The organism is Psychrobacter sp. CLB018, assembly GCF_041222815.1.
Lineage (GTDB): Bacteria > Pseudomonadota > Gammaproteobacteria > Pseudomonadales > Moraxellaceae > Psychrobacter > Psychrobacter faecalis.
This window is the reverse complement of sequence record NZ_CP166085.1, coordinates 1,499,457-1,960,829: the sequence shown is the minus strand read 5'-3', so window position 1 is coordinate 1,960,829 and position 461,373 is coordinate 1,499,457. Positions and strand designations below refer to the sequence as shown.

The 461,373-nt window shown below is 43.6% G+C and carries 362 protein-coding genes, 1 tRNA gene, 14 pseudogenes, 1 riboswitch and 2 other annotated features (1 of these 380 cut by a window edge); of the genes and pseudogenes, 180 read left to right on the top strand and 197 right to left on the bottom strand.

Going from position 1 to position 461,373, the window contains the following annotated elements:
- Positions 1-15: 15 nt before the first annotated feature.
- The 4 genes and pseudogenes from AB8P72_RS08260 to AB8P72_RS08245 form a co-directional block, all read right to left on the bottom strand.
- Positions 16-480 (bottom strand): hypothetical protein, encoded by a 465-nt coding sequence (locus AB8P72_RS08260; RefSeq protein WP_198329158.1) that lies wholly within the window; start codon positions 478-480, stop codon positions 16-18.
- Positions 481-1,262: 782 nt separating this feature from the next.
- Positions 1,263-2,544: pseudogene (locus AB8P72_RS08255) on the bottom strand (IS256 family transposase).
- A 57-nt stretch (positions 2,545-2,601) separates the two neighbouring features.
- Positions 2,602-3,984 (bottom strand): hypothetical protein, encoded by a 1,383-nt coding sequence (locus AB8P72_RS08250; RefSeq protein WP_369957594.1) that lies wholly within the window; start codon positions 3,982-3,984, stop codon positions 2,602-2,604.
- A 183-nt stretch (positions 3,985-4,167) separates the two neighbouring features.
- Positions 4,168-6,213: a hypothetical protein gene (locus tag AB8P72_RS08245; protein ID WP_369957593.1), complete on the bottom strand. Its 2,046-nt coding sequence runs from the start codon at positions 6,211-6,213 to the stop codon at positions 4,168-4,170.
- Between the two features lie 250 nt (positions 6,214-6,463).
- On the opposite strand from AB8P72_RS08245, the gene AB8P72_RS08240 reads away from it, so the two are divergent.
- The 4 genes from AB8P72_RS08240 (at position 6,464) to AB8P72_RS08225 (ending at position 12,334) form a co-directional block, all read left to right on the top strand.
- Positions 6,464-6,904, top strand: coding sequence for a transposase family protein (locus AB8P72_RS08240; protein WP_369957592.1), 441 nt, complete (start codon positions 6,464-6,466; stop codon positions 6,902-6,904).
- Positions 6,901-7,296, top strand: coding sequence for a transposase family protein (locus tag AB8P72_RS08235; protein WP_193029873.1), 396 nt, complete (start codon positions 6,901-6,903; stop codon positions 7,294-7,296). The genes AB8P72_RS08240 and AB8P72_RS08235 overlap by 4 nt, the downstream gene beginning before the upstream one ends.
- Before the next feature lie 421 nt (positions 7,297-7,717).
- Complete coding sequence (gene aceE, locus AB8P72_RS08230; protein WP_191692513.1) at positions 7,718-10,531, top strand: pyruvate dehydrogenase (acetyl-transferring), homodimeric type; 2,814 nt, start codon at positions 7,718-7,720, stop codon at positions 10,529-10,531.
- A gap of 39 nt (positions 10,532-10,570) precedes the next feature.
- Positions 10,571-12,334 (top strand): 2-oxo acid dehydrogenase subunit E2, encoded by a 1,764-nt coding sequence (locus AB8P72_RS08225; protein WP_198329154.1) that lies wholly within the window; start codon positions 10,571-10,573, stop codon positions 12,332-12,334.
- Positions 12,335-12,503: 169 nt separating this feature from the next.
- Here the strand turns inward: AB8P72_RS08225 and AB8P72_RS08220 are convergent, their stop codons facing one another.
- The gene (locus AB8P72_RS08220) at positions 12,504-13,130 is read right to left on the bottom strand and encodes an OmpW family protein (RefSeq protein ID WP_198329138.1); all 627 of its coding nucleotides are present in this window, start codon (positions 13,128-13,130) and stop codon (positions 12,504-12,506) included.
- Between the two features lie 673 nt (positions 13,131-13,803).
- Here AB8P72_RS08220 and AB8P72_RS08215 point away from each other — a divergent pair.
- Positions 13,804-14,784 (top strand): ion transporter, encoded by a 981-nt coding sequence (locus AB8P72_RS08215; protein ID WP_198329139.1) that lies wholly within the window; start codon positions 13,804-13,806, stop codon positions 14,782-14,784.
- A 136-nt stretch (positions 14,785-14,920) separates the two neighbouring features.
- On the opposite strand, the gene AB8P72_RS08210 is transcribed toward AB8P72_RS08215, so the two are convergent.
- From AB8P72_RS08210 to AB8P72_RS08200, 3 genes are all read right to left on the bottom strand, one after another.
- Positions 14,921-15,586, bottom strand: a complete 666-nt coding sequence (locus AB8P72_RS08210; protein ID WP_068404859.1) for a TerD family protein — start codon at positions 15,584-15,586, stop codon at positions 14,921-14,923.
- Positions 15,587-15,740: 154 nt separating this feature from the next.
- Positions 15,741-16,907, bottom strand: coding sequence for a YafY family protein (locus tag AB8P72_RS08205; RefSeq protein WP_198329140.1), 1,167 nt, complete (start codon positions 16,905-16,907; stop codon positions 15,741-15,743).
- Between the two features lie 118 nt (positions 16,908-17,025).
- Positions 17,026-19,857 (bottom strand): AAA family ATPase, encoded by a 2,832-nt coding sequence (locus AB8P72_RS08200; protein ID WP_369957590.1) that lies wholly within the window; start codon positions 19,855-19,857, stop codon positions 17,026-17,028.
- 372 nt (positions 19,858-20,229) lie between these two features.
- Here AB8P72_RS08200 and rsmG point away from each other — a divergent pair, with 372 nt between their 5' ends.
- The 10 genes and pseudogenes from rsmG to AB8P72_RS08150 all read left to right on the top strand — a co-directional run bounded on the left by rsmG (position 20,230) and on the right by AB8P72_RS08150 (position 30,108).
- Complete coding sequence (gene rsmG, locus AB8P72_RS08195) at positions 20,230-20,946, top strand: 16S rRNA (guanine(527)-N(7))-methyltransferase RsmG (protein ID WP_198329142.1); 717 nt, start codon at positions 20,230-20,232, stop codon at positions 20,944-20,946.
- A gap of 179 nt (positions 20,947-21,125) precedes the next feature.
- Positions 21,126-21,911, top strand: coding sequence for a ParA family protein (locus AB8P72_RS08190; protein WP_198329143.1), 786 nt, complete (start codon positions 21,126-21,128; stop codon positions 21,909-21,911).
- Between the two features lie 103 nt (positions 21,912-22,014).
- Positions 22,015-23,136, top strand: a complete 1,122-nt coding sequence (locus AB8P72_RS08185; RefSeq protein WP_369957589.1) for a ParB/RepB/Spo0J family partition protein — start codon at positions 22,015-22,017, stop codon at positions 23,134-23,136.
- Positions 23,137-23,205: 69 nt separating this feature from the next.
- Positions 23,206-23,938: pseudogene (locus AB8P72_RS08180) on the top strand (MotA/TolQ/ExbB proton channel family protein).
- Positions 23,939-23,996: 58 nt separating this feature from the next.
- Complete coding sequence (locus AB8P72_RS08175; RefSeq protein ID WP_068404870.1) at positions 23,997-24,440, top strand: biopolymer transporter ExbD; 444 nt, start codon at positions 23,997-23,999, stop codon at positions 24,438-24,440.
- A gap of 143 nt (positions 24,441-24,583) precedes the next feature.
- On the top strand, positions 24,584-26,371 hold the full coding sequence (msbA, locus tag AB8P72_RS08170; protein ID WP_102076727.1) for a lipid A export permease/ATP-binding protein MsbA: 1,788 nt from the start codon (positions 24,584-24,586) through the stop codon (positions 26,369-26,371).
- Between the two features lie 89 nt (positions 26,372-26,460).
- On the top strand, positions 26,461-27,579 hold the full coding sequence (lpxK, locus tag AB8P72_RS08165) for a tetraacyldisaccharide 4'-kinase (RefSeq protein WP_369957588.1): 1,119 nt from the start codon (positions 26,461-26,463) through the stop codon (positions 27,577-27,579).
- A gap of 37 nt (positions 27,580-27,616) precedes the next feature.
- Positions 27,617-28,459, top strand: a complete 843-nt coding sequence (gene kdsB / locus AB8P72_RS08160; protein ID WP_369957587.1) for a 3-deoxy-manno-octulosonate cytidylyltransferase — start codon at positions 27,617-27,619, stop codon at positions 28,457-28,459.
- Positions 28,460-28,599: 140 nt separating this feature from the next.
- Complete coding sequence (locus AB8P72_RS08155; RefSeq protein ID WP_369957586.1) at positions 28,600-29,718, top strand: DNA polymerase III subunit delta'; 1,119 nt, start codon at positions 28,600-28,602, stop codon at positions 29,716-29,718.
- Between the two features lie 42 nt (positions 29,719-29,760).
- Entirely contained in the window at positions 29,761-30,108 is a 348-nt protein-coding gene (locus AB8P72_RS08150) for a PilZ domain-containing protein (protein ID WP_306495135.1), read from the top strand.
- A gap of 272 nt (positions 30,109-30,380) precedes the next feature.
- Here the strand turns inward: AB8P72_RS08150 and ppk2 are convergent, their stop codons facing one another.
- A complete protein-coding gene (gene ppk2 / locus AB8P72_RS08145; RefSeq protein WP_306495134.1) occupies positions 30,381-31,394 on the bottom strand; it encodes a polyphosphate kinase 2 in 1,014 nt (337 codons plus the stop codon).
- 227 nt (positions 31,395-31,621) lie between these two features.
- Complete coding sequence (locus AB8P72_RS08140; protein WP_313205817.1) at positions 31,622-33,331, bottom strand: acetyl-CoA C-acetyltransferase; 1,710 nt, start codon at positions 33,329-33,331, stop codon at positions 31,622-31,624.
- A 473-nt stretch (positions 33,332-33,804) separates the two neighbouring features.
- Between AB8P72_RS08140 and AB8P72_RS08135 the strand changes: the two genes are divergently transcribed.
- The 4 genes from AB8P72_RS08135 to AB8P72_RS08120 all read left to right on the top strand — a co-directional run bounded on the left by AB8P72_RS08135 (position 33,805) and on the right by AB8P72_RS08120 (position 38,606).
- Complete coding sequence (locus AB8P72_RS08135) at positions 33,805-35,205, top strand: 3-oxoacyl-ACP reductase (protein ID WP_144297599.1); 1,401 nt, start codon at positions 33,805-33,807, stop codon at positions 35,203-35,205.
- 322 nt (positions 35,206-35,527) lie between these two features.
- Positions 35,528-36,442, top strand: coding sequence for a MaoC/PaaZ C-terminal domain-containing protein (locus AB8P72_RS08130; RefSeq protein WP_068408242.1), 915 nt, complete (start codon positions 35,528-35,530; stop codon positions 36,440-36,442).
- A gap of 48 nt (positions 36,443-36,490) precedes the next feature.
- The gene (locus tag AB8P72_RS08125) at positions 36,491-37,018 is read left to right on the top strand and encodes a beta-lactamase hydrolase domain-containing protein (RefSeq protein ID WP_068408240.1); all 528 of its coding nucleotides are present in this window, start codon (positions 36,491-36,493) and stop codon (positions 37,016-37,018) included.
- Positions 37,019-37,187: 169 nt separating this feature from the next.
- Positions 37,188-38,606, top strand: a complete 1,419-nt coding sequence (locus AB8P72_RS08120) for a serine hydrolase (RefSeq protein WP_306495133.1) — start codon at positions 37,188-37,190, stop codon at positions 38,604-38,606.
- Between the two features lie 123 nt (positions 38,607-38,729).
- Here AB8P72_RS08120 and AB8P72_RS08115 read toward each other — a convergent pair whose 3' ends face one another.
- From AB8P72_RS08115 to AB8P72_RS08105, 3 genes are all read right to left on the bottom strand, one after another.
- Positions 38,730-39,983: a cation:proton antiporter gene (locus AB8P72_RS08115; RefSeq protein WP_369957585.1), complete on the bottom strand. Its 1,254-nt coding sequence runs from the start codon at positions 39,981-39,983 to the stop codon at positions 38,730-38,732.
- A 212-nt stretch (positions 39,984-40,195) separates the two neighbouring features.
- Complete coding sequence (gene ilvD / locus AB8P72_RS08110) at positions 40,196-42,106, bottom strand: dihydroxy-acid dehydratase (RefSeq protein WP_068408234.1); 1,911 nt, start codon at positions 42,104-42,106, stop codon at positions 40,196-40,198.
- Between the two features lie 179 nt (positions 42,107-42,285).
- Positions 42,286-43,062, bottom strand: a complete 777-nt coding sequence (locus AB8P72_RS08105) for a hypothetical protein (RefSeq protein ID WP_068408232.1) — start codon at positions 43,060-43,062, stop codon at positions 42,286-42,288.
- 247 nt (positions 43,063-43,309) lie between these two features.
- Between AB8P72_RS08105 and AB8P72_RS08100 the strand changes: the two genes are divergently transcribed.
- From AB8P72_RS08100 to AB8P72_RS08080, 5 genes are all read left to right on the top strand, one after another.
- Positions 43,310-43,747 carry an HIT family protein gene (locus tag AB8P72_RS08100; protein ID WP_068408230.1) on the top strand — a complete coding sequence of 146 codons (438 nt, stop codon included), beginning with the start codon at positions 43,310-43,312 and terminating at the stop codon, positions 43,745-43,747.
- Positions 43,748-44,044: 297 nt separating this feature from the next.
- The gene (locus tag AB8P72_RS08095; RefSeq protein WP_102076737.1) at positions 44,045-46,090 is read left to right on the top strand and encodes a BCCT family transporter; all 2,046 of its coding nucleotides are present in this window, start codon (positions 44,045-44,047) and stop codon (positions 46,088-46,090) included.
- A 229-nt stretch (positions 46,091-46,319) separates the two neighbouring features.
- Positions 46,320-48,359 (top strand): BCCT family transporter, encoded by a 2,040-nt coding sequence (locus tag AB8P72_RS08090; protein ID WP_369957584.1) that lies wholly within the window; start codon positions 46,320-46,322, stop codon positions 48,357-48,359.
- A 110-nt stretch (positions 48,360-48,469) separates the two neighbouring features.
- Entirely contained in the window at positions 48,470-49,507 is a 1,038-nt protein-coding gene (dusB, locus tag AB8P72_RS08085) for a tRNA dihydrouridine synthase DusB (RefSeq protein ID WP_198329063.1), read from the top strand.
- Between the two features lie 164 nt (positions 49,508-49,671).
- Positions 49,672-50,559, top strand: coding sequence for an SDR family NAD(P)-dependent oxidoreductase (locus tag AB8P72_RS08080; protein WP_144297610.1), 888 nt, complete (start codon positions 49,672-49,674; stop codon positions 50,557-50,559).
- Positions 50,560-50,623: 64 nt separating this feature from the next.
- On the opposite strand, the gene AB8P72_RS08075 is transcribed toward AB8P72_RS08080, so the two are convergent.
- The 7 genes from AB8P72_RS08075 to AB8P72_RS08045 form a co-directional block, all read right to left on the bottom strand.
- On the bottom strand, positions 50,624-52,297 hold the full coding sequence (locus AB8P72_RS08075; RefSeq protein WP_369957583.1) for an IS66 family transposase: 1,674 nt from the start codon (positions 52,295-52,297) through the stop codon (positions 50,624-50,626).
- A gap of 42 nt (positions 52,298-52,339) precedes the next feature.
- Complete coding sequence (gene tnpB, locus AB8P72_RS08070; RefSeq protein ID WP_369957582.1) at positions 52,340-52,645, bottom strand: IS66 family insertion sequence element accessory protein TnpB; 306 nt, start codon at positions 52,643-52,645, stop codon at positions 52,340-52,342.
- A 35-nt stretch (positions 52,646-52,680) separates the two neighbouring features.
- Positions 52,681-53,076, bottom strand: coding sequence for a transposase (locus AB8P72_RS08065; protein ID WP_369957581.1), 396 nt, complete (start codon positions 53,074-53,076; stop codon positions 52,681-52,683).
- Between the two features lie 327 nt (positions 53,077-53,403).
- Positions 53,404-53,778, bottom strand: coding sequence for a hypothetical protein (locus AB8P72_RS08060; protein ID WP_192529527.1), 375 nt, complete (start codon positions 53,776-53,778; stop codon positions 53,404-53,406).
- A 138-nt stretch (positions 53,779-53,916) separates the two neighbouring features.
- Positions 53,917-54,381, bottom strand: a complete 465-nt coding sequence (locus AB8P72_RS08055) for a hypothetical protein (RefSeq protein WP_305935603.1) — start codon at positions 54,379-54,381, stop codon at positions 53,917-53,919.
- Between the two features lie 177 nt (positions 54,382-54,558).
- Complete coding sequence (locus tag AB8P72_RS08050; RefSeq protein ID WP_025651820.1) at positions 54,559-55,089, bottom strand: inorganic diphosphatase; 531 nt, start codon at positions 55,087-55,089, stop codon at positions 54,559-54,561.
- Positions 55,090-55,284: 195 nt separating this feature from the next.
- Positions 55,285-56,157, bottom strand: coding sequence for an octanoyltransferase (locus AB8P72_RS08045; RefSeq protein ID WP_305935602.1), 873 nt, complete (start codon positions 56,155-56,157; stop codon positions 55,285-55,287).
- A gap of 392 nt (positions 56,158-56,549) precedes the next feature.
- On the opposite strand from AB8P72_RS08045, the gene AB8P72_RS08040 reads away from it, so the two are divergent.
- The 6 genes from AB8P72_RS08040 to pncB all read left to right on the top strand — a co-directional run bounded on the left by AB8P72_RS08040 (position 56,550) and on the right by pncB (position 66,280).
- Entirely contained in the window at positions 56,550-58,052 is a 1,503-nt protein-coding gene (locus AB8P72_RS08040) for a coniferyl aldehyde dehydrogenase (RefSeq protein WP_201591276.1), read from the top strand.
- Between the two features lie 316 nt (positions 58,053-58,368).
- Entirely contained in the window at positions 58,369-60,327 is a 1,959-nt protein-coding gene (locus AB8P72_RS08035; protein ID WP_369957580.1) for a glycine betaine ABC transporter substrate-binding protein, read from the top strand.
- Between the two features lie 34 nt (positions 60,328-60,361).
- The gene (locus tag AB8P72_RS08030; RefSeq protein ID WP_102076400.1) at positions 60,362-61,273 is read left to right on the top strand and encodes an ATP-binding cassette domain-containing protein; all 912 of its coding nucleotides are present in this window, start codon (positions 60,362-60,364) and stop codon (positions 61,271-61,273) included.
- 400 nt (positions 61,274-61,673) lie between these two features.
- The gene (msrAB, locus tag AB8P72_RS08025; RefSeq protein ID WP_369957579.1) at positions 61,674-63,512 is read left to right on the top strand and encodes a bifunctional peptide-methionine (S)-S-oxide reductase MsrA/peptide-methionine (R)-S-oxide reductase MsrB; all 1,839 of its coding nucleotides are present in this window, start codon (positions 61,674-61,676) and stop codon (positions 63,510-63,512) included.
- Positions 63,513-63,690: 178 nt separating this feature from the next.
- Positions 63,691-64,785 (top strand): RNA-guided endonuclease InsQ/TnpB family protein, encoded by a 1,095-nt coding sequence (locus AB8P72_RS08020; RefSeq protein WP_369957578.1) that lies wholly within the window; start codon positions 63,691-63,693, stop codon positions 64,783-64,785.
- 253 nt (positions 64,786-65,038) lie between these two features.
- Complete coding sequence (pncB, locus tag AB8P72_RS08015; protein ID WP_068408208.1) at positions 65,039-66,280, top strand: nicotinate phosphoribosyltransferase; 1,242 nt, start codon at positions 65,039-65,041, stop codon at positions 66,278-66,280.
- A 17-nt stretch (positions 66,281-66,297) separates the two neighbouring features.
- Here the strand turns inward: pncB and xseB are convergent, their stop codons facing one another.
- The 3 genes from xseB to AB8P72_RS08000 all read right to left on the bottom strand — a co-directional run bounded on the left by xseB (position 66,298) and on the right by AB8P72_RS08000 (position 68,843).
- Positions 66,298-66,543, bottom strand: coding sequence for an exodeoxyribonuclease VII small subunit (gene xseB, locus AB8P72_RS08010; protein WP_068408206.1), 246 nt, complete (start codon positions 66,541-66,543; stop codon positions 66,298-66,300).
- 196 nt (positions 66,544-66,739) lie between these two features.
- Complete coding sequence (gene xseA, locus AB8P72_RS08005; protein WP_068408204.1) at positions 66,740-68,266, bottom strand: exodeoxyribonuclease VII large subunit; 1,527 nt, start codon at positions 68,264-68,266, stop codon at positions 66,740-66,742.
- Between the two features lie 208 nt (positions 68,267-68,474).
- Positions 68,475-68,843, bottom strand: a complete 369-nt coding sequence (locus tag AB8P72_RS08000) for a hypothetical protein (protein WP_068408202.1) — start codon at positions 68,841-68,843, stop codon at positions 68,475-68,477.
- 184 nt (positions 68,844-69,027) lie between these two features.
- Between AB8P72_RS08000 and AB8P72_RS07995 the strand changes: the two genes are divergently transcribed.
- From AB8P72_RS07995 to purF, 11 genes are all read left to right on the top strand, one after another.
- Positions 69,028-69,693, top strand: a complete 666-nt coding sequence (locus tag AB8P72_RS07995) for an alpha/beta hydrolase (RefSeq protein ID WP_068408200.1) — start codon at positions 69,028-69,030, stop codon at positions 69,691-69,693.
- Positions 69,694-69,773: 80 nt separating this feature from the next.
- Positions 69,774-70,880 (top strand): cell division protein ZapE, encoded by a 1,107-nt coding sequence (gene zapE / locus AB8P72_RS07990; protein WP_068408266.1) that lies wholly within the window; start codon positions 69,774-69,776, stop codon positions 70,878-70,880.
- Between the two features lie 45 nt (positions 70,881-70,925).
- Positions 70,926-71,600: a nitroreductase gene (locus AB8P72_RS07985; protein WP_068408199.1), complete on the top strand. Its 675-nt coding sequence runs from the start codon at positions 70,926-70,928 to the stop codon at positions 71,598-71,600.
- Positions 71,601-71,813: 213 nt separating this feature from the next.
- Positions 71,814-73,103: an NAD(P)H-dependent glycerol-3-phosphate dehydrogenase gene (locus AB8P72_RS07980; RefSeq protein WP_369957577.1), complete on the top strand. Its 1,290-nt coding sequence runs from the start codon at positions 71,814-71,816 to the stop codon at positions 73,101-73,103.
- Positions 73,104-73,195: 92 nt separating this feature from the next.
- Positions 73,196-73,654, top strand: coding sequence for a histidine phosphatase family protein (locus AB8P72_RS07975; RefSeq protein ID WP_369957576.1), 459 nt, complete (start codon positions 73,196-73,198; stop codon positions 73,652-73,654).
- A 120-nt stretch (positions 73,655-73,774) separates the two neighbouring features.
- Positions 73,775-75,067 carry a type II secretion system protein GspL gene (gene gspL / locus AB8P72_RS07970; RefSeq protein WP_369957575.1) on the top strand — a complete coding sequence of 431 codons (1,293 nt, stop codon included), beginning with the start codon at positions 73,775-73,777 and terminating at the stop codon, positions 75,065-75,067.
- A gap of 2 nt (positions 75,068-75,069) precedes the next feature.
- Complete coding sequence (gene gspM, locus AB8P72_RS07965) at positions 75,070-75,633, top strand: type II secretion system protein GspM (RefSeq protein WP_286795681.1); 564 nt, start codon at positions 75,070-75,072, stop codon at positions 75,631-75,633.
- Between the two features lie 127 nt (positions 75,634-75,760).
- On the top strand, positions 75,761-76,186 hold the full coding sequence (locus tag AB8P72_RS07960; RefSeq protein WP_068408194.1) for a hypothetical protein: 426 nt from the start codon (positions 75,761-75,763) through the stop codon (positions 76,184-76,186).
- 239 nt (positions 76,187-76,425) lie between these two features.
- Entirely contained in the window at positions 76,426-77,460 is a 1,035-nt protein-coding gene (locus AB8P72_RS07955; RefSeq protein WP_369957574.1) for a quinone-dependent dihydroorotate dehydrogenase, read from the top strand.
- Between the two features lie 70 nt (positions 77,461-77,530).
- Positions 77,531-78,028, top strand: a complete 498-nt coding sequence (locus tag AB8P72_RS07950; RefSeq protein WP_068408192.1) for a CvpA family protein — start codon at positions 77,531-77,533, stop codon at positions 78,026-78,028.
- Positions 78,029-78,274: 246 nt separating this feature from the next.
- Positions 78,275-79,810 carry an amidophosphoribosyltransferase gene (gene purF / locus AB8P72_RS07945; RefSeq protein ID WP_068408191.1) on the top strand — a complete coding sequence of 512 codons (1,536 nt, stop codon included), beginning with the start codon at positions 78,275-78,277 and terminating at the stop codon, positions 79,808-79,810.
- Positions 79,811-80,046: 236 nt separating this feature from the next.
- Here the strand turns inward: purF and AB8P72_RS07940 are convergent, their stop codons facing one another.
- From AB8P72_RS07940 to yajC, 6 genes are all read right to left on the bottom strand, one after another.
- Positions 80,047-80,418 carry an AzlD domain-containing protein gene (locus AB8P72_RS07940; protein ID WP_068408190.1) on the bottom strand — a complete coding sequence of 124 codons (372 nt, stop codon included), beginning with the start codon at positions 80,416-80,418 and terminating at the stop codon, positions 80,047-80,049.
- Positions 80,408-81,139 (bottom strand): AzlC family ABC transporter permease, encoded by a 732-nt coding sequence (locus AB8P72_RS07935; RefSeq protein WP_369957573.1) that lies wholly within the window; start codon positions 81,137-81,139, stop codon positions 80,408-80,410. Before AB8P72_RS07935 ends, AB8P72_RS07940 begins: the two co-directional genes overlap by 11 nt.
- Positions 81,140-81,229: 90 nt before the next feature.
- A complete protein-coding gene (locus tag AB8P72_RS07930; RefSeq protein ID WP_369957572.1) occupies positions 81,230-82,624 on the bottom strand; it encodes an MATE family efflux transporter in 1,395 nt (464 codons plus the stop codon).
- A gap of 179 nt (positions 82,625-82,803) precedes the next feature.
- A complete protein-coding gene (secF, locus tag AB8P72_RS07925) occupies positions 82,804-84,066 on the bottom strand; it encodes a protein translocase subunit SecF (RefSeq protein ID WP_369957571.1) in 1,263 nt (420 codons plus the stop codon).
- 9 nt (positions 84,067-84,075) lie between these two features.
- A complete protein-coding gene (secD, locus tag AB8P72_RS07920) occupies positions 84,076-85,953 on the bottom strand; it encodes a protein translocase subunit SecD (protein ID WP_068408185.1) in 1,878 nt (625 codons plus the stop codon).
- A gap of 308 nt (positions 85,954-86,261) precedes the next feature.
- Positions 86,262-86,591, bottom strand: a complete 330-nt coding sequence (gene yajC / locus AB8P72_RS07915; protein ID WP_068408182.1) for a preprotein translocase subunit YajC — start codon at positions 86,589-86,591, stop codon at positions 86,262-86,264.
- 512 nt (positions 86,592-87,103) lie between these two features.
- On the opposite strand from yajC, the gene AB8P72_RS07910 reads away from it, so the two are divergent.
- The 3 genes from AB8P72_RS07910 to AB8P72_RS07900 all read left to right on the top strand — a co-directional run bounded on the left by AB8P72_RS07910 (position 87,104) and on the right by AB8P72_RS07900 (position 92,400).
- Positions 87,104-88,414, top strand: a complete 1,311-nt coding sequence (locus tag AB8P72_RS07910) for a hemolysin family protein (protein ID WP_369958285.1) — start codon at positions 87,104-87,106, stop codon at positions 88,412-88,414.
- 275 nt (positions 88,415-88,689) lie between these two features.
- Positions 88,690-89,184 carry a hypothetical protein gene (locus AB8P72_RS07905; RefSeq protein ID WP_369957570.1) on the top strand — a complete coding sequence of 165 codons (495 nt, stop codon included), beginning with the start codon at positions 88,690-88,692 and terminating at the stop codon, positions 89,182-89,184.
- 171 nt (positions 89,185-89,355) lie between these two features.
- Complete coding sequence (locus AB8P72_RS07900) at positions 89,356-92,400, top strand: LysM peptidoglycan-binding domain-containing protein (protein ID WP_369957569.1); 3,045 nt, start codon at positions 89,356-89,358, stop codon at positions 92,398-92,400.
- Positions 92,401-92,536: 136 nt separating this feature from the next.
- Here the strand turns inward: AB8P72_RS07900 and AB8P72_RS07895 are convergent, their stop codons facing one another.
- A complete protein-coding gene (locus tag AB8P72_RS07895) occupies positions 92,537-93,760 on the bottom strand; it encodes a transglycosylase SLT domain-containing protein (RefSeq protein WP_198328786.1) in 1,224 nt (407 codons plus the stop codon).
- A gap of 1,080 nt (positions 93,761-94,840) precedes the next feature.
- Positions 94,841-95,722, bottom strand: a complete 882-nt coding sequence (locus AB8P72_RS07890; protein ID WP_198328787.1) for a Nif3-like dinuclear metal center hexameric protein — start codon at positions 95,720-95,722, stop codon at positions 94,841-94,843.
- A 416-nt stretch (positions 95,723-96,138) separates the two neighbouring features.
- Between AB8P72_RS07890 and AB8P72_RS07885 the strand changes: the two genes are divergently transcribed.
- Complete coding sequence (locus AB8P72_RS07885) at positions 96,139-97,473, top strand: S1C family serine protease (protein ID WP_198328788.1); 1,335 nt, start codon at positions 96,139-96,141, stop codon at positions 97,471-97,473.
- Positions 97,474-97,591: 118 nt separating this feature from the next.
- Here AB8P72_RS07885 and yfaE read toward each other — a convergent pair whose 3' ends face one another.
- The 15 genes from yfaE to AB8P72_RS07810 form a co-directional block, all read right to left on the bottom strand.
- Entirely contained in the window at positions 97,592-97,858 is a 267-nt protein-coding gene (yfaE, locus tag AB8P72_RS07880) for a class I ribonucleotide reductase maintenance protein YfaE (protein ID WP_068408173.1), read from the bottom strand.
- 146 nt (positions 97,859-98,004) lie between these two features.
- Positions 98,005-99,138, bottom strand: coding sequence for a class Ia ribonucleoside-diphosphate reductase subunit beta (gene nrdB / locus AB8P72_RS07875; RefSeq protein ID WP_144296877.1), 1,134 nt, complete (start codon positions 99,136-99,138; stop codon positions 98,005-98,007).
- A 77-nt stretch (positions 99,139-99,215) separates the two neighbouring features.
- On the bottom strand, positions 99,216-99,587 hold the full coding sequence (locus tag AB8P72_RS07870; RefSeq protein WP_227678252.1) for a hypothetical protein: 372 nt from the start codon (positions 99,585-99,587) through the stop codon (positions 99,216-99,218).
- A 22-nt stretch (positions 99,588-99,609) separates the two neighbouring features.
- Positions 99,610-99,897: a type II toxin-antitoxin system RelE/ParE family toxin gene (locus AB8P72_RS07865; protein ID WP_198328789.1), complete on the bottom strand. Its 288-nt coding sequence runs from the start codon at positions 99,895-99,897 to the stop codon at positions 99,610-99,612.
- Positions 99,887-100,138 carry a type II toxin-antitoxin system Phd/YefM family antitoxin gene (locus AB8P72_RS07860; RefSeq protein WP_198328790.1) on the bottom strand — a complete coding sequence of 84 codons (252 nt, stop codon included), beginning with the start codon at positions 100,136-100,138 and terminating at the stop codon, positions 99,887-99,889. Before AB8P72_RS07860 ends, AB8P72_RS07865 begins: the two co-directional genes overlap by 11 nt.
- Before the next feature lie 78 nt (positions 100,139-100,216).
- On the bottom strand, positions 100,217-100,342 hold the full coding sequence (locus AB8P72_RS07855; protein WP_265091040.1) for a hypothetical protein: 126 nt from the start codon (positions 100,340-100,342) through the stop codon (positions 100,217-100,219).
- A 268-nt stretch (positions 100,343-100,610) separates the two neighbouring features.
- Entirely contained in the window at positions 100,611-101,585 is a 975-nt protein-coding gene (locus AB8P72_RS07850; RefSeq protein ID WP_198328791.1) for a tetratricopeptide repeat protein, read from the bottom strand.
- Positions 101,586-101,770: 185 nt separating this feature from the next.
- A complete protein-coding gene (gene nrdA / locus AB8P72_RS07845; RefSeq protein WP_198328792.1) occupies positions 101,771-104,047 on the bottom strand; it encodes a class 1a ribonucleoside-diphosphate reductase subunit alpha in 2,277 nt (758 codons plus the stop codon).
- 549 nt (positions 104,048-104,596) lie between these two features.
- Positions 104,597-104,908 carry a YbeD family protein gene (locus AB8P72_RS07840; protein WP_286797783.1) on the bottom strand — a complete coding sequence of 104 codons (312 nt, stop codon included), beginning with the start codon at positions 104,906-104,908 and terminating at the stop codon, positions 104,597-104,599.
- Positions 104,909-105,129: 221 nt separating this feature from the next.
- Positions 105,130-105,828 (bottom strand): class I SAM-dependent methyltransferase, encoded by a 699-nt coding sequence (locus AB8P72_RS07835; RefSeq protein WP_198328794.1) that lies wholly within the window; start codon positions 105,826-105,828, stop codon positions 105,130-105,132.
- A gap of 86 nt (positions 105,829-105,914) precedes the next feature.
- Positions 105,915-106,562 (bottom strand): thiaminase II, encoded by a 648-nt coding sequence (tenA, locus tag AB8P72_RS07830; protein WP_198328795.1) that lies wholly within the window; start codon positions 106,560-106,562, stop codon positions 105,915-105,917.
- Positions 106,563-106,684: 122 nt separating this feature from the next.
- Positions 106,685-106,802, bottom strand: a riboswitch (TPP riboswitch).
- 125 nt (positions 106,803-106,927) lie between these two features.
- Positions 106,928-107,425, bottom strand: coding sequence for a hypothetical protein (locus AB8P72_RS07825; RefSeq protein ID WP_369957568.1), 498 nt, complete (start codon positions 107,423-107,425; stop codon positions 106,928-106,930).
- 164 nt (positions 107,426-107,589) lie between these two features.
- Positions 107,590-109,509: an RNA polymerase sigma factor RpoD gene (gene rpoD / locus AB8P72_RS07820; RefSeq protein ID WP_144296886.1), complete on the bottom strand. Its 1,920-nt coding sequence runs from the start codon at positions 109,507-109,509 to the stop codon at positions 107,590-107,592.
- A gap of 619 nt (positions 109,510-110,128) precedes the next feature.
- Positions 110,129-112,318, bottom strand: coding sequence for a DNA primase (locus AB8P72_RS07815; RefSeq protein WP_198328797.1), 2,190 nt, complete (start codon positions 112,316-112,318; stop codon positions 110,129-110,131).
- Positions 112,319-112,493: 175 nt separating this feature from the next.
- Entirely contained in the window at positions 112,494-113,657 is a 1,164-nt protein-coding gene (locus AB8P72_RS07810; protein WP_198328798.1) for an outer membrane protein assembly factor BamD, read from the bottom strand.
- A 745-nt stretch (positions 113,658-114,402) separates the two neighbouring features.
- Here AB8P72_RS07810 and AB8P72_RS07805 point away from each other — a divergent pair.
- The 6 genes from AB8P72_RS07805 (at position 114,403) to AB8P72_RS07780 (ending at position 122,170) form a co-directional block, all read left to right on the top strand.
- Entirely contained in the window at positions 114,403-115,611 is a 1,209-nt protein-coding gene (locus AB8P72_RS07805; RefSeq protein ID WP_227678251.1) for an RluA family pseudouridine synthase, read from the top strand.
- Between the two features lie 91 nt (positions 115,612-115,702).
- On the top strand, positions 115,703-116,575 hold the full coding sequence (locus AB8P72_RS07800; protein WP_369957567.1) for a polyphenol oxidase family protein: 873 nt from the start codon (positions 115,703-115,705) through the stop codon (positions 116,573-116,575).
- A 57-nt stretch (positions 116,576-116,632) separates the two neighbouring features.
- Positions 116,633-117,262: a flavodoxin family protein gene (locus AB8P72_RS07795; RefSeq protein ID WP_198328800.1), complete on the top strand. Its 630-nt coding sequence runs from the start codon at positions 116,633-116,635 to the stop codon at positions 117,260-117,262.
- Positions 117,263-118,195: 933 nt separating this feature from the next.
- The gene (locus AB8P72_RS07790) at positions 118,196-119,650 is read left to right on the top strand and encodes a cytochrome c (RefSeq protein WP_305935576.1); all 1,455 of its coding nucleotides are present in this window, start codon (positions 118,196-118,198) and stop codon (positions 119,648-119,650) included.
- 209 nt (positions 119,651-119,859) lie between these two features.
- Complete coding sequence (locus AB8P72_RS07785; protein ID WP_102076755.1) at positions 119,860-121,461, top strand: flavin monoamine oxidase family protein; 1,602 nt, start codon at positions 119,860-119,862, stop codon at positions 121,459-121,461.
- Between the two features lie 76 nt (positions 121,462-121,537).
- Positions 121,538-122,170, top strand: coding sequence for a cytochrome c (locus AB8P72_RS07780; protein ID WP_102076762.1), 633 nt, complete (start codon positions 121,538-121,540; stop codon positions 122,168-122,170).
- A gap of 188 nt (positions 122,171-122,358) precedes the next feature.
- Here AB8P72_RS07780 and AB8P72_RS07775 read toward each other — a convergent pair whose 3' ends face one another.
- From AB8P72_RS07775 to tolQ, 4 genes are all read right to left on the bottom strand, one after another.
- Positions 122,359-123,651 (bottom strand): translocation protein TolB, encoded by a 1,293-nt coding sequence (locus AB8P72_RS07775; protein ID WP_369957566.1) that lies wholly within the window; start codon positions 123,649-123,651, stop codon positions 122,359-122,361.
- Positions 123,652-123,784: 133 nt separating this feature from the next.
- A complete protein-coding gene (locus AB8P72_RS07770) occupies positions 123,785-124,801 on the bottom strand; it encodes a cell envelope integrity protein TolA (protein WP_198328846.1) in 1,017 nt (338 codons plus the stop codon).
- 94 nt (positions 124,802-124,895) lie between these two features.
- A complete protein-coding gene (gene tolR, locus AB8P72_RS07765; RefSeq protein ID WP_198328847.1) occupies positions 124,896-125,354 on the bottom strand; it encodes a protein TolR in 459 nt (152 codons plus the stop codon).
- Entirely contained in the window at positions 125,351-126,100 is a 750-nt protein-coding gene (gene tolQ, locus AB8P72_RS07760; RefSeq protein ID WP_198328848.1) for a protein TolQ, read from the bottom strand. Before tolQ ends, tolR begins: the two co-directional genes overlap by 4 nt.
- A gap of 519 nt (positions 126,101-126,619) precedes the next feature.
- Between tolQ and AB8P72_RS07755 the strand changes: the two genes are divergently transcribed.
- The 7 genes from AB8P72_RS07755 (at position 126,620) to guaD (ending at position 140,225) form a co-directional block, all read left to right on the top strand.
- Positions 126,620-127,915 (top strand): NCS2 family permease, encoded by a 1,296-nt coding sequence (locus AB8P72_RS07755; protein WP_191690933.1) that lies wholly within the window; start codon positions 126,620-126,622, stop codon positions 127,913-127,915.
- A gap of 885 nt (positions 127,916-128,800) precedes the next feature.
- A complete protein-coding gene (gene putA / locus AB8P72_RS07750; RefSeq protein WP_369957565.1) occupies positions 128,801-132,049 on the top strand; it encodes a bifunctional proline dehydrogenase/L-glutamate gamma-semialdehyde dehydrogenase PutA in 3,249 nt (1,082 codons plus the stop codon).
- Between the two features lie 11 nt (positions 132,050-132,060).
- A complete protein-coding gene (locus tag AB8P72_RS07745; RefSeq protein ID WP_144296897.1) occupies positions 132,061-132,753 on the top strand; it encodes a 1-pyrroline-5-carboxylate dehydrogenase in 693 nt (230 codons plus the stop codon).
- A gap of 704 nt (positions 132,754-133,457) precedes the next feature.
- Positions 133,458-135,113, top strand: a complete 1,656-nt coding sequence (locus tag AB8P72_RS07740; protein ID WP_305935574.1) for a xanthine dehydrogenase small subunit — start codon at positions 133,458-133,460, stop codon at positions 135,111-135,113.
- A gap of 40 nt (positions 135,114-135,153) precedes the next feature.
- Entirely contained in the window at positions 135,154-137,724 is a 2,571-nt protein-coding gene (xdhB, locus tag AB8P72_RS07735) for a xanthine dehydrogenase molybdopterin binding subunit (protein ID WP_369957564.1), read from the top strand.
- Positions 137,717-138,709 carry a xanthine dehydrogenase accessory protein XdhC gene (gene xdhC / locus AB8P72_RS07730; RefSeq protein ID WP_369957563.1) on the top strand — a complete coding sequence of 331 codons (993 nt, stop codon included), beginning with the start codon at positions 137,717-137,719 and terminating at the stop codon, positions 138,707-138,709. Before xdhB ends, xdhC begins: the two co-directional genes overlap by 8 nt.
- A 70-nt stretch (positions 138,710-138,779) precedes the next feature.
- Positions 138,780-140,225, top strand: a complete 1,446-nt coding sequence (guaD, locus tag AB8P72_RS07725; protein WP_305935571.1) for a guanine deaminase — start codon at positions 138,780-138,782, stop codon at positions 140,223-140,225.
- A gap of 99 nt (positions 140,226-140,324) precedes the next feature.
- Here the strand turns inward: guaD and AB8P72_RS07720 are convergent, their stop codons facing one another.
- Entirely contained in the window at positions 140,325-141,497 is a 1,173-nt protein-coding gene (locus AB8P72_RS07720) for a cupin domain-containing protein (RefSeq protein WP_305935570.1), read from the bottom strand.
- Positions 141,498-141,649: 152 nt separating this feature from the next.
- Here AB8P72_RS07720 and AB8P72_RS07715 point away from each other — a divergent pair, with 152 nt between their 5' ends.
- Positions 141,650-141,841: an NF038104 family lipoprotein gene (locus tag AB8P72_RS07715; protein ID WP_305935569.1), complete on the top strand. Its 192-nt coding sequence runs from the start codon at positions 141,650-141,652 to the stop codon at positions 141,839-141,841.
- A 145-nt stretch (positions 141,842-141,986) separates the two neighbouring features.
- Here the strand turns inward: AB8P72_RS07715 and purB are convergent, their stop codons facing one another.
- Together purB and mnmA are read right to left on the bottom strand one after the other, a co-directional pair.
- On the bottom strand, positions 141,987-143,378 hold the full coding sequence (purB, locus tag AB8P72_RS07710) for an adenylosuccinate lyase (protein ID WP_305935568.1): 1,392 nt from the start codon (positions 143,376-143,378) through the stop codon (positions 141,987-141,989).
- 89 nt (positions 143,379-143,467) lie between these two features.
- Complete coding sequence (gene mnmA, locus AB8P72_RS07705; protein ID WP_369958284.1) at positions 143,468-144,580, bottom strand: tRNA 2-thiouridine(34) synthase MnmA; 1,113 nt, start codon at positions 144,578-144,580, stop codon at positions 143,468-143,470.
- A gap of 403 nt (positions 144,581-144,983) precedes the next feature.
- Between mnmA and ispF the strand changes: the two are divergent.
- The 6 genes and pseudogenes from ispF to AB8P72_RS07675 form a co-directional block, all read left to right on the top strand.
- A pseudogene (gene ispF, locus AB8P72_RS07700) lies at positions 144,984-145,460 on the top strand (2-C-methyl-D-erythritol 2,4-cyclodiphosphate synthase); the annotation flags it as partial.
- Between the two features lie 217 nt (positions 145,461-145,677).
- The gene (grxD, locus tag AB8P72_RS07695; RefSeq protein ID WP_068408679.1) at positions 145,678-146,028 is read left to right on the top strand and encodes a Grx4 family monothiol glutaredoxin; all 351 of its coding nucleotides are present in this window, start codon (positions 145,678-145,680) and stop codon (positions 146,026-146,028) included.
- Between the two features lie 201 nt (positions 146,029-146,229).
- Positions 146,230-146,778, top strand: a complete 549-nt coding sequence (locus tag AB8P72_RS07690; RefSeq protein WP_102077193.1) for a hypothetical protein — start codon at positions 146,230-146,232, stop codon at positions 146,776-146,778.
- Between the two features lie 259 nt (positions 146,779-147,037).
- Positions 147,038-148,933, top strand: a complete 1,896-nt coding sequence (gene mnmG / locus AB8P72_RS07685; protein ID WP_193029967.1) for a tRNA uridine-5-carboxymethylaminomethyl(34) synthesis enzyme MnmG — start codon at positions 147,038-147,040, stop codon at positions 148,931-148,933.
- Between the two features lie 203 nt (positions 148,934-149,136).
- The gene (locus AB8P72_RS07680) at positions 149,137-149,340 is read left to right on the top strand and encodes a ChaB family protein (protein ID WP_193029968.1); all 204 of its coding nucleotides are present in this window, start codon (positions 149,137-149,139) and stop codon (positions 149,338-149,340) included.
- Positions 149,341-149,563: 223 nt separating this feature from the next.
- Positions 149,564-150,523, top strand: coding sequence for an AEC family transporter (locus tag AB8P72_RS07675; protein WP_068408685.1), 960 nt, complete (start codon positions 149,564-149,566; stop codon positions 150,521-150,523).
- Between the two features lie 119 nt (positions 150,524-150,642).
- Here the strand turns inward: AB8P72_RS07675 and AB8P72_RS07670 are convergent, their stop codons facing one another.
- The 3 genes from AB8P72_RS07670 to AB8P72_RS07660 all read right to left on the bottom strand — a co-directional run bounded on the left by AB8P72_RS07670 (position 150,643) and on the right by AB8P72_RS07660 (position 153,103).
- Positions 150,643-150,795 (bottom strand): hypothetical protein, encoded by a 153-nt coding sequence (locus AB8P72_RS07670; RefSeq protein ID WP_156508559.1) that lies wholly within the window; start codon positions 150,793-150,795, stop codon positions 150,643-150,645.
- 48 nt (positions 150,796-150,843) lie between these two features.
- A complete protein-coding gene (locus AB8P72_RS07665; protein ID WP_068408687.1) occupies positions 150,844-151,845 on the bottom strand; it encodes an LLM class flavin-dependent oxidoreductase in 1,002 nt (333 codons plus the stop codon).
- 328 nt (positions 151,846-152,173) lie between these two features.
- Positions 152,174-153,103 (bottom strand): LysR substrate-binding domain-containing protein, encoded by a 930-nt coding sequence (locus AB8P72_RS07660; RefSeq protein ID WP_198328858.1) that lies wholly within the window; start codon positions 153,101-153,103, stop codon positions 152,174-152,176.
- Positions 153,104-153,577: 474 nt separating this feature from the next.
- Between AB8P72_RS07660 and AB8P72_RS07655 the strand changes: the two genes are divergently transcribed.
- From AB8P72_RS07655 to AB8P72_RS07635, 5 genes are all read left to right on the top strand, one after another.
- The gene (locus AB8P72_RS07655; protein WP_102077180.1) at positions 153,578-155,494 is read left to right on the top strand and encodes an MFS transporter; all 1,917 of its coding nucleotides are present in this window, start codon (positions 153,578-153,580) and stop codon (positions 155,492-155,494) included.
- 65 nt (positions 155,495-155,559) lie between these two features.
- On the top strand, positions 155,560-156,468 hold the full coding sequence (gene prmC, locus AB8P72_RS07650; RefSeq protein WP_068408692.1) for a peptide chain release factor N(5)-glutamine methyltransferase: 909 nt from the start codon (positions 155,560-155,562) through the stop codon (positions 156,466-156,468).
- A gap of 102 nt (positions 156,469-156,570) precedes the next feature.
- Positions 156,571-157,365 (top strand): HesA/MoeB/ThiF family protein, encoded by a 795-nt coding sequence (locus tag AB8P72_RS07645; RefSeq protein ID WP_068408693.1) that lies wholly within the window; start codon positions 156,571-156,573, stop codon positions 157,363-157,365.
- A gap of 69 nt (positions 157,366-157,434) precedes the next feature.
- Entirely contained in the window at positions 157,435-158,790 is a 1,356-nt protein-coding gene (locus tag AB8P72_RS07640) for an AarF/ABC1/UbiB kinase family protein (RefSeq protein WP_068408695.1), read from the top strand.
- Positions 158,791-158,909: 119 nt separating this feature from the next.
- Positions 158,910-160,238: a YbfB/YjiJ family MFS transporter gene (locus tag AB8P72_RS07635; RefSeq protein ID WP_369957561.1), complete on the top strand. Its 1,329-nt coding sequence runs from the start codon at positions 158,910-158,912 to the stop codon at positions 160,236-160,238.
- On the opposite strand, the gene AB8P72_RS07630 is transcribed toward AB8P72_RS07635, so the two are convergent.
- Positions 160,235-160,723, bottom strand: a complete 489-nt coding sequence (locus tag AB8P72_RS07630; protein WP_068408697.1) for an Lrp/AsnC family transcriptional regulator — start codon at positions 160,721-160,723, stop codon at positions 160,235-160,237. The two genes, AB8P72_RS07635 and AB8P72_RS07630, sit on opposite strands and share 4 nt — an antisense overlap.
- A gap of 227 nt (positions 160,724-160,950) precedes the next feature.
- On the opposite strand from AB8P72_RS07630, the gene leuA reads away from it, so the two are divergent.
- The 4 genes and pseudogenes from leuA to AB8P72_RS07610 form a co-directional block, all read left to right on the top strand.
- Positions 160,951-162,735, top strand: coding sequence for a 2-isopropylmalate synthase (leuA, locus tag AB8P72_RS07625; protein WP_198328861.1), 1,785 nt, complete (start codon positions 160,951-160,953; stop codon positions 162,733-162,735).
- Positions 162,736-163,022: 287 nt separating this feature from the next.
- Positions 163,023-163,634, top strand: a complete 612-nt coding sequence (locus AB8P72_RS07620) for a hypothetical protein (RefSeq protein ID WP_198328862.1) — start codon at positions 163,023-163,025, stop codon at positions 163,632-163,634.
- A gap of 121 nt (positions 163,635-163,755) precedes the next feature.
- Positions 163,756-164,274, top strand: a complete 519-nt coding sequence (locus tag AB8P72_RS07615) for a helix-turn-helix domain-containing protein (RefSeq protein ID WP_198328863.1) — start codon at positions 163,756-163,758, stop codon at positions 164,272-164,274.
- Positions 164,259-165,101, top strand: a pseudogene (locus tag AB8P72_RS07610) (IS3 family transposase); the annotation flags it as partial. The gene AB8P72_RS07615 and the pseudogene AB8P72_RS07610, both read left to right, overlap by 16 nt.
- A gap of 85 nt (positions 165,102-165,186) precedes the next feature.
- Here the strand turns inward: AB8P72_RS07610 and accC are convergent.
- From accC to AB8P72_RS07585, 5 genes are all read right to left on the bottom strand, one after another.
- Entirely contained in the window at positions 165,187-166,554 is a 1,368-nt protein-coding gene (gene accC / locus AB8P72_RS07605) for an acetyl-CoA carboxylase biotin carboxylase subunit (RefSeq protein ID WP_305935566.1), read from the bottom strand.
- A gap of 158 nt (positions 166,555-166,712) precedes the next feature.
- Positions 166,713-167,141: an acetyl-CoA carboxylase biotin carboxyl carrier protein gene (gene accB / locus AB8P72_RS07600; RefSeq protein WP_144296917.1), complete on the bottom strand. Its 429-nt coding sequence runs from the start codon at positions 167,139-167,141 to the stop codon at positions 166,713-166,715.
- 254 nt (positions 167,142-167,395) lie between these two features.
- On the bottom strand, positions 167,396-168,763 hold the full coding sequence (locus AB8P72_RS07595) for an MATE family efflux transporter (RefSeq protein WP_305935565.1): 1,368 nt from the start codon (positions 168,761-168,763) through the stop codon (positions 167,396-167,398).
- A gap of 348 nt (positions 168,764-169,111) precedes the next feature.
- Positions 169,112-170,152, bottom strand: coding sequence for a hypothetical protein (locus AB8P72_RS07590; protein ID WP_289050270.1), 1,041 nt, complete (start codon positions 170,150-170,152; stop codon positions 169,112-169,114).
- 149 nt (positions 170,153-170,301) lie between these two features.
- Positions 170,302-170,793 carry an EVE domain-containing protein gene (locus tag AB8P72_RS07585; RefSeq protein ID WP_289050268.1) on the bottom strand — a complete coding sequence of 164 codons (492 nt, stop codon included), beginning with the start codon at positions 170,791-170,793 and terminating at the stop codon, positions 170,302-170,304.
- A gap of 283 nt (positions 170,794-171,076) precedes the next feature.
- Here AB8P72_RS07585 and hemW point away from each other — a divergent pair, with 283 nt between their 5' ends.
- On the top strand, positions 171,077-172,399 hold the full coding sequence (gene hemW, locus AB8P72_RS07580) for a radical SAM family heme chaperone HemW (protein WP_289050266.1): 1,323 nt from the start codon (positions 171,077-171,079) through the stop codon (positions 172,397-172,399).
- A gap of 70 nt (positions 172,400-172,469) precedes the next feature.
- On the opposite strand, the gene AB8P72_RS07575 is transcribed toward hemW, so the two are convergent.
- Positions 172,470-172,610, bottom strand: a complete 141-nt coding sequence (locus AB8P72_RS07575) for an entericidin A/B family lipoprotein (protein ID WP_289050264.1) — start codon at positions 172,608-172,610, stop codon at positions 172,470-172,472.
- Positions 172,611-172,864: 254 nt separating this feature from the next.
- Here AB8P72_RS07575 and AB8P72_RS07570 point away from each other — a divergent pair, with 254 nt between their 5' ends.
- Positions 172,865-173,437 (top strand): tRNA (cytidine(34)-2'-O)-methyltransferase, encoded by a 573-nt coding sequence (locus AB8P72_RS07570; protein ID WP_306495103.1) that lies wholly within the window; start codon positions 172,865-172,867, stop codon positions 173,435-173,437.
- 111 nt (positions 173,438-173,548) lie between these two features.
- Here AB8P72_RS07570 and AB8P72_RS07565 read toward each other — a convergent pair whose 3' ends face one another.
- From AB8P72_RS07565 to tusD, 4 genes are all read right to left on the bottom strand, one after another.
- Positions 173,549-173,905, bottom strand: coding sequence for a TusE/DsrC/DsvC family sulfur relay protein (locus AB8P72_RS07565; RefSeq protein WP_369811270.1), 357 nt, complete (start codon positions 173,903-173,905; stop codon positions 173,549-173,551).
- Complete coding sequence (locus tag AB8P72_RS07560; protein WP_068408717.1) at positions 173,902-174,255, bottom strand: hypothetical protein; 354 nt, start codon at positions 174,253-174,255, stop codon at positions 173,902-173,904. Before AB8P72_RS07560 ends, AB8P72_RS07565 begins: the two co-directional genes overlap by 4 nt.
- An 86-nt stretch (positions 174,256-174,341) precedes the next feature.
- Entirely contained in the window at positions 174,342-174,665 is a 324-nt protein-coding gene (locus tag AB8P72_RS07555; protein WP_068408719.1) for a hypothetical protein, read from the bottom strand.
- A gap of 96 nt (positions 174,666-174,761) precedes the next feature.
- Positions 174,762-175,220, bottom strand: a complete 459-nt coding sequence (tusD, locus tag AB8P72_RS07550; RefSeq protein WP_369957560.1) for a sulfurtransferase complex subunit TusD — start codon at positions 175,218-175,220, stop codon at positions 174,762-174,764.
- 326 nt (positions 175,221-175,546) lie between these two features.
- Between tusD and glnE the strand changes: the two genes are divergently transcribed.
- Entirely contained in the window at positions 175,547-178,396 is a 2,850-nt protein-coding gene (glnE, locus tag AB8P72_RS07545; RefSeq protein WP_082894412.1) for a bifunctional [glutamate--ammonia ligase]-adenylyl-L-tyrosine phosphorylase/[glutamate--ammonia-ligase] adenylyltransferase, read from the top strand.
- Between the two features lie 305 nt (positions 178,397-178,701).
- On the top strand, positions 178,702-179,631 hold the full coding sequence (locus AB8P72_RS07540) for a branched-chain amino acid transaminase (protein ID WP_068408726.1): 930 nt from the start codon (positions 178,702-178,704) through the stop codon (positions 179,629-179,631).
- Between the two features lie 129 nt (positions 179,632-179,760).
- Here the strand turns inward: AB8P72_RS07540 and AB8P72_RS07535 are convergent, their stop codons facing one another.
- The 4 genes from AB8P72_RS07535 to AB8P72_RS07520 all read right to left on the bottom strand — a co-directional run bounded on the left by AB8P72_RS07535 (position 179,761) and on the right by AB8P72_RS07520 (position 183,866).
- The gene (locus tag AB8P72_RS07535; protein WP_068408727.1) at positions 179,761-180,642 is read right to left on the bottom strand and encodes a ChbG/HpnK family deacetylase; all 882 of its coding nucleotides are present in this window, start codon (positions 180,640-180,642) and stop codon (positions 179,761-179,763) included.
- Entirely contained in the window at positions 180,639-181,088 is a 450-nt protein-coding gene (locus tag AB8P72_RS07530; RefSeq protein WP_068408729.1) for a GtrA family protein, read from the bottom strand. Before AB8P72_RS07530 ends, AB8P72_RS07535 begins: the two co-directional genes overlap by 4 nt.
- The gene (locus AB8P72_RS07525; protein ID WP_305935563.1) at positions 181,081-182,184 is read right to left on the bottom strand and encodes a glycosyltransferase family 2 protein; all 1,104 of its coding nucleotides are present in this window, start codon (positions 182,182-182,184) and stop codon (positions 181,081-181,083) included. Before AB8P72_RS07525 ends, AB8P72_RS07530 begins: the two co-directional genes overlap by 8 nt.
- A gap of 74 nt (positions 182,185-182,258) precedes the next feature.
- Entirely contained in the window at positions 182,259-183,866 is a 1,608-nt protein-coding gene (locus tag AB8P72_RS07520) for a glycosyltransferase family 39 protein (RefSeq protein WP_369957559.1), read from the bottom strand.
- 189 nt (positions 183,867-184,055) lie between these two features.
- Here AB8P72_RS07520 and AB8P72_RS07515 point away from each other — a divergent pair, with 189 nt between their 5' ends.
- Both AB8P72_RS07515 and AB8P72_RS07510 read left to right on the top strand, forming a co-directional pair.
- Complete coding sequence (locus AB8P72_RS07515) at positions 184,056-184,919, top strand: glycosyltransferase (protein WP_068408735.1); 864 nt, start codon at positions 184,056-184,058, stop codon at positions 184,917-184,919.
- Positions 184,920-184,982: 63 nt separating this feature from the next.
- Positions 184,983-186,089: a glycosyltransferase gene (locus tag AB8P72_RS07510; RefSeq protein ID WP_227515021.1), complete on the top strand. Its 1,107-nt coding sequence runs from the start codon at positions 184,983-184,985 to the stop codon at positions 186,087-186,089.
- Positions 186,090-186,190: 101 nt separating this feature from the next.
- Here AB8P72_RS07510 and AB8P72_RS07505 read toward each other — a convergent pair whose 3' ends face one another.
- The 6 genes from AB8P72_RS07505 to aspS all read right to left on the bottom strand — a co-directional run bounded on the left by AB8P72_RS07505 (position 186,191) and on the right by aspS (position 192,534).
- Complete coding sequence (locus AB8P72_RS07505) at positions 186,191-186,886, bottom strand: putative nucleotide-diphospho-sugar transferase (protein ID WP_369957558.1); 696 nt, start codon at positions 186,884-186,886, stop codon at positions 186,191-186,193.
- Positions 186,887-186,988: 102 nt separating this feature from the next.
- The gene (locus AB8P72_RS07500) at positions 186,989-187,756 is read right to left on the bottom strand and encodes a hypothetical protein (protein ID WP_068408739.1); all 768 of its coding nucleotides are present in this window, start codon (positions 187,754-187,756) and stop codon (positions 186,989-186,991) included.
- Between the two features lie 94 nt (positions 187,757-187,850).
- Positions 187,851-188,699 (bottom strand): hypothetical protein, encoded by an 849-nt coding sequence (locus AB8P72_RS07495; RefSeq protein WP_369957557.1) that lies wholly within the window; start codon positions 188,697-188,699, stop codon positions 187,851-187,853.
- A gap of 29 nt (positions 188,700-188,728) precedes the next feature.
- The gene (locus AB8P72_RS07490; RefSeq protein ID WP_191692477.1) at positions 188,729-189,529 is read right to left on the bottom strand and encodes a glycosyltransferase; all 801 of its coding nucleotides are present in this window, start codon (positions 189,527-189,529) and stop codon (positions 188,729-188,731) included.
- A 151-nt stretch (positions 189,530-189,680) separates the two neighbouring features.
- Positions 189,681-190,640 (bottom strand): lysophospholipid acyltransferase family protein, encoded by a 960-nt coding sequence (locus AB8P72_RS07485; protein WP_198328983.1) that lies wholly within the window; start codon positions 190,638-190,640, stop codon positions 189,681-189,683.
- A gap of 67 nt (positions 190,641-190,707) precedes the next feature.
- Positions 190,708-192,534 (bottom strand): aspartate--tRNA ligase, encoded by a 1,827-nt coding sequence (gene aspS / locus AB8P72_RS07480; protein ID WP_068408773.1) that lies wholly within the window; start codon positions 192,532-192,534, stop codon positions 190,708-190,710.
- Between the two features lie 423 nt (positions 192,535-192,957).
- Between aspS and sohB the strand changes: the two genes are divergently transcribed.
- The 6 genes from sohB (at position 192,958) to AB8P72_RS07450 (ending at position 199,879) form a co-directional block, all read left to right on the top strand.
- Complete coding sequence (sohB, locus tag AB8P72_RS07475) at positions 192,958-193,944, top strand: protease SohB (RefSeq protein ID WP_191692479.1); 987 nt, start codon at positions 192,958-192,960, stop codon at positions 193,942-193,944.
- A 293-nt stretch (positions 193,945-194,237) separates the two neighbouring features.
- Complete coding sequence (locus AB8P72_RS07470) at positions 194,238-195,488, top strand: acyl-CoA dehydrogenase family protein (RefSeq protein WP_068408775.1); 1,251 nt, start codon at positions 194,238-194,240, stop codon at positions 195,486-195,488.
- A gap of 140 nt (positions 195,489-195,628) precedes the next feature.
- Positions 195,629-196,912, top strand: a complete 1,284-nt coding sequence (locus tag AB8P72_RS07465) for a phosphotransferase family protein (RefSeq protein WP_369957556.1) — start codon at positions 195,629-195,631, stop codon at positions 196,910-196,912.
- A gap of 90 nt (positions 196,913-197,002) precedes the next feature.
- A complete protein-coding gene (locus AB8P72_RS07460; protein WP_068408751.1) occupies positions 197,003-197,761 on the top strand; it encodes a histidine phosphatase family protein in 759 nt (252 codons plus the stop codon).
- 408 nt (positions 197,762-198,169) lie between these two features.
- Positions 198,170-198,871, top strand: coding sequence for an SDR family oxidoreductase (locus AB8P72_RS07455; protein WP_238060903.1), 702 nt, complete (start codon positions 198,170-198,172; stop codon positions 198,869-198,871).
- A gap of 126 nt (positions 198,872-198,997) precedes the next feature.
- Positions 198,998-199,879 (top strand): IS982 family transposase, encoded by an 882-nt coding sequence (locus AB8P72_RS07450; protein WP_369957555.1) that lies wholly within the window; start codon positions 198,998-199,000, stop codon positions 199,877-199,879.
- A gap of 156 nt (positions 199,880-200,035) precedes the next feature.
- Here AB8P72_RS07450 and AB8P72_RS07445 read toward each other — a convergent pair.
- Together AB8P72_RS07445 and AB8P72_RS07440 are read right to left on the bottom strand one after the other, a co-directional pair.
- Positions 200,036-201,737 (bottom strand): annotated as a pseudogene (locus tag AB8P72_RS07445) (AMP-binding protein).
- Positions 201,738-202,181: 444 nt separating this feature from the next.
- Positions 202,182-202,757, bottom strand: coding sequence for a thioesterase (locus AB8P72_RS07440; protein WP_369957554.1), 576 nt, complete (start codon positions 202,755-202,757; stop codon positions 202,182-202,184).
- Between the two features lie 271 nt (positions 202,758-203,028).
- Between AB8P72_RS07440 and xthA the strand changes: the two genes are divergently transcribed.
- The 4 genes from xthA to AB8P72_RS07420 all read left to right on the top strand — a co-directional run bounded on the left by xthA (position 203,029) and on the right by AB8P72_RS07420 (position 207,317).
- Complete coding sequence (xthA, locus tag AB8P72_RS07435; protein WP_102076264.1) at positions 203,029-203,853, top strand: exodeoxyribonuclease III; 825 nt, start codon at positions 203,029-203,031, stop codon at positions 203,851-203,853.
- A gap of 137 nt (positions 203,854-203,990) precedes the next feature.
- Complete coding sequence (gene argJ, locus AB8P72_RS07430) at positions 203,991-205,214, top strand: bifunctional glutamate N-acetyltransferase/amino-acid acetyltransferase ArgJ (RefSeq protein WP_369957553.1); 1,224 nt, start codon at positions 203,991-203,993, stop codon at positions 205,212-205,214.
- A gap of 392 nt (positions 205,215-205,606) precedes the next feature.
- Positions 205,607-206,005, top strand: a complete 399-nt coding sequence (locus AB8P72_RS07425) for a DUF4377 domain-containing protein (RefSeq protein ID WP_068408379.1) — start codon at positions 205,607-205,609, stop codon at positions 206,003-206,005.
- Between the two features lie 196 nt (positions 206,006-206,201).
- On the top strand, positions 206,202-207,317 hold the full coding sequence (locus AB8P72_RS07420) for an RNA-guided endonuclease InsQ/TnpB family protein (RefSeq protein WP_369957552.1): 1,116 nt from the start codon (positions 206,202-206,204) through the stop codon (positions 207,315-207,317).
- On the opposite strand, the gene AB8P72_RS07415 is transcribed toward AB8P72_RS07420, so the two are convergent.
- Entirely contained in the window at positions 207,314-208,747 is a 1,434-nt protein-coding gene (locus AB8P72_RS07415; protein ID WP_369957551.1) for an L-serine ammonia-lyase, read from the bottom strand. The two genes, AB8P72_RS07420 and AB8P72_RS07415, sit on opposite strands and share 4 nt — an antisense overlap.
- A 551-nt stretch (positions 208,748-209,298) precedes the next feature.
- On the opposite strand from AB8P72_RS07415, the gene AB8P72_RS07410 reads away from it, so the two are divergent.
- The gene (locus tag AB8P72_RS07410) at positions 209,299-210,717 is read left to right on the top strand and encodes a solute carrier family 23 protein (protein ID WP_102076764.1); all 1,419 of its coding nucleotides are present in this window, start codon (positions 209,299-209,301) and stop codon (positions 210,715-210,717) included.
- 88 nt (positions 210,718-210,805) lie between these two features.
- On the opposite strand, the gene AB8P72_RS07405 is transcribed toward AB8P72_RS07410, so the two are convergent.
- Positions 210,806-211,738, bottom strand: coding sequence for a DMT family transporter (locus AB8P72_RS07405; RefSeq protein ID WP_102076765.1), 933 nt, complete (start codon positions 211,736-211,738; stop codon positions 210,806-210,808).
- Positions 211,739-212,308: 570 nt separating this feature from the next.
- Here AB8P72_RS07405 and AB8P72_RS07400 point away from each other — a divergent pair.
- Positions 212,309-213,268, top strand: a complete 960-nt coding sequence (locus AB8P72_RS07400; protein WP_369811335.1) for a WG repeat-containing protein — start codon at positions 212,309-212,311, stop codon at positions 213,266-213,268.
- Between the two features lie 129 nt (positions 213,269-213,397).
- Here the strand turns inward: AB8P72_RS07400 and AB8P72_RS07395 are convergent, their stop codons facing one another.
- Together AB8P72_RS07395 and AB8P72_RS07390 are read right to left on the bottom strand one after the other, a co-directional pair.
- Positions 213,398-214,291, bottom strand: a complete 894-nt coding sequence (locus AB8P72_RS07395) for an alpha/beta fold hydrolase (protein ID WP_225211688.1) — start codon at positions 214,289-214,291, stop codon at positions 213,398-213,400.
- A 274-nt stretch (positions 214,292-214,565) separates the two neighbouring features.
- Positions 214,566-214,730, bottom strand: coding sequence for a rubredoxin (locus AB8P72_RS07390; RefSeq protein ID WP_068406924.1), 165 nt, complete (start codon positions 214,728-214,730; stop codon positions 214,566-214,568).
- A gap of 403 nt (positions 214,731-215,133) precedes the next feature.
- Here AB8P72_RS07390 and AB8P72_RS07385 point away from each other — a divergent pair, with 403 nt between their 5' ends.
- Positions 215,134-215,709 carry an adenine phosphoribosyltransferase gene (locus AB8P72_RS07385; RefSeq protein ID WP_068406921.1) on the top strand — a complete coding sequence of 192 codons (576 nt, stop codon included), beginning with the start codon at positions 215,134-215,136 and terminating at the stop codon, positions 215,707-215,709.
- A 94-nt stretch (positions 215,710-215,803) separates the two neighbouring features.
- On the opposite strand, the gene AB8P72_RS07380 is transcribed toward AB8P72_RS07385, so the two are convergent.
- Positions 215,804-216,313, bottom strand: coding sequence for a hypothetical protein (locus AB8P72_RS07380; protein WP_102076767.1), 510 nt, complete (start codon positions 216,311-216,313; stop codon positions 215,804-215,806).
- A gap of 151 nt (positions 216,314-216,464) precedes the next feature.
- On the bottom strand, positions 216,465-217,406 hold the full coding sequence (locus AB8P72_RS07375) for a transaldolase (RefSeq protein ID WP_068406916.1): 942 nt from the start codon (positions 217,404-217,406) through the stop codon (positions 216,465-216,467).
- Positions 217,407-217,837: 431 nt separating this feature from the next.
- On the opposite strand from AB8P72_RS07375, the gene pheA reads away from it, so the two are divergent.
- The 6 genes from pheA (at position 217,838) to AB8P72_RS07345 (ending at position 224,989) form a co-directional block, all read left to right on the top strand.
- Positions 217,838-219,019: a prephenate dehydratase gene (gene pheA / locus AB8P72_RS07370; protein WP_068406913.1), complete on the top strand. Its 1,182-nt coding sequence runs from the start codon at positions 217,838-217,840 to the stop codon at positions 219,017-219,019.
- Positions 219,020-219,094: 75 nt separating this feature from the next.
- Positions 219,095-220,237 (top strand): histidinol-phosphate transaminase, encoded by a 1,143-nt coding sequence (gene hisC, locus AB8P72_RS07365; protein ID WP_068406909.1) that lies wholly within the window; start codon positions 219,095-219,097, stop codon positions 220,235-220,237.
- Positions 220,238-220,431: 194 nt separating this feature from the next.
- Complete coding sequence (locus tag AB8P72_RS07360; RefSeq protein ID WP_068406907.1) at positions 220,432-222,750, top strand: bifunctional prephenate dehydrogenase/3-phosphoshikimate 1-carboxyvinyltransferase; 2,319 nt, start codon at positions 220,432-220,434, stop codon at positions 222,748-222,750.
- 283 nt (positions 222,751-223,033) lie between these two features.
- Positions 223,034-223,987: an EamA family transporter RarD gene (gene rarD, locus AB8P72_RS07355; RefSeq protein WP_068406937.1), complete on the top strand. Its 954-nt coding sequence runs from the start codon at positions 223,034-223,036 to the stop codon at positions 223,985-223,987.
- A gap of 41 nt (positions 223,988-224,028) precedes the next feature.
- Entirely contained in the window at positions 224,029-224,433 is a 405-nt protein-coding gene (folB, locus tag AB8P72_RS07350; protein ID WP_102076768.1) for a dihydroneopterin aldolase, read from the top strand.
- A 4-nt stretch (positions 224,434-224,437) separates the two neighbouring features.
- The gene (locus AB8P72_RS07345; RefSeq protein ID WP_068406901.1) at positions 224,438-224,989 is read left to right on the top strand and encodes a 2-amino-4-hydroxy-6-hydroxymethyldihydropteridine diphosphokinase; all 552 of its coding nucleotides are present in this window, start codon (positions 224,438-224,440) and stop codon (positions 224,987-224,989) included.
- A 142-nt stretch (positions 224,990-225,131) separates the two neighbouring features.
- On the opposite strand, the gene AB8P72_RS07340 is transcribed toward AB8P72_RS07345, so the two are convergent.
- Positions 225,132-225,866 carry a glucose 1-dehydrogenase gene (locus AB8P72_RS07340; protein ID WP_102076770.1) on the bottom strand — a complete coding sequence of 245 codons (735 nt, stop codon included), beginning with the start codon at positions 225,864-225,866 and terminating at the stop codon, positions 225,132-225,134.
- 149 nt (positions 225,867-226,015) lie between these two features.
- Between AB8P72_RS07340 and AB8P72_RS07335 the strand changes: the two genes are divergently transcribed.
- The gene (locus AB8P72_RS07335; protein WP_068406896.1) at positions 226,016-226,558 is read left to right on the top strand and encodes a DUF924 family protein; all 543 of its coding nucleotides are present in this window, start codon (positions 226,016-226,018) and stop codon (positions 226,556-226,558) included.
- 248 nt (positions 226,559-226,806) lie between these two features.
- On the opposite strand, the gene cysE is transcribed toward AB8P72_RS07335, so the two are convergent.
- The 5 genes from cysE to ggt form a co-directional block, all read right to left on the bottom strand.
- A complete protein-coding gene (gene cysE / locus AB8P72_RS07330) occupies positions 226,807-227,679 on the bottom strand; it encodes a serine O-acetyltransferase (RefSeq protein WP_238060413.1) in 873 nt (290 codons plus the stop codon).
- A 244-nt stretch (positions 227,680-227,923) separates the two neighbouring features.
- Positions 227,924-228,796: an RNA methyltransferase gene (locus AB8P72_RS07325; protein ID WP_068406936.1), complete on the bottom strand. Its 873-nt coding sequence runs from the start codon at positions 228,794-228,796 to the stop codon at positions 227,924-227,926.
- Positions 228,797-228,822: 26 nt separating this feature from the next.
- Positions 228,823-229,200, bottom strand: coding sequence for an Hpt domain-containing protein (locus tag AB8P72_RS07320; protein WP_225211687.1), 378 nt, complete (start codon positions 229,198-229,200; stop codon positions 228,823-228,825).
- A gap of 56 nt (positions 229,201-229,256) precedes the next feature.
- Positions 229,257-232,970: a DNA polymerase III subunit alpha gene (dnaE, locus tag AB8P72_RS07315; protein ID WP_191691928.1), complete on the bottom strand. Its 3,714-nt coding sequence runs from the start codon at positions 232,968-232,970 to the stop codon at positions 229,257-229,259.
- 360 nt (positions 232,971-233,330) lie between these two features.
- On the bottom strand, positions 233,331-235,307 hold the full coding sequence (ggt, locus tag AB8P72_RS07310; protein ID WP_369957550.1) for a gamma-glutamyltransferase: 1,977 nt from the start codon (positions 235,305-235,307) through the stop codon (positions 233,331-233,333).
- 482 nt (positions 235,308-235,789) lie between these two features.
- Between ggt and AB8P72_RS07305 the strand changes: the two genes are divergently transcribed.
- Complete coding sequence (locus AB8P72_RS07305) at positions 235,790-237,874, top strand: hypothetical protein (protein ID WP_369957549.1); 2,085 nt, start codon at positions 235,790-235,792, stop codon at positions 237,872-237,874.
- Between the two features lie 120 nt (positions 237,875-237,994).
- Positions 237,995-239,803, top strand: coding sequence for a hypothetical protein (locus tag AB8P72_RS07300; RefSeq protein ID WP_305935900.1), 1,809 nt, complete (start codon positions 237,995-237,997; stop codon positions 239,801-239,803).
- A 187-nt stretch (positions 239,804-239,990) separates the two neighbouring features.
- Here AB8P72_RS07300 and AB8P72_RS07295 read toward each other — a convergent pair whose 3' ends face one another.
- Positions 239,991-240,542: a Spy/CpxP family protein refolding chaperone gene (locus AB8P72_RS07295; RefSeq protein WP_193030297.1), complete on the bottom strand. Its 552-nt coding sequence runs from the start codon at positions 240,540-240,542 to the stop codon at positions 239,991-239,993.
- 309 nt (positions 240,543-240,851) lie between these two features.
- Between AB8P72_RS07295 and AB8P72_RS07290 the strand changes: the two genes are divergently transcribed.
- Positions 240,852-241,553, top strand: coding sequence for a response regulator transcription factor (locus AB8P72_RS07290; protein ID WP_102076776.1), 702 nt, complete (start codon positions 240,852-240,854; stop codon positions 241,551-241,553).
- A gap of 14 nt (positions 241,554-241,567) precedes the next feature.
- The gene (locus AB8P72_RS07285; RefSeq protein ID WP_227678296.1) at positions 241,568-243,112 is read left to right on the top strand and encodes a cell wall metabolism sensor histidine kinase WalK; all 1,545 of its coding nucleotides are present in this window, start codon (positions 241,568-241,570) and stop codon (positions 243,110-243,112) included.
- A 49-nt stretch (positions 243,113-243,161) separates the two neighbouring features.
- Here the strand turns inward: AB8P72_RS07285 and AB8P72_RS07280 are convergent, their stop codons facing one another.
- The gene (locus AB8P72_RS07280) at positions 243,162-244,025 is read right to left on the bottom strand and encodes a universal stress protein (RefSeq protein ID WP_068404922.1); all 864 of its coding nucleotides are present in this window, start codon (positions 244,023-244,025) and stop codon (positions 243,162-243,164) included.
- A gap of 878 nt (positions 244,026-244,903) precedes the next feature.
- On the opposite strand from AB8P72_RS07280, the gene AB8P72_RS07275 reads away from it, so the two are divergent.
- Entirely contained in the window at positions 244,904-246,451 is a 1,548-nt protein-coding gene (locus AB8P72_RS07275; RefSeq protein WP_068404920.1) for an acetyl-CoA hydrolase/transferase family protein, read from the top strand.
- A gap of 185 nt (positions 246,452-246,636) precedes the next feature.
- Here AB8P72_RS07275 and AB8P72_RS07270 read toward each other — a convergent pair whose 3' ends face one another.
- The 5 genes from AB8P72_RS07270 to AB8P72_RS07250 all read right to left on the bottom strand — a co-directional run bounded on the left by AB8P72_RS07270 (position 246,637) and on the right by AB8P72_RS07250 (position 251,929).
- A complete protein-coding gene (locus AB8P72_RS07270; RefSeq protein ID WP_193030301.1) occupies positions 246,637-247,431 on the bottom strand; it encodes an SCO family protein in 795 nt (264 codons plus the stop codon).
- 100 nt (positions 247,432-247,531) lie between these two features.
- Positions 247,532-248,419, bottom strand: a complete 888-nt coding sequence (locus AB8P72_RS07265) for a formylglycine-generating enzyme family protein (protein WP_265090574.1) — start codon at positions 248,417-248,419, stop codon at positions 247,532-247,534.
- A gap of 141 nt (positions 248,420-248,560) precedes the next feature.
- On the bottom strand, positions 248,561-250,087 hold the full coding sequence (gene nirK / locus AB8P72_RS07260) for a copper-containing nitrite reductase (protein ID WP_226928778.1): 1,527 nt from the start codon (positions 250,085-250,087) through the stop codon (positions 248,561-248,563).
- A 445-nt stretch (positions 250,088-250,532) separates the two neighbouring features.
- A complete protein-coding gene (locus AB8P72_RS07255) occupies positions 250,533-251,180 on the bottom strand; it encodes a DedA family protein (RefSeq protein WP_191691916.1) in 648 nt (215 codons plus the stop codon).
- 47 nt (positions 251,181-251,227) lie between these two features.
- A complete protein-coding gene (locus tag AB8P72_RS07250; protein WP_198328340.1) occupies positions 251,228-251,929 on the bottom strand; it encodes a hypothetical protein in 702 nt (233 codons plus the stop codon).
- Between the two features lie 311 nt (positions 251,930-252,240).
- Here AB8P72_RS07250 and AB8P72_RS07245 point away from each other — a divergent pair, with 311 nt between their 5' ends.
- A complete protein-coding gene (locus AB8P72_RS07245) occupies positions 252,241-253,176 on the top strand; it encodes a bestrophin family protein (RefSeq protein ID WP_198328338.1) in 936 nt (311 codons plus the stop codon).
- A gap of 109 nt (positions 253,177-253,285) precedes the next feature.
- Here AB8P72_RS07245 and AB8P72_RS07240 read toward each other — a convergent pair whose 3' ends face one another.
- Both AB8P72_RS07240 and AB8P72_RS07235 read right to left on the bottom strand, forming a co-directional pair.
- Positions 253,286-254,800, bottom strand: coding sequence for a di-heme oxidoredictase family protein (locus AB8P72_RS07240; RefSeq protein WP_369957548.1), 1,515 nt, complete (start codon positions 254,798-254,800; stop codon positions 253,286-253,288).
- A gap of 169 nt (positions 254,801-254,969) precedes the next feature.
- Positions 254,970-256,718 carry a chromosome condensation regulator RCC1 gene (locus AB8P72_RS07235; RefSeq protein WP_198328332.1) on the bottom strand — a complete coding sequence of 583 codons (1,749 nt, stop codon included), beginning with the start codon at positions 256,716-256,718 and terminating at the stop codon, positions 254,970-254,972.
- A gap of 382 nt (positions 256,719-257,100) precedes the next feature.
- Between AB8P72_RS07235 and AB8P72_RS07230 the strand changes: the two genes are divergently transcribed.
- On the top strand, positions 257,101-257,853 hold the full coding sequence (locus tag AB8P72_RS07230) for a hypothetical protein (RefSeq protein ID WP_305935898.1): 753 nt from the start codon (positions 257,101-257,103) through the stop codon (positions 257,851-257,853).
- A 19-nt stretch (positions 257,854-257,872) separates the two neighbouring features.
- Here AB8P72_RS07230 and AB8P72_RS07225 read toward each other — a convergent pair whose 3' ends face one another.
- The 11 genes from AB8P72_RS07225 to otsB form a co-directional block, all read right to left on the bottom strand.
- Positions 257,873-258,880, bottom strand: a complete 1,008-nt coding sequence (locus tag AB8P72_RS07225; protein WP_198328328.1) for a glycosyltransferase family 2 protein — start codon at positions 258,878-258,880, stop codon at positions 257,873-257,875.
- 71 nt (positions 258,881-258,951) lie between these two features.
- Complete coding sequence (locus AB8P72_RS07220; protein WP_198328325.1) at positions 258,952-260,172, bottom strand: hypothetical protein; 1,221 nt, start codon at positions 260,170-260,172, stop codon at positions 258,952-258,954.
- Positions 260,172-261,515, bottom strand: coding sequence for a glycosyltransferase (locus AB8P72_RS07215; RefSeq protein ID WP_198328323.1), 1,344 nt, complete (start codon positions 261,513-261,515; stop codon positions 260,172-260,174). The genes AB8P72_RS07220 and AB8P72_RS07215 overlap by 1 nt, the downstream gene beginning before the upstream one ends.
- A 79-nt stretch (positions 261,516-261,594) precedes the next feature.
- On the bottom strand, positions 261,595-263,130 hold the full coding sequence (locus AB8P72_RS07210; RefSeq protein WP_193030317.1) for a glycosyltransferase family 2 protein: 1,536 nt from the start codon (positions 263,128-263,130) through the stop codon (positions 261,595-261,597).
- Positions 263,131-263,691: 561 nt separating this feature from the next.
- A complete protein-coding gene (locus AB8P72_RS07205) occupies positions 263,692-263,895 on the bottom strand; it encodes a CsbD family protein (protein ID WP_068404893.1) in 204 nt (67 codons plus the stop codon).
- 267 nt (positions 263,896-264,162) lie between these two features.
- Complete coding sequence (locus AB8P72_RS07200; RefSeq protein ID WP_198328320.1) at positions 264,163-264,846, bottom strand: glycosyltransferase family 2 protein; 684 nt, start codon at positions 264,844-264,846, stop codon at positions 264,163-264,165.
- Positions 264,847-264,870: 24 nt separating this feature from the next.
- Positions 264,871-265,545: a class I SAM-dependent methyltransferase gene (locus AB8P72_RS07195; protein ID WP_198328366.1), complete on the bottom strand. Its 675-nt coding sequence runs from the start codon at positions 265,543-265,545 to the stop codon at positions 264,871-264,873.
- A gap of 94 nt (positions 265,546-265,639) precedes the next feature.
- Positions 265,640-266,461: a PIG-L deacetylase family protein gene (locus AB8P72_RS07190; protein WP_198328364.1), complete on the bottom strand. Its 822-nt coding sequence runs from the start codon at positions 266,459-266,461 to the stop codon at positions 265,640-265,642.
- Between the two features lie 89 nt (positions 266,462-266,550).
- On the bottom strand, positions 266,551-267,717 hold the full coding sequence (locus AB8P72_RS07185; protein ID WP_198328313.1) for an acyl-CoA dehydrogenase: 1,167 nt from the start codon (positions 267,715-267,717) through the stop codon (positions 266,551-266,553).
- 15 nt (positions 267,718-267,732) lie between these two features.
- Positions 267,733-269,418, bottom strand: a complete 1,686-nt coding sequence (locus AB8P72_RS07180) for a trehalose-6-phosphate synthase (RefSeq protein ID WP_198328311.1) — start codon at positions 269,416-269,418, stop codon at positions 267,733-267,735.
- Positions 269,415-270,425, bottom strand: coding sequence for a trehalose-phosphatase (gene otsB / locus AB8P72_RS07175; protein ID WP_198328305.1), 1,011 nt, complete (start codon positions 270,423-270,425; stop codon positions 269,415-269,417). Before otsB ends, AB8P72_RS07180 begins: the two co-directional genes overlap by 4 nt.
- Positions 270,426-270,685: 260 nt before the next feature.
- Between otsB and AB8P72_RS07170 the strand changes: the two genes are divergently transcribed.
- Positions 270,686-271,813: a M14-type cytosolic carboxypeptidase gene (locus AB8P72_RS07170; RefSeq protein ID WP_198328296.1), complete on the top strand. Its 1,128-nt coding sequence runs from the start codon at positions 270,686-270,688 to the stop codon at positions 271,811-271,813.
- Positions 271,814-272,021: 208 nt separating this feature from the next.
- On the opposite strand, the gene AB8P72_RS07165 is transcribed toward AB8P72_RS07170, so the two are convergent.
- Complete coding sequence (locus tag AB8P72_RS07165) at positions 272,022-272,927, bottom strand: LysR family transcriptional regulator (protein WP_198328294.1); 906 nt, start codon at positions 272,925-272,927, stop codon at positions 272,022-272,024.
- Between the two features lie 208 nt (positions 272,928-273,135).
- Between AB8P72_RS07165 and AB8P72_RS07160 the strand changes: the two genes are divergently transcribed.
- The 8 genes from AB8P72_RS07160 (at position 273,136) to AB8P72_RS07125 (ending at position 281,121) form a co-directional block, all read left to right on the top strand.
- On the top strand, positions 273,136-273,525 hold the full coding sequence (locus AB8P72_RS07160; protein WP_198328293.1) for a RidA family protein: 390 nt from the start codon (positions 273,136-273,138) through the stop codon (positions 273,523-273,525).
- A 100-nt stretch (positions 273,526-273,625) separates the two neighbouring features.
- Positions 273,626-275,089, top strand: a complete 1,464-nt coding sequence (locus AB8P72_RS07155; protein WP_306495082.1) for an aldehyde dehydrogenase family protein — start codon at positions 273,626-273,628, stop codon at positions 275,087-275,089.
- A gap of 195 nt (positions 275,090-275,284) precedes the next feature.
- Complete coding sequence (locus tag AB8P72_RS07150; protein WP_198328289.1) at positions 275,285-276,274, top strand: membrane dipeptidase; 990 nt, start codon at positions 275,285-275,287, stop codon at positions 276,272-276,274.
- A gap of 138 nt (positions 276,275-276,412) precedes the next feature.
- Entirely contained in the window at positions 276,413-277,099 is a 687-nt protein-coding gene (locus tag AB8P72_RS07145) for a BCCT family transporter (RefSeq protein WP_265090567.1), read from the top strand.
- Between the two features lie 14 nt (positions 277,100-277,113).
- A complete protein-coding gene (locus tag AB8P72_RS07140) occupies positions 277,114-277,305 on the top strand; it encodes a hypothetical protein (protein WP_227678310.1) in 192 nt (63 codons plus the stop codon).
- 115 nt (positions 277,306-277,420) lie between these two features.
- Entirely contained in the window at positions 277,421-279,163 is a 1,743-nt protein-coding gene (locus tag AB8P72_RS07135) for a hypothetical protein (protein WP_369957547.1), read from the top strand.
- Between the two features lie 43 nt (positions 279,164-279,206).
- Entirely contained in the window at positions 279,207-279,908 is a 702-nt protein-coding gene (locus AB8P72_RS07130) for a DUF3726 domain-containing protein (protein ID WP_265090568.1), read from the top strand.
- A gap of 595 nt (positions 279,909-280,503) precedes the next feature.
- Entirely contained in the window at positions 280,504-281,121 is a 618-nt protein-coding gene (locus tag AB8P72_RS07125) for a DUF411 domain-containing protein (RefSeq protein WP_068408350.1), read from the top strand.
- 320 nt (positions 281,122-281,441) lie between these two features.
- On the opposite strand, the gene phoU is transcribed toward AB8P72_RS07125, so the two are convergent.
- The 5 genes from phoU to pstS all read right to left on the bottom strand — a co-directional run bounded on the left by phoU (position 281,442) and on the right by pstS (position 286,669).
- Entirely contained in the window at positions 281,442-282,173 is a 732-nt protein-coding gene (gene phoU / locus AB8P72_RS07120) for a phosphate signaling complex protein PhoU (protein ID WP_198329171.1), read from the bottom strand.
- Between the two features lie 102 nt (positions 282,174-282,275).
- The gene (gene pstB, locus AB8P72_RS07115; protein WP_198329172.1) at positions 282,276-283,055 is read right to left on the bottom strand and encodes a phosphate ABC transporter ATP-binding protein PstB; all 780 of its coding nucleotides are present in this window, start codon (positions 283,053-283,055) and stop codon (positions 282,276-282,278) included.
- Positions 283,056-283,268: 213 nt separating this feature from the next.
- Positions 283,269-284,183: a phosphate ABC transporter permease PstA gene (gene pstA, locus AB8P72_RS07110; RefSeq protein ID WP_068408344.1), complete on the bottom strand. Its 915-nt coding sequence runs from the start codon at positions 284,181-284,183 to the stop codon at positions 283,269-283,271.
- Between the two features lie 93 nt (positions 284,184-284,276).
- Positions 284,277-285,227, bottom strand: coding sequence for a phosphate ABC transporter permease subunit PstC (pstC, locus tag AB8P72_RS07105; RefSeq protein WP_068408342.1), 951 nt, complete (start codon positions 285,225-285,227; stop codon positions 284,277-284,279).
- A gap of 281 nt (positions 285,228-285,508) precedes the next feature.
- Complete coding sequence (gene pstS, locus AB8P72_RS07100) at positions 285,509-286,669, bottom strand: phosphate ABC transporter substrate-binding protein PstS (RefSeq protein ID WP_198329169.1); 1,161 nt, start codon at positions 286,667-286,669, stop codon at positions 285,509-285,511.
- 515 nt (positions 286,670-287,184) lie between these two features.
- Here pstS and phoB point away from each other — a divergent pair.
- Together phoB and phoR are read left to right on the top strand one after the other, a co-directional pair.
- Complete coding sequence (gene phoB, locus AB8P72_RS07095; RefSeq protein WP_102076460.1) at positions 287,185-287,883, top strand: phosphate regulon transcriptional regulator PhoB; 699 nt, start codon at positions 287,185-287,187, stop codon at positions 287,881-287,883.
- A gap of 209 nt (positions 287,884-288,092) precedes the next feature.
- Positions 288,093-289,163 carry a phosphate regulon sensor histidine kinase PhoR gene (gene phoR, locus AB8P72_RS07090; protein ID WP_102076459.1) on the top strand — a complete coding sequence of 357 codons (1,071 nt, stop codon included), beginning with the start codon at positions 288,093-288,095 and terminating at the stop codon, positions 289,161-289,163.
- A gap of 113 nt (positions 289,164-289,276) precedes the next feature.
- Here phoR and AB8P72_RS07085 read toward each other — a convergent pair.
- The 6 genes and pseudogenes from AB8P72_RS07085 to AB8P72_RS07060 form a co-directional block, all read right to left on the bottom strand.
- Positions 289,277-289,477 (bottom strand): annotated as a pseudogene (locus tag AB8P72_RS07085) (transposase); the annotation flags it as partial.
- Positions 289,467-289,778 (bottom strand): helix-turn-helix domain-containing protein, encoded by a 312-nt coding sequence (locus tag AB8P72_RS07080; protein ID WP_198329170.1) that lies wholly within the window; start codon positions 289,776-289,778, stop codon positions 289,467-289,469. The pseudogene AB8P72_RS07085 and the gene AB8P72_RS07080, both read right to left, overlap by 11 nt.
- Before the next feature lie 102 nt (positions 289,779-289,880).
- Positions 289,881-290,120 (bottom strand): annotated as a pseudogene (locus tag AB8P72_RS07075) (transposase); the annotation flags it as partial.
- 76 nt (positions 290,121-290,196) lie between these two features.
- Positions 290,197-290,946, bottom strand: a complete 750-nt coding sequence (locus AB8P72_RS07070; RefSeq protein ID WP_102076457.1) for a siderophore-interacting protein — start codon at positions 290,944-290,946, stop codon at positions 290,197-290,199.
- 105 nt (positions 290,947-291,051) lie between these two features.
- Complete coding sequence (locus AB8P72_RS07065; RefSeq protein ID WP_198329173.1) at positions 291,052-293,001, bottom strand: TonB-dependent siderophore receptor; 1,950 nt, start codon at positions 292,999-293,001, stop codon at positions 291,052-291,054.
- A 41-nt stretch (positions 293,002-293,042) separates the two neighbouring features.
- Positions 293,043-293,794 (bottom strand): IS5 family transposase gene (locus tag AB8P72_RS07060; protein WP_306495080.1). Its coding sequence is split into 2 segments (ribosomal slippage): positions 293,043-293,587 and positions 293,587-293,794, totalling 753 coding nucleotides; the frame shifts between segments, so codons are not numbered across the junction.
- A 230-nt stretch (positions 293,795-294,024) separates the two neighbouring features.
- On the opposite strand from AB8P72_RS07060, the gene AB8P72_RS07055 reads away from it, so the two are divergent.
- From AB8P72_RS07055 to AB8P72_RS07035, 5 genes are all read left to right on the top strand, one after another.
- The gene (locus tag AB8P72_RS07055; RefSeq protein ID WP_225211716.1) at positions 294,025-294,363 is read left to right on the top strand and encodes a hypothetical protein; all 339 of its coding nucleotides are present in this window, start codon (positions 294,025-294,027) and stop codon (positions 294,361-294,363) included.
- 253 nt (positions 294,364-294,616) lie between these two features.
- A complete protein-coding gene (locus AB8P72_RS07050; RefSeq protein ID WP_180952491.1) occupies positions 294,617-294,784 on the top strand; it encodes a hypothetical protein in 168 nt (55 codons plus the stop codon).
- A gap of 225 nt (positions 294,785-295,009) precedes the next feature.
- On the top strand, positions 295,010-295,402 hold the full coding sequence (locus tag AB8P72_RS07045; protein WP_102076308.1) for a hypothetical protein: 393 nt from the start codon (positions 295,010-295,012) through the stop codon (positions 295,400-295,402).
- Positions 295,403-295,676: 274 nt separating this feature from the next.
- A complete protein-coding gene (locus AB8P72_RS07040) occupies positions 295,677-296,558 on the top strand; it encodes an IS982 family transposase (protein ID WP_369957546.1) in 882 nt (293 codons plus the stop codon).
- Between the two features lie 115 nt (positions 296,559-296,673).
- Complete coding sequence (locus AB8P72_RS07035; protein ID WP_369957545.1) at positions 296,674-297,225, top strand: hypothetical protein; 552 nt, start codon at positions 296,674-296,676, stop codon at positions 297,223-297,225.
- A 174-nt stretch (positions 297,226-297,399) separates the two neighbouring features.
- Here AB8P72_RS07035 and AB8P72_RS07030 read toward each other — a convergent pair whose 3' ends face one another.
- Both AB8P72_RS07030 and AB8P72_RS07025 read right to left on the bottom strand, forming a co-directional pair.
- A complete protein-coding gene (locus tag AB8P72_RS07030) occupies positions 297,400-297,822 on the bottom strand; it encodes a transposase (protein WP_198328884.1) in 423 nt (140 codons plus the stop codon).
- Positions 297,797-298,147, bottom strand: a complete 351-nt coding sequence (locus tag AB8P72_RS07025; protein ID WP_198328881.1) for an IS630 transposase-related protein — start codon at positions 298,145-298,147, stop codon at positions 297,797-297,799. The genes AB8P72_RS07030 and AB8P72_RS07025 overlap by 26 nt, the downstream gene beginning before the upstream one ends.
- Positions 298,148-298,270: 123 nt before the next feature.
- On the opposite strand from AB8P72_RS07025, the pseudogene AB8P72_RS07020 reads away from it, so the two are divergent.
- Positions 298,271-299,496, top strand: a pseudogene (locus AB8P72_RS07020) (IS3 family transposase).
- Between the two features lie 83 nt (positions 299,497-299,579).
- Here the strand turns inward: AB8P72_RS07020 and AB8P72_RS07015 are convergent.
- The 4 genes from AB8P72_RS07015 to AB8P72_RS07000 all read right to left on the bottom strand — a co-directional run bounded on the left by AB8P72_RS07015 (position 299,580) and on the right by AB8P72_RS07000 (position 301,352).
- Positions 299,580-299,655, bottom strand: a tRNA-Arg gene (locus AB8P72_RS07015).
- 72 nt (positions 299,656-299,727) lie between these two features.
- Entirely contained in the window at positions 299,728-300,558 is an 831-nt protein-coding gene (locus tag AB8P72_RS07010; RefSeq protein WP_191691993.1) for a hypothetical protein, read from the bottom strand.
- 65 nt (positions 300,559-300,623) lie between these two features.
- Positions 300,624-301,196: a hypothetical protein gene (locus AB8P72_RS07005; protein WP_144297910.1), complete on the bottom strand. Its 573-nt coding sequence runs from the start codon at positions 301,194-301,196 to the stop codon at positions 300,624-300,626.
- Between the two features lie 30 nt (positions 301,197-301,226).
- Positions 301,227-301,352 carry a hypothetical protein gene (locus AB8P72_RS07000; RefSeq protein ID WP_305935916.1) on the bottom strand — a complete coding sequence of 42 codons (126 nt, stop codon included), beginning with the start codon at positions 301,350-301,352 and terminating at the stop codon, positions 301,227-301,229.
- 312 nt (positions 301,353-301,664) lie between these two features.
- Between AB8P72_RS07000 and AB8P72_RS06995 the strand changes: the two genes are divergently transcribed.
- The 3 genes from AB8P72_RS06995 to recD all read left to right on the top strand — a co-directional run bounded on the left by AB8P72_RS06995 (position 301,665) and on the right by recD (position 313,117).
- Positions 301,665-306,173 carry an exodeoxyribonuclease V subunit gamma gene (locus AB8P72_RS06995; RefSeq protein WP_369957544.1) on the top strand — a complete coding sequence of 1,503 codons (4,509 nt, stop codon included), beginning with the start codon at positions 301,665-301,667 and terminating at the stop codon, positions 306,171-306,173.
- 189 nt (positions 306,174-306,362) lie between these two features.
- Entirely contained in the window at positions 306,363-310,808 is a 4,446-nt protein-coding gene (locus tag AB8P72_RS06990) for a UvrD-helicase domain-containing protein (protein WP_369958283.1), read from the top strand.
- A gap of 101 nt (positions 310,809-310,909) precedes the next feature.
- Positions 310,910-313,117, top strand: coding sequence for an exodeoxyribonuclease V subunit alpha (gene recD / locus AB8P72_RS06985; protein ID WP_306495890.1), 2,208 nt, complete (start codon positions 310,910-310,912; stop codon positions 313,115-313,117).
- 99 nt (positions 313,118-313,216) lie between these two features.
- On the opposite strand, the gene AB8P72_RS06980 is transcribed toward recD, so the two are convergent.
- Together AB8P72_RS06980 and AB8P72_RS06975 are read right to left on the bottom strand one after the other, a co-directional pair.
- Positions 313,217-313,780, bottom strand: a complete 564-nt coding sequence (locus AB8P72_RS06980) for a hypoxanthine-guanine phosphoribosyltransferase (RefSeq protein WP_068404752.1) — start codon at positions 313,778-313,780, stop codon at positions 313,217-313,219.
- Positions 313,781-313,882: 102 nt separating this feature from the next.
- Complete coding sequence (locus tag AB8P72_RS06975; RefSeq protein WP_306495888.1) at positions 313,883-314,551, bottom strand: hypothetical protein; 669 nt, start codon at positions 314,549-314,551, stop codon at positions 313,883-313,885.
- 346 nt (positions 314,552-314,897) lie between these two features.
- On the opposite strand from AB8P72_RS06975, the gene AB8P72_RS06970 reads away from it, so the two are divergent.
- Complete coding sequence (locus tag AB8P72_RS06970; RefSeq protein ID WP_068404748.1) at positions 314,898-316,577, top strand: carbon starvation protein A; 1,680 nt, start codon at positions 314,898-314,900, stop codon at positions 316,575-316,577.
- 142 nt (positions 316,578-316,719) lie between these two features.
- Here the strand turns inward: AB8P72_RS06970 and AB8P72_RS06965 are convergent, their stop codons facing one another.
- A complete protein-coding gene (locus AB8P72_RS06965) occupies positions 316,720-318,027 on the bottom strand; it encodes an RNA-guided endonuclease InsQ/TnpB family protein (RefSeq protein ID WP_369957543.1) in 1,308 nt (435 codons plus the stop codon).
- 83 nt (positions 318,028-318,110) lie between these two features.
- On the opposite strand from AB8P72_RS06965, the gene tnpA reads away from it, so the two are divergent.
- From tnpA to AB8P72_RS06950, 3 genes are all read left to right on the top strand, one after another.
- Complete coding sequence (gene tnpA, locus AB8P72_RS06960; protein ID WP_102076311.1) at positions 318,111-318,509, top strand: IS200/IS605 family transposase; 399 nt, start codon at positions 318,111-318,113, stop codon at positions 318,507-318,509.
- Positions 318,510-318,601: 92 nt separating this feature from the next.
- Complete coding sequence (locus tag AB8P72_RS06955) at positions 318,602-318,916, top strand: cory-CC-star protein (protein ID WP_068404746.1); 315 nt, start codon at positions 318,602-318,604, stop codon at positions 318,914-318,916.
- A 68-nt stretch (positions 318,917-318,984) separates the two neighbouring features.
- Entirely contained in the window at positions 318,985-320,028 is a 1,044-nt protein-coding gene (locus tag AB8P72_RS06950) for an ArsA family ATPase (RefSeq protein ID WP_102076559.1), read from the top strand.
- A 53-nt stretch (positions 320,029-320,081) separates the two neighbouring features.
- On the opposite strand, the gene AB8P72_RS06945 is transcribed toward AB8P72_RS06950, so the two are convergent.
- Together AB8P72_RS06945 and AB8P72_RS06940 are read right to left on the bottom strand one after the other, a co-directional pair.
- Complete coding sequence (locus AB8P72_RS06945; RefSeq protein WP_306495886.1) at positions 320,082-321,767, bottom strand: DUF3482 domain-containing protein; 1,686 nt, start codon at positions 321,765-321,767, stop codon at positions 320,082-320,084.
- 59 nt (positions 321,768-321,826) lie between these two features.
- Positions 321,827-323,224, bottom strand: coding sequence for a DUF2868 domain-containing protein (locus tag AB8P72_RS06940; protein ID WP_102076561.1), 1,398 nt, complete (start codon positions 323,222-323,224; stop codon positions 321,827-321,829).
- Positions 323,225-323,460: 236 nt separating this feature from the next.
- Here AB8P72_RS06940 and AB8P72_RS06935 point away from each other — a divergent pair, with 236 nt between their 5' ends.
- Entirely contained in the window at positions 323,461-324,216 is a 756-nt protein-coding gene (locus AB8P72_RS06935; RefSeq protein ID WP_369957541.1) for an SDR family oxidoreductase, read from the top strand.
- A 74-nt stretch (positions 324,217-324,290) separates the two neighbouring features.
- On the opposite strand, the gene AB8P72_RS06930 is transcribed toward AB8P72_RS06935, so the two are convergent.
- The 4 genes from AB8P72_RS06930 to prpF all read right to left on the bottom strand — a co-directional run bounded on the left by AB8P72_RS06930 (position 324,291) and on the right by prpF (position 329,868).
- Entirely contained in the window at positions 324,291-325,808 is a 1,518-nt protein-coding gene (locus tag AB8P72_RS06930; protein WP_306495885.1) for a bifunctional 2-methylcitrate dehydratase/aconitate hydratase, read from the bottom strand.
- A gap of 138 nt (positions 325,809-325,946) precedes the next feature.
- Positions 325,947-326,537 (bottom strand): GNAT family N-acetyltransferase, encoded by a 591-nt coding sequence (locus tag AB8P72_RS06925; protein WP_306495883.1) that lies wholly within the window; start codon positions 326,535-326,537, stop codon positions 325,947-325,949.
- 76 nt (positions 326,538-326,613) lie between these two features.
- Entirely contained in the window at positions 326,614-328,461 is a 1,848-nt protein-coding gene (locus AB8P72_RS06920) for an ABC transporter ATP-binding protein (RefSeq protein ID WP_306495881.1), read from the bottom strand.
- 153 nt (positions 328,462-328,614) lie between these two features.
- Positions 328,615-329,868, bottom strand: a complete 1,254-nt coding sequence (gene prpF, locus AB8P72_RS06915) for a 2-methylaconitate cis-trans isomerase PrpF (protein WP_200662232.1) — start codon at positions 329,866-329,868, stop codon at positions 328,615-328,617.
- A 100-nt stretch (positions 329,869-329,968) separates the two neighbouring features.
- On the opposite strand from prpF, the gene AB8P72_RS06910 reads away from it, so the two are divergent.
- Both AB8P72_RS06910 and AB8P72_RS06905 read left to right on the top strand, forming a co-directional pair.
- Positions 329,969-330,190, top strand: a complete 222-nt coding sequence (locus tag AB8P72_RS06910) for a hypothetical protein (protein WP_068404729.1) — start codon at positions 329,969-329,971, stop codon at positions 330,188-330,190.
- 17 nt (positions 330,191-330,207) lie between these two features.
- Complete coding sequence (locus AB8P72_RS06905; protein ID WP_102076566.1) at positions 330,208-330,498, top strand: type II toxin-antitoxin system RelE/ParE family toxin; 291 nt, start codon at positions 330,208-330,210, stop codon at positions 330,496-330,498.
- Between the two features lie 110 nt (positions 330,499-330,608).
- On the opposite strand, the gene acnD is transcribed toward AB8P72_RS06905, so the two are convergent.
- The 5 genes from acnD to AB8P72_RS06880 all read right to left on the bottom strand — a co-directional run bounded on the left by acnD (position 330,609) and on the right by AB8P72_RS06880 (position 338,696).
- On the bottom strand, positions 330,609-333,242 hold the full coding sequence (gene acnD, locus AB8P72_RS06900) for a Fe/S-dependent 2-methylisocitrate dehydratase AcnD (protein ID WP_369958282.1): 2,634 nt from the start codon (positions 333,240-333,242) through the stop codon (positions 330,609-330,611).
- A gap of 255 nt (positions 333,243-333,497) precedes the next feature.
- Positions 333,498-334,625 carry a 2-methylcitrate synthase gene (prpC, locus tag AB8P72_RS06895; RefSeq protein WP_286796953.1) on the bottom strand — a complete coding sequence of 376 codons (1,128 nt, stop codon included), beginning with the start codon at positions 334,623-334,625 and terminating at the stop codon, positions 333,498-333,500.
- A gap of 109 nt (positions 334,626-334,734) precedes the next feature.
- A complete protein-coding gene (gene prpB, locus AB8P72_RS06890) occupies positions 334,735-335,625 on the bottom strand; it encodes a methylisocitrate lyase (RefSeq protein WP_369957540.1) in 891 nt (296 codons plus the stop codon).
- Positions 335,626-336,032: 407 nt separating this feature from the next.
- The gene (locus tag AB8P72_RS06885; protein WP_193031177.1) at positions 336,033-337,325 is read right to left on the bottom strand and encodes an NRAMP family divalent metal transporter; all 1,293 of its coding nucleotides are present in this window, start codon (positions 337,323-337,325) and stop codon (positions 336,033-336,035) included.
- 315 nt (positions 337,326-337,640) lie between these two features.
- A complete protein-coding gene (locus tag AB8P72_RS06880; RefSeq protein WP_201541504.1) occupies positions 337,641-338,696 on the bottom strand; it encodes a LysR family transcriptional regulator in 1,056 nt (351 codons plus the stop codon).
- Positions 338,697-338,953: 257 nt separating this feature from the next.
- Between AB8P72_RS06880 and AB8P72_RS06875 the strand changes: the two genes are divergently transcribed.
- From AB8P72_RS06875 to AB8P72_RS06865, 3 genes are all read left to right on the top strand, one after another.
- Positions 338,954-340,006 (top strand): hypothetical protein, encoded by a 1,053-nt coding sequence (locus AB8P72_RS06875; RefSeq protein WP_369957539.1) that lies wholly within the window; start codon positions 338,954-338,956, stop codon positions 340,004-340,006.
- 167 nt (positions 340,007-340,173) lie between these two features.
- Positions 340,174-340,593, top strand: coding sequence for a hypothetical protein (locus AB8P72_RS06870; RefSeq protein ID WP_193031183.1), 420 nt, complete (start codon positions 340,174-340,176; stop codon positions 340,591-340,593).
- A 39-nt stretch (positions 340,594-340,632) separates the two neighbouring features.
- Positions 340,633-340,944, top strand: a complete 312-nt coding sequence (locus AB8P72_RS06865) for a hypothetical protein (protein ID WP_193031185.1) — start codon at positions 340,633-340,635, stop codon at positions 340,942-340,944.
- 100 nt (positions 340,945-341,044) lie between these two features.
- Here AB8P72_RS06865 and AB8P72_RS06860 read toward each other — a convergent pair whose 3' ends face one another.
- The gene (locus AB8P72_RS06860) at positions 341,045-341,929 is read right to left on the bottom strand and encodes a LysR family transcriptional regulator (protein ID WP_193031186.1); all 885 of its coding nucleotides are present in this window, start codon (positions 341,927-341,929) and stop codon (positions 341,045-341,047) included.
- 164 nt (positions 341,930-342,093) lie between these two features.
- Here AB8P72_RS06860 and AB8P72_RS06855 point away from each other — a divergent pair, with 164 nt between their 5' ends.
- Both AB8P72_RS06855 and AB8P72_RS06850 read left to right on the top strand, forming a co-directional pair.
- Positions 342,094-343,233, top strand: a complete 1,140-nt coding sequence (locus tag AB8P72_RS06855) for an alkene reductase (protein WP_306495872.1) — start codon at positions 342,094-342,096, stop codon at positions 343,231-343,233.
- A gap of 146 nt (positions 343,234-343,379) precedes the next feature.
- A pseudogene (locus AB8P72_RS06850) lies at positions 343,380-343,596 on the top strand (hypothetical protein).
- A gap of 666 nt (positions 343,597-344,262) precedes the next feature.
- Here AB8P72_RS06850 and AB8P72_RS06845 read toward each other — a convergent pair.
- On the bottom strand, positions 344,263-344,772 hold the full coding sequence (locus AB8P72_RS06845; RefSeq protein WP_068403484.1) for a hypothetical protein: 510 nt from the start codon (positions 344,770-344,772) through the stop codon (positions 344,263-344,265).
- A 102-nt stretch (positions 344,773-344,874) separates the two neighbouring features.
- On the opposite strand from AB8P72_RS06845, the gene AB8P72_RS06840 reads away from it, so the two are divergent.
- Entirely contained in the window at positions 344,875-345,615 is a 741-nt protein-coding gene (locus AB8P72_RS06840) for a serpin family protein (RefSeq protein WP_287045507.1), read from the top strand.
- Here AB8P72_RS06840 and AB8P72_RS06835 read toward each other — a convergent pair.
- The 3 genes and pseudogenes from AB8P72_RS06835 to AB8P72_RS06825 form a co-directional block, all read right to left on the bottom strand.
- Positions 345,616-345,870 (bottom strand): annotated as a pseudogene (locus AB8P72_RS06835) (IS3 family transposase); the annotation flags it as partial.
- A 41-nt stretch (positions 345,871-345,911) separates the two neighbouring features.
- Positions 345,912-347,131, bottom strand: a protein-coding gene (locus AB8P72_RS06830; RefSeq protein ID WP_313205693.1) for an IS3 family transposase whose coding sequence is annotated in 2 segments (ribosomal slippage) — positions 345,912-346,846 and positions 346,846-347,131 — 1,221 coding nt in all. Because the reading frame shifts where the segments join, the coding sequence is not laid out codon by codon here.
- Positions 346,740-346,856: a sequence feature (AL1L pseudoknot), on the bottom strand. (Overlaps the previous gene by 117 nt.)
- 220 nt (positions 347,132-347,351) lie before the next feature.
- A complete protein-coding gene (locus AB8P72_RS06825) occupies positions 347,352-348,257 on the bottom strand; it encodes a LysR family transcriptional regulator (protein ID WP_068408371.1) in 906 nt (301 codons plus the stop codon).
- A gap of 293 nt (positions 348,258-348,550) precedes the next feature.
- On the opposite strand from AB8P72_RS06825, the gene AB8P72_RS06820 reads away from it, so the two are divergent.
- The 4 genes from AB8P72_RS06820 to ppc all read left to right on the top strand — a co-directional run bounded on the left by AB8P72_RS06820 (position 348,551) and on the right by ppc (position 356,341).
- Positions 348,551-350,254, top strand: coding sequence for an L-lactate permease (locus AB8P72_RS06820; RefSeq protein WP_102076855.1), 1,704 nt, complete (start codon positions 348,551-348,553; stop codon positions 350,252-350,254).
- Positions 350,255-350,319: 65 nt separating this feature from the next.
- A complete protein-coding gene (gene dld, locus AB8P72_RS06815; protein WP_068408377.1) occupies positions 350,320-352,026 on the top strand; it encodes a D-lactate dehydrogenase in 1,707 nt (568 codons plus the stop codon).
- 127 nt (positions 352,027-352,153) lie between these two features.
- Positions 352,154-353,296 carry an FMN-dependent L-lactate dehydrogenase LldD gene (gene lldD, locus AB8P72_RS06810; RefSeq protein ID WP_068408375.1) on the top strand — a complete coding sequence of 381 codons (1,143 nt, stop codon included), beginning with the start codon at positions 352,154-352,156 and terminating at the stop codon, positions 353,294-353,296.
- Positions 353,297-353,566: 270 nt separating this feature from the next.
- Entirely contained in the window at positions 353,567-356,341 is a 2,775-nt protein-coding gene (ppc, locus tag AB8P72_RS06805) for a phosphoenolpyruvate carboxylase (protein ID WP_198327778.1), read from the top strand.
- A gap of 321 nt (positions 356,342-356,662) precedes the next feature.
- Here the strand turns inward: ppc and AB8P72_RS06800 are convergent, their stop codons facing one another.
- The 7 genes from AB8P72_RS06800 to AB8P72_RS06770 form a co-directional block, all read right to left on the bottom strand.
- Positions 356,663-357,712, bottom strand: a complete 1,050-nt coding sequence (locus AB8P72_RS06800) for a dipeptidase (protein WP_180952532.1) — start codon at positions 357,710-357,712, stop codon at positions 356,663-356,665.
- On the bottom strand, positions 357,712-358,866 hold the full coding sequence (gene pqqE / locus AB8P72_RS06795) for a pyrroloquinoline quinone biosynthesis protein PqqE (RefSeq protein ID WP_068407050.1): 1,155 nt from the start codon (positions 358,864-358,866) through the stop codon (positions 357,712-357,714). The genes AB8P72_RS06800 and pqqE overlap by 1 nt, the downstream gene beginning before the upstream one ends.
- Positions 358,863-359,147 (bottom strand): pyrroloquinoline quinone biosynthesis peptide chaperone PqqD, encoded by a 285-nt coding sequence (gene pqqD / locus AB8P72_RS06790; RefSeq protein ID WP_068407047.1) that lies wholly within the window; start codon positions 359,145-359,147, stop codon positions 358,863-358,865. Before pqqD ends, pqqE begins: the two co-directional genes overlap by 4 nt.
- Complete coding sequence (pqqC, locus tag AB8P72_RS06785) at positions 359,144-359,902, bottom strand: pyrroloquinoline-quinone synthase PqqC (protein WP_102076859.1); 759 nt, start codon at positions 359,900-359,902, stop codon at positions 359,144-359,146. The genes pqqD and pqqC overlap by 4 nt, the downstream gene beginning before the upstream one ends.
- 21 nt (positions 359,903-359,923) lie before the next feature.
- Positions 359,924-360,835, bottom strand: coding sequence for a pyrroloquinoline quinone biosynthesis protein PqqB (gene pqqB, locus AB8P72_RS06780; protein WP_068407044.1), 912 nt, complete (start codon positions 360,833-360,835; stop codon positions 359,924-359,926).
- A 71-nt stretch (positions 360,836-360,906) separates the two neighbouring features.
- Entirely contained in the window at positions 360,907-360,981 is a 75-nt protein-coding gene (gene pqqA / locus AB8P72_RS06775) for a pyrroloquinoline quinone precursor peptide PqqA (protein WP_082894360.1), read from the bottom strand.
- A 257-nt stretch (positions 360,982-361,238) separates the two neighbouring features.
- Positions 361,239-363,869, bottom strand: coding sequence for a membrane-bound PQQ-dependent dehydrogenase, glucose/quinate/shikimate family (locus AB8P72_RS06770; protein WP_087815443.1), 2,631 nt, complete (start codon positions 363,867-363,869; stop codon positions 361,239-361,241).
- Between the two features lie 851 nt (positions 363,870-364,720).
- Between AB8P72_RS06770 and AB8P72_RS06765 the strand changes: the two are divergent.
- Positions 364,721-365,711, top strand: a pseudogene (locus AB8P72_RS06765) (IS3 family transposase); the annotation flags it as partial.
- 312 nt (positions 365,712-366,023) lie between these two features.
- Here the strand turns inward: AB8P72_RS06765 and AB8P72_RS06760 are convergent.
- Positions 366,024-366,509 carry a hypothetical protein gene (locus AB8P72_RS06760; protein WP_193030112.1) on the bottom strand — a complete coding sequence of 162 codons (486 nt, stop codon included), beginning with the start codon at positions 366,507-366,509 and terminating at the stop codon, positions 366,024-366,026.
- A gap of 252 nt (positions 366,510-366,761) precedes the next feature.
- On the opposite strand from AB8P72_RS06760, the gene AB8P72_RS06755 reads away from it, so the two are divergent.
- A complete protein-coding gene (locus AB8P72_RS06755; protein ID WP_193030110.1) occupies positions 366,762-367,436 on the top strand; it encodes a hypothetical protein in 675 nt (224 codons plus the stop codon).
- Positions 367,437-367,552: 116 nt separating this feature from the next.
- Here AB8P72_RS06755 and AB8P72_RS06750 read toward each other — a convergent pair whose 3' ends face one another.
- The 10 genes from AB8P72_RS06750 to yghU form a co-directional block, all read right to left on the bottom strand.
- On the bottom strand, positions 367,553-368,296 hold the full coding sequence (locus tag AB8P72_RS06750; protein WP_369957538.1) for a zinc-dependent peptidase: 744 nt from the start codon (positions 368,294-368,296) through the stop codon (positions 367,553-367,555).
- A gap of 97 nt (positions 368,297-368,393) precedes the next feature.
- Positions 368,394-369,386, bottom strand: a complete 993-nt coding sequence (gene rhuM / locus AB8P72_RS06745) for a RhuM family protein (RefSeq protein ID WP_226928771.1) — start codon at positions 369,384-369,386, stop codon at positions 368,394-368,396.
- Positions 369,387-369,492: 106 nt separating this feature from the next.
- Complete coding sequence (locus AB8P72_RS06740; protein ID WP_193030108.1) at positions 369,493-370,500, bottom strand: AraC family transcriptional regulator; 1,008 nt, start codon at positions 370,498-370,500, stop codon at positions 369,493-369,495.
- A 222-nt stretch (positions 370,501-370,722) separates the two neighbouring features.
- Entirely contained in the window at positions 370,723-372,804 is a 2,082-nt protein-coding gene (locus tag AB8P72_RS06735; RefSeq protein WP_369957536.1) for a hydantoinase/oxoprolinase family protein, read from the bottom strand.
- A gap of 40 nt (positions 372,805-372,844) precedes the next feature.
- Complete coding sequence (locus AB8P72_RS06730; protein WP_102076428.1) at positions 372,845-374,608, bottom strand: hydantoinase B/oxoprolinase family protein; 1,764 nt, start codon at positions 374,606-374,608, stop codon at positions 372,845-372,847.
- A 362-nt stretch (positions 374,609-374,970) separates the two neighbouring features.
- On the bottom strand, positions 374,971-375,918 hold the full coding sequence (locus tag AB8P72_RS06725) for an EamA family transporter (RefSeq protein ID WP_193030105.1): 948 nt from the start codon (positions 375,916-375,918) through the stop codon (positions 374,971-374,973).
- Between the two features lie 142 nt (positions 375,919-376,060).
- Entirely contained in the window at positions 376,061-377,305 is a 1,245-nt protein-coding gene (locus tag AB8P72_RS06720; protein WP_198327786.1) for a DUF819 domain-containing protein, read from the bottom strand.
- Between the two features lie 224 nt (positions 377,306-377,529).
- Positions 377,530-379,200 (bottom strand): DEAD/DEAH box helicase, encoded by a 1,671-nt coding sequence (locus tag AB8P72_RS06715; protein ID WP_068405469.1) that lies wholly within the window; start codon positions 379,198-379,200, stop codon positions 377,530-377,532.
- A 618-nt stretch (positions 379,201-379,818) separates the two neighbouring features.
- Positions 379,819-380,895, bottom strand: coding sequence for a DUF1176 domain-containing protein (locus AB8P72_RS06710; RefSeq protein ID WP_225211548.1), 1,077 nt, complete (start codon positions 380,893-380,895; stop codon positions 379,819-379,821).
- Between the two features lie 447 nt (positions 380,896-381,342).
- Positions 381,343-382,224: a glutathione-dependent disulfide-bond oxidoreductase gene (yghU, locus tag AB8P72_RS06705; RefSeq protein ID WP_369957535.1), complete on the bottom strand. Its 882-nt coding sequence runs from the start codon at positions 382,222-382,224 to the stop codon at positions 381,343-381,345.
- A 331-nt stretch (positions 382,225-382,555) separates the two neighbouring features.
- Between yghU and AB8P72_RS06700 the strand changes: the two genes are divergently transcribed.
- The gene (locus AB8P72_RS06700) at positions 382,556-383,932 is read left to right on the top strand and encodes a DHA2 family efflux MFS transporter permease subunit (RefSeq protein WP_286796929.1); all 1,377 of its coding nucleotides are present in this window, start codon (positions 382,556-382,558) and stop codon (positions 383,930-383,932) included.
- A gap of 144 nt (positions 383,933-384,076) precedes the next feature.
- Here AB8P72_RS06700 and bfr (AB8P72_RS06695) read toward each other — a convergent pair whose 3' ends face one another.
- From bfr (AB8P72_RS06695) to AB8P72_RS06685, 3 genes are all read right to left on the bottom strand, one after another.
- A complete protein-coding gene (bfr, locus tag AB8P72_RS06695) occupies positions 384,077-384,559 on the bottom strand; it encodes a bacterioferritin (protein ID WP_102076432.1) in 483 nt (160 codons plus the stop codon).
- A gap of 70 nt (positions 384,560-384,629) precedes the next feature.
- Positions 384,630-385,118 (bottom strand): bacterioferritin, encoded by a 489-nt coding sequence (bfr, locus tag AB8P72_RS06690; RefSeq protein ID WP_068405485.1) that lies wholly within the window; start codon positions 385,116-385,118, stop codon positions 384,630-384,632.
- A 470-nt stretch (positions 385,119-385,588) separates the two neighbouring features.
- Positions 385,589-385,780, bottom strand: a complete 192-nt coding sequence (locus AB8P72_RS06685) for a (2Fe-2S)-binding protein (RefSeq protein WP_068405488.1) — start codon at positions 385,778-385,780, stop codon at positions 385,589-385,591.
- A 286-nt stretch (positions 385,781-386,066) separates the two neighbouring features.
- Between AB8P72_RS06685 and AB8P72_RS06680 the strand changes: the two genes are divergently transcribed.
- On the top strand, positions 386,067-386,390 hold the full coding sequence (locus tag AB8P72_RS06680) for a helix-turn-helix transcriptional regulator (RefSeq protein ID WP_068405491.1): 324 nt from the start codon (positions 386,067-386,069) through the stop codon (positions 386,388-386,390).
- Between the two features lie 150 nt (positions 386,391-386,540).
- Here AB8P72_RS06680 and AB8P72_RS06675 read toward each other — a convergent pair whose 3' ends face one another.
- The 5 genes from AB8P72_RS06675 to AB8P72_RS06655 all read right to left on the bottom strand — a co-directional run bounded on the left by AB8P72_RS06675 (position 386,541) and on the right by AB8P72_RS06655 (position 391,947).
- A complete protein-coding gene (locus AB8P72_RS06675; protein ID WP_082894303.1) occupies positions 386,541-387,263 on the bottom strand; it encodes a sulfate/molybdate ABC transporter ATP-binding protein in 723 nt (240 codons plus the stop codon).
- Between the two features lie 69 nt (positions 387,264-387,332).
- Positions 387,333-388,343 carry a sulfate ABC transporter permease subunit CysW gene (cysW, locus tag AB8P72_RS06670; RefSeq protein WP_198327789.1) on the bottom strand — a complete coding sequence of 337 codons (1,011 nt, stop codon included), beginning with the start codon at positions 388,341-388,343 and terminating at the stop codon, positions 387,333-387,335.
- Positions 388,343-389,224 (bottom strand): sulfate ABC transporter permease subunit CysT, encoded by an 882-nt coding sequence (gene cysT, locus AB8P72_RS06665; protein ID WP_369957534.1) that lies wholly within the window; start codon positions 389,222-389,224, stop codon positions 388,343-388,345. The genes cysW and cysT overlap by 1 nt, the downstream gene beginning before the upstream one ends.
- A 221-nt stretch (positions 389,225-389,445) precedes the next feature.
- Entirely contained in the window at positions 389,446-390,549 is a 1,104-nt protein-coding gene (locus AB8P72_RS06660; protein WP_198327790.1) for a sulfate ABC transporter substrate-binding protein, read from the bottom strand.
- Positions 390,550-390,771: 222 nt separating this feature from the next.
- Positions 390,772-391,947, bottom strand: coding sequence for a sulfate ABC transporter substrate-binding protein (locus AB8P72_RS06655; RefSeq protein WP_265090557.1), 1,176 nt, complete (start codon positions 391,945-391,947; stop codon positions 390,772-390,774).
- A 365-nt stretch (positions 391,948-392,312) separates the two neighbouring features.
- On the opposite strand from AB8P72_RS06655, the gene AB8P72_RS06650 reads away from it, so the two are divergent.
- On the top strand, positions 392,313-392,846 hold the full coding sequence (locus AB8P72_RS06650) for a hypothetical protein (protein WP_198327791.1): 534 nt from the start codon (positions 392,313-392,315) through the stop codon (positions 392,844-392,846).
- Between the two features lie 252 nt (positions 392,847-393,098).
- On the opposite strand, the gene sat is transcribed toward AB8P72_RS06650, so the two are convergent.
- Complete coding sequence (sat, locus tag AB8P72_RS06645) at positions 393,099-394,352, bottom strand: sulfate adenylyltransferase (RefSeq protein WP_198327792.1); 1,254 nt, start codon at positions 394,350-394,352, stop codon at positions 393,099-393,101.
- Positions 394,353-394,618: 266 nt separating this feature from the next.
- Here sat and AB8P72_RS06640 point away from each other — a divergent pair, with 266 nt between their 5' ends.
- From AB8P72_RS06640 to AB8P72_RS06630, 3 genes are all read left to right on the top strand, one after another.
- The gene (locus AB8P72_RS06640; protein ID WP_193030465.1) at positions 394,619-396,304 is read left to right on the top strand and encodes a nitrite/sulfite reductase; all 1,686 of its coding nucleotides are present in this window, start codon (positions 394,619-394,621) and stop codon (positions 396,302-396,304) included.
- Positions 396,297-396,893: a DUF934 domain-containing protein gene (locus tag AB8P72_RS06635; RefSeq protein ID WP_198327793.1), complete on the top strand. Its 597-nt coding sequence runs from the start codon at positions 396,297-396,299 to the stop codon at positions 396,891-396,893. Before AB8P72_RS06640 ends, AB8P72_RS06635 begins: the two co-directional genes overlap by 8 nt.
- 67 nt (positions 396,894-396,960) lie before the next feature.
- The gene (locus AB8P72_RS06630; protein WP_198327794.1) at positions 396,961-397,599 is read left to right on the top strand and encodes a phosphoadenosine phosphosulfate reductase family protein; all 639 of its coding nucleotides are present in this window, start codon (positions 396,961-396,963) and stop codon (positions 397,597-397,599) included.
- A 96-nt stretch (positions 397,600-397,695) separates the two neighbouring features.
- Here the strand turns inward: AB8P72_RS06630 and AB8P72_RS06625 are convergent, their stop codons facing one another.
- Positions 397,696-398,439, bottom strand: a complete 744-nt coding sequence (locus tag AB8P72_RS06625) for an SDR family NAD(P)-dependent oxidoreductase (protein WP_198327795.1) — start codon at positions 398,437-398,439, stop codon at positions 397,696-397,698.
- Between the two features lie 356 nt (positions 398,440-398,795).
- Here AB8P72_RS06625 and AB8P72_RS06620 point away from each other — a divergent pair, with 356 nt between their 5' ends.
- Together AB8P72_RS06620 and cysG are read left to right on the top strand one after the other, a co-directional pair.
- Positions 398,796-399,746 carry an acyltransferase gene (locus AB8P72_RS06620; RefSeq protein ID WP_198327796.1) on the top strand — a complete coding sequence of 317 codons (951 nt, stop codon included), beginning with the start codon at positions 398,796-398,798 and terminating at the stop codon, positions 399,744-399,746.
- Between the two features lie 258 nt (positions 399,747-400,004).
- On the top strand, positions 400,005-401,615 hold the full coding sequence (cysG, locus tag AB8P72_RS06615; RefSeq protein WP_198327797.1) for a siroheme synthase CysG: 1,611 nt from the start codon (positions 400,005-400,007) through the stop codon (positions 401,613-401,615).
- Positions 401,616-401,946: 331 nt separating this feature from the next.
- Here the strand turns inward: cysG and AB8P72_RS06610 are convergent, their stop codons facing one another.
- Positions 401,947-402,312 (bottom strand): MerR family transcriptional regulator, encoded by a 366-nt coding sequence (locus tag AB8P72_RS06610; RefSeq protein WP_369958251.1) that lies wholly within the window; start codon positions 402,310-402,312, stop codon positions 401,947-401,949.
- Positions 402,313-402,398: 86 nt separating this feature from the next.
- Here AB8P72_RS06610 and AB8P72_RS06605 point away from each other — a divergent pair, with 86 nt between their 5' ends.
- The 5 genes and pseudogenes from AB8P72_RS06605 to AB8P72_RS06585 all read left to right on the top strand — a co-directional run.
- Entirely contained in the window at positions 402,399-403,277 is an 879-nt protein-coding gene (locus AB8P72_RS06605; RefSeq protein ID WP_201570463.1) for an alpha/beta fold hydrolase, read from the top strand.
- On the top strand, positions 403,252-403,647 hold the full coding sequence (locus AB8P72_RS06600) for a hypothetical protein (protein ID WP_101204402.1): 396 nt from the start codon (positions 403,252-403,254) through the stop codon (positions 403,645-403,647). The genes AB8P72_RS06605 and AB8P72_RS06600 overlap by 26 nt, the downstream gene beginning before the upstream one ends.
- Before the next feature lie 74 nt (positions 403,648-403,721).
- Positions 403,722-404,246 (top strand): PaaI family thioesterase, encoded by a 525-nt coding sequence (locus tag AB8P72_RS06595; RefSeq protein ID WP_031944047.1) that lies wholly within the window; start codon positions 403,722-403,724, stop codon positions 404,244-404,246.
- Positions 404,247-404,929: 683 nt separating this feature from the next.
- Complete coding sequence (mscL, locus tag AB8P72_RS06590; RefSeq protein ID WP_201625140.1) at positions 404,930-405,376, top strand: large conductance mechanosensitive channel protein MscL; 447 nt, start codon at positions 404,930-404,932, stop codon at positions 405,374-405,376.
- A 358-nt stretch (positions 405,377-405,734) separates the two neighbouring features.
- Positions 405,735-406,441, top strand: a pseudogene (locus AB8P72_RS06585) (IS3 family transposase); the annotation flags it as partial.
- Positions 406,010-406,126: a sequence feature (AL1L pseudoknot), on the top strand. Its footprint overlaps the pseudogene before it by 117 nt.
- Before the next feature lie 180 nt (positions 406,442-406,621).
- On the opposite strand, the gene AB8P72_RS06580 reads toward AB8P72_RS06585, so the two are convergent.
- The 3 genes from AB8P72_RS06580 to AB8P72_RS06570 all read right to left on the bottom strand — a co-directional run bounded on the left by AB8P72_RS06580 (position 406,622) and on the right by AB8P72_RS06570 (position 408,452).
- Positions 406,622-406,936, bottom strand: coding sequence for an antibiotic biosynthesis monooxygenase (locus tag AB8P72_RS06580; protein WP_281490300.1), 315 nt, complete (start codon positions 406,934-406,936; stop codon positions 406,622-406,624).
- A 106-nt stretch (positions 406,937-407,042) separates the two neighbouring features.
- Positions 407,043-408,155 carry an S-(hydroxymethyl)glutathione dehydrogenase/class III alcohol dehydrogenase gene (locus tag AB8P72_RS06575; protein WP_369958250.1) on the bottom strand — a complete coding sequence of 371 codons (1,113 nt, stop codon included), beginning with the start codon at positions 408,153-408,155 and terminating at the stop codon, positions 407,043-407,045.
- 21 nt (positions 408,156-408,176) lie between these two features.
- Positions 408,177-408,452 carry a metal/formaldehyde-sensitive transcriptional repressor gene (locus AB8P72_RS06570; protein WP_001133624.1) on the bottom strand — a complete coding sequence of 92 codons (276 nt, stop codon included), beginning with the start codon at positions 408,450-408,452 and terminating at the stop codon, positions 408,177-408,179.
- Positions 408,453-408,919: 467 nt separating this feature from the next.
- Between AB8P72_RS06570 and AB8P72_RS06565 the strand changes: the two genes are divergently transcribed.
- Positions 408,920-409,915 (top strand): zinc-dependent alcohol dehydrogenase family protein, encoded by a 996-nt coding sequence (locus AB8P72_RS06565; protein ID WP_369958249.1) that lies wholly within the window; start codon positions 408,920-408,922, stop codon positions 409,913-409,915.
- On the top strand, positions 409,905-410,921 hold the full coding sequence (locus AB8P72_RS06560) for a zinc-dependent alcohol dehydrogenase family protein (RefSeq protein WP_369958248.1): 1,017 nt from the start codon (positions 409,905-409,907) through the stop codon (positions 410,919-410,921). Before AB8P72_RS06565 ends, AB8P72_RS06560 begins: the two co-directional genes overlap by 11 nt.
- A 14-nt stretch (positions 410,922-410,935) precedes the next feature.
- Here the strand turns inward: AB8P72_RS06560 and AB8P72_RS06555 are convergent, their stop codons facing one another.
- Positions 410,936-411,835: a LysR family transcriptional regulator gene (locus AB8P72_RS06555; protein WP_369958281.1), complete on the bottom strand. Its 900-nt coding sequence runs from the start codon at positions 411,833-411,835 to the stop codon at positions 410,936-410,938.
- Between the two features lie 135 nt (positions 411,836-411,970).
- Between AB8P72_RS06555 and AB8P72_RS06550 the strand changes: the two genes are divergently transcribed.
- Positions 411,971-412,711: an SDR family oxidoreductase gene (locus tag AB8P72_RS06550; protein ID WP_034617111.1), complete on the top strand. Its 741-nt coding sequence runs from the start codon at positions 411,971-411,973 to the stop codon at positions 412,709-412,711.
- 73 nt (positions 412,712-412,784) lie between these two features.
- Positions 412,785-413,783, top strand: coding sequence for a zinc-binding alcohol dehydrogenase family protein (locus tag AB8P72_RS06545; RefSeq protein ID WP_369958247.1), 999 nt, complete (start codon positions 412,785-412,787; stop codon positions 413,781-413,783).
- Between the two features lie 96 nt (positions 413,784-413,879).
- Here the strand turns inward: AB8P72_RS06545 and AB8P72_RS06540 are convergent.
- Positions 413,880-414,038 (bottom strand): annotated as a pseudogene (locus tag AB8P72_RS06540) (hydrolase or metal-binding protein); the annotation flags it as partial.
- An 852-nt stretch (positions 414,039-414,890) separates the two neighbouring features.
- On the opposite strand from AB8P72_RS06540, the gene AB8P72_RS06535 reads away from it, so the two are divergent.
- From AB8P72_RS06535 to AB8P72_RS06515, 5 genes and pseudogenes are all read left to right on the top strand, one after another.
- Positions 414,891-416,054 carry a zinc-dependent alcohol dehydrogenase gene (locus AB8P72_RS06535; RefSeq protein WP_305935734.1) on the top strand — a complete coding sequence of 388 codons (1,164 nt, stop codon included), beginning with the start codon at positions 414,891-414,893 and terminating at the stop codon, positions 416,052-416,054.
- A 1,000-nt stretch (positions 416,055-417,054) separates the two neighbouring features.
- Positions 417,055-417,812 (top strand): annotated as a pseudogene (locus tag AB8P72_RS06530) (IS5 family transposase).
- 201 nt (positions 417,813-418,013) lie between these two features.
- The gene (locus AB8P72_RS06525) at positions 418,014-418,817 is read left to right on the top strand and encodes a mannosyl-3-phosphoglycerate phosphatase (RefSeq protein ID WP_198327798.1); all 804 of its coding nucleotides are present in this window, start codon (positions 418,014-418,016) and stop codon (positions 418,815-418,817) included.
- A 440-nt stretch (positions 418,818-419,257) separates the two neighbouring features.
- Positions 419,258-420,469 (top strand): glycosyl transferase, encoded by a 1,212-nt coding sequence (locus AB8P72_RS06520; protein ID WP_198327799.1) that lies wholly within the window; start codon positions 419,258-419,260, stop codon positions 420,467-420,469.
- Between the two features lie 369 nt (positions 420,470-420,838).
- On the top strand, positions 420,839-421,042 hold the full coding sequence (locus AB8P72_RS06515) for a CsbD family protein (RefSeq protein WP_198327862.1): 204 nt from the start codon (positions 420,839-420,841) through the stop codon (positions 421,040-421,042).
- 144 nt (positions 421,043-421,186) lie between these two features.
- Here AB8P72_RS06515 and AB8P72_RS06510 read toward each other — a convergent pair whose 3' ends face one another.
- Positions 421,187-422,191 carry a phosphatase PAP2 family protein gene (locus AB8P72_RS06510; RefSeq protein WP_198327800.1) on the bottom strand — a complete coding sequence of 335 codons (1,005 nt, stop codon included), beginning with the start codon at positions 422,189-422,191 and terminating at the stop codon, positions 421,187-421,189.
- A gap of 15 nt (positions 422,192-422,206) precedes the next feature.
- Complete coding sequence (locus tag AB8P72_RS06505) at positions 422,207-424,192, bottom strand: protein-L-isoaspartate(D-aspartate) O-methyltransferase (RefSeq protein WP_198327801.1); 1,986 nt, start codon at positions 424,190-424,192, stop codon at positions 422,207-422,209.
- An 810-nt stretch (positions 424,193-425,002) separates the two neighbouring features.
- Here AB8P72_RS06505 and AB8P72_RS06500 point away from each other — a divergent pair.
- The 3 genes from AB8P72_RS06500 to AB8P72_RS06490 all read left to right on the top strand — a co-directional run bounded on the left by AB8P72_RS06500 (position 425,003) and on the right by AB8P72_RS06490 (position 431,708).
- Positions 425,003-426,520: an exonuclease SbcCD subunit D C-terminal domain-containing protein gene (locus AB8P72_RS06500; protein WP_369958246.1), complete on the top strand. Its 1,518-nt coding sequence runs from the start codon at positions 425,003-425,005 to the stop codon at positions 426,518-426,520.
- Between the two features lie 79 nt (positions 426,521-426,599).
- The gene (locus AB8P72_RS06495) at positions 426,600-430,610 is read left to right on the top strand and encodes an SbcC/MukB-like Walker B domain-containing protein (RefSeq protein WP_369958245.1); all 4,011 of its coding nucleotides are present in this window, start codon (positions 426,600-426,602) and stop codon (positions 430,608-430,610) included.
- 30 nt (positions 430,611-430,640) lie between these two features.
- A complete protein-coding gene (locus AB8P72_RS06490; RefSeq protein WP_313206077.1) occupies positions 430,641-431,708 on the top strand; it encodes a WG repeat-containing protein in 1,068 nt (355 codons plus the stop codon).
- A gap of 126 nt (positions 431,709-431,834) precedes the next feature.
- Here AB8P72_RS06490 and AB8P72_RS06485 read toward each other — a convergent pair whose 3' ends face one another.
- Positions 431,835-436,643 carry an NAD-glutamate dehydrogenase gene (locus AB8P72_RS06485; protein WP_306495836.1) on the bottom strand — a complete coding sequence of 1,603 codons (4,809 nt, stop codon included), beginning with the start codon at positions 436,641-436,643 and terminating at the stop codon, positions 431,835-431,837.
- Positions 436,644-437,020: 377 nt separating this feature from the next.
- Here AB8P72_RS06485 and purD point away from each other — a divergent pair, with 377 nt between their 5' ends.
- On the top strand, positions 437,021-438,355 hold the full coding sequence (gene purD, locus AB8P72_RS06480; RefSeq protein ID WP_198327863.1) for a phosphoribosylamine--glycine ligase: 1,335 nt from the start codon (positions 437,021-437,023) through the stop codon (positions 438,353-438,355).
- 394 nt (positions 438,356-438,749) lie between these two features.
- Positions 438,750-440,159 carry an AarF/ABC1/UbiB kinase family protein gene (locus AB8P72_RS06475; RefSeq protein ID WP_198327806.1) on the top strand — a complete coding sequence of 470 codons (1,410 nt, stop codon included), beginning with the start codon at positions 438,750-438,752 and terminating at the stop codon, positions 440,157-440,159.
- A gap of 184 nt (positions 440,160-440,343) precedes the next feature.
- Here the strand turns inward: AB8P72_RS06475 and AB8P72_RS06470 are convergent, their stop codons facing one another.
- On the bottom strand, positions 440,344-441,006 hold the full coding sequence (locus AB8P72_RS06470; protein WP_369958244.1) for an SAM-dependent methyltransferase: 663 nt from the start codon (positions 441,004-441,006) through the stop codon (positions 440,344-440,346).
- Positions 441,007-441,240: 234 nt separating this feature from the next.
- Here AB8P72_RS06470 and AB8P72_RS06465 point away from each other — a divergent pair, with 234 nt between their 5' ends.
- Together AB8P72_RS06465 and AB8P72_RS06460 are read left to right on the top strand one after the other, a co-directional pair.
- The gene (locus AB8P72_RS06465; RefSeq protein WP_305935276.1) at positions 441,241-441,453 is read left to right on the top strand and encodes a DNA gyrase inhibitor YacG; all 213 of its coding nucleotides are present in this window, start codon (positions 441,241-441,243) and stop codon (positions 441,451-441,453) included.
- 64 nt (positions 441,454-441,517) lie between these two features.
- The gene (locus tag AB8P72_RS06460) at positions 441,518-442,699 is read left to right on the top strand and encodes an aspartate aminotransferase family protein (protein WP_369958243.1); all 1,182 of its coding nucleotides are present in this window, start codon (positions 441,518-441,520) and stop codon (positions 442,697-442,699) included.
- Between the two features lie 83 nt (positions 442,700-442,782).
- On the opposite strand, the gene AB8P72_RS06455 is transcribed toward AB8P72_RS06460, so the two are convergent.
- From AB8P72_RS06455 to AB8P72_RS06425, 7 genes are all read right to left on the bottom strand, one after another.
- Entirely contained in the window at positions 442,783-443,745 is a 963-nt protein-coding gene (locus tag AB8P72_RS06455) for an IS30 family transposase (protein ID WP_369957771.1), read from the bottom strand.
- 145 nt (positions 443,746-443,890) lie between these two features.
- On the bottom strand, positions 443,891-444,790 hold the full coding sequence (locus AB8P72_RS06450; protein ID WP_305935279.1) for a LysR family transcriptional regulator: 900 nt from the start codon (positions 444,788-444,790) through the stop codon (positions 443,891-443,893).
- 252 nt (positions 444,791-445,042) lie between these two features.
- Positions 445,043-447,154 (bottom strand): DNA polymerase III subunit gamma/tau, encoded by a 2,112-nt coding sequence (dnaX, locus tag AB8P72_RS06445; RefSeq protein ID WP_369958242.1) that lies wholly within the window; start codon positions 447,152-447,154, stop codon positions 445,043-445,045.
- A gap of 116 nt (positions 447,155-447,270) precedes the next feature.
- The gene (locus tag AB8P72_RS06440) at positions 447,271-448,656 is read right to left on the bottom strand and encodes a hypothetical protein (RefSeq protein ID WP_305935281.1); all 1,386 of its coding nucleotides are present in this window, start codon (positions 448,654-448,656) and stop codon (positions 447,271-447,273) included.
- Positions 448,657-448,770: 114 nt separating this feature from the next.
- On the bottom strand, positions 448,771-450,309 hold the full coding sequence (gene lysS / locus AB8P72_RS06435) for a lysine--tRNA ligase (RefSeq protein WP_193032012.1): 1,539 nt from the start codon (positions 450,307-450,309) through the stop codon (positions 448,771-448,773).
- 150 nt (positions 450,310-450,459) lie between these two features.
- On the bottom strand, positions 450,460-451,551 hold the full coding sequence (prfA, locus tag AB8P72_RS06430) for a peptide chain release factor 1 (protein ID WP_068405319.1): 1,092 nt from the start codon (positions 451,549-451,551) through the stop codon (positions 450,460-450,462).
- Between the two features lie 242 nt (positions 451,552-451,793).
- On the bottom strand, positions 451,794-452,939 hold the full coding sequence (locus tag AB8P72_RS06425; RefSeq protein ID WP_201542760.1) for a beta-ketoacyl-ACP synthase III: 1,146 nt from the start codon (positions 452,937-452,939) through the stop codon (positions 451,794-451,796).
- A 290-nt stretch (positions 452,940-453,229) separates the two neighbouring features.
- Here AB8P72_RS06425 and pnuC point away from each other — a divergent pair, with 290 nt between their 5' ends.
- From pnuC to AB8P72_RS06405, 4 genes are all read left to right on the top strand, one after another.
- On the top strand, positions 453,230-453,991 hold the full coding sequence (pnuC, locus tag AB8P72_RS06420) for a nicotinamide riboside transporter PnuC (RefSeq protein WP_305935282.1): 762 nt from the start codon (positions 453,230-453,232) through the stop codon (positions 453,989-453,991).
- Entirely contained in the window at positions 453,942-454,538 is a 597-nt protein-coding gene (locus AB8P72_RS06415) for an AAA family ATPase (RefSeq protein ID WP_369958241.1), read from the top strand. Before pnuC ends, AB8P72_RS06415 begins: the two co-directional genes overlap by 50 nt.
- A gap of 44 nt (positions 454,539-454,582) precedes the next feature.
- Positions 454,583-455,503 (top strand): DMT family transporter, encoded by a 921-nt coding sequence (locus tag AB8P72_RS06410; protein ID WP_306495827.1) that lies wholly within the window; start codon positions 454,583-454,585, stop codon positions 455,501-455,503.
- 136 nt (positions 455,504-455,639) lie between these two features.
- On the top strand, positions 455,640-456,011 hold the full coding sequence (locus tag AB8P72_RS06405) for an MliC family protein (protein ID WP_068405303.1): 372 nt from the start codon (positions 455,640-455,642) through the stop codon (positions 456,009-456,011).
- 172 nt (positions 456,012-456,183) lie between these two features.
- Here the strand turns inward: AB8P72_RS06405 and AB8P72_RS06400 are convergent, their stop codons facing one another.
- From AB8P72_RS06400 to AB8P72_RS06385, 4 genes are all read right to left on the bottom strand, one after another.
- Positions 456,184-457,332 (bottom strand): catalase family protein, encoded by a 1,149-nt coding sequence (locus AB8P72_RS06400; RefSeq protein ID WP_191689900.1) that lies wholly within the window; start codon positions 457,330-457,332, stop codon positions 456,184-456,186.
- A gap of 59 nt (positions 457,333-457,391) precedes the next feature.
- Positions 457,392-458,966 carry a Dyp-type peroxidase gene (locus AB8P72_RS06395; protein WP_369958240.1) on the bottom strand — a complete coding sequence of 525 codons (1,575 nt, stop codon included), beginning with the start codon at positions 458,964-458,966 and terminating at the stop codon, positions 457,392-457,394.
- Between the two features lie 129 nt (positions 458,967-459,095).
- The gene (locus tag AB8P72_RS06390) at positions 459,096-459,743 is read right to left on the bottom strand and encodes a hypothetical protein (RefSeq protein ID WP_225211551.1); all 648 of its coding nucleotides are present in this window, start codon (positions 459,741-459,743) and stop codon (positions 459,096-459,098) included.
- A 412-nt stretch (positions 459,744-460,155) separates the two neighbouring features.
- Positions 460,156-460,569: an organic hydroperoxide resistance protein gene (locus AB8P72_RS06385; RefSeq protein WP_191689904.1), complete on the bottom strand. Its 414-nt coding sequence runs from the start codon at positions 460,567-460,569 to the stop codon at positions 460,156-460,158.
- A 181-nt stretch (positions 460,570-460,750) separates the two neighbouring features.
- On the opposite strand from AB8P72_RS06385, the gene AB8P72_RS06380 reads away from it, so the two are divergent.
- Positions 460,751-461,373 carry the 5' portion of an AraC family transcriptional regulator gene (locus tag AB8P72_RS06380; protein ID WP_144296208.1) on the top strand. 235 nt of this gene lie beyond the right edge of the window, so the window shows 623 of its 858 coding nt (coding positions 1-623); its start codon is at positions 460,751-460,753; the stop codon falls past the right edge of the window.

Genomic DNA, 461,373 nt, shown 5'->3' with positions numbered 1-461,373 from the left:
TAATTAATTACCTTACTAGTCAACGATGGTATTAAGCGCCACAGCTGCAGACTTATTCGCTGGTAATAACTTAATATTCCAACGCAACATACGGTATTCGGAAAAAGGGATTTTGACCATTTTGCCATCGACTTTACGCATCAGTGGCATTTCAGCGTAGTTTTTGCCATCGATACTTGCCTGTGCGCTAGCAGGCGATACCTCGCCAGTAAAAGTCATATTGGCTGGAATAGGTAAAGTAACTGCCAAGTCGTTGATGTTTTCATTAATGGTATTGGTATAGGTGGCTTTGTACTGAATTACCGTACCAGTAGGGGCTGTCCGAACTGGTAAATAACTGATTTTGCCTTCAGCGTTTTTAACAACTTTGTTTGCGGTTAACTCCATTTTTAAAGCGTCATCAGCATGGGCTGCGCTCAATAAAAATACAGAAGCTAAGCTTGCTAATAAAGTATTACGTAAAACATTTAAACCTTTCATATTCAATCCTTTATTGGTTCATCACTATCTAGATATCTACCGTTTACTACCTGCATCGCTTTTAAATAGCATTTATGTACGAATAAGCGGCGAAATCGAATATACATTTATTGTATATAATTACAAATAACTTACAGACAGTCACTATAAAAGCGACAAAAGGAAGATTGAGGAGGCTGAACGGTAAAAGCCCTATCAATAGAGACAGGGCTTTTATTAAAAATAGAAGAGTGTTGATTTTTATTAAAAAAGCAAGGGAAAATAACTACTAAGGATTCATAGTTTTCCCATATTTAGTATTGAAGTATAAAGTTGCTTTTGATGTCGCTTTAGTTAGACTAAAAGGTCTAGATAGAATAAAGTCTATCGGTAGCGTAGAGGTTGGAGGATAAATTTCGGAAGAGCTTCCAATAGGTAAGGGCATGGTAAAAATAGACCTCATGGATTCAGTCTGTAATTTATCGGTAATTTGAATCTGCTGAAGCTCAACATTACCTCGATTATAAGCATCAATCTTATAAGCTATACATTTACCAGGCTCTATATCAACGGTAGGAGAGTTAATACTAAAACCAATAGTAGGAATCTCTCTGTCTAAGATGCTGACATAATTAAGATTGTTGTTACAGTCATGAATGTACTGTGATTTAATGAGTACTAAGGCAGCATAATCAGCCTGAACCTCGCCAAAATCTAGGTTACGTAAACTGTCAGTTTTGTAGTTAAAAGTATCAGGTTCTAAAGTTATTTCGAGCCCATCCCAGATTCTGTGTAACTGCCATTTAGATTAAATGCTTACTAATGCGATCATCAAACATAATCATAAAGCGATTAAGGGCAGACGTCCAGTTACGGATCGGCATCGACCACTTTTTGGATGCCTGCTGGGTTGCTAAGTACACCACTTTGAATGCTGCCTGATCAGACGGGAAGACCTTACGCTTATTCACCGCTGTCCGAATCACACTGTTTAGCGACTCTATCGCATTGGTGGTATAGATCACTCTTCTGATGTCTTTAGGATAACCAAAGAACACCGTTAAGCCCTCCCAGTTATTGCGCCAAGACTTGATGACATGCGGGTACTCTTTGCCCCATACTTCATCAAAGTGCTCAAGGTTGGCCTCTGCCATCTCAAGCGTATCAGCACCGTAGATGGCCTTTAAATCAGCTGCTACGGCCTTCTTGTCCGTCCAAGGTACGAACTTCATCGAATAGCGCACCATATGCACGATACACAGCTGAACCTGAGCGTTAGGGTAGACCGTATTAATGGCATCAGGGAAGCCTTTTAGGCCGTCTACACAGGCAATAAGAATATCTTGAACCCCGCGGTTTTGTAGCTCAGTGAGAACACCAAGCCAGAATTTAGCGCCTTCATTCTCTGATAGCCACATGCCAAGCAGCTCTTTTCTACCATCAAGTCCCACGCCTAGCGCCAGATAGATTGCCTTGTTGATAATCTGCTTGTCCTGACGTACTTTGACGACAATACAGTCTAAATAGACAATAGGATAAACACTGCTTAACGGCCGGTTCTGCCATGCGGTGATGTCGTCTATGATGTTGTTAGTGACTCTTGAGACAAGAGAGCTTGAGATATCGACGTCGTAAAGCTCTTTGATACTCTCTACAATCTCAGTGGTGGTTTGACCTTTGGCGTATGAGCGAGGATCAGCAAGTGTCTGGGAGACACTTGCCCGAAGCGCAAGACGTAAGGCTATGCCTGTAGTGAAATATGATTTTATCATCAAGGCCACTAATACGGGTTTGATGCTTGCGCACTAGTGTAGGTTCAAAGCTGCCACCGCGGTCTCTTGGAGTGGAGATCTCAAGGTCGCCTGTGTCGCTACGGACGGTCTTTTTAGTATGACCGTTGCGCTTATTAGGCTTGTCTGCTTTTTCATGCTTGGGGTATCCAAGATGGTCTTCCATCTCAGCTTCTAAGGCAGTGTCGATAAAAGATTGCATGAGCTGCTTTTGAAAGTCTTTGATGTCATCAAAGCTGTTCATGCTACCAGCCATTTGCTCGGCCAGTTTTTTAAGGTCAGATTGAGTAGTCATTGCTTATTCTCCTGTTAGTGGATTATAAGCAGTTACACAAAGTTTGGGAAAGGCTCGTTATTCTCGAATGTTTGGCGTAGTATCGACAATATATTCCCACTTAATCGGTTCTACTTCGACTAAGCAAACCTTTGATCTACCATCTAATACGTTTGCTGGAACGGTAAATCTATATTGACCTGATGTCTGTACCAACTGCGGAGTGGCAATATTAGTACCACCATTGTCACCCATACAGTCAGTTAGTCGTATATTCAGATTAGGATGGCTTATTCCCAACTCTCCACTATCTAATTTGCCATTAAAGTATCTTTGGTCAGCAGTAAATTTAGAAGAGACATCTTGTTTAGTTTTTTCATCGGCTGCAATGTTCCCATTGTCATTAAAGACTGTGCCCGAAAAGACATAATTTGGTCTCGCTGTGCTTGAGACGCCAAAGCTTATCCATTCATTAAATGTCTCACCAATGACGGCAGCGTTAACAGCAATGTTGCCATTCATAATGCCTTCATAGGTAAGAGTCACTGATTTCGCGTTATTAGCATCAATAACGTATGTGCTAGCAGTGTTTTCGATACCATAGCTGACATAGCTGCTACCACTTCTTATAGTACTGCCTTCGCTCAGCGCAGTATAAGTGTTGGGTTGAGCATTAGATTTTAAGATATTAGCAAAAGTTGCATTCGTTGGTAATACGCCAGAGAGCGTTCGAAGTATTACCTGTCCGCTAGTGTTTTTAGTAGGCGTATAGGAATTAGCATTACCCGTGCCATAAAGTCGAGTAATATTATAATAATAAAGAGGATTGGAAGTAGAGTCGTCAATACGTAACTGTGGTTCTGACTTGGAGACATTTTCTTGTAAAGTGGTGTTAGAGAGCTTATTGCCCATAAAATAATCACCCATCGCATCATAAAAATAGGGTACGTTTGCATTTTTTCTGATGATCGCCGTGGCAACTGAACCAAAGCGACGCGGTTCAAAATCTGTATAGCTTAAGGTTTGGCGTGCTATCTCTGAATTGCCACTGGTCGCATAAGTAGCTTGAGCCATCTTGATGGTATGAATGGAGTTATTGTCATTCGGTGTGATAGTAAACGTATATGAAAACTTATCTTCGTCATCATTTAACGTTCCTTGTTTCACATTATTTTGTATTTGAATACCATTAGTACCTACCTCAAAACTTTCCCCGTTATAACCCACAGAGGCAGAGTTACGCTTGATGGTAAACGTGCCAGTAGCCTTGTCTACAGTAGTATAAGTTCCTGAAGCGAGGCTGCCATTGAGGGCATCTCTATCAAGAACAAAAGTACCAAAACCAGTGGGGGTAGAAAAGGCTGTAATCGGCGTCACAATCGTTGTTAGTAACATAATTTGTTTGAGACGGGCAAAATGTATTAACTTATCATTATGCACCAGTAATAATCGACCACTCATAGCTTATCTCACCGTTAAAATAAAGTTATTGATAATTTATATTTTTGGGGGATTAGAGTGCATGATTTAGGCATAAATTATCTCAATGTAATATAACATTAAGCATACAATTGTTATTATAAAAGAGATGAAGTGCAGATTTTTCAGGTTAAACGGCTTAACTTAGTAAGTGTGTTATGAGATTCAATTCGCTGATTGGTACTTGGTGTTGAAGTAAAACTCTCTAGTGCTTTTTTTGCTTAAATTTAATTCGTTGGTTTTTACGATACCGTTATCACCAATAGCGACACTGTCAGTGGCATAGTCAGTCGCATTAAACGTAGGTCCAACTCTTATAGCAGTGGCCATTGCATTGTTAACCCCTTTCTTCTGTAGCACGTCACGTAGTACAAAATTAGTAATAGGTAGATTGGCACGATTGGTCGCTACTATCTTGTATGCGATGCATTCATCTGGCGTAATATCACTGATAGATGAGGTACTAAAACCATCTCTAGGTGAGTAGGTTGGATCTGATGAAGTACCAATATCAGTGTATTTTAAGTTGGGGGAGCAATCATTAATGTGCTGATATTTGGTTAATACAAGGGCAGAGTTGGCTGCTATAACTCGACCAAAATTATTGTCAGGGTAGATATCCTTATCTGCTGTAATGGTCAGTGGCTTATTACTTTTTGTGGTACGAACAGGAAAGTTGTTATCATTGCGACGCTCAACCAAACATACTTTAGTATTACCAGCGGCTTGAACTGTCGTAACTTTTAATGAATAAGTTCCATCAGCATTAACAGCTTGAGTCTTATAAGTGGTTCCTGAGCAGTCAGTCAGGTCGATAAAGCTACCAAAAATTCCTGCTTCAGCATTAGGAGGTGTTGAGTTGAATTCGCCATCAAAGTATTTAGGATTGTTGGCATAAATGCCGCTAGTGATATTGGCATTGAGTGCGTTTGCTTGGCTATCAGGGATACCGCCATTATCATTAAAGACTGTACCAGAGAACGTCAAAGTCGCGGGCGTATTAGTAATGGTACAAGTGATTTCATCGCCATAACCTACATTATTAATACTGAAAGAGCGCGTCTTCGTGGTCAGATTATAAATCATAGCCTCGCTTGGGATGGTTACAGAGGTTCCAGTAGTCGCATTATTACAAGTATAGGTCGCATTGTAGTTTGCGATATCACCCAGCGTACTACCATTCATAACGCGTTCTGTGATGGTATAGCTGGAGCCATCGACTAAGCTGACGACATCACTACTACCGTTAGCTATGGTAGAGCCTTTGTCTGATGTGGTAAATATTTTTACGGTAGATGCACTGTTACCAATGCTAATCTCAAACTGATCACGTTTATTCTCAGTGTCGTTGACACGAGAGCCAACCAGTGTTTTGTTCACGATAATTTTTGGCGGTGCTAGACAGAAATAAAAGTCGGAGTAGCCGACGATATGGTCAGCAAAAGGGCTATCATCAAGATTTCTATGTTTCAAGCGTACAGGGCTTTTTGCGGGAGTGTATTTCCATGACGCATCAATGACACACTCTCCTAAGCCACATGTTTGTGCACGTTTACCACTGATAATATTATTACTATTATTAATATTTTGTAGGGTTCTATTGAAGCTTAGATTATCGAATATACCACCGTCTAGTGCCTCAACTTCTTGCTGATAACGAACTATTAAAGGACCTTGAGAGTCGACATCTTGTATCTTGTAGCCTATCTTACTGACATTTCGATTTACGCTGACGTTTAAAACGTGATTTTGAGTAGCTCGTCTACCATGTCTAGTATTAATCGCATCATCTGTGTTCTCATTACCATTATTATAAGTGCCGTTAGCAGGACCGGAACCACTACCAGCGCCAAAGAAGGGATTGCGGTTAGCGTTAACTTCATCGACTAAGTTATCAAAGGTTATAGTTAAGATTTTGTTTCCTGCAAAAACAAAGTCTTTAGTTTCGGTACCGGCCGACCAAATTAGATCCTGTGTAACTTTGGGCTCATAAGGTCGCGGGTTAACGGCGACTACGAACATTTTGTGATTAGCCGGATCTTGAGGATTATTTGGATTAGCAGGGCAAGTATAAGGAGAGGACGTAAAGCTAGGAGCTAGATCACTAAAAGCAGCTTGAGCCACCGTACTGTTCATGCTTAATGCAGCAAACATAGAAAAAGTAAATAAGCCTGAAACTCGTTGGCGTTTTAAGTATTTATCGAGTCTCATAAGTACATACCTCTTGTTGTTTAATGCCCCATTAGCACCCTAAACGGCGAATATGCTTTTCTTATAAAATGGCATGGTATATAAAGATTGAATTTAAACATATACACAGTTATTTTCAAGCAAATAAGTTTAAAACAAGACGAACGGTCAAATAAAGCGATGGTTAACATTTTTGCTTAAAGAATAGACCTCTTGCAAAAGTAGCAGAGAATTTTACAATAACTGAAACACTCATAACTTTTTAGGAACCATGCCAAACATAGATAAGCTACTCAAACAAAGTGACGCTGGTTTTAAACGCTATACAGGCATTCTTAAAGCCACCTTTTATGACATGCTTGAGGCCATGCAAGAGCATGAAGCATCTAAAACCAAATCAGGCAGACCCAGCGTGCTCAGTCTTAAGGAGCAGATACTACTAGCCCTGACTTATTGGCGTGAATACCGCACGCTTTATCATATCAGTATGGACTTTGGTATTCATGAATCTTCTGCTAGCCGTATCATCCGTAAAGTAGAAGACACACTGATTGACTCTGGCAAGTTTGAATTGCCCAAAAAGCTGCCTAGTCGTGTCGATGAGGACATCAATTGGTCAGTCGTCATTGTCGATGCAACCGAAACCCCAATTGAGCGTCCAAAAAAAACCAAAGAGACTACTACAGCGGTAAGAAAAAACAACACACCTTGAAAGCGCAGGTTATCGTTCATTGGCAAACAGGGTTGATACTTGATGTGCAAACCTGTAAAGGGTCAATCCACGATTTTAAGCTCTATAAAGATACTTGTCCTGATTGGCTTCCTGACAATGCTAAATTACTAGCAGATAGTGGCTATCAAGGGTTAGCAAAGCTACATAAGCAAACCTTCACCCCTTTTAAAAAGCCACGTGGTGGTCAGTTACTGGAGATATGCAAACAGGCCAATCACTATCTGGCAAAGTTCCGTATTGTGGTTGAGCACAAAATAGGCTTAATCAAGTTGTTCAAAATCGTGGCTCATAAATATCGTAACCGTCGTCAGCGCTATGATCTTAGAATGAAGCTGTTTGCTGGTATCATTAATTTCGAGCTAAACCTATGACTTTTGCAAGAGGTCTAATAAATATGACTTCTAACATTTTTAACAACAAATATTCATTTAAAAACTAATCACTATTTATTTCAAAAATACTTGTCATATTGGCATTTCTCCATAGCTATAAACAAATCCACAATAAGTACCTATAATAGAGTGTCATTATCATTTGATAGTGAGAATCGCATAGTGGCTATCGTTTAATTTTACAACGGTTTTTATTCGCGCCTAATGCTACTCTACAGTGATACGATTTGTTTAGAGTTCTCTGTTATAACCCTGAACGTAAATGTGATGCTTAGATGCGGCAAGGAAGTTATAGGGAAGGCATCAAGTCAATCGATTGCTCATTAAGATACGTACCACCCTCTGATTTAATAACACCCTGTTATCGTGCAGGGCTGACTGATAAAAAGGATTAATAAAGATGAACTATTATAAGGATGCTGATAGCACCGAAACCCAAGAATGGCTGGAAGCCTTTGAGTCGGTTATCAAACATGCCGATAAGGATCGAGCGCAATTTTTATTAAAAGCGTTATATAACATGGCGGTACAAGAAGGGCTGCCATTCAACCGTCTCGATACCGCTTATATCAATACTATAGCGGTCGAAGATGAGCCAATGTACCCAGGCGACTTGACGATTGAACGTAAAATTCGTGCGCTGATTCGCTACAACGCCTTAGCTATGGTCATGCGCGCCAATAAAAACGATGATGATTTAGGCGGTCACTTAGCAACTTTTGCTTCAAGCGCGACCCTTTATGAGACAGGGTTTAACCATTTCTTTCGGGCGGCAAGCGATCACTTCGGCGGTGACATGATTTATTATCAAGGTCACTCAGCGCCCGGTATTTATGCGCGCTCTTATTTAGAAGGTCGTTTAGATGAAGAGCAGTTGGATAATTTTCGCCGTGAAGTCGGCGGCAAGGGTCTGTCAAGCTATCCGCACCCATATTTGATGCCAGATTATTGGCAGTTCCCAACCGTATCGATGGGTTTGGGCCCAATTATGTCCATTTATCATGCGCACGTGCATCGTTATATGGAAAACCGTGGCTTGCTAGAAAAAGAAGATCGCAAGATTTGGACCTTCTTAGGTGATGGTGAAACCGACGAGCCAGAAAGCTTGGGTGCGATTTCTCTTGCTGGTCGTGAGAAATTGGACAATTTAATTTGGGTCGTCAACTGTAACTTACAGCGTCTCGATGGTCCTGTGCGTGGTAACGGCAAGATTATTCAGGAGCTTGAGTCGGTATTCCGCGGTGCAGGCTGGCGCGTGATTAAAGTGATTTGGGGCGGTCAGTGGGACACCTTGTTAGATAAAGATACCACCGGCGTGCTTAAATATCGCATGGAAGAAGCGGTCGACGGCGAATATCAGTTGTATGAAGCGCGTACGCCTGAATTTACCCGTAAAGAGTTCTTTGGTAAATATCCTGAGCTAGAAGAGATGGCGAACGAGCTGTCTGACCATGATATTTCACGCTTAAACCGTGGCGGTCATGATCCGATGAAGGTCTATGCGGCCTTTAGTGAAGCGATGAAAACCAAAGGCCAACCGACCGTGGTCTTAGTAAAAACGGTTAAAGGCTATGGCTTGTCTAATCAAGCACAAGCGGTCAATAAGACGCATCAAATCAAAAAACTCGATCATGAAGCTTTGATGTATTTCCGTGACCGTTTTGACTTACCATTTACTGATGAAGAGTTAGAGACGCTACCGTTTTATCGTCCAAAAGAAGACTCGCTGGAGATGAAATACCTAAAAGGTCGCCGCGAAGCCTTAGGTGGTCATCTACCCAATCGCCGTAGTGGTCATATTCCATTAAATATTCCAGAGTTGTCTATTTTTGATCGCGTGCTAAAAGGCAGTAATGGTAAAGAGCAATCGACTACCATGGTGTTTGTGCGCTTGCTAGCAGCGATGCTAAAAAATAAAGATATTCAAGATCGCGTCGTACCTATTGTTCCTGATGAAGCGCGCACCTTTGGTCTAGAAGGTATGTTCCGCCAATTGGGCATTTATTCAGCTTCTGGACAGAAATATACGCCAGAGGATAGTGAAGCTTTGATGGGTTATAAAGAAGCCATCGATGGTCACATGTTAGAAGAAGGCATTAACGAAGCGGGCGCAATGAGTACATGGATTGCTCTGGCAACCAGTTATTCTGTCAACGCCTTGCCGATGATTCCACTGTATATTTATTACTCTATGTTTGGCTTCCAGCGTGTTGGTGACTTGGCATGGGCAGCAGGTGACTGTCAGGCACAAGGTTTCTTACTTGGCGCAACGGCTGGTCGTACCACGCTAAACGGCGAAGGCTTGCAACATCAAGATGGTCATTCGCAGATTTTATTTAACGTCGTACCGAACTGCGTGACTTATGACCCTTGTTTCGGTTATGAGCTGGCAGTGATTATGCATGATGGTCTACGCCGTATGTATGGTGAGGGCGAGCGCGTTTATTATTACTTAACTTTGATGAATGAAAACTACGAACAACCTGCCATGCCAGAAGGCGTGGAAGAAGGCATCAAGCGTGGTATGTATTTGCTAGAAGACAATGGTTCAAGCCAAGTTCAGCTATTAGGTTCAGGCGTTATTTTACGTGAAGTGCAAAAAGCGGCGAAAATATTACAAGACGAGTTTAATATCTCATCTAACGTCTGGAGCGTGACCAGCTTTAATGAGCTGACCCGCGATGGTATGGCTTGTGATGACTATAACCGCCTGCATCCAATGGATGAAGAAGTGGTACCATGGGTTACCGAACAGCTTGCCCCGCACGAAGGTATCGTCGTCGCAGCGACCGATTATATGCGCAATTATCCAGAACAAATCCGCGCGTGGTTGCCTGACAATCGCCCTTATACGACTTTAGGTACTGATGGCTATGGTCGCTCAGACACTCGTGAGCAATTACGTAGCTTCTTCCATGTCGATGCCGCGCACATTGTGGTTGCGACACTTAAGCGCTTAGCTGATGAAGGTGAGGTTGAAATGCGTCTGGTTAAAGATGCGATTTCAAGCTTTGGTATCGAAGCGGATCAACCGCCTGCATGGCAACAACAGCCTCATTATGATCATTTCCCAGATGCCCCAGGCCCTGACAATGTACATCCGAACCCTGTGCCAGAGTTTGTCAGTGAAGATGATGACGAAATAAGCAGCGAAGGCCGCGCAGAAGATCCAGCCGATGCCGCCTTACTCAATGATGACGACGTCAAAGAATAGCCCAAAGACAAGGCAACAATAATATAAGGAGAATTACGGATGGACATTAAAGCCCCCGATTTGGGTGTTGATAGCGCCGAAGTCAGTGAGATTATGGTCGAAGTTGGCGACGTTATTGCAAAAGACGACAATATTATCTTATTAGAATCCGATAAAGCCTCAGTAGAAGTACCAAGCTCGGCTGCCGGTAAAGTCACTAAAATTAGCGTGGCAGTTGGCGATCAAGTCAGCGAAGGCATGGTACTCATTGAGCTTGAAAGCGATACTGATGCTGACAGTGAAATCGAAAGCGACAGTGACAGCCAAAGCACTAACGCTGATACACAAAACAAAACAGACGCTGCTGCCGACAAACAAAGTGAAGCGCAGGATAATCATCAAGCAGATACTAATCCAGCTGAGGAAAATACTTCTCAACCAGCAAACCAAGCAGGCAAGACAACCACACACGCCTTGCCTGATCTAGGTGTTGATGAAGCGCAAGTGTCTGAGATTATGGTCAGTGTCGGTGATATGGTCACGGCGGATCAATCAATTCTACTTATTGAATCTGATAAAGCGTCGGTCGAAGTGCCAGCACCAGAAGCAGGCAAGGTTGAAAAAATATTGGTGCAAGCGGGCGATATGGTCGCCAATGGTCAAGACTTTATCGTGATTATTGGTGAAGGTTCAGAGAGCGCCAGTAATAAAGCTAGTGAATCTAAGGCTGATACTTCTGAGGCACAAGCGTCCAAGCCAGCTGAAGCAGAAGATAAGAGCGCTGATTTAGACCAAAAAGCCAACAAGCAAACGACTGGTGAGCCTAAACAAGCCGCTAAATCTACGGCTAATACTAGCACTGCAAATGATAAGCTAACCGAAGCACAAGTCAACGAAAAAATGGTCGATATTTATGCTGGTCCTGCCGTGCGTAAACTTGCGCGTCAGCTAGGCGTTGATATTACTCAAGTGACGGGTTCGGCCCTTAACGATCGTATCTTAAAAGAAGATTTGTTTGCCCATGTAAAAGACAGCTTGAGCAAGCAAAAAACTGCGCCTGTGAGTGGTAATATGGCAAGCTCAAGCCTGCCAAGCTTACCTGACATGAGTAATACTGAGATATGGGGCGAGAGCGAAGTACAAGATTTAAGCCGCCTACAAAAAGTCTCGATACCGCAGCTCAATTACAATACTTTGCTGCCGCAAGTAACGCAGTTTGATTTGTCAGACATCACGGACACTGAAAAATTACGTGGTGAGCTTAAAGGTGCTATGAAAGCGGAAGGTATCGGCTTCACGATTTTAGCTTTTGTCGTTAAAGCAACTGCTTATGCATTAACCCAGCATCCACGCTTTAACAGTCATTTGAGTGACGATAATACCCAAATTATCTTACGTAAAAGCGTCAATATGGGCATTGCGGTCGCGACGGATGACGGCTTGATTGTACCTGTTATCAAAAATGTGCAAGATAAAGGCTTAAAGCAAATCGCCATTGAGGTAGGCGAGCTTGCGGTCAAAGCGCGTGATAAGAAGCTCACGGCTAAAGAATTACAAGGCGCAAGCTTTACCATCTCTAGTCAAGGTAACTTAGGTGGTACCGCATTTACGCCACTGGTAAATTGGCCGCAAGTAGGAATATTAGGGGTATCAGAAGCCAGTATGCAGCCGCGTTGGAATGCTAGTAAGCAATCTTTCGAGCCGCGTCTGATGTTGCCGCTGTCATTGTCTTATGATCATCGGGTGATTAATGGCGCTGATGCTGCAGTATTTACCCGTTATATCGCAAGTTTGCTGGCAGATCCACGCCGCATTTTGCTCTAGGCTTGCTTATTCATTATAATTAGATATATTGTTAAAAGGACTGTCTGCGGATGGTCTTTTTTATATCTCTTATTTAATAAGTAATAAAAGGCATTCACAAACACGAAGAAGCCAGCTATTAAGCTGGCTTCTTTTACTTATGCCGTTTAGGCTGTAGCAATTTGCTATATTAGAACTGTTTTACGAAAGCAACGCCATATACCCAAGGACTGATATCGATTTCACCAGCATCTACACCATTCAACTTAGCATCAGTTTTGATGTCCATATAACGCGCATCAATACGGAAAGACTCAGTCGGCGCAAATGGGATATCTAGACCGATATGACCAGCAACACCAACGCTATCGTCAAGATCTAAATCAGCGCCATTAGAAACCTTTTCTTTAAAGAAGGTCGTGTAGTTTACACCAACACCAACAAAAGGCTTTACATTCATAGGCATGTTATAGCCGTCGAAATGGTATTGCAGTGAAAGAGTAGGTGGTAAATGTTGAGTTTTACCTGACAAAACACGATTGCCAGCTGCATCATTTAGATCAAAATCATGATGAAATGGAATGGCTGCTAATAGTTCAACACCAACGTTGTTAGCGATGAAGTATTCACCACTGATGGTTGGGCGTACATCGCCATCAACATCAACAGATAGACCGTTATTTAAAGTACCGTTATCACTTTTAGGGTCAACATAATGTGCGCCAGCAGCGATAGACCAAGTACCAGCAGGTACCGCAAAAGCAGTGGTCATAGTAAGGGCAGTTGCAGCAGCTAAAACTAGGGATTGTAGTTTCATCGTTAAGTTCCTCAACATAATAGATGTTATTGGTCAGTTTCTAATGAGGGATGGCATCAGTGACCATTAGATAACGTTAGAGTCAGGATATAACTCGTAACATTATTTCTCTATTATAGTACAAAAACCTCACGAGGAGTAAGGTTTTAAACAGGAAGTTGGCTTAATTGTATTTTATGTTACAGTCGTGACGGATTTTATGGGTTAAATTACCCTTTTCATTTTTAAATGCTTGTCTTATGCTACATCTGCGTTTTTAAACATTAATATTAAACAATGACATGGATAGAAGGACAGATTGGATATTATGCTCGGTTATTGTAGTAACTCTCCGCTGCGCTGCGAAAATGCTCGCTCAATTAAGCTTTTAAACCAAATAGATGCCTGTTGTCCTAAATGTGGCTTGTTTTTATTACCAGCCCAAAACTTAAGCAATCAATTACGAGCGGATGAGCGTTTTTTACGTTTGATATTTTTTGTCACGGCGCTGCTATTAGTAATCGCGACCTACATTTATTACATAATTTTTGTATAATCATAACGTCTGAAGCAAAAATTGCGATAAATTGTTTAAAAAACCCTCATTGATTCTGCAAGCGCAACTGCCTTTTTTTTGATATCTCCCACCTGATTTTTATAACATAAAACCGGTATTACACCACATAGGGACGGCATGCTATTCCAATCTATTCGGCGCTTGCGTCTTTTCGTCTATAACATTTTGCAAAACGATGAGCATGACACGCTCTTTAGTCGTTATGTCGATTACTTTCTCATTTTTTTGATTATGGCGAACGTCACGGCGGTTATCGCTGAGTCGGTTGACAACTGGTATTACCCGTATCAAGCGTATTTTACGTGGTTTGAAAACTTCTCTATCGTGATCTTTTCTATCGAGTATTTACTGAGGTTATGGAGTGTCGCTGAAGCCAAACCCGACAATACCACGTGGCGTCAGCGCTGGGAATGGCTAAAAAGTCCGTCGGCGTTGATTGATATCATTGCCATTGCCCCCGCGTTTTTGAATTTCTTTGTCAGTATCGATTTGCGTTTCTTACGTATTTTGCGTCTGTTTCGAATTCTGAAACTTACCCGCTATTTTGCCTCCCTGCGTATTTTATTGGTGGTTATCAGTAAGGAAAAAGGCTCGTTTCAAGCGGTCATTTTTATCTTAATTATTATGATTGTGACAGCGTCGAGTGGTATTTATTTGGTCGAAAACCACGCCCAGCCCGAGGAGTTTGAGTCGATACCCAAAGCTATGTGGTGGGCGGTGGTCACCCTGACGACGGTTGGTTACGGCGATGTCACACCTATCACCAATGCTGGTAAGATATTAGGTGCACTTATCACCATATTGGGCGTTGGTCTTGCGGCTCTGCCAGCGGGTATCTTGGCGACGGGTTTGGCAAATGAGCTGAGTCAGCGCCGAGAAGAGCTCGAGCAAGATTTTCGTGAGCAACTAGTAGATAGTAATTTTGATTTGGTGCAAAATCAGATGATGATTGAAAAGATTCGCCGCGAGCTTGGATTGGATAAGGAGCAAGCGCAAGAAATCGTACTGCAAGTACTGCGCGAAAAAGAGCTTGAGCGCCGAGAAAAGGAAGTGCGGCAAAAGAATTTTTGTCCGCATTGCGGTGAGCCGTTAGAATAAGAGGAGTATGTAAAAATTCTTATTTAAAACTCCTTATTTAAAAAGAACAAGGGTAAAACGTTAATTAGCGTTTTACCTTTTTTTTAATCGATAGGTTTTTTAACTGATGTATAATCAATCTAATATTGGTTATGTATCAGTTATACATAGCTGGCGTAATCGGTAGAGCGCGTGCCAATTCATGCGCCACTTCTTGCGCGGCGGTTGCTAAATCTTTTGCAGGTAGCGGTAGATTTTGCAAGGTCAAATGCCAATCGTCCACTTCTCGCTGCAAGTGTGCCGCCCAAAGTGTTACACAGTCGCGTGGTAGCTGCTTTAAATTAACCTCAAAAACGCGGTTGCCTTCATCATCGCTTAAATGAATCTCACCTTTTTTGACTCTGCTAAACGGTAGGTCGTGGTAAGAGTTAGCGATTAAGGCAATGTGAGTGATATGCGCGGGTATTTTATCCAAATAAATTCTGATTTGCTCTTGGTCAAGGGGCGCAAGATACATCGCTTGTTCACCGCGGTCCTTACCGTTGAGACTATCGCCTTGATGTTTGACGGATTCTGCTTTATCCCGTAGCTGCTTAAACCAAACGATATCGCTGATGGTGCAGTTGTCGTTATATAGTACGCAGGCCAAATCAATATCAATCGCGCCTTCATTTTTCTTAAAGCGTTTTTTTAGGTTTTTAAATAAGCCTTTTTGCTCAATCTTGGTAAATTCATAATTGAGCGCAAAAAACAATGTCCCCGTGTCTAAACCCAGCCCTCTTAAACTGTCTGAAAGTAACGGTGATGGGGTAGTGGCTGACATAATATTCCTTTTGGACTTTTAATTTCGTATTAGGTTTTTAATTTCGTATTAGGTTTTTAATTAAGATAAACGTTGGCGTATTGGGTACAGCGGTTAAATTTTTATCATCGTTAATAGTTATCATAAGTAATCATTCGCTGTCTTTTTATTGTCGCTATGCATCATTGATGGGTTTGTCTAAAACCGCTTGATATAGGAGCGCAGGTTTGGCGTCTAATAGACCGCTACCAAAGCCGCGTAACCACCAAACCAGCTGCGAGGTTAAGTTGACGGTTGCGCGTATGGTTAGGGTTCCATCACTATTGATGATTACAGTTTGATCGTCACTCAGCTTGCTTTCCGTTAAGCTTTTGCCCGCTTGTTTGGTAAATTGTAGCTCAACTGCGGTATGTTTGCCACGATCGGGTAGCTGGCTAAATAGAGGATGGCTAAAGCCCATGCCACCTGCATCTAAATAGTTATCGAGGTGGAAATTATCAGGGGTTTGAGCCGCGCTTTCTAGTATCTCAACGCTGGCAAAGCGGTGAAGGGCAAAGGTACGAATAATTACGTCTGGGTCATCGGTACGCGTCGCCAATAAGTAAATAATCACCCCACGCTGGATGATGGCAATGGGATTTAGAATGTATTCGCTGGCTTGTGATTTATCGCTACGAGTATAACTGGCTTTTATTTGTAGTTGATAAAACAACGCATGATAAATATTGTCTTTACTTTCCAAATCAATATGTGGCGCAATTAAGGGTTGCGAGGCAGGCTCGATACGTACCCTATCAATCCATGAATGGGTGACTTTGCTGTTTTTAAGCTGCCGGCGTGCCAAATCAAACCAAGGAAAAAGCTCATCTAAAATAACCGGCGGCAGCAGCTGGCTTAGATTGGCTTCGACCATATTAAAGGCAACCGCTTGCGATAAATTCATATGCGGCAGACTTTGCAGCGGCGCATCGTCTTTCCAACGCCAACCTTGCGGATTGGCATTGTTTTTTTCGATAGGAAAGCGTTTGGCAAGGGCATTTAAATCGCGTTGCACGGTGCGCAAACTGATATCAAAACCTGCCAATTTAAGCTGCTCGTAGACATGGGTGGTGCCTACCCAGCGATTGCGCTGCAACTGCGACAATACTTGCCATTGCCGCGCCGTCGTTGCGGCACCATGGCGATTATCTGCTGCTTCCTCAGACGCTTTATTATCTGTCACAACTTCTTCATTTTGCGCAGCTAATTCTTTCGTTACTTCTTTAGTCACTAGAGCAGTTGCTTGCTTAGTATTAGCTGCTTGCGATTGAAGACCATCGGCGTCAGTAGAATGTACAGTCATTAAAGATAACCTTTATTCAGTCACGAGTTTAATTTTTATAAGGGTATTATTTATGAATACAGCTTATTAAAACAGCAAAGCGCAAAAAACTCATCATCGCAGAAAAGCATATCAGCGTCTAGAGTTGCTCTGCTGTATTTGCGCAGCAGTCATCTTGTTCTTTTTTGGCTTTTTTTTGCTTATCCTGTTTTTTTTGACGTTTGGCCTTACGCTTCTTTTTATCCTTTTTCTTCGATTTTTTATCATCGACTTCGTCATCAGCGTTTTGATTTTCATCCCAAAGCATCAACCGACTTAATACTTTACCAAATAGAGTGTCTTTACGGTAGCGACCTTTTTTATCCATGGTGTCGACAGGCAGACCCGTCATTAAGGTCAAGGCTTCACTAAGCGTCTGCACGCCATAAATATGAAATTGCTCTGCTTGAACAGCGGCGATAATATCGTCACGTAGCATTAATTGTTTGACGTTGGCCATCGGAATGACCACGCCTTGTTGTCCCGTCAGCTCTTGCTCGCGGCAAGCGTCAAAGAAACCCGCGATTTTAGAATTGATACCGCCGACGGCTTGGACTTCGCCTAACTGATTCATCGAGCCGGTAATTGCAAAAGATTGATTGATCGGGACGTTTGCTAAAGCGGAAAGCAGCGCGCAGCCTTCACTGACCGTGGCACTATCACCATCGATATGAGCGTAACTTTGCTCAAAAGCGAGCGAGGCGCTAAAGTTGAGCGCATGATGCTGACTAAATAAGGCGCGCAAATAGCTGGTCATAATCAGCATGCCTTTAGCGTGTAAGCTGCCGCCCAAATCGACATCCCGCTCGATATCGAGGATTTCGCCAGCGCCAATATTTGGCTGAATAACCGCGGTCAGACGCGCAGGCATACCAAACTCGCTATCCGCGTAGCTGACGACGGTGAGCGCATTGACTTGTCCGACCGCATCACCTTGGGTCTGAATCAGCTGCTGGCCATTTTTTAGCTCATCCCAATAAAGGTCGCGCAAGTATCCTGAGCGCTCGTCCATATCGTCAATAGCGTGGGTCACGTGTATGGCGCTAACGATGTTTTTACCGCTCAAACGTGCATGGCGGTTGGATTCATGCAACAGCTTAATCAATAAATCACTATGCAAACTCAAGCGGTCTTGGTCTTCGGCTTGTAAGCTTAAATGCTCAAGTAAGGCAGCTTGGGCGCTACTATCAAACGGATAAAGGTTGGCATGGTCAATGATGTCAGCCATTTTTGCCACCAATGCTAATTCATGTTCAGGGCTACGTGTCACATCGTCGTGAAAGTCGGCACGTACTTTAAATACCGCATCAAACTCTGCCTCAAGCTCGAGTAATTCGTAATATAAATCCGCTTCGCCAAGCAAAATTACCTTAATATCAAGGTCAATCGGTGCGGGTGCAAGCGACAAACTGCCTGTCAAGGTTAGCATCTGCTCAAGGCTAGATAGTCTGATTTTGCGAGATTGCAGGGCGCGTTTAAGGCCTTGCCAGGCGTAAGGATGCTCAAGCAGATGACTGGCTTCTAACAACAGATAACCGCCATTGGCACGGTGCAGGGCGCCTGCTCGAATCATACTGACATCGGTGGTCACTGTGCCCAATTGGGTGATTTGCTCGACATGACCCAATAGGTTTAAATGCGTCGGCAAATCTTCAAAGATGACCGGGGCGCCACTATCTGGCGCGTGACTGACAATGACGTTGACGGCATAGCGGCTCGGCGTTGTGGCAAGAACGGCCGTCACAAACTCCTCATCATCACCGTTAACGATGCGCTCGACATGAGTGACCATATCGGCAAATACGGTTTTTAGATACTCGACAACCAAGGGATGAGCAGCAAATTGCTCATAAATAGGCGCAAATAAAGGTTGTAGCGCACGACGTGCAATATTGCGATGCAGTGCTTCAATGGCATCATTGGCTTCGTCTTCTAATTGCTCTAGCGCAATGGTTAGCTGGCTTAAGCGCTTTTGCATATGGTTTTTTTGGGCAAAATTATTCAGCTCAGCTTCATATTCGCTTTTGCCGTATGCGTTGCCATACTCGCTGTTAGCATTATCATCATCAAGATTATTTTTAGTAGGGGGCGCAGTTTTTTCTTCTGTTGTTTGATTTTTTTGGCTACTAGAAATTTTTGAATGGTCAGTGCTCTGATGATTTTCTTCGGTAGATAACTTGCTAGGATGGACAAATACCGCTTTATTATCAAATGCGCGAAACGTCAGTGCCAAATCGTACTGTTTACCTTCGGTATTAAGGTCATCGTAAGCCTGACTTTCTTTTTGATGGGTGTCATTTTTAATCGCTTCGATTTTGCTTTGATACTGGTCGCTACGAAAGCGTTGGCTAAGTCGTTTTTTGGCTTGCTGCCATAGTTGATTAACCTGTTGCTGCAATATCTGCCCTTGTCCGGCAGGTAGACGTAGCGCTTGCGGTGTACGCGGGTCGGTAAAATTGTGCACATAAACCCAATCATCTGGCGTCGGTGCGTCAGCGGCAATTCGTTGTAATAAACGATTTATAACCGTGCGTTTACCTAAACCATTTTCGCCCGCGGCAAACACATGATAGCCGCTGGCATGAATATCCAGCGCCGTCTGCAAGGCTTTCAGGGCGCGCTGTTGCCCAAAGCCGACATCTAAATCAGGGGCAGTGCGGGTATCGCTCGGTAGCTCATCAGGATTGGTATAACGCTTCAGCTGCTCGGCACTAATAAGACAGCGCTCATTAACCTCGATAAATACCGGATGAGGCGTATTAGGCATATCTAAAGTGCGCTCTTGTTCATCAGTTTCGTCCGCCTTTATTGCTGTCGGCTTTGTATTGGCTGGCTTAGATGCTTTTGTTACTGCTGAATTTTTAACAGGTGTTGCCATAGATTTGCTGTCTTTTGAATCTTGATTTATAGGAGTGTTTTGCGGTTCGGTCATAGTTATATAGTAAGTCGTTTTAAAAGGGTGGAATGGTTATTGATTTTTTACTGTTTGCGCTTTAAGTTTAGGAATGTATTTTTAATCATGCTTACATTTATAATAGTAAATAAGAACATCTTACAAGATATCGGCGCGTTTTAGACAAGACATTCAGCGCAGTTTTGTATCATAGTAAAGTGAAAGTTTTAGCTTATTAGGCTGTAATAATAGAGATTTTATTACGTTGACTTGCTGGTTATTGAAGAAGATAAGCCCTCGACATAGGCGTAGATAGTATAAGATGGCGTACATTGGCGCAATCTGCAACTATTCAATGGGCAGAGCGCATGATAAAATAGACGGTTCACATGTCAAAACTGGATAACCCGTATGTCAGATTCTACTAAAACCTCTTCATCGTCTGCTAGCACGGGTAACAGTCATATTGATCCGACAGGCTTTGTAAAGCTCGGTGCGCAATTACCTAAGCTGGCCACTATGCTCGCGCAATCAATAGACGAGTTGGGTCTGACGTTAAGCGCACAGCAGCAGCGCACGTTATTATTGTATTTAGACCAGCTTTTATTATGGAATAAAGCGTATAATCTGACCGCGATTACCGATCCAGTCGAGGCGCTTATCAAACATATCATCGATTGTTTGGCTATTATAACGCATTTACCGTCAGGGTCGCTGCTTGATATTGGTACGGGGGCGGGCTTGCCAGCGGTGATTATCGCTATCTGTCAGCCTGAGCGCCAATGCACCGCCCTTGATAGCAATCAGAAAAAAATTCGTTTTATTAAGCAAATCAGTAGCGAGCTTGGTTTGAGTAACATGCAGCCAATCGCCTCGCGTATTGAGGCGCATGAAGCCTGCTACGAGGTGGTAACCTCAAGAGCTTTTGCTAGCTTGATTGATTTTATCGAAGTGGCGCAGCCGCGCTTGGCAGAAAATGGCTATTTATGCGCGATGAAAGGCAAAGCCCCAAGCGATGAAGAGCTACAGGCGCTAAGTGACGCTTGGCAGATAAGAACGATTGCATTAAAAGTACCGCGTTTACAAGATAGTCGTCATTTAATTGAATTATCTTATAAAAATGTCTAAGCTATGAGCACGTCATGCTATGTGAGGCAACAATTGTTCTTTAGTCATAAGTGGTGTGGACGCTGGTGTATAAATAGACTTATAGGTAAGTGTCAGGTATTTGAGTAATATAATAAGCTTGAGCGCAAAAATACTGTAGTAAAAATCAGTAACAGATTCTAATTTAATTGAGTGAGTGTATGGAAATCATAGCGATTGCGAATCAAAAAGGCGGCGTGGGAAAAACCACGACGGCAGTAAATTTGACCGCCAGCTTAGCGGCCAAGCGCAAGCATGTACTACTGATTGACTTAGACCCACAGGGTAATGCAACCAGTGGCACGGGCGTCGATAAGAACGCCTTGGACTTGACCATCGCTGATGTACTGCTTGATGGCGTTGCGCTATCTGAGGCGATTGTGAGTAGTCCAGCTGGGTTTGATGTCATCGGCGCCAATCGTGATTTGGCGGGGATGGACATTACTTTAATGAGCAAAACCAATAGTCATGAGCTCTTTAAGACGGCAATGGCACAGTTGGCCAAGGATCAAATCGCGACCAATAAATCTGCTTACGATTATGTGATTATCGACTGTGCGCCAAGCTTAAATTTATTAACGATTAATGCATTGATTGCCACCGATAGCGTTATTATTCCCATGCAGTGTGAATATTATGCCCTAGAAGGTTTGGCGGATTTGTCGCAGACGATTGAGCGTCTTACCGAGCTCAATCCTAAGCTCTATATTCGCGGTGTGGTCAGAACCTTGTTCGATGCGCGCAATACCTTGGCGCGTGATGTCTCGGCTGAGTTAGAGGCGCACTTTGGTGATATTATGTATAAAACTCATATTCCAAGAAATATTCGTTTGGCTGAAGCACCCGCACATGGCTTGCCGGTTATTGCTTACGAAAGATGGTCAAAAGGTGCGCGCGCCTATCAAAAACTGGCGGCTGAAGTGATAAAGCAGAGCACATCATTATAAGTTTATGTTGCAAGTTAATAAAAGAACAGCAAATTATATTTATCAGTAAGCCGGTATTTAGCAATATTTGGCTTTTTATTTTAGCGTTAGAGGATAGGTAATCATGGCAAAGAAAAGAGGGTTGGCTGCCAATCGAGGCTTAGATGCCTTATTAGGGTCAATCAAAAAAGAAAAGCAAATTGCCGCCTCTGCCTTACAAGATGACACGGTAGTGCGTGAGCATACTGAGTCAACCAAAATACCACAACCTATTAAGCAAGAAGATAGCACAGCTGCGGCTGTTAACAAGCCTTCTGCCTTGCCAGTGTCTGAACAAACCACTGACAATAATAATCGTAAAGCGCGGACGATAAAAAAAGCCCCTGCTAATAAAGCGCGCGCGAACGTCACAGAAAATAGCGCTTCTGAAGACCAAATCAGCTTGGTACAAATCGATGTCACGCGTCTGCAAGCAGGTAAGTATCAGCCGCGCCGTGATATGAGCGAAACGGCGCTGGCAGAATTGGCTTCTTCTATTGAGCAGCATGGCGTTATGCAGCCGATTGTTATTCGTCCATTACTGGCGAATGAAGATAAAAGCGAAGCATTGGTGACGCATGAGATTATCGCTGGCGAGCGCCGCTGGCGTGCGGCAAAAATGGCGGGTAAATCGGTTATACCAGCGATTGAACGTGCACTATCTGATGAATTGGCCATTGCGCTGGCCTTGATTGAAAATATTCAGCGCGAAGATTTATCGGTGATTGAGCAGGCGGCTGCCCTGCAGCGCTTTCATACAGAATTTGGTATGAGTCACGCCATGATTGCCGAAGTCGTTGGTAAAGCGCGTACCACGGTATCAAACCTTTTGCGCTTGAATCAGCTGCACGATACAGTTAAAGACCATTTAGCAACTAGCGCTTTAGATATGGGCCATGCGCGTACCCTGTTGGCGCTATCATCAGAACAGCAGCCTATCATTGCGCAAAAAATCATTGATGCAGGCATGACGGTACGCGAAGCTGAAAAGCTAGTGAAATCTATCCTACAGCCAGCACCAAAAGCTAATCGCACCGAGCAAGTACAGTCTCGCGATGTTGAGCGCTTAACCCAGCGTTTAACTGACATGTTAGGCGCAGAAGTAAAGCTCAAACATAAAAAAGATGGGCAGGGTAGCGTTGAGATATTTTTTCACAATCATGATCAGCTAGCGGCTTTGATCAAGCATATAGAAGCGCAGGCTTAATATTTTTATTAAAAATACAAACGTAAAACCGTCTTTTAATAATTAACAAAAACATAGAAGAGAGTGCGTATGTGGGAGCTGGTAAAAGCAGGTGGTTGGCTGATGACCCCTATCGTGGTGTGCTCAATATTGGCGTTAGTAATTATTATCGAGCGCAGTCATACGTTGCAGTTTAATAAAATTGTACCCAATAGATTGCGCGAACAGCTGATAACCCGCCTCCGTGAGAACGGTGATATTGGCCGTACGCAGCTGATGAATGTCAAAGAGAAAACCCCTTTAGGCGATATTCTAGCGACCGGTCTGCTGTATCGTCAATATGGTCTAGACTCGATGACAATGCATATGCAAAACCGCGCCAGTGTACAAGTGCATCAGTTAGAAAAAAAACATTAATATGCTCGGTACTATTGGGGCGATTGCGCCATTGCTTGGTTTGCTAGGTACGGTGTTGGGTATTATCTCGTCGTTTTTGGCGATTACGGATGGCGCGATGCAAGACCCAACGATGCTAGCTGCTGGCGTGTCACAAGCATTGATTACTACGGCGGCTGGTATGATTGTGGCTATTCCGGCTCTGGTTGCTTACCGCTATTTTCAGCGCCGTATTATCGATATCAATGCGCAGTTTGAAACGCAAGCGGGACTGATGATTCAAGAATTGTATGATTATCAATTGCTAGACAATACGCATGCCTCTACCATGTCTCTACCTGCTAATGGGTCGGAAACAACTAAAACTAAGGGTTATGAACTTTCACTTGACACCTCGGATTTAGAGACAGCCGCTACAGCAACTTAATTGTGTGATGTCACTTATTTGTTGAATCTGTACATTGCAGCCCATTAAAGAGAGCGATATGCGTTTTAGAAAACCGACCGTTGAGCCACTTGAAATCAATCTGACGCCGATGATTGATTGTTTATTATTTTTAATCGTATTTTTACTGCTTGCCACCTCGTTCAATCACTTTAGCCGCTTAAATATTATTCTTCCGGAAGCGGAAGGGGTAGCATTAACAGAAGAGCAAAACAGTATTGAAGTCGCTGTGCAAGAAGATGGCAGTTATTTGGTTAATGGCATCACCCTTGCGAGTAGCGATGAGGCCGAGCTGACTAACATGCTTCAGCAAGAAGCGGGAAGCAATCGTGATATGCTATTTGTCATTGCTGCTGATGCAAATGCTACCCATCAATCGGTGGTACGGGTCATGGATATCGCTGGTAAACTGGGTTTTTTAAATCTCAATATCAGTACGGTTGTGCCACTTGGGCAGCCTTTACCAGAATCTGCGCCGCAGTAAATTTTAGGGCGTTTGATATATTGCTACAGTAAAAACATCAAACGCCACTATCATAACCCTTGGTGTTTTTACTGCTGTATTTTATGTTCACTTGCTACTGCTGCATTTGTGTCATTTCTTTTTATACCTAAATTGAGGCTTTTATGAGCCAAGCTTATCAACCTGACTCTAAAAAAAATTCTGCTAAAAAGTTGTCAGCAGCGCCATCAAATACGCCTAGGCATAGGACTTTATTGCGGCTATTAAGCTACCTTAAACCTTATTGGTGGGCGCTAATCTTGGTCATAATAGGCTTTGCGATTAATGCGGCAACAGAGATTTGGATTGCCAAGTTATTGCAATATATCACTGATGCCATCAATCAAAACGATCAAAGCAAACAGGACTTATTTCCATTTATTATCGTGGCGCTGTTTTTTGTCCGCGGCGTGGGCAGTTTTTTGGGTAATTACTATACGGCTTTGGTATCGCGCAATCTTGTTTATGAGTTACGCGTTCAAGTGTTCAATAAGCTTTTGCGTTTGCCAAGCTCGTTCTATCTGGCAAATCCAGCAGGGACTATTTCATCCAAGCTCATTTTTGATGTTGAGCAGGTAACTGCAGCCAGTACTGATTCAATGAAAACCTTGTTGCGCGATGGTTTGACCGTGGTGGCTTTGATAGGTTTTTTGCTTTATAGCAACTGGCGTTTAACCTTAATTTTATTTGTGGTGCTACCGCCGATTTTATGGTTGATACGGGTGGCCTCAAAGCGTTATCTAAAGCTGTCTAAAGGCATTCAAGAAACCATGGGTAGTGTCAGCCACATCACCAATGAGGTCATCGGCGGCTATCAGGTAGTGAAAAATTATGGCGGACAAGCGTATGAAGCCAAGCGTTTTGATATAACCTCAAAGAAAAACTTGCGCCAAGGCATGAAGGTCGTGGTGACCAATAGCATCAATACCCCAGCGGTGCAGTTATTGATGGCGATGGCGATGGCGGTCGTTGTATGGCTCGCGCTGCGTCCTGCGGTAATAGATAATATCTCGGCAGGTGAGTTTATCTCCTATATTGCTGCCGCAGGATTATTAAGTAAGCCGGTGCGCTCACTCACTGATATCAATCAAAAATTGCAAAAAGGGCTTGCCGCGGGCGAGTCAATCTTTACTTTGTTGGATGAGCCAGAAGAACAAGACACAGGCATACTTAGCCCGACTTTAGCAGGTGACATTCAGTTCGATAATGTCAGTTTGGTTTATCCTGATTCAACGGTGGCGCTGCGTGATTTTACTTTGGATGTGCGTGCAGGCGAGACGATAGCACTGGTCGGCCGTAGCGGCGCTGGTAAGTCTTCACTCGTTAACTTACTCACGCGTACTTTAAATACGTCCTCGGGGCAAATCACCCTTGACGGTATGCCAATTGGCGACATCAAGCTTGAAAGCTTGCGCGCGCAAATTGCGATGGTCAATCAGCAAGTGGTACTGTTTAATACCACGGTGTTTAATAATATTGCCTATGGCAGCTTGGCAAATAAAACTCAAGCTGAGGTCGAGCGCGCTGCAAAAGACGCTTTTGCCCATGATTTTATTATGAAAATGCCAAATGGCTATCAAAGTGAGATTGGCGCTGAAGGCTTGCAGCTCTCAGGCGGTCAACGTCAGCGTATCTCGATTGCGCGTGCGTTATTAAAAGACGCACCGATTTTGATTTTAGATGAAGCGACTAGTGCCTTAGATAACGAGTCAGAATACTATATTCAAAAAGCACTCGATAACGTCATGAAAGATAGGACGACACTGGTGATTGCCCACCGTTTAACCACCATTGAGTCCGCTGACCGTATTGCAGTGTTAGATAGTGGTCAAATTGTCGAATTAGGCACCCATGAAGAACTGATGCAATTGCATGGCCATTATGCGCAAATGTACGCGCGTGATTTTGAATAAAGCTACTGTTTGATTAAAGCCACTGCAAGCCGTGATGGTACTTTGTAGTATAAAGATGGCTGCATAACTAGGATAAATAACACATCATCATGAGTATTGAAACCACAATGACGCGTGCCTGGCAACGTCAGGCTGCTTGGCCCTGGCTGCTACTGCCTGTCAGCTGGTTATATGGATTCATTACGATGGTGCGCCGTCAGGCTTATAAGATAGGTTTGTTTGCCAGTTATCGTGCGCCTATTCCGCTGATGGTGATTGGTAATATCACGGTAGGTGGTAGCGGCAAGACGCCGCTAATTATTGCCTTGGTCAACTATCTACAAAAGCAAGGCATAAAGGTAGGCGTTATCAGCCGCGGTTATGGCGGTGATAGCAATCAGATGCCCGCTTTGGTGCATGCCGATAGCTTACCAAGCATCGTAGGGGATGAGCCCTGTTTAATCGTCAATATGACAGATGCACCGATGGCCGTTTGCCCCAATCGTAAGCAGGCTATTACCACTTTGTTAAACGCTCATCCCGACTTACAACTGATTATTGCTGATGATGGCTTGCAGCATTATGCGCTGCAACGTGATATCGAATGGATTGTGGTTGATGCGTCGCGCGGCTTTGGTAATCAGCAATTGCTACCAACCGGTTTTTTACGTGAGCCTATGTCGCGCTTAAAAGGCGCAAATGTGGTTTATCATGAAAAAGCGGATAGGACGACCGAAGATAATAAGCAAGCTCAAGCTAAGCGTTTAACGATGCATCTACAAGCGGATAAATTGCAGCCTTTATGGCCTTCTGCTGTTGAGATAGATGGTTTAAGTGTCGCAGAAAAAATGCCTATGCCACTTATGCCACCTATACCAAATGGTCGGGTACATGCGGTAAGCGGTATCGGTTATCCGCAACGTTTTTTTGATACTTTATTGTCGCTTGGCTTTGATGTCATTGGGCACGCTTATCCCGATCATTATGATTTTAGCTTGACTGAGCTTTTACAATATAGCGAGCTGCCGATCATTGTCACCAGTAAAGACGCGGTCAAAATCAGAGCGCTGCTAATAGATATGACTAGCCGCCAACCACTTAGCGAAGAGTATCAAGAGCTTATTAATCGCTTATGGGTATTGCCAGTGACTGCGATGTTATCAGACAGTTGCTATGACAGCTTACAGCAGCAATTAAAAGCTTTAAATATTGATATCAATAATGGCTAGAAGTCTAAAAGCTTAGACAATTTTTTAGGAATAAACCATGTCGTCAGACTTAATATCAGCCGCAACAATGCCAATTGAAGCCGCGCCAGCCAAAACTCATATTGTTATTCCTGCGCGCTTTAAAAGTACGCGCTTACCCGGTAAGCCATTATTAAAGATTCATGGCAAACCAATGATACTGTGGGTGGCTGAAAAAGCACAGTTGGCTGATTTTGCTGACGATATGTGTATTGCGACTGATGATGAGGCGATTGCCAACGTTTGCACAGAGGCAGGTTTTGATGTGGTGATGACCAGTAGTGAGCATGCGTCAGGGACTGACCGTTTGGCTGAAGTTGCCGCTATCAAAGGCTGGGCTGAGCATGATATCGTGGTCAATATGCAGGGTGACGAACCTCTGGTACCGCCGTTATTATTACAGCAAGTCAAAGCCCTGCTAGTGCAAGATAGCGACAGCGTGATGGCGACTTTATGCGAGCCTATCGAAGACTACGAAACTTTTATGCGCCCATCGGTCGTAAAAGTTGTCAGTCAGACGTCCAGCAATTTACAGCGTGCATTATATTTTAGCCGTGCACCGATTCCGTGCGACCGTGATGTGGTTTTGGCAAACGATAAAAATATACAGCAGCAACCACCAAAAAACGCTTATCGTCATTTGGGTTTATACGCTTACAGAGTTAGCTTGTTACAGCAGTTTGTGCATTGGCCGCAAACGCCGCTCGAGATATTAGAAAGCCTAGAGCAATTACGCGTCTTAGAAAATGGTGGTCATATTGCTATTGCCACTGCAAGCTGTCATCTACCAGCTGGCGTCGATACCCAAGAAGATTTAGATCGGCTAAATGCCATGAGCTTAATTGATTTTCAAAACTGCTAATTTACATAATTAATAATAGCCTAAGTAAATGTTTATAAAGTATTTTATTAAATAGAGTAGGATTGTTTGTTACTCAAAGGTTGTAAGCGTATTGAACGTATTTAAGGTATTGAGCGATGATCGTGAATGAGGTAAATGAAATGACAAGCGCATTGCCTTTGACGGATAATATATATTTTGCCCCGCTATTACCATGGCAAAACGAGCTATGGTCACAGCTGACCAAGCGGGTGTTGATGCCGCAGCAATCTTTGCCGCACGCGCTTTTAGCCGCTGGTATGCAGGGCATGGGCAAGCGCGCTTTTGTTTGGCGTTTGGTGGCGTGGTTATTATGCCGAGAGCGCGAGCACAATCCGCTTGGCGCTTGCGGTATTTGCGAGAGCTGTCAATGGCTCAGATCGGGGACGCATCCAAGCTTACAAGTTCTGCCACTTATTAGTATGCCAGTCAGTGCCGAACATGCTGATGCTAAACAAGCAGCAACTAACAGCGCAAAAGACAAAAAATCTGCCAAAGCTGCTAATAACGCTGCATTAAAAATAAAGGTCGATGATATCCGTGCTCTGCAGCCATTTATTTATCAAGGCGGGCAGGGCATGCGGATATGTGTGCTCGATTACGCAGAGCAAATGACGGTTGCAGCTGCAAATGCGTTGCTCAAAACCTTGGAAGAGCCGCAAGCCCAAGTACATTTATTCCTCATCAGTGATACTCCAGCGCAGTTACTGCCAACCATAAAAAGCCGTGTTCAGCAGTTGGCACTACAGACCATTGAGCCTGCCGTTTTAGTTGACTATGTGACTCATGCTTTAGGTAGTACGGTCAATCGTGAGGCGGTCGGCACGGCGGCCATTGAGCAGCTGATACAGTTGGCAAATGGCGCGCCTTTAGCCGCGGTCGCCCTTGCGCAAGCACCATGGTATAGCAAGCGCACACTATGGCTGACAACGTGGCAAGCGCTGCGTAGCGGCAAGCGTAGTAGCATAGCGGCAAGCGACTATTGGCAGACCCAGCTTAGTATAAGCGAGTTTATTCAATTGTCGGAGCTGATGCTGGTCGATATGCGCCGTGTATGTTTGGGTCTCGATGCGCTGCAAAAGGACATTAATTTACCAGTGTCCTTACACAGTCATCAACCTACTGAGCGCGCGTTAGAGGTCTTTATAAATGGTCTGCAAGAAATAAAAGCCGCTCTACAACAAAATGTGCAAGAAAAATTCGCTTATGATAAGCTGATGCAAGAATTGGCTTATTTATAAATCAGATTAAAAAATAAACCTCACTTATAAAGGAAGCGGACTATGGCAATGCCAGGACGTGGCGGGATTTTAACCTGCCATATTGAAGATATGGAAACGTTATACGCAAGCTATTTATCCTTTGTGACCAATGGCGCGTTATTTGTGCCGTCCGATAAAACCCAAAAACTGGGCGATGAAGTGTTTATTGCCGTGACTTTGCCTAATTCTAGTGAACGCTTGCCTATGAACGGTAAGGTGGTTTGGATTAATTCTAAAAGCCAAAGCGGTCGTCCAGCAGGTTTTGCGGTGCAGATAGGTACAGATATCGCTGGGCTAAGAATTAAAAACGAGGTCGAGCGCTTATTGGCCGGTAAGCTTGATAGCTTGCAGTCGACTTATACGATGTAGTATTTTGCAGAGCTTGAAATGTATTTGCTATTAGCATAATACATTTAGCGAAAAAATGAAAAAAGCAGCCTTCTATATTGATGAGGCTGCTTTTTTATGCGCCGTATTTTATTGAATGCTATAGTGAGTGAAAAGTAATATCGATACATCACGCACTGCTGATATCAATTTTTCTTGCTTGCTGTGCCTGCGCAGACAGAGGCTACAAAAAATTAATATCAGCAATACCGTCGCGTTTTTAGAATATTTTGATTATACAGGCATACATTTGGCTAATAGCGCGGTGGCACGTACATATCATCGGGAATTGGCTCGCGGTAATATTCATCATCGCGCTTGCGTTCGGGCAATTCAATCTCATCGCGCGGTACTTCTTTATAGGGGATTTGCTCAAGTAAATGAGCGATACAGTTTAGCCGTGCGCGTTTTTTATTATTGCCTTCGACCACCCACCACGGCGCTTCAGGGATATGGGTGCGCTCAAACATGGTCTCTTTGGCCTTAGTATAATCCTCCCAGCGCCGACGTGATTGTAAGTCCATCGCTGACAGTTTCCACTGCTTAAGTGGGTCATGAATCCGGCTCATAAAGCGGGAATGCTGCTCATCATCGGTAATCGAAAACCAGTATTTGACCAAGCGAATACCTGATCGTACCAGCATACGCTCAAATTCAGGTACTGATTGGAAAAACTCTTCGTACTGGGCATCGGTACAAAACCCCATGACGCGTTCAACGCCCACCCGGTTGTACCAGCTGCGATCAAACAAGACAATCTCGCCAGCGGCGGGCAAGTGCGCTACATAACGCTGGAAATACCACTGCGACTGTTCGCGTTCGGTTGGTGCGGGTAGCGCAGCAACGCGGCAAACACGCGGGTTTAAGCGCTGGGTAATACGCTTGATAGCACCACCTTTACCCGCAGAATCACGCCCTTCAAATATCACCACAATGCGCTCGCCGTATTCGACCACCCAATCTTGTAGTTTGATAAGCTCTCGTTGTAGTCGCAGTAATTCTTCAAAATAAGTACGCCGATCGAGCTTTTCTTGTTCACTCATCGCGCGGCCATCAAAACGAAAGTCGCGCACGTAATCGTCTATCTCATTTTCCAGCTCTTCGTCATAGCTGTCGATCAAATCTTGATGCATTTTGCGTCGTAGCTCATCGCCAAACACTTCTTTATCCATACGAGTGATAAAGCTGTCTTGTTCGAGTGCTGACCGCGCTTGCCGCTTTGAGGTATTTAAGGTTTGTCGGTCGATCGATGAGAAATCTCTGCTCATAATAAGCTCCTAAGCAATATTTTTATGGTTATTATTCATTATGATAGTTCTATATGTGGTTTATTACTCTAGCATATTTACAATAACGCTATGAGTACACCGTGTTTACTTGTTGCAGTCTTTTTAATGTTTTTTTCAACCAAAACAAAAAACTCCCTCTAATCATCAGATTAAAGGGAGTATTAACATTGAATGCTATTTATTGGCTAATTAACTTAACTAATAAATTATTTCTCTAGAATACAGGTTACGCCTTGACCGCCAGCGGCGCAAATTGAGATAAGCGCGCGACCTGCCCCTTTTTGGTCTAACAATTTTGCAGCAGTGGCTAGGATACGACCACCGGTTGCGGCAAATGGATGACCTGCGGCAAGTGATGAGCCATTGACGTTTAGCTTACTACGATCGATAGAGCCTAGTGGCGCATCAAGACCCAAACGCTCTTGGCAGAACTTCTCATCTTCCCAAGCTGCTAGCGTTGATAACACTTGTGAGGCAAACGCTTCATGGATTTCATAGAAATCAAAATCTTGCAGCGTTAAACCAGCGCGCTCAAGCATACGCGGTACCGCATAAGCTGGCGCCATGAGTAAACCTTCTTTATCGCCAGATTTACCGATAAAATCAACAGCAGCTGTTTCTTGATGAACGATGTATGCTAGTGGTTTAAGACCACGCTCTTTTGCCCATTCGTCATTGGCCAATAGCACACAAGAGGCGCCATCGGTTAGCGGCGTCGAGTTAGCGGCTGTCATGGTTGGGTTGGCGTTCTTTTTACCAAACACGGGTTTGAGTTTAGCAAGCTTGTCTAACGTCGTATCTGGGCGCAAGTTGTTATCGCGCGTCAAACCTTTGTATGGCGTGATTAGGTCGTCAAAAAAACCTTCGTCATACGCGCGTGCTAGATTTTTATGGCTGTTAAAGGCAAGCTCATCCTGATCTTCACGACTGATGTTCCACTCAAGGGTGGTAATAGCTTGATGGTCACCCATTGATAAACCCGTACGCGGCTCGCCATTTTGTGGTGAGTCGATCAAATCTTTAGGATTTAAACCCATTAGCGCTTTTAGACGTTGTTTGTTGTCTTTAGCCGCGCCCAATTTGATTAGCACTTTACGTAAGCCATCACCAACAGCGATAGGGGCGTCAGAGGTGGTATCCACACCGCCAGTAATCGCCGAATCAATAATACCAAGGGCGATTTTATTGGCAGAAGCAAAGGTTGCTTGTAAGCCAGTACCGCAAGCTTGTGAGATATCATACGTTGGCGTATGTGGGTTTAAGGCGGTGCTTAGTGTCGCTTCACGCGTCAAGTTGATATCACGGCTCAATTTCATCACCGCACCAGCAACGACTTCACCGACTTTTTCATCTTGTAAGTTAAAACGCTCGACCAAGCCATCTAACGCGGCGGTTAGCATGTCAGTATTGCTGTCATCAGAGTAAGCACCGTTTGAGCGCGCAAACGGAATACGGTTGCCGCCTAGGATAGCGACGCGATGTTGACCCGAGCTCAGGCCAGCTTTGCTCGATTCTTTAGCGGTTGTAGCGGTTGTTTTTTTACTAGCTGTGTCAGTCTTTTTATTGGCATCTTTAGCCGCACTATCATCTTTAGTAGCGTTAGTAGTTTTGCTGTCTTTTGAGCTTTTTTCAGCGGTGCTCTCCTTTTTAGACTCGTCTTTCTTAGAATTATCTTTATTAGAGCTGTCTGTTTTCGTATCCGCTGTTTTGGCGTCCGACTTTTTATCGTCCGCTTTTTTTGGCTCAGCCGCTTTTGAATTTGCCATTGTGTCGAATACATTTGGCTGCTTGGCGTCTTCAGTTGCTGCTTTTTTGGTTGCTGCGTCAGTCGCTGTTTCGGTATTTTGGCTATCACCGGCTTTTACGACGGTCGTTTCAACAACAGGGCTATCAGGGTGATTGTTTTTAGTACTCATAATATTATCCTTAAAAAATATGGGTAGAAGATAAAAGGGAAAAACAAAATAAAAATAAAAGAGAAAAACATAGTACACGGCAGAGAAGGTTAGCATAAGGCGCTTTTTACGCGCTTACTGTATCTCTTTAGCAAACGATGTGACGCTAATTTTAAGCTCATGCCTTCAATGCTAACTATCAAACGCTACTGATTATACTGGTTAGTATTGATTAATAACATTGCATAACGGCGCTTTTGATAATATATTGTTATCTATAAATGCATTTGCCATAACTTATACGTTATATTTTAACATAAGTGGGGTGTTTTTAAGGCGAGAAAAAGTTGCTATCTTGTATACTGGCTTGTCTACAGATTATGATAGACAGGCGCAGCTTTTGGACTTGTTTTGCATGGAAGTGTATAGTTAGAGCAATTTTGAACCTGTTTACTCATATTAATAATTTTTTTCATCAATTATAGGATTATATTATGTCAGACCGTTATGGTGATTTTGTGCAGTCTTCTATTGGCCGAAAAGTGGCAAAAAATCTAGGCTTGCCGATGCCAGTAGAGCTAGACCGTTTTGATAGTGGTCAGCCGTCAGTACGCGGTAGTGTATTGGTTGGCCGTGCTGATGGCGACAATACTGCCATCAGCGAATCAGTTGCTCGTATTTTGTCAGATTTGCACGCTGATGTATTTGTAAACAGCCGTGATGCGGTAAAAGACGCGCTGGCTGATGCAGGCGTGAAAGCCAAAGCCAATACCGGCGGCGATGACAAATTTAAAGTTTTATTGTTTGATGCCAGCAATATCAGTAATGCTGATGAGCTCAAACAAGTGTATGAGTTCTTTCATGCAGTAGCGCGCCGCGTCGAAAAATCAGGTCGTGTTATCGTTATCGGTCGTCCACCAGAAGATCTAAAAGATATTGAGGCAGCATTGGCACAGCGCTCGCTTGAAGGTTTTGTGAAATCTGTCGGTAAAGAGTTTAAGCGCGGTATCACGGCCCAGCTTATCTACGTGGCAGAAGGCGCTGAAAAGAACCTAGACTCAACGTTACGCTTCTTTGCCTCAGCGCGCTCAGCTTATGTGTCAGGACAAGTGGTACGTGTTACTAATGGTGCCAACGTTGATGTCGATTGGACGCAGCCTTTAGGCGGTAAAACCATGCTGGTCACTGGCGCAAGTCGCGGTATCGGTGAAGCCATCGCTCGTGTGTTGGCACGCGAAGGCGCCCATGTTATCTGTCTTGATGTACCGCAGCAGCAAGCGGACTTACAAAAAGTCGCCAGCGAAATCAGTGGTTCAGTATTAACCGTCGATATCACTAGTGAAGATGCGGGCAAAGAAATCGCAGAAGCGGCGCAAAAGCGTGGCGGTTTAGATGCCGTTATTCATAATGCTGGCGTGACCCGTGACAAGACACTGGCAAAAATGGATGAGAAAAAGTGGGACATGGTTATCAACATTAACTTGGGCAGTATTGCCAAGCTAAACCGCTACTTGCTAGATAATGATGTACTAAAAGACCATGCACGTATCGTCTGCGTTTCATCTATCTCAGGTATCGCTGGTAATCTAGGTCAAAGTAACTATGCTACTTCTAAAGCGGGCGTCATCGGTTTGGTAAACGCGACTGCTAAGCAATTAGACGACGGTTCTAAAGGCATGACTATCAACGCTGTAGCGCCAGGGTTTATCGAAACGCAAATGACAGAAGCCATTCCGTTTGCCATTCGTGAAGCCGGTCGCCGTATGAACTCAATGAGCCAAGGCGGTTTACCAATCGATGTGGCTGAAACCATTGCATGGCTTGCGTCGCCAGCTTCTGGTGGTCTAAATGGCAATATCGTACGTGTTTGTGGCCAAAGCTTGTTGGGTGCATAGCTTGTTGGATGCATACTCAGTAAAATAGAGGCAGAATACTGCTCGATGAATGACTAAATCATAGTGAGCAAGCCTGTATTAAGTAAGTAGGGTGTATGAGGTTTTTAAATGGACCTCACATATGCTTACGAAAAATTGCTGATAAATTGTAATAAAGCTGCCCGAGGGTGGCTTTTTTATGATAAAAACAGGTATGAATAAAAGCATGTGCCAGTAAATGAACCAGTAAACAAATAAGCCGACAAACGAATGCTTCACTGTTTACAAGTAGCCAGATAATTTGCTCCAGCCTCAGTTAGCTCAACCCCATTTAGGATTTATTATGTCAGACAAACATTATGATGCGTTGCCAAAAGCGCATACCACCTACGCCAATATCGTCAAGAGTCTATTGCCTATTGGTAATAACGAAAAGGTCAGCCGCGATCAGTTGCCACAAGCGACGTATTATGTAGATAATTTGCACATCGACCAAAATAATCTTGACGATTATCGTAAGATTTGTGGTTTCGCCGACAATGGCAAAATACCGATTACCTATTTTTCTGTTTTATCACAGACGTTACAAATGAATATGATGGTCAAAGAGCCATTTCCCTTTGCTATGCTAGGTTTGGTGCATGTGGATAATAGCGTGACGCAGTATCGTCCTATCGGTGAGCGTGAAACGGTAGCGATGGCGGTGAAATTTGATAATCTACGCGACCATGCGCAAGGCCAGCAGTTTGATTTTGTCACCACCGTTAAGTCAGATGACGAGGTAATTTGGGAAGGCACTTCTACTTATTTGTCACGTGGAAAAAAATCAGGTAGCAAAGATAAAAAAAGCACGCCGCGTCCAGTGACCGTTAAGCCTTTGGTGAATGAAGAAGGCGTGCACAGTATCTTTGAAGTACCAGAAGATATCGGCCGTCGTTATGCGTTTGTTTCAGGGGATTTTAACCTCATCCATCTCCATCCATTATCGGCACGCGCATTTGGTTTTCCAAAAGCCATCGCCCACGGCATGTGGTCAAAAGCTAAATGTCTAGCGCTGGTGGATGAGCTACCAGATGCTTGCACGGTCAATGTATCATTTAAGCTGCCTATCTTTTTGCCAGCTGAAGTAGAGCTGATCGCTGAGCCGATAGCGCAGTTAAAGAGCCCAACCGATACTTGCGAGTTTGGCTTATTTAGTGCTAAAAACGACAAGCCGCATCTTGCTGGTGTGATCAAACTGCAAAGCGAAAATCAATAGATTGCGCCATATTTTTAACCTTTATATTTTATTAACCAATTATTCATTATGACTTTACATGACAATGCAACAAGCGTAGCTGCGCCCGATAACTCAGCTACCATAGATGAATCTACTGCTAAAGATAACGGTATCGATTTGGAAAATATGTTTGAGCCGTATTTTCGCCCTGATGACAACACCATCGTGTGCGGCGCCCTCGACGACGAAAAGGTCGCTACTTTAGCGGCGGCTGGCGTTGAGTTGGTGCTTAACTTGCAGCCAGATGATGAGCTAAATTTTGATGAGCGCGCGGCGGTAGAGCGCGCTGGTATGCATTATGAGCAGCTGCCTATCAGCGGGGCCAAGGATTTAAAACAGTTAAATATATTGGCGTTTGATAACATCTTGCGTCAGTACCATGGCAAAAAAACCGTCTTGCACTGTGGTTCTGGTAATCGCGCTGGTGCAGCGGTAGCATTGCGTGCGGGCTGGTTACGCGGACGCAAAATGGATACGGCAATGGAGCGCGGGCGCAGTCATGGTTTGACGAAGCTAGAAGAAGAGGTTCATAATCGTTTATTGGTTCCACGCTAGACTCATGGCATACTAAGCATGTAGGGCAAACTGTACGCGTTACATATGAGCGACATGCAACAAAAAAGGCGACCAATAGGTTGCCTTTTTTATGAGCAAATTTCGTGATTAATTAGCTAATGAATTTTTTGACTATAAAAAATGTTTTTATAAATAAAGCGAGTGAATAATGAAAAATAATAATGAGAAAGCTGATAATCAAAACGTCTATACGTCTATTAATCCTGTTATTCAGCAAAAATTACAACAATTGCTAACATATTTGCAGCTTGATGACGCACCAGCTGGCGGTGCCTTGGTGGTTTATCAAGCGGGGCAATGTATTGCTCAGGCTAGTGTGGGAATGGCGCGCGCGGATTTGTCATGGAGCCCCGATACCCTATCGCTGAATTTTTCAACAGGGAAAGGGGTGTTGGCGACATTGGTGCATGTGTTGGTCTCCGAGCATATGCTTGATTATGACCGAGCGATTGCGGATTATTGGCCTGCTTTTGCCGCGCAAGGAAAAGAACAGATTACTTTACGTAGCGTCATGTCGCATCAAGGCAACTTGTTTTCGATTCAAAGTATCGATGTCGATAATGACATGGTGCTCGATTGGCAGCTCATGCTAGAAAAGGTTGCTGCTATGCCAGTAACAGCGCCTGAAGACAGCGCCTTATATGAGAGCGCTTATAGCGCCTTGGTTTACGGTTGGGTACTGGGCGGCGTGATAGAAGCCGTTACCCATATGTCATTAGCCACAGCGCTGCGTCACTATTTGACTGAGCCGCTAGGAATTGCAGACAGCTGTTATTTTGGGGTGCCAGACGATAAAGTAGATGAAGTGGCTCATTTGGTTAAATATTTCCAAACAGACGAACACACAGCCCAGCAAATAAGCAATCAGGAGCTGTCGCAAGCGCGACCTCGCCGCAGCAAACCCGTGTTAAGAGCGGATTCTGAAAATACTTTGCGTATTTATTCAAGCCTACCAAGCTATACTTGTTGGCAAAAAAGAGCACTAACCAATCAAGCAGGCGCAAATGAAAGCGCAATGGCAGATGGGCTGCCTAATTTGGATACAGCAAAAATTAACCGTTTATACTTTAATAACAGCCAGCTTAATCTAAAAAACTATAAATCGGCTCTTGTGTTGGCTAATAAACAACCTATCGATTATTACGATAAACGGACGCTACAAGCCATCATTCCCGCTGCCAACGGCGTGGCATCAGCGCAAGCATTAGCAACTATTTATGCCATGCTAGCCAATGGCGGTACATGGCAGGGGCAGACATTAATTGACGACGCAACATTTAAGCAGCTTTCAACCCCGCAAACCACTGGCATGGACGCGGTAATGCCGGCGAAAATGAACTGGCGCTTGGGCTATCATCGCAGGTTTAGCATTTGTCAAAGTGAAGCTTCTAATATGAGCGCGCAAGGTTTTGGGCACATGGGTTATAACGGTTCGGTTGCGTGGTGTGATCCTGCGCGGCAATTGTCGTTTACCTTTATCCATAATTTTGATGTAACAATGCTCAATGATGTCCGCCAGTTTGCGCTGACGGAAGCGGTATTAGATTTGATTGACGCTGGAATCTAGTAGACGTGACTCTTGAACTTACCTCAATATTCTTGTTGCCAGTATGAAAAACAGAAATACAGGTGCTTAAAGGATAAGTAGCAACACTATAACTAACAAAAGTATTGAGGTAGTCGTCCGAAATTATCCATGGCGCGGCTTATTAGGCGTGAGTTTAAGCAACCTTGGGGAAATCAAACCATGGATAAAGATAGACGCCAAAATGACAATTGAGCAGACTATCCAAAGTTTAACAGCGTCTACTTCACCAAAGAAGCCTTGATTGAGGGCGTAAGACAGATAATATAAGGTGCCAATACCGCGTATACCGAGCGCAGAAATGGCATACTTTTCAGTATAGGGCAGCTTTAATCCTGATAGAGCAATCAATCCGCCAATCGGTCGAATCAATAATAAAAAGGTAAAGCTGACGATATAGACGCGCCATGTCAGCTCAACGCCCGCTTGCAGTCCTTGACCTAAAAACATGCCAAAAACCACAAGAACTAAGGACATCAGTAAGCCTTCTGACTGCTCAGCAAAATCGTGCAGCTTTTGGTGATAACTGTGTTCACGCTCCGAGCGTCGAAAGGCAAAGGCGGCGACAAATACTGCAATGAAGCCATAGCTGTGTACATATTCTGCCAAACCATAGGCCAGCAAGGTGAGAGCTATCACCACATAACCTTGAGAGATGGAGGTATTGTGGCTGTATTTTGAAAAGACCAATTTTGCTAGTAATTTACCAACCACAATCCCGACCACCAAACCTGCGCCAATTTTCCACAGCACATCAGTCGTAAACCATTGCCACAGCATCTCACCTGTGAACTGCTGCCCGCCGCTATAAGCTTCTGCGACCTTAATCGCTAAATAGACAAATGGGAACGCCAAGCCGTCATTTAACCCTGCTTCTGAGGTCAAGGTAAAACGCGGTGTATCCTCGCCGCCAGTATTGGGCGGTCCGACTTGGATACTAGAGGCTAGCACAGGATCGGTCGGAGCCAGTACCGCACCGAGCAAGATGGCCGCGCCTAATGTCAAACCAAAAGCATAATAGCCTAAGAGCGCCATGGCAAAAATACCAATCGGCATGGTGATAAGTAGTAAGCGCACAGTCGGGCGCCATAAGTGCCACGACAGCTCAGTATCTATCTTGATACCTGCACCAACCAGCGAAACCAATACCACGATTTCGGTCAGTTTTTCGATAATTAAACCGTTATCCATCGGATTTAAAAAAGATAAACTGGTCCACCAATAGCCCATGAATAGACCAAAGCTTACTTGCAGCATGGGCAGCGAGATGGGCGTACGTTTAAAAAGAATAGGAAACAGTGCCCCGAATAAAAAGGCAATACCGCAGACCAATAAGAATAAATTATAGTTTTCAATCATAAGTTTGGTGCACGCTATTTTTTGGTTTTAAAAAGATAAAGTTACAAGAGGTTTAATCGCTATTAATAATGAGCGCAAATGCTTTTTATTACCGCAAAAAAACGTTAACAGAACGGCGGTAGCGTTGTTTTTTGGTGAAAAAAAGCCTGCATGGCGCAGGCTTTGGGTAATTCTATAAGGTTAGTGATAAATCATTGCGTTTACAGATTTATTTAACGCTCAACTTGGCTCACATCACGGACGGCACCCGTATCGGCACTGGTAGTCATAGCTGCATAAGCACGCAGCGCAGGCGAGACGTGACGCTCACGGCTCACAGGCTTCCATGCGTTACGTCCACGCGCTTCCATCTCTTCACGGCGCGCAGCAAGCTCGGCATCGCTGACTTGCATATTGATGGTACGGTTCGGGATATCAATATGAATGGTATCGCCTTCTTGTACTAAACCAATCGCGCCACCTTCAGCTGCTTCTGGGCTGGCGTGACCAATGGATAAGCCTGAGGTGCCGCCAGAGAAACGACCATCTGTGAGCAGCGCACACTCTTTGCCCAAACCTTTAGACTTAAGATAAGTTGTTGGATAAAGCATTTCTTGCATACCAGGCCCACCTTTTGGGCCTTCATAGCGAATGATGACCACATCGCCGGCGACAATTTGGTCATCAAGCACGGCGGCTACGGCAGCGTCTTGTGATTCAAAGATACGTGCGCGTCCGGTAAAGACTAAGATGCTTTCATCGACGCCTGCGGTTTTAACCACGCAGCCGCGCTCAGCAATATTGCCGTATAGTACTGCTAAGCCGCCATCGGTTGAATAGGCATGCTGAGCACTACGAATACAGCCCGACTCACGATTGACGTCAAGGTTTGGCCACTCTTTTGATTGCGAGAAGGCCTGCGTGGTACGGACGCCACCAGGAGCGGCAATATAGCGCGCACGTGCCTCAGTATTATCAGGATTCATGATATCCCATTTATCGATAGCATCTCTCATGCTTGCGCTATGAATGGTTGGGATATCGGTGGTCAGTAAACTGGCACGGTCAAGCTCGGCAAGTAACGCCATCACACCACCAGCACGGTGGACATCTTCCATATGATATTTTTGTGAAGCAGGAGCGACTTTCGACAGGCAAGGGACACTACGGCTTAGGCGGTCAATATCATGCATTTTAAAATCAACTTCCGCTTCATTGGCGGCAGCCAATAGATGCAAGATAGTATTGGTCGAGCCACCCATCGCAATATCTAAGCTCATCGCATTTTCAAAAGCGGCTTTGGTAGCGATAGAGCGCGGTAATACCGAATCATCGTCTTGCTCATAACGGCGCTTGGCCAATGATACAATCGTGCGACCCGCTTCTAAAAACAACTCGCGGCGTAACGAATGCGTGGCTAATAGAGAGCCATTACCCGGCAATGATAAGCCTAATGCTTCGGTCAAGCAGTTCATTGAGTTGGCGGTAAACATCCCAGAGCATGAGCCACAAGTTGGGCAAGCCGAGCTTTCAATGGCCAAAACATCTTCATCGCTGATATTATCGTCAGCGGCATCCATCATGGCATCGACCAAATCAAGCTTACGAATCGCATTGCCTTTACTATCGGTCGTGTGCACATCGCTGCCACCATCATTATTATGGCTATGAGCGACAGTGCTAGCGATGACCTTGCCCGCTTCCATCGGGCCGCCAGAGACGAAAACAACAGGGATATTGAGGCGCATGGCTGCCATCAGCATACCAGGGGTGATTTTATCGCAGTTAGAAATACAGACTAGGGCGTCGGCGCAGTGGGCGTTGACCATATACTCAACCGAGTCTGCAATCAAATCACGGCTTGGTAATGAATACAACATGCCACTATGGCCCATGGCAATACCGTCATCGACCGCAATGGTATTAAACTCTTTTGCCACGCCGCCCGCTTTTTCAATCTCACGCGCCACCAGTTGCCCCAAGTCTTTTAGATGCACGTGACCGGGGACAAACTGGGTAAAGGAGTTGGCAATGGCGATAATCGGTTTGCCAAAGTCGCCATCCGTCATACCCGTTGCACGCCATAGGGCACGCGCACCGGCCATATTACGACCGCCAGTAGAAGTTTTTGAGCGATAATCCATGTGATATTCCTTACAAATAAGCGAGATTTATAAACGTCTGCAGCATCCGCTGTCATACGGATAGTGTGCTTTTTATGCCATGTGAGTACTAGTGAATAATACTAAGGCGTTACCATACCATTAGATATGGATAACTGAAAATCATTAACCAATAATCATAAAGACTTGAGGGTCAATATTTAAACGAGGCGCTCTAAAATAGCGGTCTCAAACCAAGGCAAATCGGCTTTATCGGTTTCAAGTTTGGCGATGACGACTAAGGCGTGAGGCGCTGGCAAGAATTGATAGTCAGGACTGGCAGCAATAGTCAGTAGCTGTTTATCGTTTTCGGCGTGCTCATCAATACTGATAAGTGTTTGCTTAGTATTCTTATAAAGCACATCGATACGACCAAAAAACTGCCACTCTTTAAAAGCAGCAGTAAGCGCATCGGCTTCATCTTTGGTATAAATTTGCTGGGTGTCTTTACCAGTATTGGTCCAATGCAGGCGTACGGCCAATTGCAGCGCTTCGCTAAACACCACCAATGAGCCAATCACTTTGACATGCCAAGGGCTGGTGATTAGCGCCTTATCAATACCGATAAGTTTCGCCGCCTCGTCAGCTGTCATGGGGGTATTAAACTGGGCAAGTAGGGCAGGTGTTAATGGATAAGTCTGTTTAATGCTGTCATCTAAACTGTCGTAATGATACAAAAAGGGCAGTGGCATATCCTGCGTCATGATTTTTTTGCTGATTTTACAATTATGGATACGCCAACTGATTGCCTTATCAGTTAATGCCTCAGCTAAGATAATGGCGTTTGGCTCAATGCTTGACATGGTTGACGGTGCGCTATCTTCAAGCGTTTCATTAACCGCAGTATGATTTCTCATAGTGTCATGAGCGTGGTCGCTATGAGCGTCAGTAGTGTTTGATGATTGGGATAATTGGGTTGGCAAGGCAGTCAAATCCATAAACCTGAGGTGATTAAAATAGAGGATTAATATAACATTTAAAGCGCACGGCTCGCCAATAAATTAATCGTATCACTTATAGAATTGTTGATAGCAAAACCCAGTAAAATTGAAAGTGGCTAGTGAATGTATCAGCCACTTGTACTCAATCCAAATTTCGTCCACTATATTTGCTGAGCTATTTACTCTTTAGTACTGACAACCAATTGATGACAACTAATTACTAATAAAAGGTTAAGGAATAAAAATGAGTCAAGATACCCAAACCAAATACGATGATAATAATATCTTTGCCAAAATGCTTAACGGTGATATCCCTTATCATAAAGTTTATGAGAATGACAAAACCCTCGCCTTTATGGATATCATGCCGCAAGCAAAAGGTCATGTACTGGTCATTCCTAAGCAAAAAGCCGTTGATTTAGTCGATCTTGAACCAGAATATGCCGCAGCAGTACTGATGACGTCCAAAAAAGTCATGCAAGCGCAGCGTCAAGTATTCGAGCGTGAGGGTATTATTCAAATGCAGTTAAATGGCGCACAAGCCGGACAAACTGTTTTTCATTACCATGTGCATCTAATTCCATCGAGCATTCATGAGCTAGGTCGTCATGCGGTCACGCAAGCAGATCAAAGTGAGCTTGCTGAGATGGCGAAACAGTTAGCAGGCGCTATTAATCCTTAATGTCTTAAATTGACCATTCATAATGCAATCATCAAAAAAAAGGCAGCTAACAAGTTGCCTTTTTTATTGCTGAGTAATAGTCATGTAACAAACGTTAAAATAGTGTTACGAGTCAGGCACTTGCCTAGGGTTTTTGCAGAGAGTGTGATAAAAATTATATTTGTTTTATAAACGGTTTAATAAGAGCCGAACGAGATACTGCCTCTATTCATACAAATTTATAAAGTAGGCGATCTTACTTCTCTTGTTGTATTTAGCTTTCATATTTATTGTTATTTTTTGAGGACATTATTTTTTATGAGTAAATTACCTCGCTCTACTATTTTGTTGCCAGTATTCGTGCCAGCCGCAACCATTATGTTGTTATTAGTGATTGGCACAGCCCTCAACCCTGAAGCTGCGGGTGAGTTGTTCAGCAAAGTTCTGGCTTTTACCACCGATACTTTCGGATGGTTTTATATGTTGGCAGTTGCCATATTTTTGATGTTTATTATTGCCTTAGCCTTCTCGCCGTATGGCAGTATTAAGTTGGGCCCTGACCACGCGGATGCTGAATATAACTTCCTTGAATGGTTTGCCATGCTATTCTCAGCGGGGTATGGCATTGCCTTACTGTTTTATGGCGTTGCAGAGCCAGTATTACATTTCGCCAGTCCACCCCTGTCCACACCGCAAACTATTGCAGCTGCAAAAGAGGCGATGCAAATTGCTTATTTTCACTGGGGTTTTCATATTTGGGCGATTTATGGTGTGGTTGGCTTGTCACTAGCGTATTTCTCGTTTCGGCATGGTCTGCCATTGTCCGTGCGCTCAACGCTCTATCCACTAATCGGTGACAAAATCCATGGTCCTATCGGGCATACCGTTGATGTGTTTGCGATCGTCGGTACTATGTTTGGTATCGCCACCAGTTTGGGATTATCGGTCGCGCAAATTAATGCGGGTCTAAATTATTTGTTACCAAATACGGTGCCAGTTAGTACCACGGTGCAAGTTATTATCATTGCGTTGGTGACGGCGGCGGCACTCGTTTCTGTATTAGCCGGTATGGACAAAGGGGTAAAGCGCCTATCTATCTTAAATATGGTGCTTGCCACTGCTTTGATGTTATTTGTGTTTATTGTTGGACCTTCAGTATTTATTCTAAATGCCTTTATGGAAAACACAGGCAGCTATTTGGGCAATATCGTCGAGCGTACCTTTAGTTTACAAGCATACCAATCGAGTGATTGGATCGGTAGCTGGACACTATTTATTTTTGCATGGACCATTGCTTGGGCGCCTTTTGTTGGGCTATTTATCGCCAAAATTAGTCGTGGTCGTACCATTCGTGAGTTTGTCCTTGGCGTGATGCTAGTGCCAACGCTGTTTACTTTCTTTTGGTTCTCTGTATTTGGTGACACCGCTCTGCATATGATTATGGTCGATGGTTATGAGGCGCTGATTAGTGAAGTGCAAAACAACCAAGCTATTGCATTATTTAAGCTGTTAGAGCAATTACCATTTACCCAGATTGTCTCGTCATTGACCGTGGTGTTAATCATCACCTTTTTTGTGACCTCATCGGATTCGGGCTCATTAGTGATTGACTCGCTCGCGGCGGGTGGACGTAGCGATACGCCATGGTGGCAGCGTACGTTTTGGGTCGTCACTGAGGGTGCAGTCGCTGCAGTGTTACTTATTGCAGGTGGTTTGAGTGCATTACAAACTGCCGCTATCGTCAGTGCTTTACCGTTTGCGGTGATTATTTTGATCTCGACCTTTGGCATGTGGCGCGCGCTGCGTATCGAAGGTCATCGTAATGAGAGTTTGGCCAACGACAATCATTTACCGCCGCATTTATTGAAATTGGATGCTTGGCGCGACCGCATTGATTATATGACCAATCAGCCAACGCGCGATAAAGTTCTGGGTTATATCAAAGGTACAGTGTTATCGTCGATGCATGAGGTGGCAGAGAAATTTGCCGAAACAGGTTGGTTACCTGAGGTTAATTATGATGAGGTTAATGATCGCGCGGTACTGGAATTAAGACGCGGGGATAATGTGGAGTTCTGGTACGAAGTGCGGTTGTCAGAGCATGAGGTGCCTGATTATTACACCGAAGATATGGCCAATGAATTACCACAAGAGCATCACCATCGCGCCGAAGTCTATTTGCGCCGTGGTGGTCAGACTTATGATCTATATGGCTATCAGTCTGAATCGGTGATTAATGACATTATCGATCAATTTGAAAAGTATCTACACTTTGTCAATGTTTCGCCAAATATCTTGCCATGGCGTATGCAGCAACATGATGATGACATCACGCTGGAGCAAGGCAGTGTGTTCGATAAATAAATGTGTATTCGTGTGATAAAAAAGGCAGCTAAGCAGCTGTCTTTTTTCGTTAAATAGCGATGTTTTTCAATATTAATAAACAAAGCAATATTTTTTACCATCATTAGGTAATGTAACTATTGGCTCAGTGATTTAAAATTTATTTGAATAACTGGGCGTTATATAACAATATTAGACGCATACCTAAATTAGACGCATACCCAAATTTAAGATTTTTTGAGAATTTTTTATGAGTAAACCTCGCTCTACTATTTTGATGCCAGTATTTATACCGACGGCCATTGTCATGTTATTGCTGGTAGTGGGGACATCGGTCAACCCACAGCTGGCGAGTGGTTTGTTTGTCCAAGTACTAGAGTTTACCACCGAGACATTCGGCTGGTTTTATATGCTAGCAACCGCGCTGTTTTTGATGTTTGTGGTGGTGCTCGCATTTTCGCCTTATGGCAGTATCAAACTAGGGCCTGACCATGGTGAGGCACAGTACAATTTTATTGAATGGTTTGCGATGTTGTTTTCGGCAGGGTACGGGATTGCTTTGCTATTTTATGGGGTAGCGGAGCCAGTGACGCATTTTGCCTCGCCGCCGCTATCAGAGCCACAAACTATAGCTGCGGCAAAAGAAGCCATGCAGATTGCTTACTTCCATTGGGGTTTTCATATTTGGGCAATTAATGGCGTGGTCGCTTTAACCTTGGCGTATTTTGCTTTTCGTCACGGTTTGCCGCTATCGATGCGCTCGACGCTGTATCCCATCATCGGTGAAAAAATTCATGGACCTATTGGTCATGCGGTTGATGTGTTCGCCATTTTGGGTACTTTATTTGGTTTGGCCACCAGTCTTGGCATTTCAGTGTCGCAAATAAATACGGGACTCCATTACCTATTACCAAGCATTCCAGTCAATACAACCGTGCAAGTAATCGCCATTGTCTTGATTACGGGGTTGGCCTTGATATCAGTGCTTGCAGGTATGGATAAAGGAGTCAAACGCTTATCTATCTTAAACATGATACTGGCAACGGCGCTGATGCTGTTTGTATTTGCGGTAGGGCCGACGATATTTATTCTCAACGCCTTTATGGAAAACACGGGTAGTTATCTAGGTAATATTGTCGAGCGTACCTTTAGTCTGCAGGCGTATCAGCAAGGCGATTGGATTACCAGTTGGACGCTATTTATTTTTGCGTGGACGATTTCTTGGTCGCCTTTCGTCGGTATTTTTATTGCCAAAATTAGTCGTGGTCGTACCATTCGCGAGTTTATCGTTGGCGTGATGCTAGTACCTACCATCTTTACTTTCTTTTGGTTTGCGGTGTTTGGTGATACAGCACTAAATATGATTATGATTCAAGGCTATGAATCGCTGATTACTGAAGTGCAAAATAACCAAGCGATTGCATTATTTAAACTGCTTGAGAATCTACCGTTTACCCAAGTGGTATCTGTACTGGCTGTGGTACTTATCATTACCTTTTTTATCACCTCATCCGATTCAGGTTCATTGGTGATTGACTCGCTCGCAGCGGGCGGCCGTAGTGATACGCCGGCATGGCAGCGTACGTTTTGGGTATTGATACTTGGCGTTGTTGCCTCGGCGTTGCTCTTAGCAGGTGGCCTGCAAGCGCTGCAAACAGCGGCAATTGTTAGCGCCTTGCCCTTTACGATTATTATTTTGATTGCGATGTTTGGCATGTGGCGAGCGCTGCGTATCGAAGGTCATCGCAATCAAAGCCTGGCCAGTGACAATCATCTGCCGCCGCATCTGTTGAAACTAGATGCATGGCGTGACCGCATTGACTATATAACCCAGCAGCCAACGCGCGATAAAGTTTTGGGTTATCTTAAAGGAACGGTTTTATCGTCGATGCATGAGGTTGCTGAAAAGTTTGCAGAAACGGGTTGGTTGCCTGAGGTGAATTTTGATGAAGTCAATGACCGCGTGGTATTTGAGCTCAGGGGCGGCGATAACGTCGAGTTTTGGTATGAAGTGCGTTTGTCAGAGCATGAAGTACCAGATTATTATACGGAAGAGATGGCGAGTAAACTGCCGCAAGAGCATCATTATCGGGCGGAAGTTTATCTACGCCGCGGCGGGCAAACCTATGACTTATATGGCTATCAATCAGATTCAGTGATTAACGATATTATTGATCAGTTTGAAAAATATTTGCACTTTATTAATATATCTCCTGACATTTTGCCGTGGCGTATGCAAGTACATGATAATGATATTACCTTAGAGCAGGGCAGTGTTTTTGATAAATAGGCATTTTTTCCTTGACGTGCGCTAAGCAAATGATTGCCTCTATCACTTGCAATAAAGTTAAGAACCCTTAGAATAACGGCTTGTTTTCACTACGAATCAAGCCGTTTTTTATGCTTATAAATAATCCCGTGTCTAATCAAGCATCAGCAGAAGCTAATAATGACCATCCTTTATTGCAGCCCTTGGTTATTGGCGGCTTGACGATTGAAAATCGTCTGATGGTCGCCCCGATGGCTGGCGTGACGGATAATCCGTTTCGTAGACTTTGTAAATCCTTTGGCGCAGGGCATGCCGTTAGTGAGATGATCATCGCTGATACTGCACTTTATGCGCGCAAAAAATCGCTCTACCGCGCCAATTTTGATAACGAAATAGCGCCTATTTCTGCGCAGATAGCGGGCGCAGAACCGGATAAATTGGCAGAAGCGGCACGTTATCAGATTGATAATGGCGCGCAGATTATTGATATCAATATGGGCTGCCCGGCCAAAAAAGTGTGCCGTAAATTGGCAGGATCTGCGCTCTTGCAAGACGAAGATTTGGTCGCGCGCTTACTGGATGCGGCGGTAGGAGCCGTTGATGCTCCTGTGACCTTAAAAACGCGTTTGGGGTTTGAAAATGGCCGCGAAAATATTTTGCGCGTGGCCAAGCGAGCAGAGCAGGCGGGTATTGCTGCGATTGCCATTCATGGTCGAACGCGTGAGGATATGTATACTGGGGAAGCGCGTTATGAGCTGATTCGCGAAGTCAAAGAAAGCATTAATATTCCTGTGATTGCCAATGGCGATATCGATAGCGCGCAAAAAGCGCAGCGTGTCTATGAGCTGACCGGTTGTGATGCGGTGATGATAGGGCGTGCTGCGCAAGGGCAGCCGTGGATATTTCGCGATATCGAGCATTTTTTGCGCTCAGGAGAAGTGCTTGCTGCACCTAGTGTGAGCGAGATAAAAGAGATTGTCCTAGCGCATTTGCAAGAGCTATATGAGTTTTACGGCGAATATTCAGGCTGCCGAATTGCTCGCAAGCACATTGCGTGGTATACCACCGGCATCCCTAATTCCAACGCTTTTCGCCAAGCCATGTATGGTGAAGAGAGTACCGCTGGGCAGTTTCGCGTGGTCGAAGACTTTTTACATGCTAATCAATAGGTAGTGAAAGTCAACTGCCGAGCATAAATTGTTCAACAATTCAGTAAATAAAAGTATCCGACGAGTTAAAGTGTTTTTATTGCTGATTTATTCCCTTTATTCTATATTTCTTTGCTATGATTTAGACAAATATTAACGAAAGTCTAATTTTAAAAGGATTTTTTATGGCTAACCCTTCAAAAAAAGCAATCAGAAAAGCGGTTAAAGACAAAAACGTGATTATCACAGGAGCATCCAGCGGTATCGGCGAGCGTACAGCCTATCTGCTCAGTGAATGCGGCGCGCATGTTATCTTGTTGGCGCGTACCGAAGACAAATTAAAGGCTGTTAAAGACAGTATCGAGGAGTTTGGTGGTAAGGCTACTTACTATCCTTGTGACTTGACCAATATGGATGCTATCGAATCAGTTAGCGCACAAATTTTGGCAGATTTCGGTCATGTAGACGTCTTGGTCAATAACGCGGGTCGCTCAATTCGTCGCTCGGTGCACGAGTCTATAGATCGTTTCCATGATTTTGAGCGTACCATGGATATCAATTACTTTGGCGCCGTTAAAATAGTGCTTGGATTTTTGCCGACGATGATTGAACGTCAGACTGGTCAAATTGTTAATATATCATCGATTGGTGTGCTGGCGAATAGCCCGCGTTTTGCCGCTTATGTCGCTTCAAAATCGGCATTGGATGCCTTTAGTCGCTGCTTGGCTGCTGAAGTAAAAGGCGATAATGTCACCATTACCAATATCTTTATGCCATTGGTGCGTACGCCGATGATTGAGCCCACTAAGTTATACCGCTACATGCCTGCGCTTATGCCGGATGAGGCGGCGATGATGGTTGCCAAAGCGATTGTCCATAAACCAAACAGTATTGCCAGTAACATGGGTAAATTTGCCTCAGCGACTTACTCATTAGCACCAGCAATTAACGTTGGTATTCAATCGATGGGTTATCGTATTTTCCCAAGTACTCGTGCTGGATTGACTAGCAATAAAAAACCAAACCTTGCTCAGCGTGCCTTTGCTAGAATTTTACCGGGTGAGCATCACTAAGATAACATGTCTGATGAATTTAAAAAAAGAGATGCTACGGTATCTCTTTTTTAATGTCTTGAAGTTATTCGTAATTTATATGAATTGGTAGGCGGCGAGGTTTATTTACCATAACGCCCGCAGCACGCTGCCCACTTCGTAGCGAACCTGCAAACAACCAGTTTTTACGCCCAAGCGCCCACGGGCGCATCTGATTTTCCGCCCAATTATTATCAATCGGCAACCTCCCATCATCCAAATAACAAGTCAGCGCCTGCCAACGTTTTAGGCAATAATCAATCGCCTTAGTAATACTGGCATTCTTAGTGGTTAACTGTCTTTTTTCTTGTAACCATTGGTGCAGCTTATCCGCAATCGGTTTGGCTCTATCCTGCCTGATTTTCCGGACTATCTGGGGATCTCTTGGCATTGGGGATGTGTTTTTTTCAAATCGCTCATCAATCTCACGTTCAATTGCATACAACTGCCCGAATAACGCTAATGCGTCAATGCTAATAACACTTTGTCCAGTAACGTGCAATTCATGAAACTTACGCCGTGCATGGGCCATACAACCGATTTCGCTCACGCCTTGATGAAATAAAAACTTATATCCACTGTAATCATCGCAAATCAGCTTACCGTGCCATTTGTCTAAAAAGGCTTTAGGGTGCTCATTACGACGGCTCTGGGCAAAGTCATACACCACCGCTTTTAATGCACCGTGCTGTGGAGTGAGATACGCCCAAACATAGCCTTTCTTTAATGATTTACTGCCGGCTTTCACAGGGTTTTTCATGATAGACACCGGTGTTTCATCGGCATGTAAGATAGGCTCAGACAGTAACAGCGAATGCAAGCGATTCACTAAAGGTGCCATGGCAACACCACAGCGTCCCACCCAGTCTGCCATGGTGGTATCGGGAATATTTACCCCACTTCGCTTATAGATAATATTCTGCCGATATAGAGGCTGATGGTCTGCATACTTACTAATGAGAATGTGAGCAAGCAGCTCAGGGGTGGCGATGCTCTTGTTAATGATTTGCTTGGGTGCAGCCGCTTGATGAATGATGTCACACTCACGGCATACCCATTTTGGATAGAGGTGTCGCTCAATATAAAACTGCTTGGGGATGAGTCCAAGTTTGTCCTGTTTATCCTCCCCAATTCGCTTCATTTGACAGCCGCAGTCACAAACGGTGGTTAATGGCTCATGAACCTGGGTTTTCACCTCAAGGTTGACAGGAATAACCGTGTATTTAGCACGCTTTGCTTTTTTAGGCTGATCAGTGGCTGAGGGTAGCGATCCGTCAGTGATCTGTGTGCTTGGTTCAAGGTCGCTCTCACCGATGAGCATTTCTGTCTGGATAGGATCGATAGCAGGTAGCTTGGCAAGCTGATCTTGGGTTAAGTCGTGGCGGTAGTCATCTCGGATTTGTTCTAGTGCAGATAAATCTTCTTGCGCAGCTTCCTGATTTAAGTGGGTTTGTTTGGCACTTAAGCCTTCGCTCTTTTGTCCATACAGTTGATGGATGAGCCGCTTTTGTTTTTCGATGAGTTCCAGTACTTTTAGATACAGCTTGTGGTTTTCCTCAAAGGTTTTATTGACGAGCTGCTGTAGTTGATCGTGACGCGTGTTTGTTTGAACAATCTGTTGTTGCAGGTGCTCATTACGCTGTTCAAGCATACTGATTTTCACCAGGAGCTCGGCGTAAATGGGGTCTTTCGATAAGTCGGATAGAGTGGCAACAGTCATGGTGCTATGTTGCCAGAGTTTTATTTGCCTGTCTTCGGGTATTTATAGGATGGGGGTCAATGTATCTTTGCCCATGTTACGCCAAGGCAATCCACTGATTAAGGCATTAAATTGCTCACGGTTGATGCTGATGCCGGTTTGAGTGGGGGTGAGTGGTTTGGTTAAGCCATGAAACTTGCTGTCGTCTAGCTGACGGCTGCAAAGCCAAACCCCAAGTCCGTCATGAATGAATACTTTCAGCCGTGTGCCTGTTTTGTTGTAAAACAGGTAGGCACAGTGAGGGCGGATGCCTTGGTGCTGGGTGATGATGTGAGCCAGTAGTTTGCCGCTGCCACATCGCATGTCCATGGGCGCGGTGGATAACCAGATGTGATTGATGGGTATCATTGTAGGCCTCGTAGTAGGTCAATCAAACTTTGGGTGTCTATTTGGGCAATAGTGAGGCTTATGGACCCAGGTCCTGGGGCTCTGATTTGCAGCTTGATGTTTTGTATGACGGAGGGTGAGGACAGATGAGTTGCTTGAGGTTCAAGGCGGATTGGGATAAAGCAGGGGTTTGGATCAGCAGGACTGTTTATGGCGGCAGGTAATATGCCAGTTTCAGTCTTTTTGCGGTGATGCTGACGTTTCCAGTTATGGAGAAGGTTCTGGTTGATGCCCTGGTCTCGAGCGATACTGGCAATTGATCGCCCTGAACTTTCAGCTTCTTGTACTAAAAGTTCTTTAAACTCAGCGCTGTAAGTTCTACGTTTGGGTTTGTTAGGTGGTTGTGTTGTCATGTTAGTGTCCACGATTATTAATCGTGGACACTATCTCGCATTTTTTAAGTGAGGAAAAGATGGGATGGTCGGATGCTTACGTTGCATATTACTCATGTTAATCTTCTCTGAAAGAGGAGTCATTAATCGTGCTAGTAGAAGCGATAATACTAGAAGGATTCATTTTAAGAAATATATAGAGAACCAATCAGGTGCTTTCAATGGTTCGGTACCCTAGTGAGGACTTGAATCCTAAGCTGTAGCTTAATAGCATCAACGTTTAAACACACTGGAATAGTCACAGTGTACTTCATGGTGTACAAAACATTAAACTATTAGGGTGAGCTATTACCAATAGTCCTGCTCAGCTTTAGTCAGCCAGTCAGCAAAGTCTTCACATATCATATGAAATGGCAAATCACCCAAATCTACTACAACGACTCTTGGATTGCCTGAGGTATCATCACCATCAAAATTTGCTAACCAGTCGCCATTTTGAGCAAATGGCACTAAGTTAAGTCCTTCTATTTTATCATTTCTAAGCCTATAAGATAATTTACTTCCTTCGTTAACAGCGTCCTCAAACCACCAACGAAAGTGATAATCTTTATTATGGTTAACGAGTTTTGGGTTCTCGCTAATTTCTAAATATTTAACTGGATAGATGAATTTAGTAGGCAATAGATCTTTTGGATAAGGATTAAAATTGTCTTGAACTATCATTTTGTTACCTTTGGATCATAAATACTGTCATTAGGGAATTCCATTGACTATACCCTAGCGGAACCAGCAATTTCACCCTTAAAACCTATTAACAGACCACTTAAAACAGACTGCTATATTGGAACTATTTAAAACAGACTAGCCAAAAATTCGCCACATTATCCAAAATAACCCTGCCATCACCGCAGCAATGACCAATAGCCGCTTTGCCCAATAAGGAATAAGCGGTTTTTTATAGCCCAAGTCATTAAGCTGACTGTCAACGCCCTCTTGTAGACTTTGGAAGCCTTGCTCTGTGGGCGTAGTTTTAACGCGAGTCTTTGTCAAGCGCTCCGACTCTTCTTCCACTTGTTCTCTATCAAAGCTAAAAGCTTGGCTTGGGATACCTTGTTTATTGGCGATAGTCGTGAGAGTTTGCTGCTGCTTGTTCTTTAGCGCAAGCTCGTAAGCATCTATGCGAGATTTGGCGGCATCCATACTGATATTTTCATCAGCGGCCAAGGTTTTAATTGCCTGCACCAAATTGCCTTTTTCGACCATCATCATCACAGCTTTAGGCAGTTTTTTATTGGCGGGCGTTGAGGCTGAATCAGAGTCGAACATGACAGTCCTTATTTGGGTGAGATACTAGGTAGGTGAGGGTATTATAACCATTTTATCGGCGCAAAATTCAAGCAAAAAAATACCGCAGCCATTATCATGTCTGCGGTATTTTCATAGCGCTTAGCGAATTTTAATAAAAAATTGCCATAAACGCTTGTTTAAATTATCTAGGATAATTTATAGGTCTTTCCAGCGTTGGATAGACTCTTTGATGACTTCTTTAGCTTCTGCGACGTCACCCCAAGATTCGACCACCGTTGTACCGGCTTTTTTAAGGTCTTTATAGTGGCTAAAATGGAACTGTAATTGGTTGATCAGCTGCTTTGGTAAGTCTTCTAGACTATTGTAAGCATTGCCTGTATCGCGGTCATCAGCTGGTACGACGACGATTTTGTCATCAACTTCGCCATCATCAACGAATTTCATCACGCCGATTACTTTCGCTTTTAAGAAAATACCAGTAGGCAACGGCTGTTCTGTGATGATAAGCGCATCTAACTCATCGCCATCTTCATCAAGGGTTTGCGGGATAAAACCGTAGTTACAAGGTTTGGCGAAAATCTGTGGGTCAACACGGTCAAGCTCAAATACCGCCAATTCGCGGTTCCACTCAATTTTATGGCTGCTACCAGTTGGGATTTCTACGACCACATTAATGATGCCACCATCGACGTCGCCTGCGTCCAAAATTTTATTAAAATCTGCCATAAATTGCTCCAAGGTGCTTTTGTTATGAATGCTTCAATGATAAAGGGTTAGATGTTGGCGCGCTAAGGTTTTTGCTGCGCCCAATTTGTGCGCCTGCGATTATAACAAGTTTGACTCAAATTTTCTCACAATGCTTAAGTCTAAGCGTGCACGATATTATGCAAAAAAGGATTATGCAAAAACAGTAATTAAAAACTATTTAGGAGCGAGGGCACGTAATTGGATATGTCCAGCATGACGTTTGGCAATATTATCGATAAGTTTTTGGGTCACTTGCTCATAGCTTAAACAGTTGGTCATTGCTGGCATAGATTTTTCCGCTACCTGCGCTGCCAGTTGTTCATCCACCGTTTGCTCATCCTGCGTTTGCTCAACCATCGCAACGAAGTCAGCCAGTCGTAACATTTGCATGCCTGCATAGCCGCAAGGATTAATCGCATTAAAGGCCGATAAATCACAATCTAAATTAATCGCAACGCCATGATAGCTAAAACCATGCTTGATTTTAAAGCCAAGTGAGGCGATTTTACCCAGCATAATAGCGTCATCGGTCGGAAGCTCAGTGAGTGGTTGAGCCTTGTCATTGCTGGCAGTATTTAGATGGCTATATAAATAAACACCGGGCGCATCACGGCGGGCATGAGCGCTGATAAGACTGCTATTAAACGCGTGGCTTTTTAGGCAGTCATTGACCACATCTTCAATCGCTTGCTCGGCGTGCGATACCATGTTGCGCACACTCCAGCCCAGACTGTCCAGATCAAACAACCAATAGATAACCAACTGTCCATGCCCGTGCCATGTCACCTGACCGCCGCGGTCGGTCTTGATAATCGGCGTATTGGTACGTTGCAAGATATGCTCTTCTTTACCGGCTTGTCCAAGCGTATAGACATCATTGTGATCGACAATCCAAAGCTCGTCAGGCGTGCGTAGACCTTGCTCTTTTTTGAGCGCGATACGTGCTAACGTACGCGATAGCATAGCATCAAGGGTAGGGACGTAATCAGCAGCTGAGAGTGATTTGCTGACCAGCATATCATTGAGTGGTTGCGCGGTATTTTGCATGAGAGTGATTGTCTTATGGTTTTGTTATTAAAAAAGGGGCTTGTTATTGATATTTAGTGTAGCAGTTTTAGCTTTTGTGCCCAAATCTAAATTTCGCTATTTAATCTATGAATTAATTGTCCGAGCTGCGTTAAAACTACTGTTAAATTGCGGCAATATAACCCTTGCCTGACACGTATTTCATACAAACCCAGTAGTCAATCAAAGGTGCTGTTCATTGATTGGACAATGCGCTACATTAAACGGCATTGAATAAAATACTGTTTAGCAGCATTGAATGGAATCTCAGGCGCTTTTCGTACTTTAGAGACTGCTTATTTTAACGACCATAGATTCAGAGTCCTAAATCGATAATAGCGTACTGACTCTAACGCTCATAACAAGGAAGACAAATGACTGATAGTAATCAAAATACACCCTCTCAAAATGAGCCTACGCCAACCAATCAAACTCAAAAACCAAATCATGCTCATAATGCAGATGAGTCTCTTAGTATCATTAAAACGGTCGCTGATATGCAAGCGCAATTTGCGCGCTTACAAAAGCTGAGCCGCACGCAGCCTATCAATGATTGGACCACGCGTGAAAATCAACTCGATAATTTAGAGGTGATGCTAAGCGACAACCAAGCGCTACTTGCCAAAGCGATTAGTGCCGATTTTGGCTATCGCAGTGAGTCCGAAACACAGTTTGCTGAGCTATTTCCAAGCTTTACCGGTATTAGCCATGCAAAAAAGAATGGTAAAAAATGGATGAAGCCGCAGCGGGTATCGATTTCAGCGCTTTATATGCCAGCTCATAATGAGATTCAGCCGCAGCCGCTTGGCGTGGTCGGTATTATGGTGCCTTGGAATTACCCGCTATTTTTAGCAGTCGGACCGATGATTGATGCGCTGGTAGCGGGCAATCGCATTATGATTAAGATGAGCGAGGCGGCACCGCAATTTGCTCAAACCTTTGCTGAGACTATTTCGCGTTATTTTTCACCGGATATGGTTTCTGTGGTGATTGGCGAAGTTGAGATTGCCGAAGCCTTTAGTAAACTGCCTTTTGACCATTTATTGTATACCGGCTCGACTGCGGTCGGCAAAAAAGTCATGGCGGCGGCGGCACCGAACTTAACGCCAGTCACCCTTGAGCTGGGTGGTAAGTCGCCGGTTATCGTTTTAGAAGGTGCTAATTTAGAAAACGCTGTTAATCGCGTGATGATGGGTAAAACGCTTAATGCGGGTCAAACCTGTATTGCGCCTGATTATGTATTGGTTCAACGTCAATATCATGAGGAATTTACCCGTCTGGCAAAAGAGTGGATGGAAAAGCATTATCCCAATATTGCAGACAATCCTGATTACTCGCACATCATCAACGGCGAGCAGTTTAAACGCGTCAAAGGCTATCTCGATGATCTAGAAGATGACCATATCCATCAGTTGACGGATGCAGATGCTGATCACGACAGCCGCCTGATGCCGCCAGTGATTGTCAAAGAGCCTGCGCCTGATAGTGAGCTGATGCAAAACGAGATTTTTGCGCCGATTTTGCCCTTGATGCACTATGACACTCTCGATGATGCTATTGATTTTATCAATGAGCGTCCACGCCCGTTGGCACTTTATGTCTTTGGTGACAACAGCAGCGAGATAGATCAGGTGCGTAACAATACGGTGTCAGGCGGTCTGTGTATCAATGAAGTCATTATGCATGTGGCGCAGCATGACTTGCCGTTCGGCGGGGTTGGGCACTCAGGTACGGGCGCTTACCACGGTAAAGCTGGTTTTGAGCGTCTTAGTCATATGAAGCCGGTATTCATACAATCGAAGCTCAATGGTCTTAATATTTTATTGCCGCCGTATGGTGGTGTATTTAAAAAAGCCATGGCACTGTTTTTAAAATAACAATACGCTCTAAATAAGTAGCGTTATAAAAAATAGCATCTACTCAGGTAGGTGCTATTTTTTATCTAAAAGTTAATCCATTACCTTCAGAACATTCAAAATAAGTAGTTAAAAACCGCTTCTTAGAATGAATGAGCATTTGTCATCTTATCTATAAATCGCTACATTTTGTAGACCACCTAAACAAAATGGTGCTATTTTTTAGACGCACTCTAAGTAAATAAATTAATAATAAACAACAGACTTTAGGTGTAAAAATAAGCTTTACTAAACTTAGAGATAATTTCAAGAATAATAACGATAAATAGGATCTGCCGTGCGCCAATGGATTGCTTTTAGCTTATTGTTAATAAGCTCACTCATATTGTCTTTACCCGTATCTGCTGCTGTATCAAGTTGTGATGCGCCGATTAAATTTGGCGCGCTCACGTGGGAGAGTGGGCAATTTACCACTGGGGTGTTGAAATATATTACTGAAAATGGCTATGGCTGCCAAGTGACTGAGGTGCCGGGCGCAGGTCCGGCGCTTGAAAATGCCCTGCTGCAAGATGATATCCAAGTCATCGGCGAGCAGTGGATAGGGCGCTCGCCGATTTTAGAGCAAGCGATCGAAGATAAAAAGGTGGCGATCATTGGCGACACGCTTGAAGGCGGTGCGACCCAAGGATGGTATGTGCCTAAATATGTCCTAGAGGAAAATCCGGGTCTGCGTCGTTATCAAGATTTGCCCAAATACGCTGAGCTATTTAAAGACCCTGAAGACCCGCGCAAGTCGCGCTTTATGAACTGCCCGTCAGGATGGGCGTGTGAGATTTTTAATACCCGTTTATTAAAAAATACCGGTTTAGATAAGACTTTTAATAGTGTTCATCCCGGTACGGGCGCCGCACTCGATGCCGAAATATCCTCTGCTTTTGAGCAGCATAAACCCTTATTGTTTTATTACTGGCAACCGACTGGGCTCATGGCAAAATACGACTTTGCGCCTTTGGAGTTTCCTGCGCACGATGACGCCTGTTGGCAAGATTTATTAATAGCTGATGGTACTTCTGATTGCATCTCAGGCTTTCCTGTTTCTCCTTTGAGTATCGCGGTATCGACGCCTTTTATACAATCTAATCCTGAGCTGACCGATTTTTTTAAACAAGTTAACTTTACCCCGGATCAGCTCAACGGCGCTATTTTAGAGATGAGTGAAAACAAGCGCAGCGGTGATGAGCAAGCGCTGGTATTTTTACGTCAAAATCCTGATATTTGGCAGACGTGGATGTCAGCAGAAGCGGCGCAGAAGATGGTGGCAACGCTTGGGATGAGCCTGAACGGTAGTGCTTTGTCAAATAACGCTGCCTCAAATAGATCAACAAACAATAATACCGCTAACTTATTCAGCGTGTCTTCAAGCTTTCCTGCATGGTCGCTTGAAACGTCGCTCAATAACGTCTTAGCGACTGTGGTTAGAAACTATGGTGACGTTTTTCGCAGTGTTAGTAGCGCCGCTTTAACCTATTTATTGTTGCCCATTGAACGCTTTTTAACCTTTATGCCGCCGTGGCTAATCATTGCGCTGGTGACCGTATTGGCATGGTTTGGTGTTCGTAAAATATGGTTCGCGCTGGCATGTGGCGTCGGATTATTTCTAATTGGTGCGTTTGGACTATGGAGTGCGTTGATTGATACCTTTGCGCTGCTTATTGTATCAGTACTGGTCACGGTGGTGGTTGGTATTCCAATCGGTATCGCCATGTCTGGTAGTAAAATCCTGCGTAAAACTATCACACCGATACTCGATGTGATGCAGACCATGCCAAGCTTTGTCTATTTAATACCCGTGCTTATGTTATTCGGCATTGGTAAAGTACCTGCGCTATTTGCCACCATTATCTATGCTTTGCCGCCGCTGATTCGTCTGACCACACTTGGAATTACCCAAGTTAATCATGAAATGGTCGAAGCGGGACGCTCGTTTGGTAGTACGCATTTGCAACTGCTGATTTGGATTAAATTGCCGCAAGCGCTGCCGAGCATCATGGCAGGTATTAACCAAGCGGTAATGATGTCGCTCTCCATGGTGGTGCTGGCTTCTATGATTGGCGCACCGGGTCTTGGTGAAGATGTGCTGCAATCGATTCAAACGCTCAATATCGGTCAAGGCTTACAAGCGGGTACTGCTATTGTCATCGTCGCCATCATTATTGACCGTATCACGCAGGCCTTTGGGCAAGGAAAACGCGCGCGGCAAAAAACCATTGATGCGGGCAGACGCCCGATTGGTTAATGATGAATCATAAAAATAAAAAATGAGAGCCACAATGAACCATATTCAATTAGAAAATATCAGCAAGATTTATAGTGCCAATAGCTCGCAAGCGCAGTCGGCCTTGGCATTATTGGCAGAAGGTATGGACAGCATTGCCGTCAAAAAGCAGACTGGCTATTCGGTCGGTCTTTATGATATAAATTTGAGCGTTAAAGCGGGCGAGCTGCATTGTATAATGGGCTTATCAGGCTCTGGTAAATCAACCTTGATACGCCATATCAATCGTTTAATTGATCCAACCAGCGGCAAAATTTGGGTCGATACCGCTATTAACGCGAAAGAATCTACAGCGGGAACCGTCTCTAATTCAGCGGTCGCAAGCGAAGAGCAATTAACGGATAGAAACGAAAAGTCTTCTGCTATTAATATCCTAGCGCTCAATGATAAAGAGTTACAGCATTATCGCCAGCAAACGGTCAGTATGGTGTTTCAGCATTTTGGTTTGGTGCCTCATATGACGGTGCTACAAAACGTCGCTTACGGTTTACGTGTGCGTAAAATGAGTACCAAGGAGCGCCATGAAGTGGCAAGTTATTGGCTCAATGAGGTCGGGCTACCCAATCTAGAACGCAGCTATCCTGATGAGTTGTCTGGCGGTATGCAGCAGCGGGTGGGACTGGCACGGGCGTTGGCAACCGACAATCCAATCTTACTGATGGATGAGGCATTTTCCGCACTTGATCCCCTTATTCGCGCGCAACTACAAGACCAGTTGCTTGATTTACAAGAACGGCTTAATAAAACTATCGTCTTTATTACCCATGATATCGATGAGGCAGTGAAAGTTGGTCAACGTATCAGTATTTTAAATGGTGGGCGGCTGGTACAAACTGGTAGCGCAACTGAGTTACGCAACAATCCCGCTGATGATTATGTGGCGCAATTTATGGGTGCTAAAAGTTAACTACCTTATATTCTTAACCTAACTGATATTGACTATTAAATGTCTTATTAAGTGATTGATTAGTTTCGTAATATTGATTTTTTATTATTTTATCCTCATATGAATATAATCGCCCATTAATAATTGCTCACATCATTTCTTTGTGCTCACTTGTGTATATCATTACTCTTACGGCGTTGTTAAAGAAGTGTAGCAACCGCTTATTTACTATTAAAGTAGACTCCACTAGCTATGTATACTATTAAGATAGTCTAATGTCTTTGTCATTCTTTTTATTTTCATATATCTCGCAATCTATTTGCTTTCACTAACATTCATTCTGCTTTATTGATTTTGAATACGCTTGACAATTATTAATCATTAAGCGGGTGCACGTAATATTTTGTGAAAAGGATACTTCATGCTACCTGATAAACAAGATAATAAGTCTTATCATACAAATCGCTCTGATAAGGGCAGCAACCCTCATGATTTAGCGACACAGTCCCCACGAACAGCTGCGCGTTGGTTAAAAAGCGTCAGTGCTTTTGGGGTAACGACGGTGTTAAGTGCAGGGATTTTGGTTGCTTGCGGGCAAATGAGTAGCGCAGAAAATAATGCTAAGAGCAATGCTAATGCCAGTAGCCAAAACAGCGGTGTAAAAAATTCACGGGATATGCTGCCATCTGACATGCTCGGGCAAATGCAAGCGTTGCCGCAATTGACCAAGGGTTTGGGCAACACAGGTGCGGCGGTTATTGACCCCAATAAACCTACCTTGATTAAGTTTTGGGCAAGCTGGTGCCCGTTATGTCTAGGCACGCTTGCAGAAACCGAAGAGTGGCGTACCGATCCTAAGTTTGCCGGTTTAAACCTTGTTACCGTTGCCAGTCCCGGTCATCTCAATGAAAAAGCAGAGAGCGATTTTAGGACTTGGTATGCAGGCGTGCAAGCTGATTATCCTAAACTACCCGTATTGTCCGACGCTTCGGGTGAGCTGATTAATAAGCTCGGCGTGCAAGTGTATCCAAGCTGGGCGATACTCGATAAAAAAGGCAACTTGGTGCATTTGGTCAAAGGTAATATATCAGCAGAGCAAGCCTATGCCCTTGCTGAAAATGCTGATAATGACTTTGCCGAGCTAAAAGCGGGTAATGCCAAACCGGCAAACGCCCAAGCATTGAATAACAACAGTAAAATTGAAACCATCAAGCAAAAAGATGGCGTTTATTATAACGATAAAGGTAAGGCGATTAATACGCGCTCAATCTATTTAGCAGGTGGCTGCTTCTGGGGCGTTGAAGCTTATATGGAGCGTGTCGAAGGTGTGGTCGATGCAGTCTCAGGCTATGCCAATGGCGACACGGCCAATCCAAGCTATGAGCAAGTGATTCGCGGCTCAGGTCATGCCGAGACGGTTAAGGTTACTTACGATGCCGATAAAACCGATCTTGATACGATTCTAAAATACTACTTGCGCGTGATAGATCCAACCAGCCTCAATAAGCAAGGCAATGATCGCGGCGTCCAGTATCGTTCGGGCGTTTATTACACTGATAAAGCAGACAAAGCGGTGATTGATGCGGCGCTCAAACGTATCCAAAGCCAGTATAAACAAAAAGTCGTGGTAGAAAATAAGCCTTTAGATAACTTTTATCTGGCTGAGATGTATCATCAAGATTATTTGGCAAAAAATCCAAATGGCTATTGTCATGTCGATTTAAGCCTTGCCGATGATAAACCAGAAGGCACTGCGCGAACCAAGCTTGCACCGGTCAGCACGGTTGCTGAAACTTTAGATCCCAAACGCTATGCAAACTTTGATAAAGGTGCGCTAAAAAACACTCTAACCAAAGCCCAGTACAATATCACTCAAGAGGCGGCGACAGAACGTGCGTTTAGTCATGAGTATGATAATTTATTTGCGCCAGGGATTTACGTCGATGTGGTGAGCGGTGAGCCGTTATTTTTATCCACCGATAAATACCAATCTGGCTGCGGTTGGCCAAGTTTCACCAAGCCGATCGATAAGCAAGTGATTACTCAGCATGAGGATACTGCCTTTAACATGGTGCGTACTGAGATTCGCTCACGGGTAGCAGACTCGCATTTGGGGCATGTATTCCCTGATGGCCCAAAAGACCGCGGCGGACTGCGCTATTGTATCAATGGCGGTGCACTACAATTTATCCCAGTCAGCGTGATGCCGCAGTCAGGCTATGCGCCGTTGGTAAAATTGGTAAAGCCTGCAAAACCTTAATGATTGATATTGATGATTAAACTCATAAAGAGACGTTAAGCTGATGCTTGGCGTCTTTTTTATCAAAAAGCGCCTTAAAACCATGTCCCTTCTAGGGCGTGGATATCAGGCGTCAGTTATTGTCGCTCAGCCTTAAAACAGACTTGTCAACCAAACTCATTGAGACCATAATCACTCTATGAAAACGCTCAAGTTACGCATCAAAGACAAACACGCCAATCAGCTAAATACCTTAGCGGGCGCAGTTAATTTTGTGTGGAACTATGTGAATGACTTGAGTTTTAAGCATCTTCAACGCACCAATCATTTCTTTTCCGCTTATGATATTGCCGCTTATGTAAAAGGTAGTGGCGAGCTGCTAAACCTGCACAGCCAAACCTTACAAGCCATCACCGAAACCCATGCTAAATCTCGCAAGCAATTCAAAAAAGCCAAACTAAACTGGCGAACCAACAACCCAAACGCCAAAAGGAAATCACTTGGTTGGATTCCCTTTAAAAAAACAGCAATCAAATATTTAGGTGTCAAAAAAGCAGGTAAAAAAGCTCTTAAATCCACCATTCAATTTAGCCTATCAAAAGGCAAGAAGCTGACCATCGACGTGTGGGATAGCTATAATCTAGCACTCTACACCATCAACACCTGTGAGCTTGTACAAGACAGTCGCGGCCACTGGTATGCGTGCATCACCGTTAAAGAGTACCCAAAAATTGAGTGCGGTACAGGAGAAACTGGTATTGATTTAGGCTGCAGGGACTCAGCAACGACAAGTAATGGTGAGGTACTAAAAACCAAAGTCACCCAGCAATACGCTAAAAAACTAGGCATTGCTCAGCGGGCTAAAAACAAACAAAGCGTTAAAGCGATTCACGCCAAGATTAAAAATACCCGCCAAGACTTAATTCATAAATTTACCACCAACCTTGCCAAGACTAATAAAATAATCATCATTGGCAAACTTCAATCAACATCATTTACCTCAACCAAGCTAGCCAAGTCCGTCTATGACGCAGGTTGGTTTGAGATTAAGCGGCAACTGACCTACAAATGCGAGAACGCAGGTTGTCACTATGTTGAGGTGAATGAAAGTTACACCACCCAAACTTGTTCGTGTTGTGGCTCACGCCAAAACAGTCCGAAAGGTAGGACGGGTCTTGGAATAAGAGAATGGCTTTGCGAGTGCGGTGTCACTCATGACCGTGATATTAATGCGGCAAAGAATATTCTTGCGCTCGGGCTTGAGCGTCTAGTAGTAGGAATCCCCTCACTTTAGGGAGGAGAGGAAGTCAAGGCTGTTATTCCAAACCTATAAGTCAGAGTAAAAGGATAAATACGATTATTATCGTTGTAGTTTTGCTTTTATAAGCGTTGAGTTATGAAAAATGAGACAAACTTCGTTATACTCAAAATCTGAACCTTTTCTATTATTGGCATTTTGATAACTTTGGCATCTTGATAACTATTGCTACCTATTTCGTCGCTCGTTTTGTTTAGCGACTTTTCATTTTTGTATTTAAGGCTGTAACATGACCGTTACTCAAACTTCTAAACCTTTTGAACCTATTATTACCTCGTTATTGGATAACGACTTATATAAATTTACTATGTTGCAAGCCATGCTACATCAGTTTCCGCAGACCCATGGCGTTTATCGTTTTCGCTGCCGTAATAACGAAGATACGCTGTATCCATTGGCGGATATCAAAGACGATTTAGAGCAACAGCTAGACAGCTTGTGTGAATTGCGATTCTTAGAAGATGAGCTGGAGTATTTACGCGGATTGCGCTTTATGCGTTCAGACTTCGTTGATTATCTAGAATTGTTTAAGTTAAAGCGCCGTTTTATCACCGTTAGCACCGACGAAAAAGGCCGCTTGTTTATTGACATCGAAGGGCCGATGATTCAGGCAATGTTTTTTGAAGTATTTGTCCTAGCCATTGTGAATGAGCTATATTTTAGTGCTTTATCAAATGCCAGCGTTATTGAAGAAGGGCAACGTAGGCTAGATGAGAAAGTTGAGTTATTGCATCAGTATGCGGTAAAACAGGAAAAATATGATAATAATACACCGCCATTTATCGTCGCTGATTTTGGTACACGTAGACGCTTTAGCAAGGTTTGGCAAGCGCATGTGGTTGAGACTTTACATAACGCTGAACCGAAAATCGTCAGCGGTACGTCAAACGTTTATTTAGCAAAAAAACTCGGCATGACGCCAATTGGTACCATGGCACATGAGTTTATGCAGGCATTTCAGGCATTGGATGTGCGTTTGCGTGATTCACAAAAAGCGGCACTTGAAGCGTGGGTACATGAATATCGTGGTGATTTGGGTATTGCGCTGACCGACGTCGTTGGGATGGATGCATTTTTACGCGACTTTGATTTGTATTTTGCCAAGCTGTTCGATGGTCTGCGTCATGATAGCGGCGACCCGTATGTTTGGGGCGATAAGGCCATTGCGCATTATAAAAAATTAAAAATAGACCCAAGAACCAAGATTTTGACCTTTAGTGATGGATTGGATTTAAATAAGGCGTGGAATTTACATCAATATTTTAAAGGTCAAATAAGAACCAGCTTTGGCATTGGCACCAATTTGACCAACGATATGGGCATCACCCCGATAAATATCGTCCTAAAATTGGTTGAGTGCAATGGGCAGCCAGTTGCCAAATTGTCGGACAGCCCAGGCAAGACTATGATCAATAATGATACCTATCTTGCCTATTTGCGCCAAGTTTTTGAAGTCGATGAGCCAGAATAGAGCTGACTTAATTTAGTTTAAATGTCACTGTTCTCTGTGCTATCTTCTTCGGCGAAAGCGGCATCTAACGCTTGCTGCACGGCATTGATACGGGTTTCGCAAACGCGATAAGCGGCAATCGATTCCTCAACCGTTGTCATCAGATTATCGATATCTGGCTCATCTTGTTGCTGTAGCTCAGCGGCATTGGTTTTTAGAATAACATAAGCTGCCTTAAAGGTCTTTGGGGCGGCTTTTTTACGTTTGCGAGTAGGGGTTGTCATAAGGTTTCCTAATATTCACATTAGTTTAAGAAAAAAACATAGAAAGAAAAGTAGATAAAAAGTTGTTAAATATTTTAGTTTCAGGAGTCTGCTGCTGTTATAAATTTTCCTTGCTTGCTGTGTGACTTCGTCACTGTTCGAGGCTACGCAAAATTTATCCCAACAGCTGTGTATTTTTATGGCAAACAGACTATAACTAATTGGTCTTCACATCAATAATCTGTGCTTTTGCCTTACCATCTTTTAAGATGATATGTACCGTTTTCTCAGCATAAAGTTGCGTACTGCTGGTCAGTATCTGCTTGTCTTTTGCATCAGTGAGCATGGTGTAGCCTTGTTTAAGCACGCGAGAAGGACGATGCAAGAGCACAATATCGCGCAGATATTCGCTATCACGTCGTGCTTGTAGCAACTGCTGCTGCGCACTATGTATAATCGTCTTTTTTTGGTTTTGGCTATAACTTGATGCAATGGTTAATTGCTGATAAGCAGAATTTTGAGTTTGGACTCGCAGCTCACTGGTTCGTCTGGCTGCTTGTTTGACTTGGCGCTGGGCACTTTGCTGAATACTCTGCCAAGCATAATCACTGTCTTTTTGCAGGGCGGTCAGTTGACCAATCGTTTGCGACTGAATGTGACTCAACTGGCGTGTCGTTTGTTGCTCAGCGATATTCAGTTGACGCTGCGCTGCTTGTTTGATTTGCGCTTGGTATTGCAGCGTTTGCGTGACGAGCTGGGCTAAATGCGCCATGATAGCGGCAATCACTTTTGATGGCGTATCAAAGCTGGTATGCGCCACTTCATCTAAAATCACTTTATCACGCTCATGACCGATACCAACCCAGACAGGGATAGGCTGCTCGGCAACGAGGGCAGCAAGCTCATAATCATTGAGATACGCCAAATCACCAACCGCGCCGCCACCACGGATAATGACTAACAAATCTGGCAGGCGTTGATAGGTGTCGTAAAACTGCTGCTGGGCGCTGACGATAGCTTGTCGGATTTCACTTGGTGCGTGATTGCCCTGAAAGGTGGCGTGATGGTAATGGAAATGACAGGCACCTGTACGAGCTAAGCGGTCCGCATCGGCTTGAAAGTCGCCCAATCCCGCTGCTTTTTCAGGGGCAATGACTAAGACATGTTCGATATCAAATGGGACGGGTAGCTGCTGATTGAGGTTTAATAAGCCTTCGCCAGTCAAGCGGTCGACCATCTCCGCGTATTGCCGCGCCAAGTCGCCTAACGTATAGCTTGGGTCGATATCTTCAATAGTCAGTGAGAAACCGTATTGTGCATGAAAGCCTGCCGATACTTTGAGTAATACGGTCAAATCACGGTCAAGCGGCATACCGGTTGCGCGCTCAAACTTTGCTAAGACGCGCGCCGCTTTAAAGCGCCAAAGATTACCACGGCAGCTGGCAATAACTTTGCCGTCGTCATCTTTTTCTGCCAGCTCAAAGTAATAATGCCCACCTTTGCTTGATAGGTTGCGAATTTCAGCTTTAACCCATACGCGGTGATTAAAGGTCTGTTTGATGACCATATCGACCGCCGACAAGTAATCACTTAGGCGTAAAACCGTATCTTCTAAACTGACTTCCAGACTGTTTTCTTGCTCAGCCAGTTCAGCTTCCAAGGTCGCTAAATCTTTGGCAGGCACCAAAACTTTGTCTTTTTTAGAGCTGGCTTGTTTCATATTTGCTAGATTGGGTTTGCGCATAAGAGGAGACCAAAGGTAATCGAGGCTGAAAGGTTAACGACGTTAGATTAACTCATCAAAGTAAAGGTTGCAGGTATAAAAGACCAGACAGGATAGTTTACCCCAAAAGTGCCGCTACAAAAAGTAAAGCCAATAAGCCGCGATAAATATAGATGAATATAATAGCTATCTCACAAACTTATTGGCTAAAGGCTAAATAATGACGGCTTTATTGGCAACGAAAATTAATCATGTACTCATAATCATCTTTACGTGATAAATCTGGCGTGCCCGTCCCAAAGATTGAACCGATGACCGCGCCCGCTTGTCCGACCATACGGCCCGTTTGCTCATTTAAAATACCGTTATATTTGACTTTATCATCAACGATAATCACTTGTTTTCTTCCGCAAGTTTTTTGCGCACTGTCTATCGCATTTTGCTGGGCTTTTACTTTGCTCTCAGCGATGCCTGTGGTTTCATAAATCGAGTTAGCGCGCTGAATTACCGGTGAAGAAGGCGTGCTTTGACAGGCACTCAAAGCCAGAGCCGCAGCCAGTGTTGCTGTTAAAGTAGCGGTTTTATTAAAAATATTCATAATAGTTTCCTTTTTCCTATAAGTTCAATATATTACTCGACAACTTGTATGAATCTAACGTATTGCGACAAGGAGTGTCTAGGCGGTTATTGTGTGCAACGTTGCAGGTACACAGCAAATTACTTGAAATATAAACCATATCTAGGATAATTGAGGTATTCACCTTTAACCAATAAGTAAATTTATGCAACTGATTCCTGCTCCTGCTGGCGTGCTCGAAGTCGACGCGCTATGGCAACAAGACAATCCTAAAGATGCGAATACCGATACAGTGGCGCTGCTTTGTCATCCCAATCCGTTATTTGAAGGCACGATGAACAATAAAGTGGTCACGACCATGTATCGTTTTGGGCGTGATAGCGGCATGCATGTGGTACGTTTTAACTTTCGCGGCGTTGGCCAGTCAACCGGCGAGCACGACTACGCAGATGGTGAAGTAGTCGATGCGATGACCGTGCTACAATGGATTGCAGAGCAGACCAACGCTCGTAAGCTATGGCTAGGTGGCTTCTCCTTTGGTGGTTATGTGATAGCACGTGTCGCTGAGCAAGTCATGGTAGCGCCGCATATTTGGGGACTGGGTGATTTTGAAATAGCAAACGTCGCGCTTATCGCGCCCTCAGTCGAAAAAAATGACAGCAGTGATATCACTTTACCCATTGATAAAACCTTTGAGATATATGGTAATGCTGATGAAGTGATTGACCCAAATAATATGCAAGCATTCGCTGAGCGTTTAGGACTGGCCGTTAGTATCGTTGATGGTGCTGGGCATTTTTTCCATGGACGTTTATCTGAGCTAAAAGGTTTGTTGGAAGAGCATAGTTTTGGCTCTAAAGAGTCGCAGTAAAACCAGCTGGTGTCTTAACCAATTTATCTAAGCATACTTTTAGCTTTTTATATTTATTTTGTCTAATAATGAGTCGTATTATGAGTTTATCTCCCTTGCAACGTTATGAGCAGGCCATTAGCACTGATGAGTTTACTCGAGATGAGCAGCAATATCAGGCAATGAGCTATTTAGATGGGTTGTATCATCAGCTTAATGATAGCGTGGCGCAAAAAAAAGGCTTTTTTAGCTTTTTAAAGTCAAAACCTGCGGCTCCCAAAGGTTTGTATATGTGGGGCGGGGTGGGGCGCGGTAAAACGTGGATGATGGATATGTTTTACGACTCTTTGACCATTGAGCGTAAGATGCGCCAGCATTTTCACCACTTCATGCAGCGCGTCCATCAAGAGCTAAATAATCTACAAGGTCAAAGCGATCCGCTAGAAAAAGTCGCGGATATCATTTATGCAGAAGCACTGATTATCTGTTTTGATGAGTTTTTTGTCTCCAACGTCTCAGATGCGATGATTTTAGGTGATTTGTTTACCATGCTATTTAATCGCGGCGTGACTTTGGTCGCCACATCAAACATTGAACCAGCAGGGCTTTATAAAGATGGTCTACACCGTGATCGCTTTATGCCAGCTATCGCCGAAGTTGAGCGTCACACCACAGTGATGAATATTGATTCTGGTATTGATTATCGCCTACGTGTCTTACAGCAAGCGGAGTTATATGAGTCGCCGTTGACCAAAGCCAATCACCACTGGCTTGCCAACCGTTTCGCTAGCTTGTCTAACAATCAAAAAATCAGCAACGCGCCTATTACCATCAATGGTCGCGAAATCAAAATCAATGCCCGTACCGAAGATATTTTATTTTGTGACTTCCGTCATTTATGTATGGAGCCACGCTCAGCGTCCGACTTTATCGAGATTGCCAAAGAATTTAGCACGGTGTTAATCAATTCTGTGCCCGCTTTAGATGATGATTTGCGTGATCCGACCCGCCGTTTTATTTATCTGGTTGATGAGTTTTATGATCGCCGCGTCAAACTATTGGTAAGAGCAGAGCAGCCAATTCTCGAGCTTTATCAAGGACAAAAATTGGCCTTTGAGATTGAGCGTACACGTTCACGCCTGCTTGAAATGCAGTCAGAGGACTATTTGCGCATGGATCATCGCATCGAAGGCTCAGAAGCGGCGTAAGGCATATCGCTAATGCAGTTGCATAATAATAAATAAGGATAAAATATGAATAGTTCTGAAAATAATATGGATAACGGTAACGAACTGAACAGTAATAGCGAAGAAAATCAAGCCGAAAGCCCGAGAGAGGTAAACGCGCAAGTAACCAATGAACAGCTGATTAACTGGATTAAATCAAGACGTAGCATCGGCAATCTGAGCATTCCGGCACCGACAGAGTCTCAGATTAAAGCAGCTATTGACTGTGCGGTTACCGCTCCTGATCATAAAAAACTGCGGCCATGGCGCTTTATCGTCACTCAAGGTAATGCGCGTCATGACTTGGGCCGGGCCTTTTTAGCGGCTGCTGAAGCACAAGCGGCGCAAGCGGGCGAAGAGATGTCTGAGAAATCACGCAAGAAAACCTACAATATGCCACTGCGTGCGCCGGTTATTATTACAGTCGTCACCCACATGCAAGTTCATAAAAAAGTGCCACCTTTTGAGCAAATGCTCAGTGCCGGCGCGGCAGTGCAAAACTTAATTTTGGCACTACAAGCTCAAGGTTTTAGCACAGTTTGGCGTACGGGTTTATTGGCCAATGAGCCTGCCGTCAAAGCCTATTTTGGCGTTGGGGCAGATGATTATGTCACGGCTTTTGTTTATACTGGCAGCAGTCCGTGCGATATGCCCACGCGCAAGCCGATTGATATTGAGGCATTACTGCGTTTTGAGTCATAGCGTCCAGACAGGTCTATGATTACGGCGATGTTTCAAAATAGTAAGCGTTGCTATAACGTGATACAGCAAAGCAAAACAATGACCAAACTGGTCACGTTATTTCAATAAAATAACGGTTCTATATCAATAATTGTTGAAACATACCCTCAATCTCACTGTATACTCAGCACAAATTCTATTCATAATTCAGTCAGTCAATACGGATAAAATAATATGACCAGCGCTAATGATAAAAAGACAGATGCAAATATAAAGGACAGTCAAACGGACAATCAAGGTGCTGAAAAACAAAACAGTTTGCTATCCGGTATCATTGAGCGTGCCACCAAATCTGGGCTAGGGCGTAAGAAGTTAAATCCTAGCGCGGTTGAGTCTGCGGTGGCAAAAAACATGGCAGAAATCCATAACAATCCAACCAAGCTGCGTTTGGCATTTTTAGGTGGCGGTAGCTTTGGTACGGCAATGGCAAACTTGGCTGCCCGCAATGGCTGTGATACCACGCTGTGGGTACGCAATAAACGTACTGTTAAGGCTATGGCAAAGACGCAGACCAATAAAAAATATCTGCCCGGTTATAAGCTTGATGATCGGCTCAAATACAGCCACGATTTGCAAGCGGCGGTCAAAGATACCGATATTATTTTTATCGCTGTCCCAGGCCTCGCGTTTCGCGAAACCCTTAAAAGCATCGCACCCTTTATTAGCGGGCAATCTATTGTCTCTTTGACCAAGGGTATGGAAAAAGATACCTTTGCTTTGATGAGTGATATTATTAAAGATGAGCTGCCGGAAGTGAACTTTGGCGTGATGTCAGGGCCAAATCTCGCCATTGAAATCATGAAAAATATGCCGTCTGCTACGGTCATTGCCAGTGACTCTGAGCCACTACGCCATGCGGTACAAGCAGCATTACATAGTGCTTTCTTTAGAGTGTTTGCCAGTGACGATGTTCGCGGTGTTGAGCTTGGTGGCGCGCTAAAAAATATTTATGCCATTGCCATGGGAATGGCGGCAGCTTATGAAGTCGGTGAAAATACCAAAGCCATGATATTAACGCGCGGTTTAGCGGAAATGAGCCGTTTTGGTGTCCATGCCGGTGCCAATCCGCTGACCTTTTTAGGTCTGTCGGGTGTCGGTGATTTATATGCCACTTGTAGCTCAGAGCTGAGCCGCAATTACCGTATTGGTAATATGCTCGGTCGCGGTATGACCATTGATGCGGCGGTCAAAAAATTGGGTCAAACCGCTGAAGGCGTCAACACCATTCAGCAGGTACATGAAAAAGCCACCAAAGAAGGCATTTATATGCCGATTACTCATGCCTTGCATGCGGTCATTTATGAAGATAAAGCGGCACTTGGCGTTGCTTTACATCTCATGGAAGCAGGATTCCGTAGCGATGTTGAGTTTGTCATGGAGCATGACCATAGCAATGCTGCGCTAACGGCGCAAATGCAAACGGCAAGCAAGGCTAAAGATAAAAAAGATGATGATAATAAGTAAAGTACTTAGCAAAACGTCGCTTCAGCATAATAATTAAATAGCATTAGTATTGAAATAGTCAGGTAAACGTAACAAACAAGGTGGTTAAGATTATGAAAATTATCTTAGTACGTCATGGTCAAGCAGAAGATGAAACGCGCCCAGACAGTGCGCGGCAATTGACGGATTTTGGCCAACAGCAAGCGGCGGAAACGGCAGAATATATTACCACTCATTATCAACCTGATTGTTTTGTTGTGAGCCCTTATAAGCGGGCGCAGCAGACGCTAGCAGCATTACAGTTACGCGCTCCTAACGTGCCCTCACAAATACAAGAGAATATCACGCCGTCCGACGATGCCCATCAGGCGCTCATCGACATTGGTAATGTTGAAACGGAGTGTCTGGTGGTTGTCTGTCATATGTCTATTGTTGCTCATATCGCTGGCCTGCTGACGGGTGATTACCCTGAATCGTTTGCTTTAGCAGAAGCGCGCGTGTTTGAGATGGATTTTGTGCTGGCGGGTATGGCAACCGAGATAGACCGCTTTGTTCCAGAACAACCTTATTAGTATCAATCATACACATGCTCATAAGACATTTAAATGCTTGCTAGACCATAGCTTTAATAAATGACAGCTTTAATCAGCAATGACTCTAAACAACAGCTTTGATAATTAAGGACACATTTGGTGTTACATGTTTGGTTAAGAGCGCAGCACAGTCCTCTAGCGGTCTGGCACGAAGACATAAAACAATGGCAATTGGTCGACGGCTGGCAACAGCTACATGATATCTATGGTAGCTATAAAACCAATAGTCAAAAATCGGTTTGCCTGTATTTCCCATCAAGCCATGTCTTACAAGTAGAGTCTGAGCTAAATACGGCTCAGCTCAAACAATTAGGTATGAGCGGTAAACAGTATTTATTTGAAGAAACTTCTCTGACGCCGGTTGAACAATTAGCCATTCGCCAAGTGACTGAAAATACCAGTCATCATCTCTATGCTTTGGCTCAAAGCGATATCGAAGCATGGCAGCAAAGCGCCAAGCTTGCTGGCATGAACATCGTAGCATTATTGCCTGATTTTTTATTACTGCCAACGCCAGAAGAGGGTGCAGGTCAGCAGATTGTATTGTACCAAGATCAGCAAACCATGCTGCTACGCCAATCCTTACATCAAGGCATGGCGGTCAGTTATCTGCCTTTAATTTTTGAGCGTTTTCCGCATTTAAGCGAAGTGCTGCTATTACCAGCTATCGATGACGCCTTTGTAGATTCGAGCCACACGGCTGATAGGGTTAATGAGCCTGCGTTCGATGATATGGATTTAACCAAGCACGAAACTACTGCCAATGCCTTTACTCAAACGGCGGCAATGATTGCCGAGCATCAATTATTATTAACCACGCTAGCCGCTGCGCCTAAACCGCTTGAAATTCCTGAGCGTCATGCGCTGAACTTTTTTATTAAATCGACCGATTCGCAATTATCACCGTATCTGCGGGTGGCAATGATGGTGGCGCTCTCAGCACTGATATTACAGATGGCGACCGATGGGGTGCAATGGTATCAATATCAGGCGGCGACAGTGGCGACCAAAACTGAGATTGCCACCCAGTACCAGTCTTGGTTTCCTAGTGAGCCGCTTAGTGCGCGCACGAAATTACAAGTGCAGTTGCAACCAAAACTGCGTAGTGACAGCCAAGCGCCTAACGCTCACATAGCGGTATTATCACGTATATCACCGCTGATTAAACGGTCGTCATTACGCGCGCAGGCGTTAGTCATGCAGCCAACTGCACTTAGCTTTACACTGATTGCACCAGACCGCGGCAGTCTTGATCAATTTACCAATACGCTAGTTGCTCAAGGATTAAATGCTAAGTTGGAACAAGTCAATGGCAATGAGCAAGGGCAGTTTAGTGGTCAAGTAACCGTTGATGTGGTAGAAAACAATAGTAGCGTTAGCAATAAAGGGTAACCATGAAAAGATTACAACGCCTCGCCAAACGCAGCACTATGGTGGCTGACCCTAAAAGCAGTGCATTATCAACGCGGATGAGTAGCTTTCAAAATGTCTTACTGACACGTTGGCAAGCATTGTCTGCGCGTGACCAATTAGCCTTACTGCTATTGTCGGCATTTTTGCTGTTATTTGTCGGTGGTTATGGCGGCTATAGCGTCCATCAATCAGCAAAAGCGAGCAAAAATGAGTATCAAAAGCAGGTTGCTGACTATTTTTGGTTGCGTGCCCAAGCTGGTAATATTGATAGCAATGCGTTAAATGCTACCAATTCAGCAGATGGCGCTGAAGCGATGCCGCCGGCTAGCCGTATCAGTGCGCTGTTAAATAACTCAGGGATTGCTGATGCGCAGGTCATTGCAGCAGGCGATGCGGTGCAGCTGAGCTTTACCCATCCAAGCCAAGCGGTGGTGAGTGGCGCACTCGGTAAGCTTGAACAGCAAGGTTGGCAATTTACCCAACTGTCGATGCAACAAGACTTGGTTACCAAGGCCATTCAAGTACAGGCGACCGTGACTTCTTAATATTTTTAGTCAATTATGTAAGAAAAATATTTAACCACGTTAACGCTTTAACAATTACCACATTGAAAACCTGATAATTTGCCACAATAAAAATAACTACAGACCACAGAATATAACGAGTGACAGCATGATAAATAATTCTAATAATACGATGAGTGATGATAAACGCCGCTCTTTGACGACATATAACCATATCACCTATTTGCTTTATGTGCTCAGCTACTTTACCGCTGGGCTATTGTGGATTGTGCCTATCTTTATGAACTATGCCAAACGCCGTGATGCGGATGGTACTTGGCTTGCCACCCATTTTGATTGGCAAATCAAGACATTTTGGTACAGTATTGTCCTGTTCGCCATTGGGGTGCTTATTGTCGCCTTTGCCTTAGGCGGTTTTGGTGTCAGTATGTTCGCTGAAACCAACAACATTGCCATCGGCTCAGTATTATTGGCTATTTTAGGTTTTGTTATTATGGGCTTTACTTTTATTTGGCATCTGTACCGTATTGTACGCGGTTGGATTGCGCTTGCTGATGGCCGCCCAGTGCCTTAATCTGAGAATATGAATATCAATAAGTGGTAGATGTGGATAAAAATGCTGTCTGATAGGGGTTTCTTTACTAGGTTAAGTCAGTCAATTATCAGTATTAACGCTTATTTATTCGCAGGATAGGGCGTAATTTTCCTGATGAAACTTTGGTCTTATTTCAGTTAAGCTGATATAATCGCAGCGCTTGACCGCATTCGTTTTTCTTATTCATTCTTTCTTTTCAAGCAGGGTCTGTCATTACTATGTCTTACGCCTTACTTCGCCCTTTTTTGTTTAATATAGACCCCGAGCACGCGCATGAGATGACCTTGTCTTTATTGGATAAAGCTCATAAAGCGCGTGTGTTGGGCTTAGTATATGGTCAGTCAATGCAGCCAACCGACTGTATGGGCTTACAGTTTGCCAATCCTGTTGGGCTTGCCGCCGGTTTGGACAAAAACGGCGATTATATCGATGCATTAGCAGAGTTGGGTTTTGGTTTTATCGAAGTGGGTACGGTCACTCCAAAACCGCAAGTTGGCAATGATCGACCGAGACTATTTAGAATCAAACAAGCCGATGCCATTATTAACCGCATGGGTTTTAATAACGAAGGCGTTGATTACCTGATTGAAAACGTCAAACGCTGTAAATACCAAGGCAATATCGGTATCAATATTGGTAAAAATGCTGCGACTCCGGTTGAAAATGCGGCTGATGATTATGTCTATTGCTTAGAGCGTGTCTATCCGCATGCGTCTTATATTACGGTCAATATCTCCTCGCCGAATACCAAAAATTTGCGCGACCTACAAAGCGGTGAAGCGTTAACCCAATTATTAGCTACCATTAAAAATCGCCACAATCAGCTGGCAACCGAATATGGTTTTTATGTACCATTGGTATTAAAAGTCGCTCCCGATTTAGAGCCATTACAAGTGGATTACATCTCTAAGCAGTTGCTGGACTTTGAGATTGATGGTTTGATTGCCACCAATACCACGTTGAGCCGCGTGGGTGTCGAAGATTTGCCCGATAGTGAGCAAGCAGGCGGCTTATCCGGTCGTCCGGTCAGCCACATTAGTACGCAAATTCTACAACAATTCTCTGACCAGTTGGGTGGTAAGGTCACGTTGATTGGCGTTGGTGGTATCGATAGCGGTGACAAAGCCGTCAAAAAAATTGAAGCAGGTGCAGATTTGGTGCAGCTATATTCAGGACTTATCTATAAAGGGCCGGGACTGGTACAGTCTTGCATTCAATCTATCGGTGGCTATTACGATGCGATGGAAGGTTAAGATTGTTAAAACTGCAAGCTTTTCACCTTCACTGAAGTACACCAAATAAGATGCAAATGAGGCGATAAACATGAGTGGTTTAGATATTGTAATTGCTGTGGTTGTCCTGATTGGCTTATGGCGTGGTTTTCAGGTAGGTCTGATTAAGACAGCTGTCGGTTTAGTCGGTTGGTTTATCGCACTTATTGCTGCCACGCGTCTGGCAGGTTCGGTCGCGCCGCAATTATCAAGTATGGTAGAGAATCCTGTTTTACAAATGGCGCTGGCGTTTTTAGTGATTGTGATTGCTATTTTAGCCATTATGCATCTGGTTGCGTTTGTGTTTTCTGGCGTACTTAAAACCTTACGTCTTGGCGTCCTTGATAAAATGGCGGGCGGGGTACTTGGCGCGGCAAAAAACGTGCTTATGGTTTTGGTGGTGCTTAGCGTCAGCGCGCCATTGTTGGTACAAATGCCGCAGTGGGAAACCTCAGTGCTCGCGCCTGAATTACTGCCTTATGCGCCCATGGGTAAAGAGCTGGTCTCAGATATGTTTGGGATGGCATGGGATCAGGTCAATCAGTCTTAAATTTTATAGATCCAAAGGCATGCTAAGCACTTAAAAAAAACTATTCAAGCGTCTTTAATATTCGTAAAATACACCTCTATTTATCATCATTAACTCGTCTTATGGATAATTAGCCTTATCTATTGTCCGTAAGTCGTTATTCTTAGCAAGATCATCAGCGTTGCGGCAAAAGATAGGCAAACATTTAAGACAACCTTATCAGCCGTTATTGTGTTATCAATGTGTGGTACAAAATAGGATACAACTATGTGTGGAGTCGTTGGGGTCGCAGCTCATGAGCCGGTCAACCAAATTCTTTATGATGCCTTAACCATGTTGCAGCATCGCGGGCAAGATGCGGCAGGTATTGTGACTTTACAGGATGGGCGTCTTTATTTACGTAAAGAAAATGGCATGGTACGTGACGTGTTTATGAACCGTCATATGCTAAAACTGGTGGGTAAGTTTGGTATCGGTCACGTTCGTTACCCGACCGCTGGTACCTCAAGTAGCGCCGAAGCACAGCCTTTTTACGTCAACTCGCCTTATGGTATTACCCTTGCGCACAATGGTAACCTAACCAATGCTGAAGGTTTGGCAAAATCTTTGTATCAAGAAGATCGCCGTCATTTAAACACCGACTCAGATTCTGAGGTGTTGCTAAACGTGCTTGCGCATGAAATGCAAAATATCAATAAAACCCACCCGACGCCTACGGATATCTTTGCAGCAGTGACAGCGGTTTATAGCCGTATTGAAGGCGCTTATGGCGTGGTTGCCATGATTACGGGTCATGGGTTGCTAGCATTCCGTGATCCAAACGGTATCCGTCCGCTGATTTTTGGTAAGCGTATGGCAGCTAACGGTGGCACAGAATATATGGTCGCGTCAGAGTCAGTTGCGTTGACAGGTTCAGGCTTTAGCATTGTCCGTGATGTCAAACCAGGCGAAGCGATCTTTATTGATTTGGACCATAAACTGCATACGCATCAGTGCGTTGAGCAAAAAGAATACACGCCTTGTATCTTTGAATATGTGTATTTTGCCCGTCCAGATTCTATTATGGATAATATCTCGGTTTATAAATCACGCCTACGTATGGGTGAAAAACTGGCTGATAAAATCCTTGCTGAATGGGGTGAGGACCATGATATCGATGTGGTTATTCCTATCCCTGATACCTCGCGTACTTCAGCGATGGAGCTGGCGCTAAAAATGAATGTCAAATACCGTGAAGGGTTTATGAAAAATCGCTATATCGGTCGTACCTTTATTATGCCAGGGCAGCAGCAACGTAAAAAATCCGTGCGTCAAAAGTTAAGCGCGGTACCGCTTGAATTTAAAGGCAAAAACGTCCTCTTGGTTGATGACTCAATCGTTCGCGGCACGACTTGTCATGAAATTATCCAAATGGCACGTGATGCTGGTGCCCGTAAGGTATTTTTTGCCAGTGCTGCACCGCCGGTTAAATATCCAAACGTTTACGGTATCGATATGCCAGTGCGTAGCGAGCTGATTGCTTCAGGTCATAGCGTTGAAGAAGTACGTGAGATTATCGGTGCCGACCGCCTAATTTTCCAAGATTTGGACGATTTGATTGAAGCAGTAAAAGATACCAAGCATAGCAAGGTTGAAGGCTTTGATTGCGCGGTATTTAATGGCTGCTACATCACTGGGCAAATCAATGAAGCGTATCTCGATCATCTACAAGAGCAACGTAACGACACCGCCAAAACAGGCAAAAAAGGCGTGCAAATCGTTGCTGATACCCCAGTCGATATGATGGGCGTAGAAGAGTTATAATAGAATAAGTAACTCAAAAATGGTAGTAAGTAAAAAGGCTGGATTCGTAAAGATTCCAGCCTTTTTTATTAGCACAAATAAACGTAGTCAGTATGAAATAAAATGATGAATAAACAGCCATAGGTGGCTGGTATAAATTTTCCTTGCTTACTGTTATCACAGAGGTTACGAAAAATTCATCCCAGCCGCGCTGTATCTTTTTTAGGGTCAATATACGCTATACACTAAATTTTTAATCAGCCTAAAAAACGCGTAAATAACCACAAAAAGCCATTAATCGCCGCGATACCGACGATCATGCTGACCAGCAATTGACGACTAAGATGATAGATAAGTAGCACCAATAATAACGCGCCAATTTGTGCCATAAATAAATGTACTTCGGCACTATTTAAGCCAGCTTGGAAGCCAGCATCGCCTGACAAACCTTGATAAGAAAGGCTGGTTAAAATAAGTAATACCATCACTGACAGCGGCAAGCTTTCATTTAAGCGATGTAGCCACGGCGTATCTAGCAGCTTCTTAGGTATTAAAGCGGGCAGGGCACGGGTAATAAAGGTCACGGCTGCCATCGCCAGTGTGGCAAGAATCAAATAACTACTGCTCATTGCTGCCTCCTTGCACACTGCGCTGTAACCAAAAACCACGCGCTAAAATCAGCAGCATACAAATCGTAATCGCTACTAATAACAACCAATTACTGGTAAAGAACGAGGCAATCACTAAAGCAATGACGGCAATACCAATGGGGAAATAGCGTTTGATACTTTGGAATTGCTCATAAGCCAAAATGGCAAACAGACACACCAAGGCAAAATCTAAATGCGGTACCAAGTCACTGAGCGCGCTGCCAATCATCACGCCAATAGCGCTAGCAAGTACCCACCAGCTTTGATTAAACAGACTGATAGGCAAAATCAAGCGCGCTCTTGACTCAGGAGGTAAACTGGTCATCACTGAAAACGTCTCATCAGTAAGGGCAAATAAACAATATATTTTAGCGATTTTATTACTAGGCATCGCATGCAGCAGTGGCGCCGCATAAAACACATGGCGCAAATTAATCGCCGCGATATTACTGGCGATGCTGCTAATAGCCTCGCCAGCGCTCAGCATCTTCAAACAAGCATATTGCGCAGCGCCTGCATATAAGACCACACTTAGCATGATAGTAGCCCACACTGGCACACCAGCCACTTGTGCGAGCACACCAAAGGCAATCCCTGCTGGCAGATAACCCATGGCGACTGGCAAGCTTTTTTTAAAGCCTTCTGCCCATTCGTAATGATAAGCTTGATTTTGATTAATCTCATTTGATTGAGTAGTCACGTAATATCCTAATTTTTCTTACTTTTATGTATCGTTTATTATCTCTTTTGTGTTTATTAAACGCCTCATGTTAGCTAATTACTTTAATGGTCAAGCTTCAGGCTGCAATTTTTCATAGCTGCCTGTTTGATGGGCACGGTATAAAAACCCACCAAGAATCATCAATCTTAATAATAATAAGCACCAAACGCTAAGCCAAATACCGGTCATATCCCATTGCTGGTAGAGTAGCCAACTTAAAGGGAAAAAGATAAGCGCCAATATCAGCGCGGCATTACGAATGACGCTACCAGCCGTTAAACCAAAGAATATTCCATCGAGCCAATAAGCGCCAACGCCAACCAGTGGCAGTAGTACCGCATAAAGGTGATAGTCATAAGCCAGCGCAAAGACGGGTTCGATATTGGTCATAAAATCCAAATAAGTTGGCATCGCAAGCCACCAAATCGTGCTTAGCATCATGGCAAGGCCGTAACTGACCACGCCTGTGCGTTTGACGATAATACGAAAGTGCGGCCAATCGCGTCGTCCAGCTGCTTGTCCGCTCAAGGTTTCTGCCGATACCGCCACGCCGTCAAGAGCGAAGGCTGAGATGCTTAATACCTGCAATAAAATAGCATTGGCGGCCAAAATAACATCGCCGCTTTGGGCAGACAGTCGGGTAATCCAAGCAAAGCTTAGGGTTAAAATAAGCGTACGGATAAAAATATCTTTATTTAATGAGAATAGCCTAAGCATCTTATCTTTGGTAAAGTGGTCTTTATTGGCATTAAATAACGCGCGCCAAGAGATTTGTAGATGTCGACAGCTGAGCCACAATGCTAAGACTACCCCAAGCCAAAAGGCAATGGTCGTGCCTAATGCTACCCCAACCAAGCCCATCTGCAGCACATAAACAAAAAACAAGGTCAGAATAATATTAAGCAGGGCGATAAAGCCTTGCTGATAAAGCATATAGCGGGTTTTGCCTTGACCGGCAAACCAGCCGATAAAGGCAAAATTCATCAGCTCTGCGATAACGCCCCAAAAACGGACGTCCAAATAAGTTTTGGCTGCACGACCGCTATCAGGATTGGCAGAAAGCGCTTGCAAGCCAAAATCAATGAGCCAAGGTTTTGCAATAAGTAGCACTGCGCCAATCATAAACGCAAGTAACAAAGCCCGCTGCAAAATTGATAGCAGCGGCGATTGCGTTTGTTTATGCGCATCATTATGAGCCAGCTGACCGAGTGCTTGTGCGGACAGTCCAGATGACGCGTATTGCAAAAAGTTAAAGCTGACTAATATCAAAGACAGCAGCTGAATAGCCAAACCCATGCCAGCAAGCTTGGCCGTGTCATTCATATTACCGACAATAGCTGTATCAATGACACTTTGTAGTGGCATCGCAAGGTTAGCCAATAATACAGGTAAGGCAATCGCGATGATACGCGCATAGCGAGTATCAATAGGCGGCATAGCACTTGGCGGCAGGGTAGATGACATAGCTTAGTCGCTTATATAACCATATAATAAGACAGAAAAGTTTAGTGATGACTTATCGAATAGTATTAAAAGATGGATAAAAATAGTATAAAGACAAAAGCACCTAGAGTTTAGGTGCTTTTATCGTGATAACGTTTGCTAAACAACTAAAAGTCTAGTGATTGGCTTTTATACAAGCGTTAGTCTTGCTCATACATTTTTGGATCATTAAAAGTAACGATTTCTTCTTCAAACTCAGGCTTTACTTTAACGATAAAGTCATCACGTGATAAGCCCATTCTTAAAGGAATAGAGCTTGCGATATAAGTTGAAGAATAAGTACCCGCAAGTAGACCAATAAACAGGGCAGCCGAGAACCAGAATAAGCCATCACCGCCTAAGAATAGCATCGCGATGACAACTAACAGTACCGTTGAGATAGTCATAATCGTACGGCGTAGTGTCTCTGTCAATGATAAATCAATCGTTTGACGCGGCGTGATACCACGCACGCGGCGAAAGTTCTCACGGATACGGTCATAAACGACGATCGTATCGTTTATTGAATAACCAATCAATGCCAAAATAGCAGCTAGGACGGTTAAATCAAACGGAAAACCAAATAATGCAAAAATTCCGATGGTTACGATAGCATCGTGGAATAGCGACAATACGGCACCAAGCGCCAGCTTAAACTGAAAGCGTAGGGCAACATAGCCCAGCATACAAGCCAATGCTAGGGCCAATGACATGACTGAGCTTAGATAGATGTCGTTACCGACTTGGCTACCGATGATATTAACGTTACTGATTTCAACATTATTATTAGGTAGAGTCAATGCTTCGCTCAGGCTGGCGTTCAGTCCATCGACGTTGTCAGACTGTGGTGGTAGACGTACTAAAAGCTCTTGGCGCGTACCTAGATACTGAACGACCGCATCGTCAAAGCCATTATCAGCTAGGGCGTTTACCACGTCGACTTGCTCAACAGGCTGCTCATAACGCACATCTGCTGACACCCCGCCGGTGAAATCAAGACCTAGGTTCAAGCCATTGACCGCAATCGCGATAATACTACCAATGACCAAAAGCAGCGATAGAAGTGCCATCGGCTTTTCTAACTTCATAAATGGGATGATACGTTGATCGCCAATGGCTTTGATACCACCTTCTGCGTAAGCAGCGGCATCTTCGGCAGAACCACCTAACATCAAATTAGGATCAACCGCTGCTGTGTTACCAGATGCTTGGGTCGCCAAGGCTTGATTTTCTTCCCCACCGCGGCGGGTTTTTGAACCGGTCGATTTAGAGGTTCTAGGATTATTAGCTTGCGTATTACTGCCTTTGCCATCACGGCGCGGTTTTTTACGGCGGCGCGTACCAGTAGTATTTGCTTCACCGTTTGAGCCATTTCGATCTGGGTTATTTTCTTGTTCTAGCGGATTGTTATTATCGATAGCCATAGTTTTCTCCTAACCGATGCTCAGACGTTTGATAGATTTGCGCTTGCCGTAAGCAATTTGTATCAGCGCACGCGTTACCAAAATGGCGGTAAATAGCGAGCTGACAATACCAATCGCGAGGGTAATCGCAAAGCCTTTAATCGGACCCGTACCTATCGCAAATAAAATAAAGGCGACCAGTAAGGTTGTGATATTGGCATCGAAAATACTACTAAAAGCACGGTCAAAACCTGCGACGATGGCGGATTTTGGCCGGACACCATTTGCCAGCTCCTCACGTATCCGCTCAAAGATCAGCACGTTGGCATCGACCGCCATACCAATGGTCAAGACAATACCAGCAATACCCGGTAAGGTGAGTGATGAGCCTAAGATTGACATGATGGCAATGATAATAATGACGTTAATTGCTAGGGCCACGTTGGCGATGACGCCAAATAAGCGATAGAAAACAATCATAAAGGCGAAAACTAATAAATAACCAACTTGGGTAGAGAATAAGCCTTTTTCAATGTTTTCTTGACCGAGTGATGGACCAATCGTCCGCTCTTCCACGAAATACATCGGAGCTGCTAATGCACCTGAACGTAGTAAAAGAGCAAGCTCAGCCGCTTCCGCACTACTATCAAGTCCAGTAATACGGAATGACGAGCCTAGTACCGCTTGGATATTGGCACGGTTAATCACTTTGGTTTCTGCATACGGTGTACGTACTTCAACCGTCTCACCAGTCGCTGGGTCTTCTTTATAAGCGATACGTTGTTTGTTTTCAATAAACAGAACCGCCATTTGTTTACCGACAGCAGTACGGGTAGCATTTTGCATCAGCTTACCACCAGCGCTATCTAGGGTAATACTGACTTCAGGCGAGCCATTTTCATCGATGCCTGTCTGAGCATTGGTGACTTTATCACCGGTGACAATCGCTTGGCGCTCGAGTAATACTGGCGGACCATCGAGTGTTTCAAAGGGAAACGCTTCAGTGCCAGCAGGCGGAATACCGCCCATATAGTTTTCAGCACCTTCAGCAACCATACGGAACTCAAGGTTGGCCGTACGACCAAGAACACGTTTTGCCTCAGCGGTATCTTGTACGCCTGGGAGTTCAACGACGATACGGCTAGCACCTTGCGATTGTACCAAAGCTTCAGTCACGCCAAGCTCAGCAATACGATTACGTAGAGTGGTCAAGTTTTGGTTGACCGCGTAGCTATTGATTTCATCTAAAGTGGCATCGTTATACGCTAAAATCAGCGCAGGACCTTGCTCATCAATCGAAGACTGTAGCGTGAAAGTATTTCCCATCGAGCCTTGTAAGATGTTTTGCGCACGGTTACGGGTATCGGTATCAGCGAAATGCAGCACCACGCCACGTTTTTCGGTTTTGATACCTTTTACCGCAATACGCTCAGCACGTAAGTCACGGCGCATATCACGACTGGCACTGGTCAAACGCTGCTCGAGCGCTTTATCCATATCCACTTCTAGTACAAAACGTACTCCGCCGCGCAAATCAAGCCCGAGCTTCATCGGTTTTGCACCGATATCACGCAACCACTCTGGGGTCGTTTGTGCCAAGTTTAGTGCGACCACATAGTCCTCGCCCAAATTCTGACGCAGCACTTCCTGAGCTTTTAGCTGATCGACTGGATTATCGAGACGCACCAGCGCGCTGTTGCCCTCAAAGGTACCATCATGATTATTGATGCCAGCCTCTTCAAGTAAGCTTTTAGACTGGGTCAAAATACCTTCAGATAGCTGTGTACCTGCTGCGGCACTGGTAATCTGTACGGCAGGTTCATCAGGATAGAGGTTAGGGGCCGCATATAGACCGGCAATGATAAGCACGACGGCGATGAGTAAGTATTTCCAAGCGGGATATTGCATAATCACTTCTTTAAGTTGATAAACTACTGGCGACGCAGGCCACAAGTTAGCAGATGGGAAGTTAGCGATAACAATGGCAGGTGATTAAATGGAGAGCTACTGTTGTATAGTAGTAGTCGTACTAAATTCTGCACCACTGCGATCATCCGCGATGATAGTAAAGCAAAAAACGGTTAAGCGTAAACAGTTAAGCTAAAAATGACCGTAAATAATGTACGGTCATTTTACAGTCATTACAACCAATAATTAATAACTGGCAGCAATTAAGCTCAATAAAAGTTTGTCAATTATTAAATTCTAAATGACAATTAAACGCTTTCAATCGTGCCAGCTGGCAATACTGAAATCACGGACGCACGTTGCACTTTAACATCGGTATGGTTGTTTAAGCTCACTACCGCATAATCGCCTTCCAATGCCTTGATACGGCCCATAAGACCACCAGCAAAAATGATTTCGCTGCCAACGGTCAAAGCGTTGACCATCGCGCGGTGCTCTTTGGTACGCTTAGACTGTGGGCGAATCACCAAAAAGTAAAAAATGGCAAAAAAGGCAACCGGCAACAAGATTTGACCAAACATTGACGCAGCGCCGGCAGTTTCTGGTGCCGCATGGGCCGCTTGAATGAATAAGCTCATAATTTCTCTCAGTAAGTCATAGATAAGAATAAATTTACACGCATAGTAACAAAAAATCTCAGGCTTGGTAACTGTTAATCATAGGCTGGGGGCGTTTTTGTTAAAACTCACGGACTAACCATGACCGTTATAATGGTGGGCGTTTTCTTATTATAAAGGATATAAGGATAAGTTACTGAGCAGACAAAAAAGCCAAATGTTAAGTTAACATAAAGCTATGATAAATTTATATTAACTTTATCAGTTTAAAATTCCGTGGGCATAAATTTCTAGGCAATTGATAAGTATAGTGATTTATTGCGAAATGCTATTATTAACATTGATATTAAACAAGCTCTTATCATAAACCAAATGGCTGTATAATAGAGTGGTTTGAGCGCGTTTTTAGTGATTGGGTAGAAATGCATTCGCATTTATCGGCTATTATTTTCTATCTGCTGGCGCTTGCGCATGATATATTGTGATTTCCTTTTTCTTCTTTGTTTAGGTTACCTAACTTGTTTACCTTTTTTATGTCTGTACCTCGCTTATACCGTCCGCGCGCTTGCCGCAAAGACGCTTCTGCTGAACCTCCCCCGACGATGGGTGGCAATGGTCGCTCTTATGTGACCAGATTTAATAGTAAATCGTTTTTCGCGTTTATTTTATTGCTAACTTCTGTGCTACCACAAACGGTTTGGGCGGCGGGCGAGGTAGCAAATCCTACTGCTAGTAGCGTGCTACTGCTTATTTTATTTGTGCTCATTGCCATTGGCATCTCGTTTATCTGTTCGCTCGCCGAGGCGGCACTCCTCAGCATGACGCCGTCATATATTGCTGACTTGCAAGAAACGAACCCAAAAAAATCCAACATGCTCAAACGCCTAAAGGTCGATAATATCGATCAGTCGTTGGCAGCCATCTTAACGTTAAACACCGTGGCCCATACTTTAGGTTCTATTGGCGCGGGTGCGCAGGCGACGATTGTTTTTGGTAGCGCTTGGTTTGGACTTTTTTCGGCGTTCATGACCTTGGCTATTTTGTTTTTATCCGAAATCATGCCAAAAACCCTAGGCACTATCTATTGGCGTCAATTGGGCGGCATGGTTGCTTATTTTGTCCGCGGTATTATTTTGCTGCTCTATCCTTTGATTTGGTTCTCAGAAAAATTAACCAAACTACTGGTACGCGGTAAAGAGCCGCAAGCGTTTAGCCGCCGTGAATTTGCGGCACTCGCGAGCATCGGCGAAGAATCAGGACAGATTGATCCGTTAGAGTCACGTATTATTCGTAATCTATTGGCATTTGGGGCGATTAAAGTTGAAGATATCATGACCCCGCGTTCGGTGATGCTTGCATTTGAAGAGCATAAAACCGTCGCTGATTTATTGGTTGATCGGCCAAAACTGACCTTTTCGCGTTTGCCAATTTATGATGGCGATTTGGACAACATCACCGGTTTTGTCTTAAAAACCGACATGCTCTTAGCAAAATTTAACCATGCCGCTCATAAACCATTGACCCAGTTTAAGCGCGACATTACCTTTGTATTTTCAAAGATGAAGTTGTTTGATTTATTAGAGCTGATGCTAAAAAACCGAATTCATATCGCTATTACCGTTGGTGAGTACGGCGAAGTTAAAGGCTTGGTAACTTTAGAAGATGTGTTTGAAACTTTATTAGGGCTTGAAATTGTCGATGAGATAGATCGCGTCGAAGACATGCAAGCTTTGGCTCGGCAGATGATGGACAGACGCGTTGAGCGTTTAGGCATGAAGCTCAGCGATGATGAAAGTTATGAAGACGGTCATAATGAACATAAGCATGAGAAAAATGGTCATTAAAGATTGGATTAAGCAGATAAATGCACAGGACTGTTTTGCGTGAGATTCGCAATAATCACACAGGGTGTCACATAGCTGTGAGAATTGGGTGATAGGCTAAAACTAACATAACAATGTGTCGTTAATTAACCTAAGCTTTACACACAAATACCCTTTAAACACAAAAGAATTATAAGGGCCTGATAGATTTAGATCTTAAGTCAATATATGACCATAATCTATAGCCATAATATTACTTGGCTTTAACGACACATGAAGTATTACTAAGGAATATCATGAAACGACTATGGGGAAAAGGGCTGCTGGCTCTATTGATAAAAAGTGCTGGCGTGACAGCAGTAGTGGCCGCTGCTAGCGCTATAAGTATCAACGCGCAAGCGGCGACCATGAGCAATGCACTGGTACAAAACTATGCCGCTGCTATGAAGTCAGCTGCCAATAGCCAAAACTCCAACCAAGTGGCGCGCTTGGTGTCAGATGATGCGCTGATTTCGATGTCCAGAAAAGGCAAAACCACCAGCCTTGATAAAGACGCTTATCTGCAACTACTGCAAAGAAGCTGGCGTGATACGTCAAATTATCACTACGATATTACGGTGGATAACATTGTGATTACGGGCGATCAAGCAAAAGCCAATGTCACCACCAATGAAAGCTGGGTAAAAGACGGTCAAAAAGTTTCATTTGTTACTTCATCGCGAGTCACACTGACGTTATCTACGGGTAATGCGGTGCTTTTACGCGCGGTCTCACAAGTGACCATCAACTAAAAATTAGTCATATATCAAGTTCTGTATTATGAAGTAAGCCATCAAAAGATAAGGCAAATGACTTTTTGCGCATTATCTTTACGATTAGGCTGGTTTTTGTTTGATATTGCGTACTATACTGTCGATTAACTTTATTTTATCACTTATTGTTGTTAGGAAACTTCCACTATCATGTCTACTGTGTCATCAAAATCTCGCTCCTTTATCGCTTTACCATTGACGCTGGCGGTGTCGACTTTACTTATCAGTGCTTGTAGTAATACCTCAGCGGTAAAAAAGACGGGTACGACTGGCAGCTCAGCTGTGGTTAACAAACGTCCCGCTACCCAAGTGACTAAACCAAGCACGGGCGCTGATTATTCGACAGCTTTTTTGGATGCTGAAAGCTTAGATGAGCTGGCAGATTTATTAGAAGCGACTGATATGACGATGGTTGAAGGTAATAAACTTGCTATTCAACAATATGGTGATTTGTGGAATCGCTTGCGCGCAGGCTACCGTATGAATGGTGGACGCCCTGTTTATAATCAGCGTATTGAAGCGCAAAAAGGTTGGTTTACCAGTCGCCAAGACTATCTAAACCGCTTGACCGCTCGTGCCAGTCGCTATCTTTACCATACCGTTCGAGAAGCTGAGCGCCGTAATATTCCAACCGAACTTGCGTTATTGCCAGTGATTGAGAGCTCCTACGATCCAAGTGGTACCAGTAGTGCCGCCGCCGCCGGTTTATGGCAGTTTATTCCAAGTACCGGACGCATTTATGGTCTAAATCAAAGTAGCACCTATGATGGTCGCCGTGACGTGATTGAATCAACGCGTGCCGCTTACGACTTTTTGACCGCATTGCACAATCAATTTGGTAGTTGGGAGCTGGCATTAGCTGCTTATAACGCCGGTCCTGGTCGGGTGCAAAAAGCCATTGATGCCAATGCGGCGCGCGGTTTGCCAACCGATTACTGGTCGCTCAGACTACCGACTGAAACCATGAACTATGTACCGCGCTTTTTAGCGGTTGCCGAAATCGTTGCCAAGCCTGAGCAATATGGCGTCTATCTGCCTGCTATCGCTAACCGTCAGCATTTCCGTAGTGTACCGGTCAATTATGGTGTGAGCCTAGCGGAAGTGTCGCAAGTGACAGGGGTTAGTTACGATGAGTTAGAAAGGCTGAATACGGCGCTGACATCAGCGCGCGTCGACGCATCAGGGCCGCAGCGTATTATCATTCCGAACGATGTCAGCTTGACGACAGATGCTAAGCTGAGCTCGTTAAGAGGTAATGGTAGCAGTAACGTGATAGCTTCTAGTAATACGAGCACGAGTACAACGCCTAGTTATTCAGGCTCAACCACACCAAGCTACAATAATAAACCATACACCAGTAGTGGCTCGTTACCGACTACCGGCAGCGCCCTTGCAGAGTATGCCGCGAGCGCAAGCGTACCACAGCAGACCACCAGTTATATTCCGCCGACGGCTTCACCGACCAGCAGCTCCGTTTACAGTAACAACAATACCGTCCGTACTGAGCCACCGCTGACGTCTGCTGAAACCAAAAAGATTAACGCTGAGTTAAAGAGCAGCAACAGCTTACCGACCACATCGGCGCAAATCACGCAAAACAATACTATCATTCAAGAGCCGCCATTAAGTAAAGCGGAGCGTGATTACATTGCCAATCAGATTCGTATCAGTACGCCTGAAACCAATGTCGTTAACGCCGATGGTAATATCAACCTATCAGCCGTTCAGACGCAGCAATCTATTTTAGAGGCAACTGGGCAAGAGAAGAAACTGAGCTTCCCGAAAAAATCGGCTAGCAAACCAAAACCACAAGGCACGCGTACTACCTATACGGTTAAGCGTGGTGATACCTTGGCGAATATCGCCAGCCGTGCTGGTGTTAGCTGGCGTGATATCGCTGAATGGAATCAGATAGATGCGAGTGCCAATCTGTTGGCTGGCAGTACTTTATACCTATACAACGCTAAATCTATCGAGCCATTGAGTAGTGCGAGCAATACCACTAGCCAGCCTGAAAGCTATATCGTTCAAGGTGGCGACACGCTAATCGGTACCGCCAATCGCTTTGGTTTGTCAGTGACTCAGCTCGCCACCTATAATAACTTGAGCAGTAGAGCAGACTTGCTACGCGGACAAAAACTGTGGTTGGTGCCTGGTAAAGTCACCGCGCCTGCTGCCACGCCTGCTGCGCCATCAACCAAACCTAGTAAATCTAGTACGGCTACCAAAAACTATAAAGTTAAGCCGGGCGATGGCTTGATTGCGCTATCTCGTCAATTTAATGTACCGACCACCACCTTGGCAAACTTAAATAATATGGGTACGACGGACTCACTATACGTCGGTCAAATCTTAAAAGTGCCTGCCAATGTAGACTTTACTGCCGCAAATACTAGCTCAAGTAGCGCTAGCAATCCTGTGAAAACCAGTGCTCCTACAAGTATAGTGGCAACGACCAACTATAAGGTCAAATCGGGCGATACTTTAATCGGTATTGCAAATAGTGTTGGTATCAGTCCTGAAGAGCTAGCAGCCGTTAACCCTAACTTTGATGCTAGGGCACGCTTACAACGTGGTCAGACAATCAAAGTGCCGGTTTCAAAAGATTTGGTCGATCGTCAACTTAATGACAAAGCGGTCAGCTATAAAGTGAAATCAGGCGATACGTTAACGGGCGTGGCGCAGCGCTATAATATCGGTTTAAGTGATTTGGCCGCCGCCAATAATTTGAAAACCAATTCTAATCTGATATTGGGTCGTACGATTACCATTCCTGCAAATGGTACGGTCAGTGTTACTAGTACGTCTAACAGTACTGCTACTAGTAACAATAGTAAGAGCAGCACCGCAAGTACAGAAACAGCCAGTAGTACCAGCACTGGTAAAAAACTTGGTAATACCGAAAGCTATAAAGTAAAAGCGGGCGATGGTCTGATTGCGCTAGCACGTCAGTTTGGGATATCGGTAGAGGATTTGGCGGCGACCAATAATTTGGCGACCAACGCCCAGTTACAACGTGGGCAGACCATCAAAGTACCAAAAGCAACCGTCAGCTATACCGTAGGCTCGGGTGACAGTTTGATTGGCCTAGCACGTAAGTATGGCGTATCTACCAAAGAGCTCGCTGATATGAACAATATCGCTGTCGATACCATGCTGCAACGCGGTCAACGTTTAACCGTACCGAATCGCTAATGTAGAATGTAGTCGCATTTGACAAATTTTAAGCATTAAAAAAAGCTGCTCTAATTAAGAGCAGCTTTTTTGTTGGCATTATTTTGTTCAAGATTTAAGACTTTATTCAAGGTTTAGAGCCTTTAGCAAAATCATATTAAACCGTTTGGGTTTTAATGGTTTCAAGATAACTTCTAATATTACTCACATAATGCATGGCCTGACCATAACGGCTGTTTGACGCTCTGTTTTCTGACAAATAAGCATATATGTTTGCCCAGCTTTTATCATCGATGCCATTGGCGCTCAATTTACGCTGGATACCTTTTACAGCATTTGGACCCATATTATAAGCGGCAAGGGCAAACCAGATGCGATCAGTCTTTGGTACATCAGCGAAATCGGCTTTCATTTGCTCCAAATAACGAGCACCGCCACCAATACTTTGATACGGGTCAACGCGATCAGAGACGCCCATCGCCTTAGCGGTATTATTGGTCAGCATCATGATACCGCGCACGCCAGTCGGAGAGACGGCATTGGCATTTAAATGCGACTCTTGATAGCCCATGGCGACCAGTAGCTCCCAATCATGATTATAATTGCGCGCTTGCTCTTGAAACGATGACTGATAATCAGGCAACTTTTCTGTCAAGGTCTTTTTAAAATGGTCTTGGCTATAAGCGTCTTTTAATAAGTTCTGATTATAAAACGCCGCCAATTTTTGCGTGTGTTCAAGCTTAATACTATCACATAAAAAGTAACTGGCTTTTTGCGATAATGGATCGTTGGCAGAATTAAATGTCCAACTGACCTTAGGATGCAGCCCATTTTTAGTCAAGCTGGCATCATAGCCGCAGCTGACATTGACAGAAGCTAAATCTAACTGGCTTTTTAGCTGGGTGCTGGCGGTGGTCAAAGCTATATCGGCATCGCCTGATTTTAAAGCTCTGAGCGCTGCTTCTTCGCTAGCATAGGCTTTGAGATTGATGTTGACGCCAAGCCCATCTGCATAGCTACGCACTAAATCATAGCCAAAACCGTGCTGAAAGCCGTCGGTTGCAAAGTAGGTGCTGTCACCCGGTACAGCAGCAACCGTTAGAGTGTTTTCTAACATAACGTGCGCATAGGCAGGCACAGGCGCGTTCATCGTGGTCAAGCTCTCAGCCGGTAAAGAGAGCAGAGCGATGCTTGATACTTGTGCCAATTTCTTGGTTTTGGAAAATTTGGTTTTGGCGCAACCAGTCACTTTGATAGGTGCAACTGCTGGAACGAAGTTACTTTTGGTGTGCAGTAAGCGCTTAGATGGACGCAGTAAATAAGAAATACGGCGTTTGGCCCCTTGCGCAGATACTTTCACACGGTAAGTAATACGCTGCATGGATGTCTCCTGATTTTAGCCATCCTTCATACCATAAAAATGCTTAATCAATTTATGCGGCTTATATAGTTATAAAAAGCGTATGGCTATATAAGTGGCATAAACTGGCGTTACATTTTAGATCACATCAGCCTGATAAATAGCATAAGGTCGCTGTCATCTTGTTTACATATGGCGCTGCTAACATCAAATATATAACCGTTAGCACAACCATCTTTTTATCATTTAACGCATAGGTAGCTACTTTTTAGAAGATAAAACACGCACTTCAAACATCATTCTAAAAAAAGACGCACCACAGCGCGAAGGGTATAAATCGGATGATTCCTTCATCGCTATAAAATGAGTTAGTGATTAAAAGACTGGCTATAAAACCATATGAAACATAGGTAAGGTCATGAATAAATTATTGAGACAAATATACAGCATAAGCGCCGTACAACTGCACTTAATCGTTGCTGCGTTTATATTAATCACGAGCTACTCTTTAAATCGATTGTAGTAGAGGAGCGGGCTAATAATATGGTTTGCTCAGCGATAAAGATGAGTAATACCCCTTGTCTGCTAGCGAGTAAAAAAAACACCATCAGAGAAATTTTGCTCTAATCTTATCGCGACGCTAAAATAAAAATACTGTTTAAAACCACTGTCTCATCAGCTAAATAAGGCAAAGAGAGTATTTAAATGATCACCGTTAAAAACCTTATTAATTTATTAAAAAATAGAGCTTTAATCGATGAAAAAAATTTTAGCGCCATAACCGGAAGCTATAAAAATGGGAAGTCTCATGACAAGACATTCTTTCTTCAGGAACTAATATGCGGATATTCATTATATTATTCAAGTAGATTTAATAAATTAGCGATAAAACTTAACAATAGCACTATAAACGGTAAAAAACGCCTTTGTTTTGGCTGACCCAGTGACAAAAAGTGCTATAAGAAAAGATTGCGCCTAAGCAGCATTTTCTGTATTTGACGCAAAATATTAATATTAACGCTTAATAAACTTAGTGCTTCAACTGAGAAAAAACAATTGTAGGTAGATAAAACTGTTTGATTATCAAGCGGAGCTTAATGGTTAGGCTGGGTTATCAATGTCAATAAAAGTCACGAGCAAGCCAAATTGCTCAGCCAGTAGTTCGCCCAACGCTTGAATACCGCCGCGCTCGGTCGCATGGTGACCGCAGGCAAAGTAATCAATGCCAAGCTCACGGGCGCTATGGGTAGTGCGCTCTGATATTTCACCAGAAATATAAGCATCACAGCCCATCAATGCTGCTTGCTCAATCATATCTTGCGCGCCGCCCGTGCAGATACCCACGCGTTCAATCAATCTGCTGTCCGCTTGCGTAGGCTCAGCGTTGGTTGCGGCGTTATAGGTGGCGGGAATGTGTAATGGCACCCGACCTAAAGCAGCGGTAATCTGGGTAATAAGGTTTTGAGCGCTTTGCGGCTGGCAGCTGGCAATATTGCCAACCGGATGCGACTCATGCGGATAAAGCGCACCGATGATATTCATATCGAGTAACTCAGCAAGTTTGGCATTATTGCCAATAATAGGATGGGCATCGAGTGGCAGGTGGTAGCCAATCAAAGAAATGCCATGCTGCATCAGTTTGCGAATACGTTGACCTTTCATGCCTGTGATGGTCTCAGGCTCGCCTTTCCAAAAATAGCCATGATGCACCACGATAGCATCGGCGTTATCAGCAATCGCGGCGTCAATCAACGCCTCACAGGCGGTGACACCGGTGACAATACGACCGATAGGTCGCCCGCCATCTACTTGCAAGCCATTTGGTGCATAGTCTTTAAAGGCTGCTGCTGATAAGTAGTCGTCACAAAAATCCGTCAAAGCTTGTGTGCTAATCGTCTTATTTGGCGTTTGGCTTGAAAACTGACTTGAGAACTGATTTGAAAGCTGGTTTAAGGTTTCGGTCGAGCTATTGTGTTCGGTCATGGTCTTTCCTTATAATTGTTGCCGTTACGGACGGTTCTTGATTGTTTGTTATTTACAAATTTCAAGCGTTCAATGCAGTAAGTATTGCCGCTAAATAAGCAAAATATCTGTTTATAATTAACTTTGCTCTAAGTCGTTAGGGTGTTTAATAGCGCCATTTTAGCATGGTGCTGTAAAAGAGTAGATAACGCGGATAACTGAAACGGTACACGATACGTTACTATTTATCGATGTTGCCAGTTATAATTTGCATACCTGAATCTATAGAATCCGTAGCGCTTATATTATTCAATCTTGTCTTAGGTATTACTAGGCATCATTGCCCAACGAGAAGCGTTTGCGTATAGTTATCATTCATTCACTGTTTTTACCAAACTGTTTTCACAAAACTATTTTTAAAATAGAGAGGTTTTTATATGTCGTCATCTCGGAATACCAATAACAATAACAAGGCCGGCGCGTTAACGTGGTTGCCTTGGGTTTTGTTGCTGATAGTGGTTGCAGCGTTTATTTGGTTGTTTACGAGTATGAAGACGGCATCAGAGCAAGCGTGGGAGCCGCCTAGAACCATGCCTGCCGAGCAGCAAGCATCAGCGCCAGTGTCCGATACACCTGCGCCGATTGCTTCTTATCATAATGGCGTTGCTCGCGCGTCACAATCTGTCGTCAATATCTATACCACGCAGACGATGGCCGAGCATCCTTATATGAACGATCCGGTATTGCGCCGATTTTTTGAGTTTCATGGTGGGCCGTCCCAAGAGCAGGGCAATACCAACTTGGGTTCTGGGGTCATTGTTTCAGAAGATGGTTATATTGTGACCAACGCTCATGTCCTTGAAAAAGCTGATGAAATTACGGTTGCCTTTAATGATGGGCGCAAGAGTCGTGCGAAATTGATTGGTACCGATCCAGACAGTGATTTGGCGGTGATTAAAGTTGATATGACTGATTTGACGCCCCTTGGTTTCCGTAAAGACCCTATTCGTGTTGGCGATGTGGCATTGGCGATTGGTAATCCATTCGGGGTTGGTCAGACGGTGACGCAAGGTATTATCTCGGCGACAGGGCGAACAGGACTTGGCGTTAATAAGTTTGAAGACTTTATCCAGACCGATGCGGCGATCAATCCGGGTAACTCAGGTGGCGCGCTGGTTGATGCTTACGGCGAGCTCATTGGTATTAATACCGCTATTTACTCGCGCTCTGGCGGTTCGATGGGTATTGGATTTGCCATTCCTACTGCCATCGTTGAGCAAGTGATGAATGCGATTATTAAAGATGGAAAGGTTAGCCGTGGTTGGCTCGGTATCGAAATCCAATCGCAGCTGCGCGACCCAACCCAGCTTGAAACTTCAACAGGTGTCGAAGTATTTAATGTCGTGCCTAAAAGTCCAGCGGCTAAGAGTGGCTTACGCATTGGCGATATTATTTTGTCAATTGACGGTATTGAGATGACCGATGCCAATACCTTAATCCAGTATGTCGCTCGTAAAGCGCCAAATACCACGCTTAACGCTCAAGTCCTGCGCCAAGGCAAAAACAAGCAAGTAAAAATCCTGCTAGAAGAGCGTCCAGCGCAAGAACCTATGGCGCGCCCTGTCGTTATTCACGATGAAACGCTAGGTGGTATGGGCGATCCTAGTCTACAAAATGATGGAGAAGAAGTGCCCATGATGTCAGAAGCGGAGCGTGACCGTATGCGCGAAGAGCTATTGCAGTTATTTGAAAGAGATGGCGCACCTTTATAAAAGTATGGTTTACACATATTACTGTGGAATTTAAAAAATAAAAAAAGCGCGCTATTTTGAAGATAGCGCGCTTTTTTATTAGCATGTTTTTTTAATCATAACTCTATGAATTTGGCAGCTACTTTTCTATTAGCTCGTGATTGATATAAATGACGCCTTGCACGCGGCAGCAACAGGGCAAGATTTCGTCTTCTTCAATCATAGCAAGTGGCTCAAACGGATAATCAATAACGTGTGAGCTGGCGATGCGCTTGATGCGGCAACTGCCACAATAGCCTTCCTTACACTGATAATTGATATCATGTCCGGTGCGTAGCAATCCATCGAGCAGACTTTCGTCATCATGCAAGTAGAATTGCTTCTTACTCGTCATTACCCAAGTCATAATTCAACCTTATCTTAATTTTCCCATCGCATGTAAAGTTGTCTTTAATGGTACTTTTTAATCATAAAATCTTACTAAAACGATAGCGGCCTAACCTTAAAATAGTAAGATTAAGCCATGACAATAATGTGTGTAAAGTTAAACGTTTAAAGTTCAAAATCGTCAAAGTCGCTATTGGATAAATCTGAATCAATTTGACCGACCAGGTACGAGCTGATTTCCGTTTCTTGCGGCGCAACTTGCACGTTATCAGACGACAACCAAGTATTAATCCATGGAATAGGGTTTGATTTTGAGTTCGGGAACGCGACTGGCAAGCCAACCGCTTCCATTCGTAAATTGGTGATATATTCGATATATTGACAAAGGATATCTTTATTTAAGCCGATCATTGAGCCGTCTTTAAACAGATAACCCGCCCATTCTTTTTCTTGCTGCGCCGCTTTGGTAAAGATTTCGATGCTTTCTGCATAGCATTCATTGGCAATCTCAACCATTTCTGGATCGTCACGACCATTACGCATCAAGTTTAGGATATGCTGCGTACCGGTTAAATGCAGCGCCTCATCACGGGCGATTAATTTAATAATCTTAGCGTTACCTTCCATCAGCTTACGCTCAGCAAAGGCAAACGAGCAGGCAAATGACACATAAAAACGAATGGCTTCTAGGACGTTAACCGCCATCAAGCATAAATACAGCTGCTTTTTCAGCGATTTTAAGCTAACGGTCACTTCTTTGCCATTGACGGTATGCGTGCCTGCGCCATACATATTGTAAAGCTGTGAGTCGTAGTACAAATCATCGTAGTACTTGGCGATATCAGAGGCGCGTTCTAAAATGTGCTCATTTTGCATAATGTCATCGAAGACCACGCCGGGATCATTGACGATATTACGAATGATATGGGTGTAGCTGCGCGAGTGAATGGTCTCAGAAAACGTCCAAGTCTCAATCCACGTCTCAAGCTCAGGAATTGACACCAGCGGCAATAGCACCACGTTTGGACTACGACCTTGGATAGAGTCGAGTAGGGTCTGATATTTTAGATTACTGATAAAGATGTGCTGCTCATGCGACGACAGGTTGCCATAATCGATACGGTCTTTTGAAACGTCGACTTCTTCTGGACGCCAAAAGAATGACAGCTGCTTTTCAATCAACTGCTCAAAGATAGGGTGTTTTTGTTGGTCATAACGCGCCACGTTGACCGGCTGACCAAAAAACATCGGCTCTGTTAGCGCATTGTTTGGCGTTTGGGAAAAAATCGAGTAAGTCATAGTTCCACCTTTATAAGTGCTACAGTTGTGAATCAAAAGTTTTAAAATACCGTCTAAAGAATACGGGCAAAACGGTGTTATAGGTTCTCTAAAGATATTTGCGTCTGTTCTTGACCATCATTCATATAGGCTTTAAATATCTCGCTAAGCTCACTATCGTCTAAGCCTTCTAGCTCATCGATAGCACTTTTACGCAGCGTACTTAACTCCACGTCTACGGCTTTCTGAACTTCTTTTTTTGTCTGCTTTTTAACGGGTTTTTTTGCTGGTCTTGGCGCGTCCATTTTCGCTACTGCGCTACTATCTAATTGCTGACGAACGTCCTCGATATCGACTTCTACTTGCACGATATGCGAGTTACCATCATTTAGGTCGGAAAATACATTAGGGATAAATAAACCACCGTCTTTGATGATTGCCGTATATTGCACGTCTATGACCTCCGTCATTTTTATTCTTTCTGTGTTTCGATTATAGCTGGCGAGTCGCAAGCGCCTCATATACTTTGTTATTTTCTCTTTTGCCTACGGCTAATACATAAACCACGACGACATCATCTTTGACGATATATACCAAACGATAGCCGATGGTGCGTAGTTTGATTTTATAGGCGTCTGTATGTCCTGAGAGTTTTGACGCAGGCACACGCGGACTTGCTAAGCGCTGCTGTAATTTTTTCTTAAACTGCTGCTGAATACTGGGCGCTAGCTTTTTCCATTCTTTTAACGCCAAAGGATGAAATTCAAGATTATAAGTCATCCAAACTTACCTTTATAGGTGTTTGGTCGTCATTCATCCGTGCGCTGACAGTTTGGCTTAATGCCATATCGTCCATCGCTTCCATCATGCGCTCATACATATCTGTGGAAACCAAGTAAGCCACCGGTTTATTATGATTTAAAATAGCAATAGACTCACCGTCTGACTGTCTAATCAGTGCCGAAGGGTTGTTTTTCAGCTCTGAGATACTGGCTGTCTGTGTCGCAAATATTGGTTGCATGATTCATTCTCCGCTAAAAATATGCTCTAAATATAGGGCTAATATTAGCACGAAAATTAGGTCTTAATTGTTATTGTGTTAAATTAAATATTTGCGGTAGCCAATCCCGCCTACCGCTTGTATCTGCTTAGCCGCTGGCGTGCAGTCTATCGTGTCTGACCGCATTCCTGTTGTCTCGATACTACGCTCAGTCACGGACTGCATCGCCATCGTCGTCAGCAGGATACCGCTATAGTCGCGGCTAAAAAGCCTTGCTGTAGCATTGATGCTCTTTCTAATTAAATCTACTAATTAAACGTGATTTGTAGGGGGCTTTTTAAGCACCGTTTGCACGGTTTATCTATATTATGAGCAAACGCCAACTATAGAGTCGAGTGTATTTTTGCGTAGGCTGGGTTTTTAACCCAGCTTCTCAATCTCGCAAAGTTACTATTAAAGTAATAGAAAATCCTGCTTAAATTATATTGTTAGATTAATTCTCTAGACTAATATCTATGTCATTATCTTCAATAATTTTACTTATTATTACACTATTTTTATAATGCGATATAATATTTTTTGTACTAAGATCTAGCGATTTTTTTAATAGATTATTACATTCAGTCTTTCTTCCTTCATAGTATGAAACTATAGCATCATTCAAATAATAGAATATAAGTTCATTTTTTTTAGACACTAAAGTATTAGAAGCTTTTATATATGCTCTTGCTCTATCTAAATCCCCCATAACTGCTAATGCTACTGCATAGTTGGAAAGTGCATATGACCCGTCTTCGCCATTAGATATAGCAGAAGATAGTATAGATGCAGCTTCGGTTAATTCTCCTTCATGAAGAAGTGCAAAAGCAACATTGTTTTTACACGATGGTATTGAGTAAGTATAACTTCTGCCTAGTTTAGATACTAATACCGATATAAAAATAGCTAACAAAATCAAAGGTACAAAAACTTCGACTAAAGTAGAAAAATTAAAATCTTTATTTTTCTTAATAGTTTGAGTGGGACCTTCTTTACCAATGCTTTCATTACTTCTTAGACTGAAATTAACATCTGAAGTATTAGTTAATAAATAGTTAACTGAAACTATTTCTTTAGGTAGTAAATTATCTATAAATATAGTAGCTGTTTTATTATCATCTGAAATTTCAAAACTTAATTTTGCACCCTCTTTACTTTCAGGCTTAAATTCTTTGATTTCTGCGGATTCAGAGATGAATGTTGCAACAACATCTTTAGCAGGTTGATTACCAATATTCGCAAAATCTATAAAACCTATAGATAAACTGTTATCATCACCTTCAAAAGCTATTTGACTCTTAGTTTGATACGTTAATGATTCTGATTTTATAGTGTCGTTATCTTGAGTAATGTAGTATACAAGCACACCACCTGTAACGGTTACTGCAAGAGTAATAAGGGCTCCTATAATTAACTGTTTCCATTGCATTTCAGCTTCTCTTCCTTGATTTTCATATTAAATAATTTTAAGGATATGTTATAAATAGTTAATCTGTATATAATAAAAGAGCAGGTTTAACCCAAAAGCCAAACCCGCCATCCATCAGAAATTCTATTTAAAGAATTTCTCTTGCGAACCTAAAATTGACATGCAATTTTTTAACGGTTCTCACCTTAAATCTTACAAGCCCCACCAGCACAATCATCTTCCATATCCGCTTGCGCATCGTTCGCACCATCACGAGTGTTATGGTAGTACAACGTCTTCACGCCAAGCTTATACGCATTTAGCAAATCTTTAAGCAATATCTTCATCGGTACACGGCCACCTTCATAACGAACAGGATCGTAGTTGGTATTGGCAGAGATACTTTGGTCGACGAATTTTTGCATGATAGCGACCAGCTTTAGGTAACCGTCATTGTTCGGCATTTGCCATAGTAGCTCGTACTGACCTTTTAGCTTGTCAATCTCAGGTACTACTTGCTTTAAGATACCATCTTTTGACGCTTTGATAGATACCAGACCGCGTGGTGGCTCGATACCATTGGTGGCGTTGGCAATCTGGCTAGAAGTTTCAGACGGCATTAAAGCAGTTAGAGTAGAGTTGCGCAGACCGTGAGTGGTGATTTCACCTCGTAGCGTTTCCCAATCGAGATGTAGCGGCTCTTGGCAGATTTGATCCAAGTCTTTTTTATAGGTATCAATCGGTAGGATACCTTGCGAGTAAGTAGTCTCATTAAAGGCAGGGCAAGCGCCTTGCTCTTTGGCCAATTTGTTCGAGGCTTTTAAGAGGTAATACTGTAGCGCTTCAAAGGTTTGATGGGTCAGACCAAGCGCGCTGCCGTCTGAATAGCGTACGCCATTTTTCGCAAGATAATACGCATAGTTAATCACGCCAACACCTAAGGTACGGCGACGCATACTGCCATTTTCAGCGGCTTTGACCGGATAGTCTTGATAGTCGAGCAGGGCATCAAGCGCACGGACGATGAGTTCGGCTGGCTCTTCGATGTCGCTAACGTTTTCAACTTTACCTAAGTTGACTGCTGATAGCGTACAAAGGGCAATCTCGCCAGTTTCATCATTGATATTATCAAGTGGCTTTGTTGGTAGCGCGATTTCCATACATAGATTTGACTGGCGAATCGGCGCAACTGTCGGGTCAAATGGGCTATGCGTGTTGCAATGGTCGACGTTTTGGATATAGATACGACCAGTGCTGGCGCGCTCTTGCATCATCAGACTAAACAATTCCGTTGCTGGAATTTGACGGCTACGGATATTAGGGTCGTTTTCATACTTGGTATATAGTTCTTCAAAGGTGTCTTGATCTTCAAAGAAGGCATCATACAAACCCGGAACGTCGGACGGTGAAAACAGCGAGATATCTTGACCTTTAATCAAACGGGTATACATGGTTTTATTTAGCTGGACGCCGTAGTCCATATGACGGACACGGTTGTCTTCAACGCCGCGGTTGTTCTTTAGCACCAATAATGACTCAACTTCTAAATGCCATAATGGATAAAATAACGTCGCCGCACCGCCACGCACGCCGCCTTGTGAGCAGCATTTCACCGCTGTCTGAAACAGTTTGTAAAATGGAATACAGCCAGTATGCTGTGCTTCGCCGCCACGGATAGGGCTACCAAGGGCGCGGATACGACCAGCGTTGATGCCGATTCCAGCGCGCTGCGAGACATAACGGACGATGGCACTGGTGGTGGCGTTGATAGAGTCTAGGCTATCACCGCATTCGATTAGGACACACGAGCTAAACTGGCGCGATGGGGTACGTACACCCGACATGATAGGCGTTGGTAGCGAGATTTTAAATTGTGAGGTCGCATCATAAAAGCGTTTGACATAGCTTAAGCGCTCGCCCTTGTCATAATTGGCAAACAAACACATGCCAACGAGCATATATAAGAACTGCGGGCTCTCGTAAACGGTTTTGGTCACGCGGTCTTGGACAAGGTATTTGCCCGCCATTTGCTCAACGGCGGCATAAGCCAGATTCATATCGCGCCAGTGGTCGAGGTACTCTTCTAATTCATCAAATTCTGCGCGGCTATAGTCGGCTAGGATATGTTCGTCATATTTACCAGCATCGGTCAACGTTTTGACATGGTCATACAGATGCGGCGGGGTAAATTTGTTATAAGCAATTTTACGTAAATGGAAGATCGCCAAACGCGCGGCTAAATACTGATAGTCAGGTGTGCTTTCAGAAATAAGGTCGGCGGCTGACTTGATGATGGTTTCGTGAATATCACGCGTTCTGATACCGTCATAAAACTGAATATGCGACTTTAGCTCAACTTGCGATACCGACACATTATCTAAATCATGAGCTGCCCACTCGATAACCTTATGAATCTTGTCTAAATCAATGGGCTCTAAACGTCCATCACGTTTGGTTACTTTGATATTATCGATATGTGTCATGCTGACCTCGTAAGTTGATTGCTAGGTAGTTATTTATAATGTTGCTTTATAGGCTGCTGCGCGGTTAAATCTGGCAGACATGCTTTGTCACGCTATCTTTCAGACGCTATCTGTTTTAAGACAAGACATCCTGTTATGGTAGGTTTTTTTAGGCAAAACGATGCCGCAGCTCATAGTGACGGTTTAAATCACTGAGCACTACATATAGCGTATTTGTTAGCAGGTGGACACAATATAGCGGGAAAATTTTGAAAATGCTATATTGATTTTAAGGGCAAACTATGTTGATGCGAGGGTAAAGCGTGTCCAAATTTTGGCAAAGGACGATGGGATAAGGGTTAGACGCCGATAAGAAAAATAATAAAAGTTTTGTAAAAAATGGCGCGAATTTACTTTTTATTGTTGGCTAAATTTATAAAGGCCAATTGTCTAAATAGCAGTTATATTTCGGGTGGAGATTGTACCGCAGACAATAAAAAATCGCCACCCATATGAGTGACGATTCGGATGAAAAACGGGCTAGATTTTATAAAATTAGCAAAACTACCGTTAAACCACCATACGTACGGTTCTTGCATTATCAAGCGCCGCATAAAGCGTGTTCACTTGCTCAACGGTGGTTAAGTATAAATTGGCACGTACCGAATGGAAGCGTCCTGTTTTTGATGGTTTGACTTCCATAGAGGCCAAATCAAACTCAGGGAATTGGCTACCCAAGATAAGCTTCACTTCATTAAGCAAGCTTTCGTGCTCACCTTCATGACCGATGATGCTCATTGGATAGTTCATTGGGAACTCCCACAGCTCAGGGTTTTGCACATCGGTTTTTTTGCCTTTTAAGATACCGTCATTAGCGACCAATTCTGTCACTTTAACTTCTCTTTTCGACGTTGGACTAGCATTGCTGCCTTGACTTTCGGTGCTCGAGTTGTCAGTGTTTGGAGTAGTGGTGTCTTTTGGATCATCAGTCATGATGTGGTCCTTATTTTTTATTGAAATATGATAAGCGCTTTATGCACCATTTATAAGGGCGTTCGGCGTATTATTCAAGTGTCAGCCAGCGATAACGCACATTAAAACCGTTATTTTTTATAACCACAAATTGCCACGTAGTCGCCGCGATCATAGCCTTCGATGACCTCTTGTACCTTGTCGTTGGCATACATAGGATGGGTCAATAAAGTCTGCGCATATTCAAAATCAACGAAACCATTGGCTTGCATTAAGGCGATTTTTTCATCAGAGGTACGCCAGTTAGCTGACTTAACCAGCTCGATAGGATAAGGATCAGCAGGCGAGATGTGCGCAAGTAGTGGATGCTCCCACGTATCTACCGCGCTGGCAAGGTTATATAAGCTGGCAAAGCCACTTTCTTTTGGTACATCAATCAGAATAAGTTTGCCGCCCGTTTTTAGAGCGTCAAAGGCTTTTTTGATACAGGCATCTAAATCGCTGATATAGCTGACGCTGCCGTTAAACATGATGATGTCAAACTTATTGGGCTCAATCTCGCAGGTTTCGGCAGGGCTGATATCGACTTGCATACCGCGCTTTTCTGCAACTGCTGCCATGTCTTTTGACGGCTCAATACCGTATTTGATATGAATGTCACAGTCTTTTGCCAGTAGAGACTCAAACAGTCCGCTACCACAGCCGACAGACAATATCTCGCTGTCTTTATCCAAGAAATGAGCAACCAGTTTTAGTTCGCTGGTGAGCAAGTTTTGATTGTCAAAAAACCAACTGTCATACGCGCTTGCGTGTTCATCGAATGCTGCCATGATGTTTTTCCTTGTGGATCGTTATTATTGATCATTGTTTTTGATTCTAGAGGGTTTTTTTAGAACCAAGTCAGATTGTTTATAAATTAAGACAAATCTAACGCCTGCTGCCAAAAATTGACTTCCATTCGAGATGCGGTGTTAAATAAGCGTTGAAATTTGTCTGCTTGAGTAGCGCTAGCGTCTGTCAGCAGCTTATTAATATGCGCTTCATTTTGTGCAGTAATGGTTTGGAATTCATCACTGGCAAAGACATCTATCCATGGTTGATAAGGATTGCCCGCGACAAAGCCTTGTTCTTTAATACGTTTACCAATTTCCCCATAACCCATCAAGCAAGGTGCAATTGCAGCATACAGTTCAGCTAGCGAGCCTGACATTGCCGCATCTAAGATATAACGGCTGTAGGCAATGGTGGCTGGCGATTCAGGAGCGTTTTCAACTTCCTCAAGCGCGATTCCCCACTGCTGACAAAAGTCTAAATACATGCCAATTTCTAAATCAAGCATGGCGTTGATACCGGCTTGACCGACGCGCATTTGTGCCAGCGTGTCGCTCTTATATACGCTCAGCGCTATCACGCGGGTATAGTGAATTAAGTATAAATAGTCTTGCACAAGGTAATGGCGAAAGCTGTCAGGGGCGAGCGTTCCTGCTGCCAGTTGATTGACAAAATCATGTCCAATATAAGCATCCCAAGTCGGACAGTTATTGCGTAGTGTTTGGTAATCCATAGTTTTCACTTACTGTTATAAAGTGCAGTAAGAAAATGGCAGAAAAAAAGAGATAATAAGGCACAATAAATTTGCCAGTCTAGGTTAAATAGATTGGCAAAATATAAAGTAATTGTGACTTATATATCGACACGCTTGTTTCCTACGTCAGTGCTAACTGCATCAGGTTCGCGGGTAACTCTCAGCCATGATTTTGATGGTAGTTAAAGCGTCAAAATCAAAGCACCCCGACAAGGTTTTTATGACTCAAATGTTGGTCTTTATGGTTATAAGACAACCGAGCGTCCCTATGATAGGCGAGATCAGTCATCATTAGCAAGTGATGCTCAAATAACCATTAATAAAATTGTTTTACATTTAAAAAGCTATTTTTTATTAAGCTGTGCAATAGCTGTATGATAGAGCATTAGCATGGCTTTAAAACGGCGCTCATATAACCCTTCTGCATATAGCAGCTCCACACTTAAGCTATCGATAACACCTAAATAGGCGTCGGTATAAAGCGCTAGCTGCCCAGCATCAAGCTCATAAGGCTTCAGAGCCAGCTGTATTTGCTCAGTCAACACCTTTATATAGACATTAAAAGTCGCCGCGCTGGTATTAGTCAAATGCGCAGGTGCGGCATAGGCCATGCGAATTAAAAACCGTAAGGTAATTGCGCTTTTATAACGTACTTCAAACGCTTGGCAATATGCTTCACCGGGAGCAGGAAATTCACCAGTCGTCGCAAAGCATGATTCAATAAATGCACATTCTGACTCGAGCGCATCTTGTAGTAATTCTAAGTATACTGCTGCTGATAGCAATTTTTCTTGCTTGCTGTGCCTGCGCAGACAGAGGCTATAAAAAATTGATATCAGCAATAACGCAGCGTTTTTAGGATATTTTGATTAGATAAGTTAATAGCATAAGCTAATAGCTATTAAATAACCGCCATCAAATAACGGGCACAAAAAAGCTGAGACATGCTCAGCTTTTTTGATGTAATTTTAAGAAATTTTTAGACAATGAATCCTGTCTAGATAAATTAGTCATTTTCTAAGAACGAGCGCAGATGCTCAGAACGTGAAGGATGACGCAATTTACGCAAAGCTTTTGCCTCAATCTGACGGATACGCTCACGCGTGACATCAAACTGCTTACCGACTTCCTCTAACGTATGATCGGTTGGCATATCGATACCAAAGCGCATTTTAAGCACGCGTGCTTCACGCTCAGTCAGATTGCTCAAGACATCACGCGTGGCTTCTTGCAAACCAGCCGCCGTCGCATCGTCAACTGGGCTTGAAATTGTACCATCTTCGATGAAATCACCTAGGTGCGAATCTTCATCATCACCGATTGGCGTTTCCATTGAGATAGGCTCTTTGGCAATTTTGAGCACTTTGCGGACTTTGACTTCGTCCATCTCTAAGCGTTCGCCCAATTCCTCAGGTGTAGGCTCACGTCCCATTTCTTGTAGCAACTGACGAGAGACACGGTTTATCTTATTAATAGTCTCAATCATATGCACAGGAATACGAATGGTGCGCGCTTGGTCAGCGATAGAGCGGGTGATTGCCTGACGAATCCACCATGTCGCATAAGTTGAGAACTTATAACCACGACGATATTCAAATTTATCGACCGCTTTCATCAGACCGATGTTACCTTCTTGGATTAAGTCCAAGAATTGCAGACCACGGTTGGTATATTTTTTAGCGATAGAGATAACAAGACGTAAGTTAGCTTCGACCATTTCTTTTTTGGCGCGGCGTGCTTTAGCTTCACCGACAGCCATACGGCGTGCGACGTCTTTCATATCGTGGATTTTCATATCGAGCTGCTGCTCGTAGTCACGAATGCGGCGCTGCAATAAAATCACATCGTCGGCGACTTTTTCTAGCGTACCGGCAAACGCAGGCTTACCTTTAATACGTTCAATCAGCCAATCGACGTTGGTTTCATTGCTTGGGAATGTCTTACGGAACTCGTCACGCGGCATACGGCCACGGCGAATTACCAAACGCATGATTTGACGCTCATGCTTACGCACATCATCATAGACATCATGCATGATTGCCATGACTTGGTCTGACAAGCGATTATTGAGTTTGAGCATCATAAAGCGCTCAGCAAGTAGGGCGTAAGCCGCTTCAGCTTCTACGCTACCACGGCCATAATCAAGCAAGGCTTGCTTGGCTTTGATAAATAGATGTTCAATTTCTTCTAAACGCAGACGAACTTCTTCTGGGTCGATACCGCCGGTTTCTTCTTCGGCTTCTTCTTCAACCTCTTCTTCGTCTTCATCATCATCGTCAAGCGCCAATTTGGCATTGGCTTTTGCTTTGATGACAGGCGGATTTTCTTTTTCTTCTTTGATACGCTCGCGCTCTTCTTTAGCAGCATCTTTGGCTTCTTGTGCGGCGATTTTATCTTCTTCGGTTTCAGGGTCTAAAAATCCTGTGATAACGTCAGACAGTTTTTTCTCGCCATCTTGTACTTTTTCGTACTCATCAAGGACAAACTGTACCGTACCCGGCCAGTAGGCCATGGCATGTTGCACATCACGAATACCTTCTTCGATACGCTTAGCAATGGCAATCTCGCCTTCGCGGGTCAAAAGGTCAACCGTACCCATCTCGCGCATATACATACGTACAGGGTCAGTGGTGCGTCCCGGTTCGGTCTCAACCGAAGCCAATACTGCTGCGGCCTCATCGGCTGCCATGTCATCATCGCTTGAATCATCGTTCATCAAGATGTCATCGGCGTCGGGCGCAGATTCAAAAATTTTAATGCCAACGTCCGTTAGCATTTGCACGATATCTTCAATCTGATCACTTTCAGTAATAGAGTCGGGCAGTTGGTCATTCACCTCGGCATAGGTCAAATACCCTTGCTCTTTACCCATTTGGATTAAGGTGGCCAGTTGAGATGTGGACTTAGAAACTGACTTATCGTTCATAAATACTCGCTTGCTTGTATCGGACATTTTTATATTGTGACTCGCTAACGCTTACGGGGTGCGTTGATATAATCAATCGATTCATCAAAATATGGCGTAAAGGTTGTCAATAATAACAAAAATGAGTGGATATGAATAAAGGCTCAAAATACGACAATTACAATACTAAAAAACCGCTAAAAACTGTTCCTGCATAAATACGTCAAAACACGCTTACCTAAAAAATACCGTTACTTAAACTTGCTTAAAATGGCGGTTTAAAATCTAAAAGCATTTAAAATGAATAGTCTAAAAAACGCTTTAAAAGTTGTTCGCTAAAATTGCGCTTGCACCAAAAATGCTACTCAATAATATGGGCGTATTGTCATCTATTAAATCGGGCTAGAAATATACAGCGACACAGTTTAACACAGACCAGGCTCATCAAGCACAAGCTAGTGAATCTCGCAGGCATTTATTATCTGTATTGATGATTATTTCTTAGCCATGACGTTTTTATCATTTTTTAACCAGCGCTTGCTTTGGCGCTCAATATGCAACTGGGCATAATCATTAATAGTGGGGGCAACTGCTGTGCTTTTAAAGGGCCACCGATGATAAATAAAATTTTGCCTAGCTGTTAAGATTTCACCGTGGCCATTTGTGCTGAGCGTTCCGCGTGCTGTTCGCGTAGCCAATCATTCAATAACTGTGATTGCTTACGGACAATTGCCAGTTTTATGTTGTCTGGGTTTTTAACCAAGTCTTGAATTTTTTTCTTCATATGACGCTCAAGAAGTTGACTGACCAGCTCTTCGACCAAGCCATCTAAACTTAAAATATTACGAGCAGTAAGGGCTTTATAAAAAGCGCCCCAATCACCGCTAAGCGTTTCTTGGGTGCTTGGTTTGACATTGGATAAAATAAAGTGCGCCGCAGCATTGGCGTCTTTTGGCAGATAATTAAGACAGCGCTTAATGGTGCTGACGATATCGAGCAGAGCATTATCTTGCAAATCTTCCCATGCCAGTGGACGCAATATATCAGCAGAGGCTTTTTGTTTAATATGCGCTGGTAGCTGCAGCTCATGAATACCTGCCTGCTGCCAAATGGCTTCGATAGGGTCATCGATTAAGGTGCGCGGCTGGAATAAAAAACACAGCTGCAGCTGCTGACTGATGGTCATCTCACCATCGAAATCTAACAGCGCATCTCTTGCGTCTTTGTTTTGATTGCGCCTGCCGCCAAGCTTTTGATAAATATCATTGTTCAACAGATAGCGAAAGCTGCTACCTTTCGGCAGGGCAGTGGTTAAGGCGCGCACTTGTGACATCAGCTTGGCTTTGCCTTCGACCAGACTTAAGTCATAACGCTCACTCAAATAAGCAAAGATATATTGCGATAGCGGCATGGCATTGGCGATTTGCTCGCGCATGGCGTCCGCGCCCTGACTTTTGATAAAGGTATCAGGGTCATGGTTATTCGGTAGGGTTAAAAACCGCAGCTCTTTATCATCGCCAAGCACAGGCAGCGCGACTTCAAGCGTACGCCAAGCGGCTTTTTGCCCTGCGCTATCTCCATCGAAACTCAATGTCAGGGTAGGGTTTAATGTCAATAGCCGTGATATTTGGCTCTCATTAATCGCCGTACCCATCGACGCCACCGCACCATAAATGCCGGCTTGATACAGGGCAATGACATCCATATAGCCTTCGACTACTAACCATTTATCAGCGCGCTGCTGGCGAGATTCATAGTAGCCATATAGGACGTGCTGCTTATGAAAAACGGGCGAGTCAGAGGAGTTAATATATTTGGGTTTTACTTCGTCATCAAGCGCGCGACCGCCAAAACCAATGGTGCGACCTTGGTTATCGCGAATTGGGAAAATTACCCTGTCACGCAGTAGGTCATAGTCGCGCCCAGATTCTGATTGGCGTACCAAGCCTAGCGCTTTAAGCCCCTCGATATCTTGCGGGAATTGATGCTCAAGATGCTGCCAACCAAAGGGCGCATAGCCGAGACCAAAAGCCTCAAAAATATCTTCGGTGATACCGCGCGATAAAAAGTAATGCTTGGCATGCGGATGAGTGGTGAGATTATGCTGATAAAACTGCTGGATTTGCTCTAATAACTCGTAAAGGTTGCCGTCTTTATCAGAGACGCTAGTTTCATCATAAAGAGCAGTAGTATCAGCAGCACTACCACCACTGGTCAACCATGCAGGCGGATAACTATTATCGTCTTGATCGTTAGCACCTTGATAATGAGTATCGTAGTCATCGGCTGTATAAGGCATCGAATCATACGCGTCTAATGGCGGATAATTTTCATAATTATCATTATAAGTTGGCGGCTGCATATCAGCAGTTGGCAAGTTTGTGGACGTTAAATTGTCAGCTACGGGCTGGCTATGAAACGCTTGCGGTTGCATTGCCGCTGCCGATGTTGTTGGCTGAATAGCGAGTCTTGGCTTGGTTACCGGCTTAGCTTTTGGTTTAACGGGCGCGCGCTGATAGCTGACGTTTTGCTGCTCTTCTTTTGGCACTTCGATGCCCGTTTGTTTGGACAGCTCATTAACCGCTTCGATAAAGGTTAAGTTTTCATAGTCACGTAAAAAACTGATGGCATTACCACCAACGCTACAGCCAAAGCAGTGGTAGATGTTTTTTTGTGGATTGACATAAAAAGACGGCGATTTTTCGCCATGAAACGGGCAGCAGCCTTTGTACTCACTACCCGCACGTTTGAGCGTGGTATGACGCCCAATGATACTGATTAAGTCAGCTTGGCTATTTAATTGTTCGAGAATATGGTTAGGAATGCTCATACAAAAAACAGTTTACCATAGGACGATTATATTAAGCATCGACAATCAGCTACAAAAAACTGACAGTAGATAAAAATTATAAGAAGTAAAAACAGAAAAATAAGGCCAACAGAACGTTGACCTTATTTTTGATGATAGGTACTAAGCGTCTAAAATAGACGCGAGCCGTATCAATTTACTCAGCAGGTAATGTAGTACGGCGTACAGGATTCATGTTTTGTGGGTCGACATCGGCTTCTCTAGCAGTATCGCCAGTGCTCGATTGGCTCGTCACGCGCTCGGTCGATGCTTCAGGCAAACCTAAGCCTACATTGATACCACTATTGGCACGCTTAGGAGACATATTTAACGGTGCGTTAGCATTTGCTGCAGCCGCATTATCACTCGGCAATCTTAATTGATTGGCATTGCGAATCACTTGGGTTTTGGTGGCGCCATTGTAGTTACCTGACGCAACCGAGGTATCTTTATTAAAGCGGTTTAATTGTCCAAAGGTGAGTTTATTAAATAAAGTACGCTCACGTTTGGTATTGAGCTTGACGCGTCCATCAGCGCTGAGCATGTTTGGATAGTTGATTTGCAATAGCGTCTTATACTCATTTGCTAAGTCATTAAGACCGAGCTTTTCATGGCTATAAGCCAATACGGCGAGGGCATCAGGCACAGATTCACTTAATGGATAATATTGGAATACCCATTTAGCTCGGTTGACCGCAGCGACATAGGCTTCACGCTCGACATACCAGTTGGCTGCACTCATCTCGCTTTCGGCAAACTGATTATAGATAAAGGTCATACGCTGAGCAGCATCGGGCGCGTAAGGACTGTTTGGGTATTTATTGATAAGCTCTTGGAAGTTAGCAAAGGCAATACGCAAATAGGCGGTATCACGCTCAGCTTGATTGAGCTTAAACAATTTTAGACCTTCAGACGAGCCTTGCATATTGGCCACGCCGCGCACGTAGTAAGCATAGCTGACTTGCGGATTAGAAGGATATAGGCTAATAAATTGCTCAGCGCTGGCCGCAGCCGCCTCGAACTTCCCACTTTCGTATTGGGCGTACATCACATCAAGCAAGGCTTGTTCGGCATATTGTCCCGTTGGATAAAAAGTGCGCAGATTGTTCAAATCTTCGATAGCTTGCGTATAGCGACCCTTATCAATCTGAGCGATGGCGTCATTATAATAACCTTGCTCAGACTTCTCAGCAGTGGCAACCGCATCCACGTCTTTACCGCCAGTTAGGTTTTTAAACGTTTGACAACCCACCAAGTTGACGCTTAACGCCAGTAAGGTGATTGAGGACAGTTTGATAAACGTATTGCCAACAGCTTGCATACTTCTTCTCCGACACAAGACGCGTAATAGCAGCGACGCTATTAGGCTAAATTATAAAAGGGTAATAAGGGTAATAATAAAAAACGATGCTGGCGGCATCCATTAACGGTCGGCTACTAAGTAAGCGCTAGCAATTAGCGCACTTATTATCCACATCGTTTTATCAAATGCAGTTTTGCCAATATTAATAAAATAAATTATTTTAAAAGTTCTTATTTTAAAAATCAGTGCCATAGCATACAGCAAAACAACGCTTACTTTATAGAATAACGCATGCTTCGTCTATTTTTTCGTTATCTATTTTGTAGTTAAAGGCCTAATGCTTTATCTGTGTTAGCTTCGGTCTGTAGTTTAGCATGAGCCGTCGTCACGAGCGATATTGAATATGGCTGACAAGGACAAATATACAGTAAATTACAGCCATGTCATATTTTAGAGAGCTAATCTACCAAACAATGCCATCGGCTGGCGGCTTAACTTTTATCACTTTTCATAGATTTTTAACACGGCTCACCACCTTTGAAAAGAAGGTAACGATAAAATCGCAGATAACACGCAGCTTCTGTAGGGCTTAGGCGCTTGGCATGTTACACTATGACGATATAACTGCTGCTTTTTTCGACCGTCCTTATTTTTGCTGGTCTGTAAGCGCCAGTCCACTTTCTTATCTCGTTTTCTTATGAAGTCGGCTTATAAAGCTGTAAGTGACTTTGCCCTATATCAATCCGCTATGAATAATGATGCTATGACGACCAATTCCCTTAAGAAACAACCGTTAGATACCGATATATCAGCACAAGAGTTACCAATGCCAAATGAATTATTAAATGACCATCAGCGCGCGCTTGATGAGCAAACGCCGGACATATCCAATGATGAGTTGGATGAATTGGTCGATGACGATATTGTCGACGATGAAGATGAATACGAAGACGAATACGAAGACGAAGACAGTGAGGATTCAGTCGTAGTTGCTGGGCAAGCGGTTCCGGTCGTTATTGATGTCACGCATACCGTCATAGAAGACGAAGCGGGCTTACGTATTGATAAACTGGCATCAAAAGTATTTGCCGATTTCTCGCGTGCCCAGCTGCAAGGCTGGATTACTGATGGCAGCTTGCTTTATAACGGGACGGTACAAAAACCGAAAATTCGTGTCAAAGCAGGTGATGTCTTGCATTTATCGACGACACTGCAGCAGCATAGCGAAGATCAGCCAGAAAATATCGATATCGAAGTTGTCTATGAAGATGATGATGTCCTAGTGATTAACAAACCTGTCGGTATGGTTGTCCATCCGGGCGCTGGCAATCAGACCGGCACTTTGGTCAATGCGCTTCTCTATCATTATCCGCAGCAGCACCACTTGCCGCGGGCTGGATTGGTACACCGCATTGACAAAGACACCTCGGGACTGCTGTTAATTGGTAAAACCAAGCCTACGCAAATGGCTTTAATGGAGCAGTTAAAGGACAAATCTGTCTATCGTCATTACCAATGTGTGGTTGCAGGGGATGCGGCAAGTTTACTGCGTCATCGCCGTATTGACGCGCCGATTGGTCGCCATCGCAATCAACGTACCAAAATGACGGTGATGACGGCAGGGCGTGAAGCGGTTACGCATTTATTGAATGTCACACCGCTGAACGATAACTATTGCCTATTAGACGTCGGTCTTGAAACGGGGCGTACCCATCAGATTCGTGTGCATCTAAGCCACATTACCTATCCGATAGTCGGTGACCGTGTCTACGGTGGGCGTCGTCAATTGCGAGCAGGCTTAACAGAAGCGCAGCGTCAGGCAATCAATAATTTCCCGCGTCAAGCATTGCATGCTTATACTTTAGGTTTCGTGCATCCAACGACTGGTGAAGATATCGAAGTTACCACGCCAATCCCTGAAGACATGCAGCAATTGATGGCGGTGTTAAGCGAAGGTTATGACGAAGAATAAAATCTGATGAGCTCTATTAAATAATGACATTCGTCTGGTAACAATCTGGCTGTAATGCTCTAATAATAACGATAAGACTGGTGCACTGACCATGCCTAACATAACAAACAATCTGCCTGTCACCTTAGTTGCTCAGCTTGATGACGTGACGGTTTTTCAAACGGCAGCTTTTAGCAGCGATGATAGTGAAGCGGCTAATGAGGTAGATAATCAGGCAAATTATGGTGCGCTAAATTTAGGCTTGCATGTCAATGATAACGCCAAAACAGTCTTAAACAATCGCATGCGTCTATTAACGGCGATTAATGAGCAATTAGCGGCGGGGCAGCGTGCGCCAATTAATAGCTTGCACTGGCTCAATCAAGTTCATGGGCAGCAGGTTTATGATGTCGATGCGACGGCGCTACCTATACGCCCGCTAGATGCCGATGCCATGGTCAGTCAGCAGGCGGACTTGGGGCTTGTGATTATGACCGCCGATTGCGTACCGTTAGTTTTATACCAGCCCGCAACGGGGCAGATAGCTGCTATCCATGCAGGCTGGCAAGGGCTGGCGTGCGGCGTCATAAAGGCAACCGCCGAGCGCTTTGATGCTGATAAACCAATCACGGCATGGATTGGCGTCTGTATCAGTCAAGAAAATTATGAAGTCGGCAGCCAAGTACGAGATAAGTTGCTCGCAGGCTGTGTAGATAATCAAGTCTTGTCATCACAGCATCTTGAAAGCTTTGAACAACGTTATGTCTTAGCATCTGTAGCGGACAAGATTAAACTGAACCTGCCAAAGCTTGCCGCTGACCAATTAAGTGCAGCAGGCATTACCGTTAGCAATCAATCCGAAATACCTTGCAGCTATGCGGATTCGCATTATTATTCTTATCGACGTCAAACGCATCTTGGCCAGCCTGCAACCGGACGTATGGCATTGATTATTACCCGTAGCGCTTCTAGAGAGTTGGCTTGATTCAGCTCTTGAGCTTCTATTTTTATTTCATTTTTAATTGTCATTATTAGAGTTCGTATGAATACACCTGACACACCGCCTGCCATTTTAGAGCATGAGAACAATCTCGCTAATATATCGATGGCGGTTATTTATCATAGTAATTATGGGCATACCAAACGCGTTGCCGAAGCAGTGGTGACGGGCGCGCGTCAACAATTACCAGATTCGCAGGTTAAAGCGGTCGATGTGCATGACGTTGATTGGGATTTTGTCGATCAGGCGGATTTATTGGTGTTTGGTAGTGCCGTGTATATGGGCAGCGTGACCGCAGGCTTTAAGACTTTTATGGATGAGACTTCTAAGCGTTGGTATCACCGTAAATGGGAAGGCAAGTGGGCCGCAGGTTTTGCCAATTCGGGCGGTCTGAGTGGTGATAAGCTTGCCGTCCTGCAGCAGATTTGTCTTTATGCCATGCAGCACGGAATGAATTGGATCGGTTTACCACTGATGCCAACAGGACATGAAGCGCATGATTTAAATCGTCTTTCGAGCTTTCTGGGTTTGATGACGCAGTCGCTAGATGGACCGCCTGAAGTCACGCCTGGCGCAGGCGATATTGATACCGCCATTTGGTTTGGCGATCATTTGGCCAAGACCATTATCAAGCATCAGCCCAAACAACAAATAGTCATTGCAGAAGATTAAAGTTAAATATTTCTATTGATTATTAATAAGTTACAAAAGCAGCTATCAGACCGATAGCTGCTTTTTTTATTGGCCATTATTTGTAGTAGAAGAGATTTGAATAGAAATAGCGTTAGCGGGTCGGCGCGCGTTGGATAAATTTTCCACAATAAGCGTTTTAGAAGACACCCTTTTAGAAGAAACAGTTTTAACAGGTATCGGACTTTCGACGAACTGAAAAGATTGGCAACCTGTTACAGGAATTGTCGCTGCCAACGTAAATATAAAGAAGAGTGATTTCATAAGGACATCTCGAGCGTTATTGGCAACATGGCAATGGTTGGCGATATTAAACAGCATTTATCATAAATAAAATGCTGCATCAGTTAAAAGGGTTTTTGCGAGTAGGGTAACGCTTATTTGGAATGTAAGGTGGATGACAAACGGTCGCTATGTATCCATTATGTACGCTTAAAACCTGTAATAACAAGTACAGAAGTCCTTTTTTACTATATATAGCGATTTATCTCCACGCTTTAATAATGGATTTCATAAATTTTCTAGGTTTAGTAATTGTTTTTTAAAGGATTAATTATCTTGCCCAAATTCATAATATGAAAATATATAGTGATTAAATATAAATTAAATCTCTTAAGAGGTTTTTTAACTTTTGTAAAAGTGTGCGGTGAATGAGTTACTATTTAAGTAATAGTGGCGAAATAGTTTTACATTAGTGGGGTGAGCAGACATTGTTTAGAAACTATCTCTATTAAGTTGTTTTATCACGCCACTTTATTAAGCATTTTACTGGACGATTTGCTAAATCATGTAATGGATTATCCGTTGAGTACTGACGCCATTGTCAATAATTTTACTCAATATCAAATGTCTTATCCTGACCAATCGTTCTAATAATAATTACAACACCCTAGGTGCCAGCTATATGAGGATATTATGAAGCCACTTTCTGTGATGTTATCGATGCTTGTCATTGGTATTACCTCCAGCGCCGCGATGGCTGAAGGTGCTAACCTTCCTAATGCCAATTTACCCGATGCTAGCTTACCTAATGTAGGCCCCGCCAATAGTGAGCTTGTCAACCGCGGTGCCTATATTGCCCGTGCCGCTGACTGTATGGCTTGTCATGGCGAAAATTATACGGGCGGCACAGCGATTGAAACCCCTATGGGGAAAATTTATTCAACCAATATTACCCCTTCTAAACGTTACGGTATCGGCAATTATACCGAAGCAGATTTAAAGAACGCTTTACAAAAAGGCCGAGCGCCAGACCATATGCTGTATCCTGCCATGCCTTATCCTTCTTATAGCGGCATGAAAGAAGAGGATATCAGCGCCTTGTTTGCTTATCTACAAACCGTACCGGCTGTCGATGAAGCGCCTAAGCAAGAAACCAAACTACCCTTTCCCTTTAATTTCCGTAGCTTAATGATCGGTTGGAACTTGCTCAATATACCCTCTACTGAAAAGCGCGACGGTCTAAATGAGACCCAAAAACGTGGCGAGTATTTGGTCAACAATCTCGAGCATTGCGGCACTTGTCATACGCCGCGTAACAGCACCATGGGCTTTGATAAAAAAATGTATTTATCAGGCGCACCACTTGGTAATTGGCATTCGCCAAACATCACCCCTGACGAGTCGAGCGGTATCGGCAGTTGGAGCGAGCAGGATATTATCACGTATCTACGCACCGGTGAACTTGACCAGCGCGCTTATGCAGGTGGACCGATGGGTGAAGCGGTCGCGCACAGTACGCGTTATCTTAAAAATGAAGATTTGAGCGCGATTGCCTCTTATCTAAAAGCCATCCCTGCTATCCAAACAGAAGACAAGGTCAATAGCGTCAATGTGGCGCGCTTGCCAACGCCTGTGAACGAATCAATCACGCATGACTTACTGGCGCAAAAAGACTACTTGGCGCAAGCAAAGTCAGAAGTAAGTAACGGTAGTAACTCACCAGAAGCGTTATATTTAGCCGTTTGTGGTAGCTGTCATGGGGTTGATGGTTATGGCCAACCTGACGCGCGTTATGCGCCTATCGTTGGACTGAGCAGTCTGCGCCGCGAAAAGCCTGACGCTCTCGTTAATATGATTTTGCATGGGGTAGAGAGTGCAACCAATACTTCGCCTATCATGCCAGGGTTTTCAGAAGAGCTCAGCAGTGAGCAGATTGCGGGTATCACTAACTACGTCCGTACCAGCTTTGGCGGTCATGCAAACAGTGAGGTCAGTGCCGCTGATATTGAGCGCATCGCGTCTACAGGTGTCGAAAAGCCTTTTTTAATTAAGTACGCAGGCTTACTGGCGATTGTCGGCATCATTGTGGCGATATTGATTATTATCTTTATCGTGCGCGCCATTTTACGTTCTAGACGCCGCCGTTAATCATAGTTTATCAGTTGCAACGGGTTTAGAATTTATTACCAGACAAGGATTAACGGCAAAACGGTAGGGCATGACAGCTTGGCAAATAAGCGCAGAGTTAAGCCAAGCTGATCAAATTACAAAGACTTATAAATGATATAAGCGTTTATTACTAGAAATAGAACAAGTGCCTACGGTTATGTACGAACGTCTACTTTAAGGATATTATTATGAAAGACATGCTTCAATCACCAACGCGGCGCCAACTGCTCTCGATGATTGGTAAAACAGCGGGCGCGACCGCCATGTATCAGGCGATGACGACGTTAGGATTTGCCTCAGAATCAAGCTTTAAAGAAACGATGGACTTAAAAGGGGCGCCTCCCGGTGCTAGCATCATCGTTTTAGGTGCCGGTCTTGGCGGACTGACCGCGGCGTATGAGCTGCGTAAAGCTGGCTATGACGTCAAAGTGCTGGAGTTTCAAAATCGTGGCGGCGGTCGTAGTTGGACGCTGAATAGTGGCGATAGGTATACCGAGCTTGGCGGCGAAGAAGTTACTTGTGATTTTGAAGAGGGCAACTATTTTAATGGTGGGCCGTGGCGTCTACCAAGTCATCACTATGCCGTTTTCCATTATTGCAAACAGTTTGGCGTTGAGATGCAGCCCTTTATTCAAACCAATGACCGTGCTTATCTGCACCGTAGTACTCATTTCAATGGTGTGCCGCAGCGCTTAGGTGATGTAAAAAACGACATCCAAGGACACGTAGCAGAATTATTGTCAAAAGCGGTGAATGTTGGCGGTTTGGATCGTTCTGTGAATAAGGAAGACAAAGAAAAGCTACTTGAAGGCTTAAAAGGTTGGGGCGTGCTCGATAAAGACTACCGCTACCGCGCCAGCAATGCGACCAGTAAGCATCGTGGTTATAGTGTCTTGCCAGGTGGTGGCTTGATGCCTGATGAAACTCCATCAAAGCCTTTACCGGTCAGCGAAATATTAGATTCGGGCATGTGGGCCGATATTTATGGTAATCATATGACCTATGCGCATCAGCCAACGATGTTTCAACCGGTTGGCGGTATGGGTAAAATCGGTGATGCCTTCACCCGTGAATGCCGCGATATGATTGAGTTTAATGCCAAAGTGACTAAGATTCATCAAGATGAAAGCGGCGTTACGGTCAATTATGTCGACAGCAACAGTCCAGATGGCGCGACTAAGACCATCCGTGCCGATTGGTGTGTCTGTAATATTCCACTAACTGTACTGACCCAGCTTGATATTAATGTTTCAAAGCCGATGAAACAAGCGATGGCAGCGGTACCTTATGAGACTTCTTATAAAGTAGGTTTAGAGTTTAATCGCCGCTTTTGGGAAGAAGACGAGTGGATCTATGGCGGCTTGACCTATACCGATATGCCGATAGCCCAAATTGCTTATCCTTCAGAAAATATGTTTAAAGACGGTACTGGGGTATTATTAGGGGCCTATGGTTATGGACCGACCTCATATAAATTTAATACGTTAACCCCGCAAGAGCGAATTAATGTCGCACTTGCCTACGGTAAATATATTCACCCGCAGTATCCAAAAGAGTTCCGCGCTGGTACGTCAGTGGTCTGGCACCGCATTCCTTGGACACTGGGTTGTTATGGTATTTGGAATGAGTCTACCCGCCGTCAGCATTATGACACCTTATGCAGTATCGATAACCGTATTGTACTGACGGGCGAGCATTGCTCACACATTCCAGCATGGCAAGAAGGCGCTATTTTATCTGGCATGGATGCCGCCAAGCGCCTACATAAAAAAGCAAAAATGCTGGGTTAATATGAATAACTATAAAAATTCAGAGGCTATCATGGACAATGCAATCGTAAAGAAGGCAATCGTGAAGAAAAAAGTCATGAGAGAAATGACCCCTAAACTGCTGACTGTGATGTTGCTGGGTGCGATGAGTAGTGCAGCACTTTTAGGCTGTAGTCAACAATCAGACGATGTACAAACGGTGGCAACTCTACATGAGCAAGACCCCATCGTAACGGACGATTATCAAGCAAGCCGTAATACCGGTAGCTGGGGCGGCGTTTACATGAGTCGTGAGGAGCTTACTGCACCAGCCGTCAATGTCGTTGATCACAGCTCGCTTCCTACTATGGATAATGATCCAAGTATTGCTGAATGGGAAACCAAGTTTGAAGGGACAAATGCCTTTGTGACAACAGATGGCAAAAAACTCTACCATGACTCTTGCGCAGCTTGTCATATGCACAAAGGCGAGGGTGCTTATGGTGCCGGCTATTATCCACCACTTGCCAATAACAGCAAAATGCAGTCAAAGTATTACATCATTGATATCTTAATTAATGGCTTTCGCGGTATGCCATCGTTCCATCACATGATGAACGATGAACAGATGGCCGCGGTCACGCAGTACGTGGTCACTGATTTAAATGGTTATACGGATACGGTCACCGCCGCAGATGTTGAACAATTGAGACACGCGGTGCCGCCGGCTAGTGATCCAAGTGATGAATAGGGATGAGTTATGTCACTTAGGATGTTAGCTCATAACTTTTAAAAGTGGATGGCTGATATAAGAATCAAGTTATCATTCTTGGTAAAATAAAAAAGCGCCCGATATGTTTATCGAGCGCTTTTTTATTTGTGATCATTTAGTATAGCATAACCCTATTTTACGCAATAAAGATGGCTAAATTATCTAAGTTATCTAGGGCTAGATGACCAAACTGGGGAGCGGATAGTACCTTGACCAGATTTACCGAACGCTTCGCCGCCGTTTAAGGACTTAATAGTCAGTACGCCTTTACCGCCCTGCTTTGAAGCAAAAACCACGCGCTTACCGTTCGGTGAAAAACTTGGTGCTTCATCGATACCTGTCGCGCCTAAGTTCGCAGTGATGGCGCCGCTACTGTTCATGATGGCAGCTGAACGACCACTTAAAAAGGCGATTTGCGAGCCATCGCTACTAAACTGCGGGCTGGTTGCATAGCCACTATTCGATACTTGCGTGGTACGGCCTGAACCAAACTCATAACGATAAATGCGTGGTTTGTTAAACCCTGCACGGTCACTAACAAAGACAAAAGATTTGCCATCAGGGGCATAACTTGGTTGTACTTCACTGCTTGGCCAATTGGTCAGACGTCGTGGTTGACCGCCACTAGCGCTCATCTCATAAATATCGGCGCTACCCTCAAAGCTACTAGAAAACAATATCTTGCTACCATCGGGCGAAAATGACGGACTAAGGTTGCTACCTGGGAATGGCGTCAATGGCGTAGCCCCGCCGTCGCTTACGCTTTGAATATAGATAACAGGGTGAGACTTATCGCGCTGGACTGAATAAGCAATGCGATTGCCATCAGGGGACCAAGTCGGCGAGAAGATAGAGCCTGCCACTTCTGTGATGGTTTTGGCGTTTTCGCCGTCCGCATCCATGACCTTTAAGCGCGAGATTTTCTCTTTGCCGGTGCCGATTTCTTCGATATAAGCAATACGCCCTGAGAAGTCGCCGGGAATGCCGGTGATCAGCTCATATACTTTGTCCGCAATCACGTGGGCGGCGTAACGCATACTTTCCTTATTATTATCAGCGGTTAACGTTTGCTTGCCTTCGATCACGCGTCCGGTTTTAACCTCAATGACTTCATAATCGGTGACCACTTTACCGCGATTGCTGCGCGTGCTACCGATGACAAGATAAGGGATGCCCATGCTTTGCCAAACGGGTAGGGTACCGGCTAACTCGCTACTGCTATGCGGCTGCTGCGGTAGGTTTTGACTGGTTACTTTTAGCTCAGTTTTGCTCAAATCATTTAAGATAATCGGTGATAAGGTAGAATCGCCAGCAAAGGAGACAAAAGCCACTTGGCTTTGTTGTACCGGAATCTCATAATCCAATTCTAAAACGACAGGCGCCGCCAAGACGCTAGGAGCAAGCAATAAGCTTGAGGTAGTGGCAAGTAAAGAAAGGCATAGTTTTTTATGAATGCGCATAACCAAGTCAAACTCCTAGATGGGGATAATTGTTTTTATAAATGCTAAATCAATGATAACGTTAAAATAATATCGCCGCGGGTGCAAGTTGCTTAAAGTAACGTTAGCAATAATATCGTGTGTGGGCAACTGCTTAATTGCGGCCCTTAAACTGTATGGTAAAAGTGGGGTATTTGGGGTCATCAGCATCAATCGGTAAGCTGCCGGTATTGAGCACCGCTTGTTTGGCGGCTTCATTGACCGCGCTATCAGGGCCTGACGCTGAGACATTCACGACAGCGCCACTGGAATTGACTGTGATGGTCAAGGTGGCACGCTGCGTTGAGCCTTTTGCCGCTGTCGGCGGATTATAGTTGCGTTTGATTAAATTGATGATTTCACTATTACTGGCGCCGCGACTACCGCTTGATGCCGAGCGACTGCTACCCTTTGCAGTACTGGAAGTGGTGGTGTCACCAGATAGTGTTGATTGACCATCATCTCCTAAACTAAGGGTCTGTCCTGCGCTACCTGAGCCGCCCGTATTGATTTCTATATTTCTATCATTGGCGGTAGGACGTTTAATCTTAGGAGGGTTATTTTGTTTATTACGAAAATCTCGCAGCCTTTTTTGCTCTTCTATCAGCTGCGCTCTTCTTTCTTGTTCAACCTGATCATGCTCATCTAGTACAGATTCATCCAACTGCGCTGCCCACTCAGCCATATTGCGCTCATATTCTTGATTTTGCTCAAGTAGGCGCTGGTGTTGCTCTTCGCTCATCAGCATTGGGCGAGGGTTCACCGCCTCGTCAGAACGAGTAAAAACAGGCACGCGCTGCGAAGTCGGCTCGCTTGGATTGTCGTAGCTGACGCTGTCATCAAAGCTGGTCTCTGGCATGCTGGTTGATGAGCCACTTGCACCACTATCGGCTGGCATCGCGCTCGCCGCTGCGGCACGATTGGCCAGTATCTCTCCTTGCATCTCAGCCAATTGCTCAGGAGATATCATCACGGTTTCGATGCTACCTGCGGTCTCGACTTCCATGTTTTGATACGTATAAGCTAGTATGCCAATCACAAGACCGTGTGCCAACAAGCTTAAAAGTGTCGGTAAAGTCAGCCCGTTACCTTCAGGTTCGGTCGGTACATAAACGGTGGGCGCATTACGCATAGTTGGGATACTCAAATACGATATTTATCAAATGAACGACTTTATTATAACCACTTGAGCCAATCAAGGTTAATCTAAGAGCAGGGTAGATAGATTATAAAGAAGGCGCGGGTAACGGTGCACCCGTCAATAGTCCTACCTTTTGGATGCCTGCTTGTTGCAAGGTTGCCATCAGTGTCATGATAGCGCCGTACTGATTGTTTTTATCAGCGTTAATCATCACTTGTAAAGGCTGAGCGCCGACGTCCGTATTTTGATTTTGCAAGTTGGTTAAGGTATCAATCAGTTCCGGCTCACTAATCGGCAGGTCGATATTGTTCTCATAACTGATAAAAATCTCGCCGCTATCGGTCAAGGAAACAATCACAGGCAGCTGACTTTGACTGATGGTATTGGTTTGCTCTTTTGGCAAATCAACATCGACGCCCGTTATCAGCATTGGCGCGGTGACCATAAATATCACCAGCAGCACGAGCATAACGTCGATATAAGGAACGACGTTCATCTCCGCATTTAGCGCTTTTTTCTCACGGCGATAAGGGCTTTGTTTCATAGACCAGTTACCTGAGTACTTTGGCTATTTTGAATGCTTTGATTGGTTTGGCTTACTTGCGTACCTGCTTGCGGAATCTCAATACTGGTCTCGCGTTGTAGCATGCCTGTCATCTCGTCACAAAACAAGGCGCGAGAGTCGTATAAGCGGCTCGCTTTGGCGGTAAAATGGTTATACGCCAATACCGCAGGGATCGCGGCGAATAAACCCATAGCCGTAGCAATCAAGGCTTCGGCAATACCCGGTGCGACAGTCGCTAAGGTCGCTTGCTCGCTTTGCGATAGCCCCAAAAAGGCATTCATAATACCCCAAACGGTACCGAATAAACCGACATAAGGCGCCACCGAACCAATACTTGCCAGCGTCGTTAGCCCCGACTCTAATAATTGCTGCTGACGACCCAATCCAACCCGCAGCTTACGCTCAACGCCGTCGATAATGTCATCTTTAGGCTGACGTTTTTTATGCATTCTTAGGTATTCAGAGAACCCAACATAAAAAATTTGCTCAAGCCCTTGGCGCTCAGGTGAGCCTTGGACGCCTTGATACAGCTTTGCCAAATCTTCCCCTGACCAAAACCAGGTTTCAAACTGCTGGTCAAAATTTCTGGCGGTACCAAGACGCGCACTCATACGAAAAATAATCACCCAGCTGAGCAATGACGCCAATAATAACAATGCCATCACAATCTGTACCAATAAACTGGCTTGGGTGATTAGGTCGATAATATTTAAGGATTCAGGCATGTAAGCGGCTCATGGATAATGAATAATAGTTAATCTAATAAGGGATTTTATATCAACCCGTTAGTGTACTGCTAAATCACGCAAATATCATTAATAATATGTTAATAGCAGTGCATAAATCGCTCTCAATAAATATATGAAAAAAATAATGACAGCACGAGTATTTTATAATATTGTCCATATGGTCAACTAATTTGCACTCTTATACTAAGAAGATGCGCCATTCATTGAAATTTTGAGCGAATTTCACTAGAATGTTATGGTTTGTTGCTGTCATTTTTCATGATGGTTCGTATTTACCAAATTATGTGTGGCTAACGGATTAAAAACATCGTCTCTAACCTTAGTGTATCAGCGTCATTTACAGTCGCAATCTGGAAGCGTCATTTATCGTCGCAATTTGGGTGTATTTTATATGTTTGTTTTAAACGCAGTATCGAGCGTCGCAATTTGGAAGCGACACTTATCAATACAGTTAAATAATGATAATTTACTTACTGCAATTTGGAAGCGACTCTTATGAACGCAATCGAACGCTATTTTGGTATCAATGGTCAAAACACCACGATCAAAACCGAGATTTTAGCCGGTGTAACCACGTTTTTGACGATGGCTTACATTATTTTTGTCAACCCTAACGTCCTTGCTGACGCTGGTATGGATAAAGGTGCGGTGTTTGTCGCTACCTGTCTTGCCGCCGCAGTTGGGTGTTTTATTATGGGGATTTATGCTCGCCTGCCAGTCGCGCTAGCCCCCGGTATGGGACTCAACGCCTTTTTTACGTACGGCGTGGTTTTAGGAATGGGCTACGCGTGGCAAACGGCACTTGGCGCCGTATTTTTGTCCGGTTGTATATTTATATTATTAAGCCTTTTTAAAATTCGTGAATTGATTATCAACTCTATTCCGGACAGTATTAAACAAGGCGTAGTTGCTGGTATCGGTGCATTTTTGGCCTTTATCTCCTTACAAACCGCAGGCGTCATCGTCAATAATGATGCGACGTTAGTGGGACTGGGCGATATGACCGCGTTCTCACCTGCGATGGCGGCATTGGGCTTTATTGTTATCGTTGGCTTGTCGCATAAAAAAATACCCGGCGCGGTAACGATAGGGATTTTATTGGTAGCGCTTATCAGCTTAATTACTGGTAACACACAATTCACTGGCATTATATCGGCACCGCCACCGATAGCGCCAACGCTGATGCAGCTTGATATTGCTGGCGCATTTGACGTAGCGATGATTAGTGTTATTTTTGCCTTTTTATTCGTCGATTTATTCGATACCGCCGGTACCTTGATTGCAACGACCAGTCAAGCAGGCTTAATTGGTAAGGATGGCAAAATACCTAATATGGGCAAAGCGCTACTGGCAGATTCGAGCGCCACGGTTGCGGGTACGCTACTAGGTACCTCATCGACCACCAGCTTTGTTGAGAGTGTGTCAGGTATTGCAGCCGGAGGACGTACTGGATTAGTCGCTGTGACGGTCGGGGTGCTATTCTTATTAAGTATGTTTTTTGCTCCACTTGCTGGTATGATTCCAGGCTATGCAACAGCAGGCGCTATTTTTTATGTCGCTGTACTGATGATGGGTACTCTAAAAGATGTTGATTGGTTAGATCTAACAGAGGCGGCGCCCGTTGTCGTTGTGTTGTTGTTTACACCATTAACCTACTCAATCGCTGATGGTATCGCGCTTGGATTTATTACCTTTGCTGCTATTAAAGTCGTCGCCGGTAAGTTCTCTGACGTGAGCATTCCCGTTTGGATATTAACGGCCGTGTTACTTGCGAAGATTGTGTTTATCTAAGATTGCAGTTTAAATTACAATCATTTTCAGTCATTTTTAGTCATTTGATAAATGCTCAGCTTTACGCATAAAAAACCCTTCTTATTTTAAATGAGAAGGGTTTTTTATGCGTAAAGAAAAATACTATAAACGGCTATCTTCGGCACGAAATAAAATGATTACGTTATTAATTCGCTCATACTCTGTATGGGTTTAAGTTAAATGGATGAGATAAATAAAGACAAGTCATTGATTCAAAAACGATTAATTAGCCATAGTAAATATAAATTTATAACTAAAGCGTCATTTCTAATAAGTGGTTAATAACCATTTGTTTTTAAACAGTATTTTGTTTGGTTAAAATAGGTAAATTCGTTAGTTGGAAATTTTTTTTCATGCTACCATGTCGAGGTTAAGCGCATCACCTCAATCAACGCCGTAGAGGTTTTTCTTACAGTGAATTAGTATTCTATAAGATGACAGATAAGTGTTTATTAGAACGTAAGATTGTATAAACTTAGGCTTCTATAAAACGTGCTTGCCTCTGAGCATCACCTCCTTTCACTACTAACAAGAAGAAGGCACTAATGCCGCTTAGCTGTTTGTTGTTGCCTTTATATTGTTAACGTAGCCCGTTTAACACTAAAACGACCTACTTGACCGTTTCCAGCCTATGCTGGATTTTCTCGTTTTATAATGGCGCTGTTTGGTCTTTTGTATATTGCTAATTGGCTTATTTCTATAGTTATTATTTATCCCCTATTCGATATCAAAGATGTTTGTTATCAAGAATAGTAGGGATGAAATTTTAAGAATGTTTAACAATAGTTGCCGCTATATCTTTAGCAATCAAAGCTCCCACCGCACCATTTATTATGGTTTTTAAACGATAGTTATGGAGTTGTTATGAACCCAGTAGACCAATTTACCCCGCAAGAGCCGATTTTATTTAATCCGCTCGATATATTAAAGCCAGCTTATCTCAGTCAATCGTCGAACGAGCTGTTCTCCCGTATTTCACCTTTATATAGTGTGGACGAGGAGCACTGGTTGACGGACTTGTTGCCGCTCGCTAAGCCAACGGATGCCGAGCGTGAAGGGGCTGCTACGCAAACTCGTCAATTGGTCGAACATGTACGTAATGATGGCAAAGCCGTAAAAATGGTTGATTCATTATTGCTTGAATATAGCCTTGATACCCAAGAAGGTATCTTGCTCATGAGTTTGGCAGAAGCCTTGATTCGGGTGCCAGACAATTACACCGCTGATGCGCTTATCCACGATAAAATGAGCGTCGCTGACTGGAAAAAACACATCAAAAATGACAATGGTTTTATGGTCAATGCCTCGACGTGGGGCATGATGATGACGGGCCGCGTTGTCAGTATTGATCGTGATACTACCGCTGCTGGGTTTTTGGACCGTATGACCAAAAAAATGGGCGAGCCGGTCATTCGCAGCGCCATGCAAAAAGCCATGCGCATTATGGGACATCAGTTTGTGCTTGGCGAAACCATTGAGGGCGCCAACAAAAACAGCCAGCCTTATCGTAATAAAGGCTATACCTATTCGTTTGATATGCTAGGTGAGGCGGCGATTACCCATAAAGATGCGGAAAAATACTTTAACGATTACCTGCATGCGATTAAAGCGACGGCCAGCATCAAGGTAAAAGAAGGTATGCCAAAGCCGTCAGTGTCTATTAAGCTATCAGCATTGCACCCGCGTTATGAAGCGACGCAAGAAGCGCAAGTGATGGGACTATTGCGTCAGCGTTGCTTGTTATTGATTGAAGCGGCTCGTGAGGTCAATGTCGATATCAGTATCGATGCCGAAGAAGCAGACCGGCTTGAGATTTCTTTAAAGCTGTTTGAGTCTCTTTACCGTGATAATTTAACCGCCGGTTGGGATGGCTTAGGGTTGGTGGTACAAGGTTACTCTAAACGTGCGATTGCCGTTCTGACGTGGCTTGCGCGTTTGGCAACTGAAGTCGGTGACCGTATTCCGGTGCGTTTGGTAAAAGGCGCATACTGGGATACTGAAATCAAACTGGCGCAGCAAAAGGGACTGTCCGGCTATCCGGTCTGGACCCGTAAAGAAGGCACGGACACCGCTTATCTTGCCTGTGCGCGCTTCTTATTGTCAGAGCATTTGCGCGGTTTGATTTGGCCACAGTTTGCTACCCATAATGCGCACACGCTTGCTTCAGTGATGACTATGAGCGCGCACCGAGAGTTTGAGTTTCAGCGTCTTCATGGCATGGGTGATGCACTTTATGACCATATTCTGCAAGCTTATAAAATCCCTGTTCGTATCTATGCACCCGTTGGCGCTCATAAAGACTTGCTACCGTACTTGGTACGCCGTTTACTAGAAAACGGTGCCAATAGCTCGTTTGTGCATCAGTTATTAGATAAGTCTTATCCGATTGATAAGCTAACGGTACACCCGTACGATAAGTTATTGACCAATGCTACTTTGCATAATCCTGATATTCCGTTGCCGCTAGATATCTATGGCGCGCGCCGAGCCAGCTTTGGCCCTAATATCTTTGTAGAGTCGCAGTGGCTACTATTCAAAGCCGCTATCGATAGCCATTTGCATAAAACCTGGTCGGCAACTTCTATTATTAACGGCAACGCAGTTGATGCACATAAAGTCGATGGCAATTCTGAAAAACTTGAGTCGCAGACCGTACGTGCGCCTTGGAATCATGAAGTCATCGCAGGTAAAGTCACCTACGCCAATGCTGATATTGCGCAGCAAGCCATTGATGCTGCCATTGCAGGTCAAAGCGTATGGCAAGCCGTACCTGCGGCAAAGCGCGCTGCTATTTTGCGCAAAGTAGCGGACTTGTATGAAGAAAACTATGCTGAATTGATGGCGCTTTGCCAAATCGAAGCGGGTAAAACCATGCAAGACGGCATTGATGAAATCAAAGAAGCGGTTGATTTTTGCCGTTTTTATGCCGATGAAGCAGAACGTCTCGACGCCAAGGTTTATGAGTTTACCGACTTAGCAGGCAAGCAATCACGTCAAGTGTATAAGCCGCGGGGCACCTTTGTTTGTATCAGCCCGTGGAATTTCCCCTTGGCAATTTATACCGGTCAAATCATGGCAGCGCTTGCCGCAGGCAATACTGTGGTCGCTAAACCTGCCGAGCAAACCAGCTTGATTGCTCATTTTGCTGTGCAGCTGATGTATCAAGCAGGCGTGCCGGTAGACGCTTTGCAGTTTGTCGTTGGCGCTGGCGAAGTTGGCGGCACGTTGACCGCTTCCGATAATATTGCAGGCGTTATTTTCACCGGTTCAACCCAAACGGCGCAGCATATCAATCAGAGCCTTCATCAGCAAATCAGTGGTGAGTTGCCAGTATTGATAGCCGAAACCGGCGGTCAAAATGCCATGGTTGTCGATTCAACCGCATTGCCCGAGCAAGTGGTTAAAGATGCGGTATTATCTGCCTTTGGTTCGGCAGGTCAACGCTGTTCTGCGTGCCGTATCTTATGTGTGCAAGAAGAAGTAGCGGACAATTTAATCGAGCTGTTACAAGGAACGATGGCTGAATTGGTCGTCGGCAATCCATTGTATGCGGCAACCGATGTCGGTCCAGTGATTGATGCCGACGCCAAACAAAGTCTGGACGCGCATATCGAACGTATGGCGGCTGAACCAACGGCGACGATCTTGGCGCAGACGCCGATGAGCGCAAGCTCAGTGGTTAGCGAAGAGCACTCTACCTTTGTCTTGCCAACCGCGATTGAAGTAAAAAGTATCGATGTGATTGGCGGCGAGCACTTCGGCCCGATATTGCATGTACTACGTTATCAAGCGCGCGATTTAAATAAGCTTATTGATGCGATTAATAGCACGGGTTTTGGTTTGACCTTAGGTATCCACAGCCGTATTGAAAATATTGCTGAGCATATCGAGCGCCGTGCCTTTGTCGGTAATACTTACATTAATCGTAACCAAATCGGTGCCGTCGTCAACGTGCAACCGTTTGGCGGTTGTGGTCTATCTGGTACAGGTCCAAAAGCTGGCGGGCCGCATTACGTTGCGCGTCTGATGCAGCTATGCACTGAGTCAGTCATTACTGAGCCGAACACGGCGGTAGAAAATAATAGCACTGAAACCCTTACCCAAATCGCATAAGGAGTAGCAAGATGGCGAATGAATTTAAAAAGAATCATGCCCAAGTTTGTGAAGCTTGGCGGTTATTAAGCGCGGTAGAGCGAGCAACTTATCTACAAGCGGCTGTTGCTAAATTGGCTTTGCTTACTGGTGACGCCAATAAAGCCAAGCGTTTATTTACCCATTTATTAAATGCCGCGCCGATGCTCGATGACGTGCAGCGTATGACGGGCGCAACAGGTGAGTCCAATGACTTGTACGTGACTGCTCGCGGCAAAACCATGGTTATCGGCGGCGAATCTGCTCGCGCGATGGCGGTACTTGGTCAGCTGGTCGCAGCTTTACTGACTGGCAACGAGGTGATACTGCATTGTCCAAGTCAGAGCGAGATGTGTATTGAAGCGGCAAAAATATTGCATGACACTGGCATCAGTGATGATGTATTAAGCGTTGCCAATGATTCGCAAACCATTACACTGCTATATATCGATCGATTGGCGCAAGTCGCGGTCGCTGGTAACCAAAGCGAAGTGCAAGCCATCAGCCAAGAGCTTGCTAAGACCGATGGTATCTTGACGCAAGTTATTGCAGTCACTGATATGGAGGGGATGTCAGAGATGCTAACGCCCGATTATCTGTACCGCTTTGTCACTGAGCGGGTAAGGACCATTAATACCACAGCGATTGGCGGTAATGCCAGCTTGCTCGAGCTTGGCACTGAGTAAGTGCTGTAAAGCTAAATAAAAAAACTAGTATTGTATAAGCGGCGGTCAGTAGCCATTTTCCAAGCAATTTGGGAAATGATTACTGACCGTTTTTTATTGTTTTATGAAAAATTAAGGATAAAATTAATCAAAAAGGTTGGCTAAAAATATATAGTATTAAAAAGTTTTTGAATTATTAAACAAAATAATGTGCTTTTTTGAGTTGTAAGTTAAATAAAGTTAATGCTAGTATAAGTTAACCGTTTAGTCAGCATTTATTCATTGAATGCTAATAGACAGCTTCAACACGGAATGTTGAGGTACTTTAAGCTAAAAAGGAGTGTGACCCATGCTTATATTCTCCGTTTTTTCGATAGGGTAGTTAGCTTTACCTTTACCTATACCCGACCTTTATGACCGCTTTTTAATTGACGCATAGATGATTGGTGAATTAAAAAGTTCAAACCGCAAACCGATTAAGCCTGAGCAAGTCAGTAGTCAGATAGGCAGTCAGCTTATTCAATACCCGTATAACTATCAGTATTGATGTAGGTATGATGATCGTCATCGTATAAACTTTATTAACATGATAATTGAATACTACCTTAGGGCGGTGTCGTAATCACGCCTAACCTTTGCAGATATTGATTGTTAACATTTTATATTCGATTTCAGATAAAACTATAGTTTTTATCTGCCTTTTATTCTGACAGCCGAGCGTTGCTATGATTCGTTTTTATTTGAACGGTCAGTACAAACAAGTCACTGATCTAAACCCGAACACCACCGTTCTTGAGTATCTGCGTCTGCACGAAAAGCAAACCGATACCAAGGAAGGCTGCGCGAGTGGCGACTGCGGCGCGTGTACCATCATGGCACAGCGCTTGCCTGCTCATGACGCAGACCAATCTACGCAAGCACCTTTTTATACCCTTAATGCTTGTATCACGCTACTGTCATTGATGGATGGTCATCATCTGATGACGGCCGCTTATATCGCCGATAATCCCGCCAATCACCCAGATCGCGCCTTATTGCACCCAGCTCAGCAAGCCATGGTTGATTGTCATGGCTCGCAGTGCGGCTTTTGTACGCCTGGATTTGTCATGACGCTTGCAAGTACTTATGAAAACCATCGTCTGCAAGTGGCAGCAGGGACAGTGTCGGACGATCTTAGTTACAATGATATTGTTGCTGCTATATCCGGAAATCTGTGCCGCTGTACCGGTTATCGTCCTATTATCGATGCAGGTTTAGCGATGGGTAAAATTGGCAAACAGCGCGATGCTGAGCAAATCATTGCTAAAGATTTAACGATAAAGCTGGCAACCGATGCAATGGCAAACAGCAAGCATGCTGCTAGCAATACTATTGAGCCTGTACTTACCGAAGCATCACGCAAACTTTTTATTCCGCAGACCATTGACGAGCTTAATCAGGTGTTAGCCGCGTATCCAAACGCAACTATTTGGGCGGGCGGTACTGATTTGGGGTTAAGCGTGACCCAGCACCTGGTCGATCATGAAGTGATTGTGCAACTGTCAGCGGTTGAGGCGCTAAAAACTTGGTCGCTACAAGACTTACATCAACATACTGATGAGAAATCTAGAGTTAATGTCGATAAAGTTAACAGCGACAAAGTTAATGGCGAAATGAAATCAGCAGCACAGTCTTTAATATTGGGCGCGGGCATGAGCTATCAGCAACTGCTACCTGTCCTTGAAGATTATTTTCCGAAATTTGCTCATTTATTTGAACGCATTGCCTCGCCGCAAATTCGCAATATGGGCACCATCGGCGGTAACGTCGCTAATGCTTCGCCGATTGGCGATTTGCCGCCGGTTTTATTGGCACTAGATGCGCAAATTCATTTGCGTCATTGCGCAGCTATTGATGGTAGTGATGCTAATAAAAATGGTTATATTGATGAGATTATACCTTTGCAGGCATTTTTTTTGGATTATAAACAGACCAAACTGCGCGCTGGCAGTTATATCGTGGCGCTGCATATTCCACTGTTACAAGACCATCAGCATTTATATGTTCATAAGGTAAGTAAGCGTTATGAAGACGACATTTCTGCTTGCTTATTGGCAGCAAGAATCGATTTGTCAGGAGATGGCATGACGATTAAAAATGCAAAATTCGGTCTGGGCGGTATGGCGGCGATTCCTTTATTAGCGACAAATTGTCAGGAAATACTGATTGGACAATCTGTTGATGTTGCCAGTTTTGAGGCGGCGGCGCAAAATTTGGCGTTAGATGTCTCGCCCATGACGGACGTTAGAGCCAGTCGTGAGTATCGTATGCATGTCGTGCAGCGCTTAATGATTAAATGCGGTAAGCAATTGGTCGCGGATATACAACCTGCGAGCGCTTAACGTTTATCGCTATTTGTAAAGAATACAAGGAAGAGACACTATGAGCCATCATTCTTCACTATTTGACAGTTATAGTATACGCCGACAGCGCCCGCCAAAAAATAAAATCGGTACGGGAGTCAAGCATGACAGTGCTATCAGCCATGTGATGGGAATGGCCACATACGTCGATGACATGCTAAAACCGCAAAGCACCCTGCATTTAGCGATTGGTAAAAGCACTCACGCCCATGCCCGTATCTTACATATGGATTTGAGTGCAGTATGGGCGGCCGATGGGGTGGTCGACGTTATTAGGTTTCAGAATTTGCCTGCTAAGACTGATATCGGCCCAGTGTTCGATGGCGATCCATTAATGGCAGATAAAGTCACCGAATACGTCGGTCAAACCTTATTTGCTGTAGTTGCAACCAGTCACCGTGCCGCCAAAAAGGCAGTGCTGAATGCGCTGATAGAATATGAGCCATTAGCAGCCATATTGACTATCGATGAGGCGTTAGAGCAAGCGCAGTTTGTACGGCCGAGCCACTTTATGCAGCGCGGTGATACGCAAGCTGAGCTAAAATCAGCACCGACGCGTATTGCAGGGCATATTCATATGCTTGGGCAAGAGCATTTTTATCTTGAGGGGCAGGTATCTTACGTTGCGCCTTGTGACGATGGCGGTCTTGAAGTTTATACGTCGTCGCAGCATCCAAGCGAAGTGCAGCAACTGGTCGCTGAAGTAGTCGATTTACCATTTCATGCAGTGACTACCATTGTGCGTAGAATGGGCGGCGGCTTTGGCGGTAAAGAAACCCAAGCGGCGGCGTGGGCGTGCCTGTGCGCTATCGTGGCTAAGCGCCAAAATGTGCCAGTCAGTATGCGCTTAGACCGCCAAGATGACATGGTCGTAACTGGCAAACGACACGAGTTTTCCAATCGTTATGAGGTCGGCGTCAATGAAGACGGACAGATACTTGGCGTCGATATGCAGCTGGCAGGACTATGTGGCTATTCGCCTGATTTGTCCGATGCTATTGTCGATCGGGCGATGTTTCATTGTGATAATGCCTATTATTATCCAGCCGCGCAGATAGCCGGTCACCGCTGCAAGACCCATACGGTATCCAACACCGCTTATCGCGGTTTTGGCGGGCCACAAGGTTTGCTAACCGCCGAATATATGATGGATCATATCGCCTATACCTTAGGCAGAGATCCGTTGCAGGTGCGTCTGGCAAATTTATATCAAAATGGTCAAAGCACCCATTATGGTCAGCCGATTGAGCATTTTGATTTGGCGACTCTTATGCAGACACTCGCAGAGGATAGCGATTACGATAAGCGCCGGCTAAAAATTATCGAAGCAAATAAAAAGGCTGAAGCTGAAGGCAATGATAAGCGCTGGGGTCTAGCATTAACGCCTGTAAAATTCGGTATCTCATTTACCGTGCAAACCCTCAATCAGGCTGGCGCTTTAGTGCTTATTTATACCGATGGCACGATCCAGGTCAATCATGGCGGCACTGAGATGGGGCAAGGATTATATATTAAAATTGCCCAAATCGTCGCCAACGAGTTCGATGTTGATTTGGATACGGTAAAAGCCACTGCTACTCGCACCGATAAAGTGCCAAATACCTCGCCGACAGCTGCCTCATCGGGTACGGATATGAATGGGAAAGCGGCGCAAAATGCCTGTATCACCATTAAAAATCGTTTGCTTAAGTTTGCCTCTGAGCATTTTCAAGTCAACGCCGAAGATGTCCGTTTTGAGCGCAATCACGTTCACATTGGCACTAAAGAAGTGCTTACGTTTGCAGATTTTGTCTTGCTCGCTTATCAGCACCGTATCAGTTTGTCTTCGACCGGCTATTATAAAACGCCCAAGATATTTTACGACCGCTCAAAAGCGTGGGGGCGACCCTTCTTTTACTTTGCTTTAGGTGCAGCCTGCTCGGAAGTTGAGATTGACACTTTGACGGGAGAGTACAAAGTGCTGCGCTGTGATATCTTGCACGATGTCGGACAATCGATTAATCCTGCAGTTGATATTGGTCAGATTGAAGGAGGCTTTGTGCAAGGTATGGGCTGGCTGACCACTGAGGAGCTTATTTGGGATAAAAAAGGCAAGCTTGCTTCTAACAGCCCCGCTAATTATAAAATTCCTACGGCACATGATTTGCCTAAACAATGGCGCGTCAAACTGTTTGATCGTAAAAATGAAGAGCGGACTATTTATAATTCTAAAGCTGTTGGTGAGCCGCCATTTATGCTAGCAGCGAGCGTTTGGTGTGCGATTAATAATGCCATCGCAAGCTTGGGTGATTATAAGCAGAACCCAGAGCTGACCATGCCTGCGACGCCAGAGGCCGTACTAAAAGCCGTCATGCGTCTGCAAGGTCAAGCGTGGGAAATCGCTTCTAAACCAGACACCGAAACCATTGAAAGCTTAACACCAGCTGACGATGACTGCGGCATTGATGACGATCGCGTACTGCCGCAGCAAGTAGCGCATGGTAAAGATATCGAACCGCCTGCGTCTGAAGGTCAATTGTTTGATGAAGAGCCTGAGGCGATAGAAAACCCCAACGTCGCAACGGCTCGTGGACCTGCGCACAGTGAATAAGTCACTTATCACGCCGATGCCACCAACGAAATGGTATGAGGGACTGGCGCAATATCAGCAGCAGGGGGTTGCCCATGTTTTAGCGACGGTCGTTGCCGTCAATGGTTCGGCACCTCGCGAACTACAGTCTAAAATGATTGTCACGCTCGATGATTGCTGCGATACGCTGGGCGGTGGGAGTTTAGAGCATGATGTGACGCTAACAGCGCGGCAACTATTAAATGGAGAGCTTGAGCCAAATAATTCGAAAGCCTCCTCTCAACCATTAAAAGCAGGCAGGTCTGCAAAAGCACAAGCGGTACGCCGTGAAGCAGTCTACAGCAAACATTATCCATTGGGCGCTAAGTTAGCACAGTGCTGCGGTGGTAGCGTGACGGTGATGTTTGAATGCTTTCATTTGACACCGCCGATGTCGCTATTGGTTTTTGGGGGCGGGCACGTAGCTACCGCATTAATGAGTATGCTGGCTGAGCTGCCATGCCAAGTGGACTGGGTAGACAGTCGTCCTGAGATGTTTGAGCGTTATTTGAGCGCTGAATCTGGCACAGCGGACGGACAGGTAAATGACCAATTACCAGCGCATATTCGTGTGCATATTGACGACGATCCGGTTGATTTTATTCGCCCATTTCTAGCTAATGGCGCTCGCAGGCTATCTATTAATAAAGGCACGCAGTATTTTATTTTAGTCATGACCCATGATCATAGTCTTGATTTTGACTTGGTGCGCGCGGCTTTAGATTGTTTGCTAGCTACTGATTCAAAGACTGCATTAAAGGAAAGCAGTGCGCGGCCTTATATCGGCTGTATTAGCTCGGCGACCAAAGCCAAGCGCTTTAGAGAAAAGTTGCTACAGCGCGGTTATAGCGAAAAAGTCGTTGATAAGGTAACGATGCCAATTGGCCTTGAGGTTGGCGGTAAACAACCAATGGCAGTTGCTGTATCTATCGCTAGTCAAATTTTGCAGCTATATCATCAAGCATAAATGTTATTTAAAGCGAACAGTTAGCAATAAAACTTTATTGCCTTTTACTCTATTTAGGTGAGACGCCTTTATGACCATACATATTTATCAAGCACGACTGCTGCATTATCTAACCGAAGACAATCTAGCTAAGAGAGAAAAAAGCACCAACAACAGTGATACAAGCACTAATGATACAAATACCCTTGATGCAACACTACCAGTGGTTGATAAAAACGTCATATTGCTCCCTGTAATCGCAGGCATTAATGTTTATCCTGAGTATATTGCCGAAGGTGCTTTGGTCGTCGATGATGTGAGTGGTCGTGTGCTAGATTATGGCAGTAAAAATGTGATCATGGCGCGATATGCCAGTAGTCACGCGCAAGAGGGCAAGGCGCCCGTAGAGATTCACGATTATCAAGACAAGCTTATCATGCCAGGCTTTATTGATACTCATGTCCACTATCCTCAGATAGATATGATTGCCGCTTTTGGTGAGCAATTGCTCGATTGGCTCAATAATTACACCTTTATCACCGAAGCCAATTTTAGTGACCCACAGGTTGCGCATGATACCTCAAAGTTCTTTTTAAACCAGCTGCTTGCCAATGGTACGACCAGCGCTTTGGTGTTTTCGACCAGTCATCCTGAGTCGGTTGAAGCGTTTTTTGAAGAAAGTACTCGCCTAAATACGCGCATGATTACTGGTAATGTACTGATGGATCAAAATGCGCCTGAGCATTTGTGTGTGCCGACTGAGCAAGGTATCCGCGATTCACAAAATATCATTGATAAATGGCATGAGCGCGGGCGTCAACATGTGGCGATTACGCCAAGATTTGCCATCACATCGACGCCAAAACAGCTGCAAATGACGGGTGAGTTATATCGCAGCTATAACAGTGTGTATCTGCAAACGCATCTGGCCGAAAACCTTGCTGAAATTGCCTTTGTACGTGAGCTTTATCCCAAACATACGGGCTATCTCGACGTTTATCATGATTTGGGGTTACTGGGAAGGCGAACTACTTTAGCGCATGGTATTTATCTTGAAGCATTAGAGTATGAGGTGCTGCGTGATACGGGGACGCAAATTGCCCATTGTCCAACGTCTAATTTATTTTTGGGTAGTGGTCTGTTTGATTTATCTAAGACTTTACGCTATACCGGTGTCAGTATCGCTACCGATGTAGGGGCGGGAACCAGTTTGTCGATGCTGACCACGTTATCGGAAGCTTATAAAGTGCAACAATTACAAAACAACCCATTATCCGCGCATCAAGGCTTGTATCAGATTACTTTAGGCAATGCCCAGTCGCTATTATTAGACAATAAAATTGGTAACTTTATGCCGAATAAAGAAGCGGATTTTGTGATAATAGACATGGGCGCGACAGAGCTACTCGCGCGCCGTATGATGCAGACAAAATCACTCGATGAGCAGCTATTTGTGCTGATGATGCTTGGCGACGATAGAGTGATTGAAGAAACAGTCATTGCTGGCATGAGCCGTTATAAAAAAGGCGCGGTATAAAAAAGGGGTGACATAAAATAAGCTGACAAATAGCCAGCTTATCTTAAGGTGAATTTTTTAAACAACACTCATAATTAGTGAGTGGTTATGGCCAGTATATTACTCAGGATAATCTAGCCACACCCAACCATTCTCTAACCATTCGCTTAAATCATCTGGGTCAATATTTTTAACATCTTGAGTTTGTAAATGCTCACCATTGGCCAAACGCATTAGCACAGCGACCGCAGCAGCATCCAAACCATCAAGGCGCTGACCATTGGCATATAGCGTTGCGCCATCATTGGTTTGGCTGTAAAGCAAACGATTGCTATAGTCGGCTTGTAGTGTCGCGCCATCTGATAAAGCCTGCATCAACTCATCGGTATCTAGTGTTTCTTCTGGCACCAACGCATCATATTGGCGCTTGCTGACAACTTCGGATACTGCTTGACGAATGATATCGTCGCCGCGCTCAGTTTGCAGCATTTGTAAGAGCTGGTCTTTAATCGCCTCGATACTGCTTGCTGTCAATTCACCTGACGTTTGCAAAGATTGAGGCAGTAGCATTGGTATAAATAAATCGCTATCGTTGGTAGCAATATCAGCCAGACTGTCGATGATTTGCATCAAGTTCGGACGACGGCAACCAAAAGAGAAGGTTAAGCAATCATCTTGCGCGACGCCAAAGTGCGATAATTTTGGTGGCACATAAAGCACGTCGCCCGCCTCTAATATCTCATCAAAGATAATCTCGCCCATATCATCGAACAATCTAATCGGCTCATCGGCGACAAACTCAGTGTTTTTATCACAAAATTTGCCGAGCTGCCAACGACGCTGACCGTAGCCTTGCGCTAAAAACACATCATAATCATCATAATGCTTGCCGACTGAGCCGCCCTTTGGCGCATAAGACACCATGATATCGTCGCGTTGCCACTGCGGAATAAAGTCAAACGCTTGCCACAATTGTCCGAGCTCAGGCGACCATTGCTCAAGGTTTTGCACCAGTACGGTCCATTGTTCAGGCAAATTGTCAAAATCGCTTTCAGTTAAGGGACTTTTTTTAAGTTGCCACTGCGCTAGGCCGTCTTGCTTAGTAGCGGCTTGGGTGAGCAGGCGTGCAGCTGCGTCTTCTTCAATAGCAAGGCCAAGCATATCGTCTGGCTCAAACATGCCAATTAGCTGCGGTAAGCCTTGTTTAATAAGGAGCGGTTTTTTTTGCCAATATTCGCTTAAAAATTGCTCAGGCGTGAGAGAGTCGGGCAAGCAAAGAGGAATTGTGGTCATTGATAAATCCATATCTAAAAATTGGTATAAGAGAAATAACAAGAGATGCTTTATAGGAAAGTTTTAATAGTTTATGATTATCGCCTAGCTGATAGCGAGTATTACCGTATGAATAGTTGCTGTCAGAACACCTCATCAATCGTAGGAAGTTTATGAAAAAATTACATTTTATCGTTATTATCGCCAGCGTATTTTTATTACAAGCTTGTGTGCACAAGGTTGTAACCGTGCCGGCAAAGATCGCTTATAAAACTACCAAAGGCGTGGTCAAAGGTACTGTGGCGGTCGGTAAAGCTATCATACCGGGCGACAGTGATGACGAGGATAAAAAAGATAAAAAATAAAACCTTACCCATTAACTAACTGTCTTTTAAGACAAGTAATAGTAGGTAAGGTTAATGTTTTTCTTAATATAAATAAATAGGCAGTCCTACTCATTTATATCTATTTCAAAATATGTCCGCTAGCTACTTCAAGCTTGATCAGAGATTAAATCTTAGCAATCCAGTCTTTAATCGTGCGAGCTTGCTCAGCGGCATTACCAGTATAAGTCGCAGGCGTCAGCTCACGTAGGCGCGCTTTATCGCTATCTGAAACCGCAGATAATTCATCGCTTTCTACGAAAGTCAGCATGGCCTCACGTGTCATGGCATTGCCACGGGTCAAGGCTTTAAGTTTCTCGTACGGGTTCTCAACACGGTAACGACGCATGACCGTCTGAATCGGCTCAGCCAATACTTCTTGCGCGTTATCCAAATCGTCATTTAAACGCTGTGCATTCAATTCAAGTTTACCAACGCCTTTTAAGCACGCATCATAAGCAATCATACTTTGCGCCAGCCCAACACCAATATTGCGCAGTACAGTCGAGTCTGATAAATCGCGCTGCATACGTGAAATTGGTAGTTTTTCACCCAAATGTGCAAGCATCGCGTTCGCCACGCCTAAGTTACCTTCTGAGTTTTCAAAATCAATTGGGTTGACCTTATGCGGCATGGTAGAAGAACCTACTTCACCGTCTTTTAGGCGCTGCTTAAAATAGCCTAAGCTAATATATTGCCAAATATCACGGTTAAAATCGATTAATATAGTATTGAAACGTTTTACCGCATCAAACAATTCAGCGATATAGTCATGCGGCTCTATTTGGGTGGTGTAAGGGTTAAACGTTAGCGCTAGGTGCTGGTCAATAAACTGCTCAGCGTGTGCTTGCCAATCAATATTAGGATAGGCTGAGAAGTGCGCGTTATAGTTACCGACTGCGCCATTGATTTTACCGAGTAGCTCAACTTGACCGATTTGTTTGATTTGGCGGGCTAAGCGATAAGCGACGTTTGCCATCTCTTTACCAAGCGTCGTTGGGCTAGCAGTTTGACCGTGCGTGCGTGATAGCATTGGCTGGTCAGCATGAGTAATCGCCAAATCAACAATGCTGTCGGTTACTTGCTGCATTTTAGCAACCACAATCTCGCGGCTGTCTTTTAGCATCAATGCGTATGACAAGTTGTTGATATCTTCACTGGTACAAGCGAAATGAATAAACTCCAAGCTGTCTTCTAATTGTTGATTACCACGGAATTTGTCTTTGATAAAGTATTCAACCGCTTTTACATCATGGTTGGTGGTTGCTTCGATATCTTTAATCGCTTGCGCGTCCGCTTCGCTAAAGTCGTCAACGATGCTGTTTAGAAAGGCATTGGTATCGGCATCAAACGCTGCTAATTCGCCAATCGCACTATTATCTGCCAATGACTGCAACCAACGAATCTCGACGGTAACGCGGGCTTTAATCAGACCAAATTCAGATAGATACGGACGCAAGCTGTCGGCTTTAGAAGCGTAACGGCCATCGATTGGAGAGAGTGCGGTAAGTGGAGTCATAGTGATGCCTCAAATAGTTGTCAAAAGTAACAGGAGTAAAAGTGATAAAAATAAGCAAAAAATGAAGAAAGGTTGAAAGTTATTTAAAATCAAAACCCACAAGGCGCATCGATAGCGGCAATCACACCGCCACCAAGACACACCTCATCGATATAAAATACCGCTGATTGACCAGGCGTAACGGCACGTTGTGGCTCATCAAATACCACACGGACTTCACTGCCGTCATCATTTAGCGCATAAACACGGCAGGCCTGATCGGGCTGACGATAGCGAGATTTTGCCATACAGCGTAAGCCTTCCGTGCTGAAAATATCGGCAGGCGGCAAGCCATCGACCCAGTCAAGCTTATAAGCTTGTAGCTCATTACTCATTAGCATCGGATGCTCATGACCTTGACCGACGATTAAACGGTTTTTAGCCAAATCCTTTGCCAGTACAAACCAAGGCTCTTCTGGACGGTCTTTGACGCCGCCGATACCGATGCCGCCACGCTGACCTAAAGTATAATACATCAAGCCATCATGCTGACCTATCACATGACCGTCGTCAGTGACGATATCGCCTTTTTGTGCTGGCAAGTACTGTTGCAAAAAGTCTTTAAAACGGCGCTCACCAATAAAGCAAATACCAGTAGAATCTTTCTTTTTAGCCGTCGCCAAGTCATGTTCTTCAGCGATTTGACGCACGACTGGTTTTTCAAGCTCACCTACGGGGAATAACGTCTTAGCGATTTTATCGCCGCCGACCGCATGTAAGAAGTAGCTTTGGTCTTTATTATTATCCAGTCCACACAAGAGCTGGGCGACGGTTTCGCCGTTGTTATTTTCATAGTTCAGGCTGCGGCGCGTATAGTGACCGGTGGCAATATAGTCAGCACCGAGAGTCAACGCATAATCTAAAAACGCTTTAAATTTGATTTCTTTATTGCATAAAATATCTGGATTTGGCGTGCGTCCGGCTTTGTACTCTGCTAAGAAATGCTCAAAAACGCGATCCCAATATTCCATTGCAAAGTTGGCGGTGTGCAGCTTGATACCGATTTTGTCACATACCGCTTGCGCATCTGCTAGGTCGTCCATCGCCGTACAGTATTCGGTGCCGTCATCTTCTTCCCAATTCTTCATAAACAGACCTTCCACTTTAAAGCCTGCTTGCTGGAGCAAAACGGCAGATACGGAAGAGTCGACGCCGCCTGACATACCAACGATGACGTGCTTACTGCTAGGATTGACAATATCGGCAAGCGTCAAAGGACGATGGATGCTAAAAGCGTCTGAAACGGGTAGACTTGAGGTGTTTGGCGTGGCTGACATAGAATTGCTCAACAATTTATACCTTATCCAAAGTGTGACATGACGCTATTCATCAATAAAACGACTAAGAGTGATAAACTTAGGCAACTGATGAAGTCATTTCGTTTTTTGGACAGGGTATTTTGGTCTGGGTATTGTGATAAAATAAGCGTCATATTATAGCAGTTAATCGTAAGCGGTGGCGAGCTATGCACGCTCATGTTGGCTAAAAGCGCTTTAGAAATTTAGATAGCGGTTCTAAATTATTTTAATCACTCTTCATTCACTTAGTAATTCACTTGGAATAATAATGATAAAAATTGGTCAAGGTATCGATGTCCATGCGTTTCATAATACGGGCGAGCAGCAGCAATATGTGATATTAGCAGGCGTGCCGATAGAGCATACCCATAGTTTGCTGGCGCATTCTGATGGCGATGTGGTGCTCCATGCGCTTGCTGACGCGCTGCTTGGTGCATTGGCACTTGGGGATATTGGGCAACATTTCCCAGATACCGATGCCGCGCACGCTGGTTTGGATTCGCGCGTACTACTCCGTTATGTGTATGGTAAAGTCCAAGCTGCCGGTTATACTTTAGGGAATGCTGATATTACTGTGATGTGTGAGCGCCCAAAATTGGCACCCTATAATTTGGCAATGCGCGAAAATATCGCCAGTGACTTGCAAACAGCTGTGAGTAATGTCAGCATTAAAGCCACAACGACTGAAAAACTGGGCTTTACTGGTCGCCAAGAGGGTATTATGGCCAATGCCGTGGTATTATTGGTACCAAATATGATGATGTCTGACGACAATATGGCTAGCAATACTATTTCTGATGTTAACGTTTCAGATGTTAATATGCCTGATGTTTAATCCCTAATGGCTTAGTAGTCAGTGATGAGGGTTGCAATAAACGGCAATCGCCCCATGTAGCAGCCACAGGCCAAATTTAGCGTGACATATCTCTTTTTGATAATAGTTTTAATAAATAGGAGCTTTTATGAGTGAGCAAACCCCAAATACTGCTGCAAACGATGTTGAACAGCTGATTCGTGATCAAATCAAAGACAATAAAGTCATCCTTTATATGAAAGGCACGCCGCAGTTTCCACAGTGTGGTTTTTCTGCTAAGTCGATTGAGGTTTTGACCCAAATTGGCCGTCCGTTTGCCTATGTTAATATTCTAGAAAACCCAGAAATTCGTGCTACGTTACCGAAGATTGCTAATTGGCCAACGTTCCCGCAATTATGGATTGACGGTGAATTGATGGGTGGTTCAGACATCATTTTACAGATGTACCAATCAGGCGAGCTAAAACCTTTGGTTGAAGCCAATAGTCCTGCTGCTTAATGATTAAGCGTTTTTATTGGGCAGTTAATAAGCCTCAATAAATCATTTAGAAATTGCAGCAAAGTAAACCTGAATAGCCATTCTACTTTATGAAGAAAGGCTATTCGGGTTTTTTATTGTCTATGCAATTTATTGTTTTTATCGCTTTTAGCCCCATATAGTGTCCAAGATAAATATATTTTGCCTAAAAGCGAGAGTTATATGAGTAATCACTTAGCAAACACGGAATTGCCAAACACAGAATTAACGGAGCAGCAGGAGGCGGCTGAACAAGCGGCTATCGAAAAACGCCGCGAGTATCTAAAAAACGAATCAACCCGTTTAATCGATATGGCGGGCAGTGAGCCAAATTCTGCCCTTAAATGTATCCATCAGCTTAGCGTAGCAGGCGGCGCAACCGAAGCGACTTATATTGCCATTGAGCAGCGTATCGTCGCGGATCAAGATGCAGCTGGTGCTTATCATTTGGCATTATTGGCACAAAACACCCCTGATTTACCCATCGATGCGCGGCAACTTATTGAGATGGTTGTGCTAAAGGGTGATAACGCTCAGCGTTTGGCTTTGCTAAAAAACTTGCCATTGCCGCCTGTTGAGATGATTAAAGAGCAAATCTTGGCGACCAATGACGGCGACGCTATTGGGCAGATGAATGCCTATTTGCAGATTAACCCAGAAGCTTACGGCAGCCACCATATGCTGGCCAGTGGGCAGGCTGACCGCATTGTACCACTCAGTCCTGGTAAATAAATCCATTCGAGGTTTATCAAGCTTTTATTGATGCACCTTTATGATTAATGGCAATAGCAGTTAATTTAAATAGTTTTTCGTATAACGTTTTTTAAACGGTAAAAAATTGTTATAATTACCGGCTATTTTACCTATCTTTAATGGCTCATCTGAGTCGTTATCTCTTTTTTAAATTCGACTGACGCTTATTGACCAGCAGCCATGCTATGCAGCGATAGCCTCTGGCTCACGGTTGCGTCGAGAGTCAAGTGAGGCATACATGCAATACCCAAAAAATTACGACGTGATAGTGATCGGCGGCGGTCATGCTGGCACAGAAGCAGCTTTGGCGGCCGCACGTATGGGTGCGCAAACGTTACTCTTGACGCATAATATCGAGACGCTAGGGCAGATGAGCTGTAACCCTGCGATTGGTGGTATTGGTAAATCGCATTTGGTACGTGAGATTGATGCGCTTGGCGGCGCGATGGCATTAGCGACGGACAAATCTGGCATCCAGTTTCGAGTGCTTAATAGTCGTAAAGGTGCTGCCGTGCGTGCCACGCGTGCGCAAGCGGATCGCATCCTTTATAAAGCCGCTATTCGTCATACGCTTGAGAACCAGCCAAACCTTGATATATTCCAACAAGCAGCTGATGATATCTTAGTCGAAAATGGTCGCGCGACCGCTGTTGTGACGGCAACGGGTATTATTTTTAACACCCAAACTGTGGTGCTGACTTCAGGAACGTTTTTAGGCGGTGTCATTCATATCGGTTTGGAGAATTCAAAAGGCGGACGCGCAGGCGATCAGCCTTCTATCAAGCTTGCTGACCGTTTACGCGAATTGAAATTACCCGTTGGTCGCTTAAAGACCGGGACGCCAGCACGTATTGATGCACGTAGCGTTGACTTTAGTGTCATGATGGTACAGCCAGGCGATACACCGCTGCCGGTGATGAGCTATATGGGCGATGTGTCCATGCATCCTGAACAGGTCAATTGCTATATCACCCATACCAATGCGCGCACCCATGACATTATCCGTGAAAACCTAGACCGCTCACCGATGTTCTCAGGCAAAATCGAAGGCGTAGGGCCACGTTATTGTCCGTCTATTGAAGATAAGATTCACCGTTTTGCCGATAAAGACAGTCATCAAATCTTTATTGAGCCAGAAGGTTTGACCACGCATGAGCTATATCCAAATGGTATCTCAACCAGCTTGCCGTTTGATGTGCAATTAGACTTTATCCATAGTATGAAAGGTCTTGAGAACGCACACATCACCCGTCCCGGTTATGCGATTGAGTATGATTATTTTGATCCGCAGAACCTAAAACCAACGCTTGAGACCAAATCAATCGATCGTTTGTACTTTGCTGGTCAAATCAATGGTACGACCGGTTACGAAGAAGCGGGCGTACAAGGTTTATTAGCCGGCACCAATGCGGCATTGGTCACCTGTGAAAACAGTGAGTTTGACGTTTGGACGCCGCGCCGCGATGAAGCATATCTTGGCGTACTGGTCGATGACTTGATTACGCATGGTACCACTGAGCCATATCGTATGTTTACCAGCCGCGCCGAATATCGTTTGCTACTGCGTGAAGACAATGCTGATCAGCGTTTGACTGAGACTGGTCGCAAGCTTGGTTTGGTAGATGATGTGCGCTGGCAAGCTTATCAAGAAAAAATGGAAGCCATTGCTACCGAAACCTCGCGCCTTAAAGACATCTGGGCAACCCCTGCTAATGCTTTAGGTCAGCAAGTCACGGCGCAGACAGGCGAGGTGCTGTCTAAAGAATCGACTGCGTATGATTTATTAAAACGTCCGCAAATACATTTTACTGATATCGCTGCTATCACCGGCTCAGAGGTTGATAGCCAAGTCGGTGAGCAGATTGAGATTTCTGTTAAATACGCCGGCTACATTGACCGTCAGCAAGAAGATATCGATCAGATGAAGCGTTTGGAAAATACTGCCTTGCCAATGGATTTTGACTATAGTGTGGTATCAGGATTGTCCAATGAGATTGTGCAAAAGCTGGCGCAAATTCGTCCTGCCACGCTTGCTCAAGCGGGACGTATCAGCGGGGTCACGCCTGCTGCCATTCAGCTATTGGCGATGACCGTCAAGAAGCAGAAAAAAGCCCAAGCGGCGTTAAACTCGTAATAATGGTTTAGCAAATCTTGAAGCTTTAACCTATGATTATAAAAGAAGCCCGTAATGACAAAGCGTTATGGGCTTTTTTATGGCAAATACCTTAACAATTTCAAAACAGTTTGCCGATGTAAAACTTGATAATTTAAGACGTGCTGGTTTAAAAAATAGAAAGCTTTAAAAATAATTAAAAGTGAATAACAAGGAGAAAATCTATGCCTTACGATAAATTGTCTGAATTACCCGATTCGGTAAAAGATGATCTGCCAAAGCATGCGCAAGAAATCTTTTTGGCCGCATTCAATAGCGCCAGTAAACAATATGACGATGAATCACGCTGGTTTGCTACCGCATGGGCCGCTGTCGAAAACAGTTATGAGAAAAACTCGGACGGCAAGTGGGTGAAAAAGTCTGATTAGGGCGTGTTTTCATTTTAAAATTTTAACCATTTTTAGCCCATTTAGATATACATCGATTGAATTGAGAACACGCCCTCGTATTCAAATCAGCAATAGCGGCGTTATATACACTATAATAAAATAGCTTTCCGTTATCCAAGCTAACCCATTTTAAAATACCTACTCACCATTGCTGTTTATTTAACAATATAGCTTTGGATATATTCATAACCTGAGCTTATTTATGACCGCTGCTATTATTTTTGCCATTACCATCGTATTGCCCAACCTTGTTTTGATGGGGTTGGGTTTTTTTATGCAAAGGCGCGGCGAGGCAAGCCAAGCTTTTATCGATCAAGCATCCAGCTTTGTCTTTAATTACTGTTTGCCGTGCTTACTGTTTTTTAGCGTGGTTGATAGTGAGGTCGATTATGCCAAACAAATGACTTTAATCATTGCTGGTATTGTCGTGACCTTTATTTTGTTTATAGGCGCAGAAATTTATGCCAAGGCTTTTGTCGATAAGCCTGCCGACCAAGGGGTGTTTGTACAAGGTATCTTTCGCAGTAATATGGCGATTATCGGTCTGGCAACCGTCGCTAATGCCTACGGCGAGCAGGGTTTAAGTATTGGTGCCGTCTATATGGGGGTGGTGACGATATTATTTAATATCTTAGCGGTCATTACCTTAAGCCGGGTGTCTAAAAGCGCGGACGATACGTGGATCAGTCGCAGCATAATGATTGTCAAAAAACTGTTTACCAATCCGCTAATTATCGCCTTGGTCGCAGCTTTTGCTTATAAAGCCCTGCCGTTACCGCCTATTAGCGGAGTTATTCATACGACTGGCGACTTATTGGCAGCGGTGGCATTGCCGTTGGCACTGATTTGCGCGGGTGCAAGTATCGATTTAAAGTCGATGTTGCATCCATCTGGCCTGTCTATGCAAGCTAGTATTGGACGTATTGTGATTGCGCCTATAATCGCTATTGCAGTCGGATTGGGTTTTGGCTTATCAGGCGTGCATATGGGCGTGCTGTTTTTGATGGTGGCGTCACCGACGGCGGCGGCCAGTTATGTGATGGCGAAAGCCATGGGCGGTAATGATATATTGGCGGCCAATATTTTAGCATTTACCACCGTGGTGGCAATGTTTGGTATGGCGATTGGCGCGGCGATATTACGCGGATTAGGGTGGATATAGCATCGATAATAATGTTAGGTATATGAGAAATGCTTTCGCTTTTAATAAAAATAAAAACAGTCGTTATAAAAAAGTCCCCTTTTCCAATTGGAAAAGGGGACTTTTAACATTTATTGTCGTTATCTCATATTGTCTTTATCATGCTTATTCACGCGGCGATGTTTGCGTTTAGGGCTAACACGATACGTCAAATAACCGCCAATAATCAAGACCACAATAAAAGCGACGATGTATAAAAATATTGATGAGCCGATAAAGGCAGAAGGTTCCATGACCATAATCTCCTTAAGGTTTATCAATAATTATGCAAGCGGCGCAGGTTATTGTAAAGTAAACAAGTTTAACTCAGATGTAAGTTCAAGTGAACGCAGACGCGCTGCTTGATCGTAAACGTTGGCAGTGACAATCAGCTCATCTGGTTGATACTTTGCGATAAATTCTGCCAGTTTTGGTTTGACCGTTTCGACAGAACCAACAAATGACACCGATAAAGCGTTGTCTACCATCATTTTTTCCGCCGGGCTCCAGATGTTATCCATATCATGAGTTGGCATTGGCATTTGTCCACGCTCACCGCGGCGCAAGCGGACAAAGCTTTGCTGTGCTGAAGTAAAGTGATAATGAGCAGTTGCGTCGTCGTCAGCCAGTAGCAGGTTAGCCGCCAGCATCACATAAGGCTTATCTAGATGCGCCGATGGTTTAAACTGTTCGCGATAGGCATTAATCGCTTGTGTCATCATCTGCGGCGCAAAATGCGAGGCAAAAACGTATGGTAGGCCCAAATGCGCCGCTAGAGTGGCACCAAACAGTGACGAGCCCAATATCCAAATAGGAATGTTTGATTTCGCCCCTGGGAATGACTGCACAGGACTGTCATCGGTGCCATCACCTAAGAAATACATGAGCTCTTGGACGTCTTGCGGGAAACGATCAGCATCTTGCATTTGACGGCGCAGCGCCTGAAATGTTGCACCATCGGTACCTGGCGCGCGGCCTAGACCTAAATCGACACGATCACCGTATAACGCTTGTAAAGTGCCAAACTGCTCAGCGATGATAAGCGGTGCATGATTGGGCAGCATGACGCCACCAGCCCCGATACGTATGCGCTTGGTTTGGCTACCGATGTGCGATAATAGCACCGATGTCGCTGCACTAGCGATACCCGGCATATTGTGATGCTCGGCCATCCAATAGCGGTTGAAACCAGATTTTTCTGCTTGCTGCGCGATAGCAACGGTTTGGGCAATGCCTTCAGCGATGGTTTTGCCTTCGGGTACGGGTGCTAAATCTAAAAATGATAATGGAATTGTGTTGCTCATGATTCACCTATTTTTAAGTTGTCGCCTTGTAACGACGTTTTTATAGTTAGTTTTTAAATATCAGGAATGAAAAGCAGGCTGATGATTCAATAGCTCATATGATGGGGCAGTTATAGAGAATATAAAGGTCAGCACTTAAGATAGTAACAAATCATAATAATTTGCGGCGTATATAAGAGCAAAAAAGCACCGCTATCTATTGAGAACGGTGCCGTTTGTATTTATGAGAAAAACGATGATTAAGCTAAGTGCTTGAAGTTATTACGAATTGCTTAAGCGCTGAGTTTTAAAAAGCTACTCCTTAAAAAGCTACTGGCTCAGTTAATAACTACTGACTAAATTGCTTTTGGCATAGCTCCATAAAGGCGCGTCCGTATTGACGGATTTCTGCATCATCACGTACCGCCATCCAACTGGTAAAACGCCCAAAATGATTGACAGGAATGGCGGTTAAATTATGATAATGGCTTGGCTCAAATGCCATTTCAGCGATAATACCAATACCCAATCCTAATCCAACATAAGTGCTAATCACATCGGCATCAAGAGCGGCGAGTACGATATCAGGCTCAAGGCCTGCATCGCTAAAGGTTTTATCAATCGCGCCGCGTCCCGTAAAGCCGCCGTGATAAGTCACAATCGGGTAGCTGGCAAGGGTTGGTAAATCAATCGATTCTAAACCCGCCAGCTCATGGTCGCTCGGTACAATAACCCGATGCGTCCAGTCGTAATAACGGTAGCAGCGTAGATAATCATTGTGCAACAAAGATTCGGTCGCAATGCCAATATCCGCCTGCCCACGAATAACCATCTGGGCGATGGTCTCGGGATCTGCTTGTTGCAGAATTAAATTAACTTTAGGGAAACGATCTTTAAATTCTTTGACCACTTTTGGCAATACATAACGCGCTTGCGTGTGCGTGGTCGCAATGGTCAGTGTGCCAATATTGGGATTATTAAAATCCAAACTGAGGTTTTCGATGGTCCGGATTTCAGCAAAGATAGATTCGATATGCGGCATGAGTGCCGTGCCCATGGTCGTCAGCCCTGTCAGGCGTTTGCCTTGGCGCACGAACACTTCGGTTTTAAGCTGGTTCTCAAGTGCCGCGATATGCTTTGATAGACTCGATTGGCTGGTATGCAGCACGGTAGCTGCTTGACTCAAATTATAGCCATTGATTACCGTATGCCACACTGTTTCCAACTGTTTGAGCTGGATTTGTAGATGCCGCTGATTGACCACTACGTCGATTGCCATCATTTAATCCTATATATAAATATACAAACCTCGTCTGTATATAAAAGTAAAAAACTACAAGTATTCAATAAGTCGCTAGTGTAAATCAAAGTTATTATTCTCGTATATAATAAATGGCTATGAATTTATACTAATTTGGAATATAGAGTAATTTATTTTTCTTAAATTGACAATAGATGTTTAAAGCAATAAACAACGAGAGAAAGATTGTTTTAATGTTTAGGTGAGCTACTAATACACGACGTTACCGTATTGAAATAAATGGTGTTGCCAAATGCTATGGTTATTAAGTTAATGCAAAAACATCTAGTCAAGGTTAGCGTTCTCAAGTACCATAATTCAATTTTGTGCTAACGATGGTTTTTGTGCAACGCTGAGCAATTTTTATCGATCCTTTTTATCCGTATTACTGAGAAATGATTGATAAAAATTGTGCGCAGTTGTGTTTTTTATCTCAATTTTTGGTGAGTGATTATGTCTGCTGTCCAACCTGTAACGCCTGAACAACCGATTGCCGAAAAATCATGGGCAGAAGCCGCCAAGGCTTATTTAGATTCGCGCGTTATTATCATGCTGTTTTTAGGGTTTTCGGCCGGTATTCCCATTTTGCTGATTTTTTCCAGTCTGTCGTTATGGTTAAGAGAAGCAGGCATTGACCGCGGTGTCGTCACCATGTTCAGCTGGGCAGCATTGGGATACTCATTTAAGTTTATTTGGGCGCCATTAATCGACGCGCTACCGGTCCCTTTTTTGACCAAATGGTTAGGTCGCCGCCGTAGCTGGATGGTGGTATCGCAGCTGCTGATTGTATTGGCCATTTTTTTGATAGCGACGGTCAACCCTATCAGCGAAGACGTGTTGGTTTATATGGCGGGCGCGGCAGTTTTGTTGGGATTTTCTTCTGCTACCCAAGATATCGTTATTGATGCTTACCGCATTGAGCTGGCACCGCCATCGATGCAGTCTATTTTGTCCTCTATTTATGTGTCAGGTTACCGCATTGGTATGATTGTCGCTGGGGCAGGTGCGCTGTATTTAGCAGATTATTTTGGTTCAACGGAAAGCTTTTATAGTTATGAAGCGTGGCGTAATACCTATTATATTATGGCCGGAGTGATGACTTTAGGCATATTGACCACCTTTGCCAGTTATGAGCCAACCGCTGAGATTCTGCAAAATAATAAGCAAAGAAACAACCTCAAAGTTTTCTTAATTTACTCAGCGTTACTATTAATACCGGCGTTGTTGTTTAGCGCTATATATCTTGTCAATATTCTGATTAATAAAGTTTTTGATAGTAGCATTGCGCTGATACCGCTGATAGCCATGCCGAGCATTAAGTTCTACTTTTTAGCATTGGTTGCTTGTGCGCCATTGCTGCTGCTTTATTTTATGATTAATCAACCTAAAATTATTAATAAAGCGCCATTAGTGGCTGAAACCCGCGAAGACTATGTCAGATTGGTTTTATTGTTTGTGTTTGCCGTCGTCGCATTTATCGCCGCCTATGTTTTGATAGGACAAGGATTGCCTGAGTTTGAAGGCGTGTTTGTCAGCTTTATCAGTGAGACGCTGCATTTGCTAACAAGCTTAGCCGTAGCGCTGGCAGCGGGTTATGCCTTGGTAAAAGTCGGTCTGGTGAAAAAAGAAATTGCGATGGCAACCTGGATTGAGCCTATCTTAGATTTCTTTAGACGCTATGGTAAAAAGGCGTTATTGTTATTGGCCTTGATTGGTTTGTACCGTATCTCAGACATCGTGGCAGGGGTGATATCAAACGTCTTTTATCAAGACATGGGCTTTAGTAAAACCGATATTGCCAATGCGGTCAAACTGGTTGGCGTCATTATGGCGATTGCTGGTGGTTTCTTAGGTGGGCTGTTGGCGCAGCGTTTTCGTATCATGCACGCCATGATGATTGGCGCTATTCTCGCTTGTGCGACCAATTTATTATTTGTGGTGCTGACTTACAACCCTGGCAGCTTGCCGATCATGTATATGGCGGTGATATTTGATAATTTAGCCGCTGGTCTTGCCAGCGCCGTATTTATTGCTTTCTTATCGGCATTGACCTCTATACGTTTTACCGCGGTACAATACGCTATTTTTTCTTCATTGATGACTTTGATACCTAAAGTCATGGGTGGCTATTCGGGCTCTATCGTTGATAGTATGGGCTATCCGTTCTTCTTTATTTTTACCTTTGCGATTGGTATTCCAATTTTAGCGCTGATTTACTTTGTTGATAAATATATCGTTATTGGTGATAACGACGATATTTATGGCGATAGCGATAGCGATGGTGAAGGCGGCAGCGGTATTGGCGATAAGTTAACCAAAGCCAATCCAAACCTAACGGATACCAAAGAGCCGCCCCGCGCTTCAGAGTAGTTAATGCATGACATATAGCCAGTTCAACAGGCTTATTTAGTAAACAGTAATTTTACGAGTTATCTATGAAAGCAGCTACCATTGGGCAAATAAAACAAAAAATTCAGCAATTGACGAATGCAGCTGCAAGCAGTCATTTGCCCTCGTTTTGGCTCACTGATTGGTTGTTGTTTGTCATTGAGCAGCCAAGCTCTTTTTTAATCACGGATGAAAACTATCAACTGACCGATAGCGAGCTTACGCAATTTCATGCGGGTGTGACTAAGATGCAGCAGGGCACGCCCTTGGCGTATTTAACGGGACAGCAAGAATTTTGGTCGCTGAATTTTAAAGTCAATGAGCATACATTGATACCGAGGCCCGATACTGAAGTATTGATCGAACAAGTATTAGCTTGGATAAACTCTCAACCAAAAAGTGCCGATGGCAATAATAAACCAAATCGCCTCTTAGATTTGGGCACTGGCTCTGGCTGTATAGCGATTAGCCTCGCGCATGAGTTAGATAAGCGTCAGCCAAACAATAAGGCTGAGAAATGGCAAGTGGTTGCCGTTGATTTATCGCTAGAAGCGTTAAAAGTCGCTAGGCATAATGCAATGGTAAATGAGGTTGCTGCTGATATTAAGTTTATCCAAAGCAGTTGGTATGAAGTGCTGTCTGCTCAGGATGAGCCATTATTTGATGTGATTGTGTCTAATCCGCCTTATATTGATGAAGAAGATGAGCATTTAGCAAGACTGGTCGCCGAGCCGATTAGCGCCTTAAGCGCCCCCAATCATGGACTTGCCGATATAGCGCATATTGTTAAGCAGGCGCCGCAACACTTACGTAAAGGTGGGCTTTTAGCAATTGAGCATGGTTTTGATCAAGGTGCGAAAGTTCGTCAGCTATTTTTGGACAATCGTTTTGAGTCTGTTCATACTGTGCAGGACTTTGGCGGTAATGACAGGGTGACTTTAGGTCAGCTGTTATAATTGGTTTTTAAGAGTACGTTTTTAAAGGTGAGTCTTTAAGAATAGGTTTTTAATAATGGATATTTTGCTTATAACTTGTGGTGAAAAATAGTGGTAGAAAGTATGACGCACTCCAAAGAAACAGGACAGCTAACAGATGCAGAGCTGCTGCGTTATGCGCGGCAGATATTACTTGATGGCTGGGATATCGATGCGCAGCTACGTTTAAAAGCCTCGCGAGTCGTGATGATTGGCGCAGGCGGTCTCGGTTGTCCTGCTTCTGAGATGTTAGTGCGGGCAGGGCTTGGGCAAGTGCAGCTGATTGATGATGATGTGATTGAAGCCAGTAATCTACAACGGCAAACGCTATTTTTACCTGAAGATATTGGCAAACCTAAGGCGCTGACAGCGGCTCATATGCTGAACAAAATTAACCCTTTGGTTAGGGCGCGTGGGACCGTGGCCAGATTGAGTGAAGACAATGCTTATGAGCTGCTTGAGATGGCATCTGGTAAGCCTGACTTACTTTTAGACTGCACGGATAATTTTGCCACTCGCGATATCATCAACCGCATTAGTGTGCGTTACCAGATTCCGTTATTATCAGCTTCAGCGATAGCCACGCAAGGACAATTGGCACTATATGAGCCGCACTTAAATACCGGCTGCTATCATTGCGTCTTTGGTTCGGTAACAGTCGATGCAGCAGCGGATGAACGTACTTGTGCCAATTCAGGGGTACTCGCCACTACGCCCGCTATTATGGGTAACTTGCAAGCCAATGCAGCGCTACAATATCTAGGATTAACCAAAAATCCACTGACAAATAAGCTGTTAATATGGGATGGTAGCCAGATGCAGCAACGACTGATGGGCTATCGCAAAGATGTGCATTGTCCGATTTGTGCCAAACATTAGCAAGTTGCTCAAGCTTTTTAACTCTTCCTATCCTCATAACCTCCTTTTTATTACTATAGTTGTTTTTTTATGAAAATTCATCGTCCGCATTTATTAAAGCATACCTTTAATGTCGTTAATCGTGTGCGCCAAACCGCAAGCGTTGCTGGTTTGTCAGCACTGAGAGTGGCAAAGGGTGAAAAACCCGATGCGATGCTGTTAAAAGAAACCTTTGAGCAATTGGGCACGACTTATATTAAAATCGGGCAGTTTATCGCCAGTACGCCGTCATTATTTCCGCGCGAATATGTAGAGGCGTTTCAAAGCTGTTTAGATCAAACGACGCCCTTATCCTATGCCTATATTGAACAGGTATTAAAAGAAGAGCTGGCCGCCGCTGGCCTGTCGCTTGAAGAGATTTTTGCTTATATTGACGAAAAACCACTCGCTTCAGCGTCTATTGCCCAAGTGCATGCCGCGCGTTTACATAATGGCGATGAAGTAGTGCTAAAGGTACAAAAACCAGGCGTTGAAACGATTATGCAAACCGATTTGGGCGTCTTGCACGCTATGACCAAGTTGGTTGAGCTACTAATGCCTTCGATGCGCTTTGCCAGTATTGCGCCAATCATCGATGAGATTCGTCTGCGGATGCTTGCCGAAACCGATTTTATTGCTGAGGCGCAAAATATCCGTGATTTTCAGCAGTTTTTAGCGATATCAGGAAATACACGCGTCGTTGCGCCAACTGTCTATGAGGAGCTGACCACCAAGCGCGTGCTGACTATGAGCCGCTTATACGGCGTTTCTATGGTAGATGAAGCCGCCATGCGTCAGTATTGTAATGATCCGGCGCAAGTGATGGCAGATACCCTTAATACTTGGTTTGCCAGTTTGATGCTGTGTAATAGTTTCCATGCAGATTTGCACGCGGGTAACTTGATGCTATTAACCGATGGGCGTATTGGTTTCTTAGACTTCGGTATCGTTGGTAAATTAAAAGCGGAAAGCTGGCGCGCCTGTATGGGTATGATGCAAGCAATGCAAGACAGTGATTATCAAGCAATGGCGCGCCATATGGTTGATATGGAAATGACTCATGGCGGCAATCAGGTTGACGTCGCGGCATTGGGCAATGATTTGCAGCGTATGATGAAAACCATCATGGCAGAAGACAAAGCCTTTACCAGCGGTGTGCCTTTTAATAGTAAAGAGCAAGCTGATGAGCTCAATAAAATGATGCTAGAGATTGTTGAGGTCGGCAAGCGTCATGGTATTCATTTCCCACGTGACTTTGCCTTATTGACCAAGCAAATGCTCTATTTTGATCGCTTTATGCGCACGCTTGCCCCTGACATGGATATGTTTAGCGATCAGCGCGTGCAAATGCTAGGGCAGACAAAAGCAGCTGAACAAGCAAGCAATCCAATTCGCAATATTTCTTAGTAGTAAGCACGTGATAGCAGTAAGTGTTGTATTGAGACGTTTTTCTATTTTTAATTGGTTAGGTATGGCTTTTTTTAACACAAAGGATTGTGGGCGTTTTGCCACAAAATGGCTCTGTCATGATGACTGCTCTTAAAAGCCGTGCTGCTACTATTATTACCCATCAAACGGCGATTGCTTGCATAGGGTTGTATTGTCTGGCAGTAGTGATGGGGTTTGGGCGCTTTTTATTTACCGCCACCTTACCTGATATCATGACGCAATTATCGTTATCGACGGTCATTGCAGGTTGGCTGGCTTCGGTCAATTATAGTGGTTATTTTATTGGGGCGCTGATTGCGATGTTTGTGCCCCAGCGTTTGACATGGCAAATGCTCATAACATGGACAGCCGTCAGCATCGTGACCACCATGCTATTGGTGGTGCCAAATCTGTCATTAAATAGCTGGTATGTTATTCGGTTACTATCGGGTATCGCCAGCGGTGTGGCCATGATTTTAAGCTCATCGCTGGTTATTCAAAACTTTAGCAATGAGCGCTGCTCAGTGCTCTCAGCTTTGCACTATGCGGGGATTGGCGTCGGTATCAGTGCCTCTGCCGTCTTGACATGGTGGCTATTAACGCTCGGTTATCATTTTGATATTATTTGGCTGGTAGCAGGAGTTATCAGTCTGCCGTTATTATGGCTACTTTATGCTATCAGACCACAAAGCTTGATTTCGTCCGCTTCACACTCATCTCAATCCACGTCCTCTAATTTACAATCCTTTCAGCAAAAGGCTCTCAAATCGAAGCCTGCCGAATTAAACCATAACAATCAAAACCTATCTGTACCGCAAGCTTATCGTAATTTTAAACGTTCGTTATATGAAGCGGCCGCTGGTCATAGCAAGGCGATTGCATTACTGTCGGCAAGTTATGTGCTGGCGGGGTTTGGTTATATTACGTCGGCGACTTTTTTGCCAGTCATGGCAACGCAGCGCCTGACAGCACAAAGCTATGCAGGGCTACTGATTTGGTTGGTGGTTGGTATCTTTGCCATGCTATCGAACCCTATTTGGGGCGCGCTTGCCAAGCGTATTGGCGAAAGCAGAACCTTGATGGGGTTGACGTTATTACAAGCGTTTGGCATGTGTTTACCGCTATGGTTTGATGGCGCTATTGGCTTGTACGGTAATGCGGTGATTTTAGGATTAACCTTTGTCGGTATGGTGTCAATGACGCTAAATTTAATTAAAAATATCAATCCCGCTTACTCAAATTTGCTGATTGGACTGGCAACTTTGGCCTATGCCATAGGGCAGTTCATAGGGCCGCTGGTCACGGTAGCGCTGGCAGGGAAACAGGATAATTTTAACGCGGGTTTATTGGTCGCAGCGAGCGGTTTATTAGTGGGATTGGTTTTAGTCTTCTTTTTTCAGCGTCAAGCTCAAAAGCAGTCAAACTAGACCACGCTACGGCTAAAGACTTCTCGTAGCTCAAAACTGGTATGCACTTGAGCGACGCCTTCGATGCGATTGAGCCTATGTAATAAAAATTCTTCATAATGTGCCATATCACGCACCCGTACTTTGATTAGATAATCTTCGGTGCGACCGGTGACAATACTACAGCTCACCACTTCATCGAAACTTTGAATTTTCTCTTCAAAATGCTCAAAGCGATCTGCAGTATGGCGATCCATGCTAATCGCAATAAAAACGGCTAAAGGATAGCCAAGTTTTTGCGCATCGGTCTGGGTATGGTAGCCGGTGATAATACCTGCTTCTTCCAAGCGTTTGATACGGCGCGCGCAAGGGGTCGCCGATAAATTCACCTGCTCGGCAAGCTCGGTAATACTCATACGTGCTTGGGTTTGTAGTAAGCGTAATAACTGTTTGTCGGTAGCATCAATATCTATAGGTAAAACATTGTTCGTATGATTATTTAACATCGGATATCACCTATCTAGTGGAATAATCTAATTATAGGTGAGACAGTGGTCTATTTCACTAAAATTTTATAAATAGTAGCTAAATAAAGCTGATTTCTAGAACAGAAACTTTGTTATTATAATGGCATAAACTTTTATTATCTCGTATGATAAAGAGTGCTTGGTCATTAGTTGCCCAGTTAAAACTATACTTCAACTCAGCTCTTTATGTTATCTAAGGATTGATTATGCCTAATCAAGCAACACGCAATGCAGACCGCGCGCCTGCAAAAGTCACCCCAAAAAATGCCGCTTTTGATTTCCGTAAATATCGTCCATTTGCGTTTGCTCCTGTGCTAGCAGATCGTACATGGCCGAGCAAGACGATTGAGAAATCACCAATTTGGGCAAGCGTGGACCTGCGTGATGGCAATCAGGCGCTGATTGATCCGATGACCATTGAACAAAAAATGCGCTTTTTTAAAACCTTGGTCGATGTGGGTTTTAAAGAGATTGAAATTGGTTTTCCGTCGGCGGCGCAAGTAGAGTTTGATTTTGCTCGCAAGTTGATTGAAGAAAATCATGTCCCTCACGATGTGACCTTGCAAGTATTGGTGCAGGCGCGTGAGCATTTGATTGCCCGTACTTTTGAGTCATTAAAAGGCGCGAAGCGTGCTATCGTCCACGTTTATAACTCAACCAGCCGCGTACAACGCGAAAAAGTATACGCTAAGGATAAAGCAGAAATTAAAGAAATAGCCATTGCTGGCGCTAATTTATTGGTTGAATACGCAGCCAAATATCCTGAAACAGAATGGGTATTTCAGTATTCGCCTGAAAGCTTTAGCCAAACAGAAACGGAATATGCGGTCGAAGTCTGTGACGCGGTGTGTGAGGTTTGGCAGCCTGAAAACGGCCAAGAAGTGATTTTAAACTTGCCGGCGACGGTTGAAGCATCAACGCCAAACGTATTTGCCGACCAAGTTGAGTATTTTTGTCGTCATATTGCCCAGCGTGAGCATGTCACGGTAAGCTTACATACACATAACGACCGTGGCTGTGCGGTAGCTGCTGCCGAGCTTGGCGTGCTTGCTGGTGCCGATCGTATCGAGGGCACTTTGCTTGGCAATGGCGAGCGTACGGGTAATATGGATATCATGGTGATGGCGATGAACTTGTTTAGTCAAGGTATTGACCCCGAGCTTGATTTTAGTAATATGAGCGAGATTGTACAAGTGGTGAGCGAGTGTAATAACTTGCCCCTACATCCGCGCCATCCGTACGTTGGTGAGCTTGTGTTTACCGCCTTCAGCGGCTCGCATCAGGATGCTATTAAAAAATCTCTTGATTACAATGAAAAACATCAAGATGAAACCAATAACGTTTGGGACGTTGCTTATCTGCCGATTGATCCGGCGCACATCGGTCGCAGCTATCAAGATGTGGTGCGTATCAATAGCCAATCTGGTAAAGGTGGCGTTGCTTATATCTTGCAGCGCAATTATGGCTTTAATTTACCGCGCTGGATGCAAATTGACTTTAGCGGCGTGGTCCAAAAACAAGCGGAAAGCGCTGCTCGTGAATTGCAAAACGATGAAATCTTACAAGCCTTTGAAGAGACATATCTACAGCAAGGCAGCTTCGAGCTTCTAGATTATAGTGTCAATAACAAAGGCGGCGAGGTCTACTTTAACGGTCAAGTACAGATGAATGGCGACACCATTACTATTGACGGAACCGGTAATGGTCCTTTGTCATCGTTTATTGATGGGCTTGCGCAGCACACAGGTAAATCTATCCATGTCATCAACTACGCTGAGCATGCGATTAATCCGCAGCACAACAGCGGTAATGGTATCGATGATGATACCAATAATGACAATAAAACCAACGCCAATGCCGCGGCTTACATTCAACTAAATGTTGACGGTGATGTTTACTCAGGCATCGGCACTTGTAGTAGCACGGTATCAGCGATGCTGAAAGGCGCGTTATCTGCTTTTGCTCAAGCGGCTAGTCCAGTTGCTGCTTAATATCGCCTTTAGCCGATAATAAAATAGTTCGATTTACGATGTTAGTCTATAACGCCATGGCTTTTGCAAATTAGCCATGGCGTTATTTTTGTGTATATACACTTAATATTTGGTAGGTGAGTTTTAAAAACAATATTGGGCATGAATTTATTGATGAAGGGTTACGTTGAGGTCATGGTTGATCAAAGTCGTACGACTAATAGCATAATGTTACTTGTGTTTTTGGTGTCTAAGACTTACGCTAATGTACGTCTTATTTATTATTATAATATTAAAAAAGGTTAATTATGGAACCTATATCTTTTGCTTCATTTTCATTGGCTTCTATTTTAGCGTCACTGCCAGTGAACGGTGAAGCGGTTAGTAAACCTACCATTACCACCCATATCAGTCCCGCTATCGCCGGACAGTGGGAGATAGATTTAGACAGTGGCATCACGATGACCAAAGAAGCGCAAGCTAAGCAGGCGGCGTCAAAGATGGAGCTGGGCAAAATTGATGAACCAAAAGTAGGCACTGGCGCTGAGGGTGGCGTGTTGATCCAAAATGAAAAGCGTATCGTCAAGGTGCAGCCAACTAGCAGTAAAAACCTGCTAACCGCTAAGTCTACTCAATGTCGGGAAATTTATAATTTTGCGGCCGATAATGAGATGTGGGCAGTCAGTGGTAAAGAGTGGACTTACGGGCGTTACTTAGTCACCCATCGTGATGAAGGCTTACCTATTATTGCGCTAAAAACGGTTTATGATAATAACGAAGTCGATTGCTCGGGTAATCAGGTAGATCAAACTGGCGAGGCATTAATAGCGTTTTTGAACCATGAAGGCAATAAAATGCAGTGGTGCGCCGATCCTGAGGGTACAGAATGCTTTATGAATTTCACCAGAATATTACCTTAGCATTCTTTTAGCGTTATTTATAAAATTTAAGCAGCACTTTATAAAATTTAGACATATAAAAAAACCGCTATCTTTTTGAACTGACCCCCATAAGTTGGACACAACTTTTGGGGGTTATTTTATGAAATACGACATAGACTTTAAGATAAGAGTGATCGTCTATTATCAGCAAGGTCATTCCGCTTATGCTACCGCAAAGCATTTTAATATTAATGATAAAGATGTTTTTAAGTGGGTCAACCAGTACTTAAAAGACGGTATACTTGCAATCAAACCTAAAACTGGCAAAGCCATCTACAGTCGTGAGTTCAAGCTTCAAGTCCTGACCACAATGGCAGGTGAAAGTTTAAGTCAATCACAAGCCGCTTTGAGGTTTAACATTAGCTCACCTGCTTTAATCAGTGCTTGGCGTAGCTCCTATGCCCGTCATGGTATGCTAGGCTTAACTGCTAAAGCTAAAGGACGACCCACTGTGAAGCATCCTTATCTCACTGACAAACCTGACCATGAAAAGAGTATAGAAGAGATCAAACGCGAGAATGAGTATTTGCGTGCGGAGAATGCTTATTTAAAAAAGCTCGATGCCTTGCTCAAAGAGAGGAAAGCCAACCAGACAAAGCAAGGCTCATCGAAGGATTAAGAGAGCATCATCCATTATCTGATCTACTCGCCATAGCAAAGCTTGCGCGGAGCAGCTTCTACTACCATAGAGCGAGTCTTACTAGTAAAGATAAATACGCCGATCTTAAACAGCGTATCCGTGATATCTACCATCACCATAAAGGTCGATATGGCTACCGTAGAATCACCCAGACACTTAAAAATGAAGGTTTGATTTATAATCATAAACTTATCGCACGGCTTATGGGACAGCTTAAGCTTAGTGCAAGAATTAGAAAGCAAAAGTATCGATCCTATAAAGGTCAGTGTGGCGTCATTGCTAAGAATAGAGTCAAACGCAGGTTCAGAGCGAAAGCGCCCAATCGCAGGTGGTTTACTGACATTACAGAGTTTAAAATAGGAGATGAGAAGTTGTATCTGTCACCGATACTAGACTGCTTCAACAATGAGATCATCAGTTATACGCTCTCAAGACGACCGGTGTATGATTTGGTGAAACAGATGCTAGATAGTGCAATTAAGGGCATACCTACAAAGCGCAAGGAGGAGCTAACACTGCACTCAGATCAAGGGTGGCATTATCAGATGAAGACGTTTGCGAATACGCTTAAAGAGAATGACATTAAGCAAAGTATGAGCCGAAAAGGCAACTGCTTAGACAATGCATTGATGGAAGGCTTCTTCGGTACACTAAAGTGTGAGACTATTTATCTTGAAAAGCCGACCTCGATTGAGGCTTTAGAGAAACAGATTCATGAGTATATGCATTATTATAATCATGAAAGAATTCAGCTGAAACTAAAAGGACTGAGTCCTGTTAAGTACAGAACTCAGTCCTTGTTGTAAACTTAAACCGTCCAAGTTTAGGGGGGCAGTTCATTTAGGTAGCGGTTTTTTTTAATTTCTGCTTAAACAAAAAGACTAAGACTAACTAAGAAGCAGAATCAGATTTATCTTTATTAGACGTTAATAACTCTCTTTCTAGATAATGAATGTTTTGCGCTTCATTAACAAATTTATCATCCGCTAAAATCACATCACGATGCAAGGATATATTGGTTTTGATACCTTCAATCACCAATTCGTCAAGCGCATGCAGGGTTTTAGATATCGCTTGCTGACGTGTTTGACCGTGACAGATCAGCTTGCCAATCAAGGAATCATAATAGCTTGGAATCTCATAACCTGGGTAGAGGTGCGAGTCAAAACGCACGCCCGCGCCACTTGGGGCAAACAACTGATTGACCGTACCTGGACAAGGCATAAAGGTCGCTGGATCTTCGGCATTGATACGGCATTCTATGGCGTGGCCTTGAATTTCAATCTCGCTTTGACGATAAGATAAACCGTAGCCGGCGGCGATTTTAAGCTGTTCAACGACGACATCGATGCCGGTAATCATCTCAGTCACTGGATGCTCAACCTGCACGCGAGTATTCATCTCAATAAAAAAGTATTCATTATTTTCAAATAAAAACTCAAACGTACCCGCGCCGCGATATTTGACCAGCTCACAAGCTTTGACGCAAGCATTTAAAATAGGCTGACGCACATCGTCAGGGATATCTGGGGCAGGTGCTTCTTCTAAGACTTTTTGGTGACGACGTTGTAATGAACAATCGCGGTCATACAGATGAATGGCATTGCCATTACCATCGCCCAGTACTTGCACTTCTACATGACGCGGATTTTGGAGATAACGCTCCATATAAACGGTATCATCACCAAACCACAGCTCAGCCTCTTGTTTGGCAGCTTGTACTTGGCCAATAAGCTCATCAAAACGCTCAACAACGCGCATACCGCGGCCACCGCCACCAGAAGCAGCTTTAATCAAGAGGGGAAAGCCGATATTGCGCGCTTGCTCTTCAGCGTTATGCAAAGTGACGGCACCCACTGAACCGGGGACTGTTGGTACGCCCGCTTTTTTCATGGCATTAATGGCTGATACTTTATTGCCCATTAAGCGAATGTGGTCAGCATTGGGACCGACAAAGGTCAAACCAGCTTCTTCAACACGTTCAGCAAACTCAGCATTTTCTGCCAAAAAACCATAACCGGGGTGAATAGCATCAGCACCCGTGATTTCAGCGGCGGTCAAAATGGTGCTAATATCGAGATAGCTTTGGTTGGCGTTGGGTTTGCCAATACAGATGGCTTCATCAACAAAGCGCAGATGCATTAAATTGGCATCCGCCGTTGAATAAACACCAACGGTCTCTATGCCAAGCGCCTTGCAAGCTCGAACGATACGTAGGGCAATCTCACCTCTATTGGCGATGAGCAGTTTTTTTATCATGGGGTCATCCTTGTCAAAGCGGCAGTCATTGATAGCCTCGCTATTTTGGACATCGTAACAGCAAACTGCGCTACATCAAATTTAGACAAATCGAGCGCTGATGTCGATGAATAATAACGAGGTCTCAATCATTACAAAGTAAAGGTTGGTAGATAGCGTTACGCTTTATAGCGTATGACTGGCTGACCAAACTGTACCACTTCAGAATTATCCACTAAGATTTCATCAATGACGCCGCTTTGAGTCGCTTCAAGAGGATTCATGATTTTCATGGCTTCAATGATACCAAGCGTATCGCCTGCTTGTACTTTTTGACCGACCTTTACAAATGGCGGGTCATTAGGACTTGGGGCTGAATAATAAACACCCACCATTGGCGAGGTTTCAACGCTGCCAGCTTTGACAGCGGCTTTTGCGGCGGCAGCGACAGGTGCAGCACCTGCGGCAGGCGCAGCCATCATCGTCGGTGCTGGCGCATCATAGTGACGAGTCAAACTGATGTGTTCGTCATCTGAGCTGATTTCTAAATTAACCAGTTCACTTTCTTCCATGAGTGCGATCAGGGTGCGTATTTTTTCAATATCCATAATTTTAATTTTGCCTTGTACTAATTTCTAGAAAAAAAATAGTGTAACTAAATATTGTATTGGTAATTGCTAATGATACCTATATTCACGCCAATGAGCAATCGATGTACAGTTGTTAACTGAGTTTTTTTACATATTATGACGTAAGCGTGCTTAAGCGTAAGAAATATTCAATGATTTATCATAGTCGATGTCATAAGGTAGCGCCAGTCATGGTTACTAGACGCTACGTTCGAACCAAGCGTATGAGCGCATCAAGCCCATAATGTTGTCAAGCGTTTTTGCTGATAGCGCAGACGCAAACTTAATAATATAGACGATAAGAATAAGCCTGTGATGAGCGCCATCCAAAAACCCTGCGCGCCAACGTCGGTGAAGCGCACCAGATAAACGCCAAGCGGTAAAGCAACCAACCAATAACAAAATAGCGTCACCCACATCGGCACATTGGTATCTTGCATACCGCGTAATATACCAGCGACATTGACTTGCCAGCCATCAAATAATTGATAAGCGAGGGCGAAAATGAGTAAGTGCATGGCTTGCGCGCGTACCACAGGATTATCGGTGAATGCCGCCGCCAATTGCGGTCTAAACAACCAAACGCCAAGCATAGAAACCAGCGCAATGATAACCGTCCATACAAGCCCTGTGGCTAATACTTGACGCAGCGCCATCAGATTTTTTTCACCAAAGCGGTTGGATATCATAATGGTCAGCGCCATCGCCACCGAGATGGGTATCATAAACAGCTGCGACGTCACTGATAGCGCCACTTGATGCGAGGCGGTCGCAATCTCACCGAGCGGACTGATAACTAGTGCCCCTAAACTAAATAAACTGGCTTCAAAAAAGATAGAGATACCAATCGGAATACCAAGTTTTAGTAATTTTTTAATTTGCGTGCGGTTAGGACGGGCAAAAGCATAAAAGAAGCGCGTACTGGCAAATTGCTGACGTTTGGTAAAGCTCGTATATGTCGCTAACAGCAAGACATTAATCCAAAGTACGATGGCCGTTGCTACCCCGCAACCAGCGCCGCCCATTTCGGGCATACCAAATAAACCGTGGATAAAAATATAGTTAAGCGGAATATCGGCAAGTAGCCCGATGATACTAATAACCGTCACCGGCTCTGGTCGGCCGAGCGCCTCACAGTAACTGCGCAGCACGGCATAGACCGCGATTGCCGGAAAACCGAACGATACCCCATGTAAATATTGCGCAGCGATGGGTTGGATGTTTTCAGGTACGCCCATCACCCCAAGTATATTGGGCGCTAGATTGACAATGATAAAGCCGAGAATACCAATGACGCCGGCCGTCCATAACGATTGCTGGGTAATATGCGGCACTTGGCTATGATTGTTTTGGCCGATGGCTTCGCCGATAAGCGGCGTGGTGGCAATCAAAATACCCGTTGCCAATAAAAACAGCGGCAGCCAAATACCGGAGCCGACAGCCACGGCCGCCAAATCAAGGGCAGAAACTCTGCCCGCCATAATGGCGTCGACGACACCGAGCGCAGCTTGGCAAAACTGGGTAATTAAGATGGGGAGGGCGAGTACGCCTAAGCGTAAGCTGTAACTTTTAAAATCTCTAAAGGATAATGGGAAAACCATAATGAGCAACTTTTTATTCTTTGCAGTAATTATTGTGGATGAGCAAATGCTGCCATCAACAAGTTAATAGCGAAACAGTGAAATAGGATTGGTGCGACGATAATACTCCGATAAATAATATGAGCAAGTCCATTTTTAATGATTATTAATATCAACATGCCGACAGAGTAAAAAATTAAACAGGTAAGACCAAAATGAAAAATGACCCGTCAATCTGTAAGTAGAATTGACAGGTCATCATCAGAAAAAATAGTAAATAAGCTAAAGCATGAGGTTAGTGGTTTAACAGTGTTCGTTCATACTTGGCTCTCCTTTAGCTAGGGTAGCAGTACAGACAAAAGCAACTATTTATAACGATTCAGGTAAATCTTGCACCAGCGCTTGATAGCCAATCAAGCTGTTATTGGCATCGAATGCTTGTACGACAATCGCATAATTGGTTGAGCGATCGGGAATAACAGGCGCAAACTGAGTTTCAAGATTGCTCAATAGCAGATTCTGAACATAACCGTTAGCGCCTGATTCTGCTTTATTAACATCAATTTGACTGACTAAGACGTGCTTAGTATTGCTAGAATTTTGCCAGATGACGGTTCTTTGACTACCATTACCGGTAATATCTAGGTTTAGCTCGCCAAGTTGATAATCAAGTGGGTAAGTCTTAAAGTTAGAGCGGTCGCTGATGGTATAGCTGACATTACAATTATCTTGCCCGCTTGATAATTTCTTGCCGCCCAGACCGTCTTGGTACTCAAAACTGCCTTTCCAAGGCGCACCTGCTTCATTTTTTGCAAAGTTACCAGCAAAAGTTGTTAATAGGTTTGGTGTCTCTATGCCTAAATCGCTGACATACTTAATATCTAAAAATTTTAATGTATCAAGGCTACCCGTTACTTTACCCGCGATATAGTTGTCGACTTTAATTGCTGAATTGATACCTAACACATTGTTTTCTTGGCAAGCTTGCTGCTGATAACTAAAGCTACCATCAACTCTACCAGCGCCATCTTTACTGATATCAAAGTATACCGCACCGATATCGATATCGCTGTCGTCACCATCATCAATCTCGACAAAGTGACCCACATAAAGACCGCCGCGACCGCCTTCTGGCGTTAACTTATCCAAGAACTTATCAAGCGATTCTTCTGGTAAAAAGACCGACTCCAAAATCTCAGCCATGGATTTTTCATCATCGCTTAACTTATCTTCGACCTCTTTATATTTCTCTTTGACTTTATCTTCTACGCGATCGTATTCGTCTTTTACCTGATCTTCTACGCGATCATATTCTTTCTTAACTTTATCGCCATCACTGCCGCAGGCGCTGAGAGTTAGACTGAGGATACTGGCGGTTAACACAGATAATAGTAGCTTGGGTGCGCTCATAAATGAGTCCTGATGGTCGATTGCTATAACAATAAGAGAGAAGCGTAAATAAAAAATAATTTCTGTGCATAAATATAGCAAAATCTATCAGGTATGTGCGTGGATAAATGTGCACTCATACCATAAAAATTCTTACGCCATCGTTACCGTCAAATCCTATCATTCTCTGGCAACAGATTCAGCTCTTCTGCCATATCCATAATCGTGTTCCAATGCTTGGGTTCAAGCGGCAGAATGGTCAGCTGCTCACAGCCTTTTCTTAGCAATAAAGAATCCTCAAGCGCCGGCAAAAATTTAAGCTGCGCTAATGGCAATATATCGATAAAGGCTTGCTCAAAAGTCACATCTACCATGTACCAGCGCGGCTCATCTTCAGTTGCTTTAGGATCATAATGGCGATGTTCGGGGTGAAACTGGGTTGGGTCGGGATAACCAGCTTTGCTGATAATTACGATACCAGCGACGCCAGAAGGTTTGGCGCTAGAGTGATAAAAAAATGCTGTATCGCCGACTCTCATATCGTCACGCATAAAGTTGCGGGCGCGATAATTACGTACCCCATCCCACATCTCCGTGCCCGCACGTTGTAAATCTTCTATATTAAAACAGCGAGGATTGGATTTGATAAGCCAATATGCCATGGTTTTATCCTTGTAAAATTATTAGTGTAATCATAACGATTTAATAGTGATGGCTTTAAAAGCTGCTCATCATTTATTTTCATTGTGTGTTCATTTCTATTCTTTGTAGTTATCGAGCTTATCTAGCATTACCACTATCAGCTATTGCTGCAAACGCCGATTGTTCCCAATACTTTTATGGCCAATTTATGCTGATTAGGCTTTTCTTTAGCGCGCCCAGCCGTTATCCTAGCGCTACTTTCTGCTGATGACCGCAGCTACTCCTTTATAGATAAGTCCGCTTATGTCAAATATCAAATCCGCTCATTTTTCGAATAATCTTGACGCTACTAATCGGAACGAAACAAGTGCGCTTATAGTGAAAGATATTCCGTTAGCACTTTATATCCATATTCCTTGGTGTGTGAAAAAGTGCCCTTATTGTGATTTTAATTCGCATGAGCTGCCGATGGACAGTCAGCTATCTATGTATGATGAATACGTCGATACGCTATTACTTGATGCAGCGTCACAGCAAGCGTTAACCCAAGGGCGAGAAATCAGCTCAATATTTATCGGTGGCGGTACACCGTCGCTACTGCCCATTGCCCAGTATCAGCGTTTATTTAACGGTTTGCGTGAGATTTTTCAGTTTGCAGGTGACATTGAAGTGACGATGGAGGCCAATCCAGGCACCCTTGAGCATGCACCATTTGCACAGTATTTAGATGTAGGCATCAATCGTTTGTCGATTGGCGTACAAAGCTTTGCTGCTGGCCAGCTCACCACGCTGGGGCGTATTCACAATCCCACCCAAGCATTATCAGCTATTAAAGCCGCTCGTCGCGCTGGATTTGAACGTGTCAACGTCGATTTGATGCATGGGCTACCGCAGCAAACGATGAGTGAAGCCCTGAACGATATTCAAATGGCGCATGAGGCAGGTGCTACACATATTTCTTGGTATCAGCTAACGATTGAGCCAAATACGGTGTTTTATCGCAGTCAGCCGATTTTACCCGATGAAGATAGTTTGGCAGATATTGAGCAAGCGGGGCAGACATTGCTTGAGCGTTTGGGCTATGACAACTATGAAGTGTCGGCCTGGGCAGGTGCGTCCGATAAACCTTGCCGTCACAACGTCAATTATTGGCAATTTGGTGATTATTTAGCGATTGGTGCTGGTGCGCACGGTAAAGTCACCATTGATGATAGATATGGAAATCAAACATTAACGGCTGATAGAGTGTCTGATGAGGTATTAAAAAAGGTATCAACAGAGACGGGTATTTATCGCTTTAGCAAATCTCGTATGCCAAAAGACTATATGACTTTTGATATCGACACGAGGAATAATATAAAAAAAGAGGGCGCGCCAAAAATGGTCGGCTGGCAGGCAATTGCGAGTGATGAGCTGGTCAGTGAGTTTATGCTTAATGCCTTACGTTTACGTGAAGGCGTGACATGGTCTTTGTTTGAAGCTCGAACAGGGCTGAGCTATGACAATATTGCTCTAGAAGTAAATCAACTTATTCAACAAGGGTTATTGGTAGATGAACATGAACACTTACAGCCAACGGCGCTGGGGAGAAGATATCTTAATCAGATCTTAAGAGTGTTTTTGTAAAATTCGCAGATAAAAAAAGAAGCTTACCAAATGATAAGCTTCTTTAACATAAGTCTAAAAAGGCTCAGACTTAGATTTTGTTTTGTACGTCTTGTGCAGTACCAGTTACAGCGCCACCAGCACTTGATACGTCTTGGCCTAGACCTTTAAACGTGTTGCAACCAGTTAGTACAAACATAGCAGTCAAAGAAGCGATAACTAATTTTTTCATAATTTTTTCCTCAAAAAAGACAGGGTTTATAAGTAATAACAGTAAACTATAGCGTTTTGCTTAAGTTTCACTGAGGGGTTACAGGATACAAGGACAATGTTTTTAAATTATCTCGTTATCCATTAGGGTCATGATAATCAAAGTTAAAATCAGTGCCCAGTATCAAAATGTAATTATTGGCAGTAAACTGTAACTTTTGATTACGTCTGCCATATAAGTTTAGACAATACGCTTAAATCATTTACGGAGTTTGTATGACCATTCATATCGTGTTGGTAGCGCCAAAGATGCCTAGCAATACTGGCAATATTATACGCTTATGTGCCAATAGTGGGGCGCAGCTACATTTGGTTAGGCCGTTAGGGTTTGAGCTCAACGATAAGAAGCTACGCCGTGCAGGTCTCGATTATCATGAATACGCTCATCTGCAAGTACATGACGATTGGGCAATGACCAAGCAAGCGCTACAAGCGACTGGTTGCGAGATTATCACCGCGCTGACGACTAAGCTGAGTAAACCGTTTTATGACTATGATTTTAGTGGACAAACGACTCAGCATTTAGACAGCAGTGCGTCTAATAGCCCATCATCACATCATGTGGCGCTGGTCTTTGGTTCTGAAACGGCAGGGCTGCCAGAGGATATCCGTACCGATATCGGCGCTGATAACTGGCTACGCTTACCAATGCTTGCGGATTCGCGCAGTTTAAATCTTTCTAATAGCGTGGCAATATGCTTGTATGAAGTTTGGCGACAGCAAGGATTTGACGGCGATGAAGGTCGCAGTATCGGTTATGACACCTTGACCGTTTATGACCCAAAATAGAGTAGAGATAGAGAAGCTAGCAGGGTGATTGGGTAAAAAGCGGTTAAAGAAAATCAGTCGTTTAATTTTCTTTAACCGCTTTTTTGCTACTTTTTTTATAAACCACGTGTTTTATAAACAATTTGGCGGTTTTGGCAAGCCAGCAAGACGATTGACATGACGGGCAACCAAACCCGTATTAAATAACTGCTGGAGCTTTTGATTGCTGATGTCATGCTCAGGCAAGGTTTGCTGTAGCCATTTAATCAGCGGGCGGGTCGCTGGCGCGTGATTAAATTTGGTAAAAAATGCGCGTACCTGCTGTAAGATGGCTAAATGTTCAGCATTTAAAGTTACATCTAGAGTATTCGCGAGCTGCTGCGCAATCGCAGGCGTCCAAACTGTATGGTCGCATAAATGCCCGTCTTGGTCTAAGTCCACTGCAGTCATCTTCTCAGCAGGTGTAATATCATCTTTAGGATTCATCATAGAGCAATTGTTACCACTTTATCAAAGGTAGCGCCATTCGCATAAGTATTTTGAGTTAAGGCGACCCATTCATCATCGCTCAAAACAGCCGTTAATTTGGCGGATAAATTGAGCTTTGCCGCCGTATTATCATTCAGCTGCGCTACGTCCTCAGCGAGAGCATAAATAGCCGCTACATCTTTTGTTTCAATGTACTCAAGGTCTTCCAAATAAGCATTAAACCAGTCAATAAAAGCGACCGTTGTGCCCAATAATATAATGCTATCACCCGCACGCCACGTCGATGTCATTTGTTCTGTGCTGCGTCTGAGCGTATCCATACTGCTATGTAATTGATATAAAGTTGCCATAATCGTGTCCGCTTACTTACTATATTTGTTGTCATATTAAAATAAATATTAACAATGTAAATTCGTCCTAGCCCAAAAAGTTGCTACTAAAAGACTAAGATCTGGTCAAATTCTTGCGAATTTACCACCTCTGGTATCAAGGTCAGCTGCGTCGCCAAATCTGCCGGTAACATGCCCGCAATCCAACCGCTAAACACATCGTCCGGTAACCAAGCGGCTGGCATATCATATAACTCAAGCGACTGAATCATGCCATGCAAACGTGATTCAGGCTGCATTAAAAAACCAAAGACCGGCGCATCCAAATACAGCTGCACCTCATGACCAAAAGTCGCTAAGGTTAAAGCCAGCGCGCAGCCTTCATAACTTACCATCTCGGTAGGCGTATGCAAGCGAATGAGTAATTTCATGATGTATTCCTAATCTGATTATCGCCAACCACTATTATTCATCTGGTTATTATTAAGTTGGCTGTTTTGACAGCGAGTTGTCATGTAAAACGCTGTTTAAAACTGGAGTAAACGACAGTTACCTTGCATCATCATCGCAAGCTCACTCAGTCCTACCAGCTCAAAACTAGCTGCCAGATTTTCGCTATCTAACTGATGGCGAGTGCTATTTTCGCTATCTGAAATACCGCGGCTAAGCGCCGTACTGACACAAACAGGCAGCGTCAACTGATATTGCTCAGCAAGCTTTTGCCACTCTTGAGTGATATTCATCTGGTCTGCTGACTGCCAGCGCAAGCGATTGGCGGTATTGGCGGCATCGGCATAGAAAAAAATATTCAATGGCGCAGGTACGTTTTCATTATTATTGCTGTTATCGGTCTCATCATTATTGTTCGTGTCATTATTATTTGTATCAGTGTTTGCTAGATAGGTACGCGCATAGCGTAGCGCAAGATATGCCAGCGGATGGCTGGGATCAGCAGTAATTAATAATAGCGGGGTTGTGGTCGTCATAATCGCGGTGTCACTTATGATGAATGAGAATAAAGAAAAAAGCACAGCGTCTCAAGATTTTTAAGACCCAAAGTGTTTAAAACTCAAGATTTCTAGGTTTAGGTTTTAAGTCCTTTTAAGTATTGGCTATTGTAGCATTATTCGCAAAACTTTCTTATGTTCGTCAGTTCTTAGTCAGTAAAGTGCTGTCAGTAGCATGGCTGAGGATTTATGCTACTATAAAAATCCTAAAATAAGATTGTTTATAGCCGCGTTAATATTGTAAAAATAATTTTTGCGATTGATGTGGTTTTTATAGCTTTATGCTGCAAGGAGTTGTCGTCGTTATGCTATCTACCATGCCTAGTAGTACAGGCTTTCAGCCTAGCCCAGAGCAGCTACAAGTGCTACAGACTGCCAGCGAGTTTGCTTATCAGGTTTGGAAAAGTCGAACGGGCGCTTGCCAGACGTTTTTGCGCAGTTATCCATTACAGAGCACGTTAACGCGCCAGCAAATTGATGATTTGATTCAAGATTATACCTTGGATGAGAATTATCAGCTCGCCAATGAAGACAAGGTAATGAGTGGTTTGCGGCATTTGCGTATGCTGCTAATGATGCGCTGGATTTGGCAAGATGCCTTGGCCATGATTGAGCTTGAGCAATTGACCGATGAGCTGTCTGAATTTGCCGATGGCTGCATTTTATTTGCCAAAGACTATACCTATCAGCAGCTGATTGCGCAATATGGGCAGCCGACCTTTATTAATGCGAAGGGGAATGTGCAAGTCGATGATATGGCGATTATGGCAATGGGTAAGCTTGGCGCGCATGAGCTCAATTTATCCAGTGATATCGACCTTATTTTTGTGCATCAGGCGCGCGGTGAAACAGACGGTGACAAAGCAAAAGGCACGCGCAGTATTGATAACAAGCGTTTTATGACCCGGCTTGGACAAGGTATTATTAGACTGCTCGATAATAATACCGCTGATGGTTTTGTGTTTAGGGTTGATATGCGTTTGCGTCCGTGGGGCGATGGCAGTGATTTGGCGATTCATTTATCCGCATTGCAGAAGTACTTTGCCCAGCATGGGCGGGCGTGGGAGCGTTTTGCTTGGCTCAAAGCCCGCGTGGTTGGACACATCGAGCAGCCGTTTTACGATGACATACAAGCGCTGATTAAGCCTTTTGTATTTCGTTATTACGTTGATTATAGTGCTTTTTCAGCCCTCAGAGAGATGAAGTCTCTGATTCAAAATCAAGTCGCTCAGCGCGAAGACTTAGACAATATCAAGCTTGGCGCGGGTGGTATCAGAGACATTGAGTTTATCGTTCAAGCCTTTCAACTGATTTATGGTGGTCGGCATCCGCAGTTACAGGTTAAGTCTTGTTTGGCAGCGATGCAGGCACTGTGTCAACTTGGGTATTTAGAAGAAACTACTTATCAAGAACTGCAGGCAGCTTATCGTTTTTTACGGCGCCTTGAACACGGTATTCAAGCGATTAACGATCAGCAAACGCAGCGCTTACCGCATGACCCAGAGTGGCAGCATAATTTGGCAATGACCCTTGGCTTTGATGATTGGGCTGGGTTATTAGCGACGCTGAATGATCACCGCTATCATGTCAATGTGCCGTTTGAGCGTATGGTTACTGAACGGCAGATACCGGATCAAGACGATGATGAGTTTGAGCCTGAACATCTAAACGAGCAGATTGCGCGCTTAAATGAGGTATTAACTGAAGAAAATCGCGAGCGTTTACAAGGTTTTTGGCAGTCAAAAATGGTCGCCAATTTGAGCGATGAAGCGCGTGAGCGTTTGGATGATGCGTATCCTGTGATTGTCCACGCGCTCCTTGTCCATGAAGAGCAGCAGCAACTTGCTAATATCGCTTTGCCGCGTTTAATAAATTTGCTAGAAGCCATTTGCCGCCGTTCTATTTATTTGGTGATGATTGCAGAAAACCCCAATGCCACCGTTGAGCTGATTCCGATGTTGTCGGCTAGCCCTTGGATTGCAAAAGAGTTGGCGCAGTATCCGGTACTTTTAGACACGTTTTTGCAGCAGCGCTATCGACATCTGCCAGACAAGCTTGAGCTGCGTGATATTTTGCGCCAGCAGTTGTTGCGCGTAGAGCCTAACGATGAAGAAGAATTGCTGAGCGTACTGCGATTGTTTAAAAAGAACCAAGTGCTCGCAGTGGCTGCCAGTGACGTGCTGGCAGAGCGCCCTATCATGAAAGTGTCAGACTCACTGACCTACATTGCTGCTGTGGTGTTAGAGGCGGCGCTGGAGCGTGCCTTTGCGGAAATCGTCAAACGTTATGGTTACCCAATTGGTCAAGATGGCGATCCGGTCACCGAAGCGGATTGCGGCTTTGCGATTATTGGTTATGGCAAGCTTGGCGGGCTTGAGTTATCCTATTCATCCGATTTAGACTTGGTGTTTTTGCATAAAATAAAAGAGCAGGGCATGACCACGGGTGAAAAATCGGTCAGTGGTATGAAGTTTGCCGCCCGTTTGGCGCAAAAGCTGATGACTTATCTGAATACCCAAACTCGTGATGGCCGTGCTTATGAAGTCGATATGCGCCTGCGTCCCTCGGGCAATGCGGGCATGATGGTGGTTTCTTGTCATGCGTTTGAAACCTATCAGCTTGAGAAGGCTTGGTCTTGGGAGCATCAAGCATTGGTACGGGCGCGAGCTATCTGCGGTGATAAGCGCGTGACCGCCCGTTTTTGTGACATTCGTCGTACCGTTTTGGCGCTACCGCGTACCATTGAGCAAGTCCGTATCGAAGTAACCAGTATGCGTATTAAAATGCAAAAGCATTTGGGCACCAGTCAGCACCAGCAGCAAGCGGGCAAGTTCCATCTTAAACAAGATGCGGGCGGTATTGTAGACATTGAGTTTCTCGCGCAGTTTGCGGTATTGGCTTATTCGCATGAACATCCAAGCTTGACCAAATGGAGTGATAACGTACGTATTTTTGAAGAAGTTGCCGCGCTTGGTATTTGGGAAGTAGAAGTTTGCCAAGATTTGACCGATGCGTATTTACGTATCCGCGCCGCGACCCATCAATTGGCACTATCTGAGCAATCGTTACTGGTGGATGAGTCATTATGGACAGAAACGCGAGCACTGGTACAAGCGCAGTGGCAGCATTTGATGGGCGTAGAATCTGCTGAATAATCCTGCCATAAAACAATAATGCGGCGTTATAAGTTCATTGCAATAAGCGTAGGGCTTTGATAGCCATTGTAACGAATGGTATATGAATAAAAGCCATGCAGTGATAAACTAAAATATTGTATTTGCTTCTCGTGCCGGTGCTATAATCACTGGCACCTTAAATTTGCAGATAGAAAAATTGCATCTGAAATTGCATCTAAAAATAGGCACTCAGTGTCAGCAGGCAATTTTACTTAAAACACTTATTTAACCATTAACACTCAACAAGAAAAGTTAGACGTCAGCGCTAGCATAAGGACTATTAAATGAATATGGCAACACAAGAAGGTAAGCTTTGGATGAATGGCACGATGATTGAACAGCCAGATGCCAAGGTTCATGTGCTTACGCATAGCCTGCATTATGGTATGGCGGTGTTTGAAGGGGTACGTGCTTACCAAACGGCTGACAATCGCACTGCAATTTTTCGCTTAAAAGACCATACCGATCGTCTACTGGGTTCTGCCAAAATATTTCAAATGAATGTACCGTTTGATGCAGCCGCACTTGAGCAAGCGCAAAAAGATGTGGTTAAGCAAAACAACTTGGCAGAAGCCTATATTCGCCCACTTATTTGGGTTGGCGCCGAGAAATTGGGTCTATCATCGCGTGACAATAGTATCAATGCGATGGTCGCTGCTTGGCATTGGGGCGCATATCTTGGTGAAGACGGTATCAAAAACGGTATCCGTGTAAAAACCTCGTCATTTACCCATCACATGACCAACGTGACCATGTGTAAAGCTAAAGCCTCAAGCAACTATCCTGTGTCTATAATGGCTAACCAAGAAGTCACGCGTAATGGCTATGATGAAGCTATCTTGATGGACCCACAAGGTTATGTCTGCCAAGGCGCGGGCGAGAACTTGTTCTTAGTCAAAGATGGTGTACTGCATACCCCAGATTTGGGCGGCGGCGCCCTTGACGGTATCACTCGCCGTACTATCATTCAATTCGCTGATGATTTGGGTATCAAAGTCGTTGAGCGCCGTATCACTCGTGACGAGTTTTACTTAGCCGATGAAATCTTTATGACAGGTACCGCGGCTGAAGTGACGCCTATTCGTGAATACGATGACCGCGTCATCGGTAATGGTGGTCGTGGTCCATTGACTGAGAAGTTGCAAACCTTGTACTTTGATGTAGTCCATGGCCGTAATGAGCAATATATGGATTGGTTAAGCTTTATTGATTAATTTTTAAAGCTGCATTTTATTTTTAAAACCATATTGTATGAAATAAAAAAGCTAAGACTGAAACAGTCTTAGCTTTTTTCTCTTTATCATTGCGTCACTTTTATTATGACTTTGATAATTATTAAAGGTTCAAGAGGGTGATGTTATATCTGACCAGCGCATCAATTTTACTTCATACTGAGCTAATAACTCTGCAAACTCGTCACTGATTAACCACTTATACTCAATCTCACGAGCCCCTTTGATGTCATCCTGCCAGCTATTACTTCTACTTTCAGGAACAGCAGGATGACACATAATCAGTGTAGGTGATACGTTAGCTGTATGACAGGGTGCAGCTTGCAGCCACTTTTTCCATAACATTGCTAATTGCTGACGATCAGCATCAAAACCATAAACCCCACCAAATTTATCATTGGTTATAATTCGATGATGCTGACAAGATTTTCGCCAAGCATAACCACCTAGTATATAAATGATCCAAGACTTTACGTCATTGATAAGCGGTGTAGTAACGCGTGCGCTCAGCATGCCTTTTGCTATCTTATCACTATAGCGGTTAGTGAGCTCTTTAATCAAACCCTCACGAATAACAGGAAACTGATGAATATGTTGATGTCCGTCAATAAATACAGGCGCACGATTAAAGCGTTCTTCAAATCCATCTAATTGTTGTTTAATAATATCGGTTACTTGCATGGGATTAAAACGACGCAAGTAGCTAGCGATAATGATTGATTTTAATGAACCACGCAGGGCGGAAGCAAATATACCCGTCAAATCTAAATGCAAGCCAATATCGACATTGAGTTGGTTCAGACGATTGATATCGCTATCCGTAATTGTACCGCCAACCATATAGCTGCTGGCACCAATACGTCCAAGTTCAGCAAGATGAATGACGGCATCGTTAACGGCAGTCGACAATCCTAAATCATCAACGTTAATAATCACAGGGCGGGCATGGTTAGATAGCGCAGCAGCTTGCTCTTTATAATGAGGATGGCTCATGATTTAAACGCCCAAAACTTGCCCAAGGCAAAGGTCATAACGGTAATAACGCCCGTGACCAGTAGCCATATCACTATATAATACTGCTCGCCAAACCAACGTAACCCTAAAACAAATAAGCCTTGATTGGCAATAAATCCTGCAGCAGAACTACTAAACCATTTTCCTAAAGCAGGAAGATGCTTTTTTTTATGAATATGATTATTGTTGTGCTGAATGCTCTTATCTGAATACTCTGATTGTTTAAAGGTAAGATAAAAATGCCCGAAAAAGCTGACCATAAAAGCAAGTAAAAAAGCGCCTACGTTTGCCCATGCTGGCGTGGCAGTCGTGAAATTAACAATACTGACCAATACTAAAAAATGCACCAAAGCCGCACTGGCACCAACGGCTAAAAACCAAAGGGCTTGCATAGCATTCGATTGCGTTTCTGCTGTGTTATTCATCAGCTGGTTTGTCCATTGCACTTTTGGCCGTCGCCTGTAGGTAATTATCAGCGTATTGATGAGTAGTATGCGCAGACTTGCTATTGATGACTTCATCGATTAAATACAGTGGTCGCTGCTTAACCTCTTCATAGAGTCTACCGACATATTCGCCAATCACGCCAATACAAACCAGTTGTATACCAGTAGAGAACATAATTCCTGCGGCAACCGTTGCCCAGCCTGCGACATCGCTACCAAATATTAAGGTATCTATCACGATATATAAGCCGTATAAAAAAGCCAATGCAGAGACTGCAAAACCTATGCGGGAAATCAGCCGCAGTGGTCGCTGAGAAAAGGAGGTAATACCTACAAGTGCCAATTCAAACAAGCTGCCATAGTTAAATTTACTTTCACCAGTATCGCGATTGGCAGCGGTAAAGGGCAAATAGACCGTATTAAAGCCAACCCAAGCATACAAGCCTTTCATAAAGCGTTGGCGCTCTGGTAATGAGCGTAAAGCATTTAGCACCTTGAGATTCATCACCCGAAAATCACCGGCATTAGGACGAATCTCGTAGCGCTGACTGTCTTGGATAAAATGATAAAAACTGCCTTTTAAAGTTTTTGCAAGTCGGCTTTCATGCGGGCGATTGGCTTGAATACCCGCGACCATATCAATATCTGATTGCTCAATCATCGTTAGCATTTGTGCTAATACTGCTAAGGGATGCTGTCCATCGGCGTCAATCATAGCAACCATCTCGCCTCGCGCAGCTGCTAGACCAGCACTGAGCGCAGGCTCTTTACCAAAATTACGCGATAAACGTATGAGCTCTAATTCTGTATTTGCTGGACGAGTAGGCATTAACTGTGTGACTACCTCGACTAAGTTATCGCGGCTACCATCATCAACAATAATAATCTCACAGTTTGCTATTCTTGCTGTTGAGCTCTCTAGATTTTGCTTGGCCGATGCTATATCTACTGGCGCGCGTAGTGTCTGCGTAAAGGCGAAGACCTCTGGCAAAAAGGCTTGTAAGGCTTCAGCATCATTATACGCAGGCATAATAATTGACAAATAAGGGCGAGATTGTGACAACTGTTCTAGCATAAACACTCAATTATTTTATTCATATAAATGGCTATTTACCAGCCGCTGATAAGCAAATGCTGATAGGCAAAGTTTTATTTAGAATGCTTAAAGCAGCGACTTGGGACATAAGCCACCCAGTTTATCAATAACGGTTTTTCTATCTTACCGTCACGCCAATCAATCTGCCATTGACCTTGCTGCTTAATTAAGGCATTAGCGTTGTTATGGCTATTCTCTACTTCAGTATTGGCAATAGCATCAACATCATCAAGCAACGGCAGGACGATATCTTCTTCGCCCTCTTGCCACATGACTAACGTGCCATTTTCTTGTAGGCGCTGGGTGTTCATCCAGGGCGAGTGACTGGCAGGACCGGATATCATTTGTGAGGGAAAGCCGCTATTCATCGCCACTAATGCGCCAAGCCAGCGATCACCTGAAACGCTATCAAGTGTACAGCTACTCAATGATTGCCAAGTAGTCTGTGCTTGAACTGTCAATGCCTGCTCCGGCCACTGCATACGAGAAGGCTTATGACGAATCTTGTCGCCGAAGCCCACATATACTACCATTAGTACGGTAACAAGGGACAACCAAATAGTCAGAGCTTTTCGTAGCTTGATGGCGGTTAATAATTGAGTGGCAGGTGCTATCAAGGAGGCAGCGAGCAACCCTGACAGTGCCCACATTGGCATGCCCCACATATCACGCAAGCCCACCCCAAACACCAAGCTTAAAACAACCAATACCGCGATTGGTGATAACCACATATACCAAAGCAGTCCTGCGTCCTGCGGTAAGCTGTGCTTGTAGTCATCAGTCTTTAATAAACGCTTGCGATTAACAGCAAGCATAATTAGTAGCGGAATATGGGCGACAAGCTGAGCAATGATAAATCCTATCCAGCTAAAATGCCGCTTGATGTTATATGCCCCCGCAGCAACCTCTTGCGAGCGTCCACTGGCATAACTAAGCGGCAACCAATCGTGCGTTGCTAACCAATATAAATGCGGTGCGAAGATAGCCAACATAATAAAAGCCGCTATCCACGGTTTCGGTTGTTTTAATAATGGCCACTGTTTTGGCAGCATTAAATAGAATGCCATTGGTATCAGTAAGAATATCACGGTGTACTTGGTTAGCATGCCAAGTCCACCAATCACACCCAGTAATATCCAATCTCTGAGACGGTTTTGAGTCAAAGATTGATAAAACGCTAAGTACAACCCTGCCCAAATGGGAAACTGAGCGACGTTGTGATTAAACTCAAGGCTAGGGTAAGTGTAGTACAGAACCGCTAAAGTTAACGCGCTACCGATTAGAGCGGTGGTTGGTGACCAAATCTTCTTACCTAACTGATAAATTAGGACTAAGGTCAGTAAGACAGATAATTGGCTGAGTAAATAAGGGCCAACATGACCAAACAATTGATAAAAGCTGTATAATATCCATGACGATAATGGGGGATGTTTATAATAGCCCCATTGCCATTCGCTGCCCCAATTTATACCCTCGCTAACATCGAAGGGTACACTGCTGGCTAGAAAGCTTGGAGTGATAGACCAAACCAAAAAGTAAGCCATTAAAAACAACCCAAACCCGCGCCAAGATTTAGGTTTTTCAGGCTGTTGTTTAGAGAGAATATCCATGCCATTATTTATAGGCTGAGCATAAGAGGACGATTGTTCAGCGGGTGTCATAATACGAGCCTTATAATAATACAACCAACTTAAAGTAAGTCTGGTCTATAAGTTTTTCCGTATTATAGAGACAATTGATAGATAGGCATAGTCGGGCACGATTTTTATCTGTCGTATTATGAGTTTTTCGTTATTAAAAACCATTAACATATAATAATTTTTATTATACTTAATTATTAGGATTTAATTATGAGTGATGAGATTATCAAAGTTTTTGTAGGGTGCGATCCTAATAACTGTGATTTAGAGCAAATGATGGTTTTAGAGTATAGTATTCGTAAACATACCAAATCGCTAGTCGAAATCATATGGATGCAGCTATCACGCAATCCAGATAGTTATTGGTATTCTAACACTGAAACAGGAGAAGGTTGGAATACGGCTAAGTGGGCAACCCCTTTTTCAGGATTCCGTTGGGCAATTCCAGAATATTGTAACTATTCTGGCAGAGCAATTTATATGGACGCCGATGTGGTCATCTTGAGCGACTTGGCTCAACTATGGCAACATCCTATTGAAGGCCAAGCTATCGTAGCTGCTAAAACGAATGCTGATATGACGAGGTTATGTACCTGCCTATGGGATTGTACCAAAGCGAAAAGCAAGATACTGCCAGTTGACCAGCTTAGACAAGATGTTGATAGTCATCAAAAAATGATGGATTTAATTAAGTTTAACCCTCAACTCGTTGAACCTTATGAAGATAGCTATAATTGTATCGATGGTGAAGACTTGGCATTAGAACAGATTAAGATATTACATTATTCAGACATGGGCACGCAGTTTAGTCATAAATACGCGCTTGCAAGAGTCGAGGAGGAGGGGTTTAAACATTGGTTCGATGGTAAAATAATGCCACATCCAAGAACTGAGCTTAGTGAATTATTTGATAGCTATTATAATGAAGCACTTGCTGCTGGATATAAACTAGATGATTATCGCGTTTCGCCGTTTGGTCATTTTCCGAAAAAAACGCATAAGCGTTATAAAGGCAATAAGATAACCCGTCAAAAAGATACTAAGTCATTTTTTTCGCGTTTATTTAACTTATAAACTGTCAATATTATTGAAATGCAGGTAGCATGCAACTTTATAAAAAACGATTGAGGATACTTGATGCGTGCTATGGCGTCACAAAAAGATAAGATTGTCCTATCTATCAACTCCCTACAAGGCGCGGGTGCCGAGCGATTTGTTTTAACAATAGGGGCAGCTTTTCATCAATTAGGCTTTGATGTTCATGTATTGCGATTTAATGCTAAAGTAGAGTTTACGTTAGACGAAAATTTAACTTATCATTTAATAGACTACGAGCGTTATCGTTGGTTACCAAAAGGTAAGATACGCTATTCAGTTATTGCCAAAAAAGTAGACAACTATATTCTTAAGAATATTGGTCAGCCTACTTTGCTTTTATCTAATCTGGAGCGTTCAGACAGTATTTTTTGTTATAGTAAGCTGCCAAATATTATTTATGTTATCCATAATACGTTATCGTTATATTATAAGTTTAATGAAACAGATAGTGATAATTTGAAGTTAACACTAAGAGATAGATATTCAAAACATCCTTGCGTGTGTGTAAGCGAGGGTGTTAAAGAAGATTTTGTAAGATATTTTGGTGAGAGTATCCCAGTAACTGCTATTCATAACCCAATTGATAGAGATGGTATTCAGAATTTAGCTGAAGCTTTTATTCCAGAGTATCAAAACTATATTATTCACGTTGGTAGTTTTAAGGAAGCAAAGCGCCACGATATTTTATTAAAGGCTTATGCACAGACAGATCAGTCTTTGCCATTGTTATTAGCGGGTCAAGGTAAGCTTAAAAGTGAAATAGAACAATTAATTATAGATCTCGATTTGTCAGATAAAGTTGTTCTTCTCGGGTTTTGTGAAAATGTATTTCCTTATATTAAACATGCTAGATTTCAAATATTAACTTCGAACTGGGAAGGATGTCCTTTAGTTGTTGCAGAAGGATTAGCGGTTGGAACTCCAATCATTAGTACTGATTGCAAGTCTGGACCTAAAGAGATGCTACCAAAAAAGAATTTGATGCCAACAGATGATATCACCCTTATCAGTGAGAAGTTAAACCAAGCTATGAAAGACTCACAACAATTCTCTGCTCCTTTTAATGAAGCGCTTCTTCCTATTCCCATCGCTAAAAAATATTTGGCGTTTGCAGAAAGCTGTGCTAAACAAACAAGCATGGGCTAAGTGATGAGTATTTAACTGTATTTAGGATAAGTTCTTAACTCGAAAAAACTTACCTAACATTTTCTGGTATTTTCAAAATTAGGATATACTCTAGACAATAGTTATTTATTTAATAAAATACCGATAGTTATAACAATTAACAATACAATACCGCCTATAAATCTATTACGCTGTCGTATCTTTTGCCGTTTAAGCTTAGTATGACCACGGCTGGCCTGATATTGCTCAATATAAATATCACCATCATAGTCTTTATCGAATATTTTTATATAACCGGGATTGAGTGCTTCTACGGTTAAAGTGTCGCCAAGCTTCTCCATAGCGACATCCAAACTGTCTTGGTCCACTTGTGTTAGTTTGCCGTCTACTTGTTCGGTTATCCATTGTTCTACTAAATTTATAGTATTGGCAGTATTGCTAAAAAACATAGTACTAGCTAGATAGTCGTGCGACATGCCCGGCAGTCCTTTAGTCTTATAAAAAGCGACATCAGCAGTAATAGTATTAAAATAATCTAAAGGTTTTTTGACCAGTGCATCGGCATCTAAATATAAAATATTTTTATTAGGGAGTTTTTTTAGACATTCTAAAATGAAGTGTGGTTTGATGCGAGTATTTGCTTCCCAGTAACCCGCATCTTCCACTTCTTTAAAGTAGTAATTGAGGTTAAATTCATCGAGCGATTGCTTTAGATTTAAAGCATGACTGCGATAACTATCGGTATAAAAACAACATACGATAAAGCTATCCGGTGCACTGATTTTTTCGAAGAATAATGGGGTTGAAGCTGAAGTCATGGAAAGCTCTGTAAATTTAATAATAAAACATGGATGGTGAGATTTTCTGGCGCTATATTAGATAAGTATTTCAAATATATCCAGTAGTATTAGTAACTGATTTTAATCTAACCACCACTCAGAGTTTTTACTCTTATGTAATGAGCGCATAGTAGAAAAAGCACTGTTGTTTTTTTGAAGCTTGTCAAAAACGGATAATAGCATTGTCGTCGCTAGCTTATCGGCCCCATAAAAACTCTCGTAACGCTTACGCATGTTTTTTAAAGTATCATCAGAGCCAATACGAAAATAAGTCAAGCCGTCGTATAAAGGAATGTCATTCCGATAAAACGCCTCAATATTGTCGTCGAGTAGGGGCAAAGATTCACAATTAGCAGGTCGTAGCAAAAACTGTTTACTTTCATAAACTCTTAAAGTAGTCACAAGCGTGGTGATATTCATCAAAATAGCAGCCCTGATGCTATCGGTTGAATGATCAACAAAGGTGTCACAAGCAGAAACAACCCAGCGTAAAGATAAATGCTCTAACAAATAGTCTGTTTCTGTATTCCATAACTGCTCAAACTCAGAAAAAATTTCTTTGGGCTTATAATTGCGACGTAGTAATACTACGAGTGTGGCATGATAAAAACAAAGCTCTGACTGCCCGATAAACTGATGTTTTAAATTCTCCAAATGAGCAGTTAAATCATTGGTTCGCGGTTTATGCGTTAAGGCTGAAGCATCGCACATAGCCTCTGTGATTAGAGAGGCTTTCATCTCATCAAGGCTTTTATTCATAAAGGTTTTGACGATTTTTCCTGCATTTAACCGTTTTTCACTTTTAAACAGTAAAATCGCTTTTCTTCGCCATCCACTCGGTGCTGTCATTTAATGCAAACCCTATTTGTAAATATTTATATATTGATTGAAGCGTGTATCTGACCAAAACTTTCTATCTACTAATTCATTTAAAAAATAGCAATTAATCTAGTGCACTAAATAGACCCTGAGAGACTGGTGAATGATTTACAACACGAACGTTATTTTCTTTATAAATCTTACCTAGCAGGTTAAAAGACGGCACAATCCGATCAGTGATTGCCTTATCTAATTTACAAGGCGCGCTATCGTTTTTATTCTCATAAAATCGAGGTTGGTTATTATTCAATAAATCAATCCCATATAAGTGGATCGTGCCAGCATGACGTGAATAAGCCAACTGGGCGGCGACGTAAGCTACTGTTCCTGCCTCTATAAACCCATATGTCATATCTAAAGATAGGCCGATAGGCGCAGGCTGATGCTGCGTATCTATAACAAAGTTAGGTTGATTGGCCAATAATGCTAGCGGTATCTTTTTATTATGTGATAGTGGTTTTGATAGCAGCCTACCAAACCAAGACTGATTTGTCTTTACGCTCCAAGCTCGATCGGCAGGATAGATAATACGCATTGCATTATGGTATTTGCTTATCATGCTGGGGTGTGAGATTGCTAATGCCTCAAACACTGCTAGAGTTGCATACAAAGGCTGGCCTGTGTAGTACTTGTTTAAAATATCTGGTTGATGTTTGACGAAGCGCGCATCACTAATGACATAACCGACGACATTGGTAAAATTGTATTGAGCCATTAGGCTAATACTGCCATTCACAAAAATAGTCGCCGTATCTACTAAGTCCGCAAATGATAAATCTGTAATAGATGGACCAGAAGCAATGATATTGACTGCTTGCTGGTGAAGGTTTTGCTCGGCTTCTCTTGCATCAAAAGCAGAAATACCAACACTCTGATTGTCAATATTAAAAGTGGCGCTAGGAGGTAATTCCATGTTGGGTTCCAGATGTTTCTATGACTTAGTTACACCCAATACTCTTGCAACCAAGGGCTAGGCTTCACATGACGATACCATTTGCCGCCGCCACCTTTGATGGCGTCTGGTGGATTAATCTCACCATGAAAGATAACAATTTTTGCGCCTTCAGGTAACGTCGGTGCACGTACAAAATTCAAAGGAGTAGGCGCCATACACTGATATTTAAAACTGACACACCAGTTTTTATCCCAGTACTCTAAATGGTGATGCTCACGCAGATAGTTAGAAAGATAAGCCTGCTCATGACGAACCTGTGTGCGAATGGTTTCAAAGTTGCGCTCAAAGTTTGCGAGCAAATCAGGATAGGAACCCATACCTATATTAAAGCGATAAACCGAGCTATTGCCAATCATACGCCATGGCTTTTTCCAGTCACGAATAATGACAACGCTGTCTTCATACTCAGCTTCATAAGTGAAAAAAGCATCAATGTTAGCGACGATAACAATATCGATGTCTAAAAATAAGGCAACACCTTTTAGATCATATAATTTAGGCTTAAAAGTGGTCAGTTTTTTCCAGCCACGTTCAGGACCAGCTGGTAAATCCATTTCTGGAATGGGGTAACAAGCAACTGCAGGGTCAATGCCAGTACTATCATCGGTTAGGCAAACCATTTGAAAATCTAAGGTCAAATGCCGACTAACCATATTATAAAGACGGTTGACGTATTCAGGACCATATTTATCGCCCCATTTCATACAAATAATATAACGCTGCTCGGCAGTGCTAGGATCGGTTTGTAGTTGCTCGGTCGATGAAAGGCTGGTCACGTCAGTCGCCATAATGTACTCATATTAAAGTCAATGAAGATTTGTTCAGTCACTAGTCAGCCAAAAAATATCCTAATAAATAACCGCTTGCTCATATTAGCATAGCTATCATTGACGATATTTCTAGATGCTTAACTGATTGTACGAATGTTGCTTATTAGAATTAAACTTCAGAATTATTAGACATTTGCTTATTATCATGTAAGGCATGTTTTTGGATATTACCGTTGATAAAATCAGCCAAAGCTTTTTCGTCAGCCCTATAAGGGTTGTCTAATAAAGGGATTTGTTTAAAACGGCGATAACCCCACATATAATGACTGTAATGAGATTCAATCATATGCTGCATGGCAATATTGAGCGCATGAGCAGCGGTTTCAGTATTGCGGTCATAGAGCGCTGGATCGTCTAATTTATAACAATAAATGTCAAAACCCTGCCCGTCGTCACGACGTATGCAGGATAAGCCAACCAAGGCACACTTGGTTTTGCTTGCCAGTTTTGACGCCAATGTGCTGGTTAAAGTTTCAATACCAAAAAAGGGCACAATTACGCCACCTGAAGGTTCAGGAACGTGATCAGGCAATACAATACTAAAACCGCCTTGTTTTAAGGTTTTAAAAACCGCTTTGACACCGCTACCATCGGTCGGAACCAGTGTGGCATTAAGACGCGAGCGACCTTGCAAGACAAAATCGTTAGTCAGCTCGCCTTTAACAGGCTTATACATAATCGTTGGCGCGCCAAACTGATTAAGCCACGCGTTCATCATCTCCCACGTACCCAGATGGGGGACAATCGCCAGCATTCCATTAGGATTGGCAAGCCCTTCTAATAAATACTCTTTATTATGCACGTCACGAATCTGGGCAATGCTCCACTGCGGTGGCATCGCCCAGCTTTTGATAGATTCGATACTGGTTAAACATTGATGATAAATAATGTCTTTGGTTAATGCGCGTTTTTGATGAGCAGATAACGACGGCGCAATCAGCGCCATATTGATACGCACAGTGCGCATGATACTAGCATTTGGTAGGCGTAATATTACCCAGGCAACAAAACGTGCCAGCATCTGCAAAACAGACAGTGGCACGAATTTGAAGAGATGATATGGATTCATGACCATTCGCATGGTGATACATTACATAACGGACAATATAAACAATATCTGCGCATGACTAAACCATTTATTGTGCAGGTTTATTGGTATCAGGCTGGGCCTTTTCACGTACACGGATACCAAGTTCACGTAGCTGTTTGCTATCTACCGGAGCAGGCGCTTGCGTCAATGGGTCTTCAGCAGTTTTGGTTTTAGGGAAGGCGATCACGTCACGGATAGAGCTTGCGCCGACCATCAGCATAATGAGGCGATCCAAACCGAAGGCTAAACCACCATGCGGAGGCGCACCGAATTTTAGAGCATCAAGTAAGAAGCTAAATTTCTCTTCGGCTTCAGCCTCATCGATACCTAGCGCTTCAAATACCGCTTTTTGCATCTCAAGGGTATTGATACGTAAGCTACCGCCGCCGATTTCAGTACCGTTTAACACCATATCATAAGCGATAGAAAGCGCTGATTCAGGTTTGGTTTTCAATTCTTCAACAGAGCCTTTTGGTTTGGTAAACGGATGGTGCATTGATGTCCAGCGCCCATCATCCGTTTCTTCAAACATTGGGAAGTCAGTCACCCAAAGTGGCGCCCATTCGCAGGTCAGCATGTCTAAGTCTAGACCAATTTTTTGACGTAACGCACCGATGGCATCGTTGACGACACTGGCTTTATCAGCACCGAAGAAGATAATATCATTACTCTCGGCACCCGTACGCTCAATCAAGCTCGCTAGGACGTCATCAGTCATATTTTTGATGATAGGCGATTGTAGACCAGATTCTTTATCGACACCGTTGTTGATGTTGCTGGCGTCATTGACTTTAATATAAGCCAAACCACGTGCACCATAAATGCTCACAAACTTAGTATAAGCGTCGATTTGCTTACGGCTTAATGAAGCACCGCCAGGAATTCGAAGGGCAGCAACGCGGCCTTTAGGGTCGTTGGCAGGACCGGCAAAGACTTTAAAATCAACGTCTTTCATTAAATCAGCAACGTCGACCAATTTTAATGGAATACGTAGGTCAGGCTTGTCTGAGGCATAGTCGCGCATGGCTTCAGCATAAGTCATACGCGGAAATTGTTCAAATTCAACATCCAGCATGGTTTTAAATAGATGCTTAATCAAACCTTCGTTGATATTCATGATTTCTTCTTCATTTAAGAAAGAAGTCTCAATATCGACTTGGGTAAATTCAGGCTGACGGTCAGCACGTAAGTCTTCGTCACGGAAACACTTAGCGATTTGATAATAACGATCAAATCCTGACACCATCAATAACTGTTTAAATAGCTGTGGTGACTGCGGTAAAGCAAAAAAGTTACCCGGGCGAGTGCGTGAAGGCACCAGATAATCCCGTGCGCCTTCTGGTGTGGCACGAGTCAAGATAGGCGTTTCAACGTCTAAGAAACCATGGTCATCTAGATAACGACGAATCGTTGAGGTGGCTTTAGCACGGAAAACCATGCGCTCTTGCATTTGCGGACGACGCATATCAAGGTAGCGATATTTTAAACGCAGATCTTCTGATACCGTGGTTTTCTCATCATTTAATGGGAAAGGCGGGGTTTCAGATTTTGCCAATACTTCAATCTCTTTGCCCAATAGCTCAATTTGACCACTGGTCATATTAGCGTTTTCAGTACCTTCGTAACGACGGCGAACGCGACCGGTAATTTTTAGCACATATTCAGGACGTACCGCATCAGCAGTCGCGAATGCTTCTGGCGTATCTGGGTCAACGACGACCTGCAAGATACCCGCGCGGTCACGCATGTCTAAGAAAATCACGCCACCGTGATCGCGACGACGATGTACCCAGCCTACGATGCTAATGGTTTGCTCAAGTAAGCTTTCGGTTACAGCGCCGCAATATTCGTCTCGGTATTCGCTATGCGTCATAGTGCTTTGCGTCATAATATAATTATCCAGTTGTCAGCCCAATTCGAAATACAATAATGCAGCCGCTAGCGTGTAATATAAGCGCCGTGCCTTTGAGCATTTAGCCAAAAAAGCACGAATAACGCGATATAAGACAAATGGTCATCACGTTGGCTGCAGAAAATTTGATGTAAACGCATATTATGCCTAATCTGCCTTTGTTATACAACCTGTGGCGTCCAATCAGTAGTGTTCAAACGAAGGGCAGGGACGTATCAGTAGAGGTGGTATTTATTCAGTAATATTTGTCTTGGGTTAAATATTGTCATTTTGCTTGAAAATGCTAGTCACTGTGCGCATATCAAGCTAACTTATTAAACCGTATTAAAACCACTTCAATTATCTATTAAAATTATTTATTTCAACTATCAAGGAATCCTGCTCATGCTTTTTCATCCTTCTAAAAATCCTGTTGAGCTAAGAGTTATCCATCTCAATAAAAGCCAAGAGCAACGTCGTGAAGATCTGATGGAGGCGACGCAAGGTAAAGCGGCGCTTAAACAACTTAGAAAAACCATGGCGAAAAAAGCCAAGCAAGCATTAAAAGTAAAAAATAAGAGTAAAAACAAAAAGAATAATAGCGATGAGAAGCAGCAAGTTTTTGTGCTTGATTTTGATGGTGATATCAAAGCCACAGCGGTGAAGCATTTACGCGAAGAAATCAGCACACTCATCAGTACCGCTAATAAAGGCGATGAAGTCGTCGTACGCTTAGAGTCGGGCGGCGGTTTGGTTCATGGTTATGGCTTGGCAGCGGCACAATTAGCACGTTTAAAAGACGCCGGTCTAAAGCTTACCGTCTGTGTCGATAAAGTCGCGGCCAGTGGCGGTTATATGATGGCTTGTGTCGCCGACAATATCGTTGCCGCACCCTTTGCGATAATTGGTTCAATCGGTGTGGTCTCGCAATTACCAAACTTCCATAAATGGCTCAAAAATCATGATGTTGATTACGAGATGTTCACCGCAGGTGACTATAAGCGCACCGTGACTGTGTTTGGTGAAAATGACGCCGAAGACCGCGCTAAATATCAAGAGGAGCTGGAGCAGACGCACGAGTTATTTAAGCACTTCGTTAATACCTATCGTCCAACACTGGATGTCGCTAAAGTCGCTACTGGTGAGCATTGGTATGGTGAAGATGCGCTAAAACTTAACTTAATTGATAGCTTGCAAACCTCTGACAGTTATATTTTAGAGCGTATGGAAAATAATGAAGTGTATGCGCTGCATTCACGTCAAAAGCCAACGCTTGCCGAAAAATTGGGTTTATCACAAGCCGCAGAAGCCACACTCAGCATGGCGATTGATAAGCTACCAGATGCACTGGCGCGTTTTGATTTAGAGAGCCGCTTAAACATCCTAAAATAAGTCTAAATATCATGAGGTTAATTGATAGCTAGCGTTCTAGTATTTCAACAGCGAATCGTGCATTGTTTGTATTTTGTAAAAGGCGTGTCCTAGCGGGTCGCGCCTTTTTTGCTGTTTAATCGCAAATGCTGTGTTATAAATGGGGCAGATAAAACAGAGTATACGTACGTACACTATAAAATCTCATTAATCTTTTTATGCAATCTCAACACATAGAATTTTGATGTGAATTTCATAAAAGCCATTAATCATCAGTAAAGAAAAGGATGTCAACTATGTCTACCGACACATTAATGTTTACCGCCAGCGAACATGGTCAAGCCATGCATGCCAAAGTCAAAGAGTTTATCGAAACCCAAATCGAGCCAATAGAAGCACAGTTTTGGGCGGACTGTCATGCGCAAAACCCTGATGGTAATTGGAAAAATTGGCGCTGGCCAGAAAAGTACGAGAGCCTACGTAAACAAGCGCGTGAAGCGGGTTTATGGAATTTATTTTTACCTGATGATAAGCTTGGGGCTGGGCTGTCGGTTACTGATTATGCACCGATTGCCGAGCTCACCGGTCGCAGTTTGCTCGCGCCTTATGTCTTTAATTGTAATGCCCCTGATAGCGGAAATATGGAGCTGTTATGGCGTTATGGTTCACAGGAGCAGCAAGATAAATGGCTAACGCCGATATTAGAAGGTAAAACGCGTTCGGTATTTTGTATGACTGAGCCTGATGTGGCGTCAAGTGATGCAACCAATATGCAAGCGACTGCTGTCGTCGATGGCGATGAGATTGTTATCGATGGTAGCAAGTGGTGGTCATCGGGTCTTGGCGACCCTGCCGTCGATGTTTTGATTGTCATGGCTTATACTCCTGATGAGGATAAAGACCGTCACCATCAGCATTCGATGGTCTTGGTGCCAGCAAACACCGCAGGCGTTAACATCGAACGTATGTTAAAGGTATTTGGTGATTACGATGCGCCGCACGGTCATGGCGAAGTCCGCTTTAATAATGTGCGTGTGCCGTCTGGTAACTTTATCGGTGGGCCTGGTATGGGCTTTGAGATTGCGCAAGGTCGCCTAGGACCAGGTCGTATTCACCATTGCATGCGCTGTATTGGTGCTGCCGAAAAGTCTCTTGAGCTCGCGGTTAAGCGCGGTATGCAGCGTACCGCGTTTGGTAAGCCTCTGCTACAATTAGGCGGTAACTTTGAGCGTATCGCTGACGCCCGTATCAAAATTGACCAAGCGCGTTTATTGACACTATACGCGGCGCAAAAAATGGACGCGAAGGGGACCAAAGCGGCATTGACTGAAATCTCTGCCATTAAAGTCGTTGCACCGACTGTCTTGCAAGAAGTGGTTGATATGGCGATTCAAATTCACGGTGGCATGGGTGTTTGTCAAGATACGATGTTGCCTGCTTTCTTTGCACAAGCTCGCGCACTACGTTTAGCCGATGGTCCTGATGAAGTACATAAAACCATGATTGCCAAATTAGAATTAAAACGCCAAGGTTTTAGCCGCTCGTCTAAACCTCCTAAATCTTAAAAAGTCGGCTACATTGTCATTTAAATTATATGACCAAAAATTCACTATTGATGATTTGATAGTGAATTTTTAACTCTTAAGCTTTTATAAACAACAAATAACTGGTAAAAAATAAACGACCACACGATAAGGAATGTCTTATGGAAACTGAACATCATGCCAACCATACTGATGCTGACAATCAAACCGTTAATAAAGTTTTAGATAAAGGCGGCGAAGTGCGCGAGGGCGAAGAGCTTGACGCCAAAGCGGTCAGCGACTGGCTACGCGAGCAAGGCGTTGATATAAAAGGCGAGCCAACGGTGACACAATTCTCAGGTGGCGCTTCAAACTGGACTTACCGGCTGCAATATGAAGGCGAAGGTGACGGCCAAGATTTGATTTTACGCCGTCCGCCAAAAGGCACCAAAGCCAAATCGGCACATGATATGGTGCGCGAATATACCGTGCAAAAAGCTTTAAAAGATGCTTATCCCTATGTACCAAAAATGGTCGCGCTGTGTACTGATGAAGACGTTATTGGCGCAGACTTTTATGTCATGGAGCGAATGGAAGGTATCATTCCGCGGGCTAATTTGCCAAAAGGCGTCGATTTAAACGAAGCGCAAACACGCGAGTTATGTACCAATGTCATCGACGCTTTGATTGAGTTGCATGAAGTCGATTATACCAAGCACCCTGATTTGGTAAATCTTGGTCGCGGCGAAGGTTATTGTGAGCGTCAAGTGACGGGCTGGGATAAGCGTTATGTCAAAGCCAAAACGCCCAATGTGCCAAGCTTTGCTTTGGTAAGACAATGGCTTGGCAAGCACACGCCTGCCGATAGTAAAACTTGTGTTATCCATAATGATTGGCGCTTTGATAATGTGATTTTGGCGGCTGATGATCCGACCAAGGTCATCGGTGTGCTCGATTGGGAAATGGCTACCTTAGGCGACCCTTTGATGGATTTGGGTAGCGCTTTAGCGTATTGGATTGAAGAAGATGACAACATCATCATGCAGCAATCTCGCCGTCAGCCAACGCATTTAAAAGGCATGATGACCCGTGATGAAGTGGTAACCTATTATCTTAAAAAGACGGGCCTTAAGATAGACAACTGGACGTTTTATGAAGTGTTTGGACTATTTCGCCTAGCCGGTATCGTGCAGCAGATTTATTATCGTTATTATAATAAACAAACCAGCAATCCAGCTTTTAAGAACTTTTGGATTATCGTCCATGTCTTACATGCTAAATGTCTCAAGCTGATTGCTCAGTATGAAGGCGAGGCTTTATTTATAAGCCACGTGCAACCGCATCTGCAAGATATAGGCGTCGATGCGGCGATGGTCGAGCAACTACCAAGTCCGATTCAAACGGTTATCAAGGGCATTTTACCAAAAAGCTATTTTGGACAAAGTAATTCTAAAGCTAAAGAATAAACGCTTTAAACGCATAGTAAATGCACAAATTTATAGCCGTTGATTCAATCTAAAAAATTTAAAAAAGTACGATTAATAAGGCAATGTTTTATGACAACCATACTTTTAGCGCGTCATGGTCAAGCGTCATTTGGGCAAGAAGATTACGACCAGCTCTCAGAGCTTGGTAGTATGCAGGCGCAAATGCTGGGTCAGCATTATGCAACGACCCAGCGCCGAATCGATGCGATTTTTAGCGGTAGTTTGGTTAGGCAGCAAGATTCTGCGCGCCATTTTTGGCAAAGTTATCAGTCATCTTTTGGCGAGAGTAACGAAAAACCAAGCGTAACTGCCATCAATCTAGATGAGCCTGATAGCTATGTACTGCCGCAGTTTGATGAGTTTAATCATAAAGATGTACTGATAAAATCTAATCCTGCTTTTGCTAGCCGTGTGGGAATTGCTGCTGAGATTGCTAAAGCAGAGGTGCCAGTCACACGGCTGGCAGAGTTGTTTGACGACGCGATGCAGCGTTGGCATGCGGGCGAAAACGACAGTGATTATATCGAAAGCTGGCTACAGTTTAATGAGCGCGCCAAGCAAGCGCTTGAGCAAGTACGTCAACAAGTTGCCAATTTGCAGTTAGGCGTTGACAGTACGGTTTTGGTGTTTACCTCGGGTGGTATTATCGCTGCGATCACTGCGCAGTTATTACAGCAGGGCAGCTCAACAGCCTATCAAATCAATAAAAGTTTGGTCAACACTGGCGTGACATCGCTGACGCTTAAAAATGAACGGAGTCGCCTGTTGTCTTTGAACGAATACAGTCATTTATTTGCTGAGGGCAAACGCTTTGTGACTTGGCGCTAAAAAACAAAGATCAAAGTCTTAAAGCCAGTTAATTAAAAACATCGTGAAGCGGTTACTGTAACTAGGTAGCCGTTTTTTATGGTTTTAAAATCAATCATTACAGGGTGAAAGTAGTTTGATTCTATGCTGCTTTAGGTTGCTTGCGTGTTTGCTTTAGGCTATAACTGCTAAACTTACTCTGTAGATTTACGTTACGATAGACAGTCGACGTCATTTATATGAATACCAATAGGATGGTTTATGAAAAATAAATTAATAAACTTAGTGACCAGTAGCGCTAACCACCATAAAAATCAGTTATTTAGTGCCATTCAGCCAGCGCGTTATCTGAAAGGTTTAAATAAGCAACAGGTTGGCCGCGGTAAAACGGTTTTAATCACTGGCGCAAGCTCAGGGTTAGGCGAGGGTATGGCAAGACTCTTTGCAAAACTTGGTTATAATCTTGCCATTTGCGCCCGCCGTACTGATCGTTTAGAAAATTTAAAAACCGAGCTATCGGCGCAGTATCCTGATATCCGTATTGAATACCGTGTCTTGGATGTCAGTGATTACGATGCGATATTCGAGGTGTTTGATGGGTTCGCAGCGGATTTTGGTCATATTGATCGCGTGGTGGTCAATGCCGGCGTCGGTGATAGCCGCCGGATTGGCAAAGGGCGCTTTGATACCAATCGCAAAACCGTCGAGATTAACTTCATCTCAGCGCTTGCCCAATGTGAAGCGGCGATGAATATTTTCCGAGCTCAAAATAGCGGTCATCTGGTGGTGATATCTAGTATGTCAGCGATGCGCGGCTTGCCTAAGCATTTGACCGCTTATGGCGCAAGTAAAGCGGGTTTAGCACATCTTGCAGAAGGTATCCGTGCCGATATGCTATTGACCAAATTGCCGATTAAGGTATCGACCATTTATCCAGGTTATGTGCGCACCGAAATCAATGAAAATGCCAAACCTTTACCGTTTGAAGTAGATGCAGAAACAGGCACCAAAGCGATCGTTGCTGCGATTGAGGCAGAAGTAGACGAAGCTTGCGTGCCAAGCCTGCCATGGTCGATTGTCGGTCAAGCGATGAAGCATTTGCCATTACAAGTGGTTAATAGAGTCAGCTGATAGCGGTTGTGTTGTTATTAATTTTAACCCCAGTTCGGGATAAGGGCTCAAAAAAAGATAAAAAAAGAAGTCCAAAGTTGCTAAAGTAAGTTTACCAAGACCACTTAAGCAAAAAGGACTTCTTACATGGACAACCTAACCGAACTATACTGCCATATTGACGACTTTTATCAGCAATTCAAACCTGAGTTTGAGGCTCACTTAATCGCAACGGGCCGTCAACGGCTAAGAGCATGCAAGATAAGTGTATCAGAGATGATTACCATCTTGGTACTGTTTCATCAACTGCGGTATCGACAGTTTAAGTCTTTTTACTACCATCACATGCTTGGCATGATGAAGCGGGAGTTTCCAAACTTGCCCAGTTATTCACGGTTTATAGAGCTGATACCACGCAGTATCATGCCATTATGTGCCTACTTGCAAAGCATGATGGGCGACTGTACAGGTATCAGCTATATTGATTCAACCAAGATAGCAGTTTGTCATAACAAGCGTATCTACCGTCATAAAGTCTTTGAAAGAATGGCAACCCGAGGCAAAAGCAGCATGGGCTGGTTCTATGGCTTTAAGCTGCACGCCATTATCAATCATAAGGGCGAGCTTGTATCTGTTAAAGTCACTGCGGGTAATACGGATGACAGAGTGCCTGTTAAGGATATGGCAACGTCTGTGTTTGGCAAGGTGTTTGGGGATAGAGGCTATATCAGTAAAGCACTAAACGAGTGGCTCACAAAACACAGTGATACCATGTTGATCACCAAACTTCGGCGTAATATGAAACCCCAATTGCTTGAGCCTATAGATGAGGCACTACTCAATCATCGCTCTTTGATTGAAACGGTGTTTGGAGAGCTTAAAAACTTGTGCCAAATCGAACACTCACGCCATCGTAGTGTCACGGGGTTTATCACAAACTTGCTGTCAGGTTTGATTGCTTATTGCTGGTTTCCCTATAAACCCACCATCAAAAACATGCCTCAGCAGGGACAGGTAGTCATATTGTAAATAGTATCAATAAGTTACAATGTGGCTTATCCCGAACTGGGGTTAATTTTAAAACTAATCAAGAAAAATTAACGCAACAAAAAGCCCGCTACATTGTATATAGTGGGCTTTTATTTTTTGAAACTTATAAGTCTTAACTACTGAGAGTCTTAACGACTATAAGGTTTGCGGATTATCTGACATGTGTTTTTCACGCAATTTTTGGCGCAGTACTTTACCAACGTTACTCTTTGGTAGCTCAGTAACAAACTCGATATAACGCGGACATTTATAGCCGGTTAAATTGTCTAGAGCAAATTCTTTAATCGAGTTTTTGGTCACGTTATTGTCGGCAGGGATGACGTAGATTTTGACCGCTTCTCCTTGACGCTCATCAGGAATACCGATCACCGCGCAATCAAGAATGCCTTCACAATCAAGCATCACGGATTCTACTTCGTTAGGAAAGACGTTAAAGCCTGAGACCAAAATCATGTCTTTCTTACGGTCTAATAATCTAAAGTAGCCTTTTTCATCCATACTGACGATATCGCCCGTGCGAAAGTAACCATCTTCAGTAAAGTCTTCGCTACTGTCTCTATTCAGATAACCTGAGGTGACGTTAGGACCTTTAACACACATCTCACCAGCTTCATTGACACCGACGCGCTTGCCGTCTTCATCTATGATGATGACATCAACGCTCGGAACTGGGACGCCAATAGTGCCGTTAAACTTACGGTCGGTAACAACGTTGGCAGTGCCGACAGCCACACCCTCAGTCATACCCCAGCCTTCAATCATGGCGCAACCAGTGGTTTCAAGCCAGCGCGCTGCCGTCTGTTCGGTCGCTGCCATACCGCCTGCTTGCGAGATACGTAGCGAGCTAAAATCAAGGTCTTTAAAGTTTGGATTATCAAGCAAGCCTTTAAACAAAGTATTAACTGCTGGGGAAATATGGAACGGTTGTTTAGATAAGGTTTTGATAAATCCAGGTATGTCGCGTGGATTGGGTATCAGGATAAAGGTATAGCCTGAACGCATACCGAGTGAGCTTAGCATAAAGGCAAAAATATGATACAGCGGTAGGGCCATGACCATATTGATATAAACTTCATTAATCTCTGACGTGATAGGGCGCGTCCATGCTTCTGATTGCATGGCTCCTGCGACGATATTACGTTGAGATAAAATCGCACCTTTAGAGAGTCCGGTCGTACCACAGGTATATTGTAAAAATGCTTTTTGATCCAAAGTCATTTTTGGCTTTTGGAAGGGTAGGTTTTTGCCTTTTTTGAGCACATCGGGAAACTTTGTGACTTCATGCTTAGGGTCGTTTAGCTTGTATTTGGGCACCAAACGTTTGACTTGACGGATAATGGTATTTACTAAAATACCTTTGAGGCCCATCATATCGCCCATTTTTGATAAGACGATACGCTTAATTTGCGTCTCATCAATCACTTGCTCGAGCGCTTGAGCGAAATTATCCACCACAAAGATAACCTTTGCATCTGAGTCATTTAACTGATGGCGCAGTTCACGGCCAGTGTAAAGAGGGTTAACGGGCGTACAGACGTAACCTGCGCGCAAAATACCAATCATGGTTGGCAAGTATTGCGGCACGTTTGGCATCATCAGCGCAACCACGCTGCCTTGAGGCAGTCCTTGTGCTTGTAGCCAAGCGGCGACGGCAAGAGAAGCCTTATCAATGTCATCATAGGTATGAGTCACGCCCATACAGATACTCATAGGATGCAGACGAAAGCGATCAAAACACTCTTCATACAGCTCCACGATGCTGCCATATCTATCTGGATCGATCGTTTTCGGCACACTCTTAGGTATATTGGGCAAGCCAAGGTTTATTCAACGTCATAGTCAGCGTCCTGGAATTTCAATTAAGTTTCTATCGTTAAGCAGTCGTATCCGTGTCAATAAAAAATCAGCGCTGACGTAAAGCAATGGCCGCTGAGTTTGATAACATCCTTATCTATTGACGGACTACTAAGTTTCTTTGCAACTAAAATATAATGTATCGACGATATAATGATACATTTAAGCAACACATTAGCATGAATCTAAGTAAAGGCAATATTAGCATGCGAGTACTGCCCAGTACACATTAAAAGTTTATAAATAAATGCTTCTATAGGAAAAAAAAGACCATCAATGAGGTGGTAGTGAAACATGCTGATATTTGGATAAAAATTTAAGATGGTCTTTGGATAAATACGATATATAACTTAAAAACCGTTTAAGTCGTGCCTAAAAATATCACTGCAAAGGAATAGCGATAGGTTAAAGAGTAGTGCGTTTTTACTTAAACTTTAAACGAGACTGAATCGGCACTATGTTCGGTTATTGCTTGATTAATGGTTTCGCTTAATTTTTGCGGTACACGAATAGGGCGCATGGGTGCGCTATTATTGCTTGCAGAGTCTGGCGTGACTTGGTTTTGCACGCAAGCGATGACAATTTTAGCGCGACTTAATAAAGTAGTGTTTGAAAAGGCAGTACTTTTCTGAGGAATATCATTGTCATTCGGCGCTAAGCGATGGATACTTTGATAAAATATAATGCTGGCAGGTTTTAGCTCAACCTTATCAATGCGTACGTTGATGACCTCATCTAATAAAATGGCTTTTTTATACTGCAAATCTGCTTGGCTAACGACAAAATGCTGAATCTCACCATCATCGGTCTGCAAAAAATAGCCATTTAAACCAAGCTTGGTGAACCAGTCGCGGCGGCAGTTTTCAAAAAACACCAGATGATTGGCATGGTAGACGATGCCGCCAGCATCAGTATGGTTAATATAGACATTGTAATCAGTAGCAAATAGCGGGGTGCTTGCGTGCATCGATTGTGCAGCGGTATTTTTATTCATGGTTGTCATCAGGTTACTCAGTAAATTTGCGCCATTAATAGCATGTAGAGTTTAAGAGGTTGATATATAAGGTTATAAAAATAAAAAATAAGAAATAACAATGCTTAGATTGTTACTCATGACAGCTACTCTATCGTAAGAGATAAAGGCGCGCAACAGCTAGCTGTGGCGATGTCTGTTATGATAAGCCTTTATTTATCATCTCTTGCTGCTTGCTTTATTTTATAAAAATACTTGTTATAGAAAGATTTTATTTCAATTCATAATGATAGGATAGTTTATGACCCGTTTTGTTTGTTTTAATATCAATGGTATTCGCGCTCGTCAACATCAGTTAGAAGCGATAAAAGAGATTATCGACCCTGATGTGATCGGTCTGCAAGAAACCAAAGTACACGACGAGCAGTTTCCGCTCGCAGATGTGGAAGGTTTGGGCTATCACGTCGAGTATTTTGGTCAAAAAGCGCATTACGGCGTCGCATTATTATCTAAAATTGCCCCTATTTTTGTGCAAAAAGGTTTTCCGGGAGAAGATGAAGAGGCACAGAAGCGCTTTATCCATGCCCGCTATGTATTCGACGGTCGCGAAGTGGATGTGCTTAACGGTTATTTTCCGCAAGGCGAGAGCCAAGACCATCCGACTAAGTTTCCTATGAAGCGTGCCTATTATGCGGATTTGATAACCTATATTGATACACTAAAGGCAGAAGGGCGCTCGCTGGTTATCATGGGTGATATGAACATTGCCCCAGAAGATATCGATGTTGGTATCGGCGAGGCCAATGCCAAGCGCTGGCTTAAAAATAGAAAAACCTCGTTTTTACCTGAAGAGCGCGAATGGTATGGTAACTTGATGGCGCGAGAGCTGACCGATACTTATCGTCTGCATTATCCAGACAGCACCGAATTATATAGCTGGTTTGATTATCGCAGTCGCGGTTTCAATGATGATCCTAAGCGCGGGCTGCGTATAGATCATATTTTATGTACAGCAGATTTGATCGACCATTGTGTCGATGCTGGTATCAGCTATGAGCTACGCGGCATGGAAAAACCGTCTGACCACGCGCCAATTTGGGCAGCGTTTGATTTAAATAAAGTATAATAACTGGCTTTGAACCATAGACTTTTAATATCAGATTTTTAGCATTCGTTTTTAAGAACTAAAAACGAATAACTAGAATTTTATAAAGATAATTTATAACCAATAATACATCAGCATTGATGAATAAGGATTGAATGATGGCTGTCGGCAACGTTGCAGTACCTAATACGATTTATCCTATTGATGGGATTAAACTAAGCGCCACCGCTGCAGGCGTACGCTACAAAGACCGCGATGATTTGGTGGTGATAGAGATTGCTGATAGCGCCAACACTGCGGTTGTGACTACTAAAAATACCTTTTGTGCCGCACCGGTACGTGTTTTACGTGAACACTTTGCTAAAGCCAGCCCGCGTTATTTAATCACCAATACCGGCAACGCCAATGCCGGTACGGGCGCTGATGGTAAACGCCGCGCGGTTGATATCTGTAGCGCCCTAGCTGCTAAAGCGGGCGTGGATGTCAGTACTGTTTTGCCATTTTCGACAGGCGTGATAGGCGAGCCACTAAACAGTGATGCTGTTATCGCAGGCTTAGACAATGCCTTAGCCAATTTGGCCGCCGATAATTGGCTGGCCGCGGCCAATGGTATTCGTACGACGGATACGATTCCAAAGCTTGCCAGTGAAAAGGTTGATGTCGATGCTATCAGCTATCATATTACGGGCATGTCAAAAGGCTCGGGAATGATACGCCCCAATATGGCGACCATGCTTGGCTATGTGGCCACTGATGCCAATATCGCCGCTGACTTATTGCAAGAAATGCTGAGCAAAATTAATGAGCAATCCTTTAACCGCATTACTGTCGATGGTGATACCTCAACCAACGATTGCTGCATCTTGATTGCAACCGGAACAGCGAGCTCGGAGATTATTGATAGCCCAGAGCATCCGCATTATCAGCCGATATTTGACGCCTTAACAGCAGTGTTTGTGCGCTTGGCACAATTGATTGTACGAGATGGGGAAGGCGCGACCAAGTTTATGACGGTAAAAGTCACGGGTGGCAATACTACGCAAGAATGCTGCGATGTGGCGTATGCGGTCGCCCATTCACCACTGGTCAAAACGGCGTTTTTTGCCAGTGATGCCAACTGGGGACGTATCTTAGCAGCGGTTGGTTATGCAGGTATCGACGACCTTGATACCGAGCAAGTCGATGTCTATTTAGATGAAGTGATGATTTGTCAAAATGGCGGTGTGGCGCCAAGTTATACGGAAGCGGCGGGCAAAGAAGTCATGAGCCAGCCTGAGATTACCATTCATATTAATTTGGCCCGCGGTGATGCCGAGGATACCGTTTATACCTGCGATTTGTCTTATGATTACGTTAAGATAAATGCGGACTATCGCAGTTAAAAGTTATCTATCATTTTATAAAAACGCTCAAAGCCATCCATTATAATGTTAGCTTTGAGCGTTTTTTTATGTTCAATATTTTTGTATTAAATACGGTCTAATTTAAACCGTTTATTAACAGCAGTTGCAAAAGCTGACGTTACTTTACAAAGCAGTTATAGAGGCTAGGCATCGGTGCGACCTATACTGATTGCAGTAAACAATAGACGGTACTATTAATAGTTGAGGAAATTTATATCAATTGTGTTCGTTTTTATTTTAGATGAGCTTAGATTGACTTTCTGATTAACAGTATCTTTATGACTGCTTGCTACCTTTTGAATAGTGATAATTGATTAAAATGAGTTTGAAAGGTAATGATCAATACTAATAAATAAACTGAGGATTTAATAATGAAAAAATTAGCAATTGCGGCATTGATGACGACTTTTGTCTTGTCAGGTTGTTCTACCATGGGTATGAATGATGAGCGTACTATGGTGGTCGAAGGCGAACCTGTGAATGTGAAAGTGGTTAACATTCCAAGTTTCAAAATTGAAATAGCACCACTTAAAGCGGTGTGTGAGCTGCCCACCGCGAGTGGTACTATGGTTGAGTCAGAGTGCCTACAATATCGCCAGACTTATCAGAAAAACTACACGCCTCTAAATGGTGATATTCAAGGCTTTACTTATGAGCCAAACTATCGCTATATTCTAGATGTGCGTCAAGAAGCGGTTATGAATGAAGCAACGAAAGTGGTTAAGCCGGTTTGGATTTTAAATGAAGTGATTTCAAAAACTGCTGAATAATTTTAGTTGTAGCTTATTATAGAAAAGCCTCTAATCATTAGAGGCTTTTTTTAGTCACAGAAAAAGGTAAACGTATTTTATCAAAAAGCGCTGTAAAACCACGTCCCTTCTAGGGCGTGGATATCAGGCGTCAGCTATTGTCGCTCAGCCTTAAAACAGACTTGTCAACCAAACTTATTAAGACCATAATCACTCTATGAAAACGCTCAAGTGTCGCATCAAAGACAAACACGCCAATCAGCTAAATAAACTGGCTGGTGCGGTTAATTTTGTGTGGAACTATGTGAATGACTTGAGTTTTAAGCATCTTCAACGCACCAATCATTTCTTTTCCGCTTATAATATTGCAGCTTATGTAAAAGGTAGTGGCGAGTTTTTGAATTTGCACAGTCAAACCTTACAAGCCATCACCGAAACCCATGCTAAATCTCGCAAGCAATTCAAAAAAGCCAAACTAAACTGGCGAACCAATAACCCAAAATCTAAGCGTAAATCACTTGGTTGGATTCCTTTTAAAAAAGCAGCAATCAAATACTTAGGTGTCAAAAAATCAGGAAAGAAAAGTCTTAAATCCACCATTCAATTTAGCCTGGCTAAAGGCAAGAAGCTGACCATCGACGTGTGGGATAGCTATAATCTAGCACTCTACACCATCAACACCTGTGAGCTTGTACAAAACAGTCGCGGCCACTGGTATGCCTGTATCACCATTAAAGAGTACCCAAAAATTGAGTGCGGTACAGGCGAAACTGGTATTGATTTAGGTTGCAGGGACTCAGCAACGACAAGTAATGGTGAGGTACTAAAAACCAAAGTCACCCAGCAATACGCTAAAAAACTAGGCATTGCTCAGCGGGCTAAAAACAAACAAAGAGTTAAGGCGATTCACGCCAAGATTAAAAATACACGCCAAGACTTGATTCATAAATTTACCACCAACCTTACCAAGACTAATAAAATAATCATCATTGGCAAACTTCAATCAAAATCATTCACTAGGGGCAAACTCGCCAAGTCCGTCTATGATGCAGGTTGGTTTGAGATTAAGCGGCAACTGACCTATAAGTGCGAGAACGCAGGTTGCTACTATGATGAGGTAAATGAAAGTTACACCACCCAAACTTGTTCGTGTTGTGGCTCACGCCAAAATAGTCCGAAAGGTAGAGCAAATTTAGGAATAAGAGAATGGCTTTGCGAGTGCGGTGTCACTCATGACCGTGATATTAATGCGGCAAAAAACATTCTCGCGCTCGGGCTTGAGCGTCTAGTAGTAGGAATCCCTCACTTTAGGGAGGGGAGGAAGTCAAATTAACATTGACTGTAATTGACACTAACGCCGCGGGTAGCAGTGGGGATGCGGTTATCAGCATAAATAGCAAGACCACCGCGAGCGGTTTCTTTATATTTATCAGACATATCCGCGCCTGTCTGCTTCATGGTTTCAATGGCTTTATCCAATGAGACAAAGTGCTGACCATTGCCGCGGCAGGCAAGACGAGCGGCGTTAATGGCTTTTACCGCGCCCATCGCATTGCGCTCAATACAAGGGACTTGTACCAAGCCGCCAATCGGGTCACAAGTCAGACCTAAATTATGCTCGATACCAATCTCGGCGGCATTCAAACATTGCGCTGGCGAGCCATCCATAATCTCTGCCAATGCCGAACCTGCCATGGCACAGGCTGAACCGACTTCGCCCTGACAGCCCACTTCAGCCCCAGAGATAGAAGCGTTTTGTTTAATTAAGCTGCCAATGGCGGTGGCATTTAATAAAAACTTACGGACGCCATCTTGGTTATAATTGGGTAAAAAGTCACGATAATAGTGCAAGACCGCAGGAATAATACCCGCCGCACCATTGGTCGGTGCTGTGACAACTTTACCGCCATTGGCATTTTCTTCATTGACGGCAAGTGCATACAAATCAACCCAATCCATCGCTGCAAGCTTATCGGTTTTGGCGATAGGCAAGTCTTTTTCAGCGCATAGTTGATTATGTAAATCGTGAGCGCGGCGTTTAACATCAAGTCCGCCCGGTAAAATGCCACTGTTTTTACAACCTTGAGTCACACAGTCCTGCATCACCTCCCAAATCGTATCTAAATAGCTAAAGATATCTGCTTGATTGCGATAGTGACATTCGTTAGCGAGTACCAGCTCACTGATACTTAACCCATGCTCACGGCATTGTTCAAGCAACTCTGCGGCAGTATTAAAAGGGTAGGGAACGATATCAATCGTTGGGCTGGCATGATCCTCATCGGGATTGTTTGCGTCATCTTCGTTGATAACGAAACCGCCACCAACCGAATAATAGGTTTGCTGGTACTTGCTACCATCGGCCAATAACGCGCGGATGGTCAAGGCATTAGGATGATAAGGCAATACCGTATCATCGTACCAATACATATCGCGCTCGCTATCGAAGTAGATAATATGTTTGCCTGATAAATTAAGCTGTTTATCAGCAAAAATAGGCGCTAGATATTCGCCAGTCAAGCGAGTATCAATGGTACTCGGCGTATGTCCAAGTAAACCCAAATATATCGCCGTATCGGTTGCATGTCCTTTACCGGTAGCGGCCAAAGAGCCATAAAGCTCGATTTCAATATTTTTAATCGTCGTTAATGGGCTTTGCTTAAGCAATGACGTCAAAAATAAATTGGCCGCCACCATGGGCCCGACCGTATGAGAGCTCGACGGTCCAATACCAATTTTAAATAAGTCGAAAACACTAATCATATAAATACCAATAAATTGTCAGTGCATCAGCGTATGTGATAAATAGGCTTAAGTACTGGTGTGAAAAAAGATAATAGATAACGGCCCCCAAAGCCTTGATAAATACAGCACAATGACAAGAGCAGGCATTTATTTAAATGCACACTTTAATAAATGTGAGTATTTAAAAAACATGGGATATTATCTATAAATGTCTCCCAGTATAGGCGTACAGAGGCCTGCTGAATAATAACTTTTATTTATCATAGAACTCCGTTATCATGCTCGCAGCCATTACCTGTGTAACATCCTGTAATCTTGCTAACACTATATAGTGAACAACGTCGCAGAAATCCTTAAACTACTTTTAATAGAACCTATTTGACGGTCTGCATTTGGTCAAAGTAAATGACTTTCCTGCTGTTATCGTTTTTTAATTCCTCTATAGTTGTTGATGATTGGCATGACTTAGTTGTTATCGTTTTGACTGAATTCATATCTGTATTCTCATAGTTGTATTTCTCACAGTTTTTTAGCTGACTAATATTCTCTCAGCTCAAATAGGACAGCGCATGACAACTCCCGAACCTCATTCTCCAAACCCCGAAAATAGCACCCAAGAATCTGCTTCGCACAATGCATTAGAAGCGGCTGGTATTGATGCAGCTGCGACGAGTTATCCGCACAATCCAGACTTTGATAATGGTCGTTGGTTTCCAACGTGGCGTCCGTATGGCGGTGATTTGGATCGTGATCCGGTCGGTATCAATGAGTATTTGCCGCCAGCAAAGAGCGTGTTATTAGGTGTGCAGCATACTTTTGCGATGTTTGGGGCGACGGTGCTGGCGCCATTATTAATGGGCTTTGACCCCAATTTAGCCATTTTGATGTCCGGTATTTGTACGGTGATGTTTTTTATGATTACCGGTGGGCGTATGCCTAGTTATTTGGGCTCAAGCTTTGCCTTTATTGGGCCGGTTATTGCGGTGACGGCTTATGCAGGCGTGGGATTTAATGACAATTTGAATGTCGCCTTGGGCGGTATCATGGCATGCGGCATCATTTATGCGCTGATAGGTCTATTGGTCATGAAGACGGGTACAGGCTGGATTGAGCGTTTGATGCCGCCCATTGTTACCGGTGCCATTGTGATGATTATTGGTTTGAATTTAGCACCAGTGACCATTCAAGGGGTATCTGCCAACCAGTTTGATGCATGGATGGCTACGCTGACGGTATTGTTTATCAGTGGGGTGGCGGTATTTACCCGCGGTATGCTGCGCCGTTTGCTGCTGTTGGTTGGCTTGATATTGTCTTATATCGCTTATTTCTTTATGACCAATGTGCTCGGTTATGGCGTTCCGATTGACTTTACTAGTGTATCAGCAGCATCATGGTTTGGTCTGCCAAGTATTCATACGCCGCATTTTGAGATGAGTGCGATTATATTAATTGCGCCTGTTGCCTTTATTTTAGTGGCCGAAAACTTAGGGCACTTTAAAGCGGTCGAAGGTATGACTAAAGCACGAGTAACGCCTTATATGGGTCGGGCATTTTTTGCTGATGGTTTAGCAACGACGTTTTCAGCGGGTTTTGGTGGTACAGGTGTGACCACTTATGCAGAAAACATCGGTGTCATGGCTGTGACCAAAGTATATAGCACGACGATTTTTGTGGTAGCAGGTCTGGTGGCTATCTTGCTTGGGTTATCACCAAAGTTTGGCGCAATTATTCAAACGATACCGGCGGCTTTATTGGGCGGCGCATCTATTGTGGTATTTGGTTTGATTGCGATTGCAGGGGCAAAAATTTGGATAGACAATCATATCGATTTTAGCAAAAACAGCAATTTAATCATTGCCGCGGTCACCGTTATTATGGGTACGGGTAATTTTAGCTTGCATCTAGGCGGCTTTGATTTGGGCGGTATCGGAACGGCTACTTTAACGGCTATTGTGCTAAATGCTTTATTTAATCGACAAAAAGATTAACCGTCAAAAAGATTGATTTGTTCATCGTAAAAAAAGCCACAATAAGTATTGTGGCTTTTACTTATTGTGGCTTTTATTCATTACCGCTTTATTTATAATTTCGTTTATAGAATCTGGCAAAAAAACGATAACGGCGTAGTGCGCGTGGCTTAGGTTTTAACGACCCTAAATAAATGGCAAACATCGTCAGTAGCGCGCCGCTCCATTGCAGCGTATTAATCGGTTTATCAAGCCAGCTATAATCAATCACCAAGGCCGCAATGGGCTCGGTTAATAAGAGCAGCCCTGTCAATGCTAAAGACAGCTTAGGAATCGAGTAGGCGATAAGCCCCCACGCCAAGCATTGCATCACCGTGCCATAAATCAATATCCAACCAATCTCAGACCAAGTACTGGGCAAAATATTACCCATATCAAAGATAAACATCGGCAGAATCATTGCTATGACGCCGCCGATACTCACCAGCTGCATCAGCATAAATATCGGCGTTGGCTCAGTATCATGGGTTTTACGGATAAAGGTCATGGACGCGGCAAGCATGGCACCTGAGACGATGCCCGTGACAAACCCCCAAGTCGCAGCGGTATTTTGCGCAAACTCAGGGCTACCTATCATTGCCACGCCTAGCATGGCTAAAAATAAACTGATGAGCTGCAAAATAGATTGCCGCTCATTAAAGTATAAAAAGCCAATGGCCGCCAAAAAGAAAATCTGCAAGCTATTAAGCAAGGTTGAGATACCGGGACCGACCGCATAAATACTCTCATGCCATAGTGCCAAATCGAGTCCTAAAAACGCGCCTGATAATAGACCGTAAAAAACAGCACGCTTTGAGCGCGGAAGTCGTTGCCCTGTCATTTTAGCCAATATAGCAAACACCACGCCAGAAATAGCCAGTCGCCAAAATGACATTGCCCAGCCACCGATATCGACATGGGCGACAATTAAGCTGCCCAAACCAAAAATAACGCAACCAATGACCAAGCCAGTAGCGGCGGAGCGTGAAGAGGCGATAGCCATGCAATATCCTTATCTCATTACTATGTTACTTTTTTAAAATGCTTTTTAAGTGTGGTTTGCTAAAGAGTTGATTTGTATAGACAGGCCATATTGTCAGTGTTTTGCTCTTGAATTGGAATGCTTTGGTGCAATTTATTTTATAATGACTTATCACTCACCATAGATAAATAAAGCGGTCACCTTCTTACAGCAATAGCATTGGCGCACAAGCTGCCATTTGTTATTCTATCATCTATTTGTATTTTGAAGCACATCCTGTTTTAAAATAGTGATACTCTTCAAATACTTAACTTAATATAGTGAATTTTATATAAAATAGAGACATGATATTTTTGTGCGAAACTGTCGTAAATTTTCTTCGCTTGCTGTGCGCTTCGCTCTCCAGAGGCTTCAAAAAATCTATGACAGTTCCGCTATATCGTTTTTACAATGAACTCCCCATATATTCACAGTGCTTCTATTACTTTTAGCCTAGGTTTGCTTATGCTGCAACGTTCTATATCGAAACGACAAATAGACTTCTTATCTACACTGCTGCCACGTCGCAGTTTCATTGCGCGTCTATTTGTCATGAGCGCCATAGCTGCTACGTTTTTTGGGATGTCAAATGCACAAGCCGCCAGCTGCAAAATACCCAAAAGCTATTATAAAAATGTCTCTTGTACCTCTAGTAGTGGCTATTTCTTAGCGATAAAAGATTTCGGTGCACCAGTTGCCTTGATTGATAAGCAAGGCAAAAGTGTGCTTGATTTAACCCGTTATCAAAAAGTAGATGCCGATAAAATATCGGGTGGCTTGTTACCAGTGCTGCGCAATGGTCGGGTGGGCTATGTCAATATGCAAGGTCGCGAGGTGATCCCTGCGGTGTACGATATGCTCAAAGAAGGACAAAATTGGGCGCGTCCCGTCTCTGAAAATCGGATTGTGGTCAAGCAAAACGGTCATTATGGGGTTGTCGATACGGGCAATAAAACCATCGTGCCATTTGCCGCTGCAATTAGTGACATTGACGATTATCGTAGCGGCATGACGCGAGTACGTAAAAATCAAGCCATCAACTGGTTGGATAAAAATGGTAAACCTATATCTGACCCAAATAGTAGTGCTGCTAGTCAAACAGCGAAGAGTGCCGCTGCTAATAACATCAAGAATAATAGCAGTAATGCCAAAGAATCGCAGAAGCTAGAACCGTCTCGTGGTTTTACCACCTTGCAGCCGCGTCAACAAGACGGCAGATGGGGCTTTGTTGATGAGAATAACATCTCTATGATTACCTATTCTTTCGATGAAGTGCGACCATTTTCTGAAGGCTTGGCGGGCGTGCGTATCGATAATGAATGGGGCTTTGTCAATTTAGGCGGCGAGTTGGTGATTCCTTTTCGCTTTGATAATAGCACTGTGAGTGTGAGTGATTATTATAAAGACCAACCTGCATTTGTATTTACAAATGGCAAAGCTTGGATTGGCAATTTAGAAAACGGCAATAAAATGTGTATTGATAAAGAGGGTGACAGCATTGCTTGTGATTAATACTTAAGACTTATCATTTAATATCACGCTTAAATTTGCCGGTAAAAAAAAGAGTGTCAGAGCGATAGATCATTCATCGTTCTGACACTCTTTTTTTGCTTGAGACGGACTAGCATTAAACTTAAATGGTTATTTTTCTAGCAAGTGCTTACTAATCAAATCGACCATATAAGGCTGATAGTATTCGGGAATATCGTGTGCCATGCCTTCGATTAAATGAAAAGTTGCATTGGGTATGGTCTTTGCAACCACCCGTCCTTGCGAGGCGGGTAATAGGCCATCAGCGCTGCCATGCAGCACAATCGTCGGTGCTTTAACTTGTTTGCTATATTTGCTAATCGAGCCAGAAGCTAAGATGGCATTGAGCTGTTGTACCGTACCAAGTGGATGGAAATTACGCTGATAACGTATCTTAGCAATGTCACGTACCATGCGCACATTGACGTGTCCTGGCGTACCAACGGTTTTCATAAACCAGACGCTATGACGGACGATATCGCGCTCAGAGTGGCTCTCAGGACGATTGATAAGGGTATATAACTGCTTAGGTTTCGGCGGTTTTAAAAACGCTCGATTGGTGGTGGTAAACATCAACGCCATACGTTGCACCAAACTTGGATAACGCGCGGCGACGATTTGAGCGATCATACCGCCCATAGAAGCGCCAAGCAGATGCGTTTTACCAAGTTTTAAGGCTTTGATTAAACGTGCCGTATCTTCTGCCATGTCGGTCAAATTATAAGCAACCGGTGCGCCTTTATTTGACAGACCCGTTTGCAAGCGCATCATCATTTTCAATTGACTGATACGCGGCAAGCCATCAATCTGTACTTTAGATGACAAGCCGATATCACGATTGTCAAAACGAATCACAAAAAACCCAGCATCGATAAAGCGTTTGATAAAATTGTCGGGCCAGAAGATCATTTGTGAGCCCAGCCCCATAATCATAAGCAATGGCGGATTCTTGGGATCACCACCGGCTTCAACGCACAGCTCAATGCCATCACCAATATCTATCATTGCTTGATAAAGTTGTTCGCTCAAATCAGACGGATACCAAGCATGATCGCCAAACTTTTGCCATTCAGGCGTCGGGTAATCGATTGTTGGAGAGTCGATTGTCGCAGCGCTAAGTGCTGAAGAATTAGATGGTGAAGAGCTAAGCACTGTATCATTGGTCATTTTGTCATTAAGCACTAAAGCATTGTCGGTTTCTTCTGAATTTACAGACGCGTTTGTGTGATTGGTGGGGTTTGATTCTGTCATGAAGTATCCTATTTAGATGGTCGTTGGCTTAAAATTCGAGCATCTCAAAATCAAGCTTGCCAACGCCGCATTCTGGGCACGTCCAGTCGTCTGGAATGTCTTCCCATTTGGTACCAGGCGCGATGCCTTCTTCTGGGCAGCCAAGCTCTTCGTCGTATATCCAACCGCAGACAATACATTCATAACGTTTCATAAATAGTCCTATCGATTATTTCCAGTTTTACGATTACTAATGTTTCTTTTACCAGCGTTTTTGCTATTACCAGTGGCGTTAACTAAATTAATCGGCATTTTTAAAGCAATTATTAAGTATTCTAGCCAACATTTAGCGTGTAAAAACGCACGTAGTTTAGCATATAGCGGTTATTTTCATAGTTAAGTTTACACTTGTATATTGAGATTCACCAGCTTTTATCAAGTGCCTATGCGTCACTTTCAAGGTTTTAGCAGGGCTGTCATTGCCGATTTTGCCGCCACGATAAAGCTGATTATGCTATAATTATCGCCGCTATTTTTAGCGATTGTCATCTCATTTATCACCTACCTCATTTACCACCGTCATATCATTATTTAAGTTTTATAAGTTAAGGGTTACTATGAGCGCGAATGCCGCCGTTACATCAGCTGAAGTTAAGACCACAACCGATTCATCTAATACGCTCAATACTGACCATCCATTTTGGCAAATCATTCGCACAGTACCAGACTTCCCAAAAGTTGGTATCGATTTCTATGATATTACACCGTTACTACGCAGTCATATCAATGCGGTGATTGATGAGATGTTAGCGGCTTTGCCTAAAGGTTTGCTTGATGAAGTGGATTGCTTAGGCGCCGTAGAGGCGCGTGGATTTGTATTTGCCAGTTTGCTGGCGGGACGTTTGGGTAAAGGCATGATTTTGCTGCGTAAACCCGGTAAATTACCGCCACCGGTTGCCAATAAAGCTTATGCGTTAGAATACGGCAAAGACACGCTTGAGATGCAAAATAATTTGCCGCCTGAGCGGGTATTATTGGTCGACGATATATTGGCGACAGGCGGCACGCTGATGACCGCTTATGAGCTTTGTAAATCTGCACAGCATACGGTAGTTGGCGCCTTGGTATTGTTAGATTTGGTTGCTCTGCATGGCGAGTTTCCTGTACCTGTTTATACGGTTTTAAAAGCTTAGAGAAATGGTTTTTAGCATAATAAAAAGCGCGCTGAATTAATAGTTCAGCGCGCTTTTTAATGGCATGTACTTTGTTGGTTCGTCTTGACCTGCGTTACTTGTCTTGCTGATAACTTTTACACGCCTGTTCGACGAGCAAGCGGCTAATCGTTTTTGGTTTGGTCAGCTTAAAGTCTTTGGTTGTCAGTATCGGTTTATCGGATTGCCAAGATTTTAACACTTTATCGTCAGCAGCATAGTTGACATAAGCGCGACGATAATAGCTTGCATCCTTACATGAGATAAGCCATTGTTGGTCGCTATGATGAATGCTGGTTTCTTTCACTGTTTTATTAGCGGCTTTGTCTTTATTCTCTTTTGCTTTCGCTTCATTTTCTTTAGCGTCTTTTGCGCTATCCTTTGGCGCAGGATAGGTTCTACGAATAGAGACGGTAATGTTTTCGACCTCTTTTTCATCAATAATATGAATGTCTGAGCGTTCGATAGAATCCACATCCAAGCTAAAAACAGAGCCAGTTTGGCTTTTTGAGACCTCTAACCAGTTTGCCGCATAGCCACTCATTGCAAGCGTACTACCTGCTAATATCACTGCTAGCCGTTTCATAATCGAGCCTTGCTTGTTGTTATATAAAGTCGCTTATCATAGCCAACTTGATAGAAGCAGGCAAATTACTTTTATGACAAGGGGTTCATACTGAGACAATCTCAGCACTCGTGATTAGCAGGCAAACGCATAAAATATATAAATATCGCAGTTAATCTCGCATCGCCGCGAGCATTTGCGCAAGCTCATCACGCGCACCGATAAAGCCATCGATACCCTTGGGTAATAAGTCTTGGGTGACGATATCTTGCTGATAAGCGGCACTGAACTCGTCATGGGTTAAGCTGACCTTCGCCATGTCGGGCAAATCCATTGACATACTTGGTGACAGTTGGCGTGTCACTTCGACATCCATGGCTGCCAGCTCATCAATCAGATTGGGCGCGATGGTCAATAGATCACAGCCAGCTAGTGCTAATATTTGCTCGGTCGAGCGGAAACTTGCGCCCATCACTTGGGTCTTATAGCCATGTTGTTTGTAGTATTGGTAAATAAGCTTGACCGATTGCACACCCATATCATCTGAAGCAGGGACATTTTGGCGGTTTTGCTGACGTTTTTGCCAGTCTAAAATACGTCCAACAAAAGGCGAGATTAGGGTAACGCCCGCATCGGCACAAGCAATCGCTTGATGTTGACCGAATAATAACGTCAAGTTGCAGTGAATTCCCTGAGTTTCAAGGTAACGCGCCGCTTCAATACCTTGCCAGGTTGCGGCCATCTTAATCAATACGCGCTCTGAATCAATACCTGCTTTTTGGTAGGCTTCCATAAAGCTGAGCGCTTTATCAATGGTGGCTTGAGTGTCATAAGATAAGCGTGCATCGACTTCGGTTGAAACGCGACCTTCAATCAATGCCAAAATATTACAGCCGATTTGAACGGTTAATTCATCAATCACTGCATCGACATCACCGCGATGGCGACTCATGGTTTCTGACATCAGCGCTTCATTGTCCGGATGAATCAGCGCTTTGGTAATAAGGCTTGGATTGGTCGTGGCATCGATGGGTTTTAGACGCGCAATGGCGGCAAGGTCGCCCGTATCAGCGACAATAGTGGTCATGGTGCGAAGCTGTTGTAATGCGCTCATCAGATATCCTATGATTAATTTACGTTTTGATGTTTTTATTTAGCCGTGTTATTTAGATTGGTTATTTCAGTTAGTTGCTTATGAATTTTCATTGATAAAGCGATTTATCATGGCGGTATGGTGAATTTAACGGCTATCTTTAAACTGTATCATATATTTGGACGGTTGTAGCCTGATAGTTTTATAGGGTATAGCGTTTATCGTGCATAACTGTGCTAAGATTTATGGCAAATTGCTTATTTGCGCGTATTTACGAATGGGCACTGTCGATAGTTTTTGCTATAGTAGAGCCGATCCACTGTTTGGCTCGCTAAACATGAGAACTAAGCGAGCATTTATTATTAAAATAAGCAGGTTACCTAGCTAATAGACAACAGTCATAAACTTTAGCAATAACTTTAGCAATAATATTAGAAAAAGGATGGGCGGTAATGAGTGAGCAGTCACCAGAGCAAAATGTAGACAATCTAAACCAAACCCCTGCAAGTGTTGATGGGGCTGCAACTGATAAAGCGTTTTTAAACACATTGCGCCAAAGTATTGATGCAGTTGACTGCGAAATTCAAACGCTCATTAATAACCGTGCCAAATTGGCGCAGCAAGTAGCGACGGTAAAAAAAGACCACGTTGCCAATAGTCCTGATGCCGAAAAAACCAATCCTATTTTTTATCGTCCTGAGCGTGAAGCGCAAGTGTTAAAGGCGGTGATGGAACGTAATACTGGGCCCATCGCCGATGAAAAAATGGCGCGTTTGTTCCGCGAAATCATGTCAGTCTGCCTTGATTTGGAAGCACCGCAGCGTATTGCGTTCTTAGGCCCTGTCGGCACCTTTACCCATGCCGCCGCTTTAAAGCATTTTGGTAAAGCCGCCGATACCGTGCCGCTAAATACTATTACTGACGTCTTCCGAGAAGTTGAAGCAGGCACAGCAATGTATGGCGTGGTACCAGTTGAAAACTCGTCAGAGGGCGTGGTTAACCATACCTTAGATGGCTTCTTATCTTCTAGCTTAAAGATAATCGGTGAAGTTGAGTTGCCTATTCATCAAAACTTCTTGGTTGCTGAACACACCAAAATTGATGGCTTAAGCCGTATCTACTCACATCAGCAGTCATTGGCGCAGTGCCGCCATTGGCTCGATGTTAATTTCCCAAATGTTGAGCGTGTGGCGGTATCGAGCAATGGTGAAGCGGCCCGCCGTCTCAAAAACGAATGGCATTCAGCGGCAATCGCCGGTGATGTGGCAGCGGCAGAGTACGATTTACATAAGCTGTATTCAAACATCGAAGACAATCCTAGCAATACCACGCGTTTCCTAATTATCGGTCACGAGGCGATTGCGCCATCGGGTCAAGATAAAACTTCAATTATGGTTTCAGCGCATGATAAAGCAGGCGCCCTGATCGAAATCTTAAAGCCCTTGTCTTATCATGGCGTGTCGATGACCAGTATCGAGACGCGTCCTGAACGTCCAAATAAATGGGCTTACGTGTTCTTTATCGATATGGATGGCCACATCGAAGACGCAAATGTGAGTGCAGCAATTGCTGATATCCGTCCATTGGTCAAAGATTTGCGCATTTTAGGTTCTTATCCAAAAGCCGTGCTATAAAGCTGGCTTAATAGAATGGTTTTAACAGTAGGGATTCATCAACAGTAAATGCCTTATCACATCCAAGGATAAATCATGCAGTCATCACAGTCGACAGAGTCAAATTTATCACCGCTAGTGCCGGCCTATGACAGTATTTTAGAGCTAATGCCTTATCAGACGGGCAAGCCGGTTGAAGAGTTGACACGCGAGTACGGTGTCTCAGATGTGGTCAAGCTTGCTAGTAATGAAAATCCACTGGGCTGCTCACCGCATGTCACGCTTGCGATTACCGAGCAACTGGGTCAGCTGGCACGTTATCCTGATGGCAATGGTTATTATCTCAAACAAGCACTTGCTGACTTTAACGATGTTGGTGTCGACCAGATTACTTTAGGTAATGGCTCTGATGATTTGCTTGATATCTTAGCGCGTAGTTTTGCTGGCGTCGATGATGCGATTATTTATAGTCAGTATGCTTTTATCGTTTATCCGATGCTGGCCAAAATGCAAGGCGCAAAAGGCGTGGAAGTGCCAGCCAATCGTTTTGGTCATGATTTAAAGGCGATGAGTCAGGCGGTAGCGGACAATCCTAATAGCAAAATGGTCTTTATCGCCAATCCTAATAACCCAACGGGTACGCAGCTTACGCAGCAAGAGTTACGTGCATTTGTGGCTAGTGTGCCAAGCTCAGTGTTGGTGGTACTAGATGAAGCCTATATCGAATATAGTCCTGAGAGTAATAATAGAGCGCTGCTCGATGAATTTGAGAATGTGGTTATTGTACGTACTTTTTCAAAAGCCTATGGGCTAGCAGGTTTGCGTGTTGGTTATGCGCTAAGCTCAGTCGCTGTCGCCGATTTACTCAATCGCATTCGTCAGCCCTTTAACGTTAGTAGAGTCGCTTTAGCTGCTGCCAATGCTGCGCTTGCAGACCAAGACTTTATTGAAAAAACAAGACTTAATAACCAAGAGCAAATGCGCTGGTTAGAAAAGCAGTTTGATGCCTTGGGGCTAGGGTTTATTAAGTCGCATGCCAACTTTATCATGGTTGAAATAGAAGTTGAGATGGAAGACATAAACGCGGCTGCCATTTATCAAGCACTGCTAGAGCAAGGCGTGATAGTGCGTCCATTAGCAGGTTATGGTTTGCTCAATTGGCTGCGTATTACGGTAGGGGTTGCAGAAGATAATATGCGCCTGATTGATACCTTGCGCTCAATACTGACTGAAGATTAATAAAAAAGTAGTTATCCGTATTTTAATCAAAAAATAAATCAATTTTACGACGCCAATATCAGCATGCTTTATGCCTACTGATGCTGGTTTGTTGAAAGAGAAACGCCGTGAGTCGCCAGCAAAACAACCTTAGCAATCAAAATATAAGTAATCGAAACTTAAGCAATCAACCCATAACCAACCAAAACAATCATATGCAATCGTCTATACATACTCAGCCGCCATTATTTGAGCAAGTCTGTGTTATCGGTCTCGGGCTGATTGGCGCGAGTCTTGCCCAAGCCATCAAAGACCTTGGTTTAAGTGCGCGCTTGGTGGCGGTTGATCGACATGCACCAAGCATCGATGAAGCCATGCAACATGGTTTGCTAGATGCGGGTAGTGCCGTCTTAAGTGAAGTGGTATCGGGCAGCGACTTAATTGTCATCGCCGTGCCAGTGCAAGCGGTAAAGGCTGTGTTTGTCGATATCAAAACCGCGATGGATCATGGACAGCTTGCTGCTGATTGCCTCATTACTGATGTCTGTAGTACCAAGGTTAATATCATTGAGGCGGCAAAAGCGGTCTTTAGCTCGCTACCAACGGGGTTTGTCCCTGCGCATCCGATTGCTGGAGCGGAAAATTCAGGCTATCATGCCAGGCGCGCCACTCTATTTGTCAATCATAGCGTGATTATCTGTGAGCTGCCAACGACCAATGATAACGCTGTTGCTAAGCTTCGTCAGTTATGGGAAGCAGTTGGTGCGACGGTCATGCCGATGGCGGCTGAACGTCATGACGCAATATTGGCACATACCAGTCATCTGCCGCATTTGCTGGCGTTTAATTTGGTTGAACAGCTGGCAAGTCATGATGACAATTTAGATATGTTTCGCTATGCCGCAGGCGGTTTTCGCGACTTTAGCCGTATTGCCGCCAGCGACCCTAAAATGTGGCATGATATATTTTTTGCCAACCAAAGCGCGATTATAAGCGCTCTTGACGAGTATGGCGTTTATCTACAGAATATGCGCCAGCTTATCATTGATAAAGATTCGACCGCCCTCATGGGGCTTTTGGGCCGCGCGCAAGCCGCACGGCGACATTTTGGCCATATGTTAGCCAGCACCCCTTATACGGATACTTCTGCCATGTCAGCTTCTTATAATATTACTCCTAGCAACACCGTCTCTGGCACCATTACTATTCCTGGTGATAAATCTATCTCGCATCGCAGTATCATGCTTGGTAGCCTTGCCACAGGTGTCACCAACGTCACAGGGTTTTTGGAAGGAGAGGATGCGCTGGCTACCTTGCAAGCATTTCGTGATATGGGCGTGAGTATTGAAGGCCCTGATAAAGGTAAATTAACCATTCATGGCGTCGGTATGAACGGTCTAAAACCAAGCAAAACGCCCTTATATATGGGCAACTCAGGCACCAGTATGCGCCTGCTTGCCGGTATATTAGCAGCGCAGTCATTTGATAGTGTATTGACAGGCGATACCAGTCTAAATAAGCGTCCGATGGAACGTGTGGCCGCACCATTACGTGAAATGGGAGCCGTCATTCAAAGTACCGGTCATAATGGTACCGCACCGCTTAGCATTACGGGTCGAGCGAATGTTGGTGAGCCGCTCCAAGGTATGGAATATGATATGCCAGTTGCCTCTGCACAGGTTAAGTCTTGCTTATTATTGGCGGGACTTTGGGCAGAAGGTACCACGACCGTTATTCAACCTGAAGTTAGCCGCGATCATACCGAACGTATGCTCTCAGCCTTTGGTTATCCTGTGATGGTTGATGGCAATCGTGTCAGCGTCAAAGGTGGCGGTACGCTTACAGGCGGCGATATCGCCGTTCCTGCTGATATCTCATCAGCGGCTTTCTTTATGGTAGCCGCAGCTATCAGTCAGGGCAGCGAGCTGACCCTAACGCAAGTGGGTATTAATCCGACGCGTACGGGTATCATTGATATTTTAAAATTGATGAATGCTGATATTAGCCTAAGCAATGAAACCCATGTCGGCGGCGAGCCAGTGGCGGACATTACTATTCGCAGCTCAAGCCTAAAAGGTATCGAGATTCCAGAATATTTAGTACCTTTAGCGATTGATGAGTTTCCCGTATTATTTATCGCTGCTAGCTGTGCCCAAGGTCGTACGGTGTTAACCGGTGCAAAAGAGTTGCGTGTGAAAGAGTCAGATCGTATCGCCGTGATGGCAGACGGTCTACAAACACTAGGCATTGATTGTACGGTGACTGAAGATGGCCTGATTATTGAAGGTAAAGGCATCGAAGGTAAGGGCAGTAACGTTAATGAAGTGAATAACAGCCAGCCTGTCTTTGGCGGCGGACATATTACCTCGCATCATGACCATCGTATTGCCATGAGTTTTGCGGTTGCCAGCTTACGTGCAGCGAAGCAGATTACCATTGAAGGCGTTGAAACCGTCAATACCAGTTTCCCAGGATTTGCTGAGCTTGCCAATCAAATTGGTATGTCTATCAAGGTCGATAATGGCGCGGCTTAATATTGAAGTTGTTAATTACCTGACAAAATATTATTAACTTCTAAAATTTAAAGCTTTATCTTCTGAATCTGTTAAAGTCCAAAAGCTAAATTTTAAACTTGTTATAAAATTTATTTAATAATAGTTGTTGTCGTGAGCAATGTGTTGATACTTAGTTGGTATCAACGCATTGCTTTTTACTTTCTACCCTCTACGTAGTAACCCTGCGCTCTTACTTTTATCATTTGATAATGGTTTAAAAATAGGTAAGGGCGCGCTTTGCTCTAAAAAGTTGTATCGTCTTATGGCCACTCAAAATGTTGTCAAAAAACCCGTTGCTCCTATTCAAACCACCAGACGCGGTATTGCCACCGCGCTAACAGCGTTCTTTATTTGGGGTGCATTTCCGTTATACTTTAAGCAGCTCGCTGCTTATGATGCGACCGAGATTATCGGCCATCGCATTATATGGACCTTTGCCTGCTTGCTTATCGTATTGGTGCTGACCAAGCGCTGGCAATGGATTGATACGCTAAAGCAAAACCCGAGATGGATAGCATTTTCTTTTATATCGGGTTTGATTATTGCCACCAACTGGCTTACTTATGTATGGGCGGTCAACCACGACCGCATTCTTGAGGCCAGTTTGGGTTATTTTATCGGACCATTGGTCGGCGTGGCGCTCTCGATGATTTTGTTTAAAGAGCGTTTGCGCCCCTTGCAATGGGTAGCTATTGGTTTTGCGCTATTGTCCGTGCTGATTCAAGTCGTTATGATTGGTAGCCTGCCATGGATATCGCTGATTTTAGCCTTTAGTTTTAGTACTTACGGCACCATCCAGCGCCAAACACCGCTCACGGCGGTCGATGCCATGTTTGTAGAAACCACCATGTTAGTACCGATCTGTTTATGGTGGTTTTGGCAAGCTGACGTAGTGAGTAGTCAGTTAAGTTTTTGGTTTACCTCAAACATTTGGCTGCTGATGCTGGCAGGTCCGATTACGCTGATACCATTATTGTTGTTTAATAAATCGACTAAGATGGTTGCTTTTAGTATTCTAAGTTTTATGAATTATCTGACCCCGACCTTTATTTTCTTCTTGGCGGTATTCTATTATAACGAGCCTTTTGATTTACATCGTCTGGCGGTATTTGGTTTGATTTGGCTTGGGTTATTATTATTCAGTATTGACCTATGGCGCCATCGTCCGAGTAAAGCGTTAAAAGCTGCGCGCCTGCGCGACGAGGCGTTATCGTAAAATTGTTTTAAAATAAAAGTATAATAAATAAGGATAAGCGCATGTTTCATACCGAATCTGATGTGGTATTTGTCAAAGGCTTAACAGTAGAGGCGGTGATTGGTGTCTATGCCTGGGAGCGCGCTATTACGCAGCCACTCCTGATTGACATAGCGCTTGAGACGGATATTAGTAAAGCGGCTGTGTCAGACGATGTTAATGATGCGCTCAATTACAAAGCGGTCTGCGATGATGTGAGCGCATGGTGCCAAGCCATTCAAGCGCAGCTGCTTGAGCATTTGGCTGGTCAAATCGCTGATAAGCTACTGGCAAAATATAACTGTCATAAAATAACGCTCAGCGTTGCCAAGCCAACTGCTATTCAACAAGCGGATGCGGTTGGGGTGCAGATCACCCGTTATGCCAAAGGCTCAATAGCCGAATCCAATGTAAACCAAGATAGTTAATCTGATGACACATAGAGCATTGGCTGATTTGAATCTTGAAGACTTAAAACAGTGCGCGCCTGAACAGCTGCAAACGCATTCTGTATCGGCAGTGCTGCTCGCCCTCGGTAGTAATTATCAAGCTGAGAAATACTTACCACGCGCTCGAGAACAGCTTGCGGCTTTAGGTGAAATACAGCTATCAACGGCATTTCAAAATCCTGATTTTACCGCGACACCTGAGCTACCAAAACCTGACTATACCAATCAGTGTGTTTATTTAACCCTTACATCTGCCATGACCCTGCAGCAGTTGCAGCAGACTTTTAAAAAAATTGAGAGTGATTGCGGTAGACAGCGTTGCTCTGAATCAATAAAAAACCCTATAAAAAAAGTCGCTATGGATATTGATATTTTACTAATAAAATTAGACGATAGAGAAAATAGCCTAAGCAATTATTTGGCGCCTAAAAAAATAGTCAAAAATTCAGAGCAATGGATAATCATGGCAGATCGTTATCCATTTAAGGCCCATGAAAGGGCAGGGGTTGAAGAGTTGATTTTGAGTGGGCTTTAAAGAAGTTAAATGCAGTGGCTGAGCTGTTATTAAGAATAAGTCAAAGCTATTAAATCCTTAGTATTTTCCTTCAAGTATCTCAAAATGAAAGCCGGGTACTACCCAGCTTTTATCTAATTCATATGGTTTAGCGCAAAAATCCTTACTGCGCCGTCAAACCACCATCAATAATAAATTCTGAACCTGTTGAGTAGCTCGATTCATCTGATGCTAAAAATAGCACCATACCGCTGACTTCTTCGGGCTGAGCCACACGTCTCATCGGAATGGTTTTGGCAAAAGCTTCAACTGCATCTTTGGTATCGCCTTGCATAATCATCGGGGTAGCGATGACGCCTGGGTGAATGGAGTTCACACGTATGCCATAAGGGGCGCACTCTAATGCCGCCGCTTTAGTCATACCGCGTACCGCAAATTTAGAATCGGTATAACCGATAGCGCCGCCAACCAAACCGTTAATCGATGATATATTGATGATAGAGCCTTGCTTAGCGGCTTTCATCGTTGGAATAACCGCTTTCATGCCTAAAAAGACCGATACTTGGTTAATCTCTAAAATCTTGCGATAGTCTTCCAAAGAAGTATCCAAGATAGATTTGTGCGTGGTAATACCCGCGTTATTTACTAAGACATCGATTTGACCAAATTTTACCTGTGTTTCTTTAACGACTTGTTCCCAATCATCTTCATTGGTGACATCATGTTTGATAAATAGCGCATCAGCGCCAAGTTCGGCGGCCAAGGCGTCGCCTTTATCAGAATTGATGTCGGTCAAGACGACTTTAGCACCCTCCGCCATACATAAACGCGCATGAGTTTCACCCATGCCTTGAGCTGCGCCCGTGATAATGATAACTTTGTCTTGTAAACGCGCCATGATAGTGCCTTTTTTTAATTATGAATAATAAAAGAGTATAAGACAAAATGACTAAATATTCATTAACAGTTATATAGTCTTGACTGCATATTTTATCTTTTAAACAATGTTTTTAAAGCATAGCTTTAAATCATGATAGTGAGAAAACGATGTACAACGATATATTGGATTTTTGTTTTAATGAGGCAGGTAGTGAGAAGTTTTTTGAAAAAGACTTAGCGTTTGATAAGCTATTAATAGAGCGCTACAGCGATATACTTGAGCAAGCAGCGGCGGCAGAGTTTTATACGTGGCGTAGCAGCATACAAGGGCGCTTAGCAGAAATTATTATATTAGACCAGTTCTCGCGCAATATTTACCGTAATACGCCAGCGGCTTTTGCCCAAGATGCGATGTGCCTTGTACTTGCGCAAGAGGCGGTGGCTGCCGGAGCATTAGAGGCGTTTGAAACGATTGATGAACGTAAGTTTGTATTGATGCCTTATATGCACAGTGAATCAAAACTGATTCATCAGCAAGCAGAAAGGTTATTTAAACAATATACCAATGCAGACAGCATAGATGCTGAGCTCAAACACAAAGTAATTATCGATCGATTTGGCCGTTATCCGCATCGTAATGACATTTTAGGACGGGTGTCGAGTAGCGAGGAAATAGAGTTTTTGACCCAGCCTGACTCGTCATTTTTATAAATGTTGTCTGTTAACTATAGTGAGTGAAAAGTAATATAGAGACATCACGCACTGCTGATATCAATTTTTCTTGCTTGCTGTGCCTGCGCAGACAGAGGCTACAAAAAATTGATATCAGCAATACCGTTGCGTTTTTAGAATATTTTGACGATAGTTAGTCGTTAAAGCGCTATTTGTCTATTGGTTAAAATAAAAAGAGACCAATTGAATTGGCCTCTTTTTATTTAATCTCCAAGCTAGCGAGCAATTTACTTCTGCTCAGTGCCAGCTGCATCCATATCAGCACGACCGATGACATCTAAGTCTTCTAAGCACAGTTTATCGTATTCTTTTTTGCAAAAGTTTGGGTCTATCTTGCACATGGCCGCTTGTAGTTGATCGAGTCGATTTTCCGACTGCTGGATATGTTCGAGCATTTTAGCAAAGGCTTCAGCCACTGGGTCTTGTGAAGAAGGGTCAATCCCATAAGCCTGAAACGCCGTCGCTCGTGCAGTGTTAGAAGTAGGGTCTGTTTCTTGCTGGTCAGCAGTTGCACCTGCTTGCGCGGCTTTTTCTTGTTGTTTGGCGTCCTGTACTTTGGTTGTAATAGGATTGCCTTTTTCGTCATGATGGTCTGAAATCATACGAGCGGCGCTACCAACCATCGTTGCACCTGCGGGTACGGGTTTGACCACCACCGCATTTGAGCCAATTTTAGCGCCTTTACCAACCGTAAATGGTCCTAATACTTTGGCACCAGCACCGACAATGACTCCGTCCTCTAAAGTAGGATGACGTTTGCCATTATTCCATGAAACGCCGCCAAGGGTGACGCCGTGATAAAGGGTAACGTCGTTGCCAATCTCAGCCGTTTCACCAATCACTACGCCGACGCCATGGTCAATAAAAAAACGCTTGCCGATTTTAGCGGCAGGATGAATCTCAATGCCAGTGATGATACGCGAGCCATAAGAAACGGCGCGCGCCGCCAGTTTTTGCTCATTTTGCCAAAGACAATGCGCGCCGCGATGTAAAATCAGGGCGTGAATGCCAGGGTAGGTCAAGATGACTTCTAGGCTATTACGCGCAGCAGGGTCGCGATTGAATACCGCTTCGACATCTTCTTGTAGGTCTTTTTTGATACGGGCAAGCGATTTGAACAAGGAGGTTGGCAATGACATAAAGCGTCCTATCGATTGTCAGAAAAATACTGTCAGGAAAATAGTGTCAGAAAAATCACAATGACATCTTTTAAAGTTATAACAGCTTTGAGTTGTAAAATACAGTGTTGTCTTATCTGTGTGGCTCAGGCTTCTATCTGTTCAAAGACAAGTCCCGCAAATAAATGCTAAATGGCGCTAAAAACGTAATGATAAAACCATTTTTCTAATGTTTGCTAAGCTTAGCAATCAGTGCGCTTAATAGCTGATACTCTTTTTGATCCAGCTGCACGCGTGAGCCAAGTCGCGACAGTCGCGCTGGCAAGGATTTTAAATGTTCACTGTCTGCTAAGCCGCGTTGAACCATCAAGTTGGTGGTACGCTGAACGAGCTGTTGTAGTTGCTGCTGGGTGATGGCCGGCTCATCCCATTGTTGACGTAAATGCACGTCTAATATGGGCTGAACTGGGTTTACATCGTCTAAGCTTTCATCAGGGTTTTGAGCATGGGTTTGCGCATAAGCAAAGATAAAGCTGGCAATGACCTGTACGGCAGAGGCAACATTGAGCACCGGATAAGCGGGATTGGCATCGATTTGAATATGATAATCGGCGTACGCCAGCTCTTCGTTGGTCAAACCGCGGTCTTCACGACCAAATAAGATAGCGATGTTGGGCTTGCTAATAGCTTGCGGGCTTTCACTATTATTTGCTAAATTAAGCGCAGTTTGCTTATCGATAAAGTCAAACATGATGTTGGCCGCTTGCGTCGGTGTGACCACAGGACGCGGCATGTGACGGCTACGGCTGCTGGCCGCAAATACCAGCTGGCAATCCGCTATCGCCGATTCTAACGTCGGCGTTATGGTGGCTGACATTAATAATTCACTACCGCCTGCCGCGTGCGAAACACTGATTTCATCAATGGGCAGCTTGGGGTCAACAACGGTCAGACGCGATAGACCCATGGTGTGCATGGCGCGCGCCGCTGAGCCAATATTGGCAGGTAAAGTGGTATTGACCATGACAATTTGTAAGGAAGACAGATAATCGCTTACCGTAAGACTGCCGGTTGAGAGCGCTAATTTTTTCGATGGCATCAAAGTTGAGGCAGAGTCGTTACGCATTATAGCCCCAGTCTTTGTTTGATTTCTTGTTCAACCCGTTGCAATGCTACGGCGACGTCTTCAACTAAACCAGCTTGGTCACCAATAAGGCGCTCACGGCACGCTTCTTGTAATTGGCTACTAAGGCGAGTTAACTGAGTCGCACCCAAATTGGCACTGGCACCTTTTAGCGCATGCGCAAGCTCATAGCCGTTGGCATTATCCTTTTCTTGTTGTGCGCGTCTTAGTTTGACAATGCGCTCGTGACTGTCGGTAAAAAACACTTGTATCAAATCAACAAAGTCCTCTTCTAACAACTCACGCATGTCATCAAATTGCTCGTCATTGATAATCTCATCATCGTTTTGCGTATTTGTATTGTTAGGATGTTCAGTCATAATCATGTGTCCAATATTTTAAAAGTTAAAGGCTCAGCTTAGCTACTATAAAGGTGTTAGCTATAATGAAAATGTAAATTGTCTTCATTAACCATGCTCTTTAATTGCTGCAAATTGTCATCGTTAGGGTAGATGCGCCAATGCTCAGATAGCCCGACATTGGCAATACCGTATTCTTCATAAATGCTCAGCCCAAGCGGCAAGCAGTTATCATTAATAGAATCATCGGTGTTGCTAAGGGCATTATTAGCATAGCCGCCGTTTTGCAGCGCATCTTGATGCATGTCATTTTCTAGCGCCAATAAATCATTGCCGTTTTCATCGTATAAGCTGCCGCCCATCGCTGGATCGTAAGCGCCGTTTGCACCGCCGTTATTACCTTTCTCGTCCTGCTCATCGTGATAAGACAAGCGCGGCGCTGGTATGATGTCTGCTTGAGCGGATTTTAGCAAAGGCTGCATACGTGTGAGCAGATTAATATCGCTACCGTGGACTTTGATGCTAATTTTTTTCATCCAACGCAGGCGTGCATCAACCATACTCATGGCATTATCAAGACGGGCAAAAATGCGCCCGTCACGCTCACGGATACTGCCTTTAATGACGACGACTTCATCAATCTTCAACTGCTCTTTTACACGGTTAAAGCGCTCGGCATAACAGCTGACTTCTAGACGTGAGGTGCCATCGTCTAAAGTGATGACGTTACGCGTACCGAAATTGGCAATATCGATAATCAAACCCGCAAAGTAGCAGCTACCGTTATAACCCGTGTCTGCCAGCTTATCGAGGCGAGCGCCGGAGGTATAACGTTTAAGCTCATCGCGATATTCATCGATAGGATGTCCAGTTAAGTATAAACCTAAGGTATTTTTTTCCGCTTTTAGACGATGTTTATCACCCCAAATCAGCTCTGGTGTCATGATCAGTGGTGGCGCTGCGACCACGCCATCCATTTCACCGAACAAGTCCATCATGCCAAGCTCATTGTTTTGGCGGTCTTGTTCCGCAGCTTGTACGGCGCTTGGCAGTTGACTCATCAGCGCCCCGCGAATCTCGTATGCTTCGTCGCTTGGCAAGTCTGGTCGTAAAGTCGCGGCAAAATCATCAAAACAGCCCGCACTGACTAAGGCTTCCAATGTACGTTTATTGACTTTTTTAATATCAACGCGGCGGCAAAAGTCGTATAAATCTTTAAACGGTCCTTCACGTCGGCGCGCCTCAACGATAGACTCAACCGCACCTTCACCAACACCTTTAATCGCACCCAAGCCATAAATAATATTGGTCGGCGTATCGGCGACAAAATGCCACTCACTACGGTTTACCGATGGATTAACGACGGTTAAACCGAAGTTTTCGCGGCAATCATTGATAAAGAACACCACGTTATCAGTGTTGTTCATATCAGAGGTGAGTACCGCCGCCATAAATTCGGCAGGGTAGTACTGCTTTAAATAAGCCGTCTGATAAGCAAGGACGCCATAAGCAGCAGAATGCGAGCGGTTAAAACCGTAGCCAGCAAACTTTTCCATCAAGTCAAAGACGCCGCCCGATGTCGTTTCATCGATGCCTTGCGCGGTCGCACCCGTGACAAAAATATCGCGCTGTTTGGCCATTTCCTCAGGTTTTTTCTTACCCATGGCGCGGCGTAGCATATCAGCGCCGCCCAAGCTGTAGCCTGCCATGACCTGCGAGATTTGCATCACCTGTTCTTGATAGACAATAACGCCGTTGGTATTTTCTAAAATTGGCTCAAGGTTAGGATGGTCATAAATGACTTCCTCGCGGCCATGCTTACGGTCGATATACATCTCAACCATGCCTGCATCGAGTGGACCCGGACGATAGAGCGCACACATGGCAATGACGTCTTCGATATTGGTTGGTTGTAATTTGGATAGATATTTTTTCATACCCATACTTTCTAACTGAAAGACAGCCGTGGTTTTGGCTTCTTGCAGCAGCTTATAGGCTTTTTTGTCGTCTAAAGGCAAGTCCTCTAACACCAAGGCATCTTTGCCCTCGCGGGCGCGGCGCAGATTGATGTTTTCTACTGCGGCGTTAATCACCGTTAAGTTACGTAAACCCAAAAAGTCAAACTTGACCAGCCCAACGGCTTCGACGTCGTCTTTATCAAACTGACTGACGCGGTGACCTTCGTCATCACAGTAAATCGCGCTAAAGTCAGTAATTTTATGGGGAGCGATGAGGACGCCACCCGCATGCTTACCAACGTTTCGACAGACGCCTTCGAGTTTAATCGCCATTTCCCAAATCTCAATGGCATCTTCATAGTCCATATTATCGGGGTTGGAGATTAAGTCTTTTAGCTGCGGCTCTTGTTCAAGTGCTTGGCTAAGCGTAATTCCTGGGGTTTTTGGAATCAATTTGGAGATTTTATTGGCCAAAAAGTATGATTTGCTTTGTACCCGCGCCACGTCTCGTACCACCGCTTTTGCTGCCATGGTACCAAAGGTAATAATTTGCGACACCGCTTCACGGCCATAGGTTTGTGCCACATAATCAATCACGCGGTCACGACCTTCAATACAAAAGTCAATATCGAAGTCAGGCATAGAAACACGTTCAGGATTTAAGAAGCGCTCAAATAACAAGTCGTAATGAATGGGGTCGAGGTCAGTAATATTGAGCGCATAAGCGACCAAAGAGCCAGCACCAGAACCACGACCGGGTCCAACCGGTACGCCGTTGGCTTTTGCCCAGCGGATAAAGTCCATGACGATTAAGAAGTAACCTGGGAAGCCCATCGATAAGATAACTTCAAGCTCATATTCTAAGCGCTCATCGTACTTTTGGCGAAATTCACTCCAATTGTCAGTACGTGCTTCAATCGGAAAGAGCTTATCCAATCGATGATTAAGACCGCGTATTGATTCTGCGCGGAAAAACGATTCAATCGTTTCACCTTCGGGCACGGGAAATTCAGGTAGGACATTAATGCCAAGGGTCAAGGTCACATTACAGCGCGTGGCTAAACGTAAGGTATTATCAATGACCTGCGGAATATCAGCAAACAGCGCCGTCATTTCCTGCTGGGTTTTTAAATACTGCTCATCTGAATACAGCCGTGGACGATTGGGGTCGGCAAGGACATACGAGCCTGCGATACAAACGCGCGCTTCGTGAGCGTCAAAATCATCTTGCTCTAAAAAGCGCACATCGTTGTGAGCAATAATAGGAATACGATGCTTGGCACCGGCATGAATAGCCGCTTTTATAAAAGCGTCTTCGCCCGAGCGATTGGTGCGCTTGATAGCGAAATATAAGCGATCACCAAACTGTGCTTGCCATTCTGTCAGCAGCTCGTCAGCTTTTTCTGGCATAGAACTCACCAATGCCTGACCGACATCGGATTTTTCGGTAAATAAAACGATGACACCAGCGGCGTGCTCTAAAACATGGCGACGCTCAACGACTGGCACCCCATGATTGGCAGCATCGGCGCGCCCCTCGGTAAAGCCAAGCGAGACGATACGGGTGATATTTTGATAACCCTCATTGTCCATCGCCAGTAGCACCAAGCGCGTGTCCTCATTATCCATAATGATTTCACTGCCGATAATGGGCTTGATACCCGCGCCTAAGCAGGCACGATAAAATTTCACCGTCGCATAAAGGTTGGATAAATCAGTCAATGCCAGCGCACTCTGATTGTCCGCCGCTGCCGCTTTAATCAGCGGCTTGATACGCACGATAGAATCGGTAATGGAATATTCGCTGTGGATACCAAGGTGTACAAATGCCATAGAAGACTCTTACTGGTGCAATCAAAAGGGAATAAGCTGTATGATAATAAATTTTTTATTATCAATACCTTATGGTTTTTTAAGAAGTGATAGGACGCGAAAATTGATATTTTGAGCTTTTAAAGCTGGTCGTCAATAATAGCATTATTTGGCGCAGACAGCCACCGATTCAAACGTATAAGAGAGAGGGCGAGGGTAGAAAAAGCAAGTTTAATCAGGATTAAACAGTTTTAATGAGTTTAGCCAAAAATGCCCTCTATAGGGTTAAGAATAAAGAATAGAGGGCAAGATAAAGGCTAGAGAAGGGCATTATTTGCAATCGTTTTTAAAAGATTAACTTTTAAAACAAACTATCAAATTTTAATAACCCACTACCGCGGCATCGACGATACGTGGGTCAGAAGAACCATAAACGCCATTTGGGGTAAGCATAATCGACTGGGTTGAACCCATCGCTGCTTGCGGGCTAACCTTATGCCCCATTGATTCTAGTTTTTTAACCGTATCAACATTTAAGGCTTTTTCGATACGAATTTCATCGGGCAGCCATTGGTCGTGGATACGCGGCGCGTGTGTGGCTTCAGCGATATTCATATCGTGGTCAATGACATTGGAGATGACTTGCGTGACGGTAGTAATAATGCGGCTACCACCAGGGCTACCGGTAACGATATAAGGTTTGCTGTCTTTGAATACCAGCGTCGGGCTCATCGAAGACAACGGGCGTTTATTGGCCTCGACCGCATTAGCGTCGCCGCCGATTAAACCATAACCATTGGGCACGCCGGGTTTGGCAGAAAAATCATCCATCTCATTGTTTAACAAAATCCCTGTACCTTCAGCGACGAGTCCCGTGCCATAAGAGAAATTCAGCGTATAAGTATTGGCTACGGCATTGCCGTCTTTATCAACGATAGAAAAATGCGTGGTTTGATCGCTCTCGTATGGTAATGGATTATTCGCTTTAATCGTTGCTGCGGGTGTGGCTTTATTAGGATTAATTAAGCTACGTAGTTTATCGGCATAAGCTTGTGAGGTTAAACCGCTGGCAGGCACGTCAATAAAGTCAGTATCTCCTAAATATTCTGCGCGATCGGCGTAAGCTAATTGCATCGCCTCGCTCATTAAATGAATGGTTTGTGCGCTGTTTTGACCGTAGTCTTTTAATGGATAGCCTTCTAAGATATTTAAAATCTGCACGATATGGATACCACCAGAGGACGGCGGCGGCATGGATACAATCTCATAGCCACGATAATCGCCTTTAACGGGCACGCGAGCAATCGCCCTGTAATTGGCTAAGTCTTGCAAGCTCATATTGCCGCCTGCTTCATTGACGGCTTTGACCAATTTACGCGCGGTTTCGCCTTTATAAAAACCATCAGACCCTTTTGCGGCAATCAGTTTAAGTGACTTTGCCAGCTCAGGTTGACGTAGTAGCTCACCCGGCTGATAGGCGCTGCCATCTGGTTTAAAAAATATCTTTTTGGTACTTGGCCATTTTTGTAAACGGTCACTCAACGCTTCTAGCGATTCGGACAATCCAGCGGTGACTTCAATACCGTTTTCTGCTAATGCAATCGCTGGAGCCATGACTTGTCCGCGACTCATGGTGCCATGGTCTTCTAAGGCTTTGAGTAAGCCTGCTACGGTGCCCGGCACGCCAACGGCTAAGCCATGATAGCGGGATAAATCACTGATCGCATTGCCGTCTTTATCGAGATACATATCTCGCGAGGCGCTACTCGGCGCTTTTTCGCGATAGTCGAGTGCAACCGTTTTGCCTTGCTTGGCATCATAGACCATCATAAAACCGCCACCGCCGATGTTGCCTGCACGCGGTAACGTGACGGCTAACGCAAAGCCCACGGCGACAGCAGCATCAACGGCATTACCGCCATCCTTTAAAATCTTTAAGCCGATATCAGAAGCAAGCGCTTCTTGGGTGGCGACCATACCGTTTTTTGCCCAAACAGGGTGATGAATGGCGTCAGCTGAGTAGATAGCTTGGTCGGTTTTGGCTGTCTTGCCACTAACGACGGCTGTGCCTGTGGCGGTCTTTGGCGCTAGGGTGGAGGATTTGGATTTTGTAATACGCTGAGTTTCGGACAATACAGTCGGATTATCAGCCATAATCGCTAAATTAATCGCACTGGTATTAATCGAGGTTGGATTAATAGTGGTTTTTGCGGTCGTAGGTTTGGTTTCTGCGGCATAAGCAGAGACAGAAATTAATAGAGTGCTGCTTATCAATAAGATAGCAGTTTTGATTTTTGTTTTATAACGAGAAGTATCACCGTGAACGTTTTGATGGATTTTTGAGAGTGATTGGCGCATCGTAAATTCCTTTTTACGTAGATAAGAAGATAAGGTCTTATTGTGCTTGCTATTCATGAAATACACAAATTGCTTCAACTAAAAATAATGCAAATATTCATCATTGTATGACAACGAAAGTTTGTTATGAGCTTTACTTTAGCAAAATCTCTAGAGGTTATTATGAATAAACCAATCGTCAAATTTTAGATTGTACCAAAGGCTTAGACATTATTAATGAAAACTATAAAGCGCATATTTGCTTGTGGTAAAGACCCTTGTATACAGAAAGAGCATATTTGATGGTGATTTTTTAATTTTTGCAATAACAACAATGCATTAGCTTTTAGAGAATTGAGAGCGCTTCAATATTTATCTAATCAGCTTATCATTTTTGCTGAAAATAATTCCTTTGCGTTACTAATCTGTAATATATTGTGTTATAAATAGCAGCCTTAATACTGCCTTCACAATTGTTTATCAGCTTGGATAAAGGGATTTTTATGTCACCGCTTAGCTCTTCTAAACGCACCTTGCCGCCTCATTTTCAAAGCTTGGTAGCTCAATCATTCACAAATTATAAAAAGTCTTCTACTAAGTTTGCTGTCTGTGTGCTTTATACGCTTACTGCTGCAAGTGCCACCGTGACGTTAATGGGTTGTCAAACGACGACAGGCTTATCATCACAGTCCAATTTATCCATGACAGGCATAGATTTTAGTATTGCTGATACTCAGCAAAACCAAACTCAGGGCAAAATGTTTAATAGCAAATTGGATAAGAATGCTGAACGTTATCAGCGTTTATTTGACCAAACTAAACGCCCAAACCCAGAAGTGCAAGCTAAGGCACGTCTACTGAGCGCTATTCGTCAGCATTTAGCGACGGAGCACGTGTCAGTATCGCAGGCTAATTATCATTCAACTCCCTATATTAAAGCCGATAGTATTGACGCTGGCTCAAGCAGTTTTTTTAGAACATTGCTCGAGCTGTATCTTTATAACAGTGCTACTGATGAAGATATTAATGAGTATGAAAATCTAGCAGAAGCAGATGAGGCGGCGGTCGAAGAAGACATTGACGGCTATAATGATATTGAGGATAACGATCAGGTTTATAGTGGCGATTCTGCCTTTGAAGCGGTGGCTGCCGCCGTCGCTGCGCGCAATGCCGAAGAAGAGCGTCATTACGATGAGTATAGCTATGATCAAAATGGCTATGATGAGGAAGGTTATGATCAAAACGGCTACGACGAATATGGCTATGATAGTGAAGGTTATGATGAATATGGTCACGATAAGTATGGTTACGATACAGAGGGCTATGACGAGAATAGCTACAATGAATACGGCAATCAGAGAGATGATAGTCCATACGAAAGCGACGCTGGTGGTTTGTTATCTAATTTAAGTCGCGTCAAATCAAAAGATTGGTTACGTAACTATGAAGACATGCAAGCCAGTAAAACGGCAAAGGGTATTCAAGATGAAAACGCTGTTCGTGCTTATCCGGGGTTAATGACCAATCTTATCAATATGTTTATCCGTACCCCTGAACAAGTTCAGGCAATGAATGCCTACCATTATCAATACCTGACTCTCAATAGCGTCAGTCATTATAAGCCCAAACAAAAGCAGCTACAGAGTGTCTACAGCTACGACTATGTTGCGCCGACCATCCATTCATCGATTCAACTACCGCTTGCTCTTGATTTTAACAAAGGGGCAGCGACGATCGATCCATCGGCATTGATGCCTATCTTGGCGCTAGCCAATCCTGAGCATACGCCGTTACCCGAGCAAATGACTACCCATACGGTGAATTTTGGTTTACCTGAAGCGGTTACTTCTATTGCTCAAATACCGCCAAGCGTTATTTATGATGCGGTCATTAACGCCGTACAAAACAGTATGGCGGAATTAGAGCCAGAATATTTCAGTGCTGTAGATATACGGGATGATGAGTTTGCTAAAGAGGTAGGCGCTGATAGGGCGGTTAAAGTCTATTTTGGCAGTCGTCAAAGCGGCGAGATGATAGGCAAAATATTTAAAAACATCTCACGCTCGCTGCAAAAGCATATTGACCAAAACCCACAAAACTATCCTGATGATCATGTGTTGAAAGCTGCGATTGCTAAGATGGAATTATATGACAAAGGCTATCAAAGTGCAGATGTTGGCGGATTGCTACAGCTGATAGAAGCGGTGAGTCCTATTTCTTTTAATCATATTAATTACTATTATTTAGATGGCTCAGACCATTTATTGGCAAAACAGCAACGAACCAATATCGGCAGTGACTTTTTTGGTTCACAAAACACAGTCTTGAATCAGACGCGCTATGATAATGCCAGCTTTAATAAACACCCATTAGCGACATTGTTGGCACAGTCTTTTGGCGCAGAGGCACCGGTCGCTATCGATGGCAATGCTTGGCTTGCAGCACAGCGTCAGCAAAAAGAGAGGTTAGAGAAAGCACGTTATGCGCGTTATGATTATGTGGAAGCAACTGAGGCAGGAGTAACTGAGGAAAGTGTGGATTATGCTGATGATGATGCCACAGACACAGCAGAAGACACCTTGTTTTAAGCCCCTCGTTTGATGATAGGCGCTGATACGCTGATATATTTTCAGTATCCATCATCGTCGCCCAACGCTTAGCAACATATAACGGTTAGCAAAATATAACGCCTTTCAAGGATAGAGAAAATGAAAAAATTAAATGTGGCCTTATCCATTAATACAGCAAAGCAGATAAATCCCTTGTGCTCTAAATCAATGATGACGATAAGCTCTTTATTTTCTAGTGCATTGGTTTCTAGTACATTAGTTGCCAGTACATTATTGATAACGGCTTGCCAGTCTACCAATGTATCTAACAATCTTGGTCAATCAAAAAATTTACAGGCAGATAATGCGCCAAGCGTTGCAAAAAACGCATTGGCCAGCGCATTACAACAGCAGCGCCGCCAGTCTTTTGCTTATCATAGTAATATTGAGATTAGTAATGAGCATCAATTTACAGCTATCGATAGCACAAAACTGGTGGCATCAGACGATGTTGATAGCTATTGCGAAGATAATCACGATCAAGCTTATGCAGCCTTATTAACAAAGGCAGAAGCACAGAAAAAAGAGGTTGCGTCGATCGATTACGCGCCCCAGCGTGAGGCACTTAAGCAATCGTACCTAGCCTGCTCAGCAGCCTATGAAGCATGGGCTGAGGTCCACTATGATAGTACGGCTTATAGCGTTGAGGAAGCAGCGGAGGACGTGGTAGACGCGGCGGCCGAGGTCGCGGTGTCAGCATCATCTGCTATAGATTCTGCTAGCGCCGCTACCATCTCACCTTATTACCAAAAGCTATTTAATGAATATGACAGCAAAAAATCTACACTAGATATCAAAAAATCGCAATTACTGGATGCTTATCTGCTAAAGCCATTATCTATGAATGCGCAGGGTGTTTATCAGCCGCTGGCAGGCAAGTTTACCATGCTGGGTAGTGCGCAGTATTCGGCGCGTAACCATCATAGTAGTATCAATCAACCTATTTATATCGATTTTAAAACTGGTAGCCTCTATCTGTGGGCGGACAATTTTGCTTTGCTGACATCAAAGCTGGCCGATGATAAGTTGGGCACCAAATGGCAAAATAAATGGCTAAAAATAGCCCTTGATGATGGTACGTTACCGAAAGATTTTGGTCGTGCCGTAATAAAAAGCCACATTCAAGCAGAAGACAGCATCTATGCCAAAGCTGATGTGAGCCAGTTTGATTTTATTGCCCCAAATATTTTGACGTCGCTATCACCCAAATTACCTGAAAAGCAGCTAGCACCCATGCTCAATAGTGCCAAAATCATTCGCCGTGTCCAAAGTAGTGCGAGCGATGAACAGGCATATAAAGACTATATGGGCACCTTCTATAAACTTATCACTCAGCAATATCCTGAGCTGATAACCCAAAATGTTTCTGATACGCAAGATGACCTTTATCCTACGGACAGTAAAATCACCAGTAAATCGATGGTCAAACAAGTTTTAGTAAAAATGAAAGATTTTGCTGATGATAAAATGCTGAGAACACAAGAAACAGGTTTACTCGAAACACACTCACCGACTTTATCTGCAGCTGCAAATCTGCCTGTGCAAAAATTATACGGTTTTAGTAAAGGCGGTCGATTGCAATGGCAGCACAGTCGCCATTACCTATCAACCGATGCCAGTGATGAAACAAGTGGTGAGTCAAATGGTGAGTTGAGTATGGAAACCACAAAAAAGAGCAGTCTCATTGTCGATGCCCTTACGCAATATATGCCTATCCGTGCTCAAGATAAGGCGTTTCCCAACTTACCGAGTAATAGTCAGATACCAACCGCCAATAACAGCATTGATTTAAAAGAATATAGCGCTGAGCTTGGCGAGTATTATCGTCAAGGTAATGGTACCGCAATGGGCAAAATGCTCTTTAACATGCTACCAATGTATCAACAGCGTTTTGGTTCGGTAGAATAAGTGTCGGGCGCTAAATTTTAGGTTTATAGTCCATTTAAATGAGTGAAGTACTTATAGAAACAATAAAAAAAGAAACAATAAAAAAACGCACCGGTTAACCGATGCGTTTTTTAGAATATATCTTTTAAATATAATATTTTTCATTAAGAGTGGCCGTCAATGACACATCTTACTGCCAGTACTGACCTTACTGCTGGTGTTTGCTGTGCATCTGACGGTTTTTTGAACCATGATGACCTTTTGCTTTTCTTTCTGATTTTAATTGCGCCATTTTTTGACGCTGTTCAGGCGTTAGTACTTGCGAGATAGCATGCTCAGTTTGCACGCGTTCAATAAAGCGCTGCTTGGTTTTTGCCGCTTGTTGATCGGCTAGGCGGTTCACCGCTGCGGTATCTAGGGTTTTGGCATTGGTCAACGTTTGCATTTGTTGCTGCATTTGCGCGCGTTCTGCTTGATATTTGCTACGGTCGTTTTTACGATTATTATATTTTTCTTGCGTAATGGCTTTGATTTGCGCCTGCTGCGTCGCTGTCAAATCTAGCTGCGCCATAGTGCCTTTCATGCCACCCTTATGTATACCACCTTTACGCATGCCGTCTTTCATGCCAGCTTTATGCTGCTTTTGCATGTTAGTCGTTGTTGCTGGCGTCGTATCGGTGGTGGCGTTGACACTGGTACAGCCCGTAACCGTTAAGACGCTAGATATCGCGAGTACTGAGCCTATCAATAATTTTTTCATTATCATTACCTTAATAGTTACCTTAAATTATGGAGCAAACGTTAATTATTACGAAAAGAGATTTTTTATCTGATAATTAATGATTAGCAAGTGTCCCGGATAGCCACTATGAATCATTAATTGCCATCAGTATTTGTTGCTGATAGCCGCTATCATACGACAGCTAGAAGTTGCGAACATTTATGAAATATTAAGAAAGGTAACGTTTGTGGCGCATTGATGGATGCTTGCCTGATAATATCAGCCATACTATGGCATGCTTAGAATCATTTGACTGAACAGCAATAAAGTAGAAAGGAGAGGAGGAGGATGGCAAATATTTTATTGGGTGATGATGATGAAGAGTTGACCCAACTGCTGCAAGAGTATTTGCATAATCATGGCATCCAAAGTGACTGTGTGCATGATGGCGAGGCGGTCATCGAACGCTTAAAATCAGCCATGCATGATAGTGCGCCTTATGATTTATTGGTGCTCGATATTATGATGCCAAAGATAGATGGGCTCAGTGTCCTGCGTCAGCTACCAGCGATTAGCGATATTCCAGTGATTATGTTGACGGCAAAAGGTGAGGAGATTGATCGTATTATTGGGCTGGAGCTTGGTGCCGATGATTATATTACTAAGCCTTGTAATCCGCGTGAGCTGCTGGCACGTATTAACGCAGTGATTAAACGTAGCCGTATTACCGCATCGGGTGCTGCCGCCTCAGAGCACTTGCCACTGCCAGAGAGCCGGTTGCATTTGGACCAAAACCAACGACTTTGCCAAATAGATGGCGTCGAGTTACAAGTCACAGGAACAGAGTTTGACTTGTTGGTGGCGTTACTTAAACAAAAAGGCGAGGTGGTCAGCAAAGCGTGGCTGTCACAACATGTCTTACAGCGTGAGTTGCAACCGTTTGATCGCAGCCTTGATGTGCATGTGTCGCGCCTGCGTAAAAAACTGCAACCTTTTCATGACGAGCCTATCAAGGCAATTCGTGGTAAAGGTTATCAGCTGGTGCTGTAATGACGGACGCATCGATGCTTACCTCGACATTCAAGCCAAGAATCACGCTATTTTGGCGACTATTTCTCAGTCTATTATTGACGGTACTTATCACCTCTATCATCTCTGTCATGGTAGAACGTTGGCTCAATGGCAAAGAGTTAAGTGCTCGGATGGATGTACAAATTGACAATCTTTTACTCAAGCGCCAAGAAGTGGTTGCGGCGCTACAGGCTGGTGATTTATTAGCAGTCAGGCAACTTTACCGGCAAGACCGACGGCTGATGAGTCAAATCAGGATTTATGATGAGCAGGGCGCTATTATTTTTCCGCGCTATCGTTATAGAGAAGAGCGTCAAACAAACGGTCAGGAAGTGGCGCGTGACTTACCATCGTATCCTATGTTTGAGAATCGTAGAGCGCATCATGATAAAAATGACAGCGCCTACGAAAAGCCTTCTTTTATTAATGCAATCCTGCATCCAGCGATGCCGAATAGAGAAGTAATTTTTGACCCTAATAGTCGCCCAGAACTGGCAGATATCACCGTAGATTTGCCGGACGGGCAAACGGCCATTATACAACTGCGCCCGCACCTGCGTTTTGCTGATGTTTTGGCGCTGCAACGCGGTAATTTTACCGTGCGTTTGCTTCTCATTATTCTGTTTAGCGTGTTGGTTTGTTTTTGGCTCAGTCGTACGCTGACGCAGCGCATTGGTCGAGTTCAAGATACCGTGCACCGTATGATCGATGGCGATTATCAAGCCAATCCGCAGTTATCAACATTAGGCTCTGATGAGCTAGGACTATTGGCAAAAGATGTGGCCCAATTATCAACCCGATTGGCGGAGAGTGAGCTTGCGCGCAAGCAGATGTTAAGTGATATCTCGCATGAGCTGCGTTCGCCACTGGCGCGCCTTGATGTGGCTACTGAGCTGACGCGTGACTTTGCGCCCGATGCCAGCCGTTACCTTGACCGTATCGATAAGGAATCGGCACGTATGAATGAGCTGATTGAGCAAATCATTCATATTCAATCCCTGCAAATGCAGCAATATACCATCGATAATCTAGAAAATGATGCCGTAGATATAGTTGAAATCATCACCGAGATTGGTAAAGACGTCTGTTTTGAGTTTCAGCATAAAAACGTACTCTGGCAATGGACGCCGCCCGATGTTTTATTATCGTCATCATCTGATGCGTCTTTGACTGTACTTGGCAATCAAGAACAGTTGCATAGCGCCCTTGAAAACATCATTCGTAATGCTTTTATGCACACTCCTGCAGGCTCAACTGTCACGGCTGAAGTCACAAAAACACCGTTAGATAATAAAAGAGATGCTATTCAAATTAGCATCACAGATGAGGGTGGCGGGGTAGCAGAAAAAGACTTAGAGCGTATTTTTCAACCCTTTGTACGGCTTGATAGTGCGCGCCATCGCGAAACGGGCGGCTACGGATTGGGATTAGCAATCGTCCACGCGGTTATCGTCGCTCATAAAGGCCAAATTAATATTTGTAACCGTAAAGATGATATTCAAGGCTTAATAGTACAAATCGTACTGCCTATTCAATAAAAATAACCAATATTTGCTATCCGTTTAAAAATCATTGAATTAAGAAAATTTAGCGTACCAAGATAACAGGCGATAAGGTGCTGGCAATGATTTCTGTCGTGGTACTGCCCAGAAATAAATGCTGAAGCTTAGAGCGCCCATAAGCGCCAATGACGATGATATCGATGTTATTTTCAAATTGAAAGCTGAGTAAGCCCTCAACCGCATCAAGTTCTAAGAGCTGATGGGTATCGACACTAAAACCAGCTGCCTGTAAGTGTGCAGCCGCGTTATCAAGGCTTTTTTTAGAGGCTTCGTTATGATGACCGACCATAACGATATGACCTTGTAAGCCTTTTAACAGGTTGCTCTTTGCAAGCATGTGTATGGCATTTATCGCCGTTTTACTGCCATCAAATGCCACCATATATGACTGCGGCTCTTTAAATTTCTCTGAACAAATCAACACCGGTATGTTCGAGGCGCGGGCAACCGTTTCGATTTGGCTGCCGATATTGATACGGCTGTTTTTATGGTCCTCACCGCGCCGTCCCATGACGATAGCGCGATTCTTTTCTTGAAAATGCTCAATCGCTGGCAGCAGTTTACCGCGGCGTTGATAAATGCAAACCTTCATGTCTTGAAAGCCATTTTGAATATGGCTTTTTGCATCTTGTACCAAGGAATTGCTGTAATTGTTGACCACCTGCGCCCTTTGCTCATCGAGTTCCGATAACTCATCGAGCAAAAACTGGCGACTATTAATGCCAATGGCGCCAGACAGATCGCGTCTGACCGAAGCTGCTACGTCGCTCACGTGCAATAAAGCTACTGAGATGTCCAGTTTACTTGCGTACCACGCGGCATAATCACAGACTGAGCCAGTCACCGCTGAACCATCAATACAAGCCAAAACGTGCTCTTCCGTTATCATAATCTGTCCTTAGTTTTGCATTTATCTTTTGATAAACCGACTTTTTCATCACATTAAAAATGACCTAGTAGGGGTCATCATCTTACCTCAAATATAGTCATGGCAAGATTAAAGCGCTAGGTTTTAAATGCCTTTTTATAAATATAATTTTCTTTAATTATAGAACAATATTTCACTAAAAAAATATTGGTTCTACTATAAATATAATTAAATATCAGGTTATATGACTGATATAAAATAGGCCTTTATTTAAAAACACGGTCACTTTTTAGAGAGTGTTAAATAAGCACACAAATTAAAAACCAACTCTTAATCCCTAAAGATTGATAGTTAATAGTTATACGATTATTAAAGTAAGAAAAATAATATTTATGTTTATTATTATCATTTTATTTAAAATAAGTGCTATCTTTTAGATGTTTGCATTTGCTAACTCATTAAAAGTCAAAGATATAATTCTCTTTAACACCAAGCGCTTATCTAGGTTTCTCCATAAATTTGGCAGTTAAGCACCCTCTATCCCTATTAGACTTCCATCAAGACTAAAATTAATCTTAGAGTATTTTTAAAATTTAGTTAATAGTATTTTTAATTACTGTATAGTTATTTGAGTTTTTTTAACTTTGCATAGATAAAAAGCTTCAAGTTATTGCTTTAAAAATAATCAAAAAACAAATCTTATCTCTTGTAATTTTATGAACTATTGTTGACTAATTAAAGTAGTTTTTGAGGACGTAAATTAAAATTTAAGACAAGCAGCTTGTCTTTTATACCAAAGTTGTTAATATACTCCATTGTATTTTATTGCTGTTTCGGTATCAAACGTCTCATTATTTTGAGGGTTTGGTGTTAATAGGGAAGTTACTAGGAAAAAAGGTATGAGTGCAATTAGCCACGAAGAGCGCGTTCGTCACGAAGGTTTGCGTGAAAAAATCATGTCAGCAGAGCAAGCAGCAACATTTATCTTGCATGATATGAATGTTGGAATGAGTGGTTTCACAGGGGCAGGTTATCCAAAAGCCATCCCAGCTGCGTTGGCAGAGCGTATAAAAGCGGCGCAAGCTCGCGGCGAAGAATTCAAAATCGGCTTATTAACCGGCGCATCGACCGCTGCAGAATGCGACGGCGTCTTGGCTGAAGCCAATGGTATCAAGATGCGCACGCCTTATCAGTCAGAGCCTGCGCTACGTAAGCAAATCAACGCTGGTGAAACGCATTATTTTGACATGCACTTATCACACGTCGCTCAGCAAAGCACCTTTGGTTTTTATGGCGACATGCACATGGCGGTGGTTGAAGTGGCCGGTATTTTGCCAGATGGTCGCCTGATTCCATCTACCTCTATCGGTACCAATAACGCATGGTTGCACAATGCCGATCAAATTATTTTAGAAGTAAATAGCCGCCAAAGCTTATTGTTAGAAGGTATGCACGATGTTTTTGATGACATTGGTTTGCCACCGCATCGTAAACCGATTCCGATTACCACACCGGGTGAGCGTATTGGCGAGCCGTACCTAACTTGTGATTTGGATAAAGTCGTCGCCGTGGTCTTAACCGATTCACCTGACCGCAATAGTAAGTTTGCCGATCCTGATGAGTGCTCAACCAAAATTGCCGGCTACATTATCGACTTTTTCCATGAAGAAGTGAAAAAAGGCCGCATGCCAGCCAACTTATTGCCGATTCAGTCTGGGGTTGGTAACGTTGCCAATGCGGTATTGGCGGGCTTACAAGCCAGTCCGTTTGAAAACTTAACTGGCTATACCGAAGTATTGCAAGACGGTATGTTAGATTTGATTATGTCAGGCAAAATGACCCAAGCGTCGGCAACGGCGATGTCGTTAAGCCCAGAGGCGTTGGCGCGTTTTAATGCCAATATCGAAGAATTGCGCAAACGTATTATTTTGCGCCCACAAGAAATCACCAACCACCCTGAAGTATCGCGTCGTCTTGGCGTGCTCGCTATCAATGCGATGATTGAGTGTGACCTTTATGGTAATGTCAACTCAACCCACGTCATGGGTACCAATATGATGAATGGTTTGGGCGGCTCTGGCGACTTTGCGCGTAATGCCTTTACTTCAATGTTTGTCAGCCCGTCAGTTGCTAAAGGCGGCGCTATTTCATGCATCACGCCGATGGTGTCACACGTTGACCATACTGAGCATGATGTGATGATTATTGTCACTGAGCAAGGTTTGGCGGACTTGCGTGGTTTGTCACCACGTCAACGCGCGCAAAAAATCATTGATAACTGTGCGCATCCAGACTATCGCCCAATGCTACAAGATTATTATGACCGTGCTGCACAGACGGCTGGCATGCAAACGCCGCATTTGCTCGATGAATCTTTATCTTGGCATCAGCGTTATGTTGAAACTGGCGATATGCGCGTCAAAAAAGGTTTGGCTTTGGCGGTTTAGGTTTCAGTGCTTAACTAAATGCTTACTGAAAGGCTTAACGCCAAAATCAGCGCCGTAGCTGATGACGCCTTTAAAAACACCGCTTGTCTATTTAGATGAGCGGTGTTTTTTTCTTTAAAATACAGATAATTTAAAACTAAGGTAAAGGTTAAAAATGTGGCTTTATAGGTATGTTTTTTAAAGGTTTAACTATGGCTGTTTAAATATTCAATCAATGGCTTAATGCCAGAGTCGGCAACCCCAACGCCTTGGGCGACCAAACGGCCGTCTTTATCTAATACAGATATCAGATTAGAGTGGTTAATATCACCATTATCGGCAAATTGATATTTGATATTTAAGGTATTGGCAAGCATACGGGTGCTGGCTTCATCGCTACGAATCAAGCGCCAGTTATCACCAAGCTCATTATGCTCAGCAAAGTTTTTCATCACTTCGGCCGTATCGCGCTCAGTGTCCAATGTCGCCAGTAAAAACTCTGTTTGTGCACGCGCTTCAGGCGTCATCTCTTTATACATCTGTTTCATCGATTGCACCAAGATAGGGCAGGTATGCTGACAGCTGGTATAAGCCATCACCACCACTTGATTTTTGCCCTCAAGCTTATCAAGCTCAAAGGTATTGCCACGATGGTCTGTCCAGTCGCCGCCTGCCTGATAGATAGAATACTCTTGCCCGAGCGCTTCTGCTGGTTCTTGGGCATTCATATCGGCATGATTCATCTGTTGATGATCCATGTTCTTTATGTCGTGATGATTGTCTGTCGCGACTTTAGATTCAGAAGTAGTATCAGGTTGACTGTCTTGCGTCGCCGCCGAGTTAGGCGCGTCAGGATTGCTACAGGCGAGTAAGCCAATACAGAGTCCAGTAGTCAAAGCCAGTTTGATAGCATAAACCAGATGAGACAATGGCTGAGTTACTGTATTTTTTGGACTTGTATTTTGCAATCTTGTATTTTGCATAATTTTTATTGTTTTCATAAGACAATCCTTAAATACCATTAAATTCAATTGAGCATAAAAAGTAGGGCGCTGTGTTAAAAGGGTGCTAAGTTAAAGTAGAGCGCTATGTTAGGGCAAGTTAATTACTAGCACAGCGAAAACCTAGGCTGCTGACCGTGTATTTGGCTTCTAAGCTTGAGCGAAAACCATAGCGCATAAAGGCTGCATAATCACTTGGGTCGACCGCACCGGCTGCGCCCGAGCCGCAAAACATTTCTTGGTTTAGATTGCTGTCTGAACGTGATTCGCCAGTGACCAAGCTATTATTAAAATTCTCTGTCCATTCCCAAATCAAGCCGTGCATGTCTTTGACGCCCCAATAGTTGGCAGGGCTTTGTCCGACATCGGCAAGCTGGTCTTTGTTGCCAGCAGATTTACCATACCAATCAAGAATGCGCTGGTTGTAACCGGCCTCCACGCTGCCATTTTTATTGGTAGTAGACGCCTGTGCGACATATTCCCATTGTTCAACCGTTGGCAAGCGCTTGTTTTGCGCGCGGCAATATTGATTGGCGGCATACCATGAGACATTGACCACAGGCTTACGAAAATCCGCCTTTCTAGGCACAGAGATATCTTTGGTATTAATCCAGTGTTTTAGATAACCAGAATCGGCAAAAATGGGTGCAATGGCACGTTGGCGAAACCTTGGATTTTCTTTTATAAATTGATAAAACTGTATATTGGTGACGGGTAGCTCATCAATTTTGAATGTATCGACTGCCACTAACGGTGAGTTTTTGCTCAAATATAACGGACGATAAGTACCGGGCTCAATGGTTAGCTCTTTTGCTTGCGCTTGCGTGCTCATTAACGCAAAGTCGGTTGTGACGCTCAGAGCACTAACGACCAATAACAGGACGAGCGGGCGAGCGGTTGTATGCACAATCTTCCGAGCGTTCATTTTTAGAGTGTTATTTTTGTGAATCTCAATGCTGTGAGTGTTAGTGATGTAAGTCCATAACATAACTAATCTCCTAGTAAACCAAAAAGAGGACGGTGCCAAACGCTTATTCAATCAGATACTGTATTGAAAGTGACTGTTCAATGAAAGTTTTTTCATCGAACAGTCTAATTGTAACCCTATTAACTAGCGTAGCTTTCTAGGTTATTTACGAGCAGCTTTGACTTCTTCTGGCGTTACCTCACCACCTTTGTTGCCCCAACTGTTAATAATATAAGTGACGACGTTGGCGATTTTTTCATCATCCAAGGCAACGGCTGGCATGACACTGTCGTACTCTTCGCCGTTGACGGTAATCTTGCCAGTCAAGCCATGCAAGATAGCATTGACGGCGCGTTTTGGGTCTTCGTTGAGGTAGTCAGACTTGGCCAATGGTGGGAAGGCTTTTGGTATACCAGCACCATTTAATTGGTGACAAGCCGCGCAGTTACTAGCGTAAATAGACTCACCCATTTTAATTCTTTCTTGCTTGTTGGCAGCGGTTACGACTGGCGCAGGCGCATTGGTTTTACCAAGACTTTGTGCTGCTGAGCCTTCAGGTAAGTAGACGTCTTCACGCACTTTTCCTGAATATATTTTTTTGTCCTCTGCACCTTTGACATCGATGATACCAAGCGCACCTTTGTTAAATGCCCGGAAAATAGAGTGGTCAACCATCACAAGCTCGCCTGGGACATCTACTTTGAACTGGGTAATCGCGGCGCCCCCTGCAGGGATAAGGGTGGTTTGAACATTATGGTTTTCAGCGCTACCGCCTTCCATATTGACCTTGTCGAAAATCTCACCAATCACGTGGAATGATGACACCAAGTTAGGACCACCGTTACCAACGAATAGACGAACCGTTTCACCGACGTTGGCTTTTAACGAGTTTTCACCGGTAAGCGCCCCAACTGAACCGTTAAATAACACGTAATCTGGCTGCTCTTTTACCGCTTTTTCCATATCAAAAGGTTGCAGGCCTTTATCGCCATAGTTGCCTTTGGTATAAAAATCGCCCTGCATGACATAAAATTCACGATCAACCTTCGGTAAACCGCCTTCTGGCTCAACCAAAATTAGGCCATACATACCGTTTGCGATGTGCATACCAACGGGCGCTACCGCACAGTGATAGACATATAGGCCTGGTTTTAGTGCTTTAAAGTTAAACTCCGAGGTATAACCAGGAGAGGTAAACGAAGAGGCAGCGCCGCCCCCTGGACCTGTCACCGCATGTAAGTCAATATTATGCGGCATTTTTGAATCAGGGTGGTTTGATAAATGGAACTCAATTTCATCGCCTTGACGTACGCGAATAAATTGCCCCGGTACCTGACCGCCAAATGTCCAGAAGTTGTACTCAACGCCATCCGCTAGACGCATGGTTTTTTCTACGGTTTCCATTTTTACAATGACTTTTGCCGCATAGTCACGATCGATAGGTGGTGGTACTTCAGGCGCATGGGTGATAACCGCATCAATCACTGGTAGCTCGCCATTTTTGGTGGTTGGCGCTTTGCTGTCTTTTGTGGTTTGAGTGGTTTCCGCGCTGGTTGCCGTCGCCTTATCAGGGGTTGATTTATCACAACCGACCATTCCTACCGTACCAAGGGCAAGAAGACAAGCTAATGCAAGTTTAGAATAGTTGAGGGCTTGAGGCTGAGAGGTTGTAGAGTTAAAAAGACGCATAAGGCTCTCCAAAAATTGAAAATAAGTGGCTTATTTAACAAAGCTCGATTTATATCGCTTATTAGCATCCTAATGTGATAGTTAGATAAAGCGAAAATCACTATAGAAATGATAAGATTCGACAACAAAACTATAAAAGCGGTGAGCTTCTAAATTGGCTTCCATAAGATATATTTTAAATGAATGTTTATAAATAAGCGAATTATTTGCGCAAGATTTGTTCACGCTTTTTATACTGATGAGTTATAAATTTAATTAGGTGTTATTACGATTTGATGCACTAGAAAGGAGAGGAGTAAAGACTGTAAGGATTAAGATTTAAACACTGAGATAGGTTTTTTAGGATTTGAAAATTCTGCTCGAAATTAGTAAAGCTAAGTGGTTATTAAACTTAGCTATTATATTAAGTTGGGTTGGTATTACGAGAGTGGCAGACAGTTTATATTCAACGCGGATCGGAATTTTTGTCATTATTGCTATTTTTTCGATAAGACAAACGCCGCTTGATGAGTAAACCGATAATAACAACCACGATTGATATACCAATAGCTTTAGAATAAGGGGCTAACACGCCTGCGACAGCGTCATAGTTTTGACCCAAGTAATACCCAGCTAGCGCCAATATCGCGGTCCAAATGCTGGCGCCTAAAGCGGTTAGCGCCAAAAACGGTAATAACGACATTTTATTCATACCGGCAGGGATTGAAATGAGCGAACGTACGCCCGGTACCATACGCCCAAAAAACACTGCCATTTTGCCATGTTTGTCAAACCATGCGTTGGCATCGGTGATGTCAGTAGGTTTAATAAACACGTATTTGCCGTATTTCTCAGTGAACTCGACCAAGCGCGGTTCATCGAATTTATGGCCCAAATAGTATAAGGGTAGCGCACCCAGCACCGCGCCAAGCGTCCCAGTTAAAATAACCAAGACAATGCTCATATCGCCTTTAGAAGCGGCGAATCCAGCAGCGGGCATGATAACCTCAGAGGGAATAGGCGGAAATACGTTTTCAGCAAACATGGCAAATATAATGCCAAAGTAGCCAAACTTTGCCATGATGCCGAGTACCCATTCACTCATTTGGTCCATAGAATTCCTAAATAATTGACAAATTGATGGCTGTCAGCTTATAAAAACTATCGGCTGGTAAAGGTAATGGTTTTTGTGCCATTTGTAGACGGCTGGCTAATCGTTACTTTACTGTCTAAAATATCGCCGCGCGCATTAATTTTATAACATTCTGACGAGCTGCCGTTAGGATCGTTATTGAGCAGTAAGTTAGCCGAGGTTTCTATGCAAAACCACGCGGTATTATTGCTGTCTCTGGTTAAAGACCAATCTTGATTATAAGTGCCTATTTTTTTGCGCATGCTTCTATCGGCATAGACATCTTCAGTAATCAATTTGCTTGATGAACCAACCGTTGCCATTTTAGGAATGGTTGTGGTCTGATTGGAAATTGAGTACTTACCTGAGCTGTCAGTGAAACCATGAAATACCAATGGATTAAGGGTAAAGTAATTAATGGCGACTGATTGATCAGTGACTTGATTGTTGACTTTATTGATGGTATTTACTTCAGCACCTTGGACTTGTTTATTGTTAAATACCATGCTGCCTTTGGGCGTGACTTTGATGTCAGCAGAGGCGGTTTGATTGCCAACGTTTGCTACCAAGCTTTGACTGCGGGCTTTGGTATAAATATTGAGCATGGCCGCTTCAACGGGATATTGAGTGACAATATTGCTTGAATTGCCCGGCGTACTGCCACCGTTCATGCCGCCTGCACAAGCGCTTAAGCCTACCGATACCGCGATAACCAATCCTAATTTTTTCATGGTGTATTCCCTCGATTTATTTGAGTTTTCTTTATTTAAATAGTTATTACCTGCCTACTATAATCGAATTTTTAAGCGCTGACAGCTGCCGTGTATCCTTGTACCTGCCATTCTTACATCATTATAACAACCGATGATTTTGTAGAAATTTATTAAATAAACGCGTGGTAAAAATCCCTAACCAATTAAAATAGGATAAATCGCTGTTTTTTCTGCTCATACCTCTTTAGTCTGTTATCATTTCGTCCTGCAATAACGCCAGTTTTACTCTATAAGCACCAATTATAAGCACCATTCGTTAGGACGTTAAAATGATCGTCAAGCAAAAGCCAAGCGCCATCAAACTGCTTTTTACCTTGCGTGGCTCCATTCTGCCCAAGGTCTATCCGCAGATTTTGCTCATTAGTTTAATTAGTGCCTTTATCACCAATATCCAGCATGGGTTTCCCAGCTCTTTTTCTTCTTATAGCGTCGCGCCGTTTACCTTGCTTGGGATAGCCTTATCGCTGTTTTTAGGTTTTCGCAATAACGCCAGTTATCAGCGCTGGTGGGAAGCTCGAGGGCTATGGGGGCAATTGGTCTATGATACGCGCAGCTTTACTCGTCAAGTGCTGTCTTATATAGATGATATAGATGATGAGGGTGAGAAAGGGCGCGATAGCCAGCGCCGACTGGTGTATCTGAGCATCGCTTTTACCCATGCGCTGCGCCATCGACTACGTGACAGTGCGCCTTGGCAAGATGTTGAGCGCTTTGTCGAACCTATTCATCATACCAGCATGAAGGAGGCGCAAAATTTGCCGGATTATCTGCTGCGTCTGCTTGGTAAGGAGCTTGGCTATTGTCGGCAGCAGCGCTTGACGTCAGATCTTATGCTGCAAAATATGGACGAGCGCATCAATTCGATGACGGTGGTTTTATCCGCCTGTGAGCGTATTCATAGCACGCCATTGCCGTTTGCTTATACGCTGCTGGTGCATCGTACGACGTATTTGTACTGCTTTATGCTGCCTTTTGGTTTGGTTTCTTCTTTAGGCTGGGTGACACCTTTGATTTGCGGCGTTATTGCTTATACCTTTTTTGGTTTGGATGCGCTAAGTGAAGAGTTGGAAGAGCCTTTTGGGCTGGCAGCCAACCAATTACCGCTGACCGCTTTATCCAGGAATATCGAGATTAATTTGCTAGAAGCCTTGGGTGAAACCGAGTTGCCGCCAAACATCATGGCTAAAAACGGCTATTTGCAATAATCTTTTTATCATAAAATGAATATGGCAACAAAATTTACGCTATTAACATTTATGGCATAAAAAAGACCACTCTAGCGGTCTTTTTTATTTCACCTTGTCATAATGATTATTAAATGCCGTTTAAAAAACTTAGCAGCGTTTGTTGTTGCGTGGCAGGTAATTGTCTAAAACGTGTCTTAGCACTTTCTGCTTCACCGCCATGCCAAAGTATCGCTTCTGTCAAGCTGCTGGCGCGACCATCATGCAAAAACCGTGCTTCTGGGTCACGTGCGACAATACCAATACCCCATAATGGCGGTGTACGCCACTCATAGCTTTCGGCATTTTTTTCTTTAACGCCGTCATCTAAACCTTCGCCCATATCGTGCAGCAATAAATCGGTATAAGGATAAATGGTTTGCTGTGCGAGCAGCGGAAAGCGCACGCTAGCGCCCGTTTTTTGTTTTGGCGTATGACAGCTCGCGCAGCCCACTTGGGTAAAGAGCTGCGCGCCTTTATTAAAGGTCGATAAATCAGCCACTCGGCGCTCAGGCACTGCCAAGGCAGTCATAAAATCGGTCACTGCATCCAAGCTGCTGTCTGAAACCTCAGGCGTGCCGCCATTGGGCGCTGTCCAACAAATCGGCTGATTGACCGTACAGTTAGGTTCCATAAATACGGAAGTGGTCAAACCCATATCTTGTGACATGGCATTGGCGTTTTGGGTGCGTAGGCTTGAGTTAATCGCCTTCCAACCAAAGCGGCCAATGCGCCGCTGTTTGCCATCCTGTACCCAATGTACGCGCCCACTGATGCCGTCTTGATTGTTATCGTCAGGGTCAGCTGCCGCAATGATATCCGCCTCAGGAATTAGGTCGAGCAAACCCATGCCGACCAATTGCGGTGAGATGCGCCCACTGATAGCGGTATCTCCCAGCGGCTGATTGGGGTCGGTTGCGCTAAAGTGAAACTGGATACTGGCAGGTTGGTTGCCATTACTCGCTGTGATGGTGTAGCGCATTTTACCTTCGGGTGCGATGCTGGCATCGATACTTTGATGTTGCATTTGCTCGCCGTAATAAGTGTGCGCAATCCCTTGTTTGTTGCCGAGCCTAAATAATATGGCGTCACTTAGCTCGCCATTTGCCGCATAAATGGGTTTGCGTCCTTCAGCACTATGGCACTGGGTGCAGGCATTGGCGTTAAATAAGGGGCCAACGCCATCAAAGAGCACACGACCTTGATTGGCTGGTGTCCATTCGGTGATAAAGAGCTCACGACCTGACGATACGCCGCCCAAGGCACTGCTTGGCAGATTGGGCATAATCTGTAAAAATGGCCTTGAGATATCGGCAGCGATGGTCGCGTTGCCACCGGCTGGTAGCCAATTGATATCAGTTGCAGGATTGTTTGGGCTGTCTGGGTTTTCAGGTATAGTTGGCGGCGTAGGCTGGCTAGGTAAATTCGGGGTGTTAGAGCTGTCATTGTTTGAGTTATCGGAACCGTCCGAGCCGCCACAAGCGCTTAGTAGTAAAGTTACCGTTAAACAAAATAGCGCACGGCGTATGACAGGGAATAAAAGAGTAGAGAGAGGATTTGAAAGGTTTGGTGAGCAGTGATTTGGTGAATGAGGCAGTAGAGACATGGTAAGACCTAAAATGGCTAAAAATATCATTTATTAAATTATGAAAAAAAATACCAAAGATGAGTAAGCAGAAATTAACAAAACCATAATTTAACAAGGGCAACATGAATTTGGCTGCCCTTGTTCACTACATTTGCTATTGCATACTCATGTTAAAGATAAGTCGCGTTTATAGCTGGCTTGGTAAATTGACTGGCATAGGAGTGTTATACATCCAAACGTGGGTAGTGTCTTTATTACCGAGTGAGCCCTCAAAGCTCCAACCCCATGTAAAGAGTTGACCGTCTCTATGCGAGGTATTGGTATTAGTATTGGTATTTTGCTGCAGAGGTTTTTCATGGGCGATCAAGTGCATGACGCCCATCGCCATATTGTCGATATTTTTTAAGTTAGGTAATTTATTGGTCGGCTCATCTAAATCCTTATAGACAGTTTTGCCTGCGCTATTTGTTTCCCCAAACATACCCCACGCATAAAGGATACCGTCTGTCGCTGAGCCATTTTCTGTTGTTCCATTGTTCGATGGCACATCGTCCAGCAGCGCATAGCTGGCATTGCCATTGGCATAGATACGGCGAATATTTTTATCAGTAAACCATGGAAGTTTGGTTGGCTTAACAATGGTGCTTTTCCAAGCGCTTTGAGTGCCTTTGAAATGCTTACCGTTATAACCTATTTGGCTACTGGCATTAAGCCCCCAAGCGTAGATCGCTTCCTTATTGGTTAGCGCCAATACATGGTCGCGTCCAGCGGCAAGTTGGGTCACTTTTTCAAGGCCAATGTTTGGGTCAGAGGCAAGCTGAGGAGTAGGGACAATAGCGTTAGTAGTATGAACGTCAACATTGGTATGAGCGTTGGTATTGCCGCTCAGAACATCAATACGAATCGGCCTTGCATTAACATTGATACAGTTATTGGCTTGGTTACATTCTTGCCCGCGACCTAGATTGGCATAGGCGTCGCTGCCCCAGCCCCAAACTTGACCTTTATCATCTAAGGCGTACGAGCTATTGGCACTGGCCACCACTTGCACGATATGCCCGATGTCAGCGGCTGCTGAAAAATCAACCTTTACTGGTGTGCTGCTCTCTATCGTTGTCGCATTACCAAGCAGTCCTTGGGTGTTGGCACCAAACGCCCACACGCTGCCGTCTTTGGTCAGTACCAAGTTATGATTGTAACCTGCTGCTACCATCAGCGCATTATCAATACCAGCGATAGCGCCAATATCTAGGCGGCAGTCTTCTGTTTTACTACAGTCATTGCGACCAGTCTCGCCGCGTCCTAATTGCCCAGAAATATCTTCGCCCCAACTATAAACCTGACCTTTAGCATCTAGCGCCAGCGAATGATTTTGATTAAACTTAATAGACACCAGGTCTTTTGGCGCACTGTGCATCAGCATGGGGGTAGCTGGATGACCCATGACGTCGGCAACTTTCGTCGTCATTCCCAGACCGGTTTGTCCATAATTATTGCGCCCCCAACCATACAGTTGTCCATCGCGCAGAGCAGCCGTATGTGAGCCACCCGCCGCGACAGTATCGCCTAGATAGACAGTTTTGGTCGAGCGCATGATGTTGCCGTTATTATCTGTGGCTTCTAAAGTGATTTTATTGCTACCCAATGCCAATAAAATACGCGCGTCAAAATCCCCGTTTGTATCAAAGTCTAAGCTTTGCACTGGCTCTTCGTTGCGCTTATATGTCAACGATTTGATGCCACTGCTATCTTGCACTTGCCCAGAAACAAATATTGCCGCCACCGCGCTATAGCCATCGGTAAAGTTGCTATCAGTGGTCAAAAGTGGCGGCGTCCCATCAATGATTGTGGTGTCATCAGAATCATTGCCACAAGCAGTTAGCATCAAAGTCGCGCTGATAAGTGCCACTACTTGGCTAAGACGGGATAAGCGCATAAAAACCTCAATAAATGATCAATAAAAGAATAGGTGTTTAAATATAGGAAATAGCAACATAGCGTAAAATGGGTGTAACTATGGATGCGAATAATATTACAAATGATAATTATTATCAATATATAAATAAAAATGTTGATTTGATGGATTGAAGATAAGTGTTTTTTATATAAGGGTAGTTAAGGGTTTTAGAAAATGAGTTTTAAGGTAAATAGTCAATACAATACAATGAATATTATTTTTGGATAGGCTTTTATCTATGAAAAAGTGAGGTATATTAAGGTAGAAAGGTAAGTCATTTATACAGACTTGAGTTTTTGAAAATTTGTTCGATAACAAATTATTAATATCGCAATAACCAGCCCCTAATTATGAGGATAATTTGAATAAAATAAGCAAAGAAGCCGCTGCATTTACAGCCCTGCCACTCAACATCCAAACCGCGTTAAAGCAAAATAAACGCATCGTCTTTATCGCCAATAACCCTTCTATTTGCACTGATAAACTTGAGCAGTTATTACGCCCTGACGATGTTTTGGTGTTATTTAACCATTTTATTAATGCTGATTTTTTTGCCAACCACCCGCTTGCCAGTAGCCTGCCTAAATTGTTGTTTTTTCGCCAAATTGGCGATAGTAAACTGCATTTTGGTTTGCCACCAAGGAGCAACAATGTCGCGGTGATGAAGCGCATGGCAAAAGCGGCACCATTAGGTATTTTACTGAGCAATCGGCCTTATCAATTTCCTTTGCCCAGTGATGACCCAAGTCCCGATGATGACCCGATTGATGATGATCGCATACTGACGTTACCACCGGCGGTGCAAGTGTTGTTGCAGGATGCGGCGCATCATAGCGTGTTATCGGAGCGCCATCCGGTCGTTGAGGACTATCCTTACTTTACAGATATTCACTCTTCAGCCCCTTCTTCAGGCTTTTTGTTGTATCGCTTGTTGCTAGCGGCGCGAGAGCATGTGCAGCTGCTGCAAAAAGCACCGCTACCGCTGCAATTATTAATGATAGGTTTTAATGACAACGATAAAACCGCGCATTTTTGGCAAGGGCATAATTGGGAATTTGAGCGCCGTGAAATGAGTTCGCCGCCGCCAGAGGTGGAGATCATACGCCAGTATTAGGCAAGGGGAGATTGGTAATTTAAACGTAGGCGGCATCGGGACAATAAGCCAACTCTATCTCCTTACTGCTAGGCTGGCGTAACAGCGTAATCGAATTTGATTGCTCGTGCGTCCAATCAATCAATCCCATTTTGCAGAACTGTTCAAGCCAGCCGCCCATAGGCCAGCATTGCCATTTTTGATAAAAACGATTGGCATTGACGATAATGCTTTCCAAATGATTGAGAGGCGGGCGATAGACAGCGTGCTGCTGATGATAAATAAGGTCGGCGGTCAGATAAAAATCAATATCTAACTGAAAGGCAGTAAAGGCAAAGTCAGTATCTTCTACGCCATAACCAGTGTACTGCGTATCAAAACCCCCTATTTGCTCAAACTTTTCACGTTTAATCGCAAAGCATAAACTCCAAAAAGCGCCGTAATCATTTGTTTTTTTAATAGCTGTCGGTGCTGCCTCAGTAGAAATCGATTGTTTCGCATCGAAGTTATCACGATAAGGATTATAAACAGATAGATGGTTTAAGTAATTATTAGTCAGCGCGCCCTTTTGCAACGCCAAGCTTTCCTCGCTTGATAAAGGTCGCGTCAAATAGCGCGGTTGTCCCATCAGTAGAGCGTTTGGATACTGGTTTAATTTTGTGCTTAGTTGTTCAATAAAGCTCGGCGCTACGATGCAATCAACATCCAAAAATATCAGCGTGCCATGGCTGGCACGTGCGGCGCCAATATTACGATTATGACCGATATCAAATTCGGTTTTGTCCGATTTTCCTAACGTTTGATGGTTTGTGCTGTCCACTAAACCTGCGTTCGTGGGAATCTTGACAATGTTTAAAGCAAACTCAGCCAGACGTTTAGGGTCGGCATCGTCATTGACAATAATAACTTCATCGGGCTGAACGCTGCCATTCGCAAGACTACTGAGCAGATTATACAGATGGCGATTGCGTCCATAACAAGTCGTGATTACCGTTACCGGCACATGCTCAGAAACCTCATTGGGATTTGTGATGGGTTTTACGGTCATTGTTTGTCAGTGCCTCTTTTGTTAATTTGGCTTTTATATTTTTGCTGTGACGTTATTGATAGTTATTGCATTTAACGTTCAGGCTTTAAGGCAAGCTGCGGCAGCAACCATTGTTCAAACCAAGCTTTAGTCGTTGGGTACTCGGCCATACTCTGCATAAACGCTTGAGCTGTCTGTACAGATTTTTGCTTAAGTGTTGCATTATCAGGCTTTGATAAGGATTGGATTCGTGCAGATTGATTGACAGTTTTGCCACTTAGCTTGTGTGTGACGCTTGCAATCATTAAGTCTTTAAATTGCTGCCAACTTAAGGCGCGTCCTTGGATTATCAAGGCCTCTGCCATTACCTCTTGCTCTTGATGGGGACGGTCGTCAGGTAGAACGACCAGTGGCGTTGCATAATCACAGGCTTGGGCGACGGCATTTAGACCGCACGCCATTAGTAGATAATCGCTATGTACGATAAATGGCGTTACATCACTTACATCGACTGCGATGTCAACATAATGCCGTTTATCCTCGTCGATAGGGCCAAGCGATATAATAAAGGCATGTGGTAAAAGCTGCCGCAGCTCGGGCAGTTTTGCATCAATGGCTTGATGCCCACCATAGCCTTTAATGACGGTAACGATAGTTGGCGTATCTTTATCCTTATCATTTAGCATCAAAGAGAGTGCTTTTTCATCAGTGGTAAGCTGCATTAAGTGTTTTATAAAAACTTGGTAAGTTTGCGCATCCCTTTGCTCAGTGTTGATAAAGTCAAGATAGAGGGTTTTTTTAGCCAGCCAATCAAGTGTCATCGCGGATTCTAATGTGCGAGGATAGGGGGCAAGCAAAGCAAGCGCACCAGCGAAAGCGTTTAGATGCGGCACATCATCGCGAATACCTGGCAGTCTGACATAAAGGTAAGGAACACTGGCGGCGCGGCATAGCATGGCGACTTCAACGCTGACATCAATAATCATCAAATCAATGCGGCGCTGATAAATCGTATCGAGTATTTTATGGCTGCGCTGTTGAATATCGCTATTACCGACGGGCGAATAATGCAGGCTGGTTGGTTGCCAATATTGCCCTGCGCGCCCAGCGAGTACATCATCTGCACGTTCATCTTCGGCGGGTAGTCGTACAACTTGCGCTTCATCTATAGCCGCAAACGTATAGGTATCGGACGTTAAACTTGTAAATACCGTTAATTGCTGTCTTGCTTCAGTGGGTAATAAGGCAGCAAGCTTATCGATTTGGCGGCAGTGCCCTGAGCCGTGATGATGAGCGTAATAACCAAGCCGCATTAACCTCGCTCCATTATGTTATTTAAGCCACTGCTTGAACCGATTATTGACTCTGCTTTATTGCTTTTGCCATTTCTGTGGATAAATGGATTCAGTTTTAAATGTGCATCTGTTGGAGCTTCAACGCCTTTTTTCTGCTCGCTTTCTGCTACTGCTGCTTTATACAAGTCTAAATAGCCTGCTACCATGGCTGCTACGGAACAAAACTGTAAGGCGCGTTCTCGGCAGGCTTGGCGTGAGATGCTTTGAATCTTAGTAAAGCCTTTGATAAAAGCGTCTTTGTCTTCCTTAGCGACGATAACACCGGTGCTTGGTGTGACAATCTCGGCGCTAGCACCAACATCAAAGCCAATCACTGGCGTACCGCACGCTAAGCTCTCAGCCAGTGTTAAACCATACGGTTCATCCCATGTGCTGGTAAATAGCATGGCAGTCGCTTGACAGAGGTAGCGATTTACCTCGTCTTTGGTGACATGACCGACATAATCAAACAGTTTTTGCGCGCCATTTTCACCATCTTGAGCCAAGAGTGGGGCAACTTGCTCATCAAAATACGCTTCATTGCTTTTGGGACCAGCGATGATAAGTTTTTTTCCCGCTTCCATACAGTATTGCATGGCCAAATGCGTGCCTTTTTCAGGGCAAATACGTCCAAACCAAAAATAAACCTCACCATTTTCACGGGTAAAATCATCCGTAGATGTAATATTAGCATTAAAGGATTTTACATCAATGCCGTTATAAACCACTTGTGATGGCACAAACTCTGAAAAAAGCTGCTGTTGGTGTTTGCTGATAGCGGTAAACTGGGTGGTTGTACCATGACGCAAGGTCAATAGTGCCAAACGCAATTGCGGGAAAATAGGCGTATGAAAGGTGGTAAAAAACCGCGCGCCAAACGCTTGACCGGTCATCATCGGGATATGATGTAAGCTGTGATTATGCACGATGTCAATCTCACCATGTTCATCGCGCTCGATGATATCGCGTAGCACATCCTGATAGACCAAATACTGATACATCTCCTCGCGGCTCATGCCTAAAGTCTCATGCTCATTCCGATAGACCATCTTATCAAATGCTTCTCGGGTTAGCATTGGGACGAGGCGGGCCTGCGTTTGACTGTCTTGATGCGCATAAAGCAAAACCTCATGACCTTGGGCAACAAGCTCATCACATATAAGCTGGGTAATCATCTCAAGCCCGCCAGCAAAGGGCTGCGCAATAGGATATAAACAATGAGCAATCATCGCAATGCGTAAAGGTTTATCCGCTAAAAGGGCAGGGCGTTCAGCATTATTATCAATAGCATCTATAAAATTAACAGGGTCAGCAACGGGCATAAGTACCTCAAAGTAAAACGAGCGATTATGGTAGATAAGTAAAAAAGGATTTAATAAAATCAATGCCTAAAGCCAACCATTAAGAATTGATAATCTTTTTTTCTTCAAATGTCGTATGCATTTCAGGTTGCAGTGGTTTTAGCTTTTTGGTTGGTTTGCGAGGCTGACTAGTAGCCAAGGCAACCGTAGGTTTAGACTTAATGCTAATGGTGGACGGATTTTTCTCAGGAACCCTAAAGTTATCAAATGCCACTTTCGCTGCGCCGATTTTTAACGTACAAATGATCAAAGCACAGATAAATAATAACGGAGAATAAAGCGGCGAAAACGGTGCCACTATAACGGCAGTGATGATATTAAGCAGCAAAATCAGCTTGGGTAACGCCACCATATTGGCGCGACGTAATGAGCTTTGAGTGCGAATGTATGCTTGCTTTGGCGTACAGACAAAAGGTTTTTCACTACCCCATAACACAGGCAACCACGATAGCGCGCCAAGTTCCCAAAAGTTCAGATGCATCAGCCATGCTCTGACACGCATTTTGATACTAGACTGATGGTTTTGATTGAGTTGTTTGTTCAGTGGCGCTTTATCCTGTAAATATGCCCATAATCGCCTTATAGTAAAAATGCCATAGCTGGCATAGACTAAGTACAAAGGTGTGAGTAGCGACATATCGGGCGTGGCGTCCGAAAGTTGAGCTTTTAGAAGTGCGTAGCCAAGGATAAATAAGGTCGCTAGCTGCAAAAATATAAATAAACCCGTAAAGTTTATCCAAGCACTGAGCTGCGAGAGGTGCGCGCGCGTATACGCTAAACGTTTACCCAGACTTTTCGTATCTTGGATTTTAGTGGGCAAGGCTATCGAAAAATAGTTGCTTAACACCTGCATATTGCCATAGATCCAGCGCCGACGCTGACACATCAAATCATTTAACGAGGTAGGTAAGAGACCTGTCGCAATGACTTCTGGTATGAACTGACTGCGAAATCCTCTCTTATGCATCAAGACGCCCATTTGTGCATCTTCAGTAATAGAGGCACCCGACCAACCGCCTAAGCTCAAGAGATCTGCGCGGCGTATCACTGCATAAGTGCCTGTTGATAGTGCACGCTTACGATTAAAGGGGCGATATAAATGATGATTAAAATAATGGTTAAGCTCGCTGTGCGTGTCCACTTGCCCAGCACTGCGGTAAAACTGTGGAAACTGCAAAAGCGTATGGTTTGGATATTGCTTAATAGCGTGGGCAATCGAATCTCTGGCGTGGGGCAAAGCTTGATAGTCACTATCGACCACCACAATGTGTGAGCAGTCTGGATTCATCAGCCCCAACGCCAAGTTTAACGCGCCTGCCTTAAAGCCTTCTACCGCATCAATATGATAAAAGCGGACATTAAGTGCTGGATCTAGACTGGCGCAAAAAGCGGCCAAAGGCTGATATAGTGAGGTGTCTGTATTGTTGTTATCAATAATAAGTATCTCATCAGTCGCCTCTTTAACAGCCAGCAAAGATTGGATAGTCGCAATCACCAGTTCTGGTGGCTCAGACCGTGTCATTAACTGAAAGCTGAGAGACGCAGAAGCTAAAAGATTTTTTTTATGAATTGTCATGGCTTATCCTTAGGCACATACGACGGACGAGAATAGGGAAAAAAGCATGAGTGAAAGACACATGCGAAAACGAAAAAAGTATTAATAGTTATAATGTAGTAGTTATTATTGTCTTTTTGATTACCCGTTAAATAGTAATATAAAACTCGGTAACCTTAAGACTGTTAAGTGTTGGTAAATATTTAAGAGTGTAATACTACGTAATTTATACAGCCGATTTTATGGCTGTCAGTACGTAAAACACGATTTAGAAGAGGTTTGTGTTACTGGACGAGTAGCAAAATTTCCGAAATATAGTGACTTAATAATTTCAAAAAATTTTTAGGAAAAAATGATGAGAGTTTAAGATAAGGAAAAGAGAAGTAAGGGAAATGTGACGAAGAGGGTAACGCTAAATCATAATCGGTTATGAATTGTTTAAAATATAATGAACTTTATAAACGATAAAAGCGCATTAGACACTTATAGGTAAAAACCCATCATGCCCAATACGCTTTATCATCAATAACTAATAAGTCTTAAATGATGTTTAAATCTTAAAATTGATCTTAAAATCTAAGATTAGTAGTTATTACTGCTGCGCCAATCGTCAACTTCACGTTCGGCATCTTCTTTACTATGACCATAACGTTCTTGGACGCGGCCAACCAATTTATCGCGGCTGCCTTCGATGTGCGTGAGATCGTCATCGGTCAAGTCGGCCCATTTCTGTTTTACTGAGCCTTTAAGTTGGTTCCAATCACCTTTTAGCGTATGTTCATTCATAGTGGTATTCCTTTTCCTATTATTAGATTGCATTGATTTTTCTAAAACCCATCAATTTGCTTTGTTATATTTCTCACTTATGGGTTATCAGCAGGCATAAATCCTTAGCTGACAAATCTAATATAAACATGGATAATTGCCTTGTCTGTAGCCCCGATGTGTAGAGTGTTACCCAAACCTTAGCGATAGATTCATTGTGTTAGCAAGGTATACGCCGTGTCATAAATGCACTATTTTCATAAAATCTGTCGCACTTTTTAAAATGAATTACTGTGAATTGCTGGTTTCTAAGTTTGCTAAAAATGCGGCAAACCCTTCTGTCGCTCGCGCTTGTAATCGGCTGCTAGTAATGACCCGAACGCGATTGCTCCAAGTGATAGCAAAATTTTGCTTCTCGAATTTTTTAACCAAATCGACATCTTCATGGCAAGGCAGGGCAGCAAAACCGCCAACGGCGAGATACGCTACACTACTAAAGCTCAAATTTGCCCCATGAATATGACGATGTCCCATCTTATCTTGATAGTGAGCGATATAGTCTTTGCGTGTTTGGGGCGTTAAATGCGCCCAGTCATCAACGTCCACAACGCCGCATATCATAGCAGTCGGATGATGATTAATATGAGCGATTTGCTGCGTTAGCCAATCTGCCGTGACGAGCGAATCAGCGTCGGTACAGGCAAGCCAAGTCGCGCCAGAGGTGATCGCATGACGAATGCCCAAATCTCGTACTTGTCCCACGCATTGGTAATCACAGCATAGGTAATCCACGCCAGCGTGCTTGACCAATGTGAGCGTGTCATCGCTACAACTGTCTAGCACCACGAGCACAGTGGCGGTAATGGTAGAGGGCAGCTGCTCAATGGCCGTCTGCACCGATGCCAAGCATTTAGAAATGGTCAGCGCTTCGTTATGAGCAGGAATGACGATAGCGATATTTGTAGTATTCATGCATTTTCCTCGGCGGGTTTACTGTTAAACCAAGTTTTCTTGCATAGCCACTGTTTCGGGCGAACGTTGCCACACATCCAATAAAAAATCGCTATCGACGACTTTACTTTGATGGGTAAAGGTAGGGTTTTGACTATCAACTTGCTGTCTTTGCACAGAGTTTACGTCGTGACTTATTCTATTAAATGCGCGGTGCAGACGTTGGTGTACCGTTTCACCCGTCATGGTAAAGCCATCAATGTCATAGCGCCAATGACAGCATAGTAACGTGCCGCCTACCGCAAGATTTTGCTGAATCCAAGCGATGACGGTATCAATATCATTTGCCGATAAATAATATAAAATTTCACTAATCACAATTAAATCAAAATGCGATTTCGCAGTCGGTAATATTTTAGGAATGACACCCTGTATGACCTTTACATGCCTGACATCTGCCAAACGCTGCTTAGCCAGTTGCACCGCCTGTTTATTACCGTCAATACTGACCAAGGTCTGACAACGGCTGGCAAGTAGGGCGCTAAACACACCGTTACCGCAGCCTAACTCGATGGCATTGGTATATTTTGCTTGGGGCAACACCGCTAGACACATATCGCGTTTGCGCTTTTCATACCAGCGGGTCTGATACTGCCACGGATCGCTATTGTCGTTATATAAGGCATCAAAATAGCTTTCTGAATAAGCAGTGGCTGTCATCTCTTTTTTACCGTTCGGCAAATCAGTATGAACAGTATGTAAGTCGGTTTTAGACACCTGCAAATTACCGACCTCATGCATTGGCGGTGTCAATTTAAGATTGTGGCTCATATAAATAAACTTCCCAAGGTTGGCTAATTCTAGCGATGGTTTGAGCCGATAAAATAGGCGGGTTGCCTGTGCTTTCATCAACGGTTATTTGGCTTTTGAAGCAGGCGATAGCTTCGGTTTTGCGTTGTAATTGCTCCGGTGTCAAATCCACTCTGAGCGCGCAGTGCCAAGGAATACGACTATCGGCAGGCTTCGCCCAATGCCACGCCCAAATCAACACTTGATAACAGGCGAGCTGATGCTGCTTAGCGAAAGCGGCGACTACTTGTCCTGTTGCTTCATGATCGGGATGACCGTCATGTACAAAAGGCGTGATTAAAATATCGCCCGTCTGAATAAGAGCGGCCAATTTTTTATAAAATTGATACTTTTGGTTAAAGACGTCGCCATCGGTTAGGGCTAAAGACATACACGTCACCTGCTGCGCAATGCCTAACACTTCTAATGCCGCTAAGCTTTCTTGCGGACGGATAGTATCAAGCAGGCGCGGCGGATAAATCTGCGAGTCAGGGTGACTTTGTGTGCCGTTGGTCACGTGCACAAGGACGATAGGATTACCGTTGGCTGCCAATCGTTGCAGCAGTCCGCCGCAGCCTAATATTTCATCGTCAGGATGCGGCGCAAATACGCAAACGCGCTGCTGTGGCGGGAAGCTTTTTGCTATATCTAGTCGAGGTAAATCGTGCAGTCCCTGCCAGTTTTGCCAAGCATCGGCGCTAGTACCATCGCCTTCAATGACGCGGTCACCGACAATCGGATGCTCAGGCTTGGCTAAGTGCGCTAAGGATGCTGAGTGCGCCGACATCACATTATGGTCTGTTAAGGCTTGCGTATTATTTTCTGCCTGATGCACATGAAGATCAGAAGAGTCTCGTGCTACATTTACCTTGGGGTTTACAGTTGCCATATATTGTCCTGCCTGTCTGTCAAATCGCTGATTGCGGCGCGGTCTAAAGCGCTAGATAGCTCGCCGATTTTTTGTAAATCAAAGGCACCATGACTTTGACGAATAAATACCGCCAAATCTGCGGTTAACCTCGCAAAATGGGCATTGCCACAAAATGGTGCGGCCCCTAATGCTTGTCCGACTGTTTCCATCACTTGGCGTGCTACTTGCTCAACGTTAGCGCGTAATTGACGGATAGCAAGTTCATGGTTTTGCAGCGGCTTACTCTCTATTAAGTCAGCAATATGATAAAAATACTGCTGAGTAACGGCCAATGCTGTGCTGATTTGACCCAAATACATGGCTTTATAGTCATTGGGTTTATGTTGATAAGCAGTTATTAAATAATTGGCAATGCAAGCGGCCGCACCATACCAGCAAGCGGCAACGCCTGCCGCGCCATGCCAAAATCCTACCCTTTCTAAATACGCATTTGGCGCACCTACATTAATGGCGTCTACCTCATGGAACTGTATGGTTGCCGTATCAGTGGCTTGCATGCCGACGGCCTGCCAAGCATTATTATCAATATCAATACCAGATTGGTGCATATCCACCATCAATAGTTGCGCTTGTCCCTGCTCATCGCGATAAGTCATCAACCCATAATCTACGAGGTTTGCGCCCGAGCACCATGCTTTGCTACCACTGATTTTGCCCTCTTTATAAAGTATCGGGTCGGGGTGTCCTTCTGCTGCCCAAACCGCCCATAAGCCTTGAGGCGCTTTATCGTAGCCGACTTCATGCAAAATACTTAACGCATCTAAATGCGATTCAAACCATTTCGCAAGCGTTAAATCTAGGCTCGACACGTATGCCAAGACTTGCCATCGAATCAAGGTGTTAGACTGATTTGGCTTGCTTGCTTGTTTATTGTTTTGAGCGTTCGTCGTATCGCCTTCGCTTATGACATTTTCAGCACCGGCAATAGCCCTAGCACCACTAGCAGGGTGAGGAATTTCGTCGCTATAACCGACTAGAATCGTTAATATCTCACGGCGTAACTTATCGGTCATAGCAAAACTGCCGATAGTTTGGTTTTCTGCTTGTATAACTTCTTTTATAGCAGATTTTATATTTACTAATACAGCGTTTTTGGCATCGGGCACTTGCATACAGTCTCCTAATTATTATGAATCAGACATTTGAATGGCATCAAAAGCGCCATCATCTGCTGACCGTTTTTTATTATCATATCGGCCATCTAAATACAAATCGTCTAAAAAGCGTTGCTGCCAAGCGTATAAGTCATCTTGATGTAGCCCTTGAAGCAATACTTGATAGCGTAACTGTCGCTCTTTTAATGGCATCGTCAATGCCGTCCTCAAGCCTTCTATCAAACTCGTGGGCTGGTGCGGATCGACAATGACCGCCGCTTGCATTTGCTCAGCGGCACCTGCGTAACGCGAGAGCATGAGCACGCCCGGATTATCAGGATTTTGCGCGGCGATATATTCTTTAGCCACCAGATTCATACCGTCTTTTAAGGAGTTGACCCAGCCGATATCACTTTGCCAAAATGCTGCCATCAAGGGCTCATGGTTTAAGACGTTTTCGCTATATTTAATCGCTTGCCAAGCACCGTTGTTAGTTGAAAATTGCTGATTTATATCACTGACTGTTTGTTTAACTTCCTGATAAAGCCGTTGATAAGTTGGCAAATCTAAGCGACTAGGACAAGCGATTTGTAATAATTGCAGCTGATTTTGATAGCTTGGATAGTGTTCTAAAAAGTCACGATAGGCTGAAAAACGTCTTAATAAGCCTTTTGAATAGTCAATTCTATCTACCGCGATAATTTGTTGTGTCGTCGTCTTGTCGGTTTTTTTATATACATTATGCTGCGCCAAATGTGCAGGTAGAGGCGAGGCTAACTGACTGACCTGCTGCTGGATTCTTGCGACACTAATACCGATCGGATAGGCATTAATCAATAAACAATGCTGAGGTTTAAAGTCTAAATTAAGCGTTAATGCTGTCCCAGATGAGTGGTAAGGGTAAGTATGAGCAAAAGGTTGGTTTTTTTGTAAGATATTGATGGGGGTAAGTCCGACATCGCTGTTTTCTGCTAAACCGTTTGCTAGCACGTCTTCTTTATCTACACTTTCTTTTTCCACTCTCTCTTCGCTCAAACGATTTTTTGACAACCTGTCTTTTAAATAATGCTGAAAAGCGTCAACGCAATTGGTGCATCCTTGCTGGGTTTGGGTGCCGAGCACATCATAATGCGCCAGATGATGAATGAGCTCAGCGCTTTGCTCAAGCTGTTGCCAAAAATCCAGCGCCACAAAGGGAATGTGTAAAAAAAGCCCAATACGATTGTTGATGCCAAGCTTTCGGCAATGATACGCCACACTTAAAAAATGATAATCATGGACCCAAATGACATCGTCAGGCTGGATGATGCTTTTTAATTGGCGCGCAAATAAACGGTTGACCGCCTGATAACCCGCATAATCATCTGTAGCTTGGCTGATAAGCGCTGTTTGCTCATGCAGTAGAGGCCACAATACATTATTGGCAAAACCGCAGTAGAAATGCTGATATTGCTGGGTGGTAAAAGCGGTGGTCATATAAGTGATTTGTGTGGCGCGGGTTTTTGCCTTGCTGCTCGCCATAAAGCGTTGTTGAATACTGCTAAATGTATTGGCGTCGGTGTTATTGGCGCTGTTGTCATTGACGACTTCGCCATTCCAGCCCATCCAGACGACTGATTTGCCGATTAAGACGTCTTGCAGTGCGACAGCAAGCCCGCCCGCCATAGGGTGGTTATCGGGCATCTTTACGCGATTAGATAAGACAATTAAGCGGCTCATGTCAGTGGTCTCGCTGTATTTTTTAATGGGCGTCGGTTAGTGTCTATTAGCGGCGGTGCCACTTGCTCTTGCTCTGTTAAACCAGGTAACTTGGACGATAAGGTTGGGCGCTGTTGGCAAAACTTCAAAAAGCTCTCAAGCAATACCGTGACCTCAAAAATATTATTGACATAATAATGCGCACACGTTGGCTCAGTGCCGTCATAACCTACTTTCATACCCATACCTTTTATGGGTGGTTTAGAATCCTCTCGTGGTTCGTTATTTTGTATAAAGCGACTTTTTTCTGTCATGTGCTTGTCGCCTTGTACTGCCATAAATCCTGTTTCATCGGTGATGTCGTCGCCAATAAAGATAGGACAAAGCCTATTGTTAGCCTGAAATTTTTTTAGTAAGGTCAAAATCGCACTGCCTTTATCGGCGTCTTTAGGCGCGATTTCCCAGACATATTTACCTTGTTTTACTATCCAATCACCATGGTTTTTTACGATTGTGGTTATAATGCGATAAGCGATATCGGCTAAGGCGGGATTTTGACGATAATGTAGGGCAACAGAATAGGGCTTGTCTTCTATGATAAAATCGTCATAGCGCAAGCAAGAGCGGATAAGCGCTTGTTTTATAGCAGCAAGCTCAACGCTGTCGACGGATGAAACGCTCATATTATTATTAGATTCGTTATCTTCAAAGTCTATTTCTAGTCCATGCGTTGCGGCGATGGGTAAGCTTAGCGGCGCCAGCATTTGCTTTGCTTCGGCTAGACTGCGCCCAGTAACAGCAGCGATTTTGACGCCATAATCTTGTATGTTTTGTAAAAGTGTTAAAGTGGTAGCGGGGATAAAGCTGTCTTTCGGGTTCAAGGTGAAACTAGCAAGCGTGCCGTCGATATCTAAAAACAAGCAGTAGCGCTGCTGATGAGAGAGATAATCAGCGAAGTGATTTGGCGCAACGTATATAGGACATCTGATAAGGGCGCTATTTGCTGGGACGCTTCTTCCTGAAGTCACATGTTATCCTTATTTTAACGTGTCAGTTATATGATGCTCTAAAACGGGTATCTTTTAATCGAAGTTAAGCAATTAAGTTAAGTAATGAAGGCTAAGTCATTAAAGTTAAGTAAATAAAAATTATTAACGAAGCTTAGCAATTAAGCTTCCTCATAAGTTTGCCATAAAGTCCATCTTACTACGATGGACAAAATATGGTATTTAGTATAAGTTTTTTTAGTATCTGTCTTTTAATTTACAAAAATCATTAGGAAAAAATTATGCATATCAGCGCAAATTTCGATGCCGGTAATATTGAGGTTATCAATGCAGAAGATCAAACCAACATTCAATTGGCGATTCGTCCAGACGTGGGCGGAGAGTTTTTTCAGTGGTTTAACTTTCGTTTATCAGGCGAAGTTGGCGAGCAGTACGTACTCAATATTATGAATGCAGGGAAGGCCTCCTACCTTGCAGGCTGGGAGGATTATCAAGCGGTGGCTTCCTATGATCGCGAGTATTGGTTCCGTCTGCCAACCTCTTATAAGGATGGTAAGTTAACGATAACGGCAGAGCTTGCGTGCGAAAGTATTCAAATTGCGTATTTCGCTCCCTATAGCTATGAGCGTCATCAAGACTTGTTAGCGGCGGTGCAAGTGCATCCGCTCGCGTGTTTGGAGCATTTGGGCGAAACGCTTGATAAACGCGACTTAACCTTAGTAAAAGTAGGTAATGGTGATAGCAAGAAGCGCAGTATTTGGATTACGGCGCGCCAGCATCCGGGCGAGACAATGGCTGAATGGCTGGTTGAGGGGCTATTGAACAGTTTGTTAGACGAGGATAGTGCCACGGCTAAGTTGTTATTGGAAAAAGCCAATTTTTATATCGTACCGAATATGAATCCTGATGGCAGTGTGCGCGGGCATCTGCGTACCAATGCGGTAGGGACGAATCTAAACCGTGAATGGGCAAACCCAAGCTTAGAAAAAAGCCCTGAAGTGTTTCATGTCATCAATAAAATGGAAGAAACGGGCGTGGACTTGTTTTATGACGTGCATGGCGATGAAGCGCTGCCGTATGTGTTCCTTGCCGGCTCGCAGGGCACGCCAAGCTATAACGACCGCCTTGCCCATCTACGTGATAAATTCTCAGAAGTCTTAAAATTGGCCAGTACCGATTTTCAGTCTGAATTTGGTTATGACATTGATGCGCCGGGCACAGCAAATATGACGATTGCCACCCACTGGGTAGCCGAGCGTTTTGATTGCCTTGCCAACACTTTAGAGATGCCATTTAAAGAGAATGCCAATTTACCTTTTGAAGATACAGGTTGGTCACCTGAGCGTTCTATTAAATTAGGGGAAGCTTCATTGGTCGCTATGCTGGCGGTCGTTGATGAGTTGCGTTAGTCATAAACTTTTTGTGAGTTAATCAGATGGTTTCATGACAATAATTTAATAGTGATGGTTTAATTGGCAGGGTTGAATTGCTTAGAGCAGCGGCTTAAACACTCAGTTTTTAGCTTTTGCTCTAGGCAATTATAAGGTTATTAAATGGCGGGTAGCAGTAATTTTGCATTCTTATTTATAAAATATAACACCGATTATTTTCTATAGACTACATCAGATAATGATTTTGCACATAGTCAATGCATAGCTCATAAAAAGCTTGAGCAGCCACAGAGATGGTTTTGTCCGCACGTTTAAAAATACCAATTTGTCTGTCTAAAGATGGCTCCAGCAACTTTATCCAGACCAGCTCGGGCTCATTAGCTGGGAAAGCCAGTTTTGGTAGGGTAGTGATGCCCAAATCATTCCTTAATAATGAAAACAAGGAGGTAATATTTTCTACTGTATAACGCGCTTTACGATTTAGGGCTTCAGCAGGCGTGTTTTCAAGTAATCTACAAGTGCCATTATAAATAAAGGGCTGCGACATCAGTTGTTGCCAATGTAATCCTGATGTTTGGTTTGACTCGCCGTTTTTGTTTAACTGGTTTAACTCATTGCTTTTTAAGCAAACCACGCCGATAGGGTCTGATATAAGCGGCGTAAAATCAATGTCAGCTTGATCGATACTGGTGCAATTGCCCAATGCCAAATCCACTTCACCCGTCAGTAAGCGATTCGCCACACCCACCGCATTATCGTCTATCAAGACAATTTCGATATCAGGATATTTTTTAGAATAAGCAACCAAAACGCTTGGCAGCAGCTTTGTGACCAGTGATGGTACGCTTGCAATCCTAATCTTACCTTTTTCTCCAGCTGCAATCGCTTGCAAATCATCTTCTAACGTTTGATAAATGCTCAGGAACTGCTGAATTTTGGGTACACAGCTTTCACCAAACGGCGTCAGTGTCGCTTTATTGCCAACTTCAAATAAGCTTTGGTTCAATGTCTTTTCTAACTCCTTTATCGATGCAGATATAGCCGCTTGCGAGCGATTGGCGCGACTGGCAGCCGCTCGAAAACCGCCATCTTCTACCACGATTAAAAAATGACGTAATTGTTGTAATTTCATAATATTGGCTACCTTTATAAGCGTTGCTTACTGTTTAATTTTACGCACTTTCATAACGTCATAAGTCGTTAAATTAATACAAATCTAAGTGATAGATTAAATCTATCATATTTAATATTTAATTAGTTAGATTTATCGTATGTAAATGGGTAGCATAAGGATTAGAAATAAAGGATTGATAAAGCCACCTACGACAAGGATTGAAAAAATGAGCACTCACTCAACCAAACAAGCGGTTAATACCGCACTTTATGCCTCAAAATCGCCACTTGAGTGGGCAATCACCAATAATGGCACGTTATACACCGCGCAAATTCCTATTGATGGAAACGGTGAGGTAGTCGCAGCTGGCATCGAAGCGCAAACCCGCCAAACCCTTGATAATTTAAAGCACACCTTAGAATGTGCTAACAGTAGTATGGATGCGGTATTACAAGTGCTCATTTATGTCACTGACCGCGACTATCTAAAAACCGTCAACCAAGTCTATGCAGAATATTTCAAGGCGCCTTACCCCAACCGCGCAGCTTTAGTCATCTCAGGCTTGGCACGAGAAGAAATGCTGGTCGAATTGGTCGTTTACGCGGCTGTGCCTTAAGATTAAACGCTAATTTATAAGCGTTAGACGGTTTTTATCACTTAATTTCATTGTATGTTTTTAAATAAACGCACCCAAACTCTTTATAAAGGATGTTGTTATGTCAACTCAAGCGCTCAAACAAGACCCAAAAAAATCGCTTTATATCAACGGTGAATGGCAGGCAGGTAGCGATACCATTGCCAATATTAACCCCTCTGATATCACAGAAACGATTGGTGAATTTGCTCAAGCCAGCAGTAAGCAAGTACAAGATGCGATCGCTGCCGCGCGCCGTGCCCAGCCAAAGTGGGAAGCGGTACCGTTGGAAAAAAAGCAAGCTATCTTGCAAGCGATTGGCGATGAGATGATTGCGCGCTGTGATGAGCTAGGTACTTTATTATCACGCGAAGAAGGCAAGCCGTTTGCGGAAGGTCGCGGTGAGATTTATCGCGCAGGGCAGTTCTTTCACTATTATGCCGCCGAAGTGCTGCGCCAAATGGGCGACCTTGCTGATTCAGTCCGCCCTGGCGTCAAAGTTGAAGTCACCCGCGAAGCTGTCGGTGTCGTCGCTATTATCTCACCTTGGAACTTTCCAACGGCGACCGCGGTATGGAAAATCGCCCCAGCGTTGGCCTTTGGTAATAGTGTGATTTGGAAGCCTGCCAATTTAACGCCAGCCAGCGCCGTTGCTTTAGCAGAAATCATTCACCGTCAAGGCTTGCCAGAAGGTACGTTTAACTTAGTGCTCGGTGGCGGCTCATCAGTTGGCGATGCGCTTATCAATTCAAAAGATATCGATGCAGTCAGCTTTACCGGTTCAGTAGAAACCGGCCGCAAAGTTGCGGCGGCAACGGCGCCTAACTTTGTGCGTTGCCAACTTGAGATGGGCAGTAAAAATGCCTTGGTTATCGCTGATGATGCCGATTTGCAAGTGGCTATTGATGCGGCGGTTGCTGGCGCGTTTGGTGGCTCAGGTCAGAAATGTACCGCATCCTCACGTTTGATTGTGATGGACGGTATTCATGATGCGTTCGTCGATGGCGTGATTGCAAAAATGAAAACCTTAAAAGTCGGTCATGCGCTGGATGACGGTATCTTTATGGGTCCTATCGTTGATGACAAGCAGCTAGCGTCTAACATGGATTGGATTGAAAAAGCCAAGCAGGCTGGTGCCAATTTAGCCTTTGGTGGCGAGCGTCTAGAGATGGCCCATGACGGCTATTATATGTCGCCAACCTTGTTTACCGATACTGATAATAGCTGGGATATCAACCAAGAAGAAGTATTTGCGCCGCTCGCTTGCGTCATGCGTGTCAAGAATTTAGAAGAAGCCATTGCCATGACCAATGACACGCGTTTTGGCTTAACCGGCGGCATCATCACCCAAAGCTTGCGTAACAGCTCGCTATTTAAAGAACAAGTGCAAGCGGGCTGTGTCATGGTCAATCTGGCGACAGCAGGTACCGATTATCATGTGCCGTTTGGTGGTCGTAAAGAGTCGAGCTTTGGTCCGCGTGAGCAAGGCCAATATGCCAAAGAGTTTTATACCATCGTCAAGACGGCTTATCAAAAAGCGTACTAAGCAAAATCACTATAGAGTTGGTCACTTAGTGGCTCTAGCGTAGAAGGAAGTATGGCTGGGATAAATTTTTTGTAGCCTCGGCGAGCATGGCGAACAGCAAGCGAAAAAAAATTATACCAGTTATGTGTCGGTATTTATGGCACTGCTTTATTTTATATCGACACCATTTTAAAAAGTATAAAAAGGGAATTTGATATGTACCAAGACCATATCGTCATTGACGGATTGCAGTATAGCCACTGGGATCGAGACTACTTTAAGATGCTACAAGCCAGCGGTATCGACGCGGTACATGCGACCTTGGTCTATCATGAAGATGCGCGCCAAACCCTGACGCGCTTTAGCGAATGGCATAGGCGCTTTGAGCAAAATAGCGATTTGATTTTGCCCGTTTATTTGGTCGCTGATATTAAGACTGCAAAGGAGCAAGGCAAAGTCGGTATCTTTTTTGGCGCGCAAAACTGCTCACCTATTGATGATGAGATTGGCTTAATTAGCGTCATGCGCCGTTTGGGATTGCTGATTATGCAACTAACTTATAACAACCAAAGCTTGCTAGCGACCGGCTGTTATGAGCAAAACGATAGCGGTGTGACACGTTTTGGTCAACAAGCCATCAAAGAGATGAATCGCGTCGGCATGATTATCGATATGTCACATAGCGCTGAGCAATCAACGCTTGAGGCTATTGAGATATCGAGCCGTCCAATTTGTATCAGCCACGCCAATCCAACCACAGCACATGATGCCTTACGTAATAAATCCGATACGGTCATTAGCGCCTTAACCCAAGCAGGTGGTCTGTTGGGTTTTAGCTTATATCCCTTCCATTTGCCGAATGGTAGCAACTGTACGCTTGATGATTTTTGTCGCATGATTGCTGATTGTGCCGATAAGTATGGCGTAGAGCATTTAGCCATTGGCAGTGATTTGTGCTTAAACCAGCCACAAGCGGTGCTTGAATGGATGCGCAATGGACGTTGGTCAAAGGCCATGGATTATGGTGAAGGCAATGCCAACAATTCAGGCTGGCCGGACACCTTGCCGTGGTTCGCTGGCAAGGACGGTATGGAGAACATCTACAACGGTTTGCTCAAACATGGTTTTGATGACACAGACGCTGGCAAGATTATCGGACAAAACTGGTTTAATTTTCTTGAGGCTGGCATCAAGCCTTTAACCTAAGTGCTCACGCGATAGTGGGTGTTAGATAACATTAAATAGCATGTAAACCAGAAACATTAAAGTATGGACAGGTGCAATAACACAATTTAGATGTAACGCTAATTTAAATGACGCAAGATTATCATATGGAGCCACATCATGGCCTACTTAAAGGGACTTAACCGAAATAATGAGCATGGACGCTCGCATAATACTGTAAAAGTACATGAGGATTTGAACCAAGACTCATCTGATACCTTAGGGCTCTATAATCCAGCGTTTTGGTACAGCGGCGGCTTTATCATTGTCTTTGTGCTGATGGCAATTTTTGCCGAAGAGCGCCTAGCAGAAATAGTCAATATAGGTTTTGTCTGGTCGGCTAAAGTCTTTGGGCCGTTTTGGCAAATCTTATTGTTAGCTACTTTTGTGATTGCTTTAGCAGTTGGGGCAGGCCGCACAGGACGGGTCATTTTAGGTAATCTGCCTAAGCCTGAAATGGATAGCTTTAAATGGATGGCGATTCTATTTTGTACACTGCTTGCGGGCGGCGGTGTCTTTTGGGCGGCCGCTGAACCTATTGCGCATTTTGTATCGGCACCGCCTCTTTACGGCGAATTTGCTGATATCCAACAACGCGCTATTAATGCACTTTCGCAATCCTTTATGCACTGGGGTTTTTTGGCGTGGTCGATTGTCGGTAGCTTGACCGCCATTGTGGTGATGCATCTGCATTATGACAAAGGCTTGCCGCTCAAACCTCGTACGCTTTTGTATCCTATGTTTGGCGAGCGCGTACTCACGGGTCAAACGGGCGCGATTATCGATGCTTGCTGTATCACATTATGATGGGCGTCACAGCTTTGCAGTCTTTTATTGTCATTACCGCGGTGCCGGTATCTTTCATTCTCCTACCGTCGTTATGGAATGGTCCCAAAATTGCGCAACAAATGGCGCGCGACCAAGACCTTTATCGTCCTAACCGTGTTGAGACGGCTCATAAAATTGCGGAAGAAAAACTTGCTACTCAAGAGATTGTGAAAAAAATCGATTGAATGCATCATTAATAAAGCGCATAACTTATTTGCACATTAAAGTCATAAATAATAGTGAGTCTTTAAAATTGCCCGATAAGTGATGAGCTTGAGATATATTTAAGGTGATAGTTATATGGAACATACTTTGCCAAACAGCGAAATGCTGAAAAATGCCAAGCTAGACGCGGTCAGCTTTCGTACCCCCGATGTGGTGATGCACTCTGAAAGACTGGGCGCGATGCACCAAACGCGTATCAGTTTTGTGCGTACGCTATTGCGTAAAATCGATCAAGAAAATTGGACACTCAGTAAGCATCTTTGGGATTTAGATGATGACGGCTACGGACAAGTGATTTATCGTTTGAAAACGCCGGAGCATATTTATCATTTGGTGGTATTTTGCAATCAAATCGCTGATGAAGAGCGTAATGACCGCGTGATTGCGCAAAAGTGGGATGTGACCTTTGCTTTGGTTTACGGCGAAATCGGCGATGAGCTATTAGCAAATCTAAAAGTTAATGTGCCACTACAAGAAGCCGGTCGCAACTCAAACATGGTCATGGTACTGGCTCGTGCTAATAAAAGCGTGCGCGTCTTTGATCATGTTGTCAGCGCACTTGCCGATGGCAAACAGCCTGATTTAGAAGTACTAGCCAAAGTCGGTTATATCTTGCGCACCACCGCGGTTTATGGCAATGGTAAGTTTGGTATTTACGATTTCAAACCTCTAGATCATAGTGAAGATTTTAACCAATCTTTTCGCGCGCAGATGTGTGCGGTGTATCTTATCCGAGAATTTAGTCTTGATTGGGTGGATTATTTGGCGAAGAAAAGAGGTGGTAATAAGGCTGTCAGCCTACATCCAGAGATTAAACGCTACTTAGGTATCGGTAATGCCACCGGTCTTGGTATGGCGCCTTATTTGATCAATCATCCTTGTGTGGTGGATCAATGGTTAAGTACGCGTGAAGCGGCATTGCAAGCGGTATTGGTTTGCGATATCGACTTTGAAGCCGATGATAATCAAATAGCGCAATTTTCAACCTTGATGAGTCGCGCCATTCAGCATTTTTCAGAAGTCGTTACCATCAATGAGCCACAAATTATGCTTAACCATACGATTGTGACGGAGCTAACCCAATTACAAAGCAAGCTGACATCTGAGCTGAAAAAATGTAACACGTGGGCGGATTTTTTACAGCGCAACGATCATCTCAGTTTTGAGAGCCAAGAGGTTATTATCTCTTTTATGATGGAGCTATATCCTGAGCGTGTGGATGGATTTGCCGGCCAAGTAAATGCTGATGAAACCATGTCATTGCCTAGTGGTAAAGTGGTTCAAGACTTAATTGAAGTATTGGAAGCGCGTTATCAGTGGGCGATTAGTATTGATTTTTCTGCCGAAGAGAATGTCTATTGGTTTTGGTATCGCTCTGAAGATAAAGAAGAGCCGAGAATGGGCGTGCGCGGCCAAGAGCATGGCGATGATAAAGAATTTTTGTTAGATATCGGCCGCCAAGCGAATACCCTGTATTTAGCACTAAAACAAGCTAATTCTCAGCAGCTATTGTCTGAATTCATTTTAACCCAGCCAAAATACCGCATCATCGCCCGACGCGTCTGGACGTTGGGTCATAAAAAGATGGGTGACATTCAGATTAATGTCTTGCAAAAAACCGCACTACCGATGCATTTATTGCGCTGTAAATTGTCCATGTTTGGGGCCACCAAGTTTGATCCGAGATCCGATCGTTGGGTACGCGTGACCCTGTTCCAAGGCGCGCCATTATTCGATGAAGTAGATAGCGATGAATGGCTATTTCCTCTTGTACCAAAAATACATGACTTATCAACTTTACCATTAGCCGCCCAATAAGGAGTATCAAGACATTATTGTATCGCACAATGAAATCGTGACCATGGTCAATAAAGCTTTTTTAGGGTTGCAGCGTGAAGTAGGCGAGGCAGATCTGATCGCCTCTATGGTGGCTGAGCTACAGATGGCGGGGCTTAATGGTGTTTTGCATTTTAATAATGCCAGTCCGTTTATTTTATCTGAGCGCGATATGCCTATCGATATTGTGCATCAAGCAGAGGGTGAGGTTGTTTTAGATTTGTATGGTAGCAGTCTGGTTTGTCATCTGCCTGCCGTGATGGACTATGCGCTTGAAAAAATGGGCGATCGCGAGCATTTTAAAATCTATCTAAAAAACTGTCATAACCGCTGGCTAGCCTACAGCGAGCTTGCAAAACTGGCCTCAAAAGGGTTTGCATGTCTCGCTAAATGGGATAATGGTAGCGCTCCTAAGCATACGGTATTCACTTTAGATAAAAGGTTTGTTTATCCTGATTTGTATTTTTTTAATGAGGCGCAGGACAACTACAATACCAATGATATGGTGATTGAATTATCGACGGCTAACTTTGATATTGAGCAGGATATTCAGCATTTTGATCGTAAGATTTCGACGGATGAATTGTTTGAAACCCATCAGCGCGCTTGGAAAGAAGGCATTTATGTCGATGATGAGCAGTGGGCGACGCTCAAAAAAGCGCGGCGGCAATATTGGTCGAAGATAATGAGACGTCAAATAAAGGGGCTGGGGGTGTATAAGAGATAAAGTCCAGTCTATATAAATAATCGCTGCTTATTCTATTAATGGAGGATAAGCAGTGACGCAGTCCTCAATCCTTTCTCTATATCCTATGCAAGATCTCATCGCTTTTCTTATCAAGAGCACTGTTATAGCCGCTGCTTTAAATATTGTTATTTGCAGATTGTTTTTAGGGCGTGTCTTCAATTCAATCGATGGACATCTAAATGGGCTAAAAATGGCTAAATTTTGCCAAACTTCATCAAATAGCTAGGTAATATCCCGATATTAACGGCGCTATTTTCCTTGTTTGACTGCAATTTATCTCATTTTTATCACCATTTTTAAAATGAAGACACGCCCTAGTACTGCCCTTTTGTTTTTTCTTAAAAATTGTCAAATAAATTATCTGTGAAAATTTCAAAGTGGGAGAATGACAATATTGTAATCTTAACGTCACCTGTTAGTCAGAAGGATTCATGTATCATGCATGTATGATGATAGTGTCGTGATATCGGGTCAAACGCTTAACGTATTGCTCCAAATTTAAAAATGAAAGACAGCTCTTTTTGATTATAAATATCACATGCGACATTAAACAATAAATGACGAGAGGGTATGTATGAAACCTGATAACCATAACTTAACTTTTAAGCAGCATAAATTGTTTGGTGCGCTTATCCTACTGACAGTGACATCGTCGTTATTTGCTTGTAACGACACCAATACCACTGCTGCAACCACAGCGCCTGTAGAGACGGCAACAGACAGCCAGAATTCAAAAGTCCAAACGTCTAAAACTGAGTCGACGAGCTCTAGCAGTAACAGTGATGCGCTGAGAAACGTCTCTGCGACGGTTTATAAAGATGCCAATTGTGGCTGCTGTAAGGAGTGGATTAGCCATGCCGAACATCACGGTATGACTGCGGCGGGACAAGATGTCGCCGACTTAGCAGTTTTTAAAGAACGCTATGGTGTCCCGAGCAATATGCGCTCTTGTCACACGGCGGTCACGAGCGACGGTTATGTATTCGAAGGTCATGTGCCTGCCAAGTATATAGCCCAGTTTTTAGCCAATCCGCCAAGCGAGGCTATTGGTCTTGCCGTACCCGGTATGCCAATGGGTAGCCCCGGGATGGAGTACCAAAATAAATTTTCACCTTATCAAGTGATGCAAATCAACAAAGACGGTAGCACAGCGGTATATGCTGAGGTTGATAGCGCCAATGCCCAGTTATAGCTGAAAAGGATGATTTTTACTGTCCATCGCTAACTTATTAATAATAAGGAAATTATGTAAAGAGAAAGTATTTACATCAGAAAATTCTTATACCACCTGAGAAAAGATAGGATTAAACCATTATAGATCTCTATTTATGAGGCCTATAATGGCTTTTTTGAATAAGTATGAGAGCGTGGCAAACTCTTGACTAGAAAAGATAGGCATAAACTGTTTTTAATACAAGTAACGGCGCTTAAGAAAGATGTATAACTAAGTATATATAAAGGCCTTGAAGAGGGGTTAATTGAGAAAATTTTTTTGTCTATTTATTAATATTATTACTCATGCCGGCCAGCATCAGTTGTTTGCTGGACGATTTGTTCGACTTGCATAAAATCTGTATGCCGCACATCTTTGCCGCTGGTGTAAAAAATGACCAGTTCAGCAATGTTTTTAGCGTGATCGCCCACCCGTTCTAAGGCGCGTAATACCCAAAGTATGTTAATCACTTTGGACACATGGCGGCTGTCTTCCATAATATAGGTCATCAAGGCTCGAGTGGCAGATTGGTACTCTTCATTAACCACTGTATCACTTTGCAATACCGAAAACGCTTGCTGAGGATTCATATGCGAAAAGGCGTCAATCGCATCAAGCAGCATCAGGCGCACCTGATTGGATAAATGCTGAACCTCTGAATAGCCTCTTGGAGATGCACCATTTTTAATCAATTTGCAGGCCATACGGGCAATTTTTTCTGCTTCGTCACCGACACGCTCAAAATCAACAATGCCTTTACTAAGCGCCATGACTAAACGCAAATCATTGGCAGCTGGTTGGCGTTTGGCGACCAACAAAATGATTTGCTCATCGATTTTAATCTCTAGCTGATTGATCAGATGATCATCTTCAATCACTTTTTTCGCGGTCGCCTCATCTGCAGCTATCAAGGCGCGTGTCGCAACCATGACTTGCTCTGCTGCCATGTGACCCATTTGCATAAACAGCTCAATCACGTCATGTAAGTCATTATCAAAACTCTTTGATAAATGCTTTGCCGTTATCGCCATGCTTGCTTCCTTAATCGTATTGGTGTTGCTCATAAAAATATTGCCAAAATGAGTAGCGTGATAAATGACTGCTAGAAATGATTGCTTTAAGCGAACAGCGACTTAGCCATAACGACCGGTAATATAATCTTCAGTCGCTTTTTGTGCTGGGTTGGTGAATATTTGATCTGTTTCCCCCATTTCTACCATGTCCCCCAAATACATATAAGCGGTGTAGTCGGAGACGCGCGCGGCCTGCTGCATATTGTGGGTGACGATAGCAATGGTATAGTCGTTTTTTAAATCGGTAATCAAATCTTCAATCGCGCCAGTGGATATAGGGTCAAGCGCGGACGTTGGCTCATCTAATAGCAAGACTTCAGGTTTCGTTGCTACTCCGCGGGCAATACAAAGTCGCTGCTGTTGACCGCCAGATAATGACAATCCTGACGCTTTGAGTTTATCTTTGACTTCCAGCCATAACGCCGCCTTTTTGAGTGCCCACTCGACACGTTCATCCATCTCTGCTTTGCTGAGCTTTTCATAGAGACGGACGCCAAATGCGACGTTGTCATAAATGGACATCGGGAAGGGTGTAGGTTTTTGAAAAACCATACCGACACGCGCACGCAGCAAATTAACATCGGTATCTTTTGCCAAAATATTTTGGCCATCAAGGGTAATTTGACCTTCAGCATGCATACTCGGATACAAGTCATACATACGGTTAAAGGTACGTAGCAGCGTTGATTTACCGCAGCCTGAGGGACCAATAAAAGCGGTGACCTTTTTTTCTGGAATATCGATATTGATGTTTTTTAATGCTTGAAAATCGCCATAATAAAAGTCTAAATCGCGAATGGTAATCTTGGCAGGCGGCATATTGTCGGGCATGTCCGCCATGGTTTGCTTGATAAGATGGGCAATATCTGGCTGTTTATGCTGACCATTGTTAAACATAGCGTCATCCAGTAAACGGCGTTTGCTGCTGGTATCTGTCATCGGCTTAGTCGCTTTTCTCTCTAATAAATCAGTCATAATGGTATCCATCTGTTTTAAAGTTTTATTAAATGGGGGTGTTTTTTTACTATTAGCTGTGCTTCTGTTAGCCTTGAATTATCTGCTATGGTCTTTGCCACCGATAAAGCGCGCCGCAATATTTAAGAATAATACTGTCGCGGTAATGAGTAGCGCCGCCGCCCAAGCCAGTGCATGCCAGTTATCATAAGGGCTCATCGCAAACTGATAAATCGTGTTGGGTAAGTTGGCCATTGGCTCACTCATATCGGTACTAAAGTATTGGTTGTTTAGCGCGGTAAATAGCAAGGGCGCGGTTTCACCGGTAATACGCGCAAAAGCGAGCAGCACACCGGTAGTCAGACCGGCTTTGGCAGCCTTCAGGGTCACGGTACTGACCAGCTTCCATTTTGGCGTACCCAATGCATAAGCCGCTTCGCGTAGTGTATTAGGTACAAGGTTTAGCATGTTTTCCGTCGTACGCACGACAATAGGAATCACAATTAGCGCCAACGCTAATGCACCAGCCCAACCCGAAAAGCTCTGTCCTTTGACCATCAAGGCATAAATAAACAAACCAATCACAATGGATGGGGCAGACAATAAAATATCATTTAAAAATCGGGTGACTTTACCCAACATACTGCCCTGTGAAAATTCTGCTAAATAAATGCCCGCCATCATGCCGATTGGCGCACCAATCGCTAAGCCCGAAAAAGCCAACATTGCTGAGCCAACAATGGCATTACGTAGACCACCTTCGCCCATCGGTGGCGGGGTATCTGCCATAAAGACAGGCATCTCGATTAAACCTTGCATGCCTTCAACAAACAACGTCATCAAAATCCAAATCAGCCAAACCAAACCAAATACAAGCGCTGATAAAGCAAAACCAAGTCCCAGTCTATTGATAAAACGGCGCTTGTTATAAAGCCGCTTGTTGTATCGATCTTCAAAGCGTACAGAAGACTGGTTTGGTTCGGCAGTTTGAGTGGTGACTGGTGCGAAAGTCATGAAGTGTTTGTCCTTCTTAGGTCAAATAATGGCTGCAAATAACGTGTCTTAGTTCGTTTTGGCTTGTTTTTTTGGCTATTTAGAATAGTGTGTTCAATTGCCTGCTTTTTGGTCAATACGCATGAGCATGAGTTTAGATATTGATAAAACGATAAAGGTAATGACAAACAGGATTAACCCTAAATGTAATAATGACGCGAGATGCAGCTCACTTGACGCTTCGGCAAACTCGTTGGCCAGCGCTGAGGTAATGGTCACCCCAGATGTGAATAGACTTGGGCTAATATTAAAGGCATTACCAATTAAAAAGGTCACGGCCATCGTCTCGCCAAGCGCTCGACCCAGTCCCAAAATCACGCCACCAACCACACCTGCTTTGGTATAAGGTAAGATGATTTTAAACATCACCTCCCACGTGGTTGCGCCCATGCCGTACGCGGACTCTTTTAGCAGGTCTGGCACCACAGAGAAAACATCGCGCATGGTGGCAGCGATAAAGGGAATAATCATAATTGCCAGTATTAACGAGGCGGTAAACATACCCAGTCCCATCGGCGCACCGGCAAAAACTTTACCAATAATAGGTAGGGGGCCAATATTTTCAATAAACCAAGGTTGAATATGATCACCAAAAAACGGTGCAAAGACAAACAAGCCCCACATGCCATAGATGATAGAAGGAATGCCTGCCAGCAGCTCGATAGCAATACCCAATGGCTTTTTCAAAAAATTGGGACAAAGTTCCGTTAAAAAGATAGCAATCCCAAAGCTGACTGGTACGGCAATACAGATAGCGATGAGTGAAGTGACCACCGTACCGTAAATGGGTGCAAGCGCACCGTATTGATCGTTCACCGTATCCCAGTTATTACTGGTATAAAATCCCAAACCGAACTCAGTGATACTTGGCCATGCACCGACAATCAATGACAGCATGATGCCGCCAAGCGACAAGAGCACCAAGATTGCAAATGCTTTAGTGGCATTAACAAAAACCGCGTCAAAGCGTTTTTGTTTTGCCAGTTGGGATTTTAGGTCTGCCATAAAAGCCTCTGTTGTTTATCGCTCTAACTTTTCATTATGTTAATGATTAACTGTGTTAACGCTTGCTAGTGTGAAAGCTTGATTGTAAAAAACCTTAGGGGTTTTAGCTTTAGCGTCTTACCGTAATAAACTGTATCATCTAACGACCGAATCTTAAGTTCACTACGGCTAAGACGTCACCAAGCAAACACGCTTTTCAGTATTTGCTTGATGGCATTAGTTAGCTTATTCTCGACTGGCTTCTTCTCGAATTAATAAGCTTCGAATTAAAAAGCTTCGAGCTACTGTGCTGAGGTATAGACAGGCTTACCTTCGCTGTCTACCACCTCGTTCCATTTCGCCTTAAATAAAGCCACGGCCGTATCTGAAAAAGGCACATAATCAAGACTCATCGCGTCATCATCGCCTTGAGCATAAGCCCAGTCAAAGAAGTTAAGGACACCTGCCACTTGTTTGGCATCTTGCGGTTGTTTATGGACTAAGATAAAGGTCGCAGCAGCGATAGGCCATGCTTGATCGGTCTCAGAGTTGGTGATGACTTTATAAAAGCCTTCTTGCTTTGACCAATCGATGTCACCAGCGGCGGCGAATGTCTGCGCAGATGGTTGCACGACGTTGCCAGCGGCATTTTTTAGAGCAACGTGTGCCATGCTGTTTTGCTTAGCATAAGCGTATTCAACGTAGCCGATAGAGTTTTTCATACGCGTCACATAGCTTGACACGCCTTCGTTACCTTTACCGCCAGCACCGGTTGCCGAGGTTGGCCATTTCACGGTTTTATCGACGCCAACGCTGTCTTTCCAATCGTTTGACACTTTGGCTAAATAATCGGTAAAGTTAAAAGTTGTGCCCGAACCGTCTGAGCGGAACACTGTGGTAATGGCGGCGTCAGGAAGGCTTAAGTCAGGATTCATAGCTTTGATGGCAGGGTCATTCCAGTTGCTGATTTTACCAAGATAGATGTCAGCGAGCATTTTTCCATCGAGCTTCAATTGACCAGGCGCAACGCCATCGATATTGACGATAGGTACCACGCCGCCGATAACGGTCGGGAATTGAATCAGACCGGCTTCCTCTAATTCCGCTGGCGTCATCGGCGCATCGGACGCGCCAAAATCCACCGTTTTTGCGACGATTTGTTTGATACCGCCCGATGAACCAATCGACTGATAGTTCACTTGACCGCCTGTTGCTTTATTGTAGGCATCTGACCATTTAGCATAGATAGGCTGCGGGAAAGAGGCGCCAGCGCCGGTGATATTCATCGACACATTGTCTGTTGATTGGACGTCTGTCGACTGAACGTTTGCGGTGTCGGTAGGCGCGGTGGTTGATTGCGCCGAAGTAGCGGGCTCATTGCTTTCATTACTATTGGGGGGTTGATTACAAGCAGCTAAGGTAAAGGTACTCGCGACTGCTAAAGCCATTAATGAATAACGCATTGTTTCTCCTAGAAAGTAATCAGATTTAAGTATGGGGCGTTTATGAATAACAATGTCGCTGCCCAGGTTTTTAGTAATGTATTGCTAACGATGTTTGGTTAGCAAGGTTTTGCTACAAAGACGCTCGGTAGTCAATGAGCACATTGTGCCGAGCAAATATGACAGTTTGATGAAATAAGACATTTTTATGAAAAAAGTTGGTCAATTAAAAACGCAGCCCAATAAAGCAGTCGTTTAAGGGGATTGCGGCTGCTATCTAGCGCAAAATTCGTTATGATGAGCCGTTGGTTTTTTTTGGGGCGTAAGGGTTTAAGGCTAAGCGTTCAAAGCACAGCGCTTAAAGTATAGGGCTGAAAGTACAGTGTTTGAGCTGCAATGTTTAAGGCGCAGCATTTAACGTATCGAGTCACTGTGTCATCAAACTGTCATAATTAAGCCGTTTAATGGGCAGACGTTGATAAGGGCTTAGTATTTTTGTTTTCCAATTTTTTGTCTTTCAATAATGAGGCGATGGTATGCGCAATGAGCAGATTTTGATTGTCGAAGATGAACCTGCAATTCGTGAGATGGTGGTAATGACGCTAGAGATGGCGGGCTTTGAGAGTTTACAAGCGGCTGACGTCGCAGAAGCGCATCAACAAGTGGTGGATCATAGACCCGCGTTGATTTTGCTAGATTGGATGTTACCGGGTGATAAAAGTGGTATTGATTTTTGCCGTATGCTTAAAAATGATGAGATGTTGGCTGAGATACCCGTGATTATGCTGACGGCCAAAAGTGAGGAAGATAGTAAGGTTCATGGGCTTGATGCGGGCGCTGATGACTATATGACCAAACCCTTTTCAACGCGTGAATTAATCTCCAGAATCAAAGCCGTATTACGCCGTAGTCGTGCGCTTAGTAGCGATAAGCCAATTGAAATAGGCAAGCTTAGCCTCGATCCTAAAAGCCAGCGTATCACCGCTGATAATAAAGTCATTGATATCGGACCGACAGAATATCGCTTGCTGGCGTTTTTTATGAGTCATCCCGAGCGTGCTTATACGCGCACCCAGCTGCTAGATCAGGTCTGGGGCGGCAATGTCTATATCGAAGATCGTACGATTGATGTGCACATCCGGCGTTTACGCAAATTACTACAGCCTTATGGTTGCAGTGCCTTGATTCAAACGGTTCGCGGTACCGGTTATCGGTTTTCGAGTCTGGTTGAATAACGCTATCGATTTTGAAAAATAGCCCATTATTTACAAGGCAGCTTACGAGGCAGGAAACCAGCGTTAAGAACATTCAGTGCCCAGAGGCATAAATATTTAGAATATTGAGTACTGAGAAGCATAAGTACTGAGAATATTTGGTGCTAAGAATAGTCAGTGCTAATAATAAGTGCTAAGCATCATACTGGTAATAAAAAAGAGAGAAACACATGATAACGCCAAGGGATATTGAGCAACAGGACATCGAGCAATACTCCACCGATCAGCTGAAAAAAATCAGAAGTGCCTTACGCGCACTGCGAGATGCGGTTATTTTGCTAAACGACGATGATGGTTTGGAGTGGTGGAATCAGGCCGCCGAGGATTTGTTATTGTTGCAGTCAGCGGATCATGGCAAAAGTATTTTTGACTTTATTAACGTCCCTGAGTTTCGGCAATACTATCAGAGCATGGTGACACCCAATGATGGTGTACATATGAAGTCATGGCAAGATCCTAACCGTTATCTTAAATGTGAGCTCACGCCTTTTGGCGATGAAAAGCTGCTGATTATTTATGATGTGACCCGCTTACAACACTTAGAGCAAATGCGCCGCGACTTTGTGGCAAATGTCTCGCATGAGTTACGAACGCCATTGACTGTACTGATGGGCTATCTGGAAAATTTCTCAGATCAGGAAGACATGCCGCGGCAATGGCGACGCGGCTTTGAATTAATGACGCAGCAGACCGCGCGCATGAATAGAGTGGTCAATGACTTGCTGCTGCTGTCTCGGATTGAAATCGAAGAGACACATGAGCTGCATTATATTGATATGACCAAGCTGCTCACGCATGTCTATGATGATGCGCAGGCTTACAACCAAGGATATGGCCATACGCTGCATTTACAGATAGATACCTATGATGGTCTTTACGGCTCGGAGATGTATTTGAACAGTGCGTTATCCAATTTGGTGATTAATGCGATTAAATACACGCCAAAAGCAGGTAATATCGTCATCAGCTGGGCAAAGACTGCAGAAGGCTGTCGGTTTGCCGTCAGTGATGATGGTATTGGTATTGCGCCACAACATGTCGCACGGTTGACCGAGCGTTTTTATCGAGTGGATAGCGGGCGCAGTCGTGCGACAGGTGGTACGGGGCTGGGGCTGGCGATTGTAAAGCATGTGTTATATCAATATGACACGACTTTGCAAATTGAATCGTCAGAAGGCAAAGGCTCGACATTTAGCGCCGTTTTCCCCGCCGCTCATATTCGTTCAGCTGTTATAGATTGAGTTTCTTACCTTTTAGCTTTTAGCCTTTAGGTTTATTATCGTTTACCTTCCTCGGTCAATTCAACATAGCGATTATGATAATTTAACAATACCTTTTAGGATGTGTATAGAATTCAAATGAGTGGCAACCAGATAAAGACACAAGCAAGCATTACCGCTGCTGCATAGCTATCTTTGAGCTTATGATATCGCGTGGCAATGCCCCTAAAATGTTTCAACCTAGCAAAAGCGTTTTCTACCAAGTGACGGCAACGATACAAATACCAGTCTAGTGTGTCATTGTTGCTGTTTTTAGAGTTCGACTTAACGGGTATGACTGATACCACCATGAACGCCAGATATTTGCTCAGGACGCAAGTTCTCTTTAAGCTTGTCTGTCACCCATGCCCAGAGGTCAGCCACAATAGTTGTGGCGTTGTTAGCCCGTCTGTCACAAGCCTTGTTATTAGCATACTTTGCTCGGTAACCTCGTAGGCTTTTATTACGCCTAAGCTCTCTTGATATGGTACTGGGACTTCTGTTTAACGCCCTCGCTATAAAATTAATACTATGTTTTGCCCCTTTAAGGGCATAAATCTGGTATCGTTCACCTAGGCTTAGATGTGTATAGCTCATGGTTGCAATCTCACTTTGGTCGGTGGATAAAAACTTTGATGCTAGCGCATCTAGGTCTTTTTTTCACCTTGCATTTGGTATTGCACTTCATGTGTTAATCTAAGTGATTATTTTCATGAGCTTTTGCCATTTACCGGTTTTACGCCAATAACGGTATTGATGATATATGCGAGACCAATGACCGAAATAAGAAGGTAAGTCTCGCCATGGACAGCCTACTCTTATGCGGTACAGCATGCCTTCAACGGTACGTCTTAGATTGGGCTTGTTATATACGTTAATTTGTCGCAATATAATAAATAGCTTGTGCCAAAGTTCATCGTTGAGCTTGGTGCGAGTCATAAGTGATGCCTTATTTCTTTGTTGTGGTAAACAGTAGAGTAAGGCGTTGCTTATGTTTTTCAATGGTTCCTCAATTCTATACAGCCCCTAGATTTTTTGCATCTTTCTGCTTCTCAACTTTATGCTGGTCTTCTGTGCTATCGACTTTCCAATAGCTGGATATGTATAAATGCGTTTTTGGTATTGAAAAATATGTTTTAAAGTGATGGCGCAGGGCGCGCATACTATGAAATTCACATGCTGCCCACACCGCAGGCTGGCCTGCTAGCCACGTAAGCGTTTTAACCCTTTCAAGTAATGGGCTGCTTTCGGTATTTGGATGTGAGTTGATCACCCAGTGAATGTCAACGTTGTCTGGTTTTTTGAGTAGTTGCTTATCCGCTTCACTGGTGACCTCAAGGACTGCATAGCCGCAGGCATCAGCAGGTAGCTGGGCAAGATTAACGCTAATGGCTGGTAGCGCTGTCATATCACCAACCAATAAAAACCAATCTGCCTCATTATTAATCAGCTTCTTTGGCCCTGGGCCGCCGACCAATATTTGCTCACCCACTTGGGCGTTACGTGCCCACATTGAAGCAGGCCCTTCAGCGTCATGCAAAGCAAAATCCACATCTATTTCATCCTCACGTTGTCCGCTAATGGTATAAGTGCGCATCAGTGGCCGAGCCCCATGGTCTTGAGGAAATATGAGTTTAATATAAGCGCTTTCTTGATCTTTTGGAAAGTCAAGCAGGCCAGTACCGCCAAGCGTGACGCGGTACATCTGTGGCGTGATGTATTTGGTACGAACAACATTCAATGTTCTTGGAGCGGGTTTTGCCATTTTAATGCCTTTCTTAATTTAAGTGTTTCATTTTTTAAGTTATCAGTTTAGATAGCGCCAGTATATAAAACGGACATTCTCTAGTAATGATAAGCTCTATATTGTTTAAAAGTTGGCCTTTAGACTGACGGACATCTGGCGCTCGGGTCCCATCCAGCAGTTATTACTATCGTAGCAAGTACCGACATAGGTTTTATCAAACAAATTATTGATACTAGCGCCAACGGTGAGCATCGGATGGATTTGATAGCTGCCACCAATATCTACCAAGGTCACACTTGGCAGCTCGTCTGAATTTTGCTTATCAAGTTGCATGCCGTCTTCATATCGAACCCCTGCATTGAGAGTAAGCTTATCTGTGGCGTAATAGTCTGCCCACAGTGTTGCTTTGTGTTTAGCGGTTTGTGCTGGCGTATTGCCGACCACGTCAGGGTTGAATTCATCTTCGGTAATCTCAGCATCGGTATAGCTGTAGCTTGCAGCAATATCTACCCAATCACTTAGCATGTGGCTGCCTGAAACCTCGAACCCTTTAGAGGTGATTTCACCCGTTTGAGTTTGACTTCTATAACTGATTTCATCAGCCACCACGACGTTCTTTTGCGTAATATCAAACACCGCCAACGTTCCTTGTGTGGCGCGATCTGGGGACAGATATTTGATACCAGCTTCTAACTGGTCAGCGGTGGTGGGCTCAAATGCCTTATTAGTAACAAAGTTGCTACCGACAACAGGCTGAAACGACTGTGAATAGCTGGCATAAGGAGAGAAGCCATTATCAAAGTCATAAATGGCAGCAAGGCGACCACTGGTTTTTGATGCGCTGTTATCAATCGTTTTGTTACTATAAACCGCACCTTTAGAGGCGTCGGTTTGCTCGGTAGTACTGTCGAACTTATCGTGGCGTAATCCTGCCACTACCGTCAAATCTTGCCACTGCATCTCATCTTGTAAATAAAATCCCAGCTGGCTTTGTTCGATGTCTTGTTTCTGTCGATAAATATCTAATGGTAGTGTGCCAGCATCGATTTGCGAAAAATCGGGATTGGACAAATCAAGGTTGGGGGTGCCATCTGCGCCAGCATCGTAATAAGTGGCGCTACTGTCCGTTTCTTGATATTCCACACCGAATAATAAATTGTGCGATGTATTGGCAGTATCTAACTGATAAGCCAGCTGATTGTCGGTGGTCCAGTTGTTCATCTTTTCATCAGTGGTATAGGCCACACGATTTAAAATCTTATCGCTACCCGTGATAAACCCTTCTTGATTGTACATATTGCGCTGCTGCGCTTCGGCATCGGTATAGCGTAGGATATGCTTAAAGGTTAATTTGTCATTGATAGCCCAGTTGACAGTCACACTTGGCATCAGAACTTCTTTGCTAAAATGATTCCATTCGTCTCCTGCGTAGGCATCCCTGCCTAGCTTGCCATAACTGGCATTGTAGACTGTCCCAACAGCCGGCAGCGGGGTAGAAGGCACCATCTCTGGATCGTCTTGATAAAAAATATTGGCAAGAACGGAGACATCTTCTGTCGGTCGCCATTCAAGTGACGGATTAATTAAAGTGCGCTCTTCTTCTGTGGTCTGCATCTGACCCTCTTTTTTACGTTTTAATGCCACCAAGCGATAATTAAGCGTATCTGAGATAGGGCCGGTCATATCGACTGCCACTTCTTTGAGGTTTTGATTGCCAAAGCGCAACTGTACTTCAGACTCTTGGGTGCTTTTTGGTGTTTTGGCGACCTGATTGACCATGCCACCTGGTGCCGCGTAGCCGTAAAGTGAAGATGCTGGGCCTTTTAACACTTCTACCGCTTCAGTCGCATAAATGTCTACTTGCGGCATCAGGTTCCAAGCGCCGTCGTAGGGGAGGCGCAATCCATCATAAAAATTGGAATAAGTCTTAAAACCACGAATGTTGTATTCATCAAAAATAGATACCGTACCGCGGCTCTCAGTACTCACCCCAGGCTCATAACGTAACGCCGCATTAACGCTATCTGCTTGACGTTTTTGTAATAGTTCTTGATTGATTCTGCTATAGCTCATTGGGGCATCACTAGGGTCTAATGCAGTTTTAGGGCGTGTCCTCAATTCATCTTGCAATGAATGATAGTACACGCCAGATAAAGCATTGACTTAAAATTACGAGCCAACTTCTCATAGCGAGTGGCTATACTACGGAAGTGCTTGAGTCTCGCAAACATATTTTCTACTAAATGGCGCAGTTTGTATAAATAGCTATCAAACTCTGGATTAGGCTGTTTGGCATTTTTCCTTTTAGGGATGACAGGCACCATATCGTGGGTACGGGCTTTGTCTCTGATGGCTTCTGAGTCATAGCCTTTATCAGCGATAAAGTAATCAGCTTGACCAATCATGTCAATCAATTCACCTGCAACTTGACTGTCGTGGACTTCACCCCCAGTGATTTTAAAATCGAGCGGATATCCATCGGCATCACAGGATAGGTGTATCTTTGTAGTTGCTCCGCCACGGCTTCGTCCAATTGCTCGATCTTCACCACGCCGAGCTCCACTTGCATGCTGGTGACAGCGAACATAGCTTCCGTCGATGAATACCCATTCCGTATCAACTTCTTTTCGTAGGCTAAAAAAAATTTCTCCCACAAACCCGTTTTTGACCATCGATTGAAACGGTTGTAAGCGGTTTTCCATGGGCATAATTCTTCAGGTATATCACGCCAAGGAGCACCTGTACGTAGTTTCCAAAGAATGGCTTCCATCACGTCACGATTCTTATCTTTTCGGTAGCAACCATGTTGTGCCATAGTCACTTGTAGCTGTTCCCAGAGATTATCGGTCAATGCTTGTCTGGCCATTTTTCTTATATACCTCTTATTTTATAAAGTGTATGCTTTATTTTAGAAGATATATACTTTTTTGCCAATTAGGGACACGCCCTAATAATGATATTGCCAAGTATAGATCTAACCTAGCAATAAGCTGTGAGCTGGTTGAAAGCATGTAATTATGATGATGTCATTAGTCTGTCACATTAAGAATCTAGTATAGCGTCATACAAATTCTTGATTAGAAAATAGCAGGTAAGATGATGTTAGATATAAAACAGGAAAAAGACATACAAGTTAGCCCACAAAGTTTTGATGCCATTATGATGTTAGCAATCACTACGGTCGCAGATGATATTGGTGATGCTCCTACCATTGACACGCCATTATTTGATGAAGCTCGAGAGGCTTATTGCGCTGAGCTTTTACAAAGTATTGTTGAATGGCAAAAACAGAACAGCGAAGATCTTTTGTTTGACTCGAATGCTACTCAAAATTACACCTATGCTAAGCGAGAGGCATTAATAAAGGTTGCAGAGGTAAAGCTTTTTAATGCTTTGCACGAAGGAGACTCTATTAGTGAAGAAATGATGATGTAGGGTACTAATCCACTTAATAAAATTTAAAAAATAAAGCAAGGAAGAGCAGGCTTGTCTAGGTATTATTATATGACTTGACCCATGCCGCACTGTAGTGTTATATTTTCTACAATGGCAGTAATTGTAAATTGATTTAAATATGAATGTCTTGAACGAAAGATAACTCTCCGGTTCTTTCGTTTTTTTATTGCCTACGTTTTTGTACCCGATATGTGATTTTCCATATCGGGCTTTTTTATGTCTACGATTTAGCATGGAAGCTGATATGTGCGATCTAACCAACCAAGAGGCCTATGATTATTATCAAGAGGTAACCGAGTCGTGCGACAAAGATTATTGGCTGCAGTTTCTTAAGGACCGAGCAAATAGAGGCGTGGAAGGTGCTCAAGGTTTTGTAGATAAGATTGAGTTTTGTAATTAATTACGGGCCCATAGCGCAGATGGTAGCGCAATACACTGGGGGTGTAGTGGTCAGAGGACAGGACTCATAATTCTAACGTCACAGGTTCAAATCCTGCCGTCTTCATTATGTTAAATTAATCAGTTTTCCTTCCTTGAATGGTTTGGGCGGTTTTTTATAAGTTATATAGCTACACCCGATAATATGTTGTTATAATTTACTTTTGTTTGTATTTGAGAGAACGAAGTGAACTATAAAAAAGTTAGCATTGGTATAATTGGGGTTTTAGTTTTATTTTTTGTTTGGTCTTATTCAAGCAGTCTGAAATCAGCCGAAGAATCAAACGAGATTGCATTAGATGATGCTTACGCTGCTATCGAAGAATATAAGTTGATTATAGAAAATAGCAAAGCTGAAATCGAAAATCTTCAAAGTGAAATGTACAATGCTCATCAGACAGCTGACAATATTAGTGGAATGTATTATCAATTCAGCTTTATTCAATCACAATCAGAACTTGACGATTTAGCGTCTGACTTAGATAGTGAGGCTAGCCAATTGAAGTCTCAACTTAATGATGTGGACAGTTCAATACAAAATCTTGAAAGCCAGCTAGATGCAAGCGAATATTCTTACTGATAGATAGTAATATACCCCACTCTCAACTTCGAAAGTGATTGAAAAAAGAAGAGCACCTCACTAGGGCGTGTCTTCAATTCAATCGATGGACATCTAAATGGGCTAAAAATGGCTAAATTTTGCCAAACTTCATCAAATAGCTAGGTAATATCCCGATATTAACGGCGCTATTTTCCTTGTTTGACTGCAATTTATCTCATTTTTATCACCATTTTTAAAATGAAGACACGCCCTAATCTATTGTTTTCGACCAAGAATACAATGGAGTTGTGAGATGCCCATAGACGAATTTATCATCAATATCTATTTAATGGTAGAGCAATATTACAAAATAGTCGTCACCAAACCCTTGCGAAGTGCAGGTTACGCACCAAAGTTGAGTGATCCTGAGATCATTTGCATGGAGATGGTCGGTGAATTTTTAAACCTTGATCAAGACAAACAGATTTGGCAATACTTTACCCAGCATTGGCAAGACTGGTTTCCAGCCATCGGCTTATACCCTAACTTCGCAAAGCACTGCGCCAATCTGTGGCAAGTCAAACAGCAGATACAAGATAACGTCAGTGAACTTGAGGGCCGTGACAACATCCATTTTATGGATGGTTTTCCGATACCCGTCTGTCATTATGGACGCGCTTATCGGCATAAAAACTATCAAGACTTAGCGGCTTTTAGCTACTGTGCGGCTAAGCAAGAGAGATACTATGGCTTTGAGGGACATTTGCTTGTTAACTTATCGGGCATGATTAAAGGCTTTACCTTTGCTCCTGCCAATGTTGATGAAAGAGCGGTTGCCCCAGAAATCACCACTCATATTCATGGGCTACTTGGCGCTGATAAAGGGTATATCAGCCCTAGTCTGACATCGTACTACGACGCTCAAGGCGTGGATTTACAAACGCCACTCAGAGCTAACATGAAAGAGGATAGACCCAAACCTGTGGTAAGACGGCTGATGAAAGCCCGCCGTATCGTTGAAACAGTCATTGGTCAGCTATCAGAACGATTTAATATACAAAGGGTACGAGCAAGAGATTTATGGCATTTGTCTCATCGATTGATTCGTAAGATTCTTTCACACAATCTGTGTTTTGTACTCAACAAAAAACTTGGTAATCCGCCTCTTCAGTTTGAATTGCTTATTTCAAGTTGAGAGTGGGGTAGTACGTATATTTATTACTATCCTAAAAAAGCTTGGGGTTCACAGTCTCAGCAATCAGCACCTATAGTTGATACCCAATCTTTAATTGATCAAGGACTAAACTTCCATGACTCTACCTCGACTCGATAGTGTAAAGAAAACGGTTAGCAGCTGGATTGTACTGCTAACCACATCTGCCAGCACACAGGCAGAAATACACGATAAACAATTGAACTCAAGCAAAGTGATTGATGTTCAATACTTAATAAGCAAATCTACGTTGAGCTGTTCTTTTAACACCTCAAGTGGAGAACTAATAAGCTTTTATACGAATCTTTTGGAAAATCCATCAATAGAGAAAAAAAACAGTCAGTTTATCATTGGCAATAAATATAAAGTAAAAAATGTAAAATCAATAAATAGCACATTTAAGAAAACGAAAAATGAAATATCTAAGAATATGGATACTGACTTCAATAAATTCGGTGTTAGAGTACTCAGGATTTCTAGTTTTGCTCAAAATGGAGATAGTGAAAATTTTGGATATTACATTATTTTGAAAGGTAAACCTTCATTCAATAAGAGTGTTTTACAGAAGCATAATATAGAATTAACCTATTCAACTATAGAAGAAACTAATGGTGGTAACACACGGATTCGATGTATTTTAGTTGGTTGATAGTTATATATAGTCAGCTCAAAATAAAATTGTTATGGTTGGGACAAACATCATAAAACAATTTGGATAAGTCGTTTTCCATCCAGCCTTGGCGTAGAAACTTCACCTGAGCCCATTTTTTCTCCCACTCGAGCACAGCTCTCGTCTTGCGCTCGGGCAAAGCAGTGCTTTGCTTTATCCTCGCTCAGGATTCAGATCAGGGCTGTACGGCGGCAACCATAGAATACGATGACCATGTCTGTTCAGTAGCTTTTGAATACGCTTGCTCTTATGAAATCTGGCGTTATCCATGACAATCACGCATTTGGTTTTAAGACTTGGGATTAGCGTGAATTTGCACCAGTTGTAGAATATGCTGCTGTTGATGTTTGTCTCAAAGTAATCAAGCGCAAACAGTATCTTTTCATACAGAGCACCAATAACGTTGGTTCGCTTTTTACCTTGCCAGTTGTAGCTATCGATACAAGGCTTACCAATCGGTGCATAACCATGAGAGCGAATGGTTTCAGACTCAAAGCCGCTTTCGTCCATATATACAATGGGGTAGCCTTGCTGCTTAAAGTGCTCAAGCTTATTCTGATACGCCGCTCTTTTGATCGGACAGGCTTTTGGATGTTCTAAGGTCTTTTTTTTGACTGATGCCTAACCGCTTTAGGGCATGATAAATGCCTGTTTTACTACAGTTTAAACGACGGGCTCGCTCATACTGGTAATCATCAGGGTGTTCTTTGACATCATTAAGTAGCACGTCATCTGGTATTTTATAGGGTTTGGTTTGCCTGGTTGTTTTGCTATGAATACGTCTCTTCCAGTTCTGTATCGTGGTTGGACTGAGATTATAAAACTCAGCCGCCTCGGCAAAGGTCATACCGTCATCTATACTTTTAAGAACTTGCATACGAAAATCTAGTGAGTAAGTCATAATCTTTATGATAACAATTGGATTTAATAATTAGTTTATAACACTTTTAAGTGGAATTGACTATATGCTGAAGAAACCGTACAAGTAAACTTGGTAAACTAACGACTCAACGAGGAGTTTACCATGTCCAAGAAAGTTAGAACTTACAGCACAGAATTTAAAGCAGAAGCCGTCAAGAAGATAGCAGATAATAACGGCAATATCTCAGCGACTGCAAAGCAGCTTGGCATCGCCATGCAAACCTTATCAAACTGGCATAATAAAGCCAATCAAGGCAAGCTTGAAGGGACTGAGCAATATGATCCTGATCTTATGAGTGCTCTTCAAGAAATAAAGCAGCTCAAGCGTCAGCTCAAAGTGGCTGAAGAGGAGCGCGAGATCTTAAATGAGGAGGGATAAAGCGAAGCACTGCTTCGCCCCGACGCAAGATGAGAGCTATGCTCGAATGAGGCGACGGCGTACTTCGCGAAAAACAGCCCGTAAAGTACGCCTTTATTAAAGACAATCAGCAGATATTTAGTGTCACTACTATGTGCCGTGTATTGAGCGTTAAGCCCTCAAGCTACTACGATTGGCTAAGTCGTGACTTAAGCGAGCAGCAGATACATCGTAATCAGTGCGAGTTACTGGTTAAAGCCGCGCACAGTGAAACCAAGGAACGCTACGGCTTTGAGCGTCTACAGGCGCACCTAAACGGGCAAGGACATGATATCAGCCCTTACATGGTTAGAAGCATTAAAGAGGAGCATGGCATCAAATGCCGTCGCCACAAGCGCTTTAAAGTCACCACTGACTCTAATCACAATAAGCTAGTCTATGACAACGTATTAAATCAGCAGTTTGATATGCAAAGACCGAATCAAGCTTGGGTCAGTGACATCACCTACATCTGGACAAACGAGGGCTGGCTGTATTTAGCAGGCATTAAAGACTTATACACTAAAGAGCTTGTCGGTTACGCCATTAATAAACGCATGACTGCTGATTTAGTTTGCCGTGCACTCACTATGGCAATCAAGAACAAACGACCTGCCAAAGGGCTAATAGTCCACTCTGACAGAGGCAGCCAGTATTGCAGCCATGCCTACCACAAGATCATTAAGCAGCATCAATTTACAGGCTCAATGAGCGCTAAAGGCAACTGTTATGACAATGCGCCGATAGAAAGCTTCTGGGGTACATTGAAGAATGAGCTGATATATCATAAAGATTATAAAACCAGATTTACAGCCATCAACGATATCATTAGATATATCGAGCTGTACTACAACCAGACGAGGATTCAAAAGGGCTTGGGCTATAAATCGCCAAGACAGGTGTGGTTTGATTATTATCGTCAGGCTGCGTAATTAAAATCTCCCAAGTTTAACTGTACGGATTTGACGGCAGGGGTCACTTTAGGTAATGCGAGGTTATGTCTAAATACAATGATTGGTGCGCCCACAGGGACTCGAACCCCGATCGATCGCTTAGGAGGCAACTGCTCTATCCTGTTGAGCTATAGGCGCGTGGTGGAGTGCTATTGTAAAAAAAAGGTCTGACAAAAGCAATGCGTAATCATCAGGCAGCGGGCCTTAGACTTATTTACCATTGCTAAGCGCGTCGGATACATCTACCGAGAGCTCGCCGGTTGCTTGTTTGGCGCGTGAACTTGGTTGAAATAAATTGTCCATATCATTCTTATAACCGTCGATATTGGTATAATTATGCTGGCTTAAGATATCTTGTCCGGTACTTGAGAGCAAAAAATTTCTAAAATTAATCGCCGCAGGGTTTTGCGTTAATACCACGCCATCTACCGCTTGCTCGCCTTGTAGGGCATAGCCAAAAGAACTCAGGCTACGGGTATTGGTATTATCGCTTTTGGCGTGAGCCGCCACTTCTGCATCAGCTTCATCTACGCCATCTTCTGCTTTTTTAACTTGGGCGCTACTATCATTTAATTTGTTTTGGTTGTGCTTGTCTTGAGCGGTTTTTAATTGTTCTTGCAAAGGCGCTAGGCGCTCTTTTGACAGCTTGCCATTCGCAATGATTAAATCGGTATCTATGAGAAAAGACGCGCGCTCATCGTCGGTGCGATGACTGTCGGCAAAATCATTAACGAATAACGTTAAAAGGGCAGCCGAAGGCACATAGTTTGTTAATATTTGCATATTTGGATAGCGTGCTTGAAAGCTTGCAATCACCGCATCTAAAGGTGCTTGCAGCCCATCTTCTGCTTGGATGTGCAAGGTGCTTTTTGCAATGGTATTTTCGTCATTATCCGCAGACGATGTATCATTGTTATTTGCCATAATCGGCAAAGGGTCCATATTTTTGCGGTTACTGGTCCATAACCAAGTAAAGATGGCGATAAAAATAATCAGCAGCAGTAAAATAAGCCCCGCTAATAGCAGCTTGTAATCTCTCATAAGTTACCGCTCTTTTTTTGGTTAATGTGGTTAATTGATAGAGTAGATGATAAATGGTAACAGATTTATTCTTGATGGTTTAATACTTCGTCTACTAAATCTGCCAGCATATGAGCAAAGATGTCCGCGTCTTTTGCTACAGGTGCTGCCGTACTTGGCTCATTAGTTTTTTGTTGGGTAGGATTATTTTCGTTATTACTGCTAGCATCATTAGATACTACTTGGAAGCCTGAAACAGGCGCGTTTTGTTTATCAGTCGCTTGAGCAGCTGCCATATTAGTAGACAATGCTTGCAAAGCCTGATGCGCGGCCAATGGCGATTCACCGGTGGTAAGTTTGTCTTTAAGCCATTTAAAACCGTGGGCTTCCCACCATGCTTCAAAGCGTGGTAACGTGCTGCCACGCACCGCTGCTGGCAAGTTTAAAGTACGAAGTTTTTGGGTCAATATCGGGTCGCTAATGGCTTGATGGATGCTAAGATAAAGACCACTGCTATCGTCAGTATAAGGCTGCCTGTTTTGCCATGACCTATCATCAATTTTCATGCGGGGCAATTCCCACAGCTCACCGCGGTAGTATACAACATACAACCGGCGTTTAGGATGAACGAAAATGGCATCAATGGGGCGCATGGGCATAGTATTCTGTTATCTCTTTAACAAAAAAGTTTAGGTAAAGGGTAGAGCGACATCCGTTGTCGCAAGCGCTCTTGCTTTATAGGTGACGTGCTGGTAAACCACCGCGAACAGTGGCACACTGATCAGCAGATTGCGCACGTTATTAGCTTTTCTCACTACCAACCGTGTTATTAATACTCATCGTTTATTATTAGCGACAGTTTTACTGCCAAACACAGGGTGTTATGCATGAATTGGTACTATAATATCTACTGTTTTTAATCGATATTATGCTAGCAGAAATGCAACAGACTAACGAGCAGCAAACATAGATTGATGAGTGTTGCCTACCACGTTTCTTCTTCAGAAAAAGTATGAAACCATACGCTATCATCAGCTTTGCCGTAAAATTTACACGCTCGTCGTGTTGTTTTTAATACTCAATTTTTACTATTCCAGCTTTATTCATTCAAATAGATTACCTCATTTATGTTTACCATTATTCAGTCGCACCGCACCGAGCTTTTAGTTGAGCAGTTGTTGGAGGCCTATAAGTCCAAAAATCAACCCATTTTTGAAGAGTTTGTTGTCATTGTGCCATCAATGGTACTTGGTGATTGGCTAGACAAGTCTATTGCAAGCCAAGCGGGTATCAGTACCTTAGTGACGACGACGTTTTGGGGTCAGTATCAGTGGATATTGATGCAGGATGTGTTGAGCCGCCACAATGCCTATTTATTAGAACAAAACCCTGTAGCGTCAACGTTGAATGTGCCTGAGGTGGCAGTACTGTCACCAACGGTAATGCAGTGGCGATTGTTTGGTTATTTGACTTACTATCAAGAGGCGATTGTCGCTGATGAAAAACATCCCGTTCATCCACTGCTGGCGTCTTTGATTGATGAGCCGCAAGAAGAAGTTCAGCAGGATAAGGCACAGCAAGATGCGCGTATTTGGCAGCTGGCAAGTGATTTGGCGAGGGTGTTTAACCGCTATTTAACCCATCGTGAGGACTGGTTGGATCTGTGGTCACATAATAAGCCGCTTAATGTGGATGCGCTGATAGCGGATAAGGATGCACTATCCTTGCGCTTCGATAAGTATGCACGTGGCACCCCTGAATGGTTGGTGGCGCACTATGTAGAGTTAGAGGTCGCGCAGCGTTTCTTATGGTCGCATTTGTTTGCCGATGTGCATCAGCACCGGGTGGCACTTGAGGATACTTTTTGGTCAGCGCTAAAAAGCAACAAGGCGAATGAGCGTGCTCAACTGCCCAAAGTTCTGCGCATTTTTACCATTCAGCAATTGCCACAAACCGAGCTCGACTTTTTACAGCGCTTGTCACAATACATGGATATCACACTGCTGCACTACAACCCATCCAAGCTGTTTTGGGCGGATATTGTTGATAAATCATGGCTACAGCGTCAACAGATCATTAACCCTGAAAGCGTGTTTCTGCGTGATTATGGGCACAGTTTGCTATCACGTTTGGGTAAACAGTCGCGTGATACTTTTGCGATGCTCGCAAATTTATCGGGTAATGAGCAATACCAAGACGCACTCGTCGAGTGGCAAGATATCTTTAATGAGGGCGATGATAGCAATGATGGCTTGAGCGACGAGTTCAGTATTGATTTTGATGATAGTGCGCAACAGCTGCAAAAGAGCGTAAGCTTATTGAGACGTTTACAAAATGATGTGTTGATGCTCGATGAGCAGTCTACCCAGCAAGCGACCGCGGCCAAAGTATCGCAAGCAGTCAGTAAACAAATAGAGACCGGCTCTGATCAAAATGAGCAAGAGACGCCGTGGTATGTCGATGAAGCATTAGAGAATAAACGCTTTGAGAAGGAGCGTTTTTGGGAAATGTCTGCGCAAGATAATAGCCTAAGTATTCATTCATGCCACAGTTTACAGCGTCAACTTGAAGTACTGCGCATCATGATTGGGCGCTGGTTGAATGAGCCATTAAAACCTGGTAAGAAAAAACGCCATATATCCGATATTGTCGTGTTGCTGCCCGATGTTGAGCGTCACCATGCGCTGATCAGCTCTATTTTCGTTAGTGGTAAAGGCCAAGACGGTTTGACCTTGCCTGCAAAGGTAACTGGTGTGGTCGATGCAGATATTCGTCAGCTATGGGAAGCCATCATTGGTTTTTATAAGCTGTTAGGCAGTCATAGTGCCCGCTTTGAAGCCGCCGAGGTGCTTGATTGGCTAATGCTGCCACCGCTGCATGAAAGTTTTGGCTTAACCCATGATCAGATGAGCCGTGGCTGTGATTTACTGGTAGAGGCAGGCTTTATTCGCGGCTTTGATGAATGGCATCTTAAACAAACCCTAGATAGCAACGACTATGACTACCGATTTACCTTTGCTCAAGCGTTAGATAGATTAACCTTGGGTCTCGTGATGCCAGAGGCCAGTTTAAGCGATTGCTTATATCCTTTGGCACAGGAAGAGTGGCCAAGCACTGCCTTGCCGGAAATGAGTTTGCCGCTGCCGCAAGTGAGCCTAAATGATGCGATAATTATTGAAGCGCTTTGTCGTATTTATGCCGGTTTGACTGCGCGCCGTGATGATCATACACAAAAACTAAAAGCGGAAGATTGGCTTGATCAGATTGAGAAACAAGTCATTCATCGCTACTTTAGTGATGTCGATCAAACGCGTACGATGCGCGCCATCTATAACGCTATGAATGGCTTTAAATCAAGCCTGAGGGCCAATCGTCACTATAGACAGTACGCCAGTAGCGATAGTGTCAGTAATGCTAACAAAAAAGAAGTAGAGCAAAGGCTGGCAGGCGTTGAGCAGTTGCCATTAAAGCTGAATTTTATGCTGGACAGTATTGAAGCAGAGCTTGAGAGTCAGCAGGTCAGTGCCGAGCCGACTGGGGTGATTACCTTTGGTCGATTTGGGGCGCTCAGAAATGTGCCTTTTGATTTGGTGGTGATGCTCAATATGGATCTGTCTGAATTTCCTGGGCGTGATCTTGATAATCGCTATGATTTGATGAAAGCCACCAATGCCCGCCGCGGTGATAGAGTCAGTGAAGATGATGATAATGGTGCATTTTTAGATGCCTTGCTGTGTGCGCGCAGTGCTTGCTGGATATTTTATAACGGTCAAAGTCTGTTGGATACCCACGAGCACCTGCCAGCCAACCCAGTTAGTGAGCTATTACAATTTTTGCAAGGTGAGGTGCAGTGGCAGGTCAACTCGCTTGAAGCGTTAGACACATTACCTGAGAATGTTGATTCTACCACCGAGAGCCTTAAGCGTTATTTACCTAAATTGATTAAACAGTGGCTGCTGACTGAGCATCCGGCACTGCCGTTTCATGAGAGTTTGTTTGAAACAGACATTGAAGACGCAGATGTTTGTGAGCAAGCGTCTGACATTCCTAAGCTCAATTTGAATGAAAGCACAGCTATGCACACTGAAAATGATATTCAAGACAACAGACTTATTGATAATGCAGATGAGTTAGATGTTCTTTTGAATACAGCCATGCGCAGAACCAAGCTTGCGCAAAAACGTCAGTTTCCTCCGGCGCCGCTTTGGCAAGCAGTGTTTAATACCTTAAAGGGCAGAGCATTTAGTGAGCATGCAGAACTGGTTAGCTTGCCTACCAAAGCACAGTACGAATCAATTGCTCAGCTGCTTGGTCAATCTCTAGGTCAGTTAGGACAAGTAGACAATCAAACCTTAGATGTAATAGCTGAGATGTTGTCACTAGACGCAACAGCTGTATTCAATGATTCTGGTGAGGTTAATGACCTTACTAAAAAGGCACTTTCCGAAACTGTATTTAATATTGGAGAGATAGACGTTGAAGGGGTATTGACCTATCAAGTGCGCCATCCTGCCAAGGCATTTTTGCGTACTCAAAAGGTGCATGTGGTGCAGGGTGAGGAAGCGATGGCACATCAAGAGCCACTATTCCTAGACAATCTAACGACTTATCAGATAAAAGAGTATCTGATTAACGAGCTGGCGAGCGATGCAGCAAATAATAGTACCGACAGCACCGCCACGCAAGACAGTCCAATCTTGATGTATCAAAAAATCATGCCAGCAGGTGTGGCGCGCCAAACGACATTGCCCAATCAAAAACAAAAACTGCAGCAGCAATGTCAGGAATTTAAAGAACAGCTAGTTGCTAATGGCTTGGATGATGCCCAGATATTAGAGGCAAGCGAGATAGGTGGTTTGCAGCTACTGACTCCAACCACCGAGCATCCCGTTCAGCTAGAGTTAGCGACTGTGTTGAACCATGCTGATAATGCGCCACTACCGAAGCTATTGCCTAAAATAGTTAAAATAAAAGGTTCAGTACCAATATCAGTTCCTACATCAGTATCGATAGATGCCAATCACCATTCCTCTAATCTACAGGCTGGCGTGTCCTATGCGGAAAACTCACCCAAGCAGTGGTTAAACATACTGCCCAATTCTGCTAGCCCCAAGCATTTAATCAAGTTTTGGTTGTCGCATCTGTATTGGCAAGTTGCCAGACGTACCACTGCCGAGCAAGTCGCAGCAGATGATGGCGTGAGTATTTGGCGCTTTAACAAATCCAACTCGCAAGTTGGTAAATATAAAGATGTAATCACATTTAAGTTAAGCCCTATTGTGTATGAAGATGCCGTGACCGAGCTGATAAAGTGGGCGATATTTGGCAAGCTAGTAGGTCAAGTGCCGATTACCTTATTGCCAGAATATGCGCTCAGTTATCTTGATAAGTGTGCAAAAGCGGCAGAGAGTGAAGATGAGAGCGGCAGCTATTGGCCAAAACGCGCAGACTTCTCAGATTGGCTAAGACCTAGCTATCACGTAGATACAGTATACGATACCTGCTCGCAGCATGCCATTTGGCAATACGTACTGCGTGATCAAGACGCGTTTAAAACCTTATCAGCAGCATTAACGACGTTAGCACAGCCGCTTTATGAGCCAATGTTTACAGCGCTACAAGGTTTAGATAGTTAGCAGGCTAGCTGGTTACTTAAAACTGTTTAAAACGGTTCGTTTTTTGCCCTTTGGTTTAATTGATAATAAAAAGTGTACGCCCCTATGACAGAATTTACCGCCACCACTCACATGATGGACATTTCTACCCAGCCACACGCATCTGATACATATCAGGGTATGACTGACAGTGAGGTTGCGAATCACGACATGATTAAGCCTAAGAATAATGCGGATGTGATACCAGCGGTTGATGTTGCATTGACGGGGCGGCATCTTATCGAAGCGTCAGCTGGTACTGGTAAAACGTGGACACTAACTGGCATTGTACTGCGTCTGTTGATTGAGGCACGGCGTGCACCAGAGCAAATCATTGCGACGACCTTTACTCGCGCTGCGGCTGCTGAGATGCGTCAGCGCATTCATGATCGTTTGGTGGATTTCTATCAGCTGCTGCAATGGGTGAATAGCCTGAGTGCTGACCGCGCTAATAAAGAGAGTTTGTATCCACATATATTACAGGTGACACCTGATAGTGATAAGCAAGCAGTCAATAGCTCAAATACGGATTCAAACGCTGAAATAGATGCAGATGAACTAAATCAAGACTTTGTTTATAACAACGTTCATGACAAAAAAGCTGCTGCTGAAAAGCGTGCACAAGCAAAAAAAGATCGTGAGGACTGGTTAGTCGCTCAGGCTAAATATGCGCGCTTAGATGACATCATGCAAGACCCTATCAATCTGCATCTGGTCGGCTACTTGCTTGATCATGTATACAGCTATCCTATGACAGAAGCCATTCGACGCACGGCGCTTGTATTAACCACCTTGGACAAGCTGTTTGTCGGAACCCTTGATAGCTTGGCGCAAAAATGGTTGAAGGAGTACAGTAGCGAGACCGGTCATCAGCAAGGGATGGCTATTATTGAAGACAGCAGCATTGAGCAAGTGACGGACAGTATTGTTCATGATGAGCTGCGTCAGTTTCAAAGTAGGCTGTATCACGAGCAACCTAAATTGTATGCATTGATGGATCAGCAAGGTAAGCTGACGGCGGTGGGCGATCATAAAAACTATGTAACTCGGTCGCTGAATTTTATTTCTGCGCCAATTGATGAAGTTGTGAGCAGTGATTTTTCTTTTGAGGGTTACGAGCGGCTTATCCATAGTATCATTGAGCGCAGCGATGAGCTTGATGCTTTCTTTAAGCCTGATGGCGAATACTATGAAGTTCCCAAAGGACAGTTGCAGAATAACAGAGAGTCTTGGCCGAAAATCGTTCAAGTGTTAGAAGAGTCTGGTCCCGCCGCTTATAAGTTCATATCAGACAAAAAAACTTATACTAGAAAGTTAATTGAAGCGTTTCAGAAAACTGATGATATAGGCAAACAGTTCTACAAGCCAAAAGATGGTGAAAGAGTTAATTTGATATTTAATGAGTTGCAGGTGGTTCGTGACTTTAAACGGTATATTGAAGAAAGCAAAAAGCTCGATGAATACGTTATTACTATTTTAGCCAATCTCAATCGCCATATCGTGTTGGCGGTACGTGACAGGCTACCGGTTATATTAGAAGAGCGCGGTGAAACTACCTTTAGCTTGCAGATGGTGCGTTTAAACCAAGCATTAACGGGTCGGCAAGGAGAGAAGCTGGCACGTTATATTCGTCATCATTATCCCGTGGCATTGATTGATGAGTCGCAGGATATCAATGGCGAGCAAGCCACTATGATTGAAAGCATCTATTTGCCAACAAATAAACGTAAACCGTTGGCCAATGACAAACAGGCTACTAATAAAACCAACCATGATTTTTTGTTGTTGGTAGGCGATCCTAAGCAGGCCATTTATGGGTTTCGCGGCGGTGATGTCGCCAACTACAATTATATGAAAGCCCAGTTTGAAAAAAGCAGCCTATGGACGCTCGATGTTAATCGTCGTTCAAACGCCAGTGTGATTAATGCCCTAAACTGTTGGTTCGGTATGCCTGCGCCAGTGACTCAAGAGAATAGGCTGGCACAGTTAGGTAGTGGTATTTATTACCAGCACATTAAAGCTGAAAAGCAAGAAAATCAGCTGTCTTGGTTTAATGATTCAAACATACTAAATAGCGACTTGGTAAATGACGTACTTTCTGCTCAGCCAGTGAGTGTGTTGCACTTGCCTTATGATAAGGACAAGGAGCTTGAGTATGATGAGTTCGAGATCGCAGCGCGTCATATTGCGACCTTACTCAGCAGTGGTCAGACATTAAAAGGCAAGCCGATTCAGCCGAGCGATATCGGTGTGCTGGCACGTGCCAAAAAAGATTTAAAACAAGTAGAAGATGAGCTGGTAAAGCTCAATGTGCCGACCTTGACCACCAGTGATGTGAGTATCTTCGAAACCGTCATGGCAGAGGATGTGGCAGCGCTGCTGAGTGCTATGCTATATCCGTATCGTCATGACATGATTAATCGGGTGCTGACCAGTCATTTGTATGGCCTGAGTATCAAAGATATTAAAGCCATGATGATTGACCATGAGGCAGGAGCTGTAGATTTAAATAGCGCTAATATAAAAGCCATCGACAATAAGAAAAGCTATCAAGACTTTATTAGCTATTTAAAAGAAGGTGCCCAGCTTTGGCAGCACTTTGGCGTATTATCGGCCATGCATTACTTGTTAGATCAAAGCCCTGTGCAGCCGCAAGGCGTTTGGCAAGCATTAGCCGCCCATCCAGAAGGCGATCGTCATATTATGGATTTGCGTCATGTAATGGATATATTAGCGCAGTATGGTATCGGCATGGGTGAGTACGAGCTGCTGGCCTGGTTTAGACAAAACATAGATAGCGCGCCTAGCAGCGATTGGGCCAAGCAGTATCCGTTACCGACAGAATCTGGCGTGCAGCTAATGACCATTCATAAATCAAAAGGGTTGGAGTTTCCTATTGTCTATGTGCTGGGTATGGGTGATGCCAGTAGGAAGTCAGGTAATAAAGAAGACTATGGGTTGTATCTCTACAACTCGCAACAAAACCCTACCCAACAAGATGCTACTCAACAAAGTCAGTCAGCGTTGGCGCAGCAATCGACAGGCAATCAGCGCCGATTCTCTCCTGTACAAGGCTCTGCGACCACAAAGGGTTACTATACCGATATTGAAACGCAGGAGGGCTTCGAGGAGCTGCGCCGGCTTGGTTATGTGGCCTTTACGCGCGCCAGTGAACAGCTTTATGTGGTACTGCGAGATCCCCACAACAAAACAGGGTTTGAATTAAAGCCGGTGTTCTATTGGTTTGAGTCACCAGAGCCAAAATTTGAATTGCCAGATAGATTCAAAGGCACCATAGGTATGATTAGAGGGCATAAGGTCAATGAGTTCTATAACGATAACTGTGCTGCTACTAAAGCAGGCAAATTAACAGAAAGTGGATCGCCCGATTTTATTACGCCCAAAACCGAACCTATTGAGTATGATGATTTTTCAGAAGTTATGAAAATCAATTACTTTTACGGTTGGGCTAAGACCAGTTTTACCGCCTTAGCCCGTCAGCTAGATGAGTCAACGCAGACAATGGCTGTGATGGATGAGCGTATTGATGATGGGATAGATATTGATGTTGATATCAATATCACCGAAACGTCAGTTCCACCGTCACTGGGTGGTCATGCATCAGATAGTCATGACGCTGCCGCGCAAGTCGATCAGGCAAGTCTCAAGTTAGAGGATGATATTCGTTTTACCTTTGTGAAAGGTGCCAATGCGGGTACATTTTTGCATGAGATATTTGAAAAAATTGATTTTAATAATAAATCCCAGTGGTCTCAGGTTATCGATAGAGCTATTAGTAGCTATCAGCTGCCGTTGGTGTATAGCAGTGCTGAAACCCAAAGCCGTCGATTACAAGCGAAGAAGCAAGAGCAAGGCGATAGTGCTTCATTAAATACTGATTCATTGGATTCGGACTCGATAGATGCTAGCAAGCATGCAGCTCTCATTGGCTGGATTGAAGAGGTGCTACATACGCCGCTATTAGCGTCTGATCAGCCGTTACGCTCTATCGATGCAAGTCAGAGGTTCGCTGAATTAGAGTTCAATATGGGACTGTCAGAGCGTTTTAAAGCACAAGATATTAATAGACTCTTTCAGCAGTACCTGCCTAATGAAACCGACAAACATGTCAATCTGGTTCCGCAAAACAAAGCGCATTTATATCGTTATTTACGTGGTGAAATCGATTTGGTGTATGAGCATGCTGGCAAGTATTATGTCGTCGATTATAAAAGTAACTTTTTAGGAAATAGCCTAAGCGATTATAACGAAGCTACGCTCAAGCAAGCGATGTCTAAAGCAGGGTATTGGTTGCAAGCAGCCATTTATCAAGTGGCATTGCATCGGTTTTTGTCGATGCGAATTGCTGATTATGTAGGCAATGAAGCTAAGTATTTGGGCGCGGTGGAGTATGTCTTTTTACGAGGCGTATATGATCCAACCTCTCAGTTGGTGACTAAAGCAAAAGAGGCGAATGTACTGAGTGGCGGCGACTCAATAGCCAGTGAGACAATGCATGACAAACCAACAAACAGGGCCCGCTATGGACTGGTGACGTGGGATATTCCTATTGATTTTATTAAGGCCTTAGATGCATTGTTTGGCATGCCCAGTTAGCAGGGTACACAAAATGAATGCAATTACGAATTTGATGCAACAAATTACTGTAGCGATTAATCCTATAAGTATAGAGAAAAACAGACCATGAGTAATAATTTATGAATAATAATAAGAGCAGCGCTGCTATTAGCTTACAAGAAAGCTGGGCCAGCAACATCAGTGATTATATTTTGCTGCGCCGTCAGCAAACGCATTTAGCGTATAACGTGACCGATGCCAAGCTTAATACTGGTAGTGAAAAAATAGACAGAACACCAGACAGCGGTTTATTTGCAGCCTTATTTACTATGTTAGCCGCGCATTTAGAAGAGGGGCATACTGTACTCACCATTCAGGAAACTGAGCACGAAGTACCGCTCAGCGGTCATATCAATGACGAAGTGGTGACACTATATGCTTGGCAACAGCAGCTGTTAGAGATGCTAGCGATGCCGCTTATTGCCTTGAATGACACTCAAATAGAGGTTCAGTCAGAGGTGGATATTACGGCTGAGGTATCAATATTCGTACTGCTAGAGAACTTGTTTGCTAAGCAAGACCAGCTATGGGCGCAGCTGGCACTCAGTAATCATGAAAAAGAGATCTTGGTTAAAAGGCTTGATACAGTAGCGGCACTCTACCAATTATTGAAAAATAGTAACTTAACGTTTTTTTCTAAGTTAATCGATGAGCACACTTTGTTCGCTGACGTTAATGCTAATACAAACCAGAATGAAAATATAAATAGCCTAAGCAAAAATAATCAACCTATCGTTTATCAGCTTGTAAATAACAAAAAGGCTGATAAACAAAACGCAGCAATCACTTTTTGGTTACACAGAGCTTGGCAAGCAGAATTTAACTTAGCCGCGCGCATCAACACTATTTTAGACCATCAGGTAACACCGCTAGAGATAGCAATACCCGAAAACCTACACGAAAATCAGATAAAGGCAATTAATGTCGCCAATAACAACGCCTTTAGCATTATTACTGGTGGACCAGGTACGGGGAAGACCTACACCGTTGCTCAGCTAGTGATTGCACTGCAACAGGCAACAGAGAGTGGGGCAGATGCGTCTAAAAGCATTAGATTTAGCACTGACAGTGCCAGCTTGGCATTAGCAGCACCAACTGGTAAAGCGGCACAGCGTATGCAAGAGTCTTTGCAAGCCGCGTTAGGCACCGCGAATGTCGAACTACAATTACAAGAAGCCAAAACCATTCATCGCTTGCTAGGTATCGGACGTACTGGCAGACCGCGTTATGATGCTAATAATCCACTGGGCGAGGATATTATTATCGTCGATGAGGCGTCGATGCTAGGGGTGGAGCTGGCGAACTATCTTGTGAGTGCGGTAAAGCCTGGCGCAAGGCTGATACTATTAGGAGATGCGAACCAATTGGCAGCTGTAGATGCAGGGGCGGTACTGGCTGACTTGTGCCGCATTCCGCGGTTAGAGCCTATCCATGCAGAGCTAACAGAGAGTCGTCGATTTACATCAGATTCGGGTATTGGTAAGCTTGCTTATCAAATCAATAAGGCAAAGACAGATACTCATACTATTTGGCAGCTGTTAAAGCATGATAAGGTACTGAGTTTTCAATATGTGAATAACATTAACCCCTTACAAACAGAAGCTTCTCTACATAATAAAATAGAAAATAGCCTAAGCAAAAATAAAAATATCTCAAACCTCACATCAAACTACCACACTTACATAAACAAAATAAAAACGCTGCTGATAAATCCGATAGAAAAATCCGTGCCAGAATCAGTTAAAGATACCATTGCTTCATTAATGGAAACCTTTAATCAGTTCAGGGTGTTAACTGCTGGCCATAATGGCGAGTGGGGCGACCATTATATTAATAAATACTTTACTCAATGGCACCTTACTGAGCTTAAGCTACCACTGGGTCAAAACACATGGTTTCATGGTCGTCCCGTTATGGTCCTTCAAAACAATTATGAGCTAGGATTATTTAATGGCGATATTGGGTTTTGTTTGCAAACTGGTAATGAGCGTAGTCGACTCGAAGTGTTTTTTGAAAACAAGAAGCAGGGGATAGCCGTCAATCTTCTCAATGAAGAGGTGATCGCCACAGCCTATGCGATGACTATTCACAAATCGCAAGGGTCTGAGTTTGATCATGTGGCCATTACTTTTGATAATAGTCATGCAAGATTGCTGAGTAAAGAACTTATTTATACCGCTGTGACCCGTGCCAAAAAACAGGTAACCATATATAGTACGAAATCCGCTTTGGAAAAGGCCGTCCAAACACCCACTGAGCGCCATACGGGTTTGGCATTGCAATTTTAATTGCCACTGACTACAATCAAAGCAATAAGCAATAAAAAAGCATCCAGTCGGATGCTTTTTTATTATGCGATACATTCAAAACACTCAACCAAAGAATGACTAGATTTTGTCTTCTTTAATAGCGTAGATACCAGGCAGATGACGCAAGTAACCATGGAAATCCATGCCACAGCCATAGACATAACGATCTGCAACGTTGATACCAACAAAATCAACATCAAAGTCTGCAACTTTGCGATCATGCTCTTTATTGAGTAATACGCAACATTCAATCGATAAGGGTTTTTCTTTACCTAATTCTTCAACAATGGCTTTTAAAGTAATACCTTCGTCAAAAATATCATCGATTAATAAAACGTGTTCGCCTTCGATACTTACGTCAGGCTTAAATTTCCAATCAAGCTCATTGGTACCCGCATTATCACGATAGCGTGATGCATGGATATAATGCATGCGATGGTAAAAGGTTAGATGAGTCAATAGTTGACCGGCTGGGATAAGTCCGCCGTTCATAACGACCATCACGATTGGATTTAAACCGGCATAATGTAGATTGAGCTGGGCGGCCAAGCGCTCATAAGCAGCGGCTACTTCGATACTGCTGATCAGGCACTCTGAGTTGCGCAGGGTTTTTTCAATTTCTTGGTTGTTAATTTGGGTCATGAGTTGCGCCTTTGATAAAAGTGCCGCCTATTTTAGCAAATTTTAGCAAATTTGCCCAACACTACCGTTTTAATAAAAACATAATAGTTGCTAATACAACCGCTATTCAGGTTTTTTTACGATAAATGGGCGATAATAATTGGCCAAACGATTCAATGATGCATCAGGTAGATCAGGCAGTAATTTATTTAGTGCCATGGTCATTCCTTTATCGATAGCTGCTTTGGCAACTGGCACAGATTTGCGCTTAATCATGCCAAGCTTCAACGTTTCCGCATAGCGACTAATGAAATGCGTTAACGTTTCTTCATTCATCGTTTCAAGTGCCGTTTTAAACGTTTTCATATCTACGTGTTCAGGAGTAACCGCTGCAAAACCAGCATCAATGATTTTGGCGTCAGCATCTGACAATTTAAAACCGATACGCTTTTCACCTTCGTTATCGATAAAGGTCGCTTTATCACGTAAAAAATGAAAACTCGGCAACACTTCTTCGTTATTCTCTTTACCCAATAAAATATTAAGCAGCGTGTCAGTTGCTTTTTCGACCGTACCGACCACTTTACGCATGGCGGCTTGGCGCTCAGGATTTGGAATAATATCTACCAGTCCAACCAATAATTTATCGGTGAGGTCACGCGCCGTTTGGTGGGTTAAGGCATCACGATAGGGGTAGTAATCTGTTTCTACGTTTGATTCAAAGATTTGCTCTGCCTCAATAATCAGCGCTTTTAATTCATCTGACGGTATAAATCCAAAATAATGGGCCATTCTAACTCCTGTATTTATCGTTTTTAATGTTTCACCAACGTTACAATTACTGCCAAATGAGTTACTATTTAAGGCATAGAATGCTAAGTCACACAAGAAGTAAAGACTCACCATACTTCATGGCTAATTGGTTAAGCGTTTTGACCTTAAAATACTATGCTTTATTAGCCAGTAATCACAAGAAGATATGCTGTTATCTCATTGATAGCTGTTTTCTTAGCAACTGTTTCTTGAAGAACAGTGAGCCGAGTCTTTCACTGCTCACTAATCTAGCATATTTTTAAGATTTTGATTTAAAAAGCTTGAACTTGTAAGGCTATCTAATACTTGTCTAGGGAGAGATAAGATGAATAGTGCTATTGTACTGTTGGTTGGTGTGGCCGCAATGCTTTGCGGTTATCTGTTTTACTCAAAATTTATCGCCACTAAGATTTTGGCCTTGGATGACAGTCGTCCCACGCCAGCCCATACGATGAAAGATGGGGTAGATTATATCCCCACCAATAAATATGTATTGTGGGGGCATCATTTTACCTCGGTTGCAGGGGCGGCGCCGATTATCGGTCCTGCAATTGCGGTTATTTGGGGCTGGGTGCCGGCCATTATTTGGGTGGTTTTAGGGACCATTTTTATGGCAGGCGTCCATGATATGTCAGCCATTTGGGCCAGTATGCGCAATAAGGGTCAGTCTATTGGCTCGATTGCTGGTACCGTCATGGGCACACGTGTACGTAGCTTAATGATGGTAGTTATTTTCTTATTATTATTAATGGTAAACGCAGTATTTGGCGTCGCTATTGCCAATATGATGATTAAGACCCCATCTTCTGTGTTACCTGTCTGGGGCGCATTGGTCGTGGCCTTCATCATCGGTCAATGTATCTATCGCTATAAGATGAATCTGGTTTGGGTATCCATTATTGGCGTTGTCGCTCTATATGGACTTATTTATCTTGGCCCTATGTTCCCAGTCGTGTTACCAGAGACTTTTATGGGGCTACCGGATAACGCCGTATGGATTATTATCTTATTCGCCTATGCGGCGATTGCCTCATTATTACCAGTATGGATGCTGCTGCAACCGCGCGATTATATTAATGGGTTACAATTATTTGTTGGTTTGATTTTATTGTATGCAGCCGTATTTATTGCGACACCAAACATTGTCGCGCCAGCGATTAATCATGATTTACCCATCGGCACGCCGTCATTAATGCCATTGTTATTCGTCACTATTGCTTGCGGCGCTATCTCAGGATTCCATGGTTTGGTGGCGACCGGAACGACTTCTAAACAGATTGATAAAGAAGGCGATGTACGTTTTGTTGGTTATTTTGGCGCTATGGGTGAAGGTATGCTCGCACTGGGCGCCATTCTTGCGGCCACCGCAGGTTTTGCGACACTCGGTGATTGGCAAGCGGTTTATCAAAAATTTGGCGACGGCTCTATCGGTGCTTTTATTGATGGTGGTGCGACCATCTTAAATGCAGGTGTTGGTATCGATATGGTGCTTTCTCAAACAATGCTCACTGTTATGGCAGCATTATTCGCTGGCACCACGATGGATACGGGTGTCCGCTTACAACGTTATATATTCCAAGAGTTTGGTGAGTTTTATAACATTCCAGTGCTAAGTAAAAGTGTCGTGGCTACTTTCCTTGCCGTCGGTAGCTGTCTATTATTAGCATTTGGCGCCGGTGGTATTGATGGTGCAGGTGGCATGATTATTTGGCCACTATTTGGTACCACCAATCAGCTCATGGCAGCATTAACCCTTATGATTGTCACGGTTATTTTATTACGTAAAGGCAGAGCGGTTTGGTACACCTTAGCACCTTTGTCATTTTTGCTAGTTATGACCATTTTTGCCTTATTGATTCAGCTAAAAACCTTTTTTACCGAGGGCAATTGGCTGCTGATTATTATGGACATTATTATTTTGATCGCAACGATTCTAGTAACGTTCGAGAGTCTATCTGTGCTGCGTAAAGAATGGACATTGCATAAAGGTAAAACGGATTCGTAATTGAGATTAAACCTTATCATTTTTACTTTTATCAAAAAAACGCTAGTAGCAATTGCTGGCGTTTTTTGTATGAGGTAGGCATGTTGACATACTCCCGCCACTTTCGACAAGCTCAAGCGGGGGATTCTAAAAGCAAAAGCTCTTAGGCGACTTTCTCACGACCGTCGCAAGTTTTCTGCTTCAACGGGCGACCTTTACTGCATCTTCCCTCGACAGACAAAACGGCATGTCCTGCCGCAAGAATATTACGAGCTGCATTAACATCTGCATTCGCAATATAACCACATTCAACGCACTCAAATTTTGCTTGGGTACGTCTATTTTCTTTTGCAACATGCTTGCATTCAAAGCAGGTTTGGCTTGTATAACGCGGGTTTACTTTAATCAGTAACCCGCCTTGCCATTGCTGTTTATACTCAAGCATAGTCAGCGCCATCGACCAACCCTGATCAAGAATTGATTTGTTCAATCCTGACTTGGCTTTGACATTGCGACCTTTATTTTCAAGAGTCCCGCTTGCAGATCCCGACATATTAACTACTTTTAAATCCTCACAGACAATCATGGCGTGGTTTTTGCTGATGTCAGTGCTGATTTTATGCAAGTAGTCATGGCGAATATTGGCAATGTGATGGTGAAGCTTTTGGATTTTACGGTTTTGCTTTTTCCAATTTTGGCTAAATAAGACCTTACGACTTAATTGGCGCTGTAGCTTTGCTAGTTTGCCTTGATTGGCTTTAAAGCTGCTCTTAGGTTTAAAGCACTGACCGTTTGAGCCGGTAACTAATTTACTGACACCTAAATCAATACCAATGGCGGTTTTAGAAGGGTGAATTGGGTTCTGTTCCAACTCTCGCTCAGTGCCAAACGACACGTACCAATGACCGGATTTCTTGCTGATGGTGACGTTTTTAATTATCCCAAGAATGTCTTGAGATTTTCTAAACTTTACAAAACCTACACCATTCGGTAGTTTGACACGATTGCCTTCAACACGGCAATATTTATCAAACTGTACCAAGCGTATTGAATCACACCCATCTGATTTGCGCTTGAAGCGCGGCATAAGCGGGCGTAATTGGATTTCTGTGCCATCAGCAAGCTTGAAGAACTTAGGCTTTTTAGGTTTTTTCTTATTCTCTTTCAATCGTGCATGAACTTTAGAGTCAAAAAAGCGTGACCAAGCAGAAGCGAGATCACGAATTTTTTGTTGTAAAGACACCGCGTTAGAGCTTGTTTTTAAGAAGGCAAACTCAGGATTTGCTTTAATATCCATGATTTTATTAACCAAATTGGTTGCATTAATAAACTCATTTTTAGCAAACATCTCAAACGATACCGCAAGCACTTGATTCCAAACAAAACGTGCAGAACCAACAAGGTTAGTTAAGATAACCTCTTGTTCTGCATTAGGCTCAAGCCTAAATTTGTACGCTTTATTAATTTTCATAATGAATGCTTTATTAGTCAGTGTGTTTGTTATTTATACCATGTTATACTATATAACATAAACAATAAAGGGTATTTATTATAATGAGTGAGATATATAAAAACCGTCATTCTGCTTATAATCTGCATGTGCATTTGGTATTCATCACCAAGTACCGCAAAAAGGTTTTAGCTGACAATCATCTTCAATACTTTAAAGAAGTTGTTGCTGAGATATGCAAGGATTTTGGTGCAGAACTCAAGGAATGTAACGGCGAGGGCGATCATGTCCACATGCTAATTCAATACCCACCAACGGTACAACTAAGTAAGATGGTTAATAATCTAAAGTCGGTCACAAGCCGGCGCATGAGAGCCAACTTCATTGACTTAAGGGCGGCTTATAATAAGCCTGTTTTGTGGTCACGCTCTTACTTTGCCGGCTCATGTGGCGGAGCGCCGTTGGAGATTATTAAGCAATACATTCAAAATCAGCAGAGTTAGGCTATACGAAATTCACCTCCACCCTAGCGTCGGGTGGAGTCCTCTTTCGTTAGATTGATAGGTAATAAGAAATAAGCAGAGGTGAATAAATTATGGAAGATAACCCGATACCAAAACAAATAGAAAGCCCGTCAAACCAAGTAAAAAACGAAACACCATGGTGGCAACGTTTTGCGGCAGGACTCAATGAGTTTTATCATGCGCCTTATCGCCAGACGATGGCACGCGCGGCACGTGATGAAGAAGACTTCTTTATGCTGCTGATGTTTGCAGAGAGCTTAGGCATTGATAATCCTGCTAGCTTTTATACCTTGGAGTTGCAGCCGTTATTTTTGGAAAATTTCCATGAATGGCATACGCGCATGGGGTTGGATAAATGCCCCTTTGACCACGTTGGTTGTTGTTAAGTCAACTGCTAGTTAGATTTATAAGAAAAAATGATAAAAAATGAATGAATTAAAATTGAGATAAAAATATGGCATTACACCCTCTACACGGATTAGTAGATCAACTATCGACCCAGCCTATTATCTTTATTGGCGGCAAGGGCGGTGTCGGTAAAACCACGACGGCTGCGGCACTTGCCAGCTATTATGCTAGCCAGCAAAAAAAGACCTTGATTGTCTCAACCGACCCAGCGCATAGCCTCGGTGATGTGTTAAATGTACGGCTCAATAATGAAAAAACTGCGATTACGCCGCATCTTGATGCCATTGAGCTCAACCCTGATGTCATCGTCGATGCGCATTTTGCTCAAGTTGAATCTACCATTAAATCTTATGCCAATCCAGATATGATGCCCAAAATCCGTGAGCACCTGCGTCTATCAAAGTCAGCGCCTGGCGCACAAGAAGCAGCCATGCTTGAATCTATGTGTCAGCATTTAATCACGGCTGCATATGCTGACTCTGATAAAAGGTATGAACATATCATATTTGATACCGCGCCCACTGGGCATACGTTGCGCTTACTCGTATTGCCAGAGATGATGGGCGCATGGACAGATGGGCTGCTAGCACAGCAGCGCCGACAGGCAAAATTACGCTCGGTCGCGAACCATCTAGATAGCCACAATCAAAAGAGCAGTCAAAAAGACATCAATAAAAAAGATGTGCCAAATCCGTTTGCCCAAAAAAAATCTGACCGCTGGGAGCAAGCGGTAGCCGTCCTAGAAAAACGCAAACAGCTGTTTCGACAAGCAGGGATATTGCTTCATGACCGTAGCCAAACAGCGATTGTATTGGTGATGACAGCCGACGTATTGCCATTAGCAGAAACCAAACGCGCTATCGAACAATTGGAAGAAAGTAAACTCACACCAGCCGCGATAGTCATCAATCAGCTGATAGCACCCACGCAGTCAGATGAATTTTGGCGTCTTCGTGCCGAGCGGCAACAGCAATTGCTGCAAGACATCGAAAAAAAATTTCCCAATTATCCACTGTATCCGATTTATTTACAGCAAACAGACGTACGCGGTACTGAAGCATTAAGTATGCTATTACGCCCCTCATCGTAAAGGTCGCTTGAAAGCCATATGTTTGAAAAATAAAAGAAACCGACCGTTAATACTTAACGCTCAGGCTTATATAACTGTAATTTACTTGCCAGCGACCACGCCATATCTGCACGTAGTAGCTGAGCCTGTTCAGATTTACCGCTACTAAGTGATGACCATTGCGGTTTGCCGCGAGCTTTTTTAAGCTCACTGGGTAATTTATGTGGCGGCCACGGCGTCACGACACTTTCTTCATTATCGTTACTTAGGTTGTCGTTATTTGAGATATCAGCATCGTTTTTTGCGCCGCTATATATCAGTTGGGTGGCATCGGTTGCTGCATGACCACGATGACGCAGTGCGGTGAGCAAATCTATCGCTCGCGTGGCGAGTAAGGTTAGGGTGGCAGGGTCGATATATAAGCGCTTTACGCCAGTGATTTTATCAGCGATGCTACTGGTATTGGATAATAGCCCACCTGCGATACCACCGATGGCAGCGCCCAAACCTAACGTTGTACCGAGTGCCGCCGCATCAATGCCCAATCCTAATAATGCGCCCGCTGCTGCACCAGATGTCGTGCGAATACCATAGCTTTTGAGCAGTTCAGGGTCAAACGGGTCTTGCTGATAGGCTTGTAACTCAAGTGGCGTTGCTGCCACGGCGTTATCATAAAATTTATATAAGTTAAGCAGGCTGTTCTGCATTGCCCGTTCACTCTGCCTGACCGCTTCTTGCATTTGCGCAAGTACGGGCATTGGATCATCATCTTCACTAATTTCGCGCACAAATGAGGCAACATTTAATAAAAAATCGGCAATGATGATATTCGCCTCCTCATAGAGCTGCGCCCAGTTTTCTGTACGGCGTGCCATGAGTTGCTCAAGCATCTCAGAGTGAGTGAGCATGGTGGCAAGATTTTGCCATAAGCGCATCTCATCCTTAAACTCAAAAGCCACGGAATCAAAACGCGTTGAGATGTGCAAGTTACGTCTTGCGAGCATCGTCTGCCATGCGTCGATATTGGCATCTTGACTGTCAGTAAAGTTAAATACCGGCATAACCGGTATTGCAGCCCACGATAAAATAGCCAGCTCATCTTTATACTTACCGAGTACCGGCTCACGCGCATCGACAACATAGATGGCCATATCACTTGCCAGCAGCTGCCGAATCACTTTGGCTTCTTGGCTGTAGTCCTCATTGCTACCATTGCTAGTTAGCGCATCGCCGCCTTGGGCGATGTCGGCTGCTAAAAACTGCTGCAAGCGCTCAATACCGTCGCGGCGATTGGCAGTGTTGTCCTCTAGCCAATCCATTAACCCTGAAGCATCTTCTAAACCCGGTGTGTCATAAAGAACCACCAATACTTCGCCCGTTTGGCTGTCGGTCAATTTTGCTTGCTCGACATGGCGGGTGGTTGCTGCTTCGTTTTTCACTTCCCCAAAATAAACATCGCGTAGTAACGTGCGCAGTAGTGACGTTTTACCTGTATTGGTATGACCAACGACTGCTAATTTGAGCGCTTCGCCACTGGCAATGGTCTTTTTAGAGACATTATTATTAAAGGCAGTATTAACCGATAGCGCTTGATCATCTGACGCTGGTTTATCCAGCGATAGCTCTGTATCAGCATTCACATTTTCATTTTTAAAATCAGCTTCTGAGTCGCGTACGGGCTCATAGGCTTTATCGGCGAACAGGCCGACAGCTTTGGCATTATCTTGATGGTTGCTTTGATTATTATTGTCATTGTTCATAATAGAATCTTATTATTAATATTATTGAGTATCGGTATTAGAGTATCTAAACAAGCAAGCTAAACCAAGCCGATTTTTCGAGCGGCAAGGGCGGTCTGCCACTGCTGATAACGAACGTCCTGATTTTCTGAGCTTGGGATTTCTGAGTCTTGCTCTTGCTCGTTGGTGTTAGCGGTGTTGGCATCACCGAGCAGCTGTACAATAAGGCCGTCTGCGGCATGTTCGGCAATACGATCAAGTTTACGCAGTGTACCTCGGTCAGGTAAAGCCTTGCTATGTATACCTAGTAGCACTTGAACCGGATGGCTGTCCAAATAAGTCGTTAAGCGCTCCATATCATCACGGTCGTCAACAATACCGAAGTTCTCGACATTGCTAATGTTACTATTACTATGGCTACTTATGTCGGCATTCAGTCCTGATTGCCACCAATGATCCTGCTGTGATGGGTATTCAAGTAGAGCAACCAGTTTTTTACCAGTACTGACTGTCGCTTTTGGCGCGACAGGAGCGGGCGCTGCCTTAAAATCATCTTCATCGACCACATGACGCTGCCAAAAGTTTAGAATCTTTTGATAATACGGCTGCTTGATATCCAAACGCATTTTTTTACGGCGGAACATCAAGGCGCAAAATGTCCAAGCAATCGCCCTTGGTACAATGCCGTACATCAGCAAGCTACCGACCAATAAGCCTGCCCATTGCCGCGCCATCGATAATGGCATGGCATCCGTCACCAAACGACTCTGCACGATAGCAGCACTGTCCGGCACGGTAAATCCAACTTTGCTTGGTAACCAGCCGAGTATTTGAGTCAAAGTGATCAGCGCCTGATCAGAGAGTAATGTCGACTCCCAACTAAAGCTATACTGGCGCACAATCAACAAAAATATGATCGCAAGCAGCATACCAGTCAAGGTAGCGAGCCACAATTGATGGCTAAAGCGCCCCAGATACCAACGCATACCGCTGTGTTGTAATTGACGCTCGTACAAATCAACCGCCGCTTTGGTGACATCGTCCTTACCGCGTATCAGATAACTTGGACTCACAAAACTGGCAAACCAATTTGACGACTGCTTACCTTGATTAATCAAAGTCATGACTAGCCAGCCTAAGAGCATGATGGTATGAAACCCAAGCAGACAAACCAGCACATAAAAGAAGTTCACCACATTGGTCTGCAGCAAGGTAAACAGCCCCAAAAACCCCGAAATGCACCACAGCACACTCATAACCAGCATAATACCTTTGATGCGCCCATCAATTTTACCAAGCACACGTGCCAGCGCACCGTTACTATCGATACGCGAGGCGCGGCGATGCAACTTTTGAATGGGCTTCCCATCCTCACTTTGCAGCTTTTCTGTGATAAGTAGCGGGTCAGTGGCAAAGACATGCTGCTGCGTCTCAAGCGTTCGTACCAGCTCAGTCAATTGGTCTTGGGGCGATAGCATAGGGCGATGACATCCGTATAAAGGCGTTGGTTAAATTTAAAAGGTTAAGATTAAAGGTTAACGGCAGTTAGACATCTCAATTGATAGATGTCGAGTATTTACCCGTCAGTGATTATTGTAGCCTATATAGAATAGCGATAACTTCTATTATTCTTAGCGTTTTAGCATAGTAAATGTAAAGTAAATACGCCAAAATGAATGCAAGAATGCATATATATGATAATAAGGAGTGCTTTGTGAATCAAAAAAACTACTTCATCATTGGCGCTAGCGGTGGTATCGGCAAAGCGATGGTTAAACAGCTGATAGAGATGAGTGCTAATAATAAAAGCAGTGGAAAAATATTTGCCACTTATCATACAAATCAGCCTGACTTTGCAGCCGATAATTTGTATTGGTTACCGATGGATGTCAGCGATGAGAAAAGTATCGAGCAAGCCATTGCTGATATTAAGCAGCAAACCACTCATATTGATTGGGCGATTAATTGTGTGGGGCTATTGCATACGCCGCATAATCAACCAGAAAAAGCACTACGACAACTGGAGACGGACTTCTTTTTGCAAAATATGCAGATTAACGCCTTAGCCAGCTTGCTCATTGCCAAGCATATCAAGCCACTACTGGCTAAAGCTGAGCGCAGTACAAACGCACCGGCGATTTTTGCGACCATATCGGCTCGGGTTGGTAGTATCGGTGACAATGAGCTTGGCGGTTGGTACAGCTACCGTATGAGTAAAGCGGCACTGAATATGGGTATGAAAAATTTGAGCATTGAATGGAGTCGGTCGCTAAAGGATGTTTGCGTGGTCGTCATGCAACCAGGCACCGTCGATACCCAGTTGTCATCACCTTTTCAGGGCAATGTGGCTGACGAAAAATTGTTCTCGCCAGCTTATAGCGCTCAGTGTTTACTAGAAGTACTTGATAGCATGACTGCCGCCCAATCTGGCAGTTTTGTCGATTGGGCAGGTGAGTCGATAGCTTGGTAAAAGGCTGGTAAAAAATTGGTAAAAACACGATTCATAAAAACAAAAACGCGCTGAACTATTTATACGCTTTAACATTAATTAGCGACAAATAAATCCATAAACTCATTAACCGGGGTTTGCTCTAAGTGCTTTTGATCATCACACAAGGCAAAGATATCCGCGCAGCGACTGTCAATAAAGCGCGTTGCCAAGCTTGCTCGGAACTTCGCTTCTAATACGGGGATACCTTCTGCGCGGCGGCGCTTATGACCAATCGGGTATTCGACAGCGACTTTATCGGTACTGCTGCCATCTTTAAAGAATATCTGAATGGCATTGGCAATCGAGCGTTTGCTTGGATCATGATAATCTTTTGAATAATTGGGATCTTCAACGACCACCATCTTACGGCGCAGCCCATCAATCAAGATATGATGCTGTTCGTGATAATCATCTTCGTAGTTTTCTGCCATCAAGTCGCCCGTCAATAAAGGCACGGCAACCATATATTGCAGACAATGATCACGATCGGCAGGATTGGCAAGTGCGCCTTCTTTGGAGATAATTCGAATGGCTGAATCATGCGTGGTCAGGACGATTTTTTCAATATCATCGATTCTATCATCAACCATAGGATGCAAGATAACCGCTGCTTCACAGGCGGTCTGGGCATGAAATTCGGCAGGAAAGCTTATCTTAAATAAGATATTTTCCATCACATAGCTACCAAACTCGCGCTGAAAGGTAAAACGGCGCTCGCCTGCAGGTTTGAGTGCTAGGTCTTTATTGGTATGGCTAAACAACACATCATAAAAGCCCCATTGCGGCGCGGTTAAAGCTCCCGGGATGCCCATCTCGCCGCGGCGGGTAATATCGACCAAGCGTACCGCACGACTGGTGGCGTCGCCTGCCGCCCATGATTTACGGCTACCAGCATTGGGTGCATGACGATAGGTACGCAGCGCTTGACCATCGGCAATCGCTTGCGAGATCGCCGCCATGATGCGCTCGCGTGGTAATTTATAGAGTTTGGCGACCACCGCCGTTGAGGCGAGTTTGACGAGGAACACATGGTCAAGCCCCACGCGGTTAAATGAATTGTCTAAAGCAAGCACGCCTTGAATCTCATGCGCCATAATCATCGCTTCTAATACGTCGCGCATGGTGAGTGGGTCTTTATTATGGCTGACGTTTTGCTGACTGATATAGTCCGCCACTGCCAAAATTCCGCCTAAGTTGTCTGAGGGATGTCCCCATTCAGCCGCAAGCCACGTATCATTATAATCAAGCCAGCGCACCATGCAGCCAATATCAAAAGCGGCTTTAATGGGGTCGAGTCTATGAGGCGTACCAGGGACGCGCGCGCCGTTCGGAGTGATTTGATCGGCGCAATCGGGTCCGAGGTGTTTGGTACATTCAGGAAAACGCAGTGCCAGCAGTCCGCAGCCTAGGGTGTCCATAAGACAGTGGCGAGCAGTATTCCAAGCATCGGCACTATTGGGCGAGTCGTTATCGATAGAGTAATTAAGCACATAGTCGGCGATTTTTTGAATTTCATCGTCATACTCTGGACGGATATTGCTCTCTACCGTAGCGTTTTGAGTCGTAGACATAATTGTTACCTCTTCCTTGAGTCCAATATTGGAGTGATTGATAAGCGACATGATTTATCAATCAGTGATGCAACAAAAATAACATACTCATATCGAACAACAGTGAAGTCGTGTAAGACTGTTTTATCGTTTCATGAGTTACACCATGAGATAAACCAAACCGACAATGAATAAAAGTGCCAGTATCAAGAGTAAAAAACTGAGAATACTACTCACCATTCCCGAGCTTTCTTTTTTCACCTTTACTTTTTTAATGACAGGTAAAACCATGGTGACATGCTCGATACCGTCTTCAAGGTAGCGTTCACCTTCAACGATAAATCCAAGTGATTCGTAAAAGTTTAGCAAATAAGTCTGCGCGGAGATGATGATGGTTTTTTTACCATACTTTTTGCGGCAGTATTTGATGGCTTCAAGCATCATTTGACGGGCAACGCCATAGCCGCGATGCTCTGCTAGCACCAAAACCCTGCCAATCGCTGGTATCGGACCTGATGGATTAACCGAGGATCTTTTATGATTAAATGACGGCGGAATAATGCGGCAATAGCCAATCAAGGCTTCATTTTGATGAGCGACCAGATGCAGACAATCAAAATCGACCTCGTCCATGTCTTGATACGGGCAGTTTTGCTCGACCACAAATACTTGTGAGCGCGCTTTTAAAATATGGTAAACATCAACGGTGGTCAGCTCATCAAAGGTTTTTATAGAAAATTCACAGGTCATAGTCGGCTAGCTTCTAACGATTTAAAGGGTTTTTTAATGTCTTAAAGACTGAGCATTATAACGATTTCGCCCTATATTAACTATTTAAGGTTTGACTGATTTTATCTAAATTCAAACTATCGGACATGGCATTGAATATCTCATAGTATTTACCGTGATTGGCATAAAGCTCTTCATGCGTGCCAGTCTCCATCACACGGCCATTTTCAATCACCACCAAATCATCAGCATCAATAATTTGCGAGATATTGTGTGAGACAATGATCACCGTACGGTCTTTTTTAATTAAATCTAGACTGTGCTTAATTTGCTGGGTGGCAATGGCATCAAGACTGGCCGTTGGTTCATCCAAAAATACAATCGGTGGGTTTTTTAAAAACATCCTTGCCAGCGCGATACGCTGCTGCTGACCGCCGGAGAGTAGTTTGGCTTCACTGTCATAACCTTCAGGCATACCAACGACTTGCTCATGAATAGAGGCCTGTTTGGCGGCGTCGATAATCTCCTCATCGGTGGCATTCATCGCCCCGTAACGAATGTTGTCGGCGATCGTCCCTGAGAAAATATGGTTCTTTTGTAGCACTAAGCCGATTTGCTCACGCAAGTCATGGGTGCTGTAGTCCTCTAAATTACGCCCATCGAGGCAAATAGTACCGCTGCTTGGGTCATAGAATTTGACCAATAAATTAATAATCGTGCTTTTACCTGCGCCACTTAATCCGACCAAAGCGGTGATACGATTGGGATGAATATTAAAACTCACATCATGCAGCGCCTGCTTGCCATTGGGGTAGGAGAAATTGACATCTTTTAGCTCGATATGACCTTTTAAATCGGTACATTTGACTTTACCTTCGTTTTCAATTGCTTGGTCGTCGTCCAAGATATCAAAGAAGCCTTCGGCATAGGTGAGGGCATTATTAATTTGGTCGTAAATGCGGTGCAATTCGCGAATGGGAGCCGCGACGTTTTGAAACAGTAGGATATGGAACATAATGGCGCCAATGGTCATCTGTCCGTTGAGCACAAAATATGAGGTTAGGACAATAATTGCCACCACGCCGATTTGCTCGATAAAGGTTTTGCCAGCGTTATACATAAACGCAATACTGCGAATACGTAGCTGATTGGCGGTCATATCCTTTTGGATGTCCCAATGCTTACCGGACTCAATCGGCTCGCGCACAAAGGATTTAATCACCGTGATAGAGTCAATAATCGAAATCACCAAGCCGCTTTTGGTCTCGCGATATTGGCGCATTTGTTTGCGAAACCCTTGCAGACGGTTGGCTTGGCGCTGACTGACAAAAAAGTAAATCGGCACAATAATCAAACCGACCATACCGACCCAAAAATTGGCGTTAAACATAATGATTAATGACACGATAGCACTGGCAAACAGCGGCAGCATGTCAATAAAGAAGTTTTGTACCAATTGCGTGAGACTGCTGACCCCCAAATCAATGCGGGTTTGCAACTTACCGCTGGCGTTCTCGTCGCTGGTATAAAACGCCATTTTGTAAGACAAAATACGGTCAACCACCTTTTGTGACAAATCACGCGATAGGTTAATACGGATACGCTCACCAAAATAGCGCTGACCAAAGGTAATGATGACGTTAAGGACTTCTTTCACCAATAAAATCACGCTAATGAGCGTCAGTAATTTTATACCTTCTACCCATGGGTCAGGTAAACCAACAATATTGGTCAAAGTATCGATGGTATATTGCAAGACAAAGGCATTCACCTGCGCGGTAAACGACCCAAGCACTGTCAATATTAAGGTTAAAATAAAGAGCCCGCGATAGGGTCTTGCAAACTCTCCGAGCCTTTTTAAAATCGACCACAGCAAAGCCCCCCGTTCCTTTTTTTTGGTGGGCGGCTTGATGTCTAAAGGAACACGGCGTGGCGGAGTACTCATAGGGTTAAGGCGCTATTTAATTTGATATTGGCATGTATTAACTGCTTATTATTCATAATAATAAGCGACCACCAGTATAAAGACTTTAAGCAGTATCTTAAACCTTGTTACCTTTAATTTTCTTTTAAGTTCGTTTCCTAAAAATTGTCGTTATTAAAAAGCATCCGCTGGTACAAAAACTTCACCAACCATAATACGGCGAGCAGAGCGGCTCATGGAGACTTTTTTGGCTTGCCAGCGTCCGTTCACGCGTTCGGTTTTACCGCCGACGAGTAGCGTTCCTGATGGATGCCCAAAGCGCACTTCACCTAATTCGCTACCACCAGCTGCTTCATTGACCAATGTACCTTGCGTCGTTGCTGCTGCGGCAATCGCCACCGCTGCCGTACCCATCATCGCATGATGTAATTGTCCCATACTCATCGCGCGTACGACTAAGTCGATATCTGCGGCATCAACGGCTTTGCCACTTGAGGCGCTATAACTTTGTGCAGGGGCAACCCAAGCAATCTTTGGAATATGTTGACTACTTTGTGCTTCACTGACGTCTTTAAATAACCCCATCGCAACGCCACCTTTGGCACGGATTGCCTCTAACTTAGCTAAGGTTTCGCTACTACTATTGATGTCGCCTTGCAGCTCAGTACCGGTAAAGCCCAAATCAGCGCTTTTCATAAAGATGGTTGGGATACCGGCACTGATAAAGGTGGCCTTGACGCTATCGGTATTTAGACCACAGCCAGACACATCAAAATCATCGATTAGGTTGCCCGTGGGGAACATATCGCTTGATGAATCTACCGGGTCGATAAATTCAATCTTTACTTCGGCAGCAGGAAAGGTCACACCGTCTAATTCAAAATCGCCGGTTTCTTGCACTTGTACCTTGCCTTGCGCATCTAAGTAAACAGGCACATGAGCGATAATGGTTTTACTGATATTTTCTTGCCAAATGCGTACTTCGCAAATGCCACTCTCACTACTGTCATCAATACTATTAGTAACTTTATCAGCATCAACTAAGCCCATATTAAGCGCACAAGCACCAACTGCTGCGGTTAAATTACCGCAATTTCCCGCCCAATCAATCATAGGTTTGGCGATATTGACTTGTCCAAACAGGTAATTCACATCGTGATCTGCGCGTGATGCTCTAGACAAAATCACCGTCTTTGAAGTGCTAGAGCTACCATTACCCAAGCCGTCAATTTGCTTACCATAAGGGTCGGGGCTGCCAATAACTCGTAATAAAAAGTTATCACGCGCCTTGCCAGCCACTTGGCAGCGCTCTGGTAAATCAGATAGTTTAAAGAAAGTACCTTTTGAAGTACCGCCGCGCATATAGGTAGCAGGAACTGAGACTTGTGGGGCAAATTTTGGTGTGTTTTCTAAAGTTGATTGGGTCATTTCTTATTCCTTATATCTGTTTATGAGGATGAGAGTCGTTAATACACTATTTTTGTGGTAAAATACCACAAGGATTAATATTTTGAATATGGAGAAAGTTATGTCCACTGCAAGCATACGTCTTAACAAGGCGCTGGTTGATAAAGCCTATGCGATATCTAAAGCACAACATCGTACCCCGCCAAAGCAAATAGAGCATTGGGCTACCATTGGACAAATTATGGAAGACAACCCTGATCTGTCTTACGAATTTGTTCGTCAGCTTTTGATTGCGCAAGCAGAAGTTGATGCTGGTATGGTTGAACCCTACGAATTTGGATAGTTTACTTTGGATAAACAATGACTCAGTCTTTAAGTATTATTCAATCGCATAGTTTTAAAAAAGCCGTTAAAAAATTGCACAATAATCAGAAAGCTGATTTAGATGATGCTGTACGTGCCATCATTGACCATCCTGATATAGGTGTGCAAAAGGTAGGTGACTTATCATCAGTACGAATTTATAAGTTTAAAATGCTAAAGCAGTTAACATTATTGGCTTATCAAATCGATGATGGTCAACTTGTCCTTACCTTGTTAATGTTTGGCCCACATGAGAACTTTTATCGGAATGTTAAATTAATACTTTAATGCTCGTTATAAAGCACTAGGCTCATTATTTTTCATATCTAAAGATTAAAAAGCCGATGCCGTATAATTTATACAACATCGGCTCTTTGATTACTCAAAATCCATGCGGATTACGCAATATCTAGCGTGCCATCGATAAACTCTTTGGCAAAGCGTTGTAGCATACCGCCAGCGTTATACATTTTGACTTCATCAGCGGTATCTAAACGGCAGATAACAGGTGCTTTATCGACGGTGCCGTCTTTACGATGAATCACTAACGTCATCTCACCACGAGCAGATACTTCGCCTTCGATATCGAATATTTCAGTACCATCGATATTTAAGGTATTGCGATTGACCCCTTCTTTAAACTGCAAGGGGAGCGCGCCCATACCGACCAAGTTTTGACGATGGATACGCTCAAAATCTTCTGCAACCACGACTTCAACGCCAGCCAGACGTACACCTTTGGCAGCCCAGTCACGGCTTGAGCCTTGACCATAGCCGTCACCGGCGATGATGATCAGCGGTTGCTCGCGGTTCATATAGGTTTCAATCGCTTCCCACATGCGCATGACCTGACCTTCTGGCTCGACTCGGGCTAATGAGCCTTGGATGACTTCACCTTTCTCGTCACGTACCATCTCATTGAGCAATTTAGGGTTGGCAAAGGTCGCACGCTGGGCAGTTAAATGGTCGCCGCGATGGGTGGCATAAGAGTTATAGTCTTCCGCAGGCAGACCCATGGTATCAAGGTACTCGCCAGCGGCCGAATCGCCCAAAATCGCGTTAGACGGTGATAAATGGTCAGTAGTGATATTGTCACCAAGTACCGCCAGTGGACGCATACCTTTTAGCTTATTCATTGCCGCCATTTTGCCTTCCCAATACGGCGGACGACGGATATAAGTGGTCATCTCGCGCCAGTCATAAAGTGGGCTTAGCGCTTTGCCGGTGTCTTTTTTGGCTTCATCAAACATTGGGATATACACGGCATTAAATTGCTCAGGCTTCACGGCTGCCGCGACGATAGCATCAACTTCATCGTCATCAAACCAGATGTCTTTTAAATACACGTCATTGCCATCCGTGTCTTTACCTAATGAGTCTTTTTCGATATCAAAGCGAATGTTACCGGCGATAGCGTAGGCAATCACTAATGGCGGTGACGCTAAAAACGCTTGCTTAGCATACGGGTGGATACGACCATCAAAGTTACGGTTGCCAGATAGTACCGCGGTGGTAAATAGGTCACGGTCGATGATTTCTTGTTGGATATCAGGATCTAGCGCGCCACTCATACCGTTACAGGTAGTACAAGCAAAGCCAACCACGTCAAAGCCAATCTCTTGTAGCTCTGGCATCAGGCCGGCTTCTTCTAGGTACATTTTGACCGTTTTTGAGCCAGGTGCTAATGACGATTTCACCCAAGGCTTACGCAGTAAACCTTTTTTATTGGCATTACGGGCGACAAGACCAGCAGCAACCATATTGCGCGGGTTAGACGTATTGGTACAGCTGGTAATCGCGGCGATAATCACGGCGCCATCTGGCATTAAGCCATCTTTTGGTTCAGGTAATTTGTCACCTTCACCGTGAGCAATGCCTTTCGCAACCAAGTCTGTGGTTGAAACGCGCGCATGCGGACGCGAAGGACCTGCCATGTTACGAACGACTTTTGATAAATCAAACTCAAGAACGCGTGGATAAATGGCATTTTCCATACCGTCAGCCCACAGACCGGTTTGCTTAGCATACTGCTCAACCAGTTTGATTTGTTCTTCACTACGGCCCGTTAGACGCAAATAATCGATGGTTTGCTCATCGATATAGAACATCGCGGCGGTTGCGCCATATTCTGGGGTCATGTTTGAGATAGACGCACGATCACCAACGCTTAATTGGCGTGCCCCTTCACCGAAGAATTCGATATAAGTAGAGACTACGCCTGCATCACGCAAGAACTCGGTCATTGCCAATACTAAGTCCGTACCAGTAATGCCTTTTTGCAATTTGCCCGTTAACTTAACACCAACATAATCTGGCAGGCGCATATAAGATGGATTACCTAGCATGACGCTTTCGGCTTCAAGCCCGCCAACACCGATTGAAATCACACCTAAAGCATCAACCATCGGCGTGTGGCTATCGGTACCGACCAAGGTATCGGCAAACGCCACTTGTTCACCGGCTTTGTTTTGTACCACTTGCACCACTGGCGACATTTTTTCTAGGTTGATTTGATGCATGATGCCGTTACCAGGCGGTACGACGTTGACGTTATCAAAGGCATACTGACACCAGTTGATAAAGTGAAAACGGTCATCGTTACGGCGCTCTTCGATGGCGCGGTTTTTCTCAAAAGCGTTTTCTTCAAAGCCTGCATGCTCAACGGCTAGTGAATGGTCGACAATAAGCTGAGTCGGTACGATAGGGTTTACTTTTGATGGGTCACCGCCTTGCTCAGCGATGGCATCACGTAGACCTGCCAAGTCGACAAACGCAGTCTGACCTAAAATATCATGGCAAACGACACGGGCAGGGTACCACGGAAAATCGAGGTCTTGCTTGCCTTCAATATGCTGCTTAAGCGCTGCGGTTAAGTCTTCTGGTGGGCAGCGGCGTACCAAGTTTTCACACAATACTTTTGAGCAGAACGGTAGTTTGTCATAGGCGCCAGCTTCGATATTTTCAATCGCTTCACGGGCGTCAAAGTAATACAAGTCTGTGCCAGGTAATGGCTTTTTAAATTGTTCATTCATCGGTTGTACGAGGGCGTTGTCCATAAGTCACCTTTGGCTGTTGGCTGGTTGCAATGAGGCTAAAAAGGGGTAAATTTTTTTAGTAAAAGCGTCAAAATAAAATCAGACTTTGCTAAAAAAACTTTTAAGCATTAATTTTTTAAACATTGAAGGTAGGGATTTGTAGGGCGTGTCTTCAACTGTTTTACTAAAACTGAAGGTGAAGCACACCCTACAAACATATTGTTTTAAGAAACATTATTATTTCAAGACAAATTAACGCGCACTCATCTCTGGTACAGGACGCAATTCTTCACCAGTATATTCCGCACTTGGGCGAATGATACGATTATTGGCACGCTGTTCAAAGACGTGAGCCGCCCAGCCGGTTAGACGCGAGCAGACAAATATTGGCGTGAACAGTTTGGTTGGAATTCCCATAAAGTGATAGGCAGAGGCATGGAAAAAATCGGCGTTACAGAAGAGTTTCTTCTCGCGCCACATCACTTCTTCGCAGCGTACTGATACTTGGTATAGCACCTCATCACCAACGTCAGCGGCCAGTTTTTCCGCCCAACCTTTAATAACGACGTTACGTGGGTCTGATTCGCTATAGATAGCATGACCAAAGCCCATGATTTTGTCTTTACGCGCCAGCATTGCCATCATCTCTTCTTCAGCTTCGTCGGCTGATGTAAAGCCTTCAATCATATCCATCGCTGCTTCATTGGCGCCGCCATGCAAGTGACCACGTAGTGAGCCAATCGCGCCAGTAATACAAGAATGGATGTCTGATAAGGTTGAGGCACAAACGCGCGCGGTAAAGGTTGAGGCGTTAAACTCATGCTCAGCATAAAGAATAAGCGAGACGTTCATCACCTTAGTATGTAGCTCGTTTGGTTTGTCACCTTTAAGCAGATGTAAGAAATGACCGCCAATCGTATCGTCATCGGTTTCGGTTTCGATACGCACATTGTCGTGGGTAAAGCGGTACCAGTAATTGATGATTGATGGGAATACCGCCAGCATGCGGTCGGTTTTATCGTTCTGTTGTGAGAAGTCAGTTTCCATCTCAAGGTTACCAAGCATCGAGCAACCGGTACGCAGTACATCCATCGGATGCGCTTGTGCTGGGATACGCTCAAGGACGTCTTTTAATGCTTGCGGTAAACCACGCATTTTTTTGAGTTTGGCTTGATAAGCATCAAGCTCGCTTTGGGTTGGCAAGTTGCCATAAAGTAGCAAATAAGCCACTTCTTCAAAGACGCATTTATCGGCCAATTCTGACACATCATAACCACGATAAGTCAGACCTGAGCCTGATTTACCGACCGTCGATAGTGCTGTCTTGCCAGCGACCTGACCACGTAGACCGGCGCCTGAAAGTTCTTTCTGTGCTGCCATGCTTAAATTCCTTTTGTTGGTAGCTCTTTTTGAGTTAAAAAATAAAGATGACTAAAAGTGAATAAGCAAAACCAAAGATAGATGATTTTGCTTATGGTTGACTTAATGCTTATTTACTATTGGCAAACAACTTATCTAGCGTTTGCTCAAACTCATGATAGTTTAAGAAGTCATAAAGCTCCATACGCGTTTGCATGGTATCGACGACTTTTTCTTGCGTGCCATCATCAAGCAGATGCTGATAAACGTTTAATGCCGCTTTATTCATCGCACGAAACGCTGACAATGGATAAAGTACCATATCAACCCCAACCGCATATAACTGTTCGGTAGTATAAAGGTCGGTTTGACCAAACTCAGTCATATTGGCAAGGACTGGAATATCGAGTACATCGGTAAACTTACGGTACATCTCGATATCCGTCAATGCTTCTGCAAAAATCATGTCAGCACCAGCTTCTTGGAAAGCAACCGCGCGCTCAACCGCTGCATCAAGACCTTCAACAGATAGTGCGTCTGTACGAGCCATGACCACAAAGTCTTTATCCGTTTTGGCATCAAGCGCCGCTTTTAGGCGATCAACCATCTCAGAGATACTCACGATTTCTTTATTTGGACGATGACCACAGCGTTTTTGCGCAACTTGGTCTTCGATATGTACCGCTGCAACGCCTGCTTTTTCCATTTTCTTAATGGTTTGAGCGATGTTAAATGCGCCGCCAAAGCCGGTGTCGATATCGACCAATAATGGCGTATCAACCGCATCGGTAATACGGCGCGCGTCTTCTAAAACGTTATCAAGGCTGGTCATACCTAAGTCCGGCAGACCAAATGAGGCATTGGCCACGCCAGCACCAGAGAGGTATAACGCTTGATGACCGACTTGGGTTGCCATCATCGCCGTATAGGCGTTAATCACGCCAGCAATCTGTAGCGGTTGGTTGTTATCGTTTTTTTGTTTCATTGCACTGCGAAAGCGAGCGCCAGCTGATAAAGTCATGTCGTAGTCCTTACGTGGAGGGATAATCTTATTAATATGAGGCAAGGTGTTATTGTTGTGCCTGATTATACCCAATTATCCATGATTACAAAGCGGTGTTTTATATCAACTCATTAGTAATAATTAATATAATTAGTAGTATAGTTAAATTCATTCATATTAAGAATAGCTATATCCATTTTTTAGAGATTTACTGAGATTACTATTCATATTGCTAAAGTTAAAAAAATCTTAGCCATACTATTATTTACATTTAGTTACAAATAGCTTGGTTTTTTAATCTGCTTATTCCTTTGGCAATAAATAATAAATGAGAGGGCTTATAAATAAAAAGCCCTGATAGCTAAGCTAAAAGGGCTTTTATGATAAAAGGCTTTCTAAGTACTTTTAATCAAAGTTAACCAAATTTAACCAAGGAATCCTGCAAGATTGGCTAGGAACAATAGCGCAAAACCTGCTAAGAATATCAGCCCTGCAATGGATAAGGCATTCATACCGGCTGATATTTTTTGATGACTGCGTACCAGTGAGTAGTTGAGCCAACCAAAGATAGGCGCAGAGACAAACGCCGATATCATGGCAAATTTCAGCATTGAGCCTAATTGTCCGGTAAAGAAGGTGATAATCACCAGTCCGCCACCAATCGCATAAGTGGTCCAAAAAGCGATTTGCTTCTTATTAATTTCGCTTTGACCTTTAATCAAACGCCAGCATTCGGCATTGGCACGGCCATAGCCATCAGCACAAGTAATGGTAGTACCAAACATACACATAAAGGCGACGAACGCGACCAGTAGTCGTGACCATTCACCAATGGTTGCCGTATACATATTTATCAGCTGGTTGATATAAGCGCCACCAACCAATTCAATCTCTTGACCTGAACCATACTGGACAAACACTCCTAACGCTAAGAAAAACAGCGCTAAAATAGCCGAGACCGCATAGCCAACGTTAAAGTCCAATAAGCCTTGGCGATGCGTAGTGTTATCAGCTTTTCTTTTTGCTGAGGTCCACATCGAGGTAATAGCAGCAAATTCAAGCGGCGCTGGCATCCAGCCCATCAGTGCCACAATGAAACCTAAAGTTGCAAGATTCCAAGGAGAGGCGGCAACAAAATCCACCGCCATAACCGTTGGCTTGCCCGCGGCAATCACGACCGCTGCTACCGTGGCTGACGTCAGGGCAATCATAATCCACTTAGTCACGCCATCGAGCAGCTTATAATGACCGGCAATCAAAAAGAACCATGAGACCGCAACGATGATTAAAGCCAAGCTCATGGTGGATAGACCAAGAGAGGCGGGTAGCATAAAGCCCAATATCACCGCTGCAATCAAGGATACCGCACCGGTACTAATCACCGCTGATAGGATAGAGAGGAGAAAGTAAATCCAAAGATAGGCTTTTGAGCGTTTGGCATAACCTGCGATTAAGCTCTCGCCGGTGTCATAAACGTAATCGGTACCGAAGCGAAAAAACGGGTACTTAAACACGTTAGCCAGAATAATCATAATCGCCAGCTGCCAGCCATAAAGTGCACCAGCCTGTGTCGACGAAATCAGATGCGAGCCACCGATAGCAGCGGTCGCCATTAAGATACCGGGTCCAAAAATCCGCCAGCTAAATCCTTCTTGCTGCGCGGTCACGGTAGCGCCATCGTCCGTGGCGCTCGGGTTGTTGAGTGGTTGTGTGGTCATGAATACCTCGAAATGGTTAAAACGGCAAATTATCACTTACCTGTGTCAGCTTGCCAATGATCATGAGAGAAACGATTTATCAGATATCTAAATATAAAACGATTCGTCTTGTCTCGACTTTAGCATAATGCTGCTAGACAGGATAATGATTATTCTAATTATTATTACTAATAGTTTGCATGCCCATTCTCGATAGTTAGCATAATAAGTTATGAATATCAAGGGTTTTGAGCAGGTATTTTTTGCCGGTTCTTTATAACACAATACGCCGCCGATATCTGCCATTTGGCGCTATTTAGAGCGGTTTAATGCGCTTTAACGCTGTAAGGTAAAGCTTTGCTTGCGATAAGTGATACCGCGGCGCTCATATACCTGATAAATCGCGCTCAGCAGGTCAGGGATTTTAGGGTGAACAAAGTCTTTGAGGGTATGTAGGTAAATAGGAGAGGTGGCGTTTTCATGCAGCAGGCGTCGATAGACTATTTGCTCGGTGCGCACCGTTTTTAAGCTGGCAGGTACCAAGGTGATACCTTCGCCCGCGGCAACCAAGCCAAGCGCCACTTGTAAATCACTGACGGTGGTGGTCATAAAGGGCGAGATGCCATATTGGGCAAACAGATGTAGCAAGGGTTCGGTCACCGGTTCAAGAGAAGGCTGCTCGTTAGATGACTGTTTATGTCGGCTGCTGCTTTTATCGTTAGCAGAGATATGGTTAGTGGGGTTATTAGTGGAGTTGCTAATAGGCGTATTAATAGGTTGGGTGGTCGTTGATATAGGTAGGTGGGTTTGATGATATAAAATCAAACGGTTATTTGCCAGATCAATCAGACGTTGCTCATCAATATGAGCAAGCGCATGCGCTTTAGGAAGCGCCACCATATAACGCTCATGACGCAATAATATTTGCTGAATCCATGGGTCTTGATGGGCAAAGCGCCCAAACCCTATGTCAATCTCACCGGTTTTTAAGGCTTCAATTTGCTGATAGGAGCTGATGTCCTTGAGATTGACCTCAATATCAGGATTGGACTGTTTTAGCTTAGCGATGACTTCGGGTAATAAGCCGTACAGCACCGATGGCACAAAGCCAATATTTAAGGCAGTACTTGGCGCCGATAAGCGCTGCGTCATGCTAGTAACCGTATCAATCTCTGTCAGAATGGCGCTGATTTTATCGTAAAAGAAGACACCCGCTTCTGTCAGATGTAGCGGTCTATGATAACGGTCAACCAATTCTACCCCCATGTCGGTCTCAAGCTGTTTGAGCAGCCGGCTGAGCGTCGGTTGTGACAGCCCTGTTTTAGTGGCAGCGGCGCTAAAACTTCTTAAGTCAGCGATAGCAATAAAAGCATTGAGCTGTTTTAAATCCATATTGTGATGCCCATCTGTCTATGACGCTTATTTAACCGGATATGTTGGCTATTTTATATAAATAGGAGGAACAAGCGTAAAATTATACTTGAAGGAGAGCAGGCGACCCACTATATTGTGTGGTAACGATAGTGTTACAATTTAGCAAACAATTGATGTAAATTAGCCATACCAACAAAACGTGCAAACAAGCTGTATTTACCCTCATTCTAGCAATTTTCTATTTTTCGTGGCATTAACTGTTCTGGTATCACTTCATGAGCGATAAAAAAAGCAACCAAAGTGCGGATTTAGAGGCCAATTTAGCGAAAATTGCTAATGCTAAGCCACGAAGACGCTCTCGTAAAGACAACATTTATGAGCGCTTTATCACGCGTGTCGAAAATGTAGACAGCAGCGATAATAATACCCATCGCGAACAAGCGAATGTCAACGACGGCAAGCTTGCGCCATTAAAACCGCTAAAAAACGCCGATAAGCTGTCATCATATGAGCCTTTGAGCGCCGCAGAGCTGGAATTATTTGCTAGCCAGCAAGATGAGTTGCGACAACAGAAGAGCAGTCTACAGGGAACGAATGCCACAAGCACGGGTGTTAATTTAGACTTTTCCGATGAAAATGAGAGTTTGGGTAAAAGTCGTGTAGCAATAGCTGATATAAATGACTCATCAAATACTGAAGCAGATGATGACTATGCAGACGAGGCTAATAATACTATTGCCAGAGAGGCATCTTCGTTTTCTAGTACAGCGCCTTTAAATGATGCAAATCGCATTTCTGAAAGCTATGAGAAAAACGAAAGTATTGATATTAAAAGTCTTGATATCGACGATATAGCCACACAAAGCTCGACTATATTAATCCCAGCAAAAGATAAGAAGCTGGCAAGCAGCAAAAAACCGCTTATCATTGGGATGATAGTTGGCTCATTATTGATTGCGGCGGTCGTATTGACCCTTATCTTTACCGGCTTCTTATCAACCAACACATCGACTGAGCCGGCGCTACCTATTAATGCTGGCACGCCTAAAAGTAATAATGACAGCAGTGGCAATAAGGTAGCTACAGCAAGTAATACGGCTGAAGCTAGCAATCAGTCGACCGTAGATGCTCAAACCAGTGTACCAAGCACTGGCAATAAAGACCTTGATAATAAAAATACTGCCAAGAATACACAAGGTGCCGATGGTCAATCTACCGCCGCCACGACCAATAATTCAGAAAATGAATCGGCATCTGAGCCAGCTATTACATACGAGGATTTTAGAGAAGAGTCACAAAGTACGTTATTTCGTGAGACTAACGATTAAGAAGGTTTAATATACTAAAAAGGCATTAAATCTGTGCTTTTATACCGTTTATCCGCTAATCCTAGCGCTCATACCAAAAACCGTTGCATCGTGTCATAGGTTACGTATCATCATATAAAGATGCGGATATATACCGCTCATCATATATATGGATACGGTACTGACTTATGAGCCCCTCAAGTAATGACATAAATCCTGATACCGCTACAAAGCTGCCTACCAATAGCCTTAACAGTGATGATGTTATCTTGAATATTGAGGGTCGAAAGCGTATGCGTCGGCCCTATGAGCGCTACATGCAGCAGCAAGCCATGCAAAAATCGTTAGAGAATACTAGAGATGATGCGAATACCTTGCATGAGCAGAGCGAGAACCATCAATCCTCAGATATCATTCATTCTAACGAAACAGTCACCTCTCACCAATCAACCTCTCCATTTTGTGCTGACACCGCTAAACCTACAAAGAAACCTAGAAAGAGTAGCTCGCTTAATCATGCCAAGTTTCTCAGTGTCATGGCTATCTTTTGCGCTGTCTTCTTGCTTGCCGTATTTGCCTTCAATTACTTACTCTCAAAAAATTCTTAGGTACCACTAGGAGTTAACAGCGCGTCAGTTGCTAAGCAAATGAATGCAGACTTAGTAACCGACCCTAATTCTATTCCTACTTTCATTGCACCACGAGATGAGACAAAAAATGAAAGGCAAAATGGTAATGAGCAAATCAATACTATGAAGGCTATAAATGCTATAAAAGTTAAAACAACGCTTAGTGAGCATGATTTTAGACAAGAGGCGCAGAATACCTTATTCCGTGACTCAGAAAAACAGGCCAGCCAGAAGCCTGATATTGCGACTCAGCCAGAAATCAACCCACAGGATTTTAAAGCAGAAGCTAAGAGCATCTTATATCGAGATGAGATTAAAGCAGGTAAATAATCTGAGACGGTCTTAATTTCAACGCCTGTCAGTGTTGCATAAGATATGAGTTTAGTCTAAATACTCAATAAGATAGCTTTAATATTGACTAATCCTATAACTATAAATTTCGTAATTGCTCAATTAACCAGCGATGTATACCACTGTCGCTGGTACGTGGATGCCATGCTGCGATTACCTTAAAGGTAGGCGGCAATGCTTCGATTTCAATCTCTTTGACTTTATTATTTGGTAATAGTCGCGCAGGGTAAAAGGCAATCATGTCGGTGGTGTGTAGGATATCTGGCACGGCTGAAAAGCTAGGAACTGACATCACAATATGGCGTTTAAGCCCTTTTTCTGCAAACCATTGATCATGCGATCCGCGCAAATTGGCACGCGAAGGCGATACCACCAGCTGCGGGTGTGCGGCAACTTGCGCCAGTGTGAATATCTCTGTTGCAAAGGTGTTTTTGTAACCCGTCACACATAAATGCTGTTCTTCAAATAGCGTCACATACGATAAATTATCAGGGATAAACTCTGGAAAAGTAATCAGCAAATCAAGTTCACCTGCCGCAATAAGCTGATTGATATTGTCTGAGGCAAAATCTCTCACTATCAGCTTTAAATGAGGCGCTTCACGGCGTGTGATACTAAATAACTGCGGCAATAATGCCTGCGTAGCATAGTCGGTTGCACTAATCGTAAAGACGCCTTTATAGGTTTGCGGCGTAAACACTTCTGGCTCTAACAATACTTCCAACTGTTTTAATATCTCGTCAATCGGTTGCCGCATCGCTAGTGCTTTTGGTGTTGCCACCATGCTATTACCTTGACGAATAAACAAACGATCATCAAACAAATCCCGTAGCTTACGCAACTGCTCACTAATCGCTTGTTGCGTCAGTCCCATTTTGCGCGCAACTTGCGAGAGATTTTTTAGATCAAGTAGTGCCTGCAATACTCTAAGCTGCTTGATATCTAGCCGATTCATACCATTCATAACACTTACCATTAATAGTTGTACCCTAAACAAGAAAGGCTTGTTTCTAATTGTACCTATAAAACTCTATGCTAACCAACATTACTTAAGCAGCCCATTAAACCTAAAAATAGATTCAGTGGCTCAAAAAATAAGCCTATCCGTTTGCTTTAAAAGAGAGTGTTATGAAACAAGCTATGCCAAATACCAGTGCGTTATTTTCATCTGTACAACTTGGACCTTATACCCTTAAAAACCGTATCGTGATGCCGCCTTTGACGCGCTCTCGTAGCACGCAACCTGACAATATCCCTAATGATTTAATGGCAAGCTATTATGCACAGCGCGCCTCAGCAGGTTTTATGGTAACTGAAGGTACGCAGATTGAGCCACGAGGCCAAGGCTACGCGTGGACGCCGGGTATTCATTCGCAAGCCCAAATTGAAGGCTGGAAAAAAGTTACGCAAGCAGTACATGCTAAAGGCGGTATTATTTTTGCTCAGTTATGGCACGTTGGCCGCGTATCTCATACCAGCTTACAACCAAACCAAGCTCAGCCTATCGCTCCATCTGCCATTACTGCCACTAACGTCAAAGTATTTATTGAGACAGGTCCAGGCGAGGGCGCTTTAGCCGACCCAAGTGAGCCACGGGCACTGAGCACAGAAGAAGTGGGTGAATTGGTCGCTATGTATGCACAAGCCGCGCGCAACGCACTAGAAGCAGGTTTTGATGGGGTAGAGCTACACTGTGCCAATGGCTATTTGGTGAATCAATTTATCTCTGAGCATAGCAATACACGTGATGATCAATATGGTGGTTCGTTGACCAATCGTCTGCGTTTTTTAAAAGAAGTGGTCGCTGCCGTCAGTGATGTGGTTGGTGCTGATCGTTTAGGCGTACGTTTTGCGCCTTTATTTGCCAGCACGGATGAAACTCGTGTGTATCTAGGCTTAGTAGAAGCAGACCCGCATCATACCTATATTGAAGCGATTAAAGTACTTGAACAGGCGGGCATTGCTTACTTATCCATTGCAGAGGCTGATTGGGATAATGCGCCTGATTTGCCAGAGCCTTTTTATCAAGCGGTCAGAGCTGAGTTTTCAGGACGTATTATTTATGCCGGTAAGTACACTGTGCAGAAGTCGGTCGATATATTATCTAAAGGTTATGGGGATTTATTTGCTTTTGGTCGTCCTTTTATTGCTAATCCCGATTTACCTGAACGCATAGCCAATCATTGGCCACTCAATGAGGCAGATCCTGCCACGATGTATGGTGGCACTGCCATTGGCTATAGTGATTATCCTCGCTATCAAGAATAGTCAAAAAGTAGTGCATAAAACAAGGTCGATCACGGCCTTGTTTTCACCGCAGCAAGCGATCGGTATAAGCGGTGCGATGACACTGTAAAAATGCACATAATTCTAAAGATATTTTATTTGTCAGTATTTATCAGTTGGTAGACGCAATGAATAAAAGTTTGAAAGACAGACTGATACGCATATTAGTAGGATATGTCGGACTTTATCCGACGCTCTTAATCGTATTAACGTTATTAAAGCCTGTGAACTCATGGTCTAAGTCTGCCAGTGGTGGTATTGATTGAGACCATAATACTCGTGCCGTTGACGCAGATGGTGTCATTCCCACTAGCAGGCTGGCTCATTGAGCGTTTAAGAAGGTAGCAGTTGTTGCTCTTTGCCTAGTTTGGATATGGGTTTTTAATATTATTGATTGAGATGATAAATGATTGATGGAAGGGGTCGGTTTATAAACCAGATAAATAACTTATCTAGATTTCAGCCGAGCATTCATAGCGCAATAAAATAATAATCTAAAACCCATGCTATCAGTGACTCTAAAACAGCCTATTTAACTTATGGCTACCTAAATTTAGGTTCACGATTTAAAAGAGTTAATTTTCTATTAAAAACAATGACCTATAGTTAATATAAAAATAAGTGGTTCATGAACCTTGGTATGTGACATAGCCTGAGTACAACAACTTTAATTTAAACTATTAGGAGTCTCAACTGAGACACTGAATTACGCTAAAAAATCAAGATGATCGTTCATTCATTCTCCTAGCTTTTTTATTTAAGGGGGTTTTTCATTACAAAATGAGAAAACCAGCCATACTGAAAAAGTAGCGATATTAGCACAATTCTTGCTGATTGCTTCTTGGTTAGAGTGAATAAATCATCATTTATATCAATGAATTATACTTCTGATTCTTCAGTAGATACTTGAAATGAGTATTTGAGTTTTTCATACATGGCAAAGCACTTTCACTACTTGGCTTTTGTAAAGCACTCTCTCTTTATAATTGACCTCTTAAGCTGATTTGCCTGCTAGTCAAATTTAGTGCCGAACAATATTGAGCTACGTTTGAGGCACGAGGGCTTCGCTTTTGATATAAAAATATCTTGTACTTTTTGAAACTGACTATCTAAAGCAATACCATTTGAACGAATAATATTACCTATTAAAAAGCCTCTGTCATAAATATAGACAATGCCTTTACCTTTATCCCAATAGGTCACTCCTTCAGGCAGTATAGGCGTAGAAAACATGCCATCACTTGACTCTATTAATAAACAACCCTCTATTACAACCAATCGTCCACCGACCCCCATGTCTAACTGGGGTTCCTCAGGATCAAAAGGGTATGTAAATATATCTGCATATGTCGGTGTTAATATATTAGAGATATCCTCTATTTCAGTCTTCAGGACTTTATTCTCACTAGTGGCTTTATTCATCATGTTTTTTGAAGGTGTCATACAACCTGATATTAAGATTGCTAAAAATATGATTAAGTATTTTTTAAGCTTATGGCTGTCCTTATACACTGTATTCATCTGAAATATCATCCTTAAATTTATTAGCATATGTTTACTAAATCAGCCTAAACCCTTGTATATAATCAGGACATCATCCGAATTATAAAGAGGTACAGCGCCGTGAAAAACCGTAACTATTACATTTATAAAAAGCCTACGATTAAGCTCAGCATGGGTATGCTTGCTTTAGGCAGTTTACTGGCAATCGCTGGTTGTAATAATAGCTTGGTTGACAATCAACTGATAAAAGCGGCAGCCGAAAAACCTGTAGTTAGCAAGACTGAGAACCCTTCAACCCCAAAGACTGATAAGAACTATATCGCTGCTGACGACTCTGCTTCAACGCCTGAAGGTATCAAGCAAGTCGTTAATGCCAACAATCAATTCGCTATTGATCTGTATCAGCAGATAAATAAGCAACCTGCACAATCAGATAAAAACATCTTCTTCTCGCCCTATAGCTTGTCCACTGCCATGGCTATGCTCTATGCCGCAGCAGAGGGTGAAACAAAGCAGCAAATCCAAAAGACCTTTCATTATCCAACGCCAGCTATCCTTAATCCCAATAGTGCCGCGCTCTACAATCAATTTAATAAACCCAATTCAAATTATGACTTAAGCACGGTTAATGACTTATGGATACATCAAGGCTTGAGCCCCAATCAAACTTATTTGGATACGGTGCAGCGCTATTACGGTGGTAAAGTCACCACTCTTGATTTTAAAAACAGTCCTGAACCTTCCCGTCAGACTATCAATAAGACCATTGCCAAACATACCAAGCAGATGATTCCTGAGCTGCTCGCAAAAGATAGTGACCCCTGCCGTCAATCCCGTATATATAAACTTGGGAGATTTTGATTACGCAGCCTGACGATAATAATCAAACCACACCTGTCTTGGCGATTTATAGCCTAAACCCTTTTGAATCCTAGTCTGATTATAATATAACTCAATATATCCAATGATATCTCTGATAGCTGCAAACCTTGTTTTATAGTCTTGGTGATATACTAGCTCGTTCTTCAATATGCCCCAGAAGCTTTCTATGGGTGCGTTGTCAAAGCAGTTGCCTTTACCGCTCATTGAACCTGTAAACTGATGCTGCTTGATGATCTTGAACCGCCCCGACTTTATCGGAGGCTGATTTACTTTAGTCAGGCAGCAATGCCTGACAGGATTAAATTATCATAATACCGCTTTTCAAACTCAAAGGGCGACACATATCCAATCGTGCTATGCAGTCGTGTTTTGTTAAACCAATCGACCCATTCAAGGGTTGCCAGTTCAACATCGTTCACACCAGTCCAGTTTTGCTTTAAATAATGAATCACCTCAGACTTGTACAGCCCATTGACCGTTTCAGCCAGTGCGTTGTCATAAGAATCACCCGTAGTGCCAACAGAGGCAATCACACCGCAGTCAGCCATCTTATCTGTGTAGCGAATGGATAAATACTGAACCCCTCGATCACTGTGATGAATCACATCTTTGGGATTATTCCTATCTGCTATCGCTTGATTGAGCGCGGCCATCACCATATCGGTGTTCATGCGATTGGATACTTTCCAGCCCACAATGGCACGAGCGAACACATCAATAATAAAAGCAGTATAAACCCAGCCACTCAGTGTCTTGATATAGGTAAAATCTGCAACCCAAAGCTGATTAGGACGACGGGCATTAAAGTTACGATTGACCAAGTCATCAGCGCGCTTTTGGTCGTCACGGCTGTTGGTGGTGATCTTGCCCTTACCGCGCCAGATGCCTTGCATACCATACTGCTTCATTAAACGCTCTATGGTACACCGAGCAACCTTTAACCCGTCAGCTTTCATCTGCTGCCATACTTTACGCGCACCGTAACGGCATTTACTGTCCTGCCAAATACGTTTAATCTCTCTGAGATAATAGTCATCATGCTGACTGCGTAATGAGCGCTTCTCAGGGCAGTCCTCTAAGTCTTTAGCACGGTAGTAGGTTGATGGGGCAATCGGTAGTACTCTACAAATTAGCTCGACCCCATAACTACCTCTATAGTCATCAATAAACTGAACCATTATCTGGGTGGACGGTCGAGCTCCGCCTGGGCGAAAAAAGCAGCAGCCTTACGTATAATCTCATTGGCTTGCTTGAGCTCTTTATTCTCGCGTTCAAGCTCTTTAATACGTTGCTCTTGGCTTTGAGCTTGTACCGATGCAGGGATAGTTTGATCTATATGCTTCTTGTGCCATGAGCGCAGGGTTTCAGGCGTGCAGCCAATCTTAGGGGCAATGGCTTGAATAGCTGACCATGTGGAGGGATAGTCGTTTGCTGCTTCGATCAGCATACGAACAGCGCGTTCTTTAATCTCGGGAGTGTAGTGTCGTGTTTTCATCGTTGTATTCTCTCAGAATGTTGAGTCTCCGACAATACCGGGGCGGTTCACTGTTCATGCTACCAGCCATTTGCTCGGCCAGTTTCTTGATGTCAGATTGAGTAGTCATTGCTTATTCTCCTGTTATTGGATTATAAGCAGTTACACAGTTTTTAGGAAAGGCTCTATTAGCTTTTTTATTTCATTCATCTTTTTATAGACATCAAAATAGGCTTTTTACTTAGCAGTAGTAAGCCTGTTTCCGATGTAATGAGTCTCGCAAATGTGCAACGAGCAGTTTTAACTTTTGATCTGGTTGCCTGGCCTTAGGATATACTGCATACATGCCCAGTTCCTTTCGTGTAAACCGTTGCAAAATCTGAGTAAGTGTATGTTGTTGTATCTCCTCATGGACCAACGCTTGGGGCAAAAAAGCAATGCCTAAATCGCTGAGCGTGGCTTGTTTAATCGCACTAAGATGATTGCTATGAAACCTACCATGGACAGGCATTAATTGCTCTGTGCCGTCTATACATACTGGCCATATGTTGTTAGAGGTATTATCTAACTTATAGATTATGCACTCATGATTGTCTAATTCTTCAGGGGTTTGAGGCGTACCATATCGCTTTAAATAGTCTGGCGTCGCACATATCACCCATCGGCTATCTATAAGACGTCTTGCAATGAGCGATGAGTCTTCAAGCTCAGCGGTCCTTATTGCCAAATCAAATCCTTCCTCTATCAAGTCAACCAATCGATTGGTAATTTGTAACTCTACCGATACTTCAGGGTGTTGTTTACAGAATTCAGCAATAGATTCGCTCAATATGAAATTCGCAGAGACCACAGGCAGGGTTATACGTATATGGCCTTTCATATCTTCGCCGTAACCCGTTACTGCATCTTCAGCTTCCTGAAAGGCATGTTTAGCAATTTTAGCTTTGTCGTAAAGCGTCCTGCCGGCATCGGTTAAGCTCAACTTTCTAGTGGTTCTATAAATGAGTTGAGTATTTAAGTTCTCTTCTAATCTTGCAATGCGCTTGCTCACTACTGAATTGGTTAATGATAGCTTTTCAGCGACTTTAGAAAATGACCCTTCCTCAACAACTTGGACAAATAAAACCATATCGTCAGCTTTGACCATACTTGTGCTCCAATTGGCGTAATGCGGATTAGATTATAGCAAAAAAGGAAAATAATATTGTCCATTGATGCAATATATCAATTAATTAACAAGGCGTAGACTATTTTAGGGCTTTTTGAACATGGGCCATAGACTGTCGCAAGTCGTGCTCGGTTTTGTCTACAAGACGGCTTGGATAAATTAGCAGTCCCTGTTTGTGAATGTTTAATACAACTTAGTCATCATTGAGTCGTCAAAATAAAGGCTGCGATGACTTGGTTCAGGGAAGATCGCACAATCAAAAGGATGTAATTTTGAATCAAACAATATATGGGCTTTTGGCATTACTGCCAATCGTTCTCTGTGGTATTTTTCTTATAGGCTTGCAATGGTCAGCTAAAAAAACAATGCCTATCATTTTAGTTGTTACCGCTGCGCTTGCCATTTTTATATGGGATATGACGCTTAACCGAGTGTCATCATCTATTATTCAGGGTTTGGTGATAACTGTCTCGGTGTTGTGGATTGTCTTTGGTGCTATTTTTCTGTTGAATACATTAAAACATACTGGTGCAATCGCCGTTATCCGTGCTGGGTTTACCAATGTATCGCCAGATAGGCGTGTGCAAGCCATTATTATTGCATGGTGCTTTGGCTGCTTTCTTGAGGGTGCCTCAGGTTTTGGTACAGCTGCCGCTATTGCTGCGCCTTTGCTGGTGGCGATAGGATTTCCAGCGCTGGGTGCGGTGTTGATGGGAATGATGATACAAAGTACACCTGTATCATTTGGTGCGGTCGGTACGCCTATCGTTATTGGGGTAAATAATGGGTTAGATAAAGCGGCCATTAGCGCTCAACTGGCACAAGAAGGACTACAGTGGGGCGACTTTTTACAACTGATTACCAGTCAAGTGGCTATCATGCATGGTGTCATTGGTACGTTTATGCCACTTTTTATGGTGATGATGCTCACCCGCTTTTTTGGTAAGAATAAAAGCTGGAAAGAAGGCTTCGCTATTTGGCCGTTTGCGATTTTTGCAGGCTTGGCATTTACAATCCCTTATATGATAACCGGTGTTTTTTTAGGGCCAGAGTTTCCTTCACTGGTCGGAGGTTTAGTTAGTATAGCCATTGTTGTAAACGCTGCTAAAAGAGGGTTTTTAGTCCCAAAAACAACTTGGGATTTTGCGCCTCAGAAAAACTGGCCAAGCGAATGGATGGGTAAACTGGTGGTCAGTAAAGAAGATGTGACGCTTGATTTAACCAGTAAAAAGATGTCTGCGGTTATGGCGTGGTTCCCTTATTTACTCGTTGCAGTCTTACTGGTGTGCTCAAGAGTATTCGCTGGATTTGAATCCTTATTAACCAGTGCAACGTTAGATTTTACGACGGTTTTAGGAGAGGCAGATGTAAGCGCTAGTTTTAGTCCTCTGTACTTACCTGGAGGCTTGTTAGTAATAAGCGCCTTGGTTGCCGCTGCTCTGCAAACTAAAAAACCAGGTAGTGCACTAAATAATGCCTTTAAAGAATCAACTAAAACGGTCTTAGGAGCTGGTTTTGTACTGGTTTTTACGATTCCAATGGTCAGAATCTTTATCAATTCAGGGGTAAACTTATCAGATGTGGCGAGTATGCCAGTCGCCAGTGCCGAGTTGTTTGCGGGTACTTTTGGCAACGCTTTTCCGTTAATTAGTTCTACCATTGGTGCACTAGGGGCCTTTATCGCGGGTTCTAATACCGTTTCTAACATGATGTTTAGTCAATTTCAGTATGAAGCGGCGGTGAGCCTACGTATTTCACCTTCTTTAATCATAGCGTCTCAAGCTGTTGGTGCCGCAGCCGGTAATATGGTTGCCATACATAACGTGGTGGCTGCATCAGCAACGGTGGGTTTACTTGGTATGGAGGGCGCCACACTTAGGCGTACTATTTTACCCACCATATACTATGTGTTGTTCTGTGGCATCATCGTCATGGCCGCCATTTACATTTTTGGTTTTCAAGGGCCCTTAGCATGATGAATGACACACAATCACAAGATAAGGAGCATCATATATCTTCGTCAAATCGCGATTCTCAAGGCATGCTTAGTCCTGATCAAGTACTAGACAAGCTAACACAATTACTGGGTGCTAGTAATGTACAGGCTGATCCAGAGAAAAATGAGCACTATAGAATGGGGTGGCGCTCTGGTGGTGGCAGTGCCTTAGCCGTTTTATTTCCGCAAACACTGCTGGAGATTTGGCGTAGCCTAGAAGTATGCGTTGAAGGCGACTGCATCATTATCATGCAAGCGGCTAAGACAGGTCTGACTGAAGGCTCAACACCGAGCGGTAATGACTACGATAGACCAGTTGTGGTGATTAATACGCTTGCAATGAACCAGTTGTATTTGGTGAATGACAACGAGCAAGTGATCAGCTTGCCTGGTGCGACATTGCATCAGCTACAAAGTCAGCTTAATGCTGTCAATAGAGCGCCTCATTCCGTCATCGGTTCCTCGACGTTAGGCGCGTCTATTATTGGCGGTATATCTAATAACTCTGGTGGGGCTTTGGTCAAAAGAGGGCCCGCCTATACCGAGCTTGCGTTGTTTGCCCAAATAAACGAACAAGGACAGCTGGTATTGGTTAATCATCTAGACGTAGAGCTAGGTGATACGCCAGAAGAAATACTGACTAATTTGCAAAATGGTAATTTTGATAAAAGAGAATTACCTGATAGTGGCAAGCTCGCATCTGACAAAGAGTACATCGCCAGAGTAAAAGACGTTGATGCAAGCACGCCCAGTCGCTTTAATGCGGACAAGCGCAGACTGTATGAAGCCAGTGGCTGCGCTGGCAAGCTTGCGGTGTTTGCAGTACGTCTTGACACTTATCCAATAGCGGCAAAAGAGAAAACCTTTTACATAGGCACTAACAGTGTGAGTGAGCTTGCACAGCTCAGAAGGCAGATACTATCAAGCTTCGACAATATCCCTGAAGTGGGCGAGTATATGCATCGTGATATATTTGATGTCTCCGCTAAATACGGTAAAGACACGTTCCTAAGTATTAAGCATCTCGGCACAGATGCCTTACCTAGATTGTTTTCTATCAAAGGCGCTATTGACGCTAAATTTCATAAGTGGTCATGGATGCCAAAGCATTTTACTGACAAAGTCATGCAGTTCATCGCTACTCTATTTCCAAAGCATTTACCGAAGCGCATGATTGAGTATCGTGAACAATATGAGCATCACCTAATCTTAAAAATGAGTGATGAAGGGATAGCAGAGGCACAGGATTTTCTGAAGACCTTCTTTGCTGCTTCAGACACGGGTAACTATTTTGAATGTAGCCAGGAAGAGTCAGAAAGCGCGCTTTTAAATCGTTTTGCGGCAGCCGGTGCCGCATTACGCTATGAAATCATACATGAAAAAGAAGTTGGTGAGATATTGGCATTAGATATTGCCATACCGCGTAATGAATTAGAATGGCTTGAAACCCTACCTGAAGAAATTGAAAAACACTTAGAGATGAAGCTGTATTACGGACACTTCTTTTGCTATGTGTTTCATCAAGATTATATTTTGAAGAAGGGCAGTGATGCACACCTTGTTAAAAAGATGATGTTAGAGCTATTGAGCGCACGCGGAGCCAAATATCCTGCTGAGCATAATGTAGGGCATCTATACGAAGCAGAGCCTGATTTGCAGAATTTCTATAAAAGCCTAGACCCAACCAATAGCTTTAATCCCGGCATCGGTAAAATGTCGAAAACCAAACGTAACTGCTCGTGCTGTGTGTAATAGTGAGTGTGGGTTGAGCTTGCCGCTTCAAAAATAAGCCAATTGCATCCATCGTTTAGCACTAATCAATAAATAATTAGAGATTCAAAAATATTACATAGATATTTAACAGAATAAGGGCAAGCGTATGATTATTTCATCTCCAAACGACTACAGGGCTGCTGCCAAGCGCCGACTGCCACCATTTCTATTTCATTATATAGATGGCGGTGCTTATGAGGAATATACCTTAAAACATAATGTTGAAGATTTATCGAAAATTGCCCTTAGACAACGTGTACTAAATGATATGTCACTGCTTAGTCTCGAGACGCAGTTATTTAATGAAACTCTGTCTATGCCTGTCGCGTTGTCACCCGTGGGTCTGACAGGTATGTATGCCCGCCGCGGAGAAGTGCAGGCCGCTATGGCAGCCGATCAAAAAGGCATTCCGTTTACCATGTCGACAGTTTCGGTTTGTCCGATTGAAGAAGTAGCGCCTAAAATTAACCGTCCGATGTGGTTTCAGCTTTATGTATTAAAGGACCGAGGTTTTATGAAAAATGCCTTGGAGCGTGCCAAAGCGGCGGGGTGTTCGACCTTGGTTTTTACGGTAGATATGCCAGTACCAGGGGCACGCTACCGAGATATGCACTCTGGTATGAGCGGTAAAAATGCTGCTATGCGCCGTTACTTACAGTCTATGACGCATCCGCAATGGGCATGGGATGTAGGGCTAAATGGCCGTCCGCACGATCTGGGCAATATCTCTACTTATTTAGGTAAGCCAACAGGATTGGAAGACTATATAGGCTGGCTAGGTAATAACTTTGACCCCTCTATTTCTTGGAAAGATTTAGATTGGATTCGCGAGTACTGGGATGGGCCTATGGTCATCAAAGGTATTTTGGACCCAGAAGATGCCAAAGATGCGGTGCGTTTTGGAGCCGACGGCATAGTCGTATCGAATCATGGTGGGCGACAGCTGGACGGTGTTTTATCCAGTGCACGTGCTCTGCCTCCTATTGCCGATGCAGTTAAAGGAGAGATTAAAATTTTAGCCGACTCTGGTATACGTAATGGCTTAGATATTGTGCGTATGTTGGCTTTGGGCGCTGATATTTGCATGCTAGGGCGCGCTTTTATTTATGCTTTAGCAGCGGATGGCGGTGCAGGGGTAAGCAATTTGTTAGAACTGCTAGATAAAGAAATACGCGTCGCAATGACCTTGACTGGTGCCAAAACGATTGCTGATATTAATTCTGACTGTTTAGTAAAGCTGGAGAATTAAACTTGAAGCCGTTAGTTTAGTCATCAATCGTAATAATGAAACTCATAATATTGTTGGCTGACTAGGGATAGACAGATATACCATTACAGGAATGGCTGACCCAGTATCACCAAAAAATAAATGATTAATACATAAAGCTGACAACGTCTTGGCTGATGAGAAGCGAGAGCTTCGAGATCCACATAAACAGGTTAAATGGCTTACACCATAGAAAACCTACATTTAAGACCGCACGACTATATTTGAATGAATTTGATCAGGAGATCAAGGATGACTATTGATAACGACGTACTACGTGAACGCATCAGCTTATTAGGCTCATTTCTAGGAGAGGCGATTTCTCGGCAAACGGGCGAACAAACACTCAACACGATTGAAACCCTACGCCAAGGTTTTATCCAGCAACGCCGGGCGCCTAACGCAGCGAACCAGCAACAACTCATCGACTTTATTGCCTCGTTAGACAACCAAACCTTAAAAAATGTCATCCGCAGCTTTTCTATCTATTTCTTCTTAGCCAATCTCAGTGAAGAAAATTACTTACGAGAACAACGTCAAGCCTTGCGTATGCAATCGGAACATAGCTGGGAAGGCTCGTTTCGGCGTACGCTGCTTGAATGTCGTGAGCGCAATATTGAACCCGCCCAAATGCAAGAGCTGATTGAGCAACTAAAATTTATCCCAGTATTCACCGCCCATCCGACTGAAGCGCGTCGCCGTACGACGATGAATCTATTGCAGAGTTTATTCAAGCATAGCGATGCTTTGAATAATCTTCCTGAAAACAGTTTCGCCTATGAGCAAGCGAAAGAACAAACGGCGCAAACCATTGATTTATTATGGTCATCTGATGAAGTACGGACGCGTAAACCTTTAGTCTATGACGAGATCAATAATGGCCTGCATTATTTCAATGCCAGTTTATTCAGCGCCATTCCCAAAGTTTACCGTAATATTAAAGACGCCATTGTTGATATCTATCCTGAGCTAACAGACTATCCCTTACCGGCGTTCATGAGCTTTGGTTCTTGGATCGGTGGTGACAGAGATGGCAATCCCTTTGTCACTCATGACACCACAGAAATGGCCGTATTGATGCATGCCAATACCGTCTTGCGTCACTATCAAGTGTTGATCAAAAAATTGCGTCGTGAACTGATTCACAGCGATACAATTGTCGCTATCGAACCTGACGTGTATACAAAAATTGAAAGTTATCGTGAGCTCGACAGACGAGTCTTTGATTACAATACTGACGATTACAACAATGAGCCGTACCGAAGACTGTTATCGATTATTCTTGCCAAAATAAAATCGACTAATAGCCATATTCAAAGCAAAGGTAGTGATAGCGAGGCTGAAAAAGATGCTTACACCAATCCGCAAGAATTGTTAGAAGATTTACGCATCATTCGGAAAAGTGTCAATACTCACGATACGGCACATGGCGAAGGCTTATTACTTGATATGATTCGTTTGGTCAAAACCTGTGGTTTTCATTTGGCAGCGCTCGATATTCGTCAAGAGTCCTCTTATCATAGCGAGGTGATAGCTGATATTTTTGCCAATGCCTCTAATCTGCCAGATTATCAAATGCTCACTGAAACTGAGCGCCAAGAATGGCTAACGCGCTTACTTGAAAAGCCCGGTACACCGCTCATTTATACCGATAACTTGAGTGATAAAACACGCGAACAATTGGCTTTGATGAACTCTGTGGCAACCTTACGTAAACTGGTCGGGCAAGATACTTTCGGCAGTTACGTCATATCAATGACCAATAACGCCAGTCAATTATTAGAAGTGTTACTACTCATGCGCTTTGCAGGCTTATGTACAGTGAATGACGAAGGGCAACTGTCCGCTGACTTACCCGTCGCACCCTTGTTTGAAACCATCGAAGACCTTAAAAATATCGATAAGATTTTACCTGCCGTCTTGGATAATCCGCTTTATCGAGGGTTGCTGCAACACTTAGATAACACGCAAGAAATCATGCTGGGTTATTCAGATTCATCAAAAGATGGCGGTATTATCACCTCTGCATGGCAGCTGTATAGCGCGCAGCAAACCATTAACCGTATCGCTGAGGAATATGGTATCAAAACCCGCTTGTTTCATGGCCGTGGTGGCTCTGTCAGTCGTGGTGGCGGCTCAACACATAATGCAATTGCCGCTCAGCCCGCAGGGACACTGCATGGAGAAATTAAAGTCACCGAGCAGGGCGAAGTCCTTTATGCCAAATATGCCAACACCGATACCGCTGTGTTTGAGCTAACCATGGGCATCACTGGTACCCTCAAAGCGTGCTCAACAAGATTTGTGGTGCAACCGCCTGAACTACCAAATTATGAAGCACTCTTTGCGCGTCTAGCCGATGCGGGTGAACAAAGTTATCGTACGCTTACTGACCATACCGAAGGGTTTTATCAGTTCTACTCACAAGTGACGCCAGTGCAGGAAATCTCTTTATTAAATATCGGCTCACGCCCAGCGCACCGTAACAAAGGTCTGCCTAGTAAGACAACCTTGCGGGCGATTCCCTGGGTATTTGGTTGGTCTTTAGCGCGCTTTACCCTACCAGCTTGGTATGGCGTAGGTAGTGCTCTTCATAGTGTTAAACAAGACGAAGCTTTAATGAGGGAGATGAACAGTTGCTGGCCATTTTTTAACGTATTTATTAGTAATATTGAAATGGCGTTTACCAAGTCTGAGATGAGCATTGCTCAGGCTTATAGTCAGTTATGTGAAGATGAGGGATTACGTGAAAAGATTATGCAAGCGGTAATCGATGAGCACGAGCTGACATTTTCAGGTTTAAATTCTTTGCTTAACCAGACATCATTATTGGCACATCAGCAAAACCTTGCCGCGTCACTGCAGTGGCGAAATGCTTATTTAGATCCGATTAACTACATACAAATCGAGTTGTTGAAACGTGCCAGACAAAAAGACACTATATATGATGACGGTGACTTTAGTGTTGAAGATCCATTAATCCGTAGTATCAATGCTTTGGCAGCGGGTCTACGCAATACGGGTTAATTAATAGAGAATTACGTTCAGATATCTAACTTATGACCTAAATACATTGACTTCCTTTAATTAAATTAAGAAGGTTGAAAAGGTGTAAGGGTCAACTAATTTAGATGTGGGTGGGTTTCTATCGTCAGGCTCCCTAACTAAAATCTCCCGAATTTTTTTATACGGATTTGACGGTAGGGGTCAGTCAGCTACCAGCTATCGAGACGACCCGTATGTAACTTGGTGAAACAGATGCTTGATTATGCCACTACAGTCTATTAATTAGGCAGCAATTGAGACAAGATGTTAGAAAAAAATATTGCCTCTCAAAAAGCTCGATTATCACTGCCATATCCTATCCAGCACAGTGAACCAATTCTTTGACGTAATCTTTTCAATGAGTGGATCGGAGAAATGTCGTTGTTGCATGTGCTCAATCAGCATAGAGATTTGACTGATATCAGATAACTCATCTGGCAATAGACAACCATCAAAATCAGAGCCAAAACCGACGTGATCTTCGCCTAAATGGTCAACTAGATAATCAAGATGATCGACAATCACATCAACTGAAGTTTGCGTGTTGCGTTGACCGTCAGCACGAAGAAATGCAACATCAAAGTTCACCCCAACCATACCACCGCTTTGTTTAATGGCAGCCAGTTGCTGGTCAGTCAAATTCCTTGCTTGCTGACATAACGCGTGTGCATTAGAGTGTGTCGCGACAATGGGCTGATCAATAATCTCTAACGTATCCCAAAAAGCACGCTCATTCATATGCGACACATCGATTAGCATATGTTTTTCACGACACTTTAGAATGAGGTCTTTACCTTGATCCGTGAGACCAGATCCTGTATCGGGAGAATGAGGAAAGGAGGCATTTAAGCCATCACCAAAGAGGCTTTTTCTATTCCAGAGTGGCCCTATACTTCTAAGACCTGCATCATAAAAAACATCCAATAACTCAGGTTTAATGGCTAAAAACTCAGCACCTTCCAAATGAAGGATGATGGCTAATTGCTGATTCTGCTGACAGGCTTGAATTTGCGCTAAAGACTTACAAATCTGAATCTGACCGTCTGATCGCGCCTGTAATTGTTGCACAAGTGCCAACTGTGCACAGCAAATATCCACGATTTTTTGCGGCTCAAAATCTAAGCCTGAGAGATTTGATAACTTGTCAGGATGGTTTTTTTTAACATAAGCGTAGGGCGGCAGGAAAATAGAAAATAAGCCGCCCATCCATCCCGCTTTCTGACAACGTTGTAAATCCAAATGTCCTGGTAGCGTACCATAAATGAAATCATGCACAGGATCTGCGGCTGCACTCAGCCACAGTCGGGTCAATAGGTCGTTATGTCCATCAAATATCACAGGCTGAGCATTCATTATTCATCCATTACCGTACGAGTAGGAATTAATTGCTCTTGACTCAATAGCTTTGAGTTTTTAGGGTTCCTAAAGCGTAACTCTTCAAAGGAAACTGGCGTTTCACTGTTTATACGCGCTTCCTCGATCAGATAATGATAAGGTGATTTGCCACACACAGGATCGGCATTTTTGGCATCCCCAGTCAGCATAAACGCTTGGCAACGACAGCCGCTGTAATCCCGCTCTTTATCTGGGCAGCTTTGGCACATGTCAGGCATCCAATCGTCACCGCGAAACTGATTAAAGCTCGCAGACTCATACCAAATATCTGCAAGTTGGGTGTTGCGTACGTTAGGGAACTGTATTGGTAATTGTCTGGCGGCATGGCAAGGTAGGGCTGTGCCGTCCGGTGCCACAGTCAAGAAAATCTTACCCCAACCATCCATACAGGGTTTAGGACGTTCTTCGTAATAATCAGGAACGACAAAAATGAGTTTACATTTGATGCCACGTTTTTCAATTTTCTTGCGGTGCTCATTGGTAATACGCTCGGCTCGAACCACTTGCGCTTTGGTTGGTAGTAAGCCTTCGATATTCTCAAATGCCCAACCATAAAACTGACAAATGGCCAGTTCAACGGTATCGGCTTCCAGCTCTAAGCACAGCTCAATAATCTGATCAATCTGATCAATATTCTGCCGATGAATGACAAAGTTGAGCACCATAGGATAGTTGTACTGCTTGACCAGACGTGACATCTCATACTTTTGTTCAAAGGCATGTTTTGAGCCAGCCAATGCATTGTTAACCGTTGGATCACTGGCTTGGAAACTGATCTGAATGTGGTCAAGGCCAGCCTCTTTTAATCGAGCAATCCGAGATTCGTTCAATCCCATGCCTGATGTGATTAAATTGGTGTAAAAACCTTTGTTATGAGCATAAGCGACCAATTGTTCTAAATCTTGACGAACGAGTGGTTCACCGCCAGAAAAGCCGAGCTGCACCGTGCCCATTTGCCGCGCCTGATCAAGAACATCGAACCATTCTTGCGTTGTCAGTTCCTGCTTATACTGAGCATAATCAACAGGATTAGAGCAATAAGGGCATTGTAATGGGCAGCGATAGGTAAGCTCAGCCAATAGCCATAATGGCAGTCCTACTGGCGCAGTCATACTAAATCAATCCAATGTTCACGTTGAGCCACCAACATATATTCGATAATGTCTTGCTCGATTTCAGGTATATCACCAAACATAGCCTTCACCTTTTTAATAATATCAGCAATGGACGCTTGACCATCAATGTGTTGACCGATGATGCTGGCACTCTCATTTAATTTGATCATCCCTTCAGGGTACAGCAACACATAAGCGTTCTGTGCAGGCTCAAACTGAAAGCGATAACCATGACGCCATACTGGGACGATAGAGTGATCTAGTTCAGGTAAACTCATTTGAACAATCCTTTATGCCAGACATTATCATCAGTGACGCTTTGATAAGGGGCTTGATTATGGACATAGGCCAAGCTCAAAGAATCCAAAATGGTCCACAAAATATCCAGTTTAAATTGTAGAATCTCTAGCATACGCTCTTGTTGTTCAACTGTTTTGAATGAGTCGAGCGTAATGGTTAGGCCATGCTCAACATCGCGGCGGGCCTGACTTAAGCGCGAGCGAAAATAGGTATAACCTTGCTCTTTAATCCAAGGATAATGTTTTGGCCAAGACTCTAAGCGCGATTGATGAATCTGCGGGGCAAAAAGCTCTGTCAGTGAGCTGCTGGCTGCTTCTCGCCATGAGGTACGACGCGCAAAATTTACATAAGCATCGACTGCAAAACGTACACCCGGCAACACCAATTCTTCAGAAATCACTTGTTCGCGGCTAAGACCAACCGCTTCTGCCAGACTCAACCATGCTTCACGACCGCCACCATCAGGATACACGCCATCTTGATCAATCATGCGCTGAATCCACTCTTGACGCACCCGCTGATCGGGGCAATTCGCCATGATTGCCGCATCTTTCAAGGGAATATTGATTTGATAATAGAATCTGTTGGCGACCCACGCTTGAATCTGCTGTTGAGTCGCTTGTCCTTCATGCATCATGATATGAAAAGGGTGGTAAATATGGTAATACTGACCTTTAGCCATAATCGCTTGTTCAAAGGCCTCTACGCTTAGGGCTATTTTTTCTTCTTGCATTATCTTCATTTTGCTGTCGCCTTACAATTCAATCTGCATACCATCAAACGCCACTTCAACACCGTGTTGTTTCAATGTTGCAGCCTGTTCAGATTGTTCATTCAATATTGGGTTGGTGTTATTAATGTGGATCAATACCTTACGAATGTTTTTGAGCTGATCTAAATAGTGCAGTGATCCATCTTCACCACTAATGTGTAAATGCCCCATGTCTTGGCCTGTTTTTGTACCGACACCGCATTCTTGCATCTCACTGTCAGTCCATAAAGTGCCATCAATCATCACACAATCAGAGGCTTCCATAATCTGCATAATATCATCGTCAATTTTGCCCAAACCTGGCGCGTAAAAGAGTTGTTTTTGCGTTTTTAAGTCTTTTACAATCAGCGCAATATTATCGCCATCATGGGGGTTATTACGATGTGGCGAGTAGGGTGGTGCCGAGCTTCTAATCACCAAAGGCGTCAATTCTAAATTGCTAAAACCTTCAATATTAAAGGTCTGTTTCGGATCAATTTGGTGATATTGCAGGCCACCATTCCAGTGTTTCAACATATTGAAAATAGGAAACCCTGTCGTGAGATCTTGGTAGACCATCTCAGTACACCAAACAGGAATCGGACACCCTTCTCGCAGGGTCAATAGCCCAGTCGTATGGTCAAGCTGACTGTCCATCAAAACCACATTCGTGATGCCTGTATCTCTCAGGTTACGTGCTGGCTGTGCCGCCTTAAATTCAAATAATTGCTGACGAATATCAGGTGACGCGTTGAATAAAATCCAATCTATGCCATTCTCTGATATGGCTATCGAAGACTGGGTGCGGGTCTTTGCTTCAATTGTGCCTTGACGAACACCATGACAATTATAGCAATTGCAATTCCACTGTGGAAAACCACCACCAGCCGCTGAGCCTAAAACGTGAATATACATAAATCAATATTTCCAAAAAAATAAAAGCCCTAATCATCTAGGGCTTTTAATGTATTTAAGTCTAGTAAATTTTAACGCGCTTCAAAATACATAGTGACTTCGAAACCGATACGGATATCTTGAAAAGCTGGTTTAGTCCATTGCATAGGATTACTCCGGAAAGATCTCACTAGCTAATAAGTAAGATTAGTAAAAAGAATCTTTAATGGTATTCTAATCTAGCCCCTGCTGTCAAATCTGTAAAAAGACGGAAAACATTTTAGTTACGCAGTCTAACAGTAGTAATCAAACTATACTTATCTTGGCATATACCACTGTTCATTGTAAGGTAAATTGGATATATGCCTTAGTAATAAAACGGCAATGAATCAAATCATTACCGCTTCATTAAACAGGTATGATGTTACTTGGCTTTGTCAGCAAGTTTATAAGCCATAACATAATCCCCAATAGTAGTACCAACTGAACCATGTCCACCAGCTACCAATACGACCATCTGCTCACCTTTAGAATTTAGATAAGTCATAGGCGTCGCTTGGCCACCTGCTGGAATACGAACATTCCACAATACATCGCCATTTTTTAAATCATAGGCGCGGAAGTTGTTTTCAGTAGCCGCTGACAAAAATGCTACGCCTCCTTTTGTGATGATGGGTCCGCCAATACCAGGAACACCCAGCTCAAACTTCAATGGAATAGGGGACAAATCTTGCACGGTACCGTTTCTACGTTGATAGGCAATCTCACCGGTTGCTAGGTCAGCACCCGCTACTGTGCCCCATGGTGGTTGCTGACAAGGAATGCCTAACGGTGATAAAAATGGTCCCAGCTCTACCGCGTAATCTGCACCTTTATTTTCATTAACTCCTTGCTCTCCTGTATTGGTTTCTCCCTCACCAAGATTGTCTCTAGGAATGAGTTTTGATGTAAATGCCAAATAAGTTGGCATACCAAACATTACGCCATTTTCAGGATCAACGGCGAGGCCGCCCCAGTTAAAGGTACCGAAGTTACCAGGATAGACCAAACTGCCATTCGTCGATGGTGGTGTATAACGACCATCATAATTGAGTTGGTTAAACTCAATACGGCACATCATCTGATCAATGAGGCTAGCGCCCCACATGTCTTTTTCTTTCAACATCGGCGGCTCAAAACTCAAACCAGAGTAAGGTTGCGTTGGAGCGACATGTTCACCTGCAACCAAGTAACCTTGCGGCGCGGCGCGTTCTTTGATCGGTACGATTGGCTCGCCTGTTGCACGATTCAATACATACACATCGCCTTGTTTGGTGGGAACAACCAGTGCAGGCTGAACACCTTCTTTGGTTTTTAAGTCAAGTAAGCTTGGCTGAGCTGGCGTGTCCATATCCCAAAGATCATGGTGAACAAATTGTTGAACCCAGCGCGCTTTACCTGTTTTAATGTCTAAAGCGACAACAGACGTCGCATATTTTTCTTCATCTGCGGTTCGATAGCTGCCTAATTGATCCGGTACACGATTGCCCATAGGGAAATAGACCAAACCAAGTTCTTCATCAGCGCTGGCGATCGCCCATGAGTTTGGTGAACTGGTTTTGTACATCTGAGTTGGATCATTGACATCGAAAGGCGCTGTGTTATCAGGATCTCCTGAATCCCAGTTCCATAGTAGCTCGCCAGTATTGACATCATACGCACGAATAACACCAGAAGGTGAATTGACGTCGTAGTTATCATTAACGGCACCTGCCACCACAATCGTATTGCCTACCACTATCGGAGGCGACGTTGAATAATAATAACCCGCTTGTTTAAATGGCATATTGTGCATTAAATCTAAAGCACCATCTTTACCAAAATCTTGACAACGTTGCCCAGTATTTGGGTCAAGTGCATATAACTTAGCATCGGAAGTTGGAATAAATATTTTTGCATCGCATTGCTTAGACGCGTTTTCAAAGGTATTACCAGCTACTTTCTGAACTGGTGTATGGCCGGTCTTGACAGTTGTGTTAGTCACAGCTGCATTATTGGTATTTGCGCCATTGATGGCATTATTACTATTTGTCTCATCATTAATAACTGGAGAAATACTATCAGTACCAGCTTGACCTGCATAATAGGACACGCCTCGACACGTTTGATGTTGGCGTTGTAGATTTTTTCCTACTTTGGGGTCAAACTTCCATAATGTTTGACCAGAGTCTGCGTCCAAAGCTAATACCCAGTTGTGTGGAGTGCACATATATAGGGCATTGCCAATCTTTAAAGGAGTTGCCTGATAGGTGGTCTCACCGATATCATTAGGACCTTTGACATCACCTGTTTGAATTTGCCAAGCAAGCTCTAAGTCTTTGACATTATCAGTGGTGATTTGAGTCAGAGGCGAGTAGCGCTGCCCATAGTCAGTACCACCATACGCGCTCCACTCACCCTCTGGCGTTTGCTCGCCATTTGATAACGGAACACCAAGATTTGTAGGTGTTGAATTTTGATCAGCACCATCTTTGGCAGTTAAATTGAGTTCACCTAACTTATCGGTGGCATTATTAGCCATACTACCAAAAGAGATCAGTGCGCCCACAACCACACTAGCCAGCAATCCCCAATAATAAATAGGGTTTTTTGAGTTATTTTTGGCGTCTTTGAAGGGAGTTGTAATAAGATTTTCGGAATGTAAGCTCGATGTACCATTAGCAACTAAATTTTTATCAGAGCTCTTTGATACTCGAGTTTTATTACCCTGCATCTTGTTAGATACCCATGGCAATAACATTAATAAACCAAATATCAGCGGAAAGCCCAAGCGAGTTGCCAGTGCCCACCAATAAAACCCAGATTCCCAAAGCGCCCAAGCCAGGGTCGCTATAATAAAAATAGTATAGAGCCCATAGGCGCTCCAATGTCTTTTAAATAGCAAGAATGCTGTGACAAGCATCGTAATGCCAGCAATAACATAGTAAGCGCTACCGCCTAACGAGAGTAAGTAGGTACCTCCAATAAGCAAAGGTGCGGCAAAAACCGCCATAATAATAGCTATGAATTTTTCCATGAGCGGAACCACCTGTTTATATAAAAGCAGATTGGCATGCAATGATGGACGACCAGTTAAAACTAGGCGTCCATCATTACATACCTATGTAATTAACAAATAAATCAAACGTCGAATAACGTTTTGGACTTTATTTTATCACTTATACACAAGATCAGTAAAGGTAAGGTAAGATAGGAAAAACTGTTTGGTAAGTGTTTTAGATACTAGGGCGTGTCTTCATTTTAAAAATGGTGATAAAGATTAGATAAATTGTAGTCAAACAAGGAAAATAGCGCCGTTAATATCGGGATATTACCTAGCTATTTGATGAAGTTTGGCAAAATTTAGCCATTTTTAGCCCATTTAGATGTCCATCGATTGAATTGAAGACACGCCCTAAACTGTTTTTGATATAAATCCATAAATGCATAGCCTAAGACTCAAGTCCTCACTAGCAGACTGAGCTTCTTCCTAGAGATGTTACGTTAAATGGTTTTCATGCAAAAAAAGTCATCGGTTCGAGTGCTCGAAAATAGCTCTGCTATCATGAGAATAATACATAAGTTTAAGTTCCAAAAAACTATCTATAGAAATCTGCTATGACCCTCCCTAAAACCTCTTTAACACGTAAATATATCCTTTTTTAGCAGCAGCGATGCTGTCTGTGTCAGCTATGGTTACTGATTTTAGCCAAGTTCAACGCGAAGCTAATCAAGGTGATGCTGATGCCTAATATGTGCTTAGGATGATATACGTCAAAGGCGAAGGCGTGCGACTAAACACCATGACTACTAAAAAATGGTTTGAGCTATGCTGAAGAAACCGTAGAGGTAAATTTGGTAAACTAAGCGTATTAATCGGAGTTTATCATGACCAAGAAAGTAAGAACCTACTGTGACGAATTTAAAGCCGAGGCAGTCAAGAAGATAGCAGACAATAATGGCAATATCTCAGCGACCGCAAAGCAGCTTGGCATCGCCATGCAGACCTTATCTAATTGGCACAATAAAGCCAATCAAGGCAAGCTTATCAGCACTCAGCAATATGAACCTGATCTTATGGCAGCTATTCAAGAAATAAAGTAGCTCAAGCGACAACTTAAAGTTGCTGAAGAAGAGCGAGAGATATTAAATGAGGAGGGATAAAGCGGAGCATTGCTTCGCCCCGACGCAAGGGGAGAGCTATGCTCGAGTGAGGCGACGGCGTACTTTGCCAAGCACAGCTAGTAAAGTACGCCTTTATAAAAACTAATAGACAGGTCTTTAGTATCGTCTCTATGTGCCGTGTGTTAAGCGTCAAACCATCAAGCTATTACGACTGGAGTAGTCGCGATATCAGCGAGCAGCAGATACATCGCAACCATTGTGAGCTACTAGTTAAAGCCGCTCACAGTGAAAGTAAAGAACGTTATGGTTATGAACGTTTGCATGCAACACTCACCGAGCAAGGCCATGACATCACCTATATCTGGACAAATGAAGGTTGGCTGTATTTAGCAGGCGTTAAAGACTTATACATTAAAGAGCTTGTCGGTTACGCCATCATCAAACGCATGACAGCAGATCTAGTATGCAAAGTATTGAACATGGCCATCAAGAACAAACGACCCAGTAAAGGGCTAGTCGTTCACTCTAAAATAGGCAGCCAGTATGTAGCCACGCGTACCATAAGATCATCAAGCAGCCTCACTTTACAAGCTCAATGAGCGCTAAAGGTAACTGCTTTGACAACGCACCCATAGAAAGCTTCTGGGGCATATTGAAGAACGAACTAGTATATTACCAAGACTATAAAACAAGGTTTGCCGCTATTACCAATATCATTAGATATATCGAGTTGTACTACAATCAAACGAGGATGTTGATGAAGATGACTTTATGAATAGTTAGTAGGTATGAGAATTAATCAATCATCAACCAACCTTAATAAGGGTTTATCATATAATGATGACTCCATAAGCTTATCATCAGGTATTGTCTATTTAACATAATATACATTATGCGAAAACAAACCAACGGGCTTAATAGTTACGTGCACAATATTTTTATCTAACTTCATCTGCAATAATTGTCGTTCGTTTCCAGCCAAACTTAAACATCTACAATATTCATCTTCGCATTTAATATTAATACCAGCACCGACTTTAAAATTCATTTAAAACCTCAGCGCCAGCTAACGACAATGCTCTAGCAAATACTCGCGTAAAGATTTTCCATCCTCATCTAGGATGACATCCGTCACTTGGCAAGCCACGTCATTATCAACGCTTTTACATGACAGTTCATAATACACATCATCGCCTTGTGCCAAGCTGACTTGCACCAATCCTTGCTCGGTCACTGCAAACTGCTTATCTTGCTCATAATCAGGATCTTGCGAACTCCATAAAACATCATAACCAATATGACAAGACATTTGCTCTCTAGCAAAATAATCCCGCTCAAGCTGCATGGCCGCTTTTAGCTCTGGGCTGCCATATTGGTGCAAAACCACTGGATAATCCTGACCCTGATTATCCACATCTTGCTGGTACATATCTGCGATGGTCGTGACTTTCATGGCAAACGTCGTCTGCAGGGTCTCTGTTAGATTGGCGGTCGCAGACATGGCAAAAAATCCTATGATTAACATCATGATAGAAAATATGGTTTTCTGCATGGCGCTCTCCATCGGCTACGACATATAATGTATTATTCATAAAAAAGAATATAAACTATCGTTTTACGCTATTATTATGTCAATTAAGCTTTTAAATCAAAACCCCGTTTACACAGCAACATTATCAACTTTGGGCAGTTATGAGTACTATTGATAAATAATCGCTACTGATAAGCGAACACCGATGTAAACCAGTAATGACCTAGGTTTCAAGCTATTCTAATTTTAATAAGCTACGATAAGGATATTTTTATGATGTCATCATCTCGTTTTAATATTTTTCAGTCAGGTTTGTATAAATTAACCACTGCTGCGTGCTTTGCTTCCATACTTGTCGCGACTGGTTGCTCATCTTCCGCTGAGTCTAGCGTCAAAATACCGAGTCAACAAAATGGCAATACCTCAGCACCCGTTATCTCCGATATGAGCCAGCAAACGCTTAGGCAGCAAGCCTTACGTATCCAGCGTGCCCTAGCGAACAACGACTTTGCGCGCATTACCAACGACATTCATCCGACGCGCGGCGTGCGTTTTTCCATGTATGCCTATGTGCGCCCTGAGACTGATAAAGTCTTTAGCCGCGAGCAGTTTGCGCAGTACTTACAACAATCTAAAATCCGCTTTACTTGGGGTGAACGTGATGGCTCTGGTGAGCCGTTAGTGATTCCGCTCCCAGAATACTTGGAAACGTGGGTCGTTGGGGATACCTATAACAATGCCAGTATCAGCGTTAATGAGTTTAAGCACAGCGGTAATATGATTAATAATTTAAAAGAAATTTATCCCAATTCCGAGTTTGTTGAGTTTTACCATAAAGGCTCAGAGCAATACTCTGGTATGGATTGGCGTGTCATGCGCTTGGTGTTTGATGAGTACCAAGGCAAACGTTATTTGGTCGCTATTGTCAATGAACAATGGACGGTTTAAATAATTTTATCTGCAAAAACAGATATTTACACCTATAAAAGATAATAAGAGGCAGTGTGATTAAATCGATACCCTGCCCTTTTTATTTGCTTTTATTGCTATATATTCACTTTTGATTAGAGCGGCGTTTGGCGAAAAAACTTAACCATTATGTCGTAAATATCAGGGTAAGCATCGACCAGCTTTTGCGGCGTCTCAAAAAACACTTCGCTCAGTACCGCAAAAAACTCCGCAGGATTGGTCGCGCCATAACGGTCGAGACCTGATTTGTGATGGCTTTGAAAATCCTCAAAATCTCGCGTCATAATTTCAGTCCAGCGCGCAGGATCCATATCCGGTTGCAGCGGCGGAAAGCCATTGGCACGACCATTTAGCATATCAAGCTTATGCACAAATTCATGAATGACCACGTTATGGCCATCGCGCTCACCTGAGTGTTTGGCATCTTTCCATGACAGAATGACAGGCCCACGCAGCCACGCTTCGCCGCTACGGTGCTGACTGCCCTCATGGACAACCCCCATCTCGTCGACAGTGGTGGTTTCGCTTTTGTAGGAACCCGGATAAATAATAATGGCCGACCAGCCAGCGTACCACTCAAGGCTTAGGTTTAAAATAGGCAGGCAAGCTTGTAAGGCGATAGATTGCTTGACCGCATTGGTAATCTCGAAACCCTGTGCGCCAGTAATCGACTTATCCGCCAAAAATAACGTCGCCAGTTCAAACAGGCGTGTTAGCTCATCCTCGTTTAGCCTATCAAGTATCACAATACGCTTAGCCGCTTGCAGCCAGTCAGCATGGGTAAACTCGCTGTTGTCTAATATGCGCTGCTCGCGCCAGTCTTTTATCATGCTAAACATATTGAATTTCCTTTAATTTCGTCTTTAGACTGTGCTTTTTATTATTGGCGTTATGTATTTTTAAGGGGTTAGGTGGTGCTGACAATAAGTATATTTATCAAGATTCTAACGACAACATATTCATAATTAATTTAATCAAGGTTTCTTTTTGGTTGGGGTCAGATTCAGCGACCAACAAGGTTAATGCGGCAAGCCCCGTGTTATTAATAACCATGTCACCTTTATCATTGAGCAGTCGATTATTACGGCGCAAAAAATCTACAAACAAAAAAGCGCCGCTGCGTTTATTGCCATCGGTAAAGGGATGATTTTTGACCATAAAGTACAGCAGATGCGCCGCTTTACTCTCGATGGTCGGGTATGCAGGCGCGCCAAACACCGTTTGCTCTAAAGTACCTAGCACGCTGTCCAAACCATCACCGCGAGGCTTGGCAAATAGCTCAGTCGCCTCACCTCTATCTATCAGCTGCGCTTTCAAATCCGTCAGCGCTGCCATTGCCTCAGTCGGACTGGGCAAGAACCCACCCTCTTGCCCTGCGGGATTATCAAGCAAGCCTTCATCATAGCGCTGTAACCATAAGAATGTCTGCGTATAACGGCTGATAATCTCAACCAAGCCGCGTCCTTCATCTGTTTTAAGCTCGGGACTTTGCGCGGTTTTTCTAATTAAATTTAATGCTTGTTGGAGCTCGCTTGAGTTTTTATCAAAGCGCTCTTGATTGAGTGTATAGCCTTGGACTAAGTATTCACGTAGGCGCTGCGTTGCCCAGCGTCTAAACTGTATACCTTTTTTGGAGTTAACTCGATAACTTACCGAAATAACCACATCTAAGTCGTAAAATGTCACAGGGCGATCAGAATTTGTAATATGCATCTTTTTCGTATTGCTTTTTTCAGCAATTTCTTCATCGTTTATAGCATTGGCAATATGACGCGAAATCACTGATTGGTCACGACCAAACAGCTCAGACATTTGTGCTTGCGTAAGCCAGACAGTCTCTTGCTCAAAGCGAACGTCTACCTGTGCCTTTCCATCAGCGCTTTCATATATCTCTACCTTTGCCACGTCATCATTCATAACGTTAATCATCTCAGCTCTCCCCCAATCCTAATCCCAATATAAATGCTTACGCTGTGCTTATTATTCTTAATAGGTAAATCATACAGCGACTGCATGATAGAGTACATAACAATGACTATTCTGTGCCTGTGCCGATGCTTGGAGTATCTCGTGGCGTATAACCGAAATGCTGCTTATAAATACGAGCAAAGTAACCTTGGTCGCTATAACCGACTCTATGCGCCACTTCATCGATGGTTACGTAGCTTTTGGTTTTTAAAATATGATTGGCTTGCTTTAAGCGCAGTTCTTTTACCCATTCCGAAAAACTATAGGGCAACTCAGCAAATAGCTTATGCAAGTATCTGACCGATATATGACAAGCAGCAGCGACCATCGCTGGGGTTAAAGTAGAGCTTTCTAGGTGCAGATGGACGTAATGCTCGATGCGCTTTAGGTGTACCGACTGTATGGACGAGCTGCTACTCATCACCACATCTTTCGGGGCGCTCAATGCCAATATAATAAGGTTAAGCAGCTGCTGCTCTAGGATTTTAATCTCTAAAGCCGCCAATCTATGTTGTTGAATCAGCTCTAATATCTGTCTGATTTGAAAAACCAGCAACCTGCCAGCCCCTTCATCAATAGACAGGCTACGGGCAAACTGCCGCTCTATGGTGCCCATTTGCGGGCTTAATAGCGCTAAAGGCACCTTAATCACATATAACGATACTTCTTGCAGGTGATAAAACTCATAAGGTAAGTTTGATAATTCAATAAAAAACTGACCCGGGTTTGAGGTTAATTGGCGGTTTTTTTGCGCAAAACGGACGCTACCGGTCACAGGAAAGGTGATTAAAATACTGTCGTCGCTACGGTTATTACTATTGCCGTGACTAGACTGATTGCTTGCTAAGCTGCGCTTATAATGGACGGTATTGGCATGATAATGCGATACCCCAATATCCAAAAGCTTGGCGTGTTGCAAGTAACCAGAAAACTGACTTGGCTGGCGAAAGCTGACATTGAGATCAAAATAGGTGTCATTGATGGTGCGCTTCCAATCAAACGCGTCTAATGTTTGTGCCGTGCTTATAGGAGGCGTTGAAGGTAACCATAAGGAAGGGGTTAATTTTGCATTCATCCTTGAATACTCTGTGTGTAAAAATAGCTATCACAAAATTGATAGGCATTTAGGTATCATGCCAGCTAATAAAATGTCGTTCTCCTTTATATCATACCTGTATGACGACTGGATTTCTAAATATGATGCGTACTAAATACGATATCAAAAATAAAATCAGGCATTAAATGAGGTTAATGCCTGATGGGAAAACTAGAAAGCGATAACGATAAAAACAGCAAGCTAAGCGGCTTTGGTCAGCTTATAAGTGCCCGTCTCATGCAATTCTGCTTGCCAGCCTTTTTTAATCACAATCGTGGTGGTTGGCTCTTGAATAAGCGCCGGACCTGCAATCAATGCTCCTGCACCAAATTCCTCACCATTATAAATAGGCGTATCAATCCATTCGTATTCTTGATCCATGATCATCTCACGGCTACCGACTTGCGCTTGACTGACATCACCTTGTTGCTTAGCAAGCTCTGGTAGCTTGGGCTTACTGATTTTACCGATGACAGCGACTTCGATATTGACCAGCTCGACCTTATTGTCACGCTCATCATAAGTATAGAGCTCTTTATGACGGTGATGGAAGGCTTCCAAAATCGTTTGCACGCTATCGGTATTAAGCTTGCCATTGGGTATCAGCACATTACACTCATGCACCTGCCCGACGTAACGCATCTCCATAGTACGCTCAATGATGATATCATCTTCTACAAAGCCATCTTCTAGCAGCTTTTGTACGCCTAGGCTTTCTAGCTCGTGTAAGGTGGCATTAAGCGACTGTAGCTCTGAATCTGGCGCAATAATCATCATCTGCGTGGCAAGATAGTTATATTTAATATCAGAGATGATTTGACCAAAGGCGCAGAGACATGAGGCAATCTTTGGTATCAAGATAGTACCAATCCCCATCTCTTCTGCCAAATCAACAATATGCATACCACCTGCGCCGCCGGCACAGATAAGGGCAAAGTCGCGAGGGTCATAGCCTTTTTCAATGGTAATACGGCGAATCCCATTTGCCATGTTTTGATTGACGATGGCACTGATACCAAAGGCGGCATGTGCCAATTCAATCTTTAATGGATCGGCGATATGTTTTTGTACCGCTTGCAGCGCTTTGTCTTTATCCAAAGTCACGCAGCCGCCTAGCACCGCATCTGGCTCAAGATAGCCTAACACCAGATTGGCATCGGTGACCGTTGGCAACTCACCGCCTTTACCATAAGAAGCTGGACCTGGGGTCGCGCCAGCACTTTGCGGCCCTACCTCTAACATACCAAAATTATTCACATGACCAATAGAGCCGCCGCCTGCGCCCAGCGTTTCGACATGAATCATCGGCACGCCAATACGATTGCGTAAAAAATCAATATCACGGTTTAGGCTGGTTCGGCCAGATTTGGCCATCGTGATGTCAAAAGACGTACCGCCCATATCAACGGTGATAATGTTATCAATGCCAAAGGCGCTGGCAATATACAGTCCTGCTTGCGGTGCTGATGCCGGTCCTGAGTTGATGGCATTAACCGCCCGTTCGCGCATGATGTTACCGACCGCAAGCCCGCCATTCGACTGAAAGTAACGAACAGGCTGCTCAGCGCCGAGCGCCTTAAAGTAATCATCAATCTTATGTACATAAGACGCCATAACGGGGCTTAAATAGGCATTGACCAATGTCGTTGAGGTACGCGTATATTCCTTAATCTGCGGATATACTTCACTACCGCAGCAGACAAACACCCCCGGCATGTGCTGCTCAATCAGCTCTTTGGCACGCTGTTCGTGCTCGGTATTACGGATAGACCACACAAAAGAGATGGCAACCGCTTGCACGTCTTGCTGTTTTAACACTTCAATCGCATCGAGGATATCTTGCTCATTTAACGGCTCGTGTTCGCTGCCGTCTGCTAAGATACGACCACGGATAGGAAAGCGGCGGTCACGCGTAGCAATTTGTGGTGCCGGCGGGTAACTGGCATCATAGCGGTGTCCTTCTTCTTTGTGCCCTAAGCGTATCTCGATACTGTCTTCATGTCCTTTGGTACATAGCAATCCTACTTTTACGCCCGTCATCTGAATCAACGCATTTAGTGCGACGGTCGTACCATTTATGCACAAATCGCAGGCTTGAATGATGTCCTCGATAGGACGGTTAAACTTGTTGGCAATTTGCTGGAGACCATTGGCAATGGCTAAGGTGCCATCCTCTGGGGTCGATGGCGCTTTAAACAGATGAATGTCACCGGTTTTTTCTGCCAAGACAAAATCTGTAAAAGTCCCGCCAGCATCAACGCCAATACGAAAATCGTTGTTCATAAGTCATCCTTAACTCAATCATGAAAGTTCAATGTGTGTTTTATGCGGTTATCTGGCGGCGTAAGTAATCAGTCTCAGCTTCATTTAGCGTCAAAGTTTCTGGGTCAAGTACCACACCGTATTCAATCTTTGCCGCAGCAATTGAGATAATCCTTTCTTTTACATCCTTGATGACCGCTTGAATATCGCGATCAAATGAGCTGCCGTAACCGCCGCCACCCGGGTTGATATTGCGCGCGCGTTCACCCGGCGTGATTTCCGTAACGGTGTTTTTTCTATATAAGTCCGTTTGCCCGTCTTTATGTAGTATCTCTAGACGCCCAACTTTGAGCTCAGGTGAGATTTGTTCCGCGCCGCCGGCGCCCATAGTAGGATGCTGGCGACCTTCGCCAAAGGCAATAACCGTCATAGTATGGTCTAATGGCTCAACTTCCCAAACCGTACCACAACCGCCGCGGTACTCGCCTGCGCCGCCACTGTCTTCTGCCAAGCCATATTTATGGATTAAAATAGGATACTGGTACTCTAACAGCTCAATATCTCCCGAACTTAGCGCGCCAAAGCAGCTCAATGGCCCACAAGCGTGCCAGCCATCCATCTGCTGGGTGGCGCCTGCGCCTGAAATAATAGACGCCAAAATCATGGTGACGTATTGCTCGCCAGTTTTTGGGTCGATACCAGCAATATTAATCCCTGATGAATGCCCCCAAGACGCGGTAACGCGCTCAGGTGCTGCTGCTTCAAATGCCATACGTACCGCATCGGTTAAGGTTTCCATCGGTGTGGTTGTACAGTTAACATGCGGCGCAGGTTCTCTGGCATTACATAAGGTGCCATGCTCACCCAAATCAACGGTAACGCAGCGGTATAAACCTTCGTTATACGGCGGCTCTACTTGGGCAAACATCATTAGCCCAAGCAATACCCCAGACATCGAGTTACCAGCATAAGAGTTGATAAAATAAGGGACTTGCGGCGGACTGGTGATTTTAATATGTACATCGCTGTCTTTGATGACAATGTCGGCGCTGATGGTCATATCACCCAAGCCATGACCTGAGTCTTCTAATACCGCCTCGCCATGATAATCGCCATCTGGGATAGACGAGATTAACGAGCGCATATGATGGTCAGCCATGCTCTTTAGCTCTTCAATCGCGCCACGTACCGTCTCAATGCCATATTTGTCTAGCAGCGCAATCATATTACGCTCGCCGACCGCGCACGCGCCGTACTGGGCATTGAGATCGCCTTCTTGATTACGGCGTGAGCGCATATTGCTGTGCAGCAAATTAATGACGTCATGGCGTTTGACGCCTTTTTCCCAAAGCTTAATGGGCGGAATGCGTAAGCCTTCGGCATATATCTCTTTGGCATCGGGGTTATAGCCGGCTGGTACAGGGCCACCGATATCAGTGACATGACCTTTACAGACCGTCCAAAAGACCAGCTCACCTTTATAAAACACCGGCTTATACATACAGCAATCTAGGATATGGCTGCCCATCATCACAGGGTCGTTATGATAAATGACATCGCCTTCATGAATGTCATCACCATAATATTCGGCGACGGCTTTCATGGCGGGCATCAGTGAGCCTAAATGAATGGGAATGTCTTGCCCTTGCAAAATCATCTCAGGCAAATGATCAAACAGCGCATTACTATAGTCATGAGCTAAGTTAAAGACACTCGAACGAGCGGTTTTTTCTAAGGTGGTTGTCATCTCACGCTGCGCCGTTTCTAGGGCGCCACGTACGACAGACAAGGTAATGGGATCTATAGAAGGGTGAGCGTTGCTCATAAAAGACTCCTTGTCGAGAAATTTGGGTCAGAACAAGCGCATTTATATAGGCGAAATAAAAGAATATTCCGGTCTATATGACCATTTATCCTTACCTTTCAGCGTGCGCTTTATCTGGCTTATCATCTATCCTAATGATCAAGCTTTTTCACTATAGCGAGGTTTTGGTCAAATAGATGGACTGTGCGTGCAGAGTTTTTGACTGTGAGTGTACAGATGTAACGATAAATAGCCTGTTTTCATCTTTATCATAGTGGGATATAAAGCGTTCAGAATAGAAAAAGAGCAGTGCCTCACATATGAGGCATTGCTCTTTTTGTCTATTCTTACTAACTCTATAGGAAGCTATAAGTTATTTACTACTATACGTGAGCAGACTTCCTGCCTAGACCTATCTTCACATTAGCCAATACCAGTCCAGATAAGATAAGCATCATCGCTAGCATCTTCCACCATGTGACCACCTCTCCTGTAAACAACACTGAAGTCGCCATCCCAAACACGGGCACCAGTAAGGCAAATGGCATTACCTTAGAGGCGATATTTTGGCTAAGCAGATGCGCCCAAAGTCCAAAGCCAATCAGGGTTGAAACATAGACGATAAATCCAAGCGATAACCAAGACTTGAAAGACGCTTGCGTAAATGTCGCAAGCGTCCATGCTTCATTTTCAAATAGCAGAGAAGTTAAAGTCAAAATTACACAAGCAATCAGACCGCCCCATACGACTAGTGATAGCGCTGACAGGGCCGATGTTTTATTTGAAGCTTTGTTGCTATTTGCAGGCGAGGTAGTAGAAATATTACCAATACTTTGCTGCGTTGAGGCCTTTTTTGAAGCAATATTACCAAAGCTCCAGCCTATAGCCGCAATCAATATGCAGATAAAGCCAATCAAGGGCATATCACCGCCGAGATTTAGCGCAATCACACCCAGCCCTAGTACACCGACCAACATACCGATAATCTGCATGCGACTCACCGCTTCACCTAATATGATATACGCCAGCAAGACGGTGATGAAAATCTGAACTTGTAATAATAACGCCGTCAACCCTGCCGAAGCGCCTAAATGCATGGCGGTAAATACAAAGGCATATTGCATGACAAAGGTGCCGATAGCATAAATAAATAGTGTACGGTTGAACTTAGGCGGTTTAAGGAACAAAACCAACGGCACGGCAGTAAAGAAAAAACGTAACGCGGTTAGCATCAGTGGCGGAAAGCTTTCAAGCGCCCAGGCAATAAAGGTAAAGTTCACGCCCCATATAAAGGTAACCAATACGGCTAAAGCAATGTGGATTGGGGTCATGTGCCTATCCTAGAGGGTTTTTAAAGTCAATGGCGTCAGGCTGGCGTGTTGGCATATTGGTCTGTCCTGATAATGATATCGATGAGGTAATGCGTATTAAAACCTGAAAAATCCAAACACGCCAGCATTTAGTTAAGTGCTATCACCCCACCACCAGCCGCATCATTTGCGTACTGATATAACCGCCAAAAGTACCCACGGCATAGCCTAAAATACCCAAGAACACGCCAACTGGCGCCAGTGACGGGTGAAATGCCGTAGCGACAATCGGTGCTGATGACGCGCCGCCAGTATTGGCATTAGAACCAACTGCCAAAAAGAAGAATGGCGCACGAATCATTCTAGCAACCGCAAAAACAATCACAACGTGAATACTCATCCATAACAGACCAATGAGTAGTAAGCGCCATTGCGAGACAATGCCCGCTAGATTGATTTGCATACCAATAGCCGCGATTAAGACAAAGATAAAGACCGTACCGATTTTGGAGGCGCCAACATGGTCAAGGCGGCGGATTTTGGTAAAGGAGAAAACTACCCCTATTAAGGTAATAATCACCACCATCCAAAAGAATGAGCTGGCAAAGCTATATTGCACTGCCCAACTATAAGGTGCAAAGAAGCCTGCTATTTGCCCACCTGCGAAATGCGCCACCCCGACCATGGCAAAACACAAGCCAAACATCACCATCAAATCATTGATAGTGGCAGGACGCGCATGGTCTCGCTCATAGCTTTCCACCGCAGCAATCACTTTATCAATACTACTGCTGTCCGCCCGTAAAAACTTATCTATCTTCGCGCTGTGCTTGGCCATGACCAAAATCGCCAATAGCCATAATGAGGCGTTGGTGGTATCGACCAAAATCATCATGCCAAATAAATCATCACTGACGCCAAACAGCTCTTTCATCGCCGCTTGGTTTGCTGCCCCGCCAATCCAGCTACCCGCGACCGCTGAAAACCCGCGCCATAAGGTATCGTCGGTAAACATATCAGGTGATATCCATTTGGCAATGCCTAAGCTAATCGGCCCACTAATAACAATGGCAACACTGGCCGCAAAAAACATGGCAATGGCTTTCCAGCCAAGCCCTAAGATTTTTGGCACATCCATCGACAACGTCATCAATAGCAAACTGGCTGGCAACAGATAGGTGGCGGTAAAGCCATAAATCTGCGAACCAATACCATCAGCAAAGACACCCAAGCTATTTAGGGTTGCAGGAATGAAGCAGCACAGCACAATACCCGGCAGGACGGCATAAAAGCGGCGCCAAAACTTACCAGGCAGCCCTTGGGTATAAAACACCAAACCAATAATGGCCATGATAATGCCAAAGGCTAACGGCAAATTATCAATGGCTAAATGAGAAATATCGGGCATCAGACAGCTCCGCAGCACACGATGATTAAAAGCCTGTCAGTATAGACAAGGCGAAAAAGACGCGCAAGCAACGATATAGCATTGTTGACTTTTTATTAGTGAAACATACAAGTATTTTGACGCACAAAAAAGCCAGATAACAAGTATCTGGCTTTTTAATATGACGCTATATGATTAATAATGACATTTATTTAAGCCATTATTAACCATTCATTATAACGTTATTACGAGTTTCTACCGCGATTACCGCCTGTTGGACGACCTTGACCACGGCTGTCAGAGCGATTTGCTGGGCGACCTTGGCTGCCACTTGGACGACCGCGACCGGTTGCAGCGCGATCGCCACGTGGTGCGCTGGTGCCGTCACCACGGCTAGGCGCGCCTGTGCGTTTGCCTTGATAGGGTTTGCCACCTGAGCGCTCACTTGGCTTGCCTTGGTAACCGCTGTCATTGCTTGCGCGTTGACCAGTCGGCGCGCTGTCGCTTGAGCGACCACGGCCTTGACCATTACCGCCGCCGTTTGAACGACCTGCATAACCGCCTGCTGAACGACCACGGCCTTGACCGTTACCGCCGCCGTTAGAGCGTCCGCGACCACGGCCACGACCATTACCTTTGTTTTCGCTTGGTACATAAGTCTTCTTAGGTTCCATACCTTCGATAACACAGACTTCCATTTTGCGATCTAAGTAACGGTTGATAGCGTTTAGCTGTGGACGATCATCCATGCTACATAAGCTGATGGCAATACCCGTACGACCAGCACGGCCACAACGACCGATACGGTGGACGTAATCTTCGGTTTGACGTGGCAAGTCATAGTTAATAACGTGTGAAATCGCTGGTACGTCTAGACCGCGAGCAGCAACGTCGGTCGCTACTAGGATTTTAACCTTGCCATTACGTAAGTCTTGTACGATACGGTTACGCTTGCTTTGCGGCAAATCGCCATGGAGGAAACTGGCTTTATGACCAGCTTCTTGCAGCTGTTTGGCCAATTTTTCTGTACTACGTTTGGTCGCTGCAAAGATAATGATTTGTTCCATATCTTTGTCACAAACAACTTTATCAAGCAAACGGTTTTTGTGATCAAAATCATCACAGTAGTATACTTTTTCTTCGATATGCGCCGATTCAACTTTGATTGAAACGCGCTCAGGATTTTTGGTGAAGCTCGCCGCAATCTTGCCAACAGGGCCATCCCAAGTCGCTGAACACATAATCGTTTGACGATTATCAGGTGCCGCTTTCAAGATATCGTTGATATCATCAGCAAAACCCATGTCTAGCATACGGTCAGCTTCGTCAAGTACCAACACTTCAAGGTTTGATAAATCAACGCGACCGGCTTTGATATGGTCAAGTAAACGACCAGGCGTCGCAACAATCACTTGAACGCCTTTTCTTAGCGCAGTAATCTGACCGTTGTACGGTGCGCCGCCGACTAATGGCACACAGAACAGACCGCGCATGTCTTTTGAATAGGTACGAACGCTGTCATGTACTTGCTGAGCAAGCTCACGCGTTGGCGTTAAGATAAGGGCTTTGGTTAATTTGTCAAAGCTAGTGGCACGGCTTAAACGGTCAAGTACTGGGATAACAAATGCCGCAGTTTTACCACTACCGGTTTGCGCTGACAATAATAAGTCGCGACCCGCTAGAGCAAAAGGAATGGCTTGTTCTTGAATAGGTGTTGGGTTGGTATAGCCAACGCGGTCAAGCGCGGTCAAAATTGGCTTGGCAATATCAAGGTCGCTAAAAGTGATTTTATTTTCTTCAGCAGCGTCAGTAGTAGCCGCTTGATTATTGGTATCAGCAGTTGCAGTGGTGTTTGGGGTATCAGTGCTGTCGATGATGCCGTTTTCAGCGGCGATAGCAGATAAGATGTCAGTCATAGTAATCCTTGGTAAGTATAAGCTGCTGTAAATTCAGCAAGCTTGATGCATACCACTGATAACCGTTCATCACGCCGCATTTATAAAATTATTGTCTCACCTTAAAAGGCTTAACAATCAAAAGCCAAGCCATAAAGCTTGTCAATATTATAAAGGCGTTCGTGCTGTCTGACGTATTTTGGTGGTAGTGCCGAGTGTCTTATCCTTGTTTGCTAAAAGCGCATTATCAATGCTTTGTCCAAAGCAGATAAAGGCTGGTAACAACCAATCTAACCGATATAGCGGTCAGTAGATAAGATATGAGTCAAAAATAACGGATTTTTCACTATTAATAGAAAAGGTTATTTAAGTACACAAAATCATCGGCAACAATTACTTATGGTCATCCTAGACCCAAAATCGCAGGCGATGTTATCAATCTCATAATTCACGCTAGTCTATGCTAACGTGGCGACGCAGTATAGCACAACATAAGCGCAAACAGTACCTATTTTTCTGTTTATGATAAAAATAGGTCAGATCTCAAACAATTTAGGCTTAAAAACCGCTGCGCCAGTCTTTAATACAGCCGCTTGAACGCTTTTATCTTTAATGTAATAATTTCTAACATACGCGCTATTAACGCGACATTTTCACTTCCGTCACATAGGTTGGCAATTGCCAAGCGCCGCCCGCCTCTATCAGCCGGCACATACCTGTGGTGCTTTCATGACTTTTCTCAAACGCTCTGCCTGTCCATACCCATTCACTTTTGGCTAAACAGTCGCCAAGCCCGCGGCCTTTTTGCACCGAGGTTATTTTACCATCGCCATAATCGGTCGCGCTTGTCGTCACCAAGCTCGGCTTATAAGGCTTAGTGTCATTGAATACCCAAACACCCGTACCCGTGTTATAAGCGCCCGTCCAACAATCATGCTGGGCGAGCAGCTGCTTACTGTTTAAACGGCTGACGCGCCACGCTGTCTTATCCGCTAAGTTTGGACATTCAGTGTTGACATCTTTCATGGTGGTTTTCATCATCTCTGCCAACTGCGATGAGCGCATGGCAAATTTTTTCTTACTACTAGAGAGGGCGTTAGGATTAGGAGTGACCAGTCGTAATGAAGGAGCGGCTTGCGGCGACAAGATGCCGCTATTAGATTTACTGGTGTTATTGCTAATAAAAGCGCTTGAGGTCCCTACCCGGCCTTGAGCTTCGTCGGCTTTGAGCATCACTGCACTGGCCCCTTTATCCGATAACTGCCAGCGCGTGTTACGAATCACCAGCTCAATTTTGCTCGATTTGGTCAAGGCATCAAGCAGCGCGCTCACCTGCGCTGAGGTTAGCTCGGCATGACCTGCGGCTACTGAGTAAGGCTTGGTTTCTCCATAATCTCTATCATTAATAAACAGTGAGATACGATGGCGATTACCAAGCTGCATCAGCGCTTTAGCAGAGCTTTCTTTAGCGCCGCCAAGCTTTACTTTGCCATCGACGGTAGCGTTTGCTCCTGCGCGGCGTACCAATAGTAAAGACACAGGTAAATCGCTATTATTCTCCGCTTGGTAACCTGCCAGCCGGCAAGTACGCGTATTGTCGCAAGCGACTTCCCAATCTTGATTACTAAAGCTTACAGGCGTGGCAGCCTGCGTCACGGAACTCAATAAAGCGGCGCTAAGGGCAGCAAATAACGGTAATATCATTTTTTTTGTCATGAATAAAGGCAACTTTTTTATTTTTATCAAAATGTTTTTTCTATGCGGGTTGTTTTTGCTAGGAGCATTGTCTGTTAGCAGACTACATGCGCTTGGGGATTGACGAGTGAATGGTAAAGGTAGAAAAACCATCTCGTTGAATAGAGGTAGTAGTATAGGCTGAGTTTTATTATTCTTCATAGTCATTACTCATTAATAGAAGAAATATCAACACCTGCCCAAGAAGGCGGTGGCTACTATCTTAACGTACTAATGTTTCTATCTGTTATGCTAATGTACCATTATGTAAAGACGAAAGTATAGTCAAAGAGCGATATACCGATAAATATATTTGGAATAACGGATATTAAAAAAGCAAAAGGTTAACAAGCAATGGCTTATTAACCTTTTTATGAAAACTTATGTTTTGCTACGACTATTTAAATATAAACTGATAAAGTTAAATCTTTAAACAATAGGCTTTAATTCTAAATCTACGGCGCGTTTTACCGCTGGACGGTCGGCGATTTTTTGTGCCCAACGTTTGATGTTTTTGTAATCATCTACTTGTAAAAATTCTGCCGCATCATAAAGCTTGCCCAGCACCAGCTGACCGTACCACGCCCAGATAATCATATCAGCGATATTATAGTCCGCCTCATCATTACCGCACATATACTCGTGGTCTTTGAGGTGCTTATCTAGCACATCAAGCTGGCGTTTGGTCTCCATCGTATAGCGATTGATAGGATACTCTAGCGGTTCGGGCGCATAGGCGTAGAAATGCCCAAAACCGCCACCTAAAAACGGCGCACTACCCATCTGCCACATCAGCCAAGACAGACAATCTGCGCGCGCTTTACCTTGCTGCATCGGGATAAATTTGCCAAACTTTTCCGCTAAATATAATAAAATAGCCCCCGACTCAAAAAGCGCAATAGGCTCGCCAGCATTTTTATCATTTAAAGCATCAGTATAATCAACCAGCGCCGGGATTTTAGAATTGGGGTTGATAGCGACAAACCCTGAGCCAAATTGATCGCCCGCAGAGATATCTATTTTGTAGGCGTCGTACTCAGCGCCTTTAACATTCAGCTCGGCAAGCTCCTCTAACAAGATATTTACCTTGACGCCATTCGGGGTATTTAGTGAATACAGCTGTAAAGGTGCATCGCCGACCGGTAATTTTTGCTCATGGCGCGCGCCAGCTGTTGGGCGATTGATACTGGCGAACTTACCACCATTTTCGCTGTCGTTTTTCCATACTTTAGACGGCGTATAGGCTTTGGTATGGTTGTTTTGAGTGTCATTATTTTCGTCATTGTTTGATTGATGATTGTCACTACTCATAATAATTCCTATTTTTTTGTTGTATAAAACAGAGCCAAAGCGAGACTGAGGCGGCAAAAGATTTATATTAGTCTCACGTCGTCCTATATGATAATTCTACTATAGCAAATCTTTAGTTAAAGCCCTGTCTTGTAACCCATTTTTAAAAGTAACGAGCACGAGTATCAAAGCGTTTGAGAACACACTTCTTATGAATGAGCTTACACCGTTACTTTGCTACTCTTTAACTCATAGGCGGTTATTTTTATACTAGCCCAACTTAACAGCTTTTTAGAGATAGGCTTAACAACAGAAGTCAAAAGATGAGGTCAAAAGACATGGTGATGACAATATGGTAACCCTAACCCCAACGCAAGATAAATACCTACCCTATGTCTTGGCGGTGGCGCTATTTATGCAGATTTTAGATGCTACCATCTTAAACACCTCTTTGCCGCAAATGGCGCAAGCCCTTGGCGAGTCACCATTAAAAATGCAGTGGGCGGTTATTAGCTATGCGCTAACCTTGGCGATTTTTATTCCTATAAGCGGCTTTTTGGCTGATAAATATGGCACGCGGCGGGTGTTTTTATATGCTGTAATCATCTTTTGTATCGGCTCACTATTGTGTGCCGCCTCCCCAACGTTGAATTTATTGATTGGTTCGCGCGTCATCCAAGGTATTGGCGGCGCGATGATGACCCCTGTGGCGCGTCTCATATTGGTCAAATCTTATCCGCGCAATAAGCTATTAACCGTGATGAACTTTGCGGTGATACCCGCGTTAATCGCGCCCCTAGTTGGACCAGTATTGGGTGGTTATATCGTGCAATATACCAGCTGGCATTGGATATTTCTCATCAATATCCCGATGGGTATATTTGGTTTTATCATGGGTAAAAAGCTGGTACCCGCTTTGTTTGAGGACACCAAGCGTTTAGACTGGACGGGTTTTGCTTTATTTGCTGCCGCCGCTTGCGGATTTACTTTGGCGGTCGAGTTTGGCTCACAGACTGGGCGTGGGTTTTACGGTTTGCTACTCGCACTCGGCGCCAGCATCTTGATAGGCGCGTATGTGTGGCATGCCAAACGCCGTGCAGCGCCATTATTTCCACTAAGTTTATTTAATATTCGCACTTTTCGTATCGGTATTACTGGCAACTTATTCACCCGTTTAGGCATCAGCGCCGTGCCCTTTTTATTGCCGCTATTACTACAGGTGGTGTTTGAATACTCACCGTCGCAAGCGGGTTGGCTGCTTGCACCTATTGCCGTTGGTGCAATCGGTATCAAGCCTTGGGTCAGTAAAATTATTCAGCGTTTTAGCTACCGCAAGGTGTTGGTGGTCAATACCTTTTTGATAGGCCTGCTTATTATTGTCTTAGCGCAGTTTAATGATGCGGCAAATTGGATTTGGTTTATCCCTATTTTGACCGTCATGGGTGCCTGTAATTCCATGCAGTTTAGTGCCATGAATACCATTACTATCGGTGATTTAGAGGGCGCGCAGACCAGTAGCGGTAACAGCTTAATGGCGGTCAATCAGCAATTGGCGATTAGCTTTGGCATCGCTTTTGGGGCGGCGGTCTTGAATCTACTGCGGGAACGCTTCGAGCTTGATACCTTGGTCGCCTTTCAGACCACCTATTGGATACTGGGTATTTTAACCATCCTTTCAGGTTTATACTTTTTACGCCTCAAACCTGAAGACGGTCGTGGCTTATATTAAGTTATTGGTATTGAAAGATACTTATCTCTAAAAGTAACAAACATTAAAAAAGCATTAAATATAAAAACGCCAGCGTAACCTAAAATCAGTTAATCTAAAACTTATCTTAGGATACGCTGGCAAGTAACGGCAATTCTTATAACTTTAAGGCGTGTGGTCATCATCCATTTGTGACTGAATATAATTTTCAATGCCAACGTCTTTAATCAAGTCCTCTTGGGTTTCAAGCCAGTCTTGATACTCTTCATTGCCATCTTTTAGGATAACCAATAAATGACGCGAGACATAGTCATGCTTGCTCTCGCACAAGGTAATTGCATCAGTTATGATAGAAAATTTCTGCTTTTCTAAGCGCAAGTTGCAGTCAATCATTTCAGGCACATCTTCTGCGATGAACATTTTGCCGTAATCTTGCAGGTTTGGCAGACCGCCTAACAATAAAATACGCGCAATAAGGTCATCCGACCATTTCATCTCTGCAATAGATTGCTTATAGAAATTTTCGTTTAATGCCTCTAAACCCCAATGACGGGCAATACGGGCGTGCAAAAAATACTGATTGATGGCGATTAATGACTGACCGAGCACTTGATTGAGTGCGCGAATAACTTCTTTATCCCCTTTCATGCTGTTCTCCCTGTCCTGCTTATTCGTTTATCAATTTAATATTCGTGAAAACTGCTTAATATATAAAATACTAAACAATATCAGGAGACACTTCCGCCATCTGGCTTTGTAAATAATTGGGCAGACCAACCATATCAATCAGGCGCAGCTGCTGCTCTAACCAATGGGCATGATCTTCTTCGGTGTCTTTGAGCTGCTCAACCAACATCTCACGCGTCACATAATCGTGCTCTGCTTCACAAAGCGCAATACCGTCTTTTAGATGCTGCTGTACTTGATATTCTAAGTCTAGGTCCAATTGCAGCATTTCAGGTACCGTTGCGCCAATATTAATCTCATTGACGCGCATCTTCGGCGTACCGCTTAACATCAAGATACGGCGGATAATCGCCTGCGCGTGCTGCGTTTCATCTTGCATCTCATGGTGGATACGGTCGTATAATTTACCGTAATGCCATTCTGCATACATCTCAGAATGAATGAAGTACTGATCACGAGCCGCAAGCTCGCCACCTAATAAAAAATTTAAATAATCAATGACCTTTTGGCTGCCTATCATGACTCATACTCCTATGTTTTTATTTGGCTACTAATACATTCACAATAATAAATATAGTTAAAGTACCATTCGTAAACCAATCAGTAAAGATTAAAACCCATCAAACGTCTTACAAAGTTAGATAGATATAGTAGCATAGGCACGCCGTAGCGCTTGTAACGATATGAACTAAGAATAAGATGCTAATTGAGAATTATAATTAACTCGCTTACACCGATAGCGTTTAGCGAGTAATCTTAATAGGTGATTTATGAAGGCAAACAGAGATAAAGGATAGCCGCACTCGCCTTTTGAGTTACTTATCGTCTTTCATGGTGATGGCTTTTAACCATAAATAACCATAAAAAGATGATTTGAACGCGGATAAAGGCGAATTGGCGGCTAAAACACTACAGATAGAGGGAAAGCAGAAACGGGATTTGAACGGATTGGCAATAGAAGTGGATACAAGCAAATGCTTAAACTGTTTCTTAAACTGCGTAGGCCAACGCATCAAGCTTGGCATGATGTTCGTCAAGAAAGTCGTTGACCATAGGTTCGCAGCAGCCACAGCACGTCGCTACATCAAGGGTGTCTTTTAACCCCTCTAATGTGTCAATGCCTGAAGCAATGGCAGCTTTGATTTGTTTGTCTTTGACGTCGTTACAGATACATACGTACATGTGCGGCTCCTACTATGAATATCTAGCTAATTATGCTTTATAATAACGATAATTATTACCATTTACAATAGTATTTGGTATATTTATCCGTCATATCAGGTACAGCTAAAAGATATATTACCCTAACTTTATCCATGTAACTGAATACAGTCTTAGGTGTAACCACAAAGTACCAAAGGTAGTAAAATGGCGACGAACTGTAAACCTGCTCATTTTTTAATCGATTTTACCGTTAACTGCTGTTATATTGACCCCCTATTAACTAAATCTATATTGGAATTGTTCTATGTCTAATAATAATTCTACGATACAGCCGCTTGAGTTATTTAAAGTCTTGTCTGACCCAACGCGCTTAAAGATTTTTCAAATCTTATTTAATAAAGAGTCGCGCTGTGTTGGTGAATTGGTAGAAATACTCGATCAGCCGCAGCCGACCATCTCGCGTCACTTAAATCATTTGAAAAAACTGGGCATTTTAAGCTGTGTTCGTGATGGGACGTGGATGTGGTACGAGGTATCTGATGATTTGCCAGAATGGTGCCAAGATATTTTAGAAATCACCTATAAGCAGATATCAACTAAAGACATCAATATGCCAAAGCCTGCTTAATGTCAAAAAAAGCAGATTGAGAAATTCTAACGACAAATAATTAAGCGCAAAAAAAGACCTCTCATTGATAGGTCTTTTTTGTTTTTAAGCTTCTTTTTTAAGCGTTGTTTTAAAATATGCCCTTAATATAAATACGCCTTTAAGCCTAAATTAGACTAGGTCTAAAAAATCACTGACAAAGGCGTTTGCTGGCTGGTGAATCAGCTCCTCTGACGTCCCTACTTGCTCGACGCGGCCCTGATTCATCACCACAATCTCATCCGATACCGCCCGCGCCTCTTCTTGGTCATGGGTTACCATAATGCTGGTAATACCCAGCTCGTGGTGGATATTTTTTAGCCAAGTGCGTAGCTCTTTACGGACTTTGGCATCTAGCGCGCCAAACGGCTCATCGAGTAATAATAGTTTTGGCTTTACTGCCAAGGCTCGTGCCAGCGCGATACGCTGACGCTGACCACCTGATAATTGATGCGGATAAGCATTGGCAACTTGCGGCAACTGTACTAGGTCTAGCAATTCAGCAACGCGCTTATTGATATCCGCTTTACTCGGGCGCTCATTCTTCGGTAGCAAGGTTAAGCCAAAGCCGACATTGTCGGCAATGTTTTTATGGCGAAATAACGCATAATGCTGAAACATAAAGCCGATATGGCGCTTTTGCACTGGCGTATTGGTGACATCGAGCTCATCAAATAATATCTGCCCAGAGTCCGCGTATTCTAAACCTGCAATGATACGCAGCAAGGTGGTTTTGCCGCAGCCTGACGGACCAAGCAACGTCGTCAACTTGCCTGTTGGCACGGTGATATTGATATCATCTAAGGCGGTAAAGTTACCGAATTTTTTATTAACGTTGCGAATCTCGATACTCATAATGGGTTCTCTTATTATATTTTTGGCTTAGCAGATGCCTTTCTTGCTGACGGATTTGTAAAATAGCGCTTATAGATTACCTGTGCTTTTTGCTAAAGTGGCATCTGTATCCTGCGCTTTCTTAGCACCTTTAGTGTTTGATGTATTGCTAGCATTGCCAGCGTTGTTAGCATTGTGAGCGTTGGCACTTACTGGCAATTCAGGCGCACTTGCTAGACGCTCAGACTTAGCAAATTTGCGCTCTTGCAGCTTGGTCATCACTTGTTGTATCAATAGCGTTACCAGCGCTAAGGCAGCCAGTAAGCTCGACAAGGCAAAGGCGGCGGTAAAGTTATAATCGTTATAAGCAATCTCAACCAATAGTGGCATAGTGTTGGTTTCACCGCGGATATGACCAGATACCACGCTTACTGCGCCAAACTCGCCCATCGCCCGTGCGTTGGTCAAAATCAAACCATACAGTAGCGCCCATTTGATATTAGGCAGTGTCACATGCCAAAAGGTCTGCCAACCGCTAGCGCCTAAGGTTAAAGCTGCTTGCTCTTCACTATCGCCTTGGGTCTGCATCAATGGTATCAGCTCACGCGCGACAAACGGAAAGGTCACAAATAGAGTCGCTAAAATAATCCCTGGGACAGCGTAAATCACCTGAAAGCCCATACTTTCAAGCCAGCCGCCAATGCTAGAGTTTAGACCAAATAGCAGCACAAACATCAAACCAGCAACCACCGGAGATACCGAAAACGGTAAATCAAGCAAGGTAGTCACCAGCTGCTTACCTTTAAATTGATAACGGGTCACTAGCCAAGCTATTGCAATACCCATCACCATATTAATCGGCAACACAATCGCCGCCGTAATTAAAGTTAGCTTAATTGCCTGCAAAGCTTCAGGGTCAACCAGTGAAGCGATATACAACTGCCAGCCGTTTTTAAAGGCTTCATAGAACACTGCTAAAAGTGGCACCACCAACATCGCCACCATAAACAACACAGCGATACCGATAAAAGTACGGCGTATCCACGGCGTGTCTTTGGTCGCTGGATTGCTTTGGTAGTCGTAGCTATTAGAGATTTGCATTAGCGGGCTCCTACGCGGCGCGACAGCTTCCACTGTACGATGTTAATGGTCAATAAAATCACAAACGAAATCAGTAGCATAAAGAGTGCGACAGCGGATGCGCCTTGCACATCAAACTGCTCAAGCTTACTAATAATGATTAAAGGTAAAATCTCAGACTGCATCGGAATATTACCAGCAATAAAAATCACCGAGCCATACTCACCAGTGGCACGGGCAAACATCATACCCGCGCCCATCAGTAGAGCCGGCAATAGCTCTGGCAAAATTACCTTACGAAAGGTCGTAAATCGATTGGCACCCAATACCGCCGCCGCTTCTTCGAATTCAACGGACAATTCTGCAAGCACTGGCTGCACCGCACGGACGATAAACGGGAAGCTGACGACCACTAAAGCGAGCCAAATACCGAGTGGCGTAAAAGCAACTTGGATGTCAAATTTGGCAAACCATTGGCCGATTAAACCATTGGGTGCATAAAGGGTCGCAAGCGAGATACCGGTAACCGCTGTCGGTAGTGCGAATGGCAAATCAACCAAGGCATTAATCAACGATTTACCCCAAAACTCATAGCGCACCAGCACCCAAGCGACCAGCGTACCAAACACCATGTTGGTGAGCATCGCCAAAAACGACATCCATAAACTGAGTTTGATAGCAGCAGTGACTTGCGGCTGAGTAATGGTTTCCCAAAAACCCGTCCAGCCCATTTGTGTCGTGGTATAGGCCATCATGGCAAACGGTAGCACCACCAGTAACGATAAGCTAAAGACGGTGATGCCCATGCTCAGTCCAAACCCTGGTAGCACATTGCGTTGACGCAAGCGCGTTAGCCACCTTTTTTTGATGGGTTTGCTGGCAGGAGAAGTTGTTGCACTCATAGTGATGTCCTATTGCCTAACTGCTGGCGCTTATTTGCTGCTTGTAAGCACCACGTGCTATCAGATGTATTTATTATGGGTCTTTGTAAGCGATAAAGGACACAGCGTGGGTAGCCATGTCCTTTAGGTGCTTGGACGTTACGGTAAAACTGACTATTCAAACGTTATTTAAGAAAATTTATAAAGCTCATAAATGGTTATTAAATCAGCATACTAGTGGCTTACTTTGGCGCATTAACGGCCAATTGATCAAATACGCCTCCATCGCTAAAGTAAGTGCTCATGATTTCATCCCACGTACCAAAGGCATCGTTTGGACGGAAAGTATCGATAGGTGGCAATTTATCGCTGTTTTTATCAAGAACGCTTTTTACACTTGGGCGAAGATATAAGTTAGCTGCCAATTGCTGGGCAGGCTCGCTCCATAAGTAATCAAGATAGGCTTTTGCCGCATCGGTGGTGCCCTTTTTGTCAGTCACGGTTTTCACAACAGCGACTGGGCTCTCAGACTTGATAGAGTATTTTGGATAGACGATATCGACTTGCCCTGCACCAAAATCTTTGGCAGCCAAGTTGGCTTCATTTTCAAAGGTGACCAAGACATCACCGATACCGCGCTGAACAAACGTCGTCGTCGCTGCACGTCCGCCATTCTCATAGACTTTGACGTTTTTCAGCATGTCTTTGACGTAGTTTTTGGCCTTAGTTTCATCTTTATTAAAGGCATGCAAACCATAACCATAAGCGCCTAAGAACGCATAACGACCATTACCCGTGACTTTTGGATTGGCCATGACAATCTCAACGCCTTCTTTGGTCAAGTCTTGCCAATCATTAATACCTTTTGGATTGTCTTTACGCACCAAAAATACGATGGTACTGGTAAAAGGTACGGCGTTATCTGGGAATTTGCTTTCCCAATCCGCTTCAACCAAGCCTTTTTTCTCAAGTAGCTCGATATCAGAGCCTTGGTTCATGGTCGCCACATCGGCCTGTAAACCGTTAGCCACAGACAATGCTTGCTTACTAGAGCCACCGTGCGATTGCTTGATTAAGATATTGCTGTTTGGGTTCTCGCTTTTATAGTGCTCAACGAATAATGGGTTGTAGTCTTTATAAAAGTCACGGGCCACATCGTAAGAAACGTTTAATAGCTCAATATCTTGACCTTCACTAGCGGCTGGCGTGCCTTCTGCATTGGCAGTTGGCTCAGCTTTTTCACTATTGCTACAGCCGGCGATACCCAACGTAAGCGCCACACCGGCGATACTTAGTACGCTAAGCGTTTTGTTTTTATATTTATAACCTGTGGTATATGATGTCATGGCAGCCTCAAAAGGGATTAATTGGTGAATGCAAGTATGCTAACAGCGCCAGCTTATTATGTTTAATGATGAATATGCGTATGTTATTGCCAAAATGGAATAATGAAGTAATGGTGATTAAAATACAGCCTTATCAAGCACTTAAACGAGCAATCTCTTAAATAGCCTTTACACTTGTATTATTTGCTAATAAAAATTGTTTATAACTATTCAAAACTTGCTCTACTTCACCCTTGCCAGCTGATCAAAACGCCCGCCATCGACAAAGAACGTCGCCATGATGCTGTCCCAATCACCAAATACCGCCACAGGCTCAAAGGTTGCAATTTCAGGTAAGGTCTTGCTGTGGGCGGCAAGCACCTTGGCATTACTAGGGCGCATATACATCTGTGCCATCAGCTCTTGTGCGGGCGTCGACCATAGGCCTGCTAAATAGTCATTTGCCGCGGCGGTGGTGCCTTTTTTATCGGTTACGGTTTTCACCACCGCCACAGGGTTGGCAATCACAATAGAGTAACTTGGATACACGATATCGACCTGACCTTTGGCAAACTGCTTAGCAGCCAGATGCGCTTCGTTTTCGGTGGTGATTAAAACATCACCAAGACCGCGCTGGGTAAAGGTCGTGGTGGCAGCGCGCGCGCCATTGTCATAGGTGACGACGTTTGCCAGTAGTTTTTTGATAAAAGTATCGGTTTTGGCGGGGCTTTGCACCTTTTCTTTAAAATGATGTAAGCCGTAGCCATAAGCGCCCAAAAAGGCATAACGCGCCGTGCCACTGGTCTTTGGATTTGGCAATACTACGGCAATATCGTTACGCGCCAAATCTGACCAGTCTTTGATGCCTTTTGGGTTGCCCGCACGAACTAAGAGCACCATGGTACTGGTATAAGGGACGGCATTGTTCGGTAATGCCTGTTGCCAATCGCTAGCCACCAAGCCTTTTTCAACCAACAAATTCATATCGCTTTCTTGGTTGAGAGTAACGACGTCTGCCTGCAAGCCATTAGCAACCGCTAGAGCTTGTTTGCTCGATCCGCCGTGCGATTGGTTGATATTCACCTTGATACTTGGGTGTTTTTGCTGATAATTTGCATTAAACAACGGGTTGTAGTCTTTATAAAAGTCGCGTGACACATCATAAGACACATTTAATAAATCAATATTTTTTACCTTATTGGCGGCGTCGTTTTGGTTGGCTTCGGTAGGGTTGCAGCCTGTGATCATTACCGCCGCTGCGAGCACACTACCAAGACCAAAACTGCTGGCAAAATTGATAGTAAAACTAAACCGATTGGTGAGCACTGTGCCGATGCTTTTAGGTTGAATGGCGAAAGAAGCACGCGCATTAATGTGCTTAGGAGGTATCTTTTGACCGCTCTTTTTATTTGGCTGCATATTTGCTCTCTAATAATAGGGATAAAAACCTTGCGTTTCGAAATTCGGTTCTATGGATAATGAGCAATATGCTAACAGCCTGCGAGACAATTGCTTAGTGACAAATACGCTTATCGAGTGATTAACTTGGCATAAGTAATTTTATTAGTTATTCTAAAGTGCTTGTTTTTCCTCGGTATTTTTGTAGTTTTGTGATAAGCAGACACTTTTGAGTAAGTTACGGTATTGCTTAGGCTCTAGACGAGCCTCTATAGAGTCGATATTATCCCTTAGCTTGTTGTATATCAGGCGCTGCACTGATAAAACTTAGTCGATGCGCTTTCACTTATTTTCTGTTTACTAACCCCTTTATTAAAGGTAATGCAATGATCAAGTCTCCACCTCGCCATGCTCGTCACTCACGCTTTTTTGTTGGTATTTTAACGACCTCTATGACTTTATTGGCCTTAAGTGGCTGTAATAGCGTAACGCCAAGCGTTAATAACCAAACGATTCAGCAACCAAACGCTGCTGTCACGCCAGCGGTGCAGACGGTCGTTGGCGATTACGCCTCTGACGGTTATGCCAAGCGTGCACAAGGCTATGATTGGGTGGGTGTGATGATAAGAGCTGACGGCGCAGACAATGGCGAGCAAATTGATATCAAAGTACGGGCGCGTAGTGATGTGAAAAAGCCAACTTGTCACTTCGATGGTAAAGCGACATTAATGGGTCAAGACGAGGCGCACGGTGTTATTTTCCAAACTAAGGTTAATGACAGTACCGCCTTTTTTCAATTTAAAGACGATATCTTGACCATTGATAGCCAAGATAAATATGCATTGAATTATTTTTGTTCGGGTGGAGCTTCACTCGTTGGCGAATATCAAAAGCTTGAGGGTGATTTAGCGCTCAATTAATAGCTTGGTGGTGTTCTAAAAAGTATGCTGGCGATAGAAGTCAATAAGAAATCTATGCTAAGTTCTCTGATTCTATAGGGCTTTCAAGGCTTCAAAAATTGTTCAAGTTTTAATCAGCATACTTTTTGACACACCACCAATAGCTTTAATTGCCTATTTTAGATAATAAAATGAAATAAGAGAAAAAAGGTGCCAGATATTTATTCTGACACCTTTTTTATTGCGCATTATCTTTTTTAAATATTAAGGTTCTTATACTGCAGAAGCACCGACCAATTTCACCTCAGCACGTTCCTCTTTTGCGATACCTGCATAGTAATTGCGTAAAATCTCTAGCACTTCTGGACGGCTAAAGTTCTCTGGTACATCAAGATCTTCTGACAATGCTTTACGCAGCTTGGTGCCTGAAACCTTGACATGCTCAGATGCTTCATGCGGGCAGGTTTTATCAGAAGCCATGGCATTACAAGCATTACACCAAAACGTCCAACCAATTTTTAGCGGCTGCGTAATCAAGTCGTCTTTACCAACATATTCAAAGATGGTTTGCGCATCAAAGGCGCCATAATAATCACCGACGCCCGCATGGTCACGACCAACAATCAGATGACTACAGCCGTAGTTTTGACGGAATACCGCATGTAGCAATGCCTCACGTGGTCCTGCATAACGCATGTCGAGCGGATAACCGGCTTGAATAACGGTGTCTGCTCTAAAGTAATTATCAATCAAGGTCTTGATGGCTTCTTGGCGCACTTCAGCTGGGATGTCGCCCGGTTTTAGCGCGCCGAGTAGTGAATGAATCAATACGCCGTCACAAATCTCGATAGCAATCTTGGCAAGGTATTCGTGCGAGCGGTGCATCGGATTACGCGTTTGAAAGGCAGCAACGGTTTTCCAGCCTTTGGCGTCTAAAATTTCGCGAGTTTCAGCAGGCGTCTTATAAATCTCTGGGTATAAGGTTGGGAACTCACCTTCGCTTAGTACTTCAACACTACCTGCGATGTTTACCTCACCCTGGTTAAGTACTTGCTGTACGCCCGGATGCTCGCTATCGGTAGTGGTAAAGACTTGCTGACACTCATGGGCTTTATCAATGGTATAAGTTTCTTCTACCGTCAAGATACCCATAACCTCACCATCTTGCGCCACTAACGCGACTTTATCACCTTGGTTTAAGTTATCGGCAGTCGCTTTAGGCGCTGATAAGGTAATGGGAATCGGCCAAAACAAGCCAACATTGTCGCCGCTTTGCAGGCGCATATTATCCACGACGCCTTGCCAATCTGCCTGATTCATAAAACCATTTAACGGGGTAAAGCCACCAATCCCAAGCATAATCAAATCGCCGCGCTCACGAGAGCTTAAGGTAATCGTCGGCAACGTGCTGGCAAGATTTAATGCTTGCTTGCGCGCCTCACCTTTTAATAGTAATGGTTTTAGCTCGCTACTGCCGTGCGGCGGAACAAGTTTTGATGAGGAAAGATTGGGATTGGTAGATGTCATTTTTAAAACCTTAATAATGAAATTGAGAGATAGTTGGTCAGGAGAATGAGCGCTTAAATTTGATAAATATAGGCTACCTAACTTTGGTTATGAAAATTTATGCTGTGTTTGGATATGGATATGTCTTAAAGGAATTTATGTTTATGGGTTTAAGCTTATATGATGTGACTCTGAATTGTTTACCTTGCGATTGGCAATACAAGCGATCACACGCAAATCATTTTCGTCGCGGCTTTTTAAGTTAAAAACAAAATTGAGATTACGTCATGTATCAATATAATTACGCTGACCAAACCTTGGTAGAGGAACGAGTCGCCCAGTTTCGCGACCAAACCGAGCGGTTTTTGGCAGGTGAACTGCCAGAAGAGCAGTTTTTACCGCTGCGTTTACAAAACGGGCTATATATCCAGCGCTATGCACCGATGCTACGTATCGCCGTGCCATATGGCTTGCTGGCAACCTATCAATTACGCAAATTGGCTGAGATTACCCGTAAATATGATAAAGGTTACGGCCACTTTACCACCCGTACCAATATGCAGCTGAACTGGCCAAAACTTGAAGAAGTGCCAGATATTTTGGCCGAATTGGCATCGGTGCAAATGCATTCTATCCAAACCTCGGGCAACTGTATCCGTAATACCACCACCGACCCTTATGCGGGTATTCATAAAGAAGAGATCGCCGATCCGCGTCCTTATTGCGAGATTATTCGCCAGTGGTCAACCTTTCATCCGGAATTTGCTTTTTTACCGCGTAAATTTAAAATTGCCGTCATCGGTACGGCAAAAGACCGCGCGGCAACGCAGGTGCATGATATCGGACTGCATTTAAAGAAAAATGACGCAGGCGAGCTTGGCTTTGAAGTGATAGTTGGTGGCGGACTTGGGCGTACGCCCGTGATTGGCAAAACCATTAATACATTTTTACCACGCCAGCATCTGCTCAGCTATTTAGATGCGATTTTGCGTGTCTATAATCTGCATGGTCGCCGCGACAATAAATTCAAAGCGCGTATCAAGATATTGGTTGATAGCATGGGCGGCCCAGCGTTTGCCAAGTTGGTCGATGCCGAATGGGAAGCCAATATCAAAGATGGGCCGTTGACCTTGACCGATGCCAACTTTGACAAGGCCAGCAGCTATTTTACCGAGCCTGATTATCTCAGCTTTGATGCGCTACAGGTACAGTCGGACTTGCAGCAGCAACTAGAGGCTGATAAAGACTTTGCCAATTGGTATCAGCAAAATACCGTGGCGCATAAAATCGCAGGCTATCGCGCGGTGGTTATTTCGTTAAAAGCGGGCTTGGTCGACGGACGCTACGTACCGTCAGGTGATATTACTGAGTCGCAAATGGACGCCCTCGCCGACCTCGCTGACGAACATAGCTTTGGCGAGCTACGTGGTACCTATCAGCAAAATCTGGTCTTTGCCGATGTACAAACCAACCGCTTGTACGAATTATGGCAGCAGCTGGCGGCACTACATTTGGCCCGTCCAAATATCAACACCCTAACCGATATGATCGTCTGCCCGGGCTGGGATTTTTGCTCGCTTGCCAATGCCACAACCCACAATATCGCTGAGCAAATCGAAAAGCAGTTTGATGATCTCGACTACCTTTATGACTTAGGTGAGATTCGCCTCAATATGTCTGGCTGTATGAATGCCTGCGCCCATCACCATACCGGCGATATCGGTATCCTTGGGGTCGATAAAAAAGGTGAATACTGGTATCAAATCAGCCTCGGCGGCAACTCTAGCAACGACGCCAAACTCGGTAAGATATTGGGCAAGGCTGTACCAACCGATGCCGTAGCAACAACGATACAAAAGATAATCGACGTCTACCTTGAGCAGCGCGTCAGTAATGACAATGATGTCGAAGGCTTTGGTGATTTAGTTGACCGTATTGGTATTGCTCCTTTTAAGGAGAAGGTCTATGGCTAATCATCATGTGTTCAATAACGATGGCACCGATATCAGTGAGACTGACACTTGGCTTGCGCTTAGCACCAATGAGCTGCCTGATGGTATTACCCTGACCGATATATCACTGCTAGAGCTGCTGCAAAAACAAGAAAAACTTGAAATCGTTTTACCGCTTGCTGATTTATTAGATGCTAAAGGCAATATTGCAGGCGGACTATTACAACAAGTACGTGAATTGTTAGCCAAGCATATTAGCCGTACCGGTGTCTGGGTGACATCAGATAGCGATACCGAAGTGCTGACGCGTATTCCAGAGTTTTTATTACAGCAAGATTTGATTGTGATTCACGTCCCCGCTTTCACTGACGGACGCGGTTTTAGTTACGCCCAAACCTTACGCCAAATGGGCTATCAAGGCGAGATTCGTATGGCTGGCAAGTTTGGTCGCGATCAAATCGCCTATCTGCTACGCGCAGGCGCAGACAGTTTTGTGATAAGCGCGCATGACCTGCAGTCTATCTCTGATATCAGCCAAGCATTTAATGCACTTGCCAGTAGTTATGACGGTCGTAACGCCGCCGACTTACCGATGTTTGCTGGTGCTTAATATTCATATTTACCACCCTATTTATTATCAATCATTTATATATTTTTTTACCCTTAAGGAATCCATCATGAGCCAATTACACCCAAACTTAGATATCGATCAAGCCAACCAAAAATTAAAAGGTAAATCACCAGAAGAAATCGTCGCATGGGCACTGACCCAAGCGAAAAACCCAATTATTACCACCAATTTCCGCCCATATGAGTCAGCGATTTTGCATTTGGTTGCTAAACAGCGCCCTGACATCACGGTATTGTGGGTAGATTCTGGCTATAACACCGATGCGACCTATCAATTTGCCAATAAAGTTATCCGTGATTTGAACTTAAACGTCATCACTTATATTCCTAAACAAACCGCTGCCTATCGTGACGCAACCATGAACGGTATCCCAGGCATTGATAATCCGCAACATGATGAATTCACTGATCAAGTAAAACTTGAGCCATTTCGCCGTGCGTTAGATGAGCTAAAACCTGATGTCTGGTTTAACGCCATTCGTAAAGATCAAACTGAATTCCGCCAAGGTCTTGATGTGCTTAGCTTATCAAAAGATGGCGTGTTAAAAGTAGCGCCGTTATTTGAAAAAACTGATGCTGATTTAGACGTGTATCTTGAAGAGCATAATCTACCAAATGAGTTTGATTACTTTGATCCGACGAAGGTTGAAGAGAGCCGTGAGTGCGGTTTGCACACGCAGTTATAATATTCCTGACTTAAGAAATCACTATGTTTGAATGTAAAAAGCCCTTTTAAATGAAAGGGCTTTTTTAATTTCGATAGCTTATAGCTTTTTAGAACGTTATTTACGACCGAGAACCCAGCCACCATCCATAAAGACGTTCGAGCCATGCATATAGTTTGAGTCATCAGACGCCAAAAATACCGCGAGCGCTGCAATCTCTTCGGGCTTGCCAGCACGCTTAGCTGGTATACGATTTAAGCGCTCATCATCAATACCATCGGTCATAGGCGTTTCGATAAAGCCCGGTGATAGAATATTTACTTTGATCCCTTGACTGCCAAAATCAAATGCCAATTGTTTGGTAAATCCTAACACCGCATGCTTGGAAGTCACATAAGCGGAACCGCCGGGTCCTGCCATTTGCGTCGCTTGCGAGCCAACATTGATGATAACTCCACGTCCTTGCTTGATAAAGTGCGGAATCACCGCTTTTGAGGCGAGGTATGGCGCTTTGACATTAATTGCCATCAATTTATCGTATAAGTCTTCTTCTAACTCGACGGCATTATCATAAGCGTCGTGGATGCCCGCACCATTATATAAAATGTCAATTTGACCATAAGCTTCTAAGGCTTTATCGACCACCGCTTCAATCTCTGCTTTTTTGGTCACATCGGCATGCACAAAGAGAGCGTCTTGACCTTTATCGGTTATGTCTTTGACAATACGTTTGCCGTCTTCTTCATCGCGACCCGTGACGACAACCTTTGCCCCTTCGTCGGCATACGCTTTTGCAGTCGCTTCGCCTAGTCCTGAGGTACCGCCAAATATAATAGCCACCCTGTCTTGTAATTTCATCATGTTCATCCTTGTTTTTTATATTGTAAATGAAACTTTTTCCTATCTGATAACATCTGGGTTAGATTAACATAGTCACCTAACTGTGAATGTTAGGCTATGTTAGACATTTTTAATCAGCCAATAACTGGCACTTATCTAGCCTTTTAGTTGCATAAATAACGTTTTCTTAACGTTTTATCGGCTAACATTAAGGTATTCTATAGCTTCAAAGCTGGCGCAACATCACATTAAACGTTAAGCCAACCTTTTAAAGCTAAACTATGGACGAAGCTGCCCGTCGTTGCGGCTACCTGTGCGCCTATTTATCATCAAGCTCGATCATGGCTTTGCCACCCTCAACAATATGGATAGTTGTTATGCCCTTTATAAAAAAAATTGATTCATTCTATGAAAAACTGCACGATAAGCTGCCAGTCGTAGGCAGAGCGGCTTCTTTTCTGACGGGTACTGGCGTCCTCACTGCCAATAGTGCGTTGGTTGGTCTACCGGTCTGGACTATGGGCGCGGCGAAAGTATTGACTGGGTCAAAACTGACCGATGATGCCTTAATTGCAATTACCAAATATTGGATTAATACTAATAATGCCGTTATCGACCACGCATTACCTCATAAAGACTGGCGCATCAACCTGCCCGATGATCTAAGCGAAGATAAGCAGTATCTCTTGGTCAGTAACCATCAGTCGTGGGTCGATACCAGTATCGTGCAATATATCAGCCAAGACACCCTGCCTCTAACAAGGTTTTTCACCAAGTTTAATTTGATTTATATTCCCGTTATCGGTCAAGCCTTTTATTTCTTAGACTTCCCAATGATGCGCCGCCACTCTAAAGAAGCGATTGCCAAAAATCCTGCCCTCAAAGGTAAGGATATCGAAGAAGCAAAGCGCGCCTGTCGTCAATTAAAAAACAAACCTTTTGCGCTATTAAACTATTTAGAAGGCACGCGCTTTACTAAAGAAAAACATGATAAGCAAGGCTCACCTTATGAGCATTTATTAAAACCACGCGCTGGCGGGTTGTCGTTAGCGCTTAATGCGTTAGGCGATGAATTGGATTCTATTTTAGACATGACTATCGTCTATCCCGACGGTGCGCCTGACTATGATGATTTATGGAAAGGTAATATCCGTCGCTTGGGCGTCGATGTGACGCGCTTAACCATACCGGACGAGTTATTTGCGGCCATTATGGATGGTGGCTATGACCGTGATGAAGCCACTAAAAAAATGATGTTTGATTGGCTCGAGGACATTTGGCAACAAAAAGATGCGCGTATTACTAAGATGCTAAGTGAGTTTGAGTAGACTTTGGCAGTACGTTAAACTCTATCCATGTAAATATAAGATTTAGAATCCACATCAGCCACAAGCTTAAAAGTGAGCTTGTGGTTTTTTTCTGCCACGTTTCTACGTTTTTATTCCCCAGCTATTCCACATCTTAGCAAAAACCATCAGCAACATGACAAAAACGAATATGTTAATGCCAATTCGCTGCATGAGACGCTGCGCGTGATACCGCATAATGATGACATATTTTATATTGACTGAATCATTGGTGATGCTATGAACACCTTTCCGCTATTTTTTAAATTAGAAGACCGCAAAGTATTAATCGTTGGTGGCGGTGATGTCGCGTTACGTAAAGCAGACTTACTCAGGCGCGCTGGTGCTGCGATCACGATTCTTGCACCAACTATCAGTGCTGAAATACAAGCTTTGCTCAGCCATACTAAGGACAAAGCCAAGCACGAACTGATTTATGAAAACTACAATAAAGCTTATATGACTGGCGCACGCGTTATTATCGCCGCTACCGATGATGAAACGCTCAATCATCAGATTCACGCTGATGCCAGCGAGCTGAATATTCCCGTTAATGTGGTTGATACGCCGCATTTATGCGACTTTATTTTCCCAGCCATCGTTGATCGTAATCCAATTGTGATTGGCATCTCATCCAATGGCAAAGCGCCGGTGCTGGCACGTTTACTGCGCGCACGTTTAGAGACGTTAATCCCGCAAGGTTATGGCAAATTGGCCAAGCTGGCTGGTGACTTTCGGAATGAGGTAAAAACCAAAATCCCAACGCTGACAGGACGTCGTCAGTTTTGGGAGCGCGCTTTTGAAGGTGAAGTCAGTCAGCTGATGTTTGCTGGTAATGAAGATGCAGCAGCGGCGCGACTGCAAGCGGATTTAGATAACACTGCATCCGCTATCAATAAAAAAAGTACAGCAGATAATACATCTACAGAATCTCACACCGTAAAAAATCCAATGGGTGAAGTTTATATCGTCGGTGCAGGCCCCGGTGATCCAGAGCTGCTGACCTTTAAAGCGCTGCGCCTCATGCAGCAAGCCGATATCGTCTATTATGATGCGTTAGTATCACCGCAAGTATTGGATTTATGCCGTCGCGATGCTGACAAAGTATTTGTCGGTAAAAAACGTAGCAACCATGCCGTCGCTCAGTTTGGCATCAATGAGCTGCTTGTCAATAGTGCAAAAGAAGGTCGCCGTGTGGTGCGTTTAAAAGGCGGTGATCCCTTTATCTTTGGCCGCGGCGGTGAAGAGATTGAAAGCTTGCGTGCGCATGGCGTCCCTTATCAAGTTGTGCCTGGTATCACTGCTGCTAATGCTGCTGCAAGTTATGCAGGTATTCCTTTGACGCACCGTGATCACTCGCAGTCGGTACGTTTTGTCACGGGGTTTTTGAAGGCTGGCACGCCAAACAGCAACTTTAAAAGCTTTTTAAATACCGACGAGACGGTGGTGTTTTATATGGGGCTGCATTCACTACCACGCTTGACGACAGGTTTGATTGATGCTGGACGTAGTAGCGATACCCCTATCGCCATTGTCTCTAATGCCAGTATGCCCAATCAGCAAGTTTTGACTGGTACGCTTGCCAATATCGTTGAGTTGCAAGAACAAAACCAGCTACCCACGCCTGCTCTGCTGATTATGGGAGATGTGGTTGGACTGCATCATGATCTGGCTTGGTATCATGTAGACAATGAGCAAAACAACGAAAATGCTGCTGATACTGATAACAATTGGTTGCGCGGTGGCAAGACAGCGGCGGCAAAAGCCCCTACTAGCCAGCAAGCACATGCGCTATCAATGGTCGCTAATTTGGCGACCGCTGATGATGTGGAGCAACTAGTAATTGGTTAAGTGCGATTAAGGTCAAGCAACTATCGAGATTGTAGAGAGCATCAAAAACCTCTATGACGTTGACATAATAATAGTTTGTTAAAGGTATACCTACGAGGAACCAATTAGGTGCTTTAACTAATTCGGTACCCTAGTGAGGACTTGAATCTTTGGCTGTGAGCTAATGGTATTAAGGTTTCAACTTGCTGAGATAGCCACAGTGTACTTCATGATGTACTTACCATAGATATTCTATCTATGATCGGTGCGCTAGTGAGGACTTGAAGAGACCATCCCAGATTCTGTGTAACTGACGTTTAGATTAAATACTTACACAAAATTTAGGAAGGTCTCAAAGCGCCAACTTATCCTTATATTCACACATACCTTTTAATGCATTATCGATTAACGTTTTCATCTTAGACAGTTCTGAAATTTTAATGTCTAGCTGTTTGTTTTTTTCTAGAAGCTTTTCACCCATTTGTGATTGCGTCAGGTTGTTTGAATACAATAGCTCTGTTAGCTCTCTAATCTCTTTTAAGGTGAAACCTAACTCCTTCGCCATAATAATCATATTGAGCTGTTCCACAATCCTGTTATCGTAATCTCTATAACCATTAGATTTTCTAGATGGTGACGAAATTAATCCTTCCCTTTCGTAAAAACGGATCGTATCTCTGCTTAGTCCGACTGTTTCAGTTAATTCTTTTATATTCATTATCGAGCACCCTCAATTAACGCTTGACTATGGAGTAATGTCCATAGTTTATAGTAGGCGTTAATTAACAACAAGTAGGTTCTTTTATGGATATAAATATTCTGACGGACGACAACGTCGAGCTGCGTGCAACCCTCTATAAAGCGAATAACCCTAAGGCCGTTGTTCTAATAAATCCAGGAACCGCTACTAAAACTTCTTATTATTTGCCGTTTGCTAAATACTTAAGAGAGCATGGTTTTCATGTCATTCTTTGGAACTATAGAGGTTTTTGCGATTCTAAAACAAGTCATCTAAAGGAGTGTCATTATCAGTATTCTGATATCGGACGGTACGACATTCCAGCTGCCATCGATACAGCTAAGCGCCTGTTCAATGACTTACCCTTGTATTGCGTAGGGCATAGCGCTGGAGGTCAACAAGTTGGCCTTGCTCATAATGCTGATCAATTGGATGCTTTAATCGCAGTGGCTGTCTCAGCAGGATACTTTAGCTATATGCCGCTTCGCTATCGTCTTAAGGCTAACTTCTTTTTCCGTTTTTTAGCACCGCTTAGTAATAAAGTCTTTAATTATGTGCCGGCTAAAAGCTTCAAACTCATGGAAGATTTGCCAGCTGGTTTTACAGAGGAATGGGGTGCTTGGTGCCGAGAAAAAGAGCTGTTTTTCTCGGATAAATTCTATGGGAAAACCATTCCCCTTGGGACTTACAAGAATTTTAATGTGCCAACTTTCGTCTTCACTGCCGATGATGATGAAATCTGTACTGAACGCAACCTGCATAATTTTTGGAAAAATGTGACCAGCGATCGACCTATCACTTTTAAACGCTATAGCATTGGCAGGGGCTCAGACCAATCAGTTGGACATTTTGGCTACTTTAGAAGTAAAAACACTCATATTTGGCAAGATATTTTAGAGACGATCAACAAGGTACATCATGATAAACCGTTACAAACACTATAAAACCCTGATTTTCATTGTATTACTTAATGTGTTTTCGAGCATTTTACACTATGTTCATAATGTGATTCATTTCGATCACTATCCTGAGCCTGATTGGTTATCTCCTCAGCTTGTAGATGCCTTCTGGTTCGTCATGACACCAATTGGTATCTATGGCCTGATTGTGGCTGTCAAAAGCCAGATGACCAAAGGACGTTGGTGGCTTTATTTGTACGCCTTAATGGGGTTGTTGTCGTTACTGCACTACAACATAGAGACTGATAATATCATGACTGTTACCATGCACAGTCTTATCTGGTTTCAAGCAATTTGTGCCTTTTGGTTAATCGCCTATGTAACGATGTACTTTAAAAATAAAAGTGGGCATTAAGAGTACTAATTGGTGAAACTTTAGCCTTTATAAAAATAGCCTAACCTCTTATTTATCGTTTTAAGGAATTGAAAATGAATGTCGAAGAAACAATAGCAACATGGGAAGCAGAAGAAGCACGTATTAGAGAAAAGCTAGGTAACGCTGATGTTATTCCATTATCAGACTTAACCACTCGCAGTGGTATGGATATTTTTAATGCTATGTTTGCAGGAGAGCTGCCTCATCCTCCTATTGGTCTGACACTTGACTACACTCCTATCCATATGGAAAAAGGTATTGCCGTTTTTCAAGGGCGTCCAAAGCGTCATCATTACAACCCATTGGGTACAGTCCACGGCGGCTGGTTCTGCACGCTTTTAGATTCCGCTGTTGGCTGCGCTGTCCATACCCTTTTGCCAGCAGGAAAAACCTATACAACGTTAGAGATAAAAGTAAATATGGTGCGAGCTTTGACAGTGGCAACACCTTTAGTACGGGCTGAAGGCAAAGTCATTCATGCTGGTCGGAGAACAGCGACTGCTGAAGGCAAAATTGTAGGGCCTGATGGCAAATTATATGCCCATGCCACCACAACCTGCATCATTCTTGATGTTTAGATAAAATTTTTGGGTGGTGTTCTAAAAAGTATGCTGGCGATAGAAGCCAATAAAAAATCTATGCTAAGTTCTCTGATTCTATAGGGCTTTCAAGGCTTCAAAAATTGTTCAAGTTTTAATCAGCATACTTTTTGACACACCACCTATATGGGTATAGCTATCTTCCAAACTCATCTTTAATCTTCTTTATTTTTTGTTCTGCTGCTGCTTCGTAAACCTTATAAGTCTTATAGTGTTGTTAGACCTTCTGAAACAGTTATATCTGTATTACGCTAGTTAAGGCTTAGAAGACGCTTAAATAGGCTCTAGAGAGAAGAAACGACCATAATTGCATAGAATTCTGCTAAAATAAAAACTACAGAACAGTTGTTGCTACAAGATTTGATAAGTTAAATTAGAGCTATGAGAATACAGTGGCTCGCGTTTATCTTTGGTTCAAATTGTGAATGTTCAATACACCCTAATTATTATCTTCTGTATTAGCATTAAGTGTTATATCTAGCTAGATAGGATGAGTAGAAAATATCTCGTTCTATCTAGCTTTTTTTGTGTTGTGTTTTATATATAACCAAACAGAATTTATTAAAATACTGGGCTGTTCGATCATTATCAATGTATCCAGTTTTCAATCGTATATTTACACGCCGATCTACTTACAGACAAAAATTTTTAGGAGAGAAATTATGAGTATGGTATCTGAGTTTAAAGAGTTTGCTTTAAAAGGTAATGTAATGGACTTAGCTGTCGGTGTCATTATAGGTGGTGCATTTGGAACCATCACAACATCGTTAGTCGAGGACATCATGATGCCAATCGTCGCCTTTATTGCTGGCGGTGAAATCAACTTCAAGAATATGTTTGTGATATTAGGCGATGTGCCTGAAGGTATTGCTATGACCTATGACGCCTTGAAAGAAGCAGGTGTTCCTGTATTAGCTTATGGTAGCTTTATTACGGTACTTATTAACTTCCTGATTTTAGCATTCATCATTTTCATGATGGTGAAGATGGTCAATAGATTACGTCGTGCAGATGAAGTAAAGGAAGAAGTGACAGAAAAACCTTCAGAAGAAGTGCAGTTACTTCGTGAGATTAGCGCTAAGCTTAGCAATACGAATGTTACTAAATAAGAGAGTCTAACCTGAGATGCTCTAATAGAATGAAAAAAGGAGCCCATCTGAACTGACCCCCAAATATTGGACGGTTTAGTTTACCCCAAGGACTGAGTCCTGTACTGCACAGGACTCAGTCCTTTTAGTTTCTATCAGTGACAGTAACTGCTGCCTGAGCAGATAAGCCAAAGAGAGATAACGCCATACTTAGAATAACTTTTTTTCATAGAACCTACTTTCTTTAATACCCAAAACACTGTTTTCAAGCATTAATAATACCCTATATTTGTTCAATAAAGTGAGTGCTATATAACTAACCGTCTGATTGAACCGCCCCGAGATTGTCGGAGACTCAACATTCTGAGAGAATACGACAATGAAAAGACAAACCTACACTCCTGAGATTAAAGAACGCGCCGTTCGCATGCTGATTGAAGCGTCGAGCGACTATCCTTCCACATGGTTAGCGATTCAAGCCATAGCGTCAAAGATTGGCTGTACGCCTGAGACCCTGCGATCCTGGCATAAAAAGCACATAGACCAAACCATTCCCGCCTCAGTGCAGGCTCAAAGTGACAAAGAGCGTATCAAAGAGCTTGAACGCGAATACAGAGAACTCAAGCAAGCCAATGTGATTATACGTAAGGCTGCCGCTTTTTTCGCCCAGGCGGGGATGGGCCGTCCACCCAGATAATGGTTCAGTTTATTGATGACTATAGAGGTAGTTATGGGGTCGAGCTGATCTGTAGAGTATTACCGATTGCCCCATCAACCTATCACCGTGCTAAAGACTTGGAGAGCTACCCTGAAAAACGCTCACTGCGCAGTCAGCATGACGACTATTATCTCAGCGAGATTAAACGCATCTGGCAGGACAGCAAATGCCGCTATGGTGCGCGTAAAGTCTGGTAGCAGATGAAAGCTGACGGGTTAAAGGTTGCTCGGTGTACCGTCGAGCGTTTAATGAGCCAGCACGGCTTACAAGGTGTCTGGCGCGGTAACGGTAAGATTACCACCAACAGCCGTGACGACCAAGAGCGTGCTGATGACTTGGTCAATCGTAACTTTAATGCCCATCGTCCTAAATAAAGCATGTACATAGGTGCATTCGTTTATTTACCCTGTTTTGGATATTGACCCATGTAAATGATGAGATTAAGCCATTAAATAAAGTAGCCCAACTTGAATAAAAAGCCTCTGACAAACCTCACAGGGTTGAAGTGCTGCCTTTCATTCAAAATTTCAGGCAGCACCCTCATACATTTAAGCGTTGGTATGAGCTGGTAGCTTACTAGCCAAAACATCTACTTTTTCAATAGACGGTGGCTCTGAAAATAGCTCATCGGCCTGAGCCATCAAAGCAGCTGCAACCTTGCCAGATAAATGTGCTTGGCGACCCGCCTCATCAGGAAATGCATCAAAAATACCAAATGTTGTAGGTCCAAGACGTAGGCCAAACCACGCAACTGTCGCAGGTTCTTCCATTACAATAGGTAAACCGGCTTTAAGGAAAGCTTCCACTTCGTCTTCTTTACCCGGTTTAGCTTCAAGACGGACATATAAAGCTGTTTTAAGCATAATTAAAACTCCACAATTGATTAGAATTAAAACTGATTCTGACATTGCTAATGTATGCATGTCAATCATGATTCACATGCATGGAAAAGTATAAGGTCTGACGGAATTATTCGTAATGAATTACAGTACGAATTGACTTACCTTCATGCATTAGATCAAAGGCTTCATTGATCTGATCCAAGCCCATCGTATGTGTCACAAATGGTTCTAATTGAATTTTACCTTTCATGGCATTTTCAACCATTCCTGGAAGTTGCGTACGACCTTTTACGCCACCAAAGGCAGAACCTAGCCATTTACGACCAGTAACAAGCTGGAATGGACGGGTAGAGATTTCCTGACCTGCGCCAGCTACACCAATAATTACGGATTGTCCCCAGCCACGGTGTGCACTTTCAAGGGCTGCACGCATCACATTCACGTTACCAATACATTCAAATGAATGATCTACACCCCAGCCAGTCATTTCGACAATTACTTGCTGGATTGGTTTATCGTAATCTTTAGGGTTCAAGAAGTCCGTTGCACCAAACTCTTTTGCCAGCGCAAATTTATCTGGATTCATGTCAACCACAATAATACGCCCTGCTTTAGCTTGACGTGCGGCTTGTACGACTGCCAAACCAATACCACCTAAACCAAAGACCGCAACACTATCACCTTCTTGTACTTTAGCCGTGTTATGTACTGCACCGATACCCGTTGTTACCCCACAACCCAGTAAGCAGACATGTTCGTGATTGGCTTCAGGATTGATTTTAGCCAATGATACTTCTGCCACTACAGTGTATTCACTGAACGTTGAGCAGCCCATATAGTGGTAAATCGGTTGACCATTGTAGGAAAAACGAGTGGTACCATCTGGCATTACGCCTCTACCTTGAGTTTCGCGAACGGCAATACACAAGTTCGATTTTCCAGATTTACAGAATACGCACTCGCCACATTCAGCGGTGTAAAGTGGAATTACATGATCACCTGGTTTGACGCTAGTCACGCCTTCACCAACCTCAACTACAACACCAGCACCTTCATGCCCGAGAATAGCCGGAAAAACACCTTCAGGATCATCGCCAGACAAAGTAAATGCATCTGTATGACACACACCGGTATGGGAGATCTTGATTAATACTTCACCTTTCTTCGGTGGTGCAACATCAACTTCAACAATTTGAAGAGGTTGACCAGGACCAAACGCAACGGCAGCACGTGACTTCATGGAATAACTCCTTATACAGATCTATTTTAAATATGATTTTAGAATCTTGGCGATTTCAGCCAATTCTTCTTTTCGTTGTTGTTCTGTGGTTTCACCTGATACTAAAGTGTCCTTTAAATGAACCTCTAACATCTCATTCATTAAACCATTAATAGCACCACGCACAGAGCATATTTGTTGCAGAATTGCACCACATTCCACATTGTCTTCTAACGCTTTTTCAATCGCTTGCGTCTGACCTTTGATCTTTCTGACGCGTAGAAGAATCTTTTTTTTGTCTTCAACCTGATTAGGCATCAGACCTCCTTATTTGCTAGCTTTTATACTATAGTACCCCATAGTATAAAAAGAGCAATATTTTTTATAAATCGAAAATCAAAAAGCTCTTTAGCGAAAATTTTCTATCCCTGTTTTTAGTTTTTTTTAAATTAACATCATAGAGCTTATGCGAAAGTCACAAAAAAATGGGACTTTTAGCTCCCATTTTTTATTTTGGCTCGTGTTCTTTGTAATGCTGTGACCTTCTAGAATTATGTTTCAAATTTTAGCCACTTTGTAGATATTTTGAACGTTTCAAGCCTTGAAGATACTACCGACAATTTAGATTAAACTGCCTTTACAGACTGTACTAGAATATTTTTAGTGAGCGGATGATGTTTATTATTCATTATTTAGGAATTATTAAATCCTATAAATATCATTTATTGGATTAATTTATTTTGGTACTGTGCATATCATCCCCCAGTTAAGAATAAGGAACAACTATGAATAAGATGATGAATGCTCTTATCCTAGAAAATTTTGGTGATCATGAATTTACACGTGTAGAACTCCCTATACCTCAACCAGAGGCTGGGCAAGTTCTAGTACGTATTCATGCTAGTGGTGTAAACCCTATTGATTATAAAATTCGTCTTGGTGAAGCACCATATGCTATGCCAGAGCTTCCTGCCGTGTTGGGAACAGATATGGCTGGGGTTGTAACTGCTATTGGTGAAGGTGTCACTCACTTCAACATCGGAGATGAAGTTTACGGTCTGATTGGTGGCGTTCGTAATCTTCAAGGATCTTTAGCAGAATATGTTGTAGCAGATGCTGATCTGATCGCATTAAAGCCACGGAATATCTCTATGCGCGAGGCAGCAGTACTACCATTGACGTTCCTCACCGCTTGGGAAGGTTTAGTGGATAATGCTAAGGTCCAACCAGGGCAAACTGTACTGGTTCAGGGTGGTGCTGGTGGCGTTGGTTATATGGTGGTTCAGCTTGCAAAAGCACTTGATGCAAATGTTTGGGCGACTGGTCGTACAGCTGATCAATCACTGATTTCAGAACTCGGTGCAACACCTCTCGATTACACATCAGCATCTACCGATGACATTATTGCTGCAAGCCCTGAGGGTCAAGGTTTTAACATTGTTTACGACACTGTGGGTGGTCCAGTACTCGAAGCTTCACTTTCCATGACGACTCACTATGGCCACATCACCAGCTGTGCTGCATTTGGCAATCATAATTTAGCGAGTTCATCTCTACGGTGTGCCACACTGTCTGGCGTATTCATCCTATTGCCGATGTTAACAGGCAATCGCCGTTCTCATCATGGTGATGTCCTTAAGATCGCTACTCGTCTCGTTGAGGAAGGTAAACTGCGTCCTATTGTTGATCCTCGTCATTTTACTCTAGACCAAGCGATTGAGGCTCATGATGCTGTTCAAGATCGCTCTGCCAATATTAAGGTAGTTATTGATGTCATTTAACGCACTTCAGGCCAAGACTTGGCGCTTCAATTGTATTGGAGATACAGATGTTCTGACATTAGAAACACTTCCTGTTGCTTTACCAGCCGCAGGAGAAGTTCTAATACAGATGAAAACGATCGGACTCAACCGGGCTGATGTAATGTTTCGGCGTGGTACTTATATTCAAAAGGCAGTATTCCCTTCTCGTCTGGGATATGAGGGAGCAGGCATAGTTCTTGCGATAGGTGAAGGTGTACGCCAATTTTCTCCAGGAGATGCAGTATCGATTCTTCCAACTGACAATCTAGCCAAATATGGGACATATGCGGACAAGCTTCTGATTCCAGAAACTTTTTTAGTTCACAAACCCGATAGTTTAAGCTGGGAAGAAGCTTCTTCAATCTGGATGCAGTATTTGACGGCTTGGGGTGGTGTAATCCATGCTGGTGGAGTTTCGAAAGGAAAAACGATCTTGATCACAGCAGCTTCAAGTAGCGTAGGACTAGCTGCGATACAGATAGCTGAAGCAGCGGGTGCTAAGGTCATTGCAAGTACACAGACGATAGAGAAAAAGCAACGTTTACTGGATCTCGGTGTTAAAAATGTTATAGCCAGTGAAGATGAACCAGATTTGTATGAGGCGCTTGTTTTACGTTTGGGTGGAGAACATCTTGATGTCGCCTTCGATGCTGTAGGAGGGCCACATATTGAACAGATTGCAAAAGCGATGTCTGTAGGAGGAACTATGGTTATGCATGGTGCACTTAGCCCGGACATCACACCATTTCCCCTAAAAATTGCATTACGCAAGAGCTTAACCATGCGAGGTTTTTTGTTCCTTGAGGTTCTCCATGACCCTGTTCTAAGGGAGCAAGCCAGACGATTTATTCTTAGCAGTATAGGTGCAGGATATCTTCGTCCAGTGATCGACTGTTGCTTTAACTTTGAGGACATGCATGACGCTCAGCGCTATCTTGAATCAAATCAGCAAATAGGAAAAATTGTAGTTACTCTAAATACATGATGGTCTTATCTGATTCAGTTTTCTATATGGCCCAACACTTCCGCTAAATAATCAAACAATGCGCGGATTCGCAAAGGTGTCGGGCCCCGCTGTGGACGATATAAATACAGGCGCCAAACGGGAGAGGTTTCCTCATGAAGTATCTGAATGAGCTTACCACTCCTAAGCCACGGCAAAACTAGAAATCCAGGCATGTGTCCGAATCCAACTCCAGCGAGAATAGCTTGAAATTCAGCTTCTAGATCATCTGTAATAAAACGAGGCTTTGATGGCGTGAAGCTTCGACTTTCGGTGAATGTCCATGGCCAGTAACGCCCTGTTTTATGATCGAATAGTGCTGTTAGAGGGTATTTATCAAGGTCAATAATTTTTTTAGGCATTCCGACCTTATCAATTAACTCTGGCGTACCCACAGAATAAAAGTTCACTTTAGCCAATTCCCTTGCCACATATCGATTGTCCGGCAAAAATCCAAATCTGATCCCGATATCTATCCGCTCATCGATCACATCCGAGTGTGAATCTGTTAGCACACATTCCACGACAATATCTGGGTAACGTGTGGCAAATTCTGCTAGTGCAGGTACTACCAATTTACGCCCTAACACAGACGACACAGTAAGACGGACAGTCCCGCGCATTTCATCTCGTTTTTCCTTGGTGTCTTTTACAAGCAAAGCATCGATCGATCCCACCGCAAAACGTGCTTGCTTTGCCAGACGCTCCCCATCAGCGGTAATTTTAATTTGTCGAGTACTCCTGTAAAACAGAATCTCTCCGCGCTGCTCTTCTAGCTCTTTTATTGCCCGTGTCACTAGCTGCGGGGAAATACCGAGCTGAGTGGCTGCCTCTTTAAAATTTCGAGACTCTGCTGCGACACAAAAGATACGCATCATTTCCAATTTGTTCTGCATGTCCAATCCTGTGGTCTGGTAATTATTCCGTAAATAGGAATTCTGAAAGATAATATTATTCATTTATTATACCTAACAAGGCTGTAATACTTAATCCATCAAATATGATTGACAGATAGGTTGAAGGGCACTTGTATGAATAATATAGAAAATAAAGTTATTGTTATCACTGGTGCAAGTAGTGGTTTAGGTGAAGCTACTGCTCGCTTACTTGCTAAGAAAGGTGCAAAGGTTGTACTTGGTGCTAGACGTACTGAAAAATTAGAGGCTATTGTTCACGACATTCGTGCTGAAGGTGGTCAAGCTGAATTTATTGGTATGGATATAACCAAACCACATGAAGTACAAGCACTTATTGAAAAGGCATTAAGCGCATTTGGTCAAATCGATGTATTGGTAAACAATGCTGGATTAATGTCTATTGCACCATTAAGTGAGCTAAAAGTTGATGAATGGGATCGTATGATCGACATTAATATTAAAGGTGTTCTTTATGGTATAGCAGCTACTCTACCTGTTTTCCAAAAACAAAACTTTGGACACTTTATTAATCTCGCATCTGTTGCAGGGTTAAAAGTATTTAGTCCAGGAGGTACTGTTTATAGCGGTACTAAGTTTGCTGTAAGAGCCATCTCTGAAGGCCTTCGTCATGAAGTTGGGGGAACAATTAGAACGACTACTATTGAGCCTGGTGCAATTGAGTCAGAACTAAAATTCGGTTCTTCTCATAAAGAAAGTTCAGAGTTTGTTACTGATTTCTACAAACAAGCCATACCAGCTGACTCAGTCGCTCGAGCAATTGCTTATGCAATTGAACAGCCTGCGGATGTAGATATTAATGAAATTGTTTTGCGCCCAACGAGCCAAGAGTTTTAATTATTGAATAACATAAAATGGGAGCACTTCGCTCCCATTTTTACTATATTTTTTTAAAGTTGAGGACAAATCTATGAAAGCCGTATCGTATGTTATAAATAACCATGATGATTTTAAAAATTCATTGGTAGATATTGAAAAAGCGAAGCCTATGCTTAAGGAGCGTGATGTACTGGTAAAAGTTCAGGCAATCTCTGTGAATCCAGTTGATACCAAAGTGAGAAAAAATTCGTCTGAAGCAAATAATCGTATTTTAGGTTGGGATGCCGTTGGGGAAATTATTGAAATTGGCTCAAAAGTTACCTCGTTTAAAGTAGGAGATTCTGTTTGGTATGCTGGCGATTTAACCCGAGATGGTAGTAATGCTGAGTTTCAAGCAGTCGATGAACGAGTTATCAGTCTTAAACCAATTACAGTATCTAATGCAGAAGCAGCAGCATTGCCATTAACTGCAATAACGGCATGGGAAATGCTGTTTGATCGGTTTCAAATTTCAGAAACAGAAGTTGGCAGTGTTTTAATTATTGGTGGTGCAGGCGGTGTAGGGTCAATCGCTATCCAAATCCTAAAAGCAAAAACAAATCTGACCGTTATAGCAACAGCTTCACGTGAAGAAACGAAATCTTGGGTGGAATCACTTGGTGCCGACCATGTCATTGATCATAGCAAAGATTTAAATGCACAAATCGAGACACTAGGCATTGCAAAACCAAAATACGTATTCTCTACAAATCATACAGAAACATATATCAAGCAAATAGTTTCTCTGATTGCACCACAAGGCAAGCTTGGATTGATCGATGATCCACAAACATTTGATATTATGCCGTTTAAGACTAAATCTATTTCTATCCATTGGGAGTTGATGTTCACTCGTTCAATGTATGAAACCGATGATATTGAAAAGCAAGGTGATCTGTTGCAACAGGTTGCCCAATTAGTTGACCAGCAAAAAATTAGAAGTACCCTCAACCAAAATCTAGGCAAAATTAACGCTTCAAACTTGGAGAAGGCGCATAAGTTACTTGAATCAGGCAAGTCAAAAGGCAAAATTGTACTAGAAAACTTCTAAAATGAGGGAGCCCAAGCTCCCCTCAATTAGTGACTAGCCAACTTGTTCAGAATCCATTAATTGACTTACCAAGCTGACTAGATAATTCAACTGTGCTCAATTCACAGCTCTGATACTCTGCTGAATATCCTGCACAACCCCTTCATGCGAAGCTTGTTGCTCTACCAAAAAGCTTCGCTCTTGTTCAGGATAATATTCCTCTAACACATCTAGCCCTTCCTCTATATCCGTTTCAAACCTTGCATTCGCAAAACCTGAACCGCCCCGGGATTGTCGTATTCTCTCAGAATGTTGAGTCTCCGACAATCCCGGGGCGGTTCAATCAGAAGAGCTACCGACCTCTTATATAACGCGTCAATCTGATAGCAGCATTGAATTTATGAGCAGCGTATTACAAGCCATCAATTCGATGATGCTTTATATGCTCGCTGCTATTGCTAGAAAGGACTATGAAGATCGACGTAACCGTCAGATGTAAGGTATTTCTCGTGCTAAGCTAGAAAGTAAGTATTCGGGACGTAGGAAAGATACCGAGAAGCGTAAGATTATCGCTAGCCTTCTGAAATCTGGGCGTAGTTATTCTGAAACACAAGCTACATCTAAGTGCTCGCGTCAGTTGATAGCTGTTATAGCTAAGCAAATACTCAAATACTCAAATACTCAAATACTCAAATACTCAAATACTCAAATACTCAAATACTCAAAATCATTTTGAGGATCTGTAGTCATTCTTGTCAAATAAAAGTAGTCTGTTATCAAAGCTCCTTTAATATATTCTGTTTTGGTGGTGTTCTAAAAAGTATGCTGGCGATAGAAGCCAATAAAAAATCTATGCTAAGTTCTCTGATTCTATAGGGCTTTCAAGGCTTCAAAAACTGTTCAAGTTTTAATCAGCATACTTTTTGACACACCACCCAACTTTTCACTTACAACACGCAACCTTTTTAACACACGTTGATTATAAATCTTGTTTTTCAAGGTGCTAATATAATTGAGTAATACTTAACTTAGATAACATAAACCACTGATTCTAATAACTTTCATCTTGTATTATCACAGATTATTGGTTTATCGCGATTTTGCAATCTTTACTTAATTGGAGAAATTATGCGTGCTTTAACTTACCACGGTGCTAAAGATGTGCGAGTGGACAATGTCCCAGAGCCTAAACTGCAAGAAAAAGATGATGTTATTTTACGTGTGACTGCGACTGCAATTTGTGGCTCAGATTTACACCTGTATCGTGGCAAAATGCCTGCAACCGAGGAAGGCGATATCTTCGGTCATGAGTTTATGGGTGTGGTTGAAGAAGTAGGCTCTGAAGTCACTGCTGTTAAAAAAGGCGATAGAGTTGTTATTCCTTTTGTTATCGCATGTGGTAACTGCTTTTTCTGTCAGCATGACCTAATGTCTGCTTGTGAGACTACAAATACAGGCCCAGGCGCTGCTCTTAATAAAAAAATAATTCCGCCACCGGCTGCTTTATTTGGTTTTAGCCATTTATATGGTGGGATTCCTGGTGGACAAGCAGAATTTGTACGGGTTCCTAAAGGTAATTTTAATCCGTTCAAAGTACCTGGCTCACTGTCAGATGAGAAGGTTTTATTTTTATCAGATATTTTACCGACTGCTTGGCAGGCCGTGACTAATGCCAATATTACTAAAGGTTCAACCGTAGCTATTTATGGTGCGGGTCCTGTGGGGTTATTATCAGCAGCTTGTGCCAAAATGTTAGGCGCTGAGCAGATCTTCGTGGTAGATCATAATGACTACCGTTTGCAGTATGCCAAAGATACGTACGGGGCTATTCCGGTTAATTTCGATAAGGTAGATGCTGCTGAATTCATCATTGAACAGACCAAAGGGCATCGCGGCGTTGACAGCGTTATTGATGCGATTGGCTTTGAAGCCAAAGGCAGTATGCTAGAAACAATAATGACCAATTTGAAAATTGAAGGATCAAGTGGTGCAGCTTTACGTCAATGTATTGCAGCTGTGCGTCGTGGCGGGGTCGTTAGTGTTCCTGGTGTGTATGCAGGACCCATTCATGGTTTCTTATTTGGTGACGCTTTTGATAAGGGGCTTACTTTCAAAATGGGCCAAACCCATGTACACAAGTATTTACCACAATTATTAGAGTATATTGAAAATGGTGATTTATCACCTGAAGCTATTATTACTCACCGTATGAATTTGTCTGACGCTGCTAAAGGTTATGAAATTTTCGAAAAGCGTGAAGAAGAATGTCGTAAAGTCATTTTAACTCCTTAATTTTTCAAATTTACCCTTAACCTTTAACATTTAAAGGTTAGGTCATAGCTGCTTTAACGAGATTATCTTAAATAATGGTTATCGCTAAAGCAGCTAGTAAAAAAATCTTTGACTTGCTTTTCTCTGCACACGGCAAAAAAATCACCCCCCAACCGATTTTCATGGGTTTAGGGATTAAAAAACCAACTAACTGTCTTAGATGGTCTTAAAGCTTAGAAGTGTAAAGCACAATAAACTTTCTCATATTTATCAGGATCATCTTTATTAGCTACAAACCCTTTGCTAACCAACTTTACCGAGTTAAATGTTTCACCTTCATCATTAGTTATCATAACAATCAAGTTTTGATCCTCAAAACTTTGGAGTTCTTTAATCAGCTCTTTAATTGTCTTAGTTCTATCTTCCCATTGCACTATAATCTATTGTAAGTATGCCTATGACAAACCAATTTCACTGGTTCGGTTCCCTAGTGAGGACTTGAACATTAGGCTGTATGCTATTGGTGTTAGTAGCCAAAATTATTTATAGCAGCTCAGTGTACATAGAAGTGTAATTTTGAACATAAAATGGTGATACCTTCAGTATAAAGACGTTTAGAATTATCTAAGCCCCAAAAGTAGATTTCTCTTGATAAACTAGTGTTCACTAAATTGATTGTATGTTTGCGATATTAAATAGTAAGTGCCTTCATCTATTTTTATAACTTAATGACAAACGATAAAAAGAAGTAAAGGCTAATAAAAGAAGGATTTTAAGGTTATAGTTATATGAAAGCATGAGGGGTAATCTATGAGAGATAAAAGGCTCATCATACGGGCAGTAGCAGTCTTTATTTTAATTATTGGACTAACAATTATCGTTATAATTCAATTCAAATTAATGTCACTCAGCATGTTTTATAGTCTTTTTTAATTAGGGACTGTATAGAATTCACTAATTGAAAAAAATAAGCAGCGCCTTACCCTCTTGTTTACCACAGCAAAGAAAAAAGGCGTCACTTATGGCTCGCCCTAAGCTCACTAATGAGTACTGGCACAAGCTGTCTAATATATTGCGACAAATCAACATATATACCAAGCCCAATCTAAGACTCACCGTTGAAGCGATGTTATATCGCATACGATTGAGCTGTCCATGGCGTGACTTACTGTCCTGTTTTGGCAATTGGTCTAGCGTTTATCACCAATACCGCTATTGACGTAAAACAGGTAAGTGGCAAAAACTTATGGCAATCGTAACAGTAGACTATGATAGCGAATGGTTATTTATAGGTGGCAGTATGGTCAAAGCCCATCAGCATAGTACAGGTGCAGCCAGTTGTCGTGATGAAGCTATAGTAGGAGCGTGGCCGATCATAGCAGCAAGCTGCACTTAGTGGTTGATGTTTGCGGTAACCCTATCTATGTTCAGCTGACAGGCGAACAGGTACATGACTCTAAGGTAGTCAATATATTAATTAAAAGCACGACTAAGAAACAGACTCAGACGGTAGTAGCAGGCAGAGGCTATGATAGTAGCGACATTAGAGCGTGTGACTTTAAGCAGTGTGCTGAGTCGGTCATACCGGTTAAGTCTAACTTTAAAAGCAATAACGATACCTTGGATTGATATTTATATCGCTGCCGCTATTTGGTAGAAAATGCTTTTGCTAGGTTGAAGCATTTTAGAGGCATCGCCACTTGTTATGATAAGCTTAAAGACAGTTACGGGGCTGCGATCATACTAGCTTGTGTTTTTATTTGGTTGCCTTTGATTTGAATTCTATACTGCCCCCAATCTAAGTTGTAATAAACCCAAGTTATTAGTCCATAAAGTAATTGCTCAAGGGGTTGTTCTAAAGTGCTGGATGTCATGAGAGATCTCATGGCATTTTCGACTGCGTTTATTTCAATAAAAACCGCTAAGAAATGGTCTGAAACAAGTCGACCATGACAAATAATTGTTTTGTATCCTACTGCTATGAAAAATAGATATCTTGTATTTACCGATTTAGATGGAACACTACTCAATCACCAGGATTATAGTTTCGCTCCTGCAAAAGAGGCCTTAGCACTTTTAAAATATCGCTCAATTCCTCTCATTATCGCTACGAGCAAAACCTTTAGTGAAGTAGTAGTGCTTCAAAAAGAGTTAGGCATGCGGCAGCCTTTTATTGTTGAAAATGGTGCTGGGATATTTGTGCCCTCAGAGTCTGTACTTGCAAAAGAGGTGGCGTTTAAAGAGGAGTGGATAAAATTCTCTAAAGCGCACTCCTACATAGAACTGAGACTTTTTTTCACACACATGAAACAGAGCTACTCTATAAAAGGTTTTGGAGATATGAGTGTTGATGAAGTAATGCAGCATACAGGTTTGCCAAGAGAAGAGAGCCTAAATGCCATGAAACGCGACTTTAGTGAGCCTTTTTTGATGCAAGACGAAAGAGGATTTGAGGCTCTTAAAAAAGAGGCAAATGAAGAGGGCTTTGATATAGTAAAAGGGGGAAGATTTTATCACCTTGTCTCACTCCTACAAGACAAAGCAAATGCCATGCTTACACTTGCTCACATGTATGAAGAGTATTACAACCAAAAGTGTACCAAGATAGCCCTTGGTGATAGTGCAAATGACTTTACTATGATAAAAAAAGCAGATATTGGTGTTTTAGTTCCCCTCTATGATGGCTCTTTTAGTGCCATAGGAAACGCAGATATAAAAAGAGCAGCCTATCCAGGACCAAAAGGTTGGAATAGCTCTATACTGGAGATATTTGATGGACTCTAAAGCGCTTGCAAGAGAGATATTTGTCGATGCACTTGAGGCGTCTTTGCTAAAAAAATTCGTCACAAAATATGGCTAGCTTAAAGAAAAGATTTTAGGTGTAGGTAGCAAGAAATATGGTACCCCCCTAAACATAAGGCTGTAGTGGCACAAATATGATAGATGTAGCGATAATAATAAAAGGTAACCGTGCAGGTTAGAGTGCCACGCTTCGCTTGCAATGACACTTGCTGTCACTGCGAGGTTTTGAAAAATAATGGCAGTCTATAGTCGATGCACCTAAAAAGTGTTATATCGCTACTAGGATGAATTTTACGCAGCCTCTGTCTGCGTAGGCACAGCACGCAAGTAAAATTTGTGCTAGTAGCGCGTTTAAATTTATATAACCGTCTTATTTTCAACTGATCATAGTTATATGAGATAACATCAAAAGGGAGAATAAGATGTCAGATTTTTTCCAAAACGGCGTTATAACAACACTACAAAATGTGGGAAATCGCTCCTTAGAAAGCATAGAAGAAGAGTTGTTGCACTTTTCAAAACGCAGAAACATGGTGCTTTTGCTTCCCGCTCTCTACTCAGAGTTTGAAACGCCAGCGATGCAGACTATTATTGATGAGCTTAAAAACGTGAAGTATCTCTATAAAATTATACTTGGACTCGATGGTGCAACTGAGGAGCAGTTTTTAGAAGTAAAGAAACGTATGAGCATTTTGGAGTGTAGTGTTGAGGTACTTTGGAATGATGGTCCAAACGTAAAAAAGATATATAAAGAGCTTACAGATGAGGGTTTTCCTGGTTTAGACACTCCAGGAAAAGGTCGTAATGTCTGGACGATGATAGGTTATGGTCTCACAGATCAAGATAACTATGCTTTTGCCCTGCATGATTGTGACATAGTAAACTACTCACGAGCGCTTGTTGCACGGCTTTTTTACCCCATAGTACACCCCGGACTTGATTTTGAGTTTAACAAAGGCTATTACTCTCGCGTTACAAACAAGCTCCACGGTCGTGTGACCCGTCTTTTTTATACACCACTCATAAAAGCCCTCAAGATCACTTTTGGCTCAAACCAGTACTTGGAGTATATGCAGAGTTTTCGTTATGCCCTCTCTGGAGAGTTCGCATTTATCCGCTCTCTTGGTCGTGGTATTGCGATTTCTCCTACTTGGGGGCTTGAGGTTTCAACACTCTCAGAAGTTTATAACAACACCTCAAACCGTCGTATCTGTCAAACAGAAATCATGGAGAGTTATGAGCATAAACATCAAGACTTAGGCTCAAAAAGTGAAGGTGGTGGCATTTACAAGATGGCAAACGATATAGCTAAAACTCTTTTTAGAATTTTAGCTCAAGAGGGAGTGGTTTTTTCAGAAGCCTCTTTTAAAACACTCCTTGCTTCATACTACCAGCAGTCGCGTATTGAAATTTCAAAGTACAATACACTCAGTAAGATAAATGCCCTTGAGTACAACCGCCAAAATGAGATAAGGGCAGTCGAAGCTTTTGAAGAGGCTATCAAAGAAGCTGCAGCTGAATTTTGTGAGGATCCAATGGGTGTGACATCCCTCTCTCCATGGATTACAGTGCGTTCCGTTTTACCTGGCTTTTCCGATAGATTTAGAGCGATGGTAAAAGAGGAGTCAAAATGATGGTTATAATCCCAGTTCGGAATAAGTGATTCATTAAGCTGCTGATAGTAACGGTCTAATTAAAATCATAACTTATACCGTCATAACAAATCAGCGGACTTAACAATAGTTCAGCAACACTTTAAACATTCGTTATACAGACAGCCCAATTGAGTCTCTCTATATTAGATATGTCAGCTTGAAGTTTAATAATTGCTGATAGCTTATTTATAAATAAAAAAAATAAAAGATGGATGAGCTTAGTCTTGGTATAGATGCGTTGACTCAACCACTCATAAATGGAAAAGGAAAACCATAATGGACAATCAAAATGTGAACGAAAAAAGTATGGATGAACAGTACAAAAACAATCAAAAAATGGATAATGATATGAATAACCAGACACTAAAAGGCGAATGGAACCAGCTCAAAGGTTCAGTAAAACAAAAATGGGCAGATTTAACAGATGACGATCTCACCCATATCGAAGGTGACCGCGATAAATTAGTCGGTCGTGTCCAAGAGCGTTATGGTCAATCAAAAGAAGATGCTGAACGTGATGTAGACAACTGGCGTAACCAAAATAACTATTGATTATAGTGTCTTTAATAGTTATACCCTTAAAACGCAACAAGCCCGTGGCTATGGTCACGGGCTTTTTTAGTCAATCTAATTAGGACTTGATCCTTTATCAGTGTGCTATTTGTGTCGATACTTCATAGTAGCTTACTACAATGGTTAAGATAACATTGGAAGTTGATAGATTTTTGCGTAAATCAACGTACTAATAAATACGCCTAACCCGCTCAGCCAGATTATGTATACATGAGAAGTTGACCACTCGACTTTCCATACGATCTTATCTTTAGCGCTTAACCACTCCGTAATACTAATGCCAAGCGTCAACCAAAACGCACCTACAAGATAGCCGCCCAGTACATCGCTTAAATAATGCTGGTTCAGTACCACTCTGCTCAAGCCGATCAATAGGATAAAAAGTATGGCTATGGTCGTTATACGAATTTTTTGCGCAAAATTTTGGTTAAATCGAATTAGCAGGTAAGCGATAAAGCCATATAACGCCATAGCAGTCGTCGCATGACCACTTGGAAATGAAAAAGTTTGTACGGCAAGCAAGCTATTATCAGGACGCTCGCGCTCCAATACATGTTTTAGCAAATAAGTCACGGTAGTACTGCTTAAAGTAGCAATCAATAACCCTACTATGATATAGCGTTGCTGCCTTACCCAGCAGCTCAGCGCAGCAAGCAGAACCACCAAAACATAGATAGGAGTAGACGCAAAGCTGGTTATCAGCACAAAAAAACCGACACTATCAGAATCTGGTCGCAAACTTATTCGCGCTGATAAAAAATGATCTATCATTACGACAGCCCCAACAGGATTTGGTAAGGCCACAGCGTTGATTAGCGTTATAAATAACACTAATATGCAGGCCATCATCACGCATAACAGTGTCAAAGGTAGACGATAGAAATGCTGTACATCAAACTGCTGAGACAGTATTCTATAAGACTTGGGATACTTGTCTTTAAATTGTATGAAACGTTGGTTTTGTGCAAAATCTCGATGAGTCCGCGCCACATAACGAGTCACTTGTGTAAAAAGACTCTGGCCATAGCGGATAGCCACGTACTGCCATAACAACAAAACAATGATGACCAGAAAAATCAGACCAGTTAAGACGAATAATGGCTGGTTTTCTGGTATAAATGATGTCATTGTTCACCCTAGTGCTTATAATCCAAACGAGAAGATATCGAGCTCACCTTCTTCCCTCTCTTTACTTAACGCCTCAACCGCGCGCGATTCATCAAACCAGATATACTCATCAAACTGCGCCGGCAAAGAGGCATAAAAATAATGACTTTGTCGCTCAGTCTGGGGTCTATAAATGACGCCGATCGCGCGCTCAAGTCGCTCTGGAAGTAGCTTTTTACGCACCTCATCATCTAAAGGATATCGCAGCGGTAAAAGTAAGTTATCAGCGGGCGCATCGTGAAAGAGGCGCTCATAACTGTCTGGTCGCGCGTGCTGAACTTTTTTTATCTCCATCGCACCATCCCAGTCAGAAGCTGCAGCCACCGTACCATGATCGGTGCCAAAGCCGATGTTGTAGACTTTGTCGCCAAATTTTTGCCGTGCCAATTGACCTATATTTAGCTCGCCGCGAGCGCTCATTTGGGTGGCTCGAGCATCGCCGATGTGGGAATTGTGCGCCCAAACGACCGCCTTTGATTCAGACCCTTTAAAGTCAAGCACCGCCTGTAAGGTGTCCATCATGTGCTGATCGCGCTGATTCCATGAGCTGTCTGTCGCGTAATACATGGTTCGGTAATAGCGTTCGGCATCGACGATCAGCCTAGCGTTTTGTTTGGCATCAAAAAACTGCTCTTCATTGGCGGCAGCGTACTCTAAACGCTTCTTGAGTAAATCTTGCAGGTTTTTGAGTACCTCGGTCTCGCAGTCCCTATGTTGCTGAGTAATCACAGCACGGCCGTATAAAGAAGGCTCATCCGCCCAAGGCATCAAACAGCCATAACGCTCGCGGGCAATGTCTGCCGTCTTAGGATCCACGTCTTGTAAATAGCTCAAGACGCTTTCGATAGAGCCGTATAAGCTGTATAAATCCAAACCATAAAACCCTACTTTTTGCTCAGTAGATTTGCCTTTATTATAGTCATGAAGCCAATGGGTAAATGTGAGCATAGACTGATTGGCCCACATCCAAGTCGGGAATCTAGAAAACGGTTTATGTTGACGCCGCGCATCTTGCTCTTGCCCACGAATATAACGATTGATGTGCGCCGCATCCGGCCAGTCCGCTTCAGCGGTAACAATGGTAAAGCCCTTTTTCTCGATAAGCGCTTTGGTGATTTTTGCCCGCATATCATAAAATTCAGCAGTGCCATGTGACGCCTCGCCCAGCAGCACCACACGGCTATCGCCGATACGCTCTAAAAGATTGTCTAGATTGACCTCATCGATACTGGCAAAAGACTCACTTGCTTGACCAATCAATTCAGGCAAAGTTGACGCCTTTGACGTGTCCTCGCTTTTTTCTTTACTGCTTTTATCGTGCCAACCTGCCGCGCCAATTAAGGGGACAAAACGAACGCCGCCTAAATCCTCTGTTTGATAGTCCTCTTGACTGACGCGCCGAAAGCGAAGCAGCTTTTGTGATTTTAAGGAGGCACCGACAGGAATGACCAATCGCCCACCAATCGCTAACTGCTCTTTAAGCGTCTGCGGAACCTCAGGCGCTCCTGCGGCAACGATGATGGCATCAAAAGGTGCTTTGTCCGCCCAGCCAAGCGTCCCATCGCCGTGTTTGACTTGAATATTGGTATACCCCAGCGCGTTGAGTTTGGCCTTCGCTGTATCGGCCAATGCCTTGTGGCGCTCAATCGTATAGACAGTATCGCAAATCTCCCCAAGCACGGCGGCGGCATAGCCTGATCCTGTCCCAACCTCAAGCACGCGGTCACCTGATTGCAGCTCAAGCGCGGCTGTCATTAAGGCCACAATATAAGGCTGCGAGATGGTCTGACTCTCTTCAATAGGTAAAGGGGCATCCCTATAAGCAGAATCGATAAGATCGGCAGGTATAAATTTTTCACGCGGCACGCTACCTAGTGCATCCAGTACCGTTTGATCATGTAGACCCCGCGCTACGAGCTGGTCATCTATCATCTGCTGTCTGCGAGCTTTAAAGTTATCCATGATGATTTCCTTGATTTTCATTTTGGAGGTTTCAATAATCTAAAAGTTGCAAGATTCTAGATATCGTCAGTCCTAAACAAAGTAGATAAAAAAATATCTACCTGAAGAAAATTCAATTTTAGCTGGAGGTTTTTAAAAATAACATCAATAATTTTTAACTTGCTTGTAATCTTTTTAAAATTAATACCCTGTATTTATTCTATAAACCTACGCCAATCTCAACTTATCGTAGGCCTTTGATTTTTATAGAATTTAAAATTTTAATTGTTTTAACTGAAATTTTAAAAACTAAGTAAACCAATACCTTAGAAAAATAAGTTGAGAGTGGGGTAAACCTACAATTCGTTTATTAAAAAACACGTAGTTTGCCAATAGAGTTTAACAATTATTAAGCCAAATATTATTTAGGCTACGGCTAATGATTATCTAATTCAATGTGATTGTATCTATTCTGTGTAGGGTTAACGTAATATATTTATTTTGAATTACATATGTTTAAGGTATACCCCAACGGAACCAGTAATTTCACCCTTAAAACCTATTAACAGACCACTTAAAACAGACTGGTATAATGGAACTACTAATAATAGACCGCTAGACTTTTTTAACTCTTACTCTTATGACATCACCGATACCCATTTTCTTGCATTTGATGAGCATTTTACTGACCAAAGTTCAATTTACTCATCAATGCTGAATAAGTCTTTCCGTCTTTTTCACAGTGAATCAATCACAAGTTTATAAGCAAAGCAAACCACAGCAATTCTTGCTAGAATAATCGCAGTCTTTTAACCATTATTAAGTTCACTTATGCCTGCATTTGCTATTAAACCGCTTACTATTCTTCATACCTCCGACTGGCATTTGGGACGCAGACTTTATGGGCGCATGCGTTATGAGGAATTTGAAGCCTTTTTAAGTTGGCTACAAGAGACCATTAGCGCGCAAAAAGTGGACGTACTTATCGTAGCCGGTGATATCTTTGACACCATGACCCCAAGTAACAGAGCCCAAGCGCTGTATTATGAGTTTTTAGGTAAAGTATCAAAATTGTGCTGCGAGCATATAGTCATCGTCGCGGGCAACCACGACTCCCCGACTTTTTTAGATGCCCCCAGTCAAGTCTTAAAGTTTCTAAATGTCCATGTCATCGGTACTGCTTGTGACGATTTAAATGATGAAGTGTTGGTTTTAGACGCGATTGATGGCACACCGCATTGTATTATCGCCGCTGTACCCTATCTGCGCGACCGCGATGTGCGTGGTAGCCATGCTGGCGAGTCAGCGGATAGCAAAGATACCAATGTTATCAAGGGTATTCGAGCGCATTATGATGAAGTGGCTAGCATTGCCAAAGCAAGACAGGAGCATTTAAGCGACGCTCATCAGCGCCATATTCCTATTATTGCGACGGGACATTTATTCGCCGCAGGTAGTAAAACTACAGAAGATGATGGCGTGCGCGATCTTTATGTTGGCTCGCTCGGTCAAATCTCCGCTGATATGTTTGATGAGTGCTTTGATTATGTGGCACTGGGGCATTTACATGTGCCGCAACGCGTCGGCGGCTGTGAGCATATCCGCTATTCAGGCTCGCCTATCGCCATGGGTTTTGGCGAAGCAAAGCAGCAAAAACAAGTGTTATTGGTAGAGTTTGGCGAAGTAGAAAAATCTTTATCTGATGAAAGTACTATTCTTCAGCCTGCCAATACTACAAGTAAGGTTAAAAAAGTCGCGAAAAAAGCAGCCATTCAAACGCCTGAATTTATGGATGATTTATTTGCTTTTGTTGAGCAAGAAGAAAGCGCCGCAATTAACGTCGATGAAAAACCCTTTACTCAGTCAAAGGCGATGCAGCTTGATTCTACTTTTACAACGTCTGATTTAACTTCCCAACGACTGCATCATGATGAGTCACGGCAAATGCAGGTAATCTCGCTGCCGATTCCTTGCTTTCAAAAACTGGCGCAGATAACGGGCGATTTGACCGCCATCGCTGCTACGATAAAATCATTAAAGCCCTCAGAGTCTATTTGGCTAGAAGTGATTTATGACGGTGATGAAATCGTCAATGAGCTGCGTGAAGAAGTGAATGCCATGATCGAGGGTTTCACTTGCGAAGTGTTAAAAATCAAAAATACGCGCACCTACAATAAAGTCCTCAATCAGCAGCAATCTTCTGTAACCTTACAAGATTTAAATGAGCTTGATGTGTTTGATAAATGCTTAGAAATCAATGGCATTGCCGATACCCAAAAAGCCTCATTACGCAGCGCCTATCAGCAGATACTCCATAATATCTACCATGATGACGTTCAAGCTGAATAAATGAGCAATGAGCGCGGCATCAAAACATAAGTTCCAAAGCCCAATCACAACCATCCATTCAAACGACAAAGACCGACACATGCGCCTAATCGAACTGCGACTCAAAAACTTAAACTCTTTAAAGGGCGAATGGCATATCGATTTCGCTGATTCCGCGTTTATCAATGAAGGCATATTTGCCATTACTGGACAGACCGGCGCTGGCAAGACCACGATTTTGGATGCGATTTGTCTGGCGCTATATGGTGAGACGCCGCGGATCAATAACATCAGTAAAAGTAGCAACGAGGTCATGACGCGGCAAACGGCAGAGTGTTTCGCGGAAGTGGTCATTGATTTAAATGGCACGCAATATCGCTGCCGCTGGGGGCAGCGCCGCGCTTATGGCAAGGCGGATGGTAACTTGCAAGATGCCACCCATGAGATTGCTTTGGTAACGCCCAAAACTGACGATGACAGTAATGCCGATAGCAAAGATGACAAGCTTAAAGGCGATGAAATACTAGAAAGCAAACTCTCACGCACCAAAGAAAAAATTGTTGAGCTGACACGAATGGATTTTCAGCAGTTCACGCGTTCAATCTTACTGGCGCAGGGCAGTTTTTCCGCGTTTTTAAAGGCTAAGGCCGATGAGCGCGCCGATATCTTAGAAAAAATCACGGGTACAGATATCTACGCGACGATATCGACCCATGTTTTTGAAAAAAAACGCGCGGAAGAAGAAATTTTAAATAAACTACAGTTTGGCTTAGAGGGTTTAACTTTGTTAGACGCCGATGAAGAAGCGCTGATTAAGGAAAAATTAACCTTGCATCAAACCGCGCAAACCCAGCAGCAACAACAGTATCAACGTCTGCAAGCGCAAATCAATTGGCTCGATACGGTGGCAGAATTAGAAAAAAACGTCGATAATCATCAAAACGAGGTTACGGTTGCCAAGCAAGCGCAGGCAGATTTCGCTCCTGACGCTAAGCGTCTTAACGCCGCCAATAAAGCCTTGGAGATTGACAGCCAATACAGTCAACTTGCCTATAATCGTAATGACGTTAAACGTTTGCAAAATGATCAGCAGGCACTAAATCATCAGCTGCCGCAGCAACAAGAGCGCCTTGCGCACGCGGTGAATGCGCTAAAAGCAGCTGACACTGATACGCAGAGCGCCTATGACGAGCTGCAAATCACGTTACCAAAAATTGCTCACGCTCGTAAGCTCGATGGGGCAATCGCCCAGCAAATGCAGGTGTTAGACGATCAGCAGCAAAGAAAACAACGCCTGGCGACCAATACGCAAGGCTTACGCCAAGAGATAGAAAATCATACCGTCCAATTCAATCAGGACAAGGCCCAGTTAGCAACGATAGAAAAATATTTGATTAACGCCGCCGCTTTGCACGATATAGATACCGATGCGGCAAATTTTGATAGTCATGGCAGCCGCTTAAAAGCGCTGCTGCAAGATAATGCCGCTTTGGCAAACGAAAAAATTGCTCATCATCAGCAATCAATCCAATATCAAACCAATCTTGATCAATGTCAGCAGCAGCAAGATGCGACCAACGCTTTGATTGCCAAAGCGCGTGAAGCGCTAGCCACTTTGCAAAAACAGCAGGCAGCATTAACCCAAACGCAGTCATTGGCTGCTATACGTGATGAGCAAGAGCAGATTGAGCACACGCACAGCCAGATAGAGCAAGTGAGCTCTAAGGCACAGCAAATTGAAGCGCTTGCTAGCCAAATCAATAAGATAAACACTGTCCTGCCGACCATTAATGTTACCTTGACCAAACTGGCGGCGAGCATTACTGACAACGAAGCGCTTATGGCAGACGCCAAAGACCGACGTCAAGATAAGCAAAAGCTGCTCGATTCATGGCAACAGGTTGCCAGTTTAGAGCGTTATATTACCCAACTAAAAGAGGGCGATCCTTGCCCGCTTTGCGGTGCGCGCGAGCATCCTTATGGCGCCCATCATCCTGTATTGAACAAAGAGCCATCCGAAGTGGCTCAAACGCAGCAGCAAATAAGCGAGCTGGATACGACGATAAATACGCTAGAACAAACCATCTCCAAGCAGCGTATTGAATATGCCACCACACAAAATCAGATTAAGCAGTTGCACAAGCAAAAAACCCCACTCTATGAGCAGATAAAAAAACTGGGCGCGGACAGCAATGACTTAATACAGCCGCTTTTGGCTAAAACCTATTCTAACGCCGTGACTGAAAGCATGACTCAGCTTGGCCAAATTGGCATAGATATGGATTTGTTGAGTGAACAAATAGCTGACGACTCAACAGATTGCACACTGATAAAAGAGCGCTTAATAAAAGATGGTTTGTTATTGCTAGAGACGATTAAAGACCAACTCAGTAAGCGCAAGCAGTCTTTAAAAGACACGCTTACACAACATGAAGCACTAAGCGATGAGCTTGCTAAAACGAATAAAACCATTGAGACGTTTGAAAAGCAGCAGTATCAGCTTGCCACTGATATTCATGAGATTAAGAGCAATAGTCAAATAAGCACGCTGGCTTTGGATGCTATCGAGAAAAAAATCTCGACGAATTTTGCCGAATTAACGCAGCTTAAAGACGCTATATTGGCGATATTAAATAAATATCTTGCGGGCAAGTATGAGCTAGATGCCGTTACCAAACCTGCTGCTTTACAGCCGCTGCTAGCGAGTATTGACCAGCAAGTTATGCTAAATAAAGCTGACTATGAGGTTCACCTTGATACGCTGCGTCAGCAGCGTAGTAGTTTGGTGCAATTAAAGCAGCAGTTTACTGCTTATAAAAATGCCCAACAAAACCTAATCACTGCGCTTAGCAGCATTACCGTGCAAATCGAAACCAAGCAAGCCCAGTTGGATAAACAAAAGGTTGAGCTTGATGATTTGCTGCAAGCAATTATTGCGAAAACCGAGACACTGGCACAATTAACCACTGAGCGGCGTGATATTTTTGCAGACAATATTTTTGCAGATAACGTGCCGAACATTGGTGTTGATAATAGCAACATGAATATCAATCCTGATGCAGAAGAAGCAAGGTTACGCACTGTCCTTGAACAGGCGCATAGCGAACAAGCAGTAGCGCAGCGGCAGTTAGATAGTGCTGAGCTCACTCTCAAACAATTACAACGACAGCAGCAGTTGCTTGCCGAGCAATTAACGACCGCTAGCACTGCTCTGACGACGCAAGAAGATATTTTTAAAACCGCGCTCGCCAGCTCTGACTTTAGCGATGAAGCAGAATTCATGCGCGCGCGCCTGCCAGCTGCCGAGCGTCATCACTTAACCGAGCAGCAGCAGCAAATCAACGATACGCTCAAGCAAGCGCAATCCCTATTGACTCAAACCTTGCAAGCACTGGCGGAGAAAAAAGCCAACCCTTTAACCACTGAAGATAGAGAGTCGCTGGCTGAGCAGCAGCAATTGGCACAAAATGAATTGCAGCGCTTGATTGAAGCAATCGGCGCCATGAGCCAACAGCTCAAAGACAATGAAGAGAAAAAAGGCAACCAGCAGGCTCAGCGCCAAGCCATTGCTCATCAAAAAGACACCTTGCAAGTCTGGCGACAGCTCAATGAACTGATAGGCTCAAGCAGTGGCAAAAAGTATCGTACCTTTGCCCAAGGTCTGACCTTTGATATCATGGTGACCCATGCCAATGCCCAACTGCATAAAATGAGCGATCGCTATTTGCTGGCGCGTGACGACAATAGTCCGCTCGAGCTCAATGTCATTGACAACTATCAAGGTGGCGAGAGACGCAGCACTAAAAATCTCTCTGGCGGTGAAGGCTTTATTATCAGCCTAGCATTAGCGCTCGGACTGTCGCAGATGGCCAGTCATAATATTCGCGTCGATTCGTTATTTTTGGACGAAGGCTTTGGCACCCTTGATGAGGAATCACTGGATATCGCCCTCGATACCTTGACCAGCTTACAGCAAGAAGGCAAATTGATTGGCGTCATCTCGCACGTGCAGGCGCTAAAAGAGCGTATTTTGACCCAAATTCAAGTCACTAAGCTCTCAGGTGGCTTTAGTAAAATCACTGGACAAGGCTGTTATCATATTGCCAGTTAATGGCTAAAGTAATTTTAAGGTGGCACATTTATGCATACTCTATTTAAAATTATTTATATTAATGCGCGTTTGCTTACTGCTTTTATATTTACCATTACTGCTTTTACTTTAAGTTTGACGTCTGCGCAGGCGACGATTAATTGCGCCGGAACTTTACCCAGTAGCTACTTTGAGCGTATTGAAAATAATACGCCGTTTGCTGGCAAGTTGATCGAACAAGCTGACGGGTCGCAGCAGCTGCAAGACCTAAGTGGTCATGTTGTCATGGATAATTTGTCCGATGCTTATATCGTGATGGACAGCTATGTGCTTGCTAAGCAGGATAGTAAATACGGCGTTATCAATGCTGCTGGCAAGATTATTGTCCCTTTTGAATATGACGCTATTCAAACCGAGCCGGATATCGCAACCAGCTTTATTGTCAGCGTCAAATCATCAGATGCGACAACCAGACAAGGTATTATCAATCGTCATGGTGATTGGATTTTTCCACTAACTACGGCACCTATCGAGCATGCGCACTACGATTCTGATCATGACCAAGATTATTTTAAAATAACTAGCAATCAAGGGCGCACAGGACTGCTTGATGATAAAGGCTACTGGGCAATCATGCCAAAGTATAAGGCGATTCATCCGTTAAATGCTTGTACAGGTCAGCTTTTATATTTGCAAGTGAGCTTAAACGACGAGACAGCACTCATTGACCAACATAACCAAGTCATCATTCCGTTTGCCGCCCATCAACATATCGAAGCGTTTAATACTTCTGCTAAGCCGCCGCTATTTTTGCGCAGTACGTTAGTCGATGGTAGCACCGCTACAGGCATGAGCGAAGATATCCAAGACGAGATTGTTAGCGCGCAGATTATCGATGCCAATGGTAAGTTAATCCTCGCATCAGACGCCCCCATCAGAAAGCTGCTATACCATCAGCTTTATACTTATAAGCAAGCGGGCAAGTTTGGCATTATGAATGATAAAGGTGATGTGATACTAACACCTCAATTTGCTAGCTATCGTGACGATGGTGAGAAAGTCTGGGTTGAAAAAGACGGCAAAATGCGCCGTTTAAATACCTTTATAACCTTAAATTAGCCTTTTTAGTTTTCTTTTTATTATTGAAAAACAAAAAATCACCGTTAACTCATAACGGTGATTTTTTTCTATAAACATATAGTCTGGATTTTCTGTAATTTGCTATCTGGCTTATTTTTTAGCTTATTACTTACTTACCAGCCCACTAAGCTCACTCATCAATACCGATAACGTTGATAAACTAATATCACTTTCATCATTGCTATCAATTTTTTGCATCTCAGCGGTGATGGAATCAAGCTGACTTTCATGACGAGATTTCCAGTCATTAAAGGCTTGTTTGGCATCAGGCTGCTTTAATAAAGTATCCATCAGCATACGCAGACTGCGCGAAACTTCGTTGACAAGGGCATGACGCGCACGGCGATCCCAGTGGTCTTGCTGCGGTAAGGTGGCGATATTGTCCATCATCCAATCTAGCTGTAAAACGTGATAGGCCTCAAAGTATAAAGTGGCAATCTCATCGACTGGGCGTTCATACTGCTCAGCCAACAGCGCGGCATCTAGCGCATCGACATGGTACGGCAACATCGCGAACATCGCCGCGTCATCCGCAGACAGCTCGTCTTCCGTTAAGCTTGTGATGTCTTCTTGCAAATACTCTGAGAATTGCTGCTCGATAAAACCGCCTGCTTTGGTCAATTTTTCCACACTGTCTTCAAAGCGCTCGATCATATCGGCAACTTGTAAATCCTGACCAAAGGCATTGATAAACCACACTACGCCATTTTCAAGCGCATCACGCAAACGTAGCTCAAGCTCAAGTAGCAAGGTGGCATCGACTTGATTGTCTAGTGACTCAAGTTTTTCCCAAGCTTTTGATACATGGAAGACATCACGAGCAATCGCATAGCCGCGCGCAATCGTAGCAAGCGTTTGCCCCGTTTCCTCAAATAAACGGAATAAGGCTTCGATACCCAAACGGTTGACGATGCTATTGGTCAAATAAGTACTGATGATTTCACGGTGCAGGCGATGTTCTTTCATCTCATCAAAGAAGTTTGCTGCCAGCTCATCAGGGAAGTATTGGCGCAGCTCATTAACGAAATACGGCGCATCAGGCAAATCTGACGCCAACAAATTATCGTACACCCACATTTTGCCGTAAGCCATCACAACTGCCAGCTCTGGATTGGTGAGACCTGTGCCCGCTTTTTGACGCTTGGCAATCTCTTCATCCGATGGCAGATATTCAATGGCGCGATCAAGACGTCCTTCGCTTTCTAACATTTGAATAAAGCGTTGATGGTCACTTAAATTTGCCGCCGCGCGTAGATGGCTGAGCTCAAGCGCCTGTGGTTGTAGATAGTTTTGGCGCAGTACCAATTCAGCGACCGTATCGGTCATAGACTCTAACAGCTCATTACGCTGCTTGAGCGTCATGTCGCCTTGCTCAACCACTTTACCCAGTAAAATCTTAATATTGACTTCATGATCCGAGCAGTTGACGCCGCCTGAGTTGTCAATGGCATCGGTATAAATGCGCCCGCCCGTTTGTGCGTATTCGATACGCCCTTGCTGGGTAAAGCCTAAGTTACCGCCTTCGCCAACGACCGCCGCCCGCAGCTCACCACCGTTGACGCGCACGGCATCATTGGCGCGGTCACCAACATCGGCATGACTTTCATTGGCGCTTTTCACGTAAGTTCCGATACCGCCATTCCAAATCAAATCAACTGGCGATTTTAGCAGCGCGCTGATTAACTCGTTGGGTGCAAGGCTATCTTCACTGATATCAAATAATGCTTTCATCTCAGGGCTAATAACAATGGTTTTATCTTGACGTGAGAACACGCCACCACCTTGGCTGATGAGCGATTTTTCATAGTCGTCCCACGTTGAACGCGGCAGATTAAATAAACGCTCACGCTCGGTATAAGACGCGGCGGTATCTGGGTTTGGATCGATAAAGATATGTAGATGGTTAAAGGCTGCGACCAACTTAGTATGTGTGGATCTGAGCATGCCGTTACCAAAAACGTCGCCACTCATATCGCCAATACCAACAACGGTGAAATCATCACGGTTTTGAATGTCCATACCGCGCATACGGAAGTGGCGCTTGACCGACTCCCAACCACCGCGAGCGGTGATACCCATGGCTTTATGGTCATAACCGACCGAGCCGCCTGAAGCAAAGGCATCATCGAGCCAAAAGTTATACTCGCTTGATAAGGCATTGGCGATATCTGAGAAGGTAGCGGTACCTTTATCAGCAGCAACGACTAAGTACGGGTCATCTTCGTCGTGACGCACCGTATTGGCTGGCGGGACAATTTTGCCATCGACAATATTGTCGGTCACATCCAGCATACCGCGCAGGAACGCTTGATAACAGGCGATGCCCTCTGCTTGGAAAGCTTCACGGCCATCAGCCATGGTTTTGGTCTTGACGATAAAACCGCCTTTGGAGCCAACCGGGACAATGACCGCGTTTTTGACCATTTGCGCTTTGACTAGACCAAGTACTTCGGTACGGAAATCTTCCATACGGTCCGACCAGCGCAGCCCGCCGCGAGCGACTTTACCGCCGCGTAAATGCACCGCTTCAACGCGCGGTGAATAAACAAATATCTCAAACATAGGCTTAGGTTTGGGTAAGTTTGGAATATCTGCCGCCAAAAACTTAAACGATAAACGGTCTTTACGTTGACCATCTGCTTCTCTTTGATAGAAGTTGGTACGCACCATGGCATTAATCAAATCTAAATACCAACGCAGGATACGATCTTCATCTAAACTACTGACACCAGCCAAGGCGCTGTTGATTTGCTCTCGAGTTTGACTGGTTTTGCTGGCGCGCTCCTCTTCACTGTATTTAGGATTCATGCGCGCATCGAATAGCTCGCTTAAGGCAATGCTAATGGCACTATTTTTTACCACGGTTTGCTGAATATAAGCACTAGAGAACGGCGCTTTTGCTTGCATCATATAACGCGATAAGGCACGCAGTACCACCACATCGTACGTATCGAGTTTGGTGGTTAATACCAGCTCATTAAAGGAATCACTCTCAACGCGCCCTGCCCATATTTGCTTAAGGCTATCTTCAAACTGCGCGCGTACCACTTGCATATCGATGGTGTCAACATGTTCCAATACCAGCTCATACTCTTGCATCCAAATCGGCTGCTCTGGTAAATCGAACTCATAGGTTTGGGCAGAAATGACCGATACGCCAAAGTTTTCTAGTACCGGCAAGACTTTTGAGAGAATCACAGGGTTTTGGCGACCATATAGTTTTAGGTGCAGCTGATTGCTGGCGCCGCCCGTTGACTTATATAAATGCCAAATCATTGGCTGCTCGTCATTTAAACTCGCCAGACGTTTGGTATCTTCGACCGCCGTCCGCGCATCAAAGCGTTCTTGATAGGCTGCTGGAATATAGCTTAAGAAGCGGCGCATTAAGGCATTTGCTTGCTGCTCGCCGACATTATCGAGCAGCATTTTTTGATAATTATCGCGCCATGATTGCATGAGAGCCGACAGCTTATCCTGTAGCGCCGCCGTATCCACGTCATTCACTTGACCCGGTATCGTACGCACATGGACGTGGACGCGGGCGTGTTCTGATTCGTTAAATTCCGTGGTAAAGCCAGATGACGTACCGCCGTAAGCGTCTTTTAAGACGTTTTGTACTTTAATACGCAGCTCGGTATTGAATTTATCACGTGGAATATAGACCAAGCAGGATACAAAGCGCTGATAATGATCGACTCGGCTAAATAAGCGCAAGCTTTTTTTATCTTGCAATTGGCTAATACCAGAGACGATAGGATATAACTCTTCAACGCTGGCTTGAAACAAATCATCGCGCGGTAAAGAGTTAATCACATGCATCATTTTATGATACGCATGACCATCACGTGGTAAATCCGCCATCGCCATGATTTTATTGGCTTTTTCACGTAGCAGCGGAATCTGTTGTACGCTTAGCTGATAGGCTTGCGCGGTAAATAGACCGATAAAGCGATATTCGCCAATCAGCTTGCCATGGTCATCAAACTTATGAATGCCTAAAAAATCCATGTATACCGGGCGATGAACGGGTGACACACGGCTTGATTTAGACAACATCAATACGCGTGGCTCGGTTAATAACTTTTTTAGATTATGAGGCAACTCATCAAAGCTTTTTGAGAGCGTATCCTCACTTCCGCCGCGCAACAGGCCAAGCCCACTATTACCAATGGCAAATAAGTCTAAATTGTCATCATTTTCTAAGCGGTACTCGCGATAGCCTAAAAAGATAAAATGCTCGTCTAATACCCAATCCAAAAACGCTTGAATTTCTTGCGGCGAATAATACACTTCGGGTAGATTTTGACCAGCCAGCTCCGCTTTTATATCGGTCAGCTTGCCGCGTATCTGCTGCCAGTCATCAACGACGATATCAAGGGTATCGATTTTTGCCAGCAGCATCTGCTTTAATGCCGCCAACTCGTCATTGTTTTGATAAGCGATTTCGCAATGAATCAAAGACATTTTTGAGGTGTCGCTTTCATGCGCACTTTCGACATGAGTGATATCGCCATTTTCATCGCGCTCGACGCCAATAATAATATTATAAGTACGATGGACGTCGATACCTTCTGCTTCCAAGCTCATTAAAATGGTATCGACCAAAAATGGTCTGTCGTAAGCGACTATTTGTATAACCGTATGCGAGCTATGAAAATGCTGCTCTTCTGCGATGGGGTTTAAAATAGCAAGCTGCGGCTGACTGCCGTCATAAGCTTTGAGCAAGGTGAAATGATGCAGCGCCATACCAGCCAAATCCATATTACTGATATCTTTCGCCACTTCTTGATGCAACGTCTGATAATAGCTATGAATAAAATGGTCAAATAGCGATTTGTCTTTTTGTACATAACTGGTGGCAATATCGCTTATCTGGCTGATCCGCTCTTTTGCGATATTTAAGTTGTGAGGCATATCCATTGTCCTTTGTTATAGGTTTGTCGTTCTCGTTTTTGCAATAACCAATCATTGGTATCTACTAGTGCCAACCTATCAAAGTGTAACGCACTGCGGCGTCTAGCAAAAGCGTACAACATCATTTCATGAATCAGCAATATGTCGATAACCTTTGATAATGAGACAGTTAATGAGAGAGTCTTTAATAATTAAGACAATAACATCCTAACCTCATCTAAAACTTGCTGACAGGTGGATACTCATGACAATCATGGCGTTTTTTTGTTAGAATACCGCAGTATATTGCAGCAGATTTTGCTGGCTCGCTATTAACTCCCAAAAAACTAACTCACAAACAACTCACAATGAATTTTGATGCTAAGGGCAGACGTATGATGAATATTTTGGTGATTGGCTCAGGTGGTCGCGAACACGCACTCGCATGGCAGTGTGCAAAAGACGACAAGGTACAAAACATCTACGTCGCTCCCGGTAATGCTGGCACCGCCCTTGAGCCCAAATGCCAAAACGTCACCTTAGAAGATACAGCCGATGCTGACGAACACAGTGCGGTCATCGAATTTTGCCAAAATAACGCCATTGATATGGTGATTGTCGGTCCAGAAGCGCCGTTGGTAACCGGTATCGTTGATGCTTGTCGTGCAGCCGGCATCAAAGCATGGGGGCCAACCGCTTATTGTGCGCAGCTTGAAGGCTCAAAAACCTTTGCCAAAGAATTTATGGAACAAAACAATGTTCCAACCGCAGCCTATCAAGGCTTTACGGACGCTACTGCTGCCAAAGCCTATATCGATGAGCAAGGCGCACCGATTGTGATCAAAGCCGACGGTTTGGCTGCGGGTAAAGGCGTTATCGTCGCCGAAACCATCGAGCAGGCGCACGAAGCAATTGACGATATGCTTGCGGATAATAAATTTGGCGATGCTGGTAGCCGTGTGGTTATCGAGCAATTCTTGCAAGGGGAAGAAGCCAGCTTTATTTGCATGGTAGATGGTGACAACATCTTACCGATGGCAACCAGCCAAGACCATAAACGTGCGTTTGAAGGCGATACGGGACCAAATACTGGCGGCATGGGTGCTTACTCCCCTGCGCCAGTGGTCACCCAAGACGTTCACGATAAGGTAATGGCGCAAATTATCCAACCTGTTGTTGATGCCATGAAAGCTGCCGGCCATCCTTATACCGGATTTTTATACGCTGGACTAATGATTGATGAGGCGGGCGACCCGTATGTGATTGAGTTTAACTGCCGTTTTGGCGACCCAGAAACGCAGCCGATTTTGATGCGTTTACAATCATCGATGGTTGACTTGGTAGCCCAAGGCTTAAATGGTAAATTACCAAGCGCCGCCAATTGGGATGAGCGCCCTGCTCTCGGTATTGTCGTTGCTTCAAAAGGCTATCCTGAAACCTCATCCAAAGGTGATGTGATTACTGGTATGCCAGAGTTGGATAATGATAATCAAAAGTCAGTCAAAGTTTTTCATGCTGGCACGGCTTTCTCTAATAACGATACGTTTAGTGATGATAATGATGAGAAAGAAGTGGTGACCAATGGCGGGCGCGTATTGTGCGTGACGGCATTGGCTGATAGCATTTCTGGTGCACAGCAAGCCGCATTGACCGTGACAGGCGCGATTAGCTTTGATGGCGCTCATTATCGCCGTGATATCGGTCACCAGGCGATTGCTCGCGAAAATGTTTAATATGGTTAGGCCAATTTAAAACTTATATCGTTTTTCTTATATTGTTTTTATGGCAATCCGATCTAGTGTAATGCTAGGTCGGATTTTTCGTTTGCTCATTTTTTATGAGCGTATTTTAAAAATTATCTTTGGCGGCTTAGTGTTAGAATAAGGCTATTTATTGTGGCGCTTGATTTTGAGCGCTTTAATGCTCGGTCGTAGCATGTAACATAGCAATTCATAGATTTACTTTTAATAAGCATACGTTAATTTACAAAGTAACGGTTCATGCTAAGCATGGGCATCTCAATCTACCGCCCGTTATATGATACAATTTTGTACCAGTACGTCGCATCTCCTTGTATTGTCGGTTTACGCCCGCACATCAATAGCAACCGGATGAATGATTATATTTATGGCAAATGATACCTCTAGACCCTCTAATAATAAACCGTCTAATAACAAGCAATCCATCGACAACCTGAAGACCTCAGGGTTTGAGCGTCGGATGTCTATTGCGAAAACCTCCTTAAATATCGGTCGTCGTTGGGCAGGTAATAGTGTGTCTGGTATGTTTTTGAATAAAGAAGCACGTACGGCGCGCAATCAAATTTTTATGGAAGAACAGGCGCACTATCTAGCAGAAGAGCTAGGTAAATTAAAAGGGTCGGTGGTAAAAATTGGTCAAATGCTAGCAATTTATGGCGAACATATATTACCGCCTGAAATCACGCGCGCCCTGCAAACACTCAATGACGATACCGCCACCTTAGCATGGCCAAAAATCGAGGTCACATTACGCCAATTATTGGGCGCGAAGTTAAATGAGCTAAAAGTTGATCCCGTTCCTATTGGTACCGCTTCCCTCGCCCAAGTTCATCGCGCAACGGTATTGGCAACGGGCGAGCAAGTGGTGTTAAAAATCCAATATCCCGGTGTGGCCGATGCCATCAATTCTGACTTGGCTTTATTTAAGCGTTTATTAAAAGTCAGTAATATCGTACCGCAAACACGCGCCCTCGATGCGTGGTTTGAAGAGATACGCGACCTCCTCCATCATGAAGTTGACTACGAAGCGGAAGCAGCGACCACGGAGCGTTTTTATGAGCGCTTACTGGGCGACCCACGTTATATCGTACCCAAAATCAATCGTACTTACTCAACCAAACGCTTGTTATGCATGTCTTATGAGCCAGGCATTACGGTGGTCTCGGAAGCGCTACAGTTATTGTCACATGAGCGCCGCAACGCTATCGGTCAAGCCGCTATCGAAATCATGATGCAAGAGATTTTTGTATGGGGCGAGATGCAAACGGATCCCAATTTTGGTAATTACCTCGTTCGTGTCGCTGCTGATGAAAACGAAATCGATAAGCTGGTATTGCTAGATTTTGGTGCCATTCGCCAATTCGACGATAACTTACTAACCATTGCTCACGGGCTATTACGAGCTGGCTATCATCATGACCATCAAGCAATGAAACGCGCCATGACCGGTTATGATTTTTTTGATAGCATGAGTGATAAAGTACGCTCCGATATCGCTTCATTATTTTTATTAGCGACAGAACCCTTTAGTGACCCTACTTTAAACCCTGATATTCCCAAAAATTGCTTAGATGAACAGCAGCGTTATATCTGGGCGAACAGTAAGTTGCATACTCGCCTCTCAAATAACGCCACGCAAGCGATGCAGTCTTTTGAGTTTAACCTGCCGCCTAAAGAGTTTATGTTTATCAGTAGAAAATTTATCGGTGCCTATACCTTTTTGACGGTATTAGATGCTTATACCGATTCTAATAAATTGGTGAAGCCTTTTTTGTGATATAGGAAGGTTGATATTTTTTGGACCGCCTTTTTGTGGCGGTCTTTTTATGGTTTATTTTTATTTGCTTAGGCTATTTTATGTAATTATCTTCTTGATAATACATTTTTGTTTCATACTCTTTGTCCTTAATTCTTTATTCGGTAATTTTTAGTATAATACATTTTTTTACTTAGGCTATTTTTTATGCCTTATTACTTGCTTGCCAATTGTCGAATCTGGTTTGATAACCGTCAGGCTTACGCATGTTTAGCTGCCAACAAGTTTCACCGCGCGCTAGATACTTGACTTCAAAGTGTGTACGCTGACTATCACTAGCGACTTTATGACGCGTATTCGGTAAGCACCAGACTTCATTGGCTTGCTGCTCTGCATTATCCATATACGTTTCTATATTAGTCGCCAGCACTACTTCTCCATCTACTTGCAAACGAGAAAGCAAAAACTCAAAAAAAGGCATGTTTAACCACTGTTGGTTAGGGTTATGTTGCTCAGGATTGGGATATAAGATAAAAATACGCTCGATACTGTTTGGCGCGACAGCATGAACAATCCAAGCGATGGCATCCGCATGAATCGCGCTGAGATTGCTTGATTTCTGCTGCCCGACCAATTTAGCAAAAGCATCGAACTTATTACGTGTACGCTCGATGGCTATTAGATGCTTATGAGGATGCTGCAGTGCAAAGCTAAGCGCATGCTTGCCCTTCCCTGCGCCAATCTCCAATACCAAAGGCAGCTGTCTATTCATCAATACTTCTGGAGTCATAAAATCGCGCGGTGCTGAAAGTTTTTGGGGTTGAAAGGCACGCTGCTGCTGATGCGAAAGCTCAAGATTGTCAGTCATCTACTATCCTTAAGGGATTTGTCATTTGTCATTATCCGACCGCATGCTATTATATAGTCAATCCAGCCTAATAGTAATACAACGTCCATGCTTATCGAACGACAATTATTAATGCCGCAGGGCGATTGCTTATAAAGCCAAAAAACTCACATTATTCATACTTGCTATTGATTAGAAGCGCTGTCTTAAATGACAGCATTTATTGATAGCCCATAGGATATACCTACTTTTATTATGACTGAATCTACTTCTAGCAACAGCGTCCACAATACCAACCTCTTACCCAAAACCTATCCTTGTCCAGAATGCGGCAATCAAACTGCGTGGCAAGACAATAAATATAAGCCGTTTTGCAGTCATCACTGCAAGCTTATTGACTTAGGCGCATGGGCAAGTGAAGAATATACCTTACCTGCCGAATCGACGCCGTTTTCTGATGAACTCTAATTATCTATTCACTCCCATTAAACTTTTTATCCTCTAACTCTTTATTATGCCAAGGATGTTTTACATGTCTGCTACTTACCTGATGCCCACTTATAATCGTCAACCAATCAGCTTCACCCGCGGCTCAGGAAGCTGGCTTTATACCAAAGATAAGACACCCTACTTAGATGCCTTAACGGGTATCGCAGTATGCGGCTTGGGGCATTGTCATCCACAAGTAACTGAGGCTATTCAGCAGCAAGCGGCAACCTTGGTGCATACCAGTAATTTATTTGGCATTGACTGGCAAGAGCGCGCTGGCGAAGCTCTATGTAATGCCGCGCAAATGGACAGCGTATTTTTTGCTAATAGTGGTGCTGAAGCCAATGAAGCGGCATTAAAATTGGCACGACTCTATGCGCACCAGCAAGGTTTTAAACGCCCAAAAGTCATCGTGATGGAACAGTCTTTTCATGGTCGTACCTTGCTGTCGTTATCAGCAACTGCCAATCCTAAAGCCCGTGAAGGTTTTTATACCTTGGATGAAGACTTTATTCGTGTGCCCTTTGGTGATATCGCCGCGATTGAGCAAGCGGCTCAAGACAATAATGATATCTGTGCAGTATTTGTCGAGCCTATCCAAGGCGAAGGTGGTTTGAATACCGCAGCCAATGGCTTTACGTATCTTGAGCAACTACAAGCCGTATGCGATAGTCATGATTGGTTATTTATGCTTGATGAAGTGCAAACTGGCAACGGCCGTACGGGCAAATACTTTGCGTATCAGCATAGCAACGCGCGCCCTGATGTCTTGACGACCGCCAAAGGTTTAGGCAATGGTTTTCCGGTCGGTGCTTGCATGGTGCGCGGGCGTGCCAATGGCTTGTTTGGCGCTGGTAGTCACGGCTCAACTTATGGTGGCACGCCGCTAGCCAGTCGTGTGGTACATAGCGTGTATGAAGTGCTTGCCGATGGCGGTATCATGGACAATGCCGTCACTGAAGGACAGTTCATCCGTGAAGGCGTGGTTAACGCGCTTGGACAATATGGCGTCAGCGCCCGCGGAGCTGGGATGATGATTGGTATCGCCCTTCCTCAGCAGATAGACTGTAGCAAATTAGTTGACCGTGCCCGTGATGAGCAAAAATTAATCATTAATGTCACAGGCGGTCATGTGATTCGTCTATTGCCACCGCTTAATATGAGCCGTGATGAAAGCTCACAAGTGGTTGAGCGTTTGGTTAATTTATTAAAACCTTCGTTTTAAACGGTTAATTTAATCAAAGTTTAAAACCAAAAAAAGCCTATAGATACATTATCTATAGGCCTTTTGCTTTTTAACACTTAGATTCAACATTGAAGTGCAACGCACCCGAAGCTAGATTTTACCTCAAGCGGTGTTCTAAACCCTAGCACCTTTCTTGGTCGATTATTTAAACTGTCTTCAATCGACTGAACTAAGTGCCTGCATAGGTTATCTAGACGCATCGACTTAGGTAGAAACTGACGAATTAAACCATTGGTATTCTCATTCGTTCCGCGCTCCCAAGAATGATAAGGCTGAGCGAAGTAAATATCAGCCTTTAACGCGGTTGCCATCGCTTCATGGTCAGCAAACTCTTTACCGTTGTCAAAGGTGATGCTTAACGCCTGCTCACCTTTTAACATGTCAATACAAGCTTGTGTGACAGCTTTTGCCTTACGATTGGGTAGCGCTTTGATCTTAGTCTCTCGAGTCGTTCTATCTACTAAAGTAACCAGAACACCTTGATGTCCATGACCAACCACCGTATCCCCTTCATAATCGCCCATACGACTGCGTGTCTCAATGATGCTAGGACGCTCAGTGATATCACAGCGGTTCGCTATTTTCCCGCGCCTATCATTGCCTTGCAGATACCGTCTCTTATAACGCTTTTGACATCTGAGGGTGGTGTGTAGAGCACCCCCTGCCTTTTTGTCAGTATAGATGTGTTGGTATATCGATTCATGGCTTGGGACATCTTCCCAACCCAGCATCCTCAGTCGCCCTGTTATCTGTTCAGGGGAGTAGTGCTTGCTGAGTAGATGCTCAATATAGCACCAGCCAAAGCGTCTAATCTGTGTGCTATTCTTAACTTTGCGCGCTTTTGCCAAACGATGGGCTTGTTTGGGGCGATAACCCCTTTGTCCCAGGTTTCGCCTTATCTCTCGACTCACCGTTGATTTATGACAGCCGATAATTCTAGCTATTTCACTCATGCCTTTTTTAGCTTGCAATAGTGCTGATATTTGATATCTTTGCTCTTGGGTAAGATGTGTATAGTGTTTCATAACGTTCTGATATGTAGGAGTTGAAGTTTGAAATGCAACACGGCACATCTTACTCTTCAACTCATTCTTTTAAAACGTTGCACTTCTTATTTGAATCTAGGACACTTTAAAACCATTTTAAATCAGATATTACTAAATGCTTGACTTAATTGGCATGGAAGTACTTTTTTAATACTTCTAAGCAGCGGGTAATTTTTGCTGGTTGCTGATCACGGTTTAAGGTGACGGCATATAGCACAAAACTTGGCAGCTGATAACCGGTCAACACTTCGACCAAATTGCCATTTTCAAGCTCTCTTTTGACGTCCATCTCCATGATACGAATCATGCCGTGACCTTCCTTTGCTAAAGTCATCGCCATAAAGACGTTGTTGGTGTGGATACGCGAATTCATTTTGATGCGTGTTTTCTTGCCTGTTTCGGTCTGAGTAAGCTCGACATGACTTGCGTCTTTCATAATATCGATGCAAATCAGCTGATGGTCTGCCAAATCTTTTGGCGTTTCAATCTTTTTATGCTGACGTAAATACTGCGGTGAGGCAACCAACAGTTGACGCACATCAGATAATGGGTAATTGCTCAAGGTTGAGTCGTTGATATTAGGGCTCATACGTACCGCAATATCGATACGCTCATCAATCATATCGATATAATGATTGTCGGCAAAATAAGTAATGCTAAGGTCATCGTGCGCCGACATCCAAGTCGATAGAGCGGGCAAAATATGATGAACGCCAAGCTCAGGCGTGGTTGCAATGCGTAAGCTACCCGCAAGCTCATCACGTAATTGATTGACTTTAATACGCCCTTGTTCAGCGGCACTGACCACATCTTTTGCCGCTTCATAAAAGCTGGCGCCCGCTTCTGTTAAGCTGAGCTTACGAGTTGAGCGATGCAGGAGTACTACCCCAAGCTCGTTTTCTAAAGCGCGTATCTGTTGGCTGACCGCACTGGTCGTAATACCCAATTCGCGAGCTGAACCACTAAAAGAGCCGTGTCCGACCACACTGGCAAACACAGCCATACCACGTAAATTATCTAACATATTTCCACCTAAGCTGCTTTTTAGTTTTTAATATAACTTAACCATTATAGCGGATTATAATAAATCTTACAGTTTTTTACTATAACTCTGTTAGTCATCTAAAGCTATTTAGTCATTAATAAAACGAAAAATATCAAGGCGATAAATTAATGTCGCCTTGATATTTAGAGAATTATAATAAAATATATAAAGGTTTACTGATTAAAGATTGCCAATCATAAAATTGAACATTGTTTAATATAACTGAACGCTTTAATACAACTGAACCTTACCCATTTTTCCTTCGCCGCGCTCCGTCAGATATTGCATGACGGGTGTATTAAGTAATCTGGACTCTGCCACTGTACGCGCTTCAATAAGGCGTTTTTGTTGACGACGTTCAGGCGTCTTATCATCGGCTTGCATAATACTGCCATCTATCTGCAAGCTAATGTCTGCTTGCGTAAACTGTTCTTGTAATTTTGCCGCCAGCTGCTGAAAAGTAGCTTGCAGATGCTTACTATCTACCGCCGTGACAAAGACCGCTTTAGCGTTACAGTGACCGGTCATCATCCCTTGGCGCGCTAATGCCAATTCATCGGGTGCCAAACTACCAGCTTCGCGGGCGCATTGTAACCAGTAGTCCCATTTTTCTGGCGTCCACTCGCCCGTTAATTCTTGCGGCGCACAGCGTAACAAAGTACGCGGATCATCAACTTGCGCAGTTAATTGGGAATCATTTGCGCTAGGCTCAACAACAGGTTCAGGCTCAACAACAGGTTCAGGCTCAATAACAGGCTCAGGCTCAATAACAGTTTCAGGCTCAACAACAGGCTCAGGCTTAATATTGCTGCTTAATAAATCCAATCCTTCATCATTACCGTAGCTATTATATTGGTCAAATTCAGCATCATCATAACTTGTATTGTATGGCTCGACCTCATTTTGACTTGAGGTCTGATAATCAGCATCGTAGTCTGGTAATGGCGGGATGGATTCCACTGCTGGCTCTAACTGTGGTTCTGGCTGCGATTCTGATAGCGCTTCTACTACTGCTAAGGTTTGCTCTGATAAAGACGCTGATACTGAATGCTCATTAGTATTTAAAAGTGCATTGGTGTTTGCTGCATCAGCAGTACTGGCACTTATTGATACTGTATTGAGTTCTGCCTTAGCATTATCGGCCGTGTTAGTTTCTATCGAGCCTCTAGAAACAGTTGATACAGAGCTAGATGCTCTAGGGACAGAAGATATAGTAGTATCCGGTACGTTTGCTAAAATCTCATCGACGGGTAAAGGTCGAAACGCCAATAGACGTAAAATACACATCTCAAGCGCCTGCATCGGTGTGCTAGCCAGCTTTACGCCTTCACGCGCTTGGACGACGATTTCGTAATATAGCTGTAAAACGTCAGGACTCATGTGCTGCGCAAGCTGATTAATCTGCTGCGCTTGTGCTTCGTTTACGTTAAGCGCAACCTCAGGCAGCAGTTGCGTCAATGCCAATTGATGTAACAGCTCAGCCAAGCCATCAAACATGCTAGTGGCATCGACCATTTGCGCGCGCATTTGCTCGATATGTGTGGCGACTGCTGATTTATCATGATTATAAATATCTGTAATTAAACGCACCAAGTCAGCGGCATCAATTAAGCCAAGCATGGCATTAACTGTTACATCATCGAGCGCGCCTTGTCCAAATGCAATCGCTTGATCGGTCAGCGATAACGCATCACGCACCGAGCCTTTAGCAGCACTGGCCAATTGCCAAAGCGCAGGCTGAGTATAATCCACCTGCTCTTGATTTAAGATATTGGCTAGATGCTCACTAAGCAGACTTTGCGATAAAGGACGCAACACAAACTGCAAACAGCGCGAGATAATCGTGATGGGCAGCTTTTGTGGGTCGGTGGTGGCTAGTAAGAATTTTACATGCTCAGGTGGTTCTTCCAAGGTTTTGAGCAGCGCATTAAAGCTGTGTGTCGACAGCATATGCACCTCATCAATCAGGTACACCTTGTAGCGACCTTGGCTTGGCGCATACGGCACATTGTCAAGTAGCTCGCGGGTGTCTTCAACTTTGGTACGCGAGGCCGCATCAATCTCGATTAAATCAATAAACCGTCCTTGATCAATCGCCACGCAGTTATCACAGACACCACATGGCGTGCTAGTGATACCCGTCTCACAGTTTAAACATTTAGACAAAATACGCGCAATAGTGGTCTTACCGACACCGCGCGTACCCGTAAATAAGTAAGCATGGTGCAGACGATTATAATCAATCGCATTAATCAGTGCTTGTGAGACGTGCGATTGCCCAATCAACTCGTGAAAGTTTTTTGGACGATATTTGCGCGCTAAAACTTGATATTGCTGCGTCATAATAAATGCCAATGTGAGTAATGATATAAATAAAGCTTCAAATCAGCGATTTAGCTTAAAACTAACTACCAAAGTAGATATTGAAACCAAACGTCGAAACTGGGTTCTAGCATAGCTTATGATTGCGCCCGTAACTCAGCCAATTGCTCATACAAACGCTGGGTATTGGCATCGATGAGCGAGCCTTGCTGATGAAAGGCGTCAAGATGCACCTCGGTATTTACGCTGTCTTCACAGGGTCTGACATCGACACCGATTAAAAACAGATCTTGCATGACCGGCTGCTGCATTTGCGCGTTGAGCTCAAATAATAAGTCTTGATGACCGGCACGCACTTTGTCCGCACTTAACGAGCTGCTGTCATCTTGCGCATAAAAAACCAGCAGATAATGACGCCCAAAGACATTATAAGAGTGCTCATGGCGCACGTAGCCATTCCAGCGTGAATCTTGGTCAATCGTTCTATGCGCCAATATTTTTTCTACCAAACAAGCATAGGTGTACATGGACTCATCGACCAAAATATCAACCTGCTTTTTTGGCAGCGGCGTACCGGCGTCATAACACGCTCTGACCAAGCTATTAAACAGCTTGTACCACATGCGCGTGTTCTTTTGAATCTCTGCCATCAGTGCTTGAGCAAACTCCGCCTGCTCAGGCTCTGCCGCTTTTAGCAGTCGTGGTTCAATCTCTGCTATCAAATTATGGCTGACCAGTTGTTTTTGAACCTCAATCGCCCTTTGGTGAAAATCTGGCGACTGTAAAAACTGAGCAAGTAAGGTTGATTCGTCTTGAAACGCGTCAAATCCCGCAAGCTTACGGCGATGAAAATCTAAAAATGCCGTTAAATCACTGGGCGTCACCAATTGCTTGAGTATCTCAGTGAAGTTTTGATAACTGAATACTTGCAAGACGCTTTCTTCATCGTCCAAATCAAGCACACAGTCTTCTGCAAAAAACTGACTGCCATATTCATAGCCAACCGCATATGAGGCGGTTTCTACAGGTTTGCTCTGTTGGCTATTATGATAACTATTCTGATAGCTGTTTCGATAAACGTTTTGAGCATTGTTCTTTTTAGCATTTCTCTCAGTAATCTCTGGATGCTGCACCGAAAGTGCGGTCAAACCAATAAAATAAATCGCTTTGTCTGCCGTTTGGTCAGATGCTAACTTACTTTTAGATTGGTTTTTAGAATCATTTTGATAGGCAAGCGCCTGTTCATTCTTCAGATACAATTGAGCGTGTTGCTTAATCAGTTGATTGACAACCTCTTTTCTCCACGTACGCACCTGAGTGCTATCGATATCCTGTCTATCAGTCTGTATCGTCACATCATTGACGATAAGGTAGACCACAGCATTAGAAAACTCAAAGACAAAAACATAACCCTGAAGATATTCAGGATTAGTGATTTTGTCTGGAGTTAAATCGTACAAAGATAAAAAGTTTTGCTGAATCATCTGCTGCCAAATCGACGCTGGTACTTGCTGAGTGTCCATAACATCCCTATCCATAAGGTCTCATAAAACACTTGAAACCATTCCGTTAAAAGTACAAAAAGCCTTCTTATGTTCAGTTTAGTCCCAGCGTCGATTTATGGCAAGTAAAGCAATCTAGCTTTCGAACTTGCGGCGCATATGCGGGAATAAAATCACATCGCGAATACTGGCCGAGTCGGTAAATAGCATCACCAAGCGATCGATACCGATGCCCTCGCCTGCTGTTGGCGGTAAACCATAAGACAAGGCTTCGATATATTCTTCATCAAAATGCATGGCTTCATCATCGCCTGCATCTTTTTCAGCGACTTGACCATGGAAGCGCTCCGCTTGATCGGCAGGGTCATTGAGCTCACTAAAGCCATTGGCCAACTCACGACCACCGATAAATAACTCAAAGCGATCGGTGATTTCAGGATTGTCATCGTTACGGCGTGCCAGCGGTGAGGTTTCAGCTGGGTATTCTGTGATAAAAGTCGGCTGACGTAACTGATGCTCAGCAGTTTCTTCAAAGATAATGGTCTGCAATTTACCCACGCCAAAGACGTCTTTGACTTGTTGTTTAAGCGTCGTTGAAGCATATTCTGCAAGATAATCACGGTCGTTGATACGCGATATATCGAAGTTTTCGGCATATTTAGCGATGGCATCAGACATCGACAAGCGGATAAATGGGGCTTTTAGGCTAATCGCCTCGCCTTGATAAGTCAGCTCCGTGGTGCCCAAAATATCCATTGCCAGCTCATTGAACAAGCGCTCGGTCAAATCCATCAAGTCATGATAATCGGCATACGCCTGATAAAACTCAATCATGGTAAATTCAGGATTATGACGGGTTGAGACGCCTTCATTACGGAAACTGCGGTTAATCTCGAATACTTTTTCAAAACCACCAACCACCAGACGTTTTAGATACAGCTCAGGGGCGATACGCAAGTATAGCGGCATGTCTAAAGCGTTGTGATGGGTCACAAATGGACGCGCAACCGCGCCGCCTGGAATAGGATGCATCATCGGCGTTTCAACTTCCATAAAACGCTCATTTAGCATAAATTTGCGAATACCGCTGATGACTTGACTGCGAATCACAAAGGTATCGCGCGTGGTCTCATTGGTCATCAAATCAAGATGACGATTGCGATAGCGTGCTTCGACATCGGCCAAGCCATGGAACTTATTTGGCATCGGACGTAGGGCTTTGGTCAATAGAGTCAGCGCTTCGATATGGACATATAAGTCGCCTTTGCCAGAACGACCGATATAACCAGATACCCCAACGATATCACCCAAATCTAGCGATTTGATCGTCGCTAGTGTCTCTGGGTCTAGCTGTTTGCGTGCTACATATAACTGAATACGACCGGTCATATCTTGAATCACGATAAACGCGCCGCGATTGAGCATCACGCGACCGGCTACATTTACTTGAGTTTTTTCACCATTGGCAATTTTATCTTCGATTTCTTGCTTTGAGATACCGTCAAAAGCGGTTTGTAAATCCTGAGCATAGTCCGTGCGCTTAAAGGTATTCGGATAAGGCTGCTTACCTGACGCCTTGATGTCATCCAGCTTGGTTTGCAGTTGAGCAATTAGCTCGTTCGCGTCTTCTGGGGCTTGCTCTTGATTCGGATTTTGATTGTTGTGCTTTGACATAATACTCTCAAAATTATTAGATAATTAAAGGAATAAACGAAGTAAAATTAAAATAAGACGTTCAAATAAAACTTATTTTTAATACAAAAAAATAGCAAAATCTTTCTGGGTTTAGGCTTATATCTGAGTGAACTTAGACAGTTTGTGCTTTTAATCACCGCCGCCGATACTGGCCATCAAGTCTGCTTGGTGTTCACGCAGCAGCGCATCAAGGATTTCATCCAAGTCACCTTCCATAATCGAATCAAGTTTGTATAACGTCAAATTGATTCGATGGTCGGTCATACGGCCTTGCGGGAAATTATAGGTACGGATACGCTCTGAGCGATCGCCGCTACCGACCAAATCGCGACGTATTGAGTCCGCCACATCGACTTGTGCTTGTACTTTTGCTTGCTGAATTTTGGACACCAGCATTTTCATCGCATGGGCACGGTTTTTATGCTGACTGCGTTCTTGTTGACACTCTACCACGGTACCCGTTGGAATGTGGGTCAAACGTACCGCCGAGTCGGTGGTGTTAACGTGCTGACCACCGGCGCCGCTTGAGCGAAAGGTATCCATTTTAATATCGGCAGGATTGATATCGACGCTATCATCAATCTCAACCTCTGGCATAACGGCAACCGTACAGGCTGAGGTATGAACACGACCTTGGCTCTCGGTTTCAGGCACACGCTGGACGCGGTGCGCGCCCGACTCAAACTTTAAACGACCATACACGCTATTGCCCGACACACGAGTAATGATTTCTTTATAACCACCATGCTCGCCCTCATTGGCTGATAAAATCTCTACCGTCCAGCCTTGATTTTGCGCATACTTCTGGTACATACGGAACAAATCACCCGAGAAAATCGCTGCTTCATCACCGCCTGTCCCCGCTCGAATTTCCAAGAAAGCAGGCACTTTATCATTGGGGTCTTTTGGTAACATCATGACATTAAGCGCTTCTTCCATCTCAGCAATGGTCTTACGCGCACTGTCAATCTCATCCTGCATCATCTCTTTCATTTCAGGGTCTGATGATTCCGCAAGCATCGCCTCTGCATCCGCTTGATCCGTCTCTGCCCGCACATAGTTCTGCCATAACGTCGTGATCTCCATCAAGTCGCTATGCTCAACGGACAATTCACGGAATTTATTATTATCGCTGATGACACTTGGGTCGGATAATAAGGCGGTGACCTCTTCATAACGGTCTACCATCTGGTCTAAACGCAGGCGTAAGGATTCTTTCATAAAAGGACTTTTTTAAAATGAGTAAAATAAGAGAGTGATTATAGCAAATTTTTGCGCTTAATTTAAAACCTCTCAGCAATCTTGCCATTATATTCACAAACTGTCCGATTTATGCCTAATTACACTCAAATCTGAGCTGACTTTTTCTCTTATTCTATAGCTAAAGCAAAATACGGCACAAAAAAAATAGCTAAGAATACTCTTAGCTATTTTTATGGTTAAAACAGAGCTTCTATTAACTATTAAACCTTACGAACCAGTACCGAGCCAATCGAGTAACCGGCGCCAAATGAGCAAATCACACCCAAATCACCAGAGTTTAGCTGATCCTTGTAGCGATGAAACACAATCATAGGACTTGCGGAGCTGGTATTGGCAAACTCATCAATGACACTTGGTACAATCGCTTTATCAGCTTCTTTACCGATAACGGTACGCAAGATTAAATCCAGCATATTGGCATTGGCTTGATGCAACCACATCATCTTCACATCAGACGTTGGGATGTCGTTTTCTTGCAAGTGCTCGGTGATAACTTCTGATACCTTTGGACAGACTTCACGGAAGACCTTACGGCCGTTTTGTAAAAAAAGTTTGTCAGTGACCGGCTCTTTGATATCGGGATACATCTCAGTCTGCGCTGCTAAGAACTCAGAGCGATCCATAAAGCCATATTCGTTTTTGATATTGGTCGAAAACTGAGTAAATAACTTGGCATTTAGAATCTCGTAGCCTTTTGGCGTATCAAGCTCTTCTACGATACAAGCTGTTGCAACGTCACCAAAAATAAAGTGGCTGTCACGGTTGCGCCAGTTTAGATGCGCTGAGGTAATCTCAACGTTCACAACCGCAACGCGTTTGGCAAGACCCGAAACGATAGAACCATGTGCTTGCGATAGACCAAAAGTCGCCGCACTACAAGCAACGTTCATATCATAAGCAAAGCCACCAATCATACCAATCTCATTTTGAATCTCGATAGAGACCGCAGGATAAGTACGCTGGAAGTTTGAGCACGCAAGAATAATACCGTCTAAATCATTGGCCTCAAGACCTGCATCAGCGAGCGCATCTTTTAGTGCAGCAGCGCCCATTTCTGCCATGATAGACAGCTCTTCGCCCAAATTACGATAGGCAATGACAGGTGCCATAATTTCAGGGTCTAAGATACCGTCCTTTTCCATCACATAACGTGATTTGATGCCCGATACTTTTTCAATAAAGGCCGCTGATGAGTGCTCTAGCGCCGTCACCGTTCCTGCTTCAATCGCGTCAGCATGTTTGGCATTGTAATTATCAACATACTGGTTAAATGACTCTACTAACTCTTCATTACTAATGCTATAAGGGGGGATATATAGGCCAGTGCCCGTGATACAAGTCGTCATGATACGCTTCCTTGTCTACTACGATGGTGCTTGCAATAAGCATAAAAGTGGAGAAAAACAACAGTCGTCTAATTTTCGGTGAATAACTGTAAACTTAAAATAAGTGCCTTTATTATGCCTGAATAATATAATTTTTCTAATACTTTGTTACAAATAATCCGTTTCTTAATGAGAATAAGTAAAGATTGGCTTCATTTGTCGACAGCTGCGCTATAATTGCTGTGAATTATCATCATTTGGTTGCAACTTGTTTGTTAACTCTCGCTTTACTTTTTAATTTTGGAATAGCAATGGCGGAACTCTTAAACTGGTTATTTGGGCAGTATGCTGACTACTCGACCCTATTTATTGCCTTAGAATTGATTGCGGTCATATTTGGGGTCAGTAGCGTCTTACTTGCCAGCAAAACCAATATTTTGGTTTTTCCTATTGGATTGGTCAGCACCGCTATTTTTGTCTATCTACTTTGGAAATGGCAACTGTTCGGCGATATGTTTATCAACGCCTACTACAGTATCATGAGTATTTATGGTTGGATAAATTGGACGCAAAATAAGCACAATACAGACATCAAAAAGCATCATGACCATATAAATCCAACCAGCCAGCAGCAAGATGAACACACCTATAATGCGGACGCTCACTCTGCCATTGACGTTGAACATTTAAACAAAAAAGATCTCCCTATTCTCACTGTACTGGCGGCAGCGACCGTCGCCTTTGTCGCTTTGGTCTATTATTTTAGACCTGTTATCAATAATAACTTTAGCTTTGATGGCGCGGTATTGGGCTTGCACTTATTTACCTGGGTCGATTACACCGACATGCTGACCACCGCGCTGTTTTTAATGGCAATGTGGCTGATGGCGCGGCGTAAAATCGAACACTGGCTACTTTGGATTATTGCTGATGCGATTTCCGTGCCGCTGTATTTTTATAAAGGTCTAACTTTTACCGCGCTACAGTACGTAGTCTTCACTCTCATCGCAATCTGGGCATACTATGAATGGCAACGACGCTACCGCGTACAATCTCACGCAGCATACGCCTAAATCGGTCTTTAATGTCGCGATATTAGGGGCAGAAAGCACCGGCAAGACCACGTTATGCCGCGATTTGGCTGCGCATTTTGGCAGTCCGTGGGTACCAGAATATATGCGCACTTACCTGCAAGCAAAATGGGATAACGAGCAACTGACTTGCACGTGGGATGATTTACTACCTATCGCGCAAGGTCAAATTGACTTAGAAAATAAACTTGCCAAACAAGCCGCGCAATTGCCTGATAATAACCGTTATTTATTCTGTGATACCAGTTTATTTGAGCTGATGGTGTATGCCAACTGGTATTACGGCGACTGCCCTAAAGCGCTTACTCAAGCGGCATTAACGCACCATTACGATTTGATACTCTTGACCAAAGTGGATATCCCGTGGGTCGCCGATGATTTGCGTGATAGCCCGCATCAGCGTGAAGATATCAGCGCTTACTTTGCCAGTCAGTTAACTTTGCATAATAAAGATATTCAACGCATCGGTGGCGATAGAGTGCAACGGGTGCAGCAAGTGGCTAAATGGCTAAATAGAATAGAGAAATAACCCCAAATATTAAGCAAAACCTATCGTGTCTGTAGGAATTATTTTTGAAAGCTGCCCTATTTACGATAATCGCTTTAATAGCCTTTGCCGCCAATTCTTTGCTTTGTAGAATGGCATTGGCAGACGGCGCGATTGATGCCTGGAATTTTACCGTTATCCGCTTGCTTAGCGCTGCTGCGTGCCTTGGTCTTATCATGCTGTTGCAGGCGCGTTTTTTAAAACGAAACGCTCTAAAAAGTAAGCATAGCAGTTTAAAACAGACTGGCAATACTAATACTGATAAGACCGTTTTACAAGACACAGGCGATTGGTTTAGTAGTCTTTGCTTAGTCATATATGCGCTATGTTTTTCAGTGGCTTACCAAGCGCTTGATACAGGGACGGGGGCACTTATTTTATTTGCTGCCGTGCAGCTTACGATGATTGGTTGGGGCATCTATCACAAAGAACCATTAACTCGCGTACAGTGGACAGCACTTTTGATCGCATTGATAGGTTTTATGTACTTGATGCTGCCATCAGCTAGCACACCTTCCTTGTCGGCGGCGCTTATAATGGCAATAAGCGGTAGCGCTTGGGGTATCTATAGCATACGTGGTAAAAGCTGCGTTTCGCCGCTCAGAACGACGGGCTTTAATTTTATACGAAGTCTAATTGCAGTGCCGATATTGGCATTAATCGGCATGGGTTATTTAAATGATATCAGCATAACAGGTGTCATATTGTCAGTCGCATCGGGTGCTATCGCTTCTGGTATCGGTTACAGTATCTGGTATATGGCGATGCCACTCTTAAAAACGACCCAATCAGCGGTGGTGCAACTTTGCGTACCAGTACTTGCTGCTCTACTCGGTATGATATTTTTGTCAGAGAAATTGACCTTAGATTTTATTATCGCAAGCGTAGTGATATTAGGCGCAGTGTTGGTCTTCATTTTAAACAAAGGACAAGCAAGACCTTACTGAATAGACCGTGCAGTGATAAAGCCGCCAGCTGATGTTACTCGCCAAAATACGAACCACAACACGAAATTACATTTTTTATTGTATGATACGCCCTTAACGTAACAAATAAAATTCACATTAATTTTTGAGGACTATTATGAAAAAATTATTCGCTGTTGCCCCTTTTGCCGTACTACTCGCTGCTTGTGCGACCAGCGCGCCGACCACCACAACGCCACCAGCCAATACTCAACCAGTAACTCAATCATTTACTTGTGAAGACGACGGTCAAATCACTGCTGCGTATACTGCAAACGGTGAAGCTGCCAACCTAAACGTTACTTTACCAAAAGTTGGCTTAGACAACGCTAAAGTTAGCATGAAACAAGCCGTTTCAGGTTCTGGCGCTCGCTATGTCAACGATGTGAACCCACAGACCACTTACGATTGGCACACTAAAGCAGATTACGGCATCATGACCATCAAAACAGACAAAGGTCAAGAATACCAAGTTAATTGCCAACTATAATAATCATAAATAATGACTGGTACTTAATAAACAGTGACTTAAGTAACATCTGTATTTTTACTTAAACCTATTTAAAGAAAAGAGCCAGCAGTCAAACTACTGGCTCTTTTTTGTGCCTTATTTTTTTATTTAAACTTATCTTTAATAAACCAATTTAGGCATTTATAAGCAATTAAAAGAATGACTTATCAAAAGTTTCTTTTAAGCTTTTAGGTTCGCGCCGTTTGACATTGTTTAGCTTATGACGAGTTTCTGAAGCTATTTGATAGGCTTTTAGTCGCGACTGCTGCAAATTGCCAATCGGACGGTTTTCCTCTAGGCAGCGAAACGGTGTAAAGGATAAGTTTTCCATAATCTCAAAATGACCGTCATCCGGCACATCTTGACAAGGAATTGTCAGTCTCGCTACCGTCACAAATGGCGCGTCCTTCTCTTTCCATTCGGTGGTGATCTCTTCAATCGGCTGCTTTTTAAGGTTGCGGCACAGCTGAATCTGGACGTCAAACTGATAATCATGCTCGCGCATTTCATCGATAATCAGCGGGCGAATTGCTTCCTCGCGTGCATTTACATCAAGCTCACGACGGGTGATTTTTTTAGCCGCGGCTTTGGTTGGCGTGACTCTTATCTTTGCCATATAGTCACCATGACGCACTACGCCTTGCGAATGAAAATCATAAAGCAAGGTGTTTTTTGGCTCAATGGTTATAAATCCGCCCAGTGCTTTAAAGGTTTTAAAAGACTCTTTGGTCGGTAATCTTGAGCCGTAATTGGTCAACCAATTAAAAGCCAATTGCGCTTTGCCTCTTGCGCCTTTTTCAGCGTATTCTGGCAGCTCTAAAAACAGCTTAGAGATATACGCATAATCTTCGATTCGATTACAGAAAAATACCGGATGATTGATTAAATTAAAATCAAAGTTAGGACTATCTTCTTCGCCGGGAGCGAGTTTTCCACCCGCTACGTCAAAGACCTTAATCGCTAAACCTTGCGCTAAGCCAAGCTTACGATCAGTCGAAACGCGCGAGGCTCCGTTAGAAAAACGAATGACGGCATCATGAATGCCTGCTTTGGCATACAGACCTTGCGCGTATTCAGCAGGCAAATTATCTACTATCTCAAACTTGGCTTTAAGGGCGCAGTAGCCTTTGGCATGGGCATCACGCGTATGGTAATCGACGTTACTGGCTTTATCACTTCGAGCAATATAGTTTTTGATATCGTCGGTAATGGTGCGAATATTACGCTCGTCTTCTGCGCTCAGCGCAATATATTTTGCGTCATAAGGTACATATTTAGGTTTGAATAATTTCTTTAACATTTTTTTAATCCTTTTTTATCAGTAGTTATTCTTGTAAATGAAACGGTATTTTTAAGCTTTTAAGACAATTCACTCATCCATTTTAGCGCCGATAAGCTTGGGATAAATAAATACTCACCGCCGTACAAGGTATTGAAAGTTTCGATACCGTGATAGCGCTGACGAATTGGGTCAGCAGGTACGGTAAAGGTATCAGCAGCGTCGTCTTTATCGCCATGATGGACACCAAGCATCGGATCTTTCTCTTCTCCTAAGCTCATAAAATTACCATCATTAATCCATTGCGATTGTAAAAATTCAACAGTCTCCATAGCATGAGCATTGATACCAATAAAAAATAGCCCGCGCTCTTTGCCATCGTCCTCAGTCACATCGGGCGGCAACACCTCGCCAAAACCGACGCTGCGCCTAACGATACGGTGAATACGTACGTCTGATAAAATAAAGTCTTTGCTGTCTCTTGGATTCATACGCCGTACATGGGCACCAAATGGACATTTTTTGCCATAAGGATCGTCTTTATAGCCAAAGTTATTGTTGCGGTTGGGGTCATCGCCCAGTGCTTTATCATCGTGCTCAGGAGATAAGACCACAGGCGCACCTGAGCGCCAACGTCCCCACATTTTTGCGCCCAGTAACTCCGCTTCTTCGTCACTCTGCGTATTTTCTGTTAAAAATTTATTAAAGGCGGCGACATGACTGTTATAGGCACGCAATACCATAAACGAGCCGTTTTTACCCAAAACTTCTGGCTGCGGCATTGGTGCTATCGTGCCCGCCTCGCCTTCATAACCTAATACAAACTCGCCTGCTGCAATCGCCTCACCGTCGAGACTTGGCGGCGTTTGAATGCCGCTGCCTTGAATCTCTGGATTACTGATACCATCACGATAGCCAAAGACGTTTTTGACATTATTGTCTGAACCAAAAGCATGCTGCATAAGAATTTCAATATCGCCATTGGCAGGATTATCTTCATTGATATACGACTGAATATTGTCTTGCAGCTCCTTCAGCTTTATTTGCCATTTCTCTTTACTATCAGCAATAATGGCCGCACCGACATGGATATCGCCTTTATCACCAAAAGGGGAAGCCCAGTTTTCGGGGGCATTGATATCGAAATCCCGCAGCTTTTCTGCGCGCTTCGCCATACCTGCTTTAAAGGATTCTGGAAAGCTATCCAATGACGACCGCGGCACGCCGAGCGCCTCTAAACCATCATAAGTCATGACAATAGATAGCGTCGCTTGCATGTCTTTATGCCACGCCTTACTGCCAGTCACGTCAGGTAAAACGGTTTTCAAAAGTTGGCGCCCAGCTTCTGCATTATTGATTTTCAGCGCAACGATTGTTCCATAATAAGGCGTTGGTCGATCGCGTAAAATAATGGATTGAATGTCTTCTAGCTGCATGGTGACGGTATTTGGATTAAAGACGCCGCGTGCTTTATTCGCTAAAGTCTCGATACCATCGCCGACTTCTTTTTTAATATCTGCTAACCACGATTCAAAATTGCTATCTACGATACGATTGCCAAAGTCATCCTTTAATTCATGCAGTTTGCTGGTTAAAGGATGATTATCTTTTGAAGTACTATCATTTTTATTATTATTTCCAGTGTTTTTACTCATTGTTAACCCTATTTTTATCATTGTCTGAGTTTACTTTGCCCTTACCTTTTATATCACCCAGCCCATTTAAAAATGGTGATATAAAAGGATGGCATAAATTAGTGATATCTTATTGTTTTATCACAAACTTTAAGACTGTGCTTCATCCAGCGCTTTATTAATGCCTTTAACGATGCGGTCTTGGCGGCGAATATCTTGAATAGTCAGATGCGGAACTCCTACATACCAACCAGCGGCAGTGATTTGATGATCTAAAATGAACTGTTTGACACTCGGGTCTTTAATGCCAGGCCAACCTTCAACGCTACCGAATAAAATATCCATCAGTTCAGGAATTTTAGTGGCAAAGTCGTCGATATAAGGGTCCCAATCGCCATCATAAGCCGTACAAAACAACACTCTGGTGTCATTGTCTAAAAACACAAAGCGTAAATCGTGCAGCGTGCCAACCCGCGTTGCCCCTGCCAAATTACCGCCAGCAATCTCTAAGACTTTTTTTAGCCGTTCTGCCCCGCCTTCTTTTAACGGTGCAATCACTGTTAGCTCTGAAACTTTTCCGGATTTAAGCCCTTTTTCACCGGCAGTGGTCGTCGAATGGTCATAACCATCATCTCCGCCCTCTTTTAAATTAGCTATCAAAAGCTCAGCGCGCAATTTAAAATCATCAATAGATTCGGTGATTTTGGCTTTTAAATCTTCAGAATTATCGATAATGCGCTTTTTGTTATTTTTAGCATCAGCGTTTTTAGCGTTATTGTTTTTAGTGTCATTATTCATAATATTCGCCCTTTTATTATGTTGTTATTATTTGAAAAGCACTTTGTAAAAAAGATACTCTATAAAAATAAGCTGTCATTTCGCTATCAACTTATTAGTTTTTACCATAACAGACATAAAGAGAAACTCGAAGCCCAGCAAGTTATTCACACAAAATAGAACAGAGAGCAAACGTCACTATTATTTAATTTCGAACAAAGTTTTAGTATTGATATTATTTTTATTTTGCTCAAAGAGCGCTTTATTCGTTTATAGAGTTAAACAAATGACCTTTATCTTGTTTGGATAAAAAAATTGCTTGGATACGTTATATATCCAAGCAATTGAAAGTCACGGTATTCTTATACTTGTTTATAGTTATTAGTGTATCTACTCACTCAGGTATCAAAGCCATTGTTTAATAAAATGATATCTAAACCACAGTCACGTGCAAACGCGCATCCACATTACCGCGAGTAGCATTGGAGTACGGGCATACTTGGTGAGCCGCCTCAACAAGGGTTTGCGCTTGTACTTCATCGATACCAGACACCTCAACGTACAAATCGATATCTAAGTTATAGCTGCCATCGGCCTTCATACCAATACCAACTTGGGTCGAGGTCTTTGACGCAGTGATCGGCAGTTTCATGTGCTGCGCCGTCATATTTAAGGCGCTATCAAAACAAGCGGCGTAACCCATGGCAAAAAGCTGTTCTGGATTGACACCTTCTTTATCTTGCTCTTGAAATGACACCAAATCAAAACCTAACGAACCATCATCAAGACCGGTGTGACCAGAACGACCGCCGGTTGCTGTGGCGCGAGTTTTATAAAATATTTTCATTATCTATTCCTTATGTTTTACTTACACAAAATTTGATTCAATCAATCATGAGGCTGCATCAGTCTCAATAAGGCTAGTATAAGACTCAGCGCGACAATCTGTTAGAACACAGCTCCAAACCTCTTGCCCAATCCTACAAAACTCTATAGTATCGAGTAATTGTATAAAATAAGAAAAGCTAATGAATCAATCAACCATTGAGCAACTCCTATCGTTATTACCTAGAAACAAAACCATTGAATCCGCCGTTTCAGGTTTGTTTTTTTACTGTGCTGATAAACCCAGTAAAGCCGTCAGCTATATTCAAGAACCTAGTATCTGCATCGTTTTACAAGGTGCGCGCGAGATTTACTTAGGTGCCGACTGTCAAAGGTTTGACAAAAGTAATCTCATGTTTTGCCCCGTTAATATCCCTTTAAGCATGCATATAAGGCATGCGACGGTAGAGCGTCCGGTTATCGTGCTGTCTATGAAATTAAACCTTGTCATGATTGGTGAGGTTTTAGCAAAAATACCGCCGAAACCGCCTAATACTGAAAGACATTTAGGAATAAAGTGGCAATTGGACAGTACCATCATGGCGGCGTTTGAGCGCCTAATACACTTGCTTGATTATCCAAATGATATTGGTTTTCTTGCTCCATTAATTCAGCAGGAGATTTACTATCGCCTGCTTATAGCAGAGCAAGGCAATAAATTGCGCCAACTGGTGGTCAATGGCAGCCATACGCACCGTATTAGCAAAGCTACCGATTGGATAAAGACGCATTTAAATGAGGCAATAGTTATCGAAGAATTGGCCAG

Excerpts from the sequence above, each read along its gene's own strand:
- AB8P72_RS08260 (WP_198329158.1), bottom strand. The coding sequence starts at position 480 with ATGAAAGGTTTAAATGTTTTACGTAATACTTTATTAGCAAGCTTAGCT.
- AB8P72_RS08250 (WP_369957594.1), bottom strand. The coding sequence starts at position 3,984 with ATGAGTGGTCGATTATTACTGGTGCATAATGATAAGTTAATACATTTT.
- AB8P72_RS08245 (WP_369957593.1), bottom strand. The coding sequence starts at position 6,213 with ATGAGACTCGATAAATACTTAAAACGCCAACGAGTTTCAGGCTTATTT.
- AB8P72_RS08240 (WP_369957592.1), top strand. The coding sequence starts at position 6,464 with ATGCCAAACATAGATAAGCTACTCAAACAAAGTGACGCTGGTTTTAAA.
- aceE (WP_191692513.1), top strand. The coding sequence starts at position 7,718 with ATGAACTATTATAAGGATGCTGATAGCACCGAAACCCAAGAATGGCTG.
- AB8P72_RS08225 (WP_198329154.1), top strand. The coding sequence starts at position 10,571 with ATGGACATTAAAGCCCCCGATTTGGGTGTTGATAGCGCCGAAGTCAGT.
- AB8P72_RS08220 (WP_198329138.1), bottom strand. The coding sequence starts at position 13,130 with ATGAAACTACAATCCCTAGTTTTAGCTGCTGCAACTGCCCTTACTATG.
- AB8P72_RS08215 (WP_198329139.1), top strand. The coding sequence starts at position 13,804 with ATGCTATTCCAATCTATTCGGCGCTTGCGTCTTTTCGTCTATAACATT.
- AB8P72_RS08210 (WP_068404859.1), bottom strand. The coding sequence starts at position 15,586 with ATGTCAGCCACTACCCCATCACCGTTACTTTCAGACAGTTTAAGAGGG.
- AB8P72_RS08205 (WP_198329140.1), bottom strand. The coding sequence starts at position 16,907 with ATGACTGTACATTCTACTGACGCCGATGGTCTTCAATCGCAAGCAGCT.
- AB8P72_RS08200 (WP_369957590.1), bottom strand. The coding sequence starts at position 19,857 with ATGACCGAACCGCAAAACACTCCTATAAATCAAGATTCAAAAGACAGC.
- rsmG (WP_198329142.1), top strand. The coding sequence starts at position 20,230 with ATGTCAGATTCTACTAAAACCTCTTCATCGTCTGCTAGCACGGGTAAC.
- AB8P72_RS08190 (WP_198329143.1), top strand. The coding sequence starts at position 21,126 with ATGGAAATCATAGCGATTGCGAATCAAAAAGGCGGCGTGGGAAAAACC.
- AB8P72_RS08185 (WP_369957589.1), top strand. The coding sequence starts at position 22,015 with ATGGCAAAGAAAAGAGGGTTGGCTGCCAATCGAGGCTTAGATGCCTTA.
- AB8P72_RS08175 (WP_068404870.1), top strand. The coding sequence starts at position 23,997 with ATGCGTTTTAGAAAACCGACCGTTGAGCCACTTGAAATCAATCTGACG.
- msbA (WP_102076727.1), top strand. The coding sequence starts at position 24,584 with ATGAGCCAAGCTTATCAACCTGACTCTAAAAAAAATTCTGCTAAAAAG.
- lpxK (WP_369957588.1), top strand. The coding sequence starts at position 26,461 with ATGAGTATTGAAACCACAATGACGCGTGCCTGGCAACGTCAGGCTGCT.
- kdsB (WP_369957587.1), top strand. The coding sequence starts at position 27,617 with ATGTCGTCAGACTTAATATCAGCCGCAACAATGCCAATTGAAGCCGCG.
- AB8P72_RS08155 (WP_369957586.1), top strand. The coding sequence starts at position 28,600 with ATGACAAGCGCATTGCCTTTGACGGATAATATATATTTTGCCCCGCTA.
- AB8P72_RS08150 (WP_306495135.1), top strand. The coding sequence starts at position 29,761 with ATGGCAATGCCAGGACGTGGCGGGATTTTAACCTGCCATATTGAAGAT.
- ppk2 (WP_306495134.1), bottom strand. The coding sequence starts at position 31,394 with ATGAGCAGAGATTTCTCATCGATCGACCGACAAACCTTAAATACCTCA.
- AB8P72_RS08140 (WP_313205817.1), bottom strand. The coding sequence starts at position 33,331 with ATGAGTACTAAAAACAATCACCCTGATAGCCCTGTTGTTGAAACGACC.
- AB8P72_RS08135 (WP_144297599.1), top strand. The coding sequence starts at position 33,805 with ATGTCAGACCGTTATGGTGATTTTGTGCAGTCTTCTATTGGCCGAAAA.
- AB8P72_RS08130 (WP_068408242.1), top strand. The coding sequence starts at position 35,528 with ATGTCAGACAAACATTATGATGCGTTGCCAAAAGCGCATACCACCTAC.
- AB8P72_RS08125 (WP_068408240.1), top strand. The coding sequence starts at position 36,491 with ATGACTTTACATGACAATGCAACAAGCGTAGCTGCGCCCGATAACTCA.
- AB8P72_RS08120 (WP_306495133.1), top strand. The coding sequence starts at position 37,188 with ATGAAAAATAATAATGAGAAAGCTGATAATCAAAACGTCTATACGTCT.
- AB8P72_RS08115 (WP_369957585.1), bottom strand. The coding sequence starts at position 39,983 with ATGATTGAAAACTATAATTTATTCTTATTGGTCTGCGGTATTGCCTTT.
- ilvD (WP_068408234.1), bottom strand. The coding sequence starts at position 42,106 with ATGGATTATCGCTCAAAAACTTCTACTGGCGGTCGTAATATGGCCGGT.
- AB8P72_RS08105 (WP_068408232.1), bottom strand. The coding sequence starts at position 43,062 with ATGGATTTGACTGCCTTGCCAACCCAATTATCCCAATCATCAAACACT.
- AB8P72_RS08100 (WP_068408230.1), top strand. The coding sequence starts at position 43,310 with ATGAGTCAAGATACCCAAACCAAATACGATGATAATAATATCTTTGCC.
- AB8P72_RS08095 (WP_102076737.1), top strand. The coding sequence starts at position 44,045 with ATGAGTAAATTACCTCGCTCTACTATTTTGTTGCCAGTATTCGTGCCA.
- AB8P72_RS08090 (WP_369957584.1), top strand. The coding sequence starts at position 46,320 with ATGAGTAAACCTCGCTCTACTATTTTGATGCCAGTATTTATACCGACG.
- dusB (WP_198329063.1), top strand. The coding sequence starts at position 48,470 with ATGCTTATAAATAATCCCGTGTCTAATCAAGCATCAGCAGAAGCTAAT.
- AB8P72_RS08080 (WP_144297610.1), top strand. The coding sequence starts at position 49,672 with ATGGCTAACCCTTCAAAAAAAGCAATCAGAAAAGCGGTTAAAGACAAA.
- AB8P72_RS08075 (WP_369957583.1), bottom strand. The coding sequence starts at position 52,297 with ATGACTGTTGCCACTCTATCCGACTTATCGAAAGACCCCATTTACGCC.
- tnpB (WP_369957582.1), bottom strand. The coding sequence starts at position 52,645 with ATGGACATGCGATGTGGCAGCGGCAAACTACTGGCTCACATCATCACC.
- AB8P72_RS08065 (WP_369957581.1), bottom strand. The coding sequence starts at position 53,076 with ATGACAACACAACCACCTAACAAACCCAAACGTAGAACTTACAGCGCT.
- AB8P72_RS08060 (WP_192529527.1), bottom strand. The coding sequence starts at position 53,778 with ATGATAGTTCAAGACAATTTTAATCCTTATCCAAAAGATCTATTGCCT.
- AB8P72_RS08055 (WP_305935603.1), bottom strand. The coding sequence starts at position 54,381 with ATGTTCGACTCTGATTCAGCCTCAACGCCCGCCAATAAAAAACTGCCT.
- AB8P72_RS08050 (WP_025651820.1), bottom strand. The coding sequence starts at position 55,089 with ATGGCAGATTTTAATAAAATTTTGGACGCAGGCGACGTCGATGGTGGC.
- AB8P72_RS08045 (WP_305935602.1), bottom strand. The coding sequence starts at position 56,157 with ATGCAAAATACCGCGCAACCACTCAATGATATGCTGGTCAGCAAATCA.
- AB8P72_RS08040 (WP_201591276.1), top strand. The coding sequence starts at position 56,550 with ATGACTGATAGTAATCAAAATACACCCTCTCAAAATGAGCCTACGCCA.
- AB8P72_RS08030 (WP_102076400.1), top strand. The coding sequence starts at position 60,362 with ATGAACCATATTCAATTAGAAAATATCAGCAAGATTTATAGTGCCAAT.
- msrAB (WP_369957579.1), top strand. The coding sequence starts at position 61,674 with ATGCTACCTGATAAACAAGATAATAAGTCTTATCATACAAATCGCTCT.
- AB8P72_RS08020 (WP_369957578.1), top strand. The coding sequence starts at position 63,691 with ATGAAAACGCTCAAGTTACGCATCAAAGACAAACACGCCAATCAGCTA.
- pncB (WP_068408208.1), top strand. The coding sequence starts at position 65,039 with ATGACCGTTACTCAAACTTCTAAACCTTTTGAACCTATTATTACCTCG.
- xseB (WP_068408206.1), bottom strand. The coding sequence starts at position 66,543 with ATGACAACCCCTACTCGCAAACGTAAAAAAGCCGCCCCAAAGACCTTT.
- xseA (WP_068408204.1), bottom strand. The coding sequence starts at position 68,266 with ATGCGCAAACCCAATCTAGCAAATATGAAACAAGCCAGCTCTAAAAAA.
- AB8P72_RS08000 (WP_068408202.1), bottom strand. The coding sequence starts at position 68,843 with ATGAATATTTTTAATAAAACCGCTACTTTAACAGCAACACTGGCTGCG.
- AB8P72_RS07995 (WP_068408200.1), top strand. The coding sequence starts at position 69,028 with ATGCAACTGATTCCTGCTCCTGCTGGCGTGCTCGAAGTCGACGCGCTA.
- zapE (WP_068408266.1), top strand. The coding sequence starts at position 69,774 with ATGAGTTTATCTCCCTTGCAACGTTATGAGCAGGCCATTAGCACTGAT.
- AB8P72_RS07985 (WP_068408199.1), top strand. The coding sequence starts at position 70,926 with ATGAATAGTTCTGAAAATAATATGGATAACGGTAACGAACTGAACAGT.
- AB8P72_RS07980 (WP_369957577.1), top strand. The coding sequence starts at position 71,814 with ATGACCAGCGCTAATGATAAAAAGACAGATGCAAATATAAAGGACAGT.
- AB8P72_RS07975 (WP_369957576.1), top strand. The coding sequence starts at position 73,196 with ATGAAAATTATCTTAGTACGTCATGGTCAAGCAGAAGATGAAACGCGC.
- gspM (WP_286795681.1), top strand. The coding sequence starts at position 75,070 with ATGAAAAGATTACAACGCCTCGCCAAACGCAGCACTATGGTGGCTGAC.
- AB8P72_RS07960 (WP_068408194.1), top strand. The coding sequence starts at position 75,761 with ATGATAAATAATTCTAATAATACGATGAGTGATGATAAACGCCGCTCT.
- AB8P72_RS07955 (WP_369957574.1), top strand. The coding sequence starts at position 76,426 with ATGTCTTACGCCTTACTTCGCCCTTTTTTGTTTAATATAGACCCCGAG.
- AB8P72_RS07950 (WP_068408192.1), top strand. The coding sequence starts at position 77,531 with ATGAGTGGTTTAGATATTGTAATTGCTGTGGTTGTCCTGATTGGCTTA.
- purF (WP_068408191.1), top strand. The coding sequence starts at position 78,275 with ATGTGTGGAGTCGTTGGGGTCGCAGCTCATGAGCCGGTCAACCAAATT.
- AB8P72_RS07940 (WP_068408190.1), bottom strand. The coding sequence starts at position 80,418 with ATGAGCAGTAGTTATTTGATTCTTGCCACACTGGCGATGGCAGCCGTG.
- AB8P72_RS07930 (WP_369957572.1), bottom strand. The coding sequence starts at position 82,624 with ATGTCATCTACCCTGCCGCCAAGTGCTATGCCGCCTATTGATACTCGC.
- secF (WP_369957571.1), bottom strand. The coding sequence starts at position 84,066 with ATGGCTATCGATAATAACAATCCGCTAGAACAAGAAAATAACCCAGAT.
- secD (WP_068408185.1), bottom strand. The coding sequence starts at position 85,953 with ATGCAATATCCCGCTTGGAAATACTTACTCATCGCCGTCGTGCTTATC.
- yajC (WP_068408182.1), bottom strand. The coding sequence starts at position 86,591 with ATGAGCTTATTCATTCAAGCGGCCCATGCGGCACCAGAAACTGCCGGC.
- AB8P72_RS07910 (WP_369958285.1), top strand. The coding sequence starts at position 87,104 with ATGTCTGTACCTCGCTTATACCGTCCGCGCGCTTGCCGCAAAGACGCT.
- AB8P72_RS07905 (WP_369957570.1), top strand. The coding sequence starts at position 88,690 with ATGAAACGACTATGGGGAAAAGGGCTGCTGGCTCTATTGATAAAAAGT.
- AB8P72_RS07900 (WP_369957569.1), top strand. The coding sequence starts at position 89,356 with ATGTCTACTGTGTCATCAAAATCTCGCTCCTTTATCGCTTTACCATTG.
- AB8P72_RS07895 (WP_198328786.1), bottom strand. The coding sequence starts at position 93,760 with ATGCAGCGTATTACTTACCGTGTGAAAGTATCTGCGCAAGGGGCCAAA.
- AB8P72_RS07890 (WP_198328787.1), bottom strand. The coding sequence starts at position 95,722 with ATGACCGAACACAATAGCTCGACCGAAACCTTAAACCAGCTTTCAAAT.
- AB8P72_RS07885 (WP_198328788.1), top strand. The coding sequence starts at position 96,139 with ATGTCGTCATCTCGGAATACCAATAACAATAACAAGGCCGGCGCGTTA.
- yfaE (WP_068408173.1), bottom strand. The coding sequence starts at position 97,858 with ATGACTTGGGTAATGACGAGTAAGAAGCAATTCTACTTGCATGATGAC.
- nrdB (WP_144296877.1), bottom strand. The coding sequence starts at position 99,138 with ATGACTTACTCGATTTTTTCCCAAACGCCAAACAATGCGCTAACAGAG.
- AB8P72_RS07870 (WP_227678252.1), bottom strand. The coding sequence starts at position 99,587 with ATGACGGAGGTCATAGACGTGCAATATACGGCAATCATCAAAGACGGT.
- AB8P72_RS07865 (WP_198328789.1), bottom strand. The coding sequence starts at position 99,897 with ATGACTTATAATCTTGAATTTCATCCTTTGGCGTTAAAAGAATGGAAA.
- AB8P72_RS07860 (WP_198328790.1), bottom strand. The coding sequence starts at position 100,138 with ATGCAACCAATATTTGCGACACAGACAGCCAGTATCTCAGAGCTGAAA.
- AB8P72_RS07855 (WP_265091040.1), bottom strand. The coding sequence starts at position 100,342 with ATGCAGTCCGTGACTGAGCGTAGTATCGAGACAACAGGAATGCGGTCA.
- AB8P72_RS07850 (WP_198328791.1), bottom strand. The coding sequence starts at position 101,585 with ATGCAATGGAAACAGTTAATTATAGGAGCCCTTATTACTCTTGCAGTA.
- nrdA (WP_198328792.1), bottom strand. The coding sequence starts at position 104,047 with ATGACACATATCGATAATATCAAAGTAACCAAACGTGATGGACGTTTA.
- AB8P72_RS07835 (WP_198328794.1), bottom strand. The coding sequence starts at position 105,828 with ATGGCAGCATTCGATGAACACGCAAGCGCGTATGACAGTTGGTTTTTT.
- tenA (WP_198328795.1), bottom strand. The coding sequence starts at position 106,562 with ATGGATTACCAAACACTACGCAATAACTGTCCGACTTGGGATGCTTAT.
- rpoD (WP_144296886.1), bottom strand. The coding sequence starts at position 109,509 with ATGAACGATAAGTCAGTTTCTAAGTCCACATCTCAACTGGCCACCTTA.
- AB8P72_RS07815 (WP_198328797.1), bottom strand. The coding sequence starts at position 112,318 with ATGAGCATTCCTAACCATATTCTCGAACAATTAAATAGCCAAGCTGAC.
- AB8P72_RS07810 (WP_198328798.1), bottom strand. The coding sequence starts at position 113,657 with ATGCAAGCTGTTGGCAATACGTTTATCAAACTGTCCTCAATCACCTTA.
- AB8P72_RS07805 (WP_227678251.1), top strand. The coding sequence starts at position 114,403 with ATGACGACCAATTCCCTTAAGAAACAACCGTTAGATACCGATATATCA.
- AB8P72_RS07800 (WP_369957567.1), top strand. The coding sequence starts at position 115,703 with ATGCCTAACATAACAAACAATCTGCCTGTCACCTTAGTTGCTCAGCTT.
- AB8P72_RS07795 (WP_198328800.1), top strand. The coding sequence starts at position 116,633 with ATGAATACACCTGACACACCGCCTGCCATTTTAGAGCATGAGAACAAT.
- AB8P72_RS07790 (WP_305935576.1), top strand. The coding sequence starts at position 118,196 with ATGAAGCCACTTTCTGTGATGTTATCGATGCTTGTCATTGGTATTACC.
- AB8P72_RS07785 (WP_102076755.1), top strand. The coding sequence starts at position 119,860 with ATGAAAGACATGCTTCAATCACCAACGCGGCGCCAACTGCTCTCGATG.
- AB8P72_RS07780 (WP_102076762.1), top strand. The coding sequence starts at position 121,538 with ATGAGAGAAATGACCCCTAAACTGCTGACTGTGATGTTGCTGGGTGCG.
- AB8P72_RS07775 (WP_369957566.1), bottom strand. The coding sequence starts at position 123,651 with ATGCGCATTCATAAAAAACTATGCCTTTCTTTACTTGCCACTACCTCA.
- AB8P72_RS07770 (WP_198328846.1), bottom strand. The coding sequence starts at position 124,801 with ATGCGTAATGCGCCCACCGTTTATGTACCGACCGAACCTGAAGGTAAC.
- tolR (WP_198328847.1), bottom strand. The coding sequence starts at position 125,354 with ATGAAACAAAGCCCTTATCGCCGTGAGAAAAAAGCGCTAAATGCGGAG.
- tolQ (WP_198328848.1), bottom strand. The coding sequence starts at position 126,100 with ATGCCTGAATCCTTAAATATTATCGACCTAATCACCCAAGCCAGTTTA.
- AB8P72_RS07755 (WP_191690933.1), top strand. The coding sequence starts at position 126,620 with ATGAACGCAATCGAACGCTATTTTGGTATCAATGGTCAAAACACCACG.
- putA (WP_369957565.1), top strand. The coding sequence starts at position 128,801 with ATGAACCCAGTAGACCAATTTACCCCGCAAGAGCCGATTTTATTTAAT.
- AB8P72_RS07745 (WP_144296897.1), top strand. The coding sequence starts at position 132,061 with ATGGCGAATGAATTTAAAAAGAATCATGCCCAAGTTTGTGAAGCTTGG.
- AB8P72_RS07740 (WP_305935574.1), top strand. The coding sequence starts at position 133,458 with ATGATTCGTTTTTATTTGAACGGTCAGTACAAACAAGTCACTGATCTA.
- xdhB (WP_369957564.1), top strand. The coding sequence starts at position 135,154 with ATGAGCCATCATTCTTCACTATTTGACAGTTATAGTATACGCCGACAG.
- guaD (WP_305935571.1), top strand. The coding sequence starts at position 138,780 with ATGACCATACATATTTATCAAGCACGACTGCTGCATTATCTAACCGAA.
- AB8P72_RS07720 (WP_305935570.1), bottom strand. The coding sequence starts at position 141,497 with ATGACCACAATTCCTCTTTGCTTGCCCGACTCTCTCACGCCTGAGCAA.
- AB8P72_RS07715 (WP_305935569.1), top strand. The coding sequence starts at position 141,650 with ATGAAAAAATTACATTTTATCGTTATTATCGCCAGCGTATTTTTATTA.
- purB (WP_305935568.1), bottom strand. The coding sequence starts at position 143,378 with ATGACTCCACTTACCGCACTCTCTCCAATCGATGGCCGTTACGCTTCT.
- mnmA (WP_369958284.1), bottom strand. The coding sequence starts at position 144,580 with ATGTCAGGCGGCGTCGACTCTTCCGTATCTGCCGTTTTGCTCCAGCAA.
- grxD (WP_068408679.1), top strand. The coding sequence starts at position 145,678 with ATGAGTGAGCAAACCCCAAATACTGCTGCAAACGATGTTGAACAGCTG.
- AB8P72_RS07690 (WP_102077193.1), top strand. The coding sequence starts at position 146,230 with ATGAGTAATCACTTAGCAAACACGGAATTGCCAAACACAGAATTAACG.
- mnmG (WP_193029967.1), top strand. The coding sequence starts at position 147,038 with ATGCAATACCCAAAAAATTACGACGTGATAGTGATCGGCGGCGGTCAT.
- AB8P72_RS07680 (WP_193029968.1), top strand. The coding sequence starts at position 149,137 with ATGCCTTACGATAAATTGTCTGAATTACCCGATTCGGTAAAAGATGAT.
- AB8P72_RS07675 (WP_068408685.1), top strand. The coding sequence starts at position 149,564 with ATGACCGCTGCTATTATTTTTGCCATTACCATCGTATTGCCCAACCTT.
- AB8P72_RS07670 (WP_156508559.1), bottom strand. The coding sequence starts at position 150,795 with ATGGAACCTTCTGCCTTTATCGGCTCATCAATATTTTTATACATCGTC.
- AB8P72_RS07665 (WP_068408687.1), bottom strand. The coding sequence starts at position 151,845 with ATGAGCAACACAATTCCATTATCATTTTTAGATTTAGCACCCGTACCC.
- AB8P72_RS07660 (WP_198328858.1), bottom strand. The coding sequence starts at position 153,103 with ATGGCAATCGACGTAGTGGTCAATCAGCGGCATCTACAAATCCAGCTC.
- AB8P72_RS07655 (WP_102077180.1), top strand. The coding sequence starts at position 153,578 with ATGTCTGCTGTCCAACCTGTAACGCCTGAACAACCGATTGCCGAAAAA.
- prmC (WP_068408692.1), top strand. The coding sequence starts at position 155,560 with ATGAAAGCAGCTACCATTGGGCAAATAAAACAAAAAATTCAGCAATTG.
- AB8P72_RS07645 (WP_068408693.1), top strand. The coding sequence starts at position 156,571 with ATGACGCACTCCAAAGAAACAGGACAGCTAACAGATGCAGAGCTGCTG.
- AB8P72_RS07640 (WP_068408695.1), top strand. The coding sequence starts at position 157,435 with ATGAAAATTCATCGTCCGCATTTATTAAAGCATACCTTTAATGTCGTT.
- AB8P72_RS07635 (WP_369957561.1), top strand. The coding sequence starts at position 158,910 with ATGATGACTGCTCTTAAAAGCCGTGCTGCTACTATTATTACCCATCAA.
- AB8P72_RS07630 (WP_068408697.1), bottom strand. The coding sequence starts at position 160,723 with ATGTTAAATAATCATACGAACAATGTTTTACCTATAGATATTGATGCT.
- leuA (WP_198328861.1), top strand. The coding sequence starts at position 160,951 with ATGCCTAATCAAGCAACACGCAATGCAGACCGCGCGCCTGCAAAAGTC.
- AB8P72_RS07620 (WP_198328862.1), top strand. The coding sequence starts at position 163,023 with ATGGAACCTATATCTTTTGCTTCATTTTCATTGGCTTCTATTTTAGCG.
- AB8P72_RS07615 (WP_198328863.1), top strand. The coding sequence starts at position 163,756 with ATGAAATACGACATAGACTTTAAGATAAGAGTGATCGTCTATTATCAG.
- accC (WP_305935566.1), bottom strand. The coding sequence starts at position 166,554 with ATGATAAAAAAACTGCTCATCGCCAATAGAGGTGAGATTGCCCTACGT.
- accB (WP_144296917.1), bottom strand. The coding sequence starts at position 167,141 with ATGGATATTGAAAAAATACGCACCCTGATCGCACTCATGGAAGAAAGT.
- AB8P72_RS07595 (WP_305935565.1), bottom strand. The coding sequence starts at position 168,763 with ATGGTTTTCCCATTATCCTTTAGAGATTTTAAAAGTTACAGCTTACGC.
- AB8P72_RS07590 (WP_289050270.1), bottom strand. The coding sequence starts at position 170,152 with ATGAGCGCACCCAAGCTACTATTATCTGTGTTAACCGCCAGTATCCTC.
- AB8P72_RS07585 (WP_289050268.1), bottom strand. The coding sequence starts at position 170,793 with ATGGCATATTGGCTTATCAAATCCAATCCTCGCTGTTTTAATATAGAA.
- hemW (WP_289050266.1), top strand. The coding sequence starts at position 171,077 with ATGTCAAATATCAAATCCGCTCATTTTTCGAATAATCTTGACGCTACT.
- AB8P72_RS07575 (WP_289050264.1), bottom strand. The coding sequence starts at position 172,610 with ATGAAAAAATTAGTTATCGCTTCTTTGACTGCTATGTTTGTACTAACT.
- AB8P72_RS07570 (WP_306495103.1), top strand. The coding sequence starts at position 172,865 with ATGACCATTCATATCGTGTTGGTAGCGCCAAAGATGCCTAGCAATACT.
- AB8P72_RS07565 (WP_369811270.1), bottom strand. The coding sequence starts at position 173,905 with ATGATGAATCCTAAAGATGATATTACACCTGCTGAGAAGATGACTGCA.
- AB8P72_RS07560 (WP_068408717.1), bottom strand. The coding sequence starts at position 174,255 with ATGGCAACTTTATATCAATTACATAGCAGTATGGATACGCTCAGACGC.
- AB8P72_RS07555 (WP_068408719.1), bottom strand. The coding sequence starts at position 174,665 with ATGAAATTACTCATTCGCTTGCATACGCCTACCGAGATGGTAAGTTAT.
- tusD (WP_369957560.1), bottom strand. The coding sequence starts at position 175,220 with ATGACGACCACAACCCCGCTATTATTAATTACTGCTGATCCCAGCCAT.
- glnE (WP_082894412.1), top strand. The coding sequence starts at position 175,547 with ATGCTATCTACCATGCCTAGTAGTACAGGCTTTCAGCCTAGCCCAGAG.
- AB8P72_RS07540 (WP_068408726.1), top strand. The coding sequence starts at position 178,702 with ATGAATATGGCAACACAAGAAGGTAAGCTTTGGATGAATGGCACGATG.
- AB8P72_RS07535 (WP_068408727.1), bottom strand. The coding sequence starts at position 180,642 with ATGAGCCATCCTCATTATAAAGAGCAAGCTGCTGCGCTATCTAACCAT.
- AB8P72_RS07530 (WP_068408729.1), bottom strand. The coding sequence starts at position 181,088 with ATGAATAACACAGCAGAAACGCAATCGAATGCTATGCAAGCCCTTTGG.
- AB8P72_RS07525 (WP_305935563.1), bottom strand. The coding sequence starts at position 182,184 with ATGCTAGAACAGTTGTCACAATCTCGCCCTTATTTGTCAATTATTATG.
- AB8P72_RS07520 (WP_369957559.1), bottom strand. The coding sequence starts at position 183,866 with ATGACACCCGCTGAACAATCGTCCTCTTATGCTCAGCCTATAAATAAT.
- AB8P72_RS07515 (WP_068408735.1), top strand. The coding sequence starts at position 184,056 with ATGAGTGATGAGATTATCAAAGTTTTTGTAGGGTGCGATCCTAATAAC.
- AB8P72_RS07510 (WP_227515021.1), top strand. The coding sequence starts at position 184,983 with ATGCGTGCTATGGCGTCACAAAAAGATAAGATTGTCCTATCTATCAAC.
- AB8P72_RS07505 (WP_369957558.1), bottom strand. The coding sequence starts at position 186,886 with ATGACTTCAGCTTCAACCCCATTATTCTTCGAAAAAATCAGTGCACCG.
- AB8P72_RS07500 (WP_068408739.1), bottom strand. The coding sequence starts at position 187,756 with ATGACAGCACCGAGTGGATGGCGAAGAAAAGCGATTTTACTGTTTAAA.
- AB8P72_RS07495 (WP_369957557.1), bottom strand. The coding sequence starts at position 188,699 with ATGGAATTACCTCCTAGCGCCACTTTTAATATTGACAATCAGAGTGTT.
- AB8P72_RS07490 (WP_191692477.1), bottom strand. The coding sequence starts at position 189,529 with ATGGCGACTGACGTGACCAGCCTTTCATCGACCGAGCAACTACAAACC.
- AB8P72_RS07485 (WP_198328983.1), bottom strand. The coding sequence starts at position 190,640 with ATGAATCCATATCATCTCTTCAAATTCGTGCCACTGTCTGTTTTGCAG.
- aspS (WP_068408773.1), bottom strand. The coding sequence starts at position 192,534 with ATGACGCATAGCGAATACCGAGACGAATATTGCGGCGCTGTAACCGAA.
- sohB (WP_191692479.1), top strand. The coding sequence starts at position 192,958 with ATGCTTTTTCATCCTTCTAAAAATCCTGTTGAGCTAAGAGTTATCCAT.
- AB8P72_RS07470 (WP_068408775.1), top strand. The coding sequence starts at position 194,238 with ATGTTTACCGCCAGCGAACATGGTCAAGCCATGCATGCCAAAGTCAAA.
- AB8P72_RS07465 (WP_369957556.1), top strand. The coding sequence starts at position 195,629 with ATGGAAACTGAACATCATGCCAACCATACTGATGCTGACAATCAAACC.
- AB8P72_RS07460 (WP_068408751.1), top strand. The coding sequence starts at position 197,003 with ATGACAACCATACTTTTAGCGCGTCATGGTCAAGCGTCATTTGGGCAA.
- AB8P72_RS07455 (WP_238060903.1), top strand. The coding sequence starts at position 198,170 with ATGGCAAGACTCTTTGCAAAACTTGGTTATAATCTTGCCATTTGCGCC.
- AB8P72_RS07450 (WP_369957555.1), top strand. The coding sequence starts at position 198,998 with ATGGACAACCTAACCGAACTATACTGCCATATTGACGACTTTTATCAG.
- AB8P72_RS07440 (WP_369957554.1), bottom strand. The coding sequence starts at position 202,757 with ATGACAACCATGAATAAAAATACCGCTGCACAATCGATGCACGCAAGC.
- xthA (WP_102076264.1), top strand. The coding sequence starts at position 203,029 with ATGACCCGTTTTGTTTGTTTTAATATCAATGGTATTCGCGCTCGTCAA.
- argJ (WP_369957553.1), top strand. The coding sequence starts at position 203,991 with ATGGCTGTCGGCAACGTTGCAGTACCTAATACGATTTATCCTATTGAT.
- AB8P72_RS07425 (WP_068408379.1), top strand. The coding sequence starts at position 205,607 with ATGAAAAAATTAGCAATTGCGGCATTGATGACGACTTTTGTCTTGTCA.
- AB8P72_RS07420 (WP_369957552.1), top strand. The coding sequence starts at position 206,202 with ATGAAAACGCTCAAGTGTCGCATCAAAGACAAACACGCCAATCAGCTA.
- AB8P72_RS07415 (WP_369957551.1), bottom strand. The coding sequence starts at position 208,747 with ATGATTAGTGTTTTCGACTTATTTAAAATTGGTATTGGACCGTCGAGC.
- AB8P72_RS07410 (WP_102076764.1), top strand. The coding sequence starts at position 209,299 with ATGACAACTCCCGAACCTCATTCTCCAAACCCCGAAAATAGCACCCAA.
- AB8P72_RS07405 (WP_102076765.1), bottom strand. The coding sequence starts at position 211,738 with ATGGCTATCGCCTCTTCACGCTCCGCCGCTACTGGCTTGGTCATTGGT.
- AB8P72_RS07400 (WP_369811335.1), top strand. The coding sequence starts at position 212,309 with ATGAGCGCCATAGCTGCTACGTTTTTTGGGATGTCAAATGCACAAGCC.
- AB8P72_RS07395 (WP_225211688.1), bottom strand. The coding sequence starts at position 214,291 with ATGATAGATATTGGTGATGGCATTGAGCTGTGCGTTGAAGCCGGTGGT.
- AB8P72_RS07390 (WP_068406924.1), bottom strand. The coding sequence starts at position 214,730 with ATGAAACGTTATGAATGTATTGTCTGCGGTTGGATATACGACGAAGAG.
- AB8P72_RS07385 (WP_068406921.1), top strand. The coding sequence starts at position 215,134 with ATGAGCGCGAATGCCGCCGTTACATCAGCTGAAGTTAAGACCACAACC.
- AB8P72_RS07380 (WP_102076767.1), bottom strand. The coding sequence starts at position 216,313 with ATGAAACGGCTAGCAGTGATATTAGCAGGTAGTACGCTTGCAATGAGT.
- AB8P72_RS07375 (WP_068406916.1), bottom strand. The coding sequence starts at position 217,406 with ATGAGCGCATTACAACAGCTTCGCACCATGACCACTATTGTCGCTGAT.
- pheA (WP_068406913.1), top strand. The coding sequence starts at position 217,838 with ATGAGTGAGCAGTCACCAGAGCAAAATGTAGACAATCTAAACCAAACC.
- hisC (WP_068406909.1), top strand. The coding sequence starts at position 219,095 with ATGCAGTCATCACAGTCGACAGAGTCAAATTTATCACCGCTAGTGCCG.
- AB8P72_RS07360 (WP_068406907.1), top strand. The coding sequence starts at position 220,432 with ATGCAATCGTCTATACATACTCAGCCGCCATTATTTGAGCAAGTCTGT.
- rarD (WP_068406937.1), top strand. The coding sequence starts at position 223,034 with ATGGCCACTCAAAATGTTGTCAAAAAACCCGTTGCTCCTATTCAAACC.
- folB (WP_102076768.1), top strand. The coding sequence starts at position 224,029 with ATGTTTCATACCGAATCTGATGTGGTATTTGTCAAAGGCTTAACAGTA.
- AB8P72_RS07345 (WP_068406901.1), top strand. The coding sequence starts at position 224,438 with ATGACACATAGAGCATTGGCTGATTTGAATCTTGAAGACTTAAAACAG.
- AB8P72_RS07340 (WP_102076770.1), bottom strand. The coding sequence starts at position 225,866 with ATGGCGCGTTTACAAGACAAAGTTATCATTATCACGGGCGCAGCTCAA.
- AB8P72_RS07335 (WP_068406896.1), top strand. The coding sequence starts at position 226,016 with ATGTACAACGATATATTGGATTTTTGTTTTAATGAGGCAGGTAGTGAG.
- AB8P72_RS07325 (WP_068406936.1), bottom strand. The coding sequence starts at position 228,796 with ATGCCATCGAAAAAATTAGCGCTCTCAACCGGCAGTCTTACGGTAAGC.
- AB8P72_RS07320 (WP_225211687.1), bottom strand. The coding sequence starts at position 229,200 with ATGACTGAACATCCTAACAATACAAATACGCAAAACGATGATGAGATT.
- dnaE (WP_191691928.1), bottom strand. The coding sequence starts at position 232,970 with ATGGCATTTGTACACCTTGGTATCCACAGCGAATATTCCATTACCGAT.
- ggt (WP_369957550.1), bottom strand. The coding sequence starts at position 235,307 with ATGCGCCAATCACTCTCAAAAATCCATCAAAACGTTCACGGTGATACT.
- AB8P72_RS07305 (WP_369957549.1), top strand. The coding sequence starts at position 235,790 with ATGTCACCGCTTAGCTCTTCTAAACGCACCTTGCCGCCTCATTTTCAA.
- AB8P72_RS07300 (WP_305935900.1), top strand. The coding sequence starts at position 237,995 with ATGAAAAAATTAAATGTGGCCTTATCCATTAATACAGCAAAGCAGATA.
- AB8P72_RS07295 (WP_193030297.1), bottom strand. The coding sequence starts at position 240,542 with ATGAAAAAATTATTGATAGGCTCAGTACTCGCGATATCTAGCGTCTTA.
- AB8P72_RS07290 (WP_102076776.1), top strand. The coding sequence starts at position 240,852 with ATGGCAAATATTTTATTGGGTGATGATGATGAAGAGTTGACCCAACTG.
- AB8P72_RS07285 (WP_227678296.1), top strand. The coding sequence starts at position 241,568 with ATGCTTACCTCGACATTCAAGCCAAGAATCACGCTATTTTGGCGACTA.
- AB8P72_RS07280 (WP_068404922.1), bottom strand. The coding sequence starts at position 244,025 with ATGATAACGGAAGAGCACGTTTTGGCTTGTATTGATGGTTCAGCGGTG.
- AB8P72_RS07275 (WP_068404920.1), top strand. The coding sequence starts at position 244,904 with ATGAGTGCAATTAGCCACGAAGAGCGCGTTCGTCACGAAGGTTTGCGT.
- AB8P72_RS07270 (WP_193030301.1), bottom strand. The coding sequence starts at position 247,431 with ATGAAAACAATAAAAATTATGCAAAATACAAGATTGCAAAATACAAGT.
- AB8P72_RS07265 (WP_265090574.1), bottom strand. The coding sequence starts at position 248,419 with ATGTTATGGACTTACATCACTAACACTCACAGCATTGAGATTCACAAA.
- nirK (WP_226928778.1), bottom strand. The coding sequence starts at position 250,087 with ATGCGTCTTTTTAACTCTACAACCTCTCAGCCTCAAGCCCTCAACTAT.
- AB8P72_RS07255 (WP_191691916.1), bottom strand. The coding sequence starts at position 251,180 with ATGGACCAAATGAGTGAATGGGTACTCGGCATCATGGCAAAGTTTGGC.
- AB8P72_RS07250 (WP_198328340.1), bottom strand. The coding sequence starts at position 251,929 with ATGAAAAAATTAGGATTGGTTATCGCGGTATCGGTAGGCTTAAGCGCT.
- AB8P72_RS07245 (WP_198328338.1), top strand. The coding sequence starts at position 252,241 with ATGATCGTCAAGCAAAAGCCAAGCGCCATCAAACTGCTTTTTACCTTG.
- AB8P72_RS07240 (WP_369957548.1), bottom strand. The coding sequence starts at position 254,800 with ATGTCTCTACTGCCTCATTCACCAAATCACTGCTCACCAAACCTTTCA.
- AB8P72_RS07235 (WP_198328332.1), bottom strand. The coding sequence starts at position 256,718 with ATGCGCTTATCCCGTCTTAGCCAAGTAGTGGCACTTATCAGCGCGACT.
- AB8P72_RS07225 (WP_198328328.1), bottom strand. The coding sequence starts at position 258,880 with ATGACCGTAAAACCCATCACAAATCCCAATGAGGTTTCTGAGCATGTG.
- AB8P72_RS07220 (WP_198328325.1), bottom strand. The coding sequence starts at position 260,172 with ATGCGGCTTGGTTATTACGCTCATCATCACGGCTCAGGGCACTGCCGC.
- AB8P72_RS07215 (WP_198328323.1), bottom strand. The coding sequence starts at position 261,515 with ATGCCCGTTGCTGACCCTGTTAATTTTATAGATGCTATTGATAATAAT.
- AB8P72_RS07210 (WP_193030317.1), bottom strand. The coding sequence starts at position 263,130 with ATGACAATTCATAAAAAAAATCTTTTAGCTTCTGCGTCTCTCAGCTTT.
- AB8P72_RS07205 (WP_068404893.1), bottom strand. The coding sequence starts at position 263,895 with ATGAATGAACATACGCTAAAAGGTGATTGGAACCAACTTAAAGGCTCA.
- AB8P72_RS07200 (WP_198328320.1), bottom strand. The coding sequence starts at position 264,846 with ATGAATACTACAAATATCGCTATCGTCATTCCTGCTCATAACGAAGCG.
- AB8P72_RS07195 (WP_198328366.1), bottom strand. The coding sequence starts at position 265,545 with ATGACAGCCACTGCTTATTCAGAAAGCTATTTTGATGCCTTATATAAC.
- AB8P72_RS07190 (WP_198328364.1), bottom strand. The coding sequence starts at position 266,461 with ATGTCGGCGCACTCAGCATCCTTAGCGCACTTAGCCAAGCCTGAGCAT.
- AB8P72_RS07185 (WP_198328313.1), bottom strand. The coding sequence starts at position 267,717 with ATGCAAGTGCCCGATGCCAAAAACGCTGTATTAGTAAATATAAAATCT.
- AB8P72_RS07180 (WP_198328311.1), bottom strand. The coding sequence starts at position 269,418 with ATGAGCCGCTTAATTGTCTTATCTAATCGCGTAAAGATGCCCGATAAC.
- AB8P72_RS07170 (WP_198328296.1), top strand. The coding sequence starts at position 270,686 with ATGCATATCAGCGCAAATTTCGATGCCGGTAATATTGAGGTTATCAAT.
- AB8P72_RS07165 (WP_198328294.1), bottom strand. The coding sequence starts at position 272,927 with ATGAAATTACAACAATTACGTCATTTTTTAATCGTGGTAGAAGATGGC.
- AB8P72_RS07160 (WP_198328293.1), top strand. The coding sequence starts at position 273,136 with ATGAGCACTCACTCAACCAAACAAGCGGTTAATACCGCACTTTATGCC.
- AB8P72_RS07155 (WP_306495082.1), top strand. The coding sequence starts at position 273,626 with ATGTCAACTCAAGCGCTCAAACAAGACCCAAAAAAATCGCTTTATATC.
- AB8P72_RS07150 (WP_198328289.1), top strand. The coding sequence starts at position 275,285 with ATGTACCAAGACCATATCGTCATTGACGGATTGCAGTATAGCCACTGG.
- AB8P72_RS07145 (WP_265090567.1), top strand. The coding sequence starts at position 276,413 with ATGGCCTACTTAAAGGGACTTAACCGAAATAATGAGCATGGACGCTCG.
- AB8P72_RS07135 (WP_369957547.1), top strand. The coding sequence starts at position 277,421 with ATGGAACATACTTTGCCAAACAGCGAAATGCTGAAAAATGCCAAGCTA.
- AB8P72_RS07130 (WP_265090568.1), top strand. The coding sequence starts at position 279,207 with ATGGTCAATAAAGCTTTTTTAGGGTTGCAGCGTGAAGTAGGCGAGGCA.
- AB8P72_RS07125 (WP_068408350.1), top strand. The coding sequence starts at position 280,504 with ATGAAACCTGATAACCATAACTTAACTTTTAAGCAGCATAAATTGTTT.
- phoU (WP_198329171.1), bottom strand. The coding sequence starts at position 282,173 with ATGGCGATAACGGCAAAGCATTTATCAAAGAGTTTTGATAATGACTTA.
- pstB (WP_198329172.1), bottom strand. The coding sequence starts at position 283,055 with ATGGCGGACATGCCCGACAATATGCCGCCTGCCAAGATTACCATTCGC.
- pstA (WP_068408344.1), bottom strand. The coding sequence starts at position 284,183 with ATGACTTTCGCACCAGTCACCACTCAAACTGCCGAACCAAACCAGTCT.
- pstC (WP_068408342.1), bottom strand. The coding sequence starts at position 285,227 with ATGGCAGACCTAAAATCCCAACTGGCAAAACAAAAACGCTTTGACGCG.
- pstS (WP_198329169.1), bottom strand. The coding sequence starts at position 286,669 with ATGCGTTATTCATTAATGGCTTTAGCAGTCGCGAGTACCTTTACCTTA.
- phoB (WP_102076460.1), top strand. The coding sequence starts at position 287,185 with ATGCGCAATGAGCAGATTTTGATTGTCGAAGATGAACCTGCAATTCGT.
- phoR (WP_102076459.1), top strand. The coding sequence starts at position 288,093 with ATGATAACGCCAAGGGATATTGAGCAACAGGACATCGAGCAATACTCC.
- AB8P72_RS07080 (WP_198329170.1), bottom strand. The coding sequence starts at position 289,778 with ATGAGCTATACACATCTAAGCCTAGGTGAACGATACCAGATTTATGCC.
- AB8P72_RS07070 (WP_102076457.1), bottom strand. The coding sequence starts at position 290,946 with ATGGCAAAACCCGCTCCAAGAACATTGAATGTTGTTCGTACCAAATAC.
- AB8P72_RS07065 (WP_198329173.1), bottom strand. The coding sequence starts at position 293,001 with ATGAGCTATAGCAGAATCAATCAAGAACTATTACAAAAACGTCAAGCA.
- AB8P72_RS07055 (WP_225211716.1), top strand. The coding sequence starts at position 294,025 with ATGATGTTAGATATAAAACAGGAAAAAGACATACAAGTTAGCCCACAA.
- AB8P72_RS07050 (WP_180952491.1), top strand. The coding sequence starts at position 294,617 with ATGGAAGCTGATATGTGCGATCTAACCAACCAAGAGGCCTATGATTAT.
- AB8P72_RS07040 (WP_369957546.1), top strand. The coding sequence starts at position 295,677 with ATGCCCATAGACGAATTTATCATCAATATCTATTTAATGGTAGAGCAA.
- AB8P72_RS07035 (WP_369957545.1), top strand. The coding sequence starts at position 296,674 with ATGACTCTACCTCGACTCGATAGTGTAAAGAAAACGGTTAGCAGCTGG.
- AB8P72_RS07025 (WP_198328881.1), bottom strand. The coding sequence starts at position 298,147 with ATGACTTACTCACTAGATTTTCGTATGCAAGTTCTTAAAAGTATAGAT.
- AB8P72_RS07010 (WP_191691993.1), bottom strand. The coding sequence starts at position 300,558 with ATGAGAGATTACAAGCTGCTATTAGCGGGGCTTATTTTACTGCTGCTG.
- AB8P72_RS07005 (WP_144297910.1), bottom strand. The coding sequence starts at position 301,196 with ATGCCCATGCGCCCCATTGATGCCATTTTCGTTCATCCTAAACGCCGG.
- AB8P72_RS06995 (WP_369957544.1), top strand. The coding sequence starts at position 301,665 with ATGTTTACCATTATTCAGTCGCACCGCACCGAGCTTTTAGTTGAGCAG.
- AB8P72_RS06990 (WP_369958283.1), top strand. The coding sequence starts at position 306,363 with ATGATTAAGCCTAAGAATAATGCGGATGTGATACCAGCGGTTGATGTT.
- recD (WP_306495890.1), top strand. The coding sequence starts at position 310,910 with ATGAATAATAATAAGAGCAGCGCTGCTATTAGCTTACAAGAAAGCTGG.
- AB8P72_RS06980 (WP_068404752.1), bottom strand. The coding sequence starts at position 313,780 with ATGACCCAAATTAACAACCAAGAAATTGAAAAAACCCTGCGCAACTCA.
- AB8P72_RS06975 (WP_306495888.1), bottom strand. The coding sequence starts at position 314,551 with ATGGCCCATTATTTTGGATTTATACCGTCAGATGAATTAAAAGCGCTG.
- AB8P72_RS06970 (WP_068404748.1), top strand. The coding sequence starts at position 314,898 with ATGAATAGTGCTATTGTACTGTTGGTTGGTGTGGCCGCAATGCTTTGC.
- AB8P72_RS06965 (WP_369957543.1), bottom strand. The coding sequence starts at position 318,027 with ATGAAAATTAATAAAGCGTACAAATTTAGGCTTGAGCCTAATGCAGAA.
- tnpA (WP_102076311.1), top strand. The coding sequence starts at position 318,111 with ATGAGTGAGATATATAAAAACCGTCATTCTGCTTATAATCTGCATGTG.
- AB8P72_RS06955 (WP_068404746.1), top strand. The coding sequence starts at position 318,602 with ATGGAAGATAACCCGATACCAAAACAAATAGAAAGCCCGTCAAACCAA.
- AB8P72_RS06950 (WP_102076559.1), top strand. The coding sequence starts at position 318,985 with ATGGCATTACACCCTCTACACGGATTAGTAGATCAACTATCGACCCAG.
- AB8P72_RS06945 (WP_306495886.1), bottom strand. The coding sequence starts at position 321,767 with ATGAACAATGACAATAATAATCAAAGCAACCATCAAGATAATGCCAAA.
- AB8P72_RS06940 (WP_102076561.1), bottom strand. The coding sequence starts at position 323,224 with ATGCTATCGCCCCAAGACCAATTGACTGAGCTGGTACGAACGCTTGAG.
- AB8P72_RS06930 (WP_306495885.1), bottom strand. The coding sequence starts at position 325,808 with ATGTCTACGACTCAAAACGCTACGGTAGAGAGCAATATCCGTCCAGAG.
- AB8P72_RS06925 (WP_306495883.1), bottom strand. The coding sequence starts at position 326,537 with ATGACCTGTGAATTTTCTATAAAAACCTTTGATGAGCTGACCACCGTT.
- AB8P72_RS06920 (WP_306495881.1), bottom strand. The coding sequence starts at position 328,461 with ATGAGTACTCCGCCACGCCGTGTTCCTTTAGACATCAAGCCGCCCACC.
- prpF (WP_200662232.1), bottom strand. The coding sequence starts at position 329,868 with ATGACCCAATCAACTTTAGAAAACACACCAAAATTTGCCCCACAAGTC.
- AB8P72_RS06910 (WP_068404729.1), top strand. The coding sequence starts at position 329,969 with ATGTCCACTGCAAGCATACGTCTTAACAAGGCGCTGGTTGATAAAGCC.
- AB8P72_RS06905 (WP_102076566.1), top strand. The coding sequence starts at position 330,208 with ATGACTCAGTCTTTAAGTATTATTCAATCGCATAGTTTTAAAAAAGCC.
- acnD (WP_369958282.1), bottom strand. The coding sequence starts at position 333,242 with ATGAATGAACAATTTAAAAAGCCATTACCTGGCACAGACTTGTATTAC.
- prpC (WP_286796953.1), bottom strand. The coding sequence starts at position 334,625 with ATGGCAGCACAGAAAGAACTTTCAGGCGCCGGTCTACGTGGTCAGGTC.
- prpB (WP_369957540.1), bottom strand. The coding sequence starts at position 335,625 with ATGACTTTATCAGCTGGCGCTCGCTTTCGCAGTGCAATGAAACAAAAA.
- AB8P72_RS06885 (WP_193031177.1), bottom strand. The coding sequence starts at position 337,325 with ATGACCACACAACCACTCAACAACCCGAGCGCCACGGACGATGGCGCT.
- AB8P72_RS06880 (WP_201541504.1), bottom strand. The coding sequence starts at position 338,696 with ATGGATTTAAAACAGCTCAATGCTTTTATTGCTATCGCTGACTTAAGA.
- AB8P72_RS06875 (WP_369957539.1), top strand. The coding sequence starts at position 338,954 with ATGAGCGATAAAAAAAGCAACCAAAGTGCGGATTTAGAGGCCAATTTA.
- AB8P72_RS06870 (WP_193031183.1), top strand. The coding sequence starts at position 340,174 with ATGAGCCCCTCAAGTAATGACATAAATCCTGATACCGCTACAAAGCTG.
- AB8P72_RS06865 (WP_193031185.1), top strand. The coding sequence starts at position 340,633 with ATGAATGCAGACTTAGTAACCGACCCTAATTCTATTCCTACTTTCATT.
- AB8P72_RS06860 (WP_193031186.1), bottom strand. The coding sequence starts at position 341,929 with ATGAATGGTATGAATCGGCTAGATATCAAGCAGCTTAGAGTATTGCAG.
- AB8P72_RS06855 (WP_306495872.1), top strand. The coding sequence starts at position 342,094 with ATGAAACAAGCTATGCCAAATACCAGTGCGTTATTTTCATCTGTACAA.
- AB8P72_RS06845 (WP_068403484.1), bottom strand. The coding sequence starts at position 344,772 with ATGAATACAGTGTATAAGGACAGCCATAAGCTTAAAAAATACTTAATC.
- AB8P72_RS06825 (WP_068408371.1), bottom strand. The coding sequence starts at position 348,257 with ATGGTCAAAGCTGACGATATGGTTTTATTTGTCCAAGTTGTTGAGGAA.
- dld (WP_068408377.1), top strand. The coding sequence starts at position 350,320 with ATGCTTAGTCCTGATCAAGTACTAGACAAGCTAACACAATTACTGGGT.
- lldD (WP_068408375.1), top strand. The coding sequence starts at position 352,154 with ATGATTATTTCATCTCCAAACGACTACAGGGCTGCTGCCAAGCGCCGA.
- ppc (WP_198327778.1), top strand. The coding sequence starts at position 353,567 with ATGACTATTGATAACGACGTACTACGTGAACGCATCAGCTTATTAGGC.
- AB8P72_RS06800 (WP_180952532.1), bottom strand. The coding sequence starts at position 357,712 with ATGAATGCTCAGCCTGTGATATTTGATGGACATAACGACCTATTGACC.
- pqqE (WP_068407050.1), bottom strand. The coding sequence starts at position 358,866 with ATGACTGCGCCAGTAGGACTGCCATTATGGCTATTGGCTGAGCTTACC.
- pqqD (WP_068407047.1), bottom strand. The coding sequence starts at position 359,147 with ATGAGTTTACCTGAACTAGATCACTCTATCGTCCCAGTATGGCGTCAT.
- pqqC (WP_102076859.1), bottom strand. The coding sequence starts at position 359,902 with ATGCAAGAAGAAAAAATAGCCCTAAGCGTAGAGGCCTTTGAACAAGCG.
- pqqB (WP_068407044.1), bottom strand. The coding sequence starts at position 360,835 with ATGTATATTCACGTTTTAGGCTCAGCGGCTGGTGGTGGTTTTCCACAG.
- AB8P72_RS06770 (WP_087815443.1), bottom strand. The coding sequence starts at position 363,869 with ATGGAAAAATTCATAGCTATTATTATGGCGGTTTTTGCCGCACCTTTG.
- AB8P72_RS06760 (WP_193030112.1), bottom strand. The coding sequence starts at position 366,509 with ATGCAGAAAACCATATTTTCTATCATGATGTTAATCATAGGATTTTTT.
- AB8P72_RS06755 (WP_193030110.1), top strand. The coding sequence starts at position 366,762 with ATGATGTCATCATCTCGTTTTAATATTTTTCAGTCAGGTTTGTATAAA.
- AB8P72_RS06750 (WP_369957538.1), bottom strand. The coding sequence starts at position 368,296 with ATGTTTAGCATGATAAAAGACTGGCGCGAGCAGCGCATATTAGACAAC.
- rhuM (WP_226928771.1), bottom strand. The coding sequence starts at position 369,386 with ATGATTAACGTTATGAATGATGACGTGGCAAAGGTAGAGATATATGAA.
- AB8P72_RS06740 (WP_193030108.1), bottom strand. The coding sequence starts at position 370,500 with ATGAATGCAAAATTAACCCCTTCCTTATGGTTACCTTCAACGCCTCCT.
- AB8P72_RS06735 (WP_369957536.1), bottom strand. The coding sequence starts at position 372,804 with ATGAACAACGATTTTCGTATTGGCGTTGATGCTGGCGGGACTTTTACA.
- AB8P72_RS06730 (WP_102076428.1), bottom strand. The coding sequence starts at position 374,608 with ATGAGCAACGCTCACCCTTCTATAGATCCCATTACCTTGTCTGTCGTA.
- AB8P72_RS06725 (WP_193030105.1), bottom strand. The coding sequence starts at position 375,918 with ATGACCCCAATCCACATTGCTTTAGCCGTATTGGTTACCTTTATATGG.
- AB8P72_RS06720 (WP_198327786.1), bottom strand. The coding sequence starts at position 377,305 with ATGCCCGATATTTCTCATTTAGCCATTGATAATTTGCCGTTAGCCTTT.
- AB8P72_RS06715 (WP_068405469.1), bottom strand. The coding sequence starts at position 379,200 with ATGACTGACATCTTATCTGCTATCGCCGCTGAAAACGGCATCATCGAC.
- AB8P72_RS06710 (WP_225211548.1), bottom strand. The coding sequence starts at position 380,895 with ATGACAAAAAAAATGATATTACCGTTATTTGCTGCCCTTAGCGCCGCT.
- yghU (WP_369957535.1), bottom strand. The coding sequence starts at position 382,224 with ATGAGTAGTGACAATCATCAATCAAACAATGACGAAAATAATGACACT.
- AB8P72_RS06700 (WP_286796929.1), top strand. The coding sequence starts at position 382,556 with ATGGTAACCCTAACCCCAACGCAAGATAAATACCTACCCTATGTCTTG.
- bfr (WP_102076432.1), bottom strand. The coding sequence starts at position 384,559 with ATGAAAGGGGATAAAGAAGTTATTCGCGCACTCAATCAAGTGCTCGGT.
- bfr (WP_068405485.1), bottom strand. The coding sequence starts at position 385,118 with ATGATAGGCAGCCAAAAGGTCATTGATTATTTAAATTTTTTATTAGGT.
- AB8P72_RS06685 (WP_068405488.1), bottom strand. The coding sequence starts at position 385,780 with ATGTACGTATGTATCTGTAACGACGTCAAAGACAAACAAATCAAAGCT.
- AB8P72_RS06680 (WP_068405491.1), top strand. The coding sequence starts at position 386,067 with ATGTCTAATAATAATTCTACGATACAGCCGCTTGAGTTATTTAAAGTC.
- AB8P72_RS06675 (WP_082894303.1), bottom strand. The coding sequence starts at position 387,263 with ATGAGTATCGAGATTCGCAACGTTAATAAAAAATTCGGTAACTTTACC.
- cysW (WP_198327789.1), bottom strand. The coding sequence starts at position 388,343 with ATGCAAATCTCTAATAGCTACGACTACCAAAGCAATCCAGCGACCAAA.
- cysT (WP_369957534.1), bottom strand. The coding sequence starts at position 389,224 with ATGAGTGCAACAACTTCTCCTGCCAGCAAACCCATCAAAAAAAGGTGG.
- AB8P72_RS06660 (WP_198327790.1), bottom strand. The coding sequence starts at position 390,549 with ATGACATCATATACCACAGGTTATAAATATAAAAACAAAACGCTTAGC.
- AB8P72_RS06655 (WP_265090557.1), bottom strand. The coding sequence starts at position 391,947 with ATGCAGCCAAATAAAAAGAGCGGTCAAAAGATACCTCCTAAGCACATT.
- AB8P72_RS06650 (WP_198327791.1), top strand. The coding sequence starts at position 392,313 with ATGATCAAGTCTCCACCTCGCCATGCTCGTCACTCACGCTTTTTTGTT.
- sat (WP_198327792.1), bottom strand. The coding sequence starts at position 394,352 with ATGACATCTACCAATCCCAATCTTTCCTCATCAAAACTTGTTCCGCCG.
- AB8P72_RS06640 (WP_193030465.1), top strand. The coding sequence starts at position 394,619 with ATGTATCAATATAATTACGCTGACCAAACCTTGGTAGAGGAACGAGTC.
- AB8P72_RS06635 (WP_198327793.1), top strand. The coding sequence starts at position 396,297 with ATGGCTAATCATCATGTGTTCAATAACGATGGCACCGATATCAGTGAG.
- AB8P72_RS06630 (WP_198327794.1), top strand. The coding sequence starts at position 396,961 with ATGAGCCAATTACACCCAAACTTAGATATCGATCAAGCCAACCAAAAA.
- AB8P72_RS06625 (WP_198327795.1), bottom strand. The coding sequence starts at position 398,439 with ATGATGAAATTACAAGACAGGGTGGCTATTATATTTGGCGGTACCTCA.
- AB8P72_RS06620 (WP_198327796.1), top strand. The coding sequence starts at position 398,796 with ATGCCCTTTATAAAAAAAATTGATTCATTCTATGAAAAACTGCACGAT.
- cysG (WP_198327797.1), top strand. The coding sequence starts at position 400,005 with ATGAACACCTTTCCGCTATTTTTTAAATTAGAAGACCGCAAAGTATTA.
- AB8P72_RS06610 (WP_369958251.1), bottom strand. The coding sequence starts at position 402,312 with ATGAATATAAAAGAATTAACTGAAACAGTCGGACTAAGCAGAGATACG.
- AB8P72_RS06605 (WP_201570463.1), top strand. The coding sequence starts at position 402,399 with ATGGATATAAATATTCTGACGGACGACAACGTCGAGCTGCGTGCAACC.
- AB8P72_RS06600 (WP_101204402.1), top strand. The coding sequence starts at position 403,252 with ATGATAAACCGTTACAAACACTATAAAACCCTGATTTTCATTGTATTA.
- AB8P72_RS06595 (WP_031944047.1), top strand. The coding sequence starts at position 403,722 with ATGAATGTCGAAGAAACAATAGCAACATGGGAAGCAGAAGAAGCACGT.
- mscL (WP_201625140.1), top strand. The coding sequence starts at position 404,930 with ATGAGTATGGTATCTGAGTTTAAAGAGTTTGCTTTAAAAGGTAATGTA.
- AB8P72_RS06580 (WP_281490300.1), bottom strand. The coding sequence starts at position 406,936 with ATGCTTAAAACAGCTTTATATGTCCGTCTTGAAGCTAAACCGGGTAAA.
- AB8P72_RS06575 (WP_369958250.1), bottom strand. The coding sequence starts at position 408,155 with ATGAAGTCACGTGCTGCCGTTGCGTTTGGTCCTGGTCAACCTCTTCAA.
- AB8P72_RS06570 (WP_001133624.1), bottom strand. The coding sequence starts at position 408,452 with ATGCCTAATCAGGTTGAAGACAAAAAAAAGATTCTTCTACGCGTCAGA.
- AB8P72_RS06565 (WP_369958249.1), top strand. The coding sequence starts at position 408,920 with ATGAATAAGATGATGAATGCTCTTATCCTAGAAAATTTTGGTGATCAT.
- AB8P72_RS06560 (WP_369958248.1), top strand. The coding sequence starts at position 409,905 with ATGTCATTTAACGCACTTCAGGCCAAGACTTGGCGCTTCAATTGTATT.
- AB8P72_RS06555 (WP_369958281.1), bottom strand. The coding sequence starts at position 411,835 with ATGCAGAACAAATTGGAAATGATGCGTATCTTTTGTGTCGCAGCAGAG.
- AB8P72_RS06550 (WP_034617111.1), top strand. The coding sequence starts at position 411,971 with ATGAATAATATAGAAAATAAAGTTATTGTTATCACTGGTGCAAGTAGT.
- AB8P72_RS06545 (WP_369958247.1), top strand. The coding sequence starts at position 412,785 with ATGAAAGCCGTATCGTATGTTATAAATAACCATGATGATTTTAAAAAT.
- AB8P72_RS06535 (WP_305935734.1), top strand. The coding sequence starts at position 414,891 with ATGCGTGCTTTAACTTACCACGGTGCTAAAGATGTGCGAGTGGACAAT.
- AB8P72_RS06525 (WP_198327798.1), top strand. The coding sequence starts at position 418,014 with ATGAAAAATAGATATCTTGTATTTACCGATTTAGATGGAACACTACTC.
- AB8P72_RS06520 (WP_198327799.1), top strand. The coding sequence starts at position 419,258 with ATGTCAGATTTTTTCCAAAACGGCGTTATAACAACACTACAAAATGTG.
- AB8P72_RS06515 (WP_198327862.1), top strand. The coding sequence starts at position 420,839 with ATGAATAACCAGACACTAAAAGGCGAATGGAACCAGCTCAAAGGTTCA.
- AB8P72_RS06510 (WP_198327800.1), bottom strand. The coding sequence starts at position 422,191 with ATGACATCATTTATACCAGAAAACCAGCCATTATTCGTCTTAACTGGT.
- AB8P72_RS06505 (WP_198327801.1), bottom strand. The coding sequence starts at position 424,192 with ATGGATAACTTTAAAGCTCGCAGACAGCAGATGATAGATGACCAGCTC.
- AB8P72_RS06500 (WP_369958246.1), top strand. The coding sequence starts at position 425,003 with ATGCCTGCATTTGCTATTAAACCGCTTACTATTCTTCATACCTCCGAC.
- AB8P72_RS06495 (WP_369958245.1), top strand. The coding sequence starts at position 426,600 with ATGCGCCTAATCGAACTGCGACTCAAAAACTTAAACTCTTTAAAGGGC.
- AB8P72_RS06490 (WP_313206077.1), top strand. The coding sequence starts at position 430,641 with ATGCATACTCTATTTAAAATTATTTATATTAATGCGCGTTTGCTTACT.
- AB8P72_RS06485 (WP_306495836.1), bottom strand. The coding sequence starts at position 436,643 with ATGCCTCACAACTTAAATATCGCAAAAGAGCGGATCAGCCAGATAAGC.
- purD (WP_198327863.1), top strand. The coding sequence starts at position 437,021 with ATGAATATTTTGGTGATTGGCTCAGGTGGTCGCGAACACGCACTCGCA.
- AB8P72_RS06475 (WP_198327806.1), top strand. The coding sequence starts at position 438,750 with ATGGCAAATGATACCTCTAGACCCTCTAATAATAAACCGTCTAATAAC.
- AB8P72_RS06470 (WP_369958244.1), bottom strand. The coding sequence starts at position 441,006 with ATGACTGACAATCTTGAGCTTTCGCATCAGCAGCAGCGTGCCTTTCAA.
- AB8P72_RS06465 (WP_305935276.1), top strand. The coding sequence starts at position 441,241 with ATGACTGAATCTACTTCTAGCAACAGCGTCCACAATACCAACCTCTTA.
- AB8P72_RS06460 (WP_369958243.1), top strand. The coding sequence starts at position 441,518 with ATGTCTGCTACTTACCTGATGCCCACTTATAATCGTCAACCAATCAGC.
- AB8P72_RS06455 (WP_369957771.1), bottom strand. The coding sequence starts at position 443,745 with ATGAAACACTATACACATCTTACCCAAGAGCAAAGATATCAAATATCA.
- AB8P72_RS06450 (WP_305935279.1), bottom strand. The coding sequence starts at position 444,790 with ATGTTAGATAATTTACGTGGTATGGCTGTGTTTGCCAGTGTGGTCGGA.
- dnaX (WP_369958242.1), bottom strand. The coding sequence starts at position 447,154 with ATGACGCAGCAATATCAAGTTTTAGCGCGCAAATATCGTCCAAAAAAC.
- AB8P72_RS06440 (WP_305935281.1), bottom strand. The coding sequence starts at position 448,656 with ATGGACACTCAGCAAGTACCAGCGTCGATTTGGCAGCAGATGATTCAG.
- lysS (WP_193032012.1), bottom strand. The coding sequence starts at position 450,309 with ATGTCAAAGCACAACAATCAAAATCCGAATCAAGAGCAAGCCCCAGAA.
- prfA (WP_068405319.1), bottom strand. The coding sequence starts at position 451,551 with ATGAAAGAATCCTTACGCCTGCGTTTAGACCAGATGGTAGACCGTTAT.
- AB8P72_RS06425 (WP_201542760.1), bottom strand. The coding sequence starts at position 452,939 with ATGACGACTTGTATCACGGGCACTGGCCTATATATCCCCCCTTATAGC.
- pnuC (WP_305935282.1), top strand. The coding sequence starts at position 453,230 with ATGGCGGAACTCTTAAACTGGTTATTTGGGCAGTATGCTGACTACTCG.
- AB8P72_RS06415 (WP_369958241.1), top strand. The coding sequence starts at position 453,942 with ATGAATGGCAACGACGCTACCGCGTACAATCTCACGCAGCATACGCCT.
- AB8P72_RS06405 (WP_068405303.1), top strand. The coding sequence starts at position 455,640 with ATGAAAAAATTATTCGCTGTTGCCCCTTTTGCCGTACTACTCGCTGCT.
- AB8P72_RS06400 (WP_191689900.1), bottom strand. The coding sequence starts at position 457,332 with ATGTTAAAGAAATTATTCAAACCTAAATATGTACCTTATGACGCAAAA.
- AB8P72_RS06395 (WP_369958240.1), bottom strand. The coding sequence starts at position 458,966 with ATGAGTAAAAACACTGGAAATAATAATAAAAATGATAGTACTTCAAAA.
- AB8P72_RS06390 (WP_225211551.1), bottom strand. The coding sequence starts at position 459,743 with ATGAATAATGACACTAAAAACAATAACGCTAAAAACGCTGATGCTAAA.
- AB8P72_RS06385 (WP_191689904.1), bottom strand. The coding sequence starts at position 460,569 with ATGAAAATATTTTATAAAACTCGCGCCACAGCAACCGGCGGTCGTTCT.